The following is a 345,443-nucleotide window of genomic DNA, read 5'->3' on the forward strand; positions in this document are numbered from 1 at the left end:
CGTGCAAAAAGTGCATCAGTCGTATGGTCGCGACTACCAACTACCTAATTTCAGCGCCCATAACGAAACCTGTGCCAATATCGGGAATATGCTCTGGAACTGGCGAATGTTCCTGATCACCGGGAATGCCAAATACATGGACGTGCTGGAACTTGCGCTGTACAACAGTGTGCTGAGCGGTGTGAGTCTGGATGGCACCCGCTTTTTCTATACCAATCCGCTGGCAGCAGCGGGCGATTACCCTTATCACCTTCGTTGGGAAGGGGGCAGGCAGCCGTACATCAGCTTATCCAACTGCTGCCCGCCCAATACGGTACGCACCATTGCGGAGGTGAGCGATTATGCCTACAGCCTGGGGAAAGAAGGCCTGTACGTAAATTTATACGGTAGCAATCACTTGTCGCAAAAATGGAATAACGCCAGCATAGCGCTGGCGCAGGAAAGCAACTATCCCTGGGATGGGCAGGTGAACCTGCGAATAGATAAAATTCCTTCCTATCCATTTACTATCTTTCTGCGGGTGCCGGGCTGGTGTAAACAATTTCAGGTAAAGGTGAACGGGGAGGTGCTGCCTGCACTACAGGCGCAGCAAGGCTTTGTGGCAGTTAAAAGATACTGGAAACCCGGGGATCGAATTGCCCTGGCAATGGAAATGCCGGTCGCACTACTGGAATCCAACCCGATGGTGGAGGAAACACGCAACCAGGTAGCGGTGAAACGTGGGCCGCTGGTATATTGTATGGAATCGTCCGATCAGCAGACGAATGTATTCGACATCATGTTACCAGCAAATATCCATTGGGATTTCAGCGAGAAGGAAATTGCACAGTTCCGCGTACTGGCGCTTACCGGCCAGGCTCAACAACGGCAGGCTCAACCCTGGAGCCAAACCCTCTACCGGGAACTGGATACTAACTATCAACCGGTAAATATTACTTTAATTCCTTATTACGCCTGGGCTAACCGGGGTAAATCAGATATGACCGTTTGGATGCCATTAATCAGATGATATGACGAGATGTAGCCTACTCCTTTTATTATGCCTCCTGACCTGCCGTACGTTTGCACAGCAAAATGCAGTACCGGCAAAGGTGATGCAGGAAATTTATGACCAGGTAAAAACGCCGTATAAGTACGGTTTGGTGATTGCCCCTGAAGGTGGCCGTAAGGCCGACTGCCCCTCCGTGTTCCGCAAAGGCAAATTTTGGTACATGACCTACATACTTTTTGACGGACGGGGCTATGAAACCTGGCTGGCTAAAAGCAGCAACCTGCTCCACTGGACCACCCTGGGGCGCGTGCTATCTTTTTCCGACAGCAGCAGCGCCGCATGGGACAAGCACCAGAAAGCGGGCTACCTTGCCTTGCAGGATTACGAATGGGATGGCTCCTATGCATTGCAGTCCTATGCAGGTAAACACTGGATGAGCTACATAGGCGGCCATGAAACCGGCTACGAAACAGGTGCCCTGGCTATCGGTATCGCCTGTACGAATAAGGATATTACTATTCCACACAACTGGCAAAGAACGGAAAGGCCTGTACTGGCGGCCACCGACCCGCTCGCGCGCTGGTGGGAAAACAAAAAATTGTATAAATCAACAATCATCTGGGATAAAGAAAAAACATTGGGTCACCCATTTGTTATGTACTACAACGCCAATGGCGACACCAGCGGCAATAAGCCTAAGTACCGCTGGTTCGAACGTATAGGCATGGCCGTATCCGATGATATGCTGTACTGGCAACGATTTGAAGTGGAGCCAGTAATGCATCACCCCATCGGGCTTACCGCGGACCCGGTGATTCAGAAAATAGGAAAGATATGGGTGATGTTCTATTTCGGTGCTTTCTGGGAAGGCCGCAAAGATGCGTTTAACCGCTTTGCCTGCAGCTACGACCTTGTCAACTGGACGGATTGGACTGGCCCCGACCTGGTAAAGCCTTCTGAATCCTTTGATCAGAAATATGCCCACAAAAGCTTTGTGGTAAAGCATAATGGCGTGGTCTATCATTTTTATTGCGCCGTTGATGGGAAGGACAACAGGGGTATAGCCGTGGCAGTGTCAAAAGATTTAGGGAAAAGTAAAGTAGCGTTTAAGGAATGAGGGGTTTAAAAATAATACTAATACTACTGGTCATCGCTGTACCTGCATACAGCCAGCAACCTTTCTTACAGCAGGCTTTCCGCCAGCCGGCGGCCAGCGCTAAACCATGGGTGCTGTGGTATTGGATGCATGCCGCTGTATCCAAAGCGGGGATCAGGGCGGACCTGGAAGCCATGCAGCAGGCCGGAATAGGCGGTGCCTACCTGGTAGCCATTAAGGATACCACCACAGCTGTAAGCTTTTCACCGGCAGCGCGACAACTTAGCCCCGAATGGTGGGAGATGGTGCGCTACGCCATGCACGAGGCTAAGCGATTAGGCCTGGAGCTGGGTATGCACCTGAGCGACGGCTTCTCCACGGCCGGTGGGCCCTGGATTACCCCGGAGGAATCCATGCAGCAACTGGTATGGACTAAAAATTACATTAGCGCCGGCAACAGCGCACCCATCACCTTAGCACAACCAATAACCCGGGAAGGTTATTATAAAGATATTGCCGTATATGCTTACCCGTTAGCAGCACCGCTGGAGCAACTACAACCTGTGGTGACAACCAGTACCGGTGCCGCAGCCGATTTCCTGGCCACACCGGGAAATAAACAAAGTTTTAAATCGGAAGCGGATTGCTGGATTCAATATACCTACCCGGCACCTTATACTGTTAAATCGGTTCACATTGAAACTGGCACTAACAACTATCCCGCACAGCGGCTAACATTGCAATGCAGTAATAACGGTAAGGAATTCCGGACCGTCATGCATTTTGTAGCTGCCCGCCATGGCTGGAAGGATAACGTACAGGGATATACGTATAGCATAACACCCACCACCGCCCGGTACTTCCGGCTGGTATATGAAAAAGATGGTGCTGCCGCCGGCGCAGAAGACCTGGACGCTGCCAAGTGGAAACCAACACTAAAAGTAACCGGTATCTACCTCAACAATGAATCCGCCATCAATGGGTTCGAAGGTAAAAACGGCAGCATCTGGCGGGCCACACCTCTTACCACCGCCTCACAGGCGCCGGATGCGATACCGTTACAACAAATCATAACGCTTACGGATAAACTACAACCAGACGGACGGCTTAACTGGCGCCCGCCTCCGGGCAACTGGGTAATTGTAAGAATGGGCCATACCTCTACCGGCGAAGTGAACTATACCGGCGGTGCAGGCAAGGGACTGGAATGTGATAAATTCAGCGCAGCTGCCATCAACAAACAATTTGACCACTGGTTTGCTGAGGCCTTCCCGAAAACAGATCCGGCACTGGCAAAGGAAGTGCTTAAAACTTTGTACATCGATAGCTGGGAGTGCGGCAGTCAGAACTGGTCAGCACAATTCCCGCAGGAGTTCCGCAAACGCAGAGGGTATAGCCTGATGCCATACCTGCCCGTGATGGCAGGTATCCCCGTGGAGAGTGCCGCGGTATCAGAAAAAGTCCTCCATGACGTCAGGCAAACCATTGCGGACCTGATCAGCGAAGTGTTCTTCAAAACCCTGGCCACACGGGCCCATGCCATAGGGTGTAGGTTCAGCACGGAAAGCGTGGCCCCTGTGATGATGGGCGATGGCATGCTGCATTATCAATATGCGGATATTCCCATGGGCGAATTCTGGTTTAATAGTCCCACCCACGATAAACCCAATGATATGCTCGACGCCATCAGCGGCGCTCATGTCTACGGCAAAAATATTGTGCAGGCAGAAGCCTTTACCACTTTACGCATGGATTGGAGCGAACACCCGGGTGGCCTTAAGATTACCGGCGACCGCAATCTGGCGCTGGGAGTAAATCGTATGGTCATGCACGTGTTTTCACACAACCCGTGGACGAACCGCCGCCCCGGTATGACACTGGATGGTGTGGGACTCTACTACCAGCGCGATCAAACCTGGTTTAAGCAAAGCAAGGCCTGGATCAGTTATATCACCCGCTGTCAGTCGCTCCTGCAACAAGGCCGCCGGGTGACTGATATCGCTGTGTTTACTGGTGATCAACTGCCGCGCCGCGCACTTACGCAAGACAGGTTCGTTCATACACTGCCAGGCCTTTTCGGTCAGCAGCGACTCCAAACCGAGCAAGCCCGCCTCGAAAATAAGGGGCTGCCAATGCGCACGATGCCGGAAGGGGTCACGCATTCCGCTAACATGGCCGACCCCGACAAATGGGTGGATGCTTTGAGAGGCTATTCTTACGATAGCTTTAACCCCGACGCACTGCTGAAAATGTCCGTTAAAAACGGCAGGGTAGTGCTGCCAGGTGGTGCAAGCTACGCCGTGCTGGTAATTCCTGACACGCATCCGCTGATGCCGGATGCCGGCCAATGGTCACTGCCGGTAGCGAAAAAATTGCTGCAGCTGATCAACGAGGGCACCAAAGTTATACTGCATCCCAATACACCGGTACATGGCATCGGCTTTAAGGATGACGATGTTGCCTTACAAAAGATATTTACCGCCATCCAAGCAAAAGCAATTCCTGCGCCTTTTAACAACACATCCTTGCTGGAGCTGGGCATTCCAAAGGACCTGGAAGTGCTGACCGGACAAGGCGCCATTGCCTGGTGTCACCGCAGCACCGCCAAGGCGGAGATTTACTTTATTGCTAACCAGCAAGCCTATACGCAGCAGCCAGCCATTCGTTTACGGGGAAAAGGTATGCCTGAAATCTGGGACCCGGTTACCGGGGAAACCTCCACATTGGCAGCTGGTAACAATAATACATTCCAGCTTACCCTGGCACCGGCACAATCTGTTTTTATAATTTTATATAAAGATGGACAATGCCGTGGGGATCAACTGCCGGTACTAACCCCGGCGCCTACACGGGTAGCTCTCAAAGCCCCATGGCAGCTAGCTTTCGACGAGGCCAATGGAGGGCCTGCCACGCCGGTGCAAATGGACACCCTGCGTAGCTGGACCCAGCTGCCGGATTCCGCAGCAGCTTATTATTCCGGCACTGTGGTATACCGTACAACATTTAATGTGCCCGCCACCGGTCAGAAAAAACAATATCATCTCCAGTTAGACAGTATTTTTAATATTGCCACCGTGACAATTAACGGAACCGACTGCGGCACACTATGGACGCCGCCTTTCCGGTTGGATGTTACGAAGGCAATCATAGCCGGCAACAATACGCTGGAAATAGCTGTCACCAATACCTGGCATAACCGGTTGATCTGGGATCACTATCTGCCAGCGGATAAGCGGGTGACCAACACCACGGCGCCTTACCGGTTTAAGGACGAAACACTACTGCCGGCCGGCATTGTAGGAAATGTAGCACTGTTGATACAATGAGAACATTAATATTACAATTGGCGCTGTTACTGCAAGGCTCCATGGCTACAGCCCAGTATAGCCAGAATTATGACATCACCTGGACCACACCCGGCGAAAACGCTGGCGCGTCCATGCCTTGCGGAGGAGGCGACATTGGCATGAACATCTGGGTAGAAAAAGGTGACCTGCTTGTTTATGTAGCACGAAGTGGCAGCCTGGATGAAAATAACGGGCTGATGAAAACCGGTCGCCTGCGGATTAAGCTATCACCGAATCCCTTTACGGGGAAGGAATTCCGTCAACAGCTGCACCTACGCGAAGGATATGTAACCGTTGCGGGCCAGGCCAATGGTGTTAGGGCCAGTATTATAATATGGGCGGATGTAATGCAACCGGTAGCCCACTTTCAAATTACGGCCAACAAGCCGGTAGCTGTGGAGGCGGCCTATGAAAACTGGCGCTACCAAAACCGCACCGTCGCAGCCAGGGAAAATTTCGGTAACTCCTGGAAATGGGCCGCACCTAAAAACAACATCGTCCGCAAGGATAGTATCACCTTCACGCGGGAAGGCGTACTATTCTATCATCACAATACCGCTAAAACGATATTCGATAGCACGGTTATACAGCAGGGCCTCACGGCGGTAAAAGACAGTCTGTATAATCCGCTGCGCTACCTCGCCTTTGGCGGCAGCTTCTATGGTAAAGGGTTTGAAGCCGCTGGTACCTATAACGGCATATATGCCAATACGGATTTCCGTGGCTGGCAACTGCGTTCGACCCGTAATGCCAGTCGCCACGAACTCACCCTGGCACTGGCCACCCTGCAAACGGAAGACCTCGGCGCCTGGCAGCAGCAATTATACAAGCTGATGGCCACTGCCAATAAAAATATGGTTCACCAAAACCGCGAATGGTGGCAGGAATTCTGGAACCGGAGCTTTATTGAAACCACCCAACAAAGCACCTGGGAGCTGGGCCGTAATTACCAGCTGTTCCGATATATGCTGGCCTGCAATGCTAACGGTTACTGGCCCACGAAATTTAACGGCGGCCTGTTCACGGTGGACCCGGTGTATACTGACACTACTATGATGCTCACGCCGGATTACCGTAACTGGGGCGGAGGACTGCATACTGCCCAGAATCAGCGCCTGGTGCATTTTCCCATGATCAAATCAGGCGACTGGGATCTGATGCAGCCACAGCTCAATTTCTATCTCCGCCTGCTACCCACGGCAGAATTGCGGTCGAAAGTATACTGGAACCACGGGGGCGCTTGCTTTACGGAGCAGATGGAAAACTACGGCCTGCCTGACTTTGCGGAGTACGGCCAAAAGCGCCCAGACTATTTCGACAAAGGGGTAGAATACAACGCCTGGCTGGAATACGAGTGGGATACCGTCCTGGAATTTTGTTTGATGATGCTGGAACAGGAGCGTTACACCGGCAAAAACATTAAAGATTATATTCCATTTATCGAAAGCTGCCTCCGCTTCTTCGATGAGCATTACCAATACCTCGCTAAGCGCCGGGGCCGCCATGCGCTGGACGATAAGGGCAAGCTGATACTCTATCCCGGTTCAGCCGCAGAAACGTATAAGATGGCCTATAACGCAACGTCCACCATTGCAGCGTTGCAGACGATCAGTTCCCGGCTGCTGGAGCTGCCGGCAGGTTACCTGAGTGAGGCGCAAAAGCAGCAATGGATGGCATTTCGCAACCGGATACCTGATATTAATTATACCAGCCAGTACGGCGCTGTTACCATTGCGCCCGCACGTAGCTGGGAAAGAATTAATAACGTTGAGTCGCCACAGTTATATCCTGTGTATCCATGGGGGTTATTCGGTATCGGCAAGCCGGGCCTCGACACGGCCCTTAATACCTGGCAAAAAGACACCAATGTGATTCGTTTCAGAAGTCATGCAGGCTGGAAACAGGATAACATCTGGGCGGCCAGGCTGGGCCTGCGCCAGGAAGCATTCGCACTCACCGCCAGGAAACTGGCAGCAGGGCCGCAGCGTTTCCCGGCCTTCTGGGGGCCAGGCTTCGACTGGTTGCCGGACCACAACTGGGGTGGCAGCGCCATGATAGGCTTCCAGGAAATGCTGCTGCAAACGGACGACAAGCGCATCTTATTATTCCCCGGCTGGCCTGCCGATAAAGATGTCCATTTTAAATTGCACGCACCTTATAACACAACGGTAGAGGCTACACTAAAAGATGGGAAAGTGACGAAGCTGGTGGTGCTGCCGAAGGAGCGGCAAAAAGACGTTCAGATTTTATTAAACTAGCCTGTCAGGTCTAAAGCAGTAGGGCCCCGCCGGCAGCGGGGCCCTACTGCTTTCGCCAGGGACCGAAGGTCCCTGGCTGAAGCAAAAAAATCACCAACTATCCGTTCTGAAACTAGATACCGGAAACCCTTCCGTACTATACAAATCCCCCACCACAAAATCCTTAAACGCATACCTCACTGCCACCGGCGCACTCACTTCCGCTGCGCTCACCTGGATGGTACCCTGTTTAATCACCGCCGTAGCCGGATAAAACTTTTTATCACTGCCTGCAATTTCAAACTGTTCCAATGGTTTGCCAAAGGAGGTGAGGCCATTCGGCGCGTCTTTGAATTTGATGGTAGCCACATTGCCATTGATGAGTAAGGAATCGTAATCCGGGCTGCTGGCTGCAAATCCTTTCTGCTGATACGTTTGAGCCAGCGCGAGGTAGGCAAATCTTTTACCACCGGTTTCTTTATCAGCCGGGTGAATACTTTTGGATTCGCCGATGTCCATCAGCACTACCATGCCACTGTTAGGGATGGTGTGAGCTGCTTTACGCTGCGCATCGCGGAGGTAGGCGGAGTTCCTGAATTCGTCGCGCTTAGGATCGGGGTGCTGTACATAAGTGTAAGGAGCAATCTGCGCGAAGTAGAAAGGGAAATCTCCCTGGCCAAATTCATTCCTCCAGGATTTTACCATGGCAGGAAACAGCGTTTCATATTGGGCAGGGCGATCGGCGTTGGTTTCGCCCTGGTACCAGATACAGCCTTTGATGGTATAACCGATGAAAGGATGTAACATACCATTATAAAGGGTAGTAGCTACCTTGTTGGTAAGCTTGGTGCTGGCATCCGGCATTTTGATGTCGGTAAACTGTTGAAGGGCGCTGGTGCTCATAAAGGCTTCCGCCGGAGAGCCGCCGTAGCTGATGCATACCAGTCCTACTGGTACTTTGAGGCGTTGCTGCAGCAACCTGCCAAAGTAATAGGCGGTAGCGCTGAAGTTAGTAACAGATTCCGGTTCGGCTGCTTTCCACTCACTTTGTTTGCAGGTGTCCTGCGGTGCACCGGTTACTGCTCTCGGAAGCGTGAACAGGCGCAGCTGCGCATTGGAGGAGTTGAAGATGGCATCATTAGAGCCAAGGATGGGCTGGTCTTTAAAGCCTTTCATGGGCATTTCCATATTGGATTGCCCGCTGCAGAGCCATACTTCGCCGATCAGTACATTCTTCAGCGTTAGTGGAGTGCCGTCTGAAATCGTGATGTCATAAGGCCCACCGGCTACGGGAGTGGCTACCTGTAGTTTCCATTTTCCGGTAGCATCAGCTTTTTCCGCATACTTTTTCTTGTTCCAGGAAGTGGTAACGGTAACGGTACTGCCGGGTTTGGCCCAGCCCCAGATGGCAGCGTTGGTTTGTTGCTGCAGTACCATGTTGTCACCAAAAAAATAAGGCATTTTAACAGTAGCGGCTGCACGTTGTACCTGTAACAGCAGTGGCAGCGCCAACAGTAACATCAGTTGTTTAAATCGCGACATAAAGTGCATGTTTCTGTATTGTATTATTGGCAAATGAATGAGTTCAGGAAGGTGATTTACGCTGGTCGTTATTGAGCAGCCGGTATTTTTTGGGCGACATCCCAATCACTGCCCGGAAGCGCCTGGAAAAATAATAAGGATCATCGAAGCCCATGCTGAAGGCGATATCCTTTACCGAGCGGGTGGTGAAATCCAGCTGTTGACAAGCCTTTTGCATCTTTAATTGTACGAAATAATCGATCGGGGCGTACCCTGTCTTCTGCTTAAATAAATTAGAAAACCTTGATACGGAGTAATTATACTGTTTGCCCAGCTCGTTCAGCGAAATCTTATCATTGATGCGCTGCTGCATGTATAGGATGGCATTATCTACGCAATCGGATTTATCCGTGAGCGTGGCTTCATAATGCCGGGTGTTATAAATGAATAGGTTGAGGTACTGCACCAGGCCCATGTTGGCATACACCAGGTTATCCAGACTATACCCCAGCTCCAGTGATTTGTATATCTTGTTAAACAGGGGGATGATGTCGCCATTATTTTTGATGTACTGCGGTTCAAAATATTTCTGTGCTGCCTGCATGCGGTTAAATTCTGGCAGAGCATCCCCGCCAAAGTGTATCCAGTAAATGCTCCATGGATTATCTTCACTGCTGCCATAGGCATGTTCCATATGTTGTGGAAGAATAAAGCATTCGTTAGGTCCTACTTCATATCGCTTGCCGTTCACCTGGAACCACCCATAGCCATCTACACAAAAGAAGAGAAAGTTTTCAGGCAAACCTTTTTTGCGATAGGTGTAATGGTCCTGTGCTTTAGGGTAATAGCCTATGGAGCGGATGTGCAGGGCTTTCATCAGCTCATTGCTTTGCACTTTCGCTTTCAGTACAATTTTGGGAATTTCTATCCGGTGCCGGCCAATGCCATACCAGATATTTTTGTGCGAGCCTTTTTTGTTCTCGGTCTCTTTTTCTGCCAGGTGGCTGCTGTTTGGTTGCATAAAACGTGGATTCCTAATGGACGATTAAATTACTAGTATTTATGTAGATGCGCAAGCGTGAATTTTAATTTTATAGGCCTTCCGCCGCTCCTACGAATCCTTCCCGCGTAAGTTTCATGGGCAGGTGGGCGCAGGTGCGCATAATTGCCCCAATTCCATTGCCGAAGGCAACGGATGGATTCGGAATCCTTCGGGTGTGAGTCTCGGGGGTAAGTGGCGCAGGTGCGCCACTTGCCCCAAAATCCGTCGCCGAAGGCGACGGATTTTGGGGCAAACTGTTAAACACTGTCAACTACTGTTAAATAGCGTTAAGAGAACTCATGCTCCTGCAGCACCAACATCTCCCTAAACACAACACAGGCTTATATTGCAGGTTTTCCTTAACATTTCCGCTTCACCAACGCTGCTGTAGCAGCAGTGTTTTGAACTTTAAACTTCCTTAATTTGGCTATATCTAAATAACAAACCAGATATGCTGAACACTCAGTATGACTGAAAAAACAATCATCACAAAAACTAAATTAAAAATTATGATGAAGCAATTATTTGTAGCAGGTTTGTTAATGGGCGCCACTTTTTTTACTGTAGAAACTTACGCACAGCAACCTCAACAGCCCCAGCAGGAAAGACCTCGCGGCGACCGTGAAGGATTTTTCAAAAAGATTGATACCGATAATGATGGAAAGCTGAGCAAAGCTGAGGTAGAGGCAGCAGCGAAAGAAGATAAAAGGACATCCAGACTGAGCGAAAATTTTGCAGCCATTGACGCGGATAAAGATGGATTCCTGACCAAGGAAGAACTGCAGGCTTACCGTAAAGCCAATCCGCCTCAGGGTGGTCCACGTCAGAAAGACGGCGGCCGGAAGTAATATGGTTTTAAATACTAGTTGTGTAAAGAGCGGCTGCCTCCCGGCGGCCGTTTTTTATTTGCTGGCCCACCGGTCATACTAACTTCTGTGTCCCCCATGCGAAGCGTGGGGGACATTCCCTCCGCACCAGTCAATAAAATCTGACTATTTCCCATCTCCCTCACTTGATAAATAGGTGCTTTTTTATTATACCCCTTTTTACCATTTCGGGAGAGAATTAATGCAACCGGTTCCAACACTGCCAGTCCTCCGCACCGGCACTCCGCCAGCCGCGCCAGCTCCTTCAAGCACCTGCTGAAACCGCGGCAGCCCCCACGTAAACGCCTATACCAAAAATCCTCCTTAACCTCCGTTCAACATATTCCCTTTACAATCAATATAATAAAAAGTGACTTTATCGCGTTCCTTTTTTGTATATTTAAATACGAAGCCTCCTATGGCCTATGTAGCCCGCGTTACATACCCAATAATGAAAGCTTAACAACCAAATCTAACGTCGCTCGTTCATCATTTTTAAGATGTACCCGCACTACTTTGTCAGACCTGCCTGCCTGGGAACTATCCCGGCGCAGCAAAGGCGTTGTACCCCGTGAGAGTGTTTAACGTAGACGTATATACGTATTTAAATTAAATGGAGCACTGTGCTGTGGATTTGCCTATATGACTGATTTTTTGGAACGAAAGAATTATCCCAACAAACGAACAATGCCTGCCTCGCAAGGCGGGCAACAACGATAGCGCTGCTACCAACACCAGATTATTGGCTTAATGATACCAGAGGAAATTACCCGGCACCGCTGCCTGGAATAACCCAACTGTGTTCATGCCTATACCATTACATCTCAGCAATCAAGTTCTATTAAATATCCGGTAATTATGAAACAATCAATTACACATTTTCCCAGCCTATGCTGTGTAGTGATTACCCAACTACTATGCAGTAGTACCGTGATGGCCAGCGCGCCGGCCCCTTTGCCGGCAGTAGGTACAGCAGGGTATTATCACCCGGGTGTGGTGCTGCTGGAATTACAGGGCGTTGTTCGGGACGACAAAGGAAACCCATTGCCCGGCGCAAGTATTCAGATCAAAGGCACCAACCAGGGCGCCATTGCCGACGGCTCCGGCAATTTCGTACTTAAAAATGTAGCCCCGGGAACCACCCTCATCATCTCCATGGTTGGCTTTAAAGCAAGGGAATTCACCGTTACCAATGCTAATCGCATTCAGATTGTCCTGAGCCCTAATACCAACATTGGTGAAGTAGTAGTTACCGGTTATCAGACACTCCGTAAAATCGACTACGCAGGCGCCGCCGCTACCGTAAAGGTGAAAGACATCCAGGTGCCCAGCATCGGAACACTCGACAAAATGCTCCAGGGACAGGTAGCAGGGGTGGCCATCGTCAACACCTCCTCGGTTTTCGGTACCGCCCCGAAAATACGCGTGAGAGGTAGCGCCTCCATCAGCGGTATCAACGAACCGCTATGGGTGCTCGACGGGGTGCCACTGGATGCTCCTCTGAACATCGTACCTTCTGAACTATATGCCGGTAACGCCCGCAACCTCCTGGCCAGCGCCCTCGCTAACGTGAACCCGGACGATATCGAAGATATTACGGTACTGAAAGATGCGACCGCCACCGCCATGTACGGTACCCGCGCGGTAAACGGGGTTATCGTCATCAATACCAAACGCGCTCAGAAAAAAGCACCGCTGCGCGTGAGCTATACTTTTAATGGTACCTATTCCCTTAAACCTTCTATCCAGGACTTTGATGTGCTCAACTCCAAAGACCAGGTAGAACTCAACCAGGAAATGTTTACCATCTACGACTCCTATATTCAAAACTTCTCCGCAGCTACCTCCGGCCCATATGCTAAACTGCAGGACCAGTTTAACCGCAAGGAAATCACGGAAGCGCAACTGCGTGAAAAAATACGAGACCTCAAAGTCATCAACACCGACTGGTTTGACGTACTTTACAAAAACAGCTTTACCCAACAGCACGCCGTGAGTGTGAGCGGTGGAACCAAAAAAACGTCCACCCGTCTCTCTCTCAGTTATTATAACGACCCTGGAAAAACAATAGGCGAATACGCGAAACGCTATACCGCCAACCTCGTAAACGGCTGGCAGGTAACCAATAAGTTCCTGGCAGAAGTAATGGTGAAATATGCTTACAGAGACCAACGCCAGCCAGGCACGGAAGTAAACCCCTTTGTTTACGCCCGCGACGCCAGCAGAGCAGCACGGCCATATGATGATAACGGTAACTTTGAATACTATAAAAAAGGATACGCCGATTTCAATATCATCGACGAACTAAATAATAACTTCATCAAGCTCGAGAATAACGATTTTGCCACGCAGCTGAACCTCACGTATAACATTACGCCTAAGCTGAAAGCCTCCGGCCTCGCAAACGTACGCTGGTCCAACTCCACCATCAACGAAATACAAACTGAAAACTCGAACTACGCCAAACAGTTCCGGGCAGATGATTTCCGCATCCTCGACGCCAACGAACGCCTCTATAAACGCCCTGGATCACCTTCCTGGGAAGTGCCGCAAACTGTACTGCCTCAAGGTGGTATACTGGACAGGGAAGATATCACCTCCCGGTACTACACGCTCCGTGGTCAGCTCGAATGGATCGCCTTTGAAACAAAACAACATAAGCTTTCGCTCATGGGCGGTATGGAAGTAACACAAAATAAACAGTCCTCTTCCTTTGCCCGCCACTATGGCTATATGTCCGGCAGCGACCAGTTCGCCGCCGCACCTCTGGCTTACGAAAGGCTCCAGGTAAGCACCTCGCTGCCGGATGATGAAAAAGTATGGTACAACGGCAGGAACCTCCTGCAGGGCGCTACCAGCTATGTCAACGACTTTACCCGCAACGCCGTTTCTTATTATTCCAGCCTGTCCTACAACTATCAGGGCAAATATGTACTGGATGCCTCCCTCCGCAATGATGCCACCAACGTATCCGGAAGAGCCAGTCGTAACCGCTTCCTGCCTACATGGGCCGTAGGCGGCGCCTGGAACTTCACGGAAGAAAACTTCATGAAAGGAGTGGAGAATGTACTCTCCGGCGGTAAACTGCGTATATCCTACGGGTTAAGAGGAAATGCCGGCTACAGAGGCCCTGAAATGGTGGCTTACTACCAGCCGATTATCCGTCCGTCCTTTCCGGCATATAATACCACTGGTGTAAACATCGTGGAATCTGAAAATGCCTCCCTCGAATTTGAGAAAGAGTATATGTTCAGTACAGGTATTGATTTCTCCCTGTTTAACCGGCTTGACTTCACCATTAACTACTACAACAGGAAAAATTTTGACCTGGTTGGATACAAACAAGTGCAATCCTCCTCCGGTTACCTGACTAAACTGTTTAACTGGGCCGACATGCAAAACCGTGGCTATGAAGCCTCCCTGAATATCCGGCCGATTAAAGTGGTAGGCGACTTCAAATGGTCAGGTATGGTGAACGTGGGATATAACAAAAACACCGTACTGTCCGACTACCAGGGTAACAACCCTTCCGTATTTGATGCAACCGCCTCTGAAGGTTTTGCCCGTAAGGGTATGCCACTCACAGGGCTATACGCTTTTGAATTCGGTGGCCTCAACGAACAGGGACTCGCTACCTACCGCGACGCAAAAGGTGGAACCGTGTTAGGCTTCTCCAACTCCAGCAGGGACCTCAGCAATGTGGTATACCAGGGTAGCCGCGACCCGATGTATTCCGGTGGCTTTACCTCCAACTTCAACTACAAAAACTGGACACTGGGCGTATCCTTTGTGTTTAACACCGGTAACGTAGTACGCAAGGCGGATTACTACAAAGGCGGTACACTGTCGTCCCTATATCGTGACGACAAAAACCAGGTGGGCGACTTCGCCTACAGATGGCGCGCCAAAGGAGATGAAACTTTCACTAAAATACCGCGACTGCTGCTCCGTGAAGACATGAACGATTATGTTAACCTCGGTTTCTTTGATGAGTCGGTGTTTGGCGTATATAACAGGTCAGATATCAGGACCATCAACGCTTCATTCCTTCGCCTGCGCAACATCATGCTGCAATACAACTTCGCCAAATTTGCCCGTTCCCTGAAAATGCAAAACCTCACTGCCAGCCTGGAAGCCTCCAACCTGGCCGTATTTGCATCCGGTAAGTTTAACGGCGTAGACCCTGAAACAGTGCTGACGGGTATGAACATGCCGCCGGTAAAATCATTCACCTTCAGCCTGTCCGCTGGTTTCTGATCCGGCGCAACTCAACTGAAATAAATCGTATCATATGTTGAAGAGATATAAACTCAAAGGATGGCAAGCATACGGATTTTCCAGGTCCATACTGGCAGTAGCTTTACTGCTGACGCTGTCCAACGTGTCCTGTACAAAGTTTCTGGAAGAACCGGTAGATAACCGCACACTGATTGTGTCACTCGATGATATGGAGGAAACGCTGAACCAGATCATGCCTTACTCTGATTATCATTTTACCGATATCATGAGTGACGACTACATCTTCCGTGACCTGGCCGGCCATAACGTAGAAGAGGCCGTAAACTCTATGTTGCCGATTTTCGAACTGGAAATTTGCCGGCAGTCCCTGCCGGCTACCCGTTTCCTGGCCTCAGGATTCAACCCGGTAACGGCATTCAGGCGCTCCTATAATTCCATCATTAACTCCCTGTTGATCCTCGATAAATTAAAAGGCTTCACGCCCACCACCAAAGAAGAGGAAACCAGGGCAAAGGCACTCCGCGGAAAAGCACTGGCCATACGGGCTTACAGCAACTATATGCTGGTAAACCTGTTTGCCAAACAATATAACCCGGCTACCGCTGCTACAGACAAAGGCATTCCTTTCGTAGCTGCCTACAGCGGAGAACCGGTAGTAGGCTATAAACAGGAAAGCGTCCAAAAGGTATATGATGAAATCCTGAAAGACCTGCTGGAAGCAGTAACACTTGTAGAAGCCCAACCTGCAAAAAATGCGCAGTTCAACTTCGGTGCAGATGCAGTAAATGCCCTGCTGTCGAGGGTGTACCTGAATAAAAAAGACTGGGACAATAGTATAAAATATGCTACTGCAGTACTGGATAAACGCAGTGCGCCACTCAATATTAAAACCCTGAGAAACAGCATTACTGATTATCAGCAGTATTCTTCCGCGTATTTCAATCCGTCTAATCCATCCTTCATCCTGATGGGTAATAACACCTATCAGCTGATCGCTTACTTCTGGATGGGCATGTTCCCTTATCCGGCCGTACAGATGCTGAGAGATGAAGGGGCAGATGATGATAATAATTATACCATTCAAACCAGTCCGCTGTACAGCGATTACGTACCGCAAAAACTGATGCTGTTTCAGCCTACGGCTACACGAAATGGTAATATGCCGGTGCTGACGGTTGATGAAGTATTGTTTAACAGGGCAGAAGCAGCCATTGAAAAAGCGAAGGGAATGACGGCCCAGGCCCAGGCGGACCTGACGGCCCTGATCAACAACCAGACCTTTAGTGATGAAGCAGCAGCCGATAAAATTAACTTGCTGCCTACGCTCACCACACGTGATCAGGCCATTGGTATGTTGTTGCTGATTAAAAGGATCCGCTTTACCAGTGAAGGGATGCGCTGGTTTGATATGCGCCGTCATAACATTCCCGTATCTCACAAAGGCAGATCAGGCACCTATACGATCGATGGTACCAAACCGGAAGACTATGTTATCCAGCTTCCTACGGAAGAGATTACACGTAATCCGGGACTTTAATCATTCATTACTTTAAACTCATTTCTCATGAAATATAAAATTAGTCTGTTATGGGGGCTGGTAACCATGATGGTAGTAATGGCAGCCTGCAGTAAAGAAGAGGCACTGACCGCCGAAGTGGACCCTGCACCAACCTTTGATACCCGGACGCCGCTTGGACAGAAGCAGAAAGAATTTTTTGATAAGTACGGTATCCAGGTAGAGTACAAATGGAACCGTTATGCCTATGCCTCCGACGTGGTAGCCAATCCCGCCAAAGAGGAAGATGTGCTGCCATACCTGGAGCTGTTGGAGATTATCTACTTTAAAGCTATGGACGCTGTAGGCGGCGCCTCCCAAACAGCCGTAAAGGAAACGCCTGTACGTTTATTGCTCATCGGTAATGGCTTGAACTACGGTGGCGCTGAAAGCTTCGGGGAATCTACTGCCGGACAGGCAGGTAACATTCAGCCCAACAGGCTTACCCTGGGTGGGCTTACGCCATTTGGCGAATTGTTACGCGCCAAAAATGATACCTCTGACCGCGATTTTCTGGATGCCATTTACAATGCGGCACCTACCAGCTTCCCGGATGATGCGGGGCTCATCGGGTTTGTTTGGCACGAATACACGCACTTCCTGGATAGTAAGCACCAGATCCCGGTTGGTTTTGAGCTGCCAGCCAAAACCAATTACCTGAGAGGTTCTAACCAGTTTTTACGTGTCACTTATCCGGAAGCTATTTCCAAAGGGTTCTTTATCCCATACGGTATGCAAAATGAGCATGAGGATTTTGCCACTTATGTGCAAACAATTATCTGGCTTTCTGATGCGGAAATTAATACCTACTACCTCACCAATGAGGCCACTAAGGCCAAGTATCAGCTGGTGACCAATTATTTTACCAAGCTGGGTATTCCGATTACCAAATTGAGGGATTACCTGCAACAGCAGTCGGTAATAAACGAGCTTATCGCCCTGAAAAGAAAGTATGAGCAATAAGTATTAACTAATCCAATTCTGTTTTTTATGAATACGCTGCATAAATTATTTCACACGCATAAGCTGGTACTGGCTGCCGCTGTTATCATAGGACTTGGTGCAGTCTCCTGCGAAAAGGGCGATGATTTTAGTCGCCCCGCTGGCAATACCAACTCCATTGAAAAAGACAAGGCCGACGCGTTCAAAAACCTCACGGACGATGAAACATCCATGTGGGCCTGGGCAATGGAAACCAGCTTTACAAACAATAAATTCCCGGGGATGCTGCTGCAGCTTTCCAAGGATTCCAGTGCCAATATTTATTCCATTGATAACGGAGGAATTGTGACTGATTTGTCGCGACTGCGATCCTCAGGCACGCTCACGGCCGGAGAGTCATCCCTGGCGCTGCAGCTGATCAATATCCTGCGTCCATATTCCGATTATCAGATCCGGCAGATACTGGCTGATCCGCAAAACGCGTCATTTAAAAATGCAGTGTTGTCCCTGTTGCCCAACTATGAAAACTTCGGGTCGCAAACCATTAACTTGAGAGAGTTAGAAGGGGCTTTTGATGCGAATGGTCCGATACAGCTTAGTCTTACCTTCCACAACAGTGAATTCCTCGCCTTGTTGAAGGAATACGGCTGGCTCGACTTCGATTTCCGCCTCCTGCGCTATACGAAAGACACCGTGGAGCTGACCGGTTACTATTCCAATAGTGCCAACAAGGTAAGCTACCTGTTACGTACACACGATGATCCGACTTTCTTTGCCTATGCTTCTACCATTATGATGACGATCAACCCAAGCAAGGCAAAGGTGACGATGAAAACCGGTGGTAACGTAGTGCCTATTCCGGCGGGTTATAACTCCGGCCTGCACTATTTTTACAAATGCTTTAACCAGGGCTTCCTGCAGCCGGATGGTTTGGGGTACGGCTTTGTACCTAATGGGGTGGATGTTGCCAAGGCACCGGATGTATTTAAAAATGCAAAACTTGTGAAGATAAAAAGTGTCAGACAGGGTAACCCGTTAACAGCGCCCGCAGGCACGGTGCTGATGACGTTTACCGTGATTGGCCAGGATGGAACTTCCAAAGAGGTGGAGCTGTCTAAAAACTAATCCTTTTTTTAATTGAGAAGGGCTCCCGCCGGTGGCGGGAGCCCTTCTCAATTTATCCGGCACCGAAGGTGCCGGATAAATTGAGAAAAAAATTACCGCTTCTCATCATACACCCCAAACTCCGCTATCGCCGGTGCCTCACTAAACCCATCTATCACTATCCTCACCTTATTACCCCATACTCTCGGGAACCGGTGAATCTTTACCCTACCGGCATCCGTACCTTTGCCCGGCAGCGACTTCCATTCACCATTCTCATTATACTCCAGGTGATAGGCGGTAATGCGTTGTTTATCTTCGGTAATAGTAATCATGTTGAAAGCGCGTTCTTTTGTAAATGCTACTTCGTACCAGGGCTGCTTCACTGCGGGGTTCGACTGCCAGGTGCTGCCAAACCGGTCATCATTGCCAAAGTCCATGATGTTCATATCATTGCTCCAGCTGCCATTGGCTGGCTGGTGCTTGGCGATATTCTCCGCAATGATAGGAGCCTCATTTTCAGGCAGTGGCGCTACCGGACCTTCATTTTTCCATTGCTGACCGATGGCTTTCAAAGCTGCCAGCGCATTAGCATCAAAGAGCCCGTCGCGGTTAGGCGCTACGTTCAGAATGAAATTACACCATGCCTTGTTGTATGGCACTATGATGTCGTTTACCAGCTTCGCCGGATCTTTTACCGGCGTGGTGGCAAAGCCGGTTTTGTAAAACCAGTTCTGTTGCAGCGGCAAACAAGCCAGTGCCGGTAAGCGGTTGGTAGAGGTGGAGATGTGCTGGCCGGCTCCCTGCTCATAGGATTTGATATCGGTATAAAACAATGCTTCCGCAGGGTATTTGGCAGCGTTCAAATCCATCACCAGGCACCCCGGCTGCAATTGTTTAATGAGGCCATATATCTCCCCAAATGGTACGTCCTCGTAGGAAATACGGCTCCACGGCGCATCCCAGCCGTCAATAATCATAGCATCAATAGCGCCGTAGTTGGTCAGCAACTCGGTCAGCTGCGCCTTGATCATGGCAATATGCGCCGGGGTAATATGCCCGGGGCGGATTTTATGATGCGTATCCAGGATGGAGAAGTATAGCATTACCTTCAGGCCTTTTGCACGGAAAGCATTCACGTACTCACGTACCACATCACGCTTCAGCGGGCTGTTCATCACGTTGTAATCCGTGGTTTTGGTATCCCAGATGGCGAAACCACTGTGGTGCTTGGTGGTGAGGCAGCCATAACTCATGTTCGCAGAAACGGCGGCATCGGCCCATTGGCGGCAATCCAGCTTACGCGGATTGAAGATCGCAGGGGAGGCATCCGGATCTGCCCAGTCATCCTCCATAAACGTAGGGATGTTAAAATGGATAAACATCCCAAAACGCAGGTCAGTAAATTGTTGCTGCCGCTCATGTAAAGTCGGTTGCTGCTGTGCCAGCACCGGACCTGCTGCCAGCAGGGGCAGCAGGCACAGTGCGCTGATAATACGGGTCAGTTTCACGATTGTCGGTTTATTAGTTTTGTTGATTATTTCCATGCAGATTGTTGTTGCAGCTTACGACTGCCATCCAGTATGCTTTGCGGGATTGGCCACACGTAAAATTTATCGTTGTTGAAGTAGCGGTCTTCCAGCTTGGTTTTGGTAAACTTATTCGTACTGCCGCCGGTAGCCGGGATGTCGGTGAGCCCCGCGCTGGCATCCAGCGTGTATACGGGACCGTTAAGCAGGTTTTTCCCTTCTTTCCAGCGGAGAATGTCGAAGTAGCGGTGCCCTTCACCAGCCAGTTCAATCCTGCGTTCATGCCGGATGAAAGTACGCATGGTCGCCTGATCCAGCGCCCAGCCATTGAGCGCAAATGTGGCTGCCACCGTTGGCATACCCGCTCTGCGGCGTACCTGATCTATGGCAGCAACCACGCTGGCATCAGGGCCGGCAACCTCGTTTTTTGCTTCTGCAAAAGTGAGCAGCACCTCGGCATAACGGAGGATGTGCCAGTCATTACCACCGTTGTCACGCACCTCTAATTCTGTTTTATCAAACATTTTCTTATAGGCGTAGCCGGTATAGGTGGCCTTATCACCACCAATTTTATCCAGGCTGTTATTCAGCGGGTCATACATTTTACCATTGGCCAGCGTGCTGCCAGGATAGTAGATGGTAGCCGCCAGGCGTGGATCGCGGCCCTTCCACGGCGTGTGTACATCATACGCCGGATCGTTGGTGTACGGGTAATATCCCGCAGCGCTTTCATAATCATCTACCAGAGATGGCAATGGATTCAGGTACAATGTACCGCCTGAAACGCTGTTCACTCCTGTGATATCACGCAGGCCATTGGGTTGTATCTCCTTAATATGAATATAGTCCATGATGCTCTCCGCTGAATAATCGCCTTCCTGTTGAAACAGGTTGTAATAATCAGGATACAGCGAATATGTACCGCTACTGATCACCTCCTGCGCCGCCTGGGCAGCGCCGGCATAATCTCCGTTGTAGAGTAGCACACGGGCTTTCAGCGCGGTAGCTGCACCTGCGGTAAACCTGCCTTTATCATCCCCCGAATAGGTAGCCGGCAGGTCAGGTGCCGCTTCGTTCAGCCACTGGATCACCTGCGCCACCACCACGGCTTTCTTGTCCTGCGGTACATCTGACTCGGCGGGTGTGCTAAAAACCTTTGTCACCAAAGGCACATCACCGAACAGCGTGGTCATCATATAGTAACGGTAAGCCAGGCAAACCTTTACTTCTGCCAACAGTCTTTTCTTTAAAGCCGGGTTCATGTCCGGTACCTTGTCCACATTAGCCAGGAATTCCAGGCAGTGACGGATCTGGTCGTAACGCCACTCGTCGCCAAGACTTCCGGTGGTAGCCACAAAAGTGCTGTTACCAATCAACTGCGCATTACGGAGCGTATTACCCCAGGAAGCGGTTTTCGACAGCGCATTGTCACTCATGCCTTCATAGCAGATGAAAAAGTCGGCGCTGGGCATAAATTCGTATATCCGTGAGGCAAATTTCACCGCGTCCTGTTCCGTGGTCCAGTAAGTGGCATCGGAATATTCATCTAAGGGTGGCCGGTCCAGGAATTTACTGCAGGAGAATAATCCTGTGCTCAGCAAAGCGGAAAGTAATATATAGCGAGGCTTCATTTTCATAGTTTTAGAATTTCAGGTTCAGACCAAGAGAATAGGTTTTCAGCTGCGGGAAGTTGACACCTGACTGCCAGTTGTCGATTTCCGGATCATAGCTGCCCGGAAAGTCTTTCGCCTTCAGGGTAAACGCATTTTCCATGATGAAATAAACACGCAGGTAGCTGATCCTGGCGCGTTGCAGCAGTTGATTAGGCACAGTATAGCCCAGCTGCAGGTTTTTGAGTCGCAGGTAACGGGAGTCAAACAGCCACCAGTCGGAAAACTCTGTGTTCACACTCTGGTCCTGGCGCATCAGGGGATAGCGTGCATTGCGGTTGTCAGGCGTCCATGAATCCAGCAGGTCGGTGGTAAAGGTACCGCCGTATTGAAACGGCGTAGTGGCGTAACCGGTAAGGTAGGTCTTGTTTTTCAGCACACCCTGCAGCAACATGGATAAGTCAAACTGCCGCCAGCTGAAGTTCGCATTCACGCCAAACATCATATGCGGTTCTGCATCACCCAGCAGCACGCGATCCTCCGGTGTGATCTTCCCATCGTTATTGGTATCCTGATATTTGATGTCGCCCGGCTTGTTTTGTGGCTTGTAGGTCGGGCTGGCCTTTACCTCATCTTCCGACTGATACAGGCCAATGGCTTTGTAACCGTACCATACCCAGCGACTCTGCCCAACCATTGTCGGGTTAGTGCCCAGGATATCGGCAGTGCCGCCCAGGTCCAGGATTTGATTGCGGTTGTTGTACAGGTTGGCAATCACGCCATATTTCAATGCGTGGTCGCGATTCTGATAGCCTACGGATATTTCCCAACCCTTGTTACCCATGGAGCCGATGTTGCGTACTCCGGCATCACGGCCAAACATGGATGGTACACTGGGCGTCAACAGAATGCCAGTGGTTTTATCTTTAAACACATCCACCGTAAGGGTAAGCTTGTCCTGCAGGAAAGACGCGTCCAGGCCCAGGTTAGCAGTAGTCTTTTCCTCCCAGGTCAAATCCGGATTGGCGGTATTGCTGTAGTAGGTTGTGGTAAGCGCCTTATCGTTCAGGTAAGTGGTGCCGGTGCCAATAATGCTGGCCCATGGATAATAGCCGGTAGCATCCTGGTTACCCACTTTACCATAACTACCGCGGAGTTTCAGGTTGGAAATAAAAGTCACCGCTTTCATGAATTGCTCTTCTGTAATGCGCCAGCCGGCGGATACAGAAGGGAAGAAACCCCAGCGGTTATTGAGGAAACGGGAGGAGCCATCGTAGCGACTATTCAGCTCCACCAAATAACGATCCCTGTAGTTGTACGACAAGCGCCCGAACATGGATTGTATCGCCCATTGGTAGGCGTCACCGTTAGTGCTCCACTGGTCTTTGTCGGCGGAGCCACCATCGATGACATGAATATCATTGTTGAGGAAGTTCTGCCGCCCCAGCCCATAGCCTTCATACAGGAAGCTTTCCTGGCTGTATCCCAGCAGCAGCTTAAAGCCATGGTCCCGGAACTGGTGCTGGTAGTTGGCCGTAGCAATGAACGTCTGGTTGGTGGCGCTGTTAAAGTCGTCTTTTAGCGCGTTGGGCGACTGCTGCGTCGTCACCAGTTTCTCCTCATCGTCATAGAGTTTATAGGTAGCCTGGAACAGTTTATGACGCACATCGCGGTTGTTATAGGCGTATTGTCCTTTTACGCTGAGGTCTTTGGTGATGTTGTATTCCAGGTTCATGTTGGTGTTGAAGTAAGCATCCTTATATCGTTCAAAACCACCGTCGTTGATAATGGCCACTGGCTGGGAGCCGCCGCGGTAGCTGCGGTTGCGGCCTTCCGGTGTATAGGGCCATTCGGTAGGATTGAGTATATAGGCCCAGTGCATGGCGGTATTAAAGATGCCTGCGCCGGCAAAGCTGCGCGGCCGGTTCGTGTATACAGTGTTGATGCCAAACTTCAGGTTGTCCAGCAGCTGGGTATTAAGGTTAATACGGGAAGTGAAACGCTCGTTTAGCACGCCATTTACAGAGCCTTCCTGCTTCAGGTATCCGAGGGAAATGAAGTAATCCGTGTTTTTGCTGCCACCGGTAATGCCTACGTTATGCTGCATCTGCAAGGCGTTCTCTTTAAATATCTCGTCTACCCAATCCGTACTGGGGAGTTCACCTGATGCATATTTTTGAATGGTAGCTTCCGGAAACCGCGGCGTAGCCGAAGGGTTATCATTTAACTGCGAAGCATTCCACTGGCGCATGAAATCCACGGCGTTAGCCAGCCTGGGCAGGTAGGTAGGCTGCTGGGTACCGGCATAGGCATCGTACGAAAGGGTAGGGCGTGCATTGGTTTTACCACGGCGGGTTGTCACCAGTATAACGCCACCGGATGCACGCGCACCGTAAATAGCAGTGGCCGAGGCATCTTTAAGAACACTGATGTTATCGATATCCTGTGGGTTCACGGTTTCCAGCTGTCCGGCCACACCGTCGATCAATACCAGCACCGGGTTGTTGGACAGCGTGCTGATGCCACGTATCTGTATTTTATTGTTGTTGGTACCGGGCATGGCATCGGTTTGCTGTATGAAGAGGCCGGGCACCTGTCCCTGTAAAGCGTTGACTACATTGGGCACAGGGCGTTCCGCCACGGCGGCACCTTTCACGGTGGCCACTGCCGCGGTGAGACTGGCTTTTGTTTGTGTGCCATAGCCCACTACCACTATTTCGCCGAGTTTTTTGGGATCTTCTGTGAGCACGATGCGCAGTTGGGTGTCTTTGCCGGAAGCGATTTCGCGGCTGGTATATCCAATGAAAGAAACTACCAGCACCGCATTTTCAGGAATGCCCTTTAGCGTGTAGGCACCTTTGCCATCTGTGACGGTGGCGATGGAGCCGTCTTTAATACGGATGGTTACACCAGGCAGCGGTTCATCCTTTTCATTTACCACTACTCCTGAAATATCTTTCAGTGCTACTGACAGCGCCGGATCAGGAGTAATATCATAATGCGGGTCTTCGGTGCGACGAATAAAAACCTTACCGTCGGCCGTAAAAAACTCCAGGGCGAAAGGAGAGAGCAGCTCTTTGAGGACGTTGCCGGCCTGCTGCTGGCGGGCTTTTACCGTTACCGGGCTGTTGAGTATCTCGGCATTTACGGCGTAGCTAAACGAGAGGTCCGCCGCGGCGCCGATTTCATTCAGCACGTCGTGCAGTTTTCCGTTCTCCTTGTTGATGGTAATTTTCTTCTGCAGCAGCTGGGCATCTGTGGGATTCGCCAATAGCGACAAGGCCAGACTGCATACAGCAATGGTCGTACACAACGATAATTTCATTAGCATGCGTATTACAGGTACACATTTTTTCATACTTTTAGGTAGATTAAGGTTGAGTAATATGCCGGCTGCCAAAGGTTTTCCAGACTCGCTTGGCAAACGGCGCTTAACTTTTCAGGGCCTCTCCGGAGGCCTTTTTTTATGTTGGCGGTGTTAGTGTCAGCATGATATTTTTTTTCGTGGTCAGCATCCGTTCATGCGGATATAATAGGTATTGTTTTGATGTTCCAGGGTGGCATTCAGCGTAAGGCAGAGTTGTTTCAGGGCTTTGTCCAGCGGCTGCCGGGTGTTGAATTCGCCCACATAGGAGCAGCTGGCCGTGCTGCCGCTGATCGTTATTTTCACATTGTAATAATAGCCCAATTGATCGGCCACCTGTTGCAGGTTGGCGCGATCGTAACGGAGTATGCCCTGCTGATGTTCCAGTATCCATCGGGTATCTACCCCGGTTTCGTGGAGAAGGTTACCGCTTTGTTTGTTGAACACGGCGCGGTTGCCCGGAGGGCATTCCACCTGTTGGACGCCGCTGCTCACGGCCACTTTGCCGGTTAACACGGTCACGGCTATATCCTGTTGGGCCGTATAGGCCTGCACGTTAAAGCTGGTGCCCAGTACCTGTGTGGTTACCTGTCCACTCTGCACTTTAAATGGCTTTTTGCTGTCGGCCCGGATATCAAAAAATGCTTCTCCGGTAAGGGTTACGGTTCTATCGTTCCTGCCATAATCCTTTCCCTGTTCCATTGTTGTGTTGGGGCTTAGGTAGACGATAGTGCTGTCCGGCAAGGCTACCCGCAGGTGCTCTGTTGCTACGGTGCGGTAAGCTATCGGCTTAGCTTCGGTGGACGCTGGAGCGGTTGGCTGCCGCAGTGTCCAGGTGATGCCACTGGCAACAGCAATCACGGCAGTTACGGCTGCGGCTATACGTAGCCATGGGCGCATACGCACTACCTTTACAGGGGCAGGCTGACGGATAGCCGACAGCAGTTCTTGTTCCATAGCGGCTTCCAGTTCAGCGCGACTGCCCATCTTATCATTGTCCCATTCCTGCTCAGGAAAGCTGTGGTAGTAGTTCATTAACCGTTGCAATTCCTCTTCCGAGGCCGTGCCGTTGGTCCATTTATCAATCAGTTGAAAAAAATCTTCCCTATGCATAAGTGGGTGTTTGCCCTTATAGTGTCAATAAAAGCAAGGAGCCCCCAAAAGGGTTCAAAAAAAATAGCTGGAAAATAATTTGCCCTTTCAAGGGCAGGTGTTTCCACTTATTGTTGCAACAAAAGCAAGGCTAGCGGTTGGAAATAAGTAACAGCACCACGGCATAGGGAAATGCCTCGCGCAACTTACGGATGGCAATGGTGATCTGGTTTTCTACCGTTTTAACGGAGATGTTTAGCCGGGCGGCTATTTCTTTATGGGATAACTGCTGGTCGCGACTCATCCGGAAAATAATCCTGCATTTTTCCGGGAGATGGTCGATAAGTGTGTTGAGTACCTGTTGTAATTCCTTATAGGCTAGTTCACTTTCCGGGGAAGCATGATCCATTCTTTCTTCCAGCTGATCAAACAACGTTGTATTTGCCGGTTGGCGCCGGATATAACGGAATACCTTATACTTAATACTGGCGTTCAGATAGGCTTTCAGGTGAGTGGTAATCTCCAGTCGCGGTGCCTGTTGCCACAATTCGGTAAACAGTTCCTGTACGAGGTCCTTACAAGCCTCGCGATCTTTCAGCAGCTGATATGCCAGCAGAAACAATGATTGCCAGTGGGTTTTATATAAGTAGGTGAGTGCCTGCTCATCGCCGTTTTTTAATCTTTGCAGCAGCACATCGTCCGTAAGCACCTCGGTAGTTGGCATTCCCTCTAGTTGATAAAATATGAATCGCAGTGAACGCCATAAATATATGGTATTATTATTCAGAAAGGAAAATTTAGGGATGAGGCAGGTTGTGCTGCCGCCCACGCGGCCACATTCCTACTCATTTACTGCGGCTATTCTCCCTCACGTGTCCCTGCAATTCCCCGCTTTTTCCCCCGAACCACCGTTATCCGGCCTGGACCGGATTTTGTTCGTTGTACATATATCTCTCAATAAAAAAACAAAAGCTATGGAAAATCAAACAAGCAGTTTTAACCTGAAATTAAAAGGCAACTGGAACGAGCTGAAAGGCAAAATCAAACAGCAATATGCGGATCTGACGGATGATGATCTGCTGTATGAAGAGGGTAAGGAAGATGAGTTGCTGGGCCGCATTCAGCAGAAAACAGGACAAACCAAAGATGCGTTGAAGTCCTGGATCGATAAACTCTAAACAGAAAGCTGTATCAAAAGGAAGTCATTTTCTTTTGATACAGCATTTCTTAAAACAGGAGCTCATGGCAAAGAAAAAACAGATCAAACATACCAATACCGAAGAGGAAATGAATCCGCAGCCGGTGTACGAACGGCCATACGATTCACAGGTAAAAAAGCTGACCGGTAAGGTTGCCATCATTACGGGCGGGGATAGTGGTATTGGTCGGGCAGTGGCCGTGCATTTCGCCAGGGAAGGAGCGGAGGTGGCCATTCTGTATCACAAGGAAGTGGAAGACGCGGAAAAAACCGCCGAGCTGGTAGCAGCTAAAGGGAAATCGGCCATGCTGGTGAAAATGGATGTAAGCAGTGAAAAATCCTGTGTACAATCTGTAGCAAAAGTGATGAAACAATTCGGGCAGCTGGATATACTGGTGAACAATGCCGGCATACAGTTTCCGCAGGATGCCATCGAAAATATCTCCCAGGCCCAGCTGGACACTACTTTCCGCACCAACATCTATTCCATGTTCTACATGGTGAAAGCGTGTTTACCGCATTTCAAACGCGGTGCAGCCATTGTAAACACGGCATCGGTCACCGCTTACCGGGGCAGTGATCACCTGCTTGATTATTCCAGCACCAAAGGCGCTATTGTGGCATTTACCCGCTCGCTGGCCCTCTCGCTGGCAGAAAAAGGCATTCGCGTGAATGCTGTAGCACCCGGCCCCATCTGGACGCCGCTGATCACCGCTACCTTTGACGATAAGGAGATCAAGGAGTTTGGCAAGCAAACTCCGTTCAAACGACCGGGACAACCGGCGGAAGTAGCGCCCTGCTTTGTTTTTCTGGCTTCTGAAGACGCCAGCTACATGACCGGTCAGGTATTGCACCCCAACGGCGGCGAAGTGATTAATACTTGAGTTTCTGGAATGTATATAATATCTTAGGCCGATCAGATATTGTATAACACGTTATTAAGAACAGACCAGTTTCCGGAAATGATCAAACAAACTCTTCTGACAATGGCCTGTGCCCTACAGTTGGCGCAGGTGGCTACTGCACAGTATTCATGGGAAAAGCTTCCCACAGTTAAAACCACTTCTTTCAAGGCGGATACCATCAACATCCTGCGTTACGGCGCCAGGGCAGATGGCGTATTTCTCAACACCACAGCGATCAACAAAGCCATTGCCGATATCAGTAAAAAAGGTGGCGGCGTGGTGTTGGTGCCCGCAGGACTGTGGCTCACCGGCCCGGTAGAACTGAAAAGTAATGTGAACCTGCACCTGGCCAAAGCGGCCATGCTGGTGTTTACAACAGATAAATCACAATACCCGATCGTAGAAGGTTTCTATGAAGGTCGTGCTGCCGCCAGAAATCAATCTCCCATCTGGGCCACCAGCCAGGAGAATATAGCCATCACCGGCGCCGGTATCATCGATGGTAATGGCGATGCCTGGCGAGCCGTAGCCAAATGGCAGATGACGCCCGCACAATGGAAGGAAAAACAGGAAGGCCCGGGCGTGTACAACAAGGATTCCACGGAATGGTACCCCAGCGAGCAGTTTCGGCGGGCAAAGGAGCAGAACCTGAGTATGCTGCTTACACCGGGTAAGTCCCTGGAGGCTTTCAGGGAGATGAAAGACTTCCTCCGCCCCAATCTCGTGGTACTGAACAATTGCAAAAGGGTACTGCTGGAAGGAGTAGTGTTTCAAAACTCGCCAGCCTGGTGCCTGCACCTGCTCCTGAGTGAAGACTTAATTCTCCGGGGCGTTAAAACCAAAAATCCGGAGTATGCACAAAACGGTGACGGGATGGACATCGAATCCTGCCGCAACTTCATCGTGGAAGACTGCACCCTCGACGTTGGTGACGATGCGATCTGTATAAAGTCCGGCAAAGACGAAGAAGGGCGCCGCAGAGGCAAGCCTACCGAAAACGGTATTATCCGCAACAACATCATCTACAAGGGCCACGGCGGTTTCGTGATCGGCAGTGAAATGAGTGGCGGAGCACGAAACATCTTCGTGGAAAACTGCATTTTCAATGGTACCGATAAAGGTCTGCGCTTTAAATCAACCCGTGGCCGCGGTGGGGTGGTAGAAAATATCCTCGTAAGAAATGTAAGTATGAAAGGGATTCTCCAGGAAGCCGTTTTCTTTGATATGTACTACTTCGTAAAATTCGCGACCGATGGCAAGCGGGAAGTAACACCCGGCTTCAACGAGGGCACACCGGTATTTAAAAACATGCATTTCAGCAACATTACCTGCGAAGGGGCCAGTACCGCAATTTTCGTACGGGGCTTACCGGAGATGGCAGTCACCAATATCGCCATAGAAAATAGTACCTTTACAGCTAAGAAAGGTGTAGTACTGAAAGACGCCGCCGCTATCAAACTAACAGGTCTGCGATTTAACCTGGAAGCCGAAAAGGCCGCTATCAGCGCCGAAGATGTGAAAGCGCTGACTGCCAGTAAGATCAGTTTCTCAGCTGACAAACTACTGGAAGCAAAGAACTGTACGGAAGTGGTGACGGACTAACAGTAAAGACTACACGGAAACCTGTATTCACGTAAACTTTATCCTGATGAGCGCATCCCCTCAGCCGTACCAGCCTATTGACTGCAATTATTACGATCGCCTGGAAGCCTGGGCAACGTTGCATATAGATTGTAAAATCGATTACTATGATGAAAGTGGTCAGCAGCAGGAGCTGACCGCCATCATCGAAGATTTGTATACCTACGAAAAAGTGGAGTATATGCGTATGAGTACCGGCATCGTCATCCGGCTGGATAAGTTGATCGCTGTCAACGATATCCCGGTGCCCGCAAGCTGCTAACACAAGGTAACATTAGGTATTTTTATTTTGATGATAGAAATATTTAATGTTACTTTGCCGCTGAATTTTAAAGTTAGCTGTTTCAAAGGAAACACGTGATGACAGATGTTATTGACAATTAAGACAACCCGTTACCCCGCCACCGATCTTGGCTACCTGTTGCATAAACACCCCGCAAAAGTGCAGCAGTTCCAAATCTCCGCAGGCAAAGTCCACATTTTTTATCCTGAAGCAACCGACACATCCTGCACCGCAGCATTGTTATTGGATATTGACCCGGTAGGCCTTGTCAGGAAAGGACCCGACAGCAATGAATTTGCCCTGGACCAGTATGTAAACGACCGGCCATATGTGGCATCTTCGTTTATGAGCGCTGCTATTGCACAGGCGTATTCCTCCGCCATGAATGGCCGCTGCAAGGATAAGCCGCAGCTTACCGAAGAGGCTATGCCCTTTGAAGTAACTATTTCCGTCCTGCCGGTAAAAGGCGGGGAAGTATTGTTACGGGAATTATTTGAGCCACTGGGTTACGAGGTAATAGCCTCACAGCTGCCACTGGATACACAGTACCCCGAATGGGGCCTCAGCAGGTATTTTACCGTGACGCTGCGTCATAACTTACCGTTGCAACAAATCCTGACACACTTATATATCCTGCTGCCCGTATGTGATAACGATAAGCACTACTACATTGGCGATCATGAAATTGAGAAGCTGGCAGAAAAAGGTAAAGGCTGGCTGGATACCCATCCTGCACAGGAAATTATTACCCGCAGGTACCTGAAAAATATCGGTGCGCTTACCAGGCAGGCACTGGAAGTTGTGCTGAAAGACGAGGTGGATGAGGCAGTGACAGACAAGCCCCTGAAAGACAAACTGCGCCTCCATGATATCCGCCTGCAAACGGTAACGGATATACTTCTGGAACTGCAGGTAAGTTCCGTGGCAGATTTAGGATGCGGAGAAGGAAAGCTCCTGCGCCTGTTGAAAGACAACCCTGTATTTACCCGCATCCTTGGTATGGACGTGAGTTTGCGTGCCCTGGATATCGCCCGCTCCAAGCTCAAACTGGACAAGCAGCCACTGTCCCAAAAGGACCGCATTCAGCTGTTGCAGGGGGCACTTACGTACAAGGATAAACGTATTGCCGGTTATGATGCCGCTGTTTTGGTGGAAGTGATGGAACACCTGGATGAGCTGCGACTCCCGGCACTGGAAAAAGCTGTATTCGGCTGTGCCCGTCCTGCGCATGTGATTATCACCACTGTTAACGCGGAGTACAACGTACTGTATGAAAAAATGCAGCCAGGCAGTTTCCGCCATGCAGATCACCGGTTTGAATGGACGCGCGCGCAGTTCCGTGAATGGGCCAATGGTGTAGCTGCCCGCTGTGGTTACGAAGTATCGTTCCGCGACCTGGGAGAAATCGACCCAACCCATGGCGGCCCTAGTCAGCTGGCCTTATTCAAAATATTGATGAATTGATGAAGTAGTGGATTATGACACGAATACCCAAAGAAGTAAATAACATACATATACCGGAGCTGTCACTGGTACTGCTGATAGGCGCCTCCGGCTCCGGCAAATCTACCTTTGCCCGCAGATTATTTAAACCTACTGAAATTGTATCCTCTGATGTTTGCAGGGGACTTATTTCCGACGACGAAAATAACCAGTCCGTAAGTAAAGAAGCATTCGAGCTGGCGCGGTTTATTGCAGCCAAGCGCCTGAAACGCGGATTGCTCACCGTGATTGATGCCACCAATGTGCAACCGGAAGCCCGCAAGGACTGGATTGCGTTGGCACGTGAATACCATGTGCTGCCCTTAGCCATTGTGCTTGATACCCCTGAAAGAACCTGTCAGGCCAGAAACCTGACAAGAGCCGATCGTAACCTGGGCAATCACGTGATTCCCCAGCAGATCAACCAGCTCAAACGCAGTTTGCGCCACCTTCGCAAGGAAGGCTTCCGTACTATTGTCCACCTGGATGCAGTGGAAGCGATGGACCGGATTACATGCATCCATCGTGATAAACTATACTCCGATCTTAAGCACGATAAGGGGCCATTCGACATTATCGGGGATGTACACGGCTGCTATACGGAACTCTGTAACCTCCTGGAAACGCTGGGATATGGCGTGGACCGGGAACAGGCGAAACTGTTAAGTGCACCGGCCGTTACTAACGAGGACGGTTATACGACCTGTCGTAAGCCGGTATTGCTGGGTGACCTGGTAGACCGCGGGCCCGACTCCCTGCAGGTGCTCCGCCTGGCGATGGACATCGTGAAGAACGGCCACGGGTATTGTGTGCCGGGCAACCATGATGTGAAGCTGAAGCGCTACCTGGAAGGAAAGGATGTAAAGCTCCGTCACGGACTGGAAAAGACTGTAGAGCAGTTGCAGCATGCTACTCCGGAATTCCTCGCAGCAATAAAAGATTTTATTGAAGGCCTCGTGAGTCACTATATGCTGGACGATGGGCGCCTGGTGGTAGCACATGCCGGCCTCCGCGAAGAGATGCATGGGCGCGGCTCCGGTGGCGTACGCGAGTTTTGCCTGTTTGGTGAAACCACCGGGGAGATCGATGAATTTGGTTTGCCGGTGCGTTACAACTGGGCACTGGAATACAGTGGCAGGGCGATGGTGGTATATGGCCATACGCCGGTACCTACAGCACAATGGTTGAATAAAACCATTGATATAGATACCGGTTGTGTGTTCGGCGGTGCGCTGACGGCGTTGCGTTATCCGGAGCGTGAACTGGTGTCAGTACCAGCGCTGGAGCAATACGCTGTGCCTTCCAGGCCTATCGGCTATAATGCAGGGAGTCCGTTGTCGCTCCAGCAGCAGTTCGATGATATGCTGGATATGAAGGACATTGCCGGTAAGCAGATTCTGCAGCCCCGCTATGGCCACAGCGTAACGATCCGTGCGGAGAATGCTGCGGTAGCATTGGAGGCAATGAGTCGCTTTGCAGTAAACCCTAAGTGGCTGATTTATTTGCCGCCTACGATGTCGCCCGCCGAAACCAGTACCCAGGCCGGTTACCTGGAACATCCTGCGGAAGGCTTTGCCTGGTACCGTAATGCAGGCATTCAACAGGTGGTGTGTGAGGAAAAGCATATGGGTTCCCGTGCGGTGGTGATTGTATGTAGAGATGAGGCTGTTGCACTGAAGAGATTCGGCGTGGCTGGTGAAGGTAACGGGATGGTATATACGAGAACAGGAAGAGCTTTCTTCAATGATAAAGTACTCGAACAGGAATTCATCGGCCGGGTAAACCAGGCGCTGATTAATACCGGGTTCTATGATAAATTTGAGACCGACTGGGTATGCCTGGATGCGGAGCTGATGCCATGGAGTGCCAAGGCACAGGCTTTATTGAAAAACCAGTATGCTTCCACCGGGGCGGCCGCCACTACGGCATTGTCTGCCGTGGTAGCAGCATTGGAGCAGGCAGTGGCGAATGGCGCACCTGCTGCGGATTTGCTGAATAGCTATGCGTCCAAACAATTGCAGGCCCAAAAGTTTGTAAAGGCTTACCGGGAGTATTGCTGGCCGGTATCCGCCGTGAATGATTATAAACTGGCGCCATTTCATATATTGGCAACGGAAGGTAAAACCTGGTTTGAGGAATCGCACGAGTGGCATATGCAGGCGATTAGCGACATCTGTGCCGGTGATCCGCAGCTCCTGCTGGCTACCAGTTACCGGGTAGTGGATTTATCTGACCCGGCTCAGGAAGCCGCTGCCATTAGCTGGTGGGAAGCGCTCACAGCTGGTGGGGGAGAAGGGATGGTAATTAAGCCTTCCAGGTTGCTGCAGGTGACCAACAATGACATCATTCAACCTGCGATAAAGATTCGTGGCAGTGAATACCTGCGTATAATTTACGGGCCGGAGTACGATAGTCCGGAAAACCTCAGCCGCTTGCGTAAGCGTGGCCTGGGACATAAACGGGCACTGGCTTTGAGAGAGTTTGCATTAGGTCTGGAAGCCCTGCATCTTTTCGTAGAGGGGGCACCGTTACAGCAGGTGCACCAGCAGGTGTTCGGTTTGCTGGCACTGGAATCAGAGCCGGTGGATCCAAGGTTGTAATTAAATTTTTATCCAGGGAGATTTTAATGCCGCGGGCATTAAAATCTCCCTAAATTTATAATTGTAAAATTAACCCACATGTCTATCACCCATCAACTCGCTAAGCATAACAGGGAGGTGTATTTCGGAGGCAACTGGACCACCGTCAATTTCCGCGACACCCTGGCTGACGTCACCTGGGAACAGGCAACAACAAAGATCTATGACCTGAATACCATTGCAGCCCTCGTTTACCATATGACCTATTATATGGAACCAATCCGTAAAGTATTACAGGGTGGCGCGCTGGTAGCCAGCGATAAGCAAAGCTGGGAAACGCCGGTGATAGCTAGTGAAGCGGAATGGAAAGCCTTACTGGAAAAGGTATTGCAGGAAGCAGAGCAGCTGCATGCAGCCATCACGCAACTGGAAGATGGGGTCCTGGAATCACATTTTACAGATGAGAAATACGGTAATTATTTCCGTAACCTGGTGGGACTTTCAGAGCACACACATTATCACCTTGGGCAGATTGTGATTATCAAAAAGGTGATTCAGGCGCAACAGGCAACTGCATAAAAATAAGTACCCCCGCAGATAACTACGGGGGCATATTCTTCTGATGATTGAAATAATTACAACGTTATAATTTTTGCGCCTTCACACCTTTGGTGGTAATGTCAACCGGTTTAATCAAACCATCCTTATCAAAAAATAGTTCCTCTATACAGGTCTCCCTGGAATTTGCGGCCTTCTCCGTTTTAGGGCGGCGGTGGTATACGATATACCATTTATCCGCTTTGGCGTTATGAATAATGGAGTGATGCCCTGCACCGTTGGCGATGTCGAGGTTTGGCTGCAGGATCTTACCGATGCGCTTAAACGGCCCGGTTGGACTATCAGCAATGGCATAGGCTACGAAGTAGTCGGGCCCCGTCCAGCCACCTTCTGACCACATAAAATAATACTTGCCGTTTTTCAGGAACATGCAGGGGCCTTCCACGTATTTATCAGGGGTGATTTCTTTGAAGGTGCTACCGTCTTCGAAGGGAATAAAACCCGTGAAGTCGCTTTTCAGCTTAGCGATGTTGCAATGTCTCCATCCCCCGTAAATGAGGTAATACTGATTGTCTTTATCCTTAAATACGTACTGATCGATTGGTTGTGCACCGTTATAGAATTTATCCACCAATGGTTTGCCCAGGTAGTCCTTAAACGGTCCGGCGGGGTTATCGGCTACGGCCACACCTATACCGCCTTTGGCGGAGTCGCTTTGTATATCGTTGGCGCCAAAGAAGAGAAAGTATTTATTGTCCTTTTGAATAATCGAGGGTGCCCATATCGCATACTTCGCCCATTTCACTGCGCTGGTATCGAGTATACGTTCGTGTTTGGTCCAGTGGGTGAGGTCAGGGGAGGAGAAGGCATCAAAAAATACCTGTTGCTCATAGGCGGCGGAATAGGTGGGGTATACCCAGTATTTTTTCCCGAATACGATGGCTTCCGGGTCCGCATACCATCCCGGAAATATAGGATTGCCGGAATAGTTATCCGGTTTTTGCTGGGCTTTTGCAGTAGCACCTATGGCGGCCAGTGCGAGTATCAGAATCGTTTTTTTCATAGCGATCGATAAAAAAGTGTATTTGCTAAATCGATTGTGCAAATATAGAAACCTATTTGGTTTTCTTCTCCCTAAAAAATAAATTTTGTGCAACCGATCAGTTGCTTATATTTGCAACTGAACGGTTGCTTAATTTTTTATCTGATGAGAAGAGATGTATTTCAGGCGATAGCTGACCCGACCAGGCGGGCCATCATACTGTTGATAGCGGCCCAGGCAATGACGCCGAATGCGATTGCCGCACATTTTGATATGACGCGACAGGCGGTATCCAAGCACCTGCAGATACTGGCGGAATGTGAGCTGGTAACGCCGGCACAGTCGGGCAGGGAGATCATCTATGAATTGAATGGCACTAAAATGGGGGAGGTTGACAAGTGGCTGGAGCAGTTTCGTAAGATCTGGGAGGATCGCTTTAATGAGCTGGACAAAGTTCTGTTAACAATAAAAAAGCAAAGAAATGAGAACTAATCTGACCTTCGATTTCATTGTGGATAAGGAGAAAAAATCCATCCTGATCAAGCGTGAATTTGACGCACCTGTATCCATGGTATGGGACGCCTATACGAAAAGCGAATACCTGGACCAGTGGTGGGCGCCACGTCCCTGGAAAGCACGTACCAAAGAGATGGATTTCCGCCCTGGAGGCCAATGGCTTTATGCCATGGTAGGCCCTGAAGGGGAAGAGCACTGGGCCATCGCCCGGTATAATGCCGTTACTCCCCAGCAAAGCTTTGATGTACAGGACGCCTTCACTGATGCAGCCGGTACCATCAACACCAGCATGCCGCAGGCCAACTGGAAAGTAACCTTTCACAACCAGGGTGATACCACGCTGGTGGAATTCGTGATTACCTACGAAAAGCTGGAAGACCTGGAAGCAACCATTCAAATGGGCTTCAAAGAAGGATTGTCAATGGCAATGGAACAACTGGACGAAAAATTAGCCGCACAGAAATAATAAAGATGTTTACATTTATGCAGTCGTAAACCGACTGCATAAATGTTTTCTACCTACAATCAACTTCTATGAAAAACAAAATCCTGTTTGGCGTCAGCCTCCTGTTTGGCCTGATGTACATCAACGCTGGTCTTAACAAATTTTTTAACTACATGCCACCGCCAAAAGACATGCCACCGGAACTGGTGAAGCTGATGACTGCTTTCATGCAAATCGAATGGCTGATGCCGCTCGTAGGTGTGATTGAGATCGTTGGCGGACTCCTCTTTATTCCGGCGAAAACAAGGGCGCTCGGTGCTATCATCATCCTGCCTGTAATGGTAGGGGTACTGCTGACCAACATATTTAACGCCCCGTCTGGCTTGCCAATCGCCGGTGTAATGATGCTGGTAAACATCTGGGTGATCATTGAAAACAGACACAAGTATCAGCCTATGCTGACCAAATAAGTCTTTGCCTGTCCGCAGTAAAACATCCGGAAGCTAATCCCTTCCGGATGTTTGCGTTTAATGAACACCCGCCAGCTGACAGGTGTTATCATACAAATAAACCCGCAGATTATGGAAAAAATGCATTACACCGTACACATCAATGCCACACCGCATATTGTGTGGGATGTGCTCTGGGACGAAGATTCCTACCCGTTATGGACAGCACCTTTCAGCGAAGGCTCCCGCGCCGAAACCGACTGGAAAAAAGGCAGCAGGGTACTGTTCCTCAATAAAAATGATGAAGGAATGGTAGCCGAAATAGTGGACAATGTGCCGGAGAAATTTATGTCGATCCGCCACCTGGGCATGATCCTGAAGGGCAAGGAAACAGTGGACGACCCACAGGCCAAAGACTGGGTAGGTGCGCAGGAAAATTATGAACTAAAAGAAGAAAACGGTGGCACACGGCTGAATGTAAGCGTAGACATCGTTGCCGAGTATAAAGACTTTTTTGAAAAGGCGTGGCCGCAAGCGCTTGGAGTGGTGAAGTCACTGTCAGAAGAATAAAGTAACTGGTCTTCCTGGAATAGAGGAAGACCAGTTTTTATGATGTAGTATTTGTGATGATTAACCCTCACATATCTAACCTCTTTGATTTCAATACTTTGATCTATCTGAAATGCAGCTACTTGTGCCATTCAGCTAAATTAAAACTTATTGAGGTTGTTTTCCCGCTTTATGTATTGCCATTCTCGCCATAATTAGATGATGCAGGTCGCTCACCGGGATTTTTACATCTGCAGCTTCCGGTATAGGCGCTGCCGTTATAGTGGGAATATCCGTACGTGGTTGTTGTAAGGTGAGTATATCTTCAAATGTAGGCGCGTTCGCCACTCGTTTTCCCAGGTCATAGGAAGCAGGATCAATCTGCATCCATTTAAAGATGGTGGCGATCATGGAAGTATGATCAAACGGGGTAACGCCTTCGGGCATACGAAAAACTGTTCCGGCCTCAATCCACGGAGATATAAAGATGGCAGGAACACGCACGCCGAAGGTATCAAAGCCAAAACCATACTGGCCGGGCTGATCATTAGGTGGAGTGGCTGGTGCTGCAATCGGCACATGATCGTAGGTGCCGCCGTGTTCATCGAAGGTAATAATGAAGAGCGTATCTTTCCAGCAGGGGCTGGAAGTGATTGCCTCATAAACCCGTTGTACAAATGCTTCTCCGTGGCCTACATTTCCCGGTGGGTGGTAATCCGACCCGTTGATGCCAAGTTTCCAATACATCAGTCCCCAGTCAGGTTCCAGGAAACTATAGGCGGGGAGGATGCCGGTACTGGCAAGTTCGTAGAAGTTTTCTATTGGCGCAAAGTTCGGATCATACTGTGCGTCACCGAGGTTTGCTTTAAACAAATCTCTCGTTAAACAATATTCTGACAACCAAAAGTGCTGACTATAAAAGATCATCCAGTCTTTGTTGTTTTCCGTTAATACATTCCAATGTGTGGGAGATGTAAAGTCCACCAGGAAAGAGTTGTCGACCATTCCTTTAATTTCTCCCGTGAGTACGTCCAACCCCAGAGAATCTCCTGTAGCAGCAAATGCCCGGTTACAAAATGTTTGGGAGGGAACTGAGGCAAACCATTTGTCGCACACCGCAAAGTTTCGCGCCAGGCCATTGAGAACGGGTAAGTCGGACGGCGTAAAAGCCATCATTATTTCCTCGGGACTATCAAAAGCAGTCGCGTAATCCTGGTAGAACCCACCCATTTCCGGTGTGGTAGAAGGTAGCCCGTTGGTGACACTGGTGTAACATTGCGAGTGCACATGATTGAACACTTCATACGGATCAAACGACGGGACGGTGAGTTTCCCCGGAGGCGTTTTACTGACGAATTGTTGCGCGCCGTTTTTGTCAAGGTTGTAGAACTCGCTGTTAAGCCCGTAATACACTGGTGGGTTTTGCGTGTCAATGAGGTTGAGTGGCGGCTGGTTGTTCGTGTCGGCGTAGAGCCACCCGAGTATGTTATCGAAGGAACGGTTCTCCAACATCAGGTGTACCACGTGCTTGATTTGAGGCATTATTTGCGACATACAGCAAGGAATTTTTTAATCGGAAATCGGCTGTGGGAGGTTGTTGATCCTCCCACAGCCGCTTAAAGACTAATTTGCAGGAAGTAACTCTTCTGCTTCGATAATCGCTACCGGAACATTTGTAACTACTTTCCATTCACCATCCACCTGATATTTATAGGTGCATATACCACGCTGCCAATCACTGGTGAGGGTCAGTGTAAGCTCCATGTTAGGCGCCGCCAGCACATTACTCAGGGGATTTGGTATGAACGGTGAGCCGCTAAGATTCACAATTATCGGATATTCCTCCGGAGGAAGAATCGGCGAGGTGAAATAGTTCCCCTTAAAGAAAGTCTGCAAAAACAACGGAGGGTTGACAGCCTGGAAAAGATGACCTTGTCCGGACACGCTGTGCGTCACAGTTGAAACACATAATGCAATCTTTAAGGAAGGTGCGCCGGGTTTATTACTGCCAACCCGGTAGTTAGCGGTAAAAAGCTGTTCGTTTGTGTTCATGATTAAAGATTAAAGGGTTAAGAAATAACGTAACTAATTTGACAGGAGTAGGAGGAGCAAAATTCCCTACATGCTGTTCTCAGAAATTCTCTGATCCAAATTTCGCTGCAGGATTTGGATTGATCTAGGTTAAAAAGGACCTGAATCCCACAGGATTTTTATCCATGACTCATAAGCAAAATGACCTGGAAAATAGCACGGGCGTCAATGCCATCGAAAAAAGACCTAAAAACTGGGCCTGCCTAAAGTCGGGAAGAGGGCCTTTAAAGAAGGAAAATGTGGACTTTTCTATTTAACATAATATAAATTATAGGATATTTTCAAGCACACTAAACCCAGCTTAGAGCGAAGAGTTTTTAAGCAACTCTTTTAAGACGCTTTTTTTGAGGCCGCCCGCCTTGGGGCCAAACTGAGTTGCTCTTTTCTGGCCTTTTTAATGACGGATTGTTTTCGCGCTGACTAATCCCCTTACTTATTTTCCAGCCTCAATTAAATCGCCTTTAATGGCGAAATTGATTTCCAGCTGGTACCTTGCGTGAATTTCCTGAATGCTCAGGTTATCCCCCTATCGTTGAATGCTTTGTTAAATGCCTTCCGCAGCTTATGGATCAACCTGTCTGCTATGCCTTAGCCACGACGCAAAATCAGTCAACAGTATAAATCCAACTCAACTACAGACATGATTCAAAATATTCACCGCCTGACTGTCCTTACTTTGATTTTTTTGGTGCTACAAGCCTAAAACGAAGGCGCTGAGAATGCGATAAAAAATTTCATTCCTGGCCAAGTATCGAATATGCGATTCTCGTAGAACGTAGTACCATGGCTGATTCAAGGAAATTGTGATCGTTTATGCCATCCCGTTAGTAAAAGATTTTATATTTGCGGCATGACACAGGAATCAGTCTATTTTGACACCGCTGTAAATTTTATACGCTCGCTGGGAATTAGCGTCACCTTCAACACTTTACCACCAGATACTTTTCTACCCGGTATACTTATTTCAAATGGGGAATTGATTGTAGATCGCGCACTATTCGCATATCCAGGCGATATCCTGCATGAAGCCGGTCACATTGCCGTAGTTCCCGCCAATGAGCGAAGTACCTTACATAACGACAATATCGCCGGCCGCGAACATCGTGAGGCGGAAGAAATGATGGCCATAGCCTGGTCGTATGCAGCCTGCGTACACCTGGGAATCGATCCGTATTTTGTATTTCACGAAAATGGCTACCACGGCACGGGTAAATCCATAGCTGATAATTTTAAAAATGGCCAATATTTTGGCGTGCCAATGCTACAGGTATATGGTATGTCCGCCGAGCCACACCAGGCACAAAGATTGTCCTTGCCTGCATTCCCGGAAATGGCTAAGTGGTTGAGGGATTAACTGCCGCTAAAAAAATGATCCTGCCAAACAGCAGGATCACCAAAGATTAGATTATCTATAAAGCCTTAACCGGCCTACATTTCCCGCTGCCACAACTTCGAAATTCCCCTCCGCTGCGCACTGTAAATTCCTGACTGTCCACTGAAATAATACGCCGTAAAACAAGCCACAGCAAAGTAAATCACGTGATGCGTTCCAAATAATTCAACCCCCATTATGGTGCACGCGAGCGGCGTATTGGTAGCACCTGCAAACACAGCAATAAAACCCAGCCCGGCTAATAAGTCCACCGGAGCGCCCAGCAACAGTGCCAATGTATGCCCCAGCATTGCCCCCATAAAAAATAAGGGTGTCACCTCTCCTCCCTTAAATCCCATTCCCAGCGTGATAGCTGTGAAAACCAGCTTCCACAGCCAACTCCAGGAGGTAATCTGGTTGCCGGTACTAAAGGCATTCAGGATACTAATCCCATCGGGCGACTCACTAGTGACCCCTAGACCCAGGTAATCGCGTGTGCCCGTTACATAACATAAGGCTATAATAACGACACCACCAACTACCGGAATTAACCACGGTGTTTTAATATAAGCGTTCGCGTTAGTCTTGATCGCTTTCATCAACGTTGAAAACAGCCAGCTGGTTAATCCAAACGCCACGCCTGCCACAATCACTTTCATCAACAACCATAGATCCATATGTAAAAATGAAACACCCTCAGTGGACGGCATCGCCTGGTACAAGATATGGTAGCCTGTATGCGTAATTCCCCAGGCGGCACAAACCACATCTGCCAGTACCGCACAAATCAAACAAGGAATTAAAGCATCATACCGTACTAATCCTACTGCCAATACCTCCAATGCAAACACCGCCCCGGTTACGGGTGTACCAAAAACAGCCCCAAAGCCACCGGCAATACCCGTCATCAATAATATCTTTACATCCGGTTCTTTCAACTTAATGATCCTGGCCACCCAGGCCGCCATACTGCCGCCAATCTGCACCGCCGTACCTTCACGCCCTGCTGAGCCACCAAACAAATGCGTAAGCACCGTAGATACCAGTACCAACGGCGCCATCCGCGCAGGCACACCGCCTCCGGGTCTATGTATCTCTTCCATGATCAGGTTATTACCCTTCTCGGCATCCTTCCCATACAACCTGTACATGAAATAAATAATGACACCTGCCAGCGGTAATAAATACAAAAGCCAGGGATGCGCCCACCTGAAATGGGTAGCCTCATCCAATAACCATAAAAATAATGCAACAAGGGAACCGGTAATCGCTGCCACCGGTAAAACGAGTAATGTCCAGCGTAATAACTGAACCGCAATAGTGAACTGCTCTTTCGGTATATATTTATTCTCTGCCATAATCCTACAAATAAACTAAGTAAGGAGACACTACATCTCCAATCAATATTTGTAGGCGCCATCAGTTTCGGCGATGCGAAACGGTTTCAAAGCAGGAAGACACCATTTCCTGGTAGACTGCAAAAATATAATTTTATTTCAATAGTTGTGCGTAATATGCTGCTCCCCAGAGCGCTGCCTTATCATTATTTACAATATGTATCGGAACACCGGACAATAACTCCGCCATCCTGTCTCCCTGAATATAATGATTGTAAAACTCACCCGTTTCCAGGAGTGGTGCAATCTTCGGCGGAATACCACCTCCCAGGAATATGCCACCGGTCGACTTATACTTCAACGCCAGATCAGCTGAAACCCTTGCCAGATAACGCACAAACAGCTCCATCGTTTTTTTTGTGATGCCGTTGTCGCCCATCAGCGCCGACTTACTGATCACCGCCGACTTATCCCCTTTTAATATCGCCTCTCTCAAAGCACTGCTTTCTTCATACCCCAGCACATCCCGCAGAAACACATAGATATCATATATACCCGGACCCGAAATCACCCGCTCCCAGCTGGCAATCTCATATTTCTCCTGCAGGTACTTCAGTAACTTAATATCTACATCATTGCGCGCCGCAAAATCTGAGTGGCCACCTTCCGAAGCAAAGGGATGATGGAACTGCCCGTCCCAATACAATCCAGCCATGCCCAAACCGGTACCAGGCGCTATGATTGCCATATTGCCATTACGACTCCCTTCACCGCGGTGCAGGGTGGTGATATGCTCAGGCGACAAGGTAGCCAGCCCGTAAGCAGTAGCTTCCAGGTCGTTGATCAACGCTACCAGCTCCACGCCCGTTGCCTGACGGATTTCAGCAGTACTGAGCTCCCGGGATAAATTCGTGAGCTGCACCATTCCGTTAAAAACAGGTCCGGCTACGCCAATGCATATACGCTGCACCGGTGTATCCCTGCTTTCTGATAAGAAATTCACGAACATATCTGTGATATTTTCATACTCACGGGACACATATGTCTTCTCCCTGACTACATCCAATACACCATCAATCGCACTGTACAGGGCCAGGTTGGTTTTAGTACCGCCCAGGTCGCCTGCCAGCAGGTAAATCTTTTCCATCGTATGTTCTGCCTCCGGAAACGCCGGAAGGTATTGTTGCTTTTTCAATTGCTGCGTCATCGTTCGAATTTCTTATGCTTAAAAATAGCGATTATTCAGCTAAACTGGGTTCCCAAAATATTGCAAAAATTAGCCTCTCCCCTTTTTGTGGAACATCATTTGCAAACAGAACAATTTTGCAGTAGAAATGTATTTGATTAAACCTTTCGTATACAACCTGATTATATGGAAAGACATACCTACAAGACTGGCATTATCGGAAACTGTGCTTATATCGCACACGTAAATCTCAACACAAACATTGACTGGCTCTGCTGGCCGCGCATGGATAGTACTTTCCTGTTCGGCGGCCTGCTGGACAAACAAAAAGGTGGCGAATTTTCCATATTGCCGGAGGGACATTTTACCTCCCACCAATATTATATGGAGAATACAAATATTCTCTGTACAGAAATCACGACCGCTGAAGGCAGCTATCGCATCACCGATATCGCTCCCCGGTTTGTGCAGTACGAACGCTTCTTTAAGCCACTCATGCTGATCCGCAAGGTAGAACCGCTGGAAGGCTCCCCCCGCATTACCGTAAAGTGCCGGCCTGTATGCGACTACGGGTCCCGCGAACTGGCCCCCCTGCGTGGCAGCAGCCATATTGAATTCATTGGCTGCGAAGAACGTATCCGCCTTACCACCAACATCGCCATTAACTACATCATTGATGAGGAACTGTTTGTATTAAATGATACCCGCTATCTCCTCCTCACCTACGGCCACCCACTGGAAGCACCACTGGAAAGTACCGCGGAACGCTTTGTTCGCGAAACCACCCTGTACTGGCGCAGCTGGATCAAACAATCCTCCATCGCCAATTACTTCCAGCCCTACGTCATCCGCTCGGCCCTCACCTTAAAAATTCACCAATACGAGGATACCGGTGCCATCATTGCGGCAAGTACTACCAGCCTGCCCGAGTACATGGATTCCGGCCGCAACTGGGACTACCGCTACTGCTGGATGCGCGATACCTATTATATTATTACCGCCCTTAATCACATCGGGCATTTTGAAGAGATGGAGCGGTACTTCGGGTATATAACGGACATCTCCTTCTCGGGCGACTTCCGCTATCAACCGCTGTATGGTATCACCGGCAAGAAGAACCTGGTGGAAACCATCCTGCCGCACCTGGATGGCTACCTCGGCAATCAGCCCGTGCGCATCGGCAACCAGGCCTATGAGCACATTCAGAACGACATTTACGGACAAGTGCTGATATCGATGCTCCCCCTGTACACCGACCATCGTTTCATTTTCTCGGAAAGGAAAGACTCCGCCCGCTGGCTCAACCTCCTTCTCCAAAAAATAGAAAGAACCATAGATGAAAAAGATGCCGGCATATGGGAGTTCCGTAACATGGCTAACGTGCACTGCTATACGAACCTCTTCCAGTGGGCCGGTTGCGCCGCCGCTGAAAAAATGGCCCGCACCATCCATAACGAAGACCTGGTAAAACGCGCCATTGCCCTCAAAGAACGGGCTGCCGCACACATAGAAAGCTGCTACGATCCGGAACGTAAGGTATATACCAACGCCGCAGGTAGCAAACACCTGGATGCCAGTACCTTACAGCTCATCATGATGAACTACCTGGATCCTTCCTCCCAGCGGGCAAAAGACCACCTGACCGCCCTGGAAAAAGAACTTAAAACAGAAGATGGCCTCTTTTACCGCTACCTGCACTCCGACGATTTCGGTAAACCCAAGGCTACCTTCCTCGTATGTGCGTTCTGGTACGTGGAAGCCCTTGCCTGCGTTGGCCGCATAGATGATGCCCAGCGGGAATTTGAAAAATTACTGCAGTATAGCAACCACCTCCTGCTGTTTAGTGAAGACGTGGAATCTGGCAATGGCAGCCAGTGGGGGAATTTCCCGCAAGCGTATAGCCATGTGGGTTTGATGAATGCGGCGTATAGAATAGCCATGAAACTGGATGTACCGATATTTTTATGATACGGACTTACTTAAAAAGTGAAAGGGCCTTTAGGGGCCCTTTCACTTTTTACTATTTATTACTCTTTAACGTTCTCAAAAAATGCCTCACCTCATGGAAACTCCTTAAATAATACCGCGCCGCGGATACCTGGCTCCCCACCTTAATGGTATAAGACTCCGGCGGCAGGTCTTTAAAGATATCCTCATCTGTTACATCATCGCCCATGGCCATAATAAAATCGTAACTACCCTCCTGCAACCAGCTGAGAGCGGCCTTCCCCTTGTTGATCTCTACATTCTTCACTTCTATCACCATGTCGCCGGGCAGGATTTGTAAACCTTTTTCCTGGGTATAGTACCGGAGGGTCGACATCAGCTCATTGGCGCGCAATTCGCCCAAACCGGCTTCCACCTTGCGGTAATGCCATACCAGGGAGTAACTCTTTTCTTCAATGAAGCTACCAGGAGTACGGTCCGTCACCATTTCCATCAGGGGCAGTATCTCCTGTTTCCACTTATCGCTAAGGCCGGGAAGCTGGAACCAGTCGCCATTCTTCGTTTTCTGCCAGGCCCCGTGTTCGGCCACCAGGTCCAGTGGCATATGGCCGAACCATTTGCCCAGGGTATCATGATTTCTCCCCGAAATCATAACAATACGGTTCCCCGGAATAGCGGCGAGCTCACGCAGCAGCTGGTACAGGTCCGGATCCGGCGACGCCTGGTCAATATTGGCCTGGAAGCCCACCAGCGTCCCATCGTAATCGAGGAAAATAATGCGACTCTGTGCTTTGCGGTATTCCTGTCGTATATACATGGCCGTTTCCGGGTTTACCCGGCGGGCCAGCATGTTCTGCTGCATGGTGTTTACCTCCTGCAGCCGGTCCATAAACAGCTTTACCCAGTGGTGTATATTGAATTTAGACACCACCTGACGCATAGCTTTCATCCGACGTTGCTGATCGTCCAACGGCATGTTTACCGCCTCCATAATGGCAGTCATAATAGATCCGATGTTATTCGGGTTCACGATGATGGCATCAATTAATTCTTTGCTGGCGCCGGCCATTTCACTGAGAATCAGCACGCCATCGTTGTTATTGCGACTGGCTACATACTCCTTGCTCACCAGGTTCATCCCGTCGCGCATAGGCGTCACCAGGCAGATGTCCGCGAAATTATACAGGGCCGACAGCATCTCCATCGGAAAAGAACGATAGAAATACTGCACCGGATGCCAGCTCAGGGTGCGGAACTTCGCGTTGATATGGCCCACCTTTCGGTCTATGTCTTCCCGCAGCTGCTTGTACTGCGGTACGCTATCCCTGGAAGGCACCACGATCATATATAATACCACCTTACCCACGTACTCCGGGTACATTTGCAGCAGCAACTCAAAAGCGTGTAGCCGTTGGAGTATGCCTTTGCTGTAATCCAACCGGTCGATGGACAGGATCATTTTTTCCGTCTTAAACGTGTCTTTCAGCTGCTGGATGTTAGACAGCACTTGCGGGTCCTGCCCCAGCTCTCCGTACTTCTTATCGTCAATACCCATCGGGAATGTTTCCACCACAATCGCGCGGTCGTTGTAGTTCACTACGTTAGCGGTGGTTTTGGCAGACAGCAGGCGGTTCACTGCTTCCAGGAAATAACGGGTATCGTCGAAGGTATGAAAACCCATCAGGTCGGCGCCCAGCATCCCTTCGAGGATTTCAGCGCGCCATGGGATGAGTCGGAACAATTCAAACGAAGGAAATGGAATATGCTGGAAGAAACCAATGGAGATCTCCGGCATTTCGGCACGGATCATTCCCGGCAGCAGCAGCAACTGATAGTCCTGTACCCAGATGGTATCCCCTTGTTCAGCTACAGACAAAACAATATCCCGGAATTTTTTATTTACCTGGTAATAAGCATCCCAGTACACTTGTTCATAGCGGGCATAAACGGACATATAGTGGAAAACTGGCCACAGTGTTTCGTTGGAGAAGCCCTCATAAAAATTATTAATCTCTTCTTCGGTAAGGAATACGGGCATCAGGTTCATCTGCCTGAGCTGGGCCGTGATCTTCTCCTGCTCTTTGCTGTCGGAGATTTCCTGGCCGGGCCAGCCTATCCAGATATTATTTCCTTCTCTGTAAATAGACCCCAAACCGGTTGCCAGCCCCCCTTCACTCGCTTGCAGGACATATTCACCATCCTGTTCCATCATCTTAACCGGCAATCTGTTCGATACAATAATAGTTTTTCTCATAGTCTTATCATATATCTATTTTTAAAATACGTTCTCGGGAAACTGCCTAAAGAGCACAATAAACGTACCTGCCTGTGAAACGATGGAGCAATAATGGATGGATCTGGGTTGAAATCCGGTTGCAGGTACCGTTTCACAATATACAGAAAATGAATAAGATATGAAAAGCTATTTCTTTCCCAGTGTCATTAACACCACACCTCCCACCACAATTGCTGACGCAATAGCCACCATTGGGGTGATGCTTTCATGGCCAATGGCCCAGCCTAGCAACAGGGCTACTACCGGGTTTATGTAGGCGTAGGTGGAGGTGAGTCGCGGAGGCGCATTGCGCGCCAGCCAACTGTAGGAAGTATAACCAACGAGGCTGCCGATCAGCACCAGATAGAGGTAGGCAAACCAACCACGGTGCGACATACCCAGGAACTGCTGTACCTGGTCATGTTCAGCTATCAGGCTCACCACCAGCGCGAATACGGCACCTGCCAGCATTTGAATAGCCGTACTGGTGATCTGTGTAGGCATGGAAAAACGCTGGACCAGCAATGAACCAATGGCCCAGCAGATGTTACCAAATATAACAATCAGTACCGGCCATAACGGAAACGACTCAACGTGTTGATTCCCAAAAGGATTGAACAGCAGGAAAAGGCCAATAAAACCAACGGCTATTCCAAGTAAGGTAAGGGTACCGGGTTTATTTCGGGAGAAGAAAGCCCAGTCCAGTACCATAAACCAGGCGGGCATGGCAGCCACCAGCAGGGCCACGAGGCCGGAAGGCATATAGTGCACGGCCACCGCCACAGTGGTATTGCCGATGCCTATCAGTAACGTACCAACGAATATGGCGTTGCGTAGTTGCTCCCGGTTAGGGAGCGTTTTCTCCTTTAAGCCGCCAATGGCCAGCAGTAGTAATCCTGCCAGAAAAAAACGGACGCTGGACAGGAAAAAGGCCGGCACCGTTTCGGTAGCCACCTTCATGCCCAGATAAGTGGAGCCCCATATAATATATACCGCCAACAGGTATACGAAGGTTTGAGTAGTAACGGGTTTATCGCTGGTCATTTATGCTTTCTTTTTATTGCGTTGCTGGAATCGGGTTACCTTATGCACGTCGCCGCAGGTGCTCATACTGCACCAGCGCCGGGAGCCGTTGCGACTCTTATCGAGGAACAGCCAGCCGCAGGCGGGGCATTCTTTCACCTGGGCCAGTTGCGGGGCGGCCAATAGCTCCAGTGCCGAAGCGGCTATCCGCCAGTTCACCTGCTCCAGCGCCGGTGCATTAAAATCAGGTGTTACCGCCTTCACCTGCTTGTCCCAGGTAAGGGAAATATTCGTATAGGCATCAGCGATGTAACCGGTGAGCGTGGCGAGGTCCCCCTGCTCCGGCTGCTTATTCTTAGCAATGGTGCTAAACAACCGAAACAGCAATTCCCGGAGCTGAATACTCTTTTCAAACACCTGGGATGCCTTCGCGGGGAAGTCGCGCGCGATCCTTTCCAGCGACTGAATACTCTTTACCGGCATCCCTTTTATATGGTCGTACCAGGTGGTGATATCCCGGAAGCTGGTCAGGTAATCGCCCTTCTCGATTCTGTTACGGTTGCTCACCGTATTGCAAAAATCGAGACAAAGGACCCCACCGTCCAAACGGAGTAATGTGATCGGATTAATAACGCTCATCGTCATAAGTATTTGATGCCAGGATGAATATACGAATAAGTTTTAACCGGTAAAAGTAATTTTGGTGGTTAATAAAAACAGGCCCGTTCAGAGGAAAAATTGTTACTTAAATTAAAGCTTTCATCAATTAAACATTAATATCTCTAAATCAATTAATTAAAATTATACATTTTAGGTAGATATTAGAGCCTGGATTGGGTGAAAGCATACTAAATTAACCAGTGGCCACGGGGAGACCGCCACAAAAAAAATGCATTCCGGAAAAGGAAACCGGAATGCAAGATACATATATAATTTTCAGTAAAGTTAAATATAATTTAGATGCGTTAATGGTGAGTAATGTTAAATAATATTCATATGCGTTTATGAAAATTTTAACCCCGCTATATCCGTAATATTAAAATCTATTCATATGCTTTAATATAGATTTCAATGGTGGCATTTGTCGGCCGACGCGGCGCCAAAAAGGTATCAACCTGCTGATAATTGTCCTTGAGCACCTGCCGCAACGCAAACGGATAGAAGTTATTTAATAAGGGGGCGTACTCGAAAATCACCAGGTCGTAATGATGCTGCCTGATCTTTTCTTCGTATGCTTTTAGCTGCCTGTTAAACATCCCTACCCCCAAGTGATGCCATAACGGAATGTCAGGTCCGGTTTCCAGTTTGTAGTGCATCGCAGCAGCCAATGGTGTCAGCTCCGACATATTCAGCACTTTTAAATCCGCCCCTTTCGCTTTTACCACCGGTAGCGCCATGACCTTTTGTATGCCTGCTACGGTAGATGCCGGCATATACATCTTCCTGAACACCGGGATATCTGTAAACACCCACTGGCCCACCGGCTCATCCACGAAGGAGGTATCCGGCTTAAAGATCATATAGTTATGACGGGACACTACATTCTCCCCGGTAGGATTAGCAGTCGCCAACGCCGCCTGGTGCCCGAACATCCGCTCCATCAAGCGGTCAGCATATTTCCAGTAGCTCCCCGACCACCACAACAGCACCAGCAAAGTACCCGGTACTATGAACTTCCAGGAACTGGTATTGTACGCCAGCTTGTTACACAACGTATTGGCAATGAAAGCAAAACTGAAGGCATGGAAAAAGATATTATTATCCGGTGGCGTGTAACTGGTGATCTGGAAAACAGTAGCTTCTCCCAAAATACCCAATGTAAGTATGGTAAACGTAACCTGCTTCCTATCGGTAAGCCATACACGCCAGTTGCTAACGCCAGCGACTACACTGAATACCACCAGCACCAAATAAGCCTTAATCCATACGGAGTAAGTCATCAGCTCGTTGAATATGTCGTACGGATCAATCCGGGAACTATGCGGCGCCTGCCCATGGTTAAACCAATACCCGAATCCCGGCAGCAACGGTAAAATAATTGCCAGCGCAATCACCCCGTAAGCCCCCAGGAATACGACCAGGTCCATCCAGCGCCGGGTAATCACTACATTATATAATACAATACCGAGCGCAATCAATAACCCCAGCGCTCCGCCATCCTGCTTCGTGAAAAAAGACAGGAAAAGGAAAAAGGCCGAGACCACCAAAAATACCCATCTGGATAACTTGGTATCAGTGAATAACCCCTTTAGTAAAAATGCCAGCCCGGCCAGCTCATATACAATCACCGTATGATTATACCAGGGCCAGAAATTAGATAAACTATAAGAGATGATGAATAACAGTATGGAAATCAATCGCAGTCCCGGCCGCACTTCCAGCGTTCTCAGTATAGCCGCAAACGATAGCCCGGCGAGGATATTCAGGAACACCTGCGCCTTTACCAGCGTAATCAGTTGTACACCAAATAGTTTCATGAACAGAGCAGGAATAATCCAGAAGCCATAGCCCAGCGGCGCGCCATAGTCCTTAAACGGCACCTGCCCCTGCGCAATCCGGTAAGCGCCCTCCCAGGTAAGAAAGATGTTTACACGATAAGGAAAGGTCATGAACAATGGGATCACGGCAAAGCCAACGATTAACAGTACTTCCATCAACGCCCAGCGGCGGGATTCCAGGGATAAATGCGACATAGATATACTTTGGGATTCTCTCTAATAATCAATTGGTAACAATAACGGGATCAAAAATAATAGATAAAATTGTATCTTGGCTTGTCAATATTTGTCCCCCGATGAAATATCTTAAGTTACTGCGCCCCAAGCACTGGGCTAAAAATGCCTTCTTGTTTATACCGCTGTTTTTTGCCGGTGAACTCTTCAACCTCGGAAAGATTGCTGAACTGATTGTAGCATTCATCGCTTTTAGTCTCACCGCCAGCAGCATTTACATTATCAACGACTACCAGGACATCGAAGCCGATAAAAAGCACCCGGTAAAATGCAAACGCCCGCTGGCCTCCGGTGAAGTGTCCAAAAGTGCCGCCCTGGTATTATTCAGTGTATGCGTACTCGTTGGCTTAGGCCTCGCTTACTATGTGCGGCCCAAATACGCCTTCGTCGTATCCATCTATTTCGCGCTCAATCTCCTGTATTCCTTCGGACTCAAGCACATTTCCATACTGGATATCATTATCCTGGCCATCGGATTTGTACTGCGGGTAAAAGCCGGCGGCATTGCCAGTGAAGTAGCGATGTCGGAATGGCTCATGATCATGGTATTCCTGCTGGCCTTATTTATGGCGATCGCCAAACGCAGAGATGATGTACTAATCAAACTCAGCTCCGGCCAGGAAATGCGCAAGGCTGCCAAAGGCTACAACCTCGATTTCATGAACGTAATGCTGGCGCTGGTTTCTGCGGTAATCATCGTGGCGTATCTGATGTATACGATGTCGCCCGAAACACAAGTCCGCTTCCAGACCTACCGCCTCTATTACACTTCCCTTTTTGTTATTGGGGGATTATTACGATATTTGCAAATAACCTACGTGGAGAACAATACTGGTTCTCCCACCAAGATCCTATATAAAGACCGTTTTATTCAATTAACCATTTTCCTGTGGGTCCTGAGTTTTTATTTTTTAATTTATTTACCCACTAACGTTACATTTTTTGAATAATGCAAAAACGGTTAGCAAATTGGGGCAACTACCCCGCTATCGCCAGTGAAGAAACAACCTTTACGCAGGAAGATCAGCTGCGTACCTTTGTGAGCAATCACCAGGACTTGATTGCCCGCGGCAATGGCCGTTGTTATGGCGATGCCTCTCTGGGCAAGCATAGCATCTCCATGCTCCGGTACGATAAAATCCTGCAGTTTGACACCGAAAAAGGTATCCTCGAAACACAGTCCGGCGTTACGCTGGATCAGATCCTGGATATCATCGTACCCAAAGGATGGTTTCTTCCTATTACCCCGGGAACCAAATTCATTACCGTTGGTGGCGCAGTAGCCTCCGACGTACACGGTAAAAACCACCATGTGGACGGCGCCTTCTCCAATCATATCATTGATATGGATGTAATCACCGGCGACGGCAACTCCATCACCTGCGCCCCCGGTCAAAACCCGGACCTGTTCTGGGCTACCTGTGGCGGCATGGGTCTAACGGGAGTGGTTACACGCGTGAAGTTCGATCTCAAAAAAATCGAAACTGCCTACATCAAACAAACACAGATAAAGGCCAAAAACCTGGAAGATGTAATCCGCCTGTTTGAGGAGTATAAACATTATACCTACTCCATGGCCTGGATCGACTGCCTCAAGACCGGTGATGCCTTTGGCCGCAGTATCCTCATCGTAGGCGAACATGCCAAACCGGAGGAACTGAGTGCCAAACAAAAACAGGCCCCGCTCACGTTGCCGGCTAAACGTAAATTAACGGTGCCGTTTAACCTCCCTTCGTTTATTCTCAACACCCTGACTGTCAAAATATTTAACTGGCTGTACTACAACAAAAATCTCAAGCGTGAAATCAATAATGTAGTGCCGTATGAGCCTTTCTTTTATCCGTTAGATGCAATCCTTCACTGGAACCGTGGTTACGGAAAGGCAGGCTTTGTACAGTATCAGTTTGTACTCCCCCTGGAACATAAAGACGGGCTGGTGAAAATCCTGCAGCGGATCAGTGACAAAGGCTGGGGATCCTTCCTGGCAGTATTGAAAGTATTTGGTAACCAGGACAGCCTCATCTCCTTCCCGATGGAAGGCTATACGCTGGCGCTGGACTTCCCCGTAAGGAAAGGACTGTTCGAATTCCTGGATGAACTGGATGAAATTGTGCTGGAATATGGCGGTCGTTTGTACCTCTCCAAAGATGCACGTATGAAACAGGACGTGTTCTGGAAAAGCTACCCCAACGCCGAAAAATTTGCTGCCATTGTAAAGCAGTATAACCACAACAACACCTTTACCTCTTTACAATCAGAGCGCCTGGCGCTGACCAAATAATTACCTGCTAACCAAACACCTTTGTACTCCCATGCCATCTGTTTTGATTCTGGGTGCGGGTTCCGATATGGCAATGGCCATAGCACGCGAATATGCCTCCAAACACTACGACATACAACTCGCTGGCCGTAGCGCCAATGCACTGATTCCTTTACAGCAGGACCTGCAAATCCGGTACAATATCAAAGCCTCTGTGCACGACTTCGATGCCGGCGCTTTTGAGACACATGCCGCCTTCTTCGCCTCCCTGCCCACCGTACCGGATATCACCATCTGCGTATTCGGCTACCTCGGTGACCATGACAAAGCGCAGCACGACTGGTCCGAAGCGGCCCGTATCATCCATACCAATTACACCGGCGCCGTCAGCATCCTGAACGTGGTAGCGGAAGCATATGCCAAACGGGGCAGCGGCGTCATTGCCGGCATCAGCTCCGTAGCCGGAGAACGCGGCCGCATGAGTAATTATATTTATGGTAGCGCTAAAGCCGGCTTTACAGCATACCTCAGCGGACTGCGAAACCGGTTATTTCATGCAGGCGTTCACGTTATATCTGTCCAACCGGGCTTTGTGAACACCCGTATGACCCAGCACCTGACCTTACCACCACTATTAACGGCACAACCGGAGGCTGTCGCCAAAGCAGTATATACAGGCATCAGCAAAAAGAAGAATGTCATCTATGTCAAATGGCATTGGAAGTACATTATGCTGATCATTAAAAATATTCCAGAAGGCATCTTTAAAAAGCTGAAACTGTGACTATTGCATTTTTCGACTTCGACGGTACCATCACCACCAGGGATACACTCTGGCAGATCATCCGCTACCAGAAAGGCAGCGTAGCCATGTACACGGGCATTTTGCGCCTGTTGCCTGCCTTGCTGGCATTCAGGCTGAAACGCATTCCCGCCCAGGAAATGAAGGAAAGAGTGTTAGCACATTACTTCGGAAATATGGAGGAAGCAGCCTTTCGCAAAGGCTGCGAGGACTTCTGCGCCATTGCATTACCGGGCATGCTGAGAGATAAGGCCCTGGCCACGATCAAACAACACCAGGCAAACGGCAATATTGTGGTAGTGGTAACTGCATCTCCCCGATACTGGGTAGAACCCTGGTGCAAAACCCTGCAGATTCAATGTATAGGCTCAGAACTGGAAGTATACCAGGACCGGATTACCGGTAAAATCCAGGGCGCCAACTGCAATGGCGAAGAAAAAGTGAACCGGATCAGGAAGGAATTCAGGCTGGATAACTATCGCGCAATTTATGCCTATGGCGATAGTGCGGGCGATTTGCCAATGCTGGCACTGGCGGGTGATAAGGGGACCTTTAAGCCTTTCAGAAGCTAACAATACAGCCTCGCCGAAGGCGAGGCTGTATTGTTTTAATCAAAGGGCCGAAGGCCCTTTGATTAAAACATAAACCAGGTATAAAAACAAGGAGTCCCACCATTACGGCGGGACTCCTTGTTTATTGAACAGATTGATTCCGGTGTAGTACGCTTAAGCTGCTTTGGTGCCTTTAGCGCCCTGCAGTTGTGCAGGAGAGATATACGCTGGTTTCAGTTTGATAACACCCACAAAGTTCATCAGTTTCATAACCTGATAGCTAGGATCAAACTCATACCATTTTTTAGCGAAGTTAGGGCTGTCTTTGAATTTGTGGTGGTTGTTCTGGAACAGCTCACCCAGCAGGATAATACCCCATGGAGAAGTGTTTTTAGATTTATCACCATTGTCAAAATTGCTATAGCCATATTTGTGACCGCACCAGTTTACTACCGCTCCCTGTACAGGGCCCATCAGGAAATGGATAGGCAACAGGAAATACAGGTACCACATACCAGCTGGAACAAATGCCACATAGAAACCTATGTAGGCAGCCATCCACAACAGGCGGGTAAAGTTGTTGTCCCCGAATTTATCCATGGCATCCCACTTTGGCAGCGGCTCCTGGAGGAATTTCGGATCTACATTGCTGGTATCAGTCAGAAAACCATTGTAAATTTTACGGGTGTGCACCATCATGGACCATACATCTTTAAAGAAGTGAGGTGAATGCGGGTCATGCTCGGTATCGCTGAATTCGTGGTGCATACGGTGCATTACACCATACGCTCTCGGAACCAGGTAAGATGAGCCCTGGAAGAACCAGGTGCAGAAATAGAAGACACGTTCCCAGAATTTACTGGTAGTATACATCTGGTGAGAAGCGTATCTGTGCAGGTAAAATGTGTGAAAGAACAGTGAAGCGAACCAATGCACACAAAAGAATATCAGGATTGCTGTCATTTTCCGGATTGAAATAATTTACAAAAATGTGAACGCCAAAGGTAGTCTAAATACCTGTAACTCAAACGAAAATAACCGCAATAATTAAAATGAAATGTTAAAAATCTCTAGTCCAATCTTTTCCTGACCCTTCGTAACTCAAGGAGGTTCAATCCATTGCTTTCCAGTCCGCGGATACCGGGCTGTACTAAATGAATTACCTCATCATAAAACAAAGGCACCACCGGGGCTTCCGAAACAATGATTTTGTCCATTTCCTGGTACAGCTGGTAGCGGATACTGTCATCCGTTTCACTGAGAGACTGCTCATACAGCTGATCAAAGCGGCGGTTGGCAAACCGGGTATAGTTGGGTGGCGCCGGGTTGCGACTGTAAAACATCGCCAGGTAGCTCTCCGCATCCGGATAATCGGCTATCCAGCTGCCCCTGAAAAACAGGGCCTGGGATTTAGCCGTTTGTTCCAGCAGCAGACTTTTCTGGATCACTTCCACCTGTATATGAATGCCTACTTCCTGTAGCTGGTTGGCCACGTAGTTGGCCAGGTCCGCGTAAATGGGGATCGACAACAGTTTGATCACAGGCATCCCCTCCCCGTTCGGGTAGCCTGCTTCGGCCAGCAGCTGCCGGGCTTTGGCGGGGTTATAAGGGTAGCCTTTTACTTTTATACTATCGAAAGATGGTAATCCAGCGGGTACAAAACCTGCATTGGCCGCCGTACCAATGCCATTACGCAGGTAAGTCATCATCTTCGTACGGTCGAACCCGTAGTTAATAGCCTGTCGTATTTTCTTAAGCCGTAACGGTGACGCCTGCACGATGTCGCGACTGCTGTCACATAAAATCCCCAGGTATTCCGTATTCAGGTAGGCGTGTTTGTCCAGCTGCATCTTACCCTGCCACTCCGCCTTCAGGTTCCCCTGCCGGGTAAGCACCTCATCTTTAAAAGAAGCATCTATGTCATTCATGAAATCCAGCTGTCCCTGCCGAAACAGTAAAAACTCCGTAGCCTTGCTTTCCAGGAAACTCACCTGTACCGCATCCAGGTACGGCAAAGGCTTACCCGCGCTGTCCTTTTCAAAATAATGCGGATTACGGTGCAGCACCAGTCCCTGCCCCTCATCCCAGAGGTAAAACCGGAAAGGTCCGGTGCCAACGGGGTGATTACGGAAGTCCTTTCCGTACCTTTCGATCGCCTCATGTGGCACTACACTGCAATACTGCATACTCAGGATGCCCAGTATCGGATGAAACGGCTTGATCAGCCTGAGCTGAAAGGTGGAGTCGTTTAAGGCCACAAAACCACTGTCTACCGGTACCCGGTCATTAAATATCCAGGCGCCGGAGGAGGCCGTTGCCGGGTCCATAATGCGTTTAAGACTATATACCACATCGGCCGCTACCAGCTTTCTCCCTTTTCCATTTGGGAAGATGTCATGGTCGTGGAAGTAAACATCTGTACGTAAATGAAAGGTAAATACTTTGCGGTCGGCGGATTCCTCCCAGCTGCTGGCAAGCGATGGCCGGATGGCCAGCTGGCTGTCAATTTCTACGAGGGTATTGTATAACTGGTGTGTGGCCCAGATTACCGCCTGGTTACGCGCGAAGGCCGGGTCCAGGCTGGCTATACCTTCTACCTGATTATACCTGAAAACCTGCTGATCCGTTTGCACGGCAGGGCCGCAGCCCCATAAGGCCGGTACTAAACAGATCAATAAAGCAGAAGCTCGTACAACCGACTGACAATAACAACTTTTCATTTGGCAGTAAATTAATATCTTTCCTGAAATAAACTACATCGAAATATGCGCGGCATTAAAATGCTTTGCCTGGCGTTGCTAGCTTCCGGCGCCACTTTCGCCCAGGAAACATTTACAAAGGCGGATACCTTAAGAGGAAGCATCACCCCTCAGCGTGCCTGGTGGGACGTGGCAGCCTACGACCTGCACGTTACCGTTAATCCGGACGACAGCACCATTACCGGCTTCAACACCATCACCTACGACATCCTGAAAAGTGATACCGTTATGCAGATAGACCTGCAGGAACCAATGGTAATAGACAGTGTACAACAGAACAAAAAATCGTTGACATTTGAAAGGACTGGCAATGCCTGGTTTATCCGCATGGCAGAACCTCAGGAAGCTAAGAAATCAGCCCGCGTCACCGTGTACTTTCATGGCAAACCGCGCGCTGCCCGCAAAGCCCCCTGGGATGGTGGCCTGGTATGGAGCAAGGATAAACAGGGACGCCCCTGGATTGCCACTGCCAACCAGGGCCTGGGCGCCAGCGTATGGTGGCCTAACAAAGACCATCAGAGCGATGAACCCGAAAAAGTCAACATCGCCATTACGGTGCCTTCCGAACTGGTAGCCGTTTCCAACGGCCGCCTGAAGAAAACCGTCCCGAATGCAGACGGTACCACTACCTACAACTGGGCCGTTACCAACCCGATTAATAATTACTGCGTATCCCTCAACATCGGTCATTACCAGGAAATCAAGGACCAGTATAAAGGTGAAGGCGGTAAACTCGACCTCAGCTACTGGGTACTGGACTACGACGTGGATACCGCCACCGCGCATTTCAAAGTAGTGAAGCCTATGCTGCAATGCTTTGAATACTGGTTTGGTAAATATCCGTTCTACCAGGACAGCTATAAACTGGTGGAAGTACCCTTCCTCGGCATGGAGCACCAGAGCGCCGTGGCCTATGGCAACCAGTTTAAAATGGGCTACCTCGGTAAAGATTTGTCAGCCACCGGCTGGGGACTGAAGTGGGATTTCATCGTGATCCACGAATCCGGGCACGAATGGTTCGGGAATAATATCACTACCAAAGACCTGGCAGATATGTGGGTACACGAAGCATTCACCAATTACTCCGAAACCCTCTTTACCACCTGCCTCTACGGTGTGAAAGCAGGAAATGAATACCTCCAGGGAAGCCGCCACAATATTCAGAACGACGTGCCTATCATCCCGGCTTATGGTGTAAATGCAGAAGGCAGCGGTGATATGTATTATAAAGGTGCCAGTATGATCCACATGATACGCCAGATCATGGGCAATGATGAAGCCTTCCGTCAGCTGCTGCGTGGCCTGAATAAAACCTTCTGGCACCAGACAGTAACCGGCAAACAGGTACAACAATACATCAATCAGTTTGTAGGCATCAACCTCAATAAGATGTATGAGCAATACCTGACCACCACGCAGATCCCTACCCTGGAATACCGCATCATTGGCCAGCAGCTTCAATTCCGCTGGGCAGACGCAGTGAAGGATTTCAATATGCCGGTAAAAGTAAAGCTTAACGCAAGCGGCTATACGCTGATTTATCCGGGTACACTCTGGCATACAGCGGTGCTGACGCTGGATAAGAAATCAGACTTTGCTGTGGACAGCAACTTCTACGTAAATGTCCGCGAAGTAAAATAACACGGCATTGGCTTACATTCGTAGTAGAAAACAATATCTATGCGAATCATAAAACTATTATTCGTTATGGCATTCTTACAATTCTGGAGTCCGAGCGCGGATGCTCAGATAAAAACGGGCGACAAGGTCCCCGTGTTTTCCTTACCCGACCAGGACGGCAAAACGTTTGACCTGGCTACGGTGGTGGGAAAGCAGCCGCTGGTAATTTACTTCTATCCTAAGGATGAAACGAGCGTGTGTACAAAGGAAGCCTGTTCGTTCCGCGATTCCTACGAAGAGTTCAAAAAGCTGGGCGCCCTGGTCATCGGTATCAGCTCTGATAATGTGGCATCACATAAAAAATTTGCGCAGCATCATAATCTGCCGTTTACGTTGCTGAGCGATTCGGACCAGAAAGTGCGCAAGTTATTTGGAGTGCCTAAAACATTTGTGATTCCCGGCAGGGTTACCTATGTGGTGGACAAGCACGGGACAGTGGTGCATACCTTTAATTCCATGAAGGATGGGGAAAAGCATGTGACGGAGTCGTTGCAGGCATTGCAGAAAGCACAATAATATTTACTTTCCTGTGCCTTCGGTGCTGGGATTTTTGGAATGGGCGGCCCGGGTTGGGCCGCCCATTCCGTTTGATACAGTTAGCGGCACTGTACCTTCCATTACTGGGAACGAGGCCTCGCTCCGAGTGTATCACATTAGGTGAGGGCGCCAGCCGGCCCGTTTTGCATTCTCCGGGACCGGAGGGGAATGCAAAAAAAGGCGATGGAAAAATCCACCGCCTTTAAGTATAAATCATGAACATTTACAAATTAAGCCTCGTTCAGGAAAGGATATCTGTAATCCACCGGAGGTACAAATGTTTCCTTAATTGCTCTTGCACTCAGCCAACGGTAGAGGTTCAGCATAGAGCCTGCCTTATCGTTGGTACCGGAAGCGCGGGCGCCGCCAAATGGCTGCTGACCAACTACTGCACCGGTAGGTTTATCGTTGATGTAGAAGTTACCGGCCGCATTTTCCAGGGTTCTGGTAGCCAGTTCAACCGCATAACGGTCTTGTGCAATGATAGAGCCGGTGAGGGCATATTCGGATGTGCTGTCTACCACCTGCATGATCTCTTCAAATTTCTCCGCATCGTATACGTGGATAGTCAGTACCGGTCCGAAGATTTCTTCGCACATGGTAACGTACTTAGGATCGGTAGTTTCAATCACAGTAGGTTCGATGAAGTAACCTTCTGATTTATTGTAGTTACCACCAGCGATGATTTTAGCAGCAGGATCTTTCTTTGCATTGTCGATGTACTGTGCGATCTTATCGAAAGAGCGCTCATCGATTACGGCATTGATGAAGTTGCTGAAATCTTCTGTGGTACCCATTTTCATGGTTTTCAGCTGCGCAACCAGTTTGGATTTGATTTCTTCAGCGATGTTGCTTGGCAGGTAAGCGCGGGAAGCAGCGGAGCATTTTTGTCCCTGGTATTCGAAAGCGCCACGTGCCAGTGCAGTCACGGAAACGTCTACGTCAGCGGATTTGTGGATCAGCACGAAGTCTTTACCACCGGTTTCACCAACGATGCGTGGATAGGTTTTGTATTTGGCAATATTTTCACCGATGGTTTTCCACATGGTCTGGAACACGCCGGTAGAACCGGTAAAGTGGATACCAGCGAAGTGTGGATCAGCAAAACATACATCTCCGATGAGTGGACCAGGTGCATACACCAGGTTGATCACCCCGGCAGGCAGGCCTGCTTCGATCATGATCTTCATGAACATCTGCGCAGCAAAAACCTGTGTGTTAGCTGGCTTCCATACTACTACGTTACCGCACATGGCAGCAGAGGTAGGCAGGTTACCGCCAATTGCGGTGAAGTTGAAAGGAGTTACCGCCAGTACGAAACCTTCCAGGGGACGGTATTCCATACGGTTGTGAATACCAGGAGAGCTCACCGGCTGCTGGCGATAGATTTCGCTCAGGTAGTGAACATTCCAGCGGAGGAAGTCGATCAGTTCGCATGCGCTGTCAATTTCCGCCTGGTAAGCATTTTTACTCTGGCCCAGCATGGTAGCGCCATTCATGTGATAGCGGTACTTAGTGGCGATCAGGTCGGCTGCACGCAGGAAGATACCGGCGCGGCTTTCCCAATCCATCTTCGCCCATTTTTCACGGGCTTCCAATGCTGCTGCAATCGCATCTTTAATATGAGAAGCATCTCCCATATGGAAGTGCCCCAGTTTGTGCTTGATTTCGTGAGGAGGACGCAGATCAACAGTTTTGCCGGTACGCACCTCTTTGCCACCGATATACATGGGGATGTCAGCAGTTTCCGCCTTGAAAGCAGCCAGCTGCTTTTTAAGCGCGGCACGTTCCGGTGAACCTGGTGCATAACTGTAAACAGGCTCATTTACTGGCGCTGCGTAGTCAAAGTATCCTGTATTCATCTGGTAAGATTTTGTTGTTTCTAATTAATAATAATTCGCTTGCAGTTTACGCTGCAAAGGTAGTTGTTGTAACCAGCGGGGGCTTATTAATTATTAATGAATACTTATTAATTATTGTCCTCTTCTTTCTGCATCATCAGGTATGCCTTGATGAAACCGTTGAGTTCGCCGTCCATTACCGGACCTACGTTACCAACTTCAAAATCGGTGCGGTGGTCTTTGATCATTTTATACGGATGGAATACGTATGACCTGATCTGGGAGCCCCACTCAATTTTACGTTTGTTGGCGTTGGCGGCATTTTTCAGCTCTTCTCTCTTACGGAGTTCTTCCTCATACAGGCGGGATTTCAACATGGTGAGTGCCTTCTCACGGTTCTCACCCTGTGTACGTGCCTGCTGACATTCGATGATGATTCCCGAAGGAACGTGTTTGAGGCGAACGGCGGTTTCCACCTTGTTTACGTTCTGACCTCCCTTACCTCCTGAACGGTAAAATTCCCATTCCAGGTCGGCAGGATTCACAGCAATCTCAATATTATCATCCACTAACGGATATACATATACGGAGGCGAAGGAAGTATGCCTGCGGGCATTGGAATCGAATGGTGAAATACGTACCAGTCGGTGCACACCGCTTTCTGCTTTCAGGTGGCCATAAGCAAAGTCACCGTCAAACTCCAGGGTGGCAGATTTGATACCTGCACCATCGCCGTATTGGGTATCGATTTCCGATACTTTCCATCCCTGCTTTTCTCCATACATCCGGTACATACGCAACAGCATTTCTGCCCAATCCTGGCTTTCGGTTCCACCGGCGCCGGAGTTGATGGTAAGTACGGCTGGCATTTCGTCTTCAGGCTGGTTTAAGGTCGACTTAAATTCCAGATCCTCCAACGCTGCCAGGGATGCCTGGTAAGCAAGGTCTACTTCTTCTTCTGTTGCTTCTCCTTCTCTGAAAAAATCATTTAACACAGCACTGTCTTCTATAGCTGTGTTTACATGATCATAAAGGTCAACCCAATATTTGTTTACCTTAATTTCTTTCAGGATGGAAGTTGCTCTGGCGTTATCATCCCAGAATCCGGGGGCCAGGCTTAATTGTTTGTCGTTTTCTATTTTGGCTAATCGGTCAGGGACGTTAAAGAAAACCTCCCAGGACGTGAAGACGATCCCTCATAGCTTTAAGTTGCTCTGCTGTCATAGGGCGCAAATGTAGTGAAAAATGTGGAAATCTGCTAATGTAATAATGATTGATCCATACGATGCAACAATACGGCAGGTTTGCGCATTGTTATTAGCATAATATTTGCGAAATTTAAAATCCTGCCTGAATGTAAACCGCAGGCAACTCATATATCATCAAATAGCCATATGCATGCAAACCCATGATACCCTCTATTATAAAAACAGGTCGGTTTTCAATTCCATTGCTTTTGTAATCATGATAGCTGCCAATGTACTGGCAGTGAAAATGCCGATCAATGGATTAACAACTGCCGAGGTATCTGACCGGTATCCCAGCCTCTTTGCACCTGCAGGCTTTACCTTTTCTGTGTGGAGCCTGATCTACCTGGGATTACTTGCCTTCACCGTTTGTCAGCAGGTGCTGGCCTTCTCCGGCACACAGGAAGAAATGCTGCGCTATCACATGGAGCGCATGAAGCACTGGTTTATTCTCAGTTGCATTCTAAACGCCGGCTGGCTCTTTGCCTGGCATTACGAATTAATACCACTGGCCCTCCTGATCATGCTGCTGCTCCTATACTGCCTGGTAAAAATTCATATTAATTTTCATATCTACCATTCCAATGCTCCCCGCAAGCAAAAATTATACGTACAAATACCTTTCAGCATCTATTTAGGTTGGATAGCTGTGGCTACCCTGGCTAACTTCGGAGCACTCTGTGCCTATGCTGGCTGGTTCACTTCCCACCCTGCACAGATAAAACTGACGATTGTTTTGATTGGCGTAGCCGCCCTCGTGAGTATGTACATGATCCTGTACCGCAACAATATCGTGCACGCGCTTGTTAGTGTTTGGGCGTTCTATGGTATAATGTATAAAAGACAAACCATCGGACTGACTGACGAGTACCATATCATATATGCCTGCATTATGGGAATAGGGCTGATTGCCGTTACTATTTCATGGCATTTAATAAGGAAGCAGAAATCATCCGTCTAAAATATTACTTTTGGCTCGCATTAATATTACACTACTATGTTCCCATCAATTAATCCAACTGCTACCAAGTCCTGGCAGCAATTACAAAGTCATGCTGAAGAGATGAAGAAAGTGCACATGCGTGCATTATTCGCAGAAGACAGAGAACGTTTCAGTACCTTTTCTATCAAATTTGAAGACATCCTGTTTGACTATTCCAAGAATATTATTACGGAAGACACCAAGGCCAAACTGCTGCAACTCGCCGTTGAATGCGGCGTGCCAGACGCGGTAAAAGCCATGTTTAATGCCGAAAAAATTAATGTTACAGAAAACCGCGCGGTGCTGCATACGGCGCTTCGTAACTTTTCCGGCAAACCGGTAATGCTCGATGGTCGTGATGTTATGCCGGATGTAATGGCAGTACTGAGCAAAATGAATCATATCTGTCGCCAGGTGCATTCCGGCGAATGGAAAGGATATACGGGCAAGCCTATACGTTACATCGTAAACATTGGTATCGGCGGCTCCGACCTCGGCCCGGTGATGGTAACCGAAGCGCTGAAACCTTACTGGAAAGAAGGTATTCAGCCATATTTCGTTTCCAACGTAGATGGCACCCACATTGCCGAAACGCTGAAGAAAGTAACCCCGGATGAAACGCTGTTCCTCATCGCTTCCAAAACCTTCACCACACAGGAAACTATGACCAATGCCCACACGGCAAGAGACTGGTTCCTGGAGCATGCAGGCGACGAAGCCTTTGTGGCCAGGCATTTCGTGGCATTGTCCACCAATGAAAAAGCGGTAAAAGCTTTCGGTATCGACCCTGCCAATATGTTTGAATTCTGGGACTGGGTAGGTGGCCGTTACTCCCTGTGGTCCGCCATTGGCTTGTCCATCGCACTCACCATAGGCTACGAGCATTTCACGCAGCTGCTGAGTGGCGCGCACGCAGCGGATGTACACTTTGCATCTACTCCACTGGAGAATAATATTCCGGCTATCATGGCCCTGGTAGGCCTCTGGTATGGCAATTTCTTTGATACTGCCACAGAAGCCATCCTCCCTTATGATCAGTACATGCACCGCTTTGCTGCCTATTTCCAGCAAGGCAATATGGAAAGTAACGGTAAACATACCGATCGTACAGGCGTTGACGTTAAATATGAAACCGGTCCGATCGTTTGGGGCGAACCTGGCACCAATGGCCAGCACGCGTTCTATCAGCTGATCCACCAGGGCACACATATCATTCCGTGCGACTTCATCGCACCTGCGGTAAGCCACAATCCTATCGGCGACCACCACGTGAAGCTGCTGTCTAACTTCTTCGCACAAACGGAGGCGCTCATGAACGGTAAAACCGAAGCAGAAGTGCGTGCGGAACTGGAAAAAGCAGGTACTTCAGCAGATGAAATCGAACGTGTTTTACCATACAAAGTATTCAGCGGTAACCGCCCTACCAACTCCTTCCTCATAAAGCAGATTACGCCTTATACATTGGGCCAGCTGATTGCGCTGTACGAGCACAAAATTTTTGTACAGGGAGTTATCTGGAATATTTATAGCTTTGATCAGTGGGGTGTGGAACTGGGTAAGCAGCTGGCAAGTAAGATCCTGCCGGAGCTGGAAAATGAAGAGCTGGTGATTAACCACGATGCCAGTACCAATGGCCTTATCAATGCTTTCAAATCAATGAGAAAATAATTATTTTAAAGATTAAGGCTTAAGCCTTAACTAAGGTTTAAGTTCTGAGGTTGAAAATTGTCCCGCATTTTTTAATGCGGGAATTTTTTTGGGTTCAGGTTTCCTGGATCGCCGGTGACGATCCAGGAAACCTGAACTTTTAAGGGCCATTCGGGCCCCAAAAAGTGTTCGGTGGCGGCCACCACCGATAAGGTCAGCATACACCAAAAAATAAAAACCCCCGGAAAAATCCGGGGGTTGTAATATGATAATTAATAAAATAGTTCTGTGTAAAATTAAACTACCATTTGTCTACATCATCGGCTGAATGTGAAGTTGGAGCAGCAGCTTCAACGGATACTGTTACTGGAGCCTCAGCTACATCAGCACCTTCCGCGTCGTCCTGATCTTCCTGCACATAATCGTGGTTGTAGGCATCAAAGTCAAAATCGGGCATCAACTCAGTTTTCACATAGTTGATAGTTTCGGTCAGCGCGTTCAGGAACTTATTGAAGTCTTCCTTGTACAGGAATACTTTATGCCTGTCATAACCGTTGTCATTAAAACGTTTCTTACTTTCTGTGATAGTAAGAAAATAATCGTTTCCCCGAGTGGTCTTTACATCAAAGAAGTACGTTCTTCTTTTGCCCGCTTTCAATCGTTTAGAAAAGATGCTATCATTGTTTCTTTCCTGTTGATTGTTGTTTTCGTACGCCACAGTTGATAGATTTAAGTGTTAACGAATCAAATCCTGTTTCAATAAGGAACAAATATACTATTGTTTTACAAATATCAAAATAATTTTAAATGATTTTGAAAAATCATAAAACATAGGCTTAAATGCCCACTGCGGCGTATATACAAGACAGTGATTACTACTCAGTTAGTGGCTCTTCATCGCCGGATTGCTGGCGTGCGTACAACTCTGCATAATAGCCATTCAATGACAATAATTCTTCATGCGTTCCTGCTTCGGCGATGCGTCCTTCATCCATCACAATGATTTTATCGAACTCAAACAACGCGAAAATGCGGTGCGTGATAATGATGGCAGTTTTATCTTTCAGATAGGCGTACAGGTTACCTATAATTTCTTTTTCAGTACGGGCATCCACCGCGGAAAGGCAGTCGTCGAAAATAAGCAGCTGCGGGTTTTTAATCAGCGCACGCGCAATTGAAATGCGTTGCTTCTGACCACCGCTCAGGGTTACTCCCCGCTCTCCTATCGCCGTTTCGAATCCTTCATTAAAGCCAAGGATGTCTTTTTCCACAGATGCCTGTCGCGCCGCCTGCTGCACCTTTGCCAGGTCCGCTACCGGGTCGCCAAAGCGGATATTATTCGCCACCGTATCGGAAAACAGGAACACATCCTGCGGCACATAGCTGATCTGACTGCGCAGGTTTTCCAGCGGAATCTGGCGGATATCGGCACCTCCCATCAGGATTTTACCCTGCTGCGGATCGTACATCCTGATGAGCAGCTGTGCCAGCGTGCTCTTACCGGAGCCGGTACGGCCAATCACGGCTATTTTTTCTCCTGGTTTTATGTGGAGATTGAAATCTTTTATGGCAGTAATACCCGTGTGCGGGTACGTAAATGTCACGGCATCGAGCCTTACTTCTCCGTTGATCGCCACAGGCTTTGCCCCTGCTGTATCCGTTATGTCCGGTTTAATCTGTAAGAATTCGTTTATGCGTTGCTGTGAGGCCGCGGCACGCTGTATCATGGAAGCTACCATCCCAATGGAGAAAAATGGAAACATCAGCATGTTTACATATATCACAAACTCCGCCAGGTTACCGACAGTAATGTTACCGGCTATCACCTGCAGCCCGCCTATGAAAATTGTGAGAATCACACTAAGGCCAATCATCAGCGCCATCGCAGGCTGGAACAAGGCATCCGTTTTAGCCAGACTAATAGAACTCTGTTTATACGCTTCACTCGCTTCCTCAAAATGTTTGGTGCTCGCCTCTTCCTGCACGTAGGATTTGATCACCCTGATACCGGAATACGACTCTTGCGCAATACTGGTAATGCCGGACAACTGCGCTTGTATGCGTTCACTTTTTTTATGGATTATCCGGTTTACGTAGTAAATGGTAATGGCCAGAAAAGGCAGTGGCGACAAGGTATACAGCGTTAACAAGGGATTTACGTCTATCATCAGGTAAATGATGATCACGATCAGAAATAAAGTACGGGATGCATACATAATGGCCGGCCCTACGTACATACGTACACGTGATACATCCTCGGTAATGCGGCTCATCAGATCACCGGTACGGTGCATCTTGAAAAAGTTAAGATCCAGCCGCTGATAATGCTGATAGATTTCATTTTTGAGTCCATACTCAATATGGCGACTCATCACAATAAGTGTTTGCCTTTGCAAAAACAGGAAGAAACCGCTCAGCAACGCGAATATCAATATGCTAACACCATAAAAAGCCAGGATCTGTGAAAAGCTGCCCTTAAATATGCCGCTCAACGGTGTATTTTCCAGCAACCGGTATTCATCCAGGTTATGCGACAACAAATCGAAGATCTGTCGTACCATGATGGGTTGGAATACGCTAAATACAATGGAAATTGCTGTAAACAGCAACCCCAGGATTAACCTCCATTTGTTTTGGATAAAGTATTTGTTCAGTGCCGCTAAGTGTTTCAAAAGCCTATCTGTTTGGTAGCAAAAATAGGACATTATGGGATATGGCGTGCGGGGAAATGATGGGTGGGTTATCACATGCGGTAATACGCCTGTTTTATTGCGATTTGATGTCCATTTAATCAGCGAAGTAGAGACGCCTCGCAGGCGTCTATTCGGGTAAATCTACGCTATAATTAATTCATTGGTAAGTTGAGTACCAGATAGATTAATGATAAGATTGTGTTTTGATAGACGCCTGCGAGGCGTCTCTACACCAATAAAAAAGCCGCCCCTTTTACGGAGCGGCTCTCAATTATGTTTTATAAGGATTTTAAGCTTTCAGCCTGTTCAGCTCCGCTACTATCCTTGCTTCGGCATCTACCGGCGTCACATCTTCCTTTACAAAAGTGCGACCAGTGATTTTTTCGAACAGCTCGATATAACGCTCGCTCACGCTGCTTACAAACTCGTCGGTCATTTCAGGAACGGTTTGACCGTCTTTACCCTGGAAACCATTTGCCATCAGCCATTCGCGAACGAATTCTTTACTGAGCTGACGTTGTGGTTTGCCCGCCTGTTGATTTTCCTCGTAGCCTTCTGCATAGAAGTAACGGGAAGAATCCGGGGTGTGGATCTCATCAATCACCACGATCTGGTCACCGTGTTTACCGAACTCATATTTGGTGTCCACCAGGATCAGCCCACGTTTAGCGGCCAGCTCCTTACCTTTCTGAAACAAGGCCAGCGTATATTTTTCCAGTTGCTCGTAGTCTTCCCTGCTTACCAAACCTCTCGAAATGATTTCTTCACGGGAGATGTCCTCATCGTGACCTTCATGGGCTTTGGTGGTAGGTGTGATAATCGGCGTAGGGAAGTAATCATTTTCTTTCAGTCCTTCCGGCATGGTAACACCGCAAAGTATCCGTTCACCTGATTTGTAAGTTCTCCAGGCATGACCGGTGAGGTTACCACGCACCACCATCTCTACCGGAAAAGTTTCGCATTTCAACCCAATGGTAACATTAGGCAGCGGAGTCGATTTCACCCAGTTAGGCACAATGTCTTTAGTGGCTTCCAGCATGATAGCAGCTACCTGGTTCAGCACCTGGCCCTTGTAAGGAATAGGCCTTGGCAGCACTACGTCAAATGCAGAGATACGATCGCTAACAACCATTACCATGAGTTGGTCCTCAATGGTATAAACATCACGTACTTTCCCTTTGTAGAAAGCGGTTTGACCTGGCAGGTTGAATCTTGGCTCTAACATGAATAAATTTTATAATAAATGAAGATTAAAACACTTTTCAGCGCTGCAAAAGTATGCAGGAATCGCATGTGTTGTTGCATTCCGATAATAAATTTTCTGGTTACCCGGCGGAAACGCCCGATGCGTAAGGCCTTAGCAGACCTATGATCGTTTCGTTTTCCGGATACGGCGTGAGGTATTCGCGTATAGCCGTAGGGTTAGTATGCTCCAAATGCCCGGGGAAATAACCCATCCCATAAAACTTACCCTTCTCCATCATGATGCAGCTTCGTTCTCCCGGCGTCAGTCCTTTGTCGTATATCGTTACGGAAGGCTGCTGATCCTGGAGGTAAACGATGGCTGCTGCCACCCGGTTATTATATTCCTCCGGGCTTTCATCCTTGCGGCAAGCGCCATTACACGTACCGGCAGTGATACCTGCGCAGGTACCATCTCCCTTTTGCAAAAAACATAATTTGGGACACAGCTGAAATTCCCTGATCAGGGCCCGTAAAATCCGGTGCCCATCCACCAGCAAATTGAAACTATGTACAGGATGGGAATGTTTCCTTCGCTTTTCAATCACAATCCGCATGTACCCCAACTGGTCCTCAAACAGGTATAAACCATACCGGTATTCGATCCGTTTTTGGGCGGCGTTAAATGCCGGCCAGAGTCGCTTGATCTCCACCGACTCGAGAATGCCCGCCATCAGCTCTGTAGCCGTAGGCTGACAGGTGATCCGGTGAATGGTACGCAGAAAATTCTGCCGCTGCCGCCCCGGATTGTTCCCTGTAAAGTGGCTGTTTACCCGTTTCTTCAGGTCCTTAGCTTTTCCTACATATACCACCTTATCCTTCTGGTCATGAAAATAGTATACGCCTGGTACACTTGGCAAGTCTTTCACCTGCTCCGGTGGGAGGTTTGGAGGCAGAAACTGTTCTTTGGAACCACCTTTCAATGCACCGGAAATAGCATTGGCCTTGTCCTGCGCCAATAGCATGGCAAACAGCTTCATGGTAGCCTCCGCATCGCCGGCAGCGCGGTGACGACCGTTTATCGGAATCTGAAAATGCCGGCAGATATTACCCAGGCTATAGGATTGCAATCCGGGAAAAATCTTACGCCCCAGCCGCACCGTACAAAGCTTACGGGTATCCAGCTCAAAACCGGCGGCCTTCAGGTGATGTTGCACAAACGAATAATCGAAATTCACATTATGTGCAACAAAAATATTGTCTTTAAGGAGACTGTGCACCAGCGGTGCCACGGCTTCAAATGGCGGGGCATCGGCCACCATCTCATTGGTAATGCCGGTCAAACTGCTGATGTAATGAGGAATGGGAATGCCAGGGTTTACAAGGGTATCATACTGCTGCACCAGCCCGCTGCCATCATATACAAAAATGGCTATTTCCGTAATCCCGTTGGCACTGGCATGGCCGCCAGTAGTTTCTATATCTACAATTGCATACATCCTGAAACAAAGATATTGCTTTTAGGATAATCCTGCTTCCTTCCTCCGGAGAAATGAGAGTCGCCACAATGCCAGCGATACATAAAACACCCAGAGCAGGAGCAGGTGTACGACCGACACCATATTATCTCCCAAACCAGCCCCGGACTGCACAATGGCAATATAGATTTTCAGAAACGGCGTGGTGGGCAGTAAGGACGACAACAACTGCATTCCCCTGGGAAGCGAGTCATACGGCCAGGCAAGCCCGCTGAGCAGAAAGAATGGATAGGTAGAAAACACCATCAGCTGGGCCGTGAGCAGCTGCCCTTTAAATAAGGTGCCCAGGGTAAAGCCCATCGGGATTAACGTCAATATAAATAAAACAAATGCAATCGATACATCCAGCGGATGGCCCCTGAAAGGGATGTCAAGCGTGCGGTAATTAACCGTCATGAAGAAGGCAGCGTATCCGCAGAAAAGGATAAAGTAAAAGAGCGATTTCCCCCAGAGCGCGGTCGACAGACTATTCCCCGCCATTCCTATCACCTGCCCCAGGTGTTTCCGTTGCCGGTCGAGCGCCACACTCTCCGCCAGCCCTATCAGCAGCGTTTGTTGCAGGATCAGCGCCAGCAGCCCCGGCAGCAGGAATCCCCCGTAACTGGAACGAGTGTTGTACACCGGCCGGTAATCAAAATTCACGGGCATGGTTTCCCGCATGGCAATCTCATTGTTATTTCCCTGCATCTGGTTATATTTCAGTCGCACCCCCGCTCCTACGGCCATACCAATATTGGTAATGCCCATTGCCAGCTCACTGGAAGGCAGGAATCGTGCCCCGTTCACCACCAGCACTACGTCCGCCTGTTTTAAGCCCAGCAGGTTTTTCTCCATACCTTTGGGCAGGAACAAAAAGCCCTGCGTATCGCCATAGTACATGCTCTTTTGCGCGTCCTCCATGTTGGCGGCCCTTACCAGCTTCGTGATCTGGAGGTTGCCCACCTGTTCCACAAATGTGCGGGAAAGGTCGGTATTATCTTCGTCCACCACACCCAGCAGCACCTGCTCTTCCACTTTGTACTGGTAAATACTTCCGTAGAAAAACGCATAGATCAGCGGCGCCAGCAGCAGGGTCAGCGTAAGACTATGATCCGAGGCGATCAGCTTCAGTTCCCGGAGAAACACACGTCCTATGTGAGAGAAAAAATCAGGCATGTTGTACAGCAAGTTTATTCAGCCTGCGCTGAAACACGATAATAGCCACCGGAAACGTCAGCACTATAAAAATCAGCAGGTGCCCCATCTCTTTATAACAATACAGTAAAGGCAGCTTCATAAAATACACTTTGAACAACGAATCCAGGAATGGCGTAAACGGCATTAGCTGCGCGTAATACTGATCAAACCAGGGCATGCCCCAGCGGGGAAAAGTAAAGCCGCTGAATACGAAGGCCGGCGAAGTATAGAACAGGCCTATATCACAGGCCAGCATTACATCATTGAATATGGACGATACCAGCATCCCCACCCCAATACAGGCAATGGCCAGCAGGGTATACATCACAAACAAAGGCCAGTTAGTGGCTAACAAGCCATTGGCAAAAATGGGAAACATGATGCACGTTACGAGCAGGTAGTTTACCCAGGCTACTGATAAATGTGCGAGTGACTTTCCCATAATCACCACCGACGCGGAACCACCGGCCTGCTCTCGCAACTCCTCCATGGTGCCTGTATTTCTCTCATAATTCAACGTGAGAATAGCTACCATGATAATCATCATCTGTAAGGCTACCGCAATCAATCCGGGCACCAGGTAAGCCTGATAGTCGTACCGCGGGTTGTACAGCACCCAGGAATGCAGGTTCACGGGCAATACGAGCGACATCGCCTGCCCCGACGGCATCCCTTTTTTTACGAACTTCTGCAGGATCACACCCGAACCGGCGGTAATAATCACCTGCGCCGCATCCTTGTAAATAAGCTTGGAGGTCACCAGCGACGCGGCATTAGCATAAAGTGTAACAGTTGTAGGATGCCGGCTTTTGATATCATTATCCATTCCTGGTGGAAAATGTATGGCGGCCAGGATTTCTCCTTTCTTCATCAGCGATTCTATCTCTGCATAACTATTTACCTGCCTGGTGAAATGAATCGATTCTGTTTCCTCCAGCATAAAGGTAAACTGTCGCGACAAGGGTGAATGCGATTCATCCCAAACCGCCACGGGAAGGTCCTGAGCGAACTTATTATTATAGATCAGCGCGTAAATAGTACAGATAATCACCGGCACTACCAGCAGCACCACATAGTGAACCGGCAGTGTGAGAATCCGCTTCCATTCACGGATAAAAATTTTATATACAGCTAAGATCATGGCAGGTTCATACTTGCGGTCATTCCTGGTCTCAAACCATTGATGGCAGCTTCATTAACGGGTTTAAAATCGACGGTAAATGTCCGCAGTTCAAAATCTCCCTTGGCTTTCACCGGTACCCAGTTGGCAAAAGTGAGCGAGGGCGACACCTCATGCACCTTTGCATCAAATTTCTCCGGCTCACAGCCCGGCACCGTCATTTTCACGACTGTGCCCAGTTTGAGTTTGTTCATCTGATCCTGGCGGATGTTGAAGCGCATGTGATAGGTTTCCGGCTTTTGCAAAGTAATCAGCGGATAGCCGATGGACACTATTTCTCCTTCAGAGATCACCATGGAAGATATGATACCGTCAGATGGCGCATGGATATACGTATTATCAGAGAGTGCTTTGGTGAGTTCATAGCCTTCACGGGCCTGGGTAAGAATGGCCGCTGCAGCCTGGATCAGCTCCGGCCGGCGTCCCTGTTCCAGCATTTCCACATTCAGTTTGGCAGTTTCCATTTCCTTTTTGGACGCCTGGAGTTTGAAATACACCAGGTCTTTCTCCTGGCCGGAAATCACTTCATCACTAAACAGGTTTTCCATGCGCTTATAGGTTTTCTGCATCAGCTCATACTGGTCCTGTGTGATCTTATATAGATTATTGGCAGCCTGGATCACCTCCGGTCGGGCGCCTTTCTGTAGCAGCGTAAGCTGGGCCTGAGCTGCGTCAATGGCGGCCAGTGCCTGATTACGGATGGCATTTATTTCTGTGGAACGCAATACGCCAAGCAGTTGCCCTTTGCGGACGGTATCGCCCTGTTTAACCAACAGGCTATCCAATCTGCCGGGAAACTCCGCGGCCACATCCACGTAGTCGGCATCTACCATCCCGATCACTGAATCGTCAGCGGCAGTGGGCTTCTTCACGAAGAAGAACAAAGCGATGATAATAATGATAATGGGAACAAGTAAGGCCCAATAATTTTTAAGAAAGTTCCTCATCTGTATGCGTTTATTTCGTTCCGTCAATGTAAGCGGCAAACTCCTCGGGAGTGCCCAGTACGTTCCAGTATTCGGCCATAGCCAGGTAGTATCCCAATACGGCAGTATAATAGATCTTCTCCATCTCCTCTTCCATCAGGAGTGCATCATTCACATCCTTTACGGAAGAGAGTTGATTTTCCATGCGGTCGGTGATCAGGACAGTGGTGAGTCGCGCCTGTTGCCGCGCACTATCGAGCGAGGCTACTTCATTTTGGAGCGACTGCATTTTGTTTTTGGCCACTGCCAGCCGCAGCTCCAGATTAGTTTTAGTATTTTCAGCCGCCAGTTTTGCTTCCTCTACCAGTTGTTCACTGGCGCGGGTGCGCTTCACGCGGGAAAAGCCGTCGAAAATATTCCATTGGAGTTCCACCCCTACCATCCAGGGTGGAATGGTAACGGGCAGGTCTTTCTGGTATACGTTCACGTTACCAATGGCAAAAATATTGGGGAGGGACAGCGAGCGGGTTGCCTTTACCGCTACTTTGGCCTGGTCGGTGGCGTTGGCCACCAGCCTGTAGGTGGCGTTATTATCCAGTTGCACCTCCGCTGGCGCATCACTGCTGGCGATGTCGTAGCGATTGTATTCCAGCGTGTCGTTGATGACCAGTGGCGTATTGAGCGGCTGCCCCAGCAGCTTATTAAGCTCGAGGATAGCGTTTTGTTTGTCCAGCTGCAGGTTGGCGTAACGATTGGCGGCCTGCGTGTAGGATACATTCGCCCAGTTTAGTAAGTAAGGCGGAAGTATCTGGTTCTTTTTCAAAGACGCCGCGTAGGCTTTATTTTTCTCAAACGCTTTCAGTATGATGGCCTCATGTGAGAGGATGGTGTTAAGATAGAGGATGCGCAGGTATTGGGCGCTGATGCCAAAAGTTAGTTCCTTTTCTACCAGCTGCTGATTGAATTCGCCTGCCTTTACGTTGGTGCGTGCCAGTTCCTGTGCGGAGGCTATTTTTCCGCCCATGTAAATGGGTTGCCTTACAAACACGCCAGCGGTAAAGTAGGATTGCTTGGCCAGTGCCGGGTTATAATCCGGGTAGGCCGTGTTCAGGATGCTTTTGGTGGTGGTGGAGATTTTATCTTTTACTGCCTGTGGGAGGTCCTGGCCGGTGATCTGGTGAAATACTTCATTGGCGGTATTCACGGCCTGTGCGGACGACCCGTCGACCACCCCGTTTTTCACCTGCTGCAGATTTATTTCCAGTGGCTTAACGAGGTAGTTGTAGCCTGCGAGCACGTCCACCTTAGGGAAATAAGCGCGGTTATTTGCCTGCAGGGAATACTCCCTGGCTTTGAGCGAGTGTTGCGCCTGCTGCACCACGATGTTGCCCTGCCTGGCGATGCGGTAACAATCTTTTAATGAGAGCTCCTTCCCGGCATCCTGGGCATAAGCTGGAACAGCAAGTATAATCGGAATGATGATAGCTGGGAATTGTTTCATACGATATGCATTTCTGAGCAACGCCACCATTTTTGGGTTCATCCGACAGATAAACAATTAATTATGCATAATGTTTGTGTTATTTGAAAAAAAATGATGATTAATTAATCTGTTTTCCCTTACCTCCGAATTTCTTAACTTAGTAAAGCACAATTTGTACATCATTTTCAATATTTAGTGCATTTGCATCCGTCCGGCAATTAATGACCTTTGTGTTGTTTATATGAACAAACAAATTGCGGACTTGTTATGCTTTGAGAGCAACACCGTCCCATTACAGGTCATAATATTTCATCATTATAAAACCATTCACTTATGGCAAAAACAACTTGGGTAGCAGATGCTGACCACAGCGAGCTTGGCTTCAAGATCAGACACCTGATGATTACCAACATCAATGGTAAATTCGACAACTTCACAGTGGAGGCCGAAACGGAAGAAGAGGATTTCATGAATGCCAAAGTAACTGCCACCGTGGATATTGACTCTGTAAATACCGGCAACGCACAGCGCGATGGTCACCTTCGCAGCCCTGATTTCTTTGATGTAGACAAATACCGCAATATTGTATTTAAGGCTACCAAAGCAGAAAGCGTGGATAACGACGGCTCCTATACACTGTATGGCGACCTTACCATACGCGATGTCACTAAGCCCATTAAGTTAGATGTGGAATTCGGCGGGGTGGTAAAAGATCCCTGGGGCAATACCAAAGCAGGTTTTACGGTGCATGGCAAAATTAACCGTAAAGACTTCGGATTAAACTGGAACGCAGTCACTGAAGCCGGCGGGGTGATGGTGAGTGATGAAGTAAAGATCCACTGCGAAGTACAGATGCTGAAAAGATCATAAAAAATATTACGCGGTCCCGCCATGCTGCGGGACTTTTTCATTCATAAACACATTACCATGAGCGCAATAAAGGGCATACATCACGTAACAGCGATAGCAGGACGGGCCAAAAAGAACTTTGATTTTTATACAAGGGTAATGGGATTACGATTTGTAAAGAAAACCGTCAATTTCGATGACCCTAATACCTATCATTTTTATTATGGAGATGAAAAAGGTGACCCGGGTACAATTCTCACGTTCTTTCCGTGGGAAGACATCGCAACGGGCCGCAGAGGTACGCACATGGCCACTGAGATCGGGTATTCTGTGCCGGAAGGCAGCCTGGATTTCTGGCTGAAACGATTCGAGAAAGAAAACATAATATATAATAAACCCTCTTCCAAATTTGGAGAGGTATACCTCACCTTCTTAGATCCGGATGGACTCAAAATTGAGCTGACGGTACCCGAGCAGTCGGACGACCGCAAGCCATGGGAGACAGCGGAGATCAAAGAAAACAATGCCACCAGGGGCTTTCATCATGTAACGCTTACCCTGGACGATATTCAGCCTACGGCCGATTTACTTGTATCCGTATTTGGCTGGGAACTGAAAAAGAACCATACCAACCGCTATCGCTTTGCCGGCCCGGAAGGCCAGCAGGGCGGGTTTATCGACCTGGTGGAAGCCAAAGGTGAAATGCGGGGACATGTGGCAGGCGGCAGTGTACACCACGTAGCCTTCCGCGTGCCTGATGAAGCGACGCAGGAAAAATTAAGAACAGAACTGGAAAACAGGGGGCTGCACCTCACCACGGTGCTGGATAGAAAATACTTCAAATCCGTTTACTTCCGTGAGCCGGGCGGCGTGTTGTTTGAACTGGCTACTGATGCACCGGGTTTCACGGTAGACGAACCACTCAACGAGCTGGGCACCCACCTGATGCTGCCACCACAATATGAAGCACAGCGGGAAGAGATTATAAAAAAATTAGTAAAGCTGGATTAACGATGGACTTTAAACCCCTGCAATATATCTGGGAACCGGCTGTCAACGGTAACGGTTATACGCTGTTGCTGCTCCATGGCACCGGTGGTGATGAAACGGATTTACTGCCGCTGGCAGCCGAACTGGGCAAGGGTTACCATGTACTCAGTGTACGCGGTAACGTTAGTGAACATGGCATGCCGCGGTTTTTCCGTCGACTCTCCATGGGTGTATTTGACGAAAAGGATGTACATTTCCGTACGCATGAGCTGGTACACTTTTTAAAGGAGCTGTCGCTCGAAAAAGGTTTTGACGTGGACAAGCTAATCCCCGTGGGTTATTCCAACGGCGCCAATATCGCGGGAGCCATATTGATGCTGTACCCGGAGCTGCTGGCAGGCGCGGTATTGTTCCGCCCCATGCAGCCGTTGCAGGGAATTGAAGATCCGTTTGAAACCGAAAAAGCACAGCCTGTATTTATGAGTGGCGGTTTACAGGATGCAACCCTGGAACCCGGAGCTACCGAGAGCTATGCGACATTACTGGAAGCCAACGGCTTTGCGGTAAAATTAGAAATGCTCGACACAGGCCACCAGCTTACCCGGCAGGATGTTACGCTTGCTGCACAGTGGCTGGCCCAATCATTTTAGATTAACGCTGACAAGGAAGCAGCTTATAGATTTATGGAAGAATCAGTGAAAGTTAGTATTGGTCAGAATCCCTACCAGGTGTCCATAGATACCAGAGGTCACCGCTGGCTGGCAGATGAACCCGAGGAAGTTGGCGGCGGCGATACCGCCCCTAAGCCCGGAGAATTATTGCTGAGCAGTCTTGGCGCCTGTACGGCCATTACGGTTACCATGTATGCCAAACGAAAGAAATGGCCGCTGGAAGGCGTGGAAATTGAACTGTTTTTCAATAAGGACAAAAAACCGGATCCTAATACGACCGTTATTGAACGTAATATTGCCTTCCAGGGTAACCTGGATGACGAACAACGGGCAAGACTGCTGCAGATTGCGGACTCCTGCCCTGTTCATAAGGTATTGAGTAATCCTATTGTTATCATCAGCAATCCCGCTTAATAAAACGGACATTCGTATGAAAGACATTACCAAGAAATACACCAACGGCGAGGTGACCATCGTATGGAAGCCCAATGTGTGTATACACTCAGAAGTATGCTTCCATGGTTTGCCGGAGGTATTCAATCCGCATACCAAACCCTGGATCAACGCCGAAGGTGCCACCACTGAACGCATCATCAACCAGGTAAAACAATGCCCATCCGGCGCACTCACCTATTACCTGAACAGTGAGGTGGCAGCCGAAGGCGGCGTTGCACCAGACATTGAAGCCGAAAGCATCGTGGAGCCGCTGCCAAACGGGCCACTGCTTGTATATGGCAACATCGTGGTGAAAGACGCCGATGGCAAGGAAACACGTAAAAACAAAGTGACTGCTTTTTGCCGCTGTGGTGCTTCGTCCAACAAGCCTTACTGCGATGGCACGCACGTAAAAATCAATTTCAGAGATAAACCTGAATCATAATCATATGGAATACGACATCATTCAGAATAAAGAGAAACACCGTTTCGAAACTACCGTTGACGGACACACGGGATTTATTATTTACCAGAATTTTCCCGGCGGCATTGCTTATGTGCATACCGAAGTACCACCTGAGCTGGAAGGTAAAGGAGTGGCTGCCGCACTGGCTAAATATGTACTGGAATATGCCAGGACCAATAGCCTTAAGGTGAAACCGCTGTGCCCTTACGTGTTCGCCTATATGAAAAGGCATCCGGAGTATAATGACTTACTTTAGTACTACATCACCCGCGCCTTCGGCGCGGGTGATGTAGTGGCGTGCGTGCCAGCGGCACGCACGCCACTAAATAAAAGTATAAAACACTACCTATGAGCATCATCCAATTCATACAGCAGCCATGGCATTGGGCCGTAGGCGGCGTTTTCATCGGGCTCACCGTCCCCCTCCTGCTCCTATTGGGCAACAAAACGCTTGGCATCTCTTCCACCCTCCGACAAATATGTGCCGCCTGCTTTCCTGCGGATATTTCCTTTTTTAAGTACGACTGGAAAGCGCAGGCCTGGAACCTGTTTTTTGTGGGTGGCATCCTGATCGGCGGTATACTTGCAGGCTGCTTCCTCGAGGGCAATGCCCCTGTTGAAGTGGCCGCGGCTACGCAGCAGCGGTTACAGGTGTACCACATCACCGACTTCTCCCAACTATTACCCATTGAAATTTTTAACTGGAACAACCTCTTTACGATGAAAGGTCTGATATTTTTTGTGATCGGCGGTTTCCTTGTAGGCTTCGGTACCCGCTATGCCGGCGGCTGTACCTCCGGGCACTCCATTATGGGATTATCCAACCTGCAATGGCCTTCGCTGGTGGCAACCATTTGTTTTATGGCAGGTGGATTCTTTAGCGCCAATGTAATTGTTCCGTGGATTTTTAAACTCCTAAACGCCTAAGCCATGAAAAATATGAAATACTTACTGGCCGGTATTCTCTTTGGAATTGTGCTGGTAAAGGCGCAGGTGATCAGCTGGTTTCGCATCCAGGAAATGTTTCAGCTGACTTCTTTCCATATGTATGGCGTGATTGGTACAGGTGTGGTAGTAGGCATTTTTTCCGTACAGGTGATAAAACGCTTTGGTATCAAAACGTTTGACGGTCAGCCAATAGCTATTCCTTCCAAAAAATTTGATAAAGGTCAGATCTATGGCGGGTTGATTTTCGGGATAGGCTGGGCCATTACAGGTGCCTGCCCGGGGCCATTGTTTGCGCAGATCGGACTTGGCTTCACCGTAGTTGCTGTAACGCTTATCAGCGCTATCGCTGGCACATGGGTGTATGGATTACTGGAGAAGAAACTGCCGCATTAGCATAAAAAATCCCTGGTACTGTACTGGTACCAGGGACAAGCCATTTGAGGTTTTGCAGTTCCAATCAAACAGCACCTATAATTGATCTTGAACTAAACTATTTCAAAGCATCTTTGATTGCTTTTGCAGAATCCTGGTGTGCTTTTAAAGTAGGCAGGGTGTTAGCTGCAAAAGCTTTCAGGTCTGCATCTGCCAGGTCGTTTGACGCGTCTTCGAATTTTTTCACATCTTTATCATGGTCGTCTACCATCATTTTCATGTAATCCTTGTCAAAATCTTTTCCTGATTTTTTCGCCAGCTCGTCAATGTGCTTCTGATCTTCCGGGTTCAGTGAGGCAGGCAGTGTAATGTTTTTGCTGGTAGCAAGATTTTTAAGCTCATCGTTTGCCTTGCTGTGGTCGTTGACCATCATGTTACCAAATTCCTTTACACGCGGATTGGTGGCTTTTTCCTGTGCCAGCTTACCCATGGCCACTTCCAGCAGGCCGCCATTTGCTGCTTCTACGGCAAATTCAGAAGACTTATCATCTACAGGTTTTACCGCCTCATTAATTTCCTGCGCACTGTCTGTTTGCGCTTCCTTGTTACTGGCATTGTTGCCACAGGATTGGATCAGGCCTACAGCCAGGCAAGCGGTCGCTAAAAATATGGTCTTTTTCATAGCCGATTGTTTTGTGTTTATAAAGTGAATTAATAGGTTCAGCTTCTTTTTTTCAAAAACGATACCGTAATTTTTCGCTCATCCTTTAAATTCCTTTACCACATTGCGTTTCAGCAAAGAATGCAATATATTTTCAGGAAGATATAAAGGCTGGATTTGTAGATTTTACTCCCCGGTTCGATGTCCGCACGTAGGTTCCCGTATCAGCGTCTGCCTTCGGCAGACGCTGATACGGGAGGGGCAGGGCTGGACGCCCTGGCCCCTCCCATACGTCATCTGTCACTGATTCTGTTGAAATAAGTTGCTGACAATATAAAAGATCAGCGCACTTCGCCCTGGCCCCTCCCGTTTGAATACGTCATCTGTCACTGATTCTGTTGAAATAAGTTGCTGACAATATAAAGATCAGCGCACTTCGTCCTGGCCCCTCCCGTTTGAATACGTCATCTGTCACTGATTCTGTTGAAATAAGTTGCTGACAATATAAAAGATCAGTGCGCTTCGCCCTGGCCCCTCCCATTTGAATACGTCATCTGTCACTGATTCTGTTGAAATAAGTTGCTGACAATATAAAAGATCAGCGCACTTCGCCCTGGCCCCTCCCGTTTGAATACGTCATCTGTCACTGATTCTGTTGAAATGAGTTGCTGTCAATATAAAGATCAGCGCGCTTCGCCCTGGCCCATTCCGTTTGAATACGTCATCTGTCACTGATTCTGTTGAAATAGGTTGCTGACAATATAAACATCAGCACGCTTCGCCCTGGCCCGTCCCGTTTGAATAGGTCATCCGTCAGGGATTCTGTTGAAATAAGTTGCTGACAACATAAAGATCTGCGCGCTTCGCCCTGGCCCCTCCTGTTTGAATACGTCATCAGTCAGGGATTTTGTTGAAATAAGTTGCTGACAATATAAACATCAGCGCGCTTCGCCCTGGCCCCTCCCGTTTGAATACGTCATCCGTCAGGGATTCTGTTGGAATAAGTTGCTGACAACATAAAGATCAGCGCGCTTCGCCCTGGCCTTTCTCATTTGATATAATTGCTGGCAGAAATGATGTTGGAATCCTTATTAACACAGAAGGTCAGGGCTGCTTGCCCTGACCTTCTGTGTTACCTTAAATAGGCTGTTTTTTATTGTTGAGATGCCAGTTGCCAGATAATAATAATTGCCAGGATAATAGATATAACCAGCCCCGCAATTTTTACCCAGCTGTATGGTCTGTCGCCCGTTACCTCACCGGTGCAGGCGTTTACGACAAAGTGATACACTTTGTCGTTGTACTTGTAAGCGCTGATCCATACCGGGAGTAAGAGGTATTTTAATGCGAGCGTATCGTAAGTGATGTCATAATCATCAATCACCTGTTCATCTCCACCGATATCTGCACAAATTTCATCGCGAATGATCGGGTCCATGCGCCGCTGCGCCTGCACCAAACCCTGCTCTGCATTTGTCTGATAGATTTCTGCGCGGAAGCCACTCAGGTAGCGGCCATCGTATTTCTTCAACTCTTCCAGCTTCCAGGGCTCCAGGATAATCGCCATTTTTTGTGGCAGTGATGGACTGGCAGACACCAGTACATCCCGGAATTCATTATTCACCCTACCGGAAGCGGGATACCAGGCGGTGTGGCGCACCTGTCGGGTACGGGTTTCCTCGCGGCCATTCACCGTTTCCGTATAGGTTTCTGTTGTGTAATAGTACTCGCCACGCTGACCACTATACGAAGTATCAGTATCTGCATCGTAACTCCAGTGTGGAATATACACGCCTTTCAACTGCTGGGAAGAACCATCTTTTACCTTTTTCACCAGATCAGAAGGGGCAAACCAGAGTTTACTCATCCAGTTTCTGAAATACTGAAGGGCCTCATTATCCTTTACCACAAAGGGTAATACATAATGCGGCTCCAGCATGGTAGTGGTTTGTACATGGTCTATCACCAGCGGTGAGGCGCAGAACGCGCAGGAGTCGGCCGTAATATTAGGCAGCAACGTCGTAGAGGCGCCACAGTTAGTACATTTTACGATCTGTGCTTCCTGGGTGGCAGAAGTATGTGCCTCCTGGGCGGCAATGAATTCCTTATAATCGATGGCCCTGATGGCCAGGTCCGCCTCATGTTCAATTTCGTTAACGGTACCGCAGTACTCACATTTCAGGCTGTTGGTGCCGGGAGCGTAATGCAGCACGGCGCCACAGTTCTGGCACTTCAGTGATTGTACCGTTTCACTTGTTTTTTCCTCAAATGACATAGGGAAATATGCTGTTTATAAAAAGTCGGAAACAGACCTGCCCACCGGACAAGTCTGTTTCCTGCGTTCCGCAAACCTGCGGAACGCAGGTGTAACTAAAAGCTTATGGTAATGGCGGTGGTACGGTAGCCAGAATTGGTGCCAGCTCAGGTACGGAGGAAGCAGCAGCCCATGCGGCCATGCCGGCTTTCCATACAAGGGAGTTACCGTTAAACTGACCGGAAGCTGCCAGCTGCTGCAGTTGCGCCTGATCAAAAGGGCCTGCCTGCTGACCATTCACGGCCACAAAGAAAGAAACCGCCGATGGCAGTGGCGGAGGTACAGCACCCGCCGCAGGAGCAGCACCGGTTCCGCTTTGTCCTGATATCGGGTTAAACTGGGTCTGCTGGAATACATTACCCATCTGCCCCATCATAGCTGCGCCCATGCCAAGGCCCAGACCAGCGCCTGCAAGGCCGCCGCTGCCCGGATTCTCAGCTGATTTCTCCATGGCGTTTGCCGCCTGGAATTGCGCATATGCACCCAGGTTGCCCACGATACCCATGCTGCTTCTTTTGTCCAGTGCCGCTTCCACTTCAGGAGGCAGGGAGATGTTTTCAATCAGGAATTTAGTCAGCTCCAATCCCAGCTCATTGAACTCGGGACGGATTTTATCAGTAATAATCGTAGAAACTTCATCGTAGTTAGCCGCGAGATCCAGCACAGGAATCTTCGCTTCCGCAATCGCATCCATACCGCGTGACACGGCCAGGTTACGCAGTTGCTCATTAATACCGTCTACCGTAAATTCCGGGTTGGTAGCCGCAATGTCTTTAATGAATTCGGCAGCATCTTTTACTTTAAAAGCGTAACTACCGAAAGCGCGTACACGAAGCGGACCAAATTCTGCATCACGCAGCATCACCGGGTTCCTGGTACCCCATTTCTGGTTGGTGAACTGGCGCAGACTAACAAAGAATATATCTGCTTTATACGGACTGTTAAATCCATATTTCCATCCCTGCAAAGTAGCGAGGATAGGCAGGTTTTGTGTATTCAGGGTATGCATACCAGCGGTAAACACATCTGCAATTTTACCCTCGTTCATGAATACAGCTACCTGTGATTCACGTACCGTTAGTTTTGCATTTTGCTTAATCTCATTCTGGTAACGGGGAAACTTCCAAACAATGGTATCAGACGAGGTGTCTGTCCATTCAATAATGTCAATAAATTCATTCCGCAGTTTATCAAATAATCCCATGATCAGGTTTTTAATACAGAGTTAAATGTCTGCCAAATTTATTGAATTATTTAGTTCATTTAGACATAATGAATTGTTATAATTTCAGCAATTTCGCGTTAATGGCAACTACCACGGTGCTCACTGTCATCAGCACCGCACCAACGGCAGGACTAAGTATCACTCCCCAGGGTGCCAAAACACCTGCTGCCAACGGCATAGCGATGAGGTTATACCCCGTGGCCCAGGCCAGATTTTGAATCATTTTCCGGTATGTGGCTTTTCCGAATTTTATAAGACTCACAATATCAGCGGGGTTGCTGTTTACCAGCACAATACCTGCCGTTTCAGCGGCTATATCGGAGCCAGAACCAACGGCAATCCCAATGTTGGCTTGTGCCAGTGCCGGTGCGTCATTAATGCCGTCGCCGGTCATGGCTACATACCTCCCCTCCTGTTGCAGTGCCTTTATTTGTTCGAGCTTCTCATGTGGCAAAACTTCTGCGATCACCTTATCAAGTTGCAATTTTTGCCCTACGGCACCGGCTACTTTTTTATTGTCGCCCGTCAGGAGCACGGTGGTAATGCCATCCTGCCGCAGTTGCTGCACAGCGCCGGCTGATTCAGGCCTGAGTTCATCGGAGAGTAACAGGTAACCTGCCGGTTTATCATTAATGATTACATACGACAAAGTACCCGTGCCATCGGTATTCACTGCGGGTGCATGAAAATGTTCCTGTGCATACACCGGCGATGCCACCAGCACGGTATCATTCCCTACTTTCGCCTGTATGCCTTTACCCGCAAGGGCTTGCACATCACCTGCAGTGGAAACCTGTAATTGTAATTCCTTTGCTTTTGCAAGAATGCCGGTTGCAATAGGATGCTCTGATTGTTGCTCAGCGGCGGCTGCCAGTGCAAGCAGTTGCTCTTTGGAATAGGTGCTGTCAAAGGATTCCATGGCAGTCACTTCAAATTTACCAACGGTAAGCGTACCTGTTTTATCAAATACCAGTGTGTCTATTTTTCGGGAATTTTCAAATGCAGTGCGATCTTTAATCAGCAGCCCATGCTGCGCGGCAATGGTGGTGGAACGTGCTACAACCAGTGGTACGGCGAGGCCTAGTGCATGCGGGCAACAAATAACAATGACCGTTACCATCCGTTCCATGGCAAAAGCGAGAGAGCTGCCGGTAAGCCACCATACCAGGAAGGTGATGATACCTGCTGCAATGGCGATAATGGTCAGCCATCTGGCAGCTTTGTCGGCCAGTAGCTGCGTGCCTGACTTTGCCTGCTGCGCATCGTTTACCAGTTTTATTACCTGGGAGAGATAAGATTCCGCGCTGTTATGCGTCACCTTTACCTGAAAAGCGCTATGGCCGTTAATAGCTCCCGCAATCACTTTATCGCCTGCCGATTTCTGCACTGGCCTGGATTCCCCGGTAAGCATGGATTCATTGACGTAACTGGTACCGTCCGACACAACGCCATCGGCGGCAATTTTTTCTCCGGGCTTTATCAGGATGATATCTCCGGGCTGCAAGCTGTCCGTAGCCACCTCCTGCACTACATCTCCCTTAATTAAATGAGCCTCCGCAGGCATCAGTTTTACGAGCAGTTCCAGCTCCCTGCCGGCGCCGGCTACCGCACTCATTTCTATCCAGTGCCCCAGCAGCATGATCAGTATCAGCGTGGCCAGTTCCCAGAAAAAGTCCATGCCTTTGAGGCCCAATAGCACGGCTACACTATACACATATGCAACGGTGATGGCAAAACCTACCAGCGTCATCATGCCGGGATTGCCGGCTTTCAGTTCGTCCCTGGCACCGGTCAGAAAAGGCCAGCCGCCGTAGAAATAGATGATGGTGCTGAGCCCGAGCAGCACGTACTGATCGCCGGGGAAGCTGAACGTCAGTCCCAGCCAGTGCTGGATCATTTTCGACAACAGCATCACCGGTACGGTGAGCACCAGCACTACATAAAATCGTTTTTTAAAATCGTTGATCATACTGCCATGATCGTGGCCGGCATGCATGCTGGCCATATCGTGGCCGCCATGCTGCTTGCTGTGATCCATATGCATATGTTCGTGTCCGGCTTCCTGTTGGCCATTCATCTGGTGATGGGCATGATCGTGGTGTGGGTCCATTGCTACAATGCTTTTCTTTATTATACAACCGGGACAGGGAATTGTTATATAAAAAAAAGAACCGCGGGTGCGGTTCTTTTTATCGGGAGATGTTAATCTTTCTTATCAAACTGTTTCAGCCAGGCTTGTGCCAACCCGGGCCAGGCCTCAGCGGCGGGGTTCCCGGGCCGCAATCCGTACCCATGTCCGCCCTTGTTATAGAAATGCAGCTCTACCGGGGCTTTTGCATCACGCATCGCGCCCGCCATTACCAGCGCGCTGTTGCCGTAGGTATCGTCCGCCGTGGCAAACAGGAACGTAGGCGGCGTGGCGGCATTTACATGCAGCTCTGGTGTCAGCTTCCGGTCTGCTCCCTTATCCAGGTAAGCCGGATAAATGAGCAGGGCAAAAGAAGGCTTTGCACTCAGCTGATCGGCAGCATCCACGGGCGTGTACTGCTGTACATCATACAAGGTGCTGGCTCTGGCGCTCAGGCTTCCCCCTGCTGAAAAGCCCAGCACACCGATCTTTTCCGGGTTGATATGATAGTCGGCCGCTTTGGAGCGCACGATGCGGATGGCACGTTGTACATCCTGCAAGGCGCCCAGCTGTTTCTGCGGCACGCGATAATGGAGCACAAAAGCCGTATAGCCGAGGGAGTTAAGCCATTTCGCAATCTCGGTGCCTTCCAGGTCCAGCGCCAGGATACTGTACCCACCACCCGGACAAACGATCACCGCGGCATCCTTGTTGCTGCCTGCCGGCGCGGGAAACACGGAAATGAATGGATCAGTGACTTCGGAAATGCGGATCACATTTCCGCTGTTGTCGGCGGAGGTTTTCATGGGCGACTTCACCGTTTCACCCGGAACATTGCCTGGCCATAGCGGAATATTTTTCACCTGTTGCGCCATCATAGTTACACCTGCACTCATCATTATACAAAGAAGAAATACTTTTTTCATGGGCCGTATTATTTAACACAATCCAGCCATGCCTGCGCCATCAGTCGGGCACCTGCCAGGGAAGGGTGTACGCCGTCACCTGTCCAGTAGCTGGCCGGGGCCGATTGTACGGCCTTATCAAAGATAGCCTGGTAAGGAATGAAGGAGGCTTTATATTTATCTGCGATTTCTTTAGCGGCAGCGCGGTACTCATTGAATTCTGGGTACCAGGTATCATCTACTGCTTTCACTCCTTTCACGGCGAAAGGCTCCCCGATGATCAGTTGCAGATCAGGAAACTTTTGCTTGGTGCGGTCCAGCAGTTTATCATAATCGTCCCGGTATACTTTGGAGCTACCGTCATATTTACCATTGTGTTTGTGCCAGTAGTCATTTACCCCAATCAGGATACTGAGTACATTCGGTTTCAGGTTGATGCAATCGGCATCCCATCTTTCGGCCAGCTGGTAGACTTTGTTTCCGCTGATGCCCCTGTTGTAGATTGAAAGATTTTTATCAGGATGCTGCCAGAGCAGCTCTGAAGCGGCTAAAAATGCGTAGCCACCGCCCAGTGCGGCGCCGTTGTTAGCCGCATCGGCGTCTCTTTTGCGACCTACGTCGGTGATGGAGTCGCCCTGGAAGAGAATGGTATAATCTTTTTTCAGCTGTATTTTAGCTGGCTTTGCACCTGCAGTAGCGGCAGACACGATGTTTGGCAAACTAATAGCGGCAAGGCTTCCCAGCGATACATTGCGGAGGAAACTGCGACGGTCGGATGTATTCATAACGAGTGGTTTATTTTCTGTTTTATCAGCTAACGGATAAAAATAGAAAATAGATTGTTTTTTATTTTAAAAAATTTGGGACACACAAGACCGGATGCCTTCGGCATCCGGTCTTGTGTGTGTGCTGCACCGTTGGCGTAGCACACACATGAAGTTAGCATAGGGCAAAGCCCTTGCTTTCGACGGGACTAATAATATACTACACAAACGCGCTCGAACCGGTAATAGCTCTTCCAACAATCAGGGAGTTGATCTCCTTGGTGCCTTCATAGGAATAAATCGCTTCTGCGTCTGCCACAAAGCGCGCCACATTGTATTCCAGCAAAATGCCATTGCCGCCCATTACTTCTCTGGCCCTGCCCACGATATCGCGCGTACGCAGTGTACAGAAAACTTTTGCAAGGGAGGCATGCTCATCTTTGAGTGCGCCCTGGTCCTGCATTTCAGACAGGCGGAACACCATGGTTTGCATGGCAGTGAGGTTGGACAGCATTTCTACCAGGTGGCCCTGTATAAGCTGAAACGAAGCGATAGGTTTACCAAACTGCTTACGTTTACGGGTATACGCCAGCGCATTTTCATAGGCGCCGCGGGCGCAGCCTACGGCTTCCCAGGCCACGCTGGCGCGTGTCATGCGAAGTACGCGGGAAGTATCTTTAAAGTTATTGGCGTGTTGCAAACGATCGGCTTCTTCCACCCGGCAGTCCGTAAGCGTAATGAGGCCGTTCTGTACAATGCGGAGCGCCATCTTATCGTGCATTTTTTCCACCGCGAAGCCGGGGTTTTCCTTTCGCACGAGGAATCCTTTGACTTGATTATCTCCCAAATCCCTGGCCCAGATAACGATAACATCCGCAAAGGTGGCGTTACCGATCCATTTCTTCTGGCCATTGAGTATCCAGGTATCCCCTTCCCGTTTAGCCGTGGTCGTGAGTCCACCTGCGGTACCCGAACCTACTTCCGGTTCGGTGAGCCCAAATGCACCAATACAATGGAGCTGCTGCATTTTAGGCAGCCACTCTGCCTTCTGGGCTTCTGAACCGAGCATATAAATGGAACCCATGGCCAGGCCACTCTGCACGCCGAAGAAGGTTGCGATGCTGGCATCCACTCTCGCCATTTCCATGGCAATAATGCCTTCCATCAGGTAGGAGCGATTCGGACAGCCGTAACCGTCATAGGTCACACCGCATATATTGAGGGCTCTGAATTTTTCGATTATTTCAAAAGGGAACTCCGCCTTCAGCCAGTACTCGTTTACCAGTGGCTGGATTTCCTTCTCCATAAACTCCCTTACTTTTAATTGCAAAGCCCTGTCCTCGGGCGACAACCGTTCACTGATATTATAGAAATCCCCATCAATGGGTGGCTCCTTCTTTTTACTTCCCCTGCTGCCCAACATTTTCATCAGGCCGTTGAGCTGATTTTCGTCCATCTGGGCTACCGACTGCATTACCTTCGGTAAGTCTACCTTCTCGGATAGTTTGGCCAATTGCTTAAAGTCTATACTTTTAAAGAGCTGATACGCATTCCTGAGCTTTGAGAAAGTTCCTGACATATAACATGGTTTTCAATGAATTTACGGATTTTTGGGGAGATTAAGGATGCTGGCTTCAATGCATAAAAAAGCCCCGGAAGCTGATTCCGGGGCCGACCTAAAAAATCAAACTATGCCTATCGGATGATAGTAATTGTTTTTTTGAGCTGGAGGTCTTCAGAGTTGGTTCCAACTGCAATTTCAAACTCTCCCGGTTCTACTGTCCAGTTCATATCCTTGTCTAACAGCGCCAGGTGATCCGGATGCAGGGTAAAGTGCAGGGTTTTCTTTTCACCCGGTTTGAGGGTTACCCGCTCGAAGCCGCGCAGCTGCCATACGTAGGTAGTTACACTGCTTACTTTATCATGCATATAGAGCTGTGCTACTTCATCACCGGTTTTGCTGCCGGTGTTGGTCACATCCACACTTACCTGGATGTCGCCCTGCTGGCGTTGTTGCTCAGGTGTAACCACCAGGTTGCTGTATTCAAATGTGGTGTAACTGAGGCCATAACCGAATGGATACAGCGCACCGTTTACACTCGTACGTCCGAAACCGTTATTACCGCTGGAAGGCTGACCGGCATGTGAGCCGGGCTTGAATGGAAAGTTTAGTTCCAGCTGCCCCAGTGATTTAGGGAAGGTAACCGTCAGTTTGCCGCCCGGGTTGTAATCACCGAACAGCGCTTCTGCTACGGCGATACCGCCGTTAGGACCAGGGAACCAGGCTTCCAGGATGGCTGGCAGGTTCTGATTTTCCCAGTTGATCGTGAGTGGCTGACCGTTGATCAGCACTGCTACCACTGGTTTGCCGGTGGCGTGCAATGCCTGTAACAACTGCAGTTGACGGCCGGGCAAATCCAGGCTGGTACGGGAAAGGCTCTCCCCAACACGTTTATCATCTTCCCCTACTACTGCTATAATAACATCCGCTTCTTTTGCCTTACTAACGGCTTCGGCTATACCAGCCTGCTCTTCCGCACTCAGCGGCGTTGGCACAATCTCGGTGCCGGGCCAGCCCGGATTCACGATATCACAGCCTTGGGTGTAATTGACCGTGATGCCTTTGCCCGCCAGTTTCTCAATACCTTCCAGCACTGAAATCACCGGGTTATTGGAAGGACCGTAGCGACTGTTGGCGTGACTAACGGCTTTCGCCATCGGGCCTGTTACCAGCACATTTTTAATCGCGTTACGATTGAGCGGCAGGGTATTCTTTTCATTTTTCAGCAGTACCAGCGACTCACGGTTCAGCTGTAATGCAAAGGAATCGTCTGCAGCGGTGTGCACACCTTTATCTGCCAGCTTCTCATCTACATACGGATGATCGAACAGGCCTAAACGGAACTTCACACGCAGTACATCTCCTACGCGACTATCAATCGTTTTCATATTCACCTTGCCTTCTTTCACCAGCTCGCGGAGCGGGGTGATAAAGTTTTCCGGCGGGGTGAAGTTGGTGCGTACGTTTAATCCTGCTTCTACAGTTTGGCGTACTGCTTCTTTATAATCAGCTGCCACATGGTGTTTGCTGAAGAGATATTCCACTGCTTCCGAGTCGGATACCACGTAACCGTCGAACCCAAACTGCTGGCGGAGCAACTGCGTCAGGAAGTAATAGCTGCCGGTAACAGGTTCCCCATCCCAGTCGTTATAACTGCTCATTACGCCCATTGGCTTTGCTTCCTGGATTACGCGGCGGAATGGATACAGGTAGATCTGATGCATTTCGCGCGGCGCCACATGCGGGTCCGTACGGGCGTCGCCATCGCGGCCACCTTTAGGAATGCTGTATACCGCAAAGTGTTTCAGTGTGGAGGCGACGCCCTGCGACTGAATACCCAGCACCATTTGTTTACCCATTTCAGCGATGAGAAACGGATCTTCCCCATAGCATTCAACCACACGTCCCCAGCGTGGATCGCGTGCCGGATCCAGGATGGGTGCATATACGTTCGTATAGCCGAGCAGTTTAGCCTCGCGGCCCCCGATTTCCCCTGCTCTGCGCACCAGCGTACGATTCCAGGTGCTGCCAATGCCGATGGGCGCCGGCAGTGGCGTAGCACGATCATGGTTCAGACCATGGATTCCTTCATTGGTGAAATCCACCGGTATGCCCAGGCGGGTCTGCTCAATAAACCATTTCTGTACGGTATTGATAGCCGCAGCATGTGTGCTGTAAGGGAAAGAATACTTCGTTTGTGCTTTACGGTTATTAGCCACACTGTTCAGTTCCTCATCGATGTTGGCGATACCATCTTTCCACACCTGGTTTTTCCATTCCGGTGTGGGCATTTCATCTTTCAACACGCGACCATAACCATACAGGGTAGCCATCTGGCAGGTCTTTTCGTCCAGCGTCATTTGCGAAAGCAGATCTTTTACACGGTCGTCCACGGTTTGTGTCGGATCCTCGAAGATGTCCTTTTTGCCGTTTTTGTTGAAATCAATCCAGCCATTCCGGTAGATGGGCTGTTGCTTCTGCGCTGCGGCATATTGTACCGTAAGCGCAGTCAGCAGCCCCGTTGCAGTAATCCTGAGCTTCATTTGCTGATAAAAATTATAACGGTTTAAATGCTTTGCAATGGATTGCAAAGCCGGCTCAAGATAAAATTATAATCTGAAAGACAAAGGGAAAAAATTAGGTGCGGTAAGCAACCACACATCACTATATTTTTATATGATGTAAAAACCCTACTTTAGCGGCATTCATCATCAAAATTACATGAAGGTTAAATGATTACATCGCCTTCTTATCAAGCATATAAGGACCTTTTTCATACGCTGTACAACGAGTTATGTAACTATGCGTACAGCTTTCTGAACGACGATGCCGCTGCGGAAGATGTAGTGCAGGAGACTTTTATCAGGCTATGGCAGAAACACCCGGACCTGATTCAGATGGCGAACATCAAACCTTACCTGTTCAGGGCGGTACGCAATAATTCGATATCGGTAATCCGGAAACAACAGGTAGAACAGGCAAACCAGAAGGGGTATGGTCAACTGGCCGACCTCAGCGAGGAGCCCGAGGAGCAGGAAAAAGCGGAAGCAAAGCCCTACTTCGACCAGCTCATCTATGAAGCCATTGCCAACCTGCCGCCGCAGTGTAAGGAAGTATTTACCCGCTGCCGTATCCAGGGTATGACGCATCAGCAGGCAGCGGCCGACCTGGGCCTCTCCGCCAAAACGGTAGAAAACTATATGGGCAGGGCTTTGAAGATACTCCGCAAGTATCTGGCCGATTACGGCCTGCCGGCGGGCATCCTGCTGATGATTAAATTATTAACTGATTAATAGGGGGTAGCCAGCTTACCCTGCGTTATAAAGACAGAGCACACTGTAGATATGGAACCTAATTACATTTATGAACTGATCACTAAAAAACTGTCCGCTCAGATTACCCCCGAAGAGGACCTGGAACTCAGCCGCTGGCTGGAGTCCGCAGAAAACCAGGCCGAATATGAGGCATTGACCAATATCTGGAAAGGCAGCAATAACATCCCCGCACAACGGCAGTACAACGCCCATAACGCCTGGGATAAAGTGGAAAGTCGCATTCAGCCAGTCCAGCCGGCAACGGTAAAAACCATGCGTTGGAAATACGCTGCCGCAGCAGCTATCCTCGTATTATTATCCGCAGCAGCCTGGTGGATGACAGATAAACCTAATGATATCCGGGAAATTGCCGCCAATGAAGGCAGGATCAAAGACCTTCAATTGGACGACCTATCCAAAGTAACCCTTCGCCCGGGTGCTAAAATCAGGTACAGCAAAAATTATCAGCATCATAAACGTGTGGTCGAACTCACCGGTGAAGCCTACTTTGAAGTAGCCAGTGATCCCTCCCACCCCTTCCTCGTTAAAACGCCGGACCAATCCACCATTGAAGTACTGGGCACCGCCTTTGCCGTGGAAACAAAACAGGAAGCTACCACCGTTATTGTGACGGAAGGCCGGGTGCGACTAGCACACCCCAGCAGCCAGCAGGGCGTAATCCTTACCAGTGGCCTCAAAGGCGTAAGTCAGCAAGGCCAGGTAGTAGCCTCCGATAACGACGACCTTAACTTTCTCGCCTGGAAAACAGGAACTTTAAAATTTAATGACACGCCTTTAGTTGATATTGTGCCGCAATTAGCCGATTTTTACGGCAAAGAAATCAGGATTGACGATTCATATCGCGATGCAGCCGCTATACAAAAAGCAACCATCAGCTTCCGCGACCAGTCCTGCGAAGATGCATTGCATGAACTACAACTATTGCTGGGCTTCAATTACACGCAGGAAGGCAACACGATTGTCATTAGCCGCAGGTAACAACAAATCAAAGCCCTTTGCTTATACCACTTTATTGCTGCTACTGCTGCTGCATTGGCTGCCTTTGAGCGCGCAGCAGTCTGACAGCATCCTCTCCCGGAAATTCATCCCGGCTAAATTACAGGGCACTGTTTTACATTATATCCAGGAGATCACACAGCAAACAGGCATCCCCGTTTCCTATAGCTCCAACTTCATTCATCTCAATAGAAAAGTTCAGTTAACAGGTACGGAAGCTACCACTGGCGCGGTACTCAGCACCATCTTCCAGGGTAGCGGTATTGAAATAGCCGCGGTAAACGGGAAGATCTTCCTCCTGCGCGACATCTCCGGTACCCAGTACTACACCATCAGCGGGTTTGTAAAAGAGAAGAACAGTGATGAAGCCATCATCGGTGCATCCATCTACGACCCCGTTACCCGAAAAGGAACCATCAGTAACGCCTACGGTTTTTATACCCTTCAGGTGCCTGACTCCTGTACACAGGTCGTTTTTTCGCATGTGGCCTATGAAACAGTACTGCAACCACTTCCTCCGCCAGACGATGGCCAGCTGGATATCTACATGGGCGTTCGTCACAGCCTCCAACCTGTAGTGATCAATGCCAGCGCCGGCGATACGGTACTGCTTCACGGAGGCTATATTAATATGCCAGTTTCCTATCTCAACAGCTATCCTGCACTACTAGGAGAAAAAGATGTTTTAAAATCGCTGCAGTTCTACCCCGGCGCAGGAAGCTCTCTGGAAAGCAGCAGCAATCTACTGATACGCGGAGGTGGGGCTGATCAAAACCTCTACCTGCTCGATGGCGTACCCATTTATCATACCGGTCACCTCTTTGGACTGTTCTCCATTTTCAACGGCGATGCAGTAAAAGATGTATCGCTCTATAAAGACGCATTCCCGGCTAAATATGCGGGCCGGCTATCGTCAGTCGTAGATATCCGCACCAAAGACGGCGACATGAAAGAGTGGCACGGCAAAGCTACCCTGAGCCCTGTTTCCGGCAGCGCCCTGCTGGAAGGCCCGATCATAAAGGATCGCACGTCCATGTCGCTGTCCCTCCGCCGGTCATTAGTAGATGCCCTGTACGGAAAAAATTTTCTCCGGGATTACGGCAAATACTACCTGTACGACATCAACCTCAAAGTGAATCAGATCATCAACGAAAAAAACCGTATATACCTTAGCTTTTACAAAGGGCAGGACCGCATGAATATATCGAGCGACAACCCGGTGATCCTCCTGTTTGATGATTACAACTTCGCCTGGAGCAATGTTACGGCAGCGCTGAAGTGGACCAGGGTAGTCAATCCCCGGCTGTTTACCAATACCACGCTTACCTACAGCCGGTTCCACAATACTTTTTCCCAGAACTCCGTCATCCCGCTGAGCTTTTCGGATTCGTTGTTCGTAAAAGGAATTGGCGTATCCAGGGTACGCGATATCGCCGTCAATAACGAAACCGAATACACGCTCAGCAATACCCATAAGCTCTCCTTTGGCGGTGGATATACCTACCATAACTTTGCTCCTACCTCCTACCGCACTAACATCTCCGCAGGGGAAGCAGTAAAAAGAGATGCCCCTAAATATTATATGTCGGAGGTCAATTTGTACGCAGAGGATCAGATCTCTCTTTTCGATGAACACCTGATCATCCGGCCGGGACTGCATTTCGGGTCACTTGTGCAAAAGGGTTCTGTATATACTTCCACGCAGCCAAGGATGCTCGTGCGCTGGAAATTTGCCAGGGATCAGTACCTGGAAGCTTCCTACGCTGCCATGGCGCAATTCATTCATCAGCTGTCCACCCCGGTGATCAACCTCCCTACTGACCTCTGGGTACCCAGTACGGATGTTATTAAGCCGGAACGCTCCTACTCCTATAGTCTCGCCTACGAAAAGAAATGGCACAACGACTGGCGCCTGAGTATCGACGGGTATTACAAGCTGCTGAGCGATATTGTGACCACCAATACTGTCCTCAATATTTTCGATAATTCTGATCTCTGGGAGAAAAAAGTGATTGCAGGGAAAGGATATAACTACGGGACTGAATTTCTCCTGGAAAAAACCAGGGGCCGGTTCACCGGGATATTTGCATATACCCTCTCCTGGGCCTGGCGGCAGTTTGACCGGGTAAATGGCGGGAGACGCTATCCTTACAAGGAAGACCGCCGTCATAATCTGTCCATGGCGCTCAAATACCAGCTTTCCCCGGTGTGGTCGCTCAGCGCTACGTGGAAGTTTGCCAGTGGTGCCCCATTCACGATGCCCCAACAAATATTCCCTGATGTTGACTGGGCAAAGAACATTAACGGGTACCTGGACGAACGCTACTCTCCATTCTCTACCTACCAGGTTAATTACCTGCCTTATTTTACAGGCCTGAATAAATACAGGTTGCGGCCCGTGCACCACCTGGACCTCGGCACCACGGTGCTGCTGGGTACAAAAACGAAATTCCGGCATACCATCAATGCCGGTGTTTATAATATCTATAACCGAAGTAATCCGTTTATCGTGAGCTTTGATCAGTTTTCCTATTTCAACTTCGATTCCGTATATCCGTTACAGTTATACCAGTACAGTATCTTCAGGACCTTGCCGTACCTGAGTTACACTTTTAAATTCTGATTATGAAGCGCTTGATAAACTACACTGCGATCATTGCTTTAATGCTTGCCGGTTGCGAAACCGAACTGCCCATCCCTCCCGGCAACGGGCAGCCACGCGTAGTGGTGTACAGTGAACTGACCGCCGGAGAAACGCCACAGATACGTATCGGTAAAAGCAAGCTGGTAACAACGGGGGTCGACAATGGATTTGAACTGGTGCCTGATGCGCATGTACAGCTGCTCAGCCAGGATGGTACTTTAATTGAAACCCTCACCAATACACCCGATCCCGGAGACCGCATGAGTGTATATGCCGGTAAAACAAAATTGCAGTCGCTCAAAACCTACCGGGTAAAAGTGGACGTGCCGGATATGAAAGAAGTTACTGCCAGCGCCGGAATTCCTGCCAACTGTAAAGTGGAGCTGATTGATACAGTGCGTACCACGCTCAATGGCCGGCCGGTACTGCGTTTTAATCTGGCTGTTTACGGCCTGCCCGGGGCCCGCACCTATATTGTAATGGAGGCGCTGAAGCAATCTGCCCTGGTGGATTCATTTTTTACGTATAATGGTGTCCGTTATAACATCGCGGCCAATGAGGACTTATATGAATCCGTGAAAGGCCAGCCGGGTGTGGTGATCAGCAAGGATACCACTTTCCTGAATGATTACCTGCGTATCCCGTGCTATACCCAGGATGAAAGTGCGGACAACAACCAGATCGGCGGGCTAAACGAAAATTACAACAGCATCCTTTTTAACCTGCAGGGCAAACCGCTTAACACCAACTTATACATCAATGCTACTGCCCTCAGCTCAAACCAGATCGAAGCGATTGCGCCAAAAGGCAGGGTACTGGTGTATATCAAGTCGGTAACCAAAGAGTACTACGATTTCCTGCTCACCTACGAAAAGGTAAAACGTAATCCGGGCCTGAACAGCCTGATACAGGCTGTGCAGCTGCGTAACAATACCATGGGAGGCCTCGGTATTGTTGGTGGCAACAACCAGGTAGTGTACAAACTGTATTATGATGATTTGTAGGTGGAATCAGTTGAGCTCAATCACATTATCCGCCGGGTTGATATCAGCCACCCAGGTACTTCCCAACACCACTTTTTTCAGCCGTTTCTTTTTGGGTACCTGGAAGGTCACGGTTTCCTGCCCCTGCTCCCAGCAGTCAATTGCGCGATGTAATTTTTGGGTACTGCCATCCTCGAAAGTCAGCGTAAGGTCCACCGGCACAGGTTTGGTGCCTATACGTTTCACCACAATTTCATAATTCCCATTCAGCACACGGTATGGCGCCAGTGCCAGGTCGGGGAAGCCATTGTCGAAAAACCAGCTTTTCCAGAACCAGTTGAGGTTACGGCCTGCACCCGTGTTCATACAATAAAAGAAATCATAGGGTTGCGGGTGTTTACCATTCCAGGTGCGGATATAGTGATGCAGCGCTTTCAGGAAAAGGCTGTCGCCCAACAGGTCCTTTACATATAAGTAGCCGAGTGCCGGTTTGGGATAGCTATTGGTCATATAAGCATCGGTGAGCTGGTTGGAGGGCGTCATCACCGGCAGGTCCTGAAATTTGCCGGCAATCTTATTATAGGGCTCCATTCCATAATCATCTGTCAGCGAGGAGTCGATCATGGGAGATAGCAGCCACTCGCCTATCGTTGCCCAGCCTTCATCCATCCAGGAGTACAGCGTTTCATTGGTGCCCATATAAAAGGGGAACATGGTGTGAAACACTTCATGGTCCGTTAGTTCAATACTATATTTCCGGTTGGGCGCGGGGTTGTCATTCACCATCATGGGGTATTCCATCTGGTCGAGGCCATCAAACACTGTTTCATGGCTGTAGGGAAAAGGCCAGCGGGGAAAGTGGTAGCTCATTTTTTCTACGGTGGCGCGGGTGAAGTGTGCCACGTCGAAGTAGTCGGTATGCTCCGGGTTAAACACGGCATCTACCCGTGTTCTGCGTTTAGTATGCGGATCTACCTCTACGCTGGCAGACTGCCACAAGTAGTGGTTGGTGATGGCGAAGGCGAAATCGGTCACTTTTTCCGCCTGGAACTGCCAGGTATTGGCTGTCTTATTTTTTGTGATGTTACCTGCTTTAAGATCTGTTGAATCAATGATGTAGCTAATCTCGTCGTGCTGCGTTGCATTCGCGATCCGCTGCAGGAATTTCGGCTGGTAGATATCTTCCGCATTGGTCAGGTCCCCGGTGGCCCATGCCTGGTAGTCGCCCGGAACGGTTATGGCTACACGAAAATCTGAGAAGTCGTTATAAAATTCCATTGCCCCCGTGTAAGGGATTTTATCCCAGCCGTTTATATCATCGTACACGGCTATACGCGGAAAGAAGTAAGCAATAAAAAATGCCCCGTCGTCGATGGCGCCGGTGCGGATGTGCGAGTTTTTATTCAGCGTATAGGCGAAGTCCAATTTCAGTTGCATACTGCCGCCGGGTGCCAGCGCAGGGATTTTCACCATCATATTGGTACCAGTGGTGGTGGGTACCGGTATGAGGGAGCCGTTGGCCTGCAGGTTGGTGATGGCTACTCCGTCATGTTCATCGGCTCTGTCAATTATCATAGCACGAACGTTACCTTTCTGATAGAGGTTGGCCAATACTTTCAGGTTGATTTCGTATAAGGTATCCGGGCTGTTATTGATATAGTAAATGGACTCCTTACCCACCAGCAATCGCGTTTGCGGGTTAAAGGCTACCTGGATATCGTAGCTGGCGTGGTTTTGCCAGTAGTTGGCGCCGGGGAGTCCTGACGGATGCCGGGTCCCTTTGTCGTAGGCCCTTTGGATGTTCAGGGGCATGTAGAGTTGCTGCGCCGTGGCCATGGTGGAGGCGGCACATAGAAAGAGTAAAAGTTGCAGCTTGGCCTTAATCATATCTGAGTAGCAGGATTTTATAAGCATTCCTGCGCGCAAAAGTACTGATTAAAGCGGTAACGGCTGGTGACTGGTATCAGCCGGTGGTGGCAGGGTGTCTGTTTGTGGAGATGGCCGGGTGCTGTCGGCAGGTAATGCGGAAGTATCCGCCACAGCACCTGCCTTTTTCACAGGGGCGGTGGGGCGTGTGTTCTGTCGGCGGTTGTAGTCGCTGACTGTTCCTGTTTTCTGCATGTCCTTCATGGTCTTTTTATCAAAAAGATATTGGGGCCGTCTTTCGGGCCGCAGGCCGTTATCAAATTCAGATTCAGCACCCATAGCGGGTGCGGAATAAACGCGGCGGGAGTTATTGCAGGCCATGATCAGCAGCAGGACTATGGGGGCGAAAATCAGTTTCATGCACCGTATTGCTAAAGGGTGAACATGGGTACAAGGGAAGGACGTATAACCATTAACGATATCTTTTGTGTTAATATTATCATTAAGGGCGTCAGGGATTTTGAAATTATAAAACCCTGTACTAAATTTAGCCCAAATTCATTGAATGCCATCCCCTATTGTCCTGATTATCAAAAAAATTTAATTCCTGTTTTGTTATTATCACAACAACTATGAAAGTATCTACAACCAGCTTCCCCAGTGTGTTTGAGACCGCCTTTGGGAACACCGAAAACTCCAGTAAAGATTTACTGAACGGATTAAAAATAAAGAAAGATGACACCTGGTACCTGGTAGGTAACCTGGCGAAAAGAGGGGGTATCAATCCGGGTAGGGTGACCAACGCCTCTCCGCAGGAAGAAGACTATGAGATACTTTTCAAGGCCGCCATGCTCAACACCATTGATAAAGTACAGCAGCCACTGTCGATTACCATGGGTTTTCCTTTCTCTACCTATAATATCTATAAAGCAGCAGCAGAGCAGTTCCTCAGCAAAAGACATTTCCTGATTGACTATGATACCCAGACGTTTAACAACAAGGGTTCTTTCAAAAAAGGAATGTTTGACATTGAGCGCTACGAAGTGATCCCTGAAATTGTAGCCGGTATAATCGGGTTAAAGAAGACGGTGAATGAACCTAACCTCGATAACTTTATTGCCGTAAGTTTCGGTTTTGGTACCATCGAAGGTGGTATGGCTACCGGTGATGGTCTGATTCATCGTACCTGCTTCAGTTCCCATGGTATCCGCTATGCGATTGGTAACCTCACCAGGGAGCTGAACCAGAAGCATTACCTGGAAATGAAAAACGAACACCAGGTAGACGATGCGTTTATGAAAGGTTCCATCTTCACCAACCGCAAACGTATTGACCTGAAAGAAATGAGAAAGGCCGTATTGCTGCAGTATTACAAAGAAGTGGTATCTCCACTGATGCGTAAATACTTCACTGATCTGGATTTCGAAAATTGCGAAAAGATTTACCTGATGGGTGGTGGTGCACACTACAAAGAACTGACTGATGCGTTTGTGGAGGAGTTCAAGGATTTCATTCCGGTAGAAGTAGCACCAGAGCCTGAAAAACTGATCAGTATCGGGTACCTGTATAACTCCCTGCGTATTTCCGACAACAAGGCACAGCGCAGCGTAGGACTGGATTTGGGTAATGCGACTTCTGTGATCAGCTACTTCGAACAGGATAAGCCGGTGACTACTACTCCACCGCCCATTCCGGGAGCCGAAGCTGCTGCACCAGCATCACCGGCCAGCACTATTCCTGCCAAAGAAAAAGATATCACTATTAAACTCTAAACTGATTGAATGATAAACGTCCGACATTTATTCCGTAACCTTACTACGCCGGAAGGGTTGCAGATTCCTGCATCTGTAACTGTAAGCGGCAGCATCGACGCTGCTGTGCCCGGACGCATTGACGGTACAGTGGAAGGTGATGTTAAAACCACCGGTAAGCTCATCGTTAGTGAAACCGCCCGTATCAAAGGACATGTATTTGCTGCAGAGCTGATATTGAATGGAAAGGTGTATGGCAACGTTTACGTTTCTGACAGGGCGCAGGTTTTAAGCACTGCGCATGTAAAGGGCGACGTTAATGCATTTAGTCTGGAAGTAGAAGTAGGCGCCCATATTGGCGGCGTTACACGCAAAGATAAACTGGCAGTGCAGGAACTGGGGAAACCCGTTCAGGCACTGCTGCCTGATGTTCCGGTGGAACCAAAGCCGGTAGAAAAGGTAGTGGTTCCGGAGGAAGAACAACCGACCTCCTGGTTTTAGTTATCGCTTTCTGAGCGGGTCCAGCAGATACATCAATCCGTTCATTTTGATCACCAGCAAGGTTTCCAGCAGCATGCCCATTTTACCGGGAGGAAACCCTTTGCGTTGAAACCATTCGAGATAGCTGACCGGTAAGTCGCACAGGATGGTATCCTTATACTTACCAAAGGGCATACGCATGGTTACAAGTTGTTGTAATAATTCCGGATTCGGCTGCGCTAATTCCATCTGCTGATTTTTCTGCAAAGAAAGGAAAGTTCAGGCAAAATAATAGCGGCAGACAAAAGCATTGCTTTTTGTCTGCCGCTTATTTTTTAATGCAGGTAATCTTAACGCTGATCTAATAAGCCTGCGTTCTGCATGGCGTCTGTCAACGTTTTGGAAAACGCTTTACCAAATGAAGCAAGGCTGTTTGGATTCACCGTTTCCGATTGTCCGGACCAGATCAGCACTCCATCTTTTGATAAATCGTAGAGGTTAGATTCGAGGAAATAGGTTTTATCTGTTGTATAATACCCCGGGCTGTACAAGGAGCCATACATGTACCCATAATATCCCCAGAAGCTGCCATACCAGCCATACGCCGGGTAAGGAGCATATGGTGTGCCTGGTACATAGCGTGTATCTGATTCTTTGTTAACCAGCGAAGTGGTGAGTACTGCCGTGTATCCGGCAGCGAGAATTTTCTTCGCCATTTCTTCTCTGGATACTTCATTTTTGGGGTCGAAGTTTGGGGGAAACATGTCCAGACTTCTGCCGGCGTCAATGCCTTTTTTCTGCAGCGCTGCTGTTACATCTGTTTCGATGGTTTGTTTGGCGCCAAGGTTGGAAGAAAGGCTGGCCACCAGGATTTTATGATAGCCCTGGTTAGGCGCCTGCTGCGCTTTCCAGGTACCGGTCATATGCACGGTAGTTCCACAACTGCTGGCAAGGATAACAATTGCCAGTGCGATACCGGCTAAAACGCGATGATTACTAAAATACATACCACATGTTTTTATCAATGAATGGTTTCAATTTGCCCGCAATGCCGATGGGCCTTCTAATTGAACAACACGCACTGGATAAAAATGTTTTCTGTCAGTGAGCGCCTGGGCGGCACCGCAGATATATTATGTAAACTTTAATACGAATTAACTCTTGGTACATAATATAGAATTTTGATATTTTTGCAAATAATGTCTTAATTTTAGATAAAATCTAAATCGCCTAGCAAAAATGAGCCACCAGTTAAATATTGACAAATTAGACCTGCAAATCATATCTGAAATGTCCAACGACGCCAGCATTTCCTATGCGGAGTTGGGTAAAAAGCTGTTCGTCTCGGGTGGTACCATTCACGTGCGTATCAAGAAGCTTCATGAGATGGGCGTTATCAAGGGCACGCGGTTGCAGGTTAATTTACGGGCCATCGGCTACGATGTATTGGCATTCATTGGCATCTACCTGGAAAAAAGTTCCATGTATGAAAGTGTTGCCAAGCAGTTACTGAAAGTGCCGCAGATAGTACGACTCAATTACACCACCGGTGCCTATAGCATGTTTGCCGAAATCATTTGTAAAGACAGTGCGGAGCTGCGTAAAATCCTCCAGGATGACCTGCAGCATATCAAGGGAATAGAGCGGACCGAAACCATCATCTCACTGGAAGAAAGCTTCTCCCGCCCTATTAACGTGAGCGCTGCGCTGTAGATTCAGCAGATCATTTCATTCCTTCTTCTGCGCAGGAACCTAACTGGCCTGTACACTAAAGGACGTACCTGTTTGGTCGGAATCTGCTCACCTTTTGCATCGGTAATTACCGGGCGTGTTTCAGGAGCGAAGTCATCTTTAACGATGGCAGATGTGGATTTGTGCTGAAAGAAATTAAATTTGAACATAAAACTGGTTTTGCCCTGCAACCGGCGCTACCAGCGGGGTTGCGGTTACAGGAGGTGAATAAATTGTGTTGCAGGATCTGAGTCCATGGTATTAGTTTTTAATGTGCAGCAAATATAGGGAGATGTAAGTGCGGTGCTGATTAGGCTTGCAGTAGAATTTTATTAGAAAGTTATTAGAAGGATATACCGTTAGGTCATTATGGAAATGACTTAACGGTTTTTTTGTGCCGATGCCTTTGGGATCGGCACGTAGGGCCGCCAGCATGGCGGCTTCTCGCTTATATCCACGCTATCCGGTCTCTGGAAATCAACTGTTCGCCAGGTAGATTTTGGCGGAGCTCTTAGCGAGGAGCCGCCAGCATGGCGGCTCTACGAGTTAATCAATGGAATTGTCCCACACCTTTCGTTCCCCCGCCAACGTTATCCCCACCAAATCAAAATTTTACCCGTTACAGGATTTTTTATGTAATCGGTTGCGTAATACACAAGCCAATATATTTAGATATGTCAAATAGTATTTCTATATTAGAAATGTAATCGGTTACATCGCATTATTACTCGTTTAATTAACCTTAAAAACTACGTTATGAAGAAAACTTTTATCGGTTTTTCTGCTGCCCTCCTATTGCTCTTCAGTTGCTCAAAAGCCGATCAGTCGTCCCTCTCCAACCCCAATCCCGCCAACACTGAAGCGACCGCCGTCATCAACGCCGGTGTAGTCCAACAGTATATCCGCGGGTTTGGTGGTGCCAGTATTCGTGGCTGGATTGCTGATCTTACCGCCGCACAACGCACTACCGCATTCTCTCCCAGCAGTGGCATAGGCCTGAGTGTCTTGCGCGTGAGGGTATCTCCTAACAGTGCCGACTTCGCCGCAGAAAAACCCACCATCGATGCCGCCAAATCCTATGGCGCCAGCGTCATCGCCTCTGCATGGACCGCCCCCGCAGCTATGAAGAACAACAACAGTCTCATTGGCGGACAACTAAACACCTCCTCCTACGCGGCATATGCTGCGCACCTGGCCAACTTCTGCAACACCGTTGGCGGTGTGTCAGCTATCAGCCCTACCAATGAGCCTAACATCGCGGTGACCTATGAGTCTATGGCGCTTTCCGCCAGCCAGGTGGCCGACTTCGTAGCGGCGCAAGGCAGCAACCTCGGCGCACCTGTAATGGCGCCGGAGCCGTTTAATATGAATAAAACATATCTGGACACCTACCTGAGCAACGCCACCGCCAAGTCAAAAACAAGCTATGTATGTGGTCATATTTACGGCGCTGCACCATACGTATACTCCCCGGGTAAAGAAGTATGGATGACAGAGCATTACTACAACACCAATGATGCCAACGGCTGGACAGACGCCCTCGGCGTGGCCAAGGAAATTCACGATTGTATGAACGCCGGCTACAGCATGTATGTTTGGTGGTATATCAGAAGATCTTACGGCCCAATGGACGAAAGCGGCAATATTACCAAGAGAGGTTATGTAATGGCACAATGGGCCAGATACGTGCGTCCGGGATCCAACAAAATTTCCTGTACTGCCAACCCTGCTACCAACATCTACACCACCGCCTATAAAAGCGGATCTAAAATCGTGGTAGTAGCCATTAACCTGAATACGGCAGATACCTATCAGCCGTTTTCCATCAGCGGCGCTACCGTGGCAGGATTCAACCGTTACAGAACTACCAGCGCCACCAACCTGGCGGCCGACAGCTTTGCGATCAGCGGCGGTGCCTTCGGCATCATGCTGCCCGCATCCAGCGTCACTACACTGGTATCTTACTAAAAACAAAAACGACGCCCGTAAGCGTCGTTTTTAGTTTTATTCCGTTACCGCCTGCTGCTTTCTCGGATCACGGGTTCCTGCGTACAGTTCGTATTCCAGTAGTCTGCAGTCCAGCGTACTATTGTAAAATTCAATTCGGCGCTTAGCCTTCAACCCTATCTTCTTTGCCAGATCAAGGTTTCCGGTGAAGATATAACCAAAATATCCACCACATTTCTGCTTCATAAAATCACCAATACGGGCATACGTTTCTTCCAGCGCTGAAATTTCTCCCAGGCGAAGGCCGTATTCCGGATTCATGAATACCACGCCGGTACCAGGTTGTGGCACCGGACTGGCGGCAAAGTCGCATACCTTAAACTCAATCAGGTCATCCACTCCTGCTGCCCTGGCATTTTTGCGGGCATTGGAAACAGCCTGCTCACTGAGGTCGGTCGCTATAATTTTCAATCCCGGCACTGCCATAATCTGTTTCTCCAGCTTACCTCTTTCCTCCTGGTACACGGCATCATTATAACCTGCCAGGTGCATAAATCCGTAGTTGCTACGAAACAGGCCAGGCCTGCTATTAGTGGCAATCAACGCAGCTTCGATCGCTACCGTTCCGGAACCGCACATCGGATTGATGAAAGGTGATTTCCTGTCCCAACGGCTCGCAAGAATAGTACTGGCAGCAAGTGCTTCCAGCATCGGTGCACGACCCGGAATTTTACGGTAACCATGGCGGGCAAGTGACTCGCCGGAGGTATCAACAAAGACTTCTGCCTGCTCATTTTTCCAGAAAAGGTTCACCACGGCGCCACTGAGCTCAGCCCCGGTGGACGGGCGCTTGCCTGTTTTTTCACGCAAACGGTCTACAATCGCATCTTTCACCCGAAGGTTTGCGAACATACTGTTGTTGATCGTTTCATTTAATACGTTACTGGTGATGGAGAAATAACCGTCCGGCTTCAGCAGTGTTTCCCAGGGGTAAGACTTCAGTTCTCTATATATATCATCGGCATCACGTGCCTCAAATTTTTTCAGGCTGTAGAGCACCTGGCTGGCGCAGCGCAGGTTCAGGTTTAACCTGATACAGTCGTTGATGGTTCCGTTCAGGCGTACCCCTGTTACAAAAGTTTCTTCCGGCACAAAGCCCAGCTCCTTCACCTCCTGCTCCAGGAAAGGTGTCAGGCGCTTATTACAGGTTACCGTAATAGCGCCCTTAGTGGTGTATAAAGACATAATGGCCGCAAATTACCAATTAATTCCAGATTTCGTTGGCAGCGGTTAAGATGATAGGTGCACCTTCTGTGATAATGATGGTATGCTCATGTTGTGCCACAAAGCCACCACGGTTGCCTACAAGGGTCCAGCCGTCGGGTTCCTGGTTGGCATAATTGGAGGCAGTTGATATAAATGTTTCGATGGCCACTACCCCAAAGCGCTTGAAGCGCCCGCGGTTTGCCTGGTCATAGCAGTTCAGTATATCGGAAGGCGACTCATGTAACCCCTTACCGATGCCATGGCCCCCCAGGTTGCGGATCACCGTATAACCGTTGCGGCGTGCCTCTGTTTCTATCAGTTTGCCGATATCACAAATTCTTACCCCACCATGAATGGCATGAATAGCCTTATGCAGGATGTTCTTTGAAGTATCCACCAGTGGCTGGTAACCGTGAATATCCTCGCCTACCACAAATGAGCCCCCGTTATCAGACCAGTATCCGTCATATTCTGCAGAAACATCGATATTGATCAGGTCACCTTCCTGGACAATCTTATCCGAAGCAGGTATCCCATGGGCAATTTCATGATTCAGGCTGATGCAGGTGTAGCCGGGGAAGCCGTAGGTCAGCTTCGGCGCCGACCTGGCGCCCTGCTTTTCCAGCAACTTGCCGCCAAACTCATCAATCTGCCTGGTGCTCATGCCAGGCTTAGTATATAAACGCATTTCCTTCAGTGTGGTTGCTACCATTTCACTGATCCGGCGCATTCCTTCTAATTCCTTTTCAGATGTAATTGACATTGTCGTAGTGATTAAAGGTTTCCAATAGCCTCCGCAATCTAACGAAAAATATGCGCTAGTCAATATATTTAGCCGGTACGAATTCGGTTAACCATACCTTGTTTTCAGACAGGTAGAACACCAGTCCATCAGCATGCATCTCCCCGGTACGTACGGTTACTATTACCGGGGCACCATGTCTGCCTCCTACCTGCACAGCGGTATCCTTATGCGTGCTCAGGTGCACGTATTGCCTGGACATGCGTTGAATACCTTCTTTCCGGATGACACCTACCGTATCCGCAGCAGTACCGTGGTACAGTATCTCCGGTGGCACGGATGGCGGTAGTCCCAGGTCGATATTAATACTATGCCCCTGGTTTGCCCGAATCTTTGTTTGATCCTCATTGAGTGCAAATCGTTGCTTATCGCTCGATGCCACAATATCCATTAAATCACCTTTGCTAAACTTCACATCAGCTTTTGCGATCAGGTCATCTATCACGGCCCAGCCGTTAGCATCCAGTTCGAGGCCGATCTCTTCCGGTTTATGCCGGAGTACCAGACTTAAAAACTTGCTGATATGTTTCTTTTGTTTCTCATCCATCTTCTAAATTTTTATAATAATATTCCTGCGGTACATCACTGCCATCGGTATCCAGATAAGGAATACGAGAAACAGTGCTGCCGCCAGTGAGGCGTTGTAAGGTGTGAAAATATTATTCCAGACCTTTTCGTTTAGCCATGCCTGTAAGGATAAATCGCCTACAGGTATCAGGCTCATTAATTTTGGTACAAGCGCCGATAAGATATAGGCGGTGATGGCGTTGCGACCAAAAGCCACCATGGGTGTCAGGTAGCGGGTACGCTGCTGTACATCAATCAGCCAGTAACAGGCCGCCAGACCTACTGTGGCCCATCCGCCGGTATACAATACAAAGGAGCTGGTCCAGAGAGATTTGTTAATCGGGAAAAACAAATCCCATATCAGCGCCAGTACAATTGAAAAGAAGCCATAAACAAACAGCCAGCTCACTTTCACGGCATCCTCCTTGTCCTTCCGGCGCAGCCAGCTGCCCACCAGTATGCCAAAGATGCCGGTGCCTACAGCCGGTATGGTACCCAGTAATCCTTCCGGGTCCCAGGTTTTGCTGGATGCCCAGAGGTGATGGGTGGTAAACACCAGCCTGTCAAGCCACGCCCCCAGGTTGGTTTCCGGTTCCAGGTTAGCAGGGCCCACACCAGGAACAGGTACCGCCGTCATCAACAGGTAATAGCCAATCAGCGCGGCAGCAAACACCCATTTGAGTGTGCGCAAACTACATTTGATATATAACACCGCGATGATGCCAAATACAAGCCCTATCCGCTGCAGTACGCCCGGAAAGCGCAGGTTAGCGAAATCAAATTTGAAAATGAGTCGTAGTGCCAGCCCGATCAGGATCAGGGTGACGGCACGCCGGAGTGCATGTGAAATCAGTGAACGGTGTTGTGCAGGATCTTCTTTTTTTGTACCCATGGCGTATGGTACCGATACGCCAACGATAAACAGAAAGAACGGAAATATCAGGTCTGTTGGAGTGCAACCGTTCCATTTACTGTGCTCCAGCGGTGGATACACATAGGACCAGCTGCCTGGGTTATTTACCATTATCATGGCGGCCACCGTAAGGCCCCGGAAAAAGTCCAGCGACAATAAGCGCGGTTTGGTTGTTGTAGTCATGCGGCTGTTATGATCCGCTCAATTTAAAAAAAATTGAGTGGATTACTATGCCTGCACGGAAGTTTTCCTGAATCGTTTCACCATTACCCATACTACAACACCTGTGATTACAAAAGGCCATATCGTAATGAAGAACAGGACAATATTCCTCAGTATATCCGCGCCCGTATACAGCGCAGTTTTTAACTCGGTGCCAAAACCTGCACGGGTGGCTGCTGTAGGGTCCACTTCTACTAATACATCCGCTCGGCCGGGTTGTACCATTGCTACGGTGATGGTGGCGTTATTGGCTTCATCCAGTATCGCCAGGTTATTGAGCTGACGGCTGATGGTATTATCTTCTTTCGACTGATTGTAATTGGCGGCATCTACAGAAGAGGTATTTCTGTCCGCTGTTGCCGTGTATGTTTTGGCGTTATTGCGCAGAGAATTACTCAGGTAGTCCAGTGTTTTATCCTGATCCTTCAGGGTTCTGTAATCAATATAGGTGGCTTGTTGCGTGAGTACCTGTACCACTGAATCCATGGCAGCTGCGGGCACACGCAGGGTGAGACTGGCTACGGTACTGTACATACGAACATGCATGAGCGAGTCGCCCTTGTATGGCAGGTATTTTTCCTGGGAGATTTCATTTTGCTGTTTGCTCTCCACCACAATACCATCCAGGGATTTGGTCACTCTTTCCAGGGCCTGGCTGGCAGCAAATACATCGGGTACGCGACAGCTGACATCCGCGGTACGTATACGTTTGCGGGAAGCGCTGTTCAGAGAAGCGATATCAGCTGCGAAGGATGTGGAATCAGCAGCGGCAGTAACTGTTTCTGCAGATACAGCTTCGCTGGCAGGGGCGTCTTTTTCATAGCGCTGTGACGAGCAGGCAGCAAGGGTCAGGGCGGGTAAAACCCACAGCGGAAGGGCGTTTCGCATATAGTAGTGATTTTCCTTTTATACTGGAAACGCCGAAGAGGTAACCCGTGGATTTGTTAAAAAAAACAGAAAGTGATTTTTGCCCGCAAAGGGTAATTTTGTGTATGGCGCCTTCGGCGCCTGGGGAGCGATCTTTTTTGCACGCAAAGCAGCAAAGCAGGTAAGTAGCAAAGGCTTGTGTTTTGTTATTGATTTTTTTTTAGATTCCACCTTCGGTGGAATCTAAAAAATTTTGGGAGAGACCAAAGGTCTCTCCCAAATCAAAAAAACTTAAAGAACAAAATTCAGGTCTTAGCTGCTTACCTGCTTATGCTGCTTTGCGAGAGCAAAAAAAGACAAACATTCTAAGTATAGTACACCTCTTTACCAAACGGAGCAAACGTTAACGCCAGCAGTTTAAAATGCTGCCTCGCAAATGGTATTCCGATAATGGTAATTGCCAGCAGCAGGCCAAACACCAAATGCCCCAGCGCCACCCAGATACCACCTGCAAAAATCCAGATGATATTGAAAATAGTGGCGAGGCAACCTGTTGGCGGGTTGGCCTCTCTTACATTTGCGCCAAAAGGCATCAGGGTTAGCAGGCCAATTTTGAAACACTGCAAACCAAAAGGAATACCGATAATAGTAATGCAGAAGCCAACGCCTACTATAAAATACCAGATGGCAGTAAGGAAACCACCAAAGATCAGCCAGATTATATTTCCAATGAGACTCATAATGATTAAAGGTCTTTTAACATCCAGATAGTACAGGCATGATGCCCAGAATTACCCAATGCTGCCGGCAGGTACTTAAACCCGTTTTTCTCATACATCCTTACGGCGCTTTTCATTTCAGGAAATGATTCCAGGTAAAACGATGTATAGCCTGCTTTCCGGGCAGCCTCGCTGGCATTTGCGAGCAATTTAACACCAAGGCCTTTTCCTCTCGCCGCAGGCGACAGAAAAAAACGAACCAGCTCGGCACAGCCTGCAGGCAGTCCATCTGTAGGGTAGAATCCACCGCCCCCCAGTACTACCCCATTTTCCTCCGCTACAAAATAGCCGGAACCGGGTGTTTTAAATAAAGTAAACAAATCATCCGTGGTAGGATCCGTATGGGCAGTGCCTTCCAGCGGCACCCCAAACTCTTCAATGCCTTTACGTATAATGCCCGCCAATGCTGCATTATCGCCAGGCTGTATCGTTCTTATTATCACTTCCATCAGTCAACGGCAATTTTAATCACCACTTTTTTAACGGGTACGGGACCGGCTACACGAAGATTGGGCATATGCAGGTCCGACGGGTAAAATATAGCAAACTGACCTTGTTGCAATACGGTATAGAAGACCGGCTTTTCACCGAAGAGCATGTAGTCTTCTGTGTCGGAGTAAGGCCTGGAAGGATTCTTATCTCCCAAAAAATCATGACCTATTCTTTCCGTACCGGCAGCCAGGTATTGTACATCGATGTACTTACGGTGGGCTTCCATTTGTTCACCTTCTTCCGCGATGGTATCGTATTCATTTACGATGGCGAAGATATTGGTGCCATCAATTTCGTATTTCCCTTTCGCTACGGTGTTAAAGTCGGTCTGGCGCAGGTAATCAAAGGCTTTTACAAACTTTTCGCCAAGGACGTGGTATCGTGTGGCACGATCTAATGTATCAACTATCATAATTCTTAAAAATAGGGAAGAAAGATACATTAGTTTTTGGGGTACGCTCATTTTTTTTTCGATTGTGTTTCTCGCCTTCGGCGAGAAACACAATCGGGGATAAACCCTGGCCCAACGGGCCTGGGTTTATCCCGGTAAAAAATTACGGCTATACGCTGGTCGCCAGCCAATCGCTGGACGTCAGCGGCGGCCTTGCCACGCACATGACTGCCACCGGTTGGTGCCTGTGGTTATACAACAAGCTGGTATTTACTTCCAGCATACGCCTGCTGCCATCCGGCTTTTCGATTATAATTGCCTTACCGGCATAAGGCCGTTGCTGCTGAATTGTACAGGCTACGGGAAATTCTTCGGGTTGTAAAAGCTTGCCGCTGGGAGAAAAGGTTTTCAGGCTCATACACCATTTGTCGGTACCAGTGGCGGGCATACGGCCAAAAAGGTGAATGGCCAGGTGATTGAAGATCCTTACATGACCATCCATATCACAGATGTATGCGGCAGCAGGAAAGGCTTCCAGCATGGTATGACAACCTATTCCATTTTCACTGAGCTCCTGATCGAATAAATTAAACGGCAATGCCGTTACAGGTGTAGTAACAGAATCTTTTTTCATACGTGGGCATTAAAGCTATATTACCGGCTGCTACCGGTATGCTGTGGACAATAACTGCTTTGGTGTTCTTAAAGGTACAGGGAGATGTGAGTGCCCCAAAGCAGATGGCTCTGGGACGATAAGCCGGTAGCGTAAACGATATGCCTGGAGGGGGCTATTTTATAACCTGCACATTGATAGCAATCGGACCTTTAGGACCTTTGCCGAGCTCGAAAGAAACTTTCAGGTTCTCCTTCAGCGGATCTTTCGACTGATTGATGTGCACAAAATAGCTTTCCTGGTTACGGCTGTCTTTAATAAAGCCAAAGCCTTTGGCATCGTTATAAAACGTTACCACGCCAGTACGCACCGGATCTTCCGCCTCTTCCTGCTGACGTGCCACTCCTATCTGTATATCTTCCAGATTGACTTCTTTCTTTTTAGACGGATCCGGAGGCACGGTAGTCAGATTACCATTCTCGTCGAGATAAGCCATCATGTCTTCCAAACTCTTTCCCTTATTACTCTTGGACTGTCGCTCCTCTTTGCGCTCCGCCTTTTCTTGTTTTTTCTGTTGCTTCTTCTTTTGGAATTCTTGTTTGTTAAAGGTTTCCTGTGATCTTGCCATATACAAAATCCCTAATTTTCAATTATGGGTTGATACGAAGATAAGAAAATAAATGCCATTGACCATCCATTTCCCACCGCCGGGATAATTTCTAATCCGCCTATTGATATTTAGCCGATATTAGATTCAAAATTCTTTTAGTATGAAATTCTTCCGCCGCCGGAATGAAAATACTGGCAAAAAGAAATCCATGCTCAGGGAATGGCTCAATGCCGGCATATTCGCCATCGTGGCCGCTACCCTGATCCGGATGTTCATTTTTGAAGCCTATTGTATCCCCTCCGGATCCATGGAGCGCACCCTGCTGGTAAATGACTACCTGTTCGTGAGCAAGATAAGCTACGGCCCCCGCCTGCCTGTTACTCCATTGTCATTGCCCCTGGTACATAATAAAATGCCTTTTACCAGTTACAGCCCCTCTTATAGCACGCTTGTAAGATGGCCATACAAGCGCCTTCCGGGCTTTTCTTCCATCGAAAGAAACGATATTGTAGTGTTTAATCTCCCTGCCGGAGATACCGTTGCGCTCGAAGTGGAGGAGAATGTGAATTACTATGAACTGGTACGACAGCTCGGCCGCCAGGAGGTTTGGAACAGCTACCACATTATTCCGCGCCCGCTGGATAAAAGAGAAAACATCATTAAAAGATGCGTAGGCGTCCCCGGAGATACGCTGCAGATCCGCAACGGACAACTATTCGTCAACACAAAGCCAGCCTTTGTAGCACCCGGCAGTGAAACCCAATACCTGGTACAAACCAACGGGGAAGCCCTTAATCCGGCACGACTCAAAGAAATGGGTATTATCGACGAGCCTACTGCTACCGGCCAGCCTGGACTGTACCTTTGCAACTTTAACCAGTCCGACCTGGCCACCATCAAAACATGGTCGTCCGTTACGTCCATAACACCGTTCATCAACGATGAGCAGTCGGACCCTGGAGTATTTCCATTCGACACCGCCCATTTCCACTGGAACCAGGACAATTTCGGACCAGTGGTGGTACCTTCCAAAGGCACTACCGTACAGCTCACCGCAGCAAACTTACCGCTGTACCAGCGCATCATCCAGATATATGAGGGTAATGATTTTACAGTGAAAAATGGTAGCTTTATACTCAACGGCCAACCCGTCACCAGTTATACCTTCAAAATGAACTACTACTGGGTAATGGGCGACAACCGCCATAACTCTATCGACTCCCGTTACTGGGGGTTCCTGCCGGAAGATCATGTGGTGGGTAAAGCCTGGATCACCTGGATGAGTTATGACAGTGATGGCATCCGCTGGAGCCGACTCATGAAAGCAATCAGATAACGTGCATGATACTACGGAACATGCTATATTATTCAAACCGGGCCATTTCTGTACAGTAGAAATGGCCTATTTTTTTGCCGGAACATTTATGGAAACACCTTCTAACCGCGATTTCAACTCCATCAGCCCCTCCGCAAAAGGGCTGCTATATCTGAAAGGACATACCACCCTGCCTTATGCCAGGGAGGCAGTGGCACTGCTAGCGGAACCTGAACCATTCCCGGCGGATCCCGAAAAGGTGGCCCGCTACTGGGCCCGGATTGTGCACTTTGAACAACGCTACCGCAGTATAGACCAGCTTTTACAGCCAATAGCCATTAAAAATATTATAGAGATATCAGCCGGCTTTTCATTCCGGGGCCTTACCATGGCAGCCGATCCCTCGGTATATTACATCGATACGGACCTGACGGAGATCATTGCCACCAAAAAGGCATTCATTGCACAATTGCATCCTGATCCGCTTGCCGGACACCTGGACATCGAAGCGTTAAACGCCCTCGACGAAGCTGCATTCCGCAGCCTAACCGCCAGATTTCCCCCAGGCCCGGTGGCAATTGTAAATGAGGGTTTGCTCATGTACCTTGACACAGCAGAAAAACAACAACTCTGCGGGATCATCAGGCGTATACTGCAACAAAGCGGCGGCTACTGGATCACGGCTGACATCTACATCCGCGAGGACCCTGAAGTGGCCGGCAAAATGTACCGCAACGATGCACTGATGCAATTCCTGGAAGCACATCGCATTGAAGAGAAAAAGTTCAGCTCCTTTGAAGCCGCTGAATCCTTTTTTGAAGACATGGGATTCGTAATTGATGAGGTGGCACAGCCCAACCACTCACTCATCAGCAGCCTGCCTAAGTTTATGGAAACACTTACCGCTGCTCAAAAGGAGAAAATGAAGCAGGTACGGCGCACCCGCGCTACATGGCGACTGCGACTGGCCGATTAAAGCCTGCCTATCCCCTTCCTGATAATGGTGACCGCCTGCCCCAGCTCCCGCTGGTTGAGTGCGGCGAAGCCAAAGCGGATCGCATTGCCCGGCTTGGTGCCGTAGTAGTATTGGTAAGAATAGTTCAGTGTTAGTCCCATCCCAGCCACCTCCTCTACCAGTCGCTGAATTTTCAGTTTCGGGTCCACCTGTAGCCAGATGGCCATGCCGCCCTGCGGCAGTTGGAAACTAACGTAGTCACCCAGCTGCTTTTGCAGTAAATCTCCCGCTATATCCCTTCTCTCCCGGTATACTTTATTCGCCTTTTTCAGGTGGCGACCAATAGTCCCGTCTTTCAGCATATTAGCCAATGCCTCCTCCACCAGGTTATCGCCGCCGAGGTCCATCAATCGCCGCAAAGCAGCGGCCTGCTGCATAAACTTTTCAGGCGCAATCATGAAGCCTATCCGCAGGGAAAGTCCGAGCGACTTTGTAAACGAACCCACGTAAATTACGTTACCGCCATGGTCCGCGCTGGCCAGCGGCACAATGGGTGCGGCGCTGTAATAGAAATCATAGTCGTAGTCGTCCTCGATGACTGCTAGGTTGTATTTGCGAATGATCTCCAGCAGCTTCATTCTTCGCTCGGCACTGAGTGTGACGGTAGTGGGATGATGATGATGACTGATCACATACAGCAGTTTGATTTTTTTCTTTTTGCAAAGTTGTTCTACTGCGTCCACATCGATACCATCCTTGTCTACCGGCACCCGCAGCAGGTTTGCGCCCAGTTGCTCGAAGGTAAGGTCCGCAAAGTAGTAATTGGGGCTGCCTACAATTACGTGGTCACCTTTGCTGATCAGCAGTGCCGCAGCCAGGTAAATGCTCATCTGGGCGCCGCGGGTGATCATGGTATTTTCGGGTATAATGTTAAGGCCTCTGGTAGCGGAGAGATGCCTGACCAGTTGCGCACGCAAATGATCGTTACCACTGGGCGTAGTTGTAGTGAGATAGCGGTGGTAAGAAGGTTGCTGGATTAGTGAACGGCACTCCCTGATCCACTCGTCCAGCGGCGCCAGGCGCACATCTGGGAATCCATCATTGACTACCAGCTTTTGGCGTTTGCCCGCAGTCCGGGGATGCGGCAGTTCGGGAACAGGATTCAGTGTAAACGGAGGGTCCTGACCATAGGCGTGCTGCGCCCCGGCAAAGGTCCTGGGCTTTATTTGCGGCAGGTTGGTCGCTACCATCATACCCTTGCGTGGTACCGGCACTACCCAATCCTGACTGGCCAGTTCATCATAGGCCGCTACCACTGTTTTACGATGCAGCACTAACATCTCCGCTAAAATCCTGCTCCCCGGCAAATAAGCACCAGGGCGGATCAGGCCATCGCGGATGAGCGAAATAAACCGGTTTGCCACTTGCAGGTAAATCGGCTGGCGACCTTTACGGTCAATTTTTATCAATGATTTGTATGGCAGCATCTGGACTACTTGCTTTTTGAAATGTGGACTACTTTGATAGTCCAGATCAAATATACATTTGTAGCAGTTAATATCTCCCTAAATAAAAAAGATGAGCAACAGATTCAGTTTACACGAGCAGTTTCCGGAGGCCGTGAAAGCTATACGGGCATTGGATGTATTTGGCGCCGACTCCAAACTTACCATCATTCAGCAAGAACTGATCAAGATCAGGGCGTCACAAATCAACCAGTGTGCTTTTTGTATTGACATGCATACCCGTGATGCCCGAAAATATGGCGAAACAGAGCAGCGGATTTACCTGCTCAACGCCTGGAAAGAAACCAAACTCTACACACCCGCAGAACGCGCATTGCTGGCTATGACGGAGGAGGTGACACAGATAGGCCACCATGGCTTATCCGATACCACTTACGCTGAAGTAGTCCAACACTTTGGCGTGGATGGTGCCGCCAACATCCTCATGGCCATTGTACAAATCAACAGCTGGAACAGAATTGCTATTTCATTAAATTATCAATTTGACAAATAATGCAGGTACACTATGCAAATGAGGATGAGCAGATAAACGCCTGTATAGATGCTATCCTGGCGCTTCGCCCCCAGTTGAAACGCGAAGAAGTGCTGCCGCAGGTAAAAGAAATGCAGGAAACTGACGGTTATATGCTGGTGTATATAATGGATGAATCAGATTCTTCCCGTGCAGCTGCTATCGCAGGTTTCAGGCGACTTAACAAACTACTTGGCGGGCCGCATTTCTATATTGATGATTTGTCGACCCTGCCGGAATTCCAGGGCAAAGGCTACGCCCGAAAGTTACTGGATCATATACGGGAGCTGGCTGTAAAACAGGGAATGCAGAGCGTGCGCCTTTCATCCGGGCATGGAAATAAAACTGCCCATCGTTTGTACCTGAACTATGGTTTCTACATCAGTGCGCACAATTTCATGCTGCCACTACAGTAAGGGTCGCAATTGACCCCTAAATTGACGTTTTTGCCCATCATTTGTTGTTGCAGGTAAGTGGATATTTGTAGTCGAAAATCCATTTGTTATGCAAACGAAAAATAAAGTAGTATCAGCAGCTGAATGGGACCTTGCCCGCAAAGCCTTGCTGGTGAAAGAAAAAGAGCTGACCCGCCTGCGCGATCAGATCGCCCGTGAAAGACAAGCCCTGCCCTGGGAAGCCGTAACCAAAACGTACTCCTTTGATGGCCCGGAAGGTAAAGAAACCCTGTCCGACCTCTTTGACGGCCGCAGTCAGCTGCTGGTAGTACATTTCATGCTGGGACCAGGCTGGAAACAAGGCTGCACCGGTTGCTCCTTTAATGCCGACAGTATTGACGGCGTGCTGCCACACCTTTACAATCACGATGTAAACCTGGTAGTGGTGTCCCGTGCACCGCTGGAAGAAATTGAAAAATTCAAGAAGCGCATGGGCTGGCAGTTCAAATGGGTATCTTCTAACGGCAATGATTTCAACTACGACTACAAAGTATCGTTTAAACCGGAAGAGCTGAACAATGGCGGGGTGTATTATAACTACAGACTGGAAAAGAATGCCGGAGAAGAACAACCTGGTGTTAGTGCTTTTTATAAAGATGAAGAAGGGGCGATTTTCCATACCTACTCTACTTATGCGAGGGGAATGGAAACGCTTACCAATACCTTCAATTACCTGGATATTGCTCCTAAAGGACGGAATGAGGGGGATCACCCGATGGGCTGGGTGAAACTCCACGACATGTATGCAGAACAGCCTGCCGTTACGGGCAATGGCAATTGCTGTCACTAAAATATATGTTATGCAACAGCATTCCTGTTCCTGTAAGAAAGCAGAGAAAGTGCGCCGGCCTGTATTCCGGCGCATTCTCCACTTTATACGATGGGCCATGCCGGGAGTAGGTCTGGCGCTTATACCCAAATGTCCGGTATGCCTGGCTGCCTATATCGCAGTAGGCACCGGTTTAGGTATACCGATTACAACGGCCAGGTACCTGCGTTGGGGCCTCATCGCACTTTGCGTTTCCGCAATTATTTATCTGGCCATCCGGCAACTATCTGCCTTTCGCAGACGCCGTTTGCTTTGATGGCGTGATGGTATATACAAACTTTTCCTTTGCAGCAGGCTTTACCACTTCCAGGTTGATGCGGTAAATGCTGTCGCCCCACTTCTGAATAATACCCTTATCCTCCATTTTGGTCAGCACCAGTTTTTCTACTGTAGCTTTCATTTTTGAAGAATAATTCAGTTGGTAATCTCTTTCCTCCGCATGAATGGTAATCACGCCAGGCGCGGTTACTTCAGCCGGGAAGCAGGTCATCAGGTGTTGCGTAAGGCTATCGGTGCGTTTCAGGCTCACCAGGTCTTCCACCACTACTTTCTGTTTCTTCACGAGCTGCACCGTCCTGTTCCAGTTGTTAATACCCGCTTCAGCAGGATATGCTTTTGCTAAATCCAGTTTCATGATACTGCCGGATTTATTGCTGGTGCTGCTGACTGCGGTGGCTTTATACGCAGGTCCGTTCGGCTGCGTGTATCCGTTAACGGTAGGCAGGTTGTGGAAATCGGAACGGTTAAACCAGATATCATAACGCTGACCACTAAACGTACGGGCAGTATAGGTACCACGGCCCACATCAATCAATACCGGAAGTCCGTCGTAGTATACGATGAAGTTGCCTACATCATTATGGTTATGACTTTCATCGTTGTTACCTCCCTTAGCAGCTACGTAGAAACCTTTGGCGGTGCCCCCGTTATCGCGGGCTGTCATCACTTCCAGGTCGGGCCACCAAACGTTTTCCAGCAAAGGCAGGCCTTTTTCTGCTTTACGGAATTCATCTTTCATGAACAGGGAATAGAAGTTACGGTAATACATATACGTACCGCGCCAGATGCCGTCACGGTCGTTGTCGATATACCAGGCACCGAACTTCATCATATCCGGATCACCTACATCTTTCCCAAAGCGATATACGAGGCTACCATTCATACCAGGCTGCGGATCAGCATCTGCAAAATCGATAAAATACTTTTCGCTGATCTGAGCCTTATAGATAAACTGCGCCATGTGTTTTACTTTTTCATCTTTCAGCACGTAACTAAAAGCATTGTTGGTAGCCAGGTTCAGCATACAAATATTATCATACAGGGATGCCGCGGCACCACTCCAGTAACCGGGTCCTTCATCGCAACCACCATCCTGCGGATACGGATTGAGAAACTGGTCCAGGGTGTAAAGAATTTTGCTGACGGTGGCTGCCCTTACCTGTTCGTTGCGTTCCAGCAACAGCACAGCACAGAGCCAGTTGGAAGAAATCCAGGGATTCCAGTTGTTGGGCCTTCTGCCTGAACTGGTAATACCCATCCAGCCGTGGTGATTGGTCATGAGCGGTGTAAATACGCGACGGTTGGTTTCGTCGTATATACGTTTACGTATGAGCGGAGAAGCGGCATCCAGCTTGTCGCCGATAAAGTAATCCACCCAGCCGAGCAGCTCCGCTGTTTCGGCGGAGAACAGCTCCACAAAAGGATTAGCAACGTCCGGCAGGCCACCGTCTTTCCCCTTTGGAAGGTGTGCAGAGGCTCCCCAGAAAGATTCTTCGCAGATGGACCAGATGCCGTTGATGATATCATCCGTAAAGCGGCCTTTGTTTTCATATACCTCTGCCATCATGAGGGTGGCCAGCACATCGCGCTTGCGATTGGCAATGTCCTGGTACTGGCGGCGGTCGCCGGTGCGTACTATCAGCATGGAAATGGTAGCAGGAATACCCGGCCATTCATAGTTCAGGTAACCTTCTGCCGCCTTGATGGTATTGGCAGCGAGCTTAGGATCTACGGTTGTCCAAACCGCTCTGTTATCGCGCGATGGAAAGGGTTCCCATTTATCACGCGGAATCAGTTTGGCCGCCAGTTCCCTTTCGCCATAGCGACCACTGAGCAGGTTCTGTGCCTGCAGGGTGACGGTTGCCAGCAGCACCCCGAAGAATAGTAATGTCTTTTTCATAAGTGGATGTATTGAAAGTTTCAAACGGTGTGAGCAGCAGCGTAGGAATTAAATGCACGAAAAGGCGCCTTGGGCGCCTTTTCGCAAGTATGGGAATAGAAAATAATTACTTCACCTGGTAGCGTTTCACGCTGATGACCATTGATTTTTTAGCATCATCTACTTTATTGATGTAGATAAACGCCCTGTACTTGCCATCAGCCGTTTCCACCCAGGTACCGCCTTCCGCCTTGAGGTTGAAAAGGTAGCTGGGCTGGTTATTGAAATCTACTGCTTTGAAATCCTGGTCAGTGATGAACACACCATATTGCAGGCGCGCCAGTTGCTGATCGCGGAGATTATAAGCTTTCACGAGCTTAGTCACATTCGCTGCCCCACCAGGTACTACGAAGTCCTGCAGGTATTCCTTTGGAGCTCCCGGTGCTACCAGTGCATGTTTCAGACTGGCGGTTGCGGAAGTACGGTACATGTAAATCAGGTCGATTTTTGACGCATCCACCGTCTGATTTTTTGCATATACTTTCATATCAGCCACGGAAAAGTAGGTAGAATCGCCATCGGTCAGGTTCAGATCCAGCTTCATATCCATGGTGGATATTTCATAAGGGCCCATTTTGTAAGATACGTTTTCACCATTGTCGGACTTCGCAGAGAAGGTGAAGGTCACAGATTTACCCTTTGCTTCTGCCGGAATGGTGTAGAAATAGCGCAAGGTAGCCGCCATGGTATCTTTCGTAAAAGTGGTAACGGTGGTATTACCGGTAGTTACAGAAGGCTCACCGATTTTTACCGGCACGTCTTTCTGTTGCTCTATGGAGTAATAATAGGAATTATTCTCCAGGTAAGTACCGTTAGCGCCCGCAATACTGGCCTCCACCTGTGCTGATACCAGTTTACCCCTGGATGCAGGTAACGCCATTGCATAGGCGAATTCAATCACACCACCGGAAATATTAGGTCCTGTTGAACGTTTGATACAATCGTTCTGCAGCTGATTTTTGGTGGTGGGTGTTTCGTAAGCATCATCCTTTGCGCAGGAGGCTGCGAGCAGCATCATGCCAAGGAGTGCGGGTGTATATGATCTGAAATTAATTCTCATGTCTCAGGTTTTACTTTGGTTGAACGGTGATGATGATCTTATACGTTTTCCTGACTTGCCTGTTGCCGGATACAACGGTGTACTGGCGTGGGTTTGCGAGGTCAGAAAAATCTGTTTTACCGGTAATCTTTGGTTCGAGCTTGCAGTCTTGTGCCAGTGTAAGCTGTGGCCAGAGATTTTTCAGGTCAGCACCATAAAACACCTCCTGGGTGATCGTACCGGCGGCGGTATCAATTACAGGAGCTTTACTTCTTACGGTCTGGAAATCAGAACCGAGCAATTCAAAGTTGGAAACGTAGCAATCCGTACGTGTGGTGATCAGCAGTCCGTCTTCATCCACTGGCAGGTCGTTCTTCTTACAGCTGCTGATCATTCCTGCAAAAAACAGGATCAGGCCGCTGATGATTACAAATTTCTTCATACTGATTTATTTTAGGGAGATAGTAATGCAACTGAATCACTACTATCCCCGGATTGTCAAAAAAGCTGTTATAACCAAGGTGTATTCTGGGTCAGGTTAGGATTGCGGTCACGCTCACTCTGCGGGATCTTAAAGATATAGGCTCTCGCATAGTCTCTTTCAGTAGCATTCTGGAATACCACGGGTGACTGACGTACAGCACCCTGCGTATCCTGCTGACCAACACCTAAACCACCGAGCCCACCGTACAATGCTTCCAGTTTTCTCCAGCGGCGCAAGTCAAACGGACGCTGACCTTCGGCCACCAGCTCCACAATTCTCTCCTGCTCTATTGCTTTAAAGAACGCATCTTTGCTGGCGTATCTGTCGGATTTGAGTGCCGGCAGATTACCGCGGTGACGCACTTTGTTCACCAGTGCAATGGCGTCAGCCTGCGGACCATTTACTTCGTTGGTAGCCTCTGCATACATCAGGTATACATCAGCGAGGCGCATTACCGGATAGTTGTAATCACCATCCGTACGATCCTGACCAGCATAGTTACGTACGAACTTGCGGTATACGTAACCGGAGTTACAACCATCCGTATCGTAGGTAGTGTACGATACGCCACCGATAGTGATGTTTGTACCCCATGACTTATAAATGAACGGTGCGAAACCGGTTGATTTTAATGCCTGCATACCGATTGCTTTCTCATAATCCCACATGATAGTGGACTTCATGCGATAGTCGCGGTTTGCATAACTCTGCGGGTTGAGTGCGGAGTTAAGAGCGGTTCTTGCACCGGCGGCTGTTGGCGCCATCGGCTTCAGCTTTGGCGCTTCTTCACCGGTAGTGATCAACTGATAACGGTCAGCCAGTTCGTAGCGTGGGGATACCCAGCACTGGGAACGCTGCATGGTACGACCAGAGAAATCACGCATCAGGGATTCGCCCTGACCGGTGCTGGTACCACCATGAGTAAACGCCATGATCATTTCCCCATCGCCGTTAGCAATTGGCATAAACAGGTAGAAATAGTTAGGGAGAATTTCACCGCCGCCGAGGGTATCGATGGCGCCTGGTTCTCCGCCTCTGAAGAGGGACAAGCCATAATCATTCACCACATGTCCAAAGTCTTCCGCTGCGCCTTTAAAGGCTGCTGCAGCAGCTGCTGCATCCGGTTTGAAAGTGGTCAGCTCAGGCCAGCCATTTTTATTCCAGGATCCCCAGAACAACTGGAGCTTACCGCGAAATGCCAGGGCAGCAGGCTTTGCAGCACGCCCCACGGCAGCTGGTTTATTAGGCAGCTTTTCCAGCGCATAGCTGAAATCATTCATGATTGAATCCTTGATCTGTGTGATCGGCATGCGCGCAAGCGTTTGTACGTCTGCGTTAGAAGTAGCCACTTTAGTAAAGTAAGGCACATCACCCCACATACTGATCAGGCGGAAATAGGTCATGCCGCGCAGCAGTTTCGCTTCCCCAACGATTACTTCCAGCTTTTCCCTGTTACCCACCTTACGGTCGATCATTGCGTTTACGTTTTCAATCACGTAGTTAGCACGGTTTACAGAGCCATACAGTGCCTTAAAATAGTTATCGAAGCGGTCACCGTAATTGGCGGACTGATAACCAGCATTGCTGGAAGGATTATATGGATCACCGCTGGAAGTAGACGTACCACGGGTACGGGTATACTCTCCCTGGCCATCAAAATAATAATCGCGGTCAAATACAGAACGGGTAGCATTGTAAGCGCCCATCAGTGCGTAAGTGGCATCGTCTTCCGTTTTCCAGAAAAAACTGGAGCCAACTTCAGTAGTAGGTTGCTGATCCAGCAGATTTTTGGTGCAACCGGTAGCCAGCAGTGCCACGGAAGAGGCCACCACTGCGGTGCGTATAATAGATAATGATTTTCTCTTCATAACAATTTTATTAGAATCCAACGTTCACACCTAAGGAGTAGTTTTTAAGCAATGGATACGCATTGCTTCTGTTACCGGTCATTTCTGGGTCCAGACCACGGAATTTGGTGATAGTGGCCAGGTTTTCAGCAGAACCATAGATTCTTACGCTGTTGATCTTGGCCAGTTTAACCAGGCGGGATGGAATGGAATAACCCAGCTGAATGTTTTTCAGACGCAGGTACGACATATTATCCAGCCAGAAGGTGGTTTCCTCACGGTTACCGCCAATGCCGCCCAGACGAGGCCAGATACCATTTGGATTGTCGGTGCTCCATGGATTAGTCCAGTGGTCCCAGGTGGTAGCGTAACGGGTAGCACTGAAGTTGGTATTGTTATAGTTGTTGAGCCAATAGTCTTTACGACCGGCGGCACCCTGTAACAGGAAGCTGAAGTCGATACCATGCCAGCTGACGTTACCAGACAACGCGTAGTTGGTGGTAGGCCTGTCGCGCTGGAAGTTTTCCTGCGCAACTTTATCGTTACCGTCGATGATACCATCGCCATTCACGTCGTTGCGGAGGATATCGCCGGGAGAAGCGCCCTGTGGTGTGGAGTTGTATACATCCTGCCATGTTTTGGCGATACCTTTATCCGTGTAGGTATACACGAAGTGGTAAGGCATGTTGAGGAAGGTGTAACCACGGCCCAGGTACTCATTCCATTTTTCCAAAGTGGTACGGTTGTAAGAAGCATTCGCATTCAGCATATAGGAGATGCCGTTGGACAGTTTGTCCGTCCAGTTCAGGTTCAGCTCCACCCCTTTGTTGCGCAGGTTACCGATGTTTTTACGTGGTGCATCATAGGCACCGGTGAGCAGCATCGACAGGTCAGAAGGCCTGTTCATACCGGTTGTTAAGCGGTTGTAGTAATCCAGTTCTGCATTCAGGCGGCTGTTGAAGAAGCCCAGGTCCAGACCGAGGTTAAACACGGAAGTGGATTCCCAGGTCAGGTCTCTGTTCACCATTTTCTGGTTTACGAAACCTTTCACGATATCTTTATCGAGGAAGTAAGAAGCCATGGCCAGGGTTTCCTGTTGCTCATAGCGGCCTACCCCACTGTTGTTACCCAGTGTACCGTAAGAGGCACGGAGTTTACCGTTGCTCAGCCAGTTGGAAACATATTGTTTAATGAAGTCTTCCTCGATGAATCTCCAACCCACAGCGGCAGACGGGAAGAAACCGTATTGGCTGCCCTTGAGGAATTTAGAGGAACCATCTGTACGGAAGTTGAGTTCCAGCAGATATTTATCGTATGCGGTGTAGTTGATACGACCGATATAGGAACGCAGCCCTTCGGTGCTGGAGTTACCACCAGTACCCTGGATGCTGGTTAAGGCTCCATCGATTTCGTGCAGGTCAGGGTAGAGACGGTCGTTGCGGCTCGCGCTCAGGTTGCGGTCGTACCAGTACTCTTCTGAATACACACCGAGTACGGTGAGGTCATGGTTTTTATTAAATGCCTTGTGATAGGTGAGGCTACCATTCAGCTGTGTTTTATAGCCACTGCTGGTGTTATTGGAGATACCGGCGTTGGCACCGTACCATACGCGGCTACCGTTGGTCATCGTCTGGAAATTCCAGGAGGTGGTTGGAATAGGTGCTGCGTAACGGAACTGGTTATAATAAGCCAGGGAGTAATCGATTTTAGCGGTCAGTCCTTTGATGGGCGACCAGTCGTAGTATACATTGGCATTTAACTGCTGGCGGTTCTGATCATTTTTGTTCTGGGTGAACATCATGTATGGGTTGAACGCCTGCGGATCTTCGTTGAAAGCCATTACCCCACCAAATTTGCCTGTGATCGGATCGTATGGAGTGATACCGGCGATCGCATATTGCAGATCGAAGTTACCGCCATCATCGTCCGTGAAACCGTTTTCCAGGGCGTAGGTGAATTTAGTCCATACCCCTCCGAACTTCACTCCTACGTTCATGTTCGGACGCAGTTTATAATCGAAGTTAAAACGAGCGTTATATCTTTTGTAATCGTTGTTGATCTGAAGCCCCTGTTCATTCTGCACTCCTACGGACACGAAGAAGTTGGAAACGTCGTTACCGCCGGAAGCAGAGAGGTTATAGTTTTCGTTTACCCCGTCGCGCATGATGATGTTCCACCAGTCTGTGTTAGGATAAGCCAGCGGATCGATCATACCCATTGCCATCCATTGGTCGATGGTACCGTCGCGGAAGGTGAGCAGGTCGCGCATGGTCCCTACACGCTGCTGCATTTGCGCCAGGGTGAGGGAGCGCGGGTAGTCGGCCATGAAGTCGTACGACTTGGTAGGCTTGGCTACACCATAAAACCCGTTGAAGTTAAATTGTGTTTTTTTGTTGCCCTTACCGGATTTGGTGGTCACGAGAATGACACCGTTCGCAGCGCGGGAACCGTATACGGAGGCCGAGGTTGCATCTTTCAATACAGAGATGCTCTCGATATCGTTCATGTTGATGGTGTTGATGTCCACGTCCGGCATACCATCCACTACGATGAGCGGGTTGGCGTTGTTTACCGTACCCAGACCACGGATGGTGAGGTTGGCACCGTTTTTACCGGCCATACCTGATGGCTGACTCACAGCCAGGCCGGGCACCAGGCCGTTGAGTGCAGAGGAGGCGTTGGATACCGCGCGACCCGCCATTTTCTCATCTACTTTAATAGCAGAAACGGCACCCACCATGTTTACTTTTCGTTGGGTACCATAACCCACTACTACTACCTCACCCAGCGCTTTCTGGTCGGTCACCATCTGCTGGTTGATGGTTTTCTGGTTGGTATAGGCCACCTCTTTGGCGCTGAAGCCCATGGAAGTGAACAGCAGTACAGGAGATTTTACGCTGGCGGGAAAACGCAGTGAATACGCACCTTTAGCGTCTGTAACGGTACCGTGGGAAGTACCTTTTACAGCGATAGTAACACCCGGAACCGGTTGTCCCTTATCGTCTGTTACAACCCCTGTGATAACGTGTGATTGAGCTGGATCCTGCTGAAAAAATTCAGCAACAGCATTGCCGGATGCACCTGAAGCCGCATAGGCAGGCGCGGTACAGATCATACCCGCTGCGGGTATCAGTGTCAGCATCATCCAGTGTAAACGTAGTTTACCCGATGAAGAACGTGGTAAATAGTGAATCATTAGGTATTAATTTTTGAGCAATAAAAGGCTGAATCGGGTTACAGTCCGATACCTATGTAATTTGAATGCATGATAAAATAGCAATAGCAAGCCTCGCCGGTAACCGACATAAGTGGAATGGCACAGCAAACGTTTGCATGAAAAGTTAGTACACTAGACCTTAAGTCATGAGCCAATTAATTTCATACGTGGGAAAAATTTTGGTCTTTTCTCTTCAGTTGATTTGTATTTATTGTATCAGGAAATAGCAGTACACGATCAAAAATATAAAAAACAATCGATTGAAATAAATAATCTTCCAACAAAATAGAAATAATTATCCTGATTTTAGATAGTATCTAACAAAAAATATCCAGAATGCGAAAATTGTACAGAAAACGAGCGAAATAATATCAGTACAAATACAGCCGGTGCAAATAATTTCGTGCCCTTGAAATCCGGCATGGCAAACGTTTTCGTAAAGCAGGGACTAACTTATCTTGATTCACAGCTTCTTAGCTGGTTTTGCGGTAATTAAACACCGCCCACGCATTCAGCACCAGCGCAAACGCTATCTCATACAGGAACTCCAGCTGCACATCCGCAAAGCCACTCCCCTTCAGCATCACCATCCGTATTACCTTTACAAAATGAGTAACAGGGGTAAGCGCCGATATCGTGCGCGCCCAGCCGGGCATGCTCTCCGTGGCCGTAAACAACCCACTCATCAGCATAAATATCAACATAAAAAAGAAAGCCAGAAACATTGCCTGCACCTGGTTGGCACTGTAAGTAGAAATCAGCAAACCAAAGCCCAGCAAGGCTACCAGATATACGGCCGCAAACAGGTATAATAACCATAACGGCCCTACGGACACAATGCCATATACCACCCAGGCTACCAATAAGCCAATGGTAAAAATGATCAGTCCCATCAGCCAGAACGGAATCAGCTTGCCACTTATGAATTCCCACTTGCGTATAGGCGTTACGTTGATCTGTTCAATAGTGCCTATCTCCTTTTCCTTTACTATATTGAGCGCGGACATAAAGCCACCGATCAGCGTGAGCAGCAGCACGAAAATACCAGGCACCATGTAATACTTATACTGCTCTCTGGGATTATACCAGGTATTGTATGTCACGTTTATCACCGGCATACCCGCCGGCACCGGATGCGCCGCACGCACGATATCCAGGTCGGTACCCTGACTAAAATCAGCAATGATACTATTCAGATAAGCGCCTCCGATTGAAGCCCTGGCCCCATTGATCGCATCTATGGAGAGCGATACCTGTTGCCGCCCCTCTCTTACCAGATTGCGCTCAAAATCTACGGGAATCTCCAGCACCACATCGGCATCATTGCGCTCCACATAATGCAATGCCTCCTGGTAGGAACTAACAGCACCGGTTATACGGAAATAGCCACTGGCACCCAACTTGCCCAGCATCCGCTGGGTAAGCGTACTATGATCGTGATCTACCACCACTACCTTGATATCCTTTACCTCAAAATTGGCCGCCAGCGGCAGTATGATCAGCTGTATAGTAGGCATGGCAAAGATCATCACGAGAATAATACGGTCCCGCAAAATCTGTCTGAATTCTTTCTGCAACAAAAAACCAAGTTTCTTCATTCCAGTCTGGTTTTAAATTTCAGTAATGCGAGCGACAACAAAGCAACCGTCATACCTGCCAGCACCAGCGTTTCCCGCCAAACAGCACTAAAGCCCAGCCCCTTCAGCATCACCGCCTTTACAATCAGGTAATACCACCTGGAAGGGACCACATTTGCCACCAATTGCAACGGCACAGGCATGTTCTCCAGCGGATACATAAAACCTGTCAGTAACAACGTTGGCAGCATCATGCCCATCATGGAAATCAGCATGGCCGCCTGTTGCGAAGTGGCGATATTACTAATCAGTAACCCCACAGAAAGACAGGTGATGATAAATAAGGTGCTCTCTGCAAACAATAATAGCAAACTGCCCTTCACCGCAATATCCAGGAAACCTACTGACAGGATCAATATCAATGTAAAGTTTACCAGCGACAATACCAGGTACGGAATCGCTTTTGCTATCAGCACCATAATCGGATGAAACGGCGATACCAGCAGGATTTCCATCGTTCCCAACTCCTTTTCCTTTACCACCGAAACAGAGGTGAGCGTGGCACACACAATCATAAATATCAGCGCGATCACTCCGGGAATGAAATTCAGCGAACCATTGCCTTCCGGGTTATATAACATCCTGAGTTCCGGGATAATACCGATAGGCACCACTCCTCCACCGGCCAGCTCCTGCTGATAATTCAGCAGTATGACGGACAAATAATTCACCAGCGTTTTCGCCGTATTCGGATCGGAACCATCTGCAATAATCTGCACGCTGGCTTTACCATCATGGCGCAAATCGTTGCCAAACTGCGGCGGAAAAACCAGCACACATTTAATCGTTCCTTTTTTAAAGGCCGCGTCAATTTCGGGCCCCGCCAGCTGTTTCTCCTGTACAATAAAGTAAGACGAGGATTTTATCTTACTGATAATCCTTTCCGTATTTGCATCTTTCGACTGATCGCTGATCACGATGTCCGCGTTTTTCACTTCACTGGTGAGCGCATAGCCAAACAGCAGGATCTGCACCACCGGCAAGCCAAACATGATCAGCAACGTGCGCCGGTCGCGGAACACGTGGTAAAACTCTTTGCGGATAAATACCAGTAACTGTTTCATAAGTTAATCAGTCTGATGAACGTTTGGCCGACCTGGCCAGCTGATAAAATACCTCCTCCATATTTTCTGCCTGGAAGCGCTGCTTCAGTGCCTGTGGCGCGTCCAGCGCTTCTATTTTACCATCCACCATAATCGTCACCCGGTTACAATATTCTGCTTCATCCATGTAGTGCGTAGTTACAAACACCGTAATACCAGTGGCAGCCGCTTCGTAAATCATATCCCAGAACTGCCGCCGGGTAACGGGGTCCACCCCGCCGGTAGGTTCATCCAGGAATACTATCTGCGGCCGGTGAAAGATTGCCACGGAGAAAGCCAGTTTCTGTTTCCAGCCTAACGGTAACTCCCCAACGAGTTTTTTAGCTTCCCTTTCCAATCCCAAGGTTCGGATCAGTTCATTGCTTCGCTCTTTAATCACCTGCCTGCTGAGTCCATACACGCCACCGTAAAACTCAATATTTTCCAGCACCGTCAGATTTTCATACAACGAAAACTTCTGACTCATATAACCGATATTCCTTTTGATCTGATCCTGCTGATGATAAACGTCAAATCCCGCTACGGTAGCCGTTCCGCTGGTCGGGAACGAAAGACCGCACAGGATACGCATGGCCGTGGTTTTACCGGCACCATTGGCCCCAAGAAAACCAAAAATCTCTCCCTTGGTAACCTCAAATGTGATGTTGTTTACGGCGTAAAAATCGCCGAAACGCTTCGTCAGCTCTTTACATACAATCACCTGCTCTGCCATACTATTGATTTTTTTGATTCATCAATCGGATAAAGGTATCTTCAATGCCCGGCGAAATTTCTTTCACGGCAATGCCTGTATGCCCCTTCTGCCGGGCGAATGCTTCCAGGTCAGCCACAGCATTACCTTTATCCTGCTTCATCGTCAGGTGGAGGTATTCCCCAAAAGCAAAGCAGCTTTCCACGGCAGCATTGTCCCGCATGTCTTTCAGCAAGCCGTATATATTGGCTGATTTAGCAGCGTATAGCCGTACGGGATAGCTGTGCACGATTTTATCCGGCGTGTCTATCTGCATGATGCTTCCTGCCTGTATCAGTGCAATCCTTTCGCAGAGACTGGCTTCATCCATATACGGTGTGGACACCAGAATGGTGATGCCCATGTTTTTGAGTCGCGCCAGTATATCCCAGAACTCACGGCGCGACACCACATCCACCCCCGTAGTTGGTTCGTCGAGGAACAGCACTTCCGGTTTATGTATCAGTGCGCAGCACAGTGCCAGCTTCTGTTTCATACCGCCGGAGAGCTTTCCGGCGCGTCGATCGCTGAAAGGCTTCAACTGTTCGTATATATCGCGGATGATGTCGTAATTCTCTTCGATGGTAGTACCAAATAACGTCGCAAAAAAAGTCAGGTTTTCGTGTACGGTAAGGTCCTGGTAGAGGGAGAATTTACCGGGCATATATCCCAGGATTTTCCGGATCTGCCGGTAGTCCTTCACCACGTCCAGCCCCTGCACTGTGGCGGTGCCTTTGTCGGCCAGCAGCAAGGTGGTGAGCATACGGAAGATGCTGGTTTTACCGGCACCATCAGGTCCAATCAGGCCAAACAGCTCTCCCGGCTTCACCGTCAGGGAAACATTATCTACCGCCAGGATTTTTCCACCGGCATATGTTTTCGTGATGCCATCCAGCACTACTGCATCCATAAGGCTTGTTTTATTGTTTTGACCAGAGCGCTTCTCCGTACATACCTATTTTCAGGAAACCATCATTCTTTACTTTTATCTTAATCGCATACACGAGGTTAGCCCGTTCATTCTTTGTTTGAATCGTTTTGGGTGTAAACTCTGACTTCGCGGAAATCCAGGTAATGGTGCCGGTGTAGGACTTATAATCTTTTTTTCCCTGGTCGATGCGCACCTGCACTTGCTGGCCCAGCCTGATCTGCGGCAGCTGGGTGCCATCCGCATAGGCACGTAGGTATAGTGTGTCCGTATTAGCAATTTTATACAGCGGCTTGCCTACAGTGGCCAGCTCCCCCTGCAAGGCGTAGCGGGTAAGCACTACACCGGTGATAGGGTTAATGATCAGGCCTTTGCGGATTTGTTCATTGTATTGGGCGGCGGCCATTTGCAGGGGTGCCTTTTCACTGAGCACGGACCTGTTTTGCACGCCGGTTGTATAGTCGTCGAGGTTAATTTGCTGGCGGGTGGCCGCTATCTGTTTACGCATCTGATCCACCTGGCTGTTCATATCATCCAGCTGCTTGCGGGTGGCTGCATCTTCCTCCACCAGGTTTTCGGTACGTTGCTGTTCCCGGATAAGTTGCGCCAGCTGAGCTTCCTGTACGGCCAGTTGTTTTTTAACCAGCTGGTTCTTTTCGGCGGGACTGCTGGTTTTTTCCTGCAGCGCAGCGATGCTGGCTTCCACCTGTGCTTTTTGCAGGGAAGGAATTTTCACGTCTATCTGTCCTACGGTATCCCCTGCACGAAGTGTAGTACCTTCCGGGGCCTGGAACGACAATAGCTCTCCGTTCTGCTGGGCGGATACAATCACTTCATCTGCTTCAAAATTGCCGGAGGCATCGGCCTGGTTGGTTTTATTGTTACAGGCAGATAGCATGGCCAGTACAGCCGCAATACAAAGTATCTGTTTCATGTATACTATTATTAATTACCCGCAATAAATTTATATTGATAAGTAGCTTGCAGCAATTGCAGTTTATGAAGGATCAGCAGTTGCCGGGCCTGGTTTTCTGCATTGAGCTGACCGATATAATCATGCACCGTGATCACGCCGTTTTCCAGCTGCGCTTTGGCAGATTGCTTTACCGATGCGCGAAAGCCAATTGCAGCTTCATCTTCCGCAATCATTTCATGAAACTTCTTCACCTCGGTGCGCTGTTGCGTCAGGTTCATATTGGTGTTGAACAAAAAAGTTTCCTCCTCCACGCTGATCGATTTACGGTTATTTTCGATGATGCGGCGATTGTTTTTGAGACTGTATAAACTCCCGAAGTTCCAGTTTAATCGTAGTCCGGTAATATACCAGGCACCAAAATCATTTTCGAGGAAGTTGAGTGTAGGCCGGCCATAGGCGCCCTGGAAAAATGCGTTAAAGCGGGGCAGGTATTCGGATTTCAACTGCTGCTCCTGCACTTCCGCGGCCTTGCGGCGGTATTGGTACCAGGCCAGTTCCGGGCGGTTGATGTTACCTGCTACCGGCTGCTCTTCGGGCATTTGAAGGGGCACCGTGTCGGGCAGTTGCCGGCCTATAAAGGCGCCCAGCATTTGCGTATAGGCGCTTCTGTTAGATTTAAAGGTAATCTCCTGTGATTTGGCGGAGGAGCGTTCTGCTTTCAGTTCATCCACATTACTACGATAGGCGGTACCATTGCGGTAAGCCGCGCTCACTTTTTCGATGGCGTTGTCCAGGTCCGACAGCCGCAGGTTATTCTGTTTAAGTTGCTCGTCCATCAGCAGGATGGAGAAATACAGCTGATCCACCCGTTCGCGGATGGCGTACAAGTTCACCGTTACGCTTTGCTTTTCTACGTCGGAACTGGCTTTGATGACTTCCTTCTGGTAGTGGGAGTTGTTGGCATCAAAAATAGTCTGTTGTACTTCTGCTGCAACTTTGTACTGGTCTTTACTGAGTGTGGGAAAGGTAATACCAACAGCAGGCGGCAGTTGCGGGAAGCTCACCACATCCGACTGATAGGTGGCGGAGCCTGAAATATTGAGTTGCGGAAGGTAAATTTTCCCCGCATTCGCCAGTGAATAGTTCCTGCTGGCGTTGATCAGGTCGTAGCGTTTGATCAGCGGATAATGCTGTTCTGCCAGGGTATGACATTGTTCCAGTGTAAGCACGGGTTCTTGCGCCGCGGCCATTACAGCAGGGAATGTCAATAATAACACCAGCTTAAGGGCAGTTAGCTTGTGCGTCATATATCCAGGAATTAGATGTTACATCATTAACTTAATCCAACCGGGAATTTGTGTTTTACGTTCTTCCATCATGGCCTTAAATATTTTCATATCGATGGCGCCTGTTTTAAGCAGCAGGTGCCGGGCTACAAAGGGAAGTGTGAGCATGCTTACCAGGTTCATCACCAGATGTAAAGGCGCAATTTTCAATTTTCCTTTTCCATGCAGTTCCATCAACTGTTTAACGAAGTAGGAAGTGAGGAACACATTATTTTCTACCAGTTCTTTTGTGATATCGTTAGAGCTGTTGGCTACGCCGTTCATCACAAACAGCGGCAGGTCGGGGTGCACCAGCAACATATCTATCCAGCCTACACATACCAGGTCTATTTTTTCTTCCGGGGTAGTATGTACGTCGTTCAGTACGTCTTTGATGCCGGATAGCAGTTGCCGGATAGCATCTTTCATGACGAGGTCGTACAATTTTTCTTTACTGCGGAAATAATAGTTCACCAGCGAGAAGTTGAGGTCAGCTTCTGCGGCGATGTCGCGCACGGTGGTGGCGGCGTACCCGTTGCGGGTAAACACCGCTCTGGCTGCGCTGAGGATTTTCTCTTCAGCGGAGGCATCCGGATCTTTCTTCTTCCGTGTTGCTTTGGCCATGTCGATACTGTTTACAGCACAAATGTAGGAGCCGTTTTCCAATTAAACAAATGTATTAAACAATTGTTCAAAAATAATCTGCATAAACTTTTGAACTCCCTGAGTGTTAACGATTTTTGGATTGATACCAGGGCGCTTGTTCGCAGCCAGTACAAAATAAAACAGCATCCATATGCATTTTGACGGACCCCGGCACTTTGAAGATTTCATTCGTGAAAAATGGCCATTAGGAGAAAAGGTTAGCCTGTTTTTGTTGGTGGTGGCGATTACCACCGTGGTGCGACTCTTCTTTTTACCGGACGATATGGCGGAACCCTGCCGGAATGCGGCCGTACTAATTATGCTGGCTGTGGGCTTCTGGCTCACAGACGCTATGCCTCCATTTGCGGTGAGCATGTTCGTAATTGGTTATACGGTATACTTTCTCCATGATGCGCGGGCAGTTCGGAATATCAACCCGGACTGGGAACGTTATGCAGGCACGTGGTCCAGCCCGGTCATCTGGATGATGATGGGCGGCTTTTTTATTTCCCTGGGTATTCAGATTACTTCTTTGGACAAGTCGATTGCCAATTTTGCGCTGCGGATGTTTGGCACCAAGCCCACGAAGTTGTTGCTGGGTATCATGTTGCTAACCATGCTCCTCTCCATGCTGGGCGTATCCAATACTGCTACTGCGGCTATGATGGTGGCCATCTTCACGCCTCTTGCAAAAAAAATGGACAAGAAGGATCCGTTTATAAAGAGCCTGTTTCTCGGTATTGCCATTGCGGCATCATTCGGCGGTATGGGCACCATCATTGGTAGTCCCATCAACGCGATGGCGATTGACGCAGCCGCAAAAAAGGGTATTAACATCAGCTTTCTTTCCTGGATGGAAATGGGTACTCCCCTGGCGTTGGGCTTTACAATTCTGGGTTGGCTACTGCTGCATTTTCGCTACAAGCCCATGCAGGACCAGGTACCACCGCTGGAAGATGTGAACAGCAAGCCGCATCACGAGTACACCTATTCAGAAATGAAGGATCGCTGGATTGTTGGGATCACGTTTGTGATTACACTGATTTTGTGGCTCACCACTTCGGTTACCAATATCCCGGTGGCGGCAGTTTCCTTTGTGCCCATGATGATGCTCACACTCACTGGCGTGATCCAGCAAAAAGATATCCGGTTGATCTCATGGGATACGTTGTTGTTAGTGGCCGGTGGACTCACGCTCGGAATGGCTGCGCAGGAAACGGGATTGCTGAACTACATGACCAAACACATCTCCCTCCCGCAGGAGAAGTTCACGGCCGTTTTACTGTTTTCCTACCTTACCGTATTTATTTCCAATTTCATGAGCAGCACAGCCGCCGCCAGTATCCTGATACCGCTGGCTAATACCCTCATGCCCCATGATGTTGAATTTGTGTCCATCGCGATCGGTTTTTCCTGCAGCATCGGCATCCTTCTCCCCATATCCACCCCTCCCAACGCCATTGCCCTAAGTACGGGATTCCTGGCGCAGCGGGATTTCCGTCTCCCCGGATTATGCCTGCTATTCTTTGGCCCCATAGCCATTTGTTACACTATCTTCTGGTGGGTACAATAATTTTTTTATTATTTAGGGAGATATTAACGCTGTAGTTTAAAAAGTTTCCGTCCAATCGATACTTGACCCCGGCAAATATCTTTAATTGACGCCGTCTACCAATCGCATTATCAGCCCTGTACGGCGCTAGCGCAACAGTTGCGCAGATTGCTTTACAAAATAATTTTAAAAAGCAACCAAAACTTATCCATTTTCGTAAATATTGATAACCTGATGGTAAAATCGCACTTTATTGTATTAAAGTGCTAATATCTTTATCCTGTTTTCGTTAAATTCGTTTCAACAATTTTTACTGACTGACCCCAAATTAGTCGCCCTTTATCTCAATACACCAACATGCGCTATCTGTTATTTATCCTGTTATTTGCCACAACGGTATCTGCACAGCAACGTATTACAGAAGCAGAAACTTCGTTTGCCATTCTCGCCAGAGATTCGGGCGTGAAGCGGGCCTTCCTGCGCTACCTCGACAGTACCGCCGTTACTTTTCAAAACGGCACTATTCAAAATGGCCGCCAGCAAATCTGGAAACAACCTGATTCCGACCTGCAACTGATATGGAAACCGGTATACTATTACACGGCGCTCAGCGGCAACACAGGTTTTACCACCGGCCCCTATGAATTAAGGGCGCCTGGCAGCGATTCCGCACGGGACCGCGGGCAATTCAGCAGCATCTGGGCGAAAGATGCCTATGGTAATTGGAAAGTGGTGCTGGATATTGGGGTATCCACACCTCCCTCCAAAGTGGACACCATCAGCAATACAAAAATAGCGCGGGTGAGCAGTTTACCTTCCGGCATCGGGGATATCCGGGAAGTAGAAGCCAGGTTCCTGAAATCCTATCAGACCTCCGGTAACCTGGCATTCAGTGAATATATTGACGGGGCCACCTGGTTTAACCTGGAAGGTTATCCGCCTTTGCATGACAGCACCAGCATCATGCAGGCCATCAACCAGGTTCATGGCAGAATTATGTTTAAGCCGGTAGCCGGTGGCCTCTCTGAGGATCGCGACCTGGGCTACGTGTACGGCTATACGCTGGAAGGAAGTAAAAGGAATAACTACATGCGCGTGTGGAACCATACACAATCCGGCTGGAAAATATTATTACAGATTATACAGTGGTAGGCATCCTGCCTATTCCGGATTAAGCACCTACACCCACTCCATTATAAGCATCCGTGAGCGCCTGAATATCCAGTTTTACCATACCCATCATGGCCTGCATTACCCTGCCAGCCTTTGCAGGATCTTTATCCCCCATATACTGACCTAACTGTACCGGGATGATCTGCCATGACAAGCCATACTTATCCGTCAGCCAGCCGCAACGATCTTCCTTTCCACCATCAGCGGTAAGTTTTTCCCAGAGCTCATCTACTTCTGCCTGGGTAGTACAGTTAACAAACAATGAGATGGCGGGCGTAAAATTAAATTGCGGGCCTCCGTTTAAGGCGTAGAACGTTTGACCTTCTAACTCGAAAATGGTGGAGAACACAGGCCCCTGCTGTCCTGGCTCCTTACCCGGCATGCGGCTAACATTTACAATTTTTGAATTTTTGAAGACGCTGGTGTAAAAGTTGGTCGCTTCTTCTGCCTGACCGTTAAACCACAAAAAGGGGATGATCTTTTGCATAGTAATCAGTTTTTATTGTGATACAAACGTACTGACTATTATGCAAATCATCAGGGGGGCAAAGCGACATTTTACAGGCCAATCCCGACAAGCCAGCCGGCCGGCAAAAACCTGGTACTTTTGCCTGGCCCGGCGTCGGTTGTCGTCACTTATGCATATGCTTCTGCCCATGCGGGCACGTTATTTCTCAGCATTCGCTTGGCCATGTGGATACGGCTTTTAATGGTACCCATCGGTTCTTTCATCATATCAGCTATTTCCTGGTATTTATAGCCCTGGCTGTACAGCTGGAAAGTTACCTTGAACTTACCCGGCAGGCCATCCATACCTTCCTGGAGCTCCTTGAGGGTGAGCGCCATTTCAGTGCTGTTATTGTGCAGGTTGCGGTCGGCCGCATGCGCCACCTCATGCTTGCTGTAGCTTTCAAATTTGTCGTGCAGTTGCTTTCTCCGGTAATTATTCAGGAAGATATTCCGCATGATCACAAGCAGCCATGCTTCCATACTGGTGCCGGCTGCGAATTTATCCTTGTTCATCAATGCCCGGCAAAGCGTTTCCTGGCAAAGGTCCTGAGCGGCATCTCTGTTACGGGTAAGCTTGATCGCAAAGGGCAACAACGCCTCCACCACCAGTGGCAACTGGTATTCGAATTCCTGGCTAAACATAATCTTGAATTTTGAAGTTAACTGAGATAAGCACGGATCATCCAGGCCCATTTTTCATGCACTTTCAACACACTGGTCAGAAAGTCCACCGTGCCCGGATCGTTATATCCTTCTGTAGTACTGATTTTCTGTTTGATTTCCCTCACTAATGTTTCGTGGTCATTGAGCAGGTTGGTCCATTGCTGTACGCGTTCACTGGTGCTTTCGCCTTCCAGCAGACTTGCCAGCTTCAGATAATCTTCCATACGGCCCATCGCAAAGTGCCCCACTTTGCGGATGCGCTCTGCCGTATCATCAATTACATCAGCTAATTCATTATACTGCTCTTCATAAAATTTGTGCAGCTCAATCATGTTTGTACCGGTAACATTCCAGTGATAGTTTCTTACCTTATGATACAAAACCTGCTCGTCTGCCAGCAATCCGTTCAACAATAATCCAACTGCCTGTGAGTTTACGTCGCTTAAACCTATATTCGCTTTCATGTTAAAAATTTTTCCGTTTCCGATGATGTAAAATTCATCAATGATCGTTACTTGCTCAATGGACAGATAAAGGATTCTGATGTACATAATGATCCTGATAGTATTTTGTACTTTTGGGGCGAAATTTTGAAGTGAAAGAGATGAATAAGAAAAAGAAATGGTTCGACAAGAGCACCATCCTGAATGCCCTGTTACTGGTTTTTGTAATACTGATGCTGGTAAGCCCTACCGCTAAATCCTATGTTATACGCGGACTGATGAAAGTAGGCCTGTTCCAGCCTTCCGTTCCTGCCACGGCAGCTGCCAAAGCACCGTCCATGACTTTTAAGGACAGCTACGACAAACTTATTAATATAGAGGAACTGAAAGGGAAAGTGGTCATCCTTAACTTCTGGGCTACCTGGTGCCCGCCCTGCCGCGCGGAATTACCATCTCTCCAAACCCTTTATGAAAAAAATAATAACGAAGCGGTATTTATTACTGTAGATGCTGACAGAAAGCTGTCTGTTTCCAAAAAATTTATGGATGACAACGGCTACAGCCTGCCAGTATTCAAGACCATGAGCGATATACCCGCCACCATATACGACGGCACCCTGCCTACTACCCTTGTGATCGACAAGCGCGGTAATATCCGCGCCCGCTACACCGGCGCAAAGGATTATACGAATGGTAAATTTGAAACATTCCTGCAATCCCTGCTGGCGGAATAACTAAAAAAAATAATTGCGATCATGTATATTTAAACCCTGTAAATTTTCAACTTAAAATAGCTTACAATGGAATACAGAGTATTTGGAAGAACCGGCTGGAAAGTGAGTGAGATCGGCTATGGCATGTGGGGCATGGCAGGCTGGACGGGATCAGAAGAGGCAGAAGTAAACGCATCGCTTGACCAGGCCATTGAACTGGGCTGCAACTTCTTTGATACAGCCTGGGGATACGGCGAAGGCCTGAGTGAAGAGATCCTGAACAAAACCATGAAACGCCACGCCGGCAAACGACTCTACGCTGCCACCAAAATACCGCCTAAAAACAGGAAATGGCCATCCAAACCGGAATACTCCCTCCAGGATGTATTCCCGGCTGATTACATTGTAGAGTATACCGAAAAAAGCCTGAAAAACCTGGGCGTAGAATGCATCGACCTCCAGCAGTTCCATGTATGGGAAGATCATTGGGCCAACCAGGACGAATGGAAAGAAGCTATTACCAAATTACAGCAACAGGGTAAAGTAAAACACTGGGGCATCAGCGTAAACCGCTGGGAGCCGGATAACTGCCTGGAAACATTAAAAACAGACCTGATCGATGCTGTGCAGGTCATCTATAATATTTTTGACCAGGCGCCGGAAGATAACCTGCTCCCGCTCTGCCGCGAAAAAAACATCGCCGTTATTGCCAGGGTGCCCTTCGATGAGGGTACGCTCACTGGCACTTTCACAAAAGAAACTACTTTCCCTGCGGGCGACTGGCGCGCCAGCTACTTTGTGCCGGAAAATTTAAACAGCAGCGTGGAGCATGCGGATGCACTCCGGCCACTAATCCCTGCAGGCATGACCATGCCGGAAATGGCGCTTCGCTTCATTCTCAGTAATCCGGATATCAGCACTACCATTCCGGGTATGCGTAAAATCAGGAATGTAAATGCGAACATGGCCGCCAGCGATGGCAAAGGCCTCCCTGAAACGCTGCTGACGGAATTAAAAAAACACCGCTGGGACAGAACTCCCACCGGCTGGTCACAATAACGAATTGCTACCATCACAAAAGGGCTGCCTGCATACCCAGGCAGCCCTTTTGTTTGTAATAACCCCTTTAAATATTTTACTGCAATTTCGCGAGCCACAGCGATGCGTTCAGGTGCAACGCAGGGTGACTGGTATAACCGGAAGGCACATCGCCGGACCAGCCATTGTGCAAATTATCATTGGTATCGCCGGTACCATCATCGGATGGAGAGCTGTCGCCCACAAATACCACCCTGCCGGTGCCATAGGTAGACAACAGCGCCATTACGCCGGTACTCCCATTGAGGGTAGCACTGTTTCTCCAGAAAAGCCCCTGTACGTTGGCATTGGATGCAGGATACAGCGTAGCAGTAGTGCCGTTATAAAACGCCAGCTTGGAGGCAGTGCCTGCCAGTCCGCCCAAAACGGCCGTAGCATTGGTATTGCTGCCGGTATACACTTTCGTACTGGGCCCTTCGCTAATGTCAACAGAGTCCACCACAAAGCCGAAAGGCTTGTTATTATTGATACCATTATTACTCATCAGGTCATTCCAGATACGTGGCGAATCATAGCCATCGCCGTCCCTGTCGGATGGATTATACCCGTTTGCATCCGCACCACCGATGTTCTGCCCGGTGTGATCAGCCACCATCATCAAGCCACCGCCTGCATTTACGAAATTCATGATCGCAGTTTTTTCTGCGGCAGTAAACAGCTTATTAGGTTCTATTACTACAAATACATCGTAGTTGCTCAAATCCTGCGGATTGGAAGCGTTGCCATAGGTAATAGCACCGCCGTTAGGCAGGCTTTCCACATACTGGCCTCTTTTTACCAGTTCCACTGCCCAGGACGACATGGCACCCTTCCAATAGGTTTCCGCTGTAGTAGCGGTTATTCCCGTGTAAGACGGTGTAGGATAACGCTGCGCGGCAGTTTCGGTGGTAGAGCCGCCCGTATAAATAGGCACGCTTTCGGTACCATCGGCATCTATCTGCCAGTCGGCGCTGCCGGCATTTTCCCGCTTGCTGGCATCAAACAGGAATTTTTTCCCGGTGATGGGTGTACCGCCACCATAATCGTTTACCACGATGTTATCAAAGTTGATACGATTGGTGCCACCACTGAGTTTGCGGATTTCAATTCGCACGTTTCCGGACACGTTGATCGTGAATGTTTGGGTAGTCAGTGTAGCCGTGCTCGTGATAGTGGTGCCCGACTGCGTCCAGGTGGTGCCATTATCCGTGGAATAGTAAAGACCCCAGGTGCTGGCGGCATCGCTGCCGTAAGTACCATGCGCTACCGACACAGTGCTGATACCGGTGGTTACGTTAAACAGCATGGTAATGCGGCCGGTATTGCGTACACGGGCCGACCAGCTGCCGGACTTCAGATCCGCCGCCAGGTTGCCCACCAACGCATCATACAGATTCCAGGAATTACTGTGGAGGGTCACATTGTCGCCCGATGAGGAACCGGCTGGTGACACATCATAGGCGGTTTTCGGGCTCGTAGCGCCCACCTCAAAGTCTTCAGATAAAGTTACGGTTTCAGTGCTTGCCCGACGGATGCTTTCTGGTGTTGGCGCAACAGGGTTTACATTCTTCTTACAACCTACAAACAAACATGCCGACACAACAGACATCAGGAGGATGATCCTGAATGGAGTTCTTAGCATAACAAATTGGAGTTTAATTGTTGTGAATGATTGCTATAACAGGGTTATTACAAGTTGAATTTAGGGGTTTAATATGAAGTGGAAATGTCGGGTATGTTAACGCTATATTATTTCAGTTATTGTTTTTTCCCGGCTTTAAACCAGTGCCTTCGGCACTGGCTTAAAGCCGGGATGGCAATGGGCAGTTGCCCTCCCGGAGGTGGTGCAAATATCCGCGTTTCACCGGATGCTGAAGGCATCCGGTGAAACGCGGAAAAGGCATGGGCTTGCGCCCATGCCTCCCTTCTAGCAAGACAGATTTTTAACCTATCAGTTCAAAGCCTCTGGCTTTTATCGCCTCGAGCATTTCGCGTGTATGCGTAATGGTGGTAAGCGGATTGAGGATGGTGAACTTCAGGTAGAACTCACCTTTTACTTTAGTACTGGCTACCAATATAGTACCATCAAAAAACAGGGATTTTTTTATGGAGAGATTCAGTGCCGATAAATCAGCAACCACGCGGGCTGGCGCAAAACGAAATACGAGCACCCCAAGGTCGGAATCCGATAAGAGTTCAAAGTCTGCATCCTGCTGCAATGCCGCAGCAGTGGCGGCGGCGGTGTCGATCATTTTATCCGTGTACATCCCCAGTTTCTCTTTCCCCATCAAACGCAGCGTACACCATAGTTTGAGTGCATCAAAGCGGCGCGTACTCTGGGTGATGGACTTATTGATTTGTGCCGGCAGCTCTTCGTAATCCTGCTCAGCAGGATTGAGGTAATCGGCATGATGCTGTACAATCTTTAAGGTCTCCCTGTGCTTTACGAGAAAAGCACTGCTGCTGATGGGCTGAAAAAAAGACTTGTGGTAGTCTACAGTTACGGAGTCTGCCAATTCAATGCCATGCAACAAATGGCGGTTTTTGCCAGAGAGCAGCAACCCGCAGCCATAGGCAGCATCTACGTGCAGCCATAACTGGTAGTGCGCGGCCAGTGCGGCAATAGCAGGTAACGGATCAATGTTACCAAAATCAGTGGTACCGGCGGTAGCAACAATGGCGATCGGAATGTTACCGGCAGCCAGTTCTGCTTCAATGAGCTGCCGGAGTGCAGCGGCATCCATACGGAAACGATGATCTGTTTTTACCTTGATAACAGCCTGCTCTCCGAGGCCCAGGAGCGAGGCATTTTTCTGATTGCTAAAGTGTGCGGTATCTGCTGCAAAGATGCGGTAGCGATGTGCCTGTGGCGGCAGTCCATCCTGCTTGATATTTACGCCGTCTTTTCGCCACGCGAAGTGATCCCGCGCCAGCAGCAGCCCCATCAGGTTACTCTGCGATCCTCCACCGGTGAAGATACCATCTCCCTGATCACCAAAACCGAGTTGCTCACAGGTCCACTCCACCATACGGCGCTCAATGAAAGTACCACCGGCGCTCTGGTCGTACGTATCCTGGGAAGAGTTGATGGCTGCAATGATCACCTCCGCTGCCAGCGCTGGTATTACCACCGGGCAGTTAAGGTGCGCAATGTATTGAGGCAGGTGAAAAGCTGTGGCATGCCGGATATACAGGTCATACACTTCGGCCATCAGCTCCTCATAATTTTGCAGTGGGGCATCCAGGTTTACCGCTGCCACCGCAGCCTTAATGGTGGCAGGCTTCACGCCTGAAAAAGGTTGTTTATTGTGTTCAAGAAAATGCAGCACCGCCTCCCGGGCCTGCTCTGTCGCTTGTTTATATTCGTCCGCACTGCCTTCATAAAAAATATCTTTCAACAAGGTATCCTGTAATTGGGTGCGACTATTTGCTATGCTGAGTTGTTCGGTAAACATAATATCAAGTTTGATTAGTCCTGGAATACTTTGCCATAGTGCTCTTCCATGATAAAGAAAGGATCGTTGGTGCGGGTAACTGAGCGGATATGGATTAAGCTGGTTTTACTCATCATTCGTAGCATCATCCTGCGCTCACAGGGCACCATATTACCGTTTTCATTGCGGAAACCCGCCATGAAAGCATTACGCCCATGCGCGCAGAGGTGATTGTTTACGAAAATCAGGTCTCCGGCCTGTGGTACAAAATCGTTATAGATATGTGTTTTCGCCACCTTCCAGAATTCTTCGAGGTGGTGCAGTGCTTCGGCCGATTGATTCGCATCTGAATTATAAATCTGTTCGGCTGCATCAAAGCGGATAAATGGATAGGTACTGTTACCGTATAAAACAGCGGTAGAAACCTCTTCACCTACCGCAGCATCCTGGCTGTAATTGGCATCCTTAGGGCATTTATAGAGGTCCCGGAACAAGGGGGCCATAATAGCGTCCGTAGCGCCGTGCGAGCGAATAGAATACAAGGTGGATGGGACCTGCTCTTCATTGCGTACAAACAAAAAGCTGAGGAAGTCTGCCTGGTTATAGAGGAACGCATCTTCTGTATGTACAAACAGATCCGTGCGGGAGCCGCTGCCGGTTTGGGTATAGCTCATGTTTTCATCCGGAATGATGGGGTGCAGCAGCCCTCCTCCTTTTCGTTGTGCATAGTACTGCACTGGTTTGCTGGGCACGGCGCCGTGGATCAGGCTACTGATAAACCCGAACGCGTACAGCTTCTCGGGGTCCATCTCTTTCCAGCTGGCGGGCGTTTTGCCCAGCTCTTCCTGGTCTACCTGCATCAATCCACGGAACACAATGGCGCCATATTGCGAGGCGGAGAAATCAGTACCGAAAGCGCTGAGGATGCGGGTAATTCGTTCGGGTAGCAGCTGATAGGCGTTCAGGTGCAGCGTCGCCAGAAACGCCGGATTTTCGTAGCTGCCGTATTCACGGATCAGCTTTTGCCCGATGTAGTGAATGGCGGTAGATTCACGTGCGGTGATATCCACGATCAGTGGGGCTGCCGGAGGAATATTGCTGGTTTGTTGCCAGTCCTCCACGGGTATATCCTTGGTAGTAACGGTTAAATTTTTCATGCAGAAGGGTTTAATTGGGTAACTGGTTTGCGCGATTGCTTTGCTTTCAATTGCTGCCATCCTTCCTCCCGGTATTCGGCGGCCAGTTTGCCGCCATCGTAGTGGTTCCATCCGGGGGGCATTACAAGATACCGGAGCTTATTTTTCCAGCCCGGGGCGGTGCGAACGTCCTGCCAGAGATCTTTCCAGAGGCCTACCTGCACCTGCCACAGGTTTTTGCTGTTGATGTGATGGTTAAGTAATCCATATTCTGGTTTCACGTCGTTTACTTCCGATTGGAAAGTGCCGAAGATCCGGTCCCAGATAGAAAATGTTTCTCCGTAATTACGGTCCAGGTAAATCAGGTTTTTAGCATGATGGACCCGGTGTATGGAAGGCGTTACGAAAAAAACTTCGAGCCACCGCTGTTTCCCGACGATGTCGTCGAAATGATCGTTTACATGTTCATAGAGGCCATATAATCTCGCAATAGCCTCTACTATAAACAACATAAAAGGATCAAAGCCCAGCAGCGGCAGGCCAAGGATAGTGAGTGGCATATGCAGTATTCCCAGGAAAGAACCCCGCACCGCTACGGTCAGCTTCATTTCTTCGGCAGTATGGTGTACACCATGAATGCACCAGAAGAAGCGTACTTTATGCCCCAGGTAATGTATGAGCCAGAACATAAAATCGTATACGAAATAAGCCAGTATCCAGATATACCAGGCATATCCAAGGGTAAACAGGCGGTATTCGTATAGCCACATCATAGTGCCAAAAATGAGGATTTTCCCGAGGAAGATGGGCGGAATGCTGTCCAGCACATAGGAGAAGATATTCACCCATCCTTCGCGGTTGCTCTCCATCTTACGGGTGAGCACAAGGATCACCCATTCCAGCACCACCAGGCCAAGTACAACATAGCCAAATACTCCCTGCATCTTTCCTAAAATTAAAGGCAATGTGCTATCCATATAATCAGGTTTTCAGGTAAAAAATCAATACAGCCAGGTAACTTTTTTTTCAATCGGCGTACGCCTTTTCGGGTTACAATAAGTAGCCCTATCATAATAGCCCATATAAAAAAATCCCAGGCATTTTTCGTTTGGCGCCAGGCCAAAGCGACTGGCGTATTCCACACAGGCATCGCAGCTATCCCAATAAGCGCCTATATCATAGGCTTCGCAGGTAAGCGCCATATTTTGTACGGCACAGCATACAGCGGCCATTTCTTCCCATTCTTTTATTTCAATTTTAGTATGGCGGCACATGATGAGTACGATCATACAGGCCGCCCTTTCCGGATAGACTTTGGCCCGCTCATACCGTTCCTTGGGAAACACTTCTTCGGATAGCCGTTCGCGATAGTACGCTGCCAGGTACTCCCCAAAGGGCCTGCGCTGACTTCCCTGCAAAACAATAAAGCTCCAGGGCTGTGTCATCCTGTAGGTAGGCGCCCACGTAGCGTTGGTGAGCACTTCCCGGATGATGGTTTCGGGAATGGGTTCGTTCGTATAGTCGTCGGCGTATACACTCCGCCGGTTGCGGATAATGTCCGTCAGCAACTGCTGACGAACATCCCGCCTGGTTTCCGTTGCTATCATATACTTACTGCGTTAGATAGTTCAGGAGTAACTTTGATGGCACGTTTAAACGGCGCTATCGGATTACGCAGGGTACCTGCCAGTTGCAGACTACCGGCCGGATCTGCCAGGTCCACCATCTGGCGGTTGTTTCGCAATTGCAGCCGGTTTAAGCAGGATAAAATAAACTCCGGCGCAAACATATCATACTGCTCAAACTTTTGCTGGTGCTGCGGTTGCTCCGACTGGTATTCATACACGCAATCGGCTACCAACTGCCAGAAGGCTGCTTCCGGGAAATTGCATTGTGTGTCCAGGATAGGCGCCAGGAAACGGAAAAAGCAATCGAAGATATCGGTAAGAATACTGAGGATACGCAACTCTTCGGGCACCTCCACGCATATACGCCGGCCTTTTTCTGCAATATCCGTACGCATGCGGAACACGCCGATTTCCTCGGTGATGTCTTTCATAATCGCTTTCACCGGCACCTGATTTTCCATCACCAAAATGAGATTTTCCCCATGCGGCATAAATACCAGGTCGTGCTCGTAGAAGCAGTGCAACAACGGCGTAAGGTAGGCGCGCAGGTGTTTTTTTATCCAGGAAGCGGTATCAATACCGGAAGCGCTGATCACAGCAGGTAGCAGGGCGTTGCCCTGGAAATCCTTATGCAGTAAGGCCGCCATGGTCATCAGTTGCTGGCCGGGTTGCAGCACTTTGGCCGGACTTTCCCGCCAGAGGCCCGCCAGCATTTTATTGTAGGCCGCCTGCTTGCCGAAAGGCTCGTAGTAAAAATTGCGGTATCCTACCGTAGCTACTTCACATAAGAGTGTGAAACCGTTGTTTACGATGTAAGGATCTTTACCTACCGCTTCCCTGATCCATTCTGTGATTGGCGGCGTACTGTCCATGTAATAAGGTGTTAATCCCCTTATGAAGCCCATGTTGAGGATAGACAGGGCTGTTTTAGTGTAGTGCTTCTCCGGATTGGAGCGGTTATAAAAGGTGCGGATAGATTGCTGGGCATTGAATTCGTCCGGACTATACCCCAGGCATACCAGGTGATGATTAGCCAGGTCAGGTGCGCAGATGATGGCCAGTTTATTATACCACTGCCAGGGGTGCACGGGAATAAAGAAGTAATCATCCGGCTGCAGGCCTTTGTCTGTCAGTATTTTATTAAACTGCTCCAATACAGGTGCGCCCAGTTCCTGCCTAATCAGGGTAGCATAAGGAAGTTCGCTCACGGCGCTATATGCGGTGCGACTCTTATGCCCTGCCAGCCAGATGAGGCGGATAGGCTGATCCGCTTCCGGCGCATATTGCTCATAGTCATTGGCATCAAAACCAATGCGGCCGTTGTTGGCAACAAAGCAGGGATGACCGCTGGTCATGGCGTGCTCCAATGTTTGGTAGTCGGCCTTTGCCAATTCGGTCAGCGGCAGCTGCGGCCTGCTCATCATAAATGCACTGCCGTACAGGGTGCTGGTGATTTCTTCGAGGTAGCCGGGAAGCTGCGCTTCGCTAATATTGAGCAGACTTTTAAATTCCTGGATAAACAGGATGCTGTCCAGTGGCTGCTCTTGTTCATTTGTATGTTTGGAGATGCTATTGGTATCGATGTGCCAGTGTTGCAGGCTCATGACGCGTGCATTGAAATAATACACGGTGCCCGTAGCATCCGGCGCGCTCAGGCGGTACCGGCTCCATTCGTTGTGGTCACTGATATATTCCGGCTGCAGCAGCAGCTCGTGTGAAAATTCGCTGATGATTTTAGCGAGGTGGAGTCTGTTGGCGGCTGCCCATATTTCAGGTTGCAGATGTGCCACCAGTTGCTCAGGTGCTTTCATATGCTATTAGTTTTTTTTCTTTGATAATTGATAGTGTTCTCTTGTGCAGGTAGCCAGGGCCGCGGTTTTATGAGGCAGCTGCACTTCCTTCTCATAAACAAAACCGGCGCGCCTGTTGAGCCGGTGGATTTTTTCATTCCTGGTATCCGGCTCTACAATCACCCGTTGGTGAGCGGGGTTTTGAAAAAGAAAATCCATGACGGCGCTGAATATGGCCCATGTAAAGCCATGTATTTGCTTTTCCGCAGGGCCAATGAGGAGGTGCATGCCTACATCTCCCTTCAGTACCTGGTAATGGCTCCCAATGAGGTCATAAGCCGGATCATATACTTCGCAGAGGAAGCTGGTGATACCGCCTACCTTCCCCATTAAAGCCATGGAATGATCGCTGTTGAAGATGTTGCTGTATTCGAGCGCTACTGCTGTCAGCGACTTATCCGTCATGCCCCAGTAAGTAGCATAGGGCTGCGTCACCCATTTATAAATCACCGGTATGTCTTTTTGCAGGTCCATGGGCCACAGTTCAATTGTACCAAACGGGTGGCTGGTTTCCTGGTATACCGGCATGGTATGTAAGGGAGATATTACCTGCATACATCAATATTGTGAAAGGGTTTGGAGACGGGTGCGCGCCATCAGGTAGTACAACAGTACTACACCGGCATAGCCTGCAAACGCCACTACAAACGGTACGTTGAGCGGCAGGTATTCCGCCAGCACGCCGGCAGAAAACGAAGCGGCCAGCACACCCAGGTTCTGGAAAAAATGAATTTTACTGTACTCCACAGCATACGATGCCGGATCGCTGATATGAAACAACAGCGCATCAAATCGGACGGCACATTGAAAAAACGCCCAGCCGTAGAGGCACCTGCCTGCGATGATCGTTAAAATAGCCGGATAGGCCTGCAAGATTAATCCGCAAAGCGCCAGGAGCAATGCCGGCAATATCCCATGCCATGGCGTATTATAAGGCTTGCGCGTTTTATTTGCATACAGTGCCGCCACGGCCACCGCCGCCGGAATAGCGTAGATGGTACCGGATAAAATGCGGCTATCTGAGGAGGACACCGATTCCCAATAGCGCACAAAAAACGGGCGGATGAGAAAATCAGCATAATAAAACAACAGCGTGATAACGCTCAGCTTCAGCATGGTGCCGCCCGGAATAAGATCGAACCAGCTATGTGATGCAGTTTCCTGCGGCGCCGGTTCCTGCTTACCCATGCTGAGTAAATACATACTAAGCGCCGCCTGAAAAAAATCGCCTGCAGCCATGCCCAGGTAGATATACCGTGGTTGCAGCCAGTCGATTACCATACCGCCGAAAATAGCGCCCAGCACACTTCCCAGGTGAATGATCACCGACAGGACGCTGATGATACCCACATGTTTTGCTACAGGGGTGATGCGTAAAATGTAAGGATACACTAACAGGTAGGAACCTTTAAACACGATCACCAACAAAGACACCACCCAGAACCATGGATACGAGGTAATGAAAGCACAGCTGCCAGCTAAAATTCCTGCTATCAGCTGCGTATATACGAGGATACGCAGTTCGGGGATCCGGCGGGAAACTATGGCCCATATAGGAAAAGCAATCATCACCGTGGCACATACCGCGCTGAAATAGATGCCGGTAATACGCGGATCGGTAACTCCGAAGCGGGTAGCAAAAAAGAGTGGGTAAAACGGGTGCATCATGTAATCACTCACCACCGCCACCAATGTCATGGCAATCAAAAATACTCTTACCGGCATGTTACAGGGTGTGCGCTTTTGGTAAAACAATCTCCTCTCCTGCGTCTACGGCAAATTGCTGGAAGGCTATACGCTGTTCAATCGGATATACTTCCCTGCCCAGCATTTCCCGGATGATCCAGGCATTGCGGTAGCAGCCCATCCCGAGGTCAGGCGTTACAAAGCCATGGGTGTGCAGTTCGGCGTTCTGCACAAAAATTTCACGGGCATTTTTATCCACCGTGTAATTCCTGTTTACCAGGAAGCGGTTTTTATCATCGGTGCGGAAACGATCGGCAACAGGTTCCATAAAATCGGGAATACGGTGCGTATAACCGGTGGCCAGCACCAGTCCTGCCGTTTCGTGGGTGTAATATTTTTCCTGTTCTTCCTGAAAGAAGGTTAGGCGGAAGTTTTCAGTGGTCCCGTCGTAAGCTACCTCTTGCAGATCGGCATTGGTGCGCAGACTGATCGTTACATCCGATACAAGTTTTTTAGCGTAAATCGTGTCAAATATCGATGCAATCAGATCGTTGTTAATGCCTTTGTACAGGTGCTTCTGATGATGCAGCAGGTGATCCCGCTTTTCCTGGGTGAGGTTGTAGAAATAGTCTACATATTCAGGCGACGTCATTTCCAGGGTGAGCTTACTGTACTCAAGCGGGTAAAACCTGGGCGATCGGGTGATCCAGTGAAGTGCATAACCATAGGTATCAATATCCTGGAGGAGGTCGTAGTATATTTCTGCGGCACTTTGTCCACTGCCCACAATAGTAATGCTACGGCCGGATTGCAGGCGGTGCTTGTGTTGCAGGTAGCTGGCACTATGGATCGCTTTGTCCATATAGGCTTTACAGTTAGCCGGCACATACGGCACGGTGCCGGTACCGAGTACGAGGCGTTTCGCTTTTATCTGTTGGCTGTTACTGCATTCCAGGAGATATAACTGTTGCGCCTCATCGTAGTGAATAGCCTTCACGGCTGTGTTAAAGTGAATGTTATCCAGTTTACTGATCGTCCAGCGGCAATACTGGTTGTATTCATTCCGTAGCATTTTAAAATTCTCCCGGATGTAGAACGAGTAAATTCTGCCGGATGCTTTCAGGTAATTCAGAAAGCTGAATGGGCTGGTAGGATCAGCCAGCGTTACGTGATCCGCCAGGAAAGGCACCTGGAGGGTGGTATCCTGCAGCAGCATACCGGGATGCCAGTTGAAATCGGGTCGTTTGTCGAGGAAGATGCCTTGCAGCTCCTTCAGGGGATGTGTGAGGCAAGCCAGTCCGAGGTTAAAAGGGCCAACGCCAACCGCAGCAAAATCATAGATCATTTTGTTCATAGCATTTCCATTTATTATGATAGCAGGTTTAAAAATACGTGTTGGCGTAACCGTAAGAAATCGCTGTAAGGTGGTATAATGATGGTAGCAGGATGGTAGTTTTATTACCATGCAAGTGGTATTAACGCGGTGGCCTCGCTCCCTGTAACAATGGTCCATGGCGGGCAGTGGAGGAATGGCCTCAGTTACCATCTCCCTAAAAAAAACAAAATACATTGGGGCAACCGTTGGTGAATCGGTTGCCCCAATGCATGCAAACACACGGGTATGCTCTTTAGTTTTCTAATCTCACAATTCCGGACTCCAGCGCATAGTTGCAGAGTTCCACCGCAGAATGAAGTTGTAATTTCTTCATGATGTTTCTTCTGTGCGTGTGGACGGTATGCTGGCTTAAATGCATCTCGCTGGCAATTTCTTTGTTCGACTTACCGCGTACTATATGTCGGATAATCTCGGTTTCCCTGGCCGATAAGCCTTCCGGCGGGATTTGCGGGATGAAGGGTGTTCTCTTTCTGTCAGACAGCAGCACATCTACTGCAAAGCTGCAAAAGAATTTTTCTCCATGGATGGCACAATGGATGGCTTCATGAATATCTTTTTTTCTGCATTCTTTGGTAAGATAGCAGTAGACATTGCAATCCAGTAATTTCAATACGTCCACTTTTCTTTTCTGTCCTGAGATAATGATCACCTTACATTCCGGGATCACAGACAAGGTGCTGAATATTTCATCAGCATCAAAGAATGAGGGATCATAGTCCAGGATTAATATATCCGGATGAAAGGCCAGCAGCGCAGGCCGCAGCTCTGCGCTGTTACCTGCCTCTTCTATCTGGTAGTTATTTTGATGATCCGCTAACAAACTTTTGATTCCTTCTCTGAAAACAGGTTGAGCATCCGCCAGTATAATACGGGTCATATTTGTACTGTTCATTGTGCTGATTACACTTTATATGACCTGTTTTTAAAAAGGAAGATTAATATGGTTTATGGTTCTTAAAAATTTTCAGGGGTTTAAGTAAACTGATTACGCTCTCTTACGGGCTTGAATAGGATTCACAAGTATTAAAACAGCTGGCCCGGACACAAGTCCGAGCCAGCTGTTTATCTTTAGGATAGTCTTTTTTAAGGGCATCTGTTTATTTTGTCACGTCCTTGCAATAAGTAACGCAATACCAAACACGCTCAAAAGGCTTTCCTTCATGTTGTCCTTTTTCTTCTTCCAGGTAAGTACCTTCCAGCAGGTAGCGACCTGCCTCCACAGGAGCATAGCTCAGGGATTTACCGCCTTCTGCATTGATTTTTTTGGTCCATCCGCTTGGAGAAATTACGGTCAGCTCAGCTTTAGGTAATACCGTTTTTGTTTTGTTAAACAGGGATACCTGCTCAGGAGTATTTACTTTTTTAGCAGTTACGGCTGATGTCTGCAATACAAAATCGTTTTGTTTCAGGTTAGCCAGGCCGTTGGTATTGTTAACCTGTACCAGGCCCTGCGCATAGTAACGGATTTTGCTGCCACCGTATACTTCCTGCACGGTGTGATCGATATAGAGCACATAAGCCCCGTCCTGCTGTGGCGTAAAGGTAGCTTTGAAATAGGTACCTGCAGGCTGGCATTCCAGTTTGGTTTTGTTACCCGAAGGGTCGATCAGGTATAGCTGAAAATCCTTCATGTTACTGAACCAGTTCTGGATGGAATCCCTTTCGTTTTCGGCATATTCACCCAAAAAGACTTTCACTTCCTGGGGCTGACCTTTTTTACCGTTTACGGTAGTTTCAATCCAGAGGGCATGACCAAAAGCGGTAAACATGCTACAGCACAGTAATACAGAAAATAGTACTTTTTTCATTTTATATAATTGAGGGTTTGTTATGATTAAAAACGGTAGCCAACGCTCATGCGTACATTGCGACCAGGTTCTGTTTGCCAGTAGTAGATCTTACCGAAGTTATCCCCGGAAGGACCACCAGTCCAGAGGTATTTATCCAGCAGGTTATTTACCAGCACATTGATGCTGAATTTATTGATGTTATAGCCTAAGCCACCATCCATTCTGAAGTAATCGGGAATGAAGTTTTCGGTTTTATCGTACACCATACCGGCTACACGACCTGCCTGGTACTGATATCCTAGGTTGGCACGTAATCCTTTCAGGGCACCGGTTCCGATGGTATAAGTGAGCCAGGTGTTCTGAATATGTTTGGAGATACCCGGTACGTAGTTGCCTACCAGTTTTTCATCAAAATCTTTGGATACCACCCCATCGGTATAAGCATAGTTCACTACGAGGTTGAGGCCTTTAACCACTTCGCCCTGGATATCTACTTCCAGCCCTTTGATTTTTTGCTGGCCGTTGGTACGCTGGTAGATGTAGCCTTGTGTAACCGGGTCGCGGTGTTCGTTGTCCTGGGTGAGTACATTGTTTTTAATGATCTGGTACAGCGCGAGGGTAGATGTAAAGCGGCCGTTGAACCAGTCGCGCTTAAAGCCTACTTCCACGTTGCTGCCGGTAAGTGGTTCAAAAGTTTTCTTCTGATAGTCCAGTCCCGGGTTCTGCATGAAGGCAACGTCGTATACACCGTAAACGGAGGTATTGCGGTCGATGGAATAGCTGATACCAACGCGTGGCGTGAATTTGCTGTCTTTATTTTTACCATCGTACGGACTCACCACCGTGTTGGTAGTATATCGGCCGGCGATGGTGAAGCGCAGTGCATCGTTGAAGAATCCGATCTGGTCCTGCAGGTATACGGCGCTGTAGCCATAATTGTATTCCACACCACGGGTACGTATATCCGTAGAGCGATCCCATTTAGGCATTTTTACGCCACCGTATACAGGTTTGTAGATGTTGAAGGTACCGTCGCCAAAGTCTGCCCCCTGGCTCCAATCCGCCCAGTAGTTGCTGTATTTCATATCTACACCACCGAGGATGTTATGTACCAGCGCACCGGTTCTAACGGTACCGTTGATAAATACCTGTGCCGTTTTATTAAGGCCCAGTCCATCCCAGATGTTGATGCTGCGTTGCAGCAGGCTGTCGTTATTAGGATCATAGAATCCTTTAGGCCACATGCTCTGCCCTATCTGGCTGAAGTGGAAGTAACCAAATTGCGCGGTCAGTTTCCAGTCCTGGTTAAACTTATGTTCATAGAAGGCCATCACACTGTTATCCTTAATGGTGGTAGGATCCATATTTCCTTCAATGGTGGTGAAGTTGACAGGGAGATCCCCATAGCCACGTTTGGAGAAGGAATAGTTACCACCAATTACCGGCAGTTGCATATACTGGAGGTTATATTCCAGGGTGATGCTGTTTTTATCGTCGATCAAATATTTGATTACCGGAGAAATGCTATAACGGTTGGTGTAGTCGAAATCACGCCAGCCGTTTTTAGCTTCACCAGCCAGATTGAAGCGGTAAAGCAGTTTTCCGTCTTTGGATAATTTGCCATCCAGGTCGAGGGTGGCGCGGTAGTTATCATAGCTGCCGAGCGACATCGTTACTTCCCCTTGTGTGTTACCCGTAGGCTTTTTGGTTACTACATTGTAAAGTCCACCAGGTTCACCATTGGAGAGCATGAATCCCGCAGGGCCCTTTACAAACTCGATGCGGTCTACCATGCTGAAATCCTCCGTGAGCGGGCTCCATGGACTGATGAATACGTTCATACCATTGCGCATGGAGGTAGCGCGACTCCCGCGCATCTGGATATTGGCATACATATCCCAGTGGGCCAGTCGCGACACGCCTGAAACGTTTCTGGTAACGCCTTCCTGCATGTTGTAGATCTGCTGGTCGGCCATTATTTCCTTAGATACTTCCGTTATGCTCTGCGGCACTTCTACCAGCGGCTGGTTTAAACGCAGGGAGTTGGAAGGTGAAAGCACCGTGTATTTGTTGGACTCACCCACAATGGTGATCTCCTTCATTTGCTGGCCGGAAGCTCCGAGCGTAACATTGAGTTGGGAGATTTTATCGTTTTCTACTTCCACCTGCTGCGTCACATTATCGTATCCTACCAGGGATATAACGAGGGTATATTTTCCCGGCTTCACTCTTTTTATTACGAAGTCGCCATTAGCATCAGTAAGAGCGCCGTAGTTGGTATGTTGTAATCTAACGGTAACATATGGGGCGGGTAATCCATCTGACGTGAGCACACGGCCTCTGATGGCTGATAAAATTTCATCTGCAAGTGCCTGGCTCCAAACCGCAGCTAAAAGCACGATCATCATCAGTGCTTTTTTGGTAGCGGAGCGCAGTAAAAATTGTTTCATCGGCTTTTTTTGCATGCAAAGGTATAGGCGGGCAAAAGGGAGCGGTTACGCAAGCGGGAAATTGATTTACGAGATCAGGAAATTCAAGTAATTTTTAATATATGTATATGATTATTAGGTGAGTGAGTATTTTAATTTGTCTTAAACTATATAGACATAAAAAGTTGCTTACAGTGATAAAATGACATTTGAAAGGGAGACTTAAGCAGTTTATGCAGGAGTGCCAACCAGCTAACAGGTTTACGGAATTCGATTGTACGGAAAACAATCCGGCCTTTTGCCGTGTAATTATTTACAATGAAATTAAATATACCCGTTACGGTTATTACGCTATTACTCTTGTATGCCTGTGGCAGCAGCAAGGTATTGGATGGCAACTCCCAATTCCAGCAAAACTATTGTGCCCCTGCCCCGTTATTTCAAAAAACGGTGGCTACTACGCCGCCGGGTAATACTGACTCTCTTATGCGTGTGCATCCGGATATGCCGGTGGATGTTATAATGAGTGCCAATGCTACCGGTACGCTATCGCTGATTACGGAAATAAAGCGGCTGGAAAAAGATACCAGCCTCCGATCTCTGATACAACGGGCTTCCATCAGATCCACCATCCAACAGCGTTTACTCCTGGCCGTTACGGAAATTTCCGGACTGGCAGCGGAAATGGATTGTGAAGGAGAACGTGCCGATCAGCTGGGCCGGTATCTCGACAACCTCAACAGCAACCGTAATACTAAACTTACAGTGGGTTCTATAATTGTAGCAGCGATCACCACGGTGGCCACCATTGCTTTTAAGGACGACCGCACGCAGAATGTAGCCGCGATCACTGGCGGAGTGATTAGTTCAGGGATGGCGCTGATGACGGTCAAACCCGCGGGAAGGAAGATCAGGCTTTCGCTGCACAGGAATGTGCTGAGGGATATCTGGGCGCAGGCGGATACCAGCGACATCTACTCTCCTGGCCTGTGGTACATGCTGAGTGATCAACATTTCAGTACCAGCGGCACTGTTTCCCTGGTGCAGAGTATTTCCGGCCGCTGGAAAAAATACGATCTGGATGAAAAAGTCAGCAAGGGGGATGAAGAAAAATACTTCGGTAACGGCGGCGTATATACGGCAGACGACCTGCATACGCGCGCGGCCATGCTCAACGAGCTGCAATCCACCATCCGCTCCCTCAACCAGAACCTGCAAAGCCTGATGCAGTATATCAATTCGCAGGTATACCTGTTACCTAAAAATTAGTATTGCAGCGTGTGTCAGGATGGGAAGTATAACCACTCTCCTGCGTCTTTCATTTTGATGTCGGCGCCGCTGGGCCATTTAGGCGGAATCGTTTCATTTTTTTCCCAATGCTGCAACGCATCTTTCAACGCCGCTACTTTTTCCGGGTAGCGTGTAGCAAGATTTACGTGTTCGAACGGATCCGCATCCAGGTCGAAGAGGAATATTTTTTTGTTGTAGTCGTTGAGGTATAGCTTCCAGTTTTGCTGGCGGATGGCTTTAGAGTAGCCATTGCGCCAGTAGAGCACCGGGTGTGGTGCAGCGGTATTTTGCTGTTCCACATAAGGCAGCAGTGATACACCGTCGTACGGCCTGTCTGCCGGCAGTGGCAGGCCAGCTGCGGCTATGGTAGTGGCAAACATATCCAGGGAGCTGACGGGTTTGGTGTAGGTGGTACCCCTTGCCCCGCTGCCGGGCATTTTCATGAGGAATGGCACGAGGAGGCCGCCTTCAAAGTGTGTGCATTTGCCGCCGCGCAGCGGTGCATTGTCAGTGGCACGGGTGTATGTGGCGGCACCGTTATCGCTGATAAGAAATACCAGTGTATTGTTTTCAATGCCAGCGGTTTTCAACTGCTCCATTACGCTACCAACGGCATCATCCAGGGCCAGTATCATAGCATTGTAAATGCGGCGTACACTATCTGTATCCGGTGGTACCCGTTGCAGGTATGCTTTAGGTGCCTGAAACGGGTCGTGCGGCGCATTGAAGGACAGCATAAGGAAAAAAGGATGTTCTTTATGGTGGTCAATAAATTCGGTTGCTTTTTTCGCCAGGGAGAAGGTAAGGTAGCCCGTGTCCTTCACCACCTGCCGGCCAGCCGTTATGGCGCTGGACCCATAACGGGGTGCCCAGGCGGGAATATCAGAAAATGACCAGGGAAGCCGCATGGAGGTATAGCGCTCGTGATCGATCGGATCGTCCACATAACGGGTAAGGGCCCCCGAAAAGGAATAGTTGTAGTCAAATCCGCGCTCGTCAGGGTAATAGCCGTCGCCGGCGCCTTCGTTCCATTTCCCTATCACTCCCGTGGTGTAACCGTGCTGCTTCATCACATCACCGATGGTTAGTTCTTTGGAGGCCAGTCCTGTCTGGTAGTTAGATGGGTTGGCACTCATGTGAGGCCGCAGCATTTCCAGGCCGGGACTCTTCCCCTTGTGCAGGAGATATTGTTTTGCAAACTTTCGCCGGTACTTCGGATCTATCACTTCATAGGGCATAAATTCTCCCCCAAAACGCTGCTGGTAGCGACCCGTTATAATCCCTTCCCGGGAAGGGCCGCAGATGGGTGCCGTAGCATATGCTTTGGTGAAACGAACCCCGCTGGTACCCAGCGCATCGATATTGGGCGTTTGTATCGCCTTGTTGCCATAACTACTAAGGTCGTAATACCCCAGATCGTCCGTAATTATCCAGATGACATTCAACGGCCTGGCCTGCGGCGCCGCCGGTTGAGCAAAGGGAAACAGGATAGCCTGCAAGAGGGGGTACAGAAAGGTCAACATATATAAAGAGGCTTTATTTTTTAAAACACTAAAAATAAAACGATTGTTTTCAATTAAAATTTTTCATATATTATAATTTTTATTTCTATAACAGAAAAAGGTCTTTATCTTTACAAATATGAAATATCACTTCAGTAATGGAGTGACCCTGTACCGAAAGCCTATGAATAAAATCTACTTTTTAAAAGTAAGCCCCCTGCTGCTCTTGTATGCCGGCCTGCTACTGGCAGCACCCGTGGTGCATGCCACTACCGGCCATGCGAATAGTGAAATAGCTGCCCGCTACGCTGTCGCGGCGACGGTAGCGCATGCTAATACCGGCCAGGCGAATAGTGAAATAGCTTACGGCTATGCTGCCGCACCGCCGGTAGTAACCATGGAAACGTTTACAGTGCGCGATGATGCGGCCTCGGGCACGCTCGTAGGGCAACTCACCGCCAGCGGCACCAACCTGCAATGGCAACTGGCAGATGATGAAACGAAAGGCGCCTTCCGTCTTGATGCCAGCGGTCGCCTCTACGTGGATAATACCGCCCTGCTGCAAACCAACCGGGGCAAAATGGTCAGCCTGTTCGTATCCGTCAGCGACGGCCTGGAAACCAGCAACCTCGCCGAAATTATCGTCGCCATCCATGATACCTATGTCAATATCGCCCCTACGCTGGATGCCATACCGGATAAGGCTATCTGCAGCGGCAACGGGCCTGATACGATACAATTAACGGGAATGTCGGCCGTAGAACCGGATCAAACATACAGCCTGGTAGCCATCGCTGACCTGCCCATGCTCGATTTCCTCCAGGTGACCAACGATGGCCAGCTCACCTACCAGGTGAAAACCGGCATCAACGCAGGCACCTGCCAGGTAACGGTTATGATAAAGGATAATGGCGGCGTCAGGAACGGCGGACAGGATACCCGTACCCGTAGCTTTAATATCACCGTCAACGGTATTCCTTCCGTAGCCATCAGCTCCAACAAAGGTACCGTGGTGCCGAAAGGCGAACTGCTGATACTCACCGCCAGCGGTGCAGACAATTACAGCTGGACACCCGCAGCCGGCCTCGAAGGAGAAACCGGTGCTGCAGCCGTTACCGTGAAACCGGTAAAAACTACCCGTTACGAAGTAGTAGCTACCAATAACAGTGGTTGCCGCGATACGGCTAATATTGAAATCCGTGTGATGGCTGATTTTATAATCCGTGCCAATAACGTGATCACGCCGAATAACGACGGCCGTAACGACCGATGGGTGATTCAGAGCCTGGAAGACTACCCGGAAAACGAAGTCATCATCACCGACCGTACCGGTCGCATGATTTTTAAACAGAAAAACTACAGCAACACCTGGGATGGTAAGCTGAACGGGCAACGCCTGGCAGAAGGAACCTATTACTATACCTTCACTGTATTTAATTCGATTACAAAAACGACGGATGTAGCGAAAGGATATATCACCATTCTGGGCGACTAACGTCAACACCTATACGTATACAACACCTACAGCAAATACCGATGAAAACCGCGTGGACTTCCATGCGGTTTTCTTTTAGCCGTTCTGCATACGATGGCGGAGGATGGCCAGTGCTTTGAGCATTTCTATCGTCCAGGAAAAATCGATCCGGCTTCGCTGCGGCATAAACTCCAGCATGGCCTGGGCATATGCCTCCACCAGCTGGTTAAATTCCACCTGCTCCACCAGGATGGTCCCTGTTTGTTCCTGGCTGATAAAAATTTCAGAGGGGCGCATTTCCCTCCCCTCAAAGCCATGTACGGCGGTACGTTCATTCATATCCATCGCTTCGAAGAAACGAAAGTTAGCATCGGAAAACCCCCAGTTTTCCGATTGACTGATTACCATGATAAACTCAGGAAACAGCTCATAGTCGATAGTGTAGATAGCGGCAACTAGCGGGTCAAACTCTGGCTTCATTTTCAGCTCCACTGCATGCGGGTTATCGGTACCGTTACTCTTTTTCAGCACCCATTTCATTTGTTAAAAGCAATTTTGCACTCCGTTGAAAATATTATACCAAACTAATGTTACAACGATTAATTATCGCTACTTATTGCCAGTTATTTTCGGGTATCTTTTCTTGTGCGGGATATTTTATTATTTTTCGGAAACGATCAACAGATACGATATGAAAGCCTTGCCTATTACTATTGTGATTGCCTGCCTGCTCGCAGGCCAGCTATTTGCGCAATCCCCCGCCAAAAAAGTACTGGTGCTCTACGAAAACGGTGGCCACCACCTTGCATTTTCAAAACGTGCCATGCCCTGGCTCGATAGTGTTGCCGCTGCCCGCCATTGGCAGCTGGACTACAGCACCACAGCTGCTGTGATCAACGACAGTAGCCTCCAACATTATCAGCTGGTACTACAGCTCGATTACCCTCCTTACTCCTGGCCCGATGCGGCTGTAAAGGCCTTTGAAAGCTACATCCGGCAAGGAAAAGGCGGATGGGTAGGCCTGCACCATGCCACCCTGCTCGGTGAGTTCGACGGCTTCCCGATGTGGAACTGGTTCTCTTCCTTTATGGGTGATATCCGCTTCAAGGATTACATTGCTAACTTTGCAACTGGCACCGTAGCGGTGGAAGATACCCGGCACCCGGTGATGCAAGGCATACCTGCTGCTTTTACCGTAAGCAACGAGGAGTGGTATACCTACAATAAAAGCCCGAGACCGAATGTGCACGTGCTGGCACGGGTCAATGAAGCTAGCTACAACCCTCCTTCAGATAAGAAAATGGGAGATCATCCGGTGGTATGGACCAACCAGCATATGAAAGCAAGAAATGTATATATTTTTATGGGTCATTCACCTTCCCATTTTAACAATGCCGCCTATACGAAATTGCTGGCGAACGCACTGATCTGGGCTATCGGGGAGAAAAAATAATTTTCATCAGGCCGGTTTCATGTAATCGAACGCACCCTTACGCAGGTGTATGCCATATTCCAGCCAGGCCTTCAGGCAGGCAAGAAAATTGGCCCATCCCTCGGAATTGCCACGCATCCATTGCAAACCGGCCTCTGTGTTCGGCATCGTGCCTTCGGTGATTTTAACCACCGTATTACCTTCCCTTTCTTCCAGCCGGATATCCACCTTCAGCTGATTACCGGGGGCACCTTCCCATTGAAACAGGATTTCGGTAGGCGCTTTAATATCCAGTATCTGCACCGGAAAGCGATCATCAAACTCGGGAAACTTCCAGGTTACTTCCGTGCCGGCCACCATGGGACCTGTACTCTCGGAAATAAAATAGTTTTTCATTTGTTCTGGATCCACAATGGCGTTAAACACCTCCTGGATAGGCTTTAACACCTGGATGCCGGCCTTTGCCTGCAGTTCATTCATAAGCGATAGTTTTGATCTTAGTAAGTTAATCATTCTCCCGGACATGAAAAATTTAAACCCCACACCCAGGAAACTACGTGTACCCGTTGTGGTTATTTCAAATCAACGGTTATTGTTTACCTTGCTTTAATAAATAACCAACTTTGCTTTATGACACAAGCGCAGCAAGAACAACCGGTATACGTACAGATACTGGAAGCACTGAAAATAAAATTACTCGAACAGCATTACAAGGTGAACTGGCTGAAGGAAGAAGAAACACTGCTGGTAGACGATGTACTGGAAATTGCCGCCGACTACGAGCCTACCCCGGATGGGCACCCACTCGTAATGAAACTGGTTTATGTAGTGATACACCGCGAGTATTTCCCGAAAGGCATCATCGAATTCCTGGCCGGCATCGGCGATACGCTGGAAGACCGCATCGATAACGGGAATAATAATTTCCTGCAACTCGTGCTGCCGCCAATACTGGATAGTCTTAACCCTACCCACAATCCCGACCTGGACCTGGTAGACGACCAGGATAACGAATGGCATGTGAAGGCCGGCGATATGGGCCTGCAAGGCGAATGGGAAGAGCAGCCGGAAGATGAAGTCATCCTGCTGCAACTCCACGAACAACTGAAAGAAAAACTGGCGGAACAATCGCAACCATTCTGCTGGCTGAAGGTATATACTGCCATCAACAATGATGGAACAAAAATCCACGAATGTAATTTCAATAATGTACACTGGGAAGCCGGCGACGAGCAGATCAGCAAAATACCGGAGAGCTGGGATACGCCTCAGGTTTTCAAAGCTATTAAGCAGTTTGTAATGCTGCGCCGCTGCGGTGTTGAGGAAAGGTAGCTTTCAGGAATGGCTTTTGCGAAGGTCTACTAAAAAAGCTATGGCTATTCATATCGGCACATCCGGATGGAGCTACAAACATTGGAAAGGTATCTACTACCCTGACGACCTCGCTCCGGAAGATTACCTGAATTTTTATGCAGCGGATTTTTCCTGTGTAGAGATCAATACCAGCTTCTATCACCTGCCACAGCCCGGCACCGTGGAACACTGGATGATGGAAACGCCGGAAAAATTCCGTTTCTGCCCGAAGCTGAGCAGATATGTTACCCATATCAAACGCCTCCACGACCCGGAGGATACCCTTCCCCGTTTCTTTGAGATATTCGACCCATATCTTAAATACCTGGGACCGGTACTGATTCAGCTACCGCCCAACCTGGAATTTAACCCGGAGGTCGTGGAACCCTTCCTCACTACGCTGACATCTACCTATAAACAATATGATTTTGTGTTGGAAGCCCGGCACGACAGCTGGCTCAGCGAGGCCGCCATGGAAATGCTGCATGCTTATAAAATCGGCTGGGTGATTGCCGATTCCGGCGGGCGCTGGCCTTCGGCTAAAACGGTAACCAGTCGCACCGTTTACATCCGCTTCCATGGCAAGGGAGGCACCTACAATTCCAGTTATGACCATGCGGAATTAAAAGCCTATGCTGACGATATTCGTCGCTGGCACCGGGAGCGATTGCAGATATGGGTATTCTTTAATAATGATGTGGGTGGCTATGCGCTGGAAAATGCGCAGGAGCTGATGAAAATGCTGAAGGCCGGTTAAACCCTACATTTTACGTTTCAGACGGGCCTGCATGGTGGTAATGATGTTTACGCTTTCCTGGAGACGATTGGTTAAGGTACTGCCATCCAGGGCAAGGTCCTTTTTGCTCACCTCATACCCCGCCAGAAAGGCCTCCAGATTGGAGAGGTAAACCTGATTATCACTATAGAGTGCGTTATACAACTTGTCGTTGAGGCGATCGCCCTGCTGGCGCAATTCTGCATTGGTCATATCCGTTACATCACGCATGCGCTGCATAATGCCCGACATTTTTTCTTTCAGGATCTGCAGATCCGTTTCATCCTTCTTTCCGGGAGTAATATTATTTCTGAAAAGACTGTCGGATAAACGTTTGCGGAATTTCATATAGTCCGTCAGATCCTGGTTGAGATATCCAAAACGATCGTAGAGTTCCGCATTTTTTTCTGCACCTGAAAACTTATCCAGATTTTTATCGAGGAGTTTCACCCAATCGAGGATACTTACTGTAACGTCCGTCACTGGTGCCTTAGCGCCTGTTTGCGCAGCAACGGTAAAATGGGTAACAACAACCATTAACAGGGTAAATAACAAATTCCTTTTCATTTTCAGGATAAGATTTTACAAGGATAATATTACGCATTTTTTGTGTAAGCCACATGGTGCATCCGCCGATGGCAGATGCACCATGTGGCCGGCCAGGGCCGATGATCACAGCTGAAGATATATGATTAGGCCAGCTTATGTCCTTTCAAAATAACCGGTGTTTCTGCCAGCATGGTTTTAGCGGCACTGCCAAAAGCAACAATATAGGGTTGCTGGTTATGCTGGTTCAGGCCTTCGGCGCCGGACCATACTTCATGGAAGAAGAAGGTGTTTGCATCGTCGTTGTCCTGATGCAGGTCGTACTGAATACAAGCCGCTTCCCTGCGGCTCTCTTCCACCATGTTGAGCAGGATCGATTTAATAGCTGCGGTAAATTCCGGTTTGCTTTTAATAATTGCAGTCAGGTAAATGTTCATATCCAGTCTGTTTTATAGGGTGATTGCTTCCGTTACTTTTTGGGAGGCAAATACTTGTGTCAGGTGTTGTTGGTAAAGCGCCATATGACGTACCACGTCTGCATTTTTCTCTACGTCGTGGAAGTGGAAGCTTTTCAGTGGTGTCATACCCGTGAAGGCGTTCATGCGATGGAAGCCGAATAATACGCCTTCATCCACACTTTTCTGCTGGAAAAATTCGCCTGGCAGGGTAAATGCCGTGGCAGGGGCATTCCAACTGGAGGTAACCATATATTTTTTACCATGCATGGTACCGCCTGTACCGTAGTTGATGGCAGGGTTCGCTGAAGACCGGCCGTCGCTGTTGTAGATACCTTTGGCATGTCCGGCGGTAAACACCTCATCCAGGTATTGTTTGAATGCGTGCGGAAGTTGGAACCACCAAATTGGAGTATGATAGATGATAATATCAGCCCATACAAACTTTTCCACCTCCGCTTCGGGATCATATGCCTCTGATACCTGGGTCACTTTCACTTCATATCCCGGCTGGCTGCTAAAAAATGCTTCGCTTACGCCGGTAACTGTCTGGTTAAAAAGGCCTCCGGAGTGTCCGAATGCTTGTCCGCCATTGATTATTAATACTTTAGTCATATTCGTTCTTTGTGTTTTACTTCACAAAGGTACCCCGGGTCTTTCTATTATAAAAAGAATATAACTAATAGGTGTCTATCATAATAATTATAGGTAGACATTATGGTTTCGGTTGCTTAAAGTGATTCTTACGCCACCAGTTGGCATAGTCCTCACTGGTTTCCTTGATAAACCGCAGGTAGTCGTACTCATTTTCAAAGCTCAGCAGCATTTCATACGTAGGCCGGTACTCTGCCATATAGCCGGTGAGCATATCCCCTTCGAGGCCGGTGATTTTTTGTACCAGGGCCTTGTTGAAGCGGTTGTCCACAAACTTTTCCTGCTCTTCCCGCAGCAGCAGCTTGCGGAAGTTTTGCATGCGCTTGATTTTACCCATACTGAAAAGGGCGTCCAGGTTTACACCAGCCCCACCAAAAGTAGCCCCGCTGGGGTTGGTGGTCAGGTATTCCGGGGAAAAATCGAAGTACTTGCCGTATTCCTGGCGCCTGTCGAGCGAATCGGATTTATACGTTCTGGATTTGGCAAAAACCTCCACGGTAGGCAGCGTTTTAACATCCACGTAGAGCTTCATGTCAAAGGGCCTTACGAGGCTGATATTTTTCACCGGAAACAACTGGGTGGCTTTCCCCTGGTAGGAAAAGCTGAGGGAATCGTTGATGCCTGCCTTGATGGTATATCTGCCGAGGGAGTCAGTGATAGCGCCGCCACCACCGGTGGAGTGCACGCTTACTCCCGGCAGCCCCATACTTTGGGTACGTTCAAACACAGTGCCCCTGATCTGCACCTGTTGGGCGTTTGCCAGCAACCGGCACAGTATCAGGATTATTATTAACGAAGCCTTTCTAATCAATTGTTTCCAGAGATTTTGCTCAATCTAATACAGGTCTGACATATAGACAAACCGTTGCTGTAATATTAACAAATCATTGTATTTGAAAGCACTACAGTGTACGAAGATAAGCAACGGATCTTATACGCGAAAGGGCGTCAGCCGGCGGCCCCGGCACACTCACGGGAACGGCTGTACGAAGGATAATCGATGAGCCCTTTATCACCTCCGTGATAAAACGTGGCCTCATCCGCAGGTGCCAGTGGCAAACCGTTGCGGAACCTTTCCGGCAGGTCGGGATTGGAGATAAAGGGCCGGCCGAATGCGATCAGATTGGCCAGGCCGTCCTGCAGCATTGCTTCGGCGGTTTGCTGCGTAAAGCCGCCAGCCAATATGATCAGATTGTGGAAACGCTGGCGCAGCTCTTGCAGGAACCAGCGGGGAATGGGCGGCTCTCCGTTGGTGGACTGATCAGAGAGATGGATATAGAGCAGGTCAGTTTTACTCAGTTCATCCACGAGATACCGGTAAGTGGCCAGCTCTTCTTCAAACGGTGGCAGGTCGTTCAGCCCGGAAAACGGCGACAATCGCAAGCCGGTTCGTTCCGGCCCAATCGCAGCCATAATACCTTTTACAATTTCCAGGAGAAAGCGGCTTCGGTTTTCGATAGAGCCGCCATATTGGTCTGTTCTGTTATTGGTAAGCGGGTGCAGGAATTGCATAGGGAGAAAACCATGTGCACCGTGCACTTCTACCCCGTCGAACCCGGCGGCTATTGCTCTTTGTGCCGCCTGCACGTGTGCCGCTACCAGGTCAGTCGCTTCCAGAGTACTCAGGGCGTGTGGCACCGGGAAAGGCACCTGCTCAGCGGATGGCGTACGCAGGACGCCTGCGGCCGCCAGTGCCGATGGACTTACTGTGGGCAGCTGCTGCTGGTTGGCGGGATGCCCGATTCTACCCGTATGAACCAGCTGCAGGAATATTTTACCTCCCTGCGCATGCACCTGGTCCGTGATGTTTTTCCAGGCGGCCTGTTGTGCATCATTATATATGCCTGGAATTTTCAGGTACCCTACACCGTTGGGAGCTACTGCGGTATTTTCTGCTATAATTAGTCCGGCGCCGGCGCGCTGGGCATAGTAGATACCCATATTTTTACTGGGCATGGCATCATCTGCCCGGCGGCGGCTCATGGGCGCCATAACGATTCTGTTGCGGAAGGAATGATCCTTATAGGTCAGCGGCGCCAGTAATTGTTGTTCCATACTTTGCTTCGATTTGTGTGCAACAAAGGTAGCCGGGCCCGTTACGCAGAAACAGGTACAAAAAAAGGTTTGTTTTGTAAATTTGCAGGTTATGGAACATAAAGCATTACACCGGCCATTTGAATTATACGTTTCGGATCTGGAACATTGGAATGAGCGCCCACTGGTGCATCATTTTTTTGAACTGGTACAGGTAATGGAAGGAACGGGGGTACGTACCCTAAACCTGAACAGGTATCCATACGCGAAAGGACATATCTTTTTATATACGCCACTTGATTGCCGGGGTTTTGAAAGCGACACCCCTACCCGGCTATGCAGTATACGGTTTTCGGAAGTCTTTCTGCATAACAGCAAATCCCCTGCTGACAAGGAGAGAACCAGTCAATGGCTGCAGCAGCTGGAGCATATATTTTTTCATCATAATCGTTTTGAAGCAGTACAAATCACCCATCAGGGTGATTGTGGCATGATGGCTACACTTATTCAACAGCTCATTACAGAACATGATCTGCAGCGTGACTACCACGAAGAGAATTTACAGCACCTGGTAACGCTGATGCTGAACATCCTGATGCGTAATGTGGCTGGTAATGCCAATGCTAAGGTATGCCCTAACGGCGAAGAGCCGATTATCAGCCGGATGTTATTATATATAAGGAAGCATATTGGCAACAGTGAAAAGCTGCGTGTGGATCATCTCGCCAGTACTTTTAATTTATCCGCCAACTATGTGGGCGAGTACTTTCGGAAGTACACCGGTGAAAGTTTACAAAATTACATTACGCAACATAAGATCCGGATGGTGCAACATCGGTTATTACACAGCAATCTAACGATCGGGCAGATTGCCGATGAACTGGGGTTTAATGATGAAAGCCATCTTGGTCGCCAGTTCCGGCGGCATAGCGGGATAAGTCCGGCGGCATTCAGAAAAAGTGCTCAACCCTCCTGAGCCTTCTTTATTTAACTAACGTTAACGTACATACGAAGCGATAAAATCTCACCCGTATAAACACGCATAGCCACCCGTGTTTTCACCCTATTTTTTGTTTTTACAAAAAAACTTCATCATTAACCATTCAGTAACAATGGGCTCAAATCCTTTACAGCAAAGGGGTTTAGCAATAACAATTTGTTAACCCTGTGGATTTTTAACAAAAATTTAGAAAAGGTGATGACGGTCATCAATCTGATAAAATAAACGCTCTAATATTGTGATCGTAAACCGCAATGAAAATTACTAACTATTCAGTTGCTGGTTTGTTTTTTACCTCAGAACTTAAAACCCAAAAAAATGAAAGCGTTGTTCTTATCGGCTGCTATTGCGCTGGCCTCAATGAGCTGTTTTGCTCAAGCTTCAGACCACTCCACCGTTCACGTTGGTTTAGTACTGACTAACATTATCCAGATTAATCCACCTGTGGATGGTATGGGTGCTATCTTTAACTCTGCTTCAGATTACACCAACGGTGAAGACCTGGTTGACATTTGGGGCAATCCTACCAGTGACTTCTCTGTTTACTCTAACCGTAACTTTAACGTCACTATCAAAGCTGCTTCTGCAACTTTCTCTTATTTCAACCCACTGAGCCCTACCAATCCTAACATGCCATGCAGCATTTTAAAATATCGCTGCAGTGCAAACAGTACTGGTGGAACTAACAATGCCCCTTCCTTTACCGCATTGAGCACTTCTAATGCTCCCCTGATCAGTGGTGGTACTGCAGGTGCAAACAAACAATTCAGCGTACGCTTCAAAGCAGACCCAGGATGGTCTTACGGAGGCGGTCTGTACGGTCTTGACGTAGTTTTAACAGCAACACAGTTATAATTCCGTCTCAGGTGCAGGTAAGCCTTTTCCCCGGGAAAGGCTTGCCTGCTTTATAGCTATATTCAATTGTCATATTCGATACCCACCCCCAACCCGCTGATACTTTATGAAATACTGGTTACCCCGGTCCCTGCGTATTGCGCTGCTCATCAGCTGCAATATCACCTGCACAAAGCTGGTTGCGCAGAACGGGAATACCTTATCCATTCAGCATAAAGACTCACTGGCGGCAGAAAAGGATGTGCAGTTTCTATACAATAACTTTACGATAACAAATAAAGAAAACCGGGATGTCGATTTCTCCGTATCTATTCAGGTACCCGACTGCTGGAGGCTTCTGGCACCAGCCAGGGAAGTGAAGAAAAAGCTTGGCCCGAATGAATCGCAGATAATTCCGGTAATTGTCATGAAACAACAGAACTCCCCTGCCAAATGGATGCCGGTTGCGGTACGTATCAGGGAGCAGTCAGGTGTAGAGCAAATCATTACTTATCATGTTAAAGCAGATCCTGTCAGCGCATTCGCAGTAACCCCGCTTACACAATTAGTACAACTTAAAGGCGACGAACGGTTAGTTAATATTACTACTAAAATCAGGAACTACGGCACCGTGGATGGCGTCTACACAACGGAGTTTAAAGACAATGCCCTTGATCTGAACCATCAACTGAAACTGAAACTTAGACCAGGTATGGATACTGTATTTACTTACCAGATCCGGATTACCGAAAATCAATGGAACCGCCTACAGAGTGAGAAAATAGCCGTTACCGTGGAAGACACCTCCGGTACCAGCTATATGAATGTGGTCAATCTGGAACGCATCCAGAGCGAGCTAAAAGCACATCCATCTCCCTACAATACCTTTCCCTTCACCGTGGAAGCAGGTTTCATTAAATGGGGCGATCAGTTCAATTATTACATGGGCGTACGCGGCGAAGTAGCCATGTCCAACGAGCGTAACCTCAACTTCTTTTATCGCACCAAACAATACGGTATGGGCAACACGCTGGAGCGAAACGTATTTGGGGTGGAATACATCACCCCCGAATGGACGCTCTACGGCGGACTGATGAACGATATTAAATATTTTTATACCTACGGCACCGGAGCACGGATTACCTATAAACCCCGGCCAGGCACGGTCATTTCAGCAGGTGCATCCATCCATAACAACATACCGGGTTTCACCAATGATAATGCAACTGTGAGCGCCCAGTACAACATCAAAAAGGTACAAATGACCCAGGCCATCTCGGCCAACCATGATACGGGCACCCGCTACAATAGCATTTTATTCAGTAACGAGGCGCTGCTGCTCAAGAAGGAAAATGTCTCCCTGGCAATAAATGCAGGCGTGGGTAAAGACTTTACATTTGACCGGCGTCCGTATGACCCTGCCGATAAGATTGGTTTCTCCGGCGGTTATACATTTACGGCAGGTGGCAAAAGACTGGGTTTTGTAAGCCAGATGCAATACAACAGTGATGCCTATCCCGGCCTCACCAAAGGCCTCCGCATACAATCCCACAACCTCACCTGGAAGCTCGGAAAAAGCGGCATCGGCGCATTCTACCAGTTCAACCAATCCGGTGTTACCACACTGCGCGATACCATTTACAACACGGATGACCTGAAATACAACTTCACCAAATACGGCCTTACCTACGGCTACTATATCAATAACGGCAACACGGCACTTAGCGTGGGTAAACTGCGCCAGGAAGGTAGCATCAACAATACCCTTCCGGAATACGCCTTTGCTGAACTGGTATACCAGCAAAAATTCGGTAAAACAGGCAGCATCTTTTTAAACACCATCAATGGCTACGATCCTTCCTATGGAAGGGAAAAAAAGCCGGTATTTCTCAACACTACCTCTCTGGTGGGTACCTATAAAATTGTAGGTTTAAAAGGGTACTATGTGCAAACCCCGATGTTTGACAGGTCTGTCGACAAGAACTTTGTAAACTACCAGCGAACCATACTGGCCGGGCCTTTCGTGAATTTCACCACCCTGAAACGCCTACGTGTGAACCTGTTTTACAACTTGTCGAAATCCTTATACGACAACAGCATTAATAATATGCTGGGCACTAACATTACTTATCATAATTTCCACAACGGACTTGATATAAACCTGATGGCTAACATTCCGCTGGGAACCACCAACAGCGAGGCTCCCAACGGGTTAAACCAGCAGTATGTAAGCCTGAATGTGCGTAAAAGATTTAATGTACCGATATTCTATCAACGCAGGTATTATACATTAAACCTTTTTCCGTTTTATGATGTTAACGGTAATGGAATTAAAGACCCCGGAGAACGCCCTATACGCAACCTTGAAGTCAGCATAAATGATATAGCATTTATCTCTGATGCCAATGGGCTGATCAGCTATAAGCATATAGAACCGGACAATTACAAATTGCAGTTCAGAGCTGTTAATGCAGAAAAAGGTATTATCCCGGCAGGTGGTCTTTCGCAGACCATCACCGTGATGAAAGACATGAATCTAACCTTACCCTTTAAGAAGAGTAGTGTCATCGCAGGGTTCCTCAATATCAGAACCGATTCCATTACCGCTTCCAATGTAAGGCTGGAGAACATAAAGGTGATTGCGACCGACAGCGCAGGTATAAGCTTTAGCACCCTTACGGATACAAAAGGTGCCTACTTTATCAATGTACCCGCAGGAAAATATATTGTGTCGCTAAACCCGGAAGCTTTTTCGGATAAGATCAGGCCTAAGGTAATGGCCTATCCTGTAGATCTTACTTTTCAGACAGATGCAACCGTAAATTTCGAGATTGTAGACAAGAGCCGGGAAATCAGATTTTTTAAACCAAAACAACAATAAATATGTAATCGGAGACCAGACTATTATTTTATCGAAACCATGTGAATTAAACCCCAAAAGGTAGCTATAATGGCACCTTGCGCGAACCCCACAGTATTCCGTTCTAAAATTGCGACCATATCCCCATGTTGTTGAATAGCCATTTAACAGCAAACTTTTGTACGCCATAACTATTCTAATTATTCTAAGATGAAAAAGGTAATGATTTCAGACGAGGCAGACACTCCTATCAATCCAGTATCAACGATCGATGAGCTGCTGCGGATGCAGATTGAAGAAGGTAATCTGATGCATCTTAAGAAGAAGCGGATCGTCTACAATGAAGGCAAGTCCGCCACTTCCATTTTTTACGTGCTGAAAGGGAAAGTAAAAACCAGCAAATGGAACGAAGATGGCAAAGAGCTGATCACTGGCCTGTACCATGAAGGAGACTTCATCGGTTTCCAGGCACTGATGGAAGGCGGCCGGTATCGCGAAACGGCCGAAGTAATTGAAGAAGCAGAACTGGTATTCATTTCCAGGGAAGACCTCAGCTTCCTGTTTCAGTACAACACCGCTTTCCTGCTGGACATCGTGCGGATACTCACCCGTAATATCGCCGATAAGCAGGAACAGATGCTGCGGATGGCGTATAGCTCGCTCCGTAAAAAAGTAGGAGAAGCATTGCTGTTTACCTACCAAAAGTATAATCCTACCGGAGAGGAAGAATTTTCACTCAACATCAGCAGATGCAACCTGGCTGCCATCGCAGGTGTGGCTAAGGAGTCGCTGATCCGCACCCTGAGCGACCTCCGGGATGAACACATCATCCAGATCCAGGATGGTAAGATCGTCATCTACGACATCCATAAACTGGAAAGGATTATCTATAACGACGACATCAGATCAGGTAACGAATAATACCCCATCAAATGAAAAAAGGATTGTTGCTGTATATACTCATCAGCGTTCAGCTACTGGCAATGGGCCAGGCCAATAAAACTGAGACCCAGGCGCCCAAAACAGACACGACTGCCCCAAAAGCAAAAGGACAAGCCACTGCCCCAACAGGCGGACTGCTGATCCGGCCTGCCACCATTGAATTCAGGCTGGCTAATGGTCAAACTTCCATGGGCAAGGTAATTATTACTAACAAGCTCCCGGTTAAAAAACAGTTTACTATTTACATCAACGACTTTGACCGGGACACCGTAGGGGCACACATCTACTCCCCTCCCGGCAGCACGCATCACAGCTGCGCCAAATGGGTAAGCGTAGATAAAACCTTCGTGGAAGTAGAACCCGGTGAAACCATTGAGCTCCCGGTAAAAATAGTGGCGCCCCTGGATACCGCCGCCATGGCGGAAATGAAGTGGGCCATGCTGTTTCTTGAAACCACACAGGAACAGATTGTGGAAGATGCCAAAGGCATGAAAACAAAAGTGCATAACCGCATGCGCGTGGGCATACATCTATATCAAACCCCTCCTTCCTTCACCGAAAGAGATGTACAGATACTGGATTTCAAGCTACCTACCGACAGCGCGCGCACCTGCAACCTGGTGTGTGAAAACACCGGGAAAATGCAGATAGAAGTAAACAGCTACCTGGAATTGTCCAATACATCTACCAATGAAAGAACGAAGGTAGATTTCCCACAATTTCCAATGTTCCCCGGACAGAAGCGCGTACTCAGCTTCCATATCCCGGAAACACTGCCCAAAGGCAAGTATTCCATCATTGGCGTGGTAGATGCCGGCAGCGACATCCCGCTGGCTGCCGTGCAGGAAAATATAGAGTTTTAGCGGGAACCTAAAAATTCTTTAACCATAGCGACCGACAGTAATGGTAGCTGGCTATCCGGAACAGGCGTGCAGATTTCACCAATGTAAGCCCCATGCACTCCCGGCAGGATAGCCAGTTGGCCATGCTGTAAAGTACGTGACAACTCCAACGCATGATCGATTGTGATCACATCCTGATTACCATTGATCACCAACGCCGGCGCAGTAATATTTCGTATATCCGTGTCCGGTATATCGGTGTAGGCTTTCATTCTGGCTACATCCCGCTCAAACATTGCTTGCAGGCCCGCCGCATCCGGGTTGGCTTTGAGAAAACCTTCGGCCAGCGGTGCCGGCAAATCCTTCACTGTAACACCATCAAATCCATCGAAGAAGCCAGGTATGTGCCCTGATAACTTATAACTGGCAGACATTAAAACCAGCTTCCGCACCAGTTTCGGGTGACGGATCGCGATTTGCAGGCAGGTGGTACCACCATTGCTGAAACCCATGAAATCGGCCCGGGAAACGTTTAATTGACGCAGCAATTCCGCTACATCATCCGCATCCTGCTGAAACGACAAAGGCCGGTCTATGTCTTTTGTATGCCCATGCGCCTGCAACTCCACTGCTATCACCAGGAAATCTTTTGCCAGATCGGGCAATACGCGCCCGTAGGTAGTTTCGATCGTGGAACCACCACCATGAAGCAATACCAGCGGCTGCCCCTGGCCGTGTATCTCGTAATACAAATGAAGTCCGTTTACATCGGCATAATGCGCCCCTGGTGTAAGTTGTGCTTGCATAACAATTGGATTAATCAACATCAGCAAAAAAGATAATAGTCGCATCCTGTTGCTTTTCCCAAAAATAAAAAAGCACCGCAAAATTGATGCGGTGCCAATGCGACAATATTTTGGAGGATTACGACAATCAACCTGGTGTGCTGATTTTACCCCAGAAGGATTCGATTTTCACCAGCTGGATGCCCTTATCGGGATTGGCTGCTATGAATTCGGCTGTTCTGTCACGCACCATCTTAATGGTGGTAGGTGACTGCGGAACTATGGTGTATAGTTCAGGAGTGGTGCCAGGGTTGAGTGTCAGTTTAAGCTGCTGGAAAGTAAAATTCCCTTCCCGGGTTGGCTTTGACCCACGGGCTTCCATAAACTTACCACTGGAGGTACCGTTGAAAACCAGGTAAGCAGGTCCTTCCGTCACCTTGCCCAGGACTTCGTCTGTCAACTGCTTTTTCAACTGTTCCGCGAAGGCCGCATCGGTAGCCTGCACAGTAATGGTTAGTGGAAATTTGTCATTTCTGTCCACCCGGCGCCAGCCGCCACCTCCCTGTAATCCGAGTACCTTTACGGTTACGCCTCCCTGGCGTTCATCACCAACGGCACTGAGGGTAAGCGTCACCGCTCCCTCTATTAAACCACTGATCAGAATTTTGCGGCCTTCCAGTTTCGCGGTGGCCAGCGTTTCGTTCGAATTGGTGAGCTTAAGGCCTGTGACCGCGGTATCCAGGATGGTCAGACTAGTATCTTTCCCGGCCCAAACACTCACGTTGTAGGCGGAGATGGGGATGATGGGTTTTACTTCCGGATCGTTTGAGCAGGCAAACAACGCTACAGCAAATAAGCTAACTAAGCAATAATGGAGTCGGTTCATGAGCAATCAATTTATCAGGTACTGCGCTTTGGTGATAAAAAATAGGTTACGTCAGCATGGAATGCTTTTACAAATAGTCTAACGGTTAGGGTTACTGATAAGTTACATGAAAGGTTTATTCCCCTATTCTGCCCGCAGATGCTGAACAGCAGCTGATTTCCACGCATGAATTGTTTGCAGGAGCATGGCACCTGCTACCAGCAGCACCAATATAATGGCTGGTATTGCTATCAGAATGCCCGCAGCTGGAATGTGATAAGCATAACCTGCCAGCCACTTATTCATGCCCCACCAGGCAATAGGGATAGCTATGGAAAGCGATAACAGCAGGGAGATTTTAAAGTCGCCGGAAAACAACCATACAATATCCATCATGGATGCACCCAGTACTTTACGAATACCAATCTCTTTGCGGCGCAGCTGTGCGGAATATGCCGTAAGACCGAATATACCGAGGCAGCACAGGCTGAGTGCTACTACGGCGAAACAGGCGCTGATACGGGCCACCTGTTGTTCCGTGGCATATTGTGCCTGGTAGGTATCATCCAGAAAGCGGTATTCGAATGCGAAACCTGGATTATATTTTTCTGTGAAAGTTTTAAGTGCAGCCAGTGTCAGTGTTTCCTGTCCGGCATTGAGACGCAGCAACACGGTTTGCACCAGGTCGTCCACCTGGAACACGGTTGGCTGAATGGGTTCGTGGAGGGACTGGCTATGGAAGTTTTCTGTAATACCGATGATCCGGCGTTGCTGATCCCCTATTTTTATCAGTTTACCTACGGGGTCCTGTAGTTGCAATGCCACTACAGCGGCTTTATTCAGCATTACCTTCCCGCTGTCGGCAGCTGCGTTGCCCGTAAACGAGGTGCCCGCGAGCATAGGAATGCCAAGTGTTTCCACCAGTCCTTTGGTGGCGTTTACGTTGCTGAGCAGGAGCCGGTGCTCCCTTCCTTCCGCAGAAATTTTTACTTCAGCACTATGCATGGAGGTCATGTTACCTACCATAGCGGCGCTTTGCGTAATGCCCGGCACTTGTTTTACCGCTTCCAGGTAAGCGGGAATATTGGTTGCTATCCGGCCTTCGGCCTCGAAGGTAATCACCTGGTCTTTATCAAAACCCGGTGAAGTTTTTTGAAGATAGTGAAGCTGCCGGTAAAGCACCAGCACGGCACACAGCAATATCAGCGAAATAGTGAACTGGAAGGTGAGCAGCCCTTTTCTGGCAAAGAGCTCCTGGAGATTCACGGGCAGCTTGCCCTTCAGGACGGTAACCGGTTTCAGGCCGGAGAGATAGCATGCCGGGTAGCAGCCAGCCAGCAACCCTGTTACCAACGGTAGTGCAGGCAGGAGCAGCCAGATGTAGGTGCCTTGTAGCAGGTGCATCTCCTTACCGGTAACCTGGTTGAAATATGGTAGCAATAGTACGGCCAGTAACAGACCTGTTAAGGCCGATAGTGTGGCAATACCAATCGATTCGAGGAGGAATTGTCGCACCAGCGAAGCGCGGGCAGCTCCCATGGCTTTGCGCACACCAATTTCTTTCATACGCCTGGAAGCCCCGGCAGTAGTGAGGTTCATGAAGTTGATACCTGCAATTACGAGTATGAGTATTGCAATCCAGGCAAAGAGTTTGATATAGGTAATGCGGCCGCCGGAAGGGCGCCCGTTTTCGTATAGGCTATACAGGTAGTTGTCCGCATAGCTGGTCAAGAAAAGGTCCCTGGGCTGGTTGTTGAAGCTGCTGATCCAGGTACTTAGTTTTTTATTAAAGGCGGCGGGATTGGTGCCAGGACGCAAGGCCAGGTAGGTATGAAAAGGACCTGCGGCATTGCTGCCATCAAGCGTTTGTGGTATCTGCATAATATCCCTGAAAACGGCAAAAGGCAGCACCATATCAAAATGGATACTGGAGGCGGCGGGGATTTCATCACTGATGCCGGAAACTATAGAGGTGCGTTGCAGGTTCATCAGCTGCCAGGAGATGGTTTTCCCGATAGCGGCTGTGGGGCTTCCAAATAAGCTGGTAGCCAGTTTTCGGGAGATGACAATGCTTTGTTTGTCCGCCAGCACCTGGCTGGGTTGGCCTGTCAACATGGGGTAAGAGAATATCCGGAAGTAATCTTTTCCGGCAAAGATGGCGGCTGCCCGTACTGGCTTATCCGCTGCTGTAACGGCAACTTTAGGGAACCAGTTTTCAGGTGTGGTGGTTACAGCCATTTCCACTTCCGGAAATTGTGCCGGCAGTGTTTCACCCAGGAGCGGCGAGGTTTCAGCTGCTGTGGCGATGCTTCCTTCCTGGGTCCTGTTTTCCATTACCTGGTATAATCTCCCTTGCTTGGCGTGAAACCTGTCGGTTTCATATTCGGCGATCACCCATCTGCTGATGAGGAGCACCGCTGCCATGGCGACGGAGAGTCCGGCTACATTCAACCATGTAAACCGGGGGTTCTTGGACAGGTAACGGAAAGCAGTCTGCATCCAGGTTTTCAGCATGGCGGAAGAAGTTTAAAAGGGGATAGAAAAAAGGATGCCGCGGCATTCATATCTTACTAAATAATAATTTATAAATAGACAATTTTAAGTATATGTCCGAAAACGATACACATTTGTCCGGAAATGTAACAGTTATTAAATTTAACTAGTTGCAGAAGATTGGAGTGGTAATGAGAAAATATCCGTAATTTACGCTCCCCCTTAACTGGTAGCACCACTACCCGAACTACAACTGAAAATGTTACATACTATGGATATCACGTTTGGCAAAATAGCCATGACTCTATTGAAAACCGAAAAACGTGCCGCCCTCAAAAAATACTGAGATGATTAGATTAATACGGAAGATTATTTTTGCCGGAGTACCTCCGGATGCGGGGAATCAGTATAACAGTGTGATCGTCATCAATGCGCTGGCGTTGCTGACATCTATATTTCTGGCGGTGATAGGCAGTTATTTTTATTACCTGACCAACAGTGCTTACCTGATCATTGGGGTGGCTGCCGAATGTATATGTTTTGCAACGGTTATCTGGTTTAATTCCCGGCATATTTACGAGTTTGGAACCCTGGGTACCGTTTTAACCCACACGGTTTTTGCCTGTTACTTCGGCGCCCTGTTAGGGCCAGCCATGCCAGAGGCTTTAATTACGGCGTTCTTACTGACCTTTTTGATCGGATCCTCCTTTTCGGTATACAAACGCTGGGGCGTACGGATTTTTTGCCTCGTTATTGCCATCCTGTTGTTTACTGCCATTGGAATAAACAGTACATATGTGCTGATAAAGCCGCTGGAGCTCAGCTATGATGCCTCTGCCGATATCAAGTTGATTTGCTGGATAGCCATGCTGGTATTAATTGGTTTCAGCACCTGGCTGCTGATTAACCAGAACGACCGCTCGTTGAAGGAAGTTTCGCGGTTGAACCGGGAGAAGGCATTGTACCATGCAGAAATTAACCATGAGCTGAGAAATACCATCCATACCATTGTGACCTTTGCACAACTCATCGACAGCTCAAAGCTGACTGCCGCCGAGCAGCAGCACCTCATTACCTGCCTGAAAAGTTCCTCTGCGCAAGCACTGGATATTATCAATAACGGGCTGCTGCTCACCAAGATAGAAGCCGGTAAGGAAGAGGAATCAGTGGAAAGCGTGATCGAGCTGCAGTCGTTCCTGCAGGACAAGGTCAATATTTTTAACATCCTGGGCAACCTCCAGCAGAAAAAAATCGTACTAACCTGTAACGTTGCCGGATCGATCAGTACCGACAGGCTGGCGCTCACCAAGATCGTCAACAACCTGTTAACCAACGCGATCAAGCATAGTAACGCGGGTGCCACCATCGGCATCACGGTAACGAAGGAAGATGGTGTGCTGACGCTGAAGGTTTCCAACCCTGGAACCATCTCCAAAAGCAGAATTGCCAGGTTATTTGAGCCATTTGAATCGGCTAACCAGTCCAAATTTGACAGTACAGGCCTGGGGTTATATATCACTCATTATCTGGTAATAAGATTAAAGGGAAAAATTACCGTTAATGCCGAAAATAATGTAGTATTGTTTACAGTTCAACTACCGGTAAAAGATGCTGCCAATATTACTGCTGCGGAAGAAGAAAAAGTAGACTTTGATCTTACCGGTTTTAATATTCTCGTGATTGAGGATGACCTCATGAACCAGGTAGCGCTGAGTCGAACCCTCAAAGACAAAAACGCTACAGTAACGGTTACAGGTAGTGCTAATGAAGGGATTCAGCTGATGGACCAGAAGGTGCCCGACCTCATCATCACTGATCTGAACATGCCAGAAATGCTAGGCACCGACCTGATAGCCATTTTACGGAAAGACCTCCGGCTCCGTAACATTCCGGTCATATTGATCACCGGCCAGACAGCCGACTTACCTGCCAATAGTTTAAGCAGCGGCACTATCCGATTGCATAAACCTTTCAAGGTCAAAGAGCTGTATAGCGCCGTCCAGGCTCAGCTTCGCTGCTGATCTTAATTTCCTTTTACATTTCTCCTGATAGGCTTCCGCAGTAGCAGCAAGAATGATATATTTATCGTGGTACCAATCTTTGCTAACTGTGAATACTTTGTTTTTTGAGCTCAGGCTCATTTGGAGATTTGTCAGGAATGACTTCTGGGATACTATTGTCCCTTGCTACACCACCTTTATTACAGCATGGATTTATGAGAACAGGCATATCCAGGATTTTCCCCTAGCCTTTCTCATGTGTACAATCTACACCATGCTGTATATTCTCACCTTTTGCGTGGCCAACCAGGTCAATTCGGTGGAAGAAGATGCCATTAACAAACCAGACAGGCCCTTGCCAGCCGGACTGGTGAGCAGGCGGGGCGCGATAATCAGGCTGCTGATCTATAACGCCTTCTTCATTATTGTAGCCTATTTATTTAATGTACTGTTGTTTGCCATTGCATGGCAGGTGATTACCATCATCCTTTGCGGCTGGGGGAGCAAGCATTGGGTGACTAAAAACCTGATTTGTATTTCGGCCGGCACAGTAGCCCTAATGGGAGCTGAATGGCAACTCACCACTCCTACCATCAGCCACAACGTGTGGCAGTTCATCATCTTTCTCAGCATCTGGGCCGGTTTTGGGCTGCCGGTGCAGGACCTCCGCGATCAGGTAGGCGACGCCGTTATGCACCGCAAAACATTACCGCTGCAATTCGGCGACCTGCTGTCACGCAAAATGCTGTTTGTTTACTTTCTAACGGTATCGCCTATACTCTACTATTTCGCGATCGTAAGTCAGGAGAACTTTTCGGCATGGGTGATTGCGCTGATTGTAGCGCAGTATATATACCACGGTGTGGTAGCCTACCGGGTAATGCGGTTCAGAACCAGTAAAGCGGATGACAAAACGTATCACTACTTCGTGTATCTGTTTATTGCGACGATACCGGTGATCTGTTTTTTGAAGTAATGCAGGACTATCTTTTTTTTCGCTTTAGGCGCCTTCGGCGCCTGGAGAGCGATCTTTTTTGCACGCAAAGCAGCCAAGCAGGTAAGCAGCTAAGGATTATGTTTTGTTATTAGGATTTTTGTTACCGCCTACGGCGGTAGCAAAAATCCCTGAGAGGTGAGACCTTCGGTCTCACCTCTCAGGATACAACTTAATGGAGCAAAACACAAGCCTTAGCTGCTTACCTGCTTGGCTGCTTTGCGAGAAAAAAGTTCGCGTCCTGGCGCCGAAGGCGCCTAAAGCCCCATAAGTCTTTGCGAGCTCAATTGCGGGGAGCTTACTCATGTGGCGGGTACCTGCTTTTCCAGGTCCGCTATGATCAATGCTTTCATGCTGGTATTGATATAGTCTTCCGCTTCCGCATAGGAGATCTCATAGTTCCGGGGGATACCGCGCAAGTGCTCCGGAAAACGCTCCAGTTTTTTATCGTAGAAGGCATCCAGTTGCGTTCTGCCTGGCAGCTCATATTTTAGTTTTAGCTGAAAACGGCGCAGCAGCGCGGGATCTATTAGATCGTAGAAATTGGTGGCACACACGAGGATACAGTCGTGCGGGAAGTAATCGATCAGCTGCAGTAACGTGTTTACCAGCCGGCGCATTTCTCCGGAGTCGTGATCGTCCGTGGAACGCATTTTCCCGATCTGGTCAAACTCGTCGAGGAACAATACGGCCTTATCGCGGATCGCTTTATCGAACACCATTTTGAGGTTATGGGACGTTTCTCCCAGTTTGGAAGATACCAGGGTGCTCAGGTTAAGGATAACGATGTTTTTGTTCAGTGCGTTTGCGATTGCTTTGGCAGTGGTGGTTTTTCCGCAGCCTGACTGTCCGTGCAACAGAATTTTATTATCCACCGGCAGCTCATACTTTTTGAGCTCACCGATATACCGGTGTTCTTTTACCACCTGGTCCAGCGCCGCTTTGTTTGCTTCGCTGAAAAACACCTGCTCCAGGACAATCTTTCTGGGATCAATAATGATCAGATCAAAAATACTCATCTAAAAAATATTACTGCCAGGATGCCTTTTGTATCTCATATACAAAATTCAACCGGTTAGGTTCTCCGTAATAGGCTACCTCCTTTTCCGCAACCTTCTTAGCGCCAATACGGCCAATCGCCATCTGGGAGCGGACGTTGGTGGCGCCGATATGGAAAACCACTGTATCTACATAATTAAAAATATAATCCAGCATCAGCTTTTTCACAGATGGGTTGATACCGGTGCCCCAAAATTTGGTGGCGTAAAAGGTATAACCAATCAGGATGCTGTTGGTGTCAGCATCGTAATCATAAAAACGGGTGCTCCCTGCAATTTCTCCTGTAGCGTTATCAATTACCTTAAAGGCACCTCCGCTGGCCAGCGCACCATCAAAAAAGGAGCGGAATACTTCGCGCTTGTAGCGGTCCTTGTTGGGATGCTGCTCCCAGATGGCCGGATCCGAAGCAACGGCGAACACTTGCTCGAAATCGGCTTCCTGTAAGGGAATAAGCGTGGCTTTGTTGTTTGATAAAGTGGGCTGTATCGAGAAATTCATGTACACTTTGTTTTATTGCAATGAGCGTACAAAGGTACGAAGGTTGTCTTAAATCCAGCTCTGGCGAAGAACAGTTGTCGATTTTTGTTCCTCGCCGTAGGCGAGGAACAAAAATCGACGGGGAGCACAGCACCTGCGGTGCTATACTCCCCGTTGCAGAAAAAGTAAAAAAATCGTTTAGCCAAGTACGTGATACGCCAGTACCTTCTGTACTTCATACACATCTACAGATTTATTGAACTGCTTTACTATGCTGGGATGCAGCTCACTGGACACCCATATTTTCAGTTCGGCATCCAGATCGAAAGTACCCGCTGTTTCTACGCTGAAGCGGGAAATACTCTTATAGGCAATGCTGATATAATCCGTTTTGCTGCCGGTGATACCTTGTTTATTGACCAGGATCAGCCGCTTGTTGGTAAACAGAAATACGTCCCTGATCAGCTTAAAGCCCATCTGGATCTGTTCTGAATCGGTCAACAGCCTGGAATATTCTTTTACCAGTTGTTCCTGACTTACGGCCCCGGCATTACCCAGCAGCCCGGAAAAAAGTCCCATGTGATACGTTGATTTAGGATAGAAAGATAGATAATTTCGTACATTCGGCATATACGTTTATTGTTACCTATTTTATGCTGACAACCAAAATCAAACCACTATGCCGGCGGTTCAACCGAATGGCCCTGCTTCTTTTCATGAGCATTTTTTTCCATCACACGCTTGATGCCCAGCAGCTGCCCGCTTCCGTACGGTATGCCTCCGGCAGAAAAGTGATGAAAGACCTGAGCACCATCCTGAGCCCCGAAGGCATACAGGAATCCTTTGAGGCCCCCATTGGTGGCCTCAAACAATGGGTTTCCGTACGCGGACAAGACAGCAGCAATCCTGTGATCCTGTTTGTGCATGGCGGCCCTGCTTCTCCCCTGGCCCCGGTGAGCTGGATCTTTCAGCGGCCGCTGGAAGAATACTTTACGGTAGTCCAATACGACCAGCGCGCTTCCGGCAAAACCTACCGGATCAATGATACGACCGGCCTCGGTGCCACAATCAGGGTTCAAAACTACGTGAACGACGCTGTGGAGCTGGCCACCTACCTCTGCAAAAAATACCACAAGAAAAAAGTGATTTTAGCAGGCCACAGCTGGGGCACCATAGTAGCCATGAATGCGGCACTGCAGCGTCCCGACCTGTTCTACGCTTACGTTGGCATAGGCCAGGCCATCAATGTGATGGAGAATGAAAAGCTCAGTTTCGAGTTTGGTGTAAAAGAAGCAACCCGGCTGAAAAACGATACCGCACTGAAAGAAATGGCCACCATTGCCCCCTATCCGGGCAACCAACCCGTAACCAGGGAGCGGATTATCATCGCCCGGAAGTGGCCCCAGTATTATGGTGGACTGGCAGCCTACAGGACGGAGCCGAATTATTTTTACAGCGCACCGTATTTGTCGCCCGAATACTCGCCGGAAGATGTCCCGGCAATCGACTCCGGCAGCCTCTTTACGCTGGACCGCGTGATGGCGGAATTCCTGGCAACGGATTTCAACCACGTCAAGTCCTTCCCTATTCCCGTGTTTATGTTTATGGGGAGACATGATTACACTACGCCCAGCGAACCCGCCAACAGGTGGATTAACACCGTGAAAGCACCCTATAAAAAAGGTATCTGGTTCGAACATGCCAGCCACCTGATTCCACTCGAAGAACCCGGGAAGTTCCTGGTTTCCCTCGTGGAATATGTACGCCCCCTCGCTATTAAATAATAATCCGGGAATATATTTTGTCGTTACAAATAGTCTACTTATTTTGTAGACTATTTGTAACGCTTTTTATAAAATCCCGCGTATGTCCAAACAGCAATTACATTTCGATACCTTACAGGTACATGCAGGCTACCAGCCCGACCCTACTACCCATGCAGCCGCAGTGCCCATTTACCAAACTACTTCTTATACGTTCGACAGTGCAGAACATGCGGCGGACCTGTTTCAGCTGAAACAGTTTGGAAACATTTATACCAGGATCATGAATCCTACCACCGATGTATTTGAAAAGCGTGTGGCGGCACTGGAAGGTGGTGTAGGCGCGCTGGCAGTGGCTTCCGGCCAGGCAGCGCAATTCATTGCCCTGCACAACATCCTCCTGCCGGGTGATAACTTTATTACCTCTTCCTATTTATATGGCGGCACCTACAACCAGTTTAAAGTAAGCTTTAAGCGTATAGGCGTTGACGCCAGGTTTGCGGACCTGGATAACCCACAAAGTTTTGAAGCGCTGATTGACGAAAACACCAAAGCGCTCTACGTGGAAACCATCGGCAATCCTGGTTTTGCCATTCCTGACTTTGAGAAAATCAGTGCCATCGCGCGCAAGCACGACCTGCCACTGATTGTGGACAATACCTTTGGCGCAGCCGGTTACCTGGCCCGCCCGCTGGAACACGGCGCCAACGTGGTAGTGGAAGCCGCCACCAAATGGATAGGTGGCCACGGCACCAGCATCGGTGGTGTAATTGTGGATGGCGGTAACTACAACTGGGGCAACGGGAAATTCAAACAGTTCAGTGAGCCGGATGATGCCTACCATGGTATGAAGTTCTGGGAGGTATTTGGCTCCCATAGCCCGTTTGGCAATATCGCCTATATCATCCGCGCACGCGTGGCTGGCTTGCGTAGCTGGGGCCCTGCCCTGGCACCACAAAACGCCTTTAACTTTATACAGGGCCTCGAAACTTTATCACTTCGTGTACAGCGCACGGTGGATAATGCACAGGCGCTGGCAGAATGGCTGGAAAAACAACCACTCGTAGCATCCGTAAACTATCCGGGCCTGCCTGGCAACAAATATCACGAACTGGGTAAAAAATACCTCCAAAACGGTTTTGGCGGTGTACTCAGCTTCAAGATTAAAGGCGGCCGCGAAGCGGCGGATAAATTCGTACAGTCGTTGCAGTTAATCTACCACCTGGCGAATGTGGGTGATGCCAAAACACTCATCATCCATCCTGCCACTACCACACATCAGCAGCTGAGTGAGGAAGAGCAGCGCAAAGCCGGTGTGGAACCGGGCTTGCTGCGGATATCGCTGGGTATTGAGCATATTGAAGATATTAAGAACGATATTACGCAGGCGTTTGCGCAGGTAGGTTAACAATAACTTTGCAATACTTTTTTTCGGGAGATTCGTCCACCGCCTGCGGCGGTGGACGAATCTCCCGTCTTTGTTTCGGGCCGAAGGCCCGAAACAAAGACGGGAACTAAATTGCCATGGCATGCCCTTTGGTTCTCCATCTTCAGAACCAATATATATGGCAAACGTAAACGGACACATGGTTTTCGACGAGGCAGTGCACCAAAGTCCTGCCCATAGCTTCTATAAAGAAGCCCTGACGCACCTGCAGCAAAGCGGCGCGTCGTTTATGCTGGGCGGCGCTTTTGCCATGTTTCACTACACCGGCATTTACCGCGACACCAAAGATCTCGACATCTTCTGCAAATGGACGGAATACCCGAAAATACTCGAGTACTTTTCCCGGCAGCAGGGCTACACCATTGAGCAAACGGATGTACGCTGGCTGGCCAAAGTATTTAAAGGCGACCATTTCATCGATATCATATTCGATACGGTCAATAACATCTGCCGGGTAGATGATACCTGGTACGACCATGCTGTGCCGGCCGTATTTGCCGATGTACCTGTAAAGCTGATTGCCCCGGAAGAACTCATCTGGTGCAAGTTGTACGTACAAAACCGGGAACGCTTTGATGGCGCAGATGTAAACCATGTGATGATGCGGTATGAGCCGCTCGACTGGAAACGCATCCTCTTCCGGATGGACCAGCACTGGCACCTGTTACTGGCGCAGCTGCTCACGTTTCAGTTTGTTTATCCTTCCGACTATCACCGCATTATTCCCAGGTGGCTTTTTGATGAACTGATGGAGCGTGCCGCAATGCAATACCATCTCCCCCCACCCACTGAAAAAGTATGCAGGGGCCCCATCATAGACCAAACCCAATATGCAGTAGATATCCTCCAATGGCAGTATAAGTGTACCACCATAAAAACAGTATAAGTATGGCAGCAGGAAAGATAAGAATAGCCGCAGCAGGCGATCTGCACGTCACTTCAGCAGATAAAGGGCAATGGATCGAATTTTTCAAACAGGTATCCGCCGGGGCCGATGTACTACTGCTGGCCGGCGACCTTACCGATACCGGCGACGAATCGGAAGCAGAAATCCTCGTCGCAGAATTAAAAGCCTGCACCATTCCCGTGGTGGCGGTGCTGGGCAATCACGATTATGAAAAAGGCCGGCAAAAACTCATCCGGCAAATTATACAGGAACATAACGATATTCATATCCTGGACGGCGAGTGTACCATCATTCACCAGGTGGGATTTGCCGGCATCAAAGGCTTTGGTGGCGGGTTCGACGGCCATATGCTGTCCATGTTCGGTGAAGCGGAAATGAAAGCCTTCGTACAAACAGGTGTAAATGAAGCACTGCTGCTGGATCGCGCGCTGGCCAGGCTGGATCAGGAACATCCGGACATTCCAAAGATCGCCCTCATGCACTACTCTCCTTCCATTGATACGGTAAGAGGAGAACCGGAGCAGATTTATCCGTTCCTCGGCTGCTCCCGGCTGGCGGAACCGATTATGCGCCGTAAAGTAGCGGCGGTAGTTCACGGACACGCCCATATGGGCGCCTTCGAAGGCTCACTCGGGAATGTGAAAGTCTATAATGTGGCTAAACACGTATTACATACTACCGGCAATATCACCGGTTTTCACCTGCTCAATATCTGACTGTAGACAATAATGCAGTGATTGGGCAATTAATTCTATACTCAACAATATCATATGGATACAAACCAGGCAACTGCTTACGGCTCGCTTATATTCAATAAACTACACAACTGGCTGGTAGCATTGATAAAAATGCTGCCCAACATGGCTGTAGCTATCATCATTTTCATCGTCTTCTTCTTTCTGGCGAAGTTTATCCGCAAAATCACCTATAAATTTTCCACCCGCTTATCGGAAGCACCTGCTATTTCCAACCTGGTGGCCAGCATCATGTACCTCATTTTCCTGATGATGGGTTTGTTTATAGCGTTGAATGTATTACAACTGGACAAGGCCGTTACGTCCCTTTTGGCGGGCGCCGGCATTATTGGCCTGGCCCTTGGGTTTGCCTTCCAGGACCTCACCGCCAATTTCATCAGCGGCATTTTCATCACCTTTAAAAAACCATTCGAGGTGGGCCATGTTATCGAAACCAATGGTTTCTCCGGTACTGTTGAAGAGATAGAATTGCGTTCAACCACCATGGTGACCGAGGACGGGCTGCGGGTGATCATCCCTAACAAGGACGTATTCCAAAAACCCATCATCAATCATTCGCTTACCCCCCTGAGGCGCATTGTCCTGAATTTCGTGATACCGCTCAGTGCCAGCCTCGGAGAGGCGGAAAAAATCATGACCGATATAGTGCTGAAGATGAAAGACGTACAGCCCGACAGGCCAAAGACCATATGGTTTACCGGCATCGACGGGGTCAATAATAAAGCACAGGTAAGGCTATCCTGCTGGGTAGACAGTGCAAAGCCGGATGTGTATGAGCGCGTAACGCATGACCTGATTGTACAGGTAACAAGTGCCTTGAAAGGTGCCAGCCTGATGTAAGATATACTACGAACGCGCCGCTTTGCCGATTTTTCCTAAATGCGTATGCCCAAAATCATCATTATACTTCAGGCCATATCCCATCATACGGTCAAAAGTACTATGGGCAAACAACAACAGGCCTGCAGTCAGCAAAACCGGGATACCGGCCGCGTAACCGGTGGCAGCAATGGCCACGGCTATCCCACGATGGTGAAAAAGGTTATACGTCCATGCACCTACGCGGGTATTTACCAGATAACCCAGCATGCTCAGATCCGGGGCTAGAAACAGGGGAATCCATACCCAAATGGATAAGCCCAGGCTGTATTTGGATAATAAATAGATGGATGCTGCGGTGAGTAAAATTTCTTCTGCCTGTAATAACTTTTTCATAGTGCTGTGTTTGATGCTGTAAAAGTAGGCAGTCAGGCAACGCAGTTTTTTGATTTAAATCAAGAACTGCTATAGTTGTTTTTTGCGAATGCGACTCAGGGTTTCCGGTGTCATACCCATCATAGAGGCCAGGTATTGCAGCGGTACCTGATTAAAAATTGCGGGGTGCTGATCAAACAGCCATTTATAGCGCTGTTCGGCCGTCATCGATAGCAGGCCAAACACACGGTCTTCCATATACGTAAAGCACCGTGCGATAAATCTCCTTTCCAATTGTGGCCAGCGGGGAACTTTTTCAGCCAGTCTGTCATAATCCCTTTTATCGATCGAAAACAATTCGCAATCCTCCAGGGCCTGAATGCTGTAGCGGGCGGGCTTATCAAACACCAGTCCTGCCAGGTCGGTAATGAAATATCCGGGCGTAGAAATCCACTGGGTTACTTCCTTTTCCGGCGTATCCATGTAATACCGTACCAGCCCGGAACGCTGGAAACTCATGGTATGACAAACCTGCCCTGCTTTGAGGAAGTAATCATGTTTACGCAGTGTTTGCGGCAGGAAGCATTCGCGGATGATGTCAATTTCCCGCTCTTCCATTCCGAAATAGCTTTTTAAATAATCGGCAAGGTCAGTCATTGTTCCATGAGTGGTAAGGATCAAAAATAGAAAAAGCTTATTTTAGAATCAAAAATGAAACGCCCCTTTTTACTCCTTTGCTTTTCAGTGCTTTCCGGTTTTTGCTTTGCACAATCGCAGGAAGATGCGGTGAAGGCCGGTGTCAACAAACTTTTTATAGCCATGCGCAATGCCGACAGTGCTTTACTAAAGTCCTGCTTTACCGAAACTGCGGTAATGCAAACCATCACCAAAACTAACACGGTACGTTCCGAATCCGTCAGTGAATTTGCGGGTAGTATTGCGAAACTCCCTGCAAATACAGCAGACGAACGCATTACCTTCTCCCACATCCAAATAGACGGTACGCTCGCCAGCGTATGGACGCCCTATCGGTTTTATTTCAAAGGCAAGTTCAGTCACTGTGGCGTTAATTCGTTTCAGTTAATCAATGAAAACGGCACCTGGAAAATCCAGTATATCATTGATACACGTCGTAAGGACGATTGTGTGGCCGAAGAAAGTGTAGTATCTCCCCAATAAAAATTAAAACAGCGATAACTGCACCTCTCCTTTAGCGGTACCAAAAACATGTTGTACCTCTCTGTAAAAGGCGGCTTCATGCTGCCCTTCATGGACGTGCAGGAAAAAGTAAATTTCTTCCAGGCCCTGGGCTGTCCAGTCGTCTAGCTTGTCTTTCCAGTTGAGCAGGCGCTGCATATCCAGTGGGTGCGCACCTTTGGTCACAAAGCGCAGGAAGAGTTTAGGGAGGGTAAGCGCCATGTGGAGGCAGTCCCGGCGACCGGGCGTATCCGTGATAACCGCGCCCATACTGAGTTCCCTGAGGGTATTCAGCAACTCATTGAGTTCATAGGGCTGGCGGAACCAATCCGGGTGCCTTACTTCCACAAAAAAGTCAATGTCTTCCGGTAGCGTTTCTAAATATTTATAGAGATTCAGTTTTCGCGCGGGAGAAAAGGACTCGCTAAGCTGTAGAAACGCCGGCCCCAGCTGGTCGCCAAATGCACGGATGCCCGCCAGGAACGCATTGGTTTCCTCCGCGGCATTGAGCAGGGAGCTATGGTGACTAATGGCCTGTGGGAATTTAGGACAGAACATAAAATCCTTGTTCTTCACCTTTTCCATCCACTTACTGATTTCTTCGGCGCTATAAATTTTATAATGCGTGGCATTGAGCTCTACACAGTCAAACAGCCGGCTGTACTCCGTCAGCAGGTTGTTGGCACTGGTACCTTTCGGGTACAAGGTGCCGTTATATTCTTTTCTCGTCCATCCGGAGGAACCAAACCGAATCCTGCCTTCACCGGAGCCGTTTTTTAACACTTTGCCGGTAATGGGATGATCAGCAGGTAACTCCAGGTTCAGCTGATCGTATTTTGCCCAGTTAGCACCAAAATCCATATTACAATTTTCCGTAGGCCTGAATAAACTCCGTGGCTACTCCTTCAGGATTGGCTCTGGTAGTCCATTCGAGCGGTTTATCATAATATTCCAGTTCATGAATCAATACCGGAATATGCTTTCCAAATTTATCTTTTATCACACCGTTGCTAAACAATTCGCTTACGCACGCGATGATTACTTCAATAAATTCATCATTGAAGGCGTTTGCTTTTTGCAGCAGTTGTTCAAACAGTTCGTCATCCTCTTCTGCGTCCAGATTTTGTTCTTCAGAATAATAATGTGGCGATGCTGCAAACCAGGCTGCGAGATGATCATCATCTTCCCCGCCTACGGCCACCACATCATTTTGCAGCCAGAAGGCGTAATTCCATTTTGCCTCCGCCTCGCTGGAAGCTGCCGGAATCTGCGAGATAAAATGACTGTTGGTGTTGTAACTTAAAATAACCATGGGATAACGGGCTTCGTCATCCTGGGCGAGATACCAGCACGACAGTGCGTAGATATCTGATACTTCATTGTCCGGGATGCTGCGAATGCCCGCTTCCAGCATCTTGTATGTTGCTTCTTTGAATCGCTTCATCTCATTCATATGCGTGCGTGATCCTGCAATAATAAGTTTTTATCGCAAAAAATCAACGGCTGACTTCTCCACAATGATAGCGTTATAGTTTTACCACCCTGAAGCCCAGGTTGCTGAAGGAGGCGCGTGGATGCACCGTTCCGATGTCCACCGAATTAAAGGAGCTACAGGAATTTTTACTGCACCACCAGGAGCCGCCCCGTGCGTGTACGGATGTGCTGCCTGGCTTGTCCAGCGCGGTATGGCCTTCGCAGTATTCGAATACATTGCCATATACGTCGTAGAGCCCCCAAGGATTAGGCTTGAAATGCGCTACCGGGGAAGTGTACATATAACCATCGGCGGTATCGGCCACGAGGTGGTCGTGTGCCAGCCATACATTGGCGTATTGCGATAAGGAATCACGATCCTCACCCCAGAAGTAGCGGGTTTTGGAGCCCGCTCTGGCAGCCACTTCCCATTCATCGAGCGTGGGCAGCCGGCAGCCGCTCCAGGTGCAGTAGGCCTGCGCATCGGTGAAGCTGATGCAGGTAACGGGATGGTCCATCTTATCGGCAACATCTCCCCGGCTGATACCGTTGGGAAACAGCCAGTAGGCGGAGCTGTCTTCCAGCCAGCGGAACTCTTTCAGCCCCGGCTCAAACACCATGGCATTGTGGCGGCGTTCTGCGTCGGTGATGTAGCCGGTGGCATCCACGAAGGCTGCAAACTGTGCATTGGTGATTTCAGTAGTGGATATGCGAAAAGCTGGTAACTGTACTGTTCTCAGGGGGTTTAACGGAAAGTGCTTTGCCCCAACCGTGTAAGTCCCTGCGGGAATGGTTAGAAAGTCCTGCGCGGCCGCCTGTGCCACTATACAACTCCACACCAATCCCAGCAGGTATTTCATTATTTCTTATAATTTTTATAGAAATCGTTTACGCGTTGCAGTATGAGCGCTTCATTGGCGGTGTTATAATCCAGGTAAGCCTCGTAACTGGCATTTTCACTGTACAACTTTTTCCAGGAAGATGACTGCATAAAAGGCGCATATTTATTTTGCTCCATCAGCTGCAGGAACACGGTAAGTATGTCGAGGTCTTTTTTGTCTTTCTTAAAAAAGTCTGCCAAAAAAGGAATCATCTGCACTGCGTTCATTTCAATGATGGCGGATTTGTAATTGCACCCGATCCTGTTGCTGCGCAAGGCGGATTCCCTGATCAACGCACAAACGCTGTCAATGTTCTCTGCAAAAAAATCAGTTTGCCGTCTGCTCCACTGGTAGTCGTTAAATGAACTGGGAATACGTGCAAATATCTTTTTATGCTCCTCTTCGATGGGCGGTATTACATCACAGTTCTGCGCATAGGTTTCCGCATGGATCATGTGATAGGTGAACTTTTCGCGAAGACTGAGCGAGAGGTACTCCTTTGTGCCCAGTGCTTCTGCCTCCTCGCTGTCGGGATTAATTTTTGCGATCAGCTCTTTTACTTTGGCGAGGCCATAGGGTGGTATTGACTTCTTGTACCGGGCTTCGTGATACGCCTGGCTTTCCTTGCTCGGTGTAATAAAGTCCTGGGCTAACAGTGTGCTGAAAGGCAGCAGTGACAATAAACCTAATAATACAGATTTCATTCAATGGTAGAATAGTGAAACCAAAATTACGGATTTGTTTGCTATTCCGTATTTTCGTTGAATGCAACACACCACAACAGTATACCAACCGGTAAATACCTAAAAAGTTGCCGCCGCCGGTTGCTTGGATCTAACGTTAATGATAGTACGATTTATAAATGGCGCCATAATAATAATCAACATTATCACCAGTATCGCAATAGACACCATCGCATAATAATCCATCGCATATTTCAGAAATGCCTGCTTCTGTACCGCCCTGCTCAGCAGGCCGGTAGCCGCTTTGGCGGCCTGGTCGGCGGGGATACCGCGCGACTGCAATGCAGCCTGGTAAGTATGTAAGCGCGATTGCAGGCCGGATTCCACCGCTGTAATGGTGTCACTCATCCGGGTACCATGAATTTTCGCGTAATACAAACTGAAGAAGTTGATCAACGCCGTGCTGGCACTGAAAAAAGCAAAACGGACGAATACCCCTACTGCCGCGGCGGACTGACTCAGCTCAAACGGTACGGAGGAAATGGTAAACAACACTATCGGTGCCATGAGCAGCCCCGCTCCCGCTCCCTGTACAATCAGGGGGATAATGAAGGTAACCGCATCTGCCTCCGTGGCAAAATGAAAATACATCCAGGTATGGAATCCCAGCATCAAGGAAAAGCCTGCCAGCCAGATCAGCTGTGTAGGTCGCTTTTTCACGATCCACCTGGCTGCCATCAGGCTGCCGATGATAACGCCTATAATGTTGTAGATAAAAAGCTCATAAATATGAATAGGGTCCATACCCAGCACCACGTTGAAGTAACTGGTGGTTACTGAAAAAGCCCCTCTTACCAGGTACAGCAGCCCTACCAGCGCCGCACCGAAAATGAAATTCCGGTACCTGAATACCTGCATATGTATCAACGGTCTTTTGCTGAAAATTTGCCGGATCACAAACACCGCACCTAAGCCCAGTACCGCTATCAGGCTCCATACAATCGTAGGGTCCGACATCCAGTAATACTGCTGCCCGTAGGTGAGCACATAACCCAGGCAGATCAGCAGGGGGGCATACAGCACAAAGCTACCCCAGTCCAGCTGGTACAGCGGCACCTTTCTCACCAGGTGAATACGGTTCATCAGGAGCAGTAATAACACTGCTCCCGGAATAAACACGTATATCATCACTTTATAAAGTACGTTGTACTCATAATTGTCAATGATGGGGGCGGTTACTAGTGAGGTAAAAGAAGAAGCACATAAGATAAGGCCATAGAAAAACGTATAGCCTATCTCCCGGGCATGTTCGCTCTTTAGCTGAGCAAACAGCAACGTCAGACAAATACTGGTAACGCCGCAGTTAACGGTCCCTTGTAAAAAACGACAGATATAAAGTATGGGTAACTCGCGGGTATTGTATACGAAGTAAGTTATGATAACCTGCAACACAATACACAGGAGAAAATACTCTTTGGTGGAAATGCGGCTGAAGAAGCGCCGCTCCAGTGGCGTAAATGCAGCAATTGCGGAGTAATACACCAACATGGAAAACTGGATATCGGCCGGTTCTACACCGTAGAACCCGGTGGCAGCACTCACGTTGGCGGTAGACAGAGCAAACAGCATCACTGTAGGCAGCATCACCAGCACAATCGTTAACCTGCTTAGCCATTGCGGCACCCAGCTTCTGAAAATCGGAACACTAGACATAGGTTAATTCCTCTCTTTTTTAACGGCAACAATAGCACTCATGCCGGCTGATAAGTCTTTCAACTCCTCCGGGCTCCCCTTCAAACGGATACGCACGGGTATACGCTGCGCAATTTTCACGAAGTTACCAGTGGCATTATCCGGAGGCAGGATGGAGAACTTACTTCCTGTAGCGCCGGATAAGGATTCTATGGTACCCGTATATTTTTTACCGGGAAAAGCATCTATGGTGATAGACGCATCTTCACCCACTTTCATATGCCGGATCTGAGTTTCCTTGTAGTTGGCCACTACCCATTTGCCGGCCTCACGGTCTACTATAAACGCCAGGGTTTGACCTGCCTGCACCAACTGCCTGGGCTGAATGGTACGGCGCCCCATCTTACCATCATAAGGTGCTATAATTATGGTATAGGAAACGGTGAGGTCGTTGCGGGTTACGACAGCCTCTCTCCTTTTTATTTCCGCTTCCAGCGCCTGCAGCTGTACTTTAGCATCGTCTATACGGCCAAGGGAAGCCTCATAGGCGTTTTGTGCGGATTTATAGTCGGACCTGGCTACATCCAGCGCTGCCTGTACCCTGTCCAGCTGTTGTTTGGTGGCCGATTCCACATCATAAAGTTTTTTATAGCGGTCGTATTCCTGCTCCTGGTTCAGGAGTTTCGCTTTGGCAGCAGCGATCTGGGATTCGTACACTTTGGCACTCTGGCCGGTGGTACGTACATTACTCTGTATAACGGCGATCTGGGCACGTGCGTTGAGCAGGGCGGCTTCCGCTTCCTGTTGCGCTGCGGCATATTCGCTGTTATCAATTATCACAAGCGTATCTCCTTTCTTTACGTCCTGGTTCTCTTCGTAGCGGATTTCATCCACATAGCCCGTCACCTTCGCTACTACCGGGTTGATGTATTCGTCGACCTGGGCATCGTTGGTTTCTTCAAATCTTGCCTGATGAATGAGGGTACGAATCCCCCAGATGGCCAGGCAAACCACTACGATTAATGCCACCACGGTGGTGACACGGGAAATAATTTTGTCCGTTCTGTTGGTATTAGTGTTAGCTGTCTTGTTCATATAATTATAGGTTGCCTGTTGCTTTCAATAATTGATAGTATTGTAATTGTGCCGTTACTTCGGCCGTCGTCAGATCAAAGCGGGACTGCAGCAATTGCGTTTCTGCGTCCAGCAGGTCAGTGAGCAGCGACAGCTGGTTGAAGTAGGTATTATTTACGATCCGGAAATTTTCCTTTGCCTGTGCAATGTTTTCCTTTGCCACCCGGATACGTGTGAGGGCCTCGGTATAACGCAGATAAGCGGTATTTACTTCTTCCCGTACCCTGTCTTTCGTATCAGCATGCTCCACCTCCTGACGTTCCAGGTTGATCCTGGCTTCTGCCTTCCGGTGTTTATTGGTATACAACTGGGAAATAGGCAGCGATGCTTTTACGCCGGCCATTCCCAGCCCATACAGGTTAAAGGAGTATGGATACATCAGTATTTGCGGGAAGGAATAACCGTATTCGGCAAACAGGCCAACCTTGGGCATGATGTTCGACTTCACCTGTTGCAGCTTTAACTCACTGAGTTTAGTTTCCTTCTCTGAAATTTTGAACTCAAATGAATTTTCGTATGCGTCGTTTAAATAATCTTCGTAGGTGCGTTCACGTGGTATCGGATTAATGGTATCATTGGCAATCCGGATAATATTGGCATCAGGATCACCCATCATAATGTTGAGGCGTTGCATCGCAATCTTGAGGCTGTTCCTTATTTCCAGTAGCGTCATTTTTTGTTTAGAGAGACGTAATTCCGCACGGAGCACATCACTCTTCAGCACTACGCCGTTCTGCTGCAGGTGCCGGATTTCCTCCAGTTCTTTTTCACGCTCTGCAATGTCCTGCAACATTACCTTCTCGTATTGGTAGTTGCGGTAGATTTCGAGGTAGTAGGCAGCCGCTTTATATCGCAGCTCCTGCTCCGTCAGGTTTTTCTGTTCGGCCGCCAGCTCTGCTTCCGTTTCAGCAGCATGTATTTCGCGGGTAATTTTACCACCGTTGTATAAATTCAGAAAAGCTTCACCGGAAACTTTATAGGTACCTTTCTTTTCAATAGGAATCTGCGTAGGTGCATGCAGGATACCATCCTCATAGAGCGCGAAGTTGGAGAAACGCGCGTACATGCCGCCACCGGAAACCTCTGGCAGGCGTTCCGTTTTAGCATTCTTTACACGTGCTTCCGCGCTCTCTACGCTCAGCTGCTTCATCTGCAACTGTTTATTGTAAGCTGATGTTTTTTTCCAAACTTCTGAGAGGGTCAGGGTGTTCTTTTGTTCAGGGTCCTGGCTGAAGGCCTTCATGCTGACCGACAGTGTGATTAGCAACACACCCGCCAGCATCTTATTACTTATTGTAAACATATTATTCGCAATGAAGGTGCAAAGTTCCATCCAGTTTGTAAATTATTTTTGCTATAAATTGCCATATAATTGTTAGATCCGGCCAAATGGAAAAAATTGATTATAACCAGATACTTTTAGATACCGATGAGGTGCCTCACTCGGCTTATATATGGCATATGAAAACCGAACATCACTTCCCTTTTCATAAGCATAACAAAGGACAGTTGACCTATGTTGAGGGTGGCGCTGCATTTTTATACACCAGGGAAAAAACTTACTTCCTGCCTGCCAGGCACTATATGTGGGTGCCTGCGGGGGTAGAGCATTACTTTGCACATCGCTATCCGGCCAATTATGTTCGTTCGATTTATTTTTTTACGGAAAAGGAAGATGCCAATGAACCGTTTTACAGCACTACCGGTATTTACCCCGTTACCAACCTCCTGCTGGAGATGCTGTTATTTACCTCCCGCTGGGAAGGCAACATCATGCCTGGCACCAAGCCGTTTACGTTTATAAAAGCTATGAAGTACCTGCTGCCTGAAATCAGCACCAGCCCATTGCCAATTACTTTACCTACCAGCGATAACCCGCGCATGAGCCCCATACTGCGGTTTATCCAGGAGAATATAGCAGAGCCGCTGACCATGGAAACTGTTTGTCAGAAATTCAACACCAGCGAGCGCACGCTCACCAGACTCTTCAGGTCCACCATGGATATTTCGTTTTTCCAGTACCTGAAAATCGCCCGCATGTCGCGCGCCATGGGTTACCTCATGGAAACGGATAAAACCATCAGTGAAATCGCCTGGGATACGGGCTACAACAGTGTGTCCGCATTCAGCAATACCTTTTTTAAACTAACTGGAAGGCGTCCTTCGGATTACCAGCATCTCAGTAAATCCATACCGCCGGAGGAAGAAGCATAAACTTTCAGGAGCACCGGTATCTTCCTACATCCCAAAAAGGTCTGGGATGAGTATCTGCGAATACCTTCCCAGCGGCACCGGCATCTCCCTACACCCGGAACGCCAGCAATAGCAGCCTGTAACCATCCAGATAAAAGCCCTTGCATTTGTAAGCTAATTGACTCATATTACTGCTCAATCAAGATCTAAACAACTATATGAACACAATGAAAAAACAGCTGCTGTTTCCGGCACTGCTGGCAGGACTGAGCCTGCATGCAGTTGCACAACAGAAAGCGCCGGCACAGGCGCCTCCTGCAAAACCAGTAAGCCAATCGGCTGTTTCAATGAGCCCTGACACCACCATTGTCAGCACACACGAAGTAACCATTAAAGGCCAGCGCATCCCTTACAAATCTACCGCCGGCACCCAACCCGTTTGGGATGAAAGCGGCAAAGTACTGGCCGGCATATTTTACACCTACTACGAGCGTACAGATGTAAAAGACAAAGCTGGCCGCCCGCTGGTGATCTCCTTCAATGGAGGCCCCGGCACGCCTTCTGTATGGATGCAGATCGCCTATACAGGGCCCCGCCTGCTCAACATCGATGACGAAGGCTACCCGGTACAACCTTATGGCATACACGAAAACAGCCAGTCCATCCTCGACGTGGCTGATATCCTCTACATCGATCCGGCCAACACAGGCTTTAGCCGTCTGGCATCCAAAGATGTACCGCGGGAAAAATTTTTCGGTGTAAATGCGGACATCCGCTACCTGGCGGAGTGGATCAATACTTTTGTATCGCGCCACAACAGATGGGCCTCTCCGAAATACCTGATCGGTGAAAGCTACGGTACTACCCGTGCTTCCGGCCTGGCCCTGGAATTGCAGAACTCACAGTGGATGTACCTCAACGGTGTCATTCTCGTCTCCCCAACTGAACTGGGTATTAACAGAAATGGCCCGGTAGATGCCGCTTTACGTTTACCTTATTATGCAGCTACCGCCTGGTACCACAAAGCGCTGGCGGCTGACCTGCAACAGAAGGACCTGACGGCCTTTCTGCCGGAAGTGGAAGACTTCACCATCAAAGAACTGTTGCCGGCCATCAGCCAGGGCGGCTTCCTCGACGATCAGCAACGTCGTAATATTGCCGCTAAAATGGCCAGGTACTCCGGCTTATCGGAACAGGTGATCCTCCAATATAACCTGGACGTACCTACGAATTATTTCTGGAAAGAGCTGCTGCGGGATAAGGGGTTTACGGTAGGTCGACTGGATAGTCGCTACAGGGGAATGGACCGCGAGCTGGCAGGCGACAGCCCTGATTACAATGCAGAGCTCACCAGCTGGCTGCATGCTTTCACTCCGGCGATCAATATTTACCTACGGGAGGAACTGGGTGTAAAAACGGATTTGAAATATATGATGTTTGGCCCTGTGCATCCCTGGGACCGAGGTAACGACAATACCGGCGAAAACCTGCGGCAGGCAATGGCGCAGAATCCTTACCTCCATGTGATGATTCAATCCGGGTACTATGATGGTGCCTGCGATTACTTTAATGCGAAGTACAGTATGTGGCAGTTGGATCCTGGTGGCAGGCTGAAAGACAGATTATCGTGGAAGGGCTACAGGAGCGGGCATATGATGTATTTACGCAAAGATGACCTGGCAACGGGTAATGATGATATCAGGAATTTTATCAGGGCTTCGTTGCCAAAGGCAGGACAGCCGGCGAAATATTAGTGCTTTATTACCCCTATATAAAGGTGATTACGCTTCCGTCTTTGACGGAAGCGTAATCACAACAGGGTTAAATTTTATAACTCACTCCCAACATCAGGAACACATTATAGAGTGGAAAATCCAATCCCTTAAAATCACTCGGGAATAAAGGCCTTACGCCCCATGCCAGGTTCCCTAAAACACTCAGCTTTTTACCAACCCTACGTTCTGCTCCACCTTGAAAACCTACGTCAAAATTTCTGACCTCACTACTAAAATCGAAAGTGGCTTCGTCTACAATTACCTTTTCTCCGGTTGGGCCGCCATTACGGATATAGCCATCGGATACATTTCCGTGAAAATTGGCGCTGAACTTCCAGGCCATATAGCCACCAAGGGAAAAACGCCAGTTGTTGCTGGGTGTAAATACCGCGCTTATCGGAAAAGTGACATATGCATTGCGGGCAATAGTTTTGTTTTTGCCGGTGAATAAACCTTCAAAAGTTCCGGTGCTGGAACCATCCTGGACAGTAATAATGGTATGAAAATACTGTACTTCGTCTTTGGTACCCATACCTTTGAAATCCATTTTCACACCGATGGCGGCGCCCCATTTCTCGGAGGCACGTACACTGAGTTCATAGCCTAATGCCGGTGAAAACTCAGGCCAGTAGCCATCAATAGCACGTATGGTATTAGGAAAGCCCATGGGCGCAGTGGCCCCAAAGTTAAGCCCCGCGACTATACGGTGTTCCAGGAATGGCTTAAAGGTGCTGATATTATCCTGTGCCATCAGATTACCGGCAGCACTGCTGACCATTAATACAATCAATAGTTTATAAATATTCCTCATCGTATGCAAGATCTTTATTGGTGAATAATCTGTAGGCTGTCGACCAGTAAACGGCTGCCAATGGCGCCTTCATACTGGTCCCCTTTATAACTGGACGACATTACAATAGCCAGCATCATTTGTTGCTCCACATCTTTTAGGTAAATGAACGGGAGATCAAAGCGGGTATACACTGACTTTGCACTGGCGTCGGCCAATTTCGCCACGGCGATTATCCGGTCAGAAGTCTGGATATTGGTTCCATCCAGCCGGGTGGTTCCACCATACAGCACTGCATATATCGAACATGAATCAGTAGCGCCGGCCACTTGCTTACCGGCCTTATCCTGGTAGATGGGACCGGGCTGGTATTTATAATATCCTCTGAATCTTTTCGGCCGGCCACGGTAAGGCTGACCAAACTGCGTAGATGCCAGCGGGTTAGAGAGGCCGTAGCGGCTGTCGAATACCCCCAGGAAAAAATTGCCTGCAAACAGCTTTATACCTACCAGGCTGGACAATGCCGTTCCACCGCGTGTTTCCAGTACCGCGCAATATTGTCCGTGATATGGCTCGGTGGTATCACGCAAAGGATATTGTTTGGGATCTTTTTGCACCCCCGCCAATGCAATACCAGGGTTTCCTGAAGACCAGATAACAGAAGAATCCGGTTCTATGGGGTACATATATTTGCTGGGATCCTGCACCACCCAGTTTTCAAAGTCCCACGCCCAAACCCCAATATTCACTACCGACACGGTATAGGTTTTATGGTACTTACCATCCTGTGAGGTTATCTTATAGCTGGTAAGGCCCGCGCCGGTTACCTGGTCAAATTTCAGGGTATCACCATTGGCTGGCTCAACGGTGGCCCCGGGTATGGCCACCACCCTGGGTACGATTCCGTTTTCATAGGCATCCTGTGTGAGGTACAATTGTACACGGGAGTTAGCCTCATCAATAAAGACGGCACCGGTGAGGTCGTCCTGGTCAACAATGAAGGAGTCGATATCCGCCTCCGGGCTTAATGGGGCATCCTTGATGCAACTGCTGCTGAAAAGCGTTGCCAGGATGGCGCCGAAACATAATGTCCGTTTAATCATCAGTAAATCTGTTAGTTTCGTAAAATTCATTAACATTGTATATGCCCGATAAAGTTCGAATCAAACGCGTAAGCATATACGCAGCCAAATGTGTTACCGGGGTATTGTTTGTAAGCCTGGCATCGTGGATAATTGGCTACAAAGATACAGTATGGGTGCTGATTTCTGTGATGCTGGTATTATCTCCCGATGGTTCAGACGCTGTAACGCTTGCGGTTACACGTATTAAAGCCAATCTGATCGGCGCTGTGTCAGGATTCCTGCTGATACTGATTCATCCTGATCTGGTGCTTATGATGAGTATTGCTGTAATTATAACAGTTATCCTCTGCAATTTGTTACAGCTGGAAGCAGCCACACGTACTGCGCTGGCAGCAGCGATCATAGTAATGACGCATGAGGCGGGGCAGCACCCCTGGGATACCGCCATCGGCAGGGTACTCTCGGTTATTGCCGGATGCATCATCGGCTTGGGAATTACCTTCCTGTTTCACAACAAACTTACACAACGACCTGTGTCTCAGCCAGATACAACAAATGAGGCGTAACACAGAATTGCTACAGAATTAAGTGATACTTTTATTCTAACAAGGAGCGTTGCATGAAGAAAATGATATTTATGGCGTTAGTAGCCATGGTGCGTTGGAATAGCTTATCAGCACAACAAACCGACCTACAGCAGGTACCAGATACAGCGGCACAACGTGTCAAATCCCTGATCACAGCCGATACCATTCCCGAAATTACACCTATATCTCCCCTGCAATTAAGTACCGTAAAGGAAAACAAAAATAAGTCATTCGTTTGCAGTGCAGCCGGGATTATTGTACCAGCGGCCATGATCGGCTACGGGTTCGTCGCCTTGCATAGCAACACCCTGAAGGATTTAAACCACAGTACTAAAACGGAGATCCAGGAACATAATCCCAATTTCAGCACCGGGGTCGATAATTTTATGCAATATTCACCCGCGGTAGCGGTGTATGTGTTGAATGCTGCGGGAGTTAAGGGCTGGCATAACCTGCGCGACCGTACGATTATCCTCGGCCTCGCCGCTATTATTAATGCCAGCACGGTGGGATTTGTGAAGAGACAAACCGGCGAGATGAGGCCTGATGGTAGTAACAACCTGAGCTTCCCCAGCGGCCATACTGCCAATGCCTTTGCGTCTGCGGAATTTCTGCGGCAGGAATATAAGGATGTATCCCCCTGGATAGGCATTGCCGGTTATGCGGTGGCTACCGCCACAGGTGCAATGCGCATGTATAATAACCGTCACTGGCTCAGCGATGTGGTAGCCGGCGCCGGATTTGGTATTCTCAGCACCAAAGCCGCGTACTGGATTTATCCGGTCATACAACGCAAGCTGTTTCCCGAACACAAGAATGTGGTAATGCTACCGTATTACAATGCACAATGGAAAACTGCAGGGGTTAGCTTATCGCTTACAAGCTTCTGATAAAAGTCTTACTCAAAGTGGCATAGTGGGGATTCCTTCAAACGAAGCATAGCCTGCTGCCAGGATTGTGAGCAATCTCACATTGGGCCATGCCATTTAAAAAATTACTCTTTTTTAATAGGTTCCTCTATTTGGTGGGGTCGTCCAATCTGCACCTATCTGTTTTAATACCCTAAAGATAACACCATGGTAATGAACACCATTTTCTAATTAGCATCGGCAAATTTCAATTTTATATCCCGATAATTTTGTAAACCGTTGGTTAATTAGAGAATTTCAAATCTCGCATGGAATATTTTCTGTTTCGTTAACATCTAATAAAGGAATGACAAAAAAAATAGACATAATTTCATTTTGAGATTGATATCTCAAATATTGATAACCTGAAAATCAGGAACTTTTCAATCAAGATAACTATGTACGGACCCTTTATTTTTCTGTTGGCCTGTATTTCCATGTACCTGCTTTACCGTATCCAGGTGCTGCGAAAGTTTAAACTGTCTGAACATTACACCACGCCTTGCCCCGGCGAAGACGCCATTGCAGATGCACGGATAGTAGGTACTTCGAACCATTTATTTAACGTATCCCGGTACCTTAGGAGCATCCGGAACAATTCAGGAAACCGATGGATGACGGTAGCAGTAAAGCAGGTGATTAAAACAGATATTGGAACCTCCCAGGAAATACGGTTAATTAACAACCTCGCCCCGGGAGAGGAAAGAAGATTGGGGCATGCCGACGACGTGCAGGAAGGCAGATACAAGATATTCATCGGCTATGAAATCATCTGGGCACGCTATACTGAAGTTCCTAAATGGTACCAGCCCAGGCAAAGGAAGTACCCTTCACCGGCTGAAATGTATGATGAAGCCATGAGCAAATACAACGATACGCAACAGCATTGCACCATCAATCTCCCTCAACGGATCACCAGGGGTCAGGTTTTCTGACCCCTTTTTTTATTTGCCATTGAGATAAAAGAAAAAGCTACAGCAGATCTCCGTCTGAAACGGCGCTATAGCTACGCATGATTAGCGCCCGCGGCAAAACCTTTCCCATCCGTTAATGCCAGCCAGGCCATTGTGAGCACTATACCCACCAAAGACCCAATCGCCACATCCTCGAAAAAGTGCTGACTCATATACATGCGCGAATAGCCCACCAGTATAGCCACCGCCAGATATGGCAACGACCAGGCCTTGTTCTTCGTAAAATATGCCAGCACTGTGGCCGCGGTAAAAGCACATACGGTATGCCCAGATGGGAAACTCCGGAAATTATCCAATACATCCACCCCCGGTACATAATATATACCGTGCAGGCGCGGATCATTAATTGCCTGCTCTATCTTCTGGGCAAAATAACGGTGCGGCCGCGGAAAAGCCACCCAGAACTTCAGCAGGAAGTTCACCAGCGCCGTAAAACAATAGGCACCAGCCAGTATAAAACTCTCCCGCTTACTGAAGAAAAACACTACCACCGTAAATACCACGGCAGCGGCTACACTCCCCAGATGCGTAACCAGTGGAAAAAACCAGTCCCCGAATGCGGTATGGCGACTATTAATAAAAAAATAAATATCGTCTCTGCTGAATAACATTTTCACCAGCACCAACGCGGCAAAAAAAGGCAGGTAACACCAGAGATATAATTTAAGGCCGTTATAAACCTTCGCTAATTTCTTCATGCCTGTTTATTTATATGCCCTCCACCAATAACTGATGCGATTCCCATCCGGGAGCTCACCCGTTTCGCCTGGAGCAGGCATCCACAGGATAATATTTTTCTCCTCCGCCAGCTGCACCATCCTTTCTGCAGGCTCGTCCCAGTCATGAAATGCCAGGTTGAAGGTACCCCAGTGCACCGGCAACATCACCCTGCCCTTCAGCGCCAGATGTGCCTGCGCAGCCTTTTCGGGTCCCATATGAATATCCGGCCAGTTGGCATCATAAGCTCCGATCTCCAGGATGGTAAGGTCAAATGGACCATAGACCGCTCCAATCTCGGCAAATCCATCGAAAAATCCGGAGTCGCCGCCGATAAATACCTTTTTATCCCTCCCCTGCAACACATACGATGACCACAACGTTTCATTCCGGTGAAACCACCGGCCGGAAAAATGTCGTGCAGGCGTAGCCGTTAAACTCAACGTATCGCTGATCCGGAAACTTTGCGTCCAGTCCAGCACCGCAATATTTTCCGCCGGAATACCCCAGCGCAATAAATGCTTCTCCACCCCTTTCGGACATACGAACTGCTTCACCTTTTTGCTGAGGTAATGCATCATGTGCCGGTCCAGGTGATCGTAATGGTCGTGCGACAACACCACCACATCTATTGGTGGCAGTTCAGCTGGCAGCAGCGGCGCCGCAAAAAAGCGCCTGGGCCCCATAAACGAAAACGGGGACGCCCTGCTGGCAAACACGGGGTCAATGATTAACCGCTTGCCATCCATCTCAAGGATATAGCTGGAATGCCCCAGCCAGGTAATTTGCAGCGACTGCGAAGCGGCCGGCAACAGCGCGGCTGCGCTCACCCGAAATGGTCCCAGCGGTACCAACGGACTTCGTTTACCCTTATACGTAAGGTACTTCCATATCAATGCCGGCATATTGGCTATGGCCATGGAAGTAGGCACCGGGTTCTGGTATTTCTTTCCCTCAAGATGTGATTGTAATGCCACGGTATTAGCTGATGATTCGTCTGTGATAATTAATTTGTCCGAGATGATAACGCATATGACCATATATATGCACCACAAATGCACCATAGGTCATAGGCACCTGCATAGGATTATCGGTAAAATCCTGTTCCATTTTCACGGGGTCCAGCGTAGGCAGCACCGCCGACAGCATGTTCCGGGTATCGGCGATGGCCTCCAGCAGTACCTCCCGCTTAAGATCACGGGCGCTGAATTCATAGGGCCGGTCGCGTACATAGCCAGTGTTTCCAAATCCCACCCCTATAAAATGACGCAGGTTGCCGCAGATGTGCAAACACAGCGTACCACCGGAATTGGAAGTGCCGGGCAGCACTTTCCATACATCCTCATCGGATGTATATAACCTGATTTCCTCTTCGAGTTTATTGATTTCTACTTCAAATAAAGCAGGTAGGATATTATTAAGCATGATATACTATTATTACCCGCAAAGTACGAATAATAACCATTACTACCCGAGGCAGACCGGTCAGCCTCTTTTAAGGTTTTTCACTAACGCGTCAAGGGTTTGCTTTACACGCTGTATGTCTTCCTGATCCACACCGTTTTCAGCAGTAGCTACTACTTGTAACGCCAGCGGATATACGATTTCTTTAAGGTCTTTACCAACAGGCGTCAGCCATACGCGTTTGCTGCGGCGGTCTTCCCCGTCCATGGAGCGGCGCACCAGGCCACGCTTTTCGAGGTTATCAACCAGCTTGGTCAAACTGGCCTTATCTTTGTCGGTTTTGTCGGCCAGCTCCTGCTGCCGGCAACCATCCTGCTCCCCCCAGAGGTGACGCAGAATAAAATACATATCCGGGGTAAGGTCCACTCCTTTCTCCATAAATACAGCCAGTAGTCTGAGTCGGTAAGCTGTGTGCGCGCGCGTTATATTACGGCTGACTGCAGAGCGCAGTATGTCCGCGATTTCAGGTTCACTCATTGGTTCATTGGGTTTAATCAAGTATTTCGGTTAACTAAATTACTAAAAGAATTACAGCTAAATCTGATTACAACACAATTTAAACATATACCAGCACCTAATTGTTTGACAAACAGAATTCAGGAGGATGACTAACGAAACGCATAAACACAGGTCGGCACTAAGAAAGCAGCTATACAGGACTATCTTTTTATCGGATACACCTGCGGGCAGAGTATTTGACATCTGCCTGCTAATTATTATTCTTGCCAGCGTGGCCATCGTAATGATGGAAAGTGTACAGCCACTGCAAATCAGGTATAGCAGCCTCTTTAATTGGCTGGAATGGGTGTTCACCATTCTCTTTACACTCGAATACCTGTTACGTGTATGGTGCACCCCCAAACCAAAACGGTACATCACCAGCTTTTATGGCATCATTGATTTATTATGTGTGATACCCAGTTATGTGGAATTTCTGATGGGTGGCGGGCATTTCCTGATCACCATCCGGATACTGCGACTGATGCGGATCTTCCGTATCTTCAAACTGGTGCCCTTCCTGCACGAAGGCAGACAGCTCATGCTGGCATTGCAAAGGAGTCGTCGTAAAATTGCCGTGTTCTTTTTCTTTATCATGCTGCTCACCGTAGTGTTAGGCTCTATTATGTATGTCATTGAATCCAGCCACAACTCCGGTTTCACCAGCATTCCGGTAAGCATCTACTGGGCGGTGGTTACATTAACCACTGTTGGTTATGGAGATATTGCACCCGTAACGCCCATTGGCCAGGCCTTTTCAGCGGTGATCATGATCATGGGGTACGCCATTATTGCCGTTCCCACAGGCATTGTGACGGCGGAAATGACCCGCATGCGGCGCGCCGCCTATGATCTCAAAGCCCGGGAATGTCCCGGCTGCCATATGAAAATTGATGATCACGATGCCCTTTTCTGTAAATACTGTGGTACGCATCTCTGATATAATGTATAAAACCGGTTCATGAATACAGGTATACTGACGTCTATACTGGACAACGACTTCTATAAGTTCACCATGCAGCATTGCGTGGTCAAATTATTTCCTAAGGCACGCGCCAGGTACAAGTTTATAAACCGCGGCCACCATGCCTTCCCGCCGGGATTTGATAAGGTATTGCGACAGGCCGTTGACGCCATGCAGCACCTGCAACTCACCAAAGAAGAAAAAGATTACCTCGCCGTCACCTGCCCCTACCTGGATCCCACTTACCTCGATTTCCTGCAGGGCTACCGCTACAACCCTGACGAGGTACATATTTCGCAGCATGGGGCCGACCTCGAAGTAATCGTGGATGGCTACTGGTACCGCACCATCCTCTGGGAAGTACCCTTGATGTCGCTGATCTGCGAGCTCTATTATGAACAAACCGGCCAGCAACGCCTGCCCGACGAAGAAGTGATTCGTATCACCCGCGAAAAAATCGAAAATTACAAGCAACTACAGATCACCATCGCTGAATTTGGCACGCGGCGCCGGCATTCCCTCGCCGTGCATAAACTCGTGGTACAAACGCTGCGCAAGTACGGCGAAGGCACCTTCATCGGCACCAGCAACGTACACCTGGCCATGCGTAATGGCGTGAAGCCGGTGGGCACTCACGCACATGAATGGTTCATGTTTCATGCCGCTAAATACGGGTTTAAAATGGCCAATATGCTCGGGCTGGAACAATGGGTACACGTATATCGGGGCGATCTTGGCATCGCCCTGTCTGATACCTACACCACAGATGTATTCTTCGAACAATTCGATAAAAAATTCGCCAAGTTGTTTGACGGCGTAAGGCACGACAGCGGCGATCCATTGATTTTTGCAGATAAAACGATTGCCCATTACATCAGTAAGAATGTAGACCCGCTCAGCAAAACCATTATCTTCTCAGACGGGCTGGACTATGAAAAAGTGGCTGTGATAGCCGACTATTGCAGGGGCAGAATTGGAATGTCGTTTGGGATCGGTACGGATTTCACCAATGATGTAGGCCTTAAGGCCCTCAACATTGTGATTAAAATGTATGAAGCCCATCCCGAAGATGCTCCGAGATGGGCTCCTGTAGTGAAGTTATCTGACGTCAGTGGTAAATACACCGGGGATGAACAAACCATTGCCCTGGCGAAAACCATCCTTGGAATTGATTAATTGGATGCACGACCCAAACCGATACCGGTATCGCCCTGACTCAGGTCACCGGTTTCATAACCTTTCTTAAACCAGGCCATGCGTTGGGCAGAGGTGCCATGTGTGAAAGCATCCGGTACAATCTGGCCAGTGCCGGCCTGTTGTAGTTTATCATCGCCTACCGCGCTGGCAGCAGATAATCCGGATTCAATATCTCCTGCCTCAAGGATACTTCTCATTTTATCTGCGTGGTTTGCCCAGAGGCCGGCGAGGAAATCTGCCTGCAGCTCCAGCATCACGGATAATTTATTGTATTCTTTTTCACTCAGCTGACTACGCATGGATTGCACTTTGCGGCTGATGCCGAGCAGGTTTTGTACGTGGTGGCCCACCTCATGTGCGATCACATAGGCTTTTGCAAAATCACCCTGCACACGGAAACGTTGTTCGAGTTCATTAAAAAACGAAACGTCCAGGTACACCTTTTTATCTGCCGGGCAGTAGAATGGGCCCATGGCCGATTCTGCCGCGCCGCAGGCGGATACGGTCGCATCCGTGAACAGGCGCATCCTGGGTTCTTCATAAGTCATACCCAGTTTTGCAAACTGATCAGTCCATACCGCTTCCGTGCTGTGCAGCACTTTGGAAGAAAACTGCTCAATGGCGCTGCTGTTTTCTTTGGTGAGCTGTTCGGTAGTGCCACCGTCTGCAGGGCCCTGCACCTGTTCCACGGCCTGCATTACCGTTTGAGGATCCTGCTTGAGGAACAACGCAATTACAAAAATGATGATAGCGCCAACACCGCCGCCAATCACGCCTTTACGCATACCGCCGCCGGTTTGTTTCTCGACATTGTCGCTCATTTGTTCATCGTCTAAACGCATAGTTGTAGTAGGGTTTAAGAAGTTTCTGTATCCCGAAATTACAATTTGTCTGCCGATAAACATGCAAAAAGTAGTAAATTAGAAGTACACCAAAACATGGCATCTAAAACCAATCGCATGAAAGCTGAACAGATCATTTTTGCAGCAAGGCCTAAAGGACTACCGGACAGCAAAACCTTTAAAACCGTTACGGTCGATTTACCGGAACTACAGCAGGGAGAAGTGCTGATCAAGCCCGTCTATTATTCAGTAGACCCTTATATGCGCGGCAGGATGAATGATACCAAATCCTATATCCCTCCGTTTGAAGTAGGTCAACCGATCGAAAGCGGTGGCGTAGCTGCCGTGGCAGAAAGCATGGATAGCAATTTTCAGCCGGGCGACCTGGTAATGCTGACCTCCTCCCGCCCTTTACTGCCCTGGGCAACCGCCAGTATTTACAATGCCACGCACCTGAAGAAAATCGACAACAGCGTTCCTCCCAGCTATTACCTCGGGATCCTAGGCATGCCCGGACTCACCGCATATTTTGGGTTACTGGATATCGGCAAGCCCAAAGCAGGTGAAACCCTGGTGATTTCAGGAGCGGCAGGTGCAGTGGGTATTGTGGTAGGCCAAATCGGAAAGATACATGGATGCCGCGTGGTGGGCATTGCCGGCGGTACCGAAAAGGTGAAACTGCTCACCGATGTATTCAACTTCGATGCTGCCATTGACTATAAAGGCAACCAGGACATGAAATCCAGTGTGGCAGCAGCCTGCCCTAACGGGGTGGACATCTATTTTGATAATGTAGGTGGGGAGATATCAGATGGCGTGATGGCCAACATGAACACTTTTGGCCGCATTCCGCTCTGCGGGCAGATCGCTTTGTACAACAGCACCGAAGTGCCTGTAGGCCCTCGTGTGCAGCCCATCATGATTACAAGAAGTTTATTAATGCAGGGCTTTACCATCGGTAATTATGCCTCCCGTTTCGGGGAAGGCTTTAAAGCATTGGTGGAATGGGTAAAGCAAGGCAAATTAAAATACACGGAAACCACCATGGAAGGATTTGACAAATTACCAGAGGCTTTCCTGGCACTGTTTGCAGGTAAAAACCAGGGTAAGCTGATCGTAAAAGTTTAAAACGGAAATTGCAGTGGGATTCCATATTTTTAAGCATGACAAAACCAGTAGTACATACCCGCGTAAAAAAAGTAGGCAACAGCGGCATGCTGGACTCCGATGATGTACTTGCAACGGAAGAACCGCTGGAGATACGTATTATATCAGGACCAACCCATAACCGCCGCCAGCAGCAGGTTTCCGTTACCATGCGCACGCCCGGCAACGATGAAGACCTGGCCGCAGGCTTCCTCTTTTCAGAGGGAATCATTCACTCCTACGATGCCATTGCACATACCAAAATGGTAACTACCAAAGAAGGTAGCATCATTACTGTTACCCTTCGGGAGAATGTAACACCGCAGTTGGGCAATAGCCAGCGTAACTTCACCGCCACCGCAGCATGCGGCATGTGCGGAAAAACAGATATTGCCAATATTCATACAGGCGCCAGCGTTAGTAAGGCAGTAATTGCCACTTCCGCTGACACCATCTTCCGGCTGCCGGAAACACTGCGTGTACAGCAATCACTATTTGAAAGCACAGGTGGTATTCATGCTGCCGCGCTGTTTGATAATGAAGGAGAGCTGATCATATTACAGGAAGATATTGGCCGCCACAATGCAGTAGATAAAGTGATCGGAAAGGCGATGCGGGAAGCCATGTTTCCCCTGGACCAGCACCTGTTACTGCTGAGCGGCCGCGCAGGATTTGAACTGATTCAGAAAGCAGCCATGGCAGGCATACCAGTGGTAGCTGCCGTTGGTGCACCATCCAGCATGGCGGTAAGGATGGCAGAGGAATGGAACATCACACTGATCGGATTTTTGAGGGAACAACGTTTTAATATTTATTCCGGTGCACACCGGGTGGAGATTTAGTCATCATATAATTTTTCGAGCATGCAGGGAGATCAGAACCCGGTTAAATTTACCGGGTTAAAACTTAGCAAACCCAAAACAGTAGCAGCAGGTATCCCGGCTGTTCTATCCAGCATGAAGCATATCCTGGAAGAGATGAATGCCTTCAGGGGTATGCAGGCCCTGCTGAAATTAAATCAGAAACATGGCTACGATTGCCCTGGATGTGCCTGGCCCGACCCTGACGACGAGCGCTCCCCCATCGCAGAATACTGTGAAAACGGCGCTAAAGCTGTTGCCGAAGAGGCTACCACCAAAAAACTCACCGTTGATTTTTTTGCAACCAATAGCATTGCTGATCTGGGCAACCTCACCGATTATGAAATCGGTAAGAAAGGACGGGTAGCGCAGCCCATGTACCTCGCTCCCGGCGATACCCACTATCGGCCTATCTCCTGGGAAAAAGCCTACGAGCGGATTGCAGCGAAATTACGTGGCTTACAATCCCCGGACGAAGCCGTGTTTTATACAAGCGGCCGTACCAGTAACGAAGCCGCCTTCCTCTACCAACTGCTGGTAAGGGAATATGGGACCAATAACCTGCCTGATTGCTCCAACATGTGCCATGAGTCCAGCGGTGTTGCACTGGGCGAGGCCGTAGGCATTGGTAAGGGCTCCGTAAAACTGGAAGACTTTTACGAAGCAGAAGTCATCATCATCCTCGGACAAAACCCCGGCACCAACCACCCGCGTATGCTCACTGCCCTGCAAAAGGCAAAGCTGAACGGAGCTAAAATCATTGCGGTTAATCCCTTGCCCGAAACCGGTCTGCTGGGCTTTCTCAACCCGCAAACCTTCAAAGGCATCGTCAATATTGAAACCCACCTGACCGACATCTTCCTGCAGGTAAAAATCAATGGCGACATGGCACTGCTCAAAGCCATTACCCTGTTGCTGCTGGAAGAAGAGGACAAACATCCGGGTAGTGTATTTGATCAGGCATTCATTGCGGAAAAAACTGCCGGTGTGGAGGAATACCTTGCACATCTGCGTACACAAAATTTTGAGCAGCTGGTGCTGGAATCAGGTGTACCCTCAGAAAAAATCCGTGAGGCAGCACAGGCACTCCTACATAAAAACAAGATCATTGCCTGCTGGGCAATGGGACTCACTCAGCATAAAAATGCAGTAGACACCATCCGGGAGGTGGTGAACCTCTTATTGCTGAAAGGCAGTATAGGAAAGCCCGGCGCAGGTACCTGCCCGGTGCGCGGGCATAGTAACGTGCAGGGGGATCGTACCATGGGCATATTTGAACAACCGCCTGCCATCCTGCTGAAAAACATCCGCGAGGTATATGGTTTCCAGCCACCTGAAAAACATGGCTACGATGTGGTGCACGCCATACATGCCATGCACCGCAAAAACGCAAAGGTATTCATCGCTATGGGAGGCAACTTCCTCTCCGCCACTCCGGATACGGAATACACTGCCCGGGCACTTCGCAATTGTGAGCTGACGGTGCATGTATCTACCAAACTAAACAGAAGTCATATAGTACATGGCCAGGAAGCTATTATATTACCTACACTCGGCCGCAGTGATAAAGACATCATCAACGGCGAACATCAGTTTGTGACCTGCGAAAATTCCATGGGCGTGATACAGATGTCGAAGGGCAACCTGCACCCCGTGTCGGACGACCTGAGAAGTGAACCGGTGATAATTTGCGAACTGGCACAGGCGTTGTTTAAAGACAAATCGCAGACACCGTGGCAGCAATATGCCACTCATTACGATCATATCCGGAATGATATTGAAAAAGTGATACCGGGATTTGACCAGTACAACGAGCGGGTAAGGCATCCGGGCGGTTTTTATTTACCAAACGGGTCAAGAATAGGACAATTCAATACCAGCAACGGCAAAGCCAATTTCAACGTAGCCGATACCGTTACCACTCCCCTGCAACCCGGCGAATTCATGATGATGACCATCCGTAGCCACGACCAGTTCAACACCACCATTTACGGGCTGGACGACCGCTACCGCGGCATTTATCATGAAAGGCGGGTGATACTCATGAATGAAAAAGATATCCATGCCATTGGTATAAAAGCAGGAGATGTTGTAGATTTGTTTAATACTTTTGAAGGCATCGAACGGGTGGCGAAAGGATTTATAGTTATTGCTTATGACATTCCGGAATCATGTACGGCCACGTACTTTCCGGAAACCAATGTACTCGTTCCGGTGAACAGTGTTGCCGATAAAAGTAATACGCCAACCTCAAAGCTGGTCGTAATCAGTATTAAAAACTCATCTATTAAACGATAGTATGAAACCTGTTGTGTGGCAGGGTGTCCGCTGGACTTCCACTGAATATTTCACACTCGAAAGTAAAGGCCTGTATCAGCTTGCACAAAGCAATATTACCGGCGTTATCCGAGAGTTGCCGTTTTCCATTCATTATGAAGTTGAACTGACTAATGACTGGAAAACAGATTCCTTTTATATACGTTCCTACGGACCAGATGCGCGCGAGCTCAGGGTAACCAGCAACCTGCTGGGCCAGTGGTATGACAAGGATGGTAACCAGATCACCGCATTTGACGATTGCCTGGATATTGACATTTCCCTCACGCCGTTTACCAACAGTTTGCCGGTAAAGCGCCTACAGCTGCAACCCGGGCAGAGCGCAGACATTAACGTAATTTATATCCTGCTGCCTGAATTTGAATTGCAGAAAGTAAGGCAACGGTATACGATGATCCGGGATAACTACTGGCTATACGAAAACCTGGATTCAGGCTTCAGCGCCCGGCTTTCCTTTGATGAGCACGGGATCATGAACGATTATCCGGGATATTTGCAAAGACGATATTAAAAAAAACGGGGTCTGACGGACCCCGTTTTTTTTCGATTAATTAAGTTAGTTCACTTTCAGCGATGGTAGCAACTCCTCCGCTCCTGCTATCAATGCTCTCACCACATCTCCCGAACTAATCTGCCCTTTGGCCAAACCAGCTGCCTGTCCTGCCCACATAGCTACAAAGGAAGGATTGTCCTGTGCTTTGGAGGCTTTGCGCGCCGGTTGTGTTAATGCATCCTGATATGGATATGGTAATATCTGTATTTCCGATTCTTCTACCGCAGCAATCAGGGTGTTATATAAACCGCGTGCCCAGCGGCCACTGAATGCCCGCGTGAGTCGCGTGCTCGTATCGGTGGAAGCTGCGATGGCCGCTTTGTGTGCACCGGAGGCCATGCTTTCGTTGGTCAACAAAAAGGCGCTGCCTGGCTGAACACCGGAAGCACCCAACATCAGGGAAGCTACCACCCCCCTGCCATCCATCACCGCACCGGCAGCTATAACGGGTACCCCTACACGATCCACCACCTGTGGAATCAGTGCCATAGCACCAATCTGTGGTAAGCCATTGTTCATGAAAGTACCCCGGTGCCCACCTGCTTCTGCTCCTTGCGCCACAATTACATGCATTCCTTTCTGTTCCAGGTAAACGGCTTCCTCCACGGAAGTAGCCGTACCAATCATTTTAACGCCACTTTGCTGTAGCAGAGCCAGCCCGGCGTCGTCAGGAATGCCGAAGGTGAAGCTGACAATACCAATATTTTCTTCTGTCAGCACCGGAAGAATGTCTTTATAAGAATTTAAATGCAGTGTTTTCAAGTCTACTACCGGCACCCCCAGGCCACTACGGCTGTAGGTGGACTGCAACAATGTTTGCATGGCATCAAAGGCAGTTTGCTCCGGAGAAATAGGAATATCGTAAGCAAAAATATTTACGGCAAACGGCTGGGCAGTGAGTGATTTCGTTTTATGAATAGCAGCCCTGGCAGCGGTAGCGTCCATATTACCTACGGGCAGCGATCCCAGTCCGCCCGCATTACTCACGGCAGCCACCATTTCCGGGCTGGTAATCCCTAACATGGGCGCCTGAATAATCGGGTATTGTATACCTAATAGTGCGGTGAGGTTATTTTTCCAATGCATCGGTTACCGTATTAGTTTGATCTTAAAATTAATGGAAACTAATGAAAGAAGGTGCTCTTAACGCAGAAATATCAAAGCGGAAATCTACCACCGTGGTGACTTCAATCCGGAAGGATTTCACCGGTTCGGGAGCGTTCGGAAAATAGTAGGCCGCCATCTTCAGGGTGTTGAGCGAAAGGTTCTCATTCCTGATGCGCATACCGCCGCCAATACCCCAGTACAAAGGATTATTGAAGAGATCTTTACTCTTGTACGACAACATCGTTGTTTGCAGTGAAGTAAAGAAGTTGAATTTAAAGCCCAGTATTTTCAGCGGGCTGTAATACACCGTTTCCGAATTGAAATTAAGCCGCTGGTAGCCGTTGAGCGTGGTATTCCGGTATCCCCATATGCCGTATTCCATGTTAATGTTAAGCGGTTTGTAGAAATAAGGATTAGGGCTGTTGAGGTAATCCGTAGTAATAAACTGGCGGAACCTGAATTTACCCAGGGTCACCAGCCGGCTGTAATATTCTATTCTGGCGTGAATCACAGCATCTTCCGTAGCGCTCCTGGACCAGAACGTTCCTAATTCCGCGGTGGTATTAAAAAGCCCCTGTTTACGGGTGAGCCAGAATTTTTGCCAGGAAGTACCCGTATAAAGCCGGCGCCTGTCACGCCACGATTCCCAGCCTCCCGATACGTTTACATTAAAGCCCAGCGGAATATCCTCTGTACGCCCGAAACCGAAGAAGTGGTGAGCTTTGAAGTAATCCAGGCGGTAGGCCTGTAATTCCAGGAGGTAGTAGCGATGGTTATTATACACCGGATCGTCCTTGTACAGGAGCTGATCCGGCTTTCGCTGGAAGTTGAGGTTGTAGTGCCTGGCGAGTATGGCCACGTTGGGCTTGCCGTTGCCGCTTCGGCCGTTATGGTCGTAGTTGTTGATGAAGTTATATCCCAGCCAGCCATCTATTACCGTATAGCGATAGTCACGGTACACCGTATCATCCCGGTTCCAAATATTAATGGAGAAGTTATTGGCCAGCGTGAGGCCTCCTACAAACTTAGCCGAGTTACGATACAGGGGCCGGTTAAACGTAATATAGTACGTACCCTCGTATACGTTAGAGTCCAGCTGCTGGGTATTATTGAGCGTACTATACCCCACTGCCATATCTATAAAGCTGCCGGCTATATTGGATTTGGTATAGCGCACCTCTGTATTCCAGGTGGGGTTATAGTCATTTCTCCAGCTAAAGCCTACCTGCAGGCCTTGCCCGGCCCCGAGCAGGTTATTGTTATAGACTTTTGCAGCTACGTTGTTGGCACTTACCTGCGATACATCGGCGCCATATTCAAACACATCTTTGGTGACCACTTCTATGTCTACCGAATCCGACATGGGTTCCCCGGGAATAACGTAGATACGGGCATCCTGGATAAATGGCCTGTTACGGAGGTAACGTTCATTATCTGCCAGTTCAAAAGGTTCCAGCCGGTCGTCTTCCCGGAAGAAGAGGTTTTGCCTGATCATCCACTGCTTGGAATCGTAGTGGAGGCGGTTGGCAATTTTGAGCAGCTTCATGGAAGTGGTGAAGGTAGTATCATTGATGTTGCTGGGACCAAATACCTTCACCCTGCGGTAGTGGATATTTCGGATCACTTTGCCTGCAAAGGGTGTAAAATATGCCTCACTTTTCTGGATCACGCTATCGTTTTGCGGCACGGGTTCCGGCTCATTCTGCCGGGTTATACGACGGATAAAGGAGTCGCGGAAGGCCTTATTGCGCATAGAATCCCGGTACTCAAACAATTTTTTGAATATCCCGTTATGTGTGCGGGAGGTGGTATCACCCACTGGGGGGCGCATCAGGTGAGGGATAACGGTATCGCCTATAAGCGGCAACTGCTGAGCCATGGCGTGGGTACGCGAATTTGCCGGCTGCAGATACAGCAGGCAGGCAACAGTTATAAAGCACAATATTTTTAATAAAAACCTCAATATTTTCCCCTGTAAACAATTATAACAAAAAAAAGCGGTTTAGGAACAGCACCTCTTATTTTACTTTAACGGGAATGATAATTGAAAGTTTCAGACCAGAAGTATAAATGCAGTAATATATTTTATTGATCACCTTTAAAACTAAAAGTATATGCTACGTTGGGCTGTAATTTTTCTGATAATTGCGATTATTGCGGCGATCTTCGGGTTTGGTGGGATTGCGGCAAGCGCCACAGGCATCGCTAAGATCCTGTTCTTTATATTCCTGATAATGTTTGTAGTGTCGTTGCTGGCGGGAGTATTTAGAAAATAGGCCTAAAAAAAGATTGCTTCAGTACCATGTGGCGCTGAAGCAATCTTTTGTTATTTCATGATGCTGGTTTCCCAGCCGTCGTATTCTGCGTTTACCTGTTGGGCTACTTCCCAGAGGGTCATCACCACCCGGTCAATCACCGCTTCTGTGGCTTTGTCGGACCTTACAATACAGAGCCGGTATGGATACTCCGGGTTTTCATCTACCTTAATATCATGTAAGAGGGTAAAACCGATTTCCTGGATATGTTGCCAGTAAAGGTTTTTATCTTCTTCTGACTTAAAGTGTATCCAATGCTCGATCGGACGTTCCTTTTCTGACACATCTCCGTGTTTGCGGAGCATACGGAGCACTTTCCGGTTTTGTATACGCTGGAATTCATACACGTCCGGGAAGAGGTAATCGAAATACAATTCCCAGTTGTTATCCTCCTTAATACCGTAATCGTAACGGTACTGCGGGAAGCTAATCATTGCATCTGCAATATATTTATCGTGCAGCAGTGTACTGCCCGTATAGAAGTAAAAATCCCTGACACCGTTGGAAAACGTCCGTCCAACGAAATGTGCGTCCAGTTTGGATTGCAGCTCTTCTACCAATCTATCCTCTATTTCCCCCATGATAGCAAATTCATCATTGTGCGGGAATCCGTCTTCGCGTGGATGGTTCAGATAAACTGTTATATATATGGCATTCGGCTTCTCCTTCAATGGCGCAAATCGTCTCAGATCAAGGTCAAGGCCTATTACTGCTGGACTTTCTTCAATATGGCACGTGTAAATATCCCAGTCCGGTCGGTAATCCTTATGCATATAAAAAAATTAAAATAACGCAACAGCTGGCTGTAAAGATACGGAGCTTGCCGTTACTACAGAAAAGATAAAACCCTTTTCTGCACGCTTTTTTATCCACATAAATCTTTTCGGTTTGTTTTTGATATGATCCCAACGGTAGTGGCAGCACGAAATCCAGGGTGTTATATTGTTTTTTTTATTTATTTGTAGAGATGTAAATCTCGCACTGGGGCGACTTAACACTAATTAACACTTTCAGTCTTATCAGCACACATCAGGCAAAACTGCTACTACAAAGCTTTACAGCCTATAGAACCTTCCAGAACCATGCTTACAGCGGTTTTTACACACCATTCATCCTAAAAAACCGATTTTCTACAGAGTTTCCAATTAATTTAGCCACTGTTAATTGTTGTACGCTAGTATTTGTTATTATGAGAAAAACTTTATTGCTGGTAACAGGTTGGATCTTACTGTTTCAGAACACGTTATTTGCCCAGCATGCAGGAGGAAAAGCCGGTGGCGACCAAACCGGAACGTTGTATGGAAAATTAATTGACGCACAATCAGGGAAACCAGTAGAATATGCTTCGGTAGCCGTTCTCAAGCCTGATTCCGCCGTACTCACCGGCATGTTATCCAAGCCAAACGGTGATTTCAATTTTGAAACTTTGCCATTGGGAAAATATATTCTCCGTATCAATTTCATCGGATATGAAACGGTTTATAAATCTGCTACACTCAGCGCCAAAACGTCTACAGTGGATGTAGGCAATATCAAACTGGCCTCCAATTCCAAAACACTTAATGTGGTGAATGTAGTGGGTGAAAAGCCCGCCTTTTCCATGGCGATTGATAAACGTGTGTTCAATGTCGACAAAAACTTATCGAGCATTGGCGGTACTGCCACCGATGTACTCAAACAGGTACCTTCTGTAAATGTGGACATCGATGGGAACGTCACCGTACGCAATGGCTCCCCTACCATCTTCATCGATGGACGCCCTTCTACCCTTACACTGGACCAGATTCCGGCTGATGCCATCGAAAAAATTGAAGTGGTTACCAACCCCTCCGCCAAATACGACGCAGAAGGGATGAGCGGTATCCTCAATATCGTACTAAAGAAAAATAAAAAAGCCGGCATCAACGGGCAACTGTCCGCCGGTGGTTCCACGCTCGGAAGCAGCAATGGTGGCCTTGACTTTAACATGCGCCAGGAAAAATTCAACTTCTTTGTAAACTATAGTTTCCGTAACAGGGTATCCCCTTTTAATAGTCGCCTCTACAGGAAAAATCTAGGTCAGGATACCACCACCTTTACGGAACAACTCCAGGATGGCGACTTCTATCGCCGCTTCCAGAACGGCCGTATCGGGTTCGACTGGTTTATCGACAACAGAAATACACTGAGCATTTCTGAAAATATCGTAACTGGCAACTTCAATAACTACAACGACCAGGTGGTAAACGACCTGGATGAAAAGCAGCAAAGGGTTCGCTACGGCACCGGTATCAACAATACCAAAAACGGTTTCAAAAGCTATAACACGCAGCTCGGCTACAAACATAACTTCGCTAAGGAAGGCCATGAACTGACTGCGGACGTTACTTTCAGCACCAACAACGGCGATAACTCTTCCGATTACTCTTTACAGTATTTTGATCTGAAAGGGGAAAACATCTACGATCCTACCCCGCAGAAGCGCTATGGCAGCGGTGGTGGTAAAACTACCTATATCACCGGCCAGGTGGATTATGTAAATCCCCTCTCCGAAAAATCCAAGATCGAAGCGGGTATTCGTTCCAACACCCGAAAGTTCAGTAACTACACCACCGTGATGGGACTGGATTATCCCAATACGGATTACAAAGTGGATTCCTCTTTGTCCAGCGACTACAAATATTCAGAACAGATCAATGCGGCTTATGCTACCTACACCGGCGGTTTCGACAACTTCGGTTATCAGGTGGGTTTAAGGGCGGAGCAATCCTTTTATAAAGGGGAATCGTTCTTTGGGGAATACAAATCCTACAATGTGGACTACCCTATCAGCCTGTTCCCAAGCCTGTTCCTGTCACAAAAACTGAAAGGCGATCATGAGCTGCAGCTGAACTATAGCCGTCGTATCCGCCGCCCCTGGTTCAGAGACCTGCTGCCTACCATTGATTACAATGGTCAGAGTGCCAGCACCGGAAACCCTGGTCTGAGTCCGGAGTTCACTAATTCATTTGAATTATCTTATCTGAAAGACTTTAATCGTAAAGTGAACCTACTCGTGTCAGTTTACTACCGTAACACGGAAAATGCGATCACCGATTTCTATAAAGACACCGTACTGTCCTTAAATGGCCAGGATCAGCGAGTGCTGTTGTCTTACCCGATTAATGCCAGCTCCCGTAACTCCTACGGTGCTGAATTCACCCTTAGAACGCAGGTAACCAAAACCTGGGATATCACAGCCAATGCCAACCTCGCACAAACGAAAATCAATGCGAGCCAGGATAATGCCACCTTATCCAACCAGGGTTTTACCTGGTTCGGTAAAGTCAACAGTAACACCAAACTCCCGTGGAACCTGACCTTCCAGGTGAATGGTGAATACGAATCCAAACAAATTTTGCCGCAGGGTGAACGTATGCCTAACTGGTCCATCGATGCTGCCGTGAAAAAGGACCTGTTGAAAAATAAAGCGCTGTCGATTTCCCTTGGCATAAACGATATCTTTAATTCCAACCGAAACCTGAGCTACACCACCACTTCCTTCTCCGAGCAGGAAAACTACCGTAAGCGCCTGGCACGTGAGCTGCGCCTCAATGCCACCTGGAGATTTGGTAAGATGGATGCACGCCTGTTCAAACGTAAAAACAATAAACAGGATAACAACGGTGGAGAAATGGGTGGAGGAGATAACTTTTAATTCGTAATTTGGTCGCCATAATTGATCATTATGGATTCCATTTATCACACTATTACCCTTAGATTCTTAGCAGAGCCCTCAGATGTAAATTTCGGAGGAAAGGTACACGGGGGCTCCGTTATGAAATGGATAGACCAGGCGGGTTATACCTGTGCCGCTAACTGGAGCGGGCAATATGCTGTCACCGTTTACGTGGGCGGCATTCGTTTTTTTAAGCCGATCCAGATCGGCGACCTGGTAGAAATCACCGCAAATATCATCTATACCGGCAATACCAGCATGCATATTTCCATCGATGTATTTGCCGGCAACCCGCGCCAGCAAACGAAAACCAAAACCACTCACTGTGTAATGGTGTTTGCAGCGGTAGATGATGAAGGTAAAACCGTGAAGGTACCTAAATGGATTCCGCGCACCGCAGGGGAAATCAGTATGGAGAGCTACGCGAAGAAACTGATGGACCTCAGGAAGGATATTGATGCGGAGATGAAACCGTATATGTAAACAACTTTTTACCTTATACAAAGAGGGCGGGACCTGCGGTCCCGCCCTCTTTGTATAAAAGTCGGGCCCCGAAGGGGCCCGACTTTTATACAAAATAAATTAGCTACTAAACTGCATATCACTAAGCGACTTATACAACCCACCTTCCACTTCAATCAATTCCCAGTGTGTACCTGCCTCTACAATGCGTCCTTTGTCTAGTACAATAATCTTATCTGACTCACGAACGGTGGCAAGGCGGTGTGCAATCACGATAGAAGTACGTCCTTCCATCAGCTTATCCAATGCATCCTGCACCAGCTTTTCGGATTCGGAGTCGAGCGCAGAAGTAGCCTCGTCCAGGATCAGGATACGCGGATTTTTAAGTACTGCTCTGGCGATGGCGATACGCTGCCGCTGACCGCCGGAGAGCTGAATACCACGCTCACCCACCACGGTGTCCATCCCTTGCGGGAAACGCTGAATAAATTCCCAGGCGTTTGCCTTGCGGGCAGCTTCTTCCAGCTCTGCATCTGTTGCACCGGGCCTGCCATAGGCAATATTTTCACGGATGGTACCTCCAAAAAGGAATACATCCTGAGGCACCACTGCCATTTGAGAACGCAACTCTGATAAAGGAATGCTCTTACCGGGGCGGCCATCAAAGTCGATTTCACCACTAACCGGATCGTATAAACGCAGCAGCAGCGAAACAATGGTGCTTTTACCGGCGCCACTCGGGCCCACCAGTGCTACTTTTTGATCAGGCGACACGTCAAAGCTAACGTCGTCCATGATTTTAAGATCCGGCCTGGAAGGATAATGAAATGAAATATTTTTGAAGCTGATAGCACCGTCCAGCTGGTTCTCCGGCGGGATGGAAGTAACAGGCGTCAGTTCTTCTGTTGGCTCGTCGATGATTTCAAGCAGGTGCTCAGTGGCTCCGATACTTTTCTGGAGGTTGGTATATACTTCTGCCAAACCTGCAACAGAACCACCTATGAATACAGAATACAGTACAAACGTGAGCAGTTCCGCCGGCGGCATACCCAGCGATACACCACGCCAGATCACCGCCACCAATGCGCCAAAGATACCGAGGATGATAAAGGAGGAAAACGCGCCCCGGTATTTACCACCTTTGATACCAATGCGTGCCGCTTCGTTGGTACGGGTCTTATATCTGTTGATTTCAAAAAACTCGTTGGCAAAAGCCTTTACGTTCAGGATGCCCGCCAGTGTTTCTTCCACTACCGTGTTGGAAGCAGCTACCTGCTCCTGCACCTGCTTGGAAAACTTACGGATAAATTTCCCGAAAAACACCGCCAGCAACATCATCAGCGGCAATATGGCCAGCATAAATACCGTCAGCTTGGGCGCTGTTACCACCAGGATGATCACACCACCCACGATGATAATTACCTGACGAATAAACTCCGCCAATGTAGTGGTAAATGTTTCCTGCAATGAAGAAATATCTGCGGATATTCTGCTGCTGAGCTCACCAACCCTGCGTTCCAGGAAAAATTTCATGGGGAGTTTGATGAGGTGACTGTAGACTGTTTGCCTCAATGTGGCGAGCGTTTTCTCAGTCACATTCACGAACAGGACTATACGGAAAAAAGAAAATACGGATTGGGCAATCAGTACCGCCACCAAAACGACGGCCGCCTGGTTGAATCCATGGAACATAGTGTCTTTGCTGTCGGGCGACACCAGTTGCCCTAACAGCTTAGGAAAAGCCAGTCCCGCGAGACTGGAAATAAGCAGGAAAATCAGACCAAGTCCAAACTGTGGCCAATAAGGCTTTACATAACGGAACAGGCGGAAAGATTTCTTGAGGGATGCCATTTTCAGCGCTGGCTTAGCTTGCGCCGGGGTATTCGTGTCATTTTGCATGTATCAGTGCTATTGTTTCGTTCTATTTATAGACGATTGCCTAACAAAGATATTGCATTCGGGTTCACAAAAGCATGGTATCCGGGCTTAATTTCCGATAGTGCAGGAATATGCGATGAGACTGAATATTGCAGCCAGGCTCGCAGCCATGAATAACTTATACAGGAATAATTTCATATTACGGGTTTTATGGATAGTATATATTCAAATAGTATTCCATTATTAACGCATTCTGCCATAAAATGTTTAATGAAATCATAATTTTATTAAACATCTTTCCACCCTTGCCTCCGGCAAGGGTGGAAAGATGAAATAGAATAGGCGTCAGCCACGCCTATTCTATTTCAGGACTATTTTGAGCAACATTAGCCTTAAATTTGTTACCATGAATCTCTCGATGGAAGGTATAATCGAAACCATAAAGGAGGACTATGTCCTGAAGATTGCATTATCGTTGCTGATGGGCGCTGCCATTGGCCTGGAACGGGAATTCAAACGTAAGGCTGCCGGCATGCGCACCATGACGCTCATTTGCATGAGTAGTGCCGTATTCACCATTTTATCGGTGGAGCTGGGCTATCCTAATAGTGCTGACCGTGTGGCCTCCAATATCCTTACAGGCGTCGGCTTTATTGGTGCCGGTGTAATTTTTAAGGGAGAATTTGCCATCGACGGTATTACCACTGCCGCCAGCATATGGATCGCAGCCGCCATCGGTATGGCCATAGGCATGAGCCAGTACTGGCTCGCCCTGTTTAGCCTCACAGGTGCCATGCTGGTATTGATCGCCCTGGAATACCTGGAGATGTACATAGCCCGCATCAACGATAAGCGGGTATATTGTATTCAGTTAAATGACCAGGAGTTTTCGCATCTCGACCTGGAGCAGGTGCTCGACTCCATGCAACTTAAATATAAGCGTATGATGATAGTGAGAAAAGAGCACAAAACGGAAGTGAACTACGCCATACATGGCAAACGTGAGAAAATGGAGGCATTGAATACGTACCTGCACCAGAGTCACGACATACACGAATACCAGATCCAAAACAATCCATTCTGATATGCCATCTTACGCAGATTTACCGCTCCATTACGGGCAGGTGCCGCCATGGCTTGCGCAGCGTATGAGCCTGCTGGGTGGTGCTATCACAGAGGCCATCATCATGGATTACGGACGAGGGGAATTCCTGCGCCGCATGAGCGACCCGTGCTGGTTCCAGGCCCTGGGCTGCGTGCTGGGTATGGACTGGCATTCTTCCGGTATTACCACCAGTGTAATGGGCGCTTTGAAAAAAGCATTGAACCCACGCGCTGCGGAACTGGGCATTTACATCTGCGGTGGTAAAGGGAAATATAGTAAGCAAACCCCGAATGAGCTGGCCGTAATAGCCAATAAAACTGGGCTTCCCGGTGATCAGCTGATCTACAGCAGCAAACTGACGGCAAAAGTGGACAACACGGCCATCCAGGATGGTTTCCAGCTGTACCTGCATTCGTTCCTGCTATCTACTGATGGCGACTGGGCCGTGGTGCAGCAGGGTATGAATGACGCTACCGGCATGGCGCGGCGCTACCACTGGCATTCCAGCGCATTCCAGTCGTTTACAGAAGCGCCGCACACCTACATCTATGGCCATAATCAGGGGCTGATCCTAAATCTCACAGCTATAAACGCAGCTAATACCAAAAACGGCATAATGGAACTGGTAAAGGAAAAACCTGTACACCTGCTACCAGAAATCAGGAACCTGGTGATGCCAAATCACCACGAGCTGCGTGCCGAAAATGTAAACCTGAAGCGGTTGGGAAGTGTACTGGCGCTGGCTTACGACACTAAGCCATCCGACTTTGAATCGCTCCTGATGCTGGAAGGCGTAGGCCCGAGAACGTTACAGTCGCTCACGCTGGTAAGTGAAGTGATACACGGCACGCCCTCCCGATTTGAAGATCCCGCGCGATTTTCGTTTGCCCATGGCGGTAAGGACGGACACCCCTTTCCGGTGCCGCTGAAAATCTATGATGAAACCATTTCCACACTCAAAGACGCGCTGTATAAAGCTAAAATTGGTGCTTCCGAAAAAAAAGACGCCATCAATAAGCTGTCGCAGATGGCGGCCTCCATTGAAAAAGATTTTATTCCAAACACCAACTTTGATAAGCTGATTGAAGAAGAGCGCAATAATGCCTGGCGTTACGGCGGCCGTACTGTTTTGGGTAAGGCTAAGCCACCACAGGAAGGGGATCAGCTGTCACTGTTTTAACCATAACGCACTGCATTGATGACCATCGACTACAATACACTTACCGTACCGCAAGCTACACAGCTACAAAAGGAGATGAAGGATAAAATTGTCCTCTCCCCTTTTACCGGGAAAATCAATTATGTGGCCGGCACTGATATCTCCTTTGATAAATTCAGTACCCATGTATACGCCGGCATAACGGTGCTCAGTTTTCCGGACCTGAAACCGGTAGCGTATAGCCTTATCCGTAAGGAAGTACATTTCCCCTACGTACCCGGTTACCTCGCTTTCCGCGAAGTACCTGCGCTGCTGGATGCCTGGGAACAGCTGGAACTGAAACCTGATGTGGTAGTGCTGGACGGCCATGGCATTGCACATCCACGCAGGATGGGTATTGCCTCTCATTTCGGCGTGTTAATCAACCGGCCTACCCTGGGTTGTGCTAAGAAAAAACTCTACGGAATATACGAGGAACCGGCGGAAAATGCCGGTGCATGGAGTGTGTTATACGATAAACAACAACAGCCGATCGGCAGTGTACTACGCACTAAAAATAAAATAAAACCGGTGTTTGTATCTCCCGGCCATCTAACTGATATAGCCGACAGCCGGCAGATCGTGGAGCAATGCATCACGAAATACCGGCTGCCGGAGCCTACCAGGCTTACGCATAATTTTGTGAACCAGTTCCGGCTGGGCGCACTGGAAGCAGGCTTCCACCGGTTGTAAGCATCAGAATCCAATCCAGGCAATAGCAGCCTTTTTCACTGTTCCTTCCCGCTTAAGCAGAATGGTAGCGTAAGTGCGTGTACCTGCGTTATAGTCGGATGCACCCAGCATACAGGCGTAACGTTTAGTGACTTCCGGCATGCCGAAAAGGTACAGTCTTTCAATCTTCTTATTATAATACCGGTAACATACGAAGTTGGCGTCATCAGCGAACTTCAGCGGTTTCTTTACCTTGTCACTGCCGCCTGTATCCAGGTATTGGAGGTAATCATTAAACAACATAAACGTTACATCCGGAAAAGTCACGAAGTCGTACGACACATAAGTACTTAAATTCAATGCCGCAATTTTATTGCGGAAGCTCCATTCACTTTTGCTGCGGCGTTGCTGGAAGAAAGGCTGACAGGTACCGGTGATCACCTGGTATTTCGACAGCGACCAGGTGGCGTCTTCTTTGCCCAGCGTGTCCAGCTCCGCTACACCGGCATCTCCCATGTTGGAATGCATGTTGGCCAGCTGGTTGTTTCCCTGCCTGAAATAGCTGAGGTTTTCCAGCATGATGGTGCTGCTCCCATCATTGTTCATGAGCCAGTTTTGTGGTATCCCCTCGTATTTGTCCTTATAGTTCAGGTTATTTTCTACGTTGCGACTCAGCTCCGGATAGCTCAGCACCGGGTGCTTGCGCAGTTTCCCTTCTTCCGTAAATATATTGAGCAGTGTTCCGCTGTTCCCGCTTTTGCGCTCGGATGGCACAAACAACAGTAACCTGACTTCTTTAAAAGCAGGTACTGTTTTAAGCAGTCCGCTTACATTGTTATAATTATGCGTGTAGGCAATTACGTTATGGGAAAAGGCCGTAGAATCCGGCGTAAGCCGGCTTAGTACTACTTTAGACCAGGACTCATTACTTTTTTTCTTTGTGTTAAACCCGGTAGTGGCGATATATACATCCCGGCTGTCTTCCACCGCCATGTGTATGTAGCTGAAGTAGGCAAAGGCGGAATCCTGCATGTAGAAATAACCCGTATTTAGCAATTCATGTTTTGGTGAATAGTGCTGCACAATAATGCGGCGTTTAACATTTTCGCCGGGAACGATTTCATGGCCCGCAAAAAAAGCGACCGCATAATAATCTGTACGTTGATCTTTTTCGATGAAACAATCGTGCGAGGCGATATTATTCTGTGCATAGGCGGGCTTGAGTTTTACAGAAGGCAGTTCTCCCAGCTTCTGCTCCTGTAGCAGCTTTCCAGTGTTTTCGTTCAGCACCAGCCTGAACACGCGTGGTGTATCATTTACCAGTTGCTGTAAAAATATCACCGGCTGCCCGTTGATCTCGTAGATGGCGTCAATTTCGGTATTTTCCAGATCACGGCTGTTCCATAGTGTAGTTTGAATGGTATCACTGCTGAGTTGTTCCCGCTTGCTACTGTACATACTTACTTCCAGTCCGGAGGTTCTGGAAAAGTGGAGATAGCAGGTGTTGCCATTTTTAAGCTGGAGGAGTTTATCCCAGCCATCGCCCGGCACTTCAAATTCAGTGCTGAGGTTTACCACCGGGTTTTGGGCAGAGGAGGTGAAGGCATAGCACAGGATAGGGAATAGTAGCAGCAGTTTGCTGATATATTTCATCTTATTATCAATTAATAATTTCAAATATATGAAATATATTGGTTTTATTTTTGGGGAGATGTGGATGACTCCTTCGGAGTCACCTGAATGGGGTGGCGGGCCCGCCACCGCCGGCTTTACTGAACAAGAAGTAAGTCGCAAGCTGGTGTAGCTACGCCACTACAGTAGGCATTTAAGCAGCTGAAGGCCGCCAGCCGGCGGCTTTCAGCTTTCGGGAGATGCCTTCGGCATCTCCCGAAAGCAAACTAATCAAACTTTTGCCGCTGAATCCGCACCGCATTCAAAATCGCCAGCAGCGCCACCCCCACATCCGCAAACACCGCCTCCCACATAGTAGCCAAACCGCCAGCGCCCAGCAGCAGCACTATCCCCTTCACCACAAATGCCAGCGTAATATTTTGCCATACTATCTTTTTCGTAGCGCGACCAATCCTCACGGCCATGGGTATACGGGAAGGCTGGTCATTCTGAATCACGATATCCGCCGTTTCAATTGCTGCATCGCTGCCAAGGCCGCCCATGGCAATTCCTGCATCGCTGAGCGCAATCACCGGCGCATCGTTTACCCCATCTCCCACAAAAGCAACGCTGCCTTTTTGCGCACGAATATCTTTTACCCGCGTCACCTTATCTTCAGGCAGCAGGTCGCCGTAGGCTTCTGCTACACCTACCCGCTCCGCCACATACTTCACCACACTGGATTTATCACCGGATAACATTACTGTATTAATGCCCATACGTTTCAATGCCTGAATCGCCTCAGCCGCATCTGCCTTCACTACATCCGCAATAGTGATCATGCCGGCATACACCCCGTCTACCGCTACGGCTACCACCGTTAGCGGAATATCTTCCACAGCTGTGTCAAAAGCAATATTGAATTTACGCAACAGCCTGAAATTACCCACTAACAATCGTTTACCCGTTACCGTGCCCGCAAGACCATGCCCCGCGATCTCCTCCATCTCCCTAACCTCCAATGGCACCGCCTTAGCACCCAGGTATTCACGAATGGCCGTGGCCACCGGATGGGTGGATTTACTTTCCAATGCATTCACCATAGGCAGTAAATCCGCTTCATCAAAGCCCGGCTGCAACACCACCTCCTGCACCGCAAACACGCCTTTGGTAAGCGTCCCGGTTTTATCCATCACCACGTTTTGTACCGCCGCCATCACATCCAGGTAGTTACTGCCCTTAAACAGGATACCATTGCGGCTGGCGGCCCCTATACCACCGAAATAACCCAGCGGTATGGAGATCACCAACGCACACGGACAGGAAATCACCAGGAATATCAATGCCCGGTACAACCAGTCGTTGAACACATAATTAGCTACAAAAAAATAAGGAAGCAAACAAATGCCGAGCGCCAGGAAAACGACTGCAGGCGTGTAAATACGTGCAAACTTGCGGATGAATAACTCGGTAGGCGCCTTCTGCGACGTTGCATTTTGCACCAGCTCCAGGATGCGTGATAATTTACTATCGGCATACGGCGTGGTCACTTTCACATCCGCTACGGTATTGAGGTTGATCATGCCCGCCAGCACCGGCTCCCCTTTCATTTTAGTATCCGGCTTGCTCTCACCGGTAAGCGCAGCGGTATTAAACGAGGCCGTGGCCGATACCAGCTCTCCATCCAGCGCCAGTTTTTCACCAGGCTTCAACTGGATGATGCTGCCCACCCCTACTGTAGCCGCATGCTCACGGCGCAAAATTCCATCCACCAAAACAGACACCTCATCCGGCCGCTGATCCAGCAAGCCTTTGATGTTGGACTTTGCCCGACTCACCGCCGCATCCTGGAACACTTCCCCTACTGCATAAAACAACATCACTGCCACCCCTTCCGGGTATTGGCCGATGTAAAACGCCCCAACAGTGGCTATCGTCATCAGCAAAAATTCACTGAACACATCCCCCTTCACCAGCGTTCTCCAGGCATTTACAATCACCGGCAGCGCCACAGGCACATACGCCACCAGGTAAAATCCCAGTCGCACATAGCCTGTAAAGCCCGCCCAGCTGTTATCCAGCAATATGCCGATGAGTAGTAATACCAGGCTCACCACGCAGGCAATGAACTCGGCCGACTTCCACCATTTCGCGCTGCCACCAACATGATCATGGCCTTCATGCCCGTCATTTGCCGGTGTTGGTTGTTTTCCTTCTTCTGTTGCACAACATTGTTGTCCCATATCTTTGCATTTAACAGTTAATGTCCTTCGTGCTCGCCGCTGTTTTTCATTTTAGCCAGCAAATCGTAAGCACCCTTTATCACCAGTGTATTTTCAGGCGTACCCGGCGGCAGCGTTACCGCCGTATACCCAAGCTCGGTATCCCCTTTTTCAACCGGCACCATGGTAAATACCTGCAAACTATCTTTCCCTTCTATGCCAGTTTGCACAAAAACATAATCTTTGTTATCAAAGTTCACAATCGCTGATTCCGGCAGCGCTTTTACCTTGCCTGCTCCTGTTTCAATCAGCGCCTGCAGGTAGGTTCCGGGCAATAATTCCGTATCCTCCTGATCCAGGTAGCAATGTACGCGGATGGTCCTGTCATCACTGATCTCCCGCCCTATCAGGTGCACCGTGGCTTTCCGGGTCTGCGACTCGTTGGCAAGCGTAAACAATACATGCTGTCCGATCTTCAGCTTTGGAATATCCTTTTCAAATACTGTTAGCTCTGCATGTAAATGCTCGGTATCCACAATACGAAACAGTACATCCGCCGGCGTTACAAACTGCCCCAGGTTCACATTTACCTGCGTCACAAAACCGCTGATGGGTGCGTAAATATTGATTGCAGACTTGATGTTTCCCTGATTAAGCCCTGCGGTATTGATATTGAGCATGCGCAGCTTTTCTTTCAGGCCGCTGGCCTTTACGGATAACGTTTGCCAGCTGGCTTTCGTTTGCTGCAAGGTTTTGAGGGCATTCACATTTTCCTTTGCCAGCTCCTGCTGCCGCTCGTATTCCACCTTTGCGTATTCGAGCTGACTTACTGTTTCCAGATAATCCTGCTGTAATTGAATATAATCAAGATTTTCCAGAACAGCGATCACCTGCCCCTTCTTCACCGGCATCCCCTGCAACAGCGAAGTCTGTTTAATAAAACCGCCCATCGGTACAGCTATGCTCACCTGCTGCTGCGGCGGCACATCCAGCAAGCCTGCTACTTTAATAGTGCTGCTGATTTCCCGCATTTCAGGAGCGCCCAATGTAATGCCTACCGTACGTACCTGCTCACGGGTCAGCTCCACATGGTCCTCATGTTCTTCGTGTGCCTCTTCTCCGGCTTCGGCCACCGGCTTACTTTTACAGGATATCAGCATACTGAGTGCCAATGTACTGCTAAGAATATATTTATAGGATGAATGCATCTTCATAGTATTGCTTGATTATTGATTACCGGCCAGGTAATGGATATAGCTGACCGCGATTTTGTTGTCCAGTAATGATTTCAGGTAGCCCTGGCGGATGCTGAGCACCTGTTCCAGGTTCAGAAAATGTTCCGCATAACCTATTTCCCCGGCACCATACGCCAGTTGCGATTGCTTTAATATCAGCTCCGCATTCGGCAGTGCCGACTGCTCGTAGTAACGCAGGTTTTCCGTTTGCTTTACATACTGCTGAATCGCCTGTGTATATTGACTTTGCAGCTGAATGCTGTTTTGCTCAAACGTAAGCATAGCCGCGTGTGCCTGTTGCTCTTCCGCCTTTACCCTTGCACGCATAGGCCGGGCCCATATGGGTAGGGCCAGCCCTACCTGAAATCCCTGGAAACGGTTGCCACCAGTGGCCAGCGGCGCACCACTTGCATTCACCGGTGTTCCAATGAGCGACTGATTAAAATACCCTACTGTAATATCCGGCAGTATCGCATTGGCATATACTTTCTGTTGCTTGTCCGCCGTAACGGCCTGCTGTTGCAGGTATTGAAGTAAGGGATGTTGGGAGATGCGGGTGCTGTCGAACACCGGAGCAATCGTTAATTCCTGCAGATGCTCTTCCTGCATTACCGGCAACACTTCACCGTCGCCCATACCGGTTAAGGCTTTTAATCGCGCAGTAAATATTTTCAGGTCCGCCTCATTTTGTCGCAGCAGATTCTCTACCTCCTGCTTACGTGTATCCGATGCCGTTTTTTCCAGCATCTTGCCTTCTCCGGTACGATAACGCAGGTCTGCCTTTTTCGCAAAAGAGGTAAACAGGCTGTCCTGGTGGCGCAACAACTCCCGCTGGGCTTGCAGGTACAGCAGTTGCAGGTATGCTTCCTTAACCTGGTAGGCCAGTTCATTACTGGTATTGGCTTTCAGGAAGGTAGCCTCCTTTACCTGCGACTCCCCTAACTGCTTTTTTGCACCAAAATTGGTAGGGAAAGGAATCGCCTGGGTAACGCTGAAGTTGTTATCGTTTTTTACGTAGCTGTTGTACTGCCCGTATTGCATGGCTACTTCCGTTTTTCCGATATCGCCGGCAGCAGGCAGCAGCTTGCGGAAGTACTGCACGCGTGCATCTGCCGCCTGCAGATTTTTATTATGTTGTAAAGCGTACTGGACGGCCCCTTCCATATTCCAGGAAGGTTGCTGGCTAAAAGCAGCCAGTGGCAGCAGCAGCAGACTAATGATTTTTTTCATTTGCAAGGTTTTTATTCTTTCCAGAGAAGCCGTTTTCGAAGAACAGGTACAGGCATGGTAGCACCAGCAGCGTAAGCAAGGTGGATGTCACCAGCCCGCCTATCACTACGGTGGCCAGTGGCCGCTGCACTTCCGCGCCTGCGCTGGTGGCCAGCGCCATGGGCAAAAAGCCCATTGAGGCCACGCTGGCGGTCATTAATACCGGCCGTAATCGTATTGCCGTTCCCTTTAGTACCCGTTCATATGCATCGGCGATGCCTTCTTTCTTCAGGTTATTAAACTCTCCTATCAGTACGATTCCGTTTAGCACTGCCACTCCAAAGAGGGCGATAAAACCTACGCCGGCCGAAATGCTGAATGGCATCCCCCGCAGCAGCAGCGCAAACACGCCACCAATGGCTGCCATCGGGATGGCGGTAAAGATCAGCAGAGACTGGCTCACGGAATGGAAAGTGAAATACAACAGTCCGAAAATGAGCAATAATGCCACAGGCACTGCAATGGAAAGCCGTTGATTGGCTTCCCGCAGGTTTTCAAACTGCCCTCCATAGCGGATAAAGTAGCCCGGCGGCATTTTTACGTTTGCATTTATTTTCGCTTCTATGTCCTGCACAACACTGGCGATGTCGCGCCCACGAACGTTAAACCCTACAATGATGCGGCGCTTGGCGTCCTCGCGCTGGATCTGGTTAGGGCCGGTTTGCATTTCCACCGTTGCCAGCTGCTCCAGCGGAATCTGCTGGCCATTAGGAGCCGTTACATACAGCTGACTTACATCGGTCAGGCTGGTACGCGACTGATGATCGAGTCGCAGCACCAGGTCAAAGCGCTTTTCGCCTTCGTACACCAGTCCGGCGGATTGCCCTGCAAAGGCCGTGTTCACCGTTTGATTGATGGTTTCGATATCGAGGCCGTACTGTGCTACGCGGGCACGGTCTATTTTCACTACGATCTGTGGCAGCCCATCCATCTGTTCCAGGTAGATGTCTTTAGCACCGGGTGTTTTACTTACAATTTTATTGACCTGCGCTGCCAGGGAGCTAAGAGTAGTCAGGTCCTCTCCGAAGATTTTGATCCCAACATCCTGTCGTACACCAGAAATCAGTTCGTTGAAACGCAGCTGTATGGGCTGCGAAAAGCCGAAGCTCACGCCAGGTATTGCTTCCAGGGCTTCCTGCATTTTATTGGCCAGCTCCTCTCTGGATTTGGCACTGGTCCATTCCTGCTGTGGTTTCAGGAGGATAGTAAGGTCGCAGGCCTCCATTGGCATGGGGTCCGTAGGAATTTCGGCAGCGCCGATTTTCCCGATTACCTCTTTTACTTCCGGAAACTGCCTGCGCAGGATGCCGGCGGCCAGGGTGATCTTATCTACGGTTGCTGTTAGGGAGCTTCCGGTAAGCAGGCGGGTTTCAACCGCAAAGTCGCCCTCCTCCAGGGTGGGTATGAATTCTCCCCCCATATTGGTAAATAACGCCAACGATAGTACGAAAAGTGAAATGGCAATGCCCACCACCCAGTATTTAAAGCGCAAAGCCGCTCTGATAGCAGGATCGTAGAGTTTATGAAAAAAGGCCATGAGCCTGTCGGAGATGGTAACCTTATTGGTAATTTTCTTGTTCAGGAACAGGGCCGACATCATCGGTACATAGGTGAGCGATAAAATAAACGCACCGGCAATGGCAAACGAAACGGTTTGCGCCATGGGCTTAAACATCTTCCCTTCAATCCCAACTAATGCCAGTATCGGCAGGTATACGATGAGAATGATAATTTCCCCGAAAGAGGCCGCAGCACGAATTTTGCTGGCACTGTCGTATACTTCCGCATCCATTTCAGCCTGTGACAATTGCAGGGAAGGCCGGCCTTTCAACCGTGTTACCAAATGATGTAAAGTGGCTTCCACGATAATCACCGCACCGTCCACAATCAGTCCAAAGTCAATCGCGCCAAGGCTCATGAGGTTGCCCGACACGCCAAACAATTTCATCATGGAAACGGCGAAGAGCATGGAAAGCGGAATTACGGAAGCAACGATCAAGCCTGCACGCATGTTGCCGAGAAATACTACCAGCACGAAAATCACAATCAGCGCACCTTCTACGAGGTTCTTTTTCACCGTACCTACTGCGCGGCCAACAAAATCACTCCGGTCAAGGAATGGTTCAATCACCACTCCTTCAGGCAGGGTCTTCTGAATGGCTGCCATCCGCTCTTTCACGGCTTTCACCACTTCGTTGGAGTTTTTGCCTTTCAGCATCATCACGATGCCACCCACGGCCTCACCGGTTTCGTTGCGGGTGAGCGCACCGTAGCGGATGGCATCTCCCAGTTGTACACTGGCTACATCCCGCACCAGCACCGGCGTTCCGTTGGCGGTGTTTTTTACTACGATATTTTCAATATCTGCCAGCGAGCCAATCATGCCTTCACTGCGGATAAAATAGGCGTTTGGTTTTTTGTCGATGTAGGCCCCGCCGGTATTTTGATTATTCCGTTGGGTAGCGGTAAATACATCGGCAATGCTAATGTTGTAACTGCGCAGGCGATCCGGATTGATGGCCACCACATATTGTTTCAGCTTACCACCAAAGCTGTTGACTTCCGCCACACCGGGCGTACCAAGCAGTTGGCGGCGTACATACCAGTCCTGGATGGTACGCAGTTCACGGGCATCGTATTTGGATTCGAAGCCTTTCTGCGGATGCACTACGTACTGATAAATTTCCCCTAGTCCGCTGGAAATGGGCGACATCTCCGGGTTGCCGATGCCAGCGGGGATAATACTTTTGGCTTCAGACAATTTTTCGTTTACCTGTTGCCGTGCCCAGTAAATATCTATATCATCATGAAATACGATGGTAACAACGGAAAGGCCAAAACGGCTGATGGAGCGGATTTCCTGGAGCTCAGGAATCACCGCCATGGTTTGCTCCACAGGGAAGGTGATGAGTCGCTCCACCTCCTGCGCAGCCAGCGAAGGCGACAAAGTAATCACCTGCACCTGGTTATTGGTGATATCCGGCACCGCATCCACCGGCAGCCGGGTAAGGGACCACACGCCCCATATTATCAGAGCGATGGTAAATAATGCAATAGCAAGCTTGTTCCTGACGGAAAACAGAATGATCTTGTCCATTAAAGAAAATGGGTTATAGGTGATAACGCAGCAGTTTACTGCCGGCATACCAGTGAAATAAATGAATAAGGGAGTATTAAGCGGCTACCGGCCTCGGGGGCTGCCAGATCGCGTTGCTGCCTGCAATGGCAATGGAGGCAGTATAAACAGGATAGATATATTGTTGCTGTGGATGAATGACTACATATTGCCAGTGGCTTACCGTGGTGAGTTGCACATTACAGCAACTGCACACGCACAAAGGAGAACAGAAGTCCACATGATCCGCATGCTGCTCCGCCGGAGCAGTACTAATGGTGGTCAGGGAAATACCGGGTACAGCAGCCAGGGCGTCGTTGCACGGAATGCAGGACAACACCAGGAGATACAGGCTGAATATGTACACGAGTAATTTCATCTCTACAAAAATACATACAAGAGATTAAAATCACCTTATAAAAAACTGCATCTCTGTTGCGCAATTAGGTTTTGTTGTTAAATTAGCCTTATGAACTGTTTAATTGTAGACGATAACAAACTGGCCCGCACTGCCATGAAGCAGCTGGTAAGTCATGTGGCCCAGCTGAAATTGGTAGGCGAATGCAGCAGTGCCATAGAGGCTTATAACATCCTGCAGCAGGAAAAAGTAGATATCCTTTTACTGGATATTGAGATGCCCGGCATGAGCGGTATTGAGCTTACCCGCAACCTCGGTAAAAAAGGGCCGGTTATTATCTTTACAACAGCAAAAAAAGAATATGCCGTAGAAGCCTTTGAGCTACATGTGGCTGATTATCTTATCAAGCCGGTGAGTCCGGCCAGGTTTATCCAGGCAATTGACCGGGCCAGGGAGATAGCAGACAGCGCTAATCGCGAGCTCCAGGTATCAGAACAGGAATTCGTATTCATCCGTGACAATGGGATACTCAAACGTATACGCATGGATGAGATTTTATACCTGGAAGCAATGGGTGATTATGTAAAGCTGTTTACCGCGCAGAAATTTCATGCGATTCATACCACCCTGAAGGCACTGGAAGAAAAATTACCGCCGGCAAAATTCATGCGCGTACACCGGTCCTATATAGTGGCCCTGGATAAAATCAGCTCTATTGAAGATGGGAGTATAATGATAGATAAGAGCGCCATTCCGGTGGCAGATGCATACCGGGCTACACTGAACAGCAAATTGCGGTTATTGTAAGCCTGCCTGCAATCACCTCACCGATAGTTTTTCCTCTTTGACCGACACCCCCTGCCCATTGAACCAAATCCCCTCTACCACAGTCAGATGGCGATGTACCTTTAGGTCGTAATCAAAAACAATACATCACATCAAAACTGAATAATCATGAAAAAGTTAGGAATCATGCTCGCCGTTGCTGCTATGGTATTTGTAGGTACTGCTACTTATGCTCAGTCTCCTGCTCCTGCACAAAAAGCTGCCAAAACTGAAAAAACAGCTCCTGAAAAGAAAGCACACAAAGGAACGCATAAGCATCACGCAAGTAAAAAAGCACAGAAACCGGCTGAATCCAATAAATAAGTTCGCCCCAGTTTATAGCTCAAATATTTAACCTGCAGTTGCAAAGCATGCCGGTTAAATATTTGAGCTATTTTTATTACGCTATACGATTTACTTTTTATCCTGTATTTTGAACCGGCTTTCCCTTTGCAACGTTATTTTACGAAACTGACATGCAGCCAAAGAAAATTAAATATTATCTGCTCGGACTCTTCCTCATTGGCATGGCGCTGTTTATTGTGCTGCATGTAAACTCCGCTAAAAATATCCGGCAGCTGATCTCCGGCAACGAACAACTGCTGCAGGAACTCAACGTAAAAAACGAAATACAAAAGCTGCAAACCAGCATGGCACGTACCGACAGCAAGGTACGTGGTACCGTGATTGCGCAGGACAGTCTGCATATTACCGGGATAGAATCAGATATTGCCATTATCAAAGCCGACCTCAAAGAGATCAATAAAATTGTTCGAAACGACAGTACCGAAAAGCTGCTTACCCAGCTCAACTACCTGGTAGACGAAAAGAATACTTTTAACGTACAGGTGCTGGATACTTTTTATACCCAGGGCAAATGGGCAGCGGAAAAACTGATCAATAACCAGAAGGGCAAGCGCCTCGGGGAGGCCATCACCGGCATTCTGCATCAGCTGGACAGTACGCGGCAGTCAGAAGTTAACCATACCACCCACCTGATCGACACCAGTGGACAAAAGGCCCTTAGCTGGGGTACCATTCTCGTGGTTTTTGCCTGTCTGACCAGCCTGCTGGCGTTTTTGTACATCACCAGCCGCATCCACCGTCAGGAGCAGCTGATTGATGAGCTGGATGAGTCGCGCGAGCAGGAACGGAGGCTCACCGTTGTAAAAGATCAATTTCTGGCCAATATGAGCCACGAAATACGTACCCCCATGAACTCTGTACTGGGATTCGCCCATCTGCTCAAAAATCAGCCGCTAAACAGCAAATCCAGGGAATATGTGAACGCGATCGACAGTGCCGGACAAAATTTGCTGGAAATCATCAACGATATACTCGATATCTCCAAGATAGAATCCGGGATGATGCGCATAGAGCCGAGTTCTTTCAGTCTGCAGGGCGTGTTACACGCCGTATACCTGCTTTTTCAGCCTAAGGCAGAAGAAAAGCAACTCTCCTTACAGGTCACCACAGACGAGCAGGTGCCCGATATTCTTTACGGGGATGTAACCCGGCTGACCCAGGTACTGGTCAACCTTACCAGTAATGCGATTAAGTTTACCGACGCAGGTACGGTCAGCATTCACGTTGCCAGAAGCTGGCAGGACGGCAATGGCGTACGCCTGCTGTTTACAGTAAAAGATACCGGTATAGGAATCGACCCCGCCAAGCAGGGAAGCATATTTGACCGCTTTAATCAGGCAGAAGCCTCTACTACCCGGAAATATGGTGGCACCGGACTGGGTTTAACCATTGTAAAGCAACTGGTGGAACTGCAGAATGGATTTATTGCCGTAGAAAGTAAGCCTGGCGAAGGTTCCACCTTTAAAGTGGAACTGCCTTATACGCTGGGCGAGCCACCGGCCGAAACCGGCAGCGACGAAGAGCTGCTACCCCTCCTCCCTGGTTTGCAGCAGGATATACGCATACTCGTAGCGGAAGATAATAAGATGAACCAGAATCTGCTGCGACATCTGCTGAGCAACCGGCAACTCTCCTATCGCATTGTTACCAATGGCGAGGAAGCGCTGCAGGCGCTGCAAAAGAGTAATTATGATTTGTTGCTGCTGGATATACAGATGCCTAACGTGGACGGTTATACGGTGATACAGCGCCTGCGCCAGGAGCAACACTCCAACATCCCGGTGATCGCCATGACGGCGCATGCCATGGCTGGAGAAAGAGATAAATGCCTGCAGCTGGGCATGAATGAATACATTTCAAAACCGATCCGTGCCGAAGAATTATACCGCCTTATCCAGGTGTATACCGGTAAAAGCCTGGGCCCTGATATCTCCGGAAACAACGATTTCTCAACGGTAGCAGACAATGGTCATTTGATCAGTATGCAGTATTTACAGGAGCTTTCCAATGGCAACAGTGAGTTTGAACAAACGATGCTGCAACAGTTTATTGCGCAGCTTCCGGAAGACCTGGGGCAGCTGAAACAAGCCATTCACGCATCGGATTTGCCGGGCATCCGTACGGCGGCGCATCATTTGAAAACCACTGTTTCTTTTATAGGCCTGGAAGCCCATTTGTATCCATTTTTGGAACCGTTGGAGCATGTAACGGAGGAAGACTTTGTACAGGCGGAAGCCGCCGAATCCTTTGCGTCCCTGCGTCAGCTGGCCATGCAGGCTGTACAGGAAGCCATGTCATTTTTATTATAACGGAGCAGGTTATACGCACCCTCACCGACACCCATTCCCCTTTCAACGACACTCGTACCGCATTCACCGAAACAACCCACACAGCGCCCATTCCCGCCGTAATTTAGTGTTACAAAGTTTGACACCAATTTATAAAGCATTTTAAAAGACAAACATCATGAAAAAATTCCTGATCGCTGCTGTAGCAGTAATGACCATTTCAGTTGGTGCGTTCGCACAAGCGCCTGCTGCTAAACCAGCAAAGAAAGAAAAAGCAAAAACTGAGGCTAAAGCAGAAGCTAAGCCAGCTGCTGACTCTACCAAGAAAGCAGCGCACACTGCTAAAAAAGCGGCCAAAGCAGAAGTTAAAAAAGGCTAATACAGTTTATACAGCGTTTGAGTTTACTGATCCCGTTTCGCACAGAAACGGGATTTTTATTGAGTCGTAAGCCAAAAATAAAAAAGGGCCTGCTTTCGCAGACCCTTTCAGTTATATAGCATACCAGTGGCTTATTTCAGACCATCCAGTTTCTTTTTAACTTCGTCCATTTTAGCTGTCTGGTTTTTGATAGCATATATTTTCTGTAATGCATACAGGCAGCTTTCGTAGGATTGTTTGTCGCTTGCATCCAGGCTTGCACCTTTAGCAGTGAAAGACTCATCCGCTTTTTCGAAGTATGGTAAAGACTGGTTCATCAGGCCTTCCATGCTGGTTTGCAATTCTTTTGCTTTTGCAGAAGTCTGTTGTTTGCTGTCCAGCTCATTCAGTTGTTTGTTGAAAACAACGGCGCGGTTGAAGTAAAGGGCGCCCAGCTGGAAGTTAGCGATAGCGTCAGATGGGTTGGCAGCCAGTACTTTTTTGTAAGCTTCTTCTGCTTTACCGATCAGTTCATTGTAGTTAGCTGGTTTAGCGGCATCGTTACCGTTCGGGTCGCGTGGGTTGGCGAGGTTGTCGAGGCGGATAGCGTAGTCCAGTTGCAGTTGTACATCGTTAGGATTTTCTGCAATTTTCTTTTCCAGCATACCGAGGAGTTCAGCTGTTTTACCGGTTTTGGTATAGTACAGCATTTCCATATCGTTAAAGCGTTTGTCTTTAGGGAAAACCGCTTTACCTTGTTCGATGGCTTTCAGCCAGTTGGCGTTGTCACCTTTTTCTTCGTAGAGTTGACCCAGAATTACGTACAGTGCTGGTTCGCCTTTGAATTGGAGGTCAGCAGCTTTCTGCAGGTAAGTGAGAGCGGCATCGGTTTGTTTAGCCTGGCTCGCAGCGTAACCGGTATAGAAAATCAGGGCTGTATCTGTAGGCAGTGCAGTAGTGATGTTTTTTTGTTTGTTGTAGAAAGAAACTACTTCTTCTGCTTTAGAGAAATTGTTCAGCGCTGGTTCCCATTTTTGTTCGTTCAGGGCAGCATAACCGGCATTCGCAACAACTGCATAGATGTTGTACATGGACTGGTTCAGTGTCAGCACACCGTCCTTCATGTCCGGATTGATTTCATATGCTTTTTTGAAAGCATCGTATGCCTGCAGTGCCAAAGCTGGATCTTTTGCTTTGGTACCCATAGCTTCCAGTACCCGACCATCTACAAACCAGGTTTTAGCATCGTTTTTAGTTTTATCGTGCTGTAATGCTGCGTCGATATCTGCTTTAGCTTTCTCTAAGTCTTGTTTAGTCAGATTTTCCTCTGCGCTGCTCACTTTGGCTTTTTGAGCCATCACGCTCACTGTTGCGGAACAGAGGAGAACAGAAACCAATAATTTTTTCATGTCTTGTTTTTTTTAGTTGCTGATTATCTTGTAAGAGTATGGTGCTTAATTATATGCTAATACAATCAGAGATACAGTTACCACTACAGCATTGCGTAATTTTTTACCGGAAAAGAGCTGAAACCTTCGGTCTCAGCTCTTTTCCGGCTTTCCAACGGTGGCATACCGTGGGAAAAGCCGTGATGGAAAATATTAGTTATCAATGATTATTCTTCAGTTGACGGTGCTTCAGCTACATCACCATTTTCCTCAGGTGCAGCGTTTTCGCCGGATTCACCTGCTTCTGCAGCTTCATCTGTTGGCACTAATTCAGTTTCTTCTTCCTGCTCATCGAGGCGTGCTACAGCCGCGATTTCGTCGCTGTCATCCAGGCGGATCAGGCGTACACCTTGTGTGGCGCGGCCAGCTTCGCGGATATCTGCAACTGCCATACGAATGGTGATACCTGATTTACAAGTGATCATCAGATCATGTTTTTCAGTTACATCCAGTATTGCAATCAGGTTACCGGTTTTTTCAGTAATGTTAATGGTTTTAACACCTTTACCACCTCTGTTGGTGATACGATATTCCTCAATGTTGGTACGTTTACCGTATCCTTTCTCGGAAACAACCAATACTGTTCTTGATTCGTCCTCTTTAGCAACACAAATCATACCAACCACTTCATCGTTCTCATTATCTACCTCGATACCTCTTACCCCGATGGCGCCACGACCCGTATCGCGAACGGTAACTTCAGGGAATCGGATGGCGCGGCCGCTCTTAATGGCCATCATAATCTGGCTCTGGCCGTTGGTGAGTTTAGCTTCCAGCAGCTGATCCCCATCATTGATGGTAATAGCGTTTACACCGTTCTGACGCGGGCGGCTGAACTCTTCCACCAGTGTTTTCTTGATGATACCACGCTTGGTACAAAGTACAATATAATTGTTATTGATGAAATCTTTATCACCCAGGTCCTTGATATCTATGATTGCGCGGATCTTATCATCCTGTGGCAATTGTATAAGGTTCTGAATAGCACGGCCTTTACCGTTTTTCTCCCCTTCCGGAATTTCATAAACTTTGAGCCAGTAGCAGCGTCCTTTTTCCGTAAAGAACAGCATGGTATGGTGCGTAGAGGCCACAAAGAGGTGCTCGATAAAGTCCTCGTCGCGGGTACGGCCACCGATGGCACCGCGGCCACCACGTTTCTGCTGACGGTAGTCGTATGCAGAAGTACGTTTGATATAACCCAGGTGGGAGATAGTGATTACCACATCCTCTTCAGCGATGATATCTTCGATACGCATTTCGCTGGCGAGGTATTGGATTTCTGTTTTACGTTCGTCACCGAAGCGTTTTTTCACGTCTTCCAGTTCATCTTTGATGATTTGGTAGCGCAGCCCTTCATCGTTGAGGATATCGTTGAGGTGAGCGATCAGTTTCATGATCTCATCGTATTCTTCCCTGATCTTATCACGCTCCATACCGGTCAAACGTTGCAGACGCAGTTCGAGGATGGCTTTGGATTGTATTTCAGAGAGATTGAATTCACTCATCAAACCGTCTTTCGCGATTTCCGGTGTGGCAGCTGCACGGATCAGGGCGATCACGGCATCCAGGTGGTCCAGCGCAATCAGGTAACCCTGGAGGATGTGTGCTTTTTCTTCTGCTTTGCGGAGATCGAAGCGGGTTCTTCTCACCACTACTTCGTGGCGGAATTCGATGAACTCAGCCAGGATATCTTTCAGGTTCAGGATACGCGGACGGCCTTTTACCAGGGCCACGTTGTTGATACCGTAAGAAGTCTGGAGTTCGGAATATTTATATAACTGGTTAATGATCACGTTAGGGATAGCCTCACGTTTCAGATCGATCACCAGGCGCATACCTTCACGGTCGCTCTCATCGCGCACGTCAGAAATGCCTTCAATAATTTTATCATTTACCAGCTGTGCGATCTTCTGGTGCAGTACCGCCTTGTTGATCTGATAAGGCAGTTCATAGATCACCAGGCGCTCGCGTCCTGTTTTGGAAGTTTCGGCCATGATCTTACCACGTACCACTACGCGGCCGCGGCCCGTTTCGAAACCTTGTTTTACGCCGTCGAAACCATAGATGATACCACCGGTTGGGAAGTCAGGCGCTTTTACGTGCTTGATCAGTTCTTCAATGGTGATGTCGCGGTTGTCCACGTATGCAATCAGGCCGTCTACCACCTCGGAGAGGTTGTGAGGCATGATGTTGGTGGCCATACCTACGGCGATACCGGAGGCTCCGTTGATAAGGAGGTTCGGAATTCGTGTAGGCAGTACCGTTGGTTCTTCGAGTGTATCATCGAAGTTGAGGCTGAAATCTACCGTTTCTTTTTCAATGTCTTCGAGCATTGCCTCTGCCAGCTTTTGCAGACGTACCTCGGTATAACGCATGGCCGCCGGCATGTCACCATCCACGGAACCAAAGTTACCCTGACCGTCTACCAGCATGTAGCGAAGGCTCCATGGCTGCGCCATACGAACAATGGTGTCGTAGATTGACGAGTCACCATGCGGGTGATACTTACCCATTACATCCCCTACAATACGCGCAGACTTTTTGTATGGCTTATTACTGTGGTTACCGGCTTCGTTCATCCCGAAGAGAACGCGGCGGTGTACAGGTTTCAGACCATCCCTTACATCGGGTAAAGCGCGGCCCACAATCACTGACATGGAGTAGTCAATGTAGGCAGTCTTCATTTGTTCCTCGATATTAATCTGGACAATTTTCCCTTCCTGCTGATTTTCCGTATGCTCTGTCATTTAGTATTGATTTACAGATTTTTCTGCTGAAAAATAATAGAGGCAAATATAACCATTTCAGGCCGAAATCCGGCCTAAAAAAAGCAAAATGTGAATAAAATTAGCCATAGGGATAAAACCTGATATTTGAACTTGATTATATGGTTTAAATGCCCAATGCCAACATATCAATATCCCCCCGTTTTCGTTATAATGGTAAATTATGTAATTTTACTTTATCTATTATATGTCCCAAATCCCTGATATGTAAGAAATGTCATATTTAGTACCTTTTTGTTCCTAACCCATTGAAATCCAATTCATATTTCTGAGGAATAATATTTATTTTATATAGCTGAATCCGAAAATCACTTTCAATTCGAACATATAACATAAAAGTGCTGTTATTCCCCTGATTCTTAATCACTTTTTCCAATAGAAAAGCGTACTATGAAGAACATATTGTTGTTTGGCGCAGGAAAATCTGCAACAAGCCTGATCGACTTCCTTATCACCAATGCCCCCCGGTTAAAATGGCATGTGACGGTAGCTGATCAAGACCTGATGCTGATCAAGTCCAAGACTGGCAAATCTTACTATGCAACCCCCGTAGAATTAGATATTAAGAACCAGACTGCAAGACATCAGCTCATCCAGGAAACCGACCTTGTTATTTCCCTGCTCCCCCCTTCCCTACACATTCTTGTTGCTAAAGACTGCCTGCAGTATCGCAAAAACCTGCTCACCGCCTCCTACATCGATGATGAAGTACGCAAGCTGGAAAAGGATATTGAAGCAGCAGGCCTGCTTTTCATGTATGAAATGGGCCTCGATCCCGGTATTGATCATATGTCGGCCATGAAGCTGATCCACTCTATTGAAAAGAAAGGCGGCCAGATTTTCTCGTTTAAATCCTATTGCGGAGGATTAATATCTCCCGAAAGCATTGATAACCCCTGGCAGTACAAAGTATCATGGAATGCCCGTAACATCGTGCTCTCCGGCAGCACCGGCGCCACTTACAAGGAAAAAGGAAAAATACGGGAACTTACCTACGAGCAACTCTTTGATCACAATAAAACCATTCATGTACCCGGCCTCGGCAAAATGGCGTACTACCCTAACCGTGATTCACTCGCGTACATGAACATTTATAAACTCCAGGAAATTGCCACCTTCATGCGTGCAACCCTGCGCTTCCCGGATTTTTGTGAAGGCTGGAATGCCCTGATAAAACTGGGCCTCACAGACGATGCGCATAAAAAACAAACAGACCAGCTCTCCTATTTCGACTGGGCTACGCAAAACCTGGAAGGCAACAAATCCAGTGAGGCCCATGATGAATTTGTAGCGCAACACCTCGGTGTTTCCAGTAAGTCAAAAGTCATTCGCCAGCTGAAATATCTCGGCCTGCTCAACGGCGACCAGATTAACCTCGGTGAACAAACGAATGCTGCCGTGCTGGAACATGTGGTGCTCGATAAACTGAAAATGGAACCACAGGATAAAGACATGATTGTGATGCTCCATGAAATTGAATTTGAACGCCGCAGCATGGCCACCCGCATGCATTCCTACATGATTGTACAGGGAGAGGATAATGTGCGCACGGCCATGGCGAAAACGGTGGGACTACCGTTAGGCATTATGGCGAAGCTGATCCTGCAGGACAAAATTTCGCTGACGGGTTTGCAAATTCCGGTAATGCCGGAAGTGTATAATCCGGTGCTGAAGGAATTAGAGGATTTTGATATCAGGTTTGAAGAGAGTTTTGAATAACTACGTATACGTAAAACAAGAGAGGGAATACCCTGCGGGTATTCCCTCTCTTGTTTTGAACCGCGCCGAAGGCGTGGTTCAAAACAATCAGTCATTCAAATATTGCTCCAGCAGCACCTTCGTCAGCTCCTCCACCCCAGTGGTAGCGGGACTTTCAATCTGATGCAGGTTTTTATAGTAGCCATCTACCGGAGGTATTTTTTTGTCGATGATAAACTTGTGTGCGTGTACCGGCGCGTAATTGATCAAACCAGCTGCCGGATACACATTCAGCGACGTACCCACTACCACGAAAATATCCGCCAGACGTGCTTCCTGCTGCGCAGGCGCAATCATGGACACTTCTTCCCCAAACCAAACGATGTGCGGGCGCAGTTGTCCGCCGTCGGGGCCCAGGTCGCCGATGCTGATATCACCTTTGATATCGAGAATATTTTGTGCATCGTCGTCGTGTACGCTGCGCATTTTAAAGATTTCTCCATGGAGGTGCATGACGTTGGTGGATCCTGCTCTTTCGTGGAGGTCATCAATATTTTGGGTGATGATGCGTACATCGAAATGTTCTTCCAGTTTTGCAAGGCCGATATGGGCGGCATTGGGTTGAGCGGCGCCTACATCTTTGCGGCGCACGTTGTAGAAGTCCAGCACCAGTGCCGGATCTTTACGCCAGCCATCAGGAGATGCCACCGCATACACGTCGTATCCTTCCCACAGTCCGTCTGAATCACGGAATGTTTTAAGGCCGCTTTCTGCGCTGATACCTGCTCCGGTTAGCACTACCAGTCTCTTTTTCATGAGAATATTATTTGGGATTAAGGTTATGCCTTTATGTGCATGGTCCCTTACTTCATTTCACCCATCTCCATGATCACCTTGAATTCTTCCGGTGTAACGTTACAAACGGAAAGGCGTCCCTGACGGATAAGCGACAGGTTGGCCAGGCTTTTTTCGGCCTTCATTGCGGCCAGGGTAACAGGTTTTTTGAAAGGCTTCAGGGGCTTCAGGTCCACTACTACCCAGTTAGGATCAGGTGTGGTGGGGTCCTGATAAGATTCTTTGGCTACGGTGGCCAGTCCTACAACTTCCAATCCTTCATTGCTATGGTAAAAGAGGACCTGGTCGCCCTTTTTCATGGCTTTGAGATTATTCCGTGCCTGATAATTACGTACGCCATCCCAGAAGGTCACTTTGTCTTTTACAAACTGTTCCCAGGAGTATTTAAATGGCTCAGACTTCACCAGCCAGTAGTTCATTGTTGCTGTGTTTTGATGATGATGCGGGGGATTACCAGCCGCTGGCCAGTACATCCGCGATGTGCATGATTTTAATATTGGTTCCGTGTTTGCGTATATAGCCGTCGAGGTGCATGAGACATGACAGGTCAGTGGAGATCAGGTAGTCTGCTCCGCTGGCTACTGCGTTATTGACTTTTTGTTCGCCCATACCCATGGATATTGGCTCAAATTTAACGGAGAAAGTACCTCCGAAGCCGCAGCATGTTTCACAGTCATTCATTTCCTTCAGTTCCAGTCCCTTTACATTTTCCAGCAGTTTTCTGGGGCCTTGTTTGATACCGCATTCTCTCAATGCGCCGCAGGCGTCGTGATAGGTGCCAATGCCGTTGAGGGTGGCGCCTAAGTCGGTTACATGCAATACATCCACCAGGAATTCGGTAAACTCGAAAAGGTTTTTCTTCAGGAGTTTCACTTCATTGTGAGCGGCGGAGTTATCAAACAGTTTGCCGTAGTAGTTGCGGACAAATCCGGTACAGGAACCACTTGGTGCTACAATATAATCAAAAGTATGGAAGTCTTTCAGGAATTTGGTGGCTACCGAGCGGCATTCATCGTGATAGCCTGCGTTGAATGCGGGCTGGCCGCAGCAGGTTTGCTCGGGGTTGTAAGCCACATTGCATCCCAGTTTCTCCAGTACTTTCACCATATTGAAAGCGGTTTCCGGGAACATTTGGTCTACAAAGCATGGTATGAATAACTGTACGTTCATCTTATAGTTTTAGCTCTTTGCCAATGACCTTTGCAGTGCTATCATTTTCAGTGCGGTGATAGCTGCTTCTTCTCCTTTGTGACCGTGTGCACCACCCAGGCGATCGAGTGCCTGTTGTTCGTTGTCTACTGTAAGAATTCCAAATATAACGGGAACGGGTAACTGAAGGTTCAGTTGCAATATTCCTTCCGTAACGGCTTTACATACATAGTCGAAATGAGGTGTTTCACCACGGATCACGCAACCAAATGCAATAATAGCGCCAGGTTGGTTACCGGTACCCTCTGTAGCTTCCCAATATTGCTTACAGGCGTATGGCAGTTCAAATGCCCCGGGAACAACAATCTTGTTAGTTTTAGCCACTTTGTACTGTGCGAGTGATTTTTCACAGCCGGCTACCAGTTCGTTGATGATATGGTCATTCCATTCGGTATAGACCATAACAACACTGGCATCCTCCAGGTTGAGAATGCCAGCATCATTTAATAAGCTCTTGTTATTATCAGACATATTCTGTTGCTTTCTTTTGCTGATGTGGAGCAGCTTTTAGCATCCGAATATCTTTTCATTCCGGCTGCTAAAAGCCAGCCACTGCAGCGATATTAGTTTCTTACATCACCGAGAACAGCGAGATATTTATCGATCTCTCTGCCTTCAGCACTCATTGGATATTTTTCTTTGATCTCTTTGAAGATCGCAATAGCGTCCTGGTCTTTACCAGCTTTACGCAGTGCCATGCCGGCACGGAACAGGTATACTGGCGCGGTCAGTTCATTGTCGTTGTAGTGACCTGCTTTTTTGTAAAACTCGATACCATCGTTTACCTGGTTCAGTTCCATGTAAGCGTCGCCGATCAGGCCGAATGCAGCTGGTTGCAGCATCAGGTCATTGGAAGAAAAGCTTTTCAGCATGTCAATACCTTTCTGGTATTCACCCAGGCGGATGTAGCATACGCCTGCGCTGTATTTAGCGATATTACCAGCTTTGGTGCTGCCATATTTATCGATCACCTGCAGGAAACCGTAGTTGTTACCATTACCATTCAGGGCAACTTTGAAAGAATCTACCGCAAAGCTGTTCTGCGCCTGGAAAATCATTTCCTGGGCTTTGGTTTCATTAGGTTGTTTAATGAAACGGTTGTATGCGAAGAAACCTCCGACAACTACTACCACTGCGAGGAGGCCAATATTGATAATATTTTTATTCTTGGTATAGAAATCCTCTGCGCGGTGCATAGATGCCTGCAGGTCAAAATCCTGGGATGCAGTTTGCGGTTGAGTGGCTTTATTTTTAGTTTCTGCCATTTTAATGTGTAATTGTAGTTGCTTGGTTTATGAATAGCTGCAAGTGAATAACAGTCCCTCCGGAGCTGATCCGAAGGGACTGTTATTGCAAGTTAATGACTTTTAGTCAACGATAAACGGATAATCTTGCTGGATATAAACATCCTTCAGCAGTTCATCGTCAGAAGGCCAAGGAGATTCTTCCGCGAATTGCACGCAATCTTCCACCTCTTTCTTCACCTTATCGTTTATGGCTTCGATTTCAGCTTCAGTAGCCCATTTGTTCTTCTGGATTACTTTCAGTACCTGGTTAATCGGATCCTGATCTTTATACTCTTCTACCTCTTCTTTAGTGCGATATTTCGCAGGATCACTCATAGAGTGACCACGGTAGCGGTAAGTTTTTACTTCCAGCAAGGTAGGACCTTCACCGGCGCGAGCGCGTTTAACAGCTCTTTCAAAACCTTCGTGCACCGCTTCGCAGCTCATACCATCGATGGTATCGGAAGGCATTTCATAAGCGTTAGACAGCTTATAAATGTCCAGTACGTTAGAAGTACGTTCTACGGAAGTACCCATTGCGTACATGTTGTTTTCACAAACAAATATTACCGGGAGTTTCCACAGCATGGCCATGTTAAAGGTTTCATGCAGGATACCCTGGCGTGCAGCACCGTCACCGAAGAAGCATACCGCCACATTATCAGTTCCTTTGTACTGTTCTGCGAAAGCAAGACCAGCGCCTGTTCCTATCTGTGCACCCACGATACCGTGACCGCCGTAGAAGCTGTGCTCTACAGAGAAAAAGTGCATACTTCCTCCCTTACCTTTGGAACAACCTGTCGCCTTACCATACAATTCTGCCATACAGGCATTGGCAGAAATTCCTTTCGCTAATGCCAAACCGTGATCACGGTACGCGGTAATGAATTTATCGTCCGGCTTTGTAGCTGTCATTGCACCAGCAGCAATTGCTTCCTGTCCTATGTACAAATGGCAAAAACCACGGATCTTCTGCATACCATACAATTGGCCCGCCTTTTCTTCAAAACGGCGCAGCAAAAGCATCAATTCATACCAGTACAGATACGTCTCTTTGGTGAATTTCGTCTTCACGTCTGTTTTAGTTTGCACTCTTTCTAAATTTGTTCGCAAATATAACAGGAAAATCCTAAAATTTAAATATCAATTCCAATTCCTGATAAATTATGCAAATTCATCAAATTCAGTGAGTTTTGCAGTTAGTAACTGAAAAGCTGCCGCAGACGTCCTCCCGACACGGCTTTTTATCAGTTATAAATCATCGTAATTTTGCATATTAATAGGATCGAATATTTTTTTTCTTTGCTGCATATAAGAAACATATCAATCGTACAGTTCAAAAACTACTCGGGGCGCAACTTCCAGTTTCACCACCGCATAGTTGGGATTACCGGCCGCAATGGATCGGGTAAAACCAATCTCCTCGACGCCATCTACTACCTCTGCTTTACGAAAAGCTACTTCACCTCCAATGAAAGCCAGAATACCCAGTACGAGACCAACGGTTTCCGGCTGGAAGGCATGCTCGACCGTAACGGAAGCGCAGAAAAGGTGGTTTGCACCCTCAAGGAAGGTAAAAAGGAGATTTCCCTCAATGACGACAAATACGAGAAATTCAGCCGCCATATCGGCCAGTTCCCCGCCGTTATGATCGCTCCCGATGACGCCGAAATCATCACCGGCGGCAGCGAAGAGCGCCGCAAATGGCTGGATACCCTCCTGTCACAACTCTACCCGGACTACCTGGAACACCTCATCACCTACCAGAAAATTCTCCTGCAGCGCAATACCCTCCTTAAAAACATGGAGCAGGCCGGCCCAGCCGCCAATCAACTGCTGGATGTGTTCGATATGCAGCTGGTACAGCATGGTACACCCGTCTATCTCACCAGAAAAAAATTCCTGGCAGATTTTATACCACAGGTGCAACGGCTGTACGACTACATCTCAGGTACCCATGAAGTGGTAAACATCCGCTACCAATGCTCCCTGCTGGAAGAAGATTTCGAAAAACAACTCAGCGCCGCCCGGTTCAAGGATATGCAGCTGCAACGTACCAGTACCGGCATCCACCGGGACGACCTGGTATTCCTGCTCAACGACTACCCCATGAAATCCAGCGCCTCACAGGGACAGCGAAAGAGCTTTCTCTTTGCCCTTAAACTGGCGCAGTACGAAGTACTGAAGCAATACAAACACTTCCCTCCACTCCTGCTGCTCGATGATGTGTTCGAAAAGCTGGACCAGGAACGGGTAATGCGACTGATTGCCCTGGTGGCCAGTCCGGATTATGGACAGGTATTTATCACAGATACTCATGCAGCCCGCTTGCAGCAAGCTTTTGAGCCAACAGGAGAAAATATCCAGGTGATAAACATTTAAGGAAAGGAACAGTAAAATTTCATAATTTCGCACCATGCGTCACGGAACCACCAGTATAGGAGATGCCCTCAGGGAATTCATGAATAAAAGCAGGATGAAACCCCGCCTGACAGAAGTTCGTATCCAGGAAAACTGGGAACAGATAATGGGGAAAACTATTGCAAGGTATACTTCCGGGATTCAGTTAATCGATGGGAAATTGATTATAACTACCAGTGTGGCGCCACTTAAACAGGAGTTATCTTATTCGAAAGACAAGATTATCAAATTGGTCAATGAAATGCTGGGAGAAAACGCGGTCAAAGAAGTAATGATCCGTTAATTGCTGGCAAACTGCTTCACCAGGCCGTTCACATCTTCTATCTTCAAGGTGGTATGCAGGTTGATCACGGTTAATTCCCTGTCGCCCTGAATCAACATCACTAAATCACCCAGTTCATCATTCTTACCTTTGTTGAGGATATGAATCTGATTGTTCTGCTCCCGCACTTCCATCAGTAATTCGTAGTGATCCTTTACTTCGAGGTTGTGTTTCAACCTATACACATCATTGTCGGCAATTGCAGTACTGTCAAGGTTTTCAAAAGAATAGATCCGAAGGTTCTTCACCTTGTTGATCAGCTTTTTGGCCGCTTCCGTTTCAGGATCATTATCCTTGTCCATTTTCATCACCATGCCCGCCAGCTTCATTGCCATGGAGCCCAGGTGTACGGTGGTCATATCCGCCTTACCTTTAAAGCTGTTTGTGAACTCACGGATACTTTTATCCTGGGCAGCAACAGTACCTGCCATCAATAACATGCTACAACCGATTAAGAACGTTTTCATACATCGTTGGTTTTAAGTGTGAGGTTACTTTTTCCTGCGTACATTCTTGAGGTTATCCATCCCCTGGATGTCAATGTTGGACGCAATCTGGGAGATTTCGTTCAGGTCAATATCGCCTACCAGGCTCATGGCCAGGAACTGTGAAGTACCGCCAACCAGCATTACCAGCTCATTGATATTGCCTTTGGCATTTTCTTTCACGAGGAATTTAAGGTCACTTTCCTTATCGCGGATAGTCATCAGCTCCTCAAAATCGTTGCCGAGGTAGGCTGCTGCTTCGCGGTACAAACGCTGACCGTCTTTAGTGGTTTCTTTACTGAGAATACGCAGGCCTTTCAGTTTTTGCACCACCCGCATAAATGTTTTGGCATCAGGATCGTTCGCATCGAACTTTCCAAACATGCTGAACATCTTAGGAGTGATGGTAATCACGGTGAAACTGCGGTCATTCTCGTATCGCTGGAAGAAGCGTTCTATTACGCTACTCCCCTGTTGCGCAAACAGCTGGCAACTGAGCAATACTGTGATGATTAATAAAAGGGATCGTTTCATCTCTCTAAAATTTAATAGTAAAATCGGTTGGTATTAATTACTTCCTTGTAACTTTTCTACTGCGGTATTGAAATAGGACAGCTGCTGCATTTTATCAGTGCCCTTGTTGAAGTTTCTACTCAACAGCGCCAGTGCTTTTTTAGCTTCCATATAGGCCCTGCGCTCTTCAGCTTCCTGGCGGGCCGCTATCAGCTTGGTTTCACGGTGCTGACGGAAGGCATAGCCAATGCCGGCCAGCATTAGTACAATGGCGGCATATTTCATCCAGTTACGGAATGGTTGCATATGCACCACCCTCGCAGGGGCCTGCTGAGGCGGCGTTTCCTGCAGGAAGGACATATCCCATTCCGGTTCTGCGGGAAATTGCGCTTCCGCTGCGATGTACTGAAACAACGGGGCTGCTTCCACCAAATCTTCCGGCAGATCGGCAGGTGGCTCGCTGAAAAAAGCTTTCAGTTCGGCCTCTTCTGCCAGGGAAGTTTCTCCTTCCCAATACTTTTCAAGCAGGGCGCTGATTGCTTTATAATCCATATACCTGTTGATTTTGTAGTTTTTCCCGTACACTTTTTCTGGCACGGTGCAAATTCACTTTTACTTCATTCACATCTATATCCAATGCTTCGGCAATTTCCTGGTACGAAAGCCCATCCATATCACGTAGCTGCATGATGTTGCGATATTTTTCCGGTAACCCGTTGATCGCTGCATGCACCTTATTCATCACTTCATTCCGTTCAGTGGCCGCATGTGGATTTCTCTGATGAAGGGCTGGAAGCTCGCTGGCCTTGTCGAGGGTATCAGCGATCCGGTATTTACGGGATTTAATCTTATCCAGTGCCAGGTTGCGGGTAATCCGCATACACCAGGCCTCCAGGTTTTGCAGCTCCATCATCTTTCCCTGCATAGCCCAAACCTTCATCAGTGCATCCTGAGTAATGTCCTTTGCATCTTCCTCATCACCCAGCAGCCGGTAGGCAAAGCGGAAAAGCTTTGTTCTGACTGGTACAACCTGGGAAAGAAATAGTTCTAATGACATGTAGAATACCACTGTTTGATAAGAAGACGACTGGTAAATAGAGATGTTACAAAAATTTCTAAAATTTTTTTTCGGGAGATGTTAATCCAGTCTGATCCGCGGATCTATCGCGCCATAGAGGAGGTCGGCGAGGATATTTACCAGCACAAAAATGCCGGCAGTAAATAATATGGCTCCCATTACCACCGGAAAATCATATTTGTCCAGTGCTTCCACGGTGATCTTGCCAATACCTTTCCAGCCGAAAATATATTCTACGAAAAAGGCACCCGCCAGCAGCTCTGCAAACCAGCCGGTTACGGCGGTCAGTACGGGGTTTAAGGCATTAGGAAGGGCATGCCGGAATAAAATAGCCGGACTTGCAAGCCCTTTAGCCCTTGCAGTACGGATATAATCCTGGTGCAGCACATCCAGCATGGCACTGCGGGTAAGCTGCACGATAATCGCCAGTGGCCTGATTCCCAGCGTTAAGGCAGGCAACACCAGGTTACGGAAGTTGAGCACTCTCCCTTTAAAGGGATCGATATCATACAGGCTGCCAGTCATATGGAGCCCGGTGTAATCACTTAATAAGAAACCAAATAAATAGGCCAGTACAATGCCGGCAAAAAACGAAGGTGCACTGATGCCCAGCACACTGGCAAATACGGAGCCGGTATCCAGCCATGTATTTTGTTTTACCGCTGCCAGTATTCCCAAGCCTATTCCAACAATAGTAGCAAATATCATAGCCGCTGCGGCCAGCAGCAAGGTTCCCGGCAAGGCCTCCATCAGCATATCCCACACGGGCTTTTTGCCCTGGTAGGACCTGCGGAGGTAAGGCGCTTTCAGTAATAAGGTATTGCCGGATTTAAATTTTACAATGGGGAGATAATTAAAGTTGGCATTGGCGGCACTGGTTTCGTGCAGGCCTATGGGCGACAAATCATTCAGATATAATAAAAACTGCATCCTCACCGGTTGGTCGAGATGCAGTTCTTTTCTTACATTTTCCAGCGAGGAAACATCGGCACGCTGTCCCAATGTAAGCCTGGCCGGATCGCCGGGTAATACATTGAAGAGGAAAAACACCAGCGTTACTACTCCCAGTAACACCAGCAGTCCATAACCGGTTTTTCTCAGCAGGAAGCGCAGCATATGTTTACCTGTATTTTATTAAGGAATATCGTGGTAAGCCCATTTACCCTTAATGGTGCCTTTATCGAGCAGGATCAGTCCGGGATTGCTTCTTACAGCAGTTTTGATCGCCACACCATCCATTTGCAGGAACTGGAAGGTTAAGCCTTTCGCTTGCTGGAAGGCGGCAATTTCTTCCTTAGTGGAAGCGGTCACCCCAAAGATTTCGATCTCTCCTTTCTGCTGTTTTGCCTGCAGGGCCCTGATTTTATCTTCCCATCCGGTGCCGGCAGTGCTGGTATTGAGCACCATAAATAAATATACCGGTTTAGTTTCTTCCAGTACGCCCTGGGTTTGGTTACCACCGTCCAGGTCCATCAGGATGAAGTCCTTAATGGCTGGTTCGGCATTACCTTTCTTTATCAGCTTATCCTTACGGTCTACAAACACCCAGGTAGAATCAGACCAGGGGTAATTATCTTCTGTAAATTCCTTTTTGACACCGTCCTTTTCATAGATGAAAGTCATCTGGTATACGTCAGGTGTAGCACCCGGCGGCAATTTCATCTTCTCAGGAATATTATTACCTACTTTATAAGCCAGGCAGTCGATCACCGGCAAGTGGCGCAGGGTATACCATTGAATACCGAACGATAATACCGCCGACAGCAGCACGATAAAGCCTGCCCCTTTAAACAGGGGCTTAATATCATTACGTTTTGCAAAGATCAGCAGGATCATTACAAACAGGATCACATCTTTCCAGAAGGTTTGTGAAGCAGTGAGTTTGATACAATCACCGAAGCAGCCGCATTCCCGGATGGTACCGCTAAACAGGGCGTAGCCGGTGAGGAAGGTAAAAAATGCGATCAGGAGCAGCAGCAGTACCGAGAACGTGCGCATACGGTATCCTACAAGTACGGCTACACCGGCGATGATCTCAAAAGCGTTCATGATCACGGAGAAGGCCAGTGAGTAAGGCGAGAGGAAGGTCAGGTGCAACACTTCAAAAAACTCGTCCATCTTGTAGCTCAGGCCCAGCGGATCATTGGCTTTGATCAACCCGGAAAAAATAAACAGCACCCCTACGAGGATGCGAAACAGGTTTAGGATAATTTTCATAAGTTATTTAATGGTTTAGTTTAGGATTGCCGGGTTTCACTGATCTTGATCAGGGCGAACAGTGCATAGTTAATGATATCCGTGTAATTGGCGTCGATCCCTTCTGAAATCAGCGTTTTACCCTGATTACGGATAATCTGTTTGATGCGCAGCAGTTTGGTGAGGATAAGGTCAGCAAACGACTCCTGACTCATATCTCTCCACGCTTCGCCGTAGTCGTGGTTTTTAGCCAGCATCACTTCCTCTACTTCAGCGCGGTACTTATTATATAAGGCCTCTGCTTCTTCCACCGGCAAGTCCGTATAGGGGTTACCGTTTTGTTGCAGTTGAATGAGTCCGATGATACCGTAATTAACGATAGCCTTGAATTCTCCCTCAATATTATCCGCTACTTTCTGAACGCCTGTTTCCTGGATGGTGCGGATACGCTGGGCTTTGATAAAAATCTGATCCGTCACGGAAATCGGCCGCAGTACTCTCCAGGAGGTACCATAGTCCTTCGTTTTCTTGATAAAAATATCCTTACAACCATCAAATGCGGCGTGATATTGTGCTAATGTATCCATAATTCAGAGGCTAAAATCATAAATTGCAGGCAGGCGAATGGATTAAATCCCGCTCACCTTGCTTACATTACGTAAATTGCAGGGCAAAATAAAGAATTTCAGATAAACAGGCGGAACTATTACCATGAAAACTAACCATATCCATACACCGTCATCACTTTCGATCAATTGCAGGGGCAGGCTGCTATCTCTTGCAACACCTGTGGTGATGGGCATCATCAACGTAACCGATGATTCATTTTATGAAGGCAACCGGATGCGGGAATTGCACCATGTGGTGGAAAAAGCGGGCAGGCACCTGGCAGAAGGTGCGGCTATACTGGACCTGGGCGCACAAAGTTCCAGGCCTGGTGCAGAGGTGATTGGGGCCGACGAGGAGCTGAACAGATTATTACCTGCTATTCATGCCATCTTACATCATTACCCTGAAGCCATTATATCCATCGATACCTGGTATGCAGCTGTGGCTGAAAAAACGGTTCATGCAGGTGCTGCTATAATTAATGATATTAGTTCGGGAGATTTAGATCCCGCGATGATACCAGTGGCCGGTAAATTACAGGTGCCATATATCGCTATGCACATGCAGGGTAAGCCAGCTACTATGCAAGTCAATCCTGTTTATGAAAACGTTACCAGGGAAGTGCTGGATTACCTGATCCGCAAGCTGGCTGAATGCCGGGCAGCGGGCATCCGGGATTTCATTGCTGATCCCGGCTTTGGGTTTGGAAAAACGCTGGAACATAATTATGAGTTGATGAGCCAGTTGCACCTGGTGGCTGAAATTCTGCAAACACCTGTGTTGACAGGCATCAGCCGTAAGTCAATGATTTATAAATTACTGGGCACCTCCCCTGTGGAGGCCCTCAATGGAACCACCGTACTCAATACGGTGGCATTGCAACAAGGTACGCATATCCTGCGGGTACATGATGTAAAGGAAGCAGTAGAAACAATTAGGATCTTAGACAAGCTGAAGGGATAACCCTGTTTTTTCTGACAGCAATATAAATTAGACATGAGGGAAGTATTTAAATTTTACGGTTATGAGTTTCGCTGGCTGGAAGTATTAGACCTGCTGATCGTCGTTTTTCTTGTAATTCAGTTGTACCGGTTGCTGCGGGGCAGCCTGGCATTCAATATTTTCGTAGGCCTGTTAATGATATATGCGGCCTTTTTTATGGTAAGGGCGCTGCGAATGCCCATCCTCACCAACATCCTGCAGAACTTTATCAATGTAGGGCTGATTGCTATCATTATTATCTTCCAGCCGGAGATCCGGAAGTTTCTATTGGTGCTTGGGAAGAAAACACCACTTAGTAAAGACAGCTTTTTGACTAAATTGTTTTTACCCGATAAGTTCAAGAGTTATAAAGATGAGGAAAACATTATTAATGAGATCATTACGGCGGTGGGTCGCATGATGGGCACCCATACCGGGGCGCTGATTGTGGTGGCTACCACTTACCGTTTAAAATTTGATACCGCTTCCAGTATTCCTATAGACGCCAACGTTAGTGCCAAGCTGATAGAGAGTATTTTCAACAAACACAGTCCGCTGCACGACGGGGCCCTGATCATTGTAGGCAGCAAAATGCTGGCTGCCAAGGTGATATTGCCAGTATCCGAGAACCCGGATTTGCCTACCCGCGTGGGTTTAAGGCATCGTTCGGCGGTGGGCATTACCGAACACAGTGATAACCTGGCGATTATCGTTTCAGAAGAGCGGGGTACGGTTTCCTATGCGCAGGATGGTAACCTGACACAGGATGTATCCCTGGAGGATTTGAAAGTTAAATTGTATGAAGTATTGATCGACGGTTATGCCTGAGTGATCAAATAACTTACCTTTGCAGAGATGAAACACGGGATCATTTTATTCGACGGTGTTTGCAACTTTTGTAATGCGAGCGTGAATTATGTCATCCGGCATGATAACCGGGGTTACTTCCGGTTTGCATCGCTGCAATCGGATACGGCGGCTTCACTTGCTATAACGTGGAATTTTAGCACCGAAGGAATGGAATCATTCGTGTTACTGGAAAACGGTAAGGTATATACGAAAAGTACGGCAGCGTTACGGGTAGCGAGGCGGCTGGGATTTCCGGCAAAATTGCTCTATGGGTTCATTGTGCTGCCATCGTTTCTGCGGGATGGTGTTTATACGCTGATTGCGCGTAACCGTTACCGTTGGTTTGGCCGTCAGGAGGCCTGTATGGTGCCAACACCGGAGTTGAGCGCCCGTTTTATGAAGTAGGACTGTATTAATAGAAATAAAAAACGCCCTCCTTTGCAATTGCAGGGAGGGCGTTCTCTTTTATCCTGAGATAGTGATTACTTAGCAGGAGCCGGTGCAGGAGCAGCAGGAGCCTCAGGTGCACCTGGTTTAATATCAACCAGTTGTACATCGAATACCAGGATAGAGTTACCTGGGATTGCAGGAGGTGAACCTTGCAGACCGTAAGCCAGGGTAGAAGGAATTACCAGGGTAGCTTTAGAACCTTTTTTCAGGCCAGCCAGACCAGCATCCCAACCTTTGATCACGAAACCGCGACCCAGCGGGAATTTAATTGGTTCCAGCGGCATGCCCGGACGGAGGGTAGAATCCTGAGAAGAGTCAAATACTTTACCGCTTGTCAGTTTACCAGTGTAGTGAACGTAAACGGTATCACCAGCATTTGGAGTAGCACCAGTACCTTCTTCTTTCACAGCCACATAAACACCTTCAGCGTTTTTGGTAGCGTTGATTTTGTTTTTCTCCAGGTATTCTTTGATCAGCTTCTCATCTTTTTCTTTCTGAGCAGCAGCAGAGAATTTACCTTCTACAGCAAAGGTGATTTTCAGTTTGTCACCTTTTTTACCGAACTGAGGACGTTGCATAGGAGGCAAAGAATCCCATGGAATGAAGAACGTAGCGCTATCGCCTTCATGGAGGAGTGCGATACCTTCCATCAGGTCGAACTTATCCGTTGGTTTAGACACCAGAACGGGAATTGGCGCACCAACAACTTCGCGGGAGGTACCCAGCAGGGAGTCGTTGATTTTCTGCGTAACGTTCATCAGGGCGGTATCGCCGATTTTCAGCTGAGCACCATTACCAGATTTGTGCACGATATATTCAATACCGCTTGGTGTTTTCTTCACACCGCCACCACAGCTGGCCAGGAACATGCCTAACGCTGCTGCAGCTAATAAATAATTGTGTTTTTTCATTTGACTGTATTAGTAGGTTCTAGTACTATAGCAAGTTATTGTAATTGTTCCTCATTTTCCTCAATTGCCTTCAAAAATCTCTCAACGGTTTTTTCGAGGGAGTCGGAACTTCTGCCACCGGAGGCGTTGAAGTGACCTCCGCCGTCAAAATATTTGCGAGCGAAGGTGTTGACGTCAAAGTCGCCTTTGGAACGGAAAGAGAGCTTCACTTCCACATTCCGGTCGATGATCAGTGCCGCTAATTTAATACCCTGGATTGAAAGGAGGAAATTTACCAGCCCTTCCGTATCCCCTGTCATAAGGTCGAACCGTTTCAGGTCCGTATAAGGGATGGCGAGCATGGCGGTATTGTATTCATAGAATACTTCCATACGGTTGAGCAGACTATGACCGAGGAACCGGAGTCTGTTTTCCAGGAAGTTATCATAGATATTCTGGTGAATTATTTCGTGTTTGAGGCCGCGGTCCATTAAATCAGCTACCATACGGTGTACGCGTGCGCTGGTGGAGGCAAACCGGAAGGAGCCGGTGTCGGTAACGGTGCCGGCGTAGATGCAGGCAGCGATATCGAGGTTGATCAACTTGTCATCGCCCAGCTTGTAGATGGTTTCATATACCAGCTGCGCGGTGGAACTGGCGGAGGTATCGCTTACACCATAATCGAAGTTAGGCTGCGGTTCCAGGTGGTGATCGATCAGAATTTTGATGCAGTCCATTTTCTCCAGGAATGGTGCCATGTTTTTGGTGCGATACAGGGCGTTGAAATCGAGGCAGAAAAGCAGGTCGATTCCTTCCAGGGCGGCCATAGCCTTGTCATTAGAAGATTCAAAGTCCAGTACCAGCTCGGCGGCAGGCATCCATTTCAGGAAGTCCGGGAAATTGGTGGGAGAAATTACAGTAACATCATGGCCTTTCTGAATCAGGTAGTGGTACATGGCCAGGGAGCTTCCCATAGCATCTGCATCTGGTTTCTGATGCATGGTTATCACCACTTTCTTCGGGCTTTCCAGCAAAGGCTTAATTTCCTCGATCGACTTCATTCAAACTGTAATATTGTTAATTTATAAGTTCCTGTTGTTGTTAACAGAAAATGAAGTGCGAAGTTCTTTATTTGGGCCAGAATTTCAAAATTTTTTACCACTAAAGAAAATGTAATTACTTTTGCGGCTCAAATCAGTAATCCGGAATAAAAAAACTATGGGTAACAGAACATTTACAATGATTAAGCCTGATGCGGTTGCAAACGGGCATATTGGCGGCATCCTGAACATGATTAACGAAGCAGGCTTCCGTATTGTAGCTATGAAAATGACGCAGCTGTCTGCTGCTAAAGCCGGTGAATTTTACGCAGTACACAAAGAAAGACCTTTCTACGGTGAGCTGGTTGAGTTCATGAGCAGCGGTCACATCGTTGCAGCTATCCTGGAAAAGGATAATGCAGTGGAAGACTTCCGTAAACTGATTGGTGCTACCAACCCTGCTAACGCAGAAGAAGGTACTATCCGTAAGAAATATGCGGAATCTATCGGTCGTAACGCAGTTCACGGTTCTGACTCCGATGAGAATGCTCAGATCGAAGGTGACTTCTTCTTCAGCGGTCTGGAGAAATTCTAATCTGTAATTACAGGTAAAGATATAGGCCGGTGCTTCGTGAGCACCGGCTTTTTTGGTTTGGGGGAATTCGATCGGTTGCAATGGTGGTTGATTGGAGGACTGCAAACGGATTGCATATTGGCATTATCGCAATTATTTGGGCGGTGGACAGGTTGCATGCAACATCTTATTATTTAAGTCCGGAAATCGATACCGGATGCGACGCACCATCGATGCATAAGGCGAAACCGTTCGTGAAGGAGGCCGTTCGATCATATTTACATGCTCAATTTTTCGTATATGATTCGTAGAGCCTCCAGGCAGGCGGCTATCCGCTAAGGTCTTCGCGGAGGGTCTGTGCTGCGATTCTCGGAGGAGATTGAAGTAGTAGATTAGCTCGCATAGCCGCCTGCCAGGCGGCTCTACGCAGTTCAAACCCAAAACCCAATTAAACTAATAATAAATAATTGATATTAAGCACGCTGAATAAAATTATCTAAACCAACACTTTATTTAATGAAGAAAACTATCATTATACATTAAATTATTCCCTTACTTATCAATCTTTTGCCGGAAAAACAATGCGGATACCCAGGTATACTACTCCCAGAAACAGCTCATCTCATCATAAGTTTTATTTCTATAATTTATTGATTTAGATAGATATAAATCAAGTATTTTAAAGCAACGCATTAAACAACACCTTCACATTATAAAAATCCCACCTGTAAAAAGTACCACTACCCTATTTTCCAGCGTAACTCGCATTTTGTTGCCTGAGTGGCCCGAGTTTCGCAAAATGCCCTTATATTGCCATTATGTGGGAATCGTTCCGAAAATTATTTAAGGGTTACCTCCAATTAGAAAGGTCCCTTTCCGGTAATTCTATAGAAGCTTACCTCCGGGATGTGGAGAAACTGGAGCAGTACCTCCAGGCGAACGGGCAGGAAAAATTACGCCCTCAGGATGTGACCCTGCAAGATCTGCAAAGTTGCGTGCAATGGGTTGCAAAACTCGGAATGACACCAGCCTCCCAGGCGCGCATCATCTCCGGTATAAAGGCATTTTACAAGTTCCTGCTCATGGAAGACATGGCTAAGGAAGACCCCAGTCAGTTACTGGAAGCTCCCAAGCTCCAGCGAAAATTACCGGATGTGCTCACTTTTGAAGAAATTGAACTGATCATCTCCCAAATACAACTGGATACGCCGGAAGGCCACCGCAACAGAGCCATACTGGAAACCATGTATAGCTGCGGACTACGTGTAAGCGAGGTCGTGAACCTGCAAATCACACAGTTACATTTCGATGTGGGATTCATCCGGGTAATCGGAAAAGGAAACAAGGAACGGCTGGTACCAATCGGCAAGGACGCCATGAAGCAGATAGATATGTACCGCCGCAATATTCGTATACACGTCCCCGTGAAGCAGGGCGAAGAAGATACTGTTTTCCTCAACCGCCGGGGCAGCGCGCTGAGCAGGGTCATGATTTTCCTGGTCATTAAAGACCTGGTGAAACTCGCGGGGATAGAAAAGAATGTGTCGCCCCACACCTTTCGGCACTCTTTTGCGACACACCTGGTGGAAGGCGGTGCTGACCTGAGGGCCGTACAGGAAATGCTGGGTCATGAAAGCATCACCACCACCGAAATCTATACGCATATCGACAGGGAATACCTCAGGGATACCCTCCAGCGATTCCATCCAAGGTTCTGATCATGCGAATAGCCCTATGGACAGCAAAGGGATCATTATGCGAGCGATTCCATCTGTGGGTCTGATCAAAGCCTTATTTGTCACCAGCTAATCGTACTGTACATACAGCAGCTCCCCCTTATATTTATTAAATCCGGCTGGGAACCTGGATTGCTTCGATCCTTCGCGGGTATAAAACGAAGCGGCCCCGCTGTTAACGGAGCCGCTCTCAAACATTGGGTCATTAATCTTTCACAATAAGCCTGCTGTGCACCCTAGCTGCAGGAATCCGAGCGCGACCCTTGCGGGTGTCGACACGACTCCTTACATGATGGAGCCAGGTACTGATATGACGGGTAGCCCTGGTAAAGATGCCGGGCTTATAAATAATATCCAGATGGGAACAGGGAGCTACGTCCTGTCGGTCCGAAGCCATCGCATGCGACTCATCTTCTGCCCAGATAAGCTGGTCATGCCGGTAAATCTTGAAGAAGATATCCGGCCCCTGGTTACTACGGCCATCCCGAACCAACTGCAATCTGCCGGTATATAAATCTCTCCTTGAAAAATGCATGGTATACCTGCCAAACTCGTTTGTATAGGTTTCGGCTATTCTTTTGCCGGTAACGGCATTATAGGCAGTCACTTTCAGGTGTGGTTCACCACTAAAGCCTGTCTGACTCTTCACTACACCTGTAATGACCCAGGCGCCGGCATTCCGGTAAATTTCCGCCCAGGCATCGGGAGGAATGAGATAGGCATATGCAGCCAGATATTGTCCGTTTTGCTTTTTCCAATGGGGCACCAGGTAACTTAACCGGTAGTTGCGGGACTTAAGGTTACCGGTTTTGCCTGGCATCTCATCCAAACAGAGATTTAATTCCAGGGCTTCGGTAAACAAATGAATTTCCTCCCACTCCATGCGGAAGTTGCCCATGTGGTCAAGGGTAGCTTCCGCCAGTAGCCGGTCCGCCTTCAGTAACACTTCATGCGCCGTAAGCGGCCGAAGGTTATTAAAGTGACCTTTTACAATGCTCAGGTGATCACCGGATTGGTTGACTCCCGGTAAATAGACCCTGATGCGTGCATTAACCAGTGGCTCAATGCAGTCGTCACCAATCAACGCAGAGATGTTGCCAATTAACAGGTAACTCATAGTTAAATTTTTAAAAAAAGGGGTTAACGAGTTTAACCTAATACTGTTTAAGGGCACAGTATAACCCTCTGCAAAATGCTAACTACAAACAAACATGGTAGAAAGGCCTGTTTTCTGTATCGAATGTACTGTCCGTTGATAAAATAGTCTGTCGGTATATCGACACTACAAAGATTGATAACTTCCACCCGTCAATCAAGCGTTAAATAACTGATAATACGGAATGCGTAGAAATACGCAATTTTATGACACTGACACCTGATTACAATAAACGGCATCTTGTATATTACTTCTGCAAATCCTTTACTATCAAGGATTACAGCCACACCAGATGAGTTTAAACGCTTACCAGCGGCATCTCAGGCCTATTGGTAGTGTAAAAATTTATAATAATTTTACCGCAGACTATTTCTAACTCCTAAATCTAAAACTAACACTTATGAGCGCTTCAAACCGCCCTTCCATTTCTGAAGCCGGTGGCTTCATCTCTAAAGAGAGAATGGATACATTGCTTGGCAACTATGCAGCAGAACATGCTGATCAGAAATCTGCCGATTTTGTAAAAGCTATGTGCTTTTCTAAAGACAAAGTGCTGGAACTCCTGGCTGATGACAGAGCTGCGGGTCTGAGAATTTATTACGGTATTCATATCGATACAGATGGTGATGGTATCAAAGAGAAGAAAATGGTGCTGGTAGCAACCGATGCTGATGGTAATGACATTCTGCCTGCAGGTGCTTCACTAGATGGTGTACAATCCAAGGACATGGCTTTGATCCTGGACGACGGTCTTCCTTGCCCTAATTACTGCGGCGGCGGCGGCGGTGGTGGTACAGACCAAAAACCAGAATAATTACTGTTGCCAAAATTATCATAAAAGAAAGATAGATTACTTGTGCTTACAATAATGCTAACGGTATTTTGGTGTATGTTGGGGATCGAATTCCTGGTTCTGATCCCCTTCCTATTAAAATACAGACAACTGGACCCTTCTTCGAAATGGATTTTTTACTACATACTGCTGTCACTCCTCTTTTCTGCAGGTTCCTACCTGATTATGGTGCTGTATAAAAACAATATGTGGTACTTCAATCTGATGCATTTCCTTCAGTTTGTTGTACTATCTATGTTCTATATTTCATGTATCAAATCCCCTAAACTACGATACATCATACTTCGCCTTCCAATTGTCATGCTATTTGTTTTCTCCGTCGACTTCTTTCGGATCGATGGAATGAAATTCTATAACTCTGTATCCACCGGCCTGAAGGCAGCTCTAATGATATTCTACGCTATATCATTATTCATGCAGCAACTCAGTGATAAAGAATTGATTGAAAAATCGATATACATAAACTCTTTACCTACGTTCTGGTACAATTCAGGATTATTCCTGTACTTTTGCTCGACTATTCTCTTTTCAATCAGTCTGAGTCTGTTTCAAAAAACACAGCACGAAAATCCGGATAAAATGGTGCTCGTAACTTATAGTATCACGTATGCCATCGGCAGTATTTCGATGATCTTGTTTTACATCGGACTAAGCAAGACGAAACTATTGAAGTATGCGGATCACTGATATTATTATTGTCGGGACCACAGTAATGCTCATTTTAGCTATTGTGGTAATACTGCTGGTAATGCTCCAACAGAAACAGGTAATTCAACATAAATTAATCATTCGGGATAAGGATCTTCAACTCCAACGTGAGCGCCTCGAAGCCATCCTGCAAGGGCAGGAACTGGAACGTAAACGCATTGCAGAAGACCTCCACGACGAAGTGGGTGCACAGCTGTCTGTGCTGAAATTAACCATCGGCGGCCTCCAGCCTCTCCTTAAAACAGGCAACGGAGAAACCGAACGGTTAAAGGAAACGAAAGAATTCACTGATACCATTATTCAGCAACTTAGGTTTATTTCACAAAGCCTGCATCCGCAAGCCCTCGACAATCTGGGCCTGGCACACGCACTGGATTCTTTCTGTAACCTGATGAATAAAAACAAGCAGGTAGCTATTCATTTCAAAACACCGGAAAACACTATTCCGGTGGATAAGTCCAAGGCATTACATGTATACCGTGTAGTACAGGAACTGATCAACAACATTGTAAAGCACGCGGAAGCTACCAGCATTGAAATCACCTATAAATGCACGCCCAATCTCCTGACTGTAGACGTGGCTGACAACGGTAACGGCAAACTGCTCGATACCCTGACGGAATCAAAAAAGAAAACAGGCAGCCTGGGATTGAAAAATATAGAGAGCAGACTCAATATCATCAACGGCACCATCTCCTACAACAGACGAAATCCGATTGGAACCGTGGCACAGATTAATGTAGAGAACTATCAGTAATCTGCTCAGAATTAATTGATTCTTATGTAGTTTTATTCTAAATTGCCAACTGATTCATACTAACTGGTATGAATCAGTGTGATTTAATAATTCTTGGAATAATAATGTAATTCTCTATAAACTGTCCTCCAGATGACACACCATATAAAAGTGGCAATTGCCGACGATCATAAGATCTTCCGCAGTGGAGTCATTAACACACTTATCCCGTATGAAAATATCAGTGTAATATTCGAAGCTGATGATGGCCAGCATTTGCTGGATATCATGGAAAAACAACAGCCGGATGTTATCCTGATGGACCTGAAGATGCCCAACATGGACGGTATTGAGGCTACCGTAAAAGTAAAGGCCAAATACCCGGATGTCAAAGTGATTATCCTCACCATGTACGAAGATGATAACTTCATCGTACACCTGGTGGAAAACGGGGCCAACGCCTACCTGCTTAAAAATGCCGAACCGGAAGAGATTTACGAAGCCATCTGCACCACCTATGACAAAGGGTTTTACTTCAACGAGAACGTAAACCTGGCACTGCTCAAAAAAGTGCTGCACAAAACCAAGCAGCATATTAAGCCAACACTCAAAAATGAAGTGCAGCTCAATGACCGGGAGATGGAAGTACTTAAATTGATCTGCAACGAACAAACCACACAGGAAATTTCAGAAAAGATCTTCCTCAGTCCACGTACCGTGGAAGGTATCCGCCAAAAACTTCTGGAAAAACTGAATGTAAAAAACAGTGTAGGTATTGTGCTCTATGCCTTCCGTAACGGCCTGATCGAATAACGCCACCAATATTCTCAACATATAATATGAAAACGATCAAAACACTTGCGGTAGCCACCGGCTGCGCAATCGTACTGTACGCAGGATCTGCTTTCGCCCAGGTTAAAGTACCTGCGCCAAGCCCCAGCCAGACTATTAAACAACAATTCGCTCTTTCCAGCGTAGAACTGAACTACTCCCGCCCGAACATGAACGGCCGCACCATCCTGGGCGACCTCGTGCCTTACGATAAAGTATGGAGAACCGGTGCCAACAGCGCTACCACCATCACTTTCGGTGAAGACGTAACCTTCGGCGGCAAACCAGTACCTGCGGGTAAATACGGCCTGGTTACCATTCCTGGCAAACAATCCTGGACCGTAATCCTCAGCAAAAACCTGAACATCACCAAACCGGCAGATTACAAACAGGAAGAGGATGTAGCCCGTGTAACCGTTACGCCTAAACGCAACGGCGCCGCACAGCAAACCTTCTCCATCGATTTCCAGAATATCCAGTACAAATCAATGGACCTGGTGATCAGCTGGGATAAATTCAGCGTACCTGTAGGCATCGCCGCTAACATCGACGGACAAATCCAGTCCCAGATCGAAGCCGCTATGCAAACGGACAAAAAGCCTTACTTCCAGGCAGCTCTCTACTATGCTGACATGAATAAGGACCTGAAAAAAGCAGTTACCTACATTGATCAGGCGGCTGAACAGCAACCTGATGCCTTCTGGGTACTGTACCAGAAAGCCCGTATCCACTCCCTCGTAAAAGATAACGCGGTAGCTAAAGCTGCTGCGCAACAATCCATGGAGCTGGCTAAAAAAGCAGAAAGCGCTGACTACGTAGCACTGAACACCAAGCTGCTGGCAACACTGAAATAAGCTTCAATGCTATAAAAATGAAAGAGACGCAAAATGAATTGCGTCTCTTTTTTATTGGTGGTCTTCGCAGGAAGCAAAGCAGTTTAAGCAGTTTTTTTCATAAACGGCTGCAGTACTAACGCTAACGCCAGTACGAGCATACAGCCAATCGCATTGAGCCAGAGGAAAGACACCACTTCCATCCAAAACAAGATCAACACTACCACCTGGGCAATGATAGCCGCCGTGAAAGTAGCCGTTCCCCCCACTCTTTTCAGGTAAAATGCCACCAGGAATATCCCCAGCGTGGTACCGTAAAACCACGAACCCAGCACGTTTACCACTTCAATCAGGCTACCCAGACCACTGGCAAACTGGGCAACGGCAATACAGAACACTCCCCAGATGAGGGTCCACATCCTGGACATGCGTACATATTTCTCCGGCGACTCCTCCCGCTTATACAACCGCTTGTATACATCCACCACTGTGGTGGAAGCCAGCGAGTTCAGGGCCGCTGCAATACTGCCCCATGCTGCCAGGAAGATGATGGCTATCAGTAATCCCACGAGGCCTTTAGGCAAACTGTTGACCACAAAATGCAGGAAGATGTAATTCGTATCATTCGCATCTCCTGCCGGATCAGCATTTTTTATCAGAGTGATCGCTTCAGCACGCACGTGCTGCGCTTTGTCCTCCGTAGCCTGCAACGCTTGCTGCGCCGTGGATATCGCTGTTTGTTCGCCTTTATCAAGTGCTGCCGCCAGGTCTTTTACCTGGTGTTGCTTGGTGGTACTGAGTGAATTGAATTCATTCTCAAGCGCCGAAAGCGCTGCGCCATGTTCTGTTTTATGAATCCGCGCCAGCTGCGCTTCATTGAAAAACAAAGGCGCCCGGAAATAAAGATAGAACACAAATACCAACGCACCAATGAGCAGGATCAGGAATTGCATCGGTACCTTCACCAGTCCGTTTATCAATAGCCCCAGCCTGCTTTCCTTAACTGATTTGGCAGTCAGGTACCGGCCTACCTGTGACTGATCCGTACCAAAATAACTCAGGGCCAGGAAGAAGCCCCCTATTATCCCGCTCCATATATTGTATTTATCTTTCCAGTCGAAGTCAGTAACGATCACGTTGAGCTTATTCATCTTCCCGGAAACCTGTAAAGCCTCCTTCATACCGATATTTTCCGGTAGCAGGTGTACCACCATCCAGCCGGCAAGGAACATGCCCGCAAAAATGACCAGCAGTTGCAATGTTTGTGTATAAGAAACCGCCCGGGTTCCACCGGCCACGGTATAGATAATCAGCAGGCCACCCATAATAAGGTTGGTCCAGTAAAGGTTCCATCCTAATAAGGACGACAGAATAATACTGGGGGCGCAAATGCTGATACCGGTCGATAAACCGCGCTGCACCAGGAACAACGCCGCCGTAAGCGTGCGTGTTTTCAGATCGAAACGCTGCTCCAGGAATTCGTAGGCGGTATATACTTTCAGCTTATGAAAGATGGGGACAAAGGTGATACACAGCACCACCATCGCCAATGGTAATCCGAAATAATATTGCACGAAGCGCATACCATCCGTATACGCCTGACCAGGCGCGGATATGAAGGTAATTGCACTTGCCTGTGTGCCGATAATAGATAACAATACAATATACCAGGGCATCGATTGATTACCCAGGAAATAGCTTTCCATGCTCTGTTTGCCACGACTCTTCCATACACCATATAGTATGATGACGGACAAGGTAGCTACCAGCACTATCCAGTCTAATGAACTCATGAAAATGTTTTGGTGAAGAGGTAGAAGAGAATAATCAGCAATGCCAGCCATGCAACTACCAGGATATACCAGTAGTTCCAGGATGGAAATAACGGTGGCTTCTCTTCCTGCAGGTGATTGTCTTGCATGGAATAGCGGAATTACAGGTTCAATTCTATTTATTGATCCTTATCTACGGCACCTTCGGTGCCGTAGATAAGGATCATCTTCATCCTGCCTTCGGCAGGATGAAGATGATCAGACTATTTAATCATGGCTCTTAGTCCACAAAACCCCCGTGAGCAAACCCAAACCGATACCAATTATTAGTCCGATATGGATTCGTTTGATGCCGAAGCCTATGAAGAGCCCGAGAAGGATGCAAAATATAGCTGCAATACGCATCCGCGGCCTCTTTGCATTTACATTATTGTCACTCATGTGCTATTAACCCTTTTTTGCAGATATCAGATTCACAAATATGCGGTATGCCCCCGGAACACCCGCCGGCAGCTGCCGGAAGAAGGAAAGCGAGGTATACACATATCTTCCTTTGCCATAAGTCGTAACCAGGGTGGAACCATCCAGCGGCGACTCCCCTTTGTCATTCATAGCAAATAATTTATCATATGACTGATCGGCCCCGGAAGTGTAATAAAGCCCTATTTCCTGTACCCAGCCGTTAAAGTCGGCGGTAGAAATATTATTCGGGTAATGCAGCACCGGGTCCGCCGGGTTCAGAATTTTCACGGTGGCATCTTCTTCCGTTACCCTGTCGCGGGACAGGCTGAAAGGATATGGCCCCATATTATTCATCACCAGCGGCGAATTTACGTTATACTGCACCAAATAAGTCCCGCCATTTTTCACATAGTCCATCAGTTTTCCCTGCCAGAACTTCATGCGAGGGTTGATATTATAAGCTCTCACACCGGCAATGATGGCATCGTAGCGGGAAAGATCACCGTACATAATATCTTTCTCCGTAAGCTCTGTGACATTGTAGCCTACCTGGCGAAGTGAGGCCGCCACCATATCACCGGCACCCGGGATATATCCGAGGTTGTTGCCGTTATGTTTCAGGTCTACCGTTACCAGGCGCGCCTGTGCAGGCGGGAACAGTGTGATCACCGGAATGTGATCATAGCGGATCCGCTGGATGCCTTCCGTATATACCTTGCCGTTAGTGGCCATCTGCACTTCAAAGGTATCTACGTGGTTGGTGCCTCCTGCTTTTACGGGCGACAGAGAAAAAGTAAATTCCTGCTCATCCCCTTTCTGTTGGAAGTCGTACGGAATGGAGGCAGGTTTGCTCACAAAGCCTGCAGGGAGTTTCAGGGAGATGTTACCTTTCACGCCATCGGCCATTGCCTGTAATTTCACTGTTACCGGCTGTGCGGTATTGCCGGTGAAAATAAACACCTGGTTAGTAAGATTACCTACCACCGGCGGGGCTACCACTACGGGTTCGTACAGCTCTCCTTTTACCGGGTCTGTGTATTTATATTGTAATGGGCGGGAGATATTAAAGTCCGCGCCGCCAATAGTTAATTGAATGTTGGTCTGCAAGGCAGGAACATTTTCCGGATTACCCACTAACAACGGATCGGTAATGGTGTAGGTGCCAAGCGGGTGGGATTCCGACAACCAGTATGGCTGTGAAAACGGGGTATTTTCAGGTACCGTTACCGGGTTAGTGAAGGTGGTGAGTTTATTGAATTCCAGTGTTTGTGCGCTGGAGGCGTTGCGAAGGCCCGGCAGATCAATATTTTTAATCGTCACCGGAATGTTGCTACGGTTGATCAGCTGCACGGTGGTATTCATTTTATAACCTGGGACTACCGTGTTGGCGGAGCTGTATGCTTCTGCCCAGATGCCGGCGCAGGCAAAGATAAGCTGCTCAGTTTCTTTGAGCTTAAGGTTACGCCAGTAGCCTTCGGGCAGTGCCTGTATGGCTTTGCGGATGTTCAGCAGGGCTGGTACGGAGGCTGCCGGGTTATCCATACTATAGGCGGCAATCACTTTATCTACCAGCTCTCCAACGGCTTTACCTCCTTCAATGCGGGACCAGGACTGGTTTACACCATCCAGCAGAGAGCTGGTGGGGGTATTGCCCTTAATGGTCGCGAAGTATTCAAAGGAACTGCCACGGCCGGCCGGAACACCAAAGCCCTGACTTTTGTGTTGGGAGCGCGATTCGGATGCTATCTCCCCAAAACCCTTTCCTAGCAATGGATTGAATACGCCTACATCAATTTTAAACTGGTCGTCGGCAATGGTATTGTTAGACCCAAAGTTAAAGGTATTCCAGAGCAAACGCTTTGCCTGCCAGGGTTTCACTCCTTTAGCAAACTGTTCAGGCGCGTATTTCGGATCAGCTGCCAGTTCGTAGGCTTTAGCAGCGAGCATGGCGGAGGCGGTATGGTGGCCGTGTCCGGCGCGACTATCCGCCGGGAATCGGCAGATGATCACATCCGGCTGAAATTTGCGAATGATCCATACTACGTCTTTGGTAATTTTTTCGGTATCCCAGATAGAAAAGGTTTCGGTAGGATTTTTAGAGAACCCAAAGTCCTGCGCGCGGGTGAAAAACTGCTCTGCGCCATCGATGCGGCGTGCAGCCAGCAGTTCCTGCGTGCGGATCAGGCCCAGGAGTTCACTTTGTTCGTTGCCTACCAGGTTTTGCCCGCCATCGCCGCGGGTGAGCGAGAGGTAGCCGGTGCGATAGAGTTTCTCTTTGGCCAGGTAGCCGAGCAGCCTGGTATTTTCATCATCAGGATGAGCGGCAAGATAGAGGACGCTGCCGAGGGTATCCAGTTTTTTTAACTGCAGTTTGATGTCGGCGGCATTCCATACGGGCGTTGGCTGGCTGATAGCTGTCTGACCTGCTGTTAGCAACAGCAACAGGGCCAGAGCGGTATAGATTCTTTGAATCATGTACGATCAGAAGGTTTACAGAGCTTCAAAAATAGTGATTAATCCAGGCGCTCAAAATGAAATGGGTTGAACGGCGGGTATTATAAATAAATTATTTCTTAAACATAAAATAAACGGCGCCAATGAGGAACAGGAAAGAAATGAGGTAGTTCCACCGGAGCGGTTCTTTGAGCACAAAAACGGCGAAGAGGGCGAAAATGGAAAGGGTGATTACCTCCTGGATAGTTTTTAGCTGAAAGCCGCTGAAGCCTTCCTGGTAGCCGAACCGGTTGGCAGGTACCATGAAGCAGTATTCGAAAAAGGCGATCCCCCAGCTGAGCAGGATGACTTTCCACAGGGCGGTTTCGGTGTGTTTCAGATGACCGTACCAGGCGTAGGTCATAAAGGAGTTCGAGATAATGAGCAGTAGTATGGTGCGCATGAGATTTCTTTTCGAATTGCGAATATACCTGATAAACTGCTGAAAAGAAAAGAGGCCATTTCAAGAATGAAATAGCCTCATGGATCAAACCAATAGGGTTCTCTGTTAGGATGAGTGTGTTGTTGGTTGCTAGTATCTTTATTAATTATTGTTCCAGTTTAACTTCACCGATATCGGTTACTTTACCGTCTTCTACTTTAACATCTTTCACCTCAGCATCTTTATAAGGTGCTTTACCTTTTATAGTAATGGTATAAGCGCCTGCTTTGGCGCCAGGGATGGTGAAAGTACCCTGAGAAACAGCAGCTTTCAGTTTATCGGCACCATTTACCGCTTCTACTTCAGTTGCTCCGTCCGCAGGACTAATTTTACCGGTGATTGATCCGGCTTCTACTGCGCGTAACGAATCGGTACCTTTGAGGCTGTCAACACTTTTCAGTGAATCCAGACCAGCGATGGAATCGATACGACCTGCGATAGAATCCAGGCTAACGGCTACGCCGCTACGAATAGCTGCAGTGTCTGCCCCTGCCAATGAATCAGCTGAAATTACAGCAATACTATCAGCTCCTTTTACCGGTGTTGCGGCAGTGCTGTTAAAAGCAGTCATTCCGAGAACCATTGCGGCTAATGCGAACATTCCTGTCATTGTTTTTTTCATGGCATTACAATTTTGATATGGTTAAAAATAATGATGACTCTATATTGGCATCCAATTCATTGTGCATGGTTTTTGCTTAGTTGCACTCTTGTTGGTGGCCGTATAATAACAATACACCCGAAACATCACTTACCATTAGTGAAGAAAATGTTAAAGTGAAAAAAAGATATAATCATCTATCTTCGCATCGGCGGAAACAAAAGATCAGCGCATGTTGCAACTGAGTAATGAAGAAATAGTAAAAGGCATCAGGATAAGAAACAAAGATGTATTTGAGGCTGTCTTTAAACAGTTCGCCCCCTCTATGTATAATATAGCGGTGCGATATGTAAAGGATGAGGATACTGCCAATGATATGGTACAAGATGTGTTCCTCAACTTGTGGAAGAATGCGGAAAATCTGGACGAACGGGCGCCCATTCAGCACTACCTGGCCAGGGCCACTGTAAACACCTGTTTAAACAGCATTAAAAAAGAACAGCGCAAGGAAGCCTACACCAAGGAACAAATGCACACAGCCACCCCGGCGGAAACCACACACCAGCTCCTGGAACATAAGGAACTGGAGGCCCAGTACCGTTATGCACTGGAAAAATTACCCGATCAGTGCAGGCGCGTATTTGAAATGAGCAGGTTTAAAGGACTGTCCCCTACAGAAATTTCGGAACAGCTGGACATATCTATTAATACCGTATATGCCCACCTGACTACCGCCCTCAAGAAACTGAGGGTCGTACTCATTAATAAGCAATAACCCGCGCCGAAATTTTTTTTTAAATTGACTAATGGTATAAAGCCCCCTGGTTGTATTACTAATAAGAAGCCATGAATAGCAAAACCGACATAGATATAGTGATCCGTTACCTGGAGAATCCGGAGAATGAGCAGAGCAAACGCCTGCTTAACGATTGGATTCAGCAGGACCCGGCTAATCTCGACATCTTCCTGGACATGAGGGATATGTGGAACGGAGATCCGCTCCCCGCCGCATCTGCCTTTGACACACCAGGACAATGGACGAAGTTTAGTGACGCCGTAGACATGCTCCCGGTAATGCCGGCTGAAATAAAAGAAATGATAGCAGCCCCTGCTCCAACGGCTACGCCGAAGGTCAGGAAAATGCCCGTACGTTACTGGTGGGCTGCAGCAGCAGTGGCCGCCATTGCCGTATCCATGGTGTATCTTGGCCCTGGTAAATATAAAACATACGCTACCCATCAACAGATCGACAGCGTAAAACTGAACGATGGCTCTACCGTATACCTCAATGCAAATACCGTAGTGAAGGTACCGCGTGACTTCGGTAAAACCAGTCGCAGCGTGACTATCGCCAAAGGTGAAGCCTTCTTCGATGTGGCACAGCGGGAATCGCAGCCTTTCACCGTGGATGCGCCGGATGTAGCCATCCGCGTGCTCGGTACCTCCTTCAATGTGAAGTCGGCCGATAAAGATGTGAAAGTATTTGTGCAAACCGGAAAGGTAAGCGCCGCCTATAAGCATGCTGATAAAAACGTAATTCTGACGCCCGGCCTGGAAGCCAGTCTCCGGCATAACGGCACCGATATACAAACCACTGAACACAAGAAATCCAACAACATCCTGGCGTGGAAAACCCGCTGCCTCGTGTTCGACGAAAGCCCGCTCAGCGATGTAGCGGATGCCTTACGGGACTACTATCATGTACGGGTGGATATCAAAGATCCTAAGCTGGCGGATGCCAGACTGCTGGCCACTTTCCGTGACCTGCCGCTGGATGAGGTGCTCGATATTATCAGAAAAGCATTACAGATCAACATTAAACACGAGAATAACCTGGTAGAATTTTACTAATAGCCCTGCAGATTTCTGCTTATGCAGCAAACTTTTTCTCAGGCGCTACGCTCAGTTACCAGGTTAAGCCGGTCGTCTGCCCTTCTCTTAGTTGTTATCCTGGTATTTGCCGCTGTAAACACAGTGGCTCAAAATTCCGTTCCCAGAAATGTCACCCTCCAGTATCGCAATGCCAGCCTGAAAGCCGTATTACGCGATATAGAAAAACAGACGAAATATACCTTCGCCATTTCCTCCGATGAACTGGAAAACCGCAGAGGCGTTACCGTAAAAGTGAAGAACGCACCGCTAAATACTGTGCTCCCACTACTTTTTCCATCGTCCCGGTATTCGTTCGAAATCAGAGATGGCCAGATCATTGTCATCCCCGCCGGTAGCGCCAACAATCCTGCCCTGGTGCCTGGTAACACCGGACCAGCCTTTAATGGTAAATGGAATGTGAGCGGTGTAATTACCGATGGGATGCAGGCCCTCAGCGGCGTTTCTATCCGCGAAACCGGCACCCAGAACGGTACGGCTACTAAAGAAGACGGCAGCTTCAGCGTAGACCTCGCCTCCGGACAGGCCACCCTGCTCGTTTCCCTGATCGGGTTCCAGACAAAAGAAATTACTGTACGCGACAGGCACGCCATCAATATCATCCTGCAGCCCGACCTTAAAAAGCTCAATGAGCTGGTAGTATTGGGCTATGGCCTGCAAAAGCGCGCCAATATTACCGGAGCCATTTCACAGGTAGAAGGCAACCGCCTCAAAAGCAGGCCGGTACCTAATGTAATGGCGGCACTACAGGGCACGGCCACTGGCCTGGTGGTCACCAGAAGCAACGGCCAACCTGGAAAAGAAGGCTTCAATGTTCAGGTACGCGGCGTTACGGGTGGTAGCAGCAACGCCCCTGTAATCGTAGACGGAGTGCCCGGTACTTTATCTGTACTCAATCCCGATGATATCGAATCCGTTAGCATCCTCAAAGATGCAGCTGCCGCGGCGATCTATGGCGCCAGAGGCGCCGGCGGTGTGGTACTGGTCACCACCCGTACCGGAAAACCGGGTAAGCTATCAGTAGATTTCAATACGCTGGGAGGCTTCGAGAAGCCAATCCGGCTTCCACAGCGACTCTCCTCTGCCACCGATGCCACCATGGAAAATATTGCAGCCGCCAACGCCGGAATGCCACAACCCTGGCAGCCTGCGGAGATTGAACTACTGCAGCAGGGTAACAAATATATGATCGACTACAATAACCCCGATTATTATAAATATTACTACAACTACAACCAGCTGGCATTGCTAACAAAGGATAAAACGGCCGTGCAGAACTATAACCTGTCTGTAAAAGGGGGCTCTGAAAGCAATCAGTTTACCGCTTCGGTGGGCTATTTCGGGCGACAGGGCCTCTTTGCGGTAGGACCGGATAAAACCAACCGTATCAATGCCCGCTTCAGCCTCAATAACAGATTCAATAAACATTTCAGCCTCGAATCCCGGATGTCGGTAGCGCAAAGCAATACCTACTCCCCCGCCCAGATCGTGGAAGGCCCTTCCGGCTTGCTGGCAGGACTATACAGAGGGCCGGGTAATGTGCCGGTGTACGTGCCTGAAACCGACCATTACGCATATGGTGGTGCCCCTGTGTACGCGATATTACAGGATGGAGGTAAAAGAGTAGAAAAGAATAATTATATAGATGCTGTTTTCACCCTGAGAGCAGATAGCCTGGTGAAAGGGCTCACACTACGCCTGATCTACAGCCCGCAGAAACAGACCTTCCGGGACGATCTGGGTCGCCAGACAGTTCCCTTATGGAATCGTGTAGCCGTAGTTTCCAGCGTGCAGGAAAACAATATGCTCCAAAAGAACAAGATGGAGGCAAAAGGTGGAAACCTGCAACTGTTGGGCGATTACGAAACCAGGCTGCATGAAAAACACAACATCCACCTGCTGGGAGGCATCACCCAGGAAACCTATAATACTATTCAAAATACACGGTCATCGTATAATATTACGCCCGAAGAGATCAACACCGCCACCTTCAGCGCCAACCCGCAGTACAGCAGGCAACTGGCAATAACTGGTTCGCTAACATCCGTATTCGGTAAACTCAATTATAACTTTGATAACCGACTGTTGCTGGAAGCCAACCTCATTGGTGCCAGGTTATACCAGGCCGCTAACTTCTATCCTTCGGTTACACAATTGAAAATGTTCCCCAGCTTTTCAGCAGGGTGGCGACTCAATAACGAAACCTGGTTTTATGAGGCGCTGCCTTTCTTCAACGAGTTTAAGCTGCGTTGGTCCTGGGGGCAGTTGGGCAATGTAAACAGCTGGAATACTATCAGTACTGACGAGCGTTACCAGACCTTTACTTTCAACCCATCTACTGCCCTGCAACCCTTTGTTTTCCATAACCCGCTGCCACAGCCTACCGGCTGGGAAAATATTGCAGCCAGCAACTTTGGCTGGGACGCCGCCTTATTTAAGGGGCAACTGACCTTATCGGCCGATTACTTTATTCGCTACAACCGCGATATGCAGATTCCGAAGCTGACCTCTTCCGCTACCGGGGCATGGCCGCTGAGTTATCACGAAGGGGAAATGCGCGCTGAAGGCTGGGAGTTGAATGCCGGCTGGAAAAGCACTACCACCAAAGGTTTCAACTGGTACATCAACGCTAATTTGCTGTACAACAAGAATAAGGTAGTAGAAAGCGAAGGCGTGTATGCCCAGCCAGGCTGGAATCAGGGTGTACCGGGGTATGCTTATTCTTCCCTGTTTGGCTACCAGGCCGAAGGTTATTTCAGCAATGATGCGGATATCCGTCAGCATGCCTGGCAGAGCCAGCAGACGGCGCCCGGGGATATCAAATACAAGGACCAGAACGGCGACAATATTATCGACAACCGCGATCTGATTTACCTAGGTACCACAGATCCGCTGTATTCCTATGGTTTGGATGCGGGCATCAGCTGGAAAGGCATTGAACTATCCGTATTTTTTCAGGGGGTAGGCAACCGCAAGGTGATGCCGGATCCGCGATATAACCTGCCGTTTACCTCCGGCTGGCAGGAGCCCTGGAGCATCAACCAGGATTACTGGACACCGGAAAACCCTGATGCAGCATTTCCGGGATTATATAAAGGACCCAACCTGAATACTTACCCCAGCAGCCACTGGGTTATGAATGGCGCTTATATCCGTCTTAAGAACCTGCAGCTGGGCTATTCCCTCCCGCCTGCTGTACTGAAACACCTATCCATCAAGCAACTCCGTATTTATTTTTCAGGCCAGGATCTCTGGGAAACAAACAACATGAAAATAAAGTATTACGATCCTGAACAGGCAGGAGGATATAACGGGAACGTATATCCGTTTTTCAGGTCGTATACAATCGGGTTGAATGTTTCATTTTAGTTTTTTCATGACGCCTTCGGCGTCATGAGGGCGCGCGCTGTGCGCGGGGCTACAGCTCCCGGATTTTGCAGGAGGTTGCTGGAAGCTGGATGCACAGGGCAAAAATCGTAGTATTCCAAATAAAAAAAGGCTGGCATCCTGCGATACCAGCCTCACTTATATTAGCTGTATTTACATTTATTGTGATTGCTTGCCTGCCAGCAGGTACAATGCTGCCATACGCACGGCTACCCCGTTTTCCACCTGATCAAGGATGATGGAATGTCCGGAATCCGCTACATCAGAGCTGAGTTCCACGCCACGGTTGATAGGCCCCGGGTGCATGATAACGATATCCTTCTGCAGACTGTCGAGTAGTTTGCGATTGATACCATATGCGATGGAGTATTCCCTGAGTGAGGAGAACAGTGGCGTATTCTGGCGTTCGAGCTGAATGCGGAGTACGTTGGCCACGTCAGCCCATTGGAGTGCTTCGCGGATATCGTAGGTAACGTTTACGCCCAATGCTGATTCCAGGTATTTCGGGATCAGTGTTGGCGGCCCTACCACGGTAACTTCTGCACCCAGTTTTTTCAGGCAATAGATGTTGGACAAGGCTACACGTGAGTGCATGATATCACCACAGATGGCGATTTTGCGCCCTTCGATGCTGCCGAGTTTCTCTTTGATGGAGAAGGCGTCCAACAGCGCCTGTGTGGGATGTTCGTTGATCCCGTCACCAGCGTTGAGGATAGGCACATCGATGTGCTTGGCCAGGAAATGTGGTGCTCCGCTGGCGCTATGGCGCATCACCACCATGTCTACTTTCATAGACAGGATGTTGTTAACTGTATCGATCAGGGTTTCGCCTTTGGATACAGAAGAGCCCGAAGCAGAGAAGTTGATGGTATCTGCGCCGAGTCTTTTTTCAGCAAGCTCAAATGAAATTCTTGTGCGAGTAGAATTCTCGAAAAATACATTGACGATAGTGGTATCGCGAAGCGTAGGAACTTTCTTGATGGGTCTTTGTAAAACCTCTTTAAACTCCCTGGCGGTTTGAAAAATGAGTTCTATATCCTGACGCTGCAGATCGCGAATTCCGAGTAAGTGTTTTACAGAAAGTGACATTAATGTGCAAATATAAAGGATGAAACCTGAATTGTAAAATCCGAAATGCTAATCAACCAGAATAACTTCGTCTTTACCATCTCTCTCTTCCCACAATACCTTAACTTTTTGCGAGATAAATGCATCAATGGTCCGGCCGGTATAATCCGGCTGAATTGGCAGCTGGCGGCTGAATCGGCGGTCGATCAGCGTGAGCAGCTCTACCGAAGCAGGGCGGCCGAAGTCCAGCATGGCATCCAGGGCCGAGCGGATGGTACGACCTGTATACAATACATCATCAATCAGAATCACTTTTTTGTTTTCTATAGAAAATTCGATGCTCGTTTCATTAGGAACATGTAACCCTTTGCCTTTGTTGAAGTCATCTCGGTAAAAGGTAATATCCAGTTTGCCGTACTGAATTTTAGCATCCGGAAGCAGTTTGCGGAGGGTATTATAAATCCTGTCAGAAAGAAATATTCCGCGCGGCTGCAACCCTATCAGCACTGTCTGCTCAAATTGCAGGTGATTTTCTATCAACTGGTGACAAAGCCGGTCTATCGTAATAGACAATTGTTTCCCGTTTAGTATGGTTTTCAAAACACGCTGTTTTAGGGGCCAAAAATAACAATTAATGGGGCACTTAAAAAGTGCAATTAATTATTCTTACGGGGAGATGTAAATTTTTTCCTATAAAAAGGCTTTGTAAGGTGAGCGCCTGCACGGCTTTTCACACGCTGTGGCGCATGGTCTCAAAAGGGTTAACCTGGCTTGACCAGCTATTTTTTGAGAAGCTTAAACGCATGTCCGCGGCTGTTGTTGAGGAAGCCGTAGGCGGTCCATAGCACGGAGAGGGGCTCAATGTTGCGCGACATTTCAATACGGCCTACATCGGCTACATCGTCCCACCCCATTTCCTTAAGCAGTTCTGTGACCAGTTGCTTGGCTTCCGGATTGTTGCCGGCAATAAACATGGTGGGGGTCCCTTCTTCGAAGTTGGGTTGGAGCATGTGTTCGTGGCCGATACAGCTGAGGGCTTTTACTACGCTGGCATCGGGAGGCAGCCAGGCCTGGATTTGCTCGCCGGCAGAGTGTTTGTGGCCAATCATGAGGGTGAGGCGACCGTATTCATCGGGGCCTTTGCCATCCACGGGGTTGGTAACATCTACTACTGTTTTGGCTTTAAAGTTCCAGATGCCTGCTGCTTCGATTGCTTTTTGCGTGCCTGTCCAGCTGGTGCAGATCAGGATCATTTCGCCGAATTCGGCGGCATGGCGAAAGGTACCGATAGCCACTCTTTCGCCTTGTTGCTTGGCCCATTGCTGCAAGGCTTCCCTGGCCGGATTTCTTGTTCCGACTGTAACATGGTGCCCAGTTTGAATGAGGCCTTTACCGAGGGAGAGTCCTACCGGACCACTTCCCAGTATGCCGATCTTCATAGCCCGTAAAAATGTTGGGTGAACTATGAAGTTAAGCAAATCCGGCTAAAAGAAAAAGGGATTTAGCTTTGCTGCGCTGCCATCAGGTAGCCCAGGAACTTCTGCATACCCTGGCGCTTGGCCGGAGTGAGCGGATAACTGATATTCTGCACGTAATAGGTGGTGAGGTCATACACATCATATGGGTTCTCCGCCACTACAGCAGGGATGTTCTGTAAGCCGATGCCAGTTGCGTTATTGAATTCGGCCACAAAATCAGCCGGCAATTCCTTGTTGGCAATCCATGCGGCAAACACGAATGGCAGGCTGGTAAAGCGCATCCAGTGTTCAGCGAGGTCGTATATAAAAGGAGAAATTTTACGTTGCTTCAGCGCACGGTCACCAATTACCAAACCCGCATCGGTGCCTTTGATATTGGATTCGTAGTCGCCGGTGGTAGCCACAAATTCCACGTCCAGCTTCCAGTATTCGCGTACCAGCACCTTGAGGAGGGCTACAGAAGTACGGCTTTGATAGTCCAGGTATATTCTTTTTATATCATGTAAAGGCACTTCACTGTAGAGACACACGGAGGCCACTGGTGCTTCTGCGCCGATGCAATAATCAGCTATGATATGATACTCTTTTAATTTGGGTATAATGGCCACTGGTACCAACGCCACGTCTACCTCTCCATCTATCAGCTGCTGGGCGATCTTAGCCGGGTAATCCATTGATAATTCCATCCTTTCCATCACCGGATGATTCCTAAATCCATACAATAAAGGCTTAGTATTTAAATAACTTACTGCCGCTACTTTTACTTTCCGTTCCAATTTCTGTAATTTTGAAGCTGCAAAAGTAACTAAATTATGCAATTACAACCATTAACTGCCATTTCTCCGCTGGACGGGCGCTATCGCAAGCAACTGGACGAGCTGGCCAATTATTTCTCTGAATTTGCGTTGATCCGTTACCGTGTGATGGTAGAGGTGGAATATTTTATTGCGCTCGCTGAGCAGAAATTATTTACCCTGCCAAAGGCGAAAGTGCCTGCTCTGCGTAAGATCTACCAGGAATTCACGATCGAGCATGCACAGCTTATCAAGGACACGGAGAAGATCACTAACCATGACGTGAAAGCAGTTGAGTACTTCCTGAAAAATGAACTTAAAAACCTGGGCCTGGAAGATAAACTGGAGTGGGTACACTTCGGGCTTACCTCCCAGGATGTGAACAACACCGCTACGCCCCTGTTCTGGAAAGATGCCATTGAGCATGTGTACATGCCGGCATTAGCCAACCTGGTGCTTGAAATCTCCAAAATGGCAAAAGACTGGATGAAAGTGCCTATGCTGGCACGTACGCACGGTCAGCCTGCCTCTCCTACCATCCTTGGCAAAGAGATCCTGGTATTCGTAGAACGCCTGGAAGGCCAGATTAAACTGCTGGGTGATATTCCTTTTGCAGCAAAATTTGGCGGTGCTACCGGTAATTTCAATGCCCACTACGTAGCATTCCCTAAAATCAACTGGGAAAAGTTCGGTGAGAAATTTGTGAACAACAACCTCGGTCTGCAAAGGATGAAATATACCACCCAGATTGAGCATTACGACAATATCTCCGCCCAGTTTGATACACTCAAACGTATCAATACTATCCTGATAGATTTCTGCCGCGATATATGGACTTACATTTCCATGGATTATTTCAAGCAGAAAATCAAGAAAGATGAAGTTGGCTCCTCCGCCATGCCGCATAAAGTAAATCCTATCGATTTCGAAAATGCAGAAGGTAACCTGGGTATCGCCAATGCCGTGTTCGAACACCTGAGTGCGAAACTGCCTATCTCCCGCCTGCAGCGCGATCTCACAGATTCCACTGTATTGCGTAATCTCGGCGTTCCATTCGGTCATACCATCCTCGCTACCAAATCCATTCAGAAAGGATTATCTAAACTGATCCTCAACGAAGCGAAGCTGCATGACGATCTGGAAAACAACTGGGCTGTAGTGGCAGAAGCAATTCAAACGGTGCTGCGCCGCGAAAATTATCCGCAGCCTTATGAGGCGCTGAAAGCACTCACCCGCGGTGGTGGCGCTATCACCAAACAAAGCATGCATAAATTCATTGACGGCCTGAAAATTAGTGCTGCATTGAAAAAAGAACTGAAGGCAATTACGCCGCATAATTATACTGGTATCTGGAAATAGTTTTTCCGGCGTTTTACTTTCACCTTCGGTGAAAGTAAAACGCCGGTTGTGGGTGAGGGCTTCGCCCTCACCCACAACCGGATCACCAAAATTACCACCGGTAAAGATCTCCACAACTGCACCAGGCCAAGAACGCCTCCTCGAAACCGCACAATAAAACCAGGGTTAGGCTGTCAACAGGCTGGTATTAAATAAAAAGGCCCGCTTGTAGCGGACCTTCAATGACTCACGAAAGCAATGCAGACAACGCGATTAAAATGTTGCCTCTTGTCAAGTATTAATAAGGTATCAGGGTTAATTCCTATTTGATTACTCTAACAAAGATATGATGCCCCATCGAATTATTTAAATATTACAGGTGTGTTTTTTGTTAAGTGTTAGTTAACGTGCAAACAACCTGCCAGCAAGGATTCCGGAAACCTCATTCCGCTCAGCAAACATCCCGCAGGTGACAAAGGGAATAACTCCCGTCCGCGTGCAGAATAATAGCAATAATATCAAAACGGACAGACACCGGATCCAGGTCATGTACTTCCATATAGCTTGCCGCTGCAGCGCGTATGTGATTTTCTTTTTTATAGTTTACCGCCTCCTCCGGGTAACCGAATTTTTCTGAAGTCCGCGTCTTCACCTCTATAAAAAACAACTGCCCGTTCTTTTCGGCGATAATGTCCAGCTCATACCTGCCCGACTTCCAATTCACAGCAAGGATGCTGCAATACTGCCGCACATATGCCTGCGCCAGCTCTTCTCCCTGTTTGCCTGTTTTCCCCCGTGTGTTCATAAATTCTATTATTTTTGCCATTCAACTTAACAAACCGAGTTACTCGATATGAAACTATTCAGACTGGACGGAAAAGTTCAACACTATGCCTGGGGCGGACATGATTATATTCCTGCACTGCTCGGAATCGCGGCTACAGATAAACCTAGTGCGGAATACTGGATGGGTGCTCATGAAAGCGCCCCAAGTGCCATCACCACCAACGAAGGTACAGTGGCATTAAACAGCCTGATAGCAAAAAATCCGGCAGCTACCACTGGTCAGCAAATCTGGGATACATTCGGCCAACTGCCTTATCTGTTCAAAATCCTGGACGTGAAAGACATGCTCTCCATCCAGGTACACCCCACCAAAGCAGAAGCTGAAAAAGGCTTTGCCCGCGAAAATGCAGCAGGCATCGCATTAAACGCTCCTGACAGAAATTATAAGGATGCCAACCATAAACCTGAAATAATGGTGGCCCTCAGCGAATTCTGGCTGCTGCACGGTTTCCTCCCCGATGCACCACTCAAACAGGTGTTAAAGGATACCCCTGAATTCACCTCACTGGTAGGTATATACGAAGCAGAAGGATATTTTGGTTTATATAAAACGGTCATGGAAATGCCGCAGCAGATGGTAAACATCCTCCTGCGTCCACTCACCGAAAGAGCCATCCCGCTCTATAAAGCCGGTAAACTGCAAAAATCGGATCCTGCTTTCTGGGCTGCCCGTGCGGTTTTGAATGAACCTGCCGGCACCGATAAACTGGACCGTGGTATCTTCTCTATCTATTTCTTCAACATCATGCATGTACATCCCGGACAGGCCGTGTTCCAGGATGCAGGCATTCCACATGCCTACCTCGAAGGCCAGAATGTAGAACTGATGGCTAATTCCGATAATGTGCTGCGCGGGGGACTTACACCTAAGCATATCGATGTACCGGAACTATTGAAGCACACCCGTTTTGAGGGAGTACATCCAAAAGTGCTGGCTGGTGAATTAAGTGCGGATGGCCTGGAAAGAATTTACCCTACCCCGGCACCTGACTTCGTGGTGAGCCACATCTCTGTAAAAACAAATCAAACTTATACGCATACTGCGGATGCACCAGAAATTCTCATTGTGATGAGTGGCAGTGCAACTATTAAAGGAGAAGAAACGATTTCCCTCAGTAAAGGACAATGTGTGTTTGTAGCATTTGGAGCAACGTATCAGATTACTACGGATGGTAGTGCGGAATTGTATAAAGCGACCGTTCCGGTAAAATAATTTTTTATGACTGCCCCCGCGGCAGTTGCTAATTAGGGCTGCCACCTGGCGGCCCTAATTGCGATATAGGCTAAGAGATTAGTATCACCGTCTTCCCCTTCCCTCTCCCATGCCGGCTGGCTACAATCGCCTCCGGCACGTCTTCCAAAGTAATTTTGGTTTCCAACGGAATTACCAACTCTCCACTATCAATGATTTGCGCGAGCTTATCCAATGCCTCTGGCGAGCTTACCGTTTCAAAATTTCCACCATGGAGCCCTTTATCCCTGATCTCATGCTCATCGGCTACAAAAACGGTAGTATATGCGCTGCCACCTGGTTTGAGCAGGTCCAGATTTTTGCTGAAGCCCGACGCCTGGCTTACCAAATCAATAATTCCATGAATACCATCGGGGTATAATTGTTTCACCTGCTCATATATCGGAGCGTCCTCATAATTGATGGTAACTGTAGCACCAAGGGATTTCATGCGCTGTGCACCGGCACCGTCAGACACGGTGGCAATCACCTTTATGCCCTGCAAGGCAGCCAGCTGCACCGCGTACGATCCTACTCCACCGGTTGCGCCATATATCAGTAATAAGTCGCCCCTGTGTAGATGTAATTGCTCCACCAGCTGCTGGGCCGTCATCCCGGAAGTAGGTATCGCTGCAGCCTGCGCCGGCTCTGCTTTCTGTGGTGCAAATGTAATATTGGCTTTCTCCGGCACTACCACATATTCTGCAAAGCTACCTTCACCTATCGGCGAATGGATAAACTGTCCGTATACCTGATCTCCTTTTTTAAACCGCGTTACGCCCTCGCCTACCTCTTCCACAATGCCTGCGCCATCTACCCCGATAATCATCGGAAACTGGTGCTTCATCTGCCCATCCAGGATGCCGTCTATCATCTTCCAGTCAAAAGGATTCAAGCCTGCCGCCTGCATTTTCACTACAAGCGCACCTTTGCGCACCGCTGGCTTAGGAAGGTCCATCACCTGAGGCAGACCTTTAAATTTTTCTATTGCAACCGCTTTCATAGTCTGGTAATATGTTTCAATAAATATAATTAATTGTTGGCGCTAGTCCTCATTTCCTTTTCCCATTTTGATTTTCACCTTACCATCAGGGCCATCCACGGCATGCAGGTTGAGGATAATTCCCTTGCGGCTGCGGCGATATCTTTCCGCTTCATCCGTAACAGCCGTATCCCTGTTCGGATTACGCAGCGGAATCTGCATCTGGATGTTGGTACCGCCGCCAAGGCCATAAACGCCCTGCAGATCAATATTTACCGCACTGGAAGCAATACGCATAGGTGGAATGATGACCTTGCCATTTTCGACACGGAACGTATTATTCAGATTGTCAAAAGTAATACTGTCCAGCCGCCGCTTCTTGAATACGAAATTGCCGATATCTGCCAGCGGCCCGAAATCCACAATCGCTCCCTTCTTCATAGCCAGCTGTATCGATCCATTGAGAGAACGTTTGGCCAAACTGCCATTATCCAGGATATTCCCTTTCATATTGGTTCGCACCGTAGCTACCCCCTTAATATTTTTATAAGTAAGGCCCTCCATACCGAAGTTATCAAAGGCATAAAACAGCTGCGACATATTCACGTTTACAAATCCTGCGGCTACATCAAAGTAGTTATTATTCCCCTGCTGATGCACCTTTCCTTTCATATTCAGGGAGCCGCTTGCCAGTTGCAACCCGATATTGTTTAAGAGTATATCCGACTCCGTTAGTGCCAGCACCGCCTTTACATTTTGCGCGGTGAAATGCTTATAGGTAGTTTTGTCCAGCTGCACATTCATGTTTACGTTACTCGCTGCCAGTACTTCATCCAGCTGCGCACCTACGCGACTCAGTTTCGCCTTCCGGTGTGCCGCCTGTTTCTTCTTACTTACCCTTGGACTCAGGTAGGATTTGAATTCATTCAGATCCACCAGCGGACTTTTAATATTCCAGTCCAGCACAATTTTTTCCGGTGCTGTGAAATAGAAGTTCAACACATTCTTCATTTGCCCGTTCATAAACAGGCTGCTGTTGCCTGATTGGAGCTTTATATTTTCCAGCAATAAATCCTGGCCTGTAAAACGGAGGGTGGCATTACAGTTCTTAAAGTTTAAGGCACGTGGTTGATAGCTGAAAGCTGCATTGGTGACCTGCACCACGCCCAGCAATGCCGAAGGTGTAGGATCGTTTTTCATCAACGGTCCGGTATAATTCAGATCCGCCACCGCACTACCTGCGGAAAATGCCAGCGGCAGCTCCTCCGCCCCGTTTAGCTTTGCCAGCTGGAACGACGACTGAAAGTGCCCGCGAAGCAATGGCTGCTTCAGGTTCACCACCCGAATGGTATCCGCCTTTACCGGTACTTCGCCAAATGAGGCTGTGAGATTAAAAATATTCACAGCGGAGTTAGCATCTGTATGATCTGTTATTGGTAACACCTGGTTATTGAAATCACCTGTAAAACTACAGTTGGTCCATTGCCCCAGCGAAGTATGTAATGCGTTATTGACAGTTTTCCATTTTACGACCACCCGAGGTGTATCACGGAATTTCATATGTCCGTCGAGGTTAGCCACGGCATCCAGTGGTTTTTCAAGCCCGATGTCATTGAGCTTGGTGGAAATATTGGGAGGTAGCCAGGAAGCGGCTTCCTTTAGCAGCACCTGGTTGGCCGTTATTTTAAGTGAAAAAGCGGGCGGCTTTTCTGCAAATACAAACTGGCCACCGATAAGTACGGGCTGGTTATCGATCTTAATCTCTTGCTCCGGTACCAGCAGTACTTTTGATTTTTTGTTAAAGGTGAGATGTAATGGCATCTCCATCGGCTTATCCTTCAGGTAACTGCCTTTGTCTGTATTAAACTCGAAATGCTTACTGATCATATTTATGTTCAGTGCTATTCTCAGGCTGTCGCCCTGGTTCCGGGTTCTGCCGGAGAGGCTTTTCACCTCCAGTTCAAAGTGCTTCAGCTTCTGTTTATTTTCTATAATGAAGGTGATATTTTGTAACAGGAGATGGCCAATGTCGGCATCTTTGGATTTCTTCTTTGGGGAGGGAGATTTTCGTTGGAGCATGCTGGTATTGGTATACCCGCTGGAATCGGTGTACAAACAAATTGTCCCGTTTTCGACGATGATTTCCTTCACGTCCACGCGCTTGCGGAGGATTGACCACGTATTGAGGCGAATATACACCTCCTGCACATCCAGGAGCGGGCGTTTATGAACGGGATACAGGCTGTCCTGCAATTGCACCTGTTTAAGACCGAGGGAGATATTGGGAAAGTTCCTGATCAAACTGGGTTCCATGTCGGCAATAAGGACTTTACCATCGATTTTATCATTAATCTGAGCGGTTACCTGGTCGAGGAAGGCTGCCTTATTGGCCTTGATATACAATGCCAGGCCGAGGAACAGTAAAAATATCAATACGAGGAAGCCCCCCAGGATGATTAATGTTAGCCGAAGCCATTTACGCATGCTGTGCTTTTTAGGATTAAAACATATTATAGGTCCGGGATGTTCGCTGCGGACGGAATATTATAGGCATTAATCCTGCCAAATCCTTCGGGGCTTCGGTGGCGGTTAAACGAAGAAAGGGAGAAGTGCTGCCCGCACGTTCTCCCTCCTTCTATTATGAAGCAATCGATCTACTAAATTTTCTCAGCGGTGAAACCGGCTTTCTTTACAATTTCCACGATAGTGGCGGCATCAGTTTCTTCTGCTTTAACGGTGAGTACTTTCGCAGGATCTGTTGTATCTACTTCCCAGTGGCTGATATTTTCAGTTTTATTGAGATGAGGTGTTACGGCTGCTACACAACCACTGCAATTGATATTTGTTTTGAATTTGTACGTTTCCATATTAGTGTTTATTTAAGTTTTTATGTTGAATTAAAGTTTACTCCATTTTAAGCGCAGGCTGTTACTTACTACCGATACTGAACTGAGTGCCATGGCTGCACCGGCAATCATCGGGTCGAGCTGAAATCCGTTGATCGGATACAGTACACCGGCAGCCAGTGGTATACCGATCAGGTTGTAGATAAAGGCCCAGAAAAGGTTTTGTCTGATCAGTTTCACGGTTTGGCGGGACAGCCGTATTGCCTTTGGCAGTTGCTGCAGGTCAGAGGAAATGATGGTCATCCTGGCTACATCCATGGCGATATCTGTACCGTGTCCCATGGCGATGCTCACATCTGCCTGTGCCAGTGCATGGCTGTCGTTAATCCCATCTCCCACCATGGCTACGATATGACCTTTTTGCTGCAGTTCTTTTACGAAGGCTGCTTTTTCAGAAGGCAGCACACCGGCTTTATAGTGTTTGATACCGGTTTTATCCGCTACGATCTTTGCTGTTTGAGCGTTATCACCGGTGAGCATGTACACCGCTACTCCCATTTGTTGCAGCTGTGCTACAGCGGCAGCGGAGGTATCTTTCAGCTGATCCATGATGGCTATAACAGCGAGGGCTTCTTTTTGGTTGGCAAACCATATTACGGTGGCAGCATCAGCCAGCCAGGCGTTGGATTTACCTTCCAGTGTAGCCGGTACCGTTACCTTTTGTTCGTTGATGTAGGTGCGGCTGCCGATGAAGTATCGTTGTCCTTTGTAACTGGCCTCTACTCCTTTACCAGTCACGCTTTCGAAGCGATCCAGGTTCACTGGTTTTTCAGCATTCATATATTTTACGACGGCGGAAGCCAGCGGGTGTTCGGATTGTTGCTCCATGGAATAGAGCACGGCAGACAGTGCAGCGGCCTGGGTGTTTGCCCATTCGATGCCGGTAACTACTGGTTTGCCCGCGGTGATGGTACCGGTTTTGTCGAGTACGATGGCATCCACTTTATGTGCCAGTTCCAGGCTTTCCGCGTCTTTGATGAGGAGGCCATTTTCGGCGCCTTTACCTACACCTACCATGATGGCGGTGGGAGTGGCCAGGCCGAGTGCACAAGGGCAGGCGATTACCAGTACGGTTACCATGGCCAGGAGCCCCTGAGTGAAGCCATTATCACCGCCGAAGATTACCCATACAATCATGGTCAGTATAGCGATTCCCGTTACTACCGGAACAAAGATGCCTGCGATTTTATCTACCAGCTGCTGCACCGGGGCTTTACTACCCTGGGCTTCCTGCACCAGTTTAATGATCTGGGCGAGCATGGTGTCGCCTCCTACTTTAGTGGCTTTAAAACGCAGCACGCCTTTCTGGTTGATGGTGCCGGCAAAGACTTCTGCTTCTGCTTCTTTCAGCACTGGCAGCGGCTCTCCGCTGATCATGCTTTCATCAATATAAGAGCTGCCACTGGTTACAATTCCATCTACCGGAATTTTCTCACCGGGTTTAACCAGCAGGAGGTCACCTACCTGAACCTGTGCCAGCGGCACTTCTATGGTTTCGTCGTTACTACGTATAAGCGTCACCGTTTTAGGCTGCAGGCCAATCAGTTTTTTGATGGCGGAGGAAGTATTGGACTTCGCTTTCTCTTCCAGGAGCCGGCCAAGCAGGATAAAGGTGATCACGACGGCAGCGGCCTCAAAGTACACGTGGGCGTGTAGTCCGCGGCTATGCCAGTATTCAGGATATAAGGTATTGAATACACTGAAAATATAGGCGATACTGGTACTGAGGGCCACCAGCGTATCCATGTTGGCGTTGCGGTGTTTGGCCTGGCGCCAGGCGTTTACAAAGAATTGCCGGCCAAAAACGAGTACTACCGGGGTGGACAGCGCCCACATAATATAGTTACCATAAGGAATATCCATGAAGAACATACCGATGATCACCAGTGGCACAGAGAATATAATAGACCAGAGCGCTTTTTTCCTGAGCGTCCGGAACTGTTGCTGATGGAGGTCTTCCAGGGCTTCTGCGGCTTCCGGGCTTTCGTCGGTAACGAGGTCGTAGCCGATGGACTGGATGGCGGCTTTCAGTTGTTGAGGAGTTACCTGATCGGGTTCATATTCTACCGTTGCGCTGGCATTGGCGAAATTAACGCCTACGTGGATCACACCGGGAGTTGCGCTGAGCATTGACTCGGCGCTAACAGCGCAGGAGGCGCAGCTGAGGCCTGTAATAGGAAATGTCTTCTTTATAATCTGATCCGTTGCTTGCATATGTTTTGAATTAACAATACAAAGATCGGTCAGAGACAGTGGGGTACTGTTATAGAACTTTAACTATGATTTATATAATTTCACGGGGGAGATATTAGTGGATTTCTTTACATCTCTCTTTATCTATATTTATATTAAATAAAGTGGGTGACACCTTCGGTGTCACCAGTGGGGGTAAGCCGCGCGGCGCGCGGCACCTAAAGGCTCCATAAGAGAGTAGCGATATGTACAACCGTTGGACAATGGGTTGGTTACGTCCACAATTTTGTAGCGGGATACAGCAAAAAATGGTGGACGTAACAAAAGTGAAACGAGCAACCTGAGAATGGGGTATTAGACTACCTGACGCCATCAGGTACCAGAATAAAAAAAGGCTGTATCATGGGTGTGATACAGCCTCCGTTAAGTATAGTTTGGCAGACCTTAATCATCCAGTTTCAGTACGGCCAGGAAGGCTTCCTGTGGTACTTCTACGTTTCCGATCTGGCGCATACGTTTTTTACCTTCTTTTTGTTTCTCCAGGAGTTTGCGTTTACGGGAGATGTCACCGCCATAACACTTCGCGGTAACGTCCTTACGCATAGCGGAGATGTTTTCGCGGGCTACGATCTTAGCACCTACGGCGGCCTGGATGGCGATGAGGAATTGCTGGCGTGGCAGCAGTTCTTTCAGTTTTTCGCAGAGTTTACGGCCAAAGTCATGTGCGCGGCTGCGGTGAATCAGGGCGCTGAGGGCATCCACTTTATCACCATTGAGGAGGATATCCATTTTCACGATATCGCTTTCACGGAAGCCGATCGGCGAATAGTCGAATGATGCGTAACCCCGAGTCTGGCTTTTAAGTTTATCATAGAAATCGAATACGATTTCAGTGAGTGGCAGTTCAAACATGAGTTCCACGCGGGTGGTGGTCAGGTAGCTCTGGTTGAGCAGAAGACCACGTTTACCCAGGCAAAGGGTCATGATGTTACCGATATAATCCGGTTTGGTGATGATCTGAGCACGGATCCATGGCTCTTCGATGCGCGACATCTTGGTAGGGTCGGGCATTTCAGACGGATTGTTTACGATGATCTGTTTGGTGGTATCCTTGGTGTCGTAAGCGATGAATCCTACGTTGGGAACGGTGGTGATTACGGTTTGGTTAAACTCACGTTCGAGGCGTTCCTGGATAATTTCCATGTGGAGCATACCAAGGAATCCGCAACGGAAACCGAAACCGAGTGCCTGGGAAGTTTCCAGTTCGTAGGTCAGGGAAGCATCGTTCAGCTGCAGTTTGTCCATACAATCGCGCAGCTCTTCGAAGTCCTCCGTAACTACCGGGAAGATACCGGCAAATACCATTGGTTTTACCTCCTGGAAGCCTTTGATACCTTCCGTGCAAGGGTTGGAAGCCTTGGTGATGGTATCCCCTACTTTTACTTCTTTGGCGTTTTTGATACCGGTGATGATGTAACCCACGTCGCCGGTATGCACTTCATTTTTGGGTTCGAGGCCCAGTTTGAGGATACCTACTTCGTCGGCTTCATATTCTTCGCCGGTATTTACGAATTGGATTTTATCCCCTTTTTTGATGGTGCCGTTGTATACGCGGAAGTAGGCAATGATACCACGGAAAGAGTTAAATACAGAGTCAAAAATCAGGGCCTGGAGTGGTGCTTCAGGGTCACCTTTAGGCGCCGGGATGCGGGTAACGATGGCTTCGAGGATTTCCTCGATACCGATACCGCTTTTTCCGGAAGCCAGGAGAATATCTTCATCTTTCACACCGATGAGCTCGATAATCTGGTCTTTCACTTCCTCGATCATGGCGCCTGCCATGTCAATTTTGTTGATTACCGGAATGATTTCGAGGTCATTATCCAGTGCCAGATAGAGGTTGGAAATGGTTTGTGCCTGGATACCCTGGGCAGCATCCACGAGCAGCAGGGCACCTTCACAGGCGGCCAGTGCGCGGGAAACTTCATAGGAGAAGTCTACGTGACCGGGGGTATCAATCAGGTTGAAAGTATATTTTTCACCGTTTTTGGCGGTATAATTCATTTGGATGGCGTGACTCTTAATGGTGATACCTTTTTCACGTTCCAGGTCCATGTCGTCCAAAACCTGCGCCTGCATATCACGGTCAGAAATCGTTTTGGTAAACTCCAATAAGCGGTCAGCCAGGGTACTTTTACCGTGGTCAATATGGGCAATGATACAAAAATTGCGAATATTCTTCATATGATGATTTACTGGTCCAATGTCCGATCCGATTTAGTACCGGCCATTTCAGCCCGCAAAGGTATTAAAATAAGTTGGTTTATTTGGTGAATGATTAATTTATTAGCACCTTAGTAAAACAACACCTATTTCTTCATAAAAAAAACCGGATTATGGAACTCGCACAACAATTTGAAACTGCAGTAGCAGCCAGCAAAACATTAGCAGAAAAGCCATCGAACGAAATCCTGTTGCAGTTGTATTCCTTATACAAACAGGCAACGGAAGGTGATGTAAGTGGTGAAGGTCCGTCCAATCCTTTTGATTTTGTAGCGAAAGCCAAGCACAATGCCTGGGAAGAGCTGAAAGGTAAATCCAAAGAGGATGCCATGAAGGAATATGTAGCGCTGGTACAGCGATTAAAAGGATAATTACATTAATTTTGCATCATGATACCCACAAATACAATGACCGAAAGAACGCAACATTTTCTGGAGCTGGAAGAACAGTATGGCGCACATAACTATCACCCGCTGCCAGTGGTTTTGGATCGCGGCAAGGGGGTTTTCCTGTGGGATGTAGATGGCAAACGATACTATGATTTTCTCTCTGGTTACAGCGCAGTAAACCAGGGACATTGTCACCCCGCCATTATCGCAACGCTGATCGAACAGGCGCAGAAACTGACGCTGACCTCCCGTGCATTTCACAGCGACCTGCTGGGAGAATACGCACAATACATTACTACCTACTTCGGATACGATAAGGTGCTGCCGATGAATACCGGTGTGGAAGCAGTGGAAACGGCATTAAAACTCTGCCGCCGCTGGGGCTACCAGGTAAAGGGCATTACTGCCAACCAGGCAAAAATTATCGTATGCGGTCATAACTTCCACGGGCGTACGCTGAACGTTATTTCTTTCAGCACGGACCCGGATGCACGAAACAATTTCGGCCCATACATGCCGGGCTATGAAATCATTCCGTTCAACAACCTGCCTGCGCTGGAACAGGCGTTGCAGGATAAAAATGTGGCGGGCTTTATGGTGGAACCTATCCAGGGCGAAGCCGGCGTGGTAGTGCCTGAAGAAGGTTACCTGGCCAAAGCCTATCAGTATTGCAGGGATGCCAACGTCCTGTTTATCGCCGATGAAATCCAGACCGGCCTGGCACGTACCGGCAAAATGCTGGCCTGCGATCATGAAAATGTACATCCTGATATCCTGATTCTCGGAAAAGCACTATCCGGCGGAACGCTGCCGGTGAGCGCCGTATTGGCCGACGATGAGATTATGCTGACGATTAAACCAGGCGAACATGGTTCCACTTACGGAGGCAATCCACTGGCCTGTAAAGTAGCCATTACCGCACTGGAAGTCCTGAAATCAGAACACATGGCTGAAAATGCAGCCGCCATGGGCCAGCTGCTTCGTCAGGGCCTGCTGGATCTGCAATCGCCCTATATTACAACGGTACGTGGGAAAGGCCTGCTCAACGCAATCGTGGTGCAGCACGATGACCCCGAAGCGGCGTGGGACTTATGTCTCTCCCTAAAAGAAAACGGATTACTGGCCAAACCAACCCATGGGGATAAGATCCGCTTTGCACCGCCCCTGCTGATCACCGCAGAACAGGTGAAGGACTGTGTAGCTATTATCCAGCGCAGCCTGGAAGCCACCTTCCACCGTTCATAACACGATTTCAATACGCTGAAAATTTCAATACATGGCGGGCAGCCACAAAGCCATCCGCAGCTCCGGATGGAAAACGGATTTATTAATTGGGTTCCCTGACGGATTATTTCTGCTCTTCTTTTCTACCCAGGTAATGCAGGGGTTTACCATTGCAGTACAAACCTTTTATAATGTTCAGCTGGCCATATGGCTCATCGGCGCAGTGCTGGTGCTATTCAGCGCGTATCATGCCAACAGGGGCGATCTGCAGCACGACACTCCCCTGCTCACGCCGGAAGAAAAAAGGAAGCTGGAAAAACTTGATATCAACGATGCCACCATCGCGCATATTGCCGGTGAAATGCAGAAGGATGCCGACTTATGGGAACAAACACTCGTGGCGGAAAATGTGCGGGAAACTACGTTTAACCGTGGCCGTGCCATCCGCAGTGCGATTATGACCGGCCTGTTTTTTGTTGGCGGCGGTGCACTATCAGTATGTCCCTACCTCGCCAATGAAAATTTTCCGGCAGCTGCAAAAACCAGCATGATGCTGGTTTTCCTGGGGCTCACTGCCTTCAGCTTTTTCAAAGCCAGGATTACAGCACAACGCCCATTACCAATCATCATACGTTATTGGTTAATGGGCGCTGGTGTGTTATGCGGAGCATGGATACTCCAGAAAATATTCTAATTTTTATCGGTGCGTGTCAGCAATACAGACACAAAAGCCACAATAGCTGCAGCCAGAGAAATATATAATGCGGGATGGGTTTGTGGACAGATACCTATCTCGCATCTTCCGAAAATCATCACATTACGGAAAGTCCACGCCAGCATAAACCCGCAGATAAACAGGTTGACCCTTAACGTCCATTTCTTACGGATTGCAAAAAAGATCAGCGCTGCTGTGGCCAGGAAAATATTCAATTTACCGGGCTCTCCGTAGTTGGAGCCTGCCGTGTTTACACCTGTAAACACCAGGTGCGTCAGGTGAGTGTCGTTAATTTCGGACCAAGGCAGGAATGCACAGATAATCACTGCCAGCGATGCAACAATGCCAAATATCCTGGTTTTTGCCATAACTCTAATTTTAGGGATGCGAAGGTAAAGAATAAACACTTATTTCCTACCGTGCCCCAGGAGGACAATGTAATTTTATGAAATCAGTAAAGAGCGTGGACAGGTGTTCGCTGGTGCCCTCTCCTTCCGAAATACTGTGGGTACGGTTAGGATAGGCCATAAACTGAAACTGTTTATTGTGGCGGATCAGGGCGTTGAGCATCATTTCAGAATTCTGGTAATGCACGTTATCGTCGCCAGTACCCTGGATCAGCAGCAGTTTACCTTCCATTTGCGCCGCATAGGTTACGGGAGAACCTTTTTTGTAGGCCTCCATATCTTCCTGTGGTAAGCCGGTGTAACGCTCCTGGTAGATGTTATCGTAGGTAAGGAGGTTGGTAACGGGTGCTACTGCCACTCCGGCTGTAAACAAGCCGGGATACTGACACAGCATGTTCAGCGTCATAGTACCACCGCCGCTCCAGCCCCAGATCAGGGACCTGGTGGAATCGATAAACGGATATTTTTCGAACATCGCGCGGGCGGTGAGTGCCTGATCGCGGGTATCGATTACCCCTATTTTCCCATACAGACTCTTACGCCATTCCCGGCCTTTAGGCAGCGGTGTTCCCCTGTTATCGAAGCACACATACACATAGCCGTCAGCAGCCATGCTCCCTTTGTACAGCGGATCTTCGCCGGTATAGTAATTATCCAGTGTCATAGCCATGGCAGGGCCGCCGTATACACTAAATACGACCGGGTATTTTTTAGCAGGATCGAAGTTATCAGGTTTCACCATATAGCCATCCATCGGTACACCGTCTGCGGTAATAATGCGGAGATATTCCATATTTTTCCCTCTGCCGGAGAAACGCTGCAGGGCATTGGCCATGGCAGACTTTAAAACAGGCGCTTCGGCCAGGTTCAGGAATTCGGCAGCAGGCCTTACCAGTTTATAACTGGAGAAGGAATGTGCAGTCCACAGGCTGTACGGAGATAGTTCATATTTGTTGGTACCGTCCAGTTCACGCGGTGTAAGGCGGCTGGTATCACCGCCGCTGAGCGGTATGCTGTACAGGTATTGCTGAACAGGGTTGTACGGGGAAGCATGGAAATAAATCTTACCGGTACCCTGGTCTGCACGGAGCAGCTTCATTACGTCGTAGTTGCCCGGGGTAAGCAGTGTGGACTTACCATCTGCCAGCGCAATGCGGTACAGGTGACGCCATCCATCCTGCTCACTGAGCCATAGGAAGGATTTTCCATCGGGCAGGAAGTCCCAGCCCTTAATACCGTTATCGTCCCACATACTTTTTACATCGATCCAGGCTTTATCCGTTTCGGTATAGATGGTGCGGGTGGTGCCGTTATCCGCGCGGCAAATCATGATCTTGCTTTCGTTCTGGCGGCGGTTCAGCTGCTGAATGATCAGCTCATTGGTACCTGGAATCCATTCCATGCGGGGAATGTAATGCTGGCGGTTATCACCGGGCACGTTCATCCACGTGGTGCGTGCTGTTTGTATATTTACCACACCTACCTTCACCGCAGAAGGATCCTGACCGGCTACGGGGTATTCAACCGGAATGGTAAAGGAGTAGATAGAATCCGTGTTATTGATCATGAGGAAGTCGCGGGTTTTAGTAGCATCCACCTGCCAGTAGGCGATGGATTTACTGTCGGGACTCCAGCGAAAGCCATCGCGGCAATCCAGTTCTTCTTCATATACCCAGTCGAAGGTACCGTTGATAAAACGGCGGCTGCCGTTGGTAGTCATCGGTTTGATGATGCCGGTTGCCAGGTCTTCGAGGTAGAGATTGGAGCGACTCACATAGGCTGCATATTTACCGTCTGGTGATATTTTGGCAAACATCAGAGAAGCCGCAGGCAAGGTTTTGCCGAGCTGGCGCAACTTTTTGGTACGAAGGTCCAGCAGCCAGTAGTCGCCTTTGGTTTCATAGCGCCATACCCGCTGGGTATTGGTATAGAGGAGTAGCTGTTGTTCGTCGTCCGAAAAACGGAAAGATTTTATTTCCAGCGGTTGTAAGGCCCCGGCTGGTTTGAGCAGTTCCATGGAAACTTTTATGGAAGGATTGGTACCGTCGCAGGGAACATAGGCGATGCCATCTTCCCTGATATCGTAATAGGCTTTACCGTCGGTACTCCAGGTAAATTGCGGTCCAGGCTGGGCTTTCAGGATACCGGCTACTCCTGGCAGCAGCAGTATCAACAGGGCTATTTTCTTCATTGTCAAATTGAATAAGTTGCAATGGTAACTAAAAAATAATAACAATTTGAACAAAAGGGAGAACGTTCTGTTAAAAGAGGCGGAAACCAGGTAAGGTAAAAATATTTTAAACTATTTTTTATTATGTGGATAAAAAAACATGTGTAATACAAAAATATTCATAGGTTTTTATCTATTTTTATGCAAGAAATAACAATTACTTAATGAGTATCAGGAGGTTGTGCCTTCGGGCAAGGCTTTTACTGATGACACCAGACAAAATTATTATCCTGTTAGAAAAACCATAATAAGTTATGATTCAAGTTACACTGTCTTACAAAAACCGCGAATTTGTACAACTGGAAGATTCATTTCTGGCGCAGATTGCCGAGAACACCAAGAAGCTGCTCTATGCTTTGCTGGAAGATATTTACGATCTGCTGATCCAGGAAAAAGGTCATTTCCGTATTAACCTCGACAACCATCCTAAAATTGAAGTAGAAGGATTCAGCAGCGGACTGCAGGATCAAATTGAACGTACCCTGCGTGGCGAGTACGACTATGATTATTGATTGTTAAAACATTTCCGCTGTTATTTGACTATTCTATAACTTGCAGCTAAATCTTAGAACAGCGGATGCATCTTTCTTACATTAACGTCCTGGAATTACTGGGAACATTTGCTTTTGCCATATCCGGCGCCACCGCCGCTATCAACAAATCATATGATGTTATTGGTTTGCTCACCCTGTCGTTTGTAACGGCGATAGGCGGAGGAACCATCAGGGACCTGCTGATTGGCGCTACGCCTGTAGCGTGGATGCAGGATGAGTTGAGCAACACGGCCATTATCGTTGCTGCCATCATCGCTGCTTTATTTTTCTCCTATGTAAAAAGATTACATCAGTGGCTCACAGTATTTGATGCCATTGGTCTTGCTATGTTTACCGTAACGGGTATCAACAAAGGTATAGCTGCCGGGCTTCCTATGCCCATATGCGTGGCACTGGGCGCTATCACCGGTACCTTTGGCGGATTACTGCGTGATGTGATTTCCGGTGAACAACCGATCTTATTTACCCGTGAAATTTATGCAGCAGCCTCCATTGCAGGCGGAACCATTTATGTTGCCGGCACCTACTATAATGCTGATGCAGATTTTATTCAGAGTATAGCCGTTGCCGTTATAGTCGCCATACGATTGGTAAGCCTCCGTTATAACTGGCAGCTGCCGCGACTCCGGGGCTAACGCACCTGCCGCAATTCATTCTTCTCTACATAATATAAAATTCCTATATTGCTGTTATGAGGGAAATATTTGATAATTATTTTGCTTTTGCCACCACCGTATTTATGGGACTATTTGCAATTGTGAATCCCATTTCTTCCATACCGGTATTTCTGGAGCTGACGTCCAACATGGATAAGCCGCAACGAAGGAATATCGCTACCAAATCGGTACTGATTGCATTTTGTATTATCGCAGTATTCAGTGTGGCGGGTAAACTGATTTTCCATGTATTTGGCATTACCCTCGCAGCCCTCCGTGTTACAGGAGGCATCCTTGTTTTTGTAATTGGATATGAGATGGTGCGTGGAAAAGATGAAGAGAAAAATAACCCTAAACTGGGCGATCAGCCCGTTAAAGCAGATCATGGTATCAGTGCTGCCATTACCCCGCTGGCAATGCCACTGCTGGCAGGCCCCGGTACCATCACCACTGCCATGAGCTACTCCGCAGCCAAGGATGTATATCACCTTGCCATAGTAATGGGCGTATACGCATTGATTTGTTATATCACCTATCTGCTGTTTCTTGCAGGCAATAAGATCGTTAATGTGATCGGTACCAATGTAATGATGGTGATCACAAAAATGATGGGTTTAATATTGGCTGTGATCGGCGTACAGATGCTGGCACTGGGAGTAATGGAACTATTTAAACTTTAATTTTTTTTCTTTCCACAAAGAGAACAATTTTATTTTAGCTGGTGTTATTAAAATATAAATAAGCTTATAGCAAAGAAAAAGTCGGCCCCTACCCGATCAATCTGAATTCTACAACAATCCTTGAACTTATTTAAAGACATAAAACCGTCATTGGAAAATGACGCAAAGATATTTTTTCGATTAACAACAGGTAAAATCCGTTATTGATTACTAGGTGGATGTTATCGTTCCCTTTTTTCAATTGGAACTTAAAAAAATCAATATAGACGGAACAGTTAGCAGAAAAGCCGTCCCGATTCTTCGGGACGGCCGGTTTTTACAGCAGTGCTAATTAATTGTTTCTCCTTCACGAATATCATCCGTTGCATTTTCAACTACCTGATCCCCCGGCTGCAACAGCCCGAAAATTTCTGTTGAATCATTGTGGTGATTGCCTTCCTGTATATCAATCCATTTTGTTTTTTTATCTTTTACCAATACCACATATTTTTTTTCGGTAGATGCTACCACTGCTGTTGCAGGAACCACCATGGCCCCTGAAGAACCGCTCACCGGTATATTCACCTCGGTATACATGCCCGGTTTTAACCGATGATTAACATTTTGCACATCAATTTCTACAGCTTCTGACCTGTATTTATTATTCAGCGTGCCGGCCTGTCTGGATATTTTTCCCTGAAAATTCTGGCCTGGCATAGCATTCACCTTAAAGGTCACCACAGCCCCTTCTTGCAACTGCGCACTTAAAATTTCAGGCACCTGTAATACAAGCCTGAGCTTATCTTCCTGTTCCAGCATCAGCATCGGCTTATCGTCGGATTTAGTTGCAGGTCCTACCAATGCACCGGGATGTATGTTACGCTCTGTAATTACTCCATCAAAGGGAGCGGTCACGGTAAGATAATCTTTCATGGCCGCAGATGCAGCCAGATTGGAGCGCTCGGTATTCATCAAGGCACTGTCGGCCATCATTTTTGCCCTGGACATTTCCAGGTCGTGCGCTGCAATGGTACCCGGCGTAGCACTGGTGGCCAGCATACGCTCGTAGTTATCCTTGCTGGCAGCAAACAAAGCGGCCGCCTGGTGGTAGCGCGACTGCGCAGCAAAATACTGCTGCATCACTTCGGGTGCTTCCAGTTGCAACAGCAATTGTCCCTTCTTTACGCGACTACCTCTGTCTACCGCTACTGTTTTAATGAAGCCGCTGATCCGCGGATAAATACTCACTTTTTCAAATGCTTCCAATGCACCAGGTAATTGTATGGAAGACGCCAATGGCTGTTTAACCACGGTGGCCAGTTGATATTGCTTTGCCTTATGCCGGTTGGATTTTACCTGAGGTGATGTACTGTGGCAGGCGCCTAAGAATACTATCGATCCGGAAAATAGCAGGGAGCTAAATAATTTATATGGTTGCATGAACATTATTTTTAGTTGAATGAGAAACTTTCTTTTCTGTCGGCATCAGCGAAGGTGATTCATAGGCAGCCTTCCGCTGTGCCCAGGCGTAAATCAGTGGTAGTATCAGCAATGCGGCCAGCGTAGAAGCGATGAGACCACCAATGACGGCGCGGCCCAGCGGCGCCGTTTGGTCCCCGGCTTCACCCAGGCCGGAAGCCATCGGTATCATGCCCGCTATCATAGCCAGGCTCGTCATCAATATTGGCCGCAGGCGAATACCTGCACTCACCACCGCTGCCTTGCCGGCATCGCGGTATTCCAGCCGCAATTTTTCCGCATTGGTTACAATCAGGATGGCATTGGCCACAGAAACCCCGGTGGACATAATCATGCCCATATAAGATTGCAGGTTAAGTGTAGCACCCGTCAGCAACAATGCGATTAATGATCCTGCTATTACTGCAGGCACCGTGGTGAGTACCACCAGCGATATGCGCATGGACTGGTAGTTAGCTGCCAGCAGCAGGAAAATCACCAGCACGGCAATCATTAGTCCGGACTGTAAACTATCCAGCGTTTCCACCAGCAGACTGCTGGCTCCCTTTACTTCTGTTTTTAATCCTTTAGGCGGCGCTCCTGCATCATCGATAGCTTTTTGTACTGCCTGTGTAGCCGTAGCCAGGTCCATCTTGTGAATATTAGCACTAACGGTAACGAATCTACGCGGCCCTGACCTGTCCAGCTGCCCTGGCATCTCCCCCATACTAAAAGTGGCTACATCAGAAAGTACTGGCCGTGCCTGGCCCTTTACCAACGGAATCTCCCTGAGGTCCGACAAAGAAGTCATGTTATATTCCGGCACCTGCACCTGTACCTGGTAGGTATAAGCCACCTTTTCATCCAGCCACTGGTTTTTTTCTGTAAACCTGCTGGAAGAAGTGGATGCAGTAATGGAACGGGCTACCTGGCTGATGTCCAGCCCCATCTGCGCCAGTTTAAAACGGTCAATGTTGATGTTGATCACCGGAAAATGCAGGGGCTGTGCAATCTGTACATCACGCAGAAAGGACACCTGTTGCAGGTTGGTAACGATCTTTTTTGCATAATCCTCGATCTGCTTAATATCCTTTCCGGCAACCCTCACCTCAATCGGATTATTGGCGCCCTGACTCATAATTTTTTCTGTGAGGTCAATGGGTTCAAAAGAAATGCGTGATTTCGGAAACAGGCTGTCCACCTTGCTTCGCAGCGTTTCTTTCAGCTCATCCATATCTACCTTATATGCCTCATCCAGGTTTACCTGCAGTACAGCCTCGTGGGTACCACTGTTAAAAATATAGAGGTTACTGGTACCATAACTGCTGGGAATAAGGCCTACGTACGCGGAGCTGATGGCTACATGCCCATTGGTAGTTTCATCAATTAAGCTAAGCAACTGATGTACTTTTGCTTCCGTTCTTTCCAGCCTGGTACCATCCGGCTCGCGAAGGCGCAGCTGGAACTGGTTACCATTTACGTGCGGCATCAGGTCCTTTCCGATATACCAGTAGCAGCCACCGGCAACGGCCAGCGCGAGCACCAGGTAAGCACCCATAATGAGGCCGGCACGGGATTTCCATCTGTCGAGCAGGTTCATGAAGCCTACCTTAAATCGTTCGAAGCCTTTGAGCTCAGCAGCGTGCGAGGTTTCATAGGCTACCTGCTCCTGAATTTCGTCCACCTCTTCTTCATCCAATGCGAGACTATGTTGTGCATGCTGGTACTTTTCAGCTTTAAGCCACCAGTTAGCAATTACCGGCACCAGGGTTTGTGCGGCAAAGTAGGAAGCGATCATCGCAAAACCTATGCTCAGCGCCAGCGGCAGGAACATGGCTTTCGGTACACCCGTCATAATAAAGGAGGGTGCGAACACTGCGAGGATACAGAGCAGGATCAGCAGTAGCGGAAATGATATTTCTTCACAGGCATCATAAATCGCCTGTTTTTTTGACTTCCCTAATTCAAGATGCTGGTGAATATTTTCGATCGTTACCGTGGCCTGATCCACGAGGATACCGATGGCCAGTGCCAGCCCACTCAGGGTCATGATGTTGATGGTTTGCCCGCTCAGGTGCAGGAATAATACAGCCGCCATAATGGCCACCGGTATAGTCACTACCACCACAAGGCAACTACGCAGGTCTTTGAGGAATAGCAGCACCATCAAACCTGTGAGCAGGGCACCTAATATCCCTTCTGTCATCAAACTTTTAACGGCATTGATCACGAATACCGACTGGTCAAATTCATAGCTGAGTTTTACATCGTCCGGCAGCAGGGACTGCATTTCGGGGATACGTTGTTTCAGGGTTTTCACCACGTCCCAGGTGCTGGCATCAGCTGTTTTTACTACCGGAATATATACAGAGCGATTCCCGTTAACCAGGGCATAGTCCACCGTTACGTCCGACCCATCGGTAACGCGGGCTACATCTTTGATGAAAATATTGGCGTTACCATTGCTGGCAATGGGGATATCACCGAAGTCGGCCACTTCCTTTTCCAGGCTGTTCAGCGTGGTCACATACATGGTGTTGTTGATGCGGATGTTCCCCGATGGCGTCATTACATTATTCTTCGCAATCGCTTCCACCACCTGGTCGGCAGAGAGGTTGAAGCTGCGGAGCTTTTGCGGGTCCACACTCACCACCACGGAGCGGGAATTGGCACCAAACGGCGGTGGCGCCGAGAGTCCTGGCACTGTAGAAAACATGGGCCGGATACGCGTTCCGGCCAGGTCGGCCATTTCTTTGAGTGTGCGGGTGGGACTACTAAGTACCAGCTGCCCTACCGGCAGGGAGGAGGCATCGAAGCGCACCACCTGCGGCGGCAATGCTCCCGGCGGGAAAAACTTCATGGCACGGTTTACCTGCAAAGCCACCTGTGCAGAGGCTTCCGCCATATCGGTACTTTCATAAAAAGTAAGTTTAAGCATGGTGAGCCCCTGAATATTTCTGCTGGTAATATTTTTCACGCCGTTCACGTAAAGGAACTGGTCCTGAAGGCGGGTGGAAAAAAATCCTTCCATCTGTTTGGCGGACATGCCCCCATACGGCTCTATCACATATATTGTGGGGAGGTTGAGTTTTGGAAAGATGTCGATCGGTATTTTGAATACCGACAGCAGGGCAAACAACAGTACACCGGTGGTGATGATCACCACGGCAACCGGCTTTTTTAATGCTGAAGTCACTAATGACATAATAATCACAGTTAAAGGTTAGTGTAATTCCGGTAACAGTTCCTGTAAGGTATTTCCGGCGTAAGCAGCCCTGAACAAGGCCTTCCAGGCGGCGTCGCGGGCCTGGATCATATCGGTTTCAGCTCTGTTCAGCAGGAACAGTGCATTGGTCACTTCAATAATGTTGGTGAGCCCGGCTTTGTAGAGCGCTGTTTTTTGAATCGCAGCGGCTTGTGCAGCCTGTAACTGTGCAGGAATTTCAGCCAGGCGTTGTTGCGCGATGGCAATATCTGACTGTGCTTCATCCAGCGACTGCTTCAATTTCACGGCCATGGTTTCCTGTTCCTTAGCAGCAGCATCGGCGGTATAGCGCTGTGTTGCTACTTTTTCGCGGGTGCGTTTCAGGTCGGTGAGGTTATAGGTGATACCAAGGCCCAACAGGTAATTGTATCTTTTATATCCTAATCCACTCCAGAGGTTTTTATTATAGTAGTCATTGAATTCCCCGCTGGAGCCGCGCATCCAGCCGGCTGCCATCACGTTTACTTTCGGCAGATTGGCTCTGCGGATCACTGTTTCCAGTGCTTTCTGTTGCTCGTATTGCGAATGATAGAATTGCAGTAACGGATGCTGTGCGGCGACGGTTTGCTGCGGGACAAAGCGTGCGAGCAGGCCTCCAAGCTTTAACTCATTTAATGTATCAGCGGCAATGCGTGCCGTATCAATTCCTGTGAAGGCGGCTAATTCAATCCGGAGCCGGTTAAATTGTGCGTTAACTTCCAGCAGGTTTAAGCGCGCTTTCGACAGCTCTGCCGCTGCCACGGCGCTGTCGACCCCTGGTTTCAGGCCATATTTTACCGTAGCGTTTACGGCGCGTTGGATGGCTTCCGTGCGCAGGATATTATCGGTTGTTATCTTTTGCAAAGCAGTTAATCGCAGTAGTTCAAGATAATCCTGAATGATAGCGATAGTAAGCTGGTTGCTGGTATTGGCGAGGTCCGATTTACGTGTGTTGAGTGCTGCGTGGGCCGCCTGTATGCGACTGGCAAATGCGCCGAAGTTGTATACCTCCCATTGCATTTGTGCCATGGCGATATTGCCGCTCATAAGCTGGTTATTATTTGCTTCGCGGATGCCACCGGAGGTAGAGGGGATCATGCCCATTGTAAAATAGGAGCCATAGATACTGTTGTCCGTGCCTACGTCCAGCTGTTCATGTACGCGGAGAGCCGGGTACCAGTCATGTTTCACATCTGTCAGGTTAGCCTCGCCTGATTTTATCTGTGCCTCTTTGGCCTGTATGGCCGGATAATTTTGTAGCGTGCGGGATATAGCCATGTGCAGCGAAAAGCTGTCCGCTGGCTGTTGCGCGAAGGTACCACTGGCGATTAGCAGGCAAAGGCATATCGCACAGCAATGCTTCACGAAGTTATGTACGTTCATAAAATCGTTAGATTACTGAAAAAGAAATTACAATTGAAATGATATGGATCAGGCTACAGGCGGGCCTCTCCAGCTACGAAGCGGGGTGAATACTTCATGGTAGCATGCGCGCAGAAATCCGGTGGTATGAACTACATAGATAAAGCGATCTTTCAGTGTAATGCAACTGATATTGCAAGGATGATCGCTGTAGTCGTTCAGACCTACAGGGCGGCGTTTATGTCTGGTAAGAGAAGACTTATATTTTTCGCGCTTGATGTTGGGGGCTACAAAGGGGTGCTGGGAAAGCAGACTGGCGGTGAGTGCCGGGATCTTTCCGCCACGCACAGCCATAGTGCCTCCTTTGCCGGACGGCAAAAGTATTACAGCAAGGACAAATATTATAGCTAACCTAACAACAACTTTCACAACCCTATGGAATTATGAACCGTTAAGTTATTAAAAGTTTGTCCAACACTTTATACCGTTGGTAATATTTAATTCGATTTTAATGATTTAGTAGAGATATACAAGGCAAAGTGCGCGGAGTTTTTTTGCGGCACGGGCCAGTCTGTCGTCTGCAGTAGAGATACAGGTGAATGCCTGGTATTCGTCCAGCACCGGTCCCAGTGCTACAATGCGGAGCTCAGTTTCTTCCAGTTGTTTGTTTACGAAATCAATAGATGCCTGCGCAAAATCATCGGCTGATACGATGTCGTCATACTCTTCTTCTGTAGGCACTTCCAGGATGATGCCCTCCAGCTGCAGGGGTTCGAGTTCATTGAGTGCGTAGATGCCGGTATCGGTAAGGTCGGACCATTCAAACTCAGCAAGGTTACCACTGTTTTGCAGGGACACAGCTAATTCCTCCCAAACAGCGTGTGGGGTAGGTTTTACAAAGGCCGGCAGTTCATCCGTTAAGGCAGCGGCGGTGTCTTCATCAAAAATATCCAGGTATAGCTGTGCCAGGGTTTGTCTTGCATTACCGCTCTGCTGCAGCTTTTCGGTGGCTTTGATATCCTGAACGAGGGTGTCCCATCTGCTTTGGAGTTCTTCCTGATCTTCTTCCGACATCTCATCCGGAACCATTTTTGCGTTATCAGCATTTACATCTTCCAACGCATATTTATGTACATGCAGCGTATCATCTGTAAAGTACAGCTGGTAAGTAGCGAAGTTGGTGAAATTGGTACCGATCACCACCTTGTCCGGAAAGATTTCGTGGGTTACATTTTCACGGGCATCCAGGATGGAGCTCCCATTTATTTTACCATACGTGGAAGTGATGTGTGCGAAGTCCGCAGCGGATATATTAAGCGTCATATGTATTCGTATAAACGCCCAAATTTAATTAAATTAGAGGGAAGCTCAACTGGAATAAATTTAAATGCTTTGATATGGAAAAACGTAAATTAGGAAACTCAGGACTGGAAGTAGCGCCGCTGGCCTTTGGCGGAAATGTATTTGGCTGGTCGGCCGATCAGCAAACCTCTTTCGATTTGCTGGATGAATTTGCAGCGCAGGGCTTTAACCTGGTAGACACGGCGGATGTTTATTCCCGCTGGGTACCTGGTAACAAGGGCGGTGAATCTGAAACTATAATTGGCAAGTGGATGAAGGCCCGAGGTACGCGCAGCAAAGTGATTATTGCCACCAAAGTAGGTGCGGATATGGGCGAAGGCATTAACGTATCAAAATCATATATCCGTAAACGTGTGGAAGACTCATTGCAGCGCCTTCAAACGGATTACATAGACCTTTATCAAACCCATTACGATAATGAAAATACGCCGGTGGAAGAAACTTTGGAGGCTTATGATGAACTGATCAAAGCCGGCAAGATCCGCAGCATTGGCGCGTCCAACATGACGGCTTCCAGGTTACTGGCGAGTCTGCGCGCGAGCGATCAGCATGGATTACCGCGCTACCAAACGTTCCAGCCGGAATATAACTTATATGACCGCGAAAAATACGAACAACAGTACGCTGACATCTGCCTAAAGGCAAATATTGGGGTGATCAACTATTACTCACTGGCAAGTGGTTTTTTAAGTGGAAAATACCGCTCCGAAGCAGATATAAATAAAAGCAGCGCCCGTGGTCAGAAAGCACTGAGTTACCTGAGTGCACGCGGCATCAGGATTCTGGAAGCGCTGGATAACTGCGCAAAAAAATATGCCGTGACGCAATCGGCCATTTCACTGGCCTGGCTCCTCACCCGCCCTGCTATTGCAGCGCCTATTGCCAGTGCTACCAGTACGGCACAGTTGCAGGAGTTAATTAAAGGGGTGCAGTTGACGCTGGATCAGCAGGATTTGGATGCGCTGAATAAAGCGAGTGCTTATTAAATCAATCCTTCTCTGCCGATGGCAGAGAAGGATTGAGAACGGGAGCCATCAAAGGTGGCTCCCGTTCATTTATTGCTGAATAAAGACCTTTGTTGCCTGATGCGCCCCACTCGTCTGCAAATCCAGGAAATACAGGCCTGCAGGCAGCTGCGGCACCTCCAGTGTCAACTGTTGCTTACCTTTGCGCAGTTGCTGCCGATAGACTTTCACCGGCTGGCGTTGCAGGTTATATAACACTAATAATGCTGCCTCTTCCTTTTTCGTTTCTACATTCACCCGCATTGATTTACCAACCGGATTTGGCGCTACCGTTAGCATAGATGCTGTTGTAGTTACCGGTTTAGCGTTGCTGGCTGCGAGGGGGGAAACTGGTGGTATCCAGCTGCGGCCGTCCAGTCGCCAGGCCGTATCGATATTAATCCCTAGGAAATCGAGACAGCTAACGGCCATATCTACCTGTCGTGGTGTGTTGTTGAATACACCATAGGTGAAGGTGGTATCAGGTGCGGGTGATTGCCAGGTAGCGGTTCCGGTAACGGCTGCATTATTGCCGGCACCCAGGCCGTCCAGCAGTGTGCTGCCGCTGCCTTCATGCGCCGGCCAGTAACCAACCAGGCTGGCATAGTCCGGATGAGAAGTGTTGATGGCGGTATTTTTCCAGGAGTTGATCACCGTACCAGTCAGCACTTTATTCCATATTCTAACATCCGAAATATTTCCCTGAAATGCATAGCCATACACCAAAGTACCGTCCTGGCCGATGGCAAACGGCAGCCCGGAGGCAATGCTTTTTTTCACGGCGGCCATGGAGGTGGTACCGGTTTGCACCCCGTCGAGGTAGGTAATGAGGTTACCGCTGCGACTCACCGTAAACGCCAGGTGATGCCAGGTGTTGGTTCCCAGGCTGCCACCGTTCAGGTCTACCCTGTTGGTACCATCGCCGATGTTTACTTTCCAGCCACTGGATGTGAGTGCCAGCACATAGCCCTTATTGATGCCGCTGGCCCAGTTTTTATCCGCGAGGATGGCCGGATCACCGGACCAGTTGGCCACTTTCACTTTACATTCCATGGTAAAATCGCCGGTATCAAACTGATAGCTGAGTGCATTTACCGGTTTGGCATAGGCGGCGGCAAAGTTCAGGGCCGCAGGTTGAGCGGCGGCACCCTGCCATACAGGCGTTCCCGTTATAGTGCCGCTGCCGGATGATTTGGTGTTGGTCCAGGTGCTGCCACTGCCTTCATTGCCTTTAAAATAAGTGAGCAGGTTACTCCAGGAGGGGTGGCTGCTGGTAACGGGTTGCGACATCCAGGTGATCAGTTCTGATTCCGCCAGGGCTTTGTTCCAGATACGCACTTCAGCGATATTACCGTTGGGGTGGTAGCCATAGGAAAGGGTACCGTCCTGCCCTATTGCCAGGGGCAGACTACTGCTGATGTCGCCGATGGTAGTCATACTTTTGCTGCTTACCAGTGTACCATCTTCGTACATGCTGATGTTGCCATTGCGTTTGCAAACGATGGCGAGGTGGTGCCAGCGGCCATCTGCAATGATGTTGCCGTTCAAGTCTACCCGGTGGCTGCCATCGCCGATGTTCACCTTCCAGGAATTGCCGCTAACGGCAGATAATATAAACCCTTTGTTGAGGCCATTGGCCCAGTTTTTATTGGCGATGATAGCCGGATCACCCGTGAAGCCGGCGGTTAGTTTCACCCGGCATTCTATGGTAAAATCAGTGGAGGTGCCGAAGTTATAAGGTGCGGCAGCGGTTTGGACATAAGCCCCATTATCGAAGGAAAGGTATTGGCCGCCCATGTTAAAGCTCACTACCTGTTTCGAAATTTGCGCTGGCGTGAAATTACTGTTGGAAAATACGGAGAAGATATTTCTTTCGTCAAAGGAGCTGCCGCCATGGCCGGCCATATTGCCGCCATGGTCCGTAGTAACAGCTACCAGCCAGTCTTCATTGGCATAATTGGGGCGGCTTTTCAGCGCTGCCAGTATGCTTTTAATGTAGGTATCAGTGGTTTGTATTGCACTGATATATTGGGAGACACCAGGGCCGAATCCGTAGGAGTGTCCCGCATGATCCACGTCGTCGAAGTCTACAAAAAGCACGTCAGGGTTGTTGTTCGTGAGTTCCGCCACGGCGCTGTTTTTCACGTCCAGGTCGGTGGCTACGTTAACTTCCGAGTCGATGTTATTGACTACGTATGTGTTGATTGGCGTCCAGTGCACCACAGATACTGTGCGGCGCGCAGGCGTTACGTTTTCCACCCGTTCCAGGAAGGACTTGTACACAGTGTAGCTGGAGCCGGAATAGGAGTTATCGACTACGCCGGTTTTGTTTCTCCAAACGCCGGTTAGCATGGCGCTCCAGCCAACGCCGCTCCAGGTAGGCGTTTCCGTTAGTGCGTCGAAGCTGTACACGGAGGTGGCGATGAGGGAGTCCAGTGTAGGGGCATTTGCAGCTACTACTGCATCGTGGCGACAACCGTCGATGCCTAATAACAGGACTTTTCTGGTTTGGGACATAGATAGCTGGGCACATAGCAGGCCCACGCTGAGTAGGTAGATTTTTTTCATTGCTCGTAGGGTTTGATGGATACCCCACTAATATATAAACAAAAGTTTAGATAAACTATACCCCTTTCACGGGAGTTTTTTGAGATTTGTTTGAGGGGATGCCCCCTTCGGTGTCATCCCCGGGGGACCGCGCTGCGCGCGGCGCCAGCATTTGCATTTGCCGTGGTTGTGATCCGGAAGTGTTGCAGCACACCGTGCGAGGCAGCTAATGGCGTCAGCTTTTCGCTAACCATTACCACTAAAAAAAAGCGAACGCGCTGCTGCGCATTCGCTTTTTCCAATTATTGCCAGGCGGTGCTTACAGCCTGAATTTAAGGCCGGCATTAAAGCCCATACCACCAATATTAATATATGATTTCAGGTCATTGGCAGGGGCATTATCATCTTTATAGAATGTTTTAGTACCCTGCTTTTTTACTTCCGTATTGGAACTTCTGTCGAGCGTGGTAACGTAGTCCGTATTTTTTTCAGCTACGCTCAGGTCGCCAAGGCCGCGGGTGCTGAGCACCTGTAACTCCGCGCCGGTGCTGCCATTAATGGCGGTATTGGTTTCACTGTATTTAGTGACTTCTTTACTTTTGCTTTTTACCGGTACGTTGCGGTATTCAGCTTCCACGAAAACATCGAAGCGGGAGGATACATTAAAGCTCACCCCTAATGCGCCCTGCATACCAAAGGTGATATTAGGTTTGATTTCTTCTTCGCGGTGAATCACTGTTTTTACCAGGGTACCCGGAGGCAGCGGCAGACCCGCAGGTGGGTTGGAGGTTTGCAGCGCATCTGTTTCTATATACAGGCGGCCCCAGAGCGGCAGCACCACACCAAATCGTACATATGGATTCACTTTTTCCAGGCCGGGACTAAACACAAAGCTGGGTGCGAAGTCCACCGCGTTTACGTGTCCGCGTGAGGTAATACTCCCTAACACCTGCCCGGAACCTACCACGGTGGTGAGGGTGCGGGTCATCAGGTTTTTGGAGCTATGAAAATAGTTGAAGGTTCCTTCAATGGCGATGTACTTGTTGATATTATACCCAAAGCTGAGTCCCCCACGGACACCCTGGCCGTAGGAACCGGTCAGCACTTTGCGACTCACGGTATCAAACGGATTGGCGTTAGCGGGATTGTATTCTGTATGTAAATCCTGCGGCGGGTATGGGCCTACATTCGGAAATTGACCGGGTGTGATACTGAAGAAATATCCACCGGCAACTTTAAGGTAAAATTTTGAATGCGGAGGGCGGGAAGATTTGTCCTGCGCATAGAGGGTACTAGTAGCAGCCAGCATGAGGGCCATTGCTGATAACAGGATGGGTCGCTTCATAAACATGGTTTTGGTGATGTGTTTTGGACTGCAACCATTTTGCAGCCTATTGAAAGTTACTCAATAGTTAGCACATAACAAGCGACCTATCCTGATAATTTGGCGAATTAAAACGCTTCAGCCAGAGAAAGATAGAAACCACTCTGCCGACTTTCACCGGGGCGCTTCTCTCCTACGGCATAGTCTATACGAATGGTAAGTTTGGAGCTTTCATCGTAGAACCAACGAATACCTCCTCCATAGCTGGGCTTAAAACCGTCGAAATGAAAATCCTTGTTTTTATAAACAGTACCTGTACCGGCAAATGCTGCCAGGGCAAATTTCGGATGCAGGTCTACAAACCATATTTTGATACGGATCTTCGGGTCGATCAGGTAGCGGTATTCCGTTTGCAGGGCCAGGTAGTTCTGATCCCGGTACCTGCCCGTGTAGTAGCCGCGCATGATCATATCATTCCCCATTTCAGACAGTTGGTAAAAAGGAATCTGGCTGCCCTGGATGGTGTTAAAATATCCGTTAAACCCAATAGTGCTTTTTCTGCCGAAAGAGAAAAACTGTGTACCCTGTGCTTCGATGCGGGTCAGCTCTTCGGAGCTGAGGAATTTGGGTGCGAAGGATACATTAAGTTTAAGCCAGGTGCCCTTGCGGGTGTAGTTCTGGTTATCGCGGTTGTCGAAAATACCGGTAAGACCTACAAATGTTACATGGCCGCCGGTTTTGCCGATCAGCGGCATGGTTTCGTATATCCCTTTATGATCTTCGCTGCTATAAGTATCGTTTTGGTATAACGCCGTAGCCCCTACGTAAAAATTACCGCTCAGGCGGCGTTCTGCTTCTACCTGAAACTTATAACGGGTGTTATTTAACAGGGACTTGTCTGAAGCGTGCGTAGTATCTCCCAAACCATAAAAATACATGGGGAAATCATGATACCGGAAGTTGCTTTTGAAATGCCATAGGTTGGCCCTGGTCCAGATATTTGTTTTAAGATCTATTTTGTACTGGTTTTCCGTAGTGATACTCGGAATAAGATTGATAGTAGAGTTGCGCGTAAGCGGATGCGGGTTTTTATTATCTGTATAAAAAGAGTACAGCATGGCCGCTCCTATTTCCAGCCCTTTTTCCTGGGAATAACCCAGTACGGGTAACGGAAAGAAACTTCGTTTACGCAATACCGTGTCCTGTGTACCAAATAACGGACGCTCCCGTTTAACCACAGTGTCCTGTTGGGCATTAGCACTGATAACCGTTCCTATCAATATAGCCGCAGCAAAAATTCTTCTGAACATAGTTTGCAAATGTAACAGGAATTCGAAACATGCAGCAAATTGAACCGGCTATTTTTAGGAAGATGCCGGTGCATGCGTTTTCTTAAAAGAAACGATTGCCAGTATGATACTCGGTATCAACAGCAGGCTGCCGGTAAGAAACGGTGCCCCCGGAAAATAAACCGGGGCGGATGCTTTGGTGAAGAAAGTGAAGATGCTGGTCATCATCAGCGGTCCGAAGATCATGGTCAAACTCACGAGGGATGTCATGGCACCCTGCAGCTCGCCCTGTTCCGTTGGTGGCACCTGGTTACTCATAATACCCTGCAATGCAGGTCCGCAGATACCGCCCAGGCAATATGGCACCAGGTATACGAACATTTGCCATCCTTTGCCGGCAAAGGCAAATAAGGCCATACCCAGTGCATATAATGCCAGGCCTATTATCACGGAGCGTTTGGCGCCTATTTTTGGAATAATGATCCTGATCAGTCCACCCTGCACGAGGGCCACCATCAGTCCTACGAACATCAGCGAGTAGCCTACCCACTGCTCTGTCCACTTGAATTTTTCCATGGTAAAAAATGCCCAGGTGGATTGTACCGCAAAGTTGGCTATGTATATCAGTAACAGGGAGAAGATAAGGCCGGAGATGACCGGATATTTACGTAACTGGTTAAGTGCTCCAAAGGGATTAGCTCTCGACAACTGGAAGGGACGCCTGTTTTCAGGCGCTAACGATTCCGGCAATACGAAAAGCCCATACAGGAAATTGAGGAGCGTGAGGCCAGCGGCAGCCAGGAAAGGTACTCTGGGTCCCCAGTGACTGAGTGCACCACCTAAACCCGGACCTATAATAAATCCCAGACCAAAGGCCACACCAATCAGCCCAAAGTTTTGTGCGCGTTTTTCAGGTGTGCTGATATCCGCAATATAGGCTGTACCGGTACTCATGCTCGCGCCGGTGGCTCCTGCTATTATTCTTCCTACAAACAACAAGGCGATATTAGGTGCCCAGGCCAGGAAAATATAATCGAGGCAAAAGGCGGCCAGGCAGGATAGCAATACCGGGCGGCGGCCATATGCATCGCTGAGCGCACCCACTACCGGTGCCATAAAAAACTGGGTAATGGCATAGGCAAAAGTGAGCCAGCCAGACCACCAGGATGCGCCGCTAAGCCCTTCACCAGTAAGGGTTTCGATTAACTTAGGCATCACGGGAATGATAATCCCGAATCCAATAACGTCGATCAGCAGGGTAACGAAGATAAAGCCCAGTGCCGCACTTTTCTTAACAGCCATGTTGCAGGTTAAATTTTTTGCAAAATACAAACGTAATTGGATATCAATGTATCAGGCCGGAAAATTTCCCGGCGGGGCCATCAATTGGGAAATCCGTTTTGTTTGGTCACGTATTATGATTATTTTTATCTCAATTTTACGTAGGACACGCCCCAAACCGGTCCTTCATCTGCCAAAATTAATCTCTTGCTATGCTACCGGCCAATCCTTTGAGAAGATGCCTGATGATCCCCCTGTACCTGGTAATGCTTGCGCCTGCCGTTCGTGCGCAGTCCCCAGCTACCGATAGTCTGGAAACAGCCCTGCATCAGCATCCCGAGCCGGATCAGGCCAGAGCCGACCTGTTGAACACCACTTCCAGAAGTTATTTTACAAAGAACCCGGTGATCGCAGAAAAATATGCCGTAGAAGCTTTAGAGATCAGTCAGCGCCTCAACTACTCCAAGGGAAAAATATGGGCACAACGCAACCTGGCACTGGTAGAAAACACCCGTGGCAACCTGGATAAACAGATGCAACTTACGCTCAGCTCTTTAAAGCTGGCCGAATCCATGAATGACGAACATACACTCAGCATTTTATATAACGATATGGGCAACATCTTTACGGAACAAAACAGTCCGAGAGATGCATTGATCTACCTTCACAAATCACTGGTAATCAAAAAGAAATTTAAAGAAGCCTCTGAAATCAGTAAAACCCTCAATAACATCGGATCTGCCTACCTGGCGTTACATATACTTGATTCCGCCCTGCTCTACCTGCGCCAGGCCGAAGAAATAAAAATCTCCCTGAATGACCGGCGCGGACTAGCCTATACGTACGAAAACCTGGGACTGGTGTCTATGCTGCAGCGGCGCCTCCCTGATGCGTTGCGTTACCATGAGCTGTCGTCTGAATGCTATCATGACGCGGATAACCAGCTGGGCATTGTAAAATCCAGCCTCAACCTGGCCGAAGTGCAAACCTTCATGGGTAATTTTACGGATGCGGAAAAGAACCTGACACACGCATACGAGGTGAACAGCACGCTGAAGAACGTGAAAAATGATATGATCTATTACAAGATCAGGTATGAACTGGATAGTGCCCGCAAGGACTACCAGGCGGCGTTCGAACACTTCAAAGCCTTTACGGACCGTAATATGGGCTTCTTCAACCTGGAAAAGAGCCGGCAAATATCCAGGTCACAGGAAAAATATGAAGCAGAAAAAAAGCAGCAGGAAAACGTGCTGTTGAAAAAGGAACAACAGATTCACCTGGCTACCATTCAGCAGCAGCGTATACTTGTACTGTCGGCTGCCCTGCTGTTTGTAATCCTGCTGATGATAACGTTTATCCTTTACCGTATGTACAAGCGTCAGCAGGTGCTTACGCGGGCGCTCAACAGCAAAAACCAGGAAGTATCCTTACAGAACCATATTATACTGGAACAAAATACTACGCTGGAAAGTCTGAATCAGGTGAAGGACAAAATATTTTCCGTTATCAGCCACGATTTACGCTCGCCCCTGGCGATACTGGAAGGTTTGTTGTTCTTATTGAAAGATGAAAAGATTGAGCCGGAGCAGTTTCGCTATTATACCGATGAGCTTTGGAGAGATGTAAAAAACACGGCCTATATGATGGATAATATGTTGCAATGGGCCAGTAACCAGATGAAGGGCATTGGCGTAAGGGCAGATGATTTTGATTTAACGCTGCTGCTGAACCAGGAGTTTGAGTTGCTGCAAACGCTGGCGCGACAGAAAGACGTGATGCTTCATCATGAAATCAATGGCGCCGTGCTGGTATATGCCGATCCGGAGATGATCCGGATGGTGTTACGTAACCTGATCAACAATGCTATTAAGTTTACACCCGGTGGCGGCCGGATCACCGTAAGTGCGCGAATTGATAAAACGGCTGTGGAGGTGATGGTACGGGACAACGGTACCGGCATACCAATGGAGAATCAGCATCGCATTTTTTCCAACATCTACTACTCTACCAACGGCACCCGCAATGAAAAAGGCTGCGGGCTTGGCTTACATCTATCCAAAGATTTTGTGGAGCGCAACCACGGGCGCATCTGGTTCCACAGTACGCCGGGCAGTGGCAGCAGTTTCTCCTTTACCGTACCACTGTCAGAAGAAACGGATGCTAACGTAAGAGGGTACACGCTTATACTACAAAACGGCGGCACCAATGGCATGAGTGTCCTCAAATAGGCCTTACAGCTGAAAGGCGGTAGTATGTTTGATTTCCGTCATCACAAAAGAGCTGTGCACCTGTGCGATGTTTTCGATGGTGGCCAGCTTTTGGGTAATAAAATACTGATAGCTTTTCATATCATCCACCACTACTTTGAGCAGGTAATCATAGTTGCCCGCCAGGTGAAAGCATTCCATCACCTCTTCCAGATTCATAACGGCGGCTTCGAATTTACGGAGCAGTGGCAGGGAATGCAGCTGCAGGGATACATTGCAGTAGGCCATCAGTGTTTTTCCCACCTTTTCAGGGTCCAGGAGGGTCACATAATTACGGATGATCCCCAGTTTCTCAATCTTCTTTAGCCGTTCGTAAGTAGGTGTAACGCTGAGGCCTATACGATGCGCAATTTCTTTGGTATTGAGCTTTGCATCCTGTTGCAGCAGCTGTAAAATCCGTTTGTCCGTATGATCGAGTGTATCCATGGCAGTTTAATTTTTCTGCGGGCAGCGTTTACATCTCCCTAAAACAGTATGAAAAAACTACCCGACGCCCAAATATAGCCTATTTTTACTGCTTATTTACAAATAGTAGCTTCACAGCATTATATAGTAATACATTCGCAGTATCATACACCTGTAATTACCATGAAAAGGAGATTTGGATTGCTCCCGGCTGACACAACGCAGCTGGAGGAGTTGTTGCATGCGGTAGCCGCAGGCACGGCCGACTTTTTAGGCTACCCTGTAGCCAAGGATTTTGATTATAGTCCCCTGATGCCTTTTTTGCAGTACCCGCTGAATAACCTGGGGGACCCGTTTATACCATCCACCTACAGCGTAGGTACGCGGGAGATGGAAAAATATGTGGTGGAATTTTTTGCGAAGCTGTTTCGCGCCCCCGCCAACGACTGGTGGGGATATGTTACCAATGGCGGTTCAGAAGGTAATCTGTATGGGTTATACCTGGCCCGGGAATTATATCCTAAAGGCATGGTGTATTACAGTGCTGCCACGCATTACAGTGTACAAAAGAACATTCATTTACTGAATATGCCCGGCATCGTTATCCGCACCCTGGAAAACGGGGAAATCGACTACGAGGACCTGGAGGCGATGATCAGCCAGCACCGGCATCTCCCTGTAATCATACTGGCCAACATTGGCACCACCATGACAGAGGCACGGGATGATGTGAAACGCATCCGGCGAATATTGGACCGCATGGCGGTACGGCAGCATTACATCCATGCCGATGGCGCGCTGTCCGGCAGTTACAGCGCCTTCCTTCAGAACAGACCAGCGTTTGATTTTGCCGATGGCGCCAATAGCATTGCCATTTCCGGCCATAAGTTTATCGGCTCACCCATCCCTTGCGGTGTGGTGGTGGCCCAGAAATCGTTTCGGGATCGTATAGCCCGCAGCGTTGCCTACATTGGCACTATGGACACCACTATTACCGGCTCCCGAAACGGCCATTCACCATTGTTTTTATGGTATGCCCTTAAACGTTATGGTGCGGAAGGACTGGCGGCGCGTGCACAGGCCGCCCTGGAAGTGGCTGCCTATGCTACCGGGCGACTGCAGGCCATCGGCATTGCCGCCTGGCGTAACCCGGATACACTGACGGTGGTATTTCCTGCCCCGGAAGACGGGATTCGGGAAAAATGGCAATTGGCGTCTGAAAATGGATGGTCGCACATCATCTGCATGCCAGGGGTAACCCATGCCCATATTGATGCATTTGTAGCCGAACTGGAGGCGGCGGGTGTAATGGCCTGTTAAACGCCCTTTTCAGCGATAGAAATGATTTCTGTATTGAGGGTGCGGCGGATGCTCTGCTCCACTGTTTTATCCGCAAAAGGGATGATGACCTGCACTTTAAATACCACGTGATCCTTTTTGATATCGAGCGTACGAAGCAGAAAACTGTTTTTCACGTAATGATCAGAGAAGCCGTTGATTGAATTTTTCAGACGATGTTCCAGCTGATCCGGTGTGTAAGGCAGTTTTCTGTCCAGTTCAAATTCGATCGTGATTTTCTTCACGTTTTGTTTGGACTGGTTGACTATGATGGAGGTAAACACGAGGGAATTGGGAACGATGAGTTGTTCATCATCATCAGTTTGCAGCACGAGGTTGATGAGGGTGATATCAAGTATTTTCCCTTTAAAATCGCCTATCCGCACATGATCGCCGAGCGACAGCTGGTCGGAAAACATGATGATGAGGCCATTGATGATATTGGTGATATAATCTTTGGAAAGCAGTGCGATGGCTGCCGCCACGATGGTGATACTGGTAACGAATTTTAGCAGGTCGATACCGAAGAGAATCATAATCGACAGCAGCACAAAGATGGTATTGAGTACAGAGCTGATGCGGTTCAGGCCCAGCATGAAGTTATCCTTTTCTACCGGTTTATTTAGCCGGCGGCGGGTGTACCAGGAGATGATGACCAGCCATGCCAGCGAGATGACGAGGTTAGCACCGAGAAAAAAAGTAAGGGCATTGGTAATGCGGAAAAGCCAGGTGAATTTATCGTAAACGGCAGCATGTTCCAGGTTAAAATATACTACACCGAGATATACCAATAATTTAACGAGGAACAGGATGCGTTCCCTGCGGTTTTTCCGTTTATAAACTTCGTCAGTAACCATCATAGCAATGTAAAAGTACAACGCATGTACTTTACTGCCAAATGGCTGACAGTATAAGGCGGTAAAAAACGATAGCGGTTAACCCATTTTATTCAGGATTTCGTTCCAGATAATTCTGGCGATTTGTTCTGTTTCCACAATGCGTACCCGCTCAGCTACAGTATCGGTATGATCTGCCGTAAAGCGAAGGTTTTGCGGCTCAAAATCCTGTAATACAAATGGCTTCACATCAGGCACTACTTCGTATAGCGTTTCATGTTCCTGTGCATTAACCGTGATGTTAAGTCCATATGCCTTACCATTGATTATAACTGTTACATGATGCTGTTCCATACCTTTATATGGGCAAGCCCTGTGCCATATAAAAAGACCGGTGTCATGCGATACCGGTCTTTTTTCGTATATGATCAGGAGTATGAGAAATACCAATCAGGCGTGTGCCATCTTTTTGCGGCTGCTGGCCTTTTTGCGGGTAGCTGCTTTTTTTCTGGGTGCCGCTTTTTTTGCGGTAGCTCTTGTAGATTTTTTTGCGGTGCCCGCCTTAGCGGTGGATTTTCTGCCAGTAGCCTTTTTGGCGGTGGATTTTTTGGCAGTTTTACTGCGGGAAGCAGCAGTCCTGGTAGTAGATTTTTTTGCTGTTGTTTTTTTTGCGGTAGCTTTTTTAGCAGTTGCTTTTTTAGCGGTGGATTTTTTTGCAGTAGATTTTTTTGTGGTGGACCCGGAGGAGGATTTACGGGAGGCAGGTTTTTTCGGTGCTTTAGCCCCTTCTTCCCTTGCTTCAGAAATACCGATGGCAATTGCTTGTTTTGGATTAGTAACTTTCTTACCACTGCGTCCACTCTTCAGCTTTCCTTCGTGCATTTCGTGCATTACTTTTTTCACCTTCCGCTGAACAGCGCTCGAATACTTTGCCATAATAGAAGATTGAATGGGTTATAAAAAGTGATAACAAGGTATAGCTATCAAAACGCAAGCCAGCGGATAATGAGCATTTTAGGGTAAAAAATCGGGGAAAGCGGGTGTGGAATGTGTGGAAATTTCTATGTATTGTGTAATGAATTGCACTAATACCACAGTGGGGCATTTCTTCAAACGCTCTATAGCATTGACTTCCAGTCGATGGCATCAATATTGATAGCCCTACTCTTATAATTTGTTCACTACACTATAAAAATTGCATTATGGAAAACATGACTTATCAATCATTTCCCAATGGCAATCCGCAGCATAGTGCGGTAGAAAAACCTAGACACAGCAAAAGGGGTTTCGCATCGATGGACCCTGAGCAACAGAGAGCCATATCCAGAGAAGGTGGACGAGCAGCACACAAACAAGGAGTTGCACACAAGTTTACTTCAGAGGAAGCCCGCGCAGCTGGCAAAAAAGGCGGAGAAGCCGTAAGCCGGAACAGGGAACATATGGCCGCTATAGGCCGTAAGGGCGGTACCAACCGTGGCAAAAACAAGCTGAAAGAACAACAACAGCATGTACTGTAGCGTCTGGAAGATATCACATAATAAGCCTGTCAATGCTGACAGGCTTATTATTTAAACATATATTTTTAGCAGTTATTTCGATCAGTATCCTGTGATAACCCTATTTGAATAAGTATCCGAAGAGGATAAATGCCCACAACAAAGTCCACAGAATATTAAACACCTGTGCCCCGATAAAGGCCAATGCCGGTCTTCCTCCCTCCATCTTCATCAGATCACTGAAACGGGCTTCGATACCGATGCTCACAAATGCCAGTGCAAACCATACGGTACGCAGGCTGTTAAGCACTCCGCTCGTTTGTTTCACGGTGGCAGTGCTGACTACAAATGAAAAAAACAGGGAGGCAGCAATAAAGCCTAATACAAATTTGGGGAACCTTTCCCACACTACTTTAAGACCCGGGTTTTGCCCACCACCTTTTTCATCTTTGCTGCGGTAGCTCCACCAGATAGCGATGAAAAATGCGGCTACACCTATCAATACATTCTGGGAAAATTTGATGATTACGCCCGTGGTTACGGCCTCCGGACCTACCATTTGCGCCGCTGCGGCTACCGAAGCAGTAGTATCCAGGGTACCGCCCAGCCAGGCCCCTCCTACTACGGCCGGAATATCAAAGATCTTTACGATCCATGGCTGGAGCACCATCATAGGAATAGCCACCAGCAAAACCAGTGTTGTAACATAAGAGAGCTTGCGCTTATCACCCTGGATGGCACCACTGGCCACGATTGCAGCCGATACCCCACAGATAGACACCGCGGAGGCAAGGATAACGCCGAATTCATCATCTACCTTCAGTTTGCGGCTAAGCCACATAGAAAAGAACCATACGGCGGCTACCACCACGATGGCCTGCAACAGTCCTGGCAGACCTGCATCCACAATATTTTCAAACAGGATGCTGGAACCGAGGATCACCAGCCCTGTTTTAATAAAGAATTCAGAACGGGCGGCCTCACGCAGCCAGGCCGGCGGTTGCCCTACATTGCCCAGTAACAGACCGATAATCAGTGCGAAGATGACATATTCAAGGCCGTAATAGTTGAGGGTAGCGTTACCCGCAATGATGAGGGAGCAAATCCCCAGCACGAAAATAACGAGGAAACCCGGCAGGTATTTTTTGAAGGACGCTCCCTGGTAATAGGTGGCCACGCTGGAAAGTACGAGGTAAACCAGGCCAATAGCGCCTATCAGTAAAAGGTTAGCACCGGTAAATACGTTTTGGGCAAGTGTTTCACCATCTTTCCACTGAAACTTTGGTGTGGCAAATTTCAGGTCCGGGTTGGCAATGCCGGTTACCAGGATCGCCAGCAGGATCAATCCCCCCACAATGGTGGCCCACCAGTCTTCGGTGAGCGAGAAAAGTACAGATTTTTTAGGTGCCATTCCCTGCGGAACGGCCGTCACAGATGCTAATTCGGGCATGAGGGTATTTTTTTATCAGTTGACATAATGTGGAATGACAAAATACTAGTTTTTGCTGAGCAATAAAACCAGGATGCGTGGAATGCTGCTGGTATTACCGTCATCAAAATATTCTTTGGCGTCGAACACCTGTAGGCCATGTCGGGCGGCCACCTGCACAAACTCGGAGATATGGTGAGTATATACCTGTACCCGTTGTTCCCCTTCACTGGTTTGGAATTTAGCACCGCTGCCGCCGTACTGGCGGAATGGGTGCAGCTCTCCCATGTACACCAAACCGCCTCTGTTCAGGGATCTGGCTACTTCTGCAAATATGTGGTCCAGGTCCTGGATATGTTCCAGCACAAGGCTAAAGGTGACGATATCATATTTTTCCGTAACGAAGTCCCATGGTTTGGTGATATCGGCTTGTTGAAAGGTAATGTTGTTATTGCCCGCGAATTTATCCCGGGCGATCGCCTGCATCTCTTCAGAAAAATCAACAGCAGTAATATGATCCGCCTGTTCCACCAGCCAGCTGGTATTTTTCCCGGTGCCGGCACCTATTTCCAGTACACGTTTAAAAGTAAAGGGGTGCAGGGTTTCGCGTAATGCGAAAGCTTCCAGATCGCGGGTTTTGTTTTCGTTGGTGTCGTATTGTGATGCCCAGTCGTTATAAGCTTCTCGGATAGTCATGGTTCACGGTTTGCGTAAAGTTAGTTTTTTTGTGGGGATTTACTATCCCGGCGGGACAGGCGGTAAAAATTTCAAAAAAATAATGTATACTAGTGGTCAAAAACAGGAAGCATTCCGAACGATTTGTTTTTGACCCGGACTATCGCCCGATTTCAGTGTTCGTATATGCATGCTGTTTACATATAACCCTGTTTCCTCAATATAATCTTAAGCCATGTCAGAAAAGCATTCAGGCAACCCCAATTGTGAACAGGCCGGCATTAATGTGCGTGCCTACGGCATACTGGTCAATGCACAAAAAGAAGTATTAGTCAGTGATGAGTATTATTACGGAAAGTTGATTACTAAGTTCCCGGGAGGGGGCCTTAAAGTAGGTGAAACCACCAGGGACTGCGTTACCAGGGAGTGGATGGAAGAACTCGACCAGGCCGTTTTGACACAGCAGCATTTGTATACCAGTGATATTTTTCAAACTTTCCCTTTCAGGAATGATGTACAGGTAGTAGCTGTGTATTATCTCGTGCAACCAGTTAGCACGATTAAGCTGGATGCCAGGCGTCAGCCATTTGACTTCTCTATTCAGGACGATGTCGGGCATAAGATGGCGGTTCGATGGGTGGAATGGGAACTTTTTTCGGAGAACAATATGACGTTGGCGGCCGATAAAATTGCGGCTTCCGTATTAAAGCGGCAATATGGGAATCTGTTCTGACAGAGTAATTTATATCTCTCTAAAATAAAAAAACCACCTGTGTATACAGGTGGTTTTTAGTGACCGCGTCAGGATTCAAACCTGAAACCTTCTGATCCGTAGTCAGATGCTCTATTCAGTTGAGCTACGCAGCCATTTGCTTGTTATTGTGTTACAAAGATAGGCATTTATTTCAATCTAACAAATTTATTATCAATTTTTTATGGTTTATTTTTTTTAGTTAGATGTAAATGCAGTGGCTTAATAAGAACTCAAACGGGCGGCGAAGTTAAGGATTAAATAGTATACAATCCAAATGATATATGATATTTTTATCGCGGCAAGGTGCTGTCTGAATGAAGCGGCATATCAAAATTTTCCTGCAGATAGCGATATGGTCTGTTTAAATCAGGATCACCCGGATCATAGACCACTACAATAGAATCGCCTATAGCATACCCCGCAACAATTTTAACTGAACCTGAATAAAAATGGCCATTCACATCGAAGAGATAAACTGTAGCAGGCGATTTACCACGCCATTGATCAGTAACATTACCCATCGCAAATTTACCATGGTTAACCAGGCGTAGGTTTTCCATTCGGTGTACTATAAACGAATATATTAACCAGCCCAATATCGGTACCCAGGCCCATTGCAGATAGTATTTGATCCCCTTCTCCGGCTTTTTCTTTTTGGCCGCGAAACTCCTCTTAACCATAAACTGCTAATTAGATGGCGCCAATTTACAATTATATTTGACGAGAAGTTAGTGCATATATACTGAATTCAACCTGCAACTACGGACTTCTCCATCTTACAAAAATCTGTTACTGATTACTGACATTTCACTTTCCTATCCTGGTTCAATGCCTGTACTTCATCCCAATTTCTTTTTCCTCCAGCTGCTATTAAGAATATGCTAAACCCAACGCGCATAGAGGATTATTTTGGGATGGCCGAAGGCAGTGGTGATACCTTATATCTGTATATGAGTAACAGTGATGGTGCCGGGAGTTATGAAGTAGTATGGACGATTAAAGGATCCGCAGTAGTGAGCCAGTTTTTATTTATTTCTTTCTAATAAAAAACCGGCTGCCTCTATACAGGCAGCCGGTTTTTATTTTGTGACCGCGTCAGGATTCAAACCTGAAACCTTCTGATCCGTAGTCAGATGCTCTATTCAGTTGAGCTACGCAGCCATTCCGCTTGAACGGGTTGCAAATGTAGGAATTGTTTTTAAATCAACAAATTTTATTTGATTATTTTTATGCAGATGTAACTGCAACGAGTAAACGTAGTTCCGTAACCGAGCGTTACATTCCCCGTAAACTGGCCACCCGACAACAATAGCGACCTCCACATTATAAAAAAAATTGTCAGCTCAACCTGAAAAAAATTCCTTCTGATTGACATTTTTTCAGCACGAATGCTGGTGGTATACACTTTGTGGCGGATTTTTTAAAAAGGAGATTTTATGAACACGCTAATGAAAAAAAATGGTAATGGACTCACCTCTGCGGCCAGTTTCAGTAGTATGGTCGACAGAATCTTTCAGGACAATCTCAGTCGCTTTTTTGATGACCCGGTGTGGAGTGTAAACGGATCATCGAGAAGCCGGAACATCCCCACTAATATTCGGGAAACAGACACTGGCTACCAGCTACAGCTGGCGGCACCCGGATTGAAAAAAGAAGATTTTAAAATCAATCTCGAAGGCGACACCTTAACCATCCGGGTGGACCAACAACAGGAGTCCAGTCAGGAAAACAAAGCCGAAGGCTGGCTGAAAAGAGAATTCCAAATACAGTCGTTCAGCCGCAGCTTTCAGCTCGATGACACCATTGATGCATCCAACATCTCCGCGCGTTATGCGGATGGCATTTTGCAGGTAGAACTGCTGAAAAAAGAGGGTGCACAAAAGGTATCGCGGCACATCGAGATTCAATAATCAGCCGTATCCTATAACAGGAAAGCAGGCTCCTATTCAGGACGCCTGCTGTTCCTGTTATTAAGTGTTTCACCATAGATACCTCAGCCTGATGAATACTACTTATCATCTTACCGTTAACATCCAAACGCCAAAAGGCATGCTGGAAACCGGCAGCTTCTTTCTTGGCAACAGCAGGCAATTTGCGGAAACGATTTTTGAAGAGTTGGCAGGGAGTGAGAATCTTTTACAGTACCCGTCTATCCGCCTGGACCTGCTTTCCATTACCGACGATATGCTGCCCTTGTGCTTAAAACGAATAGGTTGCAATCTGGAACAGTATACCAGCAACTGCAGGATACTTACCCGCGAATTATTCCGACATTTTATGTTTGAAGAAGAAAGAATCTTATGAGGTAGGTACATAAAAAAAGGACAAGCAATGCTTATCCTTTTTCTCCTGGTGACCGCGTCAGGATTCAAACCTGAAACCTTCTGATCCGTAGTCAGATGCTCTATTCAGTTGAGCTACGCAGCCATTCCGCCTGAACGGGTTGCAAATGTAGGAATGTTTTTAAATTGAACAAATTTTTTTTAATTTTTTTAGGAAGATATCACATTCGTACCGATGCATGCAGCGGAAATCAGGATATTTTCAATGCGAAAGCATAAGAAAGTTCCGGCCTGTTTTGCGGCATTACCACATGTAACCCTTCCTCATCGCGGGTAAAGGAAAGTCGCTCCCCTGTTGCCAATAGCGTTACACGGGAAGGAGTTTTTGTTGCTTTCAGACTGCTGATCGTTAGTGTATTATTTTCCGGCCAGCCTAACGCGATCGCATATACGCTGTTATTTTTTGTAGTGAAGCGTATATCCGCTGCCGTGAACGGCTTCCCCTTCCCTTCATTAAATCCCTGACCGGAAAGCGGTGCGGCAGCTTCCATGGCTGGTCCTTCTCCGTATACCTGCCATGGCCTGGTATCATAAATAGCCTCACTGTTCATCGCCATCCAATGGCCGATTTCTTCCACCACGCTACGCTCCTGCTCATCAATTGTTCCATTACCTCTGACAGGAACATTCAGCATCAGGTTACCATTTTTACTGACTACATCACATAAAATATGAATCACAGTTTGTGCATTCTTGTATTGCTTTTTTTCGTAAATCTCGCGATGGTAATGCCAGGTCCCAATGCAGGTATCCGTTTGCCACGGCAGCGGTTCTATCTGGTTGCTTTGCCCACGCTCAATATCCCATACCATACATTTGCGCTGTTGTTCATCCAGTATTTTTCCAAATACGACCGCATCCAGTTTCCCCTTCTCTTTAATGCTTTTATTGTAAAGGTGAGCTGCAATTCGTAAGCCTGCATCACTTACCGGCCATAGTGGCAAGGCGGTATCATCAAAATAAATAAACGAAGGATGGTAGCTGTCAATCAGATCAATTGTTCTGTTATAGAAATTTTCACAATAGGCATTGGACGGTGCATACACTCCTTCTCCCCAATGCCATTGCCGGTGAATACTACCAGGGTTTTCACTGTTTCTGCTGAGCGGGTGATGCTGCGTGTAAAGTTCCTGCGGATCAAGTCCCTCCCACCAAAGGCCTTTACCATCCGCCTTTGTTAGTTTACCATCGTAAGGTACTCCGGCAAACGGCCCTTGCTTGTCCGCTCCCTGTGCCGATTCATACCATCTCCAGGCATGCGCTGCATGCACACTTACGCCAAAGGGTAAATCATATTTACGGGCTGCTTTTGCCCAGCCGCCTATGATATCTTTCATTGGCCCCACTTTCGTGGAATTCCAGGATGGCTGGTACCTGCTGTTAAATAAATCCAGGTTATCGTGGTGGTTAGCCATCGCCATAAAATACCTGGCACCAGCGTTTTTATAAAGCGACACCAGCTCCTCCGGGTTCCATTGGTCCGCCTTCCAGGTGTGAATCACATCCTTGAAACCGAAGGTGGATGGATGACCATATTTTTCGAGATGCTTTTTGTATTGCGCACTACCTTCCGTATACATATTGCGGGCATACCAGTCGCCTGCTTCCGGCTCACACTGCGGGCCCCAGTGTGCCCACATACCGAACTTGGCATTTCGAAACCAGTCAGGTACTTTATAAGCGGCCAGTGATTCCCAGGAAGGCTGAAAAGGACTTTGTCCGGGTATCAGGGAGGCAGCGGCATTTAACTGTTTTGACATTGCCAGTGCCGGCACCGACCAGGCAAGTTGCTGCAGGAGTTGTCTTCTGTTCATGGTAATTTCATTGAGCAGTTCATTGCCCGTTACAGATGGGCGTATATTCAAACATAGCAAGGAAGCCGGTGAAATTAGAGCCGCAAATAAGACTTTGAATTATATAAATCCGACTTCTTTTTTTGTTTCGGAAGAGATATGATTTGCATGCGGCAGGGTTTGCGCGTAGCTGATATTTTACGCGACGGTTTACCCGGCGAAGTTTACATCTCACTAAAAAAGGAAAATGGGGAAGAAAAATCAGTGTTGGGGTAAAAAACAAAAGCTGCTAAATTTAGCAGCTTTTGTTTTCTTCTGTGACCGCGTCAGGATTCAAACCTGAAACCTTCTGATCCGTAGTCAGATGCTCTATTCAGTTGAGCTACGCAGCCATTCGTTTGTGATTGGATTGCAAAGGTATGTGTTTTTTACATTTCACCAAATATTTTTTTCATTTTCTTATAAATTTCTGATTTCCACGTACTTTTACGGCTGTCATTAAATAATTATAGGAATTGAAAATTCAACTCTGGAGCATAGGAAAGGAACATGATCCCTATATTCGGGATGGCATGGCGGTATTTCAAAAGCGCCTGCAACATTATGTGGATTTTGAGGTAAAGCTGATCCCTACTGTTAAACAGGCCGCGAGTCTTTCCATTCCTGAACTCAAAAAAGCGGAGGCTAAAATTATCATGGACCTCCTCCAGCCTACGGATTTCCTGCTGGCACTGGATGAAAAGGGAAAAATGATGACGACCGTGCAGTTTGCCGACTTCCTGCAGCAACGGACCAATGCCGGCACCAGGCAACTGATTATCCTTGTTGGCGGAGCGTTTGGGATTGATCAAACGGTGTTGCAGCGGGCGCAACTTACCATGTCACTATCGCCGCTTACCTTCCCGCACCAGCTGGTACGGCTGATTTTCACGGAACAGTTATACAGGGCATATACTGTATTAAACCGTGAAAAATATCATCACCAATAATTACATTTACATTCTGTCTAACAACCCGCAATCTATGTCTACAACACTTATTATTATAATCATTACCTGCGTTGTTTCAATTACGGCATTCAGCAATGGCTCACAATGGGATAAATTAAGTATGCAACCTTACATGGTAAAACACCATCACCAATGGTACCGTTTTATCACTGGCGGCTTCCTGCATGGCGACTACATGCACCTGTTTTTTAATATGCTTACGCTTTACTTTTTTGGCAGGTATGCAGAGATGTTATTTTTTGCCATTACCGGTTCCAAAGTAACCTATGTAGTGTATTACATCCTCGCTATCATTGCCGGAAATATCCCTGGATTTTTTAAACATCAGAATGATAGTCACTATGTAGCAATAGGCGCCAGTGGTGCGGTTTCAGCGGTATTATTTACCACCATCCTCCTGTATCCATGGGAAAAAATCTATCTCTATTTTGCGATCGGTATTCCTGCGGTTATTTATGCGCTGTTGTTTCTCGCTTATTCCAGCTATATGTCTAAACGCGGTATGGATAATATCGGGCACGATGCACATATCTGGGGTGCTATATTCGGATTTGTAGCGCCGATTGCGCTACGACCGGAACTGGCGCAAAACTTTCTTGACGCTTTGCTTAAAAGATAAATGAAGAGGGCTGCCGTAGTGCAGCCCATTTTTTATTTGTGTAATTCAATCGATAGTATCTTTTCAGTGGAAGGCAGGATTTTAAAACGATCATCGATCCGCATCCCGATTACCCATACTACTCTCTTCTGCGATTCCAGCACCCATACCTGTTCTTTTTCAGGGATAGATAACTTCTGATCAATAAAGAAACGGCTCAATTTCTTTTTCTTGCGCATGCCCAAGGGATAAAAATAATCACCCTGTTTCCATTTACGGAGAATCAGGGGATAACGCAGCTGCGAGGCGTCTACCCAGGCCGTTTCCTGCGACTGCGGTATACTGCCGGCATGCGATTTATCGATATGACGCAGGTGTAGCTGCCCTCCTCCATAGTGTACATTTGTGGTATCATTGCTGATGGAAATAACCGGAGCGGCCTTCTCCTGAAGGGCTGTAATCAGCAGCCATGCCCGGTTACGCAGGATACGGTGCGTAGGCGTCTCCACATATCTCCCTGACTCACTCTCCAGCAAATTCAATACCTGTGGTAATTGCGCGGAGGAGCAGCCAAACTCCCGGAAAATTTCCCAGGCAATAGTTTGCAGTGGCACCGTTTTTTGCAACTTCAATACGGGGATCATCCAATGGTCCTCCTTTTGGGTCAGCAGCGCCTTGCGATGCCGGGTAACCGATTCCTGGTAAAGCACTTCCGCCTCCCGGATTTTCTCAATGGTACCCGCCATATTCTTCACTGCTGCCGGGATGCTTTCCTGGATCACCGGAATCACATGGTGGCGGAAATAATTGCGTGTATACTTATCCGTTGCATTGGAACTATCTTCCACAAACTGCAGGTTTTTACGGGTAGCCCAGGCTACCAGTGTATCCTTTTCAGCGAAAAGCATGGGGCGGATAATTTTATCATATTTAGGCAGGATGCCATGCAAACCCGCAATGCCCGTGCCTTTGGCAAAGTTCATCAGGGCGGTTTCCACGCTGTCCTGCAGGTGATGTGCGGTGGCAATATAGGCGTAACCGTTGGCCACGCGCACCTCTTCCAGCCACTGGTAGCGAAGCTCCCGGGCCGCAATCTGGATAGACACCTTGTGAGTGGCTACATATTCAGTCGTATCAAAACGCGTTTCGTGGAAAGGTAATTCCAGTCGCCCAGCCAGCTCCCGTACAAAGGACTCGTCTCTGACCGACTCCTCATCCCGCAACTGAAAGTTACAGTGGGCAATGCCGGCATTAAAACCGGCTTCCTTAAACAGGCAGGCCATCACCATGGAGTCCACTCCCCCGCTAACGGCCAGCAGAATTTTTTGTGATGGATCAAATAACAGGTGCTCCCTGATGAAATTTAAAAAGTTTGTAAGCAGTTGATGCGGCATGCAGTTATTGTTGGGTTAGTAAAGCAGATCCTCGTAGGCCGACTGCAATTCATTATAGGTATGGCGCTCATTGGCGGCTTTGGCTATGGCCATCCCTGTTTCGTATGTTTTTACGGCAGCATCTTTATCTCCTGCCCTTTCCAGCAATTTACCCAGGTGGTAATACGAGCCGGTGTAGCCGGGCTCATAAGCCAGCAGTTCCTCAAATAGTTGCCTTGCTGTTATATCATCTCCCAGCTTAATATGTTCGAGAGCGAGCGCATGTTTCAGGAAGCTGTCGTTGGGACTGGCTTCCAGGAACTGCTTCAGCTGCGCGATTCTGTCCATCCTGCTAATAATTTATAAGTAATTGTTTTTCAGTCCGCAAGATACTCATATTGTCAATTTCAACCATAACTTAAAACTGAGTAAAATCATAAAACATGGTGGCGGTTGGCTTATATTATTTAAATATATTTGCTAATACCGCATTATTAAACAAAACAGTTTACGGCCATGAAGATTTTAGTTTGTATCAGTAAAACTCCGGACACGACTGCAAAAATAGCTTTCACGGACAATAACACGAAATTCAATGAAGCTGGGGTCCAGTTTATCATCAACCCATACGACGAATGGTATGCCCTGGTACGCGCCCTGGAACTGAAAGAAACAGTTGGAGCGGATGTACACCTGATAACTGTGGGAGGAGCGGATAATGACCCGATTATCAGAAAAGCACTGGCACTGGGTGGCGATCACGCTTACCGCATCAATGCCAGCAGTGGAGATAGTTTTTATATCGCATCACAGATAGCGGCTCACGCCAAAGAACAGCAGTACGACCTGATATTTACCGGTAAAGAAACCATTGATTATAATGGCAGCGGCATTGGTGGTATGGTGGCGGAACTACTGGAATTACCATATGTTTCCATTGCAGCCAAATTTGACCTGAGTGGCACCAAGGCTACTATCAACAGGGAAATTGAAGGTGGAGAGGAAGTATGTGAAGTGGAACTGCCGGTAGTGGTATCCTGCCAGAAAGGGATGGCGGAAGCACGCATTCCTAATATGCGTGGTATCATGGCGGCTAAAACCAAACCGTTGACAGTGGTGGAACCTGTGGCGGCAGACAGCCTGACCAGCGTGGTAAGTTTTGAACTGCCTCCTGCCAAAAGTGGCGTGAAGCTGATCAATGCCGATAATGTGGATGAGCTGGTGAAGCTGCTCCACGAAGAAGCGAAGGTGATCTAAGGCTGGGTCACGGTAAACCAATTTTCCACTTCAAAAAATTAAACAATGTCAGTATTAATATTCGCAGATCAGGCAGAAGGTAAAATCAAAAAAGCGGCGCTGGAAGCCGTTCAATACGGTGCTAAAGTGGCCGAACAGCTGGGCACCACAGCAACAGCAGTAGTACTGGGTGCAGCAGATGCAGCAGAACTGGCCGCCCTGGGGAACTATGGCGCCAAAAAAGTATTGCATGCCGCTGATGCACGCCTGCATGAAGTTGAAACAACAGTATATACAAAGGTGATTGCGGAAGCAGCGGAAAAAGAAGGGGCTGCAGTGATCATCTTCCCACATAACTTTGACGGCAAGGCGATCGCCCCTCGCGTGTCTGCCCGCCTGAAAGCAGGGCTGGTAGCAGGTGCCATCTCTTACCCGGATACCAGCAACGGGTTTGTGGTGAAGAAAAGTGTATTCTCCGGAAAGGCTTTCGCCAACATTAATATTACTTCCGAAAAGAAGATCATTTCTATTATACCTAACACCTTTGCTGTAAGTCAGGGCACGGATACAGCAGCAGTAGAGGCCTTCTCTCCTGCCATCAACGATGCTGACTTTAAGGTAAAAGTGGTGAAGAAGAACACCCTCAGTGGAGAGATTCCTTTAACAGAGGCTGAAATCATCGTTTCCGGCGGCCGTGGCCTGAAAGGCCCTGAAAACTGGGGGATGGTGGAAGACCTGGCGCATGCGCTGGGTGCAGCAACGGCTAGTAGTCGCCCGGTGGCTGATGCCGGCTGGCGTCCGCACCATGAGCACGTGGGTCAAACAGGTTTGACGGTTCGCCCTAATCTTTATATCGCCATTGGTATTTCCGGGGCTATCCAGCACCTGGCCGGGGTGAATGGCAGTAAGGTAATTGTGGTGATCAATAAAGATCCGGAGGCACCATTCTTTAAAGCTGCCGACTATGGCATTGTTGGTGATGCTTTTGAAATTGTGCCTAAGCTTACCGATGCTGTAAAGAAATATAAAGGTCTGAACTAGGCTGAATATTCAGGGAGATGATGCTACCGCAAAGGTGATGCATCATCTCCTTTCAATTTTGTGATTGTACGCTGATTTTGATAAATGTGCCCCGAATCTTATAGTTTTTTTTTAGATAAAAAATAATTTTCTAACTTCACGGTCTTATAAAACCTTCAGCGACAACGCAAGACAGATATGAGAAAAATAGAACTGGAAATAGTTGCTTTATCGCACAGCATTACGCAAACTCATTCATATGCCGTGGTATTGGGAGAGGTAAATGGGTTACGCCGTTTACCCATAGTGATTGGCGGCTTTGAAGCGCAGGCGATTGCCGTGGCACTTGAAAAAATGCAACCCAGCAGGCCCCTCACCCACGATCTGATGAAGAATTTCATGAATGCATTTAACATTGAATTACATGAAGTAGTAATCAGCAACTTGCAGGAAGGTATATTTTACTCCAAGCTGATCTGTTCCAGCAACGACGAAACCATAGAAATTGACTCCAGGACTTCAGATGCGCTCGCATTAGCCGTTAGATTTGGCTGTCCGATATACACATTCGAAAATATTCTCAACAGTGCAGGCATCCTGCTGGATGACCCGGCTGGCAAAAAAAGCAACAAACCGGTAACGCCTACTATCCAGGAACATGAAAAAGGTGCAGAAGATGACCTGAAGGCCCTGAACGTAGATGAGCTACAGCAGTTGCTGCAGGAGGTATTAGAGCAGGAAGACTATATCCGTGCCATTGCTATCCGCGACGAGATCAACAGCCGTAAAAGTAAATAATCCAAATTTGATCGCATTTGCTGTATATCCGGGGTATGGACTTCCGGCTGGCATTGCTATGTAAAATATTTCCCATGGTAGTATTTCCCAATTGTAAGATCAACCTGGGGCTGTATGTCACCAACAAACGCCCGGATGGCTTTCATGACCTGGAAACCGTGTTTTACCCCGTGGCAGTGCAGGATGCACTGGAGATACTCACTGCCCCTGCCCTTCATTTTACCAGCACCGGTATAACTGTGCCTGGCAACAGTGCCGACAACCTATGCATAAAGGCATTTGAGTTGTTGCAGCGCGACTATCCCGCAGTACAGCCGGTACAGATTCACTTGCATAAGCACATTCCTATTGGTGCCGGATTGGGCGGCGGCAGTGCTGATGCGGCTTTTATGCTGAAACTGCTGGATGCAAAATTTCAGCTGGGATTAAGCGAGGAACAATTAATCGGATATGCGGCACAGTTAGGCAGTGATTGTGCCTTCTTCATACCAAACAAGCCTTGTTATGCGGTTGGTCGTGGGGAGATATTAACCCCGCTGTCGCTGGATTTATCAGGCTATTCCCTGTTGCTGATTTATCCCGGCATTCATGTGAATACAGGATGGGCATTTAAGCAGTTGACCCCAGCTGCACCGCAGCATGCGCTCAAAACAGCGATACAGCAGCCGGTGGAACAGTGGAAAGAGATAGTGAGTAATGATTTTGAAGCACCGGTGTTTGCTGCCCATCCGGAGTTAGCCAGGATTAAGGGGGAACTGTATGGCCGTGGAGCCATTTATGCGACTATGAGTGGTAGTGGTTCAACGATGGTTGGCATCTACCCGAAAAATGTTTTACCCGACATGAAATGGGATAATAAGTATAGTGTGTTTGAAATTAAATAATACAGCTGACACCTTCGGTGTCAGCTGAAATGAGCCACACTACGTGTGGAGTTGCCCTAATAGTTATTTAGTACCGAGTTTACGGATCATATCATCGGAAACATCTTCTGCGTATACGCCATAGCCATGCATTAGCGTACCCAGTGTACCATCGAGGGTACGAATGGCATAGATAATATTCTCATCTCCCGGATCGGTTTCTCCTTCAAAGCGGTATACTTCTTCAATATCAAATTCTTCCGGTTTAAGTTTTTTGTTCTCTCCCCCACCCTGGATACAATCAAACTGCAGGTTAAAATCTGTGGTATAACCACGTTGGCGTAGGTCCTGCAGTGCTGCTGTTACTGTCTCATATGATTTCATAGTTCCCTTTTATGTGTTATACAATTTACTAATTCCGAATGTTCTTTTAATAACAAAAAAGCTGATCTCCGGAGAGATCAGCTTTTTTGACTATTCGGGTTTGGTATTATCTGATAACAGTTACTTCACCTTTGAGGACATTTGGCATGCCACCCGCGTATTTCTTATAGGTGAGCCACCATACATAGGTGCCTACTTCTACAGGTACGCCTCTGTGTTTACCATCCCATCCTCTGTGTTGATCGGAGGAGATGAAGATCAGTTCACCCCATCTGTTGAAGATGCGCAGTTCGTATTCATACATTGGTCCGCGAACCACAGGTCTGAACACATCATTACGTCCGTCGCCGTTTGGAGAGAAGGCGTTTGGTAATTCAGGTTTAGGTTCACATTCTGTGAAGTCTACACGAATCTGATCGGTAGCGCTTCCGCAGTCGTTGAATACCGTTACTGTGTAAGTACCGCCATTAGTTACATTGAGTGTTGGTGCGGAAGATCCGTTATCCCAACGTACTGCGGTGATACCGTTACCGAATGCGCGGAGTGTGAGTGTTTCACCTTTACACATTACGGTGTCGTTACCAAGGTTCACTTTCGGCAATCCTGTCACGTTTACTTTCACGCTATCCATGAATACGCGTTGACAGAATTTATCCATTACAGCGATTTTGTATTTACCTGATGCGGTAATGTTTTTGATCGGGTTAGGATCTCCATCATTCCACAGGTAGGAAATGGCGTTTTCAGTGGTACCGTTGAGCGTGATGGTAGCGCCTGGGCAGATGTTTCTGTCTGGACCGAGATCTACACTGATCGTAGGTTTCATACGAACATTTACGGTATCTCTTACCACGCAGTTGTCTCTGCTTACGGCTACCCAGTAGTTACCAGGTTTGTTTACCACAATGGAGTTGCCGGTTTCGCCGGTTTGCCATTGGATACGTCCGCCGTTAGAGTTCACCGTGAGCATGATGGACTGATCAGGACAGATCGTCGTATCGCGGCTCAGGCTGATGTCTGGTGGCGGATTTACGCTCACTTTCACGGTATCGATGGTGATACATCCGCTCTTGGTTACTTTCACCCAGAATTGTTCCTGTGTACCTACCAGGATGGAAGATGCTGTTGCACCTGTGCTCCAGAGGTAAGTGGCGCCATTTACGAATGCATCCAGTTTCACTGACTGGCCGCGGCAGATGGTGGTATCCGGAATATCTACCAGCGGAGTAGGAATCAGCCCTACTTTGATGGTATCGGTAGTACCGCACATACCGTTGGATACGTTCACCCAGTAAGTACCAGCTTTTGTGATGTTGATACGCTGCGTAGTTTCTCCGGTGTTCCAGCGGATGTTGTATCCGAAGTTAGCTGCGCCCGCATCGAGTACCAGGCTGTTTCCACCGCAGATGGTAGTGTCTTTTCCAAGATTTACCATTGGTTTCTGGGTGTATTTCAGATCGTAGGTCACGGTGTCGGAAGAGCAACCTGTTCTGCCGTCGGTGATGATGAAGGATGCACTTGTTGCACCGTTCAGGTTGAAAATATTACTGCTTTGCGTGATTGGCAGGCCGTTTACAGCATTGGAAGGTGTGATACCCACCAGGGTGTAAGTTGGGCGTGTCACGCTACCCATTGCCTGCAGCACTATTCTTGGATTGTCAGAACAGTTTTGTGGCAGGTTAGCGTTCAGTTTTGGTTTATCACAAGGTTTGATGATAATCCGCTGAATCACGTCGTTTGCTTTATTTCCGCATGCATCAGTGATGGTCCATCTTCTGATGATGGTGTAACCGTTACAGATATCTTTCACGAAAGGATCTTCTGTATAAGTTACTTTTTTCGGGAATGCAGGATCACAGTTGTCAGTTGCGATCAGTGTCGGAGAAGTTGGAATCTTATCCTGACAGTAGATCTCAATATCTGCCGGAGCAGGTGCTATTACCGGACGGGTAGTATCTACCACGGTAATAACCTGACGAACTTCTGTTTTGTTAGCGCAAGCATCCATGGCGGTCCATGTTCTGATGATGCGGTAAGAGTTGTTACATGCACCCGGTATGCGTTCTGTGGTAATTGTTCTGATCAATTTCACATCATTGCCGGTGCTGCAGTTATCCGTTACCGTTACATTCGGAGCAGGTGCAGGGATTGCGTCGCAGCTTACTGTAGTATCAGCTGGCGGTAAGATCGTGAATACCGGTTTGATGGTATCCTGAACGGTTACACGCTGCTGCATGGTAGCGATATTGTTACAAGCATCTGTTGCTGTCCATGTGCGGATCTCGATGTAGTTACCTGCGCAGGAACCAGGGATCTTCACAATTTTCGAGCTGGTGATTACCTGTACGCTACCGGTGCAATTATCGGTTGCGCTGATTACAGGCCATCCAGGAAGCTTATCACAGTCTACCACGGTGTCTTTCGGTGCTGGCATGGAGAATACTGGTTTGGTAGTATCCTGTACAGTGATGATTTGTACGGTGGTATTACCGTTACCGCATTCATCCAGCGCAGTCCACTTACGATAGATGAGGTATTTGCTCTGGCAGTCTCCAGGTTTGCGAACGATGGAGTCTTTAGGCTGAGCGGTGATTACACCTGCTGTACAGTTATCAGCGGCAGTAAGTGGCTGACCCGCAGGGATCTTATCACAATCTACCGTGATGTTAGCTGGTGTAGGCACATTGAATACAGGAGCTGTTCTGTCAACCACTGTGATGATCTGAGTCAGCGTTACACCGGTGTTGCAGGCGTCTTTCGCAGTCCATGTTCTGATCAGCTGGTAGTTGTTAGCACAGTTGCCAGGTATATCTTTTCTGGTTTCAACCGGAGCGATGTTGATGTCGCCACCGCAATCGTCTTTAGCGGTCAGGTTTACGAAACCAGGTACTTTGTCACAATCAACAGTGATATCCTGTGGAGCAGGTGTGGTAAACACTGGTGCTTTTGTATCCACAATGGTGATCGTCTGTGATGTTTTCACACTGGTACCACATCTGTTGGTGGCGGTCCAGGTGCGGGTGATTGTTCTGGTACAAGCATTTACTGTTACGCTTGCGTCGTTCCAGGTGATTTGCAGCTGCTCATTCATATAAGGAGCGTGACTGAATACCGGCGTACCGAACATGGTGGTGTAGTCTTTATTGAGTACACATTCCGTGGTGAACGAAGGCGGTGTAGTTACTACAAACGGAGGTTTGGTAATTACCACAATGCTTACCACGTTGCTGATGTTATCGATACATTGACCAGAGGTTACCAGTCTTCTGTACCAGGTGTTTTGTGCCAGCGTACCAGGCTGGTAGCTATCATTTGTAGCACCGTTGATGTTGGTGAACGGACCTGTAGCTCCTGCAGTGCTGGACTGCCATTGGTAGCTGTAAGTACCGTTGCCACCTGTCAGCGCGCCACCAGTAAGGCCTTGAGCAGCTTCAGTTAAGCAGAGTGTTTGGTCTGCGCTGATGGTATTGCCCAGGATCGGTTTACGGTTGATCAGCGTGAGGCTGGAGCTGGTAGCGTCGCAGACGCCGTTGCTTACCACCCATGTTAGCTGAACAGTTTGACCCGCTTCCACCGTTACGATAGCATCTTTATCATTTTCATTGCTGATGGAAACTTTTGATTTGTCGCCACCTGTTACAATCCATGTTCCGATAGCACCTGCTACTCCAGGGTCACTTGCGTGGAGGTGGAAGGTATCCACATCGCAATGTTCTCTGTTTGGACCGGCAACTGCGGTTACTGGTTTCAGGTAGTTGATGATGGTCATTTCATCTTCAGTAGAGGCACATGTACCGTTTGTGATCGTCCAGCGTAAGGTAACTGTGTCGCCAGGAGCAACATACACTCCGGAATTATGGAGGAATTTGTTGCGGATGGTGGCGTTACCTTTTATGATGGTCCAGATACCGCTTGCCGTAGCGAGACTTGGTTGTTCAGCCTCGAGTGTGAAGTCGGTGGTCCTGTTACAATCGGTCAGGTCTTTGCCTGCATTCGCTTTAGCAGCGATGGCGTAGTTGCGGATGATCATTTGATCTGTGGTAGCGGCGCATGTACCACCGATGCTGGAAACTGTCCAGATCAGTGTAACACTGTCGCCAACCGGTACCGTGATGGTAGCTTTTGGATCGTGGATATCGCTCACTACTGGTGCAGGATTAGTGCCTAAGTAATTAACGGTCCATGTACCGATCTGTTGGATGTTACCAGTGGTTGCCACAGGGGTTGCATCGAGCACGAACACATTGGTTCTTGCGCAATCTTCCTGATCAGGTCCTGCAACAGCCAGGGCAGATGCAGCGTAGTTACTGATGGTAACCACATCCTGTGTAGCAGGGCATTTTTCAATGATGGTACCATTTACCATGCTGGTTACCGTCCATACTAATTGAACGCTATCCCCTACCGGTACTACGACGGTCGCATTTGGATTATGTACATCGCTTACAACCGGTGTTGTATTTGTACCAGTGTATACTACCGTCCAGGTACCAATCTGCTGGATGTTACCAGTAGATATCACAGGAGTTGCATTCAGGGTGAAGGCGGTTATTCTGCCGCAATCCTTCTGATCTACACCTGCATTAGCAGCCGGGTTAGCAGCGTAGTTATAGATGGTTACTACGTCAGTAGTAGCCGGGCAGTTGGTGATAATGTTACCATTAACCATGCTGGTTACTGTCCAGGTCAGTTGTACCTGATCACCAGGTGTTACCGAGATGGTAGCTTTTGGATCGTGGATGTCGCTTACCGTTGGAGCTGCGTTAGCACCAGTGTATTGAACGGTCCAGGTTCCGATCTGCTGGATGTTACCAGTGGATACCACAGGGGTTGCATCCAGGGTGAAGGCTGTGGTTCTACCGCAATCTTCCTGATCTGCACCTGCGTTAGCAGCCGGGTTAGCAGCGTAGTTATAAATAGTTACTACGTCAGTAGTAGCCGGGCATTTAGTATTTACTACTCCGTTTACGATGCTGGTGACTGTCCAGGTCAGTTGTACCTGATCACCAGGTGTTACCGTGATGGTAGCTTTTGGATCGTGGATGTCGCTTACTGTTGGAGCTGCGTTAGCACCAGTGTATTGAACGGTCCAGGTACCGATCTGCTGGATGTTACCAGTGGATACCACAGGGGTTGCATCAAGCGTGAAGGCAGTAGTTCTACCGCAATCTTCCTGATCTGCACCTGCGTTAGCAGCTGGATTTGCTGCGAAGTTGTACAGCACCACAACGTCAGTAGTAGCCGGGCATTTAGTATTTACTACACCGTTTACGATGCTGGTTACCGTCCAGGTCAGTTGTACCTGATCACCAGGTGTTACCGTGATGGTAGCTTTTGGATCGTGGATGTCGCTTACTGTTGGAGCAGTGTTAGCACCAGTGTATTGAACGGTCCAGGTACCAATCTGCTGGATGTTACCAGTGGATACCACAGGAGTTGCGTCGAGGGTGAAGGCAGTGGTTCTACCGCAATCTTCCTGATCTGCGCCTGCGTTAGCCGCTGGATTTGCTGCGAAGTTGTAAATGATTACTTCGTCAGTTGTAGCAGGACAGTTGGTAATGATATTACCATTAACCATGCTGGTTACTGTCCAGGTCAGTTGTACCTGATCACCAGGCGTTACTGTGATGGTAGCTTTCGGATCGTGGATGTCGCTTACTGTTGGAGCAGTGTTAGCACCAGTGTATTGAACCGTCCAGGTTCCGATCTGCTGGATGTTACCGGTTGATACTACAGGGGTTGCATCCAGGGTGAAGACAGTGGTTCTACCGCAATCTTCCTGATCTGCACCTGCGTTAGCAGCCGGGTTAGCAGCGTAGTTATAGATGGTGACTACGTCAGTTGTAGCCGGGCATTTAGTGTTTACAACACCGTTTACGATGCTGGTTACTGTCCAGGTCAGTTGTACCTGATCACCAGGTGTTACCGTGATGGTAGCTTTTGGATCGTGGATGTCGCTTACAGTTGGAGCAGTGTTAGCACCAGTATATTGAACAGTCCAGGTTCCGATCTGCTGGATGTTACCAGTGGATACCACAGGGGTTGCATCAAGGGTAAAGGCAGTGGTTCTACCGCAATCTTCCTGATCTGCACCTGCGTTAGCAGTTGGATTTGCTGCGAAGTTGTACAGCACCACAACGTCAGTTGTAGCCGGGCAGTTGGTGATGATATTACCATTAACCATACTGGTTACCGTCCAGGTCAGTTGTACCTGATCGCCAGGTGTTACCGTGATGGTAGCTTTTGGATCGTGGATGTCGCTTACCGTTGGAGCAGTGTTAGCACCAGTGTATTGAACAGTCCAGGTTCCGAT

309 protein-coding genes, 4 tRNA genes and 1 riboswitch (1 of these 314 only partly in view) are annotated in these 345,443 nt (G+C 48.3%); of the genes, 133 read left to right on the top strand and 180 right to left on the bottom strand.

What is annotated here, in order from left to right; all coding sequences use genetic code 11:
- The 4 genes in view from BUB18_RS08790 to BUB18_RS08805 are tightly spaced (at most 1 nt apart) and all read left to right on the top strand, a layout consistent with a single transcriptional unit that may run on beyond the window.
- Window positions 1-1,009 carry the 3' portion of an aceric acid hydrolase gene (locus tag BUB18_RS08790; protein ID WP_143159878.1) on the top strand. 998 nt of this gene lie to the left of the window's left edge, so only the last 1,009 of its 2,007 coding nucleotides appear in the window; the start codon falls outside the window, past its left edge; the stop codon is at window positions 1,007-1,009.
- Window position 1,010: 1 nt separating this feature from the next.
- The gene (locus tag BUB18_RS08795) at window positions 1,011-2,108 is read left to right on the top strand and encodes a glycoside hydrolase family protein (RefSeq protein WP_073079986.1); all 1,098 of its coding nucleotides are present in this window, start codon (window positions 1,011-1,013) and stop codon (window positions 2,106-2,108) included.
- Window positions 2,105-5,413, top strand: coding sequence for a glycosyl hydrolase (locus BUB18_RS08800; RefSeq protein ID WP_073079988.1), 3,309 nt, complete (start codon window positions 2,105-2,107; stop codon window positions 5,411-5,413). The genes BUB18_RS08795 and BUB18_RS08800 overlap by 4 nt, the downstream gene beginning before the upstream one ends.
- Window positions 5,410-7,692 carry a DUF5703 domain-containing protein gene (locus BUB18_RS08805; protein WP_073079990.1) on the top strand — a complete coding sequence of 761 codons (2,283 nt, stop codon included), beginning with the start codon at window positions 5,410-5,412 and terminating at the stop codon, window positions 7,690-7,692. Before BUB18_RS08800 ends, BUB18_RS08805 begins: the two co-directional genes overlap by 4 nt.
- Before the next feature lie 90 nt (window positions 7,693-7,782).
- Here BUB18_RS08805 and BUB18_RS08810 read toward each other — a convergent pair whose 3' ends face one another.
- Window positions 7,783-9,213 (bottom strand): sialate O-acetylesterase, encoded by a 1,431-nt coding sequence (locus tag BUB18_RS08810; RefSeq protein ID WP_083549622.1) that lies wholly within the window; start codon window positions 9,211-9,213, stop codon window positions 7,783-7,785.
- Between the two features lie 43 nt (window positions 9,214-9,256).
- Window positions 9,257-10,213 (bottom strand): AraC family transcriptional regulator, encoded by a 957-nt coding sequence (locus tag BUB18_RS08815; protein WP_083549625.1) that lies wholly within the window; start codon window positions 10,211-10,213, stop codon window positions 9,257-9,259.
- Window positions 10,214-10,743: 530 nt separating this feature from the next.
- Between BUB18_RS08815 and BUB18_RS08820 the strand changes: the two genes are divergently transcribed.
- The 5 genes from BUB18_RS08820 to BUB18_RS08840 all read left to right on the top strand — a co-directional run bounded on the left by BUB18_RS08820 (window position 10,744) and on the right by BUB18_RS08840 (window position 18,961).
- On the top strand, window positions 10,744-11,082 hold the full coding sequence (locus BUB18_RS08820; protein WP_218588013.1) for an EF-hand domain-containing protein: 339 nt from the start codon (window positions 10,744-10,746) through the stop codon (window positions 11,080-11,082).
- 876 nt (window positions 11,083-11,958) lie between these two features.
- Entirely contained in the window at window positions 11,959-15,357 is a 3,399-nt protein-coding gene (locus tag BUB18_RS08825; protein WP_083549628.1) for a SusC/RagA family TonB-linked outer membrane protein, read from the top strand.
- Between the two features lie 34 nt (window positions 15,358-15,391).
- The gene (locus tag BUB18_RS08830) at window positions 15,392-16,876 is read left to right on the top strand and encodes a RagB/SusD family nutrient uptake outer membrane protein (protein WP_073079996.1); all 1,485 of its coding nucleotides are present in this window, start codon (window positions 15,392-15,394) and stop codon (window positions 16,874-16,876) included.
- A 27-nt stretch (window positions 16,877-16,903) separates the two neighbouring features.
- On the top strand, window positions 16,904-17,857 hold the full coding sequence (locus BUB18_RS08835; protein ID WP_073079998.1) for a putative zinc-binding metallopeptidase: 954 nt from the start codon (window positions 16,904-16,906) through the stop codon (window positions 17,855-17,857).
- Window positions 17,858-17,884: 27 nt separating this feature from the next.
- Window positions 17,885-18,961, top strand: a complete 1,077-nt coding sequence (locus BUB18_RS08840; protein WP_073080000.1) for a hypothetical protein — start codon at window positions 17,885-17,887, stop codon at window positions 18,959-18,961.
- 92 nt (window positions 18,962-19,053) lie between these two features.
- Here the strand turns inward: BUB18_RS08840 and BUB18_RS08845 are convergent, their stop codons facing one another.
- The 5 genes from BUB18_RS08845 to BUB18_RS08865 all read right to left on the bottom strand — a co-directional run bounded on the left by BUB18_RS08845 (window position 19,054) and on the right by BUB18_RS08865 (window position 27,259).
- The gene (locus BUB18_RS08845) at window positions 19,054-20,451 is read right to left on the bottom strand and encodes an alpha-L-fucosidase (protein ID WP_245805634.1); all 1,398 of its coding nucleotides are present in this window, start codon (window positions 20,449-20,451) and stop codon (window positions 19,054-19,056) included.
- Window positions 20,452-20,477: 26 nt separating this feature from the next.
- Window positions 20,478-22,100, bottom strand: coding sequence for a RagB/SusD family nutrient uptake outer membrane protein (locus BUB18_RS08850; RefSeq protein WP_178372104.1), 1,623 nt, complete (start codon window positions 22,098-22,100; stop codon window positions 20,478-20,480).
- A gap of 10 nt (window positions 22,101-22,110) precedes the next feature.
- Entirely contained in the window at window positions 22,111-25,404 is a 3,294-nt protein-coding gene (locus BUB18_RS08855; protein WP_073080003.1) for a SusC/RagA family TonB-linked outer membrane protein, read from the bottom strand.
- Window positions 25,405-25,587: 183 nt separating this feature from the next.
- Window positions 25,588-26,556 carry a FecR family protein gene (locus BUB18_RS08860; RefSeq protein WP_073080005.1) on the bottom strand — a complete coding sequence of 323 codons (969 nt, stop codon included), beginning with the start codon at window positions 26,554-26,556 and terminating at the stop codon, window positions 25,588-25,590.
- Between the two features lie 130 nt (window positions 26,557-26,686).
- Window positions 26,687-27,259 (bottom strand): RNA polymerase sigma-70 factor, encoded by a 573-nt coding sequence (locus BUB18_RS08865; RefSeq protein WP_073080006.1) that lies wholly within the window; start codon window positions 27,257-27,259, stop codon window positions 26,687-26,689.
- A gap of 250 nt (window positions 27,260-27,509) precedes the next feature.
- Here BUB18_RS08865 and BUB18_RS08870 point away from each other — a divergent pair, with 250 nt between their 5' ends.
- The 7 genes from BUB18_RS08870 (at window position 27,510) to BUB18_RS08900 (ending at window position 35,202) form a co-directional block, all read left to right on the top strand.
- The gene (locus BUB18_RS08870; RefSeq protein ID WP_073080458.1) at window positions 27,510-27,713 is read left to right on the top strand and encodes a CsbD family protein; all 204 of its coding nucleotides are present in this window, start codon (window positions 27,510-27,512) and stop codon (window positions 27,711-27,713) included.
- Between the two features lie 64 nt (window positions 27,714-27,777).
- Window positions 27,778-28,617, top strand: a complete 840-nt coding sequence (locus BUB18_RS08875) for an SDR family oxidoreductase (RefSeq protein ID WP_073080008.1) — start codon at window positions 27,778-27,780, stop codon at window positions 28,615-28,617.
- Window positions 28,618-28,719: 102 nt separating this feature from the next.
- Window positions 28,720-30,240 (top strand): glycoside hydrolase family 28 protein, encoded by a 1,521-nt coding sequence (locus BUB18_RS08880; protein ID WP_073080009.1) that lies wholly within the window; start codon window positions 28,720-28,722, stop codon window positions 30,238-30,240.
- 46 nt (window positions 30,241-30,286) lie between these two features.
- Window positions 30,287-30,541: a hypothetical protein gene (locus tag BUB18_RS08885; protein WP_073080011.1), complete on the top strand. Its 255-nt coding sequence runs from the start codon at window positions 30,287-30,289 to the stop codon at window positions 30,539-30,541.
- Window positions 30,542-30,646: 105 nt separating this feature from the next.
- Window positions 30,647-32,026, top strand: a complete 1,380-nt coding sequence (locus BUB18_RS08890) for a 3' terminal RNA ribose 2'-O-methyltransferase Hen1 (RefSeq protein ID WP_073080013.1) — start codon at window positions 30,647-30,649, stop codon at window positions 32,024-32,026.
- 14 nt (window positions 32,027-32,040) lie between these two features.
- Window positions 32,041-34,644: a polynucleotide kinase-phosphatase gene (locus BUB18_RS08895; protein ID WP_073080014.1), complete on the top strand. Its 2,604-nt coding sequence runs from the start codon at window positions 32,041-32,043 to the stop codon at window positions 34,642-34,644.
- Between the two features lie 78 nt (window positions 34,645-34,722).
- Entirely contained in the window at window positions 34,723-35,202 is a 480-nt protein-coding gene (locus BUB18_RS08900; RefSeq protein ID WP_073080016.1) for a DinB family protein, read from the top strand.
- A gap of 64 nt (window positions 35,203-35,266) precedes the next feature.
- On the opposite strand, the gene BUB18_RS08905 is transcribed toward BUB18_RS08900, so the two are convergent.
- A complete protein-coding gene (locus tag BUB18_RS08905) occupies window positions 35,267-36,244 on the bottom strand; it encodes a glycoside hydrolase family 43 protein (protein WP_073080018.1) in 978 nt (325 codons plus the stop codon).
- A gap of 144 nt (window positions 36,245-36,388) precedes the next feature.
- On the opposite strand from BUB18_RS08905, the gene BUB18_RS08910 reads away from it, so the two are divergent.
- From BUB18_RS08910 to BUB18_RS08925, 4 genes are all read left to right on the top strand, one after another.
- Complete coding sequence (locus BUB18_RS08910) at window positions 36,389-36,715, top strand: ArsR/SmtB family transcription factor (protein ID WP_073080020.1); 327 nt, start codon at window positions 36,389-36,391, stop codon at window positions 36,713-36,715.
- Window positions 36,705-37,205 carry an SRPBCC family protein gene (locus tag BUB18_RS08915; protein WP_073080021.1) on the top strand — a complete coding sequence of 167 codons (501 nt, stop codon included), beginning with the start codon at window positions 36,705-36,707 and terminating at the stop codon, window positions 37,203-37,205. The genes BUB18_RS08910 and BUB18_RS08915 overlap by 11 nt, the downstream gene beginning before the upstream one ends.
- 68 nt (window positions 37,206-37,273) lie before the next feature.
- On the top strand, window positions 37,274-37,654 hold the full coding sequence (locus tag BUB18_RS08920; RefSeq protein WP_073080023.1) for a DoxX family membrane protein: 381 nt from the start codon (window positions 37,274-37,276) through the stop codon (window positions 37,652-37,654).
- A gap of 111 nt (window positions 37,655-37,765) precedes the next feature.
- A complete protein-coding gene (locus BUB18_RS08925; protein ID WP_073080459.1) occupies window positions 37,766-38,203 on the top strand; it encodes an SRPBCC family protein in 438 nt (145 codons plus the stop codon).
- A gap of 147 nt (window positions 38,204-38,350) precedes the next feature.
- Here BUB18_RS08925 and BUB18_RS08930 read toward each other — a convergent pair whose 3' ends face one another.
- Together BUB18_RS08930 and BUB18_RS08935 are read right to left on the bottom strand one after the other, a co-directional pair.
- Entirely contained in the window at window positions 38,351-39,736 is a 1,386-nt protein-coding gene (locus BUB18_RS08930; RefSeq protein WP_083549636.1) for an alkaline phosphatase family protein, read from the bottom strand.
- Window positions 39,737-39,805: 69 nt separating this feature from the next.
- Window positions 39,806-40,234, bottom strand: coding sequence for a DUF1842 domain-containing protein (locus BUB18_RS08935; RefSeq protein WP_073080026.1), 429 nt, complete (start codon window positions 40,232-40,234; stop codon window positions 39,806-39,808).
- An 889-nt stretch (window positions 40,235-41,123) separates the two neighbouring features.
- Between BUB18_RS08935 and BUB18_RS08940 the strand changes: the two genes are divergently transcribed.
- Entirely contained in the window at window positions 41,124-41,627 is a 504-nt protein-coding gene (locus BUB18_RS08940; protein WP_073080028.1) for a hypothetical protein, read from the top strand.
- A gap of 74 nt (window positions 41,628-41,701) precedes the next feature.
- Here BUB18_RS08940 and BUB18_RS08945 read toward each other — a convergent pair whose 3' ends face one another.
- Window positions 41,702-43,003, bottom strand: a complete 1,302-nt coding sequence (locus BUB18_RS08945) for a voltage-gated chloride channel family protein (protein WP_073080029.1) — start codon at window positions 43,001-43,003, stop codon at window positions 41,702-41,704.
- Window positions 43,004-43,048: 45 nt separating this feature from the next.
- Window positions 43,049-43,122: riboswitch (Fluoride riboswitch) on the bottom strand.
- A gap of 14 nt (window positions 43,123-43,136) precedes the next feature.
- A complete protein-coding gene (glk, locus tag BUB18_RS08950) occupies window positions 43,137-44,189 on the bottom strand; it encodes a glucokinase (protein WP_245805635.1) in 1,053 nt (350 codons plus the stop codon).
- Window positions 44,190-44,354: 165 nt separating this feature from the next.
- On the opposite strand from glk, the gene BUB18_RS08955 reads away from it, so the two are divergent.
- Window positions 44,355-46,136 (top strand): glycoside hydrolase family 15 protein, encoded by a 1,782-nt coding sequence (locus tag BUB18_RS08955; RefSeq protein WP_073080031.1) that lies wholly within the window; start codon window positions 44,355-44,357, stop codon window positions 46,134-46,136.
- Window positions 46,137-46,188: 52 nt separating this feature from the next.
- Here BUB18_RS08955 and BUB18_RS08960 read toward each other — a convergent pair whose 3' ends face one another.
- From BUB18_RS08960 to BUB18_RS08975, 4 genes are all read right to left on the bottom strand, one after another.
- Window positions 46,189-48,369: a bifunctional alpha,alpha-trehalose-phosphate synthase (UDP-forming)/trehalose-phosphatase gene (locus tag BUB18_RS08960; protein ID WP_073080032.1), complete on the bottom strand. Its 2,181-nt coding sequence runs from the start codon at window positions 48,367-48,369 to the stop codon at window positions 46,189-46,191.
- Window positions 48,370-48,537: 168 nt separating this feature from the next.
- Window positions 48,538-49,434, bottom strand: coding sequence for an EamA family transporter (locus tag BUB18_RS08965; protein ID WP_073080034.1), 897 nt, complete (start codon window positions 49,432-49,434; stop codon window positions 48,538-48,540).
- Window positions 49,435-50,052, bottom strand: a complete 618-nt coding sequence (locus BUB18_RS08970) for a CGNR zinc finger domain-containing protein (RefSeq protein WP_073080035.1) — start codon at window positions 50,050-50,052, stop codon at window positions 49,435-49,437.
- A 404-nt stretch (window positions 50,053-50,456) separates the two neighbouring features.
- Complete coding sequence (locus BUB18_RS08975) at window positions 50,457-52,106, bottom strand: hypothetical protein (protein ID WP_073080037.1); 1,650 nt, start codon at window positions 52,104-52,106, stop codon at window positions 50,457-50,459.
- A 101-nt stretch (window positions 52,107-52,207) separates the two neighbouring features.
- Between BUB18_RS08975 and BUB18_RS08980 the strand changes: the two genes are divergently transcribed.
- The 4 genes from BUB18_RS08980 to BUB18_RS08995 are packed head-to-tail and all read left to right on the top strand — an operon-like array spanning window position 52,208 to window position 55,779.
- Window positions 52,208-53,095: a decaprenyl-phosphate phosphoribosyltransferase gene (locus tag BUB18_RS08980; protein WP_073080039.1), complete on the top strand. Its 888-nt coding sequence runs from the start codon at window positions 52,208-52,210 to the stop codon at window positions 53,093-53,095.
- Entirely contained in the window at window positions 53,095-54,426 is a 1,332-nt protein-coding gene (locus BUB18_RS08985; protein WP_073080040.1) for an FAD-binding oxidoreductase, read from the top strand. The genes BUB18_RS08980 and BUB18_RS08985 overlap by 1 nt, the downstream gene beginning before the upstream one ends.
- A 31-nt stretch (window positions 54,427-54,457) precedes the next feature.
- On the top strand, window positions 54,458-55,189 hold the full coding sequence (locus tag BUB18_RS08990) for an SDR family oxidoreductase (RefSeq protein ID WP_073080042.1): 732 nt from the start codon (window positions 54,458-54,460) through the stop codon (window positions 55,187-55,189).
- Window positions 55,186-55,779 carry an HAD family hydrolase gene (locus BUB18_RS08995; RefSeq protein ID WP_073080043.1) on the top strand — a complete coding sequence of 198 codons (594 nt, stop codon included), beginning with the start codon at window positions 55,186-55,188 and terminating at the stop codon, window positions 55,777-55,779. The genes BUB18_RS08990 and BUB18_RS08995 overlap by 4 nt, the downstream gene beginning before the upstream one ends.
- Window positions 55,780-55,932: 153 nt before the next feature.
- On the opposite strand, the gene BUB18_RS09000 is transcribed toward BUB18_RS08995, so the two are convergent.
- Window positions 55,933-56,721 carry an acyl-CoA desaturase gene (locus tag BUB18_RS09000; RefSeq protein ID WP_073080045.1) on the bottom strand — a complete coding sequence of 263 codons (789 nt, stop codon included), beginning with the start codon at window positions 56,719-56,721 and terminating at the stop codon, window positions 55,933-55,935.
- A 107-nt stretch (window positions 56,722-56,828) separates the two neighbouring features.
- Entirely contained in the window at window positions 56,829-58,478 is a 1,650-nt protein-coding gene (locus BUB18_RS09005; protein WP_073080047.1) for an ABC transporter substrate-binding protein, read from the bottom strand.
- A 45-nt stretch (window positions 58,479-58,523) separates the two neighbouring features.
- Between BUB18_RS09005 and BUB18_RS09010 the strand changes: the two genes are divergently transcribed.
- Both BUB18_RS09010 and BUB18_RS09015 read left to right on the top strand, forming a co-directional pair.
- Window positions 58,524-60,158 (top strand): M1 family metallopeptidase, encoded by a 1,635-nt coding sequence (locus BUB18_RS09010; RefSeq protein WP_073080048.1) that lies wholly within the window; start codon window positions 58,524-58,526, stop codon window positions 60,156-60,158.
- A 66-nt stretch (window positions 60,159-60,224) separates the two neighbouring features.
- Window positions 60,225-60,713 carry a peroxiredoxin gene (locus BUB18_RS09015; protein WP_073080050.1) on the top strand — a complete coding sequence of 163 codons (489 nt, stop codon included), beginning with the start codon at window positions 60,225-60,227 and terminating at the stop codon, window positions 60,711-60,713.
- Window positions 60,714-60,964: 251 nt separating this feature from the next.
- Here the strand turns inward: BUB18_RS09015 and pruA are convergent, their stop codons facing one another.
- Together pruA and prfB are read right to left on the bottom strand one after the other, a co-directional pair.
- Entirely contained in the window at window positions 60,965-62,596 is a 1,632-nt protein-coding gene (pruA, locus tag BUB18_RS09020; RefSeq protein ID WP_073080052.1) for an L-glutamate gamma-semialdehyde dehydrogenase, read from the bottom strand.
- A gap of 107 nt (window positions 62,597-62,703) precedes the next feature.
- Window positions 62,704-63,799 (bottom strand): peptide chain release factor 2 gene (gene prfB / locus BUB18_RS09025; protein WP_143159879.1). Its coding sequence is split into 2 segments (ribosomal slippage): window positions 62,704-63,738 and window positions 63,740-63,799, totalling 1,095 coding nucleotides; the frame shifts between segments, so codons are not numbered across the junction.
- Between the two features lie 174 nt (window positions 63,800-63,973).
- Between prfB and BUB18_RS09030 the strand changes: the two genes are divergently transcribed.
- Complete coding sequence (locus BUB18_RS09030; protein ID WP_083549640.1) at window positions 63,974-64,783, top strand: hypothetical protein; 810 nt, start codon at window positions 63,974-63,976, stop codon at window positions 64,781-64,783.
- A gap of 36 nt (window positions 64,784-64,819) precedes the next feature.
- Window positions 64,820-66,472 carry a glucose-6-phosphate isomerase gene (gene pgi, locus BUB18_RS09035; protein WP_073080053.1) on the top strand — a complete coding sequence of 551 codons (1,653 nt, stop codon included), beginning with the start codon at window positions 64,820-64,822 and terminating at the stop codon, window positions 66,470-66,472.
- 71 nt (window positions 66,473-66,543) lie between these two features.
- Here pgi and BUB18_RS30080 read toward each other — a convergent pair whose 3' ends face one another.
- The 9 genes from BUB18_RS30080 to BUB18_RS09075 all read right to left on the bottom strand — a co-directional run bounded on the left by BUB18_RS30080 (window position 66,544) and on the right by BUB18_RS09075 (window position 76,647).
- Window positions 66,544-66,672: a hypothetical protein gene (locus BUB18_RS30080; RefSeq protein WP_262487669.1), complete on the bottom strand. Its 129-nt coding sequence runs from the start codon at window positions 66,670-66,672 to the stop codon at window positions 66,544-66,546.
- An 80-nt stretch (window positions 66,673-66,752) separates the two neighbouring features.
- A complete protein-coding gene (locus tag BUB18_RS09040; protein ID WP_073080055.1) occupies window positions 66,753-67,169 on the bottom strand; it encodes a DUF3276 family protein in 417 nt (138 codons plus the stop codon).
- 157 nt (window positions 67,170-67,326) lie between these two features.
- On the bottom strand, window positions 67,327-69,123 hold the full coding sequence (locus tag BUB18_RS09045; protein ID WP_073080057.1) for an ABC transporter ATP-binding protein: 1,797 nt from the start codon (window positions 69,121-69,123) through the stop codon (window positions 67,327-67,329).
- Window positions 69,124-69,433: 310 nt separating this feature from the next.
- Window positions 69,434-70,369, bottom strand: coding sequence for a phosphoribosylaminoimidazolesuccinocarboxamide synthase (locus BUB18_RS09050; RefSeq protein WP_073080058.1), 936 nt, complete (start codon window positions 70,367-70,369; stop codon window positions 69,434-69,436).
- Window positions 70,370-70,469: 100 nt separating this feature from the next.
- A complete protein-coding gene (locus BUB18_RS09055) occupies window positions 70,470-71,825 on the bottom strand; it encodes an exonuclease domain-containing protein (protein WP_073080060.1) in 1,356 nt (451 codons plus the stop codon).
- A gap of 21 nt (window positions 71,826-71,846) precedes the next feature.
- Window positions 71,847-73,019 (bottom strand): ABC transporter permease, encoded by a 1,173-nt coding sequence (locus tag BUB18_RS09060; protein ID WP_073080062.1) that lies wholly within the window; start codon window positions 73,017-73,019, stop codon window positions 71,847-71,849.
- Window positions 73,012-74,181, bottom strand: coding sequence for an ABC transporter permease (locus BUB18_RS09065; RefSeq protein ID WP_073080064.1), 1,170 nt, complete (start codon window positions 74,179-74,181; stop codon window positions 73,012-73,014). The genes BUB18_RS09060 and BUB18_RS09065 overlap by 8 nt, the downstream gene beginning before the upstream one ends.
- On the bottom strand, window positions 74,178-75,167 hold the full coding sequence (locus BUB18_RS09070) for an HlyD family secretion protein (RefSeq protein ID WP_073080066.1): 990 nt from the start codon (window positions 75,165-75,167) through the stop codon (window positions 74,178-74,180). Before BUB18_RS09070 ends, BUB18_RS09065 begins: the two co-directional genes overlap by 4 nt.
- 10 nt (window positions 75,168-75,177) lie before the next feature.
- Window positions 75,178-76,647, bottom strand: coding sequence for a TolC family protein (locus BUB18_RS09075; RefSeq protein WP_143159880.1), 1,470 nt, complete (start codon window positions 76,645-76,647; stop codon window positions 75,178-75,180).
- A 315-nt stretch (window positions 76,648-76,962) separates the two neighbouring features.
- Between BUB18_RS09075 and BUB18_RS09080 the strand changes: the two genes are divergently transcribed.
- From BUB18_RS09080 to BUB18_RS09115, 8 genes are all read left to right on the top strand, one after another.
- Complete coding sequence (locus BUB18_RS09080; protein WP_073080070.1) at window positions 76,963-77,499, top strand: YceI family protein; 537 nt, start codon at window positions 76,963-76,965, stop codon at window positions 77,497-77,499.
- Between the two features lie 57 nt (window positions 77,500-77,556).
- Window positions 77,557-78,489, top strand: a complete 933-nt coding sequence (locus tag BUB18_RS09085; protein ID WP_073080465.1) for a ring-cleaving dioxygenase — start codon at window positions 77,557-77,559, stop codon at window positions 78,487-78,489.
- A 2-nt stretch (window positions 78,490-78,491) separates the two neighbouring features.
- Window positions 78,492-79,118: an alpha/beta hydrolase gene (locus BUB18_RS09090; protein WP_073080072.1), complete on the top strand. Its 627-nt coding sequence runs from the start codon at window positions 78,492-78,494 to the stop codon at window positions 79,116-79,118.
- A gap of 33 nt (window positions 79,119-79,151) precedes the next feature.
- Complete coding sequence (locus BUB18_RS09095; protein ID WP_073080073.1) at window positions 79,152-79,553, top strand: OsmC family protein; 402 nt, start codon at window positions 79,152-79,154, stop codon at window positions 79,551-79,553.
- Window positions 79,554-79,569: 16 nt separating this feature from the next.
- Window positions 79,570-80,019, top strand: coding sequence for a (4Fe-4S)-binding protein (locus BUB18_RS09100; RefSeq protein WP_073080075.1), 450 nt, complete (start codon window positions 79,570-79,572; stop codon window positions 80,017-80,019).
- 4 nt (window positions 80,020-80,023) lie between these two features.
- Window positions 80,024-80,296, top strand: a complete 273-nt coding sequence (locus tag BUB18_RS09105; protein ID WP_073080077.1) for a GNAT family N-acetyltransferase — start codon at window positions 80,024-80,026, stop codon at window positions 80,294-80,296.
- Window positions 80,297-80,388: 92 nt separating this feature from the next.
- Entirely contained in the window at window positions 80,389-80,967 is a 579-nt protein-coding gene (locus BUB18_RS09110; protein ID WP_073080078.1) for a YeeE/YedE family protein, read from the top strand.
- Window positions 80,968-80,970: 3 nt separating this feature from the next.
- A complete protein-coding gene (locus BUB18_RS09115) occupies window positions 80,971-81,381 on the top strand; it encodes a DUF6691 family protein (RefSeq protein WP_143159881.1) in 411 nt (136 codons plus the stop codon).
- A gap of 97 nt (window positions 81,382-81,478) precedes the next feature.
- Here the strand turns inward: BUB18_RS09115 and BUB18_RS09120 are convergent, their stop codons facing one another.
- From BUB18_RS09120 to BUB18_RS09155, 8 genes are all read right to left on the bottom strand, one after another.
- Entirely contained in the window at window positions 81,479-82,042 is a 564-nt protein-coding gene (locus BUB18_RS09120; protein ID WP_073080079.1) for a DUF4142 domain-containing protein, read from the bottom strand.
- Between the two features lie 1,132 nt (window positions 82,043-83,174).
- Window positions 83,175-84,296, bottom strand: coding sequence for a TFIIB-type zinc ribbon-containing protein (locus BUB18_RS09125; protein ID WP_073080080.1), 1,122 nt, complete (start codon window positions 84,294-84,296; stop codon window positions 83,175-83,177).
- Window positions 84,297-84,399: 103 nt separating this feature from the next.
- Entirely contained in the window at window positions 84,400-85,539 is a 1,140-nt protein-coding gene (locus BUB18_RS09130; protein ID WP_073080081.1) for an SPFH domain-containing protein, read from the bottom strand.
- Window positions 85,540-85,615: 76 nt separating this feature from the next.
- Window positions 85,616-87,670 (bottom strand): copper-translocating P-type ATPase, encoded by a 2,055-nt coding sequence (locus BUB18_RS09135; RefSeq protein WP_073080082.1) that lies wholly within the window; start codon window positions 87,668-87,670, stop codon window positions 85,616-85,618.
- A gap of 92 nt (window positions 87,671-87,762) precedes the next feature.
- A complete protein-coding gene (locus tag BUB18_RS09140; protein ID WP_218588014.1) occupies window positions 87,763-88,614 on the bottom strand; it encodes an alpha/beta hydrolase in 852 nt (283 codons plus the stop codon).
- Window positions 88,615-88,622: 8 nt separating this feature from the next.
- Window positions 88,623-89,378, bottom strand: a complete 756-nt coding sequence (locus BUB18_RS09145; RefSeq protein ID WP_073080084.1) for an SGNH/GDSL hydrolase family protein — start codon at window positions 89,376-89,378, stop codon at window positions 88,623-88,625.
- 199 nt (window positions 89,379-89,577) lie between these two features.
- Complete coding sequence (locus BUB18_RS09150; protein ID WP_073080085.1) at window positions 89,578-90,936, bottom strand: acyl-CoA dehydrogenase family protein; 1,359 nt, start codon at window positions 90,934-90,936, stop codon at window positions 89,578-89,580.
- Between the two features lie 116 nt (window positions 90,937-91,052).
- On the bottom strand, window positions 91,053-93,461 hold the full coding sequence (locus BUB18_RS09155; RefSeq protein ID WP_073080086.1) for a glycoside hydrolase family 3 N-terminal domain-containing protein: 2,409 nt from the start codon (window positions 93,459-93,461) through the stop codon (window positions 91,053-91,055).
- Window positions 93,462-93,650: 189 nt separating this feature from the next.
- On the opposite strand from BUB18_RS09155, the gene BUB18_RS09160 reads away from it, so the two are divergent.
- Genes BUB18_RS09160 through BUB18_RS09175 form a run of 4 tightly spaced genes read left to right on the top strand, consistent with a single transcriptional unit; the run spans window position 93,651 to window position 98,897 of the window.
- Window positions 93,651-94,211 (top strand): RNA polymerase sigma-70 factor, encoded by a 561-nt coding sequence (locus tag BUB18_RS09160; RefSeq protein WP_073080087.1) that lies wholly within the window; start codon window positions 93,651-93,653, stop codon window positions 94,209-94,211.
- Window positions 94,212-94,262: 51 nt separating this feature from the next.
- Entirely contained in the window at window positions 94,263-95,231 is a 969-nt protein-coding gene (locus BUB18_RS09165) for a FecR family protein (protein ID WP_073080088.1), read from the top strand.
- A complete protein-coding gene (locus BUB18_RS09170; protein ID WP_178372105.1) occupies window positions 95,161-97,872 on the top strand; it encodes a TonB-dependent receptor in 2,712 nt (903 codons plus the stop codon). Before BUB18_RS09165 ends, BUB18_RS09170 begins: the two co-directional genes overlap by 71 nt.
- Before the next feature lie 2 nt (window positions 97,873-97,874).
- Window positions 97,875-98,897, top strand: coding sequence for a DUF4249 family protein (locus tag BUB18_RS09175; RefSeq protein WP_073080092.1), 1,023 nt, complete (start codon window positions 97,875-97,877; stop codon window positions 98,895-98,897).
- A 6-nt stretch (window positions 98,898-98,903) separates the two neighbouring features.
- Here BUB18_RS09175 and BUB18_RS09180 read toward each other — a convergent pair whose 3' ends face one another.
- Together BUB18_RS09180 and BUB18_RS09185 are read right to left on the bottom strand one after the other, a co-directional pair.
- Window positions 98,904-100,763: a M1 family metallopeptidase gene (locus BUB18_RS09180; protein ID WP_083549647.1), complete on the bottom strand. Its 1,860-nt coding sequence runs from the start codon at window positions 100,761-100,763 to the stop codon at window positions 98,904-98,906.
- Window positions 100,764-100,811: 48 nt separating this feature from the next.
- Entirely contained in the window at window positions 100,812-101,162 is a 351-nt protein-coding gene (locus BUB18_RS09185) for a hypothetical protein (RefSeq protein ID WP_073080094.1), read from the bottom strand.
- 212 nt (window positions 101,163-101,374) lie between these two features.
- Between BUB18_RS09185 and BUB18_RS09190 the strand changes: the two genes are divergently transcribed.
- Together BUB18_RS09190 and BUB18_RS09195 are read left to right on the top strand one after the other, a co-directional pair.
- The gene (locus BUB18_RS09190; protein ID WP_073080096.1) at window positions 101,375-102,514 is read left to right on the top strand and encodes a ParM/StbA family protein; all 1,140 of its coding nucleotides are present in this window, start codon (window positions 101,375-101,377) and stop codon (window positions 102,512-102,514) included.
- 9 nt (window positions 102,515-102,523) lie between these two features.
- Window positions 102,524-102,994 (top strand): bactofilin family protein, encoded by a 471-nt coding sequence (locus BUB18_RS09195; protein ID WP_073080098.1) that lies wholly within the window; start codon window positions 102,524-102,526, stop codon window positions 102,992-102,994.
- On the opposite strand, the gene BUB18_RS09200 is transcribed toward BUB18_RS09195, so the two are convergent.
- Both BUB18_RS09200 and BUB18_RS09205 read right to left on the bottom strand, forming a co-directional pair.
- Window positions 102,995-103,222, bottom strand: coding sequence for a DUF3820 family protein (locus tag BUB18_RS09200; protein ID WP_073080099.1), 228 nt, complete (start codon window positions 103,220-103,222; stop codon window positions 102,995-102,997).
- Between the two features lie 101 nt (window positions 103,223-103,323).
- Window positions 103,324-103,980 carry a hypothetical protein gene (locus BUB18_RS09205; RefSeq protein WP_073080101.1) on the bottom strand — a complete coding sequence of 219 codons (657 nt, stop codon included), beginning with the start codon at window positions 103,978-103,980 and terminating at the stop codon, window positions 103,324-103,326.
- 232 nt (window positions 103,981-104,212) lie between these two features.
- Here BUB18_RS09205 and BUB18_RS09210 point away from each other — a divergent pair, with 232 nt between their 5' ends.
- Window positions 104,213-104,686 (top strand): Lrp/AsnC ligand binding domain-containing protein, encoded by a 474-nt coding sequence (locus BUB18_RS09210; protein ID WP_073080102.1) that lies wholly within the window; start codon window positions 104,213-104,215, stop codon window positions 104,684-104,686.
- A gap of 2 nt (window positions 104,687-104,688) precedes the next feature.
- Here BUB18_RS09210 and BUB18_RS09215 read toward each other — a convergent pair whose 3' ends face one another.
- Window positions 104,689-104,874 carry a hypothetical protein gene (locus BUB18_RS09215; RefSeq protein ID WP_073080104.1) on the bottom strand — a complete coding sequence of 62 codons (186 nt, stop codon included), beginning with the start codon at window positions 104,872-104,874 and terminating at the stop codon, window positions 104,689-104,691.
- Between the two features lie 586 nt (window positions 104,875-105,460).
- Between BUB18_RS09215 and BUB18_RS09220 the strand changes: the two genes are divergently transcribed.
- Window positions 105,461-106,672 carry a glycoside hydrolase gene (locus BUB18_RS09220; RefSeq protein ID WP_083549649.1) on the top strand — a complete coding sequence of 404 codons (1,212 nt, stop codon included), beginning with the start codon at window positions 105,461-105,463 and terminating at the stop codon, window positions 106,670-106,672.
- Between the two features lie 36 nt (window positions 106,673-106,708).
- On the opposite strand, the gene BUB18_RS09225 is transcribed toward BUB18_RS09220, so the two are convergent.
- From BUB18_RS09225 to BUB18_RS09270, 10 genes are all read right to left on the bottom strand, one after another.
- Complete coding sequence (locus BUB18_RS09225) at window positions 106,709-107,896, bottom strand: THUMP domain-containing class I SAM-dependent RNA methyltransferase (protein WP_073080106.1); 1,188 nt, start codon at window positions 107,894-107,896, stop codon at window positions 106,709-106,711.
- Window positions 107,897-107,915: 19 nt separating this feature from the next.
- Entirely contained in the window at window positions 107,916-108,680 is a 765-nt protein-coding gene (gene map / locus BUB18_RS09230) for a type I methionyl aminopeptidase (RefSeq protein ID WP_073080107.1), read from the bottom strand.
- A 55-nt stretch (window positions 108,681-108,735) separates the two neighbouring features.
- Complete coding sequence (locus BUB18_RS09235) at window positions 108,736-109,266, bottom strand: RNA 2'-phosphotransferase (RefSeq protein ID WP_073080109.1); 531 nt, start codon at window positions 109,264-109,266, stop codon at window positions 108,736-108,738.
- A gap of 3 nt (window positions 109,267-109,269) precedes the next feature.
- Window positions 109,270-110,382, bottom strand: a complete 1,113-nt coding sequence (locus tag BUB18_RS09240; protein ID WP_073080111.1) for an acyltransferase family protein — start codon at window positions 110,380-110,382, stop codon at window positions 109,270-109,272.
- Window positions 110,383-110,427: 45 nt separating this feature from the next.
- Window positions 110,428-111,309, bottom strand: coding sequence for a DUF4349 domain-containing protein (locus BUB18_RS09245; protein WP_073080113.1), 882 nt, complete (start codon window positions 111,307-111,309; stop codon window positions 110,428-110,430).
- Between the two features lie 344 nt (window positions 111,310-111,653).
- The gene (locus BUB18_RS09250) at window positions 111,654-112,028 is read right to left on the bottom strand and encodes a YccF domain-containing protein (protein ID WP_073080115.1); all 375 of its coding nucleotides are present in this window, start codon (window positions 112,026-112,028) and stop codon (window positions 111,654-111,656) included.
- A 5-nt stretch (window positions 112,029-112,033) separates the two neighbouring features.
- A complete protein-coding gene (locus BUB18_RS09255) occupies window positions 112,034-112,516 on the bottom strand; it encodes a GNAT family N-acetyltransferase (RefSeq protein ID WP_073080117.1) in 483 nt (160 codons plus the stop codon).
- Window positions 112,516-112,971 carry a NanQ anomerase/TabA/YiaL family protein gene (locus BUB18_RS09260; protein ID WP_073080119.1) on the bottom strand — a complete coding sequence of 152 codons (456 nt, stop codon included), beginning with the start codon at window positions 112,969-112,971 and terminating at the stop codon, window positions 112,516-112,518. The genes BUB18_RS09255 and BUB18_RS09260 overlap by 1 nt, the downstream gene beginning before the upstream one ends.
- Window positions 112,972-113,119: 148 nt before the next feature.
- The gene (locus BUB18_RS09265) at window positions 113,120-113,584 is read right to left on the bottom strand and encodes a hypothetical protein (protein ID WP_073080120.1); all 465 of its coding nucleotides are present in this window, start codon (window positions 113,582-113,584) and stop codon (window positions 113,120-113,122) included.
- A gap of 154 nt (window positions 113,585-113,738) precedes the next feature.
- On the bottom strand, window positions 113,739-114,191 hold the full coding sequence (locus tag BUB18_RS09270) for a cold-shock protein (protein WP_073080122.1): 453 nt from the start codon (window positions 114,189-114,191) through the stop codon (window positions 113,739-113,741).
- A gap of 142 nt (window positions 114,192-114,333) precedes the next feature.
- Here BUB18_RS09270 and lepB point away from each other — a divergent pair, with 142 nt between their 5' ends.
- Both lepB and BUB18_RS09280 read left to right on the top strand, forming a co-directional pair.
- Window positions 114,334-115,509, top strand: coding sequence for a signal peptidase I (lepB, locus tag BUB18_RS09275; RefSeq protein ID WP_073080124.1), 1,176 nt, complete (start codon window positions 114,334-114,336; stop codon window positions 115,507-115,509).
- Between the two features lie 88 nt (window positions 115,510-115,597).
- On the top strand, window positions 115,598-116,464 hold the full coding sequence (locus BUB18_RS09280) for a hypothetical protein (protein ID WP_143159883.1): 867 nt from the start codon (window positions 115,598-115,600) through the stop codon (window positions 116,462-116,464).
- On the opposite strand, the gene BUB18_RS09285 is transcribed toward BUB18_RS09280, so the two are convergent.
- Window positions 116,461-117,930: an aminotransferase-like domain-containing protein gene (locus tag BUB18_RS09285; protein WP_073080127.1), complete on the bottom strand. Its 1,470-nt coding sequence runs from the start codon at window positions 117,928-117,930 to the stop codon at window positions 116,461-116,463. The two genes, BUB18_RS09280 and BUB18_RS09285, sit on opposite strands and share 4 nt — an antisense overlap.
- 91 nt (window positions 117,931-118,021) lie before the next feature.
- Between BUB18_RS09285 and BUB18_RS09290 the strand changes: the two genes are divergently transcribed.
- The 4 genes from BUB18_RS09290 to BUB18_RS29335 all read left to right on the top strand — a co-directional run bounded on the left by BUB18_RS09290 (window position 118,022) and on the right by BUB18_RS29335 (window position 120,020).
- Entirely contained in the window at window positions 118,022-118,462 is a 441-nt protein-coding gene (locus tag BUB18_RS09290; RefSeq protein WP_073080129.1) for a carboxymuconolactone decarboxylase family protein, read from the top strand.
- Window positions 118,462-118,896, top strand: coding sequence for a GNAT family N-acetyltransferase (locus tag BUB18_RS09295; RefSeq protein ID WP_073080130.1), 435 nt, complete (start codon window positions 118,462-118,464; stop codon window positions 118,894-118,896). Before BUB18_RS09290 ends, BUB18_RS09295 begins: the two co-directional genes overlap by 1 nt.
- Before the next feature lie 88 nt (window positions 118,897-118,984).
- On the top strand, window positions 118,985-119,725 hold the full coding sequence (locus tag BUB18_RS09300) for a DUF899 domain-containing protein (RefSeq protein WP_073080131.1): 741 nt from the start codon (window positions 118,985-118,987) through the stop codon (window positions 119,723-119,725).
- A 10-nt stretch (window positions 119,726-119,735) separates the two neighbouring features.
- Window positions 119,736-120,020 (top strand): hypothetical protein, encoded by a 285-nt coding sequence (locus BUB18_RS29335; protein ID WP_143159884.1) that lies wholly within the window; start codon window positions 119,736-119,738, stop codon window positions 120,018-120,020.
- On the opposite strand, the gene BUB18_RS09305 is transcribed toward BUB18_RS29335, so the two are convergent.
- From BUB18_RS09305 to BUB18_RS09360, 12 genes are all read right to left on the bottom strand, one after another.
- On the bottom strand, window positions 119,988-121,943 hold the full coding sequence (locus BUB18_RS09305; RefSeq protein WP_073080132.1) for a heparinase II/III domain-containing protein: 1,956 nt from the start codon (window positions 121,941-121,943) through the stop codon (window positions 119,988-119,990). The genes BUB18_RS29335 and BUB18_RS09305 overlap by 33 nt on opposite strands.
- 106 nt (window positions 121,944-122,049) lie before the next feature.
- Window positions 122,050-123,042, bottom strand: a complete 993-nt coding sequence (locus BUB18_RS09310) for a DUF4466 family protein (protein WP_073080133.1) — start codon at window positions 123,040-123,042, stop codon at window positions 122,050-122,052.
- A 10-nt stretch (window positions 123,043-123,052) separates the two neighbouring features.
- A complete protein-coding gene (locus BUB18_RS09315; protein WP_073080134.1) occupies window positions 123,053-123,463 on the bottom strand; it encodes a DUF5018 domain-containing protein in 411 nt (136 codons plus the stop codon).
- A gap of 68 nt (window positions 123,464-123,531) precedes the next feature.
- Window positions 123,532-125,373 (bottom strand): RagB/SusD family nutrient uptake outer membrane protein, encoded by a 1,842-nt coding sequence (locus BUB18_RS09320; protein WP_073080470.1) that lies wholly within the window; start codon window positions 125,371-125,373, stop codon window positions 123,532-123,534.
- Between the two features lie 10 nt (window positions 125,374-125,383).
- The gene (locus BUB18_RS09325) at window positions 125,384-128,548 is read right to left on the bottom strand and encodes a SusC/RagA family TonB-linked outer membrane protein (RefSeq protein ID WP_073080135.1); all 3,165 of its coding nucleotides are present in this window, start codon (window positions 128,546-128,548) and stop codon (window positions 125,384-125,386) included.
- A gap of 494 nt (window positions 128,549-129,042) precedes the next feature.
- The gene (locus tag BUB18_RS09330) at window positions 129,043-130,167 is read right to left on the bottom strand and encodes an ABC transporter permease (protein ID WP_073080136.1); all 1,125 of its coding nucleotides are present in this window, start codon (window positions 130,165-130,167) and stop codon (window positions 129,043-129,045) included.
- Window positions 130,164-131,270, bottom strand: coding sequence for an ABC transporter permease (locus BUB18_RS09335; RefSeq protein WP_073080137.1), 1,107 nt, complete (start codon window positions 131,268-131,270; stop codon window positions 130,164-130,166). Before BUB18_RS09335 ends, BUB18_RS09330 begins: the two co-directional genes overlap by 4 nt.
- Window positions 131,271-131,277: 7 nt before the next feature.
- Complete coding sequence (locus tag BUB18_RS09340; RefSeq protein ID WP_073080138.1) at window positions 131,278-132,021, bottom strand: ABC transporter ATP-binding protein; 744 nt, start codon at window positions 132,019-132,021, stop codon at window positions 131,278-131,280.
- 1 nt (window position 132,022) lies between these two features.
- A complete protein-coding gene (locus BUB18_RS09345) occupies window positions 132,023-132,949 on the bottom strand; it encodes an ABC transporter ATP-binding protein (RefSeq protein ID WP_073080139.1) in 927 nt (308 codons plus the stop codon).
- A gap of 10 nt (window positions 132,950-132,959) precedes the next feature.
- Window positions 132,960-133,901 carry an HlyD family secretion protein gene (locus tag BUB18_RS09350; protein ID WP_073080140.1) on the bottom strand — a complete coding sequence of 314 codons (942 nt, stop codon included), beginning with the start codon at window positions 133,899-133,901 and terminating at the stop codon, window positions 132,960-132,962.
- Between the two features lie 11 nt (window positions 133,902-133,912).
- Window positions 133,913-135,190: a TolC family protein gene (locus BUB18_RS09355; RefSeq protein WP_073080141.1), complete on the bottom strand. Its 1,278-nt coding sequence runs from the start codon at window positions 135,188-135,190 to the stop codon at window positions 133,913-133,915.
- A gap of 18 nt (window positions 135,191-135,208) precedes the next feature.
- Window positions 135,209-135,832, bottom strand: a complete 624-nt coding sequence (locus tag BUB18_RS09360; protein ID WP_073080471.1) for a TetR/AcrR family transcriptional regulator — start codon at window positions 135,830-135,832, stop codon at window positions 135,209-135,211.
- A gap of 172 nt (window positions 135,833-136,004) precedes the next feature.
- Between BUB18_RS09360 and BUB18_RS09365 the strand changes: the two genes are divergently transcribed.
- Window positions 136,005-137,426 carry an SLC13 family permease gene (locus BUB18_RS09365; protein ID WP_083549656.1) on the top strand — a complete coding sequence of 474 codons (1,422 nt, stop codon included), beginning with the start codon at window positions 136,005-136,007 and terminating at the stop codon, window positions 137,424-137,426.
- Between the two features lie 336 nt (window positions 137,427-137,762).
- Window positions 137,763-138,557 (top strand): Cif family virulence factor, encoded by a 795-nt coding sequence (locus tag BUB18_RS09370; RefSeq protein ID WP_073080143.1) that lies wholly within the window; start codon window positions 137,763-137,765, stop codon window positions 138,555-138,557.
- 19 nt (window positions 138,558-138,576) lie between these two features.
- On the opposite strand, the gene BUB18_RS09375 is transcribed toward BUB18_RS09370, so the two are convergent.
- From BUB18_RS09375 to BUB18_RS09385, 3 genes are all read right to left on the bottom strand, one after another.
- Window positions 138,577-139,065: a VOC family protein gene (locus tag BUB18_RS09375; protein ID WP_073080144.1), complete on the bottom strand. Its 489-nt coding sequence runs from the start codon at window positions 139,063-139,065 to the stop codon at window positions 138,577-138,579.
- 149 nt (window positions 139,066-139,214) lie between these two features.
- Complete coding sequence (locus BUB18_RS09380; RefSeq protein ID WP_073080145.1) at window positions 139,215-139,730, bottom strand: RNA polymerase sigma factor; 516 nt, start codon at window positions 139,728-139,730, stop codon at window positions 139,215-139,217.
- Between the two features lie 17 nt (window positions 139,731-139,747).
- A complete protein-coding gene (locus BUB18_RS09385) occupies window positions 139,748-140,215 on the bottom strand; it encodes a Dps family protein (protein ID WP_073080474.1) in 468 nt (155 codons plus the stop codon).
- A 140-nt stretch (window positions 140,216-140,355) separates the two neighbouring features.
- Here BUB18_RS09385 and BUB18_RS09390 point away from each other — a divergent pair, with 140 nt between their 5' ends.
- Complete coding sequence (locus BUB18_RS09390; protein ID WP_073080146.1) at window positions 140,356-140,928, top strand: TlpA family protein disulfide reductase; 573 nt, start codon at window positions 140,356-140,358, stop codon at window positions 140,926-140,928.
- A 66-nt stretch (window positions 140,929-140,994) separates the two neighbouring features.
- The gene (locus BUB18_RS09395; RefSeq protein WP_073080147.1) at window positions 140,995-141,966 is read left to right on the top strand and encodes an aldo/keto reductase; all 972 of its coding nucleotides are present in this window, start codon (window positions 140,995-140,997) and stop codon (window positions 141,964-141,966) included.
- Between the two features lie 76 nt (window positions 141,967-142,042).
- Here BUB18_RS09395 and BUB18_RS09400 read toward each other — a convergent pair whose 3' ends face one another.
- The 12 genes from BUB18_RS09400 to BUB18_RS09450 all read right to left on the bottom strand — a co-directional run bounded on the left by BUB18_RS09400 (window position 142,043) and on the right by BUB18_RS09450 (window position 157,354).
- Window positions 142,043-143,626 carry a hydrolase gene (locus BUB18_RS09400; protein WP_073080148.1) on the bottom strand — a complete coding sequence of 528 codons (1,584 nt, stop codon included), beginning with the start codon at window positions 143,624-143,626 and terminating at the stop codon, window positions 142,043-142,045.
- Window positions 143,627-143,927: 301 nt separating this feature from the next.
- Complete coding sequence (locus tag BUB18_RS09405; protein WP_073080149.1) at window positions 143,928-145,439, bottom strand: pyridoxal phosphate-dependent decarboxylase family protein; 1,512 nt, start codon at window positions 145,437-145,439, stop codon at window positions 143,928-143,930.
- Between the two features lie 14 nt (window positions 145,440-145,453).
- On the bottom strand, window positions 145,454-146,575 hold the full coding sequence (locus BUB18_RS09410; RefSeq protein WP_073080150.1) for a Fe(II)-2OG oxygenase family protein: 1,122 nt from the start codon (window positions 146,573-146,575) through the stop codon (window positions 145,454-145,456).
- Window positions 146,572-147,531 (bottom strand): sterol desaturase family protein, encoded by a 960-nt coding sequence (locus tag BUB18_RS09415; RefSeq protein WP_073080151.1) that lies wholly within the window; start codon window positions 147,529-147,531, stop codon window positions 146,572-146,574. Before BUB18_RS09415 ends, BUB18_RS09410 begins: the two co-directional genes overlap by 4 nt.
- A 24-nt stretch (window positions 147,532-147,555) precedes the next feature.
- On the bottom strand, window positions 147,556-148,161 hold the full coding sequence (locus tag BUB18_RS09420) for a nitroreductase family protein (RefSeq protein ID WP_073080152.1): 606 nt from the start codon (window positions 148,159-148,161) through the stop codon (window positions 147,556-147,558).
- Entirely contained in the window at window positions 148,158-149,993 is a 1,836-nt protein-coding gene (locus BUB18_RS09425; RefSeq protein WP_218588015.1) for an IucA/IucC family protein, read from the bottom strand. The genes BUB18_RS09420 and BUB18_RS09425 overlap by 4 nt, the downstream gene beginning before the upstream one ends.
- A 6-nt stretch (window positions 149,994-149,999) precedes the next feature.
- Window positions 150,000-150,587: a GNAT family N-acetyltransferase gene (locus tag BUB18_RS29835; RefSeq protein WP_218588016.1), complete on the bottom strand. Its 588-nt coding sequence runs from the start codon at window positions 150,585-150,587 to the stop codon at window positions 150,000-150,002.
- A 3-nt stretch (window positions 150,588-150,590) separates the two neighbouring features.
- Window positions 150,591-151,757 (bottom strand): MFS transporter, encoded by a 1,167-nt coding sequence (locus tag BUB18_RS09430; protein ID WP_218588017.1) that lies wholly within the window; start codon window positions 151,755-151,757, stop codon window positions 150,591-150,593.
- Window position 151,758: 1 nt separating this feature from the next.
- Complete coding sequence (locus BUB18_RS09435; protein WP_073080153.1) at window positions 151,759-153,072, bottom strand: lysine N(6)-hydroxylase/L-ornithine N(5)-oxygenase family protein; 1,314 nt, start codon at window positions 153,070-153,072, stop codon at window positions 151,759-151,761.
- 274 nt (window positions 153,073-153,346) lie between these two features.
- The gene (locus BUB18_RS09440) at window positions 153,347-153,991 is read right to left on the bottom strand and encodes a response regulator transcription factor (protein WP_178372106.1); all 645 of its coding nucleotides are present in this window, start codon (window positions 153,989-153,991) and stop codon (window positions 153,347-153,349) included.
- A 220-nt stretch (window positions 153,992-154,211) separates the two neighbouring features.
- Window positions 154,212-154,922: a hypothetical protein gene (locus BUB18_RS09445; protein ID WP_143159885.1), complete on the bottom strand. Its 711-nt coding sequence runs from the start codon at window positions 154,920-154,922 to the stop codon at window positions 154,212-154,214.
- Between the two features lie 26 nt (window positions 154,923-154,948).
- A complete protein-coding gene (locus BUB18_RS09450) occupies window positions 154,949-157,354 on the bottom strand; it encodes a TonB-dependent receptor (protein ID WP_073080159.1) in 2,406 nt (801 codons plus the stop codon).
- Window positions 157,355-157,651: 297 nt separating this feature from the next.
- Here BUB18_RS09450 and BUB18_RS09455 point away from each other — a divergent pair, with 297 nt between their 5' ends.
- Window positions 157,652-158,602 (top strand): hypothetical protein, encoded by a 951-nt coding sequence (locus BUB18_RS09455; protein ID WP_073080161.1) that lies wholly within the window; start codon window positions 157,652-157,654, stop codon window positions 158,600-158,602.
- 14 nt (window positions 158,603-158,616) lie between these two features.
- Here the strand turns inward: BUB18_RS09455 and BUB18_RS09460 are convergent, their stop codons facing one another.
- Window positions 158,617-160,146, bottom strand: coding sequence for a sulfatase-like hydrolase/transferase (locus BUB18_RS09460; protein WP_073080163.1), 1,530 nt, complete (start codon window positions 160,144-160,146; stop codon window positions 158,617-158,619).
- 118 nt (window positions 160,147-160,264) lie between these two features.
- Here BUB18_RS09460 and BUB18_RS09465 point away from each other — a divergent pair, with 118 nt between their 5' ends.
- Window positions 160,265-161,620 carry a T9SS type B sorting domain-containing protein gene (locus tag BUB18_RS09465; RefSeq protein ID WP_073080164.1) on the top strand — a complete coding sequence of 452 codons (1,356 nt, stop codon included), beginning with the start codon at window positions 160,265-160,267 and terminating at the stop codon, window positions 161,618-161,620.
- A 75-nt stretch (window positions 161,621-161,695) separates the two neighbouring features.
- Here the strand turns inward: BUB18_RS09465 and BUB18_RS09470 are convergent, their stop codons facing one another.
- A complete protein-coding gene (locus BUB18_RS09470) occupies window positions 161,696-162,139 on the bottom strand; it encodes a hypothetical protein (RefSeq protein WP_073080166.1) in 444 nt (147 codons plus the stop codon).
- Between the two features lie 151 nt (window positions 162,140-162,290).
- Between BUB18_RS09470 and BUB18_RS09475 the strand changes: the two genes are divergently transcribed.
- A complete protein-coding gene (locus BUB18_RS09475) occupies window positions 162,291-163,052 on the top strand; it encodes a ThuA domain-containing protein (protein ID WP_073080168.1) in 762 nt (253 codons plus the stop codon).
- A 6-nt stretch (window positions 163,053-163,058) separates the two neighbouring features.
- Here the strand turns inward: BUB18_RS09475 and BUB18_RS09480 are convergent, their stop codons facing one another.
- Complete coding sequence (locus tag BUB18_RS09480) at window positions 163,059-163,511, bottom strand: SRPBCC domain-containing protein (protein ID WP_073080172.1); 453 nt, start codon at window positions 163,509-163,511, stop codon at window positions 163,059-163,061.
- Between the two features lie 150 nt (window positions 163,512-163,661).
- Between BUB18_RS09480 and BUB18_RS09485 the strand changes: the two genes are divergently transcribed.
- On the top strand, window positions 163,662-164,363 hold the full coding sequence (locus tag BUB18_RS09485) for a DUF6348 family protein (protein ID WP_073080174.1): 702 nt from the start codon (window positions 163,662-163,664) through the stop codon (window positions 164,361-164,363).
- Between the two features lie 40 nt (window positions 164,364-164,403).
- Complete coding sequence (locus BUB18_RS09490) at window positions 164,404-165,141, top strand: DUF72 domain-containing protein (protein WP_073080176.1); 738 nt, start codon at window positions 164,404-164,406, stop codon at window positions 165,139-165,141.
- 3 nt (window positions 165,142-165,144) lie between these two features.
- On the opposite strand, the gene BUB18_RS09495 is transcribed toward BUB18_RS09490, so the two are convergent.
- The 5 genes from BUB18_RS09495 to BUB18_RS09515 all read right to left on the bottom strand — a co-directional run bounded on the left by BUB18_RS09495 (window position 165,145) and on the right by BUB18_RS09515 (window position 168,869).
- Window positions 165,145-165,726 (bottom strand): hypothetical protein, encoded by a 582-nt coding sequence (locus BUB18_RS09495; protein ID WP_073080178.1) that lies wholly within the window; start codon window positions 165,724-165,726, stop codon window positions 165,145-165,147.
- 125 nt (window positions 165,727-165,851) lie between these two features.
- Window positions 165,852-166,142, bottom strand: coding sequence for a putative quinol monooxygenase (locus BUB18_RS09500; RefSeq protein WP_073080180.1), 291 nt, complete (start codon window positions 166,140-166,142; stop codon window positions 165,852-165,854).
- Window positions 166,143-166,154: 12 nt separating this feature from the next.
- Window positions 166,155-166,775, bottom strand: coding sequence for an NAD(P)H-dependent oxidoreductase (locus BUB18_RS09505; protein ID WP_073080182.1), 621 nt, complete (start codon window positions 166,773-166,775; stop codon window positions 166,155-166,157).
- A gap of 100 nt (window positions 166,776-166,875) precedes the next feature.
- A complete protein-coding gene (locus tag BUB18_RS09510; protein ID WP_143159886.1) occupies window positions 166,876-167,625 on the bottom strand; it encodes a hypothetical protein in 750 nt (249 codons plus the stop codon).
- A gap of 137 nt (window positions 167,626-167,762) precedes the next feature.
- Window positions 167,763-168,869 (bottom strand): alkene reductase, encoded by a 1,107-nt coding sequence (locus tag BUB18_RS09515; RefSeq protein ID WP_073080185.1) that lies wholly within the window; start codon window positions 168,867-168,869, stop codon window positions 167,763-167,765.
- Between the two features lie 91 nt (window positions 168,870-168,960).
- Here BUB18_RS09515 and BUB18_RS09520 point away from each other — a divergent pair, with 91 nt between their 5' ends.
- From BUB18_RS09520 to BUB18_RS09540, 5 genes are all read left to right on the top strand, one after another.
- On the top strand, window positions 168,961-169,824 hold the full coding sequence (locus BUB18_RS09520; RefSeq protein WP_073080187.1) for an AraC family transcriptional regulator: 864 nt from the start codon (window positions 168,961-168,963) through the stop codon (window positions 169,822-169,824).
- 342 nt (window positions 169,825-170,166) lie between these two features.
- Window positions 170,167-170,703, top strand: a complete 537-nt coding sequence (locus BUB18_RS09525) for a hypothetical protein (RefSeq protein WP_073080189.1) — start codon at window positions 170,167-170,169, stop codon at window positions 170,701-170,703.
- A gap of 106 nt (window positions 170,704-170,809) precedes the next feature.
- Window positions 170,810-173,563, top strand: coding sequence for a hypothetical protein (locus tag BUB18_RS09530; RefSeq protein ID WP_073080191.1), 2,754 nt, complete (start codon window positions 170,810-170,812; stop codon window positions 173,561-173,563).
- A gap of 189 nt (window positions 173,564-173,752) precedes the next feature.
- A complete protein-coding gene (locus tag BUB18_RS09535; protein ID WP_073080193.1) occupies window positions 173,753-174,463 on the top strand; it encodes a Crp/Fnr family transcriptional regulator in 711 nt (236 codons plus the stop codon).
- An 11-nt stretch (window positions 174,464-174,474) separates the two neighbouring features.
- Entirely contained in the window at window positions 174,475-175,347 is an 873-nt protein-coding gene (locus tag BUB18_RS09540) for a hypothetical protein (protein ID WP_073080194.1), read from the top strand.
- Here BUB18_RS09540 and BUB18_RS09545 read toward each other — a convergent pair.
- The 3 genes from BUB18_RS09545 to BUB18_RS09555 all read right to left on the bottom strand — a co-directional run bounded on the left by BUB18_RS09545 (window position 175,344) and on the right by BUB18_RS09555 (window position 179,490).
- Complete coding sequence (locus tag BUB18_RS09545; protein ID WP_073080478.1) at window positions 175,344-176,132, bottom strand: alpha/beta fold hydrolase; 789 nt, start codon at window positions 176,130-176,132, stop codon at window positions 175,344-175,346. The two genes, BUB18_RS09540 and BUB18_RS09545, sit on opposite strands and share 4 nt — an antisense overlap.
- Before the next feature lie 127 nt (window positions 176,133-176,259).
- Window positions 176,260-176,997 (bottom strand): hypothetical protein, encoded by a 738-nt coding sequence (locus tag BUB18_RS09550; protein WP_073080196.1) that lies wholly within the window; start codon window positions 176,995-176,997, stop codon window positions 176,260-176,262.
- Between the two features lie 123 nt (window positions 176,998-177,120).
- Window positions 177,121-179,490: an ABC transporter permease gene (locus tag BUB18_RS09555; protein WP_073080198.1), complete on the bottom strand. Its 2,370-nt coding sequence runs from the start codon at window positions 179,488-179,490 to the stop codon at window positions 177,121-177,123.
- A gap of 326 nt (window positions 179,491-179,816) precedes the next feature.
- Between BUB18_RS09555 and BUB18_RS09560 the strand changes: the two genes are divergently transcribed.
- Together BUB18_RS09560 and BUB18_RS09565 are read left to right on the top strand one after the other, a co-directional pair.
- Window positions 179,817-181,490 (top strand): hybrid sensor histidine kinase/response regulator, encoded by a 1,674-nt coding sequence (locus tag BUB18_RS09560; RefSeq protein ID WP_073080199.1) that lies wholly within the window; start codon window positions 179,817-179,819, stop codon window positions 181,488-181,490.
- A gap of 52 nt (window positions 181,491-181,542) precedes the next feature.
- Complete coding sequence (locus BUB18_RS09565; RefSeq protein WP_083549664.1) at window positions 181,543-182,445, top strand: UbiA family prenyltransferase; 903 nt, start codon at window positions 181,543-181,545, stop codon at window positions 182,443-182,445.
- 320 nt (window positions 182,446-182,765) lie between these two features.
- Here the strand turns inward: BUB18_RS09565 and BUB18_RS09570 are convergent, their stop codons facing one another.
- From BUB18_RS09570 to BUB18_RS09580, 3 genes are all read right to left on the bottom strand, one after another.
- Window positions 182,766-183,482 carry an AAA family ATPase gene (locus tag BUB18_RS09570; RefSeq protein ID WP_073080202.1) on the bottom strand — a complete coding sequence of 239 codons (717 nt, stop codon included), beginning with the start codon at window positions 183,480-183,482 and terminating at the stop codon, window positions 182,766-182,768.
- 10 nt (window positions 183,483-183,492) lie between these two features.
- Window positions 183,493-184,020: a GNAT family N-acetyltransferase gene (locus tag BUB18_RS09575; RefSeq protein ID WP_073080204.1), complete on the bottom strand. Its 528-nt coding sequence runs from the start codon at window positions 184,018-184,020 to the stop codon at window positions 183,493-183,495.
- 177 nt (window positions 184,021-184,197) lie between these two features.
- On the bottom strand, window positions 184,198-184,578 hold the full coding sequence (locus BUB18_RS09580; RefSeq protein ID WP_073080205.1) for a PH domain-containing protein: 381 nt from the start codon (window positions 184,576-184,578) through the stop codon (window positions 184,198-184,200).
- 119 nt (window positions 184,579-184,697) lie between these two features.
- Here BUB18_RS09580 and BUB18_RS09585 point away from each other — a divergent pair, with 119 nt between their 5' ends.
- The 5 genes from BUB18_RS09585 (at window position 184,698) to BUB18_RS09605 (ending at window position 189,711) form a co-directional block, all read left to right on the top strand.
- Entirely contained in the window at window positions 184,698-185,783 is a 1,086-nt protein-coding gene (locus tag BUB18_RS09585; protein ID WP_073080207.1) for an alpha/beta fold hydrolase, read from the top strand.
- 82 nt (window positions 185,784-185,865) lie between these two features.
- Complete coding sequence (locus BUB18_RS09590) at window positions 185,866-187,170, top strand: O-acetylhomoserine aminocarboxypropyltransferase/cysteine synthase family protein (RefSeq protein ID WP_073080209.1); 1,305 nt, start codon at window positions 185,866-185,868, stop codon at window positions 187,168-187,170.
- Window positions 187,171-187,327: 157 nt separating this feature from the next.
- The gene (locus BUB18_RS09595; RefSeq protein ID WP_245805636.1) at window positions 187,328-188,095 is read left to right on the top strand and encodes a nucleotidyltransferase; all 768 of its coding nucleotides are present in this window, start codon (window positions 187,328-187,330) and stop codon (window positions 188,093-188,095) included.
- Between the two features lie 2 nt (window positions 188,096-188,097).
- A complete protein-coding gene (locus tag BUB18_RS09600; RefSeq protein ID WP_073080212.1) occupies window positions 188,098-188,832 on the top strand; it encodes a metallophosphoesterase family protein in 735 nt (244 codons plus the stop codon).
- Between the two features lie 54 nt (window positions 188,833-188,886).
- Window positions 188,887-189,711 (top strand): mechanosensitive ion channel family protein, encoded by an 825-nt coding sequence (locus tag BUB18_RS09605; RefSeq protein WP_073080214.1) that lies wholly within the window; start codon window positions 188,887-188,889, stop codon window positions 189,709-189,711.
- A 6-nt stretch (window positions 189,712-189,717) separates the two neighbouring features.
- Here the strand turns inward: BUB18_RS09605 and BUB18_RS09610 are convergent, their stop codons facing one another.
- Both BUB18_RS09610 and BUB18_RS09615 read right to left on the bottom strand, forming a co-directional pair.
- Window positions 189,718-190,086, bottom strand: a complete 369-nt coding sequence (locus tag BUB18_RS09610; protein ID WP_073080215.1) for a DUF4260 domain-containing protein — start codon at window positions 190,084-190,086, stop codon at window positions 189,718-189,720.
- Between the two features lie 69 nt (window positions 190,087-190,155).
- Window positions 190,156-190,722, bottom strand: coding sequence for a Crp/Fnr family transcriptional regulator (locus tag BUB18_RS09615; RefSeq protein ID WP_073080217.1), 567 nt, complete (start codon window positions 190,720-190,722; stop codon window positions 190,156-190,158).
- 54 nt (window positions 190,723-190,776) lie between these two features.
- On the opposite strand from BUB18_RS09615, the gene BUB18_RS09620 reads away from it, so the two are divergent.
- Complete coding sequence (locus BUB18_RS09620) at window positions 190,777-191,244, top strand: nuclear transport factor 2 family protein (RefSeq protein WP_073080219.1); 468 nt, start codon at window positions 190,777-190,779, stop codon at window positions 191,242-191,244.
- Window positions 191,245-191,247: 3 nt separating this feature from the next.
- Here the strand turns inward: BUB18_RS09620 and BUB18_RS09625 are convergent, their stop codons facing one another.
- From BUB18_RS09625 to BUB18_RS09655, 7 genes are all read right to left on the bottom strand, one after another.
- Window positions 191,248-192,123 carry a DUF72 domain-containing protein gene (locus BUB18_RS09625; protein WP_073080221.1) on the bottom strand — a complete coding sequence of 292 codons (876 nt, stop codon included), beginning with the start codon at window positions 192,121-192,123 and terminating at the stop codon, window positions 191,248-191,250.
- Window position 192,124: 1 nt separating this feature from the next.
- A complete protein-coding gene (locus tag BUB18_RS09630; RefSeq protein WP_143159887.1) occupies window positions 192,125-192,706 on the bottom strand; it encodes a DUF4303 domain-containing protein in 582 nt (193 codons plus the stop codon).
- An 82-nt stretch (window positions 192,707-192,788) separates the two neighbouring features.
- Window positions 192,789-193,595, bottom strand: a complete 807-nt coding sequence (locus tag BUB18_RS09635; protein WP_143159888.1) for a formylglycine-generating enzyme family protein — start codon at window positions 193,593-193,595, stop codon at window positions 192,789-192,791.
- Entirely contained in the window at window positions 193,595-194,320 is a 726-nt protein-coding gene (locus tag BUB18_RS09640) for a hypothetical protein (RefSeq protein WP_073080225.1), read from the bottom strand. Before BUB18_RS09640 ends, BUB18_RS09635 begins: the two co-directional genes overlap by 1 nt.
- A 99-nt stretch (window positions 194,321-194,419) precedes the next feature.
- Window positions 194,420-196,012: an MFS transporter gene (locus BUB18_RS09645; RefSeq protein ID WP_073080227.1), complete on the bottom strand. Its 1,593-nt coding sequence runs from the start codon at window positions 196,010-196,012 to the stop codon at window positions 194,420-194,422.
- Between the two features lie 3 nt (window positions 196,013-196,015).
- Window positions 196,016-197,086, bottom strand: coding sequence for an HlyD family secretion protein (locus BUB18_RS09650; protein WP_073080228.1), 1,071 nt, complete (start codon window positions 197,084-197,086; stop codon window positions 196,016-196,018).
- A 4-nt stretch (window positions 197,087-197,090) separates the two neighbouring features.
- Window positions 197,091-198,428 carry a TolC family protein gene (locus tag BUB18_RS09655; RefSeq protein WP_073080481.1) on the bottom strand — a complete coding sequence of 446 codons (1,338 nt, stop codon included), beginning with the start codon at window positions 198,426-198,428 and terminating at the stop codon, window positions 197,091-197,093.
- 158 nt (window positions 198,429-198,586) lie between these two features.
- Between BUB18_RS09655 and BUB18_RS09660 the strand changes: the two genes are divergently transcribed.
- Both BUB18_RS09660 and BUB18_RS09665 read left to right on the top strand, forming a co-directional pair.
- Window positions 198,587-199,339, top strand: coding sequence for a helix-turn-helix domain-containing protein (locus BUB18_RS09660; RefSeq protein ID WP_245805637.1), 753 nt, complete (start codon window positions 198,587-198,589; stop codon window positions 199,337-199,339).
- Window positions 199,340-199,536: 197 nt separating this feature from the next.
- The gene (locus tag BUB18_RS09665) at window positions 199,537-201,072 is read left to right on the top strand and encodes a S10 family peptidase (protein ID WP_245805638.1); all 1,536 of its coding nucleotides are present in this window, start codon (window positions 199,537-199,539) and stop codon (window positions 201,070-201,072) included.
- Between the two features lie 67 nt (window positions 201,073-201,139).
- Here the strand turns inward: BUB18_RS09665 and BUB18_RS09670 are convergent, their stop codons facing one another.
- Both BUB18_RS09670 and BUB18_RS09675 read right to left on the bottom strand, forming a co-directional pair.
- A complete protein-coding gene (locus tag BUB18_RS09670; RefSeq protein ID WP_083549666.1) occupies window positions 201,140-201,904 on the bottom strand; it encodes an outer membrane beta-barrel protein in 765 nt (254 codons plus the stop codon).
- 14 nt (window positions 201,905-201,918) lie between these two features.
- Window positions 201,919-202,986: a PCMD domain-containing protein gene (locus BUB18_RS09675; protein ID WP_073080238.1), complete on the bottom strand. Its 1,068-nt coding sequence runs from the start codon at window positions 202,984-202,986 to the stop codon at window positions 201,919-201,921.
- Window positions 202,987-203,027: 41 nt separating this feature from the next.
- On the opposite strand from BUB18_RS09675, the gene BUB18_RS09680 reads away from it, so the two are divergent.
- The 3 genes from BUB18_RS09680 to BUB18_RS09690 all read left to right on the top strand — a co-directional run bounded on the left by BUB18_RS09680 (window position 203,028) and on the right by BUB18_RS09690 (window position 205,398).
- A complete protein-coding gene (locus tag BUB18_RS09680) occupies window positions 203,028-203,534 on the top strand; it encodes an FUSC family protein (protein WP_073080239.1) in 507 nt (168 codons plus the stop codon).
- Between the two features lie 53 nt (window positions 203,535-203,587).
- Window positions 203,588-204,445, top strand: a complete 858-nt coding sequence (locus BUB18_RS09685; protein ID WP_073080241.1) for a phosphatase PAP2 family protein — start codon at window positions 203,588-203,590, stop codon at window positions 204,443-204,445.
- Between the two features lie 416 nt (window positions 204,446-204,861).
- The gene (locus BUB18_RS09690) at window positions 204,862-205,398 is read left to right on the top strand and encodes a hypothetical protein (RefSeq protein WP_073080242.1); all 537 of its coding nucleotides are present in this window, start codon (window positions 204,862-204,864) and stop codon (window positions 205,396-205,398) included.
- A 71-nt stretch (window positions 205,399-205,469) separates the two neighbouring features.
- On the opposite strand, the gene BUB18_RS09695 is transcribed toward BUB18_RS09690, so the two are convergent.
- The 4 genes from BUB18_RS09695 to BUB18_RS09710 are packed head-to-tail and all read right to left on the bottom strand — an operon-like array spanning window position 205,470 to window position 208,095.
- Window positions 205,470-206,135 (bottom strand): phosphatase PAP2 family protein, encoded by a 666-nt coding sequence (locus tag BUB18_RS09695; protein ID WP_073080244.1) that lies wholly within the window; start codon window positions 206,133-206,135, stop codon window positions 205,470-205,472.
- Between the two features lie 6 nt (window positions 206,136-206,141).
- A complete protein-coding gene (locus tag BUB18_RS09700; protein ID WP_245805639.1) occupies window positions 206,142-207,131 on the bottom strand; it encodes an MBL fold metallo-hydrolase in 990 nt (329 codons plus the stop codon).
- Between the two features lie 4 nt (window positions 207,132-207,135).
- Window positions 207,136-207,579, bottom strand: coding sequence for a DinB family protein (locus BUB18_RS09705; RefSeq protein WP_073080246.1), 444 nt, complete (start codon window positions 207,577-207,579; stop codon window positions 207,136-207,138).
- A gap of 60 nt (window positions 207,580-207,639) precedes the next feature.
- Entirely contained in the window at window positions 207,640-208,095 is a 456-nt protein-coding gene (locus tag BUB18_RS09710; RefSeq protein WP_083549676.1) for a MarR family winged helix-turn-helix transcriptional regulator, read from the bottom strand.
- Window positions 208,096-208,222: 127 nt separating this feature from the next.
- On the opposite strand from BUB18_RS09710, the gene BUB18_RS09715 reads away from it, so the two are divergent.
- Window positions 208,223-209,056: an ion transporter gene (locus tag BUB18_RS09715; protein WP_073080248.1), complete on the top strand. Its 834-nt coding sequence runs from the start codon at window positions 208,223-208,225 to the stop codon at window positions 209,054-209,056.
- Window positions 209,057-209,077: 21 nt separating this feature from the next.
- Window positions 209,078-210,256 carry a nicotinate phosphoribosyltransferase gene (gene pncB / locus BUB18_RS09720; RefSeq protein WP_073080250.1) on the top strand — a complete coding sequence of 393 codons (1,179 nt, stop codon included), beginning with the start codon at window positions 209,078-209,080 and terminating at the stop codon, window positions 210,254-210,256.
- Here pncB and ypfJ read toward each other — a convergent pair.
- Window positions 210,253-211,119 (bottom strand): KPN_02809 family neutral zinc metallopeptidase, encoded by an 867-nt coding sequence (gene ypfJ / locus BUB18_RS09725; protein ID WP_073080252.1) that lies wholly within the window; start codon window positions 211,117-211,119, stop codon window positions 210,253-210,255. The genes pncB and ypfJ overlap by 4 nt on opposite strands.
- Before the next feature lie 117 nt (window positions 211,120-211,236).
- Between ypfJ and BUB18_RS09730 the strand changes: the two genes are divergently transcribed.
- From BUB18_RS09730 to BUB18_RS09745, 4 genes are read left to right on the top strand one after another with little or no spacing between them, the layout of a single operon-like run.
- Window positions 211,237-212,247 carry an NADP-dependent oxidoreductase gene (locus tag BUB18_RS09730; protein WP_073080486.1) on the top strand — a complete coding sequence of 337 codons (1,011 nt, stop codon included), beginning with the start codon at window positions 211,237-211,239 and terminating at the stop codon, window positions 212,245-212,247.
- Window positions 212,248-212,282: 35 nt separating this feature from the next.
- Complete coding sequence (gene fdhD / locus BUB18_RS09735) at window positions 212,283-213,107, top strand: formate dehydrogenase accessory sulfurtransferase FdhD (RefSeq protein WP_073080254.1); 825 nt, start codon at window positions 212,283-212,285, stop codon at window positions 213,105-213,107.
- A 21-nt stretch (window positions 213,108-213,128) separates the two neighbouring features.
- Window positions 213,129-215,423: an FdhF/YdeP family oxidoreductase gene (locus tag BUB18_RS09740; RefSeq protein WP_073080256.1), complete on the top strand. Its 2,295-nt coding sequence runs from the start codon at window positions 213,129-213,131 to the stop codon at window positions 215,421-215,423.
- A 1-nt stretch (window position 215,424) separates the two neighbouring features.
- A complete protein-coding gene (locus tag BUB18_RS09745) occupies window positions 215,425-215,973 on the top strand; it encodes a putative glycolipid-binding domain-containing protein (RefSeq protein ID WP_073080258.1) in 549 nt (182 codons plus the stop codon).
- Between the two features lie 45 nt (window positions 215,974-216,018).
- Here the strand turns inward: BUB18_RS09745 and BUB18_RS09750 are convergent, their stop codons facing one another.
- Together BUB18_RS09750 and BUB18_RS09755 are read right to left on the bottom strand one after the other, a co-directional pair.
- Window positions 216,019-217,101: an NAD(P)H-dependent flavin oxidoreductase gene (locus tag BUB18_RS09750; RefSeq protein WP_073080260.1), complete on the bottom strand. Its 1,083-nt coding sequence runs from the start codon at window positions 217,099-217,101 to the stop codon at window positions 216,019-216,021.
- Window positions 217,102-217,129: 28 nt separating this feature from the next.
- Window positions 217,130-219,001: a BamA/TamA family outer membrane protein gene (locus BUB18_RS09755; protein WP_143159890.1), complete on the bottom strand. Its 1,872-nt coding sequence runs from the start codon at window positions 218,999-219,001 to the stop codon at window positions 217,130-217,132.
- A gap of 235 nt (window positions 219,002-219,236) precedes the next feature.
- Between BUB18_RS09755 and BUB18_RS09760 the strand changes: the two genes are divergently transcribed.
- Window positions 219,237-219,398, top strand: coding sequence for a DUF1328 domain-containing protein (locus BUB18_RS09760; RefSeq protein ID WP_073080264.1), 162 nt, complete (start codon window positions 219,237-219,239; stop codon window positions 219,396-219,398).
- 50 nt (window positions 219,399-219,448) lie between these two features.
- Here BUB18_RS09760 and BUB18_RS09765 read toward each other — a convergent pair whose 3' ends face one another.
- Window positions 219,449-220,210, bottom strand: coding sequence for a DUF695 domain-containing protein (locus BUB18_RS09765; protein WP_073080266.1), 762 nt, complete (start codon window positions 220,208-220,210; stop codon window positions 219,449-219,451).
- A gap of 416 nt (window positions 220,211-220,626) precedes the next feature.
- On the opposite strand from BUB18_RS09765, the gene BUB18_RS09770 reads away from it, so the two are divergent.
- Window positions 220,627-223,113 carry a TonB-dependent receptor gene (locus BUB18_RS09770; RefSeq protein WP_073080268.1) on the top strand — a complete coding sequence of 829 codons (2,487 nt, stop codon included), beginning with the start codon at window positions 220,627-220,629 and terminating at the stop codon, window positions 223,111-223,113.
- 30 nt (window positions 223,114-223,143) lie between these two features.
- A complete protein-coding gene (locus BUB18_RS09775) occupies window positions 223,144-223,617 on the top strand; it encodes an acyl-CoA thioesterase (protein ID WP_073080269.1) in 474 nt (157 codons plus the stop codon).
- Window positions 223,618-223,716: 99 nt separating this feature from the next.
- On the opposite strand, the gene BUB18_RS09780 is transcribed toward BUB18_RS09775, so the two are convergent.
- A complete protein-coding gene (locus BUB18_RS09780) occupies window positions 223,717-225,495 on the bottom strand; it encodes an ABC transporter ATP-binding protein (protein ID WP_073080270.1) in 1,779 nt (592 codons plus the stop codon).
- Between the two features lie 385 nt (window positions 225,496-225,880).
- On the opposite strand from BUB18_RS09780, the gene BUB18_RS09785 reads away from it, so the two are divergent.
- From BUB18_RS09785 to nfi, 3 genes are read left to right on the top strand one after another with little or no spacing between them, the layout of a single operon-like run.
- Window positions 225,881-226,558, top strand: coding sequence for an MgtC/SapB family protein (locus BUB18_RS09785; protein ID WP_083549678.1), 678 nt, complete (start codon window positions 225,881-225,883; stop codon window positions 226,556-226,558).
- 1 nt (window position 226,559) lies between these two features.
- The gene (locus BUB18_RS09790) at window positions 226,560-227,759 is read left to right on the top strand and encodes a DUF763 domain-containing protein (protein ID WP_073080272.1); all 1,200 of its coding nucleotides are present in this window, start codon (window positions 226,560-226,562) and stop codon (window positions 227,757-227,759) included.
- An 18-nt stretch (window positions 227,760-227,777) separates the two neighbouring features.
- Window positions 227,778-228,470: a deoxyribonuclease V gene (nfi, locus tag BUB18_RS09795; protein WP_083549680.1), complete on the top strand. Its 693-nt coding sequence runs from the start codon at window positions 227,778-227,780 to the stop codon at window positions 228,468-228,470.
- A gap of 3 nt (window positions 228,471-228,473) precedes the next feature.
- On the opposite strand, the gene BUB18_RS09800 is transcribed toward nfi, so the two are convergent.
- A complete protein-coding gene (locus tag BUB18_RS09800) occupies window positions 228,474-230,102 on the bottom strand; it encodes a hypothetical protein (RefSeq protein WP_073080273.1) in 1,629 nt (542 codons plus the stop codon).
- A 28-nt stretch (window positions 230,103-230,130) separates the two neighbouring features.
- Here BUB18_RS09800 and BUB18_RS30085 point away from each other — a divergent pair, with 28 nt between their 5' ends.
- Window positions 230,131-230,253, top strand: coding sequence for a hypothetical protein (locus tag BUB18_RS30085; protein WP_262487672.1), 123 nt, complete (start codon window positions 230,131-230,133; stop codon window positions 230,251-230,253).
- Between the two features lie 94 nt (window positions 230,254-230,347).
- Here the strand turns inward: BUB18_RS30085 and BUB18_RS09805 are convergent, their stop codons facing one another.
- From BUB18_RS09805 to BUB18_RS09820, 5 genes are all read right to left on the bottom strand, one after another.
- Window positions 230,348-232,303, bottom strand: a complete 1,956-nt coding sequence (locus BUB18_RS09805; protein WP_073080274.1) for a heavy metal translocating P-type ATPase — start codon at window positions 232,301-232,303, stop codon at window positions 230,348-230,350.
- Between the two features lie 17 nt (window positions 232,304-232,320).
- Window positions 232,321-233,496, bottom strand: a complete 1,176-nt coding sequence (locus tag BUB18_RS09810) for an efflux RND transporter periplasmic adaptor subunit (RefSeq protein ID WP_073080275.1) — start codon at window positions 233,494-233,496, stop codon at window positions 232,321-232,323.
- Window positions 233,497-233,508: 12 nt separating this feature from the next.
- A complete protein-coding gene (locus BUB18_RS29840) occupies window positions 233,509-234,747 on the bottom strand; it encodes a TolC family protein (RefSeq protein ID WP_218588020.1) in 1,239 nt (412 codons plus the stop codon).
- On the bottom strand, window positions 234,731-237,883 hold the full coding sequence (locus BUB18_RS09815) for an efflux RND transporter permease subunit (RefSeq protein ID WP_245805641.1): 3,153 nt from the start codon (window positions 237,881-237,883) through the stop codon (window positions 234,731-234,733). The genes BUB18_RS29840 and BUB18_RS09815 overlap by 17 nt, the downstream gene beginning before the upstream one ends.
- A gap of 76 nt (window positions 237,884-237,959) precedes the next feature.
- On the bottom strand, window positions 237,960-238,280 hold the full coding sequence (locus BUB18_RS09820; protein WP_073080276.1) for a DUF6660 family protein: 321 nt from the start codon (window positions 238,278-238,280) through the stop codon (window positions 237,960-237,962).
- A gap of 90 nt (window positions 238,281-238,370) precedes the next feature.
- On the opposite strand from BUB18_RS09820, the gene BUB18_RS09825 reads away from it, so the two are divergent.
- The 4 genes from BUB18_RS09825 (at window position 238,371) to BUB18_RS09840 (ending at window position 242,117) form a co-directional block, all read left to right on the top strand.
- On the top strand, window positions 238,371-239,066 hold the full coding sequence (locus BUB18_RS09825; RefSeq protein WP_073080277.1) for a LytR/AlgR family response regulator transcription factor: 696 nt from the start codon (window positions 238,371-238,373) through the stop codon (window positions 239,064-239,066).
- Window positions 239,067-239,213: 147 nt separating this feature from the next.
- Complete coding sequence (locus tag BUB18_RS09830; protein ID WP_073080278.1) at window positions 239,214-239,408, top strand: hypothetical protein; 195 nt, start codon at window positions 239,214-239,216, stop codon at window positions 239,406-239,408.
- A gap of 152 nt (window positions 239,409-239,560) precedes the next feature.
- Window positions 239,561-241,759, top strand: coding sequence for a response regulator (locus BUB18_RS09835; protein ID WP_073080279.1), 2,199 nt, complete (start codon window positions 239,561-239,563; stop codon window positions 241,757-241,759).
- A 157-nt stretch (window positions 241,760-241,916) separates the two neighbouring features.
- A complete protein-coding gene (locus BUB18_RS09840; protein ID WP_073080280.1) occupies window positions 241,917-242,117 on the top strand; it encodes a hypothetical protein in 201 nt (66 codons plus the stop codon).
- Between the two features lie 131 nt (window positions 242,118-242,248).
- Here BUB18_RS09840 and BUB18_RS09845 read toward each other — a convergent pair whose 3' ends face one another.
- On the bottom strand, window positions 242,249-243,505 hold the full coding sequence (locus BUB18_RS09845) for a tetratricopeptide repeat protein (protein ID WP_073080282.1): 1,257 nt from the start codon (window positions 243,503-243,505) through the stop codon (window positions 242,249-242,251).
- A 206-nt stretch (window positions 243,506-243,711) separates the two neighbouring features.
- On the bottom strand, window positions 243,712-246,291 hold the full coding sequence (gene gyrA, locus BUB18_RS09850; RefSeq protein ID WP_073080283.1) for a DNA gyrase subunit A: 2,580 nt from the start codon (window positions 246,289-246,291) through the stop codon (window positions 243,712-243,714).
- Between the two features lie 429 nt (window positions 246,292-246,720).
- Between gyrA and BUB18_RS09855 the strand changes: the two genes are divergently transcribed.
- Entirely contained in the window at window positions 246,721-248,049 is a 1,329-nt protein-coding gene (locus tag BUB18_RS09855; protein ID WP_073080285.1) for a saccharopine dehydrogenase C-terminal domain-containing protein, read from the top strand.
- Between the two features lie 87 nt (window positions 248,050-248,136).
- Here the strand turns inward: BUB18_RS09855 and BUB18_RS09860 are convergent, their stop codons facing one another.
- From BUB18_RS09860 to pdhA, 6 genes are all read right to left on the bottom strand, one after another.
- Complete coding sequence (locus BUB18_RS09860; RefSeq protein ID WP_073080286.1) at window positions 248,137-248,844, bottom strand: SIR2 family NAD-dependent protein deacylase; 708 nt, start codon at window positions 248,842-248,844, stop codon at window positions 248,137-248,139.
- Between the two features lie 47 nt (window positions 248,845-248,891).
- Window positions 248,892-249,302, bottom strand: a complete 411-nt coding sequence (locus tag BUB18_RS09865) for an EVE domain-containing protein (protein WP_073080288.1) — start codon at window positions 249,300-249,302, stop codon at window positions 248,892-248,894.
- Between the two features lie 31 nt (window positions 249,303-249,333).
- Window positions 249,334-250,053, bottom strand: coding sequence for a (Fe-S)-binding protein (locus BUB18_RS29340; protein ID WP_073080289.1), 720 nt, complete (start codon window positions 250,051-250,053; stop codon window positions 249,334-249,336).
- Between the two features lie 9 nt (window positions 250,054-250,062).
- Entirely contained in the window at window positions 250,063-250,563 is a 501-nt protein-coding gene (gene ribH, locus BUB18_RS29345) for a 6,7-dimethyl-8-ribityllumazine synthase (protein ID WP_073080291.1), read from the bottom strand.
- Window positions 250,564-250,655: 92 nt separating this feature from the next.
- The gene (locus tag BUB18_RS09880; protein ID WP_073080292.1) at window positions 250,656-251,357 is read right to left on the bottom strand and encodes a tetratricopeptide repeat protein; all 702 of its coding nucleotides are present in this window, start codon (window positions 251,355-251,357) and stop codon (window positions 250,656-250,658) included.
- A gap of 102 nt (window positions 251,358-251,459) precedes the next feature.
- Window positions 251,460-252,452: a pyruvate dehydrogenase (acetyl-transferring) E1 component subunit alpha gene (pdhA, locus tag BUB18_RS09885; RefSeq protein WP_073080490.1), complete on the bottom strand. Its 993-nt coding sequence runs from the start codon at window positions 252,450-252,452 to the stop codon at window positions 251,460-251,462.
- 228 nt (window positions 252,453-252,680) lie between these two features.
- Here pdhA and recF point away from each other — a divergent pair, with 228 nt between their 5' ends.
- Window positions 252,681-253,760, top strand: a complete 1,080-nt coding sequence (gene recF, locus BUB18_RS09890; RefSeq protein ID WP_083549717.1) for a DNA replication/repair protein RecF — start codon at window positions 252,681-252,683, stop codon at window positions 253,758-253,760.
- 34 nt (window positions 253,761-253,794) lie between these two features.
- Window positions 253,795-254,082: a DciA family protein gene (locus tag BUB18_RS09895; RefSeq protein ID WP_073080293.1), complete on the top strand. Its 288-nt coding sequence runs from the start codon at window positions 253,795-253,797 to the stop codon at window positions 254,080-254,082.
- Here BUB18_RS09895 and BUB18_RS09900 read toward each other — a convergent pair.
- The 7 genes from BUB18_RS09900 to BUB18_RS09930 form a co-directional block, all read right to left on the bottom strand.
- On the bottom strand, window positions 254,079-254,588 hold the full coding sequence (locus BUB18_RS09900) for a DUF4252 domain-containing protein (RefSeq protein WP_083549683.1): 510 nt from the start codon (window positions 254,586-254,588) through the stop codon (window positions 254,079-254,081). The genes BUB18_RS09895 and BUB18_RS09900 overlap by 4 nt on opposite strands.
- A 24-nt stretch (window positions 254,589-254,612) precedes the next feature.
- Window positions 254,613-255,140 (bottom strand): DUF4252 domain-containing protein, encoded by a 528-nt coding sequence (locus tag BUB18_RS09905; RefSeq protein WP_073080297.1) that lies wholly within the window; start codon window positions 255,138-255,140, stop codon window positions 254,613-254,615.
- A 33-nt stretch (window positions 255,141-255,173) separates the two neighbouring features.
- Window positions 255,174-255,671, bottom strand: a complete 498-nt coding sequence (locus BUB18_RS09910) for a hypothetical protein (RefSeq protein WP_073080298.1) — start codon at window positions 255,669-255,671, stop codon at window positions 255,174-255,176.
- Entirely contained in the window at window positions 255,661-256,176 is a 516-nt protein-coding gene (locus BUB18_RS09915) for an RNA polymerase sigma factor (RefSeq protein ID WP_073080299.1), read from the bottom strand. Before BUB18_RS09915 ends, BUB18_RS09910 begins: the two co-directional genes overlap by 11 nt.
- An 81-nt stretch (window positions 256,177-256,257) precedes the next feature.
- Entirely contained in the window at window positions 256,258-257,313 is a 1,056-nt protein-coding gene (locus tag BUB18_RS09920) for an ABC transporter permease (protein WP_073080300.1), read from the bottom strand.
- An 18-nt stretch (window positions 257,314-257,331) separates the two neighbouring features.
- Window positions 257,332-258,414 carry a BT_3928 family protein gene (locus tag BUB18_RS09925; protein ID WP_073080301.1) on the bottom strand — a complete coding sequence of 361 codons (1,083 nt, stop codon included), beginning with the start codon at window positions 258,412-258,414 and terminating at the stop codon, window positions 257,332-257,334.
- Window positions 258,415-258,434: 20 nt separating this feature from the next.
- Window positions 258,435-258,980, bottom strand: coding sequence for a DUF1599 domain-containing protein (locus BUB18_RS09930; RefSeq protein WP_073080302.1), 546 nt, complete (start codon window positions 258,978-258,980; stop codon window positions 258,435-258,437).
- 124 nt (window positions 258,981-259,104) lie between these two features.
- Between BUB18_RS09930 and folP the strand changes: the two genes are divergently transcribed.
- Genes folP through BUB18_RS09945 form a run of 3 tightly spaced genes read left to right on the top strand, consistent with a single transcriptional unit; the run spans window position 259,105 to window position 261,237 of the window.
- Window positions 259,105-259,965 (top strand): dihydropteroate synthase, encoded by an 861-nt coding sequence (folP, locus tag BUB18_RS09935; protein ID WP_073080303.1) that lies wholly within the window; start codon window positions 259,105-259,107, stop codon window positions 259,963-259,965.
- A 33-nt stretch (window positions 259,966-259,998) separates the two neighbouring features.
- Window positions 259,999-260,811 carry a diadenylate cyclase gene (locus BUB18_RS09940; RefSeq protein WP_073080304.1) on the top strand — a complete coding sequence of 271 codons (813 nt, stop codon included), beginning with the start codon at window positions 259,999-260,001 and terminating at the stop codon, window positions 260,809-260,811.
- Window positions 260,812-260,838: 27 nt separating this feature from the next.
- Window positions 260,839-261,237 (top strand): thiol-disulfide oxidoreductase DCC family protein, encoded by a 399-nt coding sequence (locus BUB18_RS09945; protein ID WP_073080305.1) that lies wholly within the window; start codon window positions 260,839-260,841, stop codon window positions 261,235-261,237.
- Window positions 261,238-261,314: 77 nt separating this feature from the next.
- On the opposite strand, the gene BUB18_RS09950 is transcribed toward BUB18_RS09945, so the two are convergent.
- A complete protein-coding gene (locus BUB18_RS09950) occupies window positions 261,315-262,193 on the bottom strand; it encodes an FKBP-type peptidyl-prolyl cis-trans isomerase (protein ID WP_073080306.1) in 879 nt (292 codons plus the stop codon).
- A gap of 35 nt (window positions 262,194-262,228) precedes the next feature.
- Window positions 262,229-263,233 (bottom strand): DHH family phosphoesterase, encoded by a 1,005-nt coding sequence (locus BUB18_RS09955; protein ID WP_073080307.1) that lies wholly within the window; start codon window positions 263,231-263,233, stop codon window positions 262,229-262,231.
- Window positions 263,234-263,390: 157 nt separating this feature from the next.
- Between BUB18_RS09955 and BUB18_RS09960 the strand changes: the two genes are divergently transcribed.
- A complete protein-coding gene (locus tag BUB18_RS09960; protein ID WP_073080495.1) occupies window positions 263,391-263,807 on the top strand; it encodes a nucleoside-diphosphate kinase in 417 nt (138 codons plus the stop codon).
- A gap of 797 nt (window positions 263,808-264,604) precedes the next feature.
- The gene (xerD, locus tag BUB18_RS09965; RefSeq protein ID WP_073080308.1) at window positions 264,605-265,504 is read left to right on the top strand and encodes a site-specific tyrosine recombinase XerD; all 900 of its coding nucleotides are present in this window, start codon (window positions 264,605-264,607) and stop codon (window positions 265,502-265,504) included.
- 223 nt (window positions 265,505-265,727) lie between these two features.
- Here xerD and BUB18_RS09970 read toward each other — a convergent pair whose 3' ends face one another.
- Window positions 265,728-266,639: a hypothetical protein gene (locus BUB18_RS09970; protein WP_073080309.1), complete on the bottom strand. Its 912-nt coding sequence runs from the start codon at window positions 266,637-266,639 to the stop codon at window positions 265,728-265,730.
- A 439-nt stretch (window positions 266,640-267,078) separates the two neighbouring features.
- Here BUB18_RS09970 and BUB18_RS09975 point away from each other — a divergent pair, with 439 nt between their 5' ends.
- The 4 genes from BUB18_RS09975 to BUB18_RS09995 all read left to right on the top strand — a co-directional run bounded on the left by BUB18_RS09975 (window position 267,079) and on the right by BUB18_RS09995 (window position 270,660).
- Entirely contained in the window at window positions 267,079-267,492 is a 414-nt protein-coding gene (locus tag BUB18_RS09975) for a hypothetical protein (RefSeq protein ID WP_073080311.1), read from the top strand.
- A gap of 712 nt (window positions 267,493-268,204) precedes the next feature.
- Entirely contained in the window at window positions 268,205-268,996 is a 792-nt protein-coding gene (locus BUB18_RS09985) for a sensor histidine kinase (RefSeq protein WP_073080314.1), read from the top strand.
- Between the two features lie 132 nt (window positions 268,997-269,128).
- Window positions 269,129-269,788 (top strand): response regulator transcription factor, encoded by a 660-nt coding sequence (locus BUB18_RS09990; protein ID WP_073080316.1) that lies wholly within the window; start codon window positions 269,129-269,131, stop codon window positions 269,786-269,788.
- Window positions 269,789-269,814: 26 nt separating this feature from the next.
- A complete protein-coding gene (locus BUB18_RS09995; protein ID WP_073080318.1) occupies window positions 269,815-270,660 on the top strand; it encodes a DUF2911 domain-containing protein in 846 nt (281 codons plus the stop codon).
- 83 nt (window positions 270,661-270,743) lie between these two features.
- On the opposite strand, the gene BUB18_RS10000 is transcribed toward BUB18_RS09995, so the two are convergent.
- The 5 genes from BUB18_RS10000 to BUB18_RS10015 form a co-directional block, all read right to left on the bottom strand.
- A complete protein-coding gene (locus BUB18_RS10000; RefSeq protein ID WP_073080320.1) occupies window positions 270,744-272,432 on the bottom strand; it encodes a sodium:solute symporter family protein in 1,689 nt (562 codons plus the stop codon).
- Window positions 272,429-272,560 (bottom strand): hypothetical protein, encoded by a 132-nt coding sequence (locus tag BUB18_RS30090; protein ID WP_262487674.1) that lies wholly within the window; start codon window positions 272,558-272,560, stop codon window positions 272,429-272,431. The genes BUB18_RS10000 and BUB18_RS30090 overlap by 4 nt, the downstream gene beginning before the upstream one ends.
- A gap of 298 nt (window positions 272,561-272,858) precedes the next feature.
- Complete coding sequence (locus BUB18_RS10005) at window positions 272,859-275,348, bottom strand: PIG-L family deacetylase (RefSeq protein WP_073080321.1); 2,490 nt, start codon at window positions 275,346-275,348, stop codon at window positions 272,859-272,861.
- Between the two features lie 91 nt (window positions 275,349-275,439).
- Window positions 275,440-275,769, bottom strand: a complete 330-nt coding sequence (locus BUB18_RS10010) for a DMT family protein (RefSeq protein ID WP_073080323.1) — start codon at window positions 275,767-275,769, stop codon at window positions 275,440-275,442.
- 145 nt (window positions 275,770-275,914) lie between these two features.
- The gene (locus BUB18_RS10015; RefSeq protein WP_245805642.1) at window positions 275,915-276,430 is read right to left on the bottom strand and encodes a carboxypeptidase-like regulatory domain-containing protein; all 516 of its coding nucleotides are present in this window, start codon (window positions 276,428-276,430) and stop codon (window positions 275,915-275,917) included.
- A 211-nt stretch (window positions 276,431-276,641) separates the two neighbouring features.
- Between BUB18_RS10015 and BUB18_RS10020 the strand changes: the two genes are divergently transcribed.
- The 3 genes from BUB18_RS10020 (at window position 276,642) to BUB18_RS10030 (ending at window position 281,668) form a co-directional block, all read left to right on the top strand.
- A complete protein-coding gene (locus BUB18_RS10020; protein WP_073080325.1) occupies window positions 276,642-277,184 on the top strand; it encodes an RNA polymerase sigma-70 factor in 543 nt (180 codons plus the stop codon).
- 71 nt (window positions 277,185-277,255) lie between these two features.
- A complete protein-coding gene (locus BUB18_RS10025) occupies window positions 277,256-278,260 on the top strand; it encodes a FecR family protein (RefSeq protein WP_073080327.1) in 1,005 nt (334 codons plus the stop codon).
- A 123-nt stretch (window positions 278,261-278,383) separates the two neighbouring features.
- Window positions 278,384-281,668, top strand: a complete 3,285-nt coding sequence (locus tag BUB18_RS10030; protein ID WP_178372108.1) for a SusC/RagA family TonB-linked outer membrane protein — start codon at window positions 278,384-278,386, stop codon at window positions 281,666-281,668.
- A 177-nt stretch (window positions 281,669-281,845) separates the two neighbouring features.
- Here the strand turns inward: BUB18_RS10030 and BUB18_RS10035 are convergent, their stop codons facing one another.
- The 4 genes from BUB18_RS10035 to BUB18_RS10050 form a co-directional block, all read right to left on the bottom strand.
- A complete protein-coding gene (locus tag BUB18_RS10035; RefSeq protein WP_073080330.1) occupies window positions 281,846-282,775 on the bottom strand; it encodes an aspartate carbamoyltransferase catalytic subunit in 930 nt (309 codons plus the stop codon).
- A 48-nt stretch (window positions 282,776-282,823) separates the two neighbouring features.
- Window positions 282,824-283,354, bottom strand: a complete 531-nt coding sequence (gene pyrR, locus BUB18_RS10040) for a bifunctional pyr operon transcriptional regulator/uracil phosphoribosyltransferase PyrR (RefSeq protein ID WP_073080332.1) — start codon at window positions 283,352-283,354, stop codon at window positions 282,824-282,826.
- 179 nt (window positions 283,355-283,533) lie between these two features.
- Window positions 283,534-284,193 (bottom strand): NADPH-dependent F420 reductase, encoded by a 660-nt coding sequence (locus tag BUB18_RS10045; RefSeq protein ID WP_073080334.1) that lies wholly within the window; start codon window positions 284,191-284,193, stop codon window positions 283,534-283,536.
- Window positions 284,194-284,255: 62 nt separating this feature from the next.
- A complete protein-coding gene (locus BUB18_RS10050; protein WP_073080336.1) occupies window positions 284,256-285,008 on the bottom strand; it encodes a menaquinone biosynthetic enzyme MqnA/MqnD family protein in 753 nt (250 codons plus the stop codon).
- A gap of 36 nt (window positions 285,009-285,044) precedes the next feature.
- On the opposite strand from BUB18_RS10050, the gene purB reads away from it, so the two are divergent.
- Window positions 285,045-286,385 (top strand): adenylosuccinate lyase, encoded by a 1,341-nt coding sequence (gene purB / locus BUB18_RS10055; RefSeq protein WP_073080338.1) that lies wholly within the window; start codon window positions 285,045-285,047, stop codon window positions 286,383-286,385.
- A 430-nt stretch (window positions 286,386-286,815) separates the two neighbouring features.
- On the opposite strand, the gene BUB18_RS10060 is transcribed toward purB, so the two are convergent.
- A complete protein-coding gene (locus tag BUB18_RS10060; RefSeq protein ID WP_073080339.1) occupies window positions 286,816-287,169 on the bottom strand; it encodes a YraN family protein in 354 nt (117 codons plus the stop codon).
- 48 nt (window positions 287,170-287,217) lie between these two features.
- Here BUB18_RS10060 and manA point away from each other — a divergent pair, with 48 nt between their 5' ends.
- Window positions 287,218-288,423 (top strand): mannose-6-phosphate isomerase, class I, encoded by a 1,206-nt coding sequence (manA, locus tag BUB18_RS10065; protein WP_073080341.1) that lies wholly within the window; start codon window positions 287,218-287,220, stop codon window positions 288,421-288,423.
- Window positions 288,424-288,493: 70 nt separating this feature from the next.
- On the opposite strand, the gene BUB18_RS10070 is transcribed toward manA, so the two are convergent.
- The 5 genes from BUB18_RS10070 to lepA all read right to left on the bottom strand — a co-directional run bounded on the left by BUB18_RS10070 (window position 288,494) and on the right by lepA (window position 296,766).
- Window positions 288,494-289,444, bottom strand: a complete 951-nt coding sequence (locus BUB18_RS10070) for an NADP-dependent oxidoreductase (protein ID WP_073080342.1) — start codon at window positions 289,442-289,444, stop codon at window positions 288,494-288,496.
- Window positions 289,445-289,486: 42 nt separating this feature from the next.
- On the bottom strand, window positions 289,487-291,907 hold the full coding sequence (locus BUB18_RS10075) for an AsmA family protein (protein ID WP_073080344.1): 2,421 nt from the start codon (window positions 291,905-291,907) through the stop codon (window positions 289,487-289,489).
- 173 nt (window positions 291,908-292,080) lie between these two features.
- Window positions 292,081-292,290: a heavy-metal-associated domain-containing protein gene (locus BUB18_RS10080; RefSeq protein WP_073080346.1), complete on the bottom strand. Its 210-nt coding sequence runs from the start codon at window positions 292,288-292,290 to the stop codon at window positions 292,081-292,083.
- 30 nt (window positions 292,291-292,320) lie between these two features.
- Window positions 292,321-294,543, bottom strand: a complete 2,223-nt coding sequence (locus BUB18_RS10085) for a heavy metal translocating P-type ATPase (protein ID WP_073080347.1) — start codon at window positions 294,541-294,543, stop codon at window positions 292,321-292,323.
- A gap of 423 nt (window positions 294,544-294,966) precedes the next feature.
- Entirely contained in the window at window positions 294,967-296,766 is a 1,800-nt protein-coding gene (gene lepA / locus BUB18_RS10090) for a translation elongation factor 4 (RefSeq protein WP_073080349.1), read from the bottom strand.
- A gap of 152 nt (window positions 296,767-296,918) precedes the next feature.
- On the opposite strand from lepA, the gene BUB18_RS10095 reads away from it, so the two are divergent.
- The 3 genes from BUB18_RS10095 to BUB18_RS10105 are packed head-to-tail and all read left to right on the top strand — an operon-like array spanning window position 296,919 to window position 299,112.
- The gene (locus BUB18_RS10095) at window positions 296,919-297,176 is read left to right on the top strand and encodes an acyl-CoA-binding protein (protein ID WP_073080350.1); all 258 of its coding nucleotides are present in this window, start codon (window positions 296,919-296,921) and stop codon (window positions 297,174-297,176) included.
- Between the two features lie 36 nt (window positions 297,177-297,212).
- Entirely contained in the window at window positions 297,213-298,439 is a 1,227-nt protein-coding gene (rocD, locus tag BUB18_RS10100) for an ornithine--oxo-acid transaminase (protein ID WP_245805643.1), read from the top strand.
- Window positions 298,440-298,470: 31 nt separating this feature from the next.
- Window positions 298,471-299,112 (top strand): VIT1/CCC1 transporter family protein, encoded by a 642-nt coding sequence (locus BUB18_RS10105; RefSeq protein ID WP_073080353.1) that lies wholly within the window; start codon window positions 298,471-298,473, stop codon window positions 299,110-299,112.
- On the opposite strand, the gene BUB18_RS10110 is transcribed toward BUB18_RS10105, so the two are convergent.
- Complete coding sequence (locus BUB18_RS10110) at window positions 299,109-299,501, bottom strand: hypothetical protein (RefSeq protein ID WP_073080355.1); 393 nt, start codon at window positions 299,499-299,501, stop codon at window positions 299,109-299,111. The genes BUB18_RS10105 and BUB18_RS10110 overlap by 4 nt on opposite strands.
- 46 nt (window positions 299,502-299,547) lie before the next feature.
- Window positions 299,548-301,731 carry a S9 family peptidase gene (locus BUB18_RS10115; protein WP_073080357.1) on the bottom strand — a complete coding sequence of 728 codons (2,184 nt, stop codon included), beginning with the start codon at window positions 301,729-301,731 and terminating at the stop codon, window positions 299,548-299,550.
- A gap of 293 nt (window positions 301,732-302,024) precedes the next feature.
- Here BUB18_RS10115 and BUB18_RS10120 point away from each other — a divergent pair, with 293 nt between their 5' ends.
- The 3 genes from BUB18_RS10120 (at window position 302,025) to BUB18_RS10130 (ending at window position 303,660) form a co-directional block, all read left to right on the top strand.
- Window positions 302,025-302,282 carry a hypothetical protein gene (locus BUB18_RS10120; RefSeq protein WP_073080358.1) on the top strand — a complete coding sequence of 86 codons (258 nt, stop codon included), beginning with the start codon at window positions 302,025-302,027 and terminating at the stop codon, window positions 302,280-302,282.
- A 65-nt stretch (window positions 302,283-302,347) separates the two neighbouring features.
- Window positions 302,348-302,959, top strand: a complete 612-nt coding sequence (locus BUB18_RS10125; protein ID WP_073080360.1) for a trimeric intracellular cation channel family protein — start codon at window positions 302,348-302,350, stop codon at window positions 302,957-302,959.
- 56 nt (window positions 302,960-303,015) lie between these two features.
- Window positions 303,016-303,660 carry a MarC family protein gene (locus BUB18_RS10130; protein WP_073080362.1) on the top strand — a complete coding sequence of 215 codons (645 nt, stop codon included), beginning with the start codon at window positions 303,016-303,018 and terminating at the stop codon, window positions 303,658-303,660.
- A 327-nt stretch (window positions 303,661-303,987) separates the two neighbouring features.
- Here BUB18_RS10130 and BUB18_RS10135 read toward each other — a convergent pair whose 3' ends face one another.
- The 5 genes from BUB18_RS10135 to BUB18_RS10155 form a co-directional block, all read right to left on the bottom strand.
- Window positions 303,988-305,079 (bottom strand): efflux RND transporter periplasmic adaptor subunit, encoded by a 1,092-nt coding sequence (locus BUB18_RS10135; RefSeq protein WP_073080364.1) that lies wholly within the window; start codon window positions 305,077-305,079, stop codon window positions 303,988-303,990.
- Window positions 305,066-308,302, bottom strand: a complete 3,237-nt coding sequence (locus BUB18_RS10140; RefSeq protein WP_073080365.1) for an efflux RND transporter permease subunit — start codon at window positions 308,300-308,302, stop codon at window positions 305,066-305,068. Before BUB18_RS10140 ends, BUB18_RS10135 begins: the two co-directional genes overlap by 14 nt.
- A gap of 18 nt (window positions 308,303-308,320) precedes the next feature.
- Window positions 308,321-309,724 carry a TolC family protein gene (locus BUB18_RS10145; RefSeq protein ID WP_073080367.1) on the bottom strand — a complete coding sequence of 468 codons (1,404 nt, stop codon included), beginning with the start codon at window positions 309,722-309,724 and terminating at the stop codon, window positions 308,321-308,323.
- 48 nt (window positions 309,725-309,772) lie between these two features.
- The gene (locus tag BUB18_RS29350; protein WP_143159891.1) at window positions 309,773-310,057 is read right to left on the bottom strand and encodes a hypothetical protein; all 285 of its coding nucleotides are present in this window, start codon (window positions 310,055-310,057) and stop codon (window positions 309,773-309,775) included.
- 162 nt (window positions 310,058-310,219) lie between these two features.
- Window positions 310,220-311,026 (bottom strand): DUF6630 family protein, encoded by an 807-nt coding sequence (locus BUB18_RS10155; protein ID WP_073080370.1) that lies wholly within the window; start codon window positions 311,024-311,026, stop codon window positions 310,220-310,222.
- Between the two features lie 74 nt (window positions 311,027-311,100).
- Here BUB18_RS10155 and BUB18_RS10160 point away from each other — a divergent pair, with 74 nt between their 5' ends.
- Window positions 311,101-312,051, top strand: coding sequence for an aldo/keto reductase (locus BUB18_RS10160; protein ID WP_073080372.1), 951 nt, complete (start codon window positions 311,101-311,103; stop codon window positions 312,049-312,051).
- 69 nt (window positions 312,052-312,120) lie between these two features.
- Here the strand turns inward: BUB18_RS10160 and BUB18_RS10165 are convergent, their stop codons facing one another.
- The 4 genes from BUB18_RS10165 to BUB18_RS10180 form a co-directional block, all read right to left on the bottom strand.
- Complete coding sequence (locus BUB18_RS10165; protein WP_073080373.1) at window positions 312,121-314,637, bottom strand: LamG-like jellyroll fold domain-containing protein; 2,517 nt, start codon at window positions 314,635-314,637, stop codon at window positions 312,121-312,123.
- Window positions 314,638-314,935: 298 nt separating this feature from the next.
- A complete protein-coding gene (locus BUB18_RS10170; RefSeq protein ID WP_178372109.1) occupies window positions 314,936-315,961 on the bottom strand; it encodes an outer membrane beta-barrel protein in 1,026 nt (341 codons plus the stop codon).
- Between the two features lie 107 nt (window positions 315,962-316,068).
- Window positions 316,069-317,250, bottom strand: coding sequence for a BamA/TamA family outer membrane protein (locus tag BUB18_RS10175; protein WP_073080377.1), 1,182 nt, complete (start codon window positions 317,248-317,250; stop codon window positions 316,069-316,071).
- A 54-nt stretch (window positions 317,251-317,304) separates the two neighbouring features.
- Window positions 317,305-318,531, bottom strand: a complete 1,227-nt coding sequence (locus BUB18_RS10180; RefSeq protein WP_073080378.1) for a TCR/Tet family MFS transporter — start codon at window positions 318,529-318,531, stop codon at window positions 317,305-317,307.
- 191 nt (window positions 318,532-318,722) lie between these two features.
- Between BUB18_RS10180 and BUB18_RS10185 the strand changes: the two genes are divergently transcribed.
- Window positions 318,723-320,741 carry a tetratricopeptide repeat-containing sensor histidine kinase gene (locus tag BUB18_RS10185; RefSeq protein WP_073080380.1) on the top strand — a complete coding sequence of 673 codons (2,019 nt, stop codon included), beginning with the start codon at window positions 318,723-318,725 and terminating at the stop codon, window positions 320,739-320,741.
- A 3-nt stretch (window positions 320,742-320,744) separates the two neighbouring features.
- On the opposite strand, the gene BUB18_RS10190 is transcribed toward BUB18_RS10185, so the two are convergent.
- On the bottom strand, window positions 320,745-321,206 hold the full coding sequence (locus tag BUB18_RS10190; protein ID WP_073080382.1) for an Lrp/AsnC family transcriptional regulator: 462 nt from the start codon (window positions 321,204-321,206) through the stop codon (window positions 320,745-320,747).
- Between the two features lie 162 nt (window positions 321,207-321,368).
- Between BUB18_RS10190 and BUB18_RS10195 the strand changes: the two genes are divergently transcribed.
- On the top strand, window positions 321,369-322,505 hold the full coding sequence (locus BUB18_RS10195; RefSeq protein WP_073080384.1) for a histidine decarboxylase: 1,137 nt from the start codon (window positions 321,369-321,371) through the stop codon (window positions 322,503-322,505).
- Here the strand turns inward: BUB18_RS10195 and BUB18_RS10200 are convergent.
- The 3 genes from BUB18_RS10200 to BUB18_RS29965 form a co-directional block, all read right to left on the bottom strand.
- Window positions 322,502-323,383, bottom strand: coding sequence for a mechanosensitive ion channel family protein (locus BUB18_RS10200; RefSeq protein ID WP_083549689.1), 882 nt, complete (start codon window positions 323,381-323,383; stop codon window positions 322,502-322,504). The two genes, BUB18_RS10195 and BUB18_RS10200, sit on opposite strands and share 4 nt — an antisense overlap.
- Window positions 323,384-323,458: 75 nt before the next feature.
- On the bottom strand, window positions 323,459-323,713 hold the full coding sequence (locus tag BUB18_RS10205) for a hypothetical protein (protein WP_143159892.1): 255 nt from the start codon (window positions 323,711-323,713) through the stop codon (window positions 323,459-323,461).
- A 96-nt stretch (window positions 323,714-323,809) separates the two neighbouring features.
- The gene (locus BUB18_RS29965; protein ID WP_073080387.1) at window positions 323,810-324,295 is read right to left on the bottom strand and encodes a DUF6496 domain-containing protein; all 486 of its coding nucleotides are present in this window, start codon (window positions 324,293-324,295) and stop codon (window positions 323,810-323,812) included.
- 266 nt (window positions 324,296-324,561) lie between these two features.
- Here BUB18_RS29965 and BUB18_RS10215 point away from each other — a divergent pair, with 266 nt between their 5' ends.
- Window positions 324,562-324,876, top strand: coding sequence for a KGG domain-containing protein (locus BUB18_RS10215; RefSeq protein ID WP_218376076.1), 315 nt, complete (start codon window positions 324,562-324,564; stop codon window positions 324,874-324,876).
- A 100-nt stretch (window positions 324,877-324,976) separates the two neighbouring features.
- Here BUB18_RS10215 and BUB18_RS10220 read toward each other — a convergent pair whose 3' ends face one another.
- Together BUB18_RS10220 and BUB18_RS10225 are read right to left on the bottom strand one after the other, a co-directional pair.
- Complete coding sequence (locus BUB18_RS10220; protein WP_083549690.1) at window positions 324,977-326,305, bottom strand: YeiH family protein; 1,329 nt, start codon at window positions 326,303-326,305, stop codon at window positions 324,977-324,979.
- A gap of 45 nt (window positions 326,306-326,350) precedes the next feature.
- Complete coding sequence (locus BUB18_RS10225) at window positions 326,351-326,980, bottom strand: class I SAM-dependent DNA methyltransferase (protein WP_073080388.1); 630 nt, start codon at window positions 326,978-326,980, stop codon at window positions 326,351-326,353.
- A gap of 214 nt (window positions 326,981-327,194) precedes the next feature.
- Here BUB18_RS10225 and BUB18_RS10230 point away from each other — a divergent pair, with 214 nt between their 5' ends.
- A complete protein-coding gene (locus tag BUB18_RS10230) occupies window positions 327,195-327,692 on the top strand; it encodes an NUDIX domain-containing protein (RefSeq protein WP_073080390.1) in 498 nt (165 codons plus the stop codon).
- Between the two features lie 60 nt (window positions 327,693-327,752).
- On the opposite strand, the gene BUB18_RS10235 is transcribed toward BUB18_RS10230, so the two are convergent.
- Both BUB18_RS10235 and BUB18_RS10240 read right to left on the bottom strand, forming a co-directional pair.
- Window positions 327,753-327,826: transfer RNA gene (locus BUB18_RS10235), tRNA-Arg, on the bottom strand.
- A gap of 177 nt (window positions 327,827-328,003) precedes the next feature.
- Window positions 328,004-328,273, bottom strand: coding sequence for a hypothetical protein (locus BUB18_RS10240; RefSeq protein WP_143159893.1), 270 nt, complete (start codon window positions 328,271-328,273; stop codon window positions 328,004-328,006).
- A gap of 318 nt (window positions 328,274-328,591) precedes the next feature.
- On the opposite strand from BUB18_RS10240, the gene BUB18_RS29635 reads away from it, so the two are divergent.
- Window positions 328,592-328,756, top strand: coding sequence for a hypothetical protein (locus tag BUB18_RS29635; protein WP_178372111.1), 165 nt, complete (start codon window positions 328,592-328,594; stop codon window positions 328,754-328,756).
- A gap of 44 nt (window positions 328,757-328,800) precedes the next feature.
- Here the strand turns inward: BUB18_RS29635 and BUB18_RS10245 are convergent.
- A tRNA-Arg gene (locus tag BUB18_RS10245) sits at window positions 328,801-328,874 on the bottom strand.
- Window positions 328,875-329,149: 275 nt separating this feature from the next.
- Between BUB18_RS10245 and BUB18_RS10250 the strand changes: the two genes are divergently transcribed.
- Both BUB18_RS10250 and BUB18_RS10255 read left to right on the top strand, forming a co-directional pair.
- A complete protein-coding gene (locus tag BUB18_RS10250; protein ID WP_073080394.1) occupies window positions 329,150-329,623 on the top strand; it encodes an Hsp20/alpha crystallin family protein in 474 nt (157 codons plus the stop codon).
- Between the two features lie 91 nt (window positions 329,624-329,714).
- A complete protein-coding gene (locus BUB18_RS10255) occupies window positions 329,715-330,017 on the top strand; it encodes a hypothetical protein (protein ID WP_143159894.1) in 303 nt (100 codons plus the stop codon).
- 46 nt (window positions 330,018-330,063) lie between these two features.
- Here the strand turns inward: BUB18_RS10255 and BUB18_RS10260 are convergent.
- The 3 genes from BUB18_RS10260 to BUB18_RS10270 all read right to left on the bottom strand — a co-directional run bounded on the left by BUB18_RS10260 (window position 330,064) and on the right by BUB18_RS10270 (window position 332,240).
- Window positions 330,064-330,140: transfer RNA gene (locus tag BUB18_RS10260), tRNA-Arg, on the bottom strand.
- 106 nt (window positions 330,141-330,246) lie between these two features.
- Window positions 330,247-331,869, bottom strand: a complete 1,623-nt coding sequence (locus BUB18_RS10265; RefSeq protein WP_073080503.1) for an alpha-L-fucosidase — start codon at window positions 331,867-331,869, stop codon at window positions 330,247-330,249.
- A gap of 297 nt (window positions 331,870-332,166) precedes the next feature.
- Window positions 332,167-332,240, bottom strand: a tRNA-Arg gene (locus BUB18_RS10270).
- 123 nt (window positions 332,241-332,363) lie between these two features.
- On the opposite strand from BUB18_RS10270, the gene BUB18_RS10275 reads away from it, so the two are divergent.
- Window positions 332,364-332,837 carry a 23S rRNA (pseudouridine(1915)-N(3))-methyltransferase RlmH gene (locus BUB18_RS10275; RefSeq protein ID WP_073080397.1) on the top strand — a complete coding sequence of 158 codons (474 nt, stop codon included), beginning with the start codon at window positions 332,364-332,366 and terminating at the stop codon, window positions 332,835-332,837.
- Between the two features lie 34 nt (window positions 332,838-332,871).
- The gene (locus tag BUB18_RS10280; RefSeq protein WP_073080505.1) at window positions 332,872-333,477 is read left to right on the top strand and encodes a rhomboid family intramembrane serine protease; all 606 of its coding nucleotides are present in this window, start codon (window positions 332,872-332,874) and stop codon (window positions 333,475-333,477) included.
- Between the two features lie 32 nt (window positions 333,478-333,509).
- Here BUB18_RS10280 and tilS read toward each other — a convergent pair whose 3' ends face one another.
- Window positions 333,510-334,850, bottom strand: coding sequence for a tRNA lysidine(34) synthetase TilS (tilS, locus tag BUB18_RS10285; RefSeq protein WP_073080398.1), 1,341 nt, complete (start codon window positions 334,848-334,850; stop codon window positions 333,510-333,512).
- 15 nt (window positions 334,851-334,865) lie between these two features.
- Window positions 334,866-335,177, bottom strand: a complete 312-nt coding sequence (locus tag BUB18_RS10290) for a tetratricopeptide repeat protein (RefSeq protein WP_073080400.1) — start codon at window positions 335,175-335,177, stop codon at window positions 334,866-334,868.
- A gap of 168 nt (window positions 335,178-335,345) precedes the next feature.
- Between BUB18_RS10290 and BUB18_RS10295 the strand changes: the two genes are divergently transcribed.
- The 4 genes from BUB18_RS10295 (at window position 335,346) to ispE (ending at window position 338,767) form a co-directional block, all read left to right on the top strand.
- The gene (locus BUB18_RS10295) at window positions 335,346-336,086 is read left to right on the top strand and encodes an electron transfer flavoprotein subunit beta/FixA family protein (RefSeq protein WP_073080402.1); all 741 of its coding nucleotides are present in this window, start codon (window positions 335,346-335,348) and stop codon (window positions 336,084-336,086) included.
- Between the two features lie 45 nt (window positions 336,087-336,131).
- Window positions 336,132-337,106: an electron transfer flavoprotein subunit alpha/FixB family protein gene (locus tag BUB18_RS10300; protein WP_073080404.1), complete on the top strand. Its 975-nt coding sequence runs from the start codon at window positions 336,132-336,134 to the stop codon at window positions 337,104-337,106.
- 177 nt (window positions 337,107-337,283) lie between these two features.
- Complete coding sequence (locus BUB18_RS10305; RefSeq protein WP_073080405.1) at window positions 337,284-337,883, top strand: bifunctional nuclease family protein; 600 nt, start codon at window positions 337,284-337,286, stop codon at window positions 337,881-337,883.
- A 74-nt stretch (window positions 337,884-337,957) separates the two neighbouring features.
- Window positions 337,958-338,767 (top strand): 4-(cytidine 5'-diphospho)-2-C-methyl-D-erythritol kinase, encoded by an 810-nt coding sequence (ispE, locus tag BUB18_RS10310; protein ID WP_073080407.1) that lies wholly within the window; start codon window positions 337,958-337,960, stop codon window positions 338,765-338,767.
- Between the two features lie 63 nt (window positions 338,768-338,830).
- On the opposite strand, the gene BUB18_RS10315 is transcribed toward ispE, so the two are convergent.
- Window positions 338,831-339,130, bottom strand: coding sequence for a hypothetical protein (locus BUB18_RS10315; RefSeq protein WP_073080409.1), 300 nt, complete (start codon window positions 339,128-339,130; stop codon window positions 338,831-338,833).
- Window positions 339,131-339,236: 106 nt separating this feature from the next.
- Window positions 339,237-345,443: T9SS type B sorting domain-containing protein (locus BUB18_RS10320; RefSeq protein WP_073080410.1), on the bottom strand; the 6,207-nt coding region annotated here is incomplete at its 5' end.

The sequence above is a fragment of the Chitinophaga jiangningensis genome (assembly GCF_900142605.1).
GTDB classification, from domain to species: domain Bacteria; phylum Bacteroidota; class Bacteroidia; order Chitinophagales; family Chitinophagaceae; genus Chitinophaga; species Chitinophaga jiangningensis.

Coding starts and splice junctions, on each gene's coding strand:
- BUB18_RS08795 (WP_073079986.1), top strand. CDS start 1,011: ATGACGAGATGTAGCCTACTCCTTTTATTATGCCTCCTGACCTGCCGT.
- BUB18_RS08800 (WP_073079988.1), top strand. CDS start 2,105: ATGAGGGGTTTAAAAATAATACTAATACTACTGGTCATCGCTGTACCT.
- BUB18_RS08805 (WP_073079990.1), top strand. CDS start 5,410: ATGAGAACATTAATATTACAATTGGCGCTGTTACTGCAAGGCTCCATG.
- BUB18_RS08810 (WP_083549622.1), bottom strand. CDS start 9,213: ATGTCGCGATTTAAACAACTGATGTTACTGTTGGCGCTGCCACTGCTG.
- BUB18_RS08815 (WP_083549625.1), bottom strand. CDS start 10,213: ATGCAACCAAACAGCAGCCACCTGGCAGAAAAAGAGACCGAGAACAAA.
- BUB18_RS08820 (WP_218588013.1), top strand. CDS start 10,744: ATGATGAAGCAATTATTTGTAGCAGGTTTGTTAATGGGCGCCACTTTT.
- BUB18_RS08825 (WP_083549628.1), top strand. CDS start 11,959: ATGAAACAATCAATTACACATTTTCCCAGCCTATGCTGTGTAGTGATT.
- BUB18_RS08830 (WP_073079996.1), top strand. CDS start 15,392: ATGTTGAAGAGATATAAACTCAAAGGATGGCAAGCATACGGATTTTCC.
- BUB18_RS08835 (WP_073079998.1), top strand. CDS start 16,904: ATGAAATATAAAATTAGTCTGTTATGGGGGCTGGTAACCATGATGGTA.
- BUB18_RS08840 (WP_073080000.1), top strand. CDS start 17,885: ATGAATACGCTGCATAAATTATTTCACACGCATAAGCTGGTACTGGCT.
- BUB18_RS08850 (WP_178372104.1), bottom strand. CDS start 22,100: ATGAAGCCTCGCTATATATTACTTTCCGCTTTGCTGAGCACAGGATTA.
- BUB18_RS08855 (WP_073080003.1), bottom strand. CDS start 25,404: ATGAAATTATCGTTGTGTACGACCATTGCTGTATGCAGTCTGGCCTTG.
- BUB18_RS08860 (WP_073080005.1), bottom strand. CDS start 26,556: ATGCATAGGGAAGATTTTTTTCAACTGATTGATAAATGGACCAACGGC.
- BUB18_RS08865 (WP_073080006.1), bottom strand. CDS start 27,259: ATGCCAACTACCGAGGTGCTTACGGACGATGTGCTGCTGCAAAGATTA.
- BUB18_RS08870 (WP_073080458.1), top strand. CDS start 27,510: ATGGAAAATCAAACAAGCAGTTTTAACCTGAAATTAAAAGGCAACTGG.
- BUB18_RS08875 (WP_073080008.1), top strand. CDS start 27,778: ATGGCAAAGAAAAAACAGATCAAACATACCAATACCGAAGAGGAAATG.
- BUB18_RS08880 (WP_073080009.1), top strand. CDS start 28,720: ATGGCCTGTGCCCTACAGTTGGCGCAGGTGGCTACTGCACAGTATTCA.
- BUB18_RS08885 (WP_073080011.1), top strand. CDS start 30,287: ATGAGCGCATCCCCTCAGCCGTACCAGCCTATTGACTGCAATTATTAC.
- BUB18_RS08890 (WP_073080013.1), top strand. CDS start 30,647: ATGTTATTGACAATTAAGACAACCCGTTACCCCGCCACCGATCTTGGC.
- BUB18_RS08895 (WP_073080014.1), top strand. CDS start 32,041: ATGACACGAATACCCAAAGAAGTAAATAACATACATATACCGGAGCTG.
- BUB18_RS08900 (WP_073080016.1), top strand. CDS start 34,723: ATGTCTATCACCCATCAACTCGCTAAGCATAACAGGGAGGTGTATTTC.
- BUB18_RS08905 (WP_073080018.1), bottom strand. CDS start 36,244: ATGAAAAAAACGATTCTGATACTCGCACTGGCCGCCATAGGTGCTACT.
- BUB18_RS08910 (WP_073080020.1), top strand. CDS start 36,389: ATGAGAAGAGATGTATTTCAGGCGATAGCTGACCCGACCAGGCGGGCC.
- BUB18_RS08915 (WP_073080021.1), top strand. CDS start 36,705: ATGAGAACTAATCTGACCTTCGATTTCATTGTGGATAAGGAGAAAAAA.
- BUB18_RS08920 (WP_073080023.1), top strand. CDS start 37,274: ATGAAAAACAAAATCCTGTTTGGCGTCAGCCTCCTGTTTGGCCTGATG.
- BUB18_RS08925 (WP_073080459.1), top strand. CDS start 37,766: ATGGAAAAAATGCATTACACCGTACACATCAATGCCACACCGCATATT.
- BUB18_RS08930 (WP_083549636.1), bottom strand. CDS start 39,736: ATGTCGCAAATAATGCCTCAAATCAAGCACGTGGTACACCTGATGTTG.
- BUB18_RS08935 (WP_073080026.1), bottom strand. CDS start 40,234: ATGAACACAAACGAACAGCTTTTTACCGCTAACTACCGGGTTGGCAGT.
- BUB18_RS08940 (WP_073080028.1), top strand. CDS start 41,124: ATGACACAGGAATCAGTCTATTTTGACACCGCTGTAAATTTTATACGC.
- BUB18_RS08945 (WP_073080029.1), bottom strand. CDS start 43,003: ATGGCAGAGAATAAATATATACCGAAAGAGCAGTTCACTATTGCGGTT.
- glk (WP_245805635.1), bottom strand. CDS start 44,189: ATGACGCAGCAATTGAAAAAGCAACAATACCTTCCGGCGTTTCCGGAG.
- BUB18_RS08955 (WP_073080031.1), top strand. CDS start 44,355: ATGGAAAGACATACCTACAAGACTGGCATTATCGGAAACTGTGCTTAT.
- BUB18_RS08960 (WP_073080032.1), bottom strand. CDS start 48,369: ATGAGAAAAACTATTATTGTATCGAACAGATTGCCGGTTAAGATGATG.
- BUB18_RS08965 (WP_073080034.1), bottom strand. CDS start 49,434: ATGACCAGCGATAAACCCGTTACTACTCAAACCTTCGTATACCTGTTG.
- BUB18_RS08970 (WP_073080035.1), bottom strand. CDS start 50,052: ATGAGCGTTATTAATCCGATCACATTACTCCGTTTGGACGGTGGGGTC.
- BUB18_RS08975 (WP_073080037.1), bottom strand. CDS start 52,106: ATGTCGCATTTATCCCTGGAATCCCGCCGCTGGGCGTTGATGGAAGTA.
- BUB18_RS08980 (WP_073080039.1), top strand. CDS start 52,208: ATGAAATATCTTAAGTTACTGCGCCCCAAGCACTGGGCTAAAAATGCC.
- BUB18_RS08985 (WP_073080040.1), top strand. CDS start 53,095: ATGCAAAAACGGTTAGCAAATTGGGGCAACTACCCCGCTATCGCCAGT.
- BUB18_RS08990 (WP_073080042.1), top strand. CDS start 54,458: ATGCCATCTGTTTTGATTCTGGGTGCGGGTTCCGATATGGCAATGGCC.
- BUB18_RS09000 (WP_073080045.1), bottom strand. CDS start 56,721: ATGACAGCAATCCTGATATTCTTTTGTGTGCATTGGTTCGCTTCACTG.
- BUB18_RS09005 (WP_073080047.1), bottom strand. CDS start 58,478: ATGAAAAGTTGTTATTGTCAGTCGGTTGTACGAGCTTCTGCTTTATTG.
- BUB18_RS09010 (WP_073080048.1), top strand. CDS start 58,524: ATGCGCGGCATTAAAATGCTTTGCCTGGCGTTGCTAGCTTCCGGCGCC.
- BUB18_RS09015 (WP_073080050.1), top strand. CDS start 60,225: ATGGCATTCTTACAATTCTGGAGTCCGAGCGCGGATGCTCAGATAAAA.
- pruA (WP_073080052.1), bottom strand. CDS start 62,596: ATGAATACAGGATACTTTGACTACGCAGCGCCAGTAAATGAGCCTGTT.
- BUB18_RS09030 (WP_083549640.1), top strand. CDS start 63,974: ATGCAAACCCATGATACCCTCTATTATAAAAACAGGTCGGTTTTCAAT.
- pgi (WP_073080053.1), top strand. CDS start 64,820: ATGTTCCCATCAATTAATCCAACTGCTACCAAGTCCTGGCAGCAATTA.
- BUB18_RS30080 (WP_262487669.1), bottom strand. CDS start 66,672: ATGCTGACCTTATCGGTGGTGGCCGCCACCGAACACTTTTTGGGGCCC.
- BUB18_RS09050 (WP_073080058.1), bottom strand. CDS start 70,369: ATGTTAGAGCCAAGATTCAACCTGCCAGGTCAAACCGCTTTCTACAAA.
- BUB18_RS09055 (WP_073080060.1), bottom strand. CDS start 71,825: ATGTATGCAATTGTAGATATAGAAACTACTGGCGGCCATGCCAGTGCC.
- BUB18_RS09060 (WP_073080062.1), bottom strand. CDS start 73,019: ATGCCTGATTTTTTCTCTCACATAGGACGTGTGTTTCTCCGGGAACTG.
- BUB18_RS09065 (WP_073080064.1), bottom strand. CDS start 74,181: ATGATCTTAGCTGTATATAAAATTTTTATCCGTGAATGGAAGCGGATT.
- BUB18_RS09070 (WP_073080066.1), bottom strand. CDS start 75,167: ATGAGGAACTTTCTTAAAAATTATTGGGCCTTACTTGTTCCCATTATC.
- BUB18_RS09075 (WP_143159880.1), bottom strand. CDS start 76,647: ATGAAACAATTCCCAGCTATCATCATTCCGATTATACTTGCTGTTCCA.
- BUB18_RS09080 (WP_073080070.1), top strand. CDS start 76,963: ATGGCAAAAACAACTTGGGTAGCAGATGCTGACCACAGCGAGCTTGGC.
- BUB18_RS09085 (WP_073080465.1), top strand. CDS start 77,557: ATGAGCGCAATAAAGGGCATACATCACGTAACAGCGATAGCAGGACGG.
- BUB18_RS09090 (WP_073080072.1), top strand. CDS start 78,492: ATGGACTTTAAACCCCTGCAATATATCTGGGAACCGGCTGTCAACGGT.
- BUB18_RS09095 (WP_073080073.1), top strand. CDS start 79,152: ATGGAAGAATCAGTGAAAGTTAGTATTGGTCAGAATCCCTACCAGGTG.
- BUB18_RS09100 (WP_073080075.1), top strand. CDS start 79,570: ATGAAAGACATTACCAAGAAATACACCAACGGCGAGGTGACCATCGTA.
- BUB18_RS09105 (WP_073080077.1), top strand. CDS start 80,024: ATGGAATACGACATCATTCAGAATAAAGAGAAACACCGTTTCGAAACT.
- BUB18_RS09110 (WP_073080078.1), top strand. CDS start 80,389: ATGAGCATCATCCAATTCATACAGCAGCCATGGCATTGGGCCGTAGGC.
- BUB18_RS09115 (WP_143159881.1), top strand. CDS start 80,971: ATGAAAAATATGAAATACTTACTGGCCGGTATTCTCTTTGGAATTGTG.
- BUB18_RS09120 (WP_073080079.1), bottom strand. CDS start 82,042: ATGAAAAAGACCATATTTTTAGCGACCGCTTGCCTGGCTGTAGGCCTG.
- BUB18_RS09125 (WP_073080080.1), bottom strand. CDS start 84,296: ATGTCATTTGAGGAAAAAACAAGTGAAACGGTACAATCACTGAAGTGC.
- BUB18_RS09130 (WP_073080081.1), bottom strand. CDS start 85,539: ATGGGATTATTTGATAAACTGCGGAATGAATTTATTGACATTATTGAA.
- BUB18_RS09135 (WP_073080082.1), bottom strand. CDS start 87,670: ATGGACCCACACCACGATCATGCCCATCACCAGATGAATGGCCAACAG.
- BUB18_RS09140 (WP_218588014.1), bottom strand. CDS start 88,614: ATGAAAAAAGTATTTCTTCTTTGTATAATGATGAGTGCAGGTGTAACT.
- BUB18_RS09145 (WP_073080084.1), bottom strand. CDS start 89,378: ATGAATACATCCGACCGTCGCAGTTTCCTCCGCAATGTATCGCTGGGA.
- BUB18_RS09150 (WP_073080085.1), bottom strand. CDS start 90,936: ATGTCAGGAACTTTCTCAAAGCTCAGGAATGCGTATCAGCTCTTTAAA.
- BUB18_RS09155 (WP_073080086.1), bottom strand. CDS start 93,461: ATGAAGCTCAGGATTACTGCAACGGGGCTGCTGACTGCGCTTACGGTA.
- BUB18_RS09160 (WP_073080087.1), top strand. CDS start 93,651: ATGATTACATCGCCTTCTTATCAAGCATATAAGGACCTTTTTCATACG.
- BUB18_RS09165 (WP_073080088.1), top strand. CDS start 94,263: ATGGAACCTAATTACATTTATGAACTGATCACTAAAAAACTGTCCGCT.
- BUB18_RS09170 (WP_178372105.1), top strand. CDS start 95,161: ATGAACTACAACTATTGCTGGGCTTCAATTACACGCAGGAAGGCAACA.
- BUB18_RS09175 (WP_073080092.1), top strand. CDS start 97,875: ATGAAGCGCTTGATAAACTACACTGCGATCATTGCTTTAATGCTTGCC.
- BUB18_RS09180 (WP_083549647.1), bottom strand. CDS start 100,763: ATGATTAAGGCCAAGCTGCAACTTTTACTCTTTCTATGTGCCGCCTCC.
- BUB18_RS09185 (WP_073080094.1), bottom strand. CDS start 101,162: ATGAAACTGATTTTCGCCCCCATAGTCCTGCTGCTGATCATGGCCTGC.
- BUB18_RS09190 (WP_073080096.1), top strand. CDS start 101,375: ATGAAAGTATCTACAACCAGCTTCCCCAGTGTGTTTGAGACCGCCTTT.
- BUB18_RS09195 (WP_073080098.1), top strand. CDS start 102,524: ATGATAAACGTCCGACATTTATTCCGTAACCTTACTACGCCGGAAGGG.
- BUB18_RS09200 (WP_073080099.1), bottom strand. CDS start 103,222: ATGGAATTAGCGCAGCCGAATCCGGAATTATTACAACAACTTGTAACC.
- BUB18_RS09205 (WP_073080101.1), bottom strand. CDS start 103,980: ATGTATTTTAGTAATCATCGCGTTTTAGCCGGTATCGCACTGGCAATT.
- BUB18_RS09210 (WP_073080102.1), top strand. CDS start 104,213: ATGAGCCACCAGTTAAATATTGACAAATTAGACCTGCAAATCATATCT.
- BUB18_RS09215 (WP_073080104.1), bottom strand. CDS start 104,874: ATGTTCAAATTTAATTTCTTTCAGCACAAATCCACATCTGCCATCGTT.
- BUB18_RS09220 (WP_083549649.1), top strand. CDS start 105,461: ATGAAGAAAACTTTTATCGGTTTTTCTGCTGCCCTCCTATTGCTCTTC.
- BUB18_RS09225 (WP_073080106.1), bottom strand. CDS start 107,896: ATGTCTTTATACACCACTAAGGGCGCTATTACGGTAACCTGTAATAAG.
- map (WP_073080107.1), bottom strand. CDS start 108,680: ATGTCAATTACATCTGAAAAGGAATTAGAAGGAATGCGCCGGATCAGT.
- BUB18_RS09235 (WP_073080109.1), bottom strand. CDS start 109,266: ATGGATGAGAAACAAAAGAAACATATCAGCAAGTTTTTAAGTCTGGTA.
- BUB18_RS09240 (WP_073080111.1), bottom strand. CDS start 110,382: ATGACTACAACAACCAAACCGCGCTTATTGTCGCTGGACTTTTTCCGG.
- BUB18_RS09245 (WP_073080113.1), bottom strand. CDS start 111,309: ATGCGAAACGCCCTTCCGCTGTGGGTTTTACCCGCCCTGACCCTTGCT.
- BUB18_RS09250 (WP_073080115.1), bottom strand. CDS start 112,028: ATGAGTCTCATTGGAAATATAATCTGGCTGATCTTTGGTGGTTTCCTT.
- BUB18_RS09255 (WP_073080117.1), bottom strand. CDS start 112,516: ATGGAAGTGATAATAAGAACGATACAGCCTGGCGATAATGCAGCATTG.
- BUB18_RS09260 (WP_073080119.1), bottom strand. CDS start 112,971: ATGATAGTTGATACATTAGATCGTGCCACACGATACCACGTCCTTGGC.
- BUB18_RS09265 (WP_073080120.1), bottom strand. CDS start 113,584: ATGAAAAAAGATTCTGTTACTACACCTGTAACGGCATTGCCGTTTAAT.
- BUB18_RS09270 (WP_073080122.1), bottom strand. CDS start 114,191: ATGGCAAGATCACAGGAAACCTTTAACAAACAAGAATTCCAAAAGAAG.
- lepB (WP_073080124.1), top strand. CDS start 114,334: ATGAAATTCTTCCGCCGCCGGAATGAAAATACTGGCAAAAAGAAATCC.
- BUB18_RS09280 (WP_143159883.1), top strand. CDS start 115,598: ATGGAAACACCTTCTAACCGCGATTTCAACTCCATCAGCCCCTCCGCA.
- BUB18_RS09285 (WP_073080127.1), bottom strand. CDS start 117,930: ATGCTGCCATACAAATCATTGATAAAAATTGACCGTAAAGGTCGCCAG.
- BUB18_RS09290 (WP_073080129.1), top strand. CDS start 118,022: ATGAGCAACAGATTCAGTTTACACGAGCAGTTTCCGGAGGCCGTGAAA.
- BUB18_RS09295 (WP_073080130.1), top strand. CDS start 118,462: ATGCAGGTACACTATGCAAATGAGGATGAGCAGATAAACGCCTGTATA.
- BUB18_RS09300 (WP_073080131.1), top strand. CDS start 118,985: ATGCAAACGAAAAATAAAGTAGTATCAGCAGCTGAATGGGACCTTGCC.
- BUB18_RS29335 (WP_143159884.1), top strand. CDS start 119,736: ATGCAACAGCATTCCTGTTCCTGTAAGAAAGCAGAGAAAGTGCGCCGG.
- BUB18_RS09305 (WP_073080132.1), bottom strand. CDS start 121,943: ATGAAAAAGACATTACTATTCTTCGGGGTGCTGCTGGCAACCGTCACC.
- BUB18_RS09310 (WP_073080133.1), bottom strand. CDS start 123,042: ATGAGAATTAATTTCAGATCATATACACCCGCACTCCTTGGCATGATG.
- BUB18_RS09315 (WP_073080134.1), bottom strand. CDS start 123,463: ATGAAGAAATTTGTAATCATCAGCGGCCTGATCCTGTTTTTTGCAGGA.
- BUB18_RS09320 (WP_073080470.1), bottom strand. CDS start 125,373: ATGAAGAGAAAATCATTATCTATTATACGCACCGCAGTGGTGGCCTCT.
- BUB18_RS09325 (WP_073080135.1), bottom strand. CDS start 128,548: ATGATTCACTATTTACCACGTTCTTCATCGGGTAAACTACGTTTACAC.
- BUB18_RS09330 (WP_073080136.1), bottom strand. CDS start 130,167: ATGAAGAAACTTGGTTTTTTGTTGCAGAAAGAATTCAGACAGATTTTG.
- BUB18_RS09335 (WP_073080137.1), bottom strand. CDS start 131,270: ATGAAACAGTTACTGGTATTTATCCGCAAAGAGTTTTACCACGTGTTC.
- BUB18_RS09340 (WP_073080138.1), bottom strand. CDS start 132,021: ATGGCAGAGCAGGTGATTGTATGTAAAGAGCTGACGAAGCGTTTCGGC.
- BUB18_RS09345 (WP_073080139.1), bottom strand. CDS start 132,949: ATGGATGCAGTAGTGCTGGATGGCATCACGAAAACATATGCCGGTGGA.
- BUB18_RS09350 (WP_073080140.1), bottom strand. CDS start 133,901: ATGAAACAGATACTTTGTATTGCGGCTGTACTGGCCATGCTATCTGCC.
- BUB18_RS09355 (WP_073080141.1), bottom strand. CDS start 135,190: ATGACGCACAAGCTAACTGCCCTTAAGCTGGTGTTATTATTGACATTC.
- BUB18_RS09360 (WP_073080471.1), bottom strand. CDS start 135,832: ATGGCCAAAGCAACACGGAAGAAGAAAGATCCGGATGCCTCCGCTGAA.
- BUB18_RS09365 (WP_083549656.1), top strand. CDS start 136,005: ATGCATTTTGACGGACCCCGGCACTTTGAAGATTTCATTCGTGAAAAA.
- BUB18_RS09370 (WP_073080143.1), top strand. CDS start 137,763: ATGCGCTATCTGTTATTTATCCTGTTATTTGCCACAACGGTATCTGCA.
- BUB18_RS09375 (WP_073080144.1), bottom strand. CDS start 139,065: ATGCAAAAGATCATCCCCTTTTTGTGGTTTAACGGTCAGGCAGAAGAA.
- BUB18_RS09380 (WP_073080145.1), bottom strand. CDS start 139,730: ATGTTTAGCCAGGAATTCGAATACCAGTTGCCACTGGTGGTGGAGGCG.
- BUB18_RS09385 (WP_073080474.1), bottom strand. CDS start 140,215: ATGAAAGCGAATATAGGTTTAAGCGACGTAAACTCACAGGCAGTTGGA.
- BUB18_RS09390 (WP_073080146.1), top strand. CDS start 140,356: ATGAATAAGAAAAAGAAATGGTTCGACAAGAGCACCATCCTGAATGCC.
- BUB18_RS09395 (WP_073080147.1), top strand. CDS start 140,995: ATGGAATACAGAGTATTTGGAAGAACCGGCTGGAAAGTGAGTGAGATC.
- BUB18_RS09400 (WP_073080148.1), bottom strand. CDS start 143,626: ATGCTAAGAACTCCATTCAGGATCATCCTCCTGATGTCTGTTGTGTCG.
- BUB18_RS09405 (WP_073080149.1), bottom strand. CDS start 145,439: ATGTTTACCGAACAACTCAGCATAGCAAATAGTCGCACCCAATTACAG.
- BUB18_RS09410 (WP_073080150.1), bottom strand. CDS start 146,575: ATGAAAAATTTAACCGTTACTACCAAGGATATACCCGTGGAGGACTGG.
- BUB18_RS09415 (WP_073080151.1), bottom strand. CDS start 147,531: ATGGATAGCACATTGCCTTTAATTTTAGGAAAGATGCAGGGAGTATTT.
- BUB18_RS09420 (WP_073080152.1), bottom strand. CDS start 148,161: ATGATAGCAACGGAAACCAGGCGGGATGTTCGTCAGCAGTTGCTGACG.
- BUB18_RS09425 (WP_218588015.1), bottom strand. CDS start 149,993: ATGAAAGCACCTGAGCAACTGGTGGCACATCTGCAACCTGAAATATGG.
- BUB18_RS29835 (WP_218588016.1), bottom strand. CDS start 150,587: ATGCAGGTAATATCTCCCTTACATACCATGCCGGTATACCAGGAAACC.
- BUB18_RS09430 (WP_218588017.1), bottom strand. CDS start 151,757: ATGCCGGTAAGAGTATTTTTGATTGCCATGACATTGGTGGCGGTGGTG.
- BUB18_RS09435 (WP_073080153.1), bottom strand. CDS start 153,072: ATGAACAAAATGATCTATGATTTTGCTGCGGTTGGCGTTGGCCCTTTT.
- BUB18_RS09440 (WP_178372106.1), bottom strand. CDS start 153,991: ATGACCCGTATTATACTGGCGGATGCTCAACCTGTTTTCAGAGAAGGA.
- BUB18_RS09445 (WP_143159885.1), bottom strand. CDS start 154,922: ATGAAAAAAGTACTATTTTCTGTATTACTGTGCTGTAGCATGTTTACC.
- BUB18_RS09450 (WP_073080159.1), bottom strand. CDS start 157,354: ATGAAACAATTTTTACTGCGCTCCGCTACCAAAAAAGCACTGATGATG.
- BUB18_RS09455 (WP_073080161.1), top strand. CDS start 157,652: ATGAAATTAAATATACCCGTTACGGTTATTACGCTATTACTCTTGTAT.
- BUB18_RS09460 (WP_073080163.1), bottom strand. CDS start 160,146: ATGTTGACCTTTCTGTACCCCCTCTTGCAGGCTATCCTGTTTCCCTTT.
- BUB18_RS09465 (WP_073080164.1), top strand. CDS start 160,265: ATGAAATATCACTTCAGTAATGGAGTGACCCTGTACCGAAAGCCTATG.
- BUB18_RS09470 (WP_073080166.1), bottom strand. CDS start 162,139: ATGAAATGGGTGCTGAAAAAGAGTAACGGTACCGATAACCCGCATGCA.
- BUB18_RS09475 (WP_073080168.1), top strand. CDS start 162,291: ATGAAAGCCTTGCCTATTACTATTGTGATTGCCTGCCTGCTCGCAGGC.
- BUB18_RS09480 (WP_073080172.1), bottom strand. CDS start 163,511: ATGAATGAACTGCAGGCAAAGGCCGGCATCCAGGTGTTAAAGCCTATC.
- BUB18_RS09485 (WP_073080174.1), top strand. CDS start 163,662: ATGACACAAGCGCAGCAAGAACAACCGGTATACGTACAGATACTGGAA.
- BUB18_RS09490 (WP_073080176.1), top strand. CDS start 164,404: ATGGCTATTCATATCGGCACATCCGGATGGAGCTACAAACATTGGAAA.
- BUB18_RS09495 (WP_073080178.1), bottom strand. CDS start 165,726: ATGAAAAGGAATTTGTTATTTACCCTGTTAATGGTTGTTGTTACCCAT.
- BUB18_RS09500 (WP_073080180.1), bottom strand. CDS start 166,142: ATGAACATTTACCTGACTGCAATTATTAAAAGCAAACCGGAATTTACC.
- BUB18_RS09505 (WP_073080182.1), bottom strand. CDS start 166,775: ATGACTAAAGTATTAATAATCAATGGCGGACAAGCATTCGGACACTCC.
- BUB18_RS09515 (WP_073080185.1), bottom strand. CDS start 168,869: ATGGAACAACAATTACTGGCGCCGCTGACCTATAAGGATCATTCCTTC.
- BUB18_RS09520 (WP_073080187.1), top strand. CDS start 168,961: ATGGAACATAAAGCATTACACCGGCCATTTGAATTATACGTTTCGGAT.
- BUB18_RS09525 (WP_073080189.1), top strand. CDS start 170,167: ATGAAAGCGTTGTTCTTATCGGCTGCTATTGCGCTGGCCTCAATGAGC.
- BUB18_RS09530 (WP_073080191.1), top strand. CDS start 170,810: ATGAAATACTGGTTACCCCGGTCCCTGCGTATTGCGCTGCTCATCAGC.
- BUB18_RS09535 (WP_073080193.1), top strand. CDS start 173,753: ATGAAAAAGGTAATGATTTCAGACGAGGCAGACACTCCTATCAATCCA.
- BUB18_RS09540 (WP_073080194.1), top strand. CDS start 174,475: ATGAAAAAAGGATTGTTGCTGTATATACTCATCAGCGTTCAGCTACTG.
- BUB18_RS09545 (WP_073080478.1), bottom strand. CDS start 176,132: ATGCAAGCACAACTTACACCAGGGGCGCATTATGCCGATGTAAACGGA.
- BUB18_RS09550 (WP_073080196.1), bottom strand. CDS start 176,997: ATGAACCGACTCCATTATTGCTTAGTTAGCTTATTTGCTGTAGCGTTG.
- BUB18_RS09555 (WP_073080198.1), bottom strand. CDS start 179,490: ATGCTGAAAACCTGGATGCAGACTGCTTTCCGTTACCTGTCCAAGAAC.
- BUB18_RS09560 (WP_073080199.1), top strand. CDS start 179,817: ATGATTAGATTAATACGGAAGATTATTTTTGCCGGAGTACCTCCGGAT.
- BUB18_RS09565 (WP_083549664.1), top strand. CDS start 181,543: ATGATATATTTATCGTGGTACCAATCTTTGCTAACTGTGAATACTTTG.
- BUB18_RS09570 (WP_073080202.1), bottom strand. CDS start 183,482: ATGAGTATTTTTGATCTGATCATTATTGATCCCAGAAAGATTGTCCTG.
- BUB18_RS09575 (WP_073080204.1), bottom strand. CDS start 184,020: ATGAATTTCTCGATACAGCCCACTTTATCAAACAACAAAGCCACGCTT.
- BUB18_RS09580 (WP_073080205.1), bottom strand. CDS start 184,578: ATGGGACTTTTTTCCGGGCTGCTGGGTAATGCCGGGGCCGTAAGTCAG.
- BUB18_RS09585 (WP_073080207.1), top strand. CDS start 184,698: ATGGCCCTGCTTCTTTTCATGAGCATTTTTTTCCATCACACGCTTGAT.
- BUB18_RS09590 (WP_073080209.1), top strand. CDS start 185,866: ATGTCCAAACAGCAATTACATTTCGATACCTTACAGGTACATGCAGGC.
- BUB18_RS09595 (WP_245805636.1), top strand. CDS start 187,328: ATGGCAAACGTAAACGGACACATGGTTTTCGACGAGGCAGTGCACCAA.
- BUB18_RS09600 (WP_073080212.1), top strand. CDS start 188,098: ATGGCAGCAGGAAAGATAAGAATAGCCGCAGCAGGCGATCTGCACGTC.
- BUB18_RS09605 (WP_073080214.1), top strand. CDS start 188,887: ATGGATACAAACCAGGCAACTGCTTACGGCTCGCTTATATTCAATAAA.
- BUB18_RS09610 (WP_073080215.1), bottom strand. CDS start 190,086: ATGAAAAAGTTATTACAGGCAGAAGAAATTTTACTCACCGCAGCATCC.
- BUB18_RS09615 (WP_073080217.1), bottom strand. CDS start 190,722: ATGACTGACCTTGCCGATTATTTAAAAAGCTATTTCGGAATGGAAGAG.
- BUB18_RS09620 (WP_073080219.1), top strand. CDS start 190,777: ATGAAACGCCCCTTTTTACTCCTTTGCTTTTCAGTGCTTTCCGGTTTT.
- BUB18_RS09625 (WP_073080221.1), bottom strand. CDS start 192,123: ATGGATTTTGGTGCTAACTGGGCAAAATACGATCAGCTGAACCTGGAG.
- BUB18_RS09630 (WP_143159887.1), bottom strand. CDS start 192,706: ATGAAGCGATTCAAAGAAGCAACATACAAGATGCTGGAAGCGGGCATT.
- BUB18_RS09635 (WP_143159888.1), bottom strand. CDS start 193,595: ATGAAATACCTGCTGGGATTGGTGTGGAGTTGTATAGTGGCACAGGCG.
- BUB18_RS09640 (WP_073080225.1), bottom strand. CDS start 194,320: ATGAAATCTGTATTATTAGGTTTATTGTCACTGCTGCCTTTCAGCACA.
- BUB18_RS09645 (WP_073080227.1), bottom strand. CDS start 196,012: ATGTCTAGTGTTCCGATTTTCAGAAGCTGGGTGCCGCAATGGCTAAGC.
- BUB18_RS09650 (WP_073080228.1), bottom strand. CDS start 197,086: ATGAACAAGACAGCTAACACTAATACCAACAGAACGGACAAAATTATT.
- BUB18_RS09655 (WP_073080481.1), bottom strand. CDS start 198,428: ATGTTTACAATAAGTAATAAGATGCTGGCGGGTGTGTTGCTAATCACA.
- BUB18_RS09660 (WP_245805637.1), top strand. CDS start 198,587: ATGAAAACCGAACATCACTTCCCTTTTCATAAGCATAACAAAGGACAG.
- BUB18_RS09665 (WP_245805638.1), top strand. CDS start 199,537: ATGAACACAATGAAAAAACAGCTGCTGTTTCCGGCACTGCTGGCAGGA.
- BUB18_RS09670 (WP_083549666.1), bottom strand. CDS start 201,904: ATGAGGAATATTTATAAACTATTGATTGTATTAATGGTCAGCAGTGCT.
- BUB18_RS09675 (WP_073080238.1), bottom strand. CDS start 202,986: ATGATTAAACGGACATTATGTTTCGGCGCCATCCTGGCAACGCTTTTC.
- BUB18_RS09680 (WP_073080239.1), top strand. CDS start 203,028: ATGCCCGATAAAGTTCGAATCAAACGCGTAAGCATATACGCAGCCAAA.
- BUB18_RS09685 (WP_073080241.1), top strand. CDS start 203,588: ATGAAGAAAATGATATTTATGGCGTTAGTAGCCATGGTGCGTTGGAAT.
- BUB18_RS09690 (WP_073080242.1), top strand. CDS start 204,862: ATGTACGGACCCTTTATTTTTCTGTTGGCCTGTATTTCCATGTACCTG.
- BUB18_RS09695 (WP_073080244.1), bottom strand. CDS start 206,135: ATGAAGAAATTAGCGAAGGTTTATAACGGCCTTAAATTATATCTCTGG.
- BUB18_RS09705 (WP_073080246.1), bottom strand. CDS start 207,579: ATGCTTAATAATATCCTACCTGCTTTATTTGAAGTAGAAATCAATAAA.
- BUB18_RS09710 (WP_083549676.1), bottom strand. CDS start 208,095: ATGAGTGAACCTGAAATCGCGGACATACTGCGCTCTGCAGTCAGCCGT.
- BUB18_RS09715 (WP_073080248.1), top strand. CDS start 208,223: ATGACTAACGAAACGCATAAACACAGGTCGGCACTAAGAAAGCAGCTA.
- pncB (WP_073080250.1), top strand. CDS start 209,078: ATGAATACAGGTATACTGACGTCTATACTGGACAACGACTTCTATAAG.
- ypfJ (WP_073080252.1), bottom strand. CDS start 211,119: ATGCGTTTAGACGATGAACAAATGAGCGACAATGTCGAGAAACAAACC.
- BUB18_RS09730 (WP_073080486.1), top strand. CDS start 211,237: ATGAAAGCTGAACAGATCATTTTTGCAGCAAGGCCTAAAGGACTACCG.
- fdhD (WP_073080254.1), top strand. CDS start 212,283: ATGACAAAACCAGTAGTACATACCCGCGTAAAAAAAGTAGGCAACAGC.
- BUB18_RS09740 (WP_073080256.1), top strand. CDS start 213,129: ATGCAGGGAGATCAGAACCCGGTTAAATTTACCGGGTTAAAACTTAGC.
- BUB18_RS09745 (WP_073080258.1), top strand. CDS start 215,425: ATGAAACCTGTTGTGTGGCAGGGTGTCCGCTGGACTTCCACTGAATAT.
- BUB18_RS09750 (WP_073080260.1), bottom strand. CDS start 217,101: ATGCATTGGAAAAATAACCTCACCGCACTATTAGGTATACAATACCCG.
- BUB18_RS09755 (WP_143159890.1), bottom strand. CDS start 219,001: ATGGCTCAGCAGTTGCCGCTTATAGGCGATACCGTTATCCCTCACCTG.
- BUB18_RS09760 (WP_073080264.1), top strand. CDS start 219,237: ATGCTACGTTGGGCTGTAATTTTTCTGATAATTGCGATTATTGCGGCG.
- BUB18_RS09765 (WP_073080266.1), bottom strand. CDS start 220,210: ATGCATAAGGATTACCGACCGGACTGGGATATTTACACGTGCCATATT.
- BUB18_RS09770 (WP_073080268.1), top strand. CDS start 220,627: ATGAGAAAAACTTTATTGCTGGTAACAGGTTGGATCTTACTGTTTCAG.
- BUB18_RS09775 (WP_073080269.1), top strand. CDS start 223,144: ATGGATTCCATTTATCACACTATTACCCTTAGATTCTTAGCAGAGCCC.
- BUB18_RS09780 (WP_073080270.1), bottom strand. CDS start 225,495: ATGCAAAATGACACGAATACCCCGGCGCAAGCTAAGCCAGCGCTGAAA.
- BUB18_RS09785 (WP_083549678.1), top strand. CDS start 225,881: ATGAATCTCTCGATGGAAGGTATAATCGAAACCATAAAGGAGGACTAT.
- BUB18_RS09790 (WP_073080272.1), top strand. CDS start 226,560: ATGCCATCTTACGCAGATTTACCGCTCCATTACGGGCAGGTGCCGCCA.
- nfi (WP_083549680.1), top strand. CDS start 227,778: ATGACCATCGACTACAATACACTTACCGTACCGCAAGCTACACAGCTA.
- BUB18_RS09800 (WP_073080273.1), bottom strand. CDS start 230,102: ATGAAATATATCAGCAAACTGCTGCTACTATTCCCTATCCTGTGCTAT.
- BUB18_RS30085 (WP_262487672.1), top strand. CDS start 230,131: ATGAAATATATTGGTTTTATTTTTGGGGAGATGTGGATGACTCCTTCG.
- BUB18_RS09805 (WP_073080274.1), bottom strand. CDS start 232,303: ATGGGACAACAATGTTGTGCAACAGAAGAAGGAAAACAACCAACACCG.
- BUB18_RS09810 (WP_073080275.1), bottom strand. CDS start 233,496: ATGAAGATGCATTCATCCTATAAATATATTCTTAGCAGTACATTGGCA.
- BUB18_RS29840 (WP_218588020.1), bottom strand. CDS start 234,747: ATGAAAAAAATCATTAGTCTGCTGCTGCTGCCACTGGCTGCTTTTAGC.
- BUB18_RS09815 (WP_245805641.1), bottom strand. CDS start 237,883: ATGGACAAGATCATTCTGTTTTCCGTCAGGAACAAGCTTGCTATTGCA.
- BUB18_RS09820 (WP_073080276.1), bottom strand. CDS start 238,280: ATGAAATTACTCGTGTACATATTCAGCCTGTATCTCCTGGTGTTGTCC.
- BUB18_RS09825 (WP_073080277.1), top strand. CDS start 238,371: ATGAACTGTTTAATTGTAGACGATAACAAACTGGCCCGCACTGCCATG.
- BUB18_RS09830 (WP_073080278.1), top strand. CDS start 239,214: ATGAAAAAGTTAGGAATCATGCTCGCCGTTGCTGCTATGGTATTTGTA.
- BUB18_RS09835 (WP_073080279.1), top strand. CDS start 239,561: ATGCAGCCAAAGAAAATTAAATATTATCTGCTCGGACTCTTCCTCATT.
- BUB18_RS09840 (WP_073080280.1), top strand. CDS start 241,917: ATGAAAAAATTCCTGATCGCTGCTGTAGCAGTAATGACCATTTCAGTT.
- BUB18_RS09845 (WP_073080282.1), bottom strand. CDS start 243,505: ATGAAAAAATTATTGGTTTCTGTTCTCCTCTGTTCCGCAACAGTGAGC.
- gyrA (WP_073080283.1), bottom strand. CDS start 246,291: ATGACAGAGCATACGGAAAATCAGCAGGAAGGGAAAATTGTCCAGATT.
- BUB18_RS09855 (WP_073080285.1), top strand. CDS start 246,721: ATGAAGAACATATTGTTGTTTGGCGCAGGAAAATCTGCAACAAGCCTG.
- BUB18_RS09860 (WP_073080286.1), bottom strand. CDS start 248,844: ATGAAAAAGAGACTGGTAGTGCTAACCGGAGCAGGTATCAGCGCAGAA.
- BUB18_RS09865 (WP_073080288.1), bottom strand. CDS start 249,302: ATGAACTACTGGCTGGTGAAGTCTGAGCCATTTAAATACTCCTGGGAA.
- BUB18_RS29340 (WP_073080289.1), bottom strand. CDS start 250,053: ATGAACGTACAGTTATTCATACCATGCTTTGTAGACCAAATGTTCCCG.
- ribH (WP_073080291.1), bottom strand. CDS start 250,563: ATGTCTGATAATAACAAGAGCTTATTAAATGATGCTGGCATTCTCAAC.
- BUB18_RS09880 (WP_073080292.1), bottom strand. CDS start 251,357: ATGGCAGAAACTAAAAATAAAGCCACTCAACCGCAAACTGCATCCCAG.
- BUB18_RS09895 (WP_073080293.1), top strand. CDS start 253,795: ATGCGTCACGGAACCACCAGTATAGGAGATGCCCTCAGGGAATTCATG.
- BUB18_RS09900 (WP_083549683.1), bottom strand. CDS start 254,588: ATGAAAACGTTCTTAATCGGTTGTAGCATGTTATTGATGGCAGGTACT.
- BUB18_RS09905 (WP_073080297.1), bottom strand. CDS start 255,140: ATGAAACGATCCCTTTTATTAATCATCACAGTATTGCTCAGTTGCCAG.
- BUB18_RS09910 (WP_073080298.1), bottom strand. CDS start 255,671: ATGGATTATAAAGCAATCAGCGCCCTGCTTGAAAAGTATTGGGAAGGA.
- BUB18_RS09915 (WP_073080299.1), bottom strand. CDS start 256,176: ATGTCATTAGAACTATTTCTTTCCCAGGTTGTACCAGTCAGAACAAAG.
- BUB18_RS09920 (WP_073080300.1), bottom strand. CDS start 257,313: ATGCTGCGCTTCCTGCTGAGAAAAACCGGTTATGGACTGCTGGTGTTA.
- BUB18_RS09925 (WP_073080301.1), bottom strand. CDS start 258,414: ATGAAAATTATCCTAAACCTGTTTCGCATCCTCGTAGGGGTGCTGTTT.
- BUB18_RS09930 (WP_073080302.1), bottom strand. CDS start 258,980: ATGGATACATTAGCACAATATCACGCCGCATTTGATGGTTGTAAGGAT.
- folP (WP_073080303.1), top strand. CDS start 259,105: ATGAAAACTAACCATATCCATACACCGTCATCACTTTCGATCAATTGC.
- BUB18_RS09940 (WP_073080304.1), top strand. CDS start 259,999: ATGAGGGAAGTATTTAAATTTTACGGTTATGAGTTTCGCTGGCTGGAA.
- BUB18_RS09945 (WP_073080305.1), top strand. CDS start 260,839: ATGAAACACGGGATCATTTTATTCGACGGTGTTTGCAACTTTTGTAAT.
- BUB18_RS09950 (WP_073080306.1), bottom strand. CDS start 262,193: ATGAAAAAACACAATTATTTATTAGCTGCAGCAGCGTTAGGCATGTTC.
- BUB18_RS09955 (WP_073080307.1), bottom strand. CDS start 263,233: ATGAAGTCGATCGAGGAAATTAAGCCTTTGCTGGAAAGCCCGAAGAAA.
- BUB18_RS09960 (WP_073080495.1), top strand. CDS start 263,391: ATGGGTAACAGAACATTTACAATGATTAAGCCTGATGCGGTTGCAAAC.
- xerD (WP_073080308.1), top strand. CDS start 264,605: ATGTGGGAATCGTTCCGAAAATTATTTAAGGGTTACCTCCAATTAGAA.
- BUB18_RS09970 (WP_073080309.1), bottom strand. CDS start 266,639: ATGAGTTACCTGTTAATTGGCAACATCTCTGCGTTGATTGGTGACGAC.
- BUB18_RS09975 (WP_073080311.1), top strand. CDS start 267,079: ATGAGCGCTTCAAACCGCCCTTCCATTTCTGAAGCCGGTGGCTTCATC.
- BUB18_RS09985 (WP_073080314.1), top strand. CDS start 268,205: ATGCGGATCACTGATATTATTATTGTCGGGACCACAGTAATGCTCATT.
- BUB18_RS09990 (WP_073080316.1), top strand. CDS start 269,129: ATGACACACCATATAAAAGTGGCAATTGCCGACGATCATAAGATCTTC.
- BUB18_RS09995 (WP_073080318.1), top strand. CDS start 269,815: ATGAAAACGATCAAAACACTTGCGGTAGCCACCGGCTGCGCAATCGTA.
- BUB18_RS10000 (WP_073080320.1), bottom strand. CDS start 272,432: ATGAGTTCATTAGACTGGATAGTGCTGGTAGCTACCTTGTCCGTCATC.
- BUB18_RS30090 (WP_262487674.1), bottom strand. CDS start 272,560: ATGCAAGACAATCACCTGCAGGAAGAGAAGCCACCGTTATTTCCATCC.
- BUB18_RS10005 (WP_073080321.1), bottom strand. CDS start 275,348: ATGATTCAAAGAATCTATACCGCTCTGGCCCTGTTGCTGTTGCTAACA.
- BUB18_RS10010 (WP_073080323.1), bottom strand. CDS start 275,769: ATGCGCACCATACTACTGCTCATTATCTCGAACTCCTTTATGACCTAC.
- BUB18_RS10015 (WP_245805642.1), bottom strand. CDS start 276,430: ATGAAAAAAACAATGACAGGAATGTTCGCATTAGCCGCAATGGTTCTC.
- BUB18_RS10020 (WP_073080325.1), top strand. CDS start 276,642: ATGTTGCAACTGAGTAATGAAGAAATAGTAAAAGGCATCAGGATAAGA.
- BUB18_RS10025 (WP_073080327.1), top strand. CDS start 277,256: ATGAATAGCAAAACCGACATAGATATAGTGATCCGTTACCTGGAGAAT.
- BUB18_RS10035 (WP_073080330.1), bottom strand. CDS start 282,775: ATGTCACTTTCTGTAAAACACTTACTCGGAATTCGCGATCTGCAGCGT.
- BUB18_RS10045 (WP_073080334.1), bottom strand. CDS start 284,193: ATGAAGATCGGCATACTGGGAAGTGGTCCGGTAGGACTCTCCCTCGGT.
- purB (WP_073080338.1), top strand. CDS start 285,045: ATGCAATTACAACCATTAACTGCCATTTCTCCGCTGGACGGGCGCTAT.
- BUB18_RS10060 (WP_073080339.1), bottom strand. CDS start 287,169: ATGAACACACGGGGGAAAACAGGCAAACAGGGAGAAGAGCTGGCGCAG.
- manA (WP_073080341.1), top strand. CDS start 287,218: ATGAAACTATTCAGACTGGACGGAAAAGTTCAACACTATGCCTGGGGC.
- BUB18_RS10070 (WP_073080342.1), bottom strand. CDS start 289,444: ATGAAAGCGGTTGCAATAGAAAAATTTAAAGGTCTGCCTCAGGTGATG.
- BUB18_RS10075 (WP_073080344.1), bottom strand. CDS start 291,907: ATGCGTAAATGGCTTCGGCTAACATTAATCATCCTGGGGGGCTTCCTC.
- BUB18_RS10080 (WP_073080346.1), bottom strand. CDS start 292,290: ATGGAAACGTACAAATTCAAAACAAATATCAATTGCAGTGGTTGTGTA.
- BUB18_RS10085 (WP_073080347.1), bottom strand. CDS start 294,543: ATGCAAGCAACGGATCAGATTATAAAGAAGACATTTCCTATTACAGGC.
- lepA (WP_073080349.1), bottom strand. CDS start 296,766: ATGAAGAATATTCGCAATTTTTGTATCATTGCCCATATTGACCACGGT.
- BUB18_RS10095 (WP_073080350.1), top strand. CDS start 296,919: ATGGAACTCGCACAACAATTTGAAACTGCAGTAGCAGCCAGCAAAACA.
- rocD (WP_245805643.1), top strand. CDS start 297,213: ATGACCGAAAGAACGCAACATTTTCTGGAGCTGGAAGAACAGTATGGC.
- BUB18_RS10105 (WP_073080353.1), top strand. CDS start 298,471: ATGGCGGGCAGCCACAAAGCCATCCGCAGCTCCGGATGGAAAACGGAT.
- BUB18_RS10110 (WP_073080355.1), bottom strand. CDS start 299,501: ATGGCAAAAACCAGGATATTTGGCATTGTTGCATCGCTGGCAGTGATT.
- BUB18_RS10115 (WP_073080357.1), bottom strand. CDS start 301,731: ATGAAGAAAATAGCCCTGTTGATACTGCTGCTGCCAGGAGTAGCCGGT.
- BUB18_RS10120 (WP_073080358.1), top strand. CDS start 302,025: ATGATTCAAGTTACACTGTCTTACAAAAACCGCGAATTTGTACAACTG.
- BUB18_RS10125 (WP_073080360.1), top strand. CDS start 302,348: ATGCATCTTTCTTACATTAACGTCCTGGAATTACTGGGAACATTTGCT.
- BUB18_RS10130 (WP_073080362.1), top strand. CDS start 303,016: ATGAGGGAAATATTTGATAATTATTTTGCTTTTGCCACCACCGTATTT.
- BUB18_RS10135 (WP_073080364.1), bottom strand. CDS start 305,079: ATGCAACCATATAAATTATTTAGCTCCCTGCTATTTTCCGGATCGATA.
- BUB18_RS10140 (WP_073080365.1), bottom strand. CDS start 308,302: ATGTCATTAGTGACTTCAGCATTAAAAAAGCCGGTTGCCGTGGTGATC.
- BUB18_RS10145 (WP_073080367.1), bottom strand. CDS start 309,724: ATGAACGTACATAACTTCGTGAAGCATTGCTGTGCGATATGCCTTTGC.
- BUB18_RS29350 (WP_143159891.1), bottom strand. CDS start 310,057: ATGGCTGTGCGTGGCGGAAAGATCCCGGCACTCACCGCCAGTCTGCTT.
- BUB18_RS10155 (WP_073080370.1), bottom strand. CDS start 311,026: ATGACGCTTAATATATCCGCTGCGGACTTCGCACACATCACTTCCACG.
- BUB18_RS10160 (WP_073080372.1), top strand. CDS start 311,101: ATGGAAAAACGTAAATTAGGAAACTCAGGACTGGAAGTAGCGCCGCTG.
- BUB18_RS10165 (WP_073080373.1), bottom strand. CDS start 314,637: ATGAAAAAAATCTACCTACTCAGCGTGGGCCTGCTATGTGCCCAGCTA.
- BUB18_RS10170 (WP_178372109.1), bottom strand. CDS start 315,961: ATGAAGCGACCCATCCTGTTATCAGCAATGGCCCTCATGCTGGCTGCT.
- BUB18_RS10175 (WP_073080377.1), bottom strand. CDS start 317,250: ATGTTCAGAAGAATTTTTGCTGCGGCTATATTGATAGGAACGGTTATC.
- BUB18_RS10180 (WP_073080378.1), bottom strand. CDS start 318,531: ATGGCTGTTAAGAAAAGTGCGGCACTGGGCTTTATCTTCGTTACCCTG.
- BUB18_RS10185 (WP_073080380.1), top strand. CDS start 318,723: ATGCTACCGGCCAATCCTTTGAGAAGATGCCTGATGATCCCCCTGTAC.
- BUB18_RS10190 (WP_073080382.1), bottom strand. CDS start 321,206: ATGGATACACTCGATCATACGGACAAACGGATTTTACAGCTGCTGCAA.
- BUB18_RS10195 (WP_073080384.1), top strand. CDS start 321,369: ATGAAAAGGAGATTTGGATTGCTCCCGGCTGACACAACGCAGCTGGAG.
- BUB18_RS10200 (WP_083549689.1), bottom strand. CDS start 323,383: ATGATGGTTACTGACGAAGTTTATAAACGGAAAAACCGCAGGGAACGC.
- BUB18_RS10205 (WP_143159892.1), bottom strand. CDS start 323,713: ATGGAACAGCATCATGTAACAGTTATAATCAATGGTAAGGCATATGGA.
- BUB18_RS29965 (WP_073080387.1), bottom strand. CDS start 324,295: ATGGCAAAGTATTCGAGCGCTGTTCAGCGGAAGGTGAAAAAAGTAATG.
- BUB18_RS10215 (WP_218376076.1), top strand. CDS start 324,562: ATGGAAAACATGACTTATCAATCATTTCCCAATGGCAATCCGCAGCAT.
- BUB18_RS10220 (WP_083549690.1), bottom strand. CDS start 326,305: ATGCCCGAATTAGCATCTGTGACGGCCGTTCCGCAGGGAATGGCACCT.
- BUB18_RS10225 (WP_073080388.1), bottom strand. CDS start 326,980: ATGACTATCCGAGAAGCTTATAACGACTGGGCATCACAATACGACACC.
- BUB18_RS10230 (WP_073080390.1), top strand. CDS start 327,195: ATGTCAGAAAAGCATTCAGGCAACCCCAATTGTGAACAGGCCGGCATT.
- BUB18_RS10240 (WP_143159893.1), bottom strand. CDS start 328,273: ATGGAAAACCTACGCCTGGTTAACCATGGTAAATTTGCGATGGGTAAT.
- BUB18_RS29635 (WP_178372111.1), top strand. CDS start 328,592: ATGCTAAACCCAACGCGCATAGAGGATTATTTTGGGATGGCCGAAGGC.
- BUB18_RS10250 (WP_073080394.1), top strand. CDS start 329,150: ATGAACACGCTAATGAAAAAAAATGGTAATGGACTCACCTCTGCGGCC.
- BUB18_RS10255 (WP_143159894.1), top strand. CDS start 329,715: ATGAATACTACTTATCATCTTACCGTTAACATCCAAACGCCAAAAGGC.
- BUB18_RS10265 (WP_073080503.1), bottom strand. CDS start 331,869: ATGAACAGAAGACAACTCCTGCAGCAACTTGCCTGGTCGGTGCCGGCA.
- BUB18_RS10280 (WP_073080505.1), top strand. CDS start 332,872: ATGTCTACAACACTTATTATTATAATCATTACCTGCGTTGTTTCAATT.
- tilS (WP_073080398.1), bottom strand. CDS start 334,850: ATGCCGCATCAACTGCTTACAAACTTTTTAAATTTCATCAGGGAGCAC.
- BUB18_RS10290 (WP_073080400.1), bottom strand. CDS start 335,177: ATGGACAGAATCGCGCAGCTGAAGCAGTTCCTGGAAGCCAGTCCCAAC.
- BUB18_RS10295 (WP_073080402.1), top strand. CDS start 335,346: ATGAAGATTTTAGTTTGTATCAGTAAAACTCCGGACACGACTGCAAAA.
- BUB18_RS10300 (WP_073080404.1), top strand. CDS start 336,132: ATGTCAGTATTAATATTCGCAGATCAGGCAGAAGGTAAAATCAAAAAA.
- BUB18_RS10305 (WP_073080405.1), top strand. CDS start 337,284: ATGAGAAAAATAGAACTGGAAATAGTTGCTTTATCGCACAGCATTACG.
- ispE (WP_073080407.1), top strand. CDS start 337,958: ATGGTAGTATTTCCCAATTGTAAGATCAACCTGGGGCTGTATGTCACC.
- BUB18_RS10315 (WP_073080409.1), bottom strand. CDS start 339,130: ATGAAATCATATGAGACAGTAACAGCAGCACTGCAGGACCTACGCCAA.